The 386,130-nt window shown below is 70.9% G+C and carries 338 protein-coding genes and 16 pseudogenes; 158 read left to right on the top strand and 196 right to left on the bottom strand.

The window, feature by feature from the left end:
• Positions 1–191: 191 nt before the first annotated feature.
• Positions 192–1,082 (bottom strand): annotated as a pseudogene (locus tag ACFPCV_RS21660) (IS701 family transposase); the annotation flags it as partial.
• Positions 1,083–1,757: 675 nt separating this feature from the next.
• Between ACFPCV_RS21660 and ACFPCV_RS21655 the strand changes: the two are divergent.
• The 5 genes from ACFPCV_RS21655 (at position 1,758) to ACFPCV_RS21635 (ending at position 8,278) form a co-directional block, all read left to right on the top strand.
• The gene (locus ACFPCV_RS21655) at positions 1,758–2,162 is read left to right on the top strand and encodes a hypothetical protein (RefSeq protein ID WP_378058080.1); all 405 of its coding nucleotides are present in this window, start codon (positions 1,758–1,760) and stop codon (positions 2,160–2,162) included.
• Positions 2,163–2,653: 491 nt separating this feature from the next.
• Entirely contained in the window at positions 2,654–3,442 is a 789-nt protein-coding gene (locus tag ACFPCV_RS21650) for a thioesterase II family protein (protein ID WP_378058079.1), read from the top strand.
• A 59-nt stretch (positions 3,443–3,501) separates the two neighbouring features.
• Positions 3,502–5,226, top strand: a complete 1,725-nt coding sequence (locus ACFPCV_RS21645; RefSeq protein ID WP_378058078.1) for a non-ribosomal peptide synthetase — start codon at positions 3,502–3,504, stop codon at positions 5,224–5,226.
• Entirely contained in the window at positions 5,223–6,623 is a 1,401-nt protein-coding gene (locus ACFPCV_RS21640) for a tryptophan 7-halogenase (protein WP_378058077.1), read from the top strand. Before ACFPCV_RS21645 ends, ACFPCV_RS21640 begins: the two co-directional genes overlap by 4 nt.
• Before the next feature lie 254 nt (positions 6,624–6,877).
• On the top strand, positions 6,878–8,278 hold the full coding sequence (locus ACFPCV_RS21635) for a tryptophanase (protein WP_378058075.1): 1,401 nt from the start codon (positions 6,878–6,880) through the stop codon (positions 8,276–8,278).
• Between the two features lie 26 nt (positions 8,279–8,304).
• On the opposite strand, the gene ACFPCV_RS21630 is transcribed toward ACFPCV_RS21635, so the two are convergent.
• Positions 8,305–9,078, bottom strand: a complete 774-nt coding sequence (locus ACFPCV_RS21630; protein WP_378058074.1) for an SDR family NAD(P)-dependent oxidoreductase — start codon at positions 9,076–9,078, stop codon at positions 8,305–8,307.
• A 174-nt stretch (positions 9,079–9,252) separates the two neighbouring features.
• On the opposite strand from ACFPCV_RS21630, the gene ACFPCV_RS21625 reads away from it, so the two are divergent.
• Positions 9,253–10,041 carry a helix-turn-helix domain-containing protein gene (locus ACFPCV_RS21625; RefSeq protein WP_378058073.1) on the top strand — a complete coding sequence of 263 codons (789 nt, stop codon included), beginning with the start codon at positions 9,253–9,255 and terminating at the stop codon, positions 10,039–10,041.
• Positions 10,042–10,399: 358 nt separating this feature from the next.
• On the opposite strand, the gene ACFPCV_RS21620 is transcribed toward ACFPCV_RS21625, so the two are convergent.
• From ACFPCV_RS21620 to ACFPCV_RS21595, 6 genes are all read right to left on the bottom strand, one after another.
• Entirely contained in the window at positions 10,400–11,617 is a 1,218-nt protein-coding gene (locus ACFPCV_RS21620; protein WP_378058072.1) for an MFS transporter, read from the bottom strand.
• A 139-nt stretch (positions 11,618–11,756) separates the two neighbouring features.
• Entirely contained in the window at positions 11,757–11,906 is a 150-nt protein-coding gene (locus tag ACFPCV_RS21615; protein WP_378058071.1) for a hypothetical protein, read from the bottom strand.
• A 154-nt stretch (positions 11,907–12,060) separates the two neighbouring features.
• Complete coding sequence (locus ACFPCV_RS21610) at positions 12,061–12,831, bottom strand: AfsR/SARP family transcriptional regulator (protein ID WP_378058070.1); 771 nt, start codon at positions 12,829–12,831, stop codon at positions 12,061–12,063.
• A 181-nt stretch (positions 12,832–13,012) separates the two neighbouring features.
• Complete coding sequence (locus tag ACFPCV_RS21605) at positions 13,013–13,798, bottom strand: ABC transporter permease (RefSeq protein ID WP_378058069.1); 786 nt, start codon at positions 13,796–13,798, stop codon at positions 13,013–13,015.
• A gap of 12 nt (positions 13,799–13,810) precedes the next feature.
• The gene (locus tag ACFPCV_RS21600; RefSeq protein WP_378058068.1) at positions 13,811–14,584 is read right to left on the bottom strand and encodes an ABC transporter permease; all 774 of its coding nucleotides are present in this window, start codon (positions 14,582–14,584) and stop codon (positions 13,811–13,813) included.
• Positions 14,585–14,586: 2 nt separating this feature from the next.
• Positions 14,587–15,891: an ATP-grasp domain-containing protein gene (locus ACFPCV_RS21595; protein ID WP_378058067.1), complete on the bottom strand. Its 1,305-nt coding sequence runs from the start codon at positions 15,889–15,891 to the stop codon at positions 14,587–14,589.
• A 261-nt stretch (positions 15,892–16,152) separates the two neighbouring features.
• Here ACFPCV_RS21595 and ACFPCV_RS21590 point away from each other — a divergent pair, with 261 nt between their 5' ends.
• Together ACFPCV_RS21590 and ACFPCV_RS21585 are read left to right on the top strand one after the other, a co-directional pair.
• Complete coding sequence (locus ACFPCV_RS21590; protein ID WP_378058066.1) at positions 16,153–17,157, top strand: LuxR C-terminal-related transcriptional regulator; 1,005 nt, start codon at positions 16,153–16,155, stop codon at positions 17,155–17,157.
• Positions 17,157–18,200, top strand: coding sequence for a hypothetical protein (locus ACFPCV_RS21585; RefSeq protein WP_378058065.1), 1,044 nt, complete (start codon positions 17,157–17,159; stop codon positions 18,198–18,200). The genes ACFPCV_RS21590 and ACFPCV_RS21585 overlap by 1 nt, the downstream gene beginning before the upstream one ends.
• Here the strand turns inward: ACFPCV_RS21585 and ACFPCV_RS21580 are convergent.
• Complete coding sequence (locus ACFPCV_RS21580) at positions 18,173–19,144, bottom strand: ABC transporter ATP-binding protein (protein ID WP_378058064.1); 972 nt, start codon at positions 19,142–19,144, stop codon at positions 18,173–18,175. The two genes, ACFPCV_RS21585 and ACFPCV_RS21580, sit on opposite strands and share 28 nt — an antisense overlap.
• A 91-nt stretch (positions 19,145–19,235) precedes the next feature.
• On the opposite strand from ACFPCV_RS21580, the gene ACFPCV_RS21575 reads away from it, so the two are divergent.
• Together ACFPCV_RS21575 and ACFPCV_RS21570 are read left to right on the top strand one after the other, a co-directional pair.
• Positions 19,236–20,138 (top strand): beta-ketoacyl-[acyl-carrier-protein] synthase family protein, encoded by a 903-nt coding sequence (locus tag ACFPCV_RS21575; protein ID WP_378058063.1) that lies wholly within the window; start codon positions 19,236–19,238, stop codon positions 20,136–20,138.
• A gap of 44 nt (positions 20,139–20,182) precedes the next feature.
• Positions 20,183–20,577 (top strand): annotated as a pseudogene (locus ACFPCV_RS21570) (integrase core domain-containing protein); the annotation flags it as partial.
• A 38-nt stretch (positions 20,578–20,615) separates the two neighbouring features.
• Here the strand turns inward: ACFPCV_RS21570 and ACFPCV_RS21565 are convergent.
• From ACFPCV_RS21565 to ACFPCV_RS21485, 17 genes are all read right to left on the bottom strand, one after another.
• A complete protein-coding gene (locus ACFPCV_RS21565; RefSeq protein ID WP_378058062.1) occupies positions 20,616–22,064 on the bottom strand; it encodes a class I adenylate-forming enzyme family protein in 1,449 nt (482 codons plus the stop codon).
• Complete coding sequence (locus ACFPCV_RS21560; protein ID WP_378058061.1) at positions 22,061–23,284, bottom strand: acyl-CoA dehydrogenase family protein; 1,224 nt, start codon at positions 23,282–23,284, stop codon at positions 22,061–22,063. The genes ACFPCV_RS21565 and ACFPCV_RS21560 overlap by 4 nt, the downstream gene beginning before the upstream one ends.
• A 2-nt stretch (positions 23,285–23,286) precedes the next feature.
• Positions 23,287–23,535 (bottom strand): acyl carrier protein, encoded by a 249-nt coding sequence (locus tag ACFPCV_RS21555; RefSeq protein WP_378058060.1) that lies wholly within the window; start codon positions 23,533–23,535, stop codon positions 23,287–23,289.
• A 19-nt stretch (positions 23,536–23,554) separates the two neighbouring features.
• The gene (locus ACFPCV_RS21550; RefSeq protein WP_378058059.1) at positions 23,555–25,036 is read right to left on the bottom strand and encodes an amino acid adenylation domain-containing protein; all 1,482 of its coding nucleotides are present in this window, start codon (positions 25,034–25,036) and stop codon (positions 23,555–23,557) included.
• Complete coding sequence (locus tag ACFPCV_RS21545) at positions 25,033–26,181, bottom strand: acyl-CoA dehydrogenase family protein (protein WP_378058058.1); 1,149 nt, start codon at positions 26,179–26,181, stop codon at positions 25,033–25,035. Before ACFPCV_RS21545 ends, ACFPCV_RS21550 begins: the two co-directional genes overlap by 4 nt.
• A 2-nt stretch (positions 26,182–26,183) precedes the next feature.
• Positions 26,184–26,861, bottom strand: coding sequence for a tyrosine-protein phosphatase (locus tag ACFPCV_RS21540; protein WP_378058095.1), 678 nt, complete (start codon positions 26,859–26,861; stop codon positions 26,184–26,186).
• Positions 26,862–26,863: 2 nt separating this feature from the next.
• The gene (locus tag ACFPCV_RS21535) at positions 26,864–28,207 is read right to left on the bottom strand and encodes a B12-binding domain-containing radical SAM protein (RefSeq protein WP_378058057.1); all 1,344 of its coding nucleotides are present in this window, start codon (positions 28,205–28,207) and stop codon (positions 26,864–26,866) included.
• On the bottom strand, positions 28,204–28,827 hold the full coding sequence (locus tag ACFPCV_RS21530) for a P-loop NTPase family protein (RefSeq protein WP_378058056.1): 624 nt from the start codon (positions 28,825–28,827) through the stop codon (positions 28,204–28,206). The genes ACFPCV_RS21535 and ACFPCV_RS21530 overlap by 4 nt, the downstream gene beginning before the upstream one ends.
• Positions 28,824–29,447: a 2OG-Fe(II) oxygenase family protein gene (locus tag ACFPCV_RS21525; RefSeq protein ID WP_378058055.1), complete on the bottom strand. Its 624-nt coding sequence runs from the start codon at positions 29,445–29,447 to the stop codon at positions 28,824–28,826. The genes ACFPCV_RS21530 and ACFPCV_RS21525 overlap by 4 nt, the downstream gene beginning before the upstream one ends.
• Before the next feature lie 23 nt (positions 29,448–29,470).
• Complete coding sequence (locus ACFPCV_RS21520) at positions 29,471–30,196, bottom strand: alpha/beta hydrolase (protein ID WP_378058054.1); 726 nt, start codon at positions 30,194–30,196, stop codon at positions 29,471–29,473.
• Entirely contained in the window at positions 30,193–31,068 is an 876-nt protein-coding gene (locus ACFPCV_RS21515) for an alpha/beta hydrolase family protein (protein WP_378058052.1), read from the bottom strand. The genes ACFPCV_RS21520 and ACFPCV_RS21515 overlap by 4 nt, the downstream gene beginning before the upstream one ends.
• Positions 31,065–32,954 carry a hypothetical protein gene (locus tag ACFPCV_RS21510; protein ID WP_378058051.1) on the bottom strand — a complete coding sequence of 630 codons (1,890 nt, stop codon included), beginning with the start codon at positions 32,952–32,954 and terminating at the stop codon, positions 31,065–31,067. Before ACFPCV_RS21510 ends, ACFPCV_RS21515 begins: the two co-directional genes overlap by 4 nt.
• Positions 32,947–33,618 (bottom strand): 2OG-Fe(II) oxygenase, encoded by a 672-nt coding sequence (locus tag ACFPCV_RS21505; protein WP_378058050.1) that lies wholly within the window; start codon positions 33,616–33,618, stop codon positions 32,947–32,949. The genes ACFPCV_RS21510 and ACFPCV_RS21505 overlap by 8 nt, the downstream gene beginning before the upstream one ends.
• Before the next feature lie 32 nt (positions 33,619–33,650).
• The gene (locus ACFPCV_RS21500; protein WP_378058049.1) at positions 33,651–34,592 is read right to left on the bottom strand and encodes an aldo/keto reductase; all 942 of its coding nucleotides are present in this window, start codon (positions 34,590–34,592) and stop codon (positions 33,651–33,653) included.
• A gap of 10 nt (positions 34,593–34,602) precedes the next feature.
• Positions 34,603–34,812, bottom strand: a complete 210-nt coding sequence (locus tag ACFPCV_RS21495) for a hypothetical protein (RefSeq protein ID WP_378058048.1) — start codon at positions 34,810–34,812, stop codon at positions 34,603–34,605.
• A gap of 128 nt (positions 34,813–34,940) precedes the next feature.
• Positions 34,941–36,191 (bottom strand): ATP-grasp domain-containing protein, encoded by a 1,251-nt coding sequence (locus ACFPCV_RS21490; protein ID WP_378058047.1) that lies wholly within the window; start codon positions 36,189–36,191, stop codon positions 34,941–34,943.
• Complete coding sequence (locus tag ACFPCV_RS21485) at positions 36,188–37,246, bottom strand: aminotransferase class I/II-fold pyridoxal phosphate-dependent enzyme (RefSeq protein ID WP_378058046.1); 1,059 nt, start codon at positions 37,244–37,246, stop codon at positions 36,188–36,190. Before ACFPCV_RS21485 ends, ACFPCV_RS21490 begins: the two co-directional genes overlap by 4 nt.
• A 171-nt stretch (positions 37,247–37,417) precedes the next feature.
• Between ACFPCV_RS21485 and ACFPCV_RS21480 the strand changes: the two genes are divergently transcribed.
• From ACFPCV_RS21480 to ACFPCV_RS21470, 3 genes are read left to right on the top strand one after another with little or no spacing between them, the layout of a single operon-like run.
• Positions 37,418–38,800 (top strand): hypothetical protein, encoded by a 1,383-nt coding sequence (locus ACFPCV_RS21480; RefSeq protein WP_378058045.1) that lies wholly within the window; start codon positions 37,418–37,420, stop codon positions 38,798–38,800.
• Complete coding sequence (gene truD, locus ACFPCV_RS21475) at positions 38,797–39,822, top strand: tRNA pseudouridine(13) synthase TruD (RefSeq protein ID WP_378058044.1); 1,026 nt, start codon at positions 38,797–38,799, stop codon at positions 39,820–39,822. The genes ACFPCV_RS21480 and truD overlap by 4 nt, the downstream gene beginning before the upstream one ends.
• Positions 39,823–39,833: 11 nt before the next feature.
• Complete coding sequence (locus ACFPCV_RS21470) at positions 39,834–40,451, top strand: 2OG-Fe(II) oxygenase family protein (protein WP_378058043.1); 618 nt, start codon at positions 39,834–39,836, stop codon at positions 40,449–40,451.
• A gap of 26 nt (positions 40,452–40,477) precedes the next feature.
• Here the strand turns inward: ACFPCV_RS21470 and ACFPCV_RS21465 are convergent, their stop codons facing one another.
• Genes ACFPCV_RS21465 through ACFPCV_RS21445 form a run of 5 tightly spaced genes read right to left on the bottom strand, consistent with a single transcriptional unit; the run spans position 40,478 to position 45,863 of the window.
• A complete protein-coding gene (locus ACFPCV_RS21465; RefSeq protein ID WP_378058042.1) occupies positions 40,478–40,723 on the bottom strand; it encodes an acyl carrier protein in 246 nt (81 codons plus the stop codon).
• Complete coding sequence (locus ACFPCV_RS21460) at positions 40,716–40,997, bottom strand: phosphopantetheine-binding protein (RefSeq protein ID WP_378058041.1); 282 nt, start codon at positions 40,995–40,997, stop codon at positions 40,716–40,718. The genes ACFPCV_RS21465 and ACFPCV_RS21460 overlap by 8 nt, the downstream gene beginning before the upstream one ends.
• Before the next feature lie 35 nt (positions 40,998–41,032).
• Complete coding sequence (locus ACFPCV_RS21455; protein ID WP_378058040.1) at positions 41,033–43,408, bottom strand: acyl-CoA dehydrogenase family protein; 2,376 nt, start codon at positions 43,406–43,408, stop codon at positions 41,033–41,035.
• Positions 43,405–44,877: a class I adenylate-forming enzyme family protein gene (locus ACFPCV_RS21450; protein WP_378058039.1), complete on the bottom strand. Its 1,473-nt coding sequence runs from the start codon at positions 44,875–44,877 to the stop codon at positions 43,405–43,407. The genes ACFPCV_RS21455 and ACFPCV_RS21450 overlap by 4 nt, the downstream gene beginning before the upstream one ends.
• Entirely contained in the window at positions 44,871–45,863 is a 993-nt protein-coding gene (locus tag ACFPCV_RS21445; RefSeq protein ID WP_378058038.1) for a ParB N-terminal domain-containing protein, read from the bottom strand. The genes ACFPCV_RS21450 and ACFPCV_RS21445 overlap by 7 nt, the downstream gene beginning before the upstream one ends.
• A gap of 362 nt (positions 45,864–46,225) precedes the next feature.
• Here ACFPCV_RS21445 and ACFPCV_RS21440 point away from each other — a divergent pair.
• A pseudogene (locus ACFPCV_RS21440) lies at positions 46,226–46,489 on the top strand (transposase); the annotation flags it as partial.
• Between the two features lie 117 nt (positions 46,490–46,606).
• On the opposite strand, the gene ACFPCV_RS21435 reads toward ACFPCV_RS21440, so the two are convergent.
• Positions 46,607–47,056 carry a Rossmann-fold NAD(P)-binding domain-containing protein gene (locus ACFPCV_RS21435; RefSeq protein WP_378058037.1) on the bottom strand — a complete coding sequence of 150 codons (450 nt, stop codon included), beginning with the start codon at positions 47,054–47,056 and terminating at the stop codon, positions 46,607–46,609.
• Here ACFPCV_RS21435 and ACFPCV_RS21430 point away from each other — a divergent pair.
• The 4 genes from ACFPCV_RS21430 to ACFPCV_RS21415 are packed head-to-tail and all read left to right on the top strand — an operon-like array spanning position 47,037 to position 48,326.
• A complete protein-coding gene (locus tag ACFPCV_RS21430; protein ID WP_378058036.1) occupies positions 47,037–47,357 on the top strand; it encodes a hypothetical protein in 321 nt (106 codons plus the stop codon). The two genes, ACFPCV_RS21435 and ACFPCV_RS21430, sit on opposite strands and share 20 nt — an antisense overlap.
• Positions 47,354–47,707 carry an ABA4-like family protein gene (locus ACFPCV_RS21425; protein WP_378058035.1) on the top strand — a complete coding sequence of 118 codons (354 nt, stop codon included), beginning with the start codon at positions 47,354–47,356 and terminating at the stop codon, positions 47,705–47,707. The genes ACFPCV_RS21430 and ACFPCV_RS21425 overlap by 4 nt, the downstream gene beginning before the upstream one ends.
• Positions 47,708–47,727: 20 nt before the next feature.
• Entirely contained in the window at positions 47,728–47,901 is a 174-nt protein-coding gene (locus tag ACFPCV_RS21420) for a TetR family transcriptional regulator (protein WP_378058034.1), read from the top strand.
• Positions 47,895–48,326: a TetR-like C-terminal domain-containing protein gene (locus ACFPCV_RS21415; RefSeq protein WP_378058094.1), complete on the top strand. Its 432-nt coding sequence runs from the start codon at positions 47,895–47,897 to the stop codon at positions 48,324–48,326. The genes ACFPCV_RS21420 and ACFPCV_RS21415 overlap by 7 nt, the downstream gene beginning before the upstream one ends.
• Positions 48,327–48,558: 232 nt before the next feature.
• Here the strand turns inward: ACFPCV_RS21415 and ACFPCV_RS21410 are convergent, their stop codons facing one another.
• From ACFPCV_RS21410 to ACFPCV_RS21395, 4 genes are all read right to left on the bottom strand, one after another.
• Positions 48,559–49,428, bottom strand: a complete 870-nt coding sequence (locus ACFPCV_RS21410; RefSeq protein WP_378058033.1) for a carbohydrate ABC transporter permease — start codon at positions 49,426–49,428, stop codon at positions 48,559–48,561.
• Positions 49,425–50,333, bottom strand: a complete 909-nt coding sequence (locus ACFPCV_RS21405; protein ID WP_378058032.1) for an ABC transporter permease — start codon at positions 50,331–50,333, stop codon at positions 49,425–49,427. The genes ACFPCV_RS21410 and ACFPCV_RS21405 overlap by 4 nt, the downstream gene beginning before the upstream one ends.
• Before the next feature lie 76 nt (positions 50,334–50,409).
• Complete coding sequence (locus tag ACFPCV_RS21400; RefSeq protein WP_378058031.1) at positions 50,410–52,011, bottom strand: FAD-dependent oxidoreductase; 1,602 nt, start codon at positions 52,009–52,011, stop codon at positions 50,410–50,412.
• Positions 52,011–53,084, bottom strand: a complete 1,074-nt coding sequence (locus ACFPCV_RS21395) for a LacI family DNA-binding transcriptional regulator (protein WP_378058030.1) — start codon at positions 53,082–53,084, stop codon at positions 52,011–52,013. Before ACFPCV_RS21395 ends, ACFPCV_RS21400 begins: the two co-directional genes overlap by 1 nt.
• A gap of 191 nt (positions 53,085–53,275) precedes the next feature.
• Here ACFPCV_RS21395 and ACFPCV_RS21390 point away from each other — a divergent pair, with 191 nt between their 5' ends.
• From ACFPCV_RS21390 to ACFPCV_RS21380, 3 genes are all read left to right on the top strand, one after another.
• The gene (locus ACFPCV_RS21390) at positions 53,276–54,910 is read left to right on the top strand and encodes an extracellular solute-binding protein (protein ID WP_378058029.1); all 1,635 of its coding nucleotides are present in this window, start codon (positions 53,276–53,278) and stop codon (positions 54,908–54,910) included.
• The gene (locus ACFPCV_RS21385) at positions 54,861–55,739 is read left to right on the top strand and encodes a glycoside hydrolase family 16 protein (RefSeq protein ID WP_378058028.1); all 879 of its coding nucleotides are present in this window, start codon (positions 54,861–54,863) and stop codon (positions 55,737–55,739) included. The genes ACFPCV_RS21390 and ACFPCV_RS21385 overlap by 50 nt, the downstream gene beginning before the upstream one ends.
• 67 nt (positions 55,740–55,806) lie before the next feature.
• Complete coding sequence (locus ACFPCV_RS21380) at positions 55,807–57,948, top strand: glycoside hydrolase family 3 N-terminal domain-containing protein (RefSeq protein ID WP_378058027.1); 2,142 nt, start codon at positions 55,807–55,809, stop codon at positions 57,946–57,948.
• Between the two features lie 117 nt (positions 57,949–58,065).
• Here ACFPCV_RS21380 and ACFPCV_RS21375 read toward each other — a convergent pair whose 3' ends face one another.
• Positions 58,066–58,251: an ANTAR domain-containing protein gene (locus tag ACFPCV_RS21375; protein ID WP_378058026.1), complete on the bottom strand. Its 186-nt coding sequence runs from the start codon at positions 58,249–58,251 to the stop codon at positions 58,066–58,068.
• The gene (locus ACFPCV_RS21370; protein WP_378058025.1) at positions 58,169–58,792 is read right to left on the bottom strand and encodes a GAF domain-containing protein; all 624 of its coding nucleotides are present in this window, start codon (positions 58,790–58,792) and stop codon (positions 58,169–58,171) included. Before ACFPCV_RS21370 ends, ACFPCV_RS21375 begins: the two co-directional genes overlap by 83 nt.
• Before the next feature lie 364 nt (positions 58,793–59,156).
• Here ACFPCV_RS21370 and ACFPCV_RS21365 point away from each other — a divergent pair, with 364 nt between their 5' ends.
• Together ACFPCV_RS21365 and ACFPCV_RS21360 are read left to right on the top strand one after the other, a co-directional pair.
• The gene (locus ACFPCV_RS21365) at positions 59,157–60,362 is read left to right on the top strand and encodes a monooxygenase (RefSeq protein ID WP_378058024.1); all 1,206 of its coding nucleotides are present in this window, start codon (positions 59,157–59,159) and stop codon (positions 60,360–60,362) included.
• A 76-nt stretch (positions 60,363–60,438) separates the two neighbouring features.
• Positions 60,439–60,864, top strand: coding sequence for a Rieske (2Fe-2S) protein (locus ACFPCV_RS21360; RefSeq protein ID WP_378058023.1), 426 nt, complete (start codon positions 60,439–60,441; stop codon positions 60,862–60,864).
• On the opposite strand, the gene ACFPCV_RS21355 is transcribed toward ACFPCV_RS21360, so the two are convergent.
• The 4 genes from ACFPCV_RS21355 to ACFPCV_RS21340 form a co-directional block, all read right to left on the bottom strand.
• Positions 60,847–61,020 (bottom strand): alpha/beta fold hydrolase, encoded by a 174-nt coding sequence (locus ACFPCV_RS21355; protein ID WP_378058093.1) that lies wholly within the window; start codon positions 61,018–61,020, stop codon positions 60,847–60,849. The genes ACFPCV_RS21360 and ACFPCV_RS21355 overlap by 18 nt on opposite strands.
• On the bottom strand, positions 60,944–61,630 hold the full coding sequence (locus ACFPCV_RS21350; RefSeq protein WP_378058022.1) for an alpha/beta fold hydrolase: 687 nt from the start codon (positions 61,628–61,630) through the stop codon (positions 60,944–60,946). Before ACFPCV_RS21350 ends, ACFPCV_RS21355 begins: the two co-directional genes overlap by 77 nt.
• Before the next feature lie 74 nt (positions 61,631–61,704).
• Positions 61,705–62,370: a response regulator gene (locus ACFPCV_RS21345; RefSeq protein ID WP_378058021.1), complete on the bottom strand. Its 666-nt coding sequence runs from the start codon at positions 62,368–62,370 to the stop codon at positions 61,705–61,707.
• Positions 62,371–62,389: 19 nt separating this feature from the next.
• A complete protein-coding gene (locus tag ACFPCV_RS21340; RefSeq protein WP_417281554.1) occupies positions 62,390–62,701 on the bottom strand; it encodes an ATP-binding protein in 312 nt (103 codons plus the stop codon).
• A gap of 391 nt (positions 62,702–63,092) precedes the next feature.
• Between ACFPCV_RS21340 and ACFPCV_RS21335 the strand changes: the two are divergent.
• Positions 63,093–63,546, top strand: a pseudogene (locus ACFPCV_RS21335) (MMPL family transporter); the annotation flags it as partial.
• 166 nt (positions 63,547–63,712) lie between these two features.
• On the opposite strand, the gene ACFPCV_RS21330 reads toward ACFPCV_RS21335, so the two are convergent.
• Both ACFPCV_RS21330 and ACFPCV_RS21325 read right to left on the bottom strand, forming a co-directional pair.
• Entirely contained in the window at positions 63,713–65,164 is a 1,452-nt protein-coding gene (locus ACFPCV_RS21330) for a HAMP domain-containing sensor histidine kinase (RefSeq protein WP_378058019.1), read from the bottom strand.
• Positions 65,161–65,844, bottom strand: coding sequence for a response regulator transcription factor (locus tag ACFPCV_RS21325; protein WP_378058092.1), 684 nt, complete (start codon positions 65,842–65,844; stop codon positions 65,161–65,163). The genes ACFPCV_RS21330 and ACFPCV_RS21325 overlap by 4 nt, the downstream gene beginning before the upstream one ends.
• Before the next feature lie 228 nt (positions 65,845–66,072).
• Between ACFPCV_RS21325 and ACFPCV_RS21320 the strand changes: the two genes are divergently transcribed.
• Positions 66,073–66,285 carry a hypothetical protein gene (locus tag ACFPCV_RS21320; protein WP_378058018.1) on the top strand — a complete coding sequence of 71 codons (213 nt, stop codon included), beginning with the start codon at positions 66,073–66,075 and terminating at the stop codon, positions 66,283–66,285.
• A 199-nt stretch (positions 66,286–66,484) separates the two neighbouring features.
• Here the strand turns inward: ACFPCV_RS21320 and ACFPCV_RS21315 are convergent, their stop codons facing one another.
• Both ACFPCV_RS21315 and ACFPCV_RS21310 read right to left on the bottom strand, forming a co-directional pair.
• Positions 66,485–67,222 (bottom strand): response regulator transcription factor, encoded by a 738-nt coding sequence (locus tag ACFPCV_RS21315; RefSeq protein ID WP_378058017.1) that lies wholly within the window; start codon positions 67,220–67,222, stop codon positions 66,485–66,487.
• Positions 67,219–67,620, bottom strand: a complete 402-nt coding sequence (locus tag ACFPCV_RS21310; protein WP_378058016.1) for a hypothetical protein — start codon at positions 67,618–67,620, stop codon at positions 67,219–67,221. The genes ACFPCV_RS21315 and ACFPCV_RS21310 overlap by 4 nt, the downstream gene beginning before the upstream one ends.
• 411 nt (positions 67,621–68,031) lie before the next feature.
• On the opposite strand from ACFPCV_RS21310, the gene ACFPCV_RS21305 reads away from it, so the two are divergent.
• Together ACFPCV_RS21305 and ACFPCV_RS21300 are read left to right on the top strand one after the other, a co-directional pair.
• Positions 68,032–70,227 (top strand): MMPL family transporter, encoded by a 2,196-nt coding sequence (locus ACFPCV_RS21305; RefSeq protein WP_378058015.1) that lies wholly within the window; start codon positions 68,032–68,034, stop codon positions 70,225–70,227.
• A gap of 23 nt (positions 70,228–70,250) precedes the next feature.
• A complete protein-coding gene (locus ACFPCV_RS21300; RefSeq protein ID WP_378058014.1) occupies positions 70,251–71,408 on the top strand; it encodes a sensor histidine kinase in 1,158 nt (385 codons plus the stop codon).
• A 101-nt stretch (positions 71,409–71,509) separates the two neighbouring features.
• On the opposite strand, the gene ACFPCV_RS21295 is transcribed toward ACFPCV_RS21300, so the two are convergent.
• The 7 genes from ACFPCV_RS21295 to ACFPCV_RS21265 form a co-directional block, all read right to left on the bottom strand.
• Positions 71,510–72,016 (bottom strand): DUF5956 family protein, encoded by a 507-nt coding sequence (locus ACFPCV_RS21295; RefSeq protein ID WP_465251569.1) that lies wholly within the window; start codon positions 72,014–72,016, stop codon positions 71,510–71,512.
• A gap of 146 nt (positions 72,017–72,162) precedes the next feature.
• A complete protein-coding gene (locus tag ACFPCV_RS21290) occupies positions 72,163–72,297 on the bottom strand; it encodes a hypothetical protein (RefSeq protein WP_378058012.1) in 135 nt (44 codons plus the stop codon).
• Positions 72,298–73,161: 864 nt separating this feature from the next.
• Positions 73,162–73,980 (bottom strand): transporter substrate-binding domain-containing protein, encoded by an 819-nt coding sequence (locus ACFPCV_RS21285; RefSeq protein ID WP_378058011.1) that lies wholly within the window; start codon positions 73,978–73,980, stop codon positions 73,162–73,164.
• 25 nt (positions 73,981–74,005) lie between these two features.
• Positions 74,006–74,737 carry a hypothetical protein gene (locus ACFPCV_RS21280; RefSeq protein WP_378058010.1) on the bottom strand — a complete coding sequence of 244 codons (732 nt, stop codon included), beginning with the start codon at positions 74,735–74,737 and terminating at the stop codon, positions 74,006–74,008.
• 326 nt (positions 74,738–75,063) lie between these two features.
• On the bottom strand, positions 75,064–75,519 hold the full coding sequence (locus tag ACFPCV_RS21275) for a DDE-type integrase/transposase/recombinase (protein ID WP_378058009.1): 456 nt from the start codon (positions 75,517–75,519) through the stop codon (positions 75,064–75,066).
• 30 nt (positions 75,520–75,549) lie between these two features.
• Positions 75,550–75,783: an SDR family oxidoreductase gene (locus tag ACFPCV_RS21270; protein WP_378058008.1), complete on the bottom strand. Its 234-nt coding sequence runs from the start codon at positions 75,781–75,783 to the stop codon at positions 75,550–75,552.
• 140 nt (positions 75,784–75,923) lie between these two features.
• The gene (locus tag ACFPCV_RS21265) at positions 75,924–76,211 is read right to left on the bottom strand and encodes an alpha-L-rhamnosidase-related protein (protein ID WP_378058007.1); all 288 of its coding nucleotides are present in this window, start codon (positions 76,209–76,211) and stop codon (positions 75,924–75,926) included.
• Between the two features lie 596 nt (positions 76,212–76,807).
• On the opposite strand from ACFPCV_RS21265, the gene ACFPCV_RS21260 reads away from it, so the two are divergent.
• The 4 genes and pseudogenes from ACFPCV_RS21260 to ACFPCV_RS21245 form a co-directional block, all read left to right on the top strand.
• Positions 76,808–77,362, top strand: coding sequence for an RDD family protein (locus ACFPCV_RS21260; protein WP_378058006.1), 555 nt, complete (start codon positions 76,808–76,810; stop codon positions 77,360–77,362).
• 640 nt (positions 77,363–78,002) lie between these two features.
• Entirely contained in the window at positions 78,003–78,239 is a 237-nt protein-coding gene (locus tag ACFPCV_RS21255) for a hypothetical protein (protein ID WP_378058005.1), read from the top strand.
• 4 nt (positions 78,240–78,243) lie between these two features.
• On the top strand, positions 78,244–78,393 hold the full coding sequence (locus tag ACFPCV_RS21250) for a hypothetical protein (protein WP_378058004.1): 150 nt from the start codon (positions 78,244–78,246) through the stop codon (positions 78,391–78,393).
• A 371-nt stretch (positions 78,394–78,764) separates the two neighbouring features.
• A pseudogene (locus ACFPCV_RS21245) lies at positions 78,765–78,815 on the top strand (hypothetical protein); the annotation flags it as partial.
• A 230-nt stretch (positions 78,816–79,045) separates the two neighbouring features.
• On the opposite strand, the gene ACFPCV_RS21240 reads toward ACFPCV_RS21245, so the two are convergent.
• The 14 genes from ACFPCV_RS21240 to ACFPCV_RS21175 form a co-directional block, all read right to left on the bottom strand.
• Positions 79,046–80,530, bottom strand: a complete 1,485-nt coding sequence (locus tag ACFPCV_RS21240) for a serine/threonine-protein kinase (protein ID WP_378058003.1) — start codon at positions 80,528–80,530, stop codon at positions 79,046–79,048.
• A gap of 595 nt (positions 80,531–81,125) precedes the next feature.
• Positions 81,126–82,550 carry a dihydrolipoyl dehydrogenase family protein gene (locus ACFPCV_RS21235; protein WP_378058002.1) on the bottom strand — a complete coding sequence of 475 codons (1,425 nt, stop codon included), beginning with the start codon at positions 82,548–82,550 and terminating at the stop codon, positions 81,126–81,128.
• A 2-nt stretch (positions 82,551–82,552) separates the two neighbouring features.
• On the bottom strand, positions 82,553–83,110 hold the full coding sequence (locus ACFPCV_RS21230; RefSeq protein WP_378058000.1) for a hypothetical protein: 558 nt from the start codon (positions 83,108–83,110) through the stop codon (positions 82,553–82,555).
• 143 nt (positions 83,111–83,253) lie between these two features.
• Positions 83,254–85,560: a hydantoinase B/oxoprolinase family protein gene (locus tag ACFPCV_RS21225; RefSeq protein WP_378057999.1), complete on the bottom strand. Its 2,307-nt coding sequence runs from the start codon at positions 85,558–85,560 to the stop codon at positions 83,254–83,256.
• An 11-nt stretch (positions 85,561–85,571) separates the two neighbouring features.
• Positions 85,572–87,674, bottom strand: a complete 2,103-nt coding sequence (locus ACFPCV_RS21220; protein WP_378057998.1) for a hydantoinase/oxoprolinase family protein — start codon at positions 87,672–87,674, stop codon at positions 85,572–85,574.
• 21 nt (positions 87,675–87,695) lie between these two features.
• Positions 87,696–89,324, bottom strand: a complete 1,629-nt coding sequence (locus tag ACFPCV_RS21215) for an FAD-dependent monooxygenase (protein ID WP_378057997.1) — start codon at positions 89,322–89,324, stop codon at positions 87,696–87,698.
• Entirely contained in the window at positions 89,321–90,085 is a 765-nt protein-coding gene (locus ACFPCV_RS21210) for an alpha/beta fold hydrolase (RefSeq protein WP_378057996.1), read from the bottom strand. Before ACFPCV_RS21210 ends, ACFPCV_RS21215 begins: the two co-directional genes overlap by 4 nt.
• Positions 90,086–90,189: 104 nt before the next feature.
• Complete coding sequence (locus tag ACFPCV_RS21205) at positions 90,190–91,512, bottom strand: MFS transporter (protein WP_378057995.1); 1,323 nt, start codon at positions 91,510–91,512, stop codon at positions 90,190–90,192.
• A 229-nt stretch (positions 91,513–91,741) separates the two neighbouring features.
• Positions 91,742–92,335: a TetR/AcrR family transcriptional regulator gene (locus ACFPCV_RS21200; RefSeq protein WP_378057994.1), complete on the bottom strand. Its 594-nt coding sequence runs from the start codon at positions 92,333–92,335 to the stop codon at positions 91,742–91,744.
• A 38-nt stretch (positions 92,336–92,373) separates the two neighbouring features.
• Positions 92,374–93,240: a VOC family protein gene (locus tag ACFPCV_RS21195; RefSeq protein ID WP_378057993.1), complete on the bottom strand. Its 867-nt coding sequence runs from the start codon at positions 93,238–93,240 to the stop codon at positions 92,374–92,376.
• A 5-nt stretch (positions 93,241–93,245) separates the two neighbouring features.
• On the bottom strand, positions 93,246–94,049 hold the full coding sequence (locus tag ACFPCV_RS21190; protein ID WP_378057992.1) for an alpha/beta fold hydrolase: 804 nt from the start codon (positions 94,047–94,049) through the stop codon (positions 93,246–93,248).
• Positions 94,050–94,143: 94 nt separating this feature from the next.
• Positions 94,144–94,728: a TetR/AcrR family transcriptional regulator gene (locus ACFPCV_RS21185; protein ID WP_378057991.1), complete on the bottom strand. Its 585-nt coding sequence runs from the start codon at positions 94,726–94,728 to the stop codon at positions 94,144–94,146.
• A gap of 137 nt (positions 94,729–94,865) precedes the next feature.
• Positions 94,866–95,294 carry an organic hydroperoxide resistance protein gene (locus ACFPCV_RS21180; protein ID WP_378057990.1) on the bottom strand — a complete coding sequence of 143 codons (429 nt, stop codon included), beginning with the start codon at positions 95,292–95,294 and terminating at the stop codon, positions 94,866–94,868.
• Positions 95,295–95,446: 152 nt separating this feature from the next.
• Positions 95,447–96,205 (bottom strand): IclR family transcriptional regulator, encoded by a 759-nt coding sequence (locus ACFPCV_RS21175; RefSeq protein ID WP_378057989.1) that lies wholly within the window; start codon positions 96,203–96,205, stop codon positions 95,447–95,449.
• Between the two features lie 68 nt (positions 96,206–96,273).
• Between ACFPCV_RS21175 and ACFPCV_RS21170 the strand changes: the two genes are divergently transcribed.
• The 3 genes from ACFPCV_RS21170 to dmpG are packed head-to-tail and all read left to right on the top strand — an operon-like array spanning position 96,274 to position 99,013.
• On the top strand, positions 96,274–97,071 hold the full coding sequence (locus ACFPCV_RS21170) for a 2-keto-4-pentenoate hydratase (protein WP_378057988.1): 798 nt from the start codon (positions 96,274–96,276) through the stop codon (positions 97,069–97,071).
• Positions 97,068–98,012 (top strand): acetaldehyde dehydrogenase (acetylating), encoded by a 945-nt coding sequence (locus tag ACFPCV_RS21165; RefSeq protein WP_378057987.1) that lies wholly within the window; start codon positions 97,068–97,070, stop codon positions 98,010–98,012. Before ACFPCV_RS21170 ends, ACFPCV_RS21165 begins: the two co-directional genes overlap by 4 nt.
• Positions 98,009–99,013, top strand: coding sequence for a 4-hydroxy-2-oxovalerate aldolase (gene dmpG, locus ACFPCV_RS21160; RefSeq protein ID WP_378057986.1), 1,005 nt, complete (start codon positions 98,009–98,011; stop codon positions 99,011–99,013). The genes ACFPCV_RS21165 and dmpG overlap by 4 nt, the downstream gene beginning before the upstream one ends.
• Positions 99,014–99,017: 4 nt before the next feature.
• On the opposite strand, the gene ACFPCV_RS21155 is transcribed toward dmpG, so the two are convergent.
• The 3 genes from ACFPCV_RS21155 to ACFPCV_RS21145 all read right to left on the bottom strand — a co-directional run bounded on the left by ACFPCV_RS21155 (position 99,018) and on the right by ACFPCV_RS21145 (position 100,434).
• Positions 99,018–99,341 carry a hypothetical protein gene (locus tag ACFPCV_RS21155; RefSeq protein WP_378057985.1) on the bottom strand — a complete coding sequence of 108 codons (324 nt, stop codon included), beginning with the start codon at positions 99,339–99,341 and terminating at the stop codon, positions 99,018–99,020.
• 105 nt (positions 99,342–99,446) lie between these two features.
• Positions 99,447–99,641: a helix-turn-helix domain-containing protein gene (locus ACFPCV_RS21150; RefSeq protein WP_378057984.1), complete on the bottom strand. Its 195-nt coding sequence runs from the start codon at positions 99,639–99,641 to the stop codon at positions 99,447–99,449.
• Entirely contained in the window at positions 99,634–100,434 is an 801-nt protein-coding gene (locus ACFPCV_RS21145; protein ID WP_465251568.1) for an oxidoreductase, read from the bottom strand. The genes ACFPCV_RS21150 and ACFPCV_RS21145 overlap by 8 nt, the downstream gene beginning before the upstream one ends.
• Positions 100,435–100,542: 108 nt before the next feature.
• On the opposite strand from ACFPCV_RS21145, the pseudogene ACFPCV_RS21140 reads away from it, so the two are divergent.
• A pseudogene (locus ACFPCV_RS21140) lies at positions 100,543–101,179 on the top strand (transposase); the annotation flags it as partial.
• 319 nt (positions 101,180–101,498) lie between these two features.
• Here the strand turns inward: ACFPCV_RS21140 and ACFPCV_RS21135 are convergent.
• The 4 genes and pseudogenes from ACFPCV_RS21135 to ACFPCV_RS21125 all read right to left on the bottom strand — a co-directional run bounded on the left by ACFPCV_RS21135 (position 101,499) and on the right by ACFPCV_RS21125 (position 104,149).
• The gene (locus ACFPCV_RS21135; protein ID WP_378057983.1) at positions 101,499–102,485 is read right to left on the bottom strand and encodes an NADPH:quinone reductase; all 987 of its coding nucleotides are present in this window, start codon (positions 102,483–102,485) and stop codon (positions 101,499–101,501) included.
• Between the two features lie 54 nt (positions 102,486–102,539).
• Positions 102,540–102,716, bottom strand: coding sequence for a hypothetical protein (locus ACFPCV_RS21130; protein ID WP_378057982.1), 177 nt, complete (start codon positions 102,714–102,716; stop codon positions 102,540–102,542).
• Positions 102,702–102,908, bottom strand: a pseudogene (locus ACFPCV_RS39020) (transposase); the annotation flags it as partial. The pseudogene ACFPCV_RS39020 and the gene ACFPCV_RS21130, both read right to left, overlap by 15 nt.
• Before the next feature lie 404 nt (positions 102,909–103,312).
• Positions 103,313–104,149: a helix-turn-helix transcriptional regulator gene (locus ACFPCV_RS21125; RefSeq protein ID WP_378057981.1), complete on the bottom strand. Its 837-nt coding sequence runs from the start codon at positions 104,147–104,149 to the stop codon at positions 103,313–103,315.
• 86 nt (positions 104,150–104,235) lie between these two features.
• Between ACFPCV_RS21125 and ACFPCV_RS21120 the strand changes: the two genes are divergently transcribed.
• The 3 genes and pseudogenes from ACFPCV_RS21120 to ACFPCV_RS21110 all read left to right on the top strand — a co-directional run.
• Positions 104,236–104,988 carry an SDR family NAD(P)-dependent oxidoreductase gene (locus ACFPCV_RS21120; RefSeq protein ID WP_378057980.1) on the top strand — a complete coding sequence of 251 codons (753 nt, stop codon included), beginning with the start codon at positions 104,236–104,238 and terminating at the stop codon, positions 104,986–104,988.
• Between the two features lie 173 nt (positions 104,989–105,161).
• Positions 105,162–105,533 (top strand): annotated as a pseudogene (locus ACFPCV_RS21115) (aminotransferase class V-fold PLP-dependent enzyme); the annotation flags it as partial.
• A gap of 192 nt (positions 105,534–105,725) precedes the next feature.
• Positions 105,726–105,869, top strand: a pseudogene (locus tag ACFPCV_RS21110) (IS3 family transposase); the annotation flags it as partial.
• 38 nt (positions 105,870–105,907) lie between these two features.
• Here ACFPCV_RS21110 and ACFPCV_RS21105 read toward each other — a convergent pair.
• Positions 105,908–106,822 (bottom strand): alpha/beta hydrolase, encoded by a 915-nt coding sequence (locus tag ACFPCV_RS21105; RefSeq protein ID WP_378057979.1) that lies wholly within the window; start codon positions 106,820–106,822, stop codon positions 105,908–105,910.
• A 181-nt stretch (positions 106,823–107,003) separates the two neighbouring features.
• Between ACFPCV_RS21105 and ACFPCV_RS21100 the strand changes: the two genes are divergently transcribed.
• Entirely contained in the window at positions 107,004–107,927 is a 924-nt protein-coding gene (locus tag ACFPCV_RS21100; RefSeq protein ID WP_378057978.1) for a helix-turn-helix transcriptional regulator, read from the top strand.
• 435 nt (positions 107,928–108,362) lie between these two features.
• On the opposite strand, the gene ACFPCV_RS21095 is transcribed toward ACFPCV_RS21100, so the two are convergent.
• The gene (locus tag ACFPCV_RS21095; protein WP_378057977.1) at positions 108,363–109,256 is read right to left on the bottom strand and encodes an AraC family transcriptional regulator; all 894 of its coding nucleotides are present in this window, start codon (positions 109,254–109,256) and stop codon (positions 108,363–108,365) included.
• A 270-nt stretch (positions 109,257–109,526) separates the two neighbouring features.
• On the opposite strand from ACFPCV_RS21095, the gene ACFPCV_RS21090 reads away from it, so the two are divergent.
• Entirely contained in the window at positions 109,527–109,712 is a 186-nt protein-coding gene (locus ACFPCV_RS21090; protein WP_378057976.1) for a hypothetical protein, read from the top strand.
• A gap of 276 nt (positions 109,713–109,988) precedes the next feature.
• The gene (locus ACFPCV_RS21085) at positions 109,989–110,372 is read left to right on the top strand and encodes a hypothetical protein (protein WP_378057975.1); all 384 of its coding nucleotides are present in this window, start codon (positions 109,989–109,991) and stop codon (positions 110,370–110,372) included.
• Positions 110,373–110,911: 539 nt separating this feature from the next.
• Here the strand turns inward: ACFPCV_RS21085 and ACFPCV_RS21080 are convergent.
• From ACFPCV_RS21080 to ACFPCV_RS21070, 3 genes are all read right to left on the bottom strand, one after another.
• Positions 110,912–111,331 (bottom strand): MarR family winged helix-turn-helix transcriptional regulator, encoded by a 420-nt coding sequence (locus ACFPCV_RS21080; protein WP_378057974.1) that lies wholly within the window; start codon positions 111,329–111,331, stop codon positions 110,912–110,914.
• Between the two features lie 314 nt (positions 111,332–111,645).
• Positions 111,646–112,656 carry a CE1 family esterase gene (locus ACFPCV_RS21075; protein WP_378057973.1) on the bottom strand — a complete coding sequence of 337 codons (1,011 nt, stop codon included), beginning with the start codon at positions 112,654–112,656 and terminating at the stop codon, positions 111,646–111,648.
• 16 nt (positions 112,657–112,672) lie between these two features.
• Positions 112,673–113,026: a DoxX family protein gene (locus ACFPCV_RS21070; protein ID WP_378057972.1), complete on the bottom strand. Its 354-nt coding sequence runs from the start codon at positions 113,024–113,026 to the stop codon at positions 112,673–112,675.
• 612 nt (positions 113,027–113,638) lie between these two features.
• On the opposite strand from ACFPCV_RS21070, the gene ACFPCV_RS21065 reads away from it, so the two are divergent.
• From ACFPCV_RS21065 to ACFPCV_RS21055, 3 genes and pseudogenes are all read left to right on the top strand, one after another.
• Complete coding sequence (locus tag ACFPCV_RS21065) at positions 113,639–114,274, top strand: DUF4241 domain-containing protein (protein WP_378057971.1); 636 nt, start codon at positions 113,639–113,641, stop codon at positions 114,272–114,274.
• A gap of 183 nt (positions 114,275–114,457) precedes the next feature.
• On the top strand, positions 114,458–115,231 hold the full coding sequence (locus tag ACFPCV_RS21060) for a hypothetical protein (RefSeq protein WP_378057970.1): 774 nt from the start codon (positions 114,458–114,460) through the stop codon (positions 115,229–115,231).
• A 201-nt stretch (positions 115,232–115,432) separates the two neighbouring features.
• Positions 115,433–115,548 (top strand): annotated as a pseudogene (locus tag ACFPCV_RS21055) (IS5/IS1182 family transposase); the annotation flags it as partial.
• 35 nt (positions 115,549–115,583) lie between these two features.
• Here ACFPCV_RS21055 and ACFPCV_RS21050 read toward each other — a convergent pair.
• The gene (locus ACFPCV_RS21050) at positions 115,584–116,054 is read right to left on the bottom strand and encodes a MarR family winged helix-turn-helix transcriptional regulator (protein ID WP_378057969.1); all 471 of its coding nucleotides are present in this window, start codon (positions 116,052–116,054) and stop codon (positions 115,584–115,586) included.
• A gap of 58 nt (positions 116,055–116,112) precedes the next feature.
• Here ACFPCV_RS21050 and ACFPCV_RS21045 point away from each other — a divergent pair, with 58 nt between their 5' ends.
• The 3 genes from ACFPCV_RS21045 to ACFPCV_RS21035 all read left to right on the top strand — a co-directional run bounded on the left by ACFPCV_RS21045 (position 116,113) and on the right by ACFPCV_RS21035 (position 117,968).
• Positions 116,113–116,484, top strand: coding sequence for a VOC family protein (locus tag ACFPCV_RS21045; protein ID WP_378057968.1), 372 nt, complete (start codon positions 116,113–116,115; stop codon positions 116,482–116,484).
• 168 nt (positions 116,485–116,652) lie between these two features.
• Complete coding sequence (locus tag ACFPCV_RS21040) at positions 116,653–117,018, top strand: antibiotic biosynthesis monooxygenase family protein (protein WP_378057967.1); 366 nt, start codon at positions 116,653–116,655, stop codon at positions 117,016–117,018.
• Positions 116,958–117,968 (top strand): SDR family NAD(P)-dependent oxidoreductase, encoded by a 1,011-nt coding sequence (locus tag ACFPCV_RS21035; RefSeq protein ID WP_378058091.1) that lies wholly within the window; start codon positions 116,958–116,960, stop codon positions 117,966–117,968. The genes ACFPCV_RS21040 and ACFPCV_RS21035 overlap by 61 nt, the downstream gene beginning before the upstream one ends.
• Positions 117,969–118,076: 108 nt before the next feature.
• Here the strand turns inward: ACFPCV_RS21035 and ACFPCV_RS21030 are convergent, their stop codons facing one another.
• Positions 118,077–118,934 carry a helix-turn-helix domain-containing protein gene (locus ACFPCV_RS21030; RefSeq protein WP_378057966.1) on the bottom strand — a complete coding sequence of 286 codons (858 nt, stop codon included), beginning with the start codon at positions 118,932–118,934 and terminating at the stop codon, positions 118,077–118,079.
• A gap of 123 nt (positions 118,935–119,057) precedes the next feature.
• Here ACFPCV_RS21030 and ACFPCV_RS21025 point away from each other — a divergent pair, with 123 nt between their 5' ends.
• On the top strand, positions 119,058–120,194 hold the full coding sequence (locus ACFPCV_RS21025) for a cytochrome P450 family protein (protein WP_378057965.1): 1,137 nt from the start codon (positions 119,058–119,060) through the stop codon (positions 120,192–120,194).
• Position 120,195: 1 nt separating this feature from the next.
• Here the strand turns inward: ACFPCV_RS21025 and ACFPCV_RS21020 are convergent.
• Both ACFPCV_RS21020 and ACFPCV_RS21015 read right to left on the bottom strand, forming a co-directional pair.
• Positions 120,196–120,394 (bottom strand): annotated as a pseudogene (locus ACFPCV_RS21020) (hypothetical protein); the annotation flags it as partial.
• A gap of 483 nt (positions 120,395–120,877) precedes the next feature.
• Positions 120,878–121,471, bottom strand: a complete 594-nt coding sequence (locus ACFPCV_RS21015; RefSeq protein WP_378057964.1) for a TetR/AcrR family transcriptional regulator — start codon at positions 121,469–121,471, stop codon at positions 120,878–120,880.
• A 136-nt stretch (positions 121,472–121,607) separates the two neighbouring features.
• Here ACFPCV_RS21015 and ACFPCV_RS21010 point away from each other — a divergent pair, with 136 nt between their 5' ends.
• Complete coding sequence (locus ACFPCV_RS21010; RefSeq protein WP_378057963.1) at positions 121,608–122,345, top strand: SDR family oxidoreductase; 738 nt, start codon at positions 121,608–121,610, stop codon at positions 122,343–122,345.
• A gap of 82 nt (positions 122,346–122,427) precedes the next feature.
• Positions 122,428–122,625: pseudogene (locus ACFPCV_RS21005) on the top strand (glycoside hydrolase family 3 C-terminal domain-containing protein); the annotation flags it as partial.
• 188 nt (positions 122,626–122,813) lie between these two features.
• Here ACFPCV_RS21005 and ACFPCV_RS21000 read toward each other — a convergent pair.
• The 9 genes and pseudogenes from ACFPCV_RS21000 to ACFPCV_RS20960 form a co-directional block, all read right to left on the bottom strand.
• A complete protein-coding gene (locus tag ACFPCV_RS21000) occupies positions 122,814–122,948 on the bottom strand; it encodes a hypothetical protein (RefSeq protein ID WP_378058097.1) in 135 nt (44 codons plus the stop codon).
• Positions 122,949–123,284: 336 nt separating this feature from the next.
• Positions 123,285–124,252, bottom strand: a pseudogene (locus ACFPCV_RS20995) (IS30 family transposase).
• A 37-nt stretch (positions 124,253–124,289) separates the two neighbouring features.
• Complete coding sequence (locus ACFPCV_RS20990; protein WP_378057962.1) at positions 124,290–125,414, bottom strand: hypothetical protein; 1,125 nt, start codon at positions 125,412–125,414, stop codon at positions 124,290–124,292.
• A 16-nt stretch (positions 125,415–125,430) separates the two neighbouring features.
• A protein-coding gene (locus ACFPCV_RS20985) for an IS3 family transposase (protein ID WP_378057961.1) occupies positions 125,431–126,590 on the bottom strand; the annotation gives its coding sequence in 2 pieces (ribosomal slippage) (positions 125,431–126,309 and positions 126,312–126,590; 1,158 coding nt in all).
• Positions 126,591–126,785: 195 nt separating this feature from the next.
• Positions 126,786–127,448, bottom strand: coding sequence for a helix-turn-helix domain-containing protein (locus ACFPCV_RS20980; protein WP_378057960.1), 663 nt, complete (start codon positions 127,446–127,448; stop codon positions 126,786–126,788).
• A complete protein-coding gene (locus ACFPCV_RS20975; RefSeq protein WP_378058089.1) occupies positions 127,445–128,236 on the bottom strand; it encodes a recombinase zinc beta ribbon domain-containing protein in 792 nt (263 codons plus the stop codon). Before ACFPCV_RS20975 ends, ACFPCV_RS20980 begins: the two co-directional genes overlap by 4 nt.
• 29 nt (positions 128,237–128,265) lie before the next feature.
• A complete protein-coding gene (locus ACFPCV_RS20970; RefSeq protein ID WP_378057959.1) occupies positions 128,266–128,826 on the bottom strand; it encodes a recombinase family protein in 561 nt (186 codons plus the stop codon).
• Positions 128,827–128,968: 142 nt separating this feature from the next.
• Complete coding sequence (locus tag ACFPCV_RS20965; RefSeq protein ID WP_378057958.1) at positions 128,969–129,274, bottom strand: DUF5372 family protein; 306 nt, start codon at positions 129,272–129,274, stop codon at positions 128,969–128,971.
• A 236-nt stretch (positions 129,275–129,510) separates the two neighbouring features.
• A pseudogene (locus ACFPCV_RS20960) lies at positions 129,511–129,960 on the bottom strand (hypothetical protein); the annotation flags it as partial.
• Positions 129,961–130,325: 365 nt separating this feature from the next.
• Between ACFPCV_RS20960 and ACFPCV_RS20955 the strand changes: the two are divergent.
• Both ACFPCV_RS20955 and ACFPCV_RS20950 read left to right on the top strand, forming a co-directional pair.
• Complete coding sequence (locus ACFPCV_RS20955; protein WP_378057957.1) at positions 130,326–130,871, top strand: hypothetical protein; 546 nt, start codon at positions 130,326–130,328, stop codon at positions 130,869–130,871.
• 123 nt (positions 130,872–130,994) lie between these two features.
• On the top strand, positions 130,995–131,270 hold the full coding sequence (locus ACFPCV_RS20950; protein WP_378057956.1) for a hypothetical protein: 276 nt from the start codon (positions 130,995–130,997) through the stop codon (positions 131,268–131,270).
• A 713-nt stretch (positions 131,271–131,983) separates the two neighbouring features.
• Here ACFPCV_RS20950 and ACFPCV_RS20945 read toward each other — a convergent pair.
• Positions 131,984–134,629, bottom strand: coding sequence for an ATP-binding protein (locus ACFPCV_RS20945; protein ID WP_378057955.1), 2,646 nt, complete (start codon positions 134,627–134,629; stop codon positions 131,984–131,986).
• Between the two features lie 106 nt (positions 134,630–134,735).
• Between ACFPCV_RS20945 and ACFPCV_RS20940 the strand changes: the two genes are divergently transcribed.
• Together ACFPCV_RS20940 and ACFPCV_RS20935 are read left to right on the top strand one after the other, a co-directional pair.
• A complete protein-coding gene (locus tag ACFPCV_RS20940) occupies positions 134,736–135,284 on the top strand; it encodes a dihydrofolate reductase family protein (protein ID WP_378057954.1) in 549 nt (182 codons plus the stop codon).
• The gene (locus ACFPCV_RS20935) at positions 135,284–135,784 is read left to right on the top strand and encodes a GNAT family N-acetyltransferase (protein ID WP_378057953.1); all 501 of its coding nucleotides are present in this window, start codon (positions 135,284–135,286) and stop codon (positions 135,782–135,784) included. The genes ACFPCV_RS20940 and ACFPCV_RS20935 overlap by 1 nt, the downstream gene beginning before the upstream one ends.
• A gap of 285 nt (positions 135,785–136,069) precedes the next feature.
• On the opposite strand, the gene ACFPCV_RS20930 is transcribed toward ACFPCV_RS20935, so the two are convergent.
• On the bottom strand, positions 136,070–137,536 hold the full coding sequence (locus ACFPCV_RS20930; protein WP_378057952.1) for a carotenoid oxygenase family protein: 1,467 nt from the start codon (positions 137,534–137,536) through the stop codon (positions 136,070–136,072).
• Between the two features lie 361 nt (positions 137,537–137,897).
• On the opposite strand from ACFPCV_RS20930, the gene ACFPCV_RS20925 reads away from it, so the two are divergent.
• Together ACFPCV_RS20925 and ACFPCV_RS20920 are read left to right on the top strand one after the other, a co-directional pair.
• On the top strand, positions 137,898–138,500 hold the full coding sequence (locus ACFPCV_RS20925; protein WP_378057951.1) for a TetR/AcrR family transcriptional regulator: 603 nt from the start codon (positions 137,898–137,900) through the stop codon (positions 138,498–138,500).
• Between the two features lie 246 nt (positions 138,501–138,746).
• On the top strand, positions 138,747–139,298 hold the full coding sequence (locus tag ACFPCV_RS20920) for a hypothetical protein (protein WP_378057950.1): 552 nt from the start codon (positions 138,747–138,749) through the stop codon (positions 139,296–139,298).
• A gap of 201 nt (positions 139,299–139,499) precedes the next feature.
• On the opposite strand, the gene ACFPCV_RS20915 is transcribed toward ACFPCV_RS20920, so the two are convergent.
• Positions 139,500–139,625 carry a ubiquitination-like system serine protease family protein gene (locus ACFPCV_RS20915; RefSeq protein ID WP_378058088.1) on the bottom strand — a complete coding sequence of 42 codons (126 nt, stop codon included), beginning with the start codon at positions 139,623–139,625 and terminating at the stop codon, positions 139,500–139,502.
• A gap of 267 nt (positions 139,626–139,892) precedes the next feature.
• On the bottom strand, positions 139,893–141,245 hold the full coding sequence (locus ACFPCV_RS20910; protein ID WP_378057949.1) for a Gfo/Idh/MocA family protein: 1,353 nt from the start codon (positions 141,243–141,245) through the stop codon (positions 139,893–139,895).
• A gap of 134 nt (positions 141,246–141,379) precedes the next feature.
• On the opposite strand from ACFPCV_RS20910, the gene ACFPCV_RS20905 reads away from it, so the two are divergent.
• The 3 genes from ACFPCV_RS20905 (at position 141,380) to ACFPCV_RS20895 (ending at position 144,067) form a co-directional block, all read left to right on the top strand.
• Positions 141,380–142,315, top strand: a complete 936-nt coding sequence (locus ACFPCV_RS20905) for a carbohydrate ABC transporter permease (protein ID WP_378057948.1) — start codon at positions 141,380–141,382, stop codon at positions 142,313–142,315.
• Entirely contained in the window at positions 142,312–143,208 is an 897-nt protein-coding gene (locus ACFPCV_RS20900; RefSeq protein WP_378057947.1) for a carbohydrate ABC transporter permease, read from the top strand. The genes ACFPCV_RS20905 and ACFPCV_RS20900 overlap by 4 nt, the downstream gene beginning before the upstream one ends.
• A 355-nt stretch (positions 143,209–143,563) precedes the next feature.
• Positions 143,564–144,067 (top strand): hypothetical protein, encoded by a 504-nt coding sequence (locus ACFPCV_RS20895; RefSeq protein ID WP_378057946.1) that lies wholly within the window; start codon positions 143,564–143,566, stop codon positions 144,065–144,067.
• 43 nt (positions 144,068–144,110) lie between these two features.
• Here ACFPCV_RS20895 and ACFPCV_RS20890 read toward each other — a convergent pair whose 3' ends face one another.
• Positions 144,111–145,448: an ABC transporter substrate-binding protein gene (locus ACFPCV_RS20890; protein WP_378057945.1), complete on the bottom strand. Its 1,338-nt coding sequence runs from the start codon at positions 145,446–145,448 to the stop codon at positions 144,111–144,113.
• A gap of 137 nt (positions 145,449–145,585) precedes the next feature.
• On the opposite strand from ACFPCV_RS20890, the gene ACFPCV_RS20885 reads away from it, so the two are divergent.
• From ACFPCV_RS20885 to ACFPCV_RS20870, 4 genes are all read left to right on the top strand, one after another.
• Positions 145,586–145,732 (top strand): hypothetical protein, encoded by a 147-nt coding sequence (locus ACFPCV_RS20885; RefSeq protein WP_378057944.1) that lies wholly within the window; start codon positions 145,586–145,588, stop codon positions 145,730–145,732.
• On the top strand, positions 145,732–147,714 hold the full coding sequence (locus tag ACFPCV_RS20880; RefSeq protein WP_378057943.1) for a DUF6807 family protein: 1,983 nt from the start codon (positions 145,732–145,734) through the stop codon (positions 147,712–147,714). Before ACFPCV_RS20885 ends, ACFPCV_RS20880 begins: the two co-directional genes overlap by 1 nt.
• On the top strand, positions 147,711–148,844 hold the full coding sequence (locus ACFPCV_RS20875) for a Gfo/Idh/MocA family protein (RefSeq protein ID WP_378057942.1): 1,134 nt from the start codon (positions 147,711–147,713) through the stop codon (positions 148,842–148,844). Before ACFPCV_RS20880 ends, ACFPCV_RS20875 begins: the two co-directional genes overlap by 4 nt.
• 422 nt (positions 148,845–149,266) lie before the next feature.
• Complete coding sequence (locus tag ACFPCV_RS20870; RefSeq protein ID WP_378057941.1) at positions 149,267–150,820, top strand: carbohydrate-binding protein; 1,554 nt, start codon at positions 149,267–149,269, stop codon at positions 150,818–150,820.
• A 238-nt stretch (positions 150,821–151,058) separates the two neighbouring features.
• Here the strand turns inward: ACFPCV_RS20870 and ACFPCV_RS20865 are convergent, their stop codons facing one another.
• The 6 genes from ACFPCV_RS20865 to ACFPCV_RS20840 form a co-directional block, all read right to left on the bottom strand.
• Positions 151,059–151,520: a hypothetical protein gene (locus ACFPCV_RS20865; RefSeq protein ID WP_378057940.1), complete on the bottom strand. Its 462-nt coding sequence runs from the start codon at positions 151,518–151,520 to the stop codon at positions 151,059–151,061.
• A gap of 324 nt (positions 151,521–151,844) precedes the next feature.
• Complete coding sequence (locus tag ACFPCV_RS20860; RefSeq protein ID WP_378057939.1) at positions 151,845–152,336, bottom strand: SRPBCC family protein; 492 nt, start codon at positions 152,334–152,336, stop codon at positions 151,845–151,847.
• 151 nt (positions 152,337–152,487) lie between these two features.
• Complete coding sequence (locus ACFPCV_RS20855; RefSeq protein WP_378057938.1) at positions 152,488–153,132, bottom strand: SRPBCC domain-containing protein; 645 nt, start codon at positions 153,130–153,132, stop codon at positions 152,488–152,490.
• A gap of 1 nt (position 153,133) precedes the next feature.
• Positions 153,134–153,538 carry an ArsR/SmtB family transcription factor gene (locus ACFPCV_RS20850; protein WP_378057937.1) on the bottom strand — a complete coding sequence of 135 codons (405 nt, stop codon included), beginning with the start codon at positions 153,536–153,538 and terminating at the stop codon, positions 153,134–153,136.
• 218 nt (positions 153,539–153,756) lie between these two features.
• The gene (locus tag ACFPCV_RS20845) at positions 153,757–153,933 is read right to left on the bottom strand and encodes a hypothetical protein (RefSeq protein WP_378057936.1); all 177 of its coding nucleotides are present in this window, start codon (positions 153,931–153,933) and stop codon (positions 153,757–153,759) included.
• 287 nt (positions 153,934–154,220) lie between these two features.
• A complete protein-coding gene (locus ACFPCV_RS20840) occupies positions 154,221–155,033 on the bottom strand; it encodes a MerR family transcriptional regulator (protein ID WP_378057935.1) in 813 nt (270 codons plus the stop codon).
• Between the two features lie 55 nt (positions 155,034–155,088).
• Here ACFPCV_RS20840 and ACFPCV_RS20835 point away from each other — a divergent pair, with 55 nt between their 5' ends.
• Positions 155,089–155,874: an SDR family oxidoreductase gene (locus ACFPCV_RS20835; RefSeq protein WP_378057934.1), complete on the top strand. Its 786-nt coding sequence runs from the start codon at positions 155,089–155,091 to the stop codon at positions 155,872–155,874.
• 23 nt (positions 155,875–155,897) lie between these two features.
• A complete protein-coding gene (locus ACFPCV_RS20830; RefSeq protein ID WP_378057933.1) occupies positions 155,898–156,242 on the top strand; it encodes a nuclear transport factor 2 family protein in 345 nt (114 codons plus the stop codon).
• A 282-nt stretch (positions 156,243–156,524) separates the two neighbouring features.
• On the opposite strand, the gene ACFPCV_RS20825 is transcribed toward ACFPCV_RS20830, so the two are convergent.
• The 6 genes from ACFPCV_RS20825 to ACFPCV_RS20800 all read right to left on the bottom strand — a co-directional run bounded on the left by ACFPCV_RS20825 (position 156,525) and on the right by ACFPCV_RS20800 (position 162,383).
• Entirely contained in the window at positions 156,525–158,657 is a 2,133-nt protein-coding gene (locus ACFPCV_RS20825) for a xanthine dehydrogenase family protein molybdopterin-binding subunit (protein WP_378057932.1), read from the bottom strand.
• Positions 158,654–159,649, bottom strand: a complete 996-nt coding sequence (locus ACFPCV_RS20820; RefSeq protein ID WP_378057930.1) for an FAD binding domain-containing protein — start codon at positions 159,647–159,649, stop codon at positions 158,654–158,656. Before ACFPCV_RS20820 ends, ACFPCV_RS20825 begins: the two co-directional genes overlap by 4 nt.
• The gene (locus tag ACFPCV_RS20815) at positions 159,646–160,185 is read right to left on the bottom strand and encodes a (2Fe-2S)-binding protein (protein ID WP_378057929.1); all 540 of its coding nucleotides are present in this window, start codon (positions 160,183–160,185) and stop codon (positions 159,646–159,648) included. Before ACFPCV_RS20815 ends, ACFPCV_RS20820 begins: the two co-directional genes overlap by 4 nt.
• A 462-nt stretch (positions 160,186–160,647) precedes the next feature.
• Positions 160,648–161,553 (bottom strand): AraC family transcriptional regulator, encoded by a 906-nt coding sequence (locus ACFPCV_RS20810; protein ID WP_378057928.1) that lies wholly within the window; start codon positions 161,551–161,553, stop codon positions 160,648–160,650.
• Positions 161,550–161,834 (bottom strand): hypothetical protein, encoded by a 285-nt coding sequence (locus tag ACFPCV_RS20805; protein WP_378057927.1) that lies wholly within the window; start codon positions 161,832–161,834, stop codon positions 161,550–161,552. The genes ACFPCV_RS20810 and ACFPCV_RS20805 overlap by 4 nt, the downstream gene beginning before the upstream one ends.
• Before the next feature lie 174 nt (positions 161,835–162,008).
• A complete protein-coding gene (locus ACFPCV_RS20800; protein ID WP_378057926.1) occupies positions 162,009–162,383 on the bottom strand; it encodes a citrate/2-methylcitrate synthase in 375 nt (124 codons plus the stop codon).
• A 270-nt stretch (positions 162,384–162,653) separates the two neighbouring features.
• On the opposite strand from ACFPCV_RS20800, the gene ACFPCV_RS20795 reads away from it, so the two are divergent.
• Positions 162,654–162,830 carry a nitroreductase/quinone reductase family protein gene (locus tag ACFPCV_RS20795; RefSeq protein WP_378057925.1) on the top strand — a complete coding sequence of 59 codons (177 nt, stop codon included), beginning with the start codon at positions 162,654–162,656 and terminating at the stop codon, positions 162,828–162,830.
• Positions 162,831–162,883: 53 nt separating this feature from the next.
• Here ACFPCV_RS20795 and ACFPCV_RS20790 read toward each other — a convergent pair whose 3' ends face one another.
• A complete protein-coding gene (locus ACFPCV_RS20790; RefSeq protein ID WP_378057924.1) occupies positions 162,884–163,744 on the bottom strand; it encodes a helix-turn-helix transcriptional regulator in 861 nt (286 codons plus the stop codon).
• Positions 163,745–163,938: 194 nt separating this feature from the next.
• Here ACFPCV_RS20790 and ACFPCV_RS20785 point away from each other — a divergent pair, with 194 nt between their 5' ends.
• Positions 163,939–164,931 (top strand): SDR family oxidoreductase, encoded by a 993-nt coding sequence (locus tag ACFPCV_RS20785; RefSeq protein WP_378057923.1) that lies wholly within the window; start codon positions 163,939–163,941, stop codon positions 164,929–164,931.
• 473 nt (positions 164,932–165,404) lie between these two features.
• A complete protein-coding gene (locus ACFPCV_RS20780) occupies positions 165,405–165,629 on the top strand; it encodes an SGNH/GDSL hydrolase family protein (RefSeq protein WP_378057922.1) in 225 nt (74 codons plus the stop codon).
• A 15-nt stretch (positions 165,630–165,644) separates the two neighbouring features.
• On the opposite strand, the gene ACFPCV_RS20775 is transcribed toward ACFPCV_RS20780, so the two are convergent.
• Both ACFPCV_RS20775 and ACFPCV_RS20770 read right to left on the bottom strand, forming a co-directional pair.
• Positions 165,645–166,097, bottom strand: a complete 453-nt coding sequence (locus ACFPCV_RS20775; protein ID WP_378057921.1) for a hypothetical protein — start codon at positions 166,095–166,097, stop codon at positions 165,645–165,647.
• A gap of 1 nt (position 166,098) precedes the next feature.
• Positions 166,099–167,358 (bottom strand): helix-turn-helix domain-containing protein, encoded by a 1,260-nt coding sequence (locus ACFPCV_RS20770; RefSeq protein WP_378057920.1) that lies wholly within the window; start codon positions 167,356–167,358, stop codon positions 166,099–166,101.
• A gap of 318 nt (positions 167,359–167,676) precedes the next feature.
• Here ACFPCV_RS20770 and ACFPCV_RS20765 point away from each other — a divergent pair, with 318 nt between their 5' ends.
• A complete protein-coding gene (locus tag ACFPCV_RS20765) occupies positions 167,677–167,859 on the top strand; it encodes a hypothetical protein (RefSeq protein WP_378057919.1) in 183 nt (60 codons plus the stop codon).
• A gap of 32 nt (positions 167,860–167,891) precedes the next feature.
• Here ACFPCV_RS20765 and ACFPCV_RS20760 read toward each other — a convergent pair whose 3' ends face one another.
• A complete protein-coding gene (locus tag ACFPCV_RS20760; protein ID WP_378057918.1) occupies positions 167,892–170,894 on the bottom strand; it encodes an AfsR/SARP family transcriptional regulator in 3,003 nt (1,000 codons plus the stop codon).
• A gap of 345 nt (positions 170,895–171,239) precedes the next feature.
• Between ACFPCV_RS20760 and ACFPCV_RS20755 the strand changes: the two genes are divergently transcribed.
• Positions 171,240–171,650, top strand: coding sequence for a nuclear transport factor 2 family protein (locus tag ACFPCV_RS20755; RefSeq protein ID WP_378057917.1), 411 nt, complete (start codon positions 171,240–171,242; stop codon positions 171,648–171,650).
• 11 nt (positions 171,651–171,661) lie between these two features.
• Here ACFPCV_RS20755 and ACFPCV_RS20750 read toward each other — a convergent pair whose 3' ends face one another.
• From ACFPCV_RS20750 to ACFPCV_RS20730, 5 genes are all read right to left on the bottom strand, one after another.
• A complete protein-coding gene (locus ACFPCV_RS20750) occupies positions 171,662–172,081 on the bottom strand; it encodes a nuclear transport factor 2 family protein (RefSeq protein WP_378057916.1) in 420 nt (139 codons plus the stop codon).
• A gap of 25 nt (positions 172,082–172,106) precedes the next feature.
• Positions 172,107–191,549, bottom strand: coding sequence for a non-ribosomal peptide synthetase (locus ACFPCV_RS20745; RefSeq protein WP_378057915.1), 19,443 nt, complete (start codon positions 191,547–191,549; stop codon positions 172,107–172,109).
• 45 nt (positions 191,550–191,594) lie between these two features.
• On the bottom strand, positions 191,595–194,882 hold the full coding sequence (locus ACFPCV_RS20740) for an amino acid adenylation domain-containing protein (RefSeq protein ID WP_378057914.1): 3,288 nt from the start codon (positions 194,880–194,882) through the stop codon (positions 191,595–191,597).
• A 32-nt stretch (positions 194,883–194,914) separates the two neighbouring features.
• Positions 194,915–195,121 (bottom strand): MbtH family protein, encoded by a 207-nt coding sequence (locus tag ACFPCV_RS20735; RefSeq protein WP_378057913.1) that lies wholly within the window; start codon positions 195,119–195,121, stop codon positions 194,915–194,917.
• 71 nt (positions 195,122–195,192) lie between these two features.
• On the bottom strand, positions 195,193–196,467 hold the full coding sequence (locus ACFPCV_RS20730) for an MFS transporter (protein WP_378057912.1): 1,275 nt from the start codon (positions 196,465–196,467) through the stop codon (positions 195,193–195,195).
• 241 nt (positions 196,468–196,708) lie between these two features.
• On the opposite strand from ACFPCV_RS20730, the gene ACFPCV_RS20725 reads away from it, so the two are divergent.
• From ACFPCV_RS20725 to ACFPCV_RS20700, 6 genes are all read left to right on the top strand, one after another.
• Entirely contained in the window at positions 196,709–197,179 is a 471-nt protein-coding gene (locus ACFPCV_RS20725; protein WP_378057911.1) for a cobalamin B12-binding domain-containing protein, read from the top strand.
• A complete protein-coding gene (locus tag ACFPCV_RS20720; protein WP_378057910.1) occupies positions 197,176–198,435 on the top strand; it encodes a methylaspartate mutase in 1,260 nt (419 codons plus the stop codon). Before ACFPCV_RS20725 ends, ACFPCV_RS20720 begins: the two co-directional genes overlap by 4 nt.
• A 31-nt stretch (positions 198,436–198,466) precedes the next feature.
• Positions 198,467–199,471 (top strand): asparagine synthetase A, encoded by a 1,005-nt coding sequence (locus tag ACFPCV_RS20715; RefSeq protein ID WP_378057909.1) that lies wholly within the window; start codon positions 198,467–198,469, stop codon positions 199,469–199,471.
• Positions 199,468–200,748 (top strand): glutamate synthase-related protein, encoded by a 1,281-nt coding sequence (locus ACFPCV_RS20710; RefSeq protein WP_378057908.1) that lies wholly within the window; start codon positions 199,468–199,470, stop codon positions 200,746–200,748. The genes ACFPCV_RS20715 and ACFPCV_RS20710 overlap by 4 nt, the downstream gene beginning before the upstream one ends.
• Before the next feature lie 167 nt (positions 200,749–200,915).
• A complete protein-coding gene (locus tag ACFPCV_RS20705; RefSeq protein WP_378057907.1) occupies positions 200,916–201,986 on the top strand; it encodes a branched-chain amino acid aminotransferase in 1,071 nt (356 codons plus the stop codon).
• A 16-nt stretch (positions 201,987–202,002) separates the two neighbouring features.
• Entirely contained in the window at positions 202,003–202,650 is a 648-nt protein-coding gene (locus ACFPCV_RS20700) for an RraA family protein (protein ID WP_378057906.1), read from the top strand.
• A 636-nt stretch (positions 202,651–203,286) separates the two neighbouring features.
• Here ACFPCV_RS20700 and ACFPCV_RS20695 read toward each other — a convergent pair.
• Positions 203,287–204,240 (bottom strand): cyclase family protein, encoded by a 954-nt coding sequence (locus ACFPCV_RS20695; protein ID WP_378057905.1) that lies wholly within the window; start codon positions 204,238–204,240, stop codon positions 203,287–203,289.
• A gap of 113 nt (positions 204,241–204,353) precedes the next feature.
• On the opposite strand from ACFPCV_RS20695, the gene ACFPCV_RS20690 reads away from it, so the two are divergent.
• Positions 204,354–204,503 carry a hypothetical protein gene (locus ACFPCV_RS20690; RefSeq protein WP_378057904.1) on the top strand — a complete coding sequence of 50 codons (150 nt, stop codon included), beginning with the start codon at positions 204,354–204,356 and terminating at the stop codon, positions 204,501–204,503.
• Between the two features lie 53 nt (positions 204,504–204,556).
• Here the strand turns inward: ACFPCV_RS20690 and ACFPCV_RS20685 are convergent, their stop codons facing one another.
• Entirely contained in the window at positions 204,557–205,867 is a 1,311-nt protein-coding gene (locus ACFPCV_RS20685; RefSeq protein WP_378057903.1) for a DUF3293 domain-containing protein, read from the bottom strand.
• Positions 205,864–206,955, bottom strand: a complete 1,092-nt coding sequence (locus ACFPCV_RS20680) for a Rossmann-fold NAD(P)-binding domain-containing protein (RefSeq protein ID WP_378057902.1) — start codon at positions 206,953–206,955, stop codon at positions 205,864–205,866. The genes ACFPCV_RS20685 and ACFPCV_RS20680 overlap by 4 nt, the downstream gene beginning before the upstream one ends.
• A gap of 97 nt (positions 206,956–207,052) precedes the next feature.
• Between ACFPCV_RS20680 and ACFPCV_RS20675 the strand changes: the two genes are divergently transcribed.
• Complete coding sequence (locus tag ACFPCV_RS20675) at positions 207,053–207,457, top strand: AfsR/SARP family transcriptional regulator (protein WP_378057901.1); 405 nt, start codon at positions 207,053–207,055, stop codon at positions 207,455–207,457.
• A 12-nt stretch (positions 207,458–207,469) separates the two neighbouring features.
• Here ACFPCV_RS20675 and ACFPCV_RS20670 read toward each other — a convergent pair whose 3' ends face one another.
• The 3 genes from ACFPCV_RS20670 to ACFPCV_RS20660 are packed head-to-tail and all read right to left on the bottom strand — an operon-like array spanning position 207,470 to position 211,021.
• Positions 207,470–208,717: a 2-hydroxyacyl-CoA dehydratase gene (locus ACFPCV_RS20670; protein WP_378057900.1), complete on the bottom strand. Its 1,248-nt coding sequence runs from the start codon at positions 208,715–208,717 to the stop codon at positions 207,470–207,472.
• Positions 208,707–209,786 (bottom strand): 2-hydroxyacyl-CoA dehydratase, encoded by a 1,080-nt coding sequence (locus ACFPCV_RS20665; RefSeq protein ID WP_378057899.1) that lies wholly within the window; start codon positions 209,784–209,786, stop codon positions 208,707–208,709. The genes ACFPCV_RS20670 and ACFPCV_RS20665 overlap by 11 nt, the downstream gene beginning before the upstream one ends.
• A 2-nt stretch (positions 209,787–209,788) precedes the next feature.
• Complete coding sequence (locus ACFPCV_RS20660; RefSeq protein WP_378057898.1) at positions 209,789–211,021, bottom strand: CaiB/BaiF CoA transferase family protein; 1,233 nt, start codon at positions 211,019–211,021, stop codon at positions 209,789–209,791.
• Between the two features lie 78 nt (positions 211,022–211,099).
• On the opposite strand from ACFPCV_RS20660, the gene ACFPCV_RS20655 reads away from it, so the two are divergent.
• Complete coding sequence (locus tag ACFPCV_RS20655) at positions 211,100–212,023, top strand: PaaX family transcriptional regulator (RefSeq protein ID WP_378058087.1); 924 nt, start codon at positions 211,100–211,102, stop codon at positions 212,021–212,023.
• Here the strand turns inward: ACFPCV_RS20655 and ACFPCV_RS20650 are convergent.
• From ACFPCV_RS20650 to ACFPCV_RS20640, 3 genes are read right to left on the bottom strand one after another with little or no spacing between them, the layout of a single operon-like run.
• Positions 212,014–212,469 (bottom strand): MaoC family dehydratase, encoded by a 456-nt coding sequence (locus ACFPCV_RS20650; protein WP_378057897.1) that lies wholly within the window; start codon positions 212,467–212,469, stop codon positions 212,014–212,016. The two genes, ACFPCV_RS20655 and ACFPCV_RS20650, sit on opposite strands and share 10 nt — an antisense overlap.
• Positions 212,466–213,386, bottom strand: coding sequence for an SDR family oxidoreductase (locus ACFPCV_RS20645; RefSeq protein ID WP_378057896.1), 921 nt, complete (start codon positions 213,384–213,386; stop codon positions 212,466–212,468). The genes ACFPCV_RS20650 and ACFPCV_RS20645 overlap by 4 nt, the downstream gene beginning before the upstream one ends.
• A 22-nt stretch (positions 213,387–213,408) precedes the next feature.
• A complete protein-coding gene (locus ACFPCV_RS20640; protein WP_378057895.1) occupies positions 213,409–214,602 on the bottom strand; it encodes a cytochrome P450 in 1,194 nt (397 codons plus the stop codon).
• 69 nt (positions 214,603–214,671) lie between these two features.
• Between ACFPCV_RS20640 and ACFPCV_RS20635 the strand changes: the two genes are divergently transcribed.
• The 4 genes from ACFPCV_RS20635 (at position 214,672) to ACFPCV_RS20620 (ending at position 219,922) form a co-directional block, all read left to right on the top strand.
• Positions 214,672–215,859 (top strand): cytochrome P450, encoded by a 1,188-nt coding sequence (locus tag ACFPCV_RS20635; RefSeq protein ID WP_378057894.1) that lies wholly within the window; start codon positions 214,672–214,674, stop codon positions 215,857–215,859.
• Between the two features lie 112 nt (positions 215,860–215,971).
• Positions 215,972–217,021: an ABC transporter substrate-binding protein gene (locus ACFPCV_RS20630; protein ID WP_378057893.1), complete on the top strand. Its 1,050-nt coding sequence runs from the start codon at positions 215,972–215,974 to the stop codon at positions 217,019–217,021.
• On the top strand, positions 217,002–218,777 hold the full coding sequence (locus tag ACFPCV_RS20625) for an ABC transporter permease (RefSeq protein ID WP_378057892.1): 1,776 nt from the start codon (positions 217,002–217,004) through the stop codon (positions 218,775–218,777). The genes ACFPCV_RS20630 and ACFPCV_RS20625 overlap by 20 nt, the downstream gene beginning before the upstream one ends.
• Positions 218,774–219,922 (top strand): ABC transporter ATP-binding protein, encoded by a 1,149-nt coding sequence (locus ACFPCV_RS20620; protein WP_378057891.1) that lies wholly within the window; start codon positions 218,774–218,776, stop codon positions 219,920–219,922. The genes ACFPCV_RS20625 and ACFPCV_RS20620 overlap by 4 nt, the downstream gene beginning before the upstream one ends.
• 98 nt (positions 219,923–220,020) lie before the next feature.
• Here ACFPCV_RS20620 and ACFPCV_RS20615 read toward each other — a convergent pair whose 3' ends face one another.
• The 4 genes from ACFPCV_RS20615 to ACFPCV_RS20600 are packed head-to-tail and all read right to left on the bottom strand — an operon-like array spanning position 220,021 to position 226,131.
• Positions 220,021–221,208 carry a thiolase family protein gene (locus ACFPCV_RS20615; protein ID WP_378057890.1) on the bottom strand — a complete coding sequence of 396 codons (1,188 nt, stop codon included), beginning with the start codon at positions 221,206–221,208 and terminating at the stop codon, positions 220,021–220,023.
• The gene (locus ACFPCV_RS20610; protein ID WP_378057889.1) at positions 221,205–222,797 is read right to left on the bottom strand and encodes a long-chain-fatty-acid--CoA ligase; all 1,593 of its coding nucleotides are present in this window, start codon (positions 222,795–222,797) and stop codon (positions 221,205–221,207) included. The genes ACFPCV_RS20615 and ACFPCV_RS20610 overlap by 4 nt, the downstream gene beginning before the upstream one ends.
• 32 nt (positions 222,798–222,829) lie before the next feature.
• On the bottom strand, positions 222,830–224,068 hold the full coding sequence (locus ACFPCV_RS20605) for an FAD-dependent oxidoreductase (RefSeq protein ID WP_378057888.1): 1,239 nt from the start codon (positions 224,066–224,068) through the stop codon (positions 222,830–222,832).
• On the bottom strand, positions 224,065–226,131 hold the full coding sequence (locus tag ACFPCV_RS20600; protein WP_378057887.1) for an acetate--CoA ligase family protein: 2,067 nt from the start codon (positions 226,129–226,131) through the stop codon (positions 224,065–224,067). The genes ACFPCV_RS20605 and ACFPCV_RS20600 overlap by 4 nt, the downstream gene beginning before the upstream one ends.
• Before the next feature lie 177 nt (positions 226,132–226,308).
• On the opposite strand from ACFPCV_RS20600, the gene ACFPCV_RS20595 reads away from it, so the two are divergent.
• The 8 genes from ACFPCV_RS20595 (at position 226,309) to ACFPCV_RS20560 (ending at position 235,151) form a co-directional block, all read left to right on the top strand.
• Positions 226,309–227,871: an ABC transporter substrate-binding protein gene (locus ACFPCV_RS20595; protein ID WP_378057886.1), complete on the top strand. Its 1,563-nt coding sequence runs from the start codon at positions 226,309–226,311 to the stop codon at positions 227,869–227,871.
• A 2-nt stretch (positions 227,872–227,873) separates the two neighbouring features.
• Positions 227,874–228,881: an ABC transporter permease gene (locus tag ACFPCV_RS20590; protein WP_378057885.1), complete on the top strand. Its 1,008-nt coding sequence runs from the start codon at positions 227,874–227,876 to the stop codon at positions 228,879–228,881.
• Entirely contained in the window at positions 228,878–229,684 is an 807-nt protein-coding gene (locus tag ACFPCV_RS20585) for an ABC transporter permease (protein WP_378057884.1), read from the top strand. Before ACFPCV_RS20590 ends, ACFPCV_RS20585 begins: the two co-directional genes overlap by 4 nt.
• Positions 229,681–230,685 carry an ABC transporter ATP-binding protein gene (locus tag ACFPCV_RS20580; RefSeq protein ID WP_378057883.1) on the top strand — a complete coding sequence of 335 codons (1,005 nt, stop codon included), beginning with the start codon at positions 229,681–229,683 and terminating at the stop codon, positions 230,683–230,685. The genes ACFPCV_RS20585 and ACFPCV_RS20580 overlap by 4 nt, the downstream gene beginning before the upstream one ends.
• Positions 230,682–231,644: an ABC transporter ATP-binding protein gene (locus ACFPCV_RS20575; protein WP_378057882.1), complete on the top strand. Its 963-nt coding sequence runs from the start codon at positions 230,682–230,684 to the stop codon at positions 231,642–231,644. Before ACFPCV_RS20580 ends, ACFPCV_RS20575 begins: the two co-directional genes overlap by 4 nt.
• Complete coding sequence (locus ACFPCV_RS20570) at positions 231,641–233,044, top strand: MmgE/PrpD family protein (RefSeq protein ID WP_378057881.1); 1,404 nt, start codon at positions 231,641–231,643, stop codon at positions 233,042–233,044. The genes ACFPCV_RS20575 and ACFPCV_RS20570 overlap by 4 nt, the downstream gene beginning before the upstream one ends.
• Complete coding sequence (locus tag ACFPCV_RS20565) at positions 233,041–234,159, top strand: CapA family protein (RefSeq protein ID WP_378057880.1); 1,119 nt, start codon at positions 233,041–233,043, stop codon at positions 234,157–234,159. Before ACFPCV_RS20570 ends, ACFPCV_RS20565 begins: the two co-directional genes overlap by 4 nt.
• A gap of 65 nt (positions 234,160–234,224) precedes the next feature.
• The gene (locus ACFPCV_RS20560) at positions 234,225–235,151 is read left to right on the top strand and encodes a PaaX family transcriptional regulator (RefSeq protein WP_378057879.1); all 927 of its coding nucleotides are present in this window, start codon (positions 234,225–234,227) and stop codon (positions 235,149–235,151) included.
• Positions 235,152–235,183: 32 nt separating this feature from the next.
• On the opposite strand, the gene ACFPCV_RS20555 is transcribed toward ACFPCV_RS20560, so the two are convergent.
• The 5 genes from ACFPCV_RS20555 to ACFPCV_RS20535 all read right to left on the bottom strand — a co-directional run bounded on the left by ACFPCV_RS20555 (position 235,184) and on the right by ACFPCV_RS20535 (position 239,687).
• Positions 235,184–236,317, bottom strand: coding sequence for a CapA family protein (locus ACFPCV_RS20555; protein ID WP_378057878.1), 1,134 nt, complete (start codon positions 236,315–236,317; stop codon positions 235,184–235,186).
• A complete protein-coding gene (locus ACFPCV_RS20550) occupies positions 236,310–237,113 on the bottom strand; it encodes an amino acid ABC transporter ATP-binding protein (RefSeq protein WP_378057877.1) in 804 nt (267 codons plus the stop codon). Before ACFPCV_RS20550 ends, ACFPCV_RS20555 begins: the two co-directional genes overlap by 8 nt.
• Complete coding sequence (locus ACFPCV_RS20545) at positions 237,110–237,979, bottom strand: amino acid ABC transporter permease (protein ID WP_378057876.1); 870 nt, start codon at positions 237,977–237,979, stop codon at positions 237,110–237,112. The genes ACFPCV_RS20550 and ACFPCV_RS20545 overlap by 4 nt, the downstream gene beginning before the upstream one ends.
• A 2-nt stretch (positions 237,980–237,981) precedes the next feature.
• Complete coding sequence (locus ACFPCV_RS20540; protein WP_378057875.1) at positions 237,982–238,881, bottom strand: transporter substrate-binding domain-containing protein; 900 nt, start codon at positions 238,879–238,881, stop codon at positions 237,982–237,984.
• 62 nt (positions 238,882–238,943) lie between these two features.
• A complete protein-coding gene (locus ACFPCV_RS20535; RefSeq protein WP_378057874.1) occupies positions 238,944–239,687 on the bottom strand; it encodes an IclR family transcriptional regulator in 744 nt (247 codons plus the stop codon).
• A 48-nt stretch (positions 239,688–239,735) separates the two neighbouring features.
• On the opposite strand from ACFPCV_RS20535, the gene ACFPCV_RS20530 reads away from it, so the two are divergent.
• Genes ACFPCV_RS20530 through ACFPCV_RS20520 form a run of 3 tightly spaced genes read left to right on the top strand, consistent with a single transcriptional unit; the run spans position 239,736 to position 242,334 of the window.
• Positions 239,736–240,845, top strand: coding sequence for a cupin domain-containing protein (locus ACFPCV_RS20530; RefSeq protein WP_378057873.1), 1,110 nt, complete (start codon positions 239,736–239,738; stop codon positions 240,843–240,845).
• Positions 240,842–241,681 carry a fumarylacetoacetate hydrolase family protein gene (locus ACFPCV_RS20525; protein WP_378057872.1) on the top strand — a complete coding sequence of 280 codons (840 nt, stop codon included), beginning with the start codon at positions 240,842–240,844 and terminating at the stop codon, positions 241,679–241,681. Before ACFPCV_RS20530 ends, ACFPCV_RS20525 begins: the two co-directional genes overlap by 4 nt.
• The gene (locus ACFPCV_RS20520; protein ID WP_378057871.1) at positions 241,678–242,334 is read left to right on the top strand and encodes a maleylpyruvate isomerase family mycothiol-dependent enzyme; all 657 of its coding nucleotides are present in this window, start codon (positions 241,678–241,680) and stop codon (positions 242,332–242,334) included. Before ACFPCV_RS20525 ends, ACFPCV_RS20520 begins: the two co-directional genes overlap by 4 nt.
• 230 nt (positions 242,335–242,564) lie before the next feature.
• Here ACFPCV_RS20520 and ACFPCV_RS20515 read toward each other — a convergent pair whose 3' ends face one another.
• Positions 242,565–243,137, bottom strand: a complete 573-nt coding sequence (locus ACFPCV_RS20515) for a putative PEP-binding protein (protein ID WP_378057870.1) — start codon at positions 243,135–243,137, stop codon at positions 242,565–242,567.
• On the opposite strand from ACFPCV_RS20515, the gene ACFPCV_RS20510 reads away from it, so the two are divergent.
• Both ACFPCV_RS20510 and ACFPCV_RS20505 read left to right on the top strand, forming a co-directional pair.
• Positions 243,136–243,894, top strand: coding sequence for an N-acetyltransferase (locus tag ACFPCV_RS20510; protein ID WP_378057869.1), 759 nt, complete (start codon positions 243,136–243,138; stop codon positions 243,892–243,894). The two genes, ACFPCV_RS20515 and ACFPCV_RS20510, sit on opposite strands and share 2 nt — an antisense overlap.
• An 85-nt stretch (positions 243,895–243,979) precedes the next feature.
• Complete coding sequence (locus ACFPCV_RS20505; protein ID WP_378057868.1) at positions 243,980–245,227, top strand: cytochrome P450 family protein; 1,248 nt, start codon at positions 243,980–243,982, stop codon at positions 245,225–245,227.
• A gap of 188 nt (positions 245,228–245,415) precedes the next feature.
• On the opposite strand, the gene ACFPCV_RS20500 is transcribed toward ACFPCV_RS20505, so the two are convergent.
• The 4 genes from ACFPCV_RS20500 to ACFPCV_RS20485 are packed head-to-tail and all read right to left on the bottom strand — an operon-like array spanning position 245,416 to position 261,309.
• Entirely contained in the window at positions 245,416–247,623 is a 2,208-nt protein-coding gene (locus ACFPCV_RS20500) for a penicillin acylase family protein (protein WP_378057867.1), read from the bottom strand.
• Positions 247,610–248,854: an MDR family MFS transporter gene (locus ACFPCV_RS20495; protein ID WP_378057866.1), complete on the bottom strand. Its 1,245-nt coding sequence runs from the start codon at positions 248,852–248,854 to the stop codon at positions 247,610–247,612. The genes ACFPCV_RS20500 and ACFPCV_RS20495 overlap by 14 nt, the downstream gene beginning before the upstream one ends.
• A complete protein-coding gene (locus tag ACFPCV_RS20490) occupies positions 248,854–251,514 on the bottom strand; it encodes an amino acid adenylation domain-containing protein (RefSeq protein WP_378057865.1) in 2,661 nt (886 codons plus the stop codon). The genes ACFPCV_RS20495 and ACFPCV_RS20490 overlap by 1 nt, the downstream gene beginning before the upstream one ends.
• A 21-nt stretch (positions 251,515–251,535) precedes the next feature.
• Positions 251,536–261,309: an amino acid adenylation domain-containing protein gene (locus ACFPCV_RS20485; protein ID WP_378057864.1), complete on the bottom strand. Its 9,774-nt coding sequence runs from the start codon at positions 261,307–261,309 to the stop codon at positions 251,536–251,538.
• Positions 261,310–261,468: 159 nt separating this feature from the next.
• Here ACFPCV_RS20485 and sbnA point away from each other — a divergent pair, with 159 nt between their 5' ends.
• Positions 261,469–262,473, top strand: a complete 1,005-nt coding sequence (gene sbnA / locus ACFPCV_RS20480) for a 2,3-diaminopropionate biosynthesis protein SbnA (RefSeq protein ID WP_378057863.1) — start codon at positions 261,469–261,471, stop codon at positions 262,471–262,473.
• 4 nt (positions 262,474–262,477) lie between these two features.
• The gene (gene sbnB / locus ACFPCV_RS20475; protein ID WP_465251567.1) at positions 262,478–263,500 is read left to right on the top strand and encodes a 2,3-diaminopropionate biosynthesis protein SbnB; all 1,023 of its coding nucleotides are present in this window, start codon (positions 262,478–262,480) and stop codon (positions 263,498–263,500) included.
• 149 nt (positions 263,501–263,649) lie between these two features.
• Here the strand turns inward: sbnB and ACFPCV_RS20470 are convergent, their stop codons facing one another.
• The 3 genes and pseudogenes from ACFPCV_RS20470 to ACFPCV_RS39015 all read right to left on the bottom strand — a co-directional run.
• Complete coding sequence (locus tag ACFPCV_RS20470; protein WP_378057861.1) at positions 263,650–264,210, bottom strand: hypothetical protein; 561 nt, start codon at positions 264,208–264,210, stop codon at positions 263,650–263,652.
• Positions 264,211–264,457: 247 nt separating this feature from the next.
• Positions 264,458–265,462 carry a universal stress protein gene (locus ACFPCV_RS20465; protein WP_378057860.1) on the bottom strand — a complete coding sequence of 335 codons (1,005 nt, stop codon included), beginning with the start codon at positions 265,460–265,462 and terminating at the stop codon, positions 264,458–264,460.
• Positions 265,348–265,821 (bottom strand): annotated as a pseudogene (locus ACFPCV_RS39015) (Rv1733c family protein); the annotation flags it as partial. The gene ACFPCV_RS20465 and the pseudogene ACFPCV_RS39015, both read right to left, overlap by 115 nt.
• Between ACFPCV_RS39015 and ACFPCV_RS20460 the strand changes: the two are divergent.
• The 3 genes and pseudogenes from ACFPCV_RS20460 to ACFPCV_RS20450 form a co-directional block, all read left to right on the top strand.
• Positions 265,814–266,092 (top strand): annotated as a pseudogene (locus ACFPCV_RS20460) (hypothetical protein); the annotation flags it as partial. The pseudogenes ACFPCV_RS39015 and ACFPCV_RS20460 overlap by 8 nt on opposite strands.
• A gap of 195 nt (positions 266,093–266,287) precedes the next feature.
• Entirely contained in the window at positions 266,288–266,698 is a 411-nt protein-coding gene (locus ACFPCV_RS20455) for a PPOX class F420-dependent oxidoreductase (protein ID WP_378057859.1), read from the top strand.
• Between the two features lie 49 nt (positions 266,699–266,747).
• Positions 266,748–267,248, top strand: coding sequence for a hemerythrin domain-containing protein (locus ACFPCV_RS20450; protein WP_378057858.1), 501 nt, complete (start codon positions 266,748–266,750; stop codon positions 267,246–267,248).
• Positions 267,249–267,266: 18 nt separating this feature from the next.
• On the opposite strand, the gene ACFPCV_RS20445 is transcribed toward ACFPCV_RS20450, so the two are convergent.
• Both ACFPCV_RS20445 and ACFPCV_RS20440 read right to left on the bottom strand, forming a co-directional pair.
• Positions 267,267–268,418: a class I SAM-dependent methyltransferase gene (locus ACFPCV_RS20445; RefSeq protein WP_378057857.1), complete on the bottom strand. Its 1,152-nt coding sequence runs from the start codon at positions 268,416–268,418 to the stop codon at positions 267,267–267,269.
• Positions 268,419–268,443: 25 nt separating this feature from the next.
• Positions 268,444–269,007 carry a YceI family protein gene (locus tag ACFPCV_RS20440; RefSeq protein ID WP_378057856.1) on the bottom strand — a complete coding sequence of 188 codons (564 nt, stop codon included), beginning with the start codon at positions 269,005–269,007 and terminating at the stop codon, positions 268,444–268,446.
• A 134-nt stretch (positions 269,008–269,141) separates the two neighbouring features.
• Between ACFPCV_RS20440 and ACFPCV_RS20435 the strand changes: the two genes are divergently transcribed.
• Complete coding sequence (locus ACFPCV_RS20435) at positions 269,142–269,543, top strand: winged helix-turn-helix transcriptional regulator (protein WP_378057855.1); 402 nt, start codon at positions 269,142–269,144, stop codon at positions 269,541–269,543.
• 5 nt (positions 269,544–269,548) lie between these two features.
• Here ACFPCV_RS20435 and ACFPCV_RS20430 read toward each other — a convergent pair whose 3' ends face one another.
• The 6 genes from ACFPCV_RS20430 to ACFPCV_RS20405 form a co-directional block, all read right to left on the bottom strand.
• On the bottom strand, positions 269,549–270,709 hold the full coding sequence (locus ACFPCV_RS20430; protein WP_378057854.1) for a glycosyltransferase: 1,161 nt from the start codon (positions 270,707–270,709) through the stop codon (positions 269,549–269,551).
• Entirely contained in the window at positions 270,709–272,133 is a 1,425-nt protein-coding gene (locus ACFPCV_RS20425; protein ID WP_378057853.1) for a methyltransferase, read from the bottom strand. Before ACFPCV_RS20425 ends, ACFPCV_RS20430 begins: the two co-directional genes overlap by 1 nt.
• Before the next feature lie 13 nt (positions 272,134–272,146).
• Positions 272,147–273,076: an NAD-dependent epimerase/dehydratase family protein gene (locus ACFPCV_RS20420; protein WP_378057852.1), complete on the bottom strand. Its 930-nt coding sequence runs from the start codon at positions 273,074–273,076 to the stop codon at positions 272,147–272,149.
• Positions 273,076–275,817 carry an alpha/beta fold hydrolase gene (locus tag ACFPCV_RS20415; RefSeq protein WP_378057851.1) on the bottom strand — a complete coding sequence of 914 codons (2,742 nt, stop codon included), beginning with the start codon at positions 275,815–275,817 and terminating at the stop codon, positions 273,076–273,078. The genes ACFPCV_RS20420 and ACFPCV_RS20415 overlap by 1 nt, the downstream gene beginning before the upstream one ends.
• A gap of 480 nt (positions 275,818–276,297) precedes the next feature.
• Entirely contained in the window at positions 276,298–276,525 is a 228-nt protein-coding gene (locus tag ACFPCV_RS20410; RefSeq protein WP_378057850.1) for a CGNR zinc finger domain-containing protein, read from the bottom strand.
• A 472-nt stretch (positions 276,526–276,997) separates the two neighbouring features.
• Complete coding sequence (locus tag ACFPCV_RS20405) at positions 276,998–277,813, bottom strand: hypothetical protein (RefSeq protein ID WP_378057849.1); 816 nt, start codon at positions 277,811–277,813, stop codon at positions 276,998–277,000.
• 376 nt (positions 277,814–278,189) lie between these two features.
• Here ACFPCV_RS20405 and ACFPCV_RS20400 point away from each other — a divergent pair, with 376 nt between their 5' ends.
• Positions 278,190–278,684 (top strand): RDD family protein, encoded by a 495-nt coding sequence (locus tag ACFPCV_RS20400; protein WP_378057848.1) that lies wholly within the window; start codon positions 278,190–278,192, stop codon positions 278,682–278,684.
• Here the strand turns inward: ACFPCV_RS20400 and ACFPCV_RS20395 are convergent.
• The 3 genes from ACFPCV_RS20395 to ACFPCV_RS20385 are packed head-to-tail and all read right to left on the bottom strand — an operon-like array spanning position 278,677 to position 280,975.
• The gene (locus tag ACFPCV_RS20395) at positions 278,677–279,321 is read right to left on the bottom strand and encodes a response regulator (RefSeq protein ID WP_378057847.1); all 645 of its coding nucleotides are present in this window, start codon (positions 279,319–279,321) and stop codon (positions 278,677–278,679) included. The two genes, ACFPCV_RS20400 and ACFPCV_RS20395, sit on opposite strands and share 8 nt — an antisense overlap.
• Complete coding sequence (locus tag ACFPCV_RS20390; protein WP_378057846.1) at positions 279,321–280,520, bottom strand: sensor histidine kinase; 1,200 nt, start codon at positions 280,518–280,520, stop codon at positions 279,321–279,323. Before ACFPCV_RS20390 ends, ACFPCV_RS20395 begins: the two co-directional genes overlap by 1 nt.
• Before the next feature lie 2 nt (positions 280,521–280,522).
• Positions 280,523–280,975: a hypothetical protein gene (locus ACFPCV_RS20385; RefSeq protein WP_378057845.1), complete on the bottom strand. Its 453-nt coding sequence runs from the start codon at positions 280,973–280,975 to the stop codon at positions 280,523–280,525.
• Between the two features lie 142 nt (positions 280,976–281,117).
• On the opposite strand from ACFPCV_RS20385, the gene ACFPCV_RS20380 reads away from it, so the two are divergent.
• Both ACFPCV_RS20380 and ACFPCV_RS20375 read left to right on the top strand, forming a co-directional pair.
• Entirely contained in the window at positions 281,118–283,100 is a 1,983-nt protein-coding gene (locus ACFPCV_RS20380) for an alpha/beta fold hydrolase (RefSeq protein ID WP_378057844.1), read from the top strand.
• A gap of 60 nt (positions 283,101–283,160) precedes the next feature.
• Positions 283,161–283,655 (top strand): hypothetical protein, encoded by a 495-nt coding sequence (locus tag ACFPCV_RS20375; protein ID WP_378057843.1) that lies wholly within the window; start codon positions 283,161–283,163, stop codon positions 283,653–283,655.
• Between the two features lie 36 nt (positions 283,656–283,691).
• Here the strand turns inward: ACFPCV_RS20375 and ACFPCV_RS20370 are convergent, their stop codons facing one another.
• Together ACFPCV_RS20370 and ACFPCV_RS20365 are read right to left on the bottom strand one after the other, a co-directional pair.
• A complete protein-coding gene (locus ACFPCV_RS20370; protein ID WP_378057842.1) occupies positions 283,692–284,897 on the bottom strand; it encodes a P-loop NTPase fold protein in 1,206 nt (401 codons plus the stop codon).
• Complete coding sequence (locus ACFPCV_RS20365) at positions 284,837–286,423, bottom strand: P-loop NTPase fold protein (protein WP_378057841.1); 1,587 nt, start codon at positions 286,421–286,423, stop codon at positions 284,837–284,839. Before ACFPCV_RS20365 ends, ACFPCV_RS20370 begins: the two co-directional genes overlap by 61 nt.
• Before the next feature lie 566 nt (positions 286,424–286,989).
• Here ACFPCV_RS20365 and ACFPCV_RS20360 point away from each other — a divergent pair.
• The 10 genes from ACFPCV_RS20360 to ACFPCV_RS20315 all read left to right on the top strand — a co-directional run bounded on the left by ACFPCV_RS20360 (position 286,990) and on the right by ACFPCV_RS20315 (position 298,275).
• Positions 286,990–288,213 (top strand): cytochrome P450, encoded by a 1,224-nt coding sequence (locus tag ACFPCV_RS20360; RefSeq protein ID WP_378057840.1) that lies wholly within the window; start codon positions 286,990–286,992, stop codon positions 288,211–288,213.
• 375 nt (positions 288,214–288,588) lie between these two features.
• Positions 288,589–289,413 (top strand): DUF72 domain-containing protein, encoded by an 825-nt coding sequence (locus ACFPCV_RS20355; RefSeq protein WP_378058086.1) that lies wholly within the window; start codon positions 288,589–288,591, stop codon positions 289,411–289,413.
• 181 nt (positions 289,414–289,594) lie between these two features.
• Positions 289,595–291,055, top strand: a complete 1,461-nt coding sequence (locus ACFPCV_RS20350; RefSeq protein ID WP_378057839.1) for a protein adenylyltransferase SelO — start codon at positions 289,595–289,597, stop codon at positions 291,053–291,055.
• A gap of 396 nt (positions 291,056–291,451) precedes the next feature.
• On the top strand, positions 291,452–291,601 hold the full coding sequence (locus tag ACFPCV_RS20345; RefSeq protein ID WP_378057838.1) for a hypothetical protein: 150 nt from the start codon (positions 291,452–291,454) through the stop codon (positions 291,599–291,601).
• A 237-nt stretch (positions 291,602–291,838) separates the two neighbouring features.
• On the top strand, positions 291,839–293,035 hold the full coding sequence (locus ACFPCV_RS20340; protein ID WP_378057837.1) for a cation:proton antiporter domain-containing protein: 1,197 nt from the start codon (positions 291,839–291,841) through the stop codon (positions 293,033–293,035).
• Positions 293,036–293,496: 461 nt separating this feature from the next.
• The gene (locus tag ACFPCV_RS20335; protein WP_378057836.1) at positions 293,497–293,865 is read left to right on the top strand and encodes a metallopeptidase family protein; all 369 of its coding nucleotides are present in this window, start codon (positions 293,497–293,499) and stop codon (positions 293,863–293,865) included.
• A 614-nt stretch (positions 293,866–294,479) separates the two neighbouring features.
• Positions 294,480–295,073 (top strand): Asp23/Gls24 family envelope stress response protein, encoded by a 594-nt coding sequence (locus tag ACFPCV_RS20330; protein WP_378057835.1) that lies wholly within the window; start codon positions 294,480–294,482, stop codon positions 295,071–295,073.
• 94 nt (positions 295,074–295,167) lie between these two features.
• Entirely contained in the window at positions 295,168–296,115 is a 948-nt protein-coding gene (locus ACFPCV_RS20325) for a ParA family protein (RefSeq protein ID WP_378057834.1), read from the top strand.
• On the top strand, positions 296,112–296,756 hold the full coding sequence (locus ACFPCV_RS20320) for a hypothetical protein (RefSeq protein ID WP_378057833.1): 645 nt from the start codon (positions 296,112–296,114) through the stop codon (positions 296,754–296,756). The genes ACFPCV_RS20325 and ACFPCV_RS20320 overlap by 4 nt, the downstream gene beginning before the upstream one ends.
• 178 nt (positions 296,757–296,934) lie before the next feature.
• The gene (locus ACFPCV_RS20315; RefSeq protein WP_378057832.1) at positions 296,935–298,275 is read left to right on the top strand and encodes an acyl-CoA dehydrogenase family protein; all 1,341 of its coding nucleotides are present in this window, start codon (positions 296,935–296,937) and stop codon (positions 298,273–298,275) included.
• A gap of 273 nt (positions 298,276–298,548) precedes the next feature.
• Here ACFPCV_RS20315 and ACFPCV_RS20310 read toward each other — a convergent pair whose 3' ends face one another.
• The 17 genes from ACFPCV_RS20310 to ACFPCV_RS20230 all read right to left on the bottom strand — a co-directional run bounded on the left by ACFPCV_RS20310 (position 298,549) and on the right by ACFPCV_RS20230 (position 317,228).
• The gene (locus ACFPCV_RS20310; RefSeq protein ID WP_378057831.1) at positions 298,549–299,070 is read right to left on the bottom strand and encodes a hypothetical protein; all 522 of its coding nucleotides are present in this window, start codon (positions 299,068–299,070) and stop codon (positions 298,549–298,551) included.
• A 37-nt stretch (positions 299,071–299,107) separates the two neighbouring features.
• Positions 299,108–299,674, bottom strand: coding sequence for a DUF7010 family protein (locus tag ACFPCV_RS20305; RefSeq protein ID WP_378057830.1), 567 nt, complete (start codon positions 299,672–299,674; stop codon positions 299,108–299,110).
• Between the two features lie 245 nt (positions 299,675–299,919).
• Positions 299,920–300,147 carry a hypothetical protein gene (locus ACFPCV_RS20300; RefSeq protein WP_378057829.1) on the bottom strand — a complete coding sequence of 76 codons (228 nt, stop codon included), beginning with the start codon at positions 300,145–300,147 and terminating at the stop codon, positions 299,920–299,922.
• A gap of 129 nt (positions 300,148–300,276) precedes the next feature.
• Complete coding sequence (locus ACFPCV_RS20295; RefSeq protein WP_378057828.1) at positions 300,277–301,479, bottom strand: oxygenase MpaB family protein; 1,203 nt, start codon at positions 301,477–301,479, stop codon at positions 300,277–300,279.
• Positions 301,480–301,913: 434 nt separating this feature from the next.
• Positions 301,914–302,747: a bifunctional methylenetetrahydrofolate dehydrogenase/methenyltetrahydrofolate cyclohydrolase FolD gene (folD, locus tag ACFPCV_RS20290; protein ID WP_378057827.1), complete on the bottom strand. Its 834-nt coding sequence runs from the start codon at positions 302,745–302,747 to the stop codon at positions 301,914–301,916.
• Positions 302,744–303,739, bottom strand: a complete 996-nt coding sequence (locus ACFPCV_RS20285; protein ID WP_378057826.1) for a carbohydrate kinase family protein — start codon at positions 303,737–303,739, stop codon at positions 302,744–302,746. The genes folD and ACFPCV_RS20285 overlap by 4 nt, the downstream gene beginning before the upstream one ends.
• Before the next feature lie 9 nt (positions 303,740–303,748).
• On the bottom strand, positions 303,749–304,603 hold the full coding sequence (gene purU, locus ACFPCV_RS20280) for a formyltetrahydrofolate deformylase (RefSeq protein ID WP_378057825.1): 855 nt from the start codon (positions 304,601–304,603) through the stop codon (positions 303,749–303,751).
• A gap of 54 nt (positions 304,604–304,657) precedes the next feature.
• Complete coding sequence (ahcY, locus tag ACFPCV_RS20275) at positions 304,658–306,163, bottom strand: adenosylhomocysteinase (protein WP_378057824.1); 1,506 nt, start codon at positions 306,161–306,163, stop codon at positions 304,658–304,660.
• Entirely contained in the window at positions 306,160–307,380 is a 1,221-nt protein-coding gene (metK, locus tag ACFPCV_RS20270) for a methionine adenosyltransferase (RefSeq protein WP_378057823.1), read from the bottom strand. Before metK ends, ahcY begins: the two co-directional genes overlap by 4 nt.
• Before the next feature lies 1 nt (position 307,381).
• The gene (locus ACFPCV_RS20265) at positions 307,382–308,455 is read right to left on the bottom strand and encodes a uroporphyrinogen decarboxylase/cobalamine-independent methonine synthase family protein (protein WP_378057822.1); all 1,074 of its coding nucleotides are present in this window, start codon (positions 308,453–308,455) and stop codon (positions 307,382–307,384) included.
• Positions 308,455–309,921 (bottom strand): hypothetical protein, encoded by a 1,467-nt coding sequence (locus ACFPCV_RS20260; RefSeq protein WP_378057821.1) that lies wholly within the window; start codon positions 309,919–309,921, stop codon positions 308,455–308,457. The genes ACFPCV_RS20265 and ACFPCV_RS20260 overlap by 1 nt, the downstream gene beginning before the upstream one ends.
• Positions 309,911–310,879, bottom strand: coding sequence for a methylenetetrahydrofolate reductase (locus tag ACFPCV_RS20255; protein ID WP_378057820.1), 969 nt, complete (start codon positions 310,877–310,879; stop codon positions 309,911–309,913). The genes ACFPCV_RS20260 and ACFPCV_RS20255 overlap by 11 nt, the downstream gene beginning before the upstream one ends.
• Complete coding sequence (locus ACFPCV_RS20250; RefSeq protein WP_378057819.1) at positions 310,876–311,358, bottom strand: methylenetetrahydrofolate reductase C-terminal domain-containing protein; 483 nt, start codon at positions 311,356–311,358, stop codon at positions 310,876–310,878. The genes ACFPCV_RS20255 and ACFPCV_RS20250 overlap by 4 nt, the downstream gene beginning before the upstream one ends.
• Positions 311,355–312,554, bottom strand: a complete 1,200-nt coding sequence (locus ACFPCV_RS20245) for a hypothetical protein (RefSeq protein ID WP_378057818.1) — start codon at positions 312,552–312,554, stop codon at positions 311,355–311,357. Before ACFPCV_RS20245 ends, ACFPCV_RS20250 begins: the two co-directional genes overlap by 4 nt.
• Positions 312,555–312,680: 126 nt before the next feature.
• Positions 312,681–313,688 (bottom strand): peptidyl-alpha-hydroxyglycine alpha-amidating lyase family protein, encoded by a 1,008-nt coding sequence (locus ACFPCV_RS20240; RefSeq protein WP_378057817.1) that lies wholly within the window; start codon positions 313,686–313,688, stop codon positions 312,681–312,683.
• The gene (locus tag ACFPCV_RS20235) at positions 313,678–314,934 is read right to left on the bottom strand and encodes an amidohydrolase family protein (RefSeq protein WP_378057816.1); all 1,257 of its coding nucleotides are present in this window, start codon (positions 314,932–314,934) and stop codon (positions 313,678–313,680) included. The genes ACFPCV_RS20240 and ACFPCV_RS20235 overlap by 11 nt, the downstream gene beginning before the upstream one ends.
• On the bottom strand, positions 314,931–317,228 hold the full coding sequence (locus ACFPCV_RS20230) for a CaiB/BaiF CoA transferase family protein (protein ID WP_378057815.1): 2,298 nt from the start codon (positions 317,226–317,228) through the stop codon (positions 314,931–314,933). The genes ACFPCV_RS20235 and ACFPCV_RS20230 overlap by 4 nt, the downstream gene beginning before the upstream one ends.
• A gap of 139 nt (positions 317,229–317,367) precedes the next feature.
• Here ACFPCV_RS20230 and ACFPCV_RS20225 point away from each other — a divergent pair, with 139 nt between their 5' ends.
• Entirely contained in the window at positions 317,368–318,297 is a 930-nt protein-coding gene (locus tag ACFPCV_RS20225; RefSeq protein ID WP_378057814.1) for a LysR substrate-binding domain-containing protein, read from the top strand.
• On the opposite strand, the gene ACFPCV_RS20220 is transcribed toward ACFPCV_RS20225, so the two are convergent.
• Genes ACFPCV_RS20220 through ACFPCV_RS20195 form a run of 6 tightly spaced genes read right to left on the bottom strand, consistent with a single transcriptional unit; the run spans position 318,282 to position 322,918 of the window.
• Entirely contained in the window at positions 318,282–319,073 is a 792-nt protein-coding gene (locus ACFPCV_RS20220; RefSeq protein WP_378057813.1) for an amidohydrolase family protein, read from the bottom strand. The two genes, ACFPCV_RS20225 and ACFPCV_RS20220, sit on opposite strands and share 16 nt — an antisense overlap.
• A gap of 4 nt (positions 319,074–319,077) precedes the next feature.
• Positions 319,078–319,908: an amidohydrolase family protein gene (locus tag ACFPCV_RS20215; protein ID WP_378057812.1), complete on the bottom strand. Its 831-nt coding sequence runs from the start codon at positions 319,906–319,908 to the stop codon at positions 319,078–319,080.
• 11 nt (positions 319,909–319,919) lie between these two features.
• Positions 319,920–320,330: a lipocalin-like domain-containing protein gene (locus tag ACFPCV_RS20210; protein ID WP_378057811.1), complete on the bottom strand. Its 411-nt coding sequence runs from the start codon at positions 320,328–320,330 to the stop codon at positions 319,920–319,922.
• Positions 320,327–321,091, bottom strand: coding sequence for an HpcH/HpaI aldolase family protein (locus ACFPCV_RS20205; protein ID WP_378057810.1), 765 nt, complete (start codon positions 321,089–321,091; stop codon positions 320,327–320,329). Before ACFPCV_RS20205 ends, ACFPCV_RS20210 begins: the two co-directional genes overlap by 4 nt.
• Positions 321,084–322,010, bottom strand: a complete 927-nt coding sequence (locus ACFPCV_RS20200; RefSeq protein ID WP_378057808.1) for a cupin domain-containing protein — start codon at positions 322,008–322,010, stop codon at positions 321,084–321,086. The genes ACFPCV_RS20205 and ACFPCV_RS20200 overlap by 8 nt, the downstream gene beginning before the upstream one ends.
• 14 nt (positions 322,011–322,024) lie before the next feature.
• Positions 322,025–322,918: a DUF6282 family protein gene (locus ACFPCV_RS20195; protein WP_378057807.1), complete on the bottom strand. Its 894-nt coding sequence runs from the start codon at positions 322,916–322,918 to the stop codon at positions 322,025–322,027.
• A 106-nt stretch (positions 322,919–323,024) separates the two neighbouring features.
• On the opposite strand from ACFPCV_RS20195, the gene ACFPCV_RS20190 reads away from it, so the two are divergent.
• From ACFPCV_RS20190 to ACFPCV_RS20170, 5 genes are read left to right on the top strand one after another with little or no spacing between them, the layout of a single operon-like run.
• Positions 323,025–323,816, top strand: a complete 792-nt coding sequence (locus tag ACFPCV_RS20190) for a CoA-transferase subunit beta (protein ID WP_378057806.1) — start codon at positions 323,025–323,027, stop codon at positions 323,814–323,816.
• A complete protein-coding gene (locus ACFPCV_RS20185) occupies positions 323,813–324,628 on the top strand; it encodes an alpha/beta fold hydrolase (protein WP_378057805.1) in 816 nt (271 codons plus the stop codon). The genes ACFPCV_RS20190 and ACFPCV_RS20185 overlap by 4 nt, the downstream gene beginning before the upstream one ends.
• Complete coding sequence (locus tag ACFPCV_RS20180) at positions 324,625–325,368, top strand: alpha/beta fold hydrolase (protein ID WP_378057803.1); 744 nt, start codon at positions 324,625–324,627, stop codon at positions 325,366–325,368. The genes ACFPCV_RS20185 and ACFPCV_RS20180 overlap by 4 nt, the downstream gene beginning before the upstream one ends.
• 19 nt (positions 325,369–325,387) lie before the next feature.
• Entirely contained in the window at positions 325,388–326,938 is a 1,551-nt protein-coding gene (locus ACFPCV_RS20175) for a class I adenylate-forming enzyme family protein (protein ID WP_378057802.1), read from the top strand.
• The gene (locus ACFPCV_RS20170; RefSeq protein ID WP_378057801.1) at positions 326,935–327,810 is read left to right on the top strand and encodes a CoA transferase subunit A; all 876 of its coding nucleotides are present in this window, start codon (positions 326,935–326,937) and stop codon (positions 327,808–327,810) included. The genes ACFPCV_RS20175 and ACFPCV_RS20170 overlap by 4 nt, the downstream gene beginning before the upstream one ends.
• A gap of 82 nt (positions 327,811–327,892) precedes the next feature.
• Here the strand turns inward: ACFPCV_RS20170 and ACFPCV_RS20165 are convergent, their stop codons facing one another.
• Positions 327,893–328,894 (bottom strand): aldo/keto reductase, encoded by a 1,002-nt coding sequence (locus tag ACFPCV_RS20165; RefSeq protein WP_378057800.1) that lies wholly within the window; start codon positions 328,892–328,894, stop codon positions 327,893–327,895.
• Between the two features lie 79 nt (positions 328,895–328,973).
• Between ACFPCV_RS20165 and ACFPCV_RS20160 the strand changes: the two genes are divergently transcribed.
• From ACFPCV_RS20160 to ACFPCV_RS20075, 18 genes are all read left to right on the top strand, one after another.
• Positions 328,974–330,482 carry an aldehyde dehydrogenase family protein gene (locus ACFPCV_RS20160; protein WP_378057799.1) on the top strand — a complete coding sequence of 503 codons (1,509 nt, stop codon included), beginning with the start codon at positions 328,974–328,976 and terminating at the stop codon, positions 330,480–330,482.
• Complete coding sequence (locus tag ACFPCV_RS20155; RefSeq protein ID WP_378057798.1) at positions 330,479–331,564, top strand: alcohol dehydrogenase catalytic domain-containing protein; 1,086 nt, start codon at positions 330,479–330,481, stop codon at positions 331,562–331,564. The genes ACFPCV_RS20160 and ACFPCV_RS20155 overlap by 4 nt, the downstream gene beginning before the upstream one ends.
• Positions 331,565–331,798: 234 nt before the next feature.
• On the top strand, positions 331,799–332,323 hold the full coding sequence (locus ACFPCV_RS20150; protein WP_378057797.1) for a VOC family protein: 525 nt from the start codon (positions 331,799–331,801) through the stop codon (positions 332,321–332,323).
• A 4-nt stretch (positions 332,324–332,327) separates the two neighbouring features.
• On the top strand, positions 332,328–333,476 hold the full coding sequence (locus tag ACFPCV_RS20145) for a hypothetical protein (protein ID WP_378057796.1): 1,149 nt from the start codon (positions 332,328–332,330) through the stop codon (positions 333,474–333,476).
• Positions 333,446–334,675 carry an FAD-dependent oxidoreductase gene (locus ACFPCV_RS20140; RefSeq protein ID WP_378057795.1) on the top strand — a complete coding sequence of 410 codons (1,230 nt, stop codon included), beginning with the start codon at positions 333,446–333,448 and terminating at the stop codon, positions 334,673–334,675. The genes ACFPCV_RS20145 and ACFPCV_RS20140 overlap by 31 nt, the downstream gene beginning before the upstream one ends.
• Before the next feature lie 7 nt (positions 334,676–334,682).
• Positions 334,683–335,858: an acyl-CoA dehydrogenase family protein gene (locus ACFPCV_RS20135; RefSeq protein ID WP_378057794.1), complete on the top strand. Its 1,176-nt coding sequence runs from the start codon at positions 334,683–334,685 to the stop codon at positions 335,856–335,858.
• Between the two features lie 4 nt (positions 335,859–335,862).
• A complete protein-coding gene (locus ACFPCV_RS20130) occupies positions 335,863–337,470 on the top strand; it encodes an AMP-binding protein (RefSeq protein WP_378057793.1) in 1,608 nt (535 codons plus the stop codon).
• A 156-nt stretch (positions 337,471–337,626) separates the two neighbouring features.
• A complete protein-coding gene (locus ACFPCV_RS20125; protein ID WP_378057792.1) occupies positions 337,627–338,031 on the top strand; it encodes an FAS1-like dehydratase domain-containing protein in 405 nt (134 codons plus the stop codon).
• Positions 338,028–338,432, top strand: a complete 405-nt coding sequence (locus ACFPCV_RS20120; protein WP_378057790.1) for a MaoC/PaaZ C-terminal domain-containing protein — start codon at positions 338,028–338,030, stop codon at positions 338,430–338,432. The genes ACFPCV_RS20125 and ACFPCV_RS20120 overlap by 4 nt, the downstream gene beginning before the upstream one ends.
• Positions 338,429–339,322, top strand: a complete 894-nt coding sequence (locus tag ACFPCV_RS20115; RefSeq protein WP_378057789.1) for an amidohydrolase family protein — start codon at positions 338,429–338,431, stop codon at positions 339,320–339,322. The genes ACFPCV_RS20120 and ACFPCV_RS20115 overlap by 4 nt, the downstream gene beginning before the upstream one ends.
• Positions 339,323–340,867, top strand: a complete 1,545-nt coding sequence (locus ACFPCV_RS20110) for an FAD-dependent oxidoreductase (RefSeq protein ID WP_378057788.1) — start codon at positions 339,323–339,325, stop codon at positions 340,865–340,867.
• Positions 340,864–341,568: an IclR family transcriptional regulator gene (locus ACFPCV_RS20105; RefSeq protein WP_378057787.1), complete on the top strand. Its 705-nt coding sequence runs from the start codon at positions 340,864–340,866 to the stop codon at positions 341,566–341,568. Before ACFPCV_RS20110 ends, ACFPCV_RS20105 begins: the two co-directional genes overlap by 4 nt.
• Before the next feature lie 298 nt (positions 341,569–341,866).
• Complete coding sequence (locus ACFPCV_RS20100) at positions 341,867–342,814, top strand: ABC transporter permease (protein WP_378057786.1); 948 nt, start codon at positions 341,867–341,869, stop codon at positions 342,812–342,814.
• A 106-nt stretch (positions 342,815–342,920) separates the two neighbouring features.
• Entirely contained in the window at positions 342,921–343,823 is a 903-nt protein-coding gene (locus tag ACFPCV_RS20095) for an ABC transporter permease (RefSeq protein ID WP_378057785.1), read from the top strand.
• A complete protein-coding gene (locus ACFPCV_RS20090; RefSeq protein ID WP_378057784.1) occupies positions 343,820–344,860 on the top strand; it encodes an ABC transporter ATP-binding protein in 1,041 nt (346 codons plus the stop codon). The genes ACFPCV_RS20095 and ACFPCV_RS20090 overlap by 4 nt, the downstream gene beginning before the upstream one ends.
• On the top strand, positions 344,853–345,908 hold the full coding sequence (locus ACFPCV_RS20085; RefSeq protein ID WP_378057783.1) for an ABC transporter ATP-binding protein: 1,056 nt from the start codon (positions 344,853–344,855) through the stop codon (positions 345,906–345,908). Before ACFPCV_RS20090 ends, ACFPCV_RS20085 begins: the two co-directional genes overlap by 8 nt.
• Before the next feature lie 93 nt (positions 345,909–346,001).
• Complete coding sequence (locus tag ACFPCV_RS20080) at positions 346,002–347,528, top strand: ABC transporter substrate-binding protein (RefSeq protein WP_378057782.1); 1,527 nt, start codon at positions 346,002–346,004, stop codon at positions 347,526–347,528.
• 17 nt (positions 347,529–347,545) lie between these two features.
• Positions 347,546–348,430, top strand: coding sequence for an SDR family NAD(P)-dependent oxidoreductase (locus ACFPCV_RS20075; protein WP_378058085.1), 885 nt, complete (start codon positions 347,546–347,548; stop codon positions 348,428–348,430).
• Between the two features lie 139 nt (positions 348,431–348,569).
• Here the strand turns inward: ACFPCV_RS20075 and ACFPCV_RS20070 are convergent, their stop codons facing one another.
• A complete protein-coding gene (locus ACFPCV_RS20070) occupies positions 348,570–349,151 on the bottom strand; it encodes a hypothetical protein (RefSeq protein ID WP_378057781.1) in 582 nt (193 codons plus the stop codon).
• A 28-nt stretch (positions 349,152–349,179) separates the two neighbouring features.
• Between ACFPCV_RS20070 and ACFPCV_RS20065 the strand changes: the two genes are divergently transcribed.
• Positions 349,180–349,581 carry a winged helix-turn-helix transcriptional regulator gene (locus ACFPCV_RS20065; protein ID WP_378057780.1) on the top strand — a complete coding sequence of 134 codons (402 nt, stop codon included), beginning with the start codon at positions 349,180–349,182 and terminating at the stop codon, positions 349,579–349,581.
• A gap of 328 nt (positions 349,582–349,909) precedes the next feature.
• Complete coding sequence (locus ACFPCV_RS20060) at positions 349,910–352,018, top strand: choice-of-anchor P family protein (protein ID WP_378057779.1); 2,109 nt, start codon at positions 349,910–349,912, stop codon at positions 352,016–352,018.
• An 83-nt stretch (positions 352,019–352,101) separates the two neighbouring features.
• Here the strand turns inward: ACFPCV_RS20060 and ctaD are convergent, their stop codons facing one another.
• From ctaD to ACFPCV_RS20045, 3 genes are all read right to left on the bottom strand, one after another.
• Positions 352,102–353,823: an aa3-type cytochrome oxidase subunit I gene (gene ctaD / locus ACFPCV_RS20055; protein ID WP_378058084.1), complete on the bottom strand. Its 1,722-nt coding sequence runs from the start codon at positions 353,821–353,823 to the stop codon at positions 352,102–352,104.
• Between the two features lie 221 nt (positions 353,824–354,044).
• The gene (locus tag ACFPCV_RS20050; RefSeq protein WP_378057778.1) at positions 354,045–354,743 is read right to left on the bottom strand and encodes a catalase family protein; all 699 of its coding nucleotides are present in this window, start codon (positions 354,741–354,743) and stop codon (positions 354,045–354,047) included.
• 120 nt (positions 354,744–354,863) lie between these two features.
• Positions 354,864–355,331: an SRPBCC family protein gene (locus ACFPCV_RS20045; protein ID WP_378057777.1), complete on the bottom strand. Its 468-nt coding sequence runs from the start codon at positions 355,329–355,331 to the stop codon at positions 354,864–354,866.
• Positions 355,332–355,414: 83 nt separating this feature from the next.
• Between ACFPCV_RS20045 and ACFPCV_RS20040 the strand changes: the two genes are divergently transcribed.
• Positions 355,415–355,903: a hypothetical protein gene (locus tag ACFPCV_RS20040; RefSeq protein WP_378057776.1), complete on the top strand. Its 489-nt coding sequence runs from the start codon at positions 355,415–355,417 to the stop codon at positions 355,901–355,903.
• Between the two features lie 91 nt (positions 355,904–355,994).
• Here the strand turns inward: ACFPCV_RS20040 and ACFPCV_RS20035 are convergent, their stop codons facing one another.
• From ACFPCV_RS20035 to ACFPCV_RS20020, 4 genes are read right to left on the bottom strand one after another with little or no spacing between them, the layout of a single operon-like run.
• Entirely contained in the window at positions 355,995–357,149 is a 1,155-nt protein-coding gene (locus tag ACFPCV_RS20035; protein WP_378057775.1) for a geranylgeranyl reductase family protein, read from the bottom strand.
• The gene (locus ACFPCV_RS20030) at positions 357,149–358,192 is read right to left on the bottom strand and encodes an NAD(P)/FAD-dependent oxidoreductase (protein WP_378057774.1); all 1,044 of its coding nucleotides are present in this window, start codon (positions 358,190–358,192) and stop codon (positions 357,149–357,151) included. Before ACFPCV_RS20030 ends, ACFPCV_RS20035 begins: the two co-directional genes overlap by 1 nt.
• On the bottom strand, positions 358,185–358,706 hold the full coding sequence (locus ACFPCV_RS20025) for an isoprenylcysteine carboxyl methyltransferase family protein (protein WP_378057773.1): 522 nt from the start codon (positions 358,704–358,706) through the stop codon (positions 358,185–358,187). Before ACFPCV_RS20025 ends, ACFPCV_RS20030 begins: the two co-directional genes overlap by 8 nt.
• Positions 358,700–359,758: a type III polyketide synthase gene (locus tag ACFPCV_RS20020; protein WP_378057772.1), complete on the bottom strand. Its 1,059-nt coding sequence runs from the start codon at positions 359,756–359,758 to the stop codon at positions 358,700–358,702. The genes ACFPCV_RS20025 and ACFPCV_RS20020 overlap by 7 nt, the downstream gene beginning before the upstream one ends.
• 36 nt (positions 359,759–359,794) lie before the next feature.
• On the opposite strand from ACFPCV_RS20020, the gene ACFPCV_RS20015 reads away from it, so the two are divergent.
• The 6 genes from ACFPCV_RS20015 to ACFPCV_RS19990 all read left to right on the top strand — a co-directional run bounded on the left by ACFPCV_RS20015 (position 359,795) and on the right by ACFPCV_RS19990 (position 365,527).
• A complete protein-coding gene (locus tag ACFPCV_RS20015) occupies positions 359,795–360,676 on the top strand; it encodes a UbiA family prenyltransferase (RefSeq protein ID WP_378057771.1) in 882 nt (293 codons plus the stop codon).
• 93 nt (positions 360,677–360,769) lie between these two features.
• Positions 360,770–361,546: a lipase family alpha/beta hydrolase gene (locus tag ACFPCV_RS20010; RefSeq protein ID WP_378057770.1), complete on the top strand. Its 777-nt coding sequence runs from the start codon at positions 360,770–360,772 to the stop codon at positions 361,544–361,546.
• 144 nt (positions 361,547–361,690) lie between these two features.
• Positions 361,691–362,830 (top strand): zinc-dependent alcohol dehydrogenase, encoded by a 1,140-nt coding sequence (locus tag ACFPCV_RS20005; RefSeq protein WP_378058083.1) that lies wholly within the window; start codon positions 361,691–361,693, stop codon positions 362,828–362,830.
• An 11-nt stretch (positions 362,831–362,841) separates the two neighbouring features.
• Positions 362,842–363,456: a hypothetical protein gene (locus ACFPCV_RS20000; protein WP_378057769.1), complete on the top strand. Its 615-nt coding sequence runs from the start codon at positions 362,842–362,844 to the stop codon at positions 363,454–363,456.
• A 110-nt stretch (positions 363,457–363,566) separates the two neighbouring features.
• Positions 363,567–364,364 (top strand): alpha/beta fold hydrolase, encoded by a 798-nt coding sequence (locus ACFPCV_RS19995; protein ID WP_378057768.1) that lies wholly within the window; start codon positions 363,567–363,569, stop codon positions 364,362–364,364.
• Positions 364,361–365,527, top strand: a complete 1,167-nt coding sequence (locus tag ACFPCV_RS19990) for a PP2C family protein-serine/threonine phosphatase (protein ID WP_378057767.1) — start codon at positions 364,361–364,363, stop codon at positions 365,525–365,527. Before ACFPCV_RS19995 ends, ACFPCV_RS19990 begins: the two co-directional genes overlap by 4 nt.
• A 135-nt stretch (positions 365,528–365,662) precedes the next feature.
• Here ACFPCV_RS19990 and ACFPCV_RS19985 read toward each other — a convergent pair whose 3' ends face one another.
• Both ACFPCV_RS19985 and ACFPCV_RS19980 read right to left on the bottom strand, forming a co-directional pair.
• Entirely contained in the window at positions 365,663–368,539 is a 2,877-nt protein-coding gene (locus ACFPCV_RS19985; protein WP_378057766.1) for a glycosyl hydrolase, read from the bottom strand.
• Positions 368,540–368,730: 191 nt separating this feature from the next.
• Positions 368,731–369,222: an MSMEG_6728 family protein gene (locus tag ACFPCV_RS19980; RefSeq protein ID WP_378058082.1), complete on the bottom strand. Its 492-nt coding sequence runs from the start codon at positions 369,220–369,222 to the stop codon at positions 368,731–368,733.
• A gap of 111 nt (positions 369,223–369,333) precedes the next feature.
• On the opposite strand from ACFPCV_RS19980, the gene ACFPCV_RS19975 reads away from it, so the two are divergent.
• The 4 genes from ACFPCV_RS19975 to ACFPCV_RS19960 all read left to right on the top strand — a co-directional run bounded on the left by ACFPCV_RS19975 (position 369,334) and on the right by ACFPCV_RS19960 (position 374,697).
• The gene (locus ACFPCV_RS19975; protein ID WP_378057765.1) at positions 369,334–370,557 is read left to right on the top strand and encodes an NAD(P)/FAD-dependent oxidoreductase; all 1,224 of its coding nucleotides are present in this window, start codon (positions 369,334–369,336) and stop codon (positions 370,555–370,557) included.
• 188 nt (positions 370,558–370,745) lie between these two features.
• Positions 370,746–371,210 (top strand): CAP domain-containing protein, encoded by a 465-nt coding sequence (locus ACFPCV_RS19970; RefSeq protein ID WP_378057764.1) that lies wholly within the window; start codon positions 370,746–370,748, stop codon positions 371,208–371,210.
• A gap of 310 nt (positions 371,211–371,520) precedes the next feature.
• Positions 371,521–373,179, top strand: a complete 1,659-nt coding sequence (locus tag ACFPCV_RS19965; RefSeq protein ID WP_378058081.1) for a ribonuclease J — start codon at positions 371,521–371,523, stop codon at positions 373,177–373,179.
• Between the two features lie 153 nt (positions 373,180–373,332).
• On the top strand, positions 373,333–374,697 hold the full coding sequence (locus ACFPCV_RS19960) for a glucose-6-phosphate dehydrogenase (RefSeq protein ID WP_378057762.1): 1,365 nt from the start codon (positions 373,333–373,335) through the stop codon (positions 374,695–374,697).
• Between the two features lie 38 nt (positions 374,698–374,735).
• On the opposite strand, the gene ACFPCV_RS19955 is transcribed toward ACFPCV_RS19960, so the two are convergent.
• The gene (locus ACFPCV_RS19955; RefSeq protein ID WP_378057761.1) at positions 374,736–375,380 is read right to left on the bottom strand and encodes a DUF2238 domain-containing protein; all 645 of its coding nucleotides are present in this window, start codon (positions 375,378–375,380) and stop codon (positions 374,736–374,738) included.
• Positions 375,381–375,414: 34 nt separating this feature from the next.
• Positions 375,415–376,488 carry a beta propeller repeat protein gene (locus ACFPCV_RS19950; RefSeq protein ID WP_378057760.1) on the bottom strand — a complete coding sequence of 358 codons (1,074 nt, stop codon included), beginning with the start codon at positions 376,486–376,488 and terminating at the stop codon, positions 375,415–375,417.
• Positions 376,489–376,779: 291 nt separating this feature from the next.
• On the opposite strand from ACFPCV_RS19950, the gene ACFPCV_RS19945 reads away from it, so the two are divergent.
• Genes ACFPCV_RS19945 through ACFPCV_RS19935 form a run of 3 tightly spaced genes read left to right on the top strand, consistent with a single transcriptional unit; the run spans position 376,780 to position 378,531 of the window.
• A complete protein-coding gene (locus ACFPCV_RS19945; RefSeq protein WP_378057759.1) occupies positions 376,780–377,097 on the top strand; it encodes a hypothetical protein in 318 nt (105 codons plus the stop codon).
• Positions 377,098–377,102: 5 nt separating this feature from the next.
• On the top strand, positions 377,103–378,134 hold the full coding sequence (locus tag ACFPCV_RS19940; RefSeq protein ID WP_378057757.1) for a S1C family serine protease: 1,032 nt from the start codon (positions 377,103–377,105) through the stop codon (positions 378,132–378,134).
• Between the two features lie 16 nt (positions 378,135–378,150).
• On the top strand, positions 378,151–378,531 hold the full coding sequence (locus ACFPCV_RS19935; RefSeq protein ID WP_378057756.1) for a hypothetical protein: 381 nt from the start codon (positions 378,151–378,153) through the stop codon (positions 378,529–378,531).
• A gap of 268 nt (positions 378,532–378,799) precedes the next feature.
• Here ACFPCV_RS19935 and ACFPCV_RS19930 read toward each other — a convergent pair whose 3' ends face one another.
• The gene (locus ACFPCV_RS19930) at positions 378,800–379,327 is read right to left on the bottom strand and encodes a DUF2231 domain-containing protein (RefSeq protein WP_378057755.1); all 528 of its coding nucleotides are present in this window, start codon (positions 379,325–379,327) and stop codon (positions 378,800–378,802) included.
• Positions 379,328–379,486: 159 nt separating this feature from the next.
• Here ACFPCV_RS19930 and ACFPCV_RS19925 point away from each other — a divergent pair, with 159 nt between their 5' ends.
• The gene (locus ACFPCV_RS19925) at positions 379,487–380,194 is read left to right on the top strand and encodes a response regulator (RefSeq protein WP_378057754.1); all 708 of its coding nucleotides are present in this window, start codon (positions 379,487–379,489) and stop codon (positions 380,192–380,194) included.
• A 12-nt stretch (positions 380,195–380,206) separates the two neighbouring features.
• Positions 380,207–381,562: a HAMP domain-containing sensor histidine kinase gene (locus tag ACFPCV_RS19920; RefSeq protein ID WP_378057753.1), complete on the top strand. Its 1,356-nt coding sequence runs from the start codon at positions 380,207–380,209 to the stop codon at positions 381,560–381,562.
• 53 nt (positions 381,563–381,615) lie between these two features.
• Here the strand turns inward: ACFPCV_RS19920 and ACFPCV_RS19915 are convergent, their stop codons facing one another.
• Positions 381,616–382,146, bottom strand: coding sequence for a copper chaperone PCu(A)C domain-containing protein (locus ACFPCV_RS19915; RefSeq protein ID WP_378057752.1), 531 nt, complete (start codon positions 382,144–382,146; stop codon positions 381,616–381,618).
• A 411-nt stretch (positions 382,147–382,557) separates the two neighbouring features.
• Here ACFPCV_RS19915 and ACFPCV_RS19910 point away from each other — a divergent pair, with 411 nt between their 5' ends.
• Positions 382,558–385,614 (top strand): FAD-binding and (Fe-S)-binding domain-containing protein, encoded by a 3,057-nt coding sequence (locus ACFPCV_RS19910; RefSeq protein ID WP_378057751.1) that lies wholly within the window; start codon positions 382,558–382,560, stop codon positions 385,612–385,614.
• Here ACFPCV_RS19910 and ACFPCV_RS19905 read toward each other — a convergent pair whose 3' ends face one another.
• A complete protein-coding gene (locus ACFPCV_RS19905) occupies positions 385,615–385,743 on the bottom strand; it encodes a hypothetical protein (protein WP_378057750.1) in 129 nt (42 codons plus the stop codon).
• Positions 385,744–386,130: the final 387 nt, after the last annotated feature.

Here is a 386,130-nt window from a genome sequence, read left to right as displayed (position 1 = left end):
TCGCCCAGTCCGTGTCATAACCCCACACTAGACTTACAAGGCGAATTTCCGGCGCAGGACACTAGTACTCCAGCAGCACTTCGTGATTTTGGTGCATCGTCGCTGGTAGTGGGCTCGTCGTGCGCGGTATTGGTGGCGTCGGCGCCAGAGAGACCAGGTCCAGGTCACGACGTGGTCGACCGGCGTGGTGATCAGGTGTGCCAGGAGACGCTTGGCCTCGCCCAACGTGATTTGGATGAGGCCGCTGCCAGGGCTTCTGGGGCGATCGCGGCAGTGACGGCGAGGTAGGTGTGGGCGAGCATGGCCAGGGTGATGTGCCGGTACCAGGCGTCATAGCGGCGGACTTGGTAGTGGTCCAGGCCGACCTCGTTCTTGGCGGTCTGGAAACACTCCTCGATCGCCCATCGGGCGCCGGCCACTCGAATTAGGTCGTCATCAGTCGTCCCTGTTGGGGCGCAACGTAAGTAGTAGGCCAGTTCGAGTTCACCCCTGCTGTTAGGGGTCAACGATCGGCGCACCAGCAGCCAGCGGGACCAGCCCGGCGGCGTGGTGTCCTCGTACACCGGCAGGGAAGCGACTGCCCAGTCGAACAGTCGTGGACCCTTGGCTCCATCGCCGCAACTGCGTCGTTTCCACGCATCGTCGGGTGCTTGTGCCGCCAGAGCGTCGCCCCGCGAGGTGCCAGCCGTGGCGGGGATGGTCTGGTTGCAGGCAACCGCGACCACATAGCTGATGCGCCGGGTTTCCAGCCAGCGGCGGAATTTCGAGTCTCCGCCGTAGGCTTCGTCGGCGGTAACCCATGCGGCGGGCACGCCGGCATCCAGTGCCCGCGCGAGCATCTCTTGTGCCAGTGTCGCCTTGGTGACGAACCCGACCTCGTCGGGTACCGCGGCTTCCTGACATCGTTGCCGATCGCCGGTCCAGGACTTCGGCAGGTAGAGTTCCCGGTCGATCAACGTGCGTCCCTTGCTTGTGGTGTAAGCAAGAAACACGCCCAGTTGACAGCTCTCGATGCGCCCGGCGGTGCCGGAGTACTGCCGTTGCACGCCGGCGGAGCGGGTGCCCTTCTTCAAGAATCCAGTGCCGGCTGGCGACTGGTCGCCCGACCGATAGCGCCGCAGATCGTTCGGGCGGGCGTGCCTGCGCATCGAGGCAGGTGTTCGTTCCTCTCGCACTCGCGGTCCCGTAGCGGCGGTCATGAGCAGAACACGCTCACCGGCGGGGCGCCGGACGAAGGAGGTAGCCGAGCAGTTTCCGACGTTCTGCCGCGTTGGCCGGGCGTGAGTTGAACAGCGCGTCGAGCATCGTCACCACCTGGCTCCTTTGACTCCCGTGCGCGCATCGCCCGTTGCCAGAGGACGGGGTGAGATTGTGCCGCCAGGGCGGCACGTGCGCGAGCTTACGGGCATTTCATCTTGTCGTGCCACAGGGAGACAACCACCTGGCAGCCTCGGTCCACCGACATGCCCCCGTAACCCCACGTCACCCGGCGCCAGCCAACCAACCGCATCTGGCTCAGGCCCTCAGAGCGAGGCGTGTGGTTAGCGTGCACGACGCCCCTCGGACACCGATTCGTAGGAAACTTCCCAGCAGCAACCAGTATCGCTGGCATCACTCTGCGCTCTCCTCCCCACCTCTCCCCGCGTTCATCGTCGGGGGTGGTCGGCGTGGCTGAACGCAAATCGCCCCACTGGTTCCGCCTCGCCTGACACGCGGCGCGGGTCGTCAGCTTCTCTCCTCCCGCAACGCCCACCTCGATGTCGTCGACCCTCCTCGCCCGATCCCGCACCGGATCACTGATCTACGGCATGGGCACGCTCAACGAACGCGGCGCGGTGTCCAATTGGGCCACTGTGGACGCGCTGGGCTGGTCGACAAGTGATCATCTGCACATCGCGTTGGTCGGCGGGTCGGTCGTGGCCCACCGCGACGAGGCCGGCGCGTTCGCGATGGGCCCGAAGCCCTATCTCGTGCTCCCGGCCGCGGTGCGATACCGAGCTGGCACGCGCGCGCGTGACCTCGTGCTGGTGGTCGCCGATCCCAACCATGACGTCCTGGTCGTGCATCCGCTCGTCGCGCTGGACTCGATGATCACCACCTACCACGCCTCCCTCACCACGGTGGGCAACAGCGACGGCAGCCGAGCAGGTAGTGGGCGATGACCACGAACCTGTCCGACACGAACGACGCGGCCAGTGTCGCGACGGAACGCGAGCTGGTCGCGGCCGCACGGATGATGCTGCTGTCCACACCGGAGCATGACCGACTGAGTCGACCTCATAACCCGTTCTCAGAAAATCCGACGCTCAACTCCCGCGCTCGTGTGTCACCGAGGGCAACTCGATGCATGCACCCCAAAGGAGTCATGGCGGCCGCGGTCCAGTCCGGACTGGATGGCCAGCCCCCAGATGGGGGAGTTTCTCGTATCACAAACCGGACTTCCATCTGGACGAGTATGACCTGAGTAGTCCTCTCGCGACCAACTCGTTACCTGGCATACTCCAATGGAGTGTATCTTCGTACACACAGTCCTCTCGGACGAAGCCCTCGGTAATCGCAGAACGGCGCTATACCGTCGTTCTCAATGTCGGCGATATGACCTATCGAGCCAGTTCCGTGGCCGTGACCGATATCCGCGCGGGAAGGATGCACGATGACTTTTGCGATCACTCACTTGTCCCGTGTAGACAGATCAAGCGCTGTTGGCACCGCATACGGTCATCACTACCTGCTCTTGCCGCCCGCGGGTGGAGGACTCGCCACGTTGCGCGCCTCCGCGGACGCCGCATGCGGTCGCGAGGTTTGGGGCGTTGAATACCCGGGCCGTGGCGTGCGATCGACTGATCCGCCATTTCGTGCGGTAACTGAGGTCGCCGACCAGATCATGCGCGAGCTGACCGACCGATTCACCAAGCGTGTCCTTGGGCGTCTGGTGTTGGTGGGATTGAGTATGGGCGCCTTTGTCGCATTCGAGGTAGCGTGCCGATTGCCCATGGCGTCCGGTACGGCGCCCGCCGCACTGGTGGTGATCGGCGCGACCGCCCCGCACCGGCGAGACCCCGCGAAGTATGCAGCGACCGACGACGAAACTTTGGGGCGGCTACTGGAGAGCGACGGTCTCGTTGCCGGGTTCCGCAGTGCACCGGAAGCGTGGGCGTACGCACTGGACTTGTTGCGCACAGATCTCCTGGCAACGATCCGCTACCGAGCGCCGGCCGGTACGCGGGCACCGTGCCCGTTGGCGGCCCTCTGTGGCGCAGACGACCCCAGCGTCACCTCCGTGGCGGATGCCACGGAGGCGTGGCGTACATGGACGACTGGCCCGTTCACCACACTGGTCGTGTCCGGCGGTCACCTCGGACTGCTGTCCGGAGACCGGAGCGCGGAGTTCTGGTCCCTGGTCGAGCAGGCCGAGCGGAAGGTCATGGGGGCCGCGCGATGACCAGGTTGTCCGTAGTGGATGGTGAGCGGCGAACGTTACCCGGCGTCGCCTGGTGCGGGTTGTTCGAACGCGCTGTGTACCGGCACCCGGACCGGGTCGCCCTCGTCGCGGACGGTGTCCGGTGGACGTTACGCGGCCTCGACCGCGCGAGCACCCAACTGTCCAGGGAACTGCGTGTCCACGGCGCCGGCACCGGCGTGCCGGTGGTGTGCGCGATGACGCGGTCCGTGCGAGCGGTGATCGCGCAACTCGCCGTCGGGAAGGTGGGCGCGGTCCACGTGCCGGTCGATCCCGCGGCACCCCGGGCCCGGGTGGCGGTGGTACTCCACACTGGGCATCCTTCGTTGCTGGTCACCGACGCCGATCACCTGGCCGCGCAGGCCGACATCGTGCTGCCAGCCGACGGCCGGCCCGCGACACCCGCCGGCCCCGCCGTCGCACCGCCGCCGAGGAACGCGACCGGACCCGCTTACATCCTCCACACCTCCGGCTCCACGGGGCGACCCAAAGGTGTCGTGGTGGGGCACTCCAGCGTGGTCAACCTCTACCAAGAGCTGGCGGCACGGATGTTCCCGTCCGACGGGGCGTCGCGCCGAGTCGCGCACGGCCTCCCCTTCTCGTTCGACGCGGCGTGGAACCCGCTGCTGTGGCTCGTGGGCGGGCACGAGGTGCACCTGGTGCCCGAGGAGATCCGCACGGACCCCGAACAGTACGTCGGGTTCGTGCGCACGCACCGGATCGCCGTGGTCGAAGCGGTCCCGACGTTCCTCGACGCGATGGTGGCGGCGGGGCTGCTCGACGGCGACCACCGCCCGGAGCACCTGCTGATGGGTGGCGAGGCGGTCGGCGAACCGCTGTGGTCACGTCTGCGCGCGACCACCGGGCTGACCGCGACCAACCTCTACGGCCCGACTGAATGCACCGTTTTCACCACGTCGTGCCGCCTCAGTGACCGGGAGCTCCCCGCGATCGGACGGCCCATCGGCAACACCGGCGTGGCGGTCGTTGACGCGGACCTGCGGCCGGTGCCCGCCGGGGAGCCGGGAGAGCTGCTCGTCAGCGGTGCCTGCCTCGCACTGGCGTACCACGACTTGCCGGAGCTGACCGCGGCACGGTTCGTCACGACGGGGCGACGGGCCTACCGCACCGGTGACCGCTGCCGCCTGGCACCGGATGGGAACGTCGAGTGGCTGGGCCGGTTGGACGACCAGGTCAAGATCCGCGGACACCGCGTGGAACCGGGTGAGATCGAGCACGCGCTGCGTGCGTTGACCGGTGTGCGGCAGGCCGCGGTCCGTGCGCACGGCGATGGCGCCACCACGCGGCTGGCGGCCTATGTCGTTCTCGACCAGGGTTGCGGCCCGGACACCGCCGCCGACATCCGCGGCCGCCTCGCGGCGGGCCTCCCGGACCACTTGGTGCCCGCCGAGGTGGTCCCGCTGGCCGCGCTGCCGCTCGACGCACACGGCAAGGTTGACCGCAGCGCACTCGCGCCCCCGGGTCGCGCCATGGCAAACCCCCGTTCGGCAACCGGGGGTGAGCCGCTCTCACCCGCACAGGAAGTGGTCGCGGAACTGTTCCGAACGCTGCTCGGGGTCGGCACCGTCGACGCGCACAGCGACTTCACGGCCCTCGGTGGGCACAGCCTCACCGCCGCGGCTCTCGCGGACCAGTTGCGGGGCCGCGGGGCGCGATGTTCTCTGCGTGACGTGCTGCGTCTGCGTACCGTCGCCCGGCTCGCCGAACTGGTCCCTGTCCCGACGGAGAGGAGCACCGCACTGTGAGCACGATCGCTGACGTGAACGATGACGTGAAGTCCGACTACGACGTGATCGTCGTCGGCGGTGGGCCGGGAGGGTCCACCGTGGCCGGTCTGGTCGCGATGGACGGGCACCACGTCCTGCTGCTCGAGAAGGAGACCTTCCCCCGCTACCAGATCGGGGAATCGCTGTTGCCGGCCACCGTGCACGGGGTGTGCGCGCTGCTCGGCGTGCGTGACGAGATCGAGCGGGCCGGGTTCGTCCGCAAGCGCGGCGGGACCTTCCGGTGGGGCAGCAACCGCGAACCATGGACGTTCTCCTTCGCCGCGTCGGAACGGATGGCCGGCCCCACCTCCTACGCCTACCAGGTCGAGCGCGGCCAGTTCGACACGATCCTGCTCGACAACGCGAAGAGGCTCGGCGCCGACGTCCGTCAGGGGCACCGGGTGGTGGGCACCGTACGGAACGACGACCGCGTAGCCGGGGTCCGGTACGTCGACGACCGCGGCGGCGAGCACATCGCCCGGGCCCGGTTCGTCGTGGACGCCTCCGGCCACGGCAGCAGGTTGCATCGCGACGTCGACGGCGAGCGGGAGTACTCACCGCACTTCCGGAACCTGGCACTGTTCGGGTACTTCGAAGGCGGACACCGAATGCCCGCGCCCAACTCGGGCAACATCCTGTGCGCCGCGTTCCCCGACGGCTGGTTCTGGTACATCCCACTGTCGGACACGCTGACCAGCGTCGGCGCCGTCGTGCGGCACTCGGCGGCGGCGCGGGTGCGGGGCGACCTCGACGCCGCCTACGCGGGGCTGATCGCCGACTGCCCGCTGGTCGCGGAGTTGCTCGCGGACGCGTCACGGGCCACAGAGCCGCCCTACGACGAGCTGCGGGTGCGCAAGGACTACTCCTACGACCGGACGGCGCTGTGGTGCCCCGGCATGGTCCTCGTCGGTGACGCCGCCTGTTTCATCGACCCGGTGTTCTCCTCCGGAGTGCACCTGGCGACCTACAGCGGACTGCTCGCCGCCAGGTCGATCAACAGCGCCCTCGCCGGGGAGTTGCCAGAAGAGCGGGCGTTCACCGAGTTCGAGCTCCGCTATCGCCGCGAGTTCACGCTGTTCCACGACTTCCTGGTCGCCTTCTACGAGACCAGCACCGACGAGCAGGGGTACTTCACGGCGGCGAGCAAACTCACCGGCCGCGCCGGCACCGACCCCGACGCGGGTTTCGTCGACCTCGTCGGCGGGGTCTCCTCGACCGACTTCTCCCGCAGGCTCACCGGCGAGGTGCTCGCGGAAGGCGCGCGACTGCAGGTACGCGGTCTGCTCGGCGAGGCCGCCGGCGCGGAGCCGCCGCTGTTCCCCGGCGGACTCGTACCGTCGCCCGACGGCCGCCGCTGGCTGATGCCCGGTGTCTGACCTCGCGATCCTGCTCATGCTCGCCGTCCTCCTCGGACTGGCGCGGATCGCCGGCGCGCCTCACGGTCAGGTTCGGCCAGCCCGCGGTGGTCGGCGAGATCCTGGGCGGTCTCGTGGCTGGTGCGTCCTCTCCGCGACCACCGACATACCGGCGGCGCCTACCTCGGAGCCCGGCTGTCCGGCGCCCAGCCCCGTCCCGGCCATGACCGGCCCGCTGCCCAACCGGCTCCGACCAGAGAACGAGGTGCTCCGACATGCCTGACTACCCACCGGAACCATGGCGAGTGAAGATGGTCGAGCCGATCAGGACGACTACCCGTGAGTATCGCGAGCAGGTCATCCGCGAAGCGGGCTGGAACCCGTGCCTGTTACGTGCCGACGACGTGCACGTCGACCTGTTCACCGACTCCGGCACCAATGCGATGTCCGACCGGCAGTGGTCGGCGCTCCTGCGCGGCGACGAGGCCTACGCGGGGGCACGCAGCTTCTACGTGCTGGAGCAGGCGGTACGCGCTCACTACGGCTACGAGCACGTGATCCCCGTGCACCAGGGCCGCGGTGGCGAGAACATCCTGTCCCGGTGCCTGCTGCGGCCAGGTACACATGTCGCGGCGAACATGTACTTCCCGAGCACCAGGGCGCACCAGGAACTCAACGGGGCGACGTTCCACGACGTGATCATCGACGAGGCGCACGACCCGGCCGACGAGCACCCGTTCAAGGGAAACATCGACCTGAACAAGCTTCGCGCGGTCGTCAACGAGGTCGGTGCCGACGCGATCCCGTACGTGTCGATCGCCGCGACCGTGAACATGGCGGGCGGCCAGCCGATCAGCATCGCGAACCTGACCGAGGTCTGCGACTTCGCACACGCCCATGGTATTCCGGTGTTCCTCGATGCGGCCCGGGCGGTGGAGAACGCCTGGCTGGTCAGGCAACGCGAACCTGGCTGGGCGGACCGGTCGGTCACCGACATCCTCGACGCCCTGTGCGCACCCACCGACGGCGCCGTGATGTCGGCCAAGAAGGACAGTCTCGCCAACATCGGCGGCTGGCTCGGGTTCCGCGATCCCGAACTGGCCGAGCAGGCGCGCGGGCTGGCGCTGCTCTACGAAGGACTACACACCTACGGCGGGATGGCAGGCCGGGACATGGAGGCCATCGCGCAGGGCATTGTGGAGTCCGTCGACGAGGACCACATCCGAAACCGCGTCGCGCAGGTCGAGTACCTCGGCGCCCGCCTGCACGCCGAGGGCGTGCCGATCGTGCAGCCGGTGGGCGGACACTGCGTGTGCGTCGACGCGGCCACGGCACTGCCCCACATCCCCCGCACGGAGTTCCCCGGGCAGACCCTTGCCGCCGCGACCTACGTCGACGCAGGAGTCCGTGGTGTCGAACGCGGTGCCATCACCGCGGGTCGTGACCCACGAACCGGGACGAACCGGTTCCCGCCTCTCGAACTGCTTCGCCTGGCCATCCCACGCCGCGTCTACACCCGCGGTCACATCGACCACGTCGCTGACAGCCTCATCCGGCTCCACGCCGACCGGGCCCGTATCGTGCACGGCCTTGCCTTCACACACGAACCGCGCCATCTCAGGTTCTTCCAAGCACGCTTCTCCCCCACGACGGGGAGAAGCATCTTCGCGAACTGACCGACAGCGGGCGGGTCAGCCGGTGATCAGCTGATACGTACCGCCGTTGGCGTTCGCATCCGCAGTACCGCGCCAGGGGCGAGAAGAAACAGGTCGCGGCGTCCGCCACATCCTGGTCGACGCCCATGGTGACGACCGCCGAGCACGCAGTTGTGGTCTCGAAGAGTTCCCTCAGATCCTCGTCGAGTCGCTCCCACACCCGGGTTCCGTCCCACAGCAGCGTCTCGCCACCGTCCTTCGACCAACATGGCCAGTGTGACGGCGTTGAGCGCCGCTTTCGACGCGGCGTAGATCGGTTCGAAGGCCGAGTGGTACGGGAAGGCCGGGTCGGCGATGGTCGTCAACGAACCCACCGCGCTCGTCACGTTCACAATTCGCGCATCCGAGGAGTTGCGGAGCAGTGGCAGCATCACCTGATACACCGCCAGTGGGCCGAAGACGTTCACCTCCCAGACGGCCCGCACCTCGTCGATCGGGGCCCTGCTGGCCGTCGACAACTCGCGGAGCTCAGCCATGTCTCGGACGTCCGTGCGGGTCGTGGAGATCGCGGCGTTGTTGACGAGGAGATCGAGCTGGCCGGCCTCCTCGTGAATCCGCTGGGCTGCCGAGGTGATCGAGACCTCATCGGTCACGTCGAGCTGGAGGGCGGTGGCGCCGCCGCCGATCTCGGCGGCGGCCTTCGCACCGCGGGCGAGGTCGCGAGTTCCGACGTACACGGTGATCCCGTCGGAGACCAGCTCTTTCGCGACATGCTTGCCCATCCCCTGGTTGGCTCCGCTGACGAGAGCGATTCGCTTCATGGGCACGAGAACCATCCTTTGTCTGGTGTGGCCGCGGTGGTCGAGCGCTCGTGCCACGCGGCACTTGGTCGCGCTCCACAACGACTGTGCGGGAACGCGGGCAGGCGGGGAAGGCCCGCTCATGCCTGGTACTGACAGGGCCAGTCGGCAGAGGCCGGAGGCATAATGGTGTACGTGGCGACGGGGATCAGGGCGTACTTCGGGAAGTACCTGCGTGGTCGGCGCGCTATGGTGATGCCGCCCGATCCGCCGACCGGAGCGCGGGCGTCGCGCCGACAAGTCCCAGGGCTGCGTCGACAGGAGCTCGCCGACGCAGCCGGCATCTCTGTCGAGTACTGCACCCGCCTTGAGCAAGGACGGGCGCCACGTCCATCGCGGGAGGTCCTCACAGCGCTGGCACGAGCCCTCGGCCTCTCCACCGCCGAGCGAGATCACCTGTTCCGCCTCGCAGGCGAGCTGCCGCCCGCGCCGCTCGCCCCTGACAGCGAGGTCCGGCCGGGACTCCTCCGACTGCTGCACGGCCTCGACGACACCGTCGCCGTCACCGTCCATGACGGACGTCTGGAAGTGCTGGCGCGCAACGCCGCTGCCGCCGAACTCTTCGGGCCGGTCTCCAGCGCGGGCAGGTACCGGCACAACATCGTGCACCAGGGCTTCACGGCCACGGCACGTCACATCCTCGGGAACGAGGGAGCCGACCGGTACACCAGGTGGGCAACGGCGGAACTCCGTTCGGCGATGGGCCGGTATCCGGAAGACGAAAACCTCCTGTCCCTGCACGCGGAACTCTCAGCCGCCAGTGCCACCTTCCGGAGCCACTGGGCGCTAGGCGACGTCGCTGCAGAGCGGTCCGCCGTGAAACACCTGCGCCACCCGACTCGAGGATGGCTGTCCTTCCAGACCGAGTTGCTGCACGACGCCGAACGGGACCACTGGATCGTGATCTACGCTCCCGCTGGATGACCTGGATCGGTCGGCCATACGGCAGCTGAACGAGTGAACGCTGCGCAGGGCGGCCGGTGATCCCGCCACGCTTTCCCGCTCGGAGCCGCTGTTGTTGTCGCCTCGCGGGATGAAGTTCGCTCCTGGTGTCGCTGCTGACGGTGAACTCGTCGGGGTCGCCACCATCGGCAGGCCGGCTGATGTCGGCCACCGAACCGTGACGGTCCCAGGGGAACGCCTCAGCCAGCGCACGTCCCGGCCCCGCACTGGTTTCGCTCATAGCAGTGAGGAAGGTCCTCAGGGTGTCCGGTTCAGCGGAGAGCGTGGGTTGCACGGCGCGGGCAAGCTGGAACGGCCCTGCCTGCCACACTCCGGCACGTCAGTCGCCAGCGACCTTGAGTTCGTGGTCGTTCGCGACTCGTTGTGCGGCTGCGGGAATGAACCGCTCCAGCCCCCGCATCGCGACGAGCGCGAGAAGGTTCACCAGGCCCAGCACGAGCCATGGCAGCCAGTGCCGGACCTCGAAGAGCACGGCGAAGAACGCCGGGGCGATCATTCCGGCGACGGTGAACGAGTACTGGAACGAAGCCAGGTACCGGCCGCGGGCGACGGGCGGGGACAGCGCCGTGACCAGCCCCATCGAGACCGGGGCGTGGATCAGCTCCGCCGCGGTGAAGAGCGCGGTCGCCACCAGCAGGACGGGGATCACCCAGACCAGGTTGCCGGGCATGAGGATCGCGAACAGAAGGCACCAGAGCACCCAGAGCGCGGCAGCGGCGATGATCACCCGGGTCCGCCGGTATGGGGAAAGCCGTCTGACCACGGACGCGGCCAGCAAGGACAGCACGAGCGTGTTCCCGACGAGCACGACCGGAGCCAGCCACGACGGACCGTCGAGCCCGTCGGCGACGAAGATCGGCAGGCCGAGCGCCAGCATCATGCTCGTCATCGCAAAGACCGTGTTGATACCGGTAAAGGACAGGAACGGACGGTCCCTCAGCATTCCCCGGTAGCCCGCGTCACCGGCGCCGTCGCTCTCATGGCGGCGTCCCGGCACGCGTACGAAGACGCCGATCATGAAGCCGGCGAACAGGAAACAGGCGGCCGCGCTGTACGCGATGAGGCGGTAGACCGTCTCATCGCCCGCCGTCACGGCGCTCGTGGCGATGATTCCGCCGATGCCGATGCCGGCCGTGCGTGCCATGTTCGCCACGGCGAACCAGCGGTCCTTGCTCGTCGGGGGAGTAGTGCCGTCGGCGTAGTCCGCGATCGTGGTGAACACGCTGGACCAGAAGAAGCGCACGCCGATCGCGATGAGACTGGAGGACACGAAGATCCCGGCAGGCCCGTCCACCCAGGCGTAGAGCAGGTAGCCGACGCCCTGCGCGAGCTGTGCTCCGACGACCAGCCGCAGCGGACCGACCCGGTCTGCCAGCCACCCGACCAGGATCGGGATCGGCAGGGTGAGTGCGTTGGCGAGGCTGATGAGCAACCCGATCATCGCCAGCGGGACATCGGTCAGCCTGGCGAAGAACAATATCGAGAGGGGCAGGAACAACCCGTTGCCTATGGAGTCGACCACCAGTGCCAGGACCATCGCCCGGCCACCCCGGCTCCGCATTACCGGCACGCCCCCGGCCGTCCCCTATATTCCCGCCACCATGGAAACAAACGAATACTCATTGTGACGGATGCAGACCCTACCAAACCTCCCTGTGATCGTCGACTGGTCGTGATCACGCCGGTATCACCCAACGGCCCAGGCCGAGCAGGTCGACCGGGTGCACACCTCGCCCGACGGAGACCAGGCCGTCACGCACGCCGTCGGCGGCCAGCTCGGTCGTACGGACGACCGCGTCGCGGATCGGCAGCCCATGCGCGAGCAACCCGCTGACCAACGCCGAGTGCGCGCAGCCCGTACCGCGTGGGCGATGCTGTCCCCGGCGAAGCTCGTGCCCGCCGCGGTGACCATCACCGGGTCGACCACAACGGGAACATCCTTTCCCCGCACGGCGTGCGGGGAAAGGACGATGCGTCACCTCACCCGGTGGTTCGGGCCCGCAGGATCGACACGTGGAGGTCGCGCGTCGCCGGGGCCGGGTCGGCGCCCAGTTCCGCTGCCAGGTCGCCACGCAGGCGTTCGTACGCGAGCATGGCGCGGGACGGTTCGCCCGTGGCCACGCACGCCCGCATGAACGCGCGGCACGAGGTCTCGTCCAGCGGGTCGTCCGCCAGCGCCGACTGGGCCACCGCCAGCGCCCTGGCCGGGACAGCGGCGTGCAGTGCGCTCTCGGCGGCGGCGTGCCTCGCCCGGCGCAGCAGCGCCTCCTGCATGACCCGTGCCGTGTCGGCCCAGTTCGCGCTCGGGTACTCGGTAAGGACGGTACCGCGGTCGAGGAGCTGGATCGCCCGTTCCGCGGCCCGCAGCCCCCGGTCCGACGCTCCCTGGCTCAGGCAGCCCTCCGCCGCGGCGACCAGTGCCGCCGCCTCGTGGAGGTCGACCTGGATCTCGTCACCGAGGCGGTAACCACCGCGGCCGCCGAACACGACCTCCCGGCCCAGCTTGCCCCGCAGCCGGCTGACCAGCGTCGCCACGTTGGCCTCGGGACTGCGCGGGGGCTTGGCTTCCCAGAGGACGTCGATCACCTGGTCCATGCCGACGGTGCGTCCCGCACGGGCCCCGAGCAGGGCCAGCAGCGTCCGCGCTTTGCGGCTCCCCACGTCGCGGACCCGCCCCCCGTCGTCCACCGCGCTCACCTCGACCATGCCGACCAGCCGGAGACTCCATCCCATCGTCTGCGCACGCAGCATCTGTTGCAGTTCCTCTCCCAATCCGCGCGGGGCGCGGCACGGCCTGTGCCGTCGTCCGTACCCGGCTGGCACGGAGCGACCATCGAGTCTGGAGTGGAGCTGCCCTGTCCGGATACATCTCGTCCGCTTATGGTGGCCACTTCCGCGGATCTGCCGCCCCTTCGGGCAGTGGGAGATTCCCCTAAAGCCGTTCCAGCGACGCGGCGTCACGGCTGCGGACCTCGAAGACGCGCAGCATCACCACGCCGAGCACCCCGTAGCCCAGCCCGAGCGCGACCTCCGTGGCGAGCAGCCCCCGCACGTCGCCGAGTGCCGCGCCGTCGGCGAGCCGCCGGGCCGCCTCGATGCCGTGGGTCAACGGCAGCCAGGAGCCGAGTTCGGCCAGCCAGCCCGGCAGGACGTGGCGCGGGATGTTCGCGCCGCTGGCCAGCAGGAGGATCCCGTAGAGCAGGTTCGACACGATCGCGGTGTCGCGCAGCCGCAGCCCGAACGCGGCGTTGACCAGCCCCAAGCCGGTGCAGGCGACCACCGAGACGACGATGGCGAGCGCGATCGGGGCGAGCGCACGCGAGTCCACCTCGACGCCCAGCAGCGCACTGCCTGCCAGCACCCCGAACAGCGAGACCGCGAGGCCGTTGAGCATGACCGGCAGCGCCCGGCCGATCACCAGCGCGAAACGGGACGCGGGTGACGCGAAGACGATGCCGAGGGTGCCCTGCAGCCGGTCACCCACGACGGTGCTGGTCATCCCGATCAGGCACGGGATGGCGGCGTACTGGACGGCGTTGCCGATCACGAAGAAGCCGTCGTCACCCACGCCCGCAGACCGTCCGATGTAGACGAACAGCAGGATCTGCGCCAGCGGTGTGACGAGCAGTGATGGGATCAGGATCCACGGGGACAGCCAACCGAACAGGGCCCGGTAGCTGAGGATGCCGCCGACGAGGAGCAGCCGGAAGGGCCGCATGTCATCCGCCGATCACCGCAGCGACAGGGTGGCGTGCCTGCGCGCCGAATGCAGGAACGTACCGGCGAGCCACACCCCCGCCGCGGCGTAGACGACGACCAGGACCGCACATGCCAGCAGTTCCTTCCCCGGCACCTGACCGGCGACGGCCGCCCGGACCGCCGCCATCCCCCACGACGGGGGCAGCAGCCACGACACCGGCCGCAGCCAGTCCGGCAGCAGCGCCACGGGCACCAGGAAGCCGCAGACAAGCCACACCGGGTACTCGAAGGCGGCGCCCAGCGCCCACGCCGCCCGGTAGCGGACGACGGTCACCGACAGGATGAACCCGATGACCGCGAACGACACCAGCGTCACGACGACCGCGACGGCGAACAACAGCGGCTGCGCGATCGCGATGTCGACGCCGAACACCACCGCGGACCAGACCAGGGTGGCGGCCATGCCGTAGCCGCCGATGGTCGACACCGCCAGCACCATCGACACGATCGACACCGAGAACGGCACCGGTGCGGCGACCAGCAGCTCCAGCGTCCCACTCCCCCGCTCACGCAGCAGGATCGCGCTGGCCGTGGAGCTGATGGCCGTCCAGATCGTCATCACACCGGCGCCGAACGCGGCGTAGGTCAGCGCGTCCGCGTCGCCCTCCATGCGGTAGAGCAACAACGCGATGGTCGCGAAGAACAACGGCCACACGATGGTCAGCAGCGTGTCGAAGGCCGACCGGTTCAGCATCTTGACGTGCAGCCACCAGGTCAACGCGACCAGGCGAAGTGTGCGGCGCACGGTCACGGGTGCGCGGCCCAGACCGAATGCCGTTCGGTGCCACCCGCCGGCGCGTTCGCATACCACTCCCGCAGGTCCCGGGCAGTGCTGTCGAACGGCGCGACGAGTGTCCGGTCGGCGAACCAGGTGACCACCTCGTCACCGCGGCGGAACAGCTCCTCGCGGGAGTCCGCGGTGACCATCGCCTGGCCGATCTTCATGATCGTGCTCCGCGCCTGGAACATCGGGAGCCCGACCGGCCATTCCACCATGGCCCACTGCACGTCCGGCAGCGCGACCAGCTCCTCGGCCGACGGCCGGGCAACGAGCACCCCCGGGGTGTAGGGCAGGTAGACGGTGCCGACGTGCCCTGGCCGCACCTCGGGCTTGATCACCGGCCGCTCCCCGAGCGCGCACTGGACCGCCGCCTCCGCGAGGCTGACCCCGAACTTGTACGCGATCTCCTCCTCGACGAACACGCCGCCGCGGCGGGCCGCGCACTCGCCGAACACCAGCCGGTCGCCCTCGGTGTCGTCGAAGACCTCCATGTGGAACACGCCGTCGCGCAGTCCCAGGGTGCGCAGCGCGTTCTCGACGAACGGGGTCACCCGCTCGTAGACCTCCGCGTCCTCGACCGGGTCGAAGACGAACGTGCGCAGCCATTCCTTCTCGGACAGTGTGGTCAGGCAGGACTTGTGGTACGAGCTGACGCAGAGGAACTGCAGCTCGCCACCGAAGACGACGCCGTTGGCCAGCCACTCCTGCCCCGAGACGAACTCCTCCAGGATGTAGGCGCGGTCGCTGCGCTTCTGGCGCACCCGCTCGACCGCGGCCCGCAGGTCCGCCCGGGACCGGATGATCGAGGCGTGCCAGGTCGCGCCGCCGGCCACCGGTTTGAGCACCGCGGGTGAGAAGGGCAGCTCGAAGTCGTCGGGGAGGTCGCACAGGTCCTCGATCACCACGAACCGGGCCGCGTCGATCCCGGCGGCGTGCAGCTTCGCCTTCGCCAGCGACTTGTCCCGGAACAGCGCGGCCACCTCGGGTGGCGCGATGGACCGCACGCCGAACACCTTCGCCAGTGCCGCGGCCACCACGACACCGTCCTCGTGGGTCGAGTAGACGGCGTCGAAGCCCGACGGGTCGATCCCGGCGCGGTAGAGCCCCAGCAGCACCGACTCCACGCTCACCGAGTCCTCGACGAACACCGGGGGCGGGTCGGCGGGCAGCTCGGACAGACCGAAGTCCTTCTGCGCGGGCCCGTACACGACGGTCAGGTCCACGTCCAGGTCGGCGCACGCGCGCACGACATGGTTGTCGTCACTCAACATCAGAACTGATTTGCGTGTCATCCCAGCTCACTCTGATCGCACGGACAGCGCCGGTCTACCGACGCAATGCTAGGAACGGCAACGCTTCCCGGCGCCCGTGGACGGGCGGCGTTTGCTGTCTGGCAGCAAGTTCCCGCGCCCCGCGGCCACAGTGCAACGCCGCTGCAACGACCGCTCCTAACCTGGGTTTTCCACGGCCGTGGCCGGATCGCGGCCCGCCGGTGAAGGGGACCCGCGTAGATGTCTCGGCAAGATGGCGCTGTGCACGCACTTGACGAACTCATACTCGAGGGCTATCAGCACGTCGTAGAGACAGGGCACTGGGACGGGGACCGGCTGGGCGAGGTGACGGGTGCACCCCGGGAACGGATCGCCGAGGCACGCCGCACGCTCACCGAGCTGAAGGTGATCGAGTGCGACGACCACCGCGGCGAGCGCTGGCGGGCCGTGTCGCCGCGGGTCGCGATGGCCAAGCTGGTGCTGCCGGTGGACGCGGAGGTGCGCAGGCGCGCGGTGTACGCCGACAGCCTGCGCGAGCGGCTGCGGATGCTGGTGCCCATCCACGAGGCCAGGCAGCGCACGGAGTCCCGCGACGTCGTCGACGTGCTCGCCGACGAGGCGGCGCTCGACGCACTGATCGCCGACGAGACCACGCGGTGCGAAGGGGAACTCGTCGTCATGCGCGGCACTGCCCGCGGCACCTCGGCCGAGCGGCGGGTGTACCGCGACGCACACGCACGCGGGGTGCGTGTCCGCACCGTGTTCCAGCACGCCGCCCGCTACCACGCGCCGACCGTGGCGCTCGTCGAGGAGTTCGCCCCCGCGGGGCTGGAGTTCCGCAGTGCCGCCCAGCTGCCGGTGCACATCCACGTCTTCGACCGGAGCACCTGCGTGGTCGCGGTGGCGGACGCGCCGGGCACCGGCGCGCTACCCCTGGGGGAGGACACCGCAGGCGACCACACCACGGCGGCGGTGGTCGTGCGCCACCCGTTGCTCGTGTCCACCATGGCCGCGACCTTCGGCCAGGTGTGGCCGGACGGCACGCCCTTCACCCACGCCGACCCGCGACCGGCCGGGATCGAGGAGGAGCTGCGGCGCTCGGTGCTCCGGCTCCTCGCGACCGGCGCGAAGGACGACGCCGTCGCACGGCGGCTCGGCGTCTCGCTGCGCACGTGCCGCAGGCTGGTGGCCGGCATGATGGAACGGCTCGGGGCGAGCAGCCGGTTCCAGGCGGGGGTGGAGGCACACCGGCGGCAGCTCGTCTGATGCGCGCGGTACTCCCCTTCGAAGAGCCCCTGGCCTACGCCTACCAGTTCTACGCCTTCCCCCTCGGGATCCTCGCCACGCACCCCAAGGCGTCCGACTGGGTGCTCAGCAACTACGTGCAGGTCGTGTACGAGTACACGGGCCAGTCGGCGCCCGTGCCGTTCGCGTTCTACGTGTACGACTACTCGGTCAGTCCGTGGCTGGAGACGTTGCGGCTCAACCGGGAGTGGTGGTCCATGTCCGGCATGGACATCACCCGCACCGTCCGCGAGGCGATCGGCAGCGGCTTCTACGTGTACCTGACGCTCAACGAGCGCCACGTGCCGGGCCGATGGGCCCACGGCGGTGAGCGCGACTTCCGGCACGACGTGCTGATCCGCGGGTTCGACGACGAGCAGGGCACCTTCGAGCTGTACGGGTACGACGACCGGTACAAGTTCCGCGGTACGCGGCTGCCCCAGGCCGACCTGGCGCGCGCCTACCACGACACCGGCCCTGGCGCGTTCTACGACGTCCCGTTCACCCTGTACCGGTATCACGACGCGGGCGAGTACACGTTCGACCTCGGGTACGTCGCCCGCGGCGTGCGCGAGTACCTGGACTCCTTCAACACCTCGACGCACTTCCAGGCGCAGCGCGACCCGTGGGACCGCGCCTACGGGGTGGCGACCTACGACCTGCTGGAGTCCTACCTGGACGGTTACGCCCGCGGCGAGGAGCGGTACGACATCCGCAACGTGCAGGTGCTGTGGGAGCACAAGCGGGTGATGGTCGCCCGGTTTCGCCGCTGCGCCGAGCCGGTGCCGGAGGTGGATGACCTCATCGCGCCGTACGAGGCGGTCGAACGCATGGCGTGGATGCTGCGGATGCGGATGATCGCCCACCGCGCGGGCTCCTACCCGACGGACTTCCGGGCCGACGCGCTGTCCCTCGTGGACAGGATCAGGTCGGCGGAACGGCCGCTGCTCGAGAACTTCGCGCGACTGCTCGAAGAAGCTCCGGTGAGCGCGGTCGGTCAGGACGCGCCGACCAGCTCCACGTAGGCGTCCTCGAGGGTGGGTTCGCGGGAGGTCATCCGCCCGATCTCCGCCCGGTCCAGGCAACCGAGCACGGCCGAGGTCACGTCCGCGCCGGACGCGGAGCGGACCAGCAGCACCCGGGCGCGGTCCCGTTCCTCGACGGTGACAGAGTGGACGCCGCCGAGGGCGCCGATGCGCGCGACGCAGTCCTCCGGCGCGCCGTGGACCTCCACCTCCAACAGCCGTCCGCCGCCGGCCCGCGCCTTCAGCTCACCCGGGGTACCCTCCGCCACGATCTGGCCGGCGCGGATGACCGCGATCCGGTCGCACAGTTCGTCGGCCTCGTACATGTAGTGCGTGGTCAGCAGGACAGTCTTGCCCGCCCTGGTCAGCTCGGCGGTCATCGCGCGCAGCCGGCGGGCGCCGACCGGGTCGACGCCGATCGACGGCTCGTCGAGGAAGAGCACCTCGGGGTCGTGCAGCAGGCCACGCGCGATGTGCAGCCGCTGCCGCATGCCGCGGGAGAACCCCTCCACGCGCTCGCGCTCGCGCCCCGTGAGGTCGACGAGCTCCAGCACCTCGCCGACCCGGGACCGCTGCTCGCGTGCCGGCACCCCGTACAGCTCGGCGAAGTACCGCAGGTTGTCCACAGCGGACAGCCGCTCGTAGAGGCCGCGGTCGCCGCCGAAGACGTACCCGATCTTCCGCCGGACCTGCCGGGGGTCACGCACCACGTCGAGGCCGAGCACCCGAGCCGAGCCGCCGGTGGGCAGCAGCAGGGTGATGAGCATCTTGATCACGGTGGTCTTGCCTGCGCCATTCGGGCCGAGCAACCCGAACAGCTCGCCGCGCCGCACCTCGAAGCTGACCCCGCGCACGGCCTCGACCTCGCGGCGCGAGCCACGGCCGAGTCCCACCCTGGTCCGGTACGTGCGCCGGAGCTGTTCTGCGGCAACCACAACAGTCACCCCGGCAGGATGCCACGCGCCGTTGCAGGGCCGTTGCATCCGAGTACCGGTCGCCTTGCGCGAGAATTTCGCGCCGTGCTCCACTCCGGTCATGCCAGCACCCGTGTACGTCTCGGCCATCGCGCACACGCTCGGCACGAAGGTCGCCCTCACCGAACTGGACGAGCCGGTGGTGCGTGAGCGGCTGGACTCGTTGCACGAGCAGGGACTGCGGCACTGCCGGGTCAGCACCGAGCCACCGGCCGCCCTCGCCGCGGCCAGCGCACGGGCGACCCTGCGGCGTGCGGGCGACCCGGCTATCGACGCGGTCGTGTACTGCACCGACACCCGGCCGGAACTGGGCCACAGCAGCGACCTGTGGGACTTCCTGCAGCGCGTCGAACGCCCCACGAGCCACGGGGTGGTGGTCGGCGGCTCTGGCTGCGGCAACCTCGGCCCCGGCCTCACCACCGCGGGCGGGCTGGTCCGCGCCGAGGACGCGACGGTCCTCCTGGTCACCACCGACCGCGTCACGGACGGCACCCGCTACCTGGCGAACGGGGAGACGGTGCTGAGCGACGGTTCGGCGACCTGCCTGGTCGGCCCCCGACCGGTCGGCCCGTCGTTCGCGGTGCGGGGACTGGCGTCGAGCGTGCGCGCCGACCTCGAGGCGACCGGCCGGATGTCGGTCGCGCGGGTGAGCGCCCGCGCGATCGGTGCCACGGCACGGAAAGCGGCCGCGCCGGGATCCGTGCCGGACCGCGGGCCGTTCCTCACCGGCAACTACGGCCACACGCCACGCGCATTCCTCGCCATGTCCGCCGGGATCGCGCCCGAGCGCGTGCACTGCGCCGGGCTCGCCGACGTCGGGCACTGCTTCTCGGCGGACGTGCTCATCGGGCTGGCCGCACTGCTGGAGGACGACGGTGTCGCACCCGGCGAGCCGGTCGTGCTGCTGACTGCGAGCCCGCGGTCGTGGTCCGTGGCCGTCGTGGAACGGGTGGACGGCCACTAGGGCGACCAGATGTGATGTCCAGGGACGTTGTTCTGGTTCGCACCGCGTTCCTGCACACCGTGATCGACGACCACTCGCGGATCGCCTACGCCGGATTCACACCGACGAACCGCCGCCACCGCCATCAGCGTGCTGCACCGAGCGGTCAGCTGGTTCACCGACCACGGTGTCACCGTTGAACGAGTCCGGTCCGACAACGGCAGCTGCCACCGCTCACACGCCCGGACCAACACCTGCACCCAGCTCGGCATCACACCCAACGAACCCGACCCTACCGGCCCCGAACCAACGGCAAGATCGAACGCTTCCACCGCACCCTCGCCGACGAATGGGCCTACGCCCGCCACTACCACTCCGAAACCGAACGCCGCACAGCCCCAGCTGGCTCCACTTCTACAATCACCACCGACCCCACAGCGCCATCGGAGGCCAACCACCACCACCCGGATGCCAACCTCCCTGGACATCAGTACCAGGTCAGGCTGTGGTGCGGCGCAGCTTGCCGGTGCCGGTGCGGGGCAGCGCCGCCACCGCCTCGTAGGAGACCGGCACCTTGTGCAGTGACAGCCGGTCGCGGCAGTAGCTGTCCAGCACGGCGACGGAGAAGCCCTCCGCGGGCACGACCAGTGCGTGCGGCACGGAGCCCAGCAGGTCGTGGGGTTGGGGGACGACGCACGCGTCGGCCACCGACGGGGCCGACAGCAGCACGGACTCGATCTCGGCCGGGTAGACGTTCGTGCCGCCCACGTTGATCACCTCCTGCGCGCGGCCCCGGACGTACAGGTAACCGTCGGCGTCGAGGCTGCCGAGGTCGCCGACGCTGAAGTAGCCGTCCCGCCAGGTGGCCAGCCGCTCCCCCGCGACCAGGTACTGCGGCCCCCGTCCGTCGGGGGACCGGAAGAAGAGCCTGCCGACCACACCGGGGCCGGCCTGCGCGCCGTCGTCGTCGACCACCACGACCGCGCCGGGTTCCGGGCGCCCCACGGAGCCGGGGTGGGCGAGCCATTCGTCGCCGCGGATGGACACGAAACCCAGCTGCTCGAGCGAGGAGTAGCTCTCGAAGACCCGTTCCGGGCCGAGCAGGTCGAGCCACGCCCTTTTCACGCCGTCCGGGCACGGGGCGGTGCCGTGGTGGAGCGCACGCACGGACGACAGGTCCTTGGCACCGAGCCCGACGCCGGGCAGCAGCAGCATCTTCATCATGGTGGGCACGAGCCGCAGCACGTTCACGCGGTACCGCTCGATCGCGTCCGCGACGAGCGACGGCATGAACCGCGGCGTCAGCACCACCGTGTGCCCGAACGCGAGTCCCTGGTACAGCGCGCCGAAGCCGCTGTGGAACAACGGCGTGGTGACCAGCTGCACCTGACCGGTGTCGAGCCCGAGGGCGCGGTCGCGCGCCGAGACCGGGTCCCGCTCGTCGAACAGCCACCCGCGCCTGCGCAGGATGATCCGGGGCGAGCCGGTGGTGCCGCCGGTCGCGGTCGCGCTGCGCGGCACGGCGCCCGCGGGGGGTGGGGCCGCCGCCCGCCATCCCTGGGCCCACTCGACGGGCCGCACCACGGGGCAGGGCGGGGTGTGCGCGGGGTCGCCGACGAACCGCGCCGGCCCGATGGCCGCGGTGAGCCGCCCGGCCTCGTCCGGGGGCAGGCGCGTGTCGAGCGGGACCACGGTCGCGCCGAGCTTCCACGCCGCGAGCGTGGCGACCACGTGGTCGAGCCCGTTCGGCAGGCACACGACGACGGTGGGGTCGTCGGGCAGGCCGCCCTCGGACAGGACGGCGGCGCAGTGGTTGGCCCGGCCGTCCAGCTCGCGCCAGGTGACGTCCTCCGGTGCACGCACGCCGATGGCGTGCACCGCGACCCGGTCCGGGTGTTCGGCCGCCAGCCACTCGATGCGGCGCCCGATGGGAACCCGTGCGCTCACGGGGTCTTCCTGGTGATCCGGTCGATGGCCACGGTGCCGATGAAGTCCATCGCCTCGAGCGGGGCGTAAGGCTGCATGAGCGGACCGGCCCGCATGTCCCGGTAGATGCGGGACAGCGGGTGCGCGGACATGAACCCGCCCCCGCCGACAACCGTCATGGCCCGGTTCACCATGTCGATGGCCGTGTGCGTGACGACGTCCTTCGCGCACTGGAACGCCACCATCATGTCGGTGGCGACCTCGGCGGGCACGGTGCCCGACGCCCGTCCCGCGACGCCGTCGTCGACGACCGCGAGCGCGCGTTCGAGCGTGGCCCGCGCCGCCATCAGCCGCACGTCCATCTCGCCGAGCACGTGGACCAGCCCGGACGGGCGGCGGCTGTGGGGGTGCCGGTCGCCCTTCGCGGCCTTCGCGACGGCGAAGTCGCGGGCCGCCTCCGCGCCGCCGAGGAACGCGCCCTGCAGCCCGATGGCGCTGACGGTGCGTTGTTCGTCCGTTCCCGGCTGCGGTTCGCCCCAGGTTCCGCGCCGGGACACCGCCTCGGTGGGCACGAACACGTCGGTCAGGACCACGTCGTTGCTGCCGGACGTGCGCATGCCCATCGCGTCCCAGTCCGGCACCACGGTGACCCCCGGCGACGAGCCGTCCACGCGCACCGACGCCATCTCCCAGCCGTCACCGGCAGGCACCCGCGCGCGGATGTGGAAGTGCGTGGCGATGGCCGAGAGCGTGACGAACGTCTTGCGGCCGTTGAGGAGATACCCGCCGTCCACCTCGGTCGCCTCGGTGAGCACGTGGTCCCAGTCGGTGCCGGCCTCGCTCGCCGCGCCCGGCGCGACCATCGCGCCGCTGCCCATGGCCGTCAGCACCGCGCCGAACTCGGCGCGCTCGGCGCCGGTGCCCCAGGTCCAGCGCCGCGCGACGTACCACTGCCTGCCGAGGTGCATGTGGACGGCGAGCGCCATGCCGGCGTCGGCGTAGCCGATGCGGTTCACGACCGCGGCGACGTCCTGCAGGTAGGTCACGCCGAGCCCGCCCAGCTCCTCGGGCACGCAGGCGCCCAGCAGCCCGCTGTCGGCCATCTTCTGGAAGCACGCGCGGTCCAGCAGCCCGGCGCGGTCCCGCTCCCCCACGTGCGCGGCGAGCTCGCGCGCATGCTCCTCGGCGAGCAGCACGGCCTTCTCGCCCGCGGCACCGCGTGGTTCGAGTCGTCGGTGCATGGTCATCTCCTCTTGCTCGACACGAACCGTTCGATCCCGGCGAGGGTCCCGAGGTGGGTGGGGGTGATCTCGGTGTCCTCCACCTCGATGCCGTACTCGGTCTCCAGGAACCGCACGAGCGTGAGGATGCCGAGCGAGTCGACCACCTGCTCGTCGATGAGCGCCAGCTCGTCGGTCAGCTCGTCGGGGGCTCCGGTCCAGCCGAGGTCGTCGATCACGAAACGCCTGACCCGGTCCGCTACGTTGGGCACGACTGTCCTTTTCGTCCGTCTATTTGAGATACTGGTAGTCGACCTTGCCGGTGCTGGTCCTCGGCAGGGAGTCCCGGAGCTCGAAGGACGAGGGCACCATGTAGCTCGGCAGTGTCTTCCTGGAATACGTGCGCAGCTCCGCCGCGCCCGCGCCGTCGCGCACGACGACGTGCGCGACGATCCGGTTGCCGAACTCGTCGTCCGGCACCGGCACGACCGCGCACTCGACCACGGCCGGGTGGCCGTGGAGCGCGGTCTCGATCTCGCCCAGCTCGATCCGGTAGCCGCGGCTCTTGATCTGCGCGTCCCGCCTGCCCGCGAACCACCAGACCCCGTCGGGGTCGCGGTGCCCGAGGTCGCCGGTGCGGTATGCCGGTTCCCCCGACGGCGGGACCGGGCGCAGGGCGGCCGACGTCAGCTCCGGTTCGCCGAGGTAGCCGCGCATCACGGTCGGTCCCCGCACCCACAGCTCGCCGCGGTCGCCATCGGGGACGACACCGCCGTCCTCGGCGTGCGCGGTCACTTCGACCCCGGCGACGGGGCGCCCGATCGGCAACGCCCGGCAGGCCCCGGGAAGGGGGTTGGGCACCCGGTGGAAGGTGCAGACGTTCGTCTCGGTGGGACCGTACAGGTTCGCGTACTCGGCGTGCGGCACGAGCGCCATCAGCGCCCGCAGCTGGGGCACGGGGAAGACCTCGCCCGCGAACAGCACCAGCCGCAGCTCCGGCAGCGCACCGGGCTCCAGCCCGCCGCGGCTCGCCAGCTGGTGCAGCGCGGAGGGCACCGAGTACCACACGGAGATCCGCTCTCGCCGCACGAACCCGGCCAGCTCTCGGGGGAACGCGGCGGCCGGCCGCGGCACGAGCACGACGGTCGCGGCGGCCCGGGCCGCGGCGAACAAGTCGAACACCGCCAGGTCGAAGTGCAGCGGGGCGTGGTTCGCGAGCCGGTCGGCGGGGCCGACACCGAACTCGGCGACCGCCCAGTCCACGAAGGAGAGCGCGTTGCGGTGGGTGAGGGCGACGCCCTTGGGCCGCCCCGTGGAGCCCGACGTGAACAGGACGTAGGCGAGGTCGTCCGGCCCGGTCTCCGGCAGATCCTCCTGCGCGGTGACCGGCCGGTGCGCCGGCTCGTCCGGTGCCGAGAGGTCCACGACCGCCACGCCAGGGCACGGCTCGCCCGCGGTGACCGCCACCCGGATGTCCGCCGCGGCGATGATGTGGGCCTGCCGGTCGGCGGGCTGCTTCGGCGCGAGCGGCACGTACGCGGCACCCGCCTTGAGCGTGCCGTGGACCGCGACCAGCGTCGCGGCCGACTTCTCCAGCAGGAGCCCCACCCGGTCCCCCTGGCCCACACCGAGTCCGGCGAGCCGGTGCGCGAGTGCGGTCGACCGGTCGTCCAGCTCCCGGTAGGTCAGCTCGGTGTCGCCGTCGGCCACCGCGACGTGGTCCGGCCGCGCGCGCACCGCGTCGGCCAGCAGGGCGTGCAATGTGCCGGTCATGGCAACCCCAGCAGCCGGGCGACGATGGTGCGCTGGATGTCGGCGGTGCCGGAGTAGAAGCGGCTCGCGAGCGCGTCGCGCACGTCCCGCTCCTGCGGCGCGCCCGCCATGTACCCGGCGGCTCCGAACAGCTCCATGGCCGCCATGCTGTTGTCCACCAGGGACTCGCTGACGGCGAGCTTGACGATCGCGGACTCCATCGGTGTCCGCTTCCCCTGGTCCTTGAGCCAGGCCAGCTGGTAGACGAGCAGCCGGGCCGAATCGAGGCGGACCCGCATGTCGACGATCCGGTTGGCCACGGACTGGTTCTGCCCGATCGGCCTGCCGAAGCGGCGGTGCCCCTTGGCGTGCGTGACCGCCTCGTCGAGCTGACGGGCCATGGTGCCGAGCGCGCTCGCCATGATGAACCCGCGCTCCCACTCGATGGTGGTGGTGAACACGGTCATCCCGGCGCCCGGCTCACCGAGGAGCGCCGAGGCGGGCACCCGGCAGCCGGACAGGTACACCTCGGCCATCGGCGAGGTCTTCAGGCCGAGCTTGTCGACCGGCTCCCCGACCGTGAGCCCCGGCGAGTCGCGGTCCACGACGAACGCGCACAGCCGCGACGGGCCGGTCCGATCCGCGAGCGCGGCGAGCACCAGGAACACACCCGCCACCGGCGCGTTGGTGATGTAGGTCTTGGCGCCGTCCAGGACGTAACCGTCGGGCACGGGGGTCGCCGTGGTGGACACCGCGAGCGCGTCGGAGCCGGACCCGTGCTCGGTCACCGCCTGGACACCGATGAGCGATCCGTCGCACAGCCCGGGCAGGTACCGGGACCGCTGCTCGTCGGTCCCGAACCGCAGGATCGGCAGCGCGCAGGACCACAGGTGCGCGCCAAGGGAGAACAGCAGGCCGTTGTCCGCGCTGCCGTGGCCGAGCGTCTCGAACACCATCGCGGTCGTGACCAGGTCGGCGCCCTGCCCGCCGAACCGCTGCGGGACGGGCATGCCCTGGATCCCGAACTCCGCGCACCGCCGCCACGCCTGCGGTGGGAAGCTGCCCGCCGACTCCCACTTCGCGAGATCGGTGGCCAGCTCCGCGCGGGCGAAGCGCAGGGTGGCCTCCCGCAGCTGCTGCTGCTCGTCGGTCCAGCCGAAGTCCACGGTCAGCTCCATCCAGGCGAGACGCGGGCGCCCGACTCGACCGGGCGCGGCGAAGGGGCCAGCAACGCCGGGGTCACCGCGGCCACCGCGGCCGGGCGGGGCGGGGCGAGGGCCAGCGCGGCGGCGCAGTCCGCCGCCGTGACCGGGTTGATCTCGGCCGAGGTGGTGTGCCGCCAGCGGTCGGGCAGCAGGTGCCTGCCCGTGGCCAGGTGCGCGTTGCTGGCCGCGAAATCGTCGGCGACCAGCCCGGTGGGCACGCCGAGCCAGTACAGCAGCAGCGCGACGACCATCCCGGTGCGGTCCTTGCCCAGCGAACAGGCGACCACGACGGGGCCGTCGCCGAGCGCCGCCGCGACCCCCGCGGCGGCGCCGGCGTACCGCGGCAGGGCGGCGGTGCGCGGCACGTCGTCGTCCCGCAGCGGAAGCCGGTGCCACCGCCACCCGCGTGCCACCAGACGTGGCACGCCGCCGTCGCGGTCGACCTCCCGGTCGGTGCGCAGGTCGACGTAGGTCGCCGGGCCGAGCAGGCCGGTCAGCTCGTCCAGTGCGCTGTCGGAGGTCCGCACGAGCGCGCTGGAACGCAGGAGCCGCCCGGGCCGCACCACGCGGCCCTGGCCGGCGGGCAGCCCGCCGAGGTCGCGCAGGTTCGCCACCGACGCCGCCAGCAGCGGTCGCGGCATCCTCACGGGACGGCCGTGGTGGGCACGGCGAGGTGGCCCACCCGTTCGGTCGCCGGCGTGACGTAGGGGTCCGCGCCGAACAGCAGCCCGAGGAACTCCCCCGGCTCGTGGCCGGTGGCGCGGATCTCGTCGGGGTCGACGAACAGCTGGCGGTTGAAGGCGCTCATCTCGCGTTCGGTCATGTCCGCCCGCATCCGGTCGTAGGGCGTGTAGAGCGTGGGACGGACCCGCGCGCCCGCCGCGGCGATCTCCCGCATGGCCCGGCGGGTGCCCTCGGGCGTCGTGCCGGGCAGCCCGACGATCAGGAAGCAGTTGAGCTCGATGCCCGCCTCCGCGCACCAGCCTGCGACCTGCTCGAAGCGGTCCCGGGCGGAGCGCTTCAGCCTCGGCAGCTCGTCGGCACCCTCGTCCTCGAAGGTCTCGACGCCGACGCTGATCCGCACGCAGCCCGCGGCACCCATCCGGGCGACGAGGTCCGCGTCGAGGTGGAACATGGTGGTCGCGCACTTCCACGGGTAGCGGCGCGGCTCTGCGGCCAGCGCCGTGCACAGCTGCCGGACCCACCGCTTGTCCAGGGTGAACGTCGGCGCGTAGAAGGCGACGTACTCGAACGGGTGCGCGGCGAAGGACGCGCGGATGTAGTCGAGCGTCCGTTCGACGGTCAGCCGCCGCTCCCGCAGCCCCTGCATCGTCGGCACGTCGCAGAACGCGCAGCCGACCGGGCAGCCCCGCGCCACCGGCACGACCAGTTCCCGTCGCTCCGGGATGCCGCAGAACTTGTTCTCGTCGCGCCGGTACAGGTTCTCGTAGTGGAAGTACGGGATGTCCCGCACGTCTGGCAGCACCCACTGCGCGGCCGGCAGCCACGCACCCGGCCGCGCGGGTCCCTGCCAGCCCCCGGCGGTGCGTACCGCGACCCCGGCGAGGTCGGGCCGGCCCGAGCGCCCAGCGATGACCCAGCGGACGGTCTCCTCGGCCGCCGCCTCGTAGTCCCCGCCGTGGGCGACCGCGTCGAGGGCCAGCGCCTCGAAGTATCCCGGGTTCTGGTAGCTCAGCCTGCCGACGGTCAGCACGGTCACGTCCGGCAGCAGCGCCTTGGCGTAGTCGGCGGCCCGGCGGATCCCCTCGGCCGTGTCGAAGTCGTTGACGAGGACCACCAGCTCGTACCCGCCGCGGAACAGCCGGTCGCCGAACTCCTTCCAGGAGAAGTTCAGCGCCCCGGCGTCCAGCGCGTCCACCTCGTGGCCTGCCGCGCGCAGGTAGGCCGTGATGGAGAAGACCGGCAGGTGGTGGCCCGCGTTGAAGTAGCTGGGCACGTGCGGCGGCCAGCACACAAGGATCTTCATGACTCGCTCTCTTCTCGGTCGGCTTCCAGGTTCACGGGCCGCACGGGGACGGCGACCCCGCGCCGGGCCAGGCGGCGCCGGACGCAGCGCAGGCGGTCGCGGAACCGGCCCGGTGTGACCGCGACGACCACGTCGGCCGTGCCGTGGGCGCGGGCCGCGTCGAGCACCTGCCACCAGTCGCGGCGGCGGAATCGGACGATCATGCGCAGCAGGGCGGCGAAGTCCTTGGTCGCGCGCACCGGCAGGCCCGCGTGCGCCTGCGCCCGCACCCGCGCGGGCAGCTGGTCGTGGTTCCCCGCGCCGATGCGGCGGGCGCGGCGCACCGCGCGCCACAGGCAGGTGGCCGTCGCGGTGTCGACGAGGACGACCAGGTCCGCGTGCCGGGCCCGCACCGGCACGCTCGGCAGGTAGTTGCCGTCGATGATCCAGCCGCTCCCGGCGACCAGCTCGGCGAGCCGGACCTGCCAGGTGCCGGGGTCGGGCCGCGTCCACCCGGGACCCCAGTACTCGTCGTCGAGGTGGTGCAGCGGCAGCCCGGTGCGCTTCGCGAGAACGGTCGCGTAAGTCGTCTTGCCCGACCCGGGACAGCCGAGCACCGCGATCCGCTTCGGCCCGTTCACCGGCGCAACCCGTGGACCAGCAACGACCTCCTGCTCTCGGCACTGGCCTTGCTCACCGCGGTGACCTGGTGCCACGAGTTCGGGGCCTGGGCGAGCAACGCGGACGCGCCGAGCTCGGGCACCACCCTGCCCGCCACGGCGGCGGCGCTGGACCTCTCGAGAATCTCCAGGCAGCCGCCCCAGTCCGCGCGCCAGCCCGGGTTGAAGTAGAGGATGTGGCTGAAGATCTTGTCCTCGCGGTCGGTATGCGGGCCGAGCCAGTCCCCGGGTGAGTGCCGCACGAGCCGCAGCTCCACGTCGTCGGCGGGCTCCTGGCCCAGCACGTCCGCCACCCAGGCGCGGTACTCGGGCGAGCGCAGGTCGGTGAGCAGCTCGGTCCAGCGCGGCGGCAGCGGGCCGGTGCCGTCCTGCTCGCCGGTCACGGGGCGGGAGAAGTTCCGGTACGTCTTGCCCCGCACGCGGTGGGCCGCGTCCTTGCGCACGAACCCGTCCGCCGGGAAGGTCGCCGCCAGCTCCTCCGCCACGTCCAGACCGAACAGCTCACCCGGCGGGGTGGCCAGCCACGGGTACGGGTGGGTGCCGGCGCGCCGTGTACGCCACCGGTCCGCCAACACCAGCATGGTTTCCAAGCCTCGCTTCCGCATCAGACCGACGTGGACAGGAAACGGACGGTCATGTCCAGCAGGGCGTCCTGTGTGGACACCCGTTGCAGGCCGTGCGCCTTGCCCGGCAGCGTGGCGACCACCAGCGACGAACCGGGGGCGAACAGCTCGCCGAGCACACCGCTCGCGGCCTGGAAGTCCCGGTGGTAGTTGTCGTCCTCGCCGTACACGAGCAGCGTCGGGACGCGCCGGGCGGCGAGTGTGCGCAGCCGGTCGACGAACAGGTCGCCGACCAGGTCGGGGGTGGGTGCCTCGCCGCGGCCCGCGTCTCCGACCGGTGGCGCGAACAGCACCATGGCGGCCAGCGCGGGCTCGTCGGCGGCGACGTGCATCGCCGCCCGCGCGCCGTAGCAGGAACCGACCGCGACGAGCCGCCGCGCCCCGGCGGCCGTGAGGTGGTCCAGCGCGGCACGCACGTCGAGGGGGTTGGGGTCGTCGAGTGCGTACCCGCCGATCACGCCGGTGCTCTCGCCGACGCCGCGGTAGTCGATCCGCAGCGCGTGGTGGCCCTCCCCGGCGAGCTGCCGTGCGAGCCGCACGAACAGCCGGTTCCTGTTGGTCGACAGGACGTACACGCCGCCGGAGAGCATGAGCACGCCCACGCCACTCGCTTCGCCGGGTGGCGTGGTGTGCACGCCGAACACCCGGTCCGGTCCGGCGGCGAGGTACAGCGGCCGCTCGCGGTCGGCCCGCACCGGCGCGCTCATCGCGTCCCCACCGGGGCGGCCGCGGCGACGAGCCAGGAGGCGGTGTCGGCGAGCAGGTCGCGCACCGCCCCGCGGCCTTCTTCGGCCGCCCAGCCCGCGTGGTCGAGCCACCACGAACTGTCGCCGTCGAAACAGGCGCTCGACGCGTCGAACCCGGCGGCGGCCAGTTCGGCGGCCTGGGTGGCGAGCCCGCGGCGGCCCGCGGCGTCGGCGGCGAAGTCGACGAGGCGCACCGGCCGTGGCGGCGCGCCCAGCCCGTCGGCGAAGGACAGCCCGCGCACCGACTCGTACAGCGCCGCGGGCAGGGTGTACCCGGCGACGTCCGCGGACCGGCCCGCGGCGAGGTCCCCGCGCGGGCCCGCACCCGTGCCACCCGCGGCCAGCAAACTGACCTGGGCGACCCGGAACAGCTCGCGGAAGTAGGCGGCGCCGGTGGCTGGGGCGCCCCACACGACGAGCGGCAGCCCGCTCCCCGCCTCGGCCGCGACGAACGCACCGACCTTCGCCCCGAAGTAGGCGGTCGGCCCGATCCCGACCGCCCCGGCGGCCCACCGGCAGGCCAACCGGGCGTCGTGGACCATGCGCGGGAAGTCGAGGGCGCCGCCCTCCGGGTCGTCGTCGCTGTTGCCGGTGCCGAGGTAGTGGAACCGGACCGCGGCGATGCCGGAGGCGGCGAGCATCCGCGCCAGCAGCACCTCGCGGCGGTAGTTGTACTTCCACTCGGCGCCGATGGACGAGCACAGCACCACCAGCCCGCGGGCCGCGCCCCCGGGCCGGTGCACGCAGGCGAAGCGGGCCGAGCCGGGTTCGCCGAGGAACACGGGCTGTTCGACGGTGCCGTCCAGGTGCAGCTCGGTGGTCGCGGTCGTCATCGGGCCGCCCCCTCGGGGAGGTGGGCGAAGCGGGCACGGGCGTAGGCGATGTCGAACCCCGTCGTCGCGACCAGCCGCACGCTGTGCAGGTCGGCGCTCAGCCGGTCGGGCAGCTCGACCGCGAACTCCACGACCTGGTCCTCGGCGGGCACTGTCCTGGCCTCCTCGTGCACGCACCGGTCCAGCGCCTTGTCGAAGAACCGCAAGTACAGCTGCACACCGTGCAGCAGCGGCCGCGCCGAGGGCGGAACGGTCAGCCCGGCGCGCAGCAGCAGCCGGTGCCCGGCGCGCTCCGCGGTCACGGCTACGGCGGGGCCGTCCACCCGGTGCTCCCGGACGGGCCCGCACACCAGGCACAGCACGCCCACCCGCGCCTGGTCGGCCTCCTCGCCTCGGCCGAACCGGTGCCGCTCGGTCGGTGTCCCGCACCGCGCGCACGGCTCCCCCGGCTCGATGCCCGCCAGGAGCTGGTCGTAGTGGCCGAGGTCGTAGGCGTCGAGCGAGTCTCGGACCAGCAGCAGCATGCGGCCCGCGGCCCGGTCCCACTTGGCGACCGCCGCGCGGAGCAGGGTCGTGGTCCGCAGCAGGCGTGCGCGGGACTCGCCGCCCGGCGCGCCCTCCGCCCACTTCATCGCGTTGACGGCGAGGTGCTCGGCGCGGTCGAGCTCCGCCGCCAGCGGGTCGAGCAGGTCGGCGCCGCGGCCACCGAGCCAGGCACGTGCCGAGCGCAGCACGCGGCGGCCGCGGGTCGCGTGCCGCATCAGCCGGACGAGCCAGTCCCGCACCGGGTCCAGTGACTCCTCGGCGACCGGGGGCGCCGCGGGCCCGGCCGCGCCGGTGGGCAGCGTCAGGCACGGGTCGCCGTGCAGCACGAAGGCGTTGGGCTGGTCGAGGCGGGCGCTCAGCTCGTTGAGCCGCCGCACGACCACGCCGAGCGGGCCGCCCTCGGCGATCATGCGGTGCAGCGCGGCGACGAGGTCGTCGGGCGCCACCAGGGGACGCACGGGGGCGATCACCGCGCCCGCCGAACCCTCGGCGAGCGCCACCGCCAGCGAGACGGGTGACGGGAACAGCTCGCCCGCCACGTTGAACCCGTTGCAGCACAGGAAGAACACGATCGGCGCGGCGACCTCGCCGCCGAAGACCACCGTGGCGTTGCGCGGCGCCGCGCGCTTGCACGAGCGCGCTTCCCTGCTGCAGCCCTCGTCGGTGGCGCCGGGGAACTCGGCCGCGTCGAGCAGCCCGCAGACCACGGTGTCGCCGAGCTTCGCGTGCCCGCCCTCCCCGTGGCTGCGGATGACCTTGACGAGCGCCGGCCGCCGCAATCCACCCGCGACGTCGGCGGGCAGTCCCCGCGCGTTGTCCTCCGCCCGGTGCGCAGGCGCGTCGTAGCTGTCCACACCGGACAGGCCAACTGCGGGCCGCAGCAGTGCCTTGGCAACCGCGAACGACAACCCGGCGGTGTCGCGACCGTACAGGAACCCGAGCGGGCAGCCCGCAGCCTCGGCGGCGGCGTCGATCCGGACCAGCGCCGCGACGGTCAGCCGGTCGGAGAACGCGACGACCACGGCCGCCCTGCCCGGGCGCGCCGCGATGGCCGCGAGGACGTCGTCGAGGTCCGCGCACACGGTCAGCTCGCCCGCGCACCGGTCGCCGTACACGGTGGCGGCGGCCAGTGCCCTGGTCTCCCAGCAGATCACCACACGGTCCGCGGGCACGGGCCCGCTGTGCGGGTCGAACCACCCGCTGAGCACCCGCTCCCACTCGGCGGCACGGGATGCGGCAGCGGGGCGCTGGACCGGGATCGGACCGTCCCCGGCGAACGGCGCCCCGTCGAGCGCCCCGACCCAGCGGATCGGGACGGCCACCACGGTCTGGTCAGTCATCCCAGAACCACACCTGGAGCAGCCGCCGGGAGCGGTCGTGGCCGCGGGGGATGGCGGACACCGAGTGCCACGCGTTGTCGGTGCGGCGCAACACGATCGCGTTGTTCGGCACCGGCGGGATCTCGGTGTGCACGTCGGCCGGGTCGTCCGACCGGAGCACCCGGAAGCAGCCGCCCATCTCCGCCGTCCAGTTGTCCGTCAGGTACATCAGGTGCGTGACGATCTTGTGCGGCTTGTCGACGTGCGGGGTGAACCAGGCGCCCTCGCCGAACCGCCAGAAGTGCGCCTGCATCCGCAGCCGCCGCACGTCGTGCCCGGTCAGGTCGGACAGGCACTCCCGGTACTCCGCGGAGAGCAGGTCGTCGGCGACCGCGAGCCACCGGTCGTCCAGGTTCGCGGCGTCGTGCGGCTTGTCCGCGCCGAGCTCGAGCAACGCCTTGGTGGCCACGTTGTGCTGGTACCAGGCGTCGGTGTCGCGCTTGCCGAGGGTCTCCAGCACCCGCCGCTGCGAGTGGAACTCGAACCCCTCGGTAGGGAACGAGGCGATCAGCCCGTCCGGGTCACGCATGGCGTCGGTGTAGTACGCCCACGGAAAGGGCGCGGTCCGCATCTCGGCCGAGCCGAGCGCGTCCAGGTTGATGGCTTTGGTGGTGGTACTGCTCATCGCCGTGTCCCTCCGAAGTCAGGCGGTTCGCGTCAGTGGTGCGTCAGGTCCTCGGACAGCCCGGTCAGGTACCGGACGTCCGCCTCGTCGAGCAGGTCCGGCGGGAGATCGCTGTTGGCGCGCACCTGGTCGGCATCGGACGCGCCGACCAGCACCGCCGACACCTGCGGGTGGGTGAGCAGTGCCGCCAGGGCCACGTGGGCGGGCGGCACACCGCGGTCGGCGGCGAGCGTGCGGACCCGGTCGGCCACCGCCTGCCCCTTCGCGGTCCAGAAGCCAGCGCCCTTGGCCGTGACGAGCGGGTGACCGGGTGGCGGTGGCCGGTCCCGGTCGTAGCGCCCGGCGAGCAGCCCCCTCGCCAGCGGGGACGCCGCCAGCAGGCCGACGCCGAACAGGTCGCTCACCCGGCGCAGCTCCTCGAAGGCGCGCGCGTCGACGAGGTTGAGCTGTGTCTGCACGCTGGCGAGCGGTGCCCGGTGCGCGGCCCACGCCACCCGCTGCGCGTCGACGACCTCCCACGGGGCCACGTTGCACAGCCCGTAGTAGAGGACTTTCCCCGCAGCCACCAGGTCCTGGAGCGCGCCGACCGTCTCCTCCACCGGGGTCGTGGGGTCGGGCGCGTGCACCTGGTAGAGGTCCACGTGGTCGGTCCGCAGCCGGGTGAGGCTGCCCTCCAGCGCCAGGCGGATGCTGCGCCTGCTCGCACCGGGGTGGGCGCGCGCGTGCCGGAACTTCGTCGCCACGACGCACATGTCCCGCACCCCTTCCAGCGCCGTGCCGAGCAGCCGCTCGCTGTCGCCGTCGCCGTAGACGTCCGCGGTGTCGAAGAACGTGATCCCGACGTCGTACGCGGTCTTGACGAGGTCGACCGCGTCCGGTCCGCGCACCAGCGTGCCGAGCCGCGCGCAGCCCAGGGCCACGCGCGACACGCGCAGCCCTGTGGCACCGAGGGTCGTGGTCTGCACAGGTCTCACGCGCTCCCGGTCACCAGCTCACGCGCATCTGCTGCACGTGGCGTTCGGCCAGCCCCTCGGCGAACAGCGCATCGACGTCGCCGTCGAGCAGTGCCTGCCGCTGCGTGTCGGTGAGGGAATAGCGGCTGAGGACCGCTGCCGGGTTCAGCTCCCATTCCCGCTGCAGAGCCGCATCCGTGGACAAATTGTCCAGCAGTACATTCACATCCCCGTGGGACACGATTTCTCCCTCGAAAATCGAGTGATTTCTCGACCGCCACTGATCTGTTCCGGCGGGAGAAGGAAACAATGGTTGGGACCATAGCCGCGCGCGCGCCGGGTGACAACCGCCGCCGGTTTCACCGGTGTTCAACCGCTGACATTCCCCGGTTGCACATCTGGCGGCGCCCACCGGCAGGCCGAACCCCACCACTCCGCCACCTCGGACACGGGGCCGTCGAGGTCGGTGCCGTGCGGTGCCTCGACGAGGATCCGGGCGAGGAAGTCGGTGATCGACCTCGGCGCGGCGTATTCGGCGCCTGCCCGCGCGGTGCTCGTGAAGTCGACCACGCCGGGCAGCGGGCAGGCAGCTGGCACCTCGACGAGCCTGCCGTGGCGGCGCATGAAGAACGCGAACCCGACGAGTGCGCGGGGCTGCCGCGCCAGCTCGTCCGCGTCGTACCACCCGGCCTGGCCGCGCAACGACGCGCCGTACAGGTTGACGCCGAACGCCCGCTCGAAGGTCGGGGTGTGCCCGGTGCCGCCGGGCCTGCTGGCGATCTCGTCGAGCACGAGGCGCCCGTCCGCGGTGTGGAACACCTCCGCGTGCACCCCGGTCACCTCCTCGGGTGCGGGCAACGCGGCGACCACCTCGGAGACGAACGCGAGCAGCCGCTCCCCCAGCTCGTCACCGCGCCGCAGCATCCAGCCGGTGTTCGGCTTGCCGTCCGTGGCCGCCGCGAGGTTCGGGTACCGCAGTCGGATCGGCCAGCACTGCAGGAGCTTCCCGCCCGCCATTAGCCCGTCCACGACCAGCACCTCACCGGAAACCCAGGTCTCGGCCAGCAGCCGGCCCGGGACGATCTCGCCCAGCTCGGCGACGAGCCGGTCCAGCGCCGGGTGGTCGGGCACCACCCGCACCCCGACCGAGCCGGCGCCCGCGAGCGGCTTCACCACGATGGGGAACCCGCCTTCCTCGGCGAGGGCCCGCAGGTCGGCGGCCGACCGGACCGGGCGCATCCGCGCCACCGGGATGCCGGCCCGCGCGGCGATCGTCTTCATGACGAACTTGTCCCGGTAGGCGGTGGCGCTCTCGACACCCTGCCCGGGAAGGCCGAGCCGCTCCCGGATCCGGGCCGCCCGCAGCACGTCGATCTCGGCCGTGGTGAGCACCCGTTCGACGCGGTGCCGCTGCGCGAGCGACAACGCGAGCCGCTCGACGTCGGAGTGGTCGTAGTCGTCGATCACCACCACCTCGCGGTAGCGGCCCGCCACCTCCTCGAGCACCCGGTCCGGCGCCACCGAGCGGGCCGTGACCAGCACGAGGTCGTGACCGAGGTCGTCGAGCCAGTCCGGGATCCGGTCGAGGATCGGGCGGCGGTTGAGCACCAGGAACGTCATGGCAGGGCCTCCAGGGAACGCGCCGCGACGGGTGCGGCCAGCACCGACCGCAGCGCGGCGAGCGCGGCCGCGGTGGTGGCGGCGTCGCAGATGGTGAACCGGACGTGGCCCGCGAGCCCCCCGACGTCGGAGAGGTCGCGGAGCCGGTAGCCGCGCCGGGACATGCCGTCGACCAGCGCGCGGGCGAGCACCGGGGACCCGACATCGACAGCGAGGAAGTTGCCGTCGGAGGGCAGGGTGGTGAACCCGGTGTCCGCGAGCGCCGCCGCCGTCCGGTCGCGGACCCCTGCGATGTCGGCCCAGATCTCCCGCAGCCGCGCGGTGTGGGCCAGCAGCGCGACGGCGATCCCCACGGTGGGGCCGGACACGGTCTGCTCGAGCTGTCCGCGGGCCAGCTCGGCGACCAGCGCGGGTTCACCGGTGAGGAGCCCGATCCGCGCACCGGCGAGCCCGTGCGACTTGGACAGCGACTGCACCACCAGCACCGGTCCCCCTGCTCTGCGCAGCTGCGCGGTCAGGTCCCCGGCGAAGGCCTGGTAACAGCTGTCCACCACGAGCAGGTGGTCCTGGTCGGCGGCGATCGCCGCGAGTTCGTCGATGCGGTCACCCGGCAGCGACCAGCCGCACGGGCCGTTGGGCACGCTGACCGCGATGAGCGCGTTCCGGCAGCCGCGCGCCGCGGCGCACAGCCGGTCCGCCTGCACCGCCGCGTCGCCGCCGATCCGGCGCACGGTGATGCCGCGCTGGGCGGCGGCGTGCTCCCAGGCCGGGTAGTTCGGGTACTGCAGCAGCAGCTCACCGGCGTCGGGCCGCGCCGCGTGGTGGGCGATGACGAGCCGGATGGCAGAGTCCGACCCGGGGGTGAGCATCATCCCGTCCTCGGGCAGGCCGAAGTGCCCGGATAGCGTGGCGATGTGGCCCGCGGTCACCGGGTAGCGCGCCAGCGTGGCCGGGTCGAGCAGCGCCACCGCGGCCGCGAGCAGCGGCTCGATCCAGGGGTGGTGCAGCTCGTTGCTGCTCAGGTTGAGCCGGGAATCGGCCGTTCTCCGTTTCACGTCGCACCCTCACAAATGTTTGCGTTGAGCCGGAGAATAGGTCACCGGATTCGTTTGTCTCCACCGGAGCGCGGCACCGTTGCCTTCCCCATTTCCGGCGTGTAGCGTCCGATCACGAGCGCATTCTTCGCGCGTTTCTCGAAACCCCCACAAAACTTGAGGTATCCGTTCATGCCCACGCACGACGTGTTCCGTTCTGCCGCGGGGTCGACGCCGCTGGCCGCAGACTCGCTGGTGGTGACCGGCGGGCGGCGGCTGGCGGGCGACACGCAGACCGGCGGGTTCAAGCACTCGCTCGTGACCGTGCTGGCGGCGGCCTGCGCGGCCCGGGCGCCTGCCGTCATCACCAACTGCCCCGCGGTCGCCGAGACCGGCGCGCTCGCCGGGTTGATCACCGACCTCGGCGGCACCGCCGACTACGTGGCGGGCACGCTGACCATCGACGCCGACGGCATGACCGGCGGCACCGTCTCCGACCACGGCATCCACGGCTCGGTCTACCTGGCCCCCGCGCTGCTCACCCGGTCCGGCCAGGCCGCGGTGCCGACCGGTGGCGGGTGCCGGATCGGCGACGACCCCGGCGGTCGCCGCCCGGTCGAGCAGTACGCGGCGGTGCTGGGCCGCTTCGGCGCCACCGTCACGCACACCGACGAGCACCTGCTGGTGCGCGCCGACCGGCTGACCGGCTGCGAGATCGACCTCCTCGACTACACGAGCGACCGCGCGCGCCGCACCGGCCCGCTGTACTCGGGCGCGAGCAAGATGGCGGTGCTCGCCGCCGCGGTCGCGCACGGCACCAGTGTGCTGCACTCCCCCTACCCCAAGCCGGACGTGACCGACCTGGTCGCGGTGCTGCGGGACTTCGGCGCCGACATCGACACGACCGCGCAGGGCTCGCTCGTCGTGCACGGGCGCGGGCCGGATGCCCTCGACCGCCCGGTCCGCCACGAGCTGGTCGCCGACCTGATCGAGGTCGTCACCTGGATCTGCGCGGGTGCGCTGCTGGCCGACGCGCCCATGCGGCTGCGTGGCGCCAACCTCGGCCGCGCGCTGACCGCGCTGCGCCCGGAGCTGTCCGCGCTCGCCGACCTCGGCGTCGGACTCGACCGGTCCGGGGACGAACTGACCGTGCACCCCGCGCAGTTCCTGCGCGCCACGGACGTCGTGATCACCTCACCAGGCGTGTTCAGCGACAGCCACCCGTTCCTCGCCCTGCTGATGACCGCCGCGCGCGGCCGTTCGACGATCACCGAGACGGTGTGGGCCACGCGGTTCGGCTACCACGCCGGGCTCGAGGCGCTCGGCGCTCGGCTGTCCCGCCACGGCACCACCATCACCGTCGACGGGCCGTGCAGACCGTCCGTGCCGGACCGCTCCGTCCACGCACCCGACCTGCGGGCCGCGGCGGCGCTGGTGCTCGCCGCGCTGCAGGTACCCGGCCGCACGGTGGTCACCGGAACCCACCACCTGCGCCGCGGCTACCCCGACTTCGCCGGCACGCTCCGCGCGCTCGGCGCCGTGATCGAGACCGAGACCTCGGAGGTGCTCGCGTGACCGAGCCCGTCGTCAAGCACCGGCCCGCCGACTTCGTCGTGCGGGAGAACCTGGTGGTGCGGCTCACCGACCAGGACTCCGCCAAGCACCAGTACCTGCTGCTGCGCAAGTGCGGCTACACCACGATGGAGGCGGTCCGGCTCGTCGCCGACCGGCTCGGCCTGGTGTCCACAGAGATCACCTACGGGGGCCTGAAGGACGAGGACGGGATCACCGAGCAGCTCGTGGCGCTGCCCGCGAACTCGCTGCCCGAGGACGTCCGGGACAGCGGCTGGACCGTCGCGGCCGACGGTGACCGGTGGCTGGAGCTGCGGCACTACGGGTACGGCGCCGACCCGCTGCGGATCGGCAGGCTGGAGGGCAACGGCTTCCGGGTCGTCGTCCGCAACCTCGCGGAGGACGCCGCGGCGAGGCTCTCCGGTGAGCGCAAGCTGACCACGTTCTTCCTCAACTACTACGACACCCAGCGGTTCGGTGTGCCGGGCGGGCCGAAGCGCACACACCACGTCGGCGCGGCGATCCTCGACGGCCGGTGGGCCGACGCGCTGCGGGAGCTGGCCGGTCTCCGCGCGCCGGAGAGCGCGGGCGCGCGGGCGTGGCAGGACGACCCGCGCGGCTACTTCACCGCGCTGGACCCGCGCACCACGTCGTTCTACCTCGCCGCGCACTCGTCGGTTCAGTGGAACGAGCTGCTCGGCGCGCGGGTCGCGCAGGTCTGCGGCGCGGAGACCACCACGGTGACCGTCGACGGCATCGGCTACCGGTACGCCACCTCGCCCACGGCCGCGACCAGGGTGCTCGCCGAGGCCACCTCGTTGCCCTACACCAGGTACGAGTTCGTCGACGGGGTACCGGTGCCGGCCGAGTCCCACCGGACCTCCGTCGTGCAGACCGTGATCTCGGTCGGCCCCGTCGAGGAGGACAACGCGCACGACGGCAGGTCCTGCGTCGAGCTCAGGTTCTTCCTGCCGTCCGGCTGCTACGCCACCGCCGCCATCCGCCAGTTGCTGTCCTACTGCTGAGGGATCCGCCGATGCTCGCGACCCTGCACGACCAGCTGCCCGCCGTGGTGCGCGCGGCGACCATGACCACGACGCCGTGGGCGTACGCCTACCTCCCGGAGACCCTGCCGGCCGGTGTCGCGCCGGGCCTCGCCCGGACGTTCGACCGGTTCGCCCTCACCCGGTGCGAACAGACAGACCAGGACAAGTGCTACCGCTTCGGCACGGCCGCCCTCGACGAGGGGGACGTGGCACTGCCGACCGAGGTGTGGCAGTCCTTCGTGGACGCGCTGAGCGGAGCCGCTTACCGCGATGCGATGAGCGAGCTGACCGGCGTGCCGCTCGCCGGCACCCGCCGCACCCTGAGCGTGTGGGAGTACGACACCGGCGACTGGCTCGCCCCCCACGTGGACAAGGAGGACAAGCTCGTCACGCAGATCTTCTACCTCACCGAGTCCTGGCGTGACGGTGACGCGGGCCGCCTGCTCGTCCTGGCGACCGCGGACCCGTCGTCCGCGGTCGCCGCGCTGCCCCCACGCCTGGGCGCGAGCGCGATCCTCGTACGGTCCGACAGCTCGTGGCACGCCGTGGAGAAGCCTGCCGTCTCCGGCACCAAGCGGCGCTCCCTGACGGTCACCTTCTGGCGGTAGGGACAGGAGACAGGACGCCGGTCCGGTCACCCCTCGCGGGTGACCGGACCGGCGTGTTTCGCCGCGTGATCGGCGAACGACGCGATGTCGACGGCGTCGAAGGCGTCGGTGAGCCAGATGTCCGCGCCGCACTCGGCGCGAACCAGTTCCACGATGTGCACGAGCGCGAGCGAGGTCGCGCCGTTGTCGAAGAAGTCCAGTGCCGGGTCGACGTCGTGGCGGAGCACGCGCCGGACGATCTCCAGCACGCGGTCGTGGACCGGCTCAGCCACGGTCATCACCGGCGGCCGGGCCGATCACCTTGCGCAGCCCCGTCCACAAGGTCTCCGGGGTCGCGAACAGCGCCGGGCCGAGCATCTCGTCGGGGAGGCTCACGCCGAAGGCGTCCTCCACGGCGAACAGCAGCTGGATCGACCGGAGCGAGTCGAGCCCGAGCGCCGCCAGGTCCGCGTCGGCAGGCAGCGGTGCCCGCTGCCCCAGCGACGGCAGGAACGGACGCAGAACCCGCTCGAACTCCTCGGCCCACTCGTTGCTCGCCGTACTCATGAACCTACCTGCCGTTTCCGTGTGCGCCGACCGTGTCAGACGAGCCGCGCCCCGCGGTCCGCGAGCGCGAGCACCCCGTTCGCCTTGAGCAGGCGTTCGTTCGAGTAGTTCAGCGCCGCGGCACGCAGGTCGCGGAAGTACCGTTCGAGCGGGACCGGCGAGTTCCGCAGGTAGCCGAGCCCGAGCCCGCCGAGCTGCACGCAGCGGTCGACCGCCGCGTAGGTCAGCTCGGCGGCGGTCACCTTGAGGGTGTTGAGGTGGATCTGGACGTGCGGGGCGCCGAGGCTCGCGCCCCGCGCCCGATGGTCGGTGACCTCCGCGACGACGCTGCCGAGGTAGGCGCTCACCAGCTCCAGGTCGTGCCGGATCCGGGCGACCCGCTCGGCCACCAGGTCCGACGACAGGTCCACACTGGACGGACGTTTCGGGGAACGCAGCCGGGACACCAGCTCGTGCAGGGCCTGGCGCGCGGTGCCCAGCCACACCGCGGCCCAGCCGATGTGCGCGAGCGGCATGAAGCTCTCGACCGCGACCTCGCGGAACGCACCCGGCGCGCCGACGACGTCGGCCGAGGGCACGGTCGCGGTGAGGCGCAACGGCAGGCTGTGAGTGCCGCGCATGCCGAGCGGGTTCCACTCGCCCTTCGTCTCGACCTCGGCCTCCCGCCGGTCCACGAACACCAGCGTGACCTCGCGCGGGTCAGCGTCCGGCCGGGCCCGCATGGTGACGAGGAAGCCGTCCGCGTGCGTGGCGCCCGTGACGATGGGCGCGTCCCGGACGAACGTCGCGGTGTCGCCGTGCCAGTCCAGCGGCGCAGCACTGGTGAGCAGGTGGCCGCCCTTCTCGCGTTCCGAGGTGATCGACGCGAGGTACATCCCGCCCGCGGCGACCCGGGGCAGGAGGCCGGCCCGCAGGGACGGCGTGCCGAAGCGGACGACCGCGTCGACCTGCTGGCAGTGCATGGCGAAGACGAGCGCGGTGGACGTGCACGCACCGCCGAGGACCTGGCAGACCGCGACGAGGTCGGTGAGGTCGCCGCCGAGCCCGCCGAACTCGGTGGGCACCAGCAGGCCCATCAGCCCGCTGCCGCGCAGCGCGGCCATGCTCGCGGCGGGCAACTCCGCCGCCTCGTCGGCCGCGCGTGCCGCGTCCCGCACCACCGGCAGGATCTCCTCGGCCAGCTCGCGCGGGGTGCGCAGGCGGGGCAGCGGACGCCGGACCAGCGCCTGGCGGGACGCGCCGACCACCGCGTCCCCGCGCACCGCCACCTCGGCGGGCAGGTCACGCCCCAGGAAGCCGAGGAGGCTCGCGGACAGCCCGTACGCGCCGACGTTCGGCACGACGACGAGGTCGCCGGGCGCCAGCGCGGGCAGGGTCACGTCGTGGGCGAGCACGTCGCTGGGCGCGCACAGCGGTCCCACGAGCGTCACCGTCTCCATGGGACGGTCGGTGTGCTCGGTGAGCGGCCGAGCGGTGAGCGGCAACATCCGGCGCAGTGCCGACATGCCGCCGATGTGGTTGACGCCGGAGTCGAGCACCGCGTACCGGGTGCCGTGGTTCTCCTTCACGTCGGTCACGGTGGTCACCAGCCGCCCGGCGCAGGCGACGACGTACCGGCCGGACTCGAACGCGACCTCACCTGTGTAGCCGGGCAGGTGCTCGTCGAGCGCACCGGTGAGCGCGTCCCGCAGGGCCGCGTACCGGCTCCGCTCCCCCGGCGTGGCGTAGGGCGCGGCGAAGCCGCCACCCAGGTCGAGCAGTTGCAGCGGTACGCCGTGTTCGGCCCGCAACCGGGCCGCGGTCGCGAGGCTCGTCCGGAGCTCCCCGAGCAGGACCTCCTCGTCCCGCGCGTTGCTCACCGAGAAGAAGTGCAGCCCGGACACGGTGACCCCAGGGGTCGCCACGGCTCCCGCCACCCACTTCTCGACCCGGCCCGCGTCGAAGCCGAACTGGGACGGCCCGCCGGACATCCGCACCCCCGCGCCACCGGCCACATCGGACACGTTGATCCGCAGCAGGCAGTCCGGCTCGACGCCTGCCTCGCGGGCGGTGGCCGCGATCCTGGCCAGGTCGCCGAGCGACTCGGTGGAGAACAACCCCACCCCGGCGGCGAGGGCGGCGGCGATCTCGTCGGTGGTCTTGCCCGGTCCGGTGTAGAGGCACCGGCCGGGATCGAACCCGGCACGCAACGCGGCCGTGAGCTCGCCGGTGGAGCTGACCTCGGCGCGGAGGCCGTGGCGGCGGACCTCGACAAGCACGTCGGGGTTCGCGTTGGCCTTCAGCGAGTAGTAGAGGAGCGCGCCGGACGGCAGCGCCGCGCGGAGGTCAGCCACCGCGGCCGCGACCTCGGCGAGGTCGTAGCGGTAGAGCGGGCTGCCGTAGCCGGCGACGAGTGCGCGGTCGGTGGTCATGAGTCTCCTCGCCGCGCGCCGATGGTCTGCGCCACGGCGGCGCGGTCGGTCTTGCCGGTGCCGTTCGTCGGCATCCGGTCCAGCACGACGCAGCGGTCGGGCCGCTTGCCCGGCTCCAGCCGCGCCTCGAGCCCGGCGTGCACCTCGTCGGGGGTCACGTCGCCGGTGACCGCGACGCACAGGCTCTCGTCGTCCGCGGAGAACACGGCGACGGCCGAGCGCACCCCGGGCACGTCCTCGGCGGCGGCCTCGACCTCGACCGTGCTGAGCCGGACCCCGCGCCGCTTGACAATGTCGTCGCGCCTGCCGTGGAAGTAGAGGTTGCCCTGCTCGTCGAGGCGGCCGAAGTCGCCGGTGTACAGGGTGTCCGCGCGGAACCGGAGCCGGCTCAGCTCCGGCGCGTCGCGGTAGCCCGCCATCACGTGCGGGCCGTGCACGACGATCTGGCCCACCTGCCCGGCGGGCAGCGGCTCGTCGTGCTGGTCGTGGATCGTGATGCTCGTGCCCGGCAGCGCGCGCCCGACGGAACCGGGGCGGACGAGGTCCTCGTCCGGTTCGCCGACCGACACGCGTTTGCACTCGGTGAGCCCGAACATCGGCACCACCGCCGCGCCGGGGAAGTTGCGCCGGAGCTGGGCGGCCGCGGCCGGGCCGAGGGCGGCGCCGGTGTTGGTGAACAGCCGCACCCGGGACGGGAACGGTCTGCGGTCGGCCAGGTCGTTGATCATGTCGGCGAGCAACGGCACGACCGGCACCACGGTGGCGCCGCTGTCGCGGAGCTCGCGGGCCAGGTTCACCGTCCCGTCGGCGCACAGGTACACCGACGCCGACGCCTGGCAGGCGAGCAGGAGCTGGTAGAGGCCGTAGTCGAAGGAGAGCGGCAGCCGCACGAAGATCCGGTCGGCCCCGGTGTAGCCCAGCCGGGTGGCGACCGCCCGCGCCGCGAAGACCACCCTCTCGTGTGGACAGATAACGGCCTTCGGCACCGCGGTGCTGCCCGAGGTGTGCAGCAGCAGCGCGGTGTCCCCCGGTTCGGCCGCACCGGGCACGGGACTGGCGGCGGACCGCTCGAGTTCCCGGCGGAGCACGTCCAGCGTGACCGTCCTGCGCGTGGCGGTGAGCCCGTCCGGCAGCGCGCCGGGCGCGATCACCACAGCCGGGTCGGCCGCGGCCAGCACACCGCGCAGCTGGAACGGTTTCATCTCGTGCGCCAGCGGGGTGAACGCCGCGCCGGCGCGGGATGAACCGAATAGGACGGCCGCCATCACGACGTGGTTCGGGAGCAGCGTCACCACCCGGTCACCGCGGCCGACACCGCGCCCGGTCAGCCACCGGGCGAACGCGTGGCTCGCCTCCCACAGATCCCGGTAGGTCCACACCTCGCCGGGGCCGAGCACGGCAGGCCGGCCGGGGGTGCGTTCCGCCGCGAGGTCGAGGAAGTCGTGCAGTAGCAGCGGATCCCTCACCACGAGCTGGCCTGTGCGGTGTCGTTGCACTCCCTGCGCTCGAGGTCGCCCGCGAGCCGCAGCCATTCCGCGGCGCACTCGCGGGCGATCCTGCAGACCAGGATCGCCGAGTGCGGCGGGATGTCGTCGAACAGGTCGTCGGTCACCGACGGCTCGACCACGTGGGAGTCCAGCCACTGCAGCACGGACCGGCCCGAGTTCGTGTACCGCAGCGACGGGTCGCGGCGCAGCCGGTGCAGCATCGACCGCACGCTCGTCACGTCCGTGATCGGCGGCGCCGGGGCGGCCAGCCGCAGGGTCGCCGCGTGCCGGTCCTCCTCGGTGGCGGCCCGCCGCAGGGGCGGGACGGGGTCCTTGCCCGCGCGGACGCGCTCGCGGACGTCACGCGCCGTGCCGACCGAGACACCCGCCTCCCGCGCGATCTCGCGCAGCGACGCGTTCGGCTGGGCGGCGATGACCTCGCCCGCGAGCCTGCGGCCCACGGTGCTGTCCAGCGGTCGCACCCGTCCGTCCCTGCCGACCCGCGTCGCGGTGGTCCGGTCCTCGCCGAGCTCGCGGCGGATGGCGGCGATGGTCTTGGCGGCCAGTCCCGCCGTGGCCCCGATCGAGCGGTCGGACTGGTGGGGGTGGGAGGTGATGATGCGCTTTGCCGCCGCCCGGCGGTCCGCTGTGGTGAGCGGGAGCCCGTGCGCGATGTTGGCCCGGACAGCGGCAAGGAACGCCTCCGCCTCGGTGCCGTCGAAGAACTCCACGTGGATGCGGTCCCGGCCGTTGCGCACGGCCGCACGCAGCCGGTGCATCCCGTCGATCACCTGCATCGTCGCGCGGTGGACCAGGATCGGGGGAAGCTCCACATCGAGCTCGGCCAGGGCCTGGAAGTGTTCGTGGTCCAGACCACCCAAACGCGGCGAGTCCGCCTCCCGCAGGGCTGCCACGGGCACCTCCACCACGGGGCCGTGCTCGCCGACCGAGCCGACGCGATCTCTCATGCACCCCATGCTCAGCGCCACGGTTGCAGTTCCATTGCACCGTCACGCACGACGACGAGTGCCCTCATCCGTTCAGGCCAACGCCGTGCGAACCATACGTGTGGCCGCGTCCTGGGCCCCGCACGCAGCGTGCGTCCGCTGTCGCGGGTTCTCGGTCCGCGGAGCAGAACACTGGTAGTCCTACTCGCGGTCCCGCCCCTCACGGCCCGACCGACGGGTACTCATCGTCCCCAGGGGCAGACAGCAAAGCGTGTGGTAGCCCCCTCGGACACCAGTTCTGGTGAAATCACACGCATCTAGGTGAGATCTCACCAATTGAGCCGCGCCGAACCGTATGGTCAATGTCAAGCCCGGGTCTGCTCAGGGTTCGGACCCGACCGGATCGGGTGTTGGCGGACAGGGCCTACGGTTCCCGCGCGAACCGGGACTATCTGCGTCGTCGTGGTATTCGGTGCACGATCCCGCAGAAGAAGGACCAGGTGGGGCACCGTCAGGCCAATAGTCGTGCTGGTGGCCGGCCACCAGCGTTCGACCCGGAGTTCTACAAGCAACGTCACGCAGTGGAGTGTGGGATCAACCGGCTCAAACGCAACCGGGCTGTGGCCACGCGGTATGACAAGTTGGCGGTTCGGTGGTCGCCACAGGTTCTGGCGACGCACCGAGCGCTTCCCTCACCGCCGCCCTGTACCTGTCCGCACCCGAGACGACAGGGGACGGTCATAGCCAGTGGGCCGCGAACGGCTTCACCTCCGTCGTGAGGACGTGTCCGCCGACCGGGTCTCTTTCGTCGACGGGTTCGGTACCACGCCCAGCTCGATCAGGCTGTTGGCGGTTGCGACGATCGAGTCGCGCACCGGGCGCATGGTCCACCCCAGCTCTCTGCGGGCCTTGTCCGCGGAGACCAGCTCCATGCGTCCCACGAAGTCCAGTGCCTGGCGAACCGACGGGTCGAACAGCGCGACCGCCCGCAGCAGCGACGTCGGCATAGTCCTGGTCGGCACTCGATATCCGCGCGGGTTGAACTCTTCCGCCAGCACGGCCGCGATGTCGCGCATCCACATGAACTCGCCCGCTATGACGTACCGGTTGCCCGTTGCGACGGGTGACTCCATCGCGAGTCGGTGCGCGGTCGCCACGTCCCGCACGTCCACCAGGGAGAACCCCATCTTCGGCGTGCCGCACTTCGTCGGCATCCACGCCCTGCAGTTCCTGCCGCTCCTGGCGATGGGGCTCGCCGCCGCGGTCCGCCGGTGGCCCCGCCTGCGCCCGGCGCCGGTGCGCACCCGGCTCGTCACCGCGGCCGCCCTCGGCTACGGGGGGCCCTTCCTGGTTACCACCTGGCAGGCCTTCCGCGGTCAACCGCTCACCGCCCCCGACTCCTGGACCCTCGGCGCGCTCGGGATCGTCGTGGCCGCCACCGCTGCGACGGTCGCCACCGCCCAGTCCGCGCCGGCCCGCCCGCCCACCGCCGACCCCGTGAAGGTGAACGCATGAGCGTCCTGTTCTCCGCCGCCTTCTGGGCAGCCCTGCCGTTCTGGACATTGATGCTCATCGTTCCCACCTGGCGGTGGACCCGGCGCATCATGTCGTCCCCCTGGATCGTGGGTCCCACGCTCGTGGTGTGGACGATTGCCGCGCTGCCCCTGCTGGGCCCACTGTGGAGCCTGGTGACCCAGCCGACCCTCGCCGCGACCGAGCAACTGCTGGCCGACCCACGGGCGGTCACCGTCTTCTGGGCGCAGATCATCGCCTGGGACCTGTTCGTCGGCCGGTGGATGTACCTGGACAGCCGGGCCGGTCAGACGGCCCAGGTCCGGCGGCGCGGGAGCCGCGCCGAACGCTGACGGTGACTACGCTCGACGACGTGACCAGGACCAACTACCACCACGGCGCGCTGCGGGAGGCCTTGCTGTCGGCGACCCTGGAGCTGATCGAGGCGGAAGGCATCGGCGCGGTGAGCCTGCGCCGGGTGGCCCGCGCCGCGGGCGTCAGCCCCGCGCGCCGTACCACCACTTCCCGGACCGCGCGGCACTGCTGACCGCGCTGTCCGACGAGGGTTTCCGCCGACTGGCCGCCGCCCTCATCACGGCCCGCGCCGCCCCCCCCCCCCCCCCGCCGGAGGCGCTGCACGCCCTGCTGACGACTTACGTCCACTTCGCCCACGACAACCCGGCGTACTTCCGGCTCATGTTCCGCCCGGAACTCACGCAGCCGCACAAGAGCCCGAGTGGTGAGAAGGCGGCCAACGAGGCGTTCGCGGTCCTGGCCGACACCGTCACCGACTGCATCGCCGAGGGCACCGCGAAGTTGGTCGACGCCGACGATCTGGCGATCACACTGTGGAGCCTGGTACATGGTCTGGCGTCACTCTGGTTGGACGGCCAACTTGACTTCCGCGCAGACGACCCCGCCGCCCTGACAGAACGAGTCGTCACCCTGGCAACCTCACTCACCAAGCCGTAGACCGGACAACTCCACTTAATAAGTCAAACGAGTCCGCTGAGGATGTCCGCGTCTGATCAGACCGTGTCAGTTCTTCGCGGTCCGGAGATCTCGAAGGCAGAACCGGATCCCCCAGCTCCCAAACCCGCTGAATCCGGCCACCGAACACCTGGTTCGCCAACGCGGCGACCCGCTCAACCGCCGCAGGGGCGGGCCGCGCGGCGAGCGCGGCCCGCCACAGTTCGGCGATCGGTCATCCCTTGACCGCGCCGATCATGATGCCCTTGGCGAAGTGCTTCTGCAGGAACGGATACACGAGCAGGATCGGCAGGATGCTGACCACGAGCATCGCCATCTGCAGCGACTGCTGCGGCGGCACCTGGCTCGCGTCACCGGTGCCGATCGTGGCGTTGTCGACCACGTAGGTGCGGAGGACGAGCGACAACGGGTACTTGGCGTTGTCGGTGATGTAGAGCAGCGCGGAGAAGAAGTTGTTCCAGTACGCCACGGCGTAGAACAGCCCGATCACCGCGACGACCGCCTTGGACAGTGGCAGGACGATCCGGAAGAGGATCGTGAGCTCGCTGGCGCCGTCGATCTTCGCCGCGTCGAGCAGTTCCTGCGGCAGTTCGAGGAAGAACGCGCGCATGACGATCACGTTGAACCCGTTGATCAGCGCGGACAGGATCAGCGCCCAGTAGCTGTCCAGCAGGCCGAGCTGCTTGACGGTCAGGTACATGGGGATGATGCCCGGCGAGAACAGGACGCTGAACAGGACGACCATCAAGATCGGTTTGCTGCCGAAGCTGCCCGGCCGGGACAGCCCGTAGGCCAGCAGCGCCGTGCACGCCAGGGACAGGGCGGCGCCGACGACGGTGACGCCGACGGAGACCAGCAGTGCCCGGGTCACGACACCACCGTCGAAGATGGCTTCGTAGGCGTAGAGGCTCGGGCGCTCCGGCCACAGGACGTACCCGCCTGCCGCGGCGACCTGGCTCTCGTCCGCGAGGCTGGTGGAGATCACCGCCAGGAACGGGAGAATCACCACGAGGCAGCACACGGTCAGGACCAGGCCCTTGGCGGCCCTGGTCGCCGGGCGGGCGGGGCTGAGCGCCGTGATCATCGCTGGTACACCCCCCGCTCACCGAACATGTGCGCCACCTTGTTCGCGCCCAGGACCAGCGCCACGCCGACGATGCCCTTGACGAGTCCGGCTGCGGCCGACGCACCCCATGAACCGGCGCCGACCGCGTTGTTGAACACGTAGGTGTCGAGCACCTCCGAGGCGGTCGGCCCGACCGCGTTCTGCTGCAACAGGATCTGTTCGAAGCCGACGCTCAGCACGTCGCCGAGCCGCAGGATCAGCAGCAGCGCGACGACGGACTTGATGCCGGGGAGCGTCACGTGCCACAGCTGGCGCAGCCGGGACGCGCCGTCGACCGCGGCCGCCTCGTACAGCGCCGGGTCGATCCGGGACATCGCGGCGAGGAACAGGATCATGCCCCAGCCGGTGTCCTTCCAGACCACCTGCGCGACCACGAGTTCCTTGAACAGTTCCGGGTTCCCGATGATGTTGACGCTGCCGAGGTCGTGCTCGGTGAGGAAGCCGTTGAGCAGTCCGGTGTTCCCCAGCATGTGCTGGAAGATCGCCACGATGATCACCCAGGACAGGAAGTGCGGCAGGTACAGAATGGACTGCACCGTCCGCTTCACCCGCTCCGAGACCAGCGAGTTGAGCAGCAGCGCCAGCGCGATCGGGATGGGGAACACGAACAGCAGCTGCAGGAGCGAGATGACCAGCGTGTTGATCAGCGCGTTGAGGAACGCGGGATCACCGTTGACGATGATCGAGAAGTTGTCGAACCCCACCCACGGCGCGTCGGCGATCCCGATGTAGGGCTGGTAGTCCTTGAACGCGATGACGTTGCCCAGCAGCGGCGCGTAGTGGAACACCAGCAGCCACACCAACCCCGGCACCGCGCACGCGAGCAGCAGCCAATCCCGCCGCAGCCGCCGCCCGCGACTCACCCTTCGGGGTGTTGGCCGCGGCGGGGACTGGTCGACCGCGCGCGGTCTGCTCAGCACAGCCATCTCGGGCTCCCGGTCAGTTGTACTTCTTCTGGGTGCGGACCTCGGCCGGCCAACTGAGCTCGACACCGAGATCGGTCAGTGTGTCCTGGTAGGACTCGAGCCGGGCGGCGTCGGCCCGCACCTGGCGCGGCACCGCGCCCGTGTCGAGGCACACCGCGGCGAGCGCGCCGACGGCCTCGCCGATGTTCCATTCGACCGGGTGCAGCCGGTAGCAGCCGTTGGAGATGTGGGTGGTGCCGATGTTCTTGCCTGCGGGCAACAGGTTCTCGACCCGGACCGGCAGCAGCGCGCCGAGCGGGATCTGGAACGGCCAGCTCGGCACGTCCACGTACTGGCGCGGTCCGGCAGGCCCACCGGTCGACGGGTGCAGATCGATGCGGTAGCTGCCGATCCCGACGCTGTCCCGGAACTCCTCCGCGCCGAGGAGCGAACCGCGGGCCTCCACGCCGACGTGCAGTTCCGACACGGTGAACTCGGCGCGGATGCGGCGGGCCTCGCGGATGTAGGGGTACTTGGCGAGCCCGTCGGCGGTGTCGGTGACGTCCTGGCGCAGCCGCAGCCCGGGGTGGCCGGTGCCGCCCAGGTGGTTGGGTGCCTCGGTCTGCATCCAGTACAGGAACGACAGGCTGAGCTGGCGCGCGCCCTCGAGGTGCCGGTCCCGTTCGGCGTCGTCGACGCCGATGAGCGGCCCGAGCCAGTAGTCGACCTGCTGCCAGTTGACCAGCGTGATGTCGCCGCCGGCGTATTCCCCGGTCAGGTGCGGCTTGTGCAGGATCCGGCGGAACCGCCACAGGTCGAAGTCCTCGTCCGGTTCGAAGATCCGCTTCGTGTACGGTTGGAGTGTCTCCGGGGCGACCTGCCGCCAGCTGAGCAGCGGCGCGGGCCAGAAGTCGGGCGCGTAGGACCGCCAGAAGTCGTACATCGCAGGCCGGTCGATGGTGTGGTCCTCGCCGGGCCGGTGGTCGAGCGCGTAGCAGAACGTGAACGACTGCTGGTCCAGCGGCTGGGCCGGGCCCTCGACGGCGTGCGGCTCACCGGTGTCGTCGCGACTCTCCGATCCGATGACGTGCTCGACACCGGCCAGCTCCAGCAGCTCCCCCATCTCGGTGGCGTCCAGGATGTACAGCGCGGACACCGTCACCTCGTTGCCGCTGCCGGTGTCGAGCAGCCGCACCGCGGTGACGCGGTCGCCGTCGACCTCGGCGGCGACGGGCCGGTGCCGCAGCAGGATCCGCAGCTGCCTGCTGGATCGGTAGGGGGCGAGCATCTCGTCGATCGCCGCGACGGCGACCCGTGGCTCGTGGCAGATCCTGCTGACGTGCCCCTTGCCGGGGTTGAGGTTCACCGTCGCCGCGGCTTCGTCGGTCAGCGGGTACGCCCGGCGGTAGTAGTCGCGAATGGTGTCGCGCAGTCGCCGGTAGGTCGCGGTGGCGCCGAACTGCTCGATCCAGGGGTGCTCGTCGGGTGGCACTGCCTGCGAGGTCAACTGGCCACCGAGCCAGTCGGTCTCCTCGGTGAGGACGACGGTGCGGCCCAGCCGCAGCGCGGCCAGCGCCGCGGCGACACCGCCGAGGCCGCCGCCGACGACGAGGATGTCACAGGTCTGCTCGTGCATCAGGCTCCTTGTGGTGCGGTCAGGGTGGCGCCGGGGTGGAAGCCGCAGTCGATGACGACCCGGCGTGGCGTGCGGTCTCCTGGGTTGTCCAGGAGGTCGGCCAGCAGCCGCACCGCCGCGGCGCCCATCTCCCGGCCCGGCGTCGTGATGGTGGTGATGTCCCAGCGTTCTACGGTGTTGTCCACGTACTCGTACTCACTGAGCGCGGCGACCGAGAGGTCCTGCGGCACCGACAGCCCCAGCGCCGTCGCGGCGGCGCACACGTCGCCCGCCCGTTCGCGGTCGTCCGTGACGATGCAGGTGTAGCCCTGTTCGACCAGGCCGGGCACGACCGCCGCGATGGACTCGGCACGCGGCGGGACGAACACCTCCGTCGTGTCGGCCCGGTCGGCGAGCAGCTCACTGGCCGCGGCGAAACCAGCGTCACGGTCGAGGATCGACTCGTGGTTCGACCCGCCGCGCAGCCGTGCGATCCGGCGGTGCCCCAGTCCGTTGATCCGCTCGATGAGCCGGCGGGTAGCTGTGGCGTAATCGGCCGCGGCGTAGGACACCTCCGCCCCTGGCAGCTCCCGGCGGCCGATGAACACGGCGGGATACCCATCGCGGACCAGCTCGGCCAACTCGTCGCGGTCCTCCGACTGTCCGATGAGGACAGCGCCGTCGGCGACCTGCAGCGAGTTGGTGCCGTTCTTGTAGATGGAGCGGCGCCGGTCGTCGGTGTGCGAACCGGTGAACAGCAGCAGATGGCAGTCGAGTTCCTCGACCGCTTCCTCGACGCCCACCAGGAACGGGTGGTAATAGCTCATCGCCTGCATCGGGAACAGCGCCTCGTAGGTGAACACGCCGATGATCCCGTTGCGACCACCTGCCAGACTCCTGGCGGCCACGTTCGGCACGTACCCGAGCTGCCGGATCGCCTCCTCGACGCGCGCGGCCGTCCGGTCACTGACCCGGACCCCGTTCGAGCCCCCCCGACCGTTGACGACCGCGGAGACGACCGCGGGCGACACGCTCGCCAGCCGCGCGACGTCAGCCTGAGTCGGCCGCTTCTTCGGCCGTTCCGGCGCCTTCATCCGTGTCCACCCCATTGATATAGCGCATTATCACCTGTTGACGGCAGAGTAGTCAGATCGACGGCTCTGGGTCAACAGTAGGACCACAGACTGCTGTTTTGCTGGGTATTGACAGTGAATTTCGGTCGATCTAAAGTCCGTCACCACTTGATGATGCGCTTCATCAACCGTCAAGAACGGAAGTTTTCGCCGTGACCCAGCACAGAGTTGTGAGCCGCCGCGCCCTGTTGCGCGGCATGGGCGCGATGACCCTCGCGGCCGCCTCGACGTCGTTCCTCTCCGCCTGTGGTGGTGGCGGCGGAGCCGCCAACACCGCCGATGCCAACGCCCGCGTCAAGCTGCCGACCCACGTCCCCTACACCGGGGTGACCCCGGACCTGCCCGCCGGGGAGGACCTGCTGCCCGGCTTCTACCGGTACCCCGAGAACCTCGTCACCGCGATCACCGACAAGCCCGGCGCCGGCGCGGGCAAGGTCTCCATCCTCGTCGACACGTTCACCCCGGTGCCGCCGCCACTCGCCGACAACGCGTACTGGCAGGCGCTCAACGACCGGGTCGGCGCGGACCTGGCCTTCAACATGGTCCCGGACAGCGACTACAGCACCAAGGTCACGACGACGATCGCCGGCGGGGACCTGCCCGACATGGTGATGCTGCCGTCCTGGACGCCGGACCTGCCCGGCGTGCTGCGCGCCAAGTTCGCCGACCTCACGCCGTACCTGTCGGGCGACGCGGTCAAGGAGTACCCGTTCCTGGCCAACATCCCGGAGTTCTGCTGGCGGCCGATGATCGCCAACGGCGGCATCTTCGGCCTGCCCACCCCGCGTGCGAGCATCGGCGAGATCATGTTCGTCCGCGACGACCTGGTGGCCGACCGGTCGCTCAACCCGAAACCGGCGAACCACGACGAGTTCGTCGAGCTGTGCGAGGGGTTGACCGACGCGAAGGCCGGGCGGTGGGCGCTCGGCGACACCGGTCTCGGTGGCGGCGGCGCGCTACTGTTCCTGCTCGAGTCGTTCGGTGTGCCCAACGGCTGGTCCGAGAAGAACGGCAAGTTCACCAACGCCGTCGAGACCGAGGAGTACACCGAGGCGCTCGCCGCGCTCGTCGCCATGGTCGAGAAAGGACTGTTCCACCCGGACACGTTCAGCGCGACCTTCCAGCAGGGCCGGGACTGGTTCGGCACCGGCAAGATCGCCATGAAGGTCGACGGCTACGCGGCGTGGGACATCCTGCTCGGCACCTATCCGGGCATCGACGTCGGCGGCCTGCTCGCACCGGCCCACGACGGAGGTGGTGACGGCAGGCACTTCACCGGCAAGGGCAGTTTCGCGGTCACCGGCATCAAGAAGGGTGACGAGAAGCGGGTCAGGCAGATGCTCGCGATCGCCAACTGGATGGCCGCGCCGTTCGGGACCACCGAGCACCTGTTCCGCAAGTTCGGCGTCGACGGGACCGACCACACGATGCGCGCCGGTCTCCCCGTCCTGACCAGGAACGGCGAGACCAACGTCAAGATCCCCATGCAGTACCTCGTCGACCAGCCCCCGATCCTCGGGCCCGGCGACCGGGCCGTGGTCGACAAGCAGTACGCGTTCCACAAGGAGGTCGCGCCGCTCCTGGTACCGGACCCGACCGTCGGCCTCTACTCGCCGGTCAACGCGAGCAAGGGCTCGGTGCTGTCCAAGGCACTCAACAACGCCCGCAGCGAGATCGTCCGCGGCAACCAGCCGGTGTCCGGCTGGGCGGACGTCGTGCGCCAGTGGCGGCAGACCGGTGGCGACCAGGTGCGCGGCGAGTTCGAGAAGGCACACGCACAGCAATGACGCTCGTCCAACGAAGGAGAGAGTGATGCGCAAACGAATTCGGCGACTGCTCGCGGTCGCCGGCCTGCTGACCGCGGCGGCGTTACCGGCGACCGCGGGAAGTGCCACCGCCAACCAGGCCGCCTACGACTGGCAGTTCGTCTGGGGCGACACGTTCGACAGACTCGACCACCAGAAGTGGGGCGTCATCGAGGGTCTGCTGTCCCCGGGAACCGACCAGGCGTACACGTCCTTCGCCGTCACCACCGCCAACAGCAACCTGGTGCTGAACACCGAGAAGCGGCAGTACGGCAGCAAGGCCTACACGTCGGGCATGGTGTGGACGAAGGGCCGGTTCTCCTTCACCTACGGCAAGATCGAGGTGCGGGCGCAGATGCCGGTCATGGGCAAGGGCATCTGGCCCGCGCTCTGGTTGCAGGGAAACGTCACCGGCAACTGGCCCGGCCCTGGTGGCAACGAGATCGACTTCGCCGAGCTGTGGAACGACCCGACGAAGGTGCACCACGCTCTGCACTACGCCGACACTCCCCACGGTACGGACCTCGGCGCCAACCAGGGCTGCAAGTACACGAGTCCCGTCAACCTGTCGGCCGGATACCACACCTACAGTCTCATCTGGGAGCCGGGACCGAAGCTCACCTACTACGTCGACGGGCAGCAGACCTGTCAGTACACGTTGACCGGCAACTACTTCAACACCCCGATGCACATCATCATGAACACCGCGATCGGCGCCTCGTGGATCGGACACCCCGACGCGAGTGTGCAGTTCCCGCAACAGTTCAAGATCGACTATGTGCGGGTGTACCAGGACGCCAACCTCGGCTGACCGGCCGCCGGTGGCACGCGCCCCTCGCGTGCCACCGGTTTTCGCACCTCGCTCGGAGAGAGGAACCATGAGCAGCAACCACGACACCGAGATCAAGGAGCTGCTCGGCCGCATGACGCCGATGGAGAAGCTCGGTCAGCTCCAACAGCTGGCCTGGGGCTTCAACACCGGACCAGGCGGGCCCGGCACCGAGGACGTCGAGGCAGCCGCCCGCGCCGGCCGGGTCGGGTCGGTGCTCAACCTGATGGGCGCCGCGAACGCCAACGCGCTGCAGCGCATCGCCGTCGAGGAGTCCCGGCTCGGCATCCCGCTGATCTACGGGCTCGACGTCATCCACGGCTACTGGACGACCTTCCCCATCCCGCTCGCGCAGGCCGCCGCCTTCGACCCTTCGGTCACCGAGGCCGACGCCGCCGTGTCGGCGCGCGAGGCCCGGTCCGACGGGATCGGTTGGGTGTTCTCGCCGATGATGGACGTCACCCACGAGCCACGCTGGGGCCGGATCGCCGAGAGCCACGGCGAGGACCCGTACCTGACCGCGTGCTACGCGGCGGCCAAGGTCCGCGGCTACCAAGGCTCGTCGCTGAGCGCACCCGACCGGGTCGCCGCCTGCGCCAAGCACTTCGCCGCGTACGGCGGGGCCGAGGGCGGCCGGGACTACAACACGGTCGACGTGTCGGAGCAGCGCCTGCGCAACCTCTACCTGCCACCGTTCCTGGCCGCCGTCGACGCGGGCGCGGCGACCGTCATGGCCGCGTTCAACACCGTCAGCGGGGTTCCCGCGCACGGCAACACGCACACGCTGACCGACATCCTCAAGACACAGTGGGGCTTCGACGGTGTCGTGGTCAGCGACTGGGCGGGAGTCGACGAGCTGGTCACCCACGGTTTCGCCGCCGACAGCGCCGAAGCGGGCCTGCTGGCCGTGAACGCCGGGGTGGACGTGGAGATGGCCAGCACCAGCTTCGTCGAGCACGGCCCGGAGCTGCTGTCCCGCGGCCGGATCAGCGAGGAGCGGCTGGACGACGCGGTGACGCGCGTGCTGCGGCTGAAGTTCCGGCTCGGGCTGTTCGACCGGCCCTACGTCGACCTCGACGCGGTGGTCCAGGAGCCGACCCCTTCGGCGCGGGCGGCGGCACGCGCCGCGGCGGCACGCTGCATGGTGTTGCTCAGGAACTCACCGGCCGTCCTCCCCCTCGACCCGGCGGTCTCCACCATCGCCGTGGTCGGCCCGTTCGCCGACTCGACCGACCTGCTCGGCACGTGGGTACTCGGCGAGACGCAGCGGCGCTTTCCCGCCGGTACCGTCCGCCAAGCGCTCGAGACCGCGCTGCCGGGCACGCGGATCCGCCACGCCGACGGCGTCCAGGCGGCGGTCGACGCCGCCATGGCCGCCGACGTCACGATCGTGGTGGCCGGTGAACCGTCGGCGCTCAGCGGCGAAGCGGCCACCCGTGCCGACCTCGGACTGCCCGACGCGCAGGAGGAGTTGATCGCCGCCGTCGCCGCGACCGGCAAGCCGTACGCCGTCGTCCTGCTCGGCGGCCGCCCCCTCACCGGGGCGTGGCTGGACTCGGCACCGGCCGTCCTCATGGCCTGGCACCCCGGCATCGAAGGCGGCAACGCGATCGCCGATGTCCTCACCGGTGCCGTCAACCCCGGCGGCAAGCTGCCGGTGACGTTCCCGCGCGCGGTCGGGCAGGTACCCATCTACTACAACCGGGAGAACACCGGACGCCCCTACGACCCGGCCCGGCCGGAGAACCCGTTCGTCTCCGCGTACCTCGACCTCGCCGACGGCCCACGGTTCCCGTTCGGCCACGGCCTGAGCTACACCACGTTCGTGGTCGACGAGCCGTCGCTGTCCCAGGACAGGATCGGCGCCGCGGCCCTGCGCGACGGCGCCACGGTCGAGGTCACCGTGACACTGCGCAACACCGGCGACCACGCAGGTGACGAGGTCGTCCAGTTGTACGTGCACGACCGGGCGGCGAGCATCGTGCAACCGGTGCGCAGGATGCGCGGGTTCCAGCGCGTCCACCTGGCCGCGGGCGAGCAGACATCCGTGCGCTTCACCCTGGCGGCCAACGACCTGGGCTTCTGGACCGGCGACCCGAACGGCCGGTTCGTGGTGGAACCAGGCAAGATCGACATCCACACCGGCACCAGCTCGGCGACGACGAGCAGGCGCACACTGACGATCACCTGAGCCACGGTTCCCTGCGGCAGGCACGTGCGTTGGACGGCTTTCGCGGTACCTGCGCCGGGCGGCGCCCATGGTCGGTTACGTCAGCCACCGATCGCACGCGCAAGGAACCAGGTCGGGTCAGGCCTGGTTGATGGTCGTGAAGAAGCCGTGGGCGACGTCGTACAGCTTGACGTTCTCACGCTGTGACCGTTCGACCAGCATCTTGAACGCCCGGTCGGCGTCAACGCCGTGAGCGGCCATTTGTACGCCTTTGGCCTGCTCGATCACCGGACGCGATGCCAACGCGGTCCGCAACTGGTGCACCAGAGCGAGGGAACGCAGGTAACGACGGGCGTTGCCCACCGCGGCCACGGGCAGCGGTCAGCAACTGCAGCAGCGAGCTGTCCACGGGAGCGAACGCATCGGCGCCGGGGCCGTAGGCGTTCAACGATCCCACCAGCTCGTCCTCGCGGTCGTCGGCAGCGGGGATCACCAACGGCACCGACAGGAACGACCGGACACCAGCTGCCTCCGCCACCTCGACCGATGCCCGCAACGGCTCCCGTGTCGTCGCCGCCTCCCGTTCGGGCCCTTCTCCCGCCGCGAACTGCACCTGATCCGCCGGCGGCACCTGCGCCGAGGTCGCCGACACCGTCCGCGGCCCCGCCGCGTCGTGCACCGTGACCGTCACCGCGTCTGTCCCGGCTGGAACCTCGGCCGAAATCCCGGATCGCCGACGCCGACGTGCTGCTCGCGGACACCGTGGTGCCCACGACGACACTCGTGCGCGCGCTTTCTGGCCAGAATCGTCGATGCGGCGTCCGCGACAGCCGGAGCGCCCGTTCAGCACCTGGTGCTCACCCATCCCGCGAACTGGGGCTCGACACGGATCGGTGCTCTGGGCGGCGTGGACGCATCTGCTGGAATCCGGACGGGTCAGCCGGTTCAGATTGTTCTACGGCTCGTCTCCGGCAGACGCTGCGCGTTCACACTGACCTGCATCGGTACGTCACTGCAGAAGCTGACTTCTCAGGGTTGTCAATAACACTGACCCATGGTGCAAAGCAGCCGCGCGCTGCGTCCGGTCACCCGGCTCGTGGCCCTCGCGTTGATTCCCGTGCGGGTGTCGAACGGCGCTCCGGAGAGAAGTACCGTGGTACCACCTCCCTCCCGAAGATGCCGACCGCAGTACGACGAAACGGGACGGAGTCGGGCCTAGCGTTAAGACTATGACGAAATCTGACAGTCCACTGTGGAGGTTCGGGGCGGCCACCATGGCGCTGGCGACGGCGTTCGCTGTCGTCGCCTGCGGGTCGGACGCCGACAACAGCGCGGCGCCCGCCGCGACCGGATCGCACGGCGCGCACGCGAGCGGGTCGTCGGCTCCACCGCAGCCGCTGCGCGCCGGCGAGCGGTTCGTCGACCTGAAGATGGCCGAGGCATACACGCCCGCGCCGCCGGAGGGCGGCACGGACGAGTACCGGTGCCAGATGATCGATCCGGGCCTGACCAAGGCGGCGTTCCTGACCGGGACCCAGTTCACGCCGGAGAATGTCGCCATCGCACACCACGCCATCGTGTACGCGGTGCCGCCGGGCGGCGCTGCCGCGGTGCGCGAGCAGGACGCGAAGACCCCCGGCCTCGGCTGGCAGTGTTTCGGCGGGACCGGCGTGGACGGCGCCGAAGTAGAAGAGGGGGACGCGGCGTGGGTGGACACCTGGGCGCCGGGCGCCACGGAGACGCTGCTCGACCAGGACGCCGGCTACAAGCTGGAGCCGGGCAGCCTGATCGTCCTTCAGATCCACTACAACCTGCTCGCCACCGACGGCAAGCCGGCCGGGTCGGACCGCTCGGCGGTGCGGCTGCGGCTGACGGACGGCACGCCGCAGACCCGGGAACTCGAGACGTGGTCGCTCGACGCGCCGATCGACCTGCCCTGCGCCGCCGACGAGTCGGGTCCGCTCTGTGACCGGGCGGCCTCGATCGCGGACGTGACGAAGCGGTTCGGGCCGGAGGTCGGCGAGATGGCGGACCGTCAGGTGGAGGAGTGCAACCAGGGCGGCGCGCCGAAGCCCGGTGACACCCAGACCTGCGACCACAAGGTGGAGGCGCCGATGACGCTGTTCGCCGGTTTCGGCCACATGCACATGCTCGGGCGGGCCATCAAGGTCGAACTCAACCCGGGCACGCCGAACGCCAAGGTCGTGCTGGACGTGCCGCAGTTCGACTTCGACAACCAGCGGCTGATGAAGCTGCCGTCGCCGGTGGAGATCGGCCCGGGAGACACCCTGCGGGTGACGTGCACGCACGACGCGGGGCTGCGCAAACTGCTGCCGCAGCTGAGCAAGCTGCCGCCGCGCTACGTGGTGTGGGGCGACGGCACCAGCGACGAGATGTGCATTGGCATCATGACGGTCTCCCCCCGCAAGTCCTGACGAAGCGTCGAACGTGTGTGAGCTCACCGAGGTCAACAAGCCGAAACACCACTGTTTGCGCTCAGGAGGCATCGTCTTGCCAGATCCAACACGCCGCACGGTTGTCTGCGGCCTGCTAGCCGGTCTGGTCGCACCGGTTTCCCTAGCCGCCTGCTCGTCCGAGACACCCGCCGCCAACCCGCCCGCCGGAGGATCCTCCGGCTCCGGTGGCACGCCGTTGGCCAAGCTGGCCGACATCCCGGTCGGCAGCGGGGCGATCGTGGACGGACCGTCAGGCAAAGTCCTGATCGTCCGGCCATCGGAGAACGAGGTCAAAGGGCTCGACCCGGTCTGCCCGCACGCGGGCGTCACCGTTTCCCGACCGGCGGGTGGCACCATCACATGCCCCGGCCACGGCAGCGTCTTCGACGCCGCGACCGGCGACATGAAGAAAGGGCCGGCGACCACCGGCCTGACCCCGATCCCGGTGAAGATCAGCGGCGACTCAGTCGTGACCGCCTAGAAAGGTGTCGGCGGCCCGCCGGAACTCGGCGGGCCGTTCGACCCAGGGATAGTGGCCGCACTGGTCGATCAGCACGACATCACCGTTCGGGAAAAGCCTCGCCAGCGCCTTCGCCGGCCGCACACCCGTCAGACAGTCCTGCGCGCCACCGAGCACCAATGTCGGTGCCTTCACCGCAGCGAACCTGCCGGCCAGATCTTTGCGGTGGCTGCACGCTGAAACGCCTGCGCCGCGGCAAGGTCGAACTTCCCCAGTTGTGCGTGCTTCTGTTCAACTGCCGTCCAGGCGGCGTACCCAACCGGGGCGCACGCCTGCTGCCAGGCATTGAACGCTGTCTCGTCGGACAGATCGGCGCCGCCTTGGAACGCGGCAACAGCTTGTCGAACACCGGGTCGCCACTTCGTTCACCGATGAGCTCCGCCGCGTCGGCGGGCTCGTCTACCAGATAGGTGGACGGCGGCGTGACGAGAAGGAGTCGGGCGACCCGCTCCGGATACTGCGCCGCGTAGCTGATCGCGAGCCTGGTGCCGGCAGAATGGCCGATGGTGGTCAACCGCTCCTGCCCCAGATGCTCGCGCAGCGACTCGACATCACGGGCTTGAGTCCAGTACGCGCCGGTTTCGGCTCGCTCCGGCTTTGGTGACTTGCCGACAGCTCCGAGCTCACACACGTCCGCACTGAACTCACACCCGTGCGGCGTCGTGGCGGTCGGACGGGCGGTGACGTGGGCGGCTGCAGGCGGACCGGCAGCGGAGCGGTCGATCACGCGGAGCGGATCGGCCCCGGTGCGGTGCGGCTGGGACTACGGTCGCGCCCCCGACGGACGCGCGAGATGAAGCGCTAGATCGGCCGGGTGAGTCTCAGGTCGTAGGCGAGGATGACGGCCTGGATCCGGTCCCGTGCGCCGATCTTGGCGAGGACCCGCCCGACGTGGGTCTTCACCGTCGACTCCGACAGCGTGAACCGTTGCGCGATCTCGCCGTTGGTGAGGCCGTGGCCGATGGCGACGAGGATCTCGCGCTCGCGGCCGGTCAGGGAGTCCAGCCGGGGATCCTCTCGCACGGGCCCGCAGAGGTCATCGCCGAGCCGGTCGGCGCACGCGTCGAGCAGCCGCCGAGTCAGCGCCGGCGCGATCACCGCGTCCCCGGCGGCGACGGCCCGGATGCCGGCGAGCAACTCCTCCGGGCGGGTGTCCTTCAGCAGGAAACCGCTCGCCCCGGCCCGCAGCGCGGCGAGCGCGTACCGGTCCACGTCGAACGTCGTCAGCACCAGGATCCGCGAACGCCCACCGGCGGCGACGATGCGCCGGGTGGCCTCGATCCCGTCGACGCCCGGCATGCGGATGTCCATCAGCACCACGTCGGGATGCAGCTCGGTGGTCCACCGAACGGCCTCGGCGCCGTTCTCGACCTCGCCGACGATCTCGGTGTCGGGGGTGCTCTCCAGCAGCATGCGAAACCCGAAGCGCTGCAGCGGCTGGGCGTCCACCACGAGCACAGAGATCATGAATGGCTGCCTTTCAGGGTCACGTAGACGGTCCAGCCGCCGTCAGATGCCGGGGCCGGCGCTGACCGTGCCGCCGTAGAGCGCGGCGCGTTCGGCCATGCCGGCGGGGCCGAGACCCGCGTCGCCCGGCGACGCCTACTTCATACCGAGCGAACCTGAGACGACCGTTAAAACGGCGCTCAGACCAGTTGGCCGCCGGCGCGGGTTCGTCGTCGGGCGGGCCGCTGTCGTGCACGACGATGTGGACCTGGCAGGAGTCGGCCGCCAGGCTCAGGTCGACGGTGGTGCGCGGGCCGGCGTGCGTGAGGGCGTTGGTCAGGGCCTCCTGCACGATGCGGAAGGCGGCCAGTTGCACGCCGAGGTCCAGCCGGTCGGGACGGCCGGATCGCAATCATCGCAACAGCCGATTTCGCAGCGCTCGGATCTCGTGCTCCAGGGCGACGTTCGACTCCTTGCGGTGCTCGATGACCACGCTTGTCTCGATCGGGGCTGGGAGACACTTGCGCACGGAAGCAGCCGAGGCTCCTCGGAAACAGCTCTGGTAAGCCTGATTTACAGGCGGCGATTCTCCCGCACCCGCAGACGTAAAACTAATCAACGACACGCGACACTAGTGATGGCAGTCAACGCAGCGCCGTCCGAGGAAGCGCCGCCCGGTCGGTTGGCAGGCCGGTGGGTGCCGTGGTTGGTGATCGGGTTGTGGGTGGCGCTGGCGGCGGCGCAGCGTGTTCGTCTTCGACACGATCCTCGGGTTCAAGGGCGTCGACTACTCGGTGCCGTTGCTGGCATTCCTGTTCCTGGTGGCGCTCGGCGTCGACTACAACATCTTCCTGGCGAGCCGGGCCCGGGAGGAGACCGTGTGTCTGGGCACCAGAGAGGGCATGCTCAAAGCCCCTCTCCGCCACCGGTGGCGTCATCACCTCGGCAGGCCTGGTCCTGGCGGCCACGTTCGCGGTCCTCGCCACGCTTCCGCTGGTGATGCTGATCGAGGTCGGGTTCCTGGTCGCCTTCGGCGTGCTGCTCGACGCCCTGCTCGTGCGGTCGGTCCTGGTGCCCGCCCTCACCCTGCTGATCGGCCGGCGGATCTGGTGGCCGAGCCGGCTGTCCCGACCGGCGGAGCTGCCGGACGGTCAACAGTCGCTCGCCGACGACGAGGAGCCCGCGCTGCAACGGTGAGCGCGGCGGCACGGACGAGATCCGGGACGGGGACCCAGGCCCGTCCCGGATCTTTTCATGGGCCCGACGGCCGCCGCCCCCTTTTGGTCCTGCGCCGACGGTGAGCCGCGCGGGGCCATGCCCGAGGGCCGCCGTCCCTTGTCCTGCGCCGCGCCGCCGGGGCGGGTCAGCGCACCGCGGTGTCCTCCCCTGCGGTGAGCCGCGCGATCGGGGCGGGCGGGGCCGCAGCCGGAAGGTCGACCCGAAGCAGCGCGCCACCGCGTGCGGACCGGGCGACGGTGACCCGGCCGCCGTGGGCGTCGACGACCCGCTGCACGATCGACAGCCCCAGACCGGATCCCGGCAACGCCCGGGCGCTGTCGGCACGGTAGAACCGGTCGAACACCCGCGGCACGTCGGCGGCGTCGATGCCCGGCCCGGCGTCGTCGACCTCGAGCACCGCCGACGCGCCCTCCGCACGGAGCCGGACCTGGACCGGCTGGTCCGCGGGAGACCACTTGCCGGCATTGTCGATGAGGTTGAGCACCGCCCGTTGGAGGCCGGCGGGACGCCCGCTCACCCACACGGAGGTCACGTCGAGCGCGACCTCGATGTCGGGCACACGGGAACGCGCCCGGGTCGCGGCGGCCACCACCACGTCGGCGAGGTCGAGCACCTCGGTGCTCTCGTCGCTGACGTCACCGCGCGCCAGGTCGGTCAACTCGGCGGCAAGGGTGCTCAACTCGGCCACCTGGGCGCCGAGATCGTTGAGCAGCCGGGTCCGGCTCTCCGCCGGCAGTGCGCTGTCCAGGGTGCCGCGCCGATCGAGCCGGATCAGCAGCTCGACGTTGAGGCGCAGGCTGGTGAGCGGGGTCTTGAGCTCGTGGGCGGCGTCCTCGGCGAGCAGCCGCTGGGCCCGACGGGAGTCCCGGAGCGCGGCGAGCATGTCGTTGATCGACTGGATCAGCCGCCGGATCTCCCCACCGCCCTCATCCGGGATGTCGGCGTCGAGATCCCGGGTGTGCGCGACACGGACCGCGGCGGCGGTCAGCCGGTCGATCGGTGCCAGCCCGGTCCGCGCCACGGTCCGCCCGACAAGGGCGCCGCCGACCACGCAGAGCAGCCCGATCAGCAGCATGCCCAACCCGAACCGGTTGATCGGGCTGTCGTCGGCGACGCGGGCCACCTGGACCGCGCCGTCGCCCGCCCGCAGCGTGTAGATGAGGTAGCCGTCGTCGTCGCTGTCGCCCGACTCCATCAGGTCGGCCGACGCGCCCTGCGCCACGCGCCCGGCGTGCTCGCTGACCGGGGGCAGCGCGGGTTGGCCGGCCGGCGTCCGGATCGAGCCGTCGGGCAGGATGACTCGCGCCAGCCGACCGGATCCGGGATACGGCGGTAGCTGGACCTGCGCCAGACCGGCGCGCTCCGCGTTCGTCGCCAGGACGCGGGAGTCGGCGCGTAGCTGATCCTCCGCGGTGTCCTGCAACTCCCAGTCCAGTAGCTCGCTGGCCACCTGGAAGGCCACGAACACGCTGACCGCGATGGCCGTCGCCGCGATCACCGTCAGCCTGGTCCGCAGGGACCGCCGGCGCCACCAACGGGTCAGCCGGCGCGAGCCCCGGCCGGCGGGCCTGCTCACGGAGGAGTCTCCCGCAACGTGTACCCCAAGCCGCGCAGCGTGTAGATCAATCGCGGCTCACCCTCGGCCTCCATCTTGCGGCGCAGGTAGCTCACGTACACCTGGAGGTTGTTGGCGGTGACGCTCATGTCGAAGCCCCAGATCGCCTCGAACAGCGCGTCGCGGGTCAACACCCGGGTCGCGTTGCGCACGAGGACCTGCAGCAGGGAGAACTCGGTCCGGGTCAGGCGGAGCGGCCGCCCGCCCCGCCACGCCTCGAACCTGTCGGGATCGACCCGGACGTCGGCGAACGACAGGATCTGCGACTCGTCGTCGCCCGGCGCGCGGCGGCGCAGCAGGGCCCGGACCCGGGCCAGCAACTCCTCGGTGGCGAACGGCTTGGGCAGATAGTCGTCGGCGCCCGCGTCCAGCCCCGCGACCCGGTCGAAGACCTGATCCCGGGCGGTCAGCATCAGCACCGGCAGATCCCGACCCGCCGCCCGCAACCGCCGGCAGGTCTCCAACCCGCCGAGGCGGGGCATCATCACGTCGAGGATCAGCAGATCCGGCGCGTCGCCACCGACCCCGTCGAGCACGGCGAGACCGTTGGTGACGGTGCTGGTGTCGTAACCCTCGACCTGGAGCACCCGCTCCAGCGACTCACGGATGGCCGCCTCGTCATCCGCGATCATGATCCGCACGCCGGCCCGCCCCCTCCAGTCGATGCTTTTGCCGCTCATTCTCCCCGATCAACCTGAGGCCAGGATTAGAGCGTCTCCGCTGTGATGCCCGCGGGCCGTGCTCTTACGGAAGCCCAAGCTTGTTTCAGGGTCCTGGCGTTCGACGTGACACCTGGTTGATCATGGGTGAAGCCCTTGGTTGATCATTCCTTCTTGCGACAGATGGAAGATCACCACCAAGGGCTTCAGTTGATCAGTGTGCACCACACCAGCGCGACCGATGCGCTGGGGGACCTGTCCGGGTTCCGCTACGAGTTCTACCGATGCCTGACCACGCGGGCGGACGCGTTGTTCGAGTTGACCGACGCGGCACTGTGCACGGACGGGCCGGTCACCTCGCTGGCCGAGTTGTCCCTGGCCGCCGAACACCGACGTGGTCTGGCTCCCTGTACGACAGCCTGAACTCCGGCCGGATCGACATCACTCGATTCCGAAATATCATTGTCTGCCAAGCCATTCCCCGCTGCGACGGGCGACTGGGTTATCTGGTTTCCAGGGTTGCGGTGACGGGGTGGGTCTCCATCAAACCCGGGGCGGGACACCATCCTGCTCGACGATGCCTCAGTACGACCCCACCGTGCGACCGGCATGATCCTCGAACTCAGCGAGGTCCCCCTGGTTGGCCACCGCCAACTCGGCCAACGTCTGTCCGGTCGGCAACCGACGAGCCTGGAACGATGCCGTCACCTGCTTGGACCAGCCCCTGCTGATAGGCGATGACGACCAGCTGAGCGCGGTCGCGTGCCCCCACCTTCGACATCGCCCGGTGGATGTGCGTGCGCACGGTCAGCGGGCTCACGACCAGCCGCTCACCGATCTCCTGGTTCGACAGCCCGTGCGCGGCCAACGCAGTCAACTCACGCTCGCGGTCGGTCAGGATCGAGAGCAACCCCTGGGATACGTCGCCGGCGCCGCCGTTCCCGGACAGGAAGCGGTCGATCAGTGCGCGGGTGGCAGCCGGCGAGAGGAGCGCCTCCCCCGCCACGACGGTTCGGATCCCGTCCAGCAGGCCCGCCGCGGTGACATCCTTGCCGAGGAATCCGCTCGCCCCGGCCTTGAGCGCGCGGGCCACGTGTTCGTCGGTTTCGAAGGTGGTCAGGATCAGCACGCGGGTGTCCGCGAGGTCGGCGCAGATCTCCTGTGTCGCGGCCAGGCCGTCGCGGACGGGCATCCGGATGTCCATCAGCACCAGGTCCGGACGGTGGCGCCGGGCGAGATCGACCGCCTCCACGCCGTTCGATGCCTCGGCGACGACGGTCATGTCGTCGCAGGAGTCGATCAGCATGCGGAAGGTCGAGCGGAGCAGCGCCTGGTCGTCGGCGAGAAGGATGCGGATCATCGGCTGTTGGTCACGGATCCGTTCTCTGGCTTGGTTTCTCGATGAGTTGTTTGTTGCTGCGCCGGAACGCCCACACGATGACCACGGCCACCGTCATCGACATCGGTGTACCCATGACGACACGGGCGAATCGGCTGGCCGAACTGGCCCGGCGTCAACGTGGCATCGGGAATGGCTTCCGCTCGCTTGGTCTGGTCGTGGACGGGTTCGGTCATGGTCCATTCCCAGGAGAACAGCTGCGGCCGCGCACCGATGCACCTGACGTCCTCGTAGCGCGAGATCGCCCAGAAACCGCCGTTGGCGTCGGTCCAGTGCACCGGGGACCGGTGGCGCAACGCCCGGTAGGCAGGCGCCGGATCACCCAGGTAGAACTCGGGCGACGCCAGCTGATAGTCCATGTTCGCCCCCTCCGGCCGGGCATCCGGCCGGAGGCCCTTGGCGTGTAGCACAGTACACCTAATTATGCGACCATCTACACCTAACTGCGATGCTGGAGCGCGGTTGCCACCCGGGAGATCCGCTGTGCGTCCAACCTCCTCTTCGAGGCTTGCGACAACAAGGTCCTCGCTTCGATGACTTGGTCTTCCAGCCGCTGTCGTTTCGCCATCGCTCCATCCTGGACACAGCGGCCCCTCAGCGGGCTCGGCACGAGTCTACCGAGCTTCCGGCCGGCAGGGGCCATAGCGGCCGACGCGTCTACTGCGGACTCCTACTGCGATCTTCGTATGCGGTGCCTGCATCCGCATGACGACGACGGCGGGGTCCGGACGGAAGGCTTGAGCCACGTTCGAGGAAGTGGAGTGTTGGTTATGGCTGGATTGCTCGGTCGTCTCGGCCGGTTCTCGTTTCGCAGGCGGCGGCTGATCGTCGCGGTGTGGTTGTTGGCCCTGGGTGGGGCGGTGCTGCTCGCCGTCACGTCGGAGGGTCCGGTCAGCACCAAGCCGTCGATGCCGGGAATCGAGTCGCAGCAGGCGTTCGATCTCATCGAGGAGCGATTCCCCGGCTCGAATGCGGATGGGGCGTCGGCGACCATCGTGTTCGTCGCTCCGCCGGGCGGCTCGGTGGCGGCCGAGGAGAACCAGCGGATCATCGAGGCGGCCCTGGCGCCGGTCTCCGGCGGTCAGCAGGTGGCACGGGTCGTGCCGCCTTCGGCGGGCGGGAGCATCAGCGGAAACGGTTCGACCGGGTTCGCTTCCGTGACGTATACGGTGCCGTCGGCCGAGGTGACCGACGAATCGCGTGCCGCACTGGCCGCGGCGGTGGAGCGGGCACGAGCCGAAGGGCTGACCGCGGAGATGTCCGGCTCGGCGCTCAAGACCGGTACCAAGATGAGCGCCATGGAGCTCATCGGAGTCGCGATCGCGGCTCTGGTGCTGCTGATGACGTTCGGTTCGCTGGTGGCGGCCGGGCTGCCGCTGATCACGGCGATCATCGGCGTGGCCATCTCGTTCCTGGGCGTATGGGCGGTGGCCGGGCCGCTGGGGATGGCGGTCACCAGCGGGATGCTCGCGCTCATGCTGGGGCTGGCGGTCGGCATCGACTACGCGATGTTCGTCGTCTCGCGCTACCGGGAGGAACGCCACGGCCAGGACGACGCCGAGCTGGCGGTCGGTCGCGCGGTCGGAACGGCAGGTTCGGCGGTGGTGTTCGCCGGGATGACCGTGGTGATCGCACTGGCCGGTCTTTCGGTGGTGGGTATCCCGATGCTGGCGAAGATGGGCCTGGCCGCCGCCGGTGCGGTCGTGGTGGCCGTCCTGGTGGCGCTCACCCTCGCGCCGGCGCTGCTGGGCTTCGCCCCGGACCGCGTGCTGGGACGAGCGCGGCGCCGAGGCGGCGCACCCACCTCCACGCGCCGGTCGCCGGCTCGGGCGTGGCTGCGCCTGGTCCTGCGCAGGCCGCTCGTGGTCACACTCGCCGGTGTCGCGCTGCTGGGTGTGATCGCGATTCCCGCCCTGTCGCTGCGGCTGGGCACGCCAGGGGACGCGGCGCTGCCGGCCACGGCCACCCAACGTCAGGCGTACGACCTGCGGGCAGACGCGTTCGGGCCCGGGTTCAACGGCCCGCTGACGGTCGTGGTCGACGCGCGCGGCGCCGCGGACCCGAAAGCCGCGGTGGCACTGGTCGCGGAGAGCGTCAAGGGGACCAGCGGCGTGGTGTCGGTGTCGGAGGCAACCTTCAACCGGCCGGGTGACACGGCGATCTTCAGCGCCGTGCCGACGACCAGCCCGACCGACGAGCGCACCAAGGACCTGGTCGAGTCGCTGCGAGCCGCCCGGCCTCAGGTGGAGGCGGCCGGTCTGGTGACCTACGAGATCACCGGCACCACCGCGCTCGACATCGACATGGCGCAGAAGACACAGGCGGCGCTGCTGCCGTACGTCGCGATCGTGGTCGGCCTCGCCCTGCTGCTCCTGCTCCTCGTGTTCCGGTCGATCTGGGTCCCGGTCAAGGCCACGCTCGGCTTCCTGCTGTCGCTGTTCGCCGCGCTCGGGGTGATCGTCGCGGTGTTCCAGTGGGGCTGGGCGGCCGACCTGCTCGGCGTCGAGCAGGTCGGGCCGGTCATGAGCCTGATGCCGATCCTGCTGGTGGGCATCGTGTTCGGCCTGGCCATGGACTACGAGGTCTTCCTGGTCTCGCGGATGCGCGAAGCACACACGCACGGCAAGCCGGCCAACGACGCGATCGTCACCGGCTTCCAGCAGAGCTCCAAGGTTGTTGTCGCCGCCGCAGTGATCATGGTCGTGGTCTTCGGCGGGTTCGCGGCGGCCAACGAACCGCTGATCAAGATGGTCGGCCTCGGGCTCGCGACCGCGGTCTTCTTCGACGCCTTCGTGGTCCGGCTCACGCTGGTCCCCGCCGTGCTGCGGCTGCTGGGTGAACGGGCCTGGTGGCTGCCTCGCTGGCTCGACCGGATGCTGCCCCACGTCGATGTCGATGGCGAGGCGCTGAACGAGGAACAGCCCGAGCCCGAACGAACGTCGGCCCACGCACTGAGCGGGCGTTGATTATCCGGAATAGGGTCCGATCGATGAACGTGTTGACCGCGCTGGTCGCGTTCTTGTTCGCTGCCCTCGGTGCCAGCCTTGGCACCGAGGGCATCTTCCGGCCGGCCGAACTCCTGCCCGGCGTGCTGCTCAGCCTGGTCGCGAGCGTGGCCCTGTTCGCCGCCGCCCGATATCCGCGCGCCGCGACGGTCGTCGCCGTCGCCTGCGAGACCGCCGCGTGCGCGGCCGACTACCTGCCGACGCCGTTGCTGCTGGCCCCCCTGATCGGGTGCCTGTACCGGCTGACGGTTCTGGTCAGCCAGAAGGCGGCCGCCTGGTGGACCGGCTTCGCCGTCGGCGCGGTGATCCTGGGCGGACTGATGGGCGACGCGACCCCCACCGGCGGATCCTTGATCCTGCGGACCGCCGGTGTCGCCCTCTGGCTGCTACCGGCGGTGTTCGCCGGACGGATGACCCGTGCCCAGCGGGCGTACCTGCGGATGGTCCAGGCCCGCGTCGAGGACGCCGAGCGTGGCCGCGACGACGAGATCCGCCACCGGATCGGCGAGGAACGCCTGCGCATCGCCCGTGAGCTTCACGACGTCGTCGCGCACCACCTGACCGTCGCCAACGCGCAGGCCGGCACCGCGGCCCACCTGATGGCCGAGCGTCCCGACCAGGCCCGCGAGCTGCTCGTCGGGCTGGACAGCTCCACGTCGGCGGCGCTGCGGGAGCTCAAAGCGACCGTCGGCCTGCTCCGCGACACCGACGACGATACCCAGGCGGGCACCATGCCGGCGCCGGGTCTCGACCAGCTTCCCGAGCTGGTCGAGGCCTGCCGGGCTGCGGGGGCCGACGTCACCGTGCGGACCGACGGCTCACCTCGGCCGCTGCCCCCGCTGGTCGAGCTCACGGCGTTCCGCATCGTCCAGGAGGCCCTGACCAACGTCACCAAGCACGCGGTCCGCCCGGTCGTCACGATCACCCTGACCTACGCCGAGGACACCTTCTCCGCCCGCGTGGTGAACACCGGGGCCCGCCCCGGCCCGGCGGGATCGGGAGGGTACGGGCTGATCGGCATGCGCGAACGCGCGCACGCGGTCGGCGGCCTGGTCTCCGCGGGCCCCGCCGACCCCGATCAGTACACGGTCTCCCTCACCATCCCCCTGACCACCTGGCAGGAACACCAGCCACCTCGATGACCTGAACGGATGCCGCGTGCACAACAGGTGCACTTCCATGATCGGGAGTTACACCGCTCGTTCTACAGTCCCGGAGCCGGTCCAGGCCCCAGAACTAGTCGTTAGGCGTACTGAGCTGTGGTGATGTCTGCGAGGGCGGGCACGAGCTCGTGGGGTTCGGTGAGGTGGCCGCGGGGGTCGCGTTCGGCCAGGGCTGTGTTGATCGCGGTGTCGAAGCTGTCCCGGGTGTGGTGAGCGGCTGGGAGTCGCTGGTACCAGCGGTAGCCGCGGGGCGGGGCGGGCACACCGGCCTGCGCGAGGTAGTCGTCGATACCGTCGTCGATGATGTCCTGGTCGTGTTGGGTGCGTGGCTCGGTGTCGGTGCGGGTACCAGTGCTGTCGGTGGTGATGACGCGCACGGTGTGCTGGCCATGGTCGGGTATCCGCACCAGGTTGTCCGCACCGGCAAGCCAGGCGATCAGCATCGTGTACCCGGTGTCGGGGACCAGGTGGAAGGTGCCCCCGTCGACGGTCACGTGGTCGGTCACGTGGTCGGTCACGTGGTCGGTCACGTGGTCGGGGGTCCCGCCGCGTGGCGGGGCGGCGATTTGACGGCATGTGTCCCACATCGTGCCGCCATAACCAGTATCACGGCCCGTGTTTCCGTCCGTCGTCATCCACGCCCCCATTGCCAGTCGGTGTGCTTGGCCGGGTGGTCGGCAGCGCCGTAGCGCTCGCCGACCACCCGGCCAGGTATCAGGAACGGTATTCGCTGTTACGGGAAGATGCAGTTCTGGCTCGCGTAGCAGTTGAAGTAGAGGCCTTCCAGGGTGCCCATGGTGTACCGGCCGTAACCATCCGGTGTGAAGTACGCGTTCGCCGCGCCGTAGTACTCATTCGAGTTGACCAACCGTGGGGTCTGGAGGTTGCCGCTGTTCCAGCGGGCTGTGACGCGCGGGTAGAGATCGCCGTAGGTGCCGCAACTGTTGTCCGGCCAGTGGTGCAGCAGTCACGTCGACCAGGATGCCTCCGAGCCGGTGGGGTTGACCCCGCGCGAGGCCCGATCACAATGCGCTGGAGACGACGCGGAGATCCGGCCAGTCCAGGCGGAGTCAATCAGGTACCGGAATCCCACACGCGACTGAGGCATCGCCTGCACAGTCCGGTAAAGATGAAGATCTTTTCGTTCCGGAGGTTCTTGGTAGTCTTGGCGACGACGAGGTCGCGGTCGGGCGGTGAGTCGCTCGGCGAGCGATTTGCGGTAGGCGGACGGGGCCTCGGGATCGCTGGTGAGCTACGCGGGCCGAGAGTTGCATGCCTTCGGACCCGCTGGTTTCGCGACCGGGGCGAGCCTATCGGCGATGAGGATGTCGTAACGACGCTCGGCCGCCCCGGCAGCAGTCGACGCGTGAACCTGCTGACCCTGTCCGGGAACCCCGCGGCCGCACCTGTCCGGTTGGAACAGGAGAGAAGCGTGGTAGCGCCCGGCGTGAGTAGGGCTGGCTCAGATGGTCGAGGCCAACCAGCACCGGGACCAACGTCCACCCTGACACGCTTTCACGGCACCTGGCAGCGCTGATGCGGATGTCGCGCCCCCTCAAAGCTCTGCTCACGGCCGCCGATCTCAGTGACCTTCGACGTCCAGTGACACAGCTTCGTCACCGCGGTGCTAGCGGTTGGCGCGGTGATGGACCATCCCGGTGCGACCTCGGCATCTTCCTCACCCAGCCGTGAGGTCGTCGGTGCCCGCCATAGGCCGTGGTTGGGGAGCGGGTCAGTCGCAGCGGTCCATTCGGTTCGGGTCGGGCTTGTGCTCCTGGAAGGAGAGGTCAGAGCCGAGGTTGTTCCGGAAGTGGTTCTCCCACACTCCGGAGATCAGGTACTGCTTGAGCGCTGCGGTGATCTTCTCGCACAACGCCTTGTCACCTTTCTTCAGTCCGATCCCGTACCGCTCCTGGTGTCCGAACGCTACGGGTTCCACGACCTTCAGGTGCGGGTCGTGGTTCGCCCAACCATGCAGGATTAGCTTGTCGGTGGAGACCGCGCGAACGTCCTGGCCGCCGCTCAGCATGGCGTTCACGCAGGCGCCGTCCCCCGTTTCCTCGCGGACGTTGACCCCCCGTTCTTTGAGCTGCTCGATCGAGGTCGTGCCCCTGGCGGCGCACACGGTCCGGCCATCGGCGAGGTCTTCGAACTGGTTGACGCTGGTATCGTTACTCAAGACCATGACGCCTTGCTGCGTCAGCATGTACGGCGCGGCGAAGGAGACCTCGTCGAGGCGGCGGTCGGTCTTGGAATAGGTGCCAATCATCAGGTCGACGGCGCCGCTCTTGATGAATTCTTCACGCTGATCGGGCTTGACGTTGACCACCGCGAACTGCACGCCGAGATGATCCGCCAGCCAGGTGGCCATGTCGTACTCGAATCCCGAGTGGCGCTGGGAATCTGTGTAGCCGAGTCCTGGCTGGTCGGTTTGCAGGCCAAAATGGAGCACCGTCGACTCGGGGGCCGGCTCGGAATCTGAGCAACCACTGGTCAGAAATCCCAGCGCAACAACTGCGGCCGCCGCTCTGCCCACCACGTTCTTCCTCACTCAACACCTCGAACAATTGACTGGGTTAGTCATAGAGCATGGCTCGATCCAGCCGGAGGTTCACTCGGCATTCCTGATCCTCCATCGAGAGCACACCGAACACCGACACCGACCGGGTGGCCTCGTCGAGGTCGAGGACGACCTCGTCCCCGGAGCGTGCGATGCCGCCAGGTCGGTCTGGATCCACCGGCGCCCCATCGACCGCCACGTAGAACCTGACCTCGGCCTGACCAACGCAGAACCCGGTCGAACTGGGGTTATGCAAGGAGAATGTGACGGCCAGATGGTCTCGCCGCGGTGGCGAGAACAGGTTCGCCGAGCCGCGGTCACGGTCGACGAGTTCGATCCTGGCCCCATCAGCGAGGTTCGAGTCTCGGGACAACCCGACATCGGAAGTGATGTTGAGATCCGCCTGGCCGCCGGCAAACCAGTACACCCCGGCCAGCGCAACACCCAAGCCAATAGAAATCGCCAACAACACCCACCGGTTACGCAGGAACTTCGGGCGCCGTGCGGACTTGACCCGGACGTCACCACCATTGCCGACCGCGAGATCTGTTTCAGTTCGGCGCTGCCGGTTCAACTCGTCCCGCAGAATCGGGACGGCCGAAAGGATAGCGATCATGAAGGCCAGCACGCTCGCGATCTCGCTCCCCCGCGAGCCCTGGGCCAGCAAGAACACCGTGAAAGCGGCCGCGGCCATAATCATAAGTCCAACGCGCAACCAACTGCGCACCCCCCGCGCTTCATCCGGCATGAGTGCAACGGTAGCAGCGCGCTCACGGATTCGTATCGCACATTGGCAAGGTTCGAGCCCCGCTCAGTGATCGATGTCGGAAGTCGACGAGGTGAGCGCCGGCGAGGGCGATGTCGATGTCCGGCCAGAACCTCGGGTTGCTCGGCTGTCCTGTTGAATCCCGGTCGGGTTGGAGGTGACTGGCGAGTATGCGTTGCGCCGTCTGGCGGACCTGCCGTTCTTGCTCGCGTTGCTCGCACTCTTCGCGATCGGGTGAGGTTCCCCCCGTTTGCCGGACACCTACGGTGTGGGGTCAGCGATCTTGGTCTGACCTGGTGTGTAGGGCTTCAACGTGACGGGGACTTCGAGTTGGAGTGTTCCCAGAAGGATTCCATCATGGCGTTGTCGTAGCAACCGCCGACGGAGCCCATGGAGGCGAGCAGCTCGGCGGCGCGGAGGCGCTGTCCGAATGCCCACGCAGTATATTGCGAACCGTGGCCGGAGTGCAGTACCTTCTTGTCATTCTCTGGTTTGCGGCGAATAGTGGCCATGCCGAGCGCGTCGGTGACGAGTTCGGTGCGCATGTGAGTGTTGATTGACCAGCCGATGATCAGCCGGGAATAGGCGTCCATGACCGCGGCGCAGTAGACCTTCCCTTCCTCGGTGGGGTGCTCGGTGATGTCGGTGATCCACAACCGGTCCGGTCCGTCGACGGTGAAGTGGCGGTTGACCAGGTCCGGGGCAGGTTCGGCGTCACCCTGGCCATGCCGAAGCCGGCGGCCAGCAGTCCCTGCACGATCCACAGAACGACGTTCATGACAGTCCTCGCGGGGTCAGGCGTTGAAGATGATCTCGGCGCGGTCCCGCTGCTCGTGCAAGTCCCAGTAGACAGGGGCGATCTGCTCGGGCGTGGCCGTGGGGATGCCTTCGGGTGCGCCGTCGCCGATCCACACGTTGATCGCCACGTGCGCGGCGTGCACGCCGGTCCCGGCCAGTTCCTTGTCCAGGTTGAGCACCCAGTTCCGCAGCGCGGCCGCGGCGGCGTTGACGTTGCCGAACATCGGCACCGGATCCACCGAGCCGCCGCCGGTCGTGAAGCAGCGTCCCGGAACCGGCCTCCCGCATCGCGGGCAGCACCGCCCGGGTGGCGGCCGCCGCGCCGTAGAAGACGTAGTCGAGGTAGGGCTGGAGGTTCTCCTCGGTCACCTCAGACGGGGCGGCAATGGAGAAGCCCGGGCCGGGCGACGGTGTACAGCCAGGACGGGCACTCCGTCTGGGTCAGCAGGCGGTAGGCGACGTCGAGGTGGCCGGTGTCGGTGAGTGCGTCGCAGATGAGCGGGGTACCGACGAAACCGGTCGCGATGCGGGCGTCGTCGGCGAGGACCAGGGCAGCGAGGCGGTCGCCTGCCTGTCTCCGCAGGACCGGGTTGCCGAGCAGGTCGAACGCGACGGCCAGCGCGCGCGGCGGGTTCGGCGCGGATTTCGCAACCTCCACACGACGATCACCCGCCCAGCAGCCGCACCGGAACCCTCCCACGCCCGCTCGGATCACTCAACTCTCACCCATCGACCCGTTACGAGGTCGGCAAAACCGTCAGACGCGACCTCACCGTCAAACAACACCGCAACCACACCGGTTGAACAAAAAGCTTAGGGCTTGATCTGGCCTCACCTGGAGGCTTGACAGGAGCGCTACCCGGTCTCCGCGGGGCGTCGTCGGGCGGCGCCGCGAGCTGGACACGACCATCGCCGCCGATCGCGCACTGCTGGACCGCATCGCCGACCTCCAGGCGGCGCACCTCCACCAGATCGCCGCGCTCCCGACGGCTGCCCGCCCGGGGTGACCTCATCCCTCATCTCACCGCGTCGGCTGAATCACACCCAACAACGCTTGAACTTCCACAGTGAACGTCCGATTGCGACTCCAGGTCGCTGCGAGCACAGACCTAACACACGGCCACCGTGCTCGCACGGATGGTGCACAGTGGAGTGCGGGCGAACTACGGGCAGCGCAGCGCAAGGAGCACCCTCTACGATGCCCATGGCACAGGTTGCGTCCTGGCCAGTCGCGCCCTGATCAATGGAGAACACATGACCGTCCCGCGGCCGAGCAGGCAGATCCCCGTTCAGGAACACGCCGGGGCTCAGGTGGAGCAGGTCCTCGGACCGCAGATCGCCAAGCGGCTCGGCGCGTTCCGCAACGGTGTCCTCTACGTCGAGGCCGGGGGGTGGGCGCGGTTCCTGGCCTGGCTGGTCGACGTGATCGTGTCGGTGCTTGGCATGGCGGTCGGTTTCATCGTCGCGGCCGGTGTGGGCCAAGCGGCCGATCTCGGCAACGGCACGGTGACCCTGATCGCGATCGCGATCCTGTTCCTGTCGCCGTTGCTGTACGGCGGTTTGTGCTACCGCAACGGCCGCGCGCTCGGCGCGGTACTCACCGGCACCCGGCTCGTACGTACCAAGGACGGTGGCCGGATCGGCGGCTGGGCGTCATGGGCGATGCTGGTACGAGTCCTGTTTCCTCTGCTGGTCATCGGCGCGATCATCGGCGCGCTGGGCGGCGGTGGACCGGTCTCGGGTGGTTCGGACAGGGTCAGTGTGGACCCTCGCGCCATCCGCCAACTCCATGCCGCCGGCATCACATGACCTGGAGGCGACATGCGAGCTTGCTGGCCTCGGCAGGCGTGGCGACGGCGGTGTCGCGCGTTTGTGAGAGGAGGCGCTGACCGCCGCTGCGACATCCGTGGACGGTGTGGTCGGGGGCGAGTTCACCTGCGAACGGTCGTTCGGCAACCCGAGCCAGAGGGGGGCGGGTTGCCGTCGATCGGTGACCTCCACGAGCACTGCGGCAGCACACCCGGCTGAGGAATGACCACACGTGCCGCGATGTGCGGGGACGTCGGCTGGAGGCTGTGATGGGCAGGAGATGGGCGCGTCTCAGGGGTCGGCTTGTGCGAAGGATGTCCGGGGCGGGGCCCGTCGGGGGGGCCTGTCCACAGGAGGTCAGGAACGCGGCGAGGGTCCGCGCATAACCGGATTGGGTGTCCCAGGCATTGCCCAGCATCTCTACGCTCTGGAAGAACTCGTCTAGGAGCCGAGACCTGCAGCCCGCTGACCGTACTTCGCCCGTACCGGCCGCGCGTTCGTGCTGGGACTCGTTGGCCTGCAACGTTTTCGGGTCGTCGTCTGTCCGATGTGTGACTTCTGAGTGCGGGTTTGCCCGTTCCGCGCGCACTCGTATGCTGTGCCCGGGTAGTGATCATTGGGCGGACTGGAAGGTGACGTGATGAGCGGCTTGGGCAAGTGGAGCCTCGGGATCGGGGTCGCGCTCCTGGTCGTGGCGGTGGTGGCGCGGGCGCTGAACCAGATCCCGGTGACGGTGATCGTCGGCATCCTGGGGCTGCTGGCGGTCGGCATGGCGGCGTACGACGCGCTCTACGAGTGGACGAAGCGAGTCCAGGAGCGTCGCCAGGCGGCCCGGTCCCGTGCGGCGCGCGAGCGCGAACTGCGCGAGGGGCGCTGACGACGTGCCGACGCTGCTCGCCCTGCTGGGGGTGGTGGCGATGGCGCTGACCGCGTGCGGCGGTGCTGAGCGCTGGTGCGCGGACATGCTGCTCGCGGCCGAGTGCCGCTGTGAGGCAAGTTCGATCCGCGCAAACCGTCGCACAAGATGTTGATGAGCCAGCTCGGGGCGATGAGCGAGTCGGAGTGCCAGCACGTGCGGGCTCGCTTCCGCGCGGCAATGGATGCTCAGGTGGTCAACGAGGGGTGACACGAGGGCGGGTGTGCGCCGTAAGGCTACGTGCGGGTGCTCGGTCCCGACGTGCCCGACGTGGTGGAGGTCGTGCGACGGATCTCACCGAGTACCTGGAGGCGCGCGGGGACCGGGGCGCTGATGCCTGCTGCTGGCGAACTCTGATCGCCGCCGCGGGTCCCCGCTGTCATGTCTGGCCACGCTGCGGCCCACCGTGTCACCACCGGCGTCACCACCAGCCCGGTACCGTCCCGATCATGACCGTCGTCCGGTCCATCCCGTTGTTCGTGCTGGCTGGTCTGGCAACGCTGGCGCGAGCACCGCGGCCTGTGGTGGATCGCCGCAGGCGTCCTCGCACTCGGCGCCTACGGGTTCGTCGCCACCTTCAGCCCGACCGATGGGACTACCTCGGCGCCGTGCTGTGCCTGCTTGGGGTCGCCGGCATCATGTACGCAGCCCGCCAACAAGGCACCGCAACGAAGATGCCAGCGATGTCCGACACGACTACGGGATCTTGGAACAGTCCCTGCCCGGCCACCCGCGCGGCGTAGCTCCGCGCCACTACCGCGTCGTCATCATCCTCGGTCGACGGGCGTCGCCGAACCGGACGCGGCAGGCGACTCCTCGGCCTTCTCCTCGTCACTCTCCTCGTCGCTGGTCGGTGGCGGGGTGGTGACGGAGGTCGTCGTGGTGGGTGTCGTGGTGGGTGTCGTGGCCGACGTCGTTGTGCCGGGTTGCGTGCCGGGTGTCGTCGTCGGGTCCGGTGCGTCCTCCGTCGTGGTCGCGGACGGCGGGGCGGTGGAGACCGGGGGCTTCGGCTCGGTCGTCGGCTCAGGCGCCGCACCCTCGGTCGTCGTGCCGGGAGGAGGGGGCCTCGTGTCCGCCGCGGGTACCTCGTCGATGTCGATGGGTTCCCGCACCGCTTCGACCTCGGCGGTCGTCCGGGTCGGCGCGGTCTGGCTGTGTCCGGCCCCGTCCGCCGGGCTGCGTTCCTCGGCGGGCGCCACGCTGTCGCGGCCACCGAGGAGCCAGATGCCCGCGGCCACCATCGCGACGAGGAGGACACCGGCGGCGGCGAGCGGCCGGTGGACTCCGTGCGCGGCGGCGGGTTCGACCCGAGTCCCCGGCCCGTCGACCACCTGGGTCCGCACGGCGTCCTCGCCCGCTGGTTCCCGGGCGGGCGCGGCCGCCGCTTCCCCGGCCGCGACGACCGGCGGCACCTGCACCGTGCCCTCGCCGACCGCAGCGAGCAGGTCGCGCGCCTGTTCGGCGGTGGGACGTGCCTGTGGGTCCGCCACGAGCAGCGCGGTCAGCACGTCGGTCAGCGGGCCGGCCCGCCGCGGCGGGTTGATGCGGCCACCGGCCACCGTGTGCAGCAGTGCGAGCGTGTTCGGGGCGAGGCCGAACGGCGGTTCGCCCTCGACCGCGGCGTAGAGCGTCGAGCCCAGCGAGAAGACGTCGGAGGCGGTGGTGGGATCGGTGCCGAGTGCCACCTCCGGCGCCATGTAGGCGGGAGTGCCCGCGATGAGGCCCGTCCTGGTCACCGTGACGTCGTCCGACGCGTGGGAGATTCCGAAGTCGGTGAGCTTCACCGAGCCGTCCTCGCCGAGCAGGACGTTGCCGGGCGTGATGTCGCGGTGCACGATGCCCGCCTCGTGGGCCGCGACGAGCGCGGACGCCACCTGGGCACCGATGGCGGCCACCTCCTCCGGCGGCAGGGCACTCGTCTCGGCGATGGCCGTCGCCAAGCTCCGCGACGGCAGGTACTCCATGACGAGGCACGGCACGCCGTCCTCGTCGACCACGTCGAACACGGTCGTGGCGTTCGGGTGGTGCAACCGCGCGGCGATGCGGCCCTCACGCAGGCAGCGGGCCACCGCGGCGGCGGCCTCGGCGGGCGGGTCACCGGGCTCCTGCAGCAACGTCTTGACGGCCACCGGCCGGTTGAGCCTTTCGTCGTGCCCTTGCCAGACGACTCCCATCGCCCCGGTGCCGATGCGGTTGTCCAAGCGGTACCGCCCGGCTACCAGGTGTCCCTCGCCGGTCGTGGCGTCGGTCATGGCGTTGCCTCCCGGCCCCGCGGTACGCGAAGATCGACGGGTCGGCACCCTCGGCTCTCGTGGACGGTCTGCGCCATTTGCGCCCCGACTTCACATGCCACGACAACCTCGCTCTCGCCCGGTGCCTCCCACTGAGTGGGTTGCATTTTCTGGACGGCGCTAAACCTCCTTCCGGGTGCCGGAGGATGTCGGTCACACCCCGGAAGGGCGAGGCGTGCCCCTCGCCGCGTGGGGGTGTTCGCGGCTTCCACGGTCGCCGCACGGCGCCGGGATCGACGGAGGCGGCGTGGTGAGCAGCAGAGCATGGGGTCCACTTCCCAGTCCGCACCGCCTCCGGATGCACACCAAGCTGGTCAGCGATCCGCTTGTTCGCCCCACCAGCCGACCCGGGGTCCCGTCTGGCCGCAACCGCCGACCGCGTCGCCCGCTCCCGCAACTCATCCGGGTACTTCCGTGGTGCCCCCACAACAGTCGGTCCTCCGGATGTTCGATGTCTCCATCGACCCCAGGGCGGGACATGCGGAAAGCCCGCCGGATGCGCAACGACCATCGGTCCGACATGGAACCGGCTGGTGTCCCACTAGCCGGTTCCATGTCAGCGGCCGTAGGCTTCCAGCAGCCGCAGCCACACCTCGCTGACCGTCGGGAAGGCCGGGACCGCGTGCCATAGCCGGTCCAGCGGCACCTCACCGACCACGGCGATCGTCGCGGCGTGCAGCATTTCCGCCACGTCCGGGCCGACGAGGGTGAACCCGACGATCACCTTCCGGTCCTCGTCGACGACCATGCGGGCGTGGCCCTGGTAGCCCTCGGCGTGCAGGGCGGAGCCCGCGGTGGCGGCCAGGTCGTAGTCGACCACCCGGACGCGCAGCCCCGCGTTTTCGGCGGCGGCCGCGGTCAGGCCCACGGACGCGATCTCCGGGTCGGTGAACACCACCTGCGGTACCGCGCGTTCGTCGGCGGTGGCCGCGTGCCTGCCCCACCGGCCGTCGTCGACCGCGCCGCCCTTCGCGCGGGCCACGATGACGTCGCCCACGGCGCGGGCCTGGTACTTGCCCTGGTGTGTCAGCAGAACGCGCCGGTTCACGTCCCCGGCGGCGTAGAGCCACCCGTCACCGATCCCCTCGACCCGCATCGTGTCGTCGACCGTGAGCCACGCACCCGGGGTCAGGCCGACGGTGTCCAGTCCGATGTCCTGGGTGTTCGGGGTGCGGCCGATGGCGACGAGGAGGTCGTCGGCCTCGACCTGCTCACCGCTGGTGAGCGTGATCGTCACCGTTCCGCCGCCGTCGCGTTTCACGGCCGCTGCCTCTGCGCCGACGCGCACCGTGACACCCTTGTCCCGCAACGACTCCGCGACCCGCTCGCCGACGAACGGCTCCGCGAGGTGCAGCACGCCGTCCCGCGCCAGCATCGTCACCGACGAACCGAGTTCGGCGAACGCGGTCGCCATTTCCGAGGCCACGACGCCACCACCGATGATGGCGAGCCTGCCGGGAACCTCGCTCGCCGCGACCGCGTCCCTGCTGGTCCACGGCGCCGCCGCGCGGAGGCCCTCGATGTCCGGGACCAGCGCGCCGCTCCCGGTCGCGACGACGACCGCGTGCCGCGCGGTCAGCGTCGTCGTGGTGCCGTCCGCTCCGGTCACCTCGACGGCCCGGGCGCCGCTGATCCGGCCGTGCCCTCGGTACAGCGGAACGCCCACCTCGTTGAGCCATGCCACCTGGCCGTCGTCCTGCCAGTTCGAGGCGAAGGAGTCGCGGCGGCGCAGCACGGACGCCGCGTCCAGGTCACCGGTCACCGCTTCGCGTGCGCCGGGCACCTGCCGGGCGGCACGCAGGGCCGCCCCGCTGCGCAGCAACGCCTTGGTCGGCATGCACGCCCAGTAGGAGCACTCGCCCCCGACCAGTTCCCGTTCGACGATGGCGACGCTCAGTCCACCTTGGACGATCCGGTCGGCGGCGTTCTCCCCCACCGGACCCGCGCCGATGACGATGACGTCGTACGTGGTGGTGTCCACGGTCAGTTCTCCTTGGTCGTGCGCCCGAGGCGGATCGCCGAGACGAGGAAGAAGATGCCGCCAAGGACGGCGTAGCCCGCCACGTTGGTCAGCACCGGGTCCGGCGCGGCGGCCCCGACGATGAACGACCCGCCTGCCAGCACGGAGATGCCGCCGCTGAGAATCATCGGCCACTGGCCGCCCATCCCGCGGCGGCTGACGGCCACGATCAGCTGGACCAGCCCGGCGACGATCGCCCAGGCACCCCACACCCGCAGGACCGCGGGCACCCCGGAGGAGGCGGTGATGGCCAGGCCGACGGCGGCCAGCAGGCTGATCGCGATGTTCACGTAGAGGCCGCGGGCCGACCCCGTGGCGTGGGACGACCGGGCGTCCACGACCGCCGCCGCCACGTCGAACAGGGGGTAGAGGACGACGAGGGCGATGGCGAGGGGGCCGAGCTCGGCCTTGGTGAGGAACAGCAGGGCCGCCCAGACGATGGCGAACGCGAACCGCACGAAGTACAGCCGGCGCAGCACCGGCGCGATCGCTCCGGCGGCAGGTGAGTCAACGGTGGTCACGGTGATCCTTTCAGAGCATGAAGGAGAAGTGCGGTTCAAAAGAGACCGAACGTTCTATCTCCATCAGAATGCTCCCTCAGTGCCGCGCTGTCAATACCGAACGTTCTATCTGTCAGATTGCCCACCGTCGAGCGCGGGAGAACTCACGGCCGGGCCCGGTAGTCGTCGGACGGCAGCGGATGGTCGACCGGGACGACCCGGGAGTGGACCGCCGTCAGGCAACCGGGGCAGAACAACTGCCGGAACACGACCTCCGCGTCCACGTACTCCAACGGGTCGTGCCAGATGTGGGGCCCCGCCTCGGCCGGTGCCGAGTCGCGGCGTGCGAGCCCCGCGACGAACCCGTCAAGCGGTCCGATCACCGTGCCACAGTGGACGCACACGACCGTTCCGCCCTCAGGTGCCTCGAGAACGGCGAGGTTGTCGTCGAGCCTGCGCACCTCGGCCAGGTCCGGCGCGCCGGCCGCCTGCCGTGGGCCGGGCAGTCCGGCGTCAGCGGCACGTTTCCGCCGCAGTTCCTCGCGCATCTCGCCGGTCGCGGCCACGTCCACGTCGCCGTCCTCGCGCAGCACGACGCCGTAGACGTCCCTCGCCGCCGCCGCCGACACCCGTACCTGCGACACGTCCTCACGGACGCTCTCGGGCGAGCGCAGCAGCGGGTCGCCGTAGCCGCCACCGGCCTGCCAGTGCAGGTAGAGCGCGTCACCGGGACCCAGATCCGACTCCCCCTCGCAGGGCAGCACCTCGATCTCGCCGCCCAGCTCGTCCAGGTCGGCGGGGATGGCAGCCGCACCGGCGAGCTGGGGCACGGCGATGCCGCGCACCACCAGGTCGAGTTGGGAGTTGCCCGGGTAACCGCCCGCCAGCCCGACGTTCTGGTTCGCGGCCTTGCCGGTGCCGGACACGATCAGCGACATCGCCTCGTTCTGGTCCGGGTGCTGGACGTAGCAGACCGAGCCGCTCATCCCGCCCCGCTGCCGCCCCGGTCCGCCGGAGTCGGTCTGCTCGCGGCGCCACAGGGCGACCAGCGGGTAGAGGTACTCGGTCATCTCCACGTCCGGCGCCCGCGCCGACGGGATGATGAGCCTGCCGCCGGTGTCGACGCCGTCGTGGTACACCTGGGCGCCGTAGCCGCCCGCCATGACGTCGAAGACGGGTGACACGAAGCCCTTACTTCCCCCGCCGCGAGTGTCCACACCGGACACCACGCAGAGGTCGGTGGTGCCGTTGCAGATGGACTGCACGTCGGTGCGGTGGTCCGGGTCGGCGTCCAGCATCCTGGCGAGCACCTCGGCGACCAGGTTGCCCGCTCCCCACGCGGGCCCGAAGGGCCCCTTGCCGACCGCGGCCGGGAACGACGCGTTGGTGATGGTGTCCTCGTCGGTGACGATCTCGAAGCAGCGCATCAGCCCACCCGCCGCCCACGGGATGTCCCCGGCCAGCAACGGCAACATGGTGAAGACGATCCCGGCCCGCAGCCCCGGGTAGGGGCAGTTGATGATGCCGGTCTGCCCAGCCGTCCCGCGGAAGTCGAAGACGAGCCGGTCGGCCTCCTTGGTCATCGCGACCCTGATGGCGTGCAGGCCCCGGTCACCGGTCCGCGACTGCTCCTGGTAGCCGACCGCGGTCCACGTCCCGTCGGGCAGTGTCCCGAGCTTCGCCCGAAGCCTGCGTTCGGCGTCGTCCATCATCCGGCGCATCACGACCTTGACGGTGTCGGCGCCGTACTTGGCGATGAGCCGCAGGATCTGCTCGCCCGCGTTCTTGTTGGCGGCGATCTTGGCGCGGAGGTCGAGACCCACCAGGTGCGGGAGCCGCGACCGCCGCACCCAGGCGTCGGCGACGTCGCGCTGCAGCACACCACCGCGGACCACCTTCAGCGGCGGTGTCGGGACCGCCTCGCCGAACACGTCCTGGGCGGACGGGCTGAAGGAGCCCGGCCGCGGCCCGCCCAGGTCGACCTGGTGGGCGATGGCCGTCGTCCAGCCGAACAGCGTCCCGTCGTGGAAGACCGGCGCCAGGATCGCGGCGTCGTTCTGGTGCAGCCCGCCGCCGATCCACGGGTCGTTGCACAGGAACATGTCGCCCTCGGCGATGCCGGGGTTGTCGCCGCGGTTGCGCAGCGTCCAGGTGATGGCGAGATCCATCGAACCGATGAGCCCGATGTTGTAGGTGCCGACCTGGACCTGTTCACCGAGCTCGTCGCAGATGGAGAAGTTGAAGTCGTTGGACTCGGTGACGACGTGCGACCCCGACATCCGCCGCAGCGTCTCCCCCATCTCCTGGGTGATCGCCCACAGCCGGTGCCGGACGACCTCGTAGGTCAGCGCGTCGACCTCCGCGTCGCCGGCCTGGTGCAGTAACAGGGAAGGCGAGATCCGCCGCAGCAGCTCCTCGCGGGACATGGGCCTGCTGGTGAACTCGTCCGACCCGGGGATCCTGGATGTCATGGGAGCTGTCCTCACTGGTAGCGCAGCACGAGGTTGCCGAGGTGGTCGACGCGGCCGGTGACCCCGGCGGGGACCACGACCACCGTGGTCGGTACGTCGACGACCGCGGGCCCGAGGAGCTCGTGGCCCGCGCGCAGCCGTGCGTAGTCGTAGACGGGGGTCGGCACGAAGCCGGTCCGCGAGTCGAGGCAGACGGAACGCTCCCCGAGCAGAGCCGCCGCCGGGTCGGTGCCGTCGGCTTCCGGGATCTCCGGCAGCACGACCGGAAAGCCGAGACTCGCCTTGGCCCGCACCCGGTAGGTGATCGCCTGCACGCCTGCCTCGCGGTAACCGGCGCCGCTGCCGTTGATGCGCTCGTACTGCTCCTCGAAGCGCCCGAGGACCTCCTCGCCGGTGCGTTCGGTGAACGTCGCGTCCGGCACGGCCGTCGCCAGCTCGGTGACCTGCATCGAGTACCGCAGGTCGATCTCGCGGTGCAGCGACACGTCGTGGAACTTCACCTTCTGCGCCTCGAGCGCCCGCCGCAGGTCGGCCTCGAGCCGGGCGAAGTGGGCTTCGAGCACGGTGTGGTCGACCGGGAAGGAGGACGGGTCGGAGAGTTCCGCGCTCAGCGCCACGTCCGAGGCCGCCAGCCCGTAGGCCGAGAAGGCCGAGGCCACGGGACCGAGTGGCACGACGACCTCACTCACCCCCAGGTCCTGGCAGTAACCCGCGCAGTGCGCGGGCCCGGCACCGCCGAAGGCGTAGGCGACGAAGTCACGGGGGTCGTAGCCGGCCTGCACGACGGCACGGCGCAGAAGGTCGGCCGCCTGCGCGTTCTGCACCTCGTGGATGGCGATCGCGGCGCCCTCGACGCTCAGCCCGAGCGGCTCGGCCACGTGCTCGCGGATCGCCTCCCGCGCCAGGTCCAACCGCAGCGGCTTGCGGCCACCGAGCAGCCCGCGTTCGCTGAGGATGCCGAGCACCAGGTTGGCGTCGGTGTTCGTTGGCCGCGTGCCACCGTTCCCGTAGCAGGCCGGGCCGGGGACCGCTTCGGCGCTCCGCGGGCCGATCCGCAGGTTGCCCCCCTCGTCCACGGACGCGAGCGCCCCGCCACCCGAGCCGATGGTGTGCACGCGGATCGTCGCCGCGTTGATCGGGAACTGGTTCACGATGGAGCCCGGTGCCATGACCGGTTCGCCGTCGACGATCAGTCCCGCGAGGAACGTCGTGCCGCCGACGTCGGTGGTGATGACGTTGCGGTGTCCCAGCTGTCCGGCCAGGCGCATTCCGCCGATGACGCCGCCGGACAGGACGGACCCGACCGTGGTGATGGCGTGCTCCGGGGCCCGGTCGGCGGTGATGGTGCCGCCCTCGCTCTGCATGACCAGCAGCGGTCCTTTGAGGCCGCCCTCCTCCAGGTGCTTCCGCAGCGGGAGCAGGTAGGTGCGCAACCGCGGCCCCACCTGGGCGTTCATGATCGTCGTGGAGGTCCGCGCGAACTCGCGGATGCGGGGGCTGACCTCGCAGGAGAGGGTGACGTACATGTCCGGGGCGATCTCGTGGATCAGCTCGCGCACACGCCGCTCGTGCGCCCCGTTCTTGAACGACCACAGCAGGCAGACCGCGATCGCCTCGACCCCCTGGCCCACGAGGGACCGTGCGACGCGGCGGACCTCGTCCTCGTCCAGCGGCACCAGGACCTTGCCCGCGTGGTCGATCCGCTCGGTGACCTCCAGCGCCCGGTGCTTGGGGATCAACGGCGCGGGCTTGCGCTGCCGGAGCGTGTCCTGGATTTCGTGCGCCGACCGGCCGAGGGTGCGGCCCTCGGCGTTCATGATGTAGATCGCGTCCCGGTGGCCCTTGGTGGCGATGAGCCCTACGTCGGCCACCTGACCCTGGACCAGGGCGTTGATCGACGCGGTCGTGCCGTGGGCGATGTAGTCGGTCTGCGAGAGCAGGTCACCGACGCCGATACCGAGTTCACCGGCGAGGTCCTCGATCGCGCGCATGACACCGACCTCACGGTTCGGCGGGGTCGTCGGCGTCTTGGCCGACACGATCCGGCCCGCCCCGTCGGAGGCGACCGCGTCGGTGAACGTGCCGCCGACGTCGATGCCCAGTGCGTATGGCATTGCGTTCTCTCCTGGTGATCGTTACCGCTGGTGGGCGGTCACGCGCCCGGTGACTGTGTGCAGGAGTTCGGCCGGATCGGCGTCCGTTCCGCCCATCCAGGCGACGTGCTGGTCCGGGCGTACGAGCAGGAGCTCCGCGGGATAGCGGTCCCGCCGTCCGGGCAGGTCGACCACGGTCAGGGGAATCCCGGTCTCCTGGGCCGCCGAGGTCCACGGCGACACATCGACGCCCGGGGTCGTCCGCAGCAGGGTGAAGCCGGGGCCGAGCACGTCGAGCACCGACCTGCCGTCGTCGAGCCAGACGTGCGGTAGCCGGAACCCGGGCTGCGCGCGTTCCCGGTAGTCGCCCATGGTGATCGCGGCGTGGTCCGCGCCGCGATCACCATGGGCGACCAGGGGCGAGCCCGCGTAGTGGTAGCCGAAGCTGAAGCCGTCGGGTGAGTACCGGGCCGGTTCCGTGCGCGCGAGCCGCTCGGCGAACTCCGCACGAGCCCGCGCGCCGTCCGGGCCCGGCTGGTGGATGGCCGGTGAGACGTCCGCGAAGGAGCTGCGCGCGGCCGAGCCCACCGCGGCCGCGAACTGCTCCCCCACCGGCTTGCGTTCCAGCTCGTACGCGTCCAGCAGCTCCGGTGGCGCCCACCCGTGGTGGACCGCGGCCAGCATCCACGCCAGCGTTGCCGCGTCCTGGATGCCGGCGTTCATGCCGAACCCGCCGACGGGGATCCAGATGTGGGCGGCGTCCCCGGCCAGGAACACCCGCCCCGTGCGGTACCGCTGGGCGACGAGCCTGCGTCCCGTCCAGCGCACCACGCCGAGCACCTCGTGCTCGACGGGTTTCCCCACCGCCTCGGCCAGCAGCTGTTCTGGGTCCTCGGCCCCGGTGTCGTGGTCGGGGGCGAAGGCGACGTGGTTGAGCCACAACGACTCCCCGTCGATGGCGATCAGCGACGCGATCCGGCGGCCGTAGGTCCAGTACGTCCAGGCCCGGTCCCGCGCCGCCAGTCGTCCCAGTTCCGGCGAGCGGACGAGCGTCGAGACGAACCGCTGGATCGCGTCGACCCCCTCGTACCGGATGCCCAGCTGTCGGCGGACGGTGCTGTGGGCGCCGTCGCAGCCGACCACGTAGGCACAGCGCAGGGTGCGGCGCACTCCGGCGGTCTCCACGACCGCATCGACGTGGTCGTCGTGCTGCCGCAGTTCGGCCAACCTGGTGCCGCGTTCGAGGGTCAGGCCGGGAAGCTCGCGCGCGTACCGCTCCAGAATGGGTTCGAGGAACAGCTGGGAGATCCGGTGCTGCGGCTCCGGGGTGGGCCACCCCTCCTTGCCGGTACCGGCCAGCACGTCCTGGGCCGACGGCAGGTCGATGCGGAAGATCTCCGCACCCGTCATGGTCGTCCGGTAGTGGATCGAGGTCGGGTAGTCCTCGGGCAGCCCGGCTCGCCGGATCTCGTCGGCCAGGCCGAGCCGCCGGAAGATCTCCATCGACCGCGCGGACGTGGTGTTGCACCGGGGGTTGACGCTCCGCTCCTCGGTCGCCTCCACGACGTGACACGCCACGCCGCGCCGGGCCAGGTCGATGGCGAGGGTCAGCCCGGCGGGACCGGCGCCGACGACCAGAACGTCGGCTCGACTGCTGGTTTGCTCGGTCATGCGTTCAGGAACTCCTCCACCAGACTGCAGAACTGCTCGGACCGGTCGACGTGGATCCAGTGCCCGGCGCCCGCCACCACAGCCAGGCGGCCGTGCGGCAGTGCGTCGGCGAGACGCTGGGAGACCGCCACCGGCGAGACCCGGTCGCACTCCCCGTGCAGGGCGAGGACCGGGTTGACGATCGTCGTGAGATCGACGGGCGGGATGTCGTCGGCGGCGAACATCGACCGGAACGCTCGCTCGGCCCCGGGCCGCTGCGCCTGCCGCAGCCGAACACCGGCGAGTTCGTCGAGGAGTTCACCGTGGACATCCTCGTCGCCGACGAGCCGACCCAGGGTGGCGCGCATGGACTGATCGGTCGGGTCGTCGTAGAAGGGCACCGCGGGCGGGAGCGGGCCGGTGCCCGCTCCTCCCATGACGACCGCGCGGTCGACCCGGTCGGGCGCGACGGACAGAAGGGCCAGCGCCGCGGCGCCACCCGCGGCGGAGTTGCCGACGAGGTGCACGCGTTCGAGGTCGTGCCGGTCGAGGAGGTCCAGGACCTGCCGCGCCCGGGCCAGCGCCCAGGCCCGCGGCCCGGTGAGCCCGTCCGTACCGGCGATCCGCGTGCCGAACCCGAGCAGATCCGGGGCCAGGCAGGTGAACGTCGCCGACAACCGTGGCCGCACGCTCGCCCAGTTGCTCGCGGCGTCGACGCCCGGCCCGCCTCCGTGCAGCAGCACGACGGTGGACTGGGCGACATCGTCCGACGTGGCCGACACCGATAGCCTCCTCAGTGGATCGTACGTCGGGTGGGCGGTTCACGGCATCCCGCGGCCGCGTGCGGCACCGAACACCGTGCGGTCCACATCGAACAGAGCGGGACTCATGCCTCCGCCACCGCACGTTCGACCGTTCGGGGCTGGGCCGGAGCACTCCGGGGCGCACGTCCGAACCGGCTGAGGAGGATGGTCGCGATGGCACCGATCACGCACGGGATCGCGAACACCCGGAACATCGAGCCCGGGGCCCAGCCCACCTCCAGCAGGAAACCGGCCAGCAACGGCGCCAAAACGGCACCGAGCCTGCTCACGGCGACGGCCATGCCAAGGGCCGTCGCCCGGGCCTGCGCCGGGTAGAGGCTCGGCACGATGACGTTGATGCCGGAGATCGTGCCGTTGAGGAACAGCCCGACGAGCACGGCCACGACCAGCGCGGTGGCCAGCGTGCCGAGCGACACCGAGAAGAGGACGAGCACGAGCGCGCCGAGGCCGAAGTACGCCACGGTCAGCCGCCGCGGCCCGACCCGGGAAGCCAGCAGTCCCAGCAGGACCGCGCCCGTGACGCCACCGAGGCTGAACAGGACACCACCGCTGATGCCCTGCTGGTTGGACATCCCCGCCTTCAGCAGCAAGCTGGGCGTCCACGAGCTCGCGAAGTAGAACGTCAGCTGCGCCGAGGTGAACGCCACCCACACCAGCACCGTCCGGACGGCGTTGCTCCCGCGGAAGAGCGCGTCGAGCGCCACCTTGCGCGACGCGGCGGGCGACGGTGCCGCCGGCAGGTCCTCGACACGGGACCGGCCCATCGAGGCGAGGGTTCGGTTGAGACGGTCCAGTGCCTGGCGTGGCCTGCGGGCGACGAGGTAGTCCATCGACTCGGGCAGGTAGCGCAGTCCGGCCGCGAGGAGGATCGCGGTGGCGACGCCGCCGAACACGAACACCGATCGCCACCCGAACGAGCCCAGCAGAAGGCTCGACGTGATCCCGGCGATGACCGCGCCAAGGCCATAACCCGTCGTGATCAGCGCGACGACCAGTCCCCTGCGCCGGTTGTTCGCGAACTCGGAGGTGAGCACCGGCAGGCTGGCAGCCATCGCCCCCACTGCCGCGCCCGTCACCACCCGGCACGCGACGAGCTGGCCGAGATCCTGGGTGGCGGCCGCGGCGAACATGCCCAGCGAGGCCAGGGCGAGACAGCCGAGCGTGAGCGGGCGGCGCCCGATGCGGTCGGCGAGCGGAGCCAGGAAGAGCGCGCCGATGGCCATGCCTGCCAACCCGGCACTGAGCAGGACGCCCACGGCCGACGAGGACAGGCTCCACTCGCGAGTGATCGTCGGCCCGACGAACGACGTGACCAGAAGGTCGAATCCGTCGACCAGGTTGATGACCAGGCACAGGGCGACGGCCCTGATCTGGGCACGGCTCATGGGTGAGTTCTTGACCTGTTCGAGGACGTTCAAGGGAAACCTCGCTTCGTTGCGGCGGTCGGTCAGGCCCCCTGGAGAGAGCGGGACAAGGGCTCTCCACAATCCTGTATGTAACGCTCACTCTACAACTTCGCGAATGCGTTGGCTACACCCGATCGCGACCGCGATGCCCGGGCTGCTCCACTTCAGACAGTTATCACGTGGCGACCCACGCGGGATCCCGCAGCCGCTACCTCGTCGCGGAGTCGGCGCGGTGGCGCAGGATTCCTTCCACGCCCTGGAGGAACGTGTCACAGACCTCCGCCGGGTCGGACAGGCAACCCGAGGCCATCGCGCCGTCCCGCAGCATCACGAAGTGCCGGCCAGCGAGCTCCGGCGGCGTCTCGCCGACCTGCGCGAGCACGTCCGTGACGGTGCTCAGGAACCACTCACGGTGGGCGAGGACGGTCTGGTGCACGGGATGCGCGGGGTCCGGGTACTCCGCGACGGCGTTGAGGAAGGCGCAACCGCGGAAGTGAGCCGACTGGATGCTCTCCGCGATCGACCTGGCGATGGCGCGCAGGGTGTCGGCGGCGGGGAGGTCGCTCGCGAGCGCCTTGCCGACCCCTTCGCGCTCCATGTGGGCAATGCCCTGCAGGTACGCGACGACGAGGTCGTCCTTGCTGGGGAAGTGCCGGTACAGCGTGGCGCGGGTGACCTTCCCCTCCGCCACGATCCGGTCGATCCCCACGGAGTGCAGGCCCTCCGCGTAGAAGAGCCGCGTGGCCGTGGCGAGCAGCCGCGAGCGCGCTTCGGAGACCTGACCACGAGCACTCTGCACCATCTGACCGAGTATAGCAGACAGAACGGTCAGTCTCCCCGTCAGGCCGTCGGTGTGGCGAAGGGGTTGGCGTCGGCGTGGTGGTGTCCCCACTCGTCCGAGCGCCCGAAGTCGTGCGGGACCCAGTCGTCGCCGACCTCGATGCCGCCGCAGCCGATCTCCAGATGGAACCCGCTCGGGTTCCGGACGTAGAAGGAGATCGCCTTGTCGTTCATGTGCCGCCCGAGGCTGATCGAGATCGGCACGTCGTTGGCCTTGGCCCGGTCGTACGCTCGCCCGACGTCGTCGATCGAGCCGTGTTCGAACTCGAGGTGGTGGATCGACGGGGTGTCCGCGTTCGTGAGCGCGATGCTGTGGTGGGTCCGGTTGCAGCGGAAGAAGAACAGTCCGGGGGCGCGGTAGTCGGTCAGCTTGAACTCGAGGACCGACTCGTAGAGCTCGCGCAGTTCCTCGACCTTGGGGCCGGCCAGCACGAAGTGGCCTAGGCCGGTGACACCGGGCCCGCCTGCCGGACGTTCGGCGGCGAGGCGCACCTTGGCTTCACCGACCGCCAGCTCCACCCGGTAACCGACGGGGTCGGTGAACCAGCGCAGGTGGGTGGCGCCGCGCAGCTCCTTCTCGTCCGCGGAACCGTCCGCGACGGCGAAACCGGCGGCCGCCAGGCGCTGGGTCAGCCGATCCAGCTCCGGTGGCGAGTCGACGATCCACCCCAGTTCGCGTGGACTGTCCTCAGTAGACGGGTAGAGCGCGACGCGGTACTTGAACTCGTCGAGTTCGGCCAGCGCGACCTCCTCCGTGCCGGACTTGACGCGGGTGACGCCGACACCCAGCGTGCGCCCGAGCAGATCGGTCCACGCGGCGACGTCGGTGACGTCGAGACCGACGTAACCCAGCTTCCTGATCCCCACGGTTGTCATCCCTCCGCCGCGGCGGCGGCCCCGCCCCGCAGGAACTCGCGAACGATGTGGTTGAACTCGGCCGCGCGCTCGTACTGCACCCAGTGCCTGCAGTGCGGCAGCACACGCAGCTCCGCGTCCGGGATCCCCGCGAGGATCTTCGGCGCCCAGGACAGGGGAACGGTCTGGTCCTCCCGGCCCCACACGAGCAGCGTCGGCGCGCCGATGCGGCCGAGGTCGGGAGTCAGGTCGCCGAAGTTCGGGGGGATCGGCAGTTCGGGGTGGACCCGGAGGCTCGACTCGTAGCGCTCGTCGACGAGCTCCTCGGTCGCCAGGGACTCGTCGAAGACCATGAGCCGCACGAACTCGGCCATGGCCGCACGCGACGGCTTCTCCGCGGCCATGTAGCCGAAGAGGCGTTCGAGCCCCACGGGCCACGGCGGTGCGTCCGGCGGCAGGACACCACCCGGCGCCATGAGCACGAGCCGGTCCACCCGATCCGGGTGACGCATCGCGATCCGCATGGCGACGGCACCCCCGTAGGAGTTGCCGACCAGGTGGGCCCGCCCGATCCCGAGCGCCGTCATCGCGCGGCACACGCGGTCGGCGGCGTGGAAGATCAGCGGCTCGTCCGTTTCTGGCCGCGGGGACTGTCCCCAGCCCGGCAGGTCCACGACGATGTTCCGGTAGTCCGTGAAGGCGGACAGGTTCCCGCCGAAGTTGCTCATCCCCGTGGCGCCCGGTCCCGAGCCGTGCAGCCACACGACCGGGCTGCCCGAACCGGCTTCGGTGTAGGCCAGCCGCGCGTTTCCGACATCCACTGTGCTCGTCACCGCACCGTCCCGTCCTGCTGTATGTAACGTTCACTATACAGAGGACGGCAACGTTATCAAGGGCCCACTGGCGGGGCCGCCGTCAGCGCTTGCGCTTCGCCCCGCTGCCCCGGTTTTCCGCCAGGCCGCGGATCAGGGCGACGAACGGGGCGACCTGCGAGCTGTAGCTCACGTCGTCGAAGCTGTTGGCCACCGAAAGACCGTCGGTCATGGCGCGCCCGAGGACGGCCAGCCGCTGGACGAGGGCTTCGTTGTTCTTGCCGCCGTTCGGCGCGAAGATCGGGGTGAGCGCGTCCACCCAGGACGCGTGGGCGTAGTCGCGGATGCGACGCACGGTCGCCTGGACCGCTTCGGCGTCCTTCTGCGGACCGATGCTGATGGCGACGAGGAGCTGGAGGTAGTCCGGCCGCCGGTCGAGGGAGTCGCAGGCGGCCGAGAACCACGCCTCGAGGCGGTCGACCGGCGCCAGGCGGCCGAACGAGGACGGGTTGGGGAACAAGGCGTGCAGCTCGTCGAAGGTGCGTTCGAGGAGCGCAGCCAGGACACCGAGCTTGTTCCCGAAGTGGTAGTAGATCGAGCTGGCCGGAAGGCCGGACTGCGCGCACAGGTCCGAGATGGCCATGCCGTCGTAACCTTTTTCGCCGATGAGGACCCGAGCGGCGTTCAAGATGTTCTCCTGACTGCTCAAGCCCGCAGTGGCCGACGCGGAATCCCTCACCATGCGGTCATGATAGGTCCGCCTCGGCACCACTCCCCGACCGGGCGCGGCCGGGCTGGTGATCCACATCAGCCCGGCCGGCGGCGTCAGGCGACGGTCGCGTCGACGGTCACCGGAATGTTGCCGCGGGTCGCGTTGGAGTACGGGCAGACCGCGTGCGCGGCCTCGACGAGCCCGTCCGCGACCACCTGGTCCACACCGGACAGTTCGACGTGCAGAGCGGCACCGAGGGTGAACCCACCTTCCGGGGTCGGGGCCACCCCCACCTCCGCGACCACCGCCGAATCGGTGACCTGGATCTTCTGTTGCGCCGCAACGGCCTTGAGCGCCGAGTGGAAGCACGAGGCCCAGCCCGCCGCGAACAGCTGCTCCGGGTTCGTCGCGCCGCCGGGGCCACCCATCTCCTTCGGGATCGCCAGGGTGATGTCGAGCAGGCCGTCGTCGGTCCGCGCCTGCCCTCCCGCCCTGCCGTCGCCGGTGGAGGTGGCGATGCCGAGGTACAGGGGTTCGCTCATGACGAGTGGTTCCTTTCTCCGTCGCGCGACAGGCGCGATACCGAACGTTCTACCTGCACCATCATGCGACGACCGCCGGCACTAGTCAAGACCGAACGTTCTATCTCACTCTGTCGGCCCCGGAGCCCTTCTGCGGGGACTGGACCACACCGTCACCGCCGAGCGCCCTGCTCCCGCAGTGTCCGCGACAGCCCCAGCGCCGCGGTGCGCACCGCCGGGGCGAGGTGCGCGGGCCGGAACTGTTCGCGCGGGACCGCCACCGACAGGGCCGCGACGACCTCGGCCCCGGAGAACACCGGCGCCGCGATGCAGCTGACGCCCAGCACCGCTTCCTGTTCCTCGTAGGCGAGCCCGGCCACGTGGGTCTGTTCCAGCGCGGTCCGCAGGCGGAGCGGGTCGGTGATCGAGAAGTAGGTCAGCCGGGGCAGCGGATCCGCGAGGATCGCGTCGGTCAACCCGGGCCCGGAGAACGCGAGCAACGCCTTGCCGATCGCCGTGCACGTGAGCGGCAGCCTGCCCCCGATCCGGGACGGCAGCGGGACGGCGTCGTGGCCGTGGATGCGTTCCACGTACATCACGTGGCGGTCGTCCCGGATTCCGAAGTGGACGGTCTGACGGGTGCTCTCGAACAGGTCCTGGAGGAAAGGCAGCGCCACCTCGCGGAGGTCGTGCCTGCGCGGCACGAGCGACCCCAGCTCGAACAACGCGCCGCCCAGCCGGTACCGCTCCCCCTCGCGTTCCAGCAGGCCGAGCCGGACGAGGTCGCCGACGACGCGGAACGCCGTGGTCTTGGTCAGCCCCGCCCGGGCCGCGAGTTCCGTGAGACGGAACGACCCACCGTCCGGACGGTAGACGTCCAGGACCGCCACCGCCTTGTCCAGCATGTTGCCGGTCCGACTGTTCCGTGTCACGGGACGAACTTTGGCACAGCGCGGTCCCTCGGCCTATACCTGGACCGTCCCGATCCTGGAGGTCGCCGATGAACGAGGCCGTCCCCAAGGCCGCGGCGGTGCTCGCTGCCGCGGCCGACACCGTCACGCCGTGTCCACCGGTCCGCGACCTGTTCGCCGACGGTGACGTCGACGCGGCCTACGAGGTGCAGCGGCTCAACGTCGAGCGCGTCCTCGCGGCCGGGCACCGCCTCGTCGGGCGCAAGATCGGCCTGACCTCGCCGGCGGTGCAGCGTCAGCTGGGCGTCGACCAGCCCGACTTCGGGGCGTTGTTCTCCCACATGGCCCTCGACGACGGCGGAACGGTGCCGACGGGCACGCTGCTGCAACCCAAGGTGGAGGCGGAGATCGCGCTGATCCTCGGCGCCGGCCTGACGAGTCCTGACTGCACGACCGCCGACGTGCGCGCGGCGACGGCGTTCCTCGCCCCTGCCCTGGAGATCGTGGACAGCCGGATCTCCGGCTGGGACATCACCATCGTCGACACGGTGGCCGACAACGCCTCCTCCGGCCTGTTCGTGCTCGCTGACACTCGCGTGACCGTCGACGACGTCGAACCGGCCGAGGTCGGTATGCGGCTCCGCCGGGGCACCGAACTCGTCTCGGCGGGTAGCGGGCGCGACTGCCTGGGTGACCCGCTCAACGCGGCGGCCTGGCTCGCCTCGACACTGGTGCGGCGCGGGGAGTCGCTGCGCGCAGGCGACATCGTCCTCACCGGCGCCCTGGGCCCGATGGTCCCTGCCGAACCCGGCGACGTCTTCACCGCCACGATCTCGGGCCTCGGTCCGGTCCGGATCAGCTTCGCCCTGGGAGGGAACGCCTCATGAGCGACCGCACGAAGGTGGCGATCATCGGCTCGGGCAACATCGGCACGGACCTCATGGTCAAGGTGTCGCGGCTGTCGGAGCACCTCGACATCGCCGCCATGGCCGGGATCGACCCCGCTTCCGACGGGCTGGCCCGGGCCCGGCGCCTCAAGGTCGCCACGACCCACGACGGCGTCGACGGCCTCGTCCGGCTCGACGAGTTCGCGGAGGTCCAGTACGTCTTCGACGCGACCTCGGCAGGCGCGCACCGCCGCCACGACGACGTCCTGCGCGCCCTGGGCCGCACCGTCGTCGACCTCACGCCCGCGGCACTCGGGCCCTACGTCGTGCCGCCGGTCAACCTCGGCGAACACCTCGACGCCCCCAACGTCAACATGGTCACCTGCGGCGGGCAGGCCACCATCCCCATCGTGGCCGCGGTGGGCGCGGTGACGCCGGTGCACTACGGCGAGATCATCGCGTCGATCTCATCGCGGTCCGCGGGGCCGGGCACGCGGGCCAACATCGACGAGTTCACCGAGACCACCGCGTCGGCGATCGAGCAGGTCGGGGGCGCCGCACGGGGTAAGGCGATCATCGTCCTCAACCCCGCCGAGCCCCCGCTGATCATGCGCGACACCGTCCACTGTCTGGTGTCCGATGTGGACATCGCAGCCGTCACCGCGTCGGTCGAGGAGATGGTTGAGCGGGTGCGGGCCTACGTGCCCGGCTACCGGCTGAAGCAGAAGATCCAGTTCGACACCGTCACCGCCGACGACCCCCTGCACCGACTGGTCCCGGAGGACGCGCCCGGCGACGCGGTCAAGGTGTCGGTGTTCCTCGAGGTCGAGGGCGCCGCGCACTACCTGCCCGCCTACGCGGGCAACCTCGACATCATGACGTCCGCGGCTCTGCGGACCGCCGAAAGCATCGCCACGCACCGGCAGGAGACCAGCCGATGAGCGACCTGTACGTCCAGGACGTGACCCTGCGGGACGGCATGCACGCCATCCGGCACCGCTACACCGTCGAACAGGCCCGGACGATCGCGGGAGCACTGGACGCGGCGGGCGTGGCCGCCATCGAGATCGCGCACGGGGACGGGTTGTCCGGCTCCAGCATCAACTACGGCGTCGGCGCGCACACCGACTGGGAGTGGATCGAGGCGGTCTGCGACGTCACTCGCCAGGCCATCCCGACCACGCTGCTGCTGCCCGGCATCGGCACGCTGCACGACCTGCGGCAAGCACACCGCCTCGGCGTCCGCTCGGTGCGGATCGCCACCCACTGCACCGAAGCCGACATCTCGGCCCAGCACATCGGCGCCGCCCGCGAACTGGGCATGGACGTCGCCGGGTTCCTGATGATGTCCCACATGGCCGAACCGGCCGAACTGGCCCGGCAGGCCACGCTCATGGAGTCCTACGGCGCCCGCTGCGTCTACGTCACCGACTCCGGCGGCCGCCTCACCATGGACGAGGTGCGCGACCGCGTCCGCGCCTACCGGGACGTCCTGGCACCGCAGACACAGGTCGGCATCCACGCCCATCACAACCTGGGGCTCGGCGTCGCCAACAGCGTGGTCGCGGTCGAGCACGGCGTGGTCCGGGTCGACGCGTCCCTGGCAGGCCAGGGCGCCGGAGCAGGCAACTGCCCGATCGAGGCATTCGTCGCCGTCGCCGACCTGATGGGCTGGGACCACGGCTGCGACCTGTTCCGGCTGATGGACGCCGCCGACGACCTGGTGCGGCCGCTGCAGGACCGCGAGGTCCGGGTCGACCGCGAAACCCTGACCCTCGGCTACGCGGGCGTCTATTCCAGCTTCCTCCGCCACGCCGAGGCCGCCGCGGCGTGCTACGGCCTGGACACCCGCGCGGTCCTCGTCGAGGCCGGCCGCCGTGGCATGGTCGGCGGGCAGGAGGACATGATCATCGACATCGCGCTCGACCTCGCCGCGAACTGAACGGTCAGGCCTCCGCGATCCCCGCGGCGCGGAGCCAGATCACCCGGCACGTCTCGGCCGCCTTGTCGAGTTCCTCGAGCGAGACCGCCGACGCGTGGTAGAAGGTCCGCTCGATCATCCAGCACAACGCGCGCGCGAGCGCTGGTGCGCCGTCGGGCCCTTCGTGGGACGCGACGCCGGCCCGCACGAGGATCACCGTGATCGCGTCGATGAAGATCTCGGCGGTCTCCGTCCACAACGTACCCAGCGCGGGGATGGCCGAGGACTGGTCGATCGCGACGCGCATGACCAGGCCGTGCTCACGCCAGCGGTCGCGGGTGCGCGTCATGGCCGTCGCGATCGCGTCCCGTGGCGCGGCGGGGTCGTCAGCCGCCGCGCGGGACTTCTCACGCAGTGCCTCGACGGTCCTGGCGAAGAGGGCGACGAGCGCCTCCTACTTGGAGCTGAAGTAGAAGTACACCGATGCCCGGGAGAGCCCCGCGCGTTCGGCGATGTCGCCGGTCGTGAGCGAGTCGAAGCTCCTGACCGCCAACAGGTCCCCGAGAACCTCGAGGATCCTGAGCTCACGCAGGTCCCCTTTGGACGGCGCGGCGGACCGCCTGCGACCCGCCCTGACCGGATCAGGCATTCCTGTCCGTCCCGATCTGGTGCCCGTCCGGGAAGTCCGTGGACCGCGCCAGGCCTTCCCACGCCTCGATGTCCGCGGCCACGGCGCCCCGGCCGTTCCCGACGAGCCGCAACGCGTCCGAGCCGAGCACGAGGTGCACCGGCGGCTTGTCGGCCTCGATCACCTCGAGCACGGCCTGCGCGGCCTTGGCGGGATCGCCCAGCTGGTTGCCGCTCGCGGCGCGCCGCGAGGCGCGGATCGGCTCGAACAGCTCGTCGTAGTCCGGGATCGACCGGTCACTCCGCACCATCGAGCGGCCCGCCCAGTCCGTCCGGAACGAACCGGGTTCGATGGTGGTCACCCGCACCCCGAAACCCGCGACCTCCTTGGACAGGGCTTCGAGCATGCCCTCGACCGCGTACTTGCTGGCGCAGTAGTAGTACGCCAGCCCGGGCACGGTCATCAGCCCGCCCATCGAACCGACGGCGAAGATGTGCCCCGAGCGCCGCTGCCGCATCTCCGGCAGTACCGCGTGGACGGTGGCCGCCACGCCGAACACGTTGGCGTCGAACTGCGCGCGCAGTTCGGCCATCGAGGACTCCTCGAAGACGCCCTCGTGCCCGTAGCCCGCGTTCGCGATCAGCACGTCGATCGGTCCGACGCTGCGCTGGACCTCGCCGACCACGTCGAAGACCGCGTCGTCGTCGGTCACGTCGAGCTGCCGCGCGTGGGCACGTCCTGGCGCGAGCGCCTCGAACCCCGCCACGTCGTCGCCCCTGCGCACGGTGCCGACGACGGTGTGACCCGCTGCCAACGCCCCCTGCACGAAGCACGCCCGAGCCCACTGCTCAAACGGGTCTGCCCAGGGTTTGGTTGACACCTCATCTGTTGAGGCTTCGGCCTCGGTTGAGAGGATGTCATCGTGCCCGAGCCCTACCCCCGTGAGTTCCGTGATGACGTGGTTGCTGGCGCCCGTCGTGGTGAGACACCGTTGAGGCAGGTCGCGAAGGATTTCGGGATCTCTGAGTCGTGTCTGGTCAACTGGCTGCGTGCCGCCGACGTCGAGGGCGGTGCTCGGCCTGGCGTGACCCGGGAGGAGTCCGCTGAGTTGCGCGAGTTGCGTAAGCGTAACCGTCTGCTGGAGCAGGAGAACGAGGTCCTGCGTAAGGCGGCCGCGTATCTGGCGCAGGGCAATCTGCCGGGAAATAGCCTTCCCGCTCGTCCGTGAGCTGGCCGCGGCCGACGCCCCGATCAGGGTGACGGTCGCGGTGATGTGCAGGGTGCTGGGTATCTCCCGGCAGGCTTACTACCAGTGGTGTGCAGTCCCGGTCTCGCAGCGGGACTGGGACGACGCCCATCTGATCAACGCCGCGCTCGAGGTCCATGCCGACGACCCGGCCGATGGGTACCGGTTCATCGCCGACGAACTCTCCCGCCGCGGGTTCACCGCGTCGGAGAACCGGGTGTGGCGGATCTGCTCGATGCAGCAGATCTTCTCGCTGCACGCCCGCAAGAAAGGCCGCTACCGCACGGCGGGGCCGCCGGTGCACGACGACCTGGCCTCTACCTCGACAACCCCGCCTGAAGCCAAAACAACCCCCGAAGAACTTCAAGTTCTGACCACTAAGTGGTCAGAATCGGAAGTCCTTCGTGGGTATCGGCGGATCCAGGTTTTCGCTGGGCGTGCGGCAGGAAGGTCCTCGTACTGGTTGTACTCGGGCCTTTCGGCCGTGCGTCCAGCGGGAAGCTGGGCCGTCGAGACCCCGAAGGACTTCCGATTCTGACCACTAAGCCTCCCGCGCAGGCCGAGTCACCTCACCGATCCTGACGGGCACCCCCTTTGACCTGTCGATCCCCCGACCGGTGCTCGACGAGCAGTCAGCGGAGGTCCAGTACGACCTTGCCGGTGACACCGTCTTCCACTGCTTCGTGTGCGGCTGCCACGTCGTCGAGGCCGAAGGAGTGCACGGGTAGCGGTGAGAGCAGGTTCTGTTCCAGGGCTGAGGTGATCTCGGTGGCCGCGCGCAGGAGTGCGTCCCTCGGCTCGGTGAGGAACAACGCGAACCTCAGCACGAGGTTCGGCCACATCAGGCGGAACACCGGCAGCGTGGGGTCCACCGGCTGCGCCGCGTAGGTCACGATCGTCGCGCCCGGGGCGGCGACGGCCAGGTCCAGTTCGAGGTTGTCGGTCAGCGCGACCTCGATGACGCGGTCGACGGGGCCGGCTGCGTCGAGGATCTGGTGCACGGCGTCGGCGTCGCGGTAGTTCACGACGAGGTCCGCGCCGGCGGCGTGGGCGAGCGCTGCCTTCTCCGATCCGCTGACGGTGGTCACGATGCGCGCGCCGGCGATCTTGCCGAGTTCGATCGCGTAGTGGCCGACGGCGCCCGCGCCGGCCGCGACGAGCACCGTGCTGTCCTTCGGCGAGCCGTCGGCGTGCAGGCACCAGTGCGCGGTCATCGCCGGGATGCCCAGACCGGCACCCAGTTCGTCGGACGCACCTTCTGGTAGCCGGACCGCCTGTTCGGACGGCACCACGGTCCACTCGGCGGCGGTGCCCCACGGCGTGCCGGAACCGGCCATCCAGATCCACACGCGTTCGCCGAGCCGGCTCGTGTCGACGCCCGCGCCGACCGCGTCGACCACACCCGTGCCATCCTGGTGCGGGATGCGGCCGTGGTGCTCGCCAACGGGTCCGAAGTCCTCAGGTGATGAGTTCGTCCGCATCCACATGTCGCCGGGGTTGATCGCGGAGAGCGTGACGCGGACACGCACCTCGCCGGGGCCGGGTTCCGGCCGTGCGACGTCGAGCAGCTGCAGCACGGTTTTCGCAGGGCCGGTGGCGGAAAAGAAGGCTGCCTTCATTGCTTCGTGTTCTCCAACGTGGCTGGTGTGGTGGCCGAACCTGCTGACCAGGAACTAGAGAGCGGCGATGATGCCGCGCATGACCGACTCCAGGTCGCACTCGCCCTCCGGTGTCTGCACGCCGTGTTCCAGGGCGCGCGTCATGAGCTGCGGGGGCAGGGGCCCGCTCACCAGCTCGGCCCACGCGTCGTGCTCCGCCTTCAGACCGTCGTAACCCGTCGAGGTACTCACGAACTGCTGTAACCGCTGATGATCGCCCCTGAGCCGCTGCGACATCGGCTGCATCGGCTGCATCGACGTGCGCTTGCATCCGGCATCGATCCGCGCAGAGACAGCTCGCCCTTCGCCCGCTGATCACGCCGCGCGAACCCCACCGAACATCGATGCGGCGAAGTCCTCGACCACCGGCCGAACCTGAGCCATCGCCTCCGGAGTCGCCTGACGCAAGAAGATCGCGCGCGACATCCACCCGCGCACCCGTACCCAAGAAAGCACCAAGAGGGACTGTTCCAAGATCATGGGATAGACCCGTCTGCCCTTATCCGCGGCCCCGAAAGGGCCGACTTGATGACGATAGGAAAGTCTGAACACAGCGTGCCGAAACCGCCTTCTTCGGTGTGGACGGATCCTGTCGAGTACAAGCCGTTCCGCCGCGCTGTCCGCGCTGTTCGGCCTGGTCTCGGTGAGCATGGCGCTGGACGTCCGCCCGGGTGACGGCATCGGGGGTGCCATCGCAGGGACACTGATGTTCGCAAGGTTCGCGACAGCGGTGGTGTTGCACTGCCTGCCGCGCTCCAACGCCTGGTCCGGGCGGTCCGCGGCACCCGTTAGATCATCTGCTGGAGGCCGATCACCGACAGCAGCCGCAGCGCCTCGTGGGCCGGGGTGCCTGGCTCCGCGGTGAACAGCACGACCTGCTGGTCGCGGTCGGGCACCAGCAGGATGTCGCAGGTCAGACTGATCGGGCCGATCTGCGGGTGGTCGACCGTCTTGACCAGGTGACGCTGGTCGGAGACCTCGGGGCTCGGCCACAGCGCGGCGAACTCGGCGCTGCCGTCACGCAGCTCGCGGATGAGTTCCTGCGTGCCCTGGTCGCCCGGGTAGCGCGCGGCGGCCGCGCGCAGGTGCCCGACCGCGAACCGCCCGAAGTCGCCGCCGCCCGAGAGGCCGTAGTGCCGGCGGGCCGCGTCGGGGTGCAGGAAGTACCGGCGGATCATGTTGCGTTCTCGGCGCGGCCGCGCCGAGAAGTCCTCCAGCAGCGCCGCAGCGAGCGGGTTCCACGCGAGGACGTCGTACTTCGCGTCGAGCACTATCGCCGCGGTGTCCGGCAGCCGCTCGATCATGTCGAGGATCCGGTCCGACACGTCGGGCGATGGCCCCGGCGGGTCGGCCTGCTGACCGCCGAGGGTGTACAGGTGGGCCCGTTCCGCGTCGTTGAGGCGCAGCGCCCGGCCGATCGCGGCCAGCACATGCCGTGACGGGTGCGGCCCCCGCGCCTGTTCGAGACGGATGTAGTACTGCGTCGAGATGTGCGCCAGCAGGGCCACCTCCTCGCGGCGCAGGCCCGGCGTACGGCGCGGCCCGTGCGCGGGCAGGCCCACGGTCGCCGGGGTCAGCCGCTCGCGGTGCAGCCGCAGGAAGCGGCCGAGTTCGTGCTTGTCCACCCTTCGAGCATGACCCGGATGGGCCGGCCCTGCCAGGTACCGCCAGGGCCTGTCACGGGGTGCCCGCGCCGCCGCACGGTGGAGACATGACCGAGAACGGAATGCTGACCGGCAAGATCGCACTGGTGACGGGGGCGAGTCGTGGCATCGGCGCCGCGGCCGCCCGCCTGTTCACCCAGGAGGGTGCGACGGTGGTGCTCGCCGCCCGCACCGAGAGCGCACTGAAGACACTCGCCGAGGACCTGCCCGGCGCCTCGTACGTGGTCGCCGACCTCGGCGACGTGGCGAGCGTCGAGCACGCGGTGGCCACCGTCGTCGAACGCCACGGTCGGCTCGACATCGCGTTCAACAACGGCGCCGTCGGGGTGCCGCCGCACCCCGTCGCCGACTTCCCGGAGGACGACTTCGACCTCGTCATGCGGGTCAACCTCAAGGGCGTGTTCTACGCCGTGTCCGCCGAGGTGAAGGCCATGACCAGGACCGGAGGCGGGGCGATCGTCAACACCAGCAGTGTGGGCAGCCTGATCGGCAACCCGGCGCTGCCCGCGTACGGGGCGGCCAAGCGGGCCGTCAACAGCCTCACCGAGTCGGCGGCCGTGACCTACGGCCCGGCAGGCATCCGCGTCAACGCGATCGCGCCCGGCCTGACGATGACCGAGATGGTCGAGGAATGGAACCGGCACGACCCCGGTGTGGTCGACCGGATCGTCGCCGGTACACCGCTGGGCCGGGCCGCCGCGCCGGAGGAGATCGCCGAGTCGGCCGCCTGGCTGCTGAGCGACCGGGCCTCGTTCGTGACGGGCGCGGTGCTGCCGGTCACCGGGGGCGCCGGCGTCTGACCGTGTGTCTCACTGTCGCCGTGACGGGTGATCACTGGCGCGATCAGTTCGACGAGTCTCCCGGCTACCTCGACTTCGCACGCGTCGGGCCGCCGTCGCGGGCCGTGGTCGAGGTGAGCGCGGGCCTGCGCGGCACGCTTGCTCGCGCCGGTCCATCCACAGTGGACGAGTTGATGACCTGGGAGGGTCGCGCGAAGGCGGCGGTGGCCCGGCTGTCCGGTGCCACCGCCGACCGGGTGGTGCTGCCCACCACGAGCCACGGCCTGTTCCAGACCGCGTTCGCCGTCCCGTCCGGCGAGGTGCTGGTGTCGGCCGCGGAGTTCCCGGCCAACACCTACCCGTGCGCGCGGGCCGAACAGGCGGGCAGACTCGCCCTGCGCCGGCTGCCGCGCGGCCCGGTCATCCCGGAGGTGGTGGCGGCCGCGCTGACCGCGAAGACGAGCGTGGTCGCGGTCAGCGCCGTCGACTTCCGCACCGGCTACCGCGCCGACCTCGCCGCACTGCGCGACGTGGTCGGCGACCGGCTACTGGTGGTAGACGCATCCAGGGGTTCGGGGTCGTCGACGAGCCGTGGTCGGTCACCGACGTGCTGGTGTGCGGCGGGCAGAAGTGGCTGCGGGCCGGGTGGGGCACCGGCTTCGCGGCGCTGTCCCACCGTGCGCTGGCCCCGCGTGGACCCGCTGATCTCGGGGTGGACCGGCGCCAGCGACCTCGGCGTGTTCGACGACGAGATCCACGAAGGAAAGCTGTATCTGTGCGCGGTCAAGGACGTCTGATCCAACCGGATCGTCGCATACTCCATCGATTCTCAGATGAAGTCCCGCCTCGCTTTCACCGCGCTCACCAACGCCGTCGCCAGGCGTGACGACGTCGCCCTGCTGGGTGGTGCACGACGACCAGTTGCCCCTGCGGTAAGGGGTCAGCCGGCGAGGTGCTCGGTGAAGAACGGGGCGATCTCGGCGATGGCCTTGTTCATGTACTCGGGGACGTCGTACAGGTCCATGTGCGCGCTGCCCTGGACGAGGAACAGCTTCTTGTTGCTGCGGGCCCGGCTGTACAGCTCGGTGGAGTACCACAGCGTGCTCGCCTCGCTGCCCGCGACGATCAAGAGTGGCTGGGTGAGCAGGTCCTCGACCAGGTGGAACGCGTCGAACCCGGCGATCTTCGAGGCGCTGCGGGCGAAGACGAACGTGTTCTGCGCGTTGGGGTGCTGGGCGCGCTCGGTGAGGTAGTACTCGTGGGCGTCGCGCAGGTCGCGGATGGTGATCTCGTCGGCCTCGGTCGGCACGTACGGGGCCAAGAACGTCTCGGCGCCCTGCGCCTCGGCCGTACGCTGCTTGGCGGCCTGCTCCAGGGTCGCCACGAAGGCCGAGTCGGGATCGAGGCCGAACCAGCCCCGGCGGAAGCTGGAACCGGTGTTGAACATGCTGACCGTGGTGAGCGCCTTGATGCGGTGGTCGGTCATGGTGGCGTTCACCGCGTAGCCGCCGCCGGCGCACATGCCCAGGGCGCCGATGCGCTCTGCGTCGACATGGTCCAGGGACTGCAGGTAGTCGACGGCGGCGCGGACGTCCTCGACGCGGGCGTAGGGGTCCTCCAGGAAGCGCGGCTCGCCGCCGCTCTCACCCTGGTACGAGGCGTCGAAGGCCAGAGCTATGAAGCCCCGCTCGGCCAGCCTGCTCGCGTACAGGCCGGCGGCCTGCTCCTTGACGGCGCCGCCGGGGTGGGCGACCGCGATCGCCGGGTAGCTGCCGTTCTCGTCAAAGCCTTCCGGCAGGTAGACGTCGCCCGCCAGCATCCGGCGGTCGTCGGTGGGGAAGGTGACGTGCTGCATTATCTGCTCCATTGCTGGGTGTGAATGGTGGTGGCGAGGACGCCCGCCGAGTGTGGGCTGTCTCGGTCTTCGGCTCGCTGGTATCCAGGGAACACCGGGTCCCGCGGTCGAGACAGGGCCTGCCGAGAGGGGTAGTCGCAGTGACCCTTTAGGTGTCCGGTGTGCCTCTACCCTTGATGGCATGGACGAGAAGAAGGATGCGGCGCGCGCGGCGGTCCGCGAATTCCTCAGCACGCGCCGTGAGCGGGTCTCGCCGGCCGACGCCGGTCTGCCGGCGACCGGGACCCGGCGGCGCGTGAAGGGCCTGCGGCGGGAGGAGGTGGCGCTGCTGGCGGGGGTCAGCCCGGAGTATTACATCCGCCTCGAGCGCGGCCAGGCCACCAGCCCCTCAGCGGGCGTCGTGGAGTCCATCGCCGCGGTGCTGCGGCTCGACGACGACGAACGTGCACACCTGGGCCGGTTGCTCGCCGCCCTCACCCCCGAGGCCCGCAAGCGCCGCAGGGCACCGGGCAAGGACTCGGGCAAGGACTCGGGCAAGGACACCGTCAGCCCCGGGATCCGGGTGCTGCTGGACTCGATACGGCATCTGCCGGCCATAGTGGCCAACAGCCGCCTCGACATCCTCGCCGCCAACGACCTCGGACGCGCCTTCTACGCGCCGATGCTCGACACCGACGGCCCGGTGAACTCAGCGCGCTTCGTGTTCCTGGAGGAGCACGCGGCCCGGCGTCTGTTTCCCGAGTGGGAACGGATCGCCGACGACGCCGTGGCCATGCTGCGCATCGAATCCGGCCGACACCCCGACGACCCGGCGCTGGTCGCCCTCATCGGTCAGCTGTCCACCCGCAGCCAGGCGTTCCGCACCCGCTGGGCCGCCCACGACGTCAAAGCGCACAGGGCAGGTACCAAGGTCTTCCGGCAGCCCCTGATCGGAGAGGTCACCCTGCCTTTCGAGAATCTCACCGTCGACGCGGCCGAGGACCAGGTCCTGACCGTCCTCACCCCGCAGCCGGGCTCACCGGAACACGATGCGATCCAGCTGCTGGCCAGCTGGAACGCTCACTCCCCGAACCCCGCGGAAGCCGAGAGTTCCTCGAATACCTGAGCAGCGCTGCCAGACGTCTGGGTTGCCGTCGCCAGCCACCCCCGTCTCCGAGAGGTTACTCGCCTGCCGCCTTCGGTCCGTATCGGTCGAGGTCGTCGATAACACGACCACGGTGAATCCACTGTTGGCAGCGTCCACGAGCGGTCGCCGGATGTCGTGGTGCAACAGGTACAGGTACCCGGACCGGGCGTGGTAGAGCGGGTCGCGGAGCAAGACGTCGGCGCCTGGCTGGGAAAGCGTGCCGCTGAGCACCTGGGCCCACGCCTGAACGCCCGCTGTTGGTAGCGCCGAGCGTGAGCGCGCAGGGGGGCCGCGGTGGTTTGTGATCATGTGACGGCCGATCGCGCCGGGTGACAGTCGTCATGCCCGTGCGCCGGCTGACGTCGCCGTGGAAGGTCAGCCGATGGTGCAGCGTCACGGAGGCCTCTGTCGATGTCATCTCGGAAGTGGGTCCGGGCGATTACGGAATCGGCCGGGAGCGAGACCGTACTCGCGCCTGAACGCGGTGGCGAATGCGAACTCGTTGGAGTAGCCGACCTGACGGGCGATCGTGGCCAGCCCGGAGGTGGTCTGCCGGAGCAGGCGGGCGGCGCAGGCGAGTCGCCAGTAGGTCACGTAGGTCATCGGTGGCAGTCCGACCTGGACGGTGAAACGCCGGTTGAACGACGTGCGCGACATGCCCGCCACGCTGGCGAGCTGTTCGATGCCCCATGCGTGTTGAGGGTGCTCGTGGATCTGGTCAAGGGCTGCGGCGATGGCCGGGTCGGCCGTCGCCGTCCAGCCCGTGGCGCCGGGGGCGTCGTACCAGTGTCGTAGGGCGTGAATCAATACGAGATCGACCAGCGCGGATCGGGTCACCCAGTTGCCCTGCTGGGCCTGTGCGACGTCGTTTTCCAGCAGGCTCACCAGCGTTGCGAGTTCTGGGTGGTGGGTGCGGTCCGGCGACACCACGATGGTTCTGGGCAGTCCGCGTAGTACCGGATGGAGCCGGCCATTGTCGAGTCGGTATGCGCCACACAGGAACTCAGCGTCCGCCGGCCGAGGCGCAGGAAGGCCGGTGGCCGGGAACACCGGCAGCCTTTCGAGCCGGGTCGGTGCGTGACCGAGGCCATGCTCCGCGCCGTTCGGTGCGATCACGAGGTCGCCCGGACGCAGACGGGCAGGTGCTGTCCCCGCGGCGATCAGCCATGCTTCGCCCCGAAGGAGAACGTGGAACCCGATCCCGACGAAGCTCGGGAACCGCATACCCCACGCACCTGACCCGCGCAGCCGGCGACCGTTGGCCCGTCCCGCTCGAACGCTGCTGACGGCGCTGCTGATCGTGTCCACGACCCTCATGTTAGTTCGCGTTCGATGGGTCTCACCCCGGATGTTGGACACGGGGTTATGCGGCGGGGGTCAGCGTGGCCGGTGTTGGTAGCAGGTATGTTCTCGTAGTCGATCGGGGATCGTGGTCCGAGATGTGAGTGGCGGCGCCGGGTGCTGTAGCGGTGTGGCCATCCGAAGGCGGCGAGCCGTGTTTCCCTTTCACGGTCCCAACTCTGGGCGCCTTGGCGGGTTTCTCGTTAGAAGGATGCGTTGAGGCTTGTATTGGGCCCCGTGATCGCTGTGGACATCGCTCCGGCCAGGCTGCCCCGTGTGTGGGGCGGCGTGCAGCTCGGCGGTGATCCGCGGGACGCCGGAGGTGCCGGCCGAGTCCCGGCGGATGACGAGGACGCGCGTCGCCAGGCGGGCGTCCGCCGCGGCGCGGGCGTCTCGAGCGACTGGGTGCTCTTCCAGTGGTAGTAGCTGGACCGGGGCGCGTCTCCCCGGCGAAATACTTCACGGCCGTGACCCGGTGCCCTGCGCGTCGTCGAGGCGGATCCAGTTACGCAACGTCTCGTGGTTGACCCCGGACCACCAGGATCCAAGTGTGTCTGGTGTCCAACACCCGGGGTCAGGACCCGTTGGGCTTTCCGCGTAGGTAACTGGGCTGTTCGCGGATGGTGTCGCTGTTCCGGTGGTGGTTCAGTCAGTGGCATACCCGGCGTACGCCACTGTTGAAGGAGATCGATGAGGAGTATGGCGATCGTGGTCGAGGAGCTTCTGAACGAGCGGGAGACCCCGGTGGAAGAGGTGATGGCCAGACATTTCGTCCCCGCCTATCGGCAGCGGACCGACGGCGCTTGGGCCGAGTGGCCGGCGATTGCGCAGAATCTCGCCCGCATTCGAACGATTGTTCGCCTGGTGAAGATTGAACTGCTGGACGAGTTGGTCGACGGATATGCCTACGCGGACCGCCACGTGCTCACGATCGAGATGAATGATGGAACCCGGCAAACGCGTGAGTCCTACGTATTTGGCAGTCTCGCGCCGGACGGCAGATTCGAGGTGATCGAGGAGGTCACACTGGTGGACCCGGCCCACAGCCCACGTTTGATGGTTCGGCCTGACAGCGACAAGTGAGGACCGGCAAGCCAACTGCGGCCGATGCGGCGGTCGCGCCGACAGTGCAAGCGCCAGCACGAGTAAAGGACGGGGCTGGCGCGGCCGATCCGGGAAAGGGTGGCGAAGACGTCCGACTATCAGCATCCACCCAGTAGCAGTACCGAATTCGCGTGGTCCTTGTCGGTGCGGCAAGCGGAACTGATCGGTCGCCGGACTCTCCTGGCGGTGCGGATGGCGAGGGCGAAGTCCGGCATTGAGAACCTGAAGTCGAGAGCGGGCACGGATCGGGAATTTTGTGGGCTAGAATCAGGGCTTCTGATGACTAATGGAGGTTTCGTGGCATCGCAGTGATTTAGTCGCGGTTGGGGAAATGTGCTCGCAGGAACGCCTCTGTGCGATTCTGGAAAACCGCTCCTACCCCGCCTGTTGCTCGCCTGGGACACGGTGGTCGTGTCTCGACAACCTCAGGTCGGCTTCGGTATGGTCTGCACAGCGATGTCAGCAGGGCTTACGCGGTGTGGCTGAATTCCGCGGTGGCATTTCGGATTGGCACGGCGTCACGCGCCGTGGATCGCCTTGGTGAGCAGCGCGTGGAGTTGTTCCTGTTCCTCAAGGGTCAGGCCGGCGAGGGGCGAATGCCTCATAACGGTGCTGAGCAGGCGTTGACGAGCGTCTTCACCGGCCTCGGTCAGGACCAACGTCCGGACGCGCCCGTCGCGAGGATGTGGGCGTCGCTCTGCCAGGCCCCGTTGCTCGAGCTTGGCGCTCAGCAGCGTGACGTTCGACGGGTCGCAGTGCAGCAGGCCGGCGATCTTGCGGAGCGACAGCGGATCGGCGTCCGGCCGCAGGAGCCAGAGGACGTTCGCGAGGGGGGCGGTCAGGTCGAGCCGGTCCAGCGCCTCCTGCATGCGACCCGAGATCTGCCCGGCCAGCGCCATGGTCTGGTTGAGCAACGACGCTGCCAGTTCCTGCGACATCAGGGCCACCCAACTCGACTCAACTTGATTTGTTCAAGTATATCCTCATTGTCCACGATGCAAAGAAGAGCGTCATGGACGGCAGAACCACTCCGACCGGACTTCCGCGAATCGTGTCGGACCACCTCATGGGCGTCACGGTCGAGGCCCTGTCGTATCGACGGGATGCCACCAGACAGTTTCTCGTCCCTCCATCGAGGCCGCAGGAAAGTCAGCCGTCCGTCACGATGATGCCGCGGATCAGTCAGACCAACGATATCCATCATCGGCAGATCAGCTTCTCTCCACCTGCCAGATCAACTTGGTCGCGCTGTTCACGACTGCTGCCGGGCAGACGTGAAGAAGTCCCAGATCGCCGCGGGGGCATCGACGTCATGGCTCGTACGGCCCAGGATCCTGGAGTAGCGATGATGCGCGGTCGGGATGACGTGACCACCGCGTTCGATCACGTACTGGACCACGGGGGCCTTGCCGACTTCGCGGTGGGCGACCTCCCGCACAGTGGTGTCAGTCGACCCGTCGCGGTGGGCGAGCGTGCGGGTGACGGGGGCATCAGTGATCCCGTTTAGGTTCACGAAGGTCTTCGTGGTGTCGTCGGCGGACATCACGCGACCGCGCGCCGAGAAGCCGAAGATGGTGACCTCTCCTCCCTGGAACGGTGAGATCGGGTCGTCGGTACCCGCCATGATGAGCGCCGGTATCGCCGCGGTCATCGGCGGGCAGGCGCTGTCGTCGGCGACGGGGAGGTTGGCCGAGACCGCGGCGATGCCCGCGAGACGATCCGGCATCTCGGCTGCCAGCCGGAACACCATCTGACCGCCGTTGGAGTATCCGGCCGCGAAGAACTTCGTGTCGTCGACGCCGTGGCGTTCGTGCAGGTCCGCCACCAGAGCACGGATGAATCCGATGTCGTCCACGTTCTCGCGCCGCGCGGGAGTCGCGGCCACCCGGCGACAGTCGTTCCAGCCCTCCTGGTACCCGTCGGGATAGGCGACGGCGAACCCGTACCGATCGGCGAGAACGTCGAAGCCGTACGCGGTGTTGCGGCGGATGACCGAGCCGTTCTCGAAGGAGCCGTGCAGGATGACCAGGAGCGGCGCCCCCGGAGCGAGCCGCGCCGGAACGTACGCGGTATAGGTTCGCGCCCGGTCACCGACAGTCAGGGTCGACGTGACCGCCTTCCCGGACAGGGCCGGAATAGCGGGCGCGGGCGTCCACACCAGGTAGCCGTAAAGCCCGAGCGCCGTGGTGGCCAGCGTGGCCGCCACCACGGCGACGGCCAGGGCCACGCGCCGGCCGCGGGAAGCGATGATCTTGCGTGACATTGTCGTCTCCTCGGTTCTAGGCGGAAGCGATGCGCAGCAGCAGCGTGACGACCGCGAGCGCGGCCAGGACGGCGGCAGGCGCCCACCGGGCGGCAGCGTCACCGGCCCGGAGGTGGGAGAGCACGGCGCCGGACAGCAGCAGGACGACTCCGGCGGCGGCAGCGACACCCAGCGCGGCCCAGGCCAGCCCGATCAGCAGCCCTGCGGCGGCAGCGGCTTCGGCGACACCGACAAGGCGGTACCCCCGCACCGGAATGCCCAGGTGCGCGGCTTCATCGGTGACCGCCTGCCCGCCGGCGACCTTCCGCGCTCCGCTGAACAACAACACGGCCGCCAGCAGACAGCTGAGAACCAGCACGGCGACGAACATGGCTACCTCGTTTCGGTCCGGTCATCGATCCGACACAGCTATCCTTGATCATACCCTTGAGTTTATCAAGTAGTTGGTCGATCCCGAACCACCAGAAGACTGGTCTACTGACTACTGCCTCACCCGTAGGAGGCCTGGCCGCCGCTGGATCCGAAGGGCAACGAACCGGTTGCCACTCCGCGCGGCTGATCGAGATGACCCTGCGCTCGGGCAAGCCGCTCGCTCTGAGTTGACGGGCTCGGCTCGCCGTCAGGCAGCGGGCCGAGCCCAGCTGTGGTGACGAGGTCAGCCGGACAGCGATGCATTGATCACTTTTACTTCCCCGGAGGGGAGGGCGACCTGGGCGGACGCGTAGAGCACCCGTCATTCATCGCAATAATGATTCCCGCCGAGACCCGTTGCCTGCAGAGTTCTTGAAAATTACCCAAACGAGCGAGTTGGAGCGAAGTGACCTGCGTGGAACGAACCAGCACACAAGCCCGGCCGAGATCGTGAGGATCCGGTCGGGAAAAATCACCCGGCCCATATGATATGCGACCGATCAGCACATGCGCCATGACAACGAACGACGCGCCGGCCGGAGCGGTCATTGTCACGGAGATGACTGGATGATTGGATGATCAGATGCCATTGACGTCACCTGATTTCGACCGGCTGTTCGTTCCCGGCGCGAGGGTCGAGGCCCAGTCCGGACCAGGGACCATCGCAGAGCCGCTGCGAACCGAACTGTCCTTACCCTCGGGTGAGGTGGTCGCCTCGGAATGGCGCTGGGAACCGATCGGGTTCACCGAAACCGCGCCGCCCGGCCGCTACCCAGTGCTGCTTCACATGCTGATTCCTGACGGTGGTGAGGCGCGCAGACCTGTACCCCTGGCGGTCCGTCTTGTCATTCGCGACGAGCCGGTGGTGTCCTGGACCATGGCGCTGCTGCCGGGCCAGGACCCCGCCGACCTGAGCGAAAACGGCTTCTACGGGTTTTCGGTGGACGGCGGCGAAGGCAGCTTGATCGATGCACTGTTTCTTCGCGAGCTGCACGAGACCGACACATTCACCGAGTTCATCGACACCGCCAAGACCGACCTCGGCTTCGGCGAGCTGCTGGAGTCGTCCGAGGACGAAGAAGGCCGCCAAGCGGTGGCATTCACCATCGGTTGCGACGGCACCTTTCCGACCTGGATCGGTCACACGGCAGATGGCGGTCTCGCTTGTTACATGATCGATTTTCTGGAGTTCAGCGAGCAAAACTGAAACCTTGGTCGACGGGGCGACCACGAAGGTTCGCCGAGTTGGTGAAACGCCGGTCAGGAGTCCAACACCTCGACCGGCGTTTCGCAGCCGCGAGCCTGCGGACGTTGAGGCCTACGGTCAGCGCCGACGCGACGACCGCGCCCACCCAGCCCAGGGAATTGCGATGCCACTAGAAGGGAGAGGATGGGCAACAGGAGGGTGGTCACCAGCGACCACTGGATCCCGAAGGTGTGGATCATCGAGTCGAGGTCCATGGTCGCGATCGAGGCGTACATCGCGTACATGACGAGAGCCGTCAGGGCGCCGAAGCGACCCCACCACAGGTGCCGGGAGGCCGCGAACACGATCGCGGTGCCGACCATCGTCATCGAGACCGAGTGCAGCCAGGCCGGCGGCGGTTTCGGCGCGGACGGCGTGCTCCTCGGAGCGCTGCTGCCCTCGGTCGTCTTCGGCACCCTCGGACAGCCCCCGACCGACCGGGAGCGGGCCGTGCGCCAGGCGTTTCGCGAGGCCGGGCTCCGGATCAAGGAGCGGCCTGACTTCCGCGGCTGGCTGTGGGCTCATTTCGTGTCGGATGCCGGCCTGTTCTCGCAGGGCCTGCGGCTGGGTTCCCTGTCCAAGCTGGCCGGGTCGACGCGCGACTTCCGCGAGGCGCTGCTGGCCGGTCGCGAACTGCTGCCGCTTCTCCAGGCGCGCGGCGTCGACCTGCGACGGCACCGGGCCGGTCTGCTGCTGTTCCGGGCGCCCACCTGGCTGACGGCCCCCGCGCTCGCCTGGCTGACCGCTCACGTCACGCCGATACGCGTGAACTTCGCGACGCACTCCGACCCCGACGCCGAAGAACCGCGCGAGGTCTGCCGGGACACCCTGGCCGAAGCACGACGGCTGGGCATCGCCGTACCGCGGCTGGAAGCGGCGGAACCGTACTTCGCCCGTGAGGGAACGGGCCGAGTCTGAGTTTACCGATGTCGTCGGTCCCGGTGGTTCATAGCGGCTCCTTGGTCCACCGCATCCCAGAGCCAAACCCGGTCACACCGTCGAACAACTTCCGGCGCTGGTCAAGGGCGAGGCGGCGTCTCGGCGGCCGGACGAGGAGCGCATGCTGATCGCGATGGACGCGCCCGAGCACGGGCCGGCGCGCACGGCCGTGCTCGGCACGGTATGCAGGTCCGCGCGGTCAAAGGAGGACCTGACCGGGCCCAGCCCGGTCGACCGGGGCAAAGCCCGGCAGCAAGATCCACGCGATGAGCGACCGCGGCGGTCTCCCGCTGTCGAAGCGCCGTGAATGGTGGCGGCACGGCCGTTGACGTCAGGATCCGAACGTGTGGTCGCTGTCGAGGTGAGTGAGCGCGTCTGCGCAAGCGACCAGATCGCGTAGCAGCCGGTCTTGCTGCGTCGCGGAGAACGGCGTGAGCATTCGCTGCTCGACCGCTCGTACGGCGGCACTGGCGGCGCGTAGTTGCTTGCGGCCAGAGGGCGTGAGTTGGCTGGGAAGCGCTCGGCCGTGCGGTGCTGCCGTCGGCCGTGCGATAAGCCCGCGGTCCTGCAATCCGCGCAGCACCAGGTTCATCGACTGGCGCGTGACGAACACTGCTCGCGCCAACTCCGCGTTGGACAGTCCTGGTCGCTGCGAAAGCACCTCGAGGCAGGAGTACTGGGGCACGGTCAGATCCAGTGGCCGCAAGGCGGTGTCCATCGCCGTGCGTAGCGCGCTTGCAGCTCGTTTGAGCGCGTAACCCACCGCCTTGTCCAAGGGGCCGACCATCTCTGCTTGACTCATGTCAGCATCATGACATACCTTCCTCATGTCAGCACATTGACAAGCGGAGGTGTGAAACATGGACGTAACCGGACCTGATTTCCTTGCCCTGCAGGTGCGCGACCTCGATCGTGCGGCCGAGTTCTACGAGACCCATCTCGGACTGCGCAGGTTGCCCGCCAGTCCGCCTGGGGCAGTGGTATTCGACACCGCGCCGATTCCGTTCGCGTTGCGAGAGCCGCTGCCGGGGGTCGACCTGGACGCAGCCTCCCCGCACCCTGGGCTGGGGGTCGCGCTGTGGTTCCACTCCGACGACGCCCAATACCTGTACGAGCGGTTGGTCGCTACTGGTATCTCGATCGTCACGGCCCCGTTCGACGGGCCGTTCGGACGCACGTTCGCCTTCTCTGACCTGGATGGTTACACGGTCACCCTGCACGACAAGGCATGACGGACAAGCGAACTCCGACACCACTCGGAACGGCGAACGGCAACGACTTTCGCACGATCGCCGAGAACGGACGGACATCCGGATCGTGTGTCGTCCTGGCACCGGTCTACGTCGCAGGACTTGGTTCACGCTCGCGATCCCTTACTCGACAACGGAAATTCTTGGAGGATGACGGTTTTGACCACCACCGAAACCACCATCGCCGTGACCACTGACGCCGATCAGGTCACGCTGGTCAACGTGTTCACCGTCCCGCCGTCACGGCAGGACGAACTGCTTGCCGCGCTGGACAAAGCCACCGTCGAGGTGTTCGCCGGAGTGCCCGGGTTCATCTCCGCGAACCTGCACGCCGCCCTGGACGGGACCCGCGTGATCAACTACGCGCAGTGGAGCAGCGAGCAGGCATACCGCGAAGCGTTGCGGCGCCCCGAGATCCGCCATCACATCGCCGAAGCGGCCGCTCTCACGGACAAGTGGGACCCGACCCTGGTCCGCGTGCGGTCGATCCACCACGCGCGCGGAGCACAGGCGTAACCCTCGGACGGCCTCTGCGAGGGCGCACGGCACTGATCACCGGTGGCAGCCGGGGTATCGGCGCGGCCACCGCTCAGACGCTGGCCGCGATGGGGGCGAGCGTCGTGGTGACGTACCGCGACAGCCGCACCGCAGCCGAGAAACTGGCAGCGCGATTGCGTGCGGAGCACGACGTCGTGGCACACGCGGCGATGTTCGACCTGAGCGCGTCCGAGCAGGAACCGGCCGGTGTCGGCGAACTGCTCCAATCGGTCAGGAACATCACCGGCCGCATCGACGTCGTGGTCGCCAACGCCGCGGCTCCATACCCGAAGGTGCCGCTGATGGAGTTGTCCGCCGAGGACCTGTCCAGGAAGATCGCGCAGGACATCGGTATCACCCACCGGCTCGTCACCTCGGTGGCGCCCGGGATGCTCGAACGCGGGTACGGACGGATCGTTCTGATCGGATCACTGCATGCCAAAGGGCCGTCCGCGATCGGCATGACGGCGAACGGCGTCACCAGGGCCGCGCTCGCCGCCTACGTCGCATACGCTGCCGACGAGCTGACCGGGCCCGGTGTCACTGTGAACACCATCCACCCCGGATACATCGCCACGGACGCGAGCAGTCACCTCCCTGCTGCGATCACCCGCGTGCTCGAAGCGCTCACCCCTGCCGGCAGGATGGGAGTTTCCGGCGATGTCGCGGGTGCGGTGGCGATGCTGACTCGCGAGGAGGCCACGTTCGTCAACGGCGTCTGCATTCCGGTGTCGGGAGGCCTGAACCATCCCGTCTCGTTTCGGCGCTTGGTGTCGCACACCGCATTTGTTGCTAGATCCTCACCGCGATCTGGCACATGCTCGCTCACGACGTCGCCTACCATGACCTCGGCCCCGACTACGTCGACCACAAGCCCCGCTCGCTCCAGCACCAAGCACAACGCGCCCGCCGACTCATCGCCGAGCTGATCGAGCAGGGCTACGACGTCTCCCAGCTGATTCTCGAACACGTCGCCTGACCACACAGCACCAGAAGTCGCACTGGTAAATTCTGGGGAACAGACCTTCCTGTGAACCTCAGCCTCGAAGGCTTTGGAGGTATTCAGTTGGGGTGTGCCCGTAGCGTTTGCGGAAGACTCGGACGAAGTGGCTGCTGTCGGCGAACTGCCAGCGAGCCGCGACCTGCGTGACGGTGCGCCCGGCGGCCAACTCCCGACGGGCTTCCTCGAGCCGGCGGCGCCGTAGGTAGGCGCCGACCGATTCGGTGGTGGACGCGAACGCGCGGCTCAGCGTGCGCACGGAAACGTTCAGTTCACGGGCTAGCATCCCAGGTGTCAGTTCCGACTGAGTGAGTCTCTGGTCGGCGAGTTCGCGGGCGGCCAGAACAAGGGCAGGTGCCAGAGCCGGCTCGGCACCATCAACGTAAGAGTGCACTACGCCTCGGGCCAGCTCGATCAGTGCATTACGCGCCGCACTGAGGCCTACCTCGGTGAGGTCACTGATGGTGTCGTGCAGCGCACTCGCGTAGGCCAACAGCAGACGTACCTCGGGTGCGGCGGCTGAACCGATGATTGGCTTGGACGCTTCTGCCGCGATCTCCGCGGGTAGACACACAGTCAAGCCCGATGTGCGCGGCAGCATCTCGTAGCCGATCAGGCCGGGGGAACGGCGCAGCATGAAGCGACCTGCGCCGAGGGCGATCTCTTCGGAGCCGTACCGCAGCGTCCAGGCGCCACGCCGCACAACGTACAAACGAAGAACGTTCCCGGTGTCCTGAGGCGTTCCCATCTCCAACCCGATCGTCGTGGCGAAGTCGGTGACGGTGACATCCATGGCCTGAGAATCACGGGTATGCACGCGGCTCCCGAGGTCGCCATCCGCAGTGGACATCCGCGCCTCGGCGCAACTGCTCACTTGCTCGCTGGCTGCCTGCATAGTTGTACCTCATCTTACCTACGGTGGCCCGGAAGTTCCACGAAGTGGCTCTCAGGTTCAAGCTGTGTGACCAGCGGTGCTGCTTGACTGTTCCCCGCACCAGGCAGGAAGAAGGAGCATGTCTTGACCAAGGTCGAAGAAACCACCCGTGGCGGCACCACAGTGGTGATGGTCAACGGCCACGACGCCGCTCGGCAGGCACTGTCCAAGCGATCCATCACCAAAGACCTCGACGCCTCCTCGATGGGCCTGACACAAGACTTGTACGACGCGACGATACGCCACATGCTGTTCCTCGACCCGCCAGATCACACGCGCTTGCGCCGCTTGATCTCGGCAGCCTTCACTTCACAGCGAATTGAAATGTTGCGTCCGCGCGTCACGCAGATTGCGCACGAACTACTCGACGCAATAGAAGGCCACGAAACGGTTGATCTCATCCCGACATTCGCGTGGCCGCTGCCGTTCCAGGTCATTTGCGACTTGCTCGGTGTGCCCTCCGGCAGCCGTGACGAGTTTCGCGCTTGGACCAACATCGTAGCTGACCCGGCCCGGCAGCCCGAGCGGGCCGTGCAACTGACGCGGTTGCTTGCAGTCATAAGGGAACTCGTCGCTGAACAGCGCGCACAGCCAGGTGATGGTCTGCTCAGTGAGTTGATCGCGGTTCGTGATGGCGAGGAACGGCTTTCGGAGAATGAGCTGACCTCGATGGTCTTCATGCTGATGGTCGCCGGAACCGAGACCACCATCAACCTGATCGGCAACGGCGTGTTCCGGCTGCTTGAGGACCGAAGCCGATGGGACCAGGTGCGTGCGGACCCGCAACTGCTCACCACCGCGATTGAGGAGTTCGTGCGGTATGACTCACCAGCCGCCGTGACCACCTCCCGGACCGCCACCGAAACGTTTGATCTCGTTGGCCACACTGTCGAGGCTGGCACTCCCGTCGTCATCAGCCTGGCAAGAGCAAATCGAGACCAAGATCAATTCCCGTATGCGGACCAGCTACAGCTCGATCGCCGTCAGAACCCGCATCTCGGCTTCGGGCATGGCATCCACTACTGCCTCGGTGCGCCGTTGGCCCGGTTGGAGGCTGAGGTCGCGTACACCGTTTTGATGACGCGCTTCCCGGAACTCGACCTTGCTGTCTCGGCGTCCGAACTGACGTGGCGCGACGACTTCATGCGCTGCCTACACCGCCTACCAGTTCGGACACGAGCGGAATTCGGGGCATCAGTTGCGTCTAGTTCACGCGACTGATCTACCAGAATGAGGGCAAGCCACTGAGTCTTTTGCATCCTGCGGCGAGCTCGTATTTCTGTAGGACGTGATGGCTTTGGCCGGTCGGCGCGGCGGGGACAGCAGCGGAGCTCGCGCAGGACGCGCCAGGTCTTGAGCTAGGCGTTGGCGCGTTCACCGGGTCCGCGCAGGCGGGCGTGGGCGCGGTTGGCGTCCTTCTGTCACCAGCACTGGGAGGCCGAGACGACATTCCACGGTCTCAAAGTCACGCTGCGCGGCAGCGGCGGGGTCCTGCGCTCTCGCACCGTCGACGGTGTCCGGCAGGAGCTGTTCGGACTGCTCGTGGTCTGTCAAGCCGCCCGCCGCGTCGCCGCCGATGCCAGCCAGGCGTCCTGGCCTTGTGTCAACGGGCACAACGCTCAGCAGACGCGCCACACCCTCATCACGCAGTTCTCCGCTCTGCCAGCAGCACGCTCGCGATCCCGGCGAGGACCTCCGCTGACGGGCGGAGGCCAGCGTTCTCGAATCCGAGAAGGAGGTCGCCGTCGCGGACTCCGGCGACCCGCGCACCGATCTCGCCGCCTACCTAGAAGCGCGGGCGGCGTTCCTCTGGCGCTCACCGGCCAGGTATGTCGAGCATCTTTCTCGGTGGCGACAGGCTTTGCGGCTCAAGTGCCCGGACTACGGGACAAGCCCGGACAGCGCTAGTCCGAGATTCTCGGCACGAGGCGTGCTTGCAGGCCGCCCAGGGTCAGATCGAGCAAACGTTCGGCTTGTTGCCGCTGTTCGGGACCTGCCGAGGTGAGGGCGATGCCTTCGAGTGCGGCGGCGACATCGGCAGAGGTGATGTCGGTGCGGATCGTCGCGGCGGTGGCGCAGGCGTCCATGAGGGAGTTCAGTGCGGCCTGGATCATTTCCCGGCTGTTGCCGTATGGATTGTTGCCTTTGGCGGCAATGACGCGCAGTGCGTCGATCATGCCGTACTTGGCGGTCGCGTAGTCCAGGAACAGACGTGTCCAGGCGCGAAGTGCCTCGAAAGGCGGCTTCGTTGCCAGCAAGGTGGGCACCGCGTCGCACAGCTCGGCGACCTCGTGGCGGTAGGTGGCTTCGATCAGTGCTTCGCGGGTGGGGAAGTTGCGGTACAGCGTGGCACTGCCCACTCCTGCCTCTTTGGCGATGCGCTCCAGATGAGCGTCAAGGCCGTCCGTTGTGAACACGTGTACCGCGGCCGCGAGGATCTTCTCCCGGTTACGCCGTGCATCGGCTCTGGGCAACCGCCGCTGCGCTTCGTCTGCCATCACTGCTCGCCGCCTTCCGATGTCCCGCCCGCTTGCTAAGCGGAGGCGTGTCCACTTAGGCTGGCTAAGTGGGCACGCCCCCACATCCACTATAGCGAACGCATGGATCTGCATGCGCCTGGCGAAGGGAGTGGCCATGTCAGGCATCACAGGGAAGGTCGTCGCGCTCACGGGTGCCAGCAGTGGCATCGGGGAGGCGACAGCGATCCATCTCGCGGCGCAAGGAGCTCACCTGGTGCTCGGGGCACGGCGAGAGGCCCGACTGCAGGCTGTGGTGGATCGCATCACGGCGCAGGGCGGCTCGGCCGTTGGGGTCATCGTCGATGTCACCCGTCGTGACGACCTGAAGCGCCTGACCGATGCGGCACTCGATCGCTTCGGTCGCCTTGATGTCCTGGTCTCCAACGCCGGTACGATGGCAATCTCGCCACTCGACGAACTGCGTCACGATGACTGGGACGCAATGGTCGCCACGCACATCACGGGTCTGCTGAACGGCATCGGGGCGGCGCTGCCCATCTTCCGCAGGCAACGTTCCGGCCATTTTGTCAACGTCGCCTCCACCGCGGCCTACGTCGTGAAGTCTCCCCAGGCCGTTTACGCGGCCACCAAGACCGCGGTGAAAGTGCTGACCGAAGGGCTGCGGCAGGAGTCCGGTCCTGATCTGCGGGTCACCCTCGTCTCGCCAGGCTTCACCAACACGGAGGGCGTGGGCAAAGGAGCGAGTCCTGAAACGGCGACGGCGATGATCAGGCAACGTGACGAGATCGCCATGCCGCCCTCCGCCATCGCCTCCGCCATCGGGTACGCGATCGACCAGCCCGACGGCATCGACGTCAGCGAGATCGTCGTCCGTCCTACCGTGCAGAGCTGACCGCCTGAGTAGGTGGGTAAGGTCCGACACGGCCCAGCGGAGCACCACCGGAGGCAGCGGTTCGATCCGCGTTCGCGACGCCATGGCGAGCTGGCAGGCGGTGGCGGGTGACGTCGCCGGAGCCATCAGCGGCTACGAGGACGAGGTCGACGCGGTGCTGTGGGCCGGCCTGCCCGGCCAGGAAGGCGGACACGCCGTCGCGGACGTCCTGCTCGGCCGCCGCGAAGCCACCGGCCGCCTGGTCACCACCTTCCCCGCCGCGGACGGCGAAGGACCGGCCTGGTCCCCCATACCGGTCGACGGCGTCCTCGAGTACCGCGAAGGCCTGCGAGTCGGCTACGCGGCTAGACCGAACAGGCTCCTCTGTTCTGGTTCGGCCACGGCTGGACCACCTGGGACTACCTCTCCGCGACCCCCGATGGCCCCGACGCGCTCACCGTCACCATCGAGAACACCGGAACCCGCACGTCACGCGAAGTCATCCAGGTGTACCTGGAACCCACCGACGACGACCAGGTCCGACTGGCGGGCTGGGCCCTGGCTGAAGCCGTCGCCCTGGAACTGTTCGCGGCGTCCTGGTACCGCGGCACGTCGGTCGCCCACGTTCGGCGAGTACCTGCCCACCGTGGTCGCGGCAGCCGGTAGGGGGGCGAGTCGCACCTACGGCACTACTGGGCCCGCATGGCCACAGCATGGGCCGACCGCCGACTCGACGAGGTGTACGCGAGCGACATCGAGGCCATGAAGAACACGGCCGCGACCACAGCCCGTTCGCGCCGCAGTACCGGCCACGGCCGTCACGCTGGCGAGCACGTTGTCGCGACGGCACGTGCCATCTACAACCGCGCCGACGGTCGTTTCATACTGCACCTCCTGCGGTTGTTGGCGACGTTGGTTTGTGGTGGCAGGGAATCTGGTTTGCGGATCAGGCCGGCGAATTCAGGCGGTGGAAGCATCTGAGGCGAGGAGTTCGGTGAGGATCTCGCTGGGTTTTTCCAGTGGTGAATCTTACGGGGTCGGTCGTTGATCTCGGCGGCGACGGCGGCGAGGTAGTGCGGGTCGCTGGTGATGGCGGTGCCTTTGGGGAAGTACTCGCGGACGATGCGGTTGAGGTTCTCGTTGCTGCCGCGTTCCCAGGGTGAGTGCGGGTGTGCGAAGTACACTGGCAGTCCGGTGGCCGTAACTTCCTTGTGTAGAGCCATTTCCGCGCCGCAGTCCCACGTCAAGGATCGTTTGATGGAGGTAGGCAGGTCACCGACAGCGGCGATGATCGCGTCCGTCACAGTCAACGAATCGCGTCCCGACAGCGGCACCAGGACCAGAAATCGGCTGGTGCGCTCGACCAGGGTCGCGACCGCGGTCTTGCCGTTCTTGCCGATCACCAGGTCGCCTTCCCAGTGGCCCGCCACGGCCCGCCCCTCGACCTCGTCAGGGCGTTCGTCCAGGTAGCGGGGTTCCCGTATCCGGGGTGCCGGCGCGGGTTTCGGGCCACGCCGGCGAGTCCGACCTGACCGCAACGCGATCAACTCGGCGCGCAGGCCCGCGACGGGTTGGGCGTAGACCCACTGATAGATCGCCTCGTGAGACACCCGCCAAGCGTCCCGGTCCGGGTACTCGGTCGGCAACCGACCCGCGATCGACGCTGGGGACCAGCCCAACCTCAGCAACCGCACCACCTCGGCCCGCAGCCCGGCGTCACGCTCCACGGCGAACCGTTTCGCCCGCGCCCGCCCGGCCCGAGCCGCTCGATCCGCGTCCGTGGCCCGGTAGCCGTCCCGCCCGCCATGACGGGCTACCTCTCGTGACACCACCGACACCGACCGCCCAATCAGGGTAGCGATCTCCTTGTACAGCAACGACTTCGCCAGTCCACGGGAGATCTCCTCCCGGTCAGCCAACATCAACATCTTCCGCACGGCAGGAATCCTCTCCCACCGAACAAGATCAAATGCTACGACCGGCTGAACTCACTGCCTTGTGGCTCGCCGCCTTGTAGGCCCCTGTGGCCAGGATGTGGGTGGCTTTCAGTGCCGGGCTGACGCTGGATGCGTCGAGCCAGCCAGGGTCAAGGTTGACAGCCCAGCCAACGATGTCTCCGGCGATGGTGGGCACCTGCGTATCGTCACCGCGCAGCAAGGCGACCGCGAGTCGCAGGTAGTCGCCGGGTTGGGTGCCGACGTAGTCCGAGGCCATGTCGCTGACCTGCTGGATGATCAGCCGACCGTGATGTGGATAGTGGGCGGCCAGGCAGGCAAGAACGTACTGGATGATGCGTGGCTCGGCATCCCACCGGGCGAGCAGCGAGGGAAGCTCGGTTTCGACGGCGAGATGAACGTCTCGTGTCCAGGCCGCGGCTTGGGGCAGCCGGTTATGCGCCGCGGCGCGAGCAGCATCGACGAGAAGGCTTTCCGCCCATCGATCGGCCGCATAGAGCAGCCAGAGAAACAGGTCAAGCCGACGCGACACGGGCAGGATTCCCGACGCCAGCAACTCGATGACGAACGGCAAAGCCGGCGCCGTTGCCGAATAGCAACTGCCTTGGTGCAGCAGATCGTCACCGAACAACGCGTCGAGGATCTCCGGCCACCGGTCATCGTTCTGAGCCAGCGCCCGAACGAGATCTGGCACGTCGTCGGCGGAGCCGTGGGCGTGGCTGAGTCCCGCCCAGTCGATGTCCCTGAGCCTGCTCATGTCGGCAACACCCGCGACGACGACATCCGGGGTCGATGCCAGGGCGGCAGGTGGCGGTTCCGGGGTGACGACGATGGCCGGGATCGGTGGCCGCATCCCGGGATTCGTTCGCTCGATCGGAGCGGTGTCGACGTGGTGCAACATGCTGGGCTCGCAGCGGCTGCCGCCGTCGGGGTATCCGCCGTATCGCCGTGCGAGTATCGCGGCTTGCCGGCCGACCGCGTCGATGGTCCGGTATCCCACGGTGTCGGCCGGGTAAGGCCCCTCGTCCACCGCGATGACGACCCACGTGGCCGGCTGTCGGGGCCGGGCCAACACCCGGGCAAAGCCGAACGCGGCCAGACCTTCAGCCGGGTCTGCCCAGACTTCGGTTGTCACCGGGGGCTGACTGTTTTCAGGCCGCTGACGCGGTGGTGTAGATGGTCTCAAACTCGATGGGGGTGAGTTTGCCCAGGGCGCGTTGGCGGCGTTTGCGGTGGTATTTCGTCTCTATCCAGGACACAATCGCCAACCGGAGCTCCTCCCGGGTGTGCCACCGTCGTGTGTCCAGAACATTCTTTTGCAGCAACGAAAAGAATGATTCCATGGCTGCGTTGTCGCCGCACGCGCCGACCCGCCCCATCGACCCGTTCAGCCCGTGAACACGCAGGACGCGTCGGTAGGCGGTCGACCGGAACTGGGCGCCGCGGTCGGAGTGGACGACGGTCCCGGCCGGGTTGCGCAGCGCGATCGCGTTCCGCAACGCCCTGACGGCGAGTGAGGCCCGCATGTGGGTGGCGATGGAGTATCCGACGATCTTGTTGGAGTAGCAGTCCTTGACCGCACACAGATACAGCTTGCCCTCGCTGGTCGGGTGCTCAGTGATATCGGTCAGCCACTTCGTGTTCGGTGCCTCGGCGGTGAAATCGCGGCGGACCAGGTCGTCGTGCACCGGCGGCCCGGCCGTGCGGTAGCGGCCTTTCTTGTTGGCGTGTAGCGAGAAGATCTGCTGCATGGAGCAGAGCCGCCACACCCGGTTCTCCGAGGCGGTGAACCCGCGTTCGGCGAGTTCGTCGGCGATGAACCGGTACCCATCGGCCGGGTCGTCGGCGTGGATGTCGAGCGCGGCGTTGATCATATGCGCGTCGTCCCAGTCCCGCTGGGAGACCGGGGCTGCGCACCACTGGTAGTAAGCCTGCCGGGAGATCCCCAGCACCCTGCACGTCACCGCGACCGACACCCGCACAGGAGCGCCGGCCGCGGCCAGTTCACGGACGAGCGGGAAGGCTATTTTCCCGGCAGATTGCCCTGCGCGAGGTAGGCGGCCGCCTTGCGCAGGACCTCGTTCTCCTGCTCCAGCAGACGGTTACGCTTCCGCAACTCGCGTAGCTCAGCGGACTCCTCACGGGTCACACCAGGCCGGGTGCCGTCCTCGACGTCGGCGGCACGCAACCAGTTCGCCAGACACGATTCCGAGATCCCGAAATCGGCTGCGACCTGCCGCAACGGAGACCCGCCGCGGCGGGCCACAGCGACGACATCGTCACGGAACTCACGGGGGTAGGGCTTGGGCACGATGACATCCTCTCAACCGAGGCCGAAGCCTCACAAATGAGGTGTCAACCAAACCCTGGGCAGACCCGCCAGCGCTTCGGCGCGTGTTTGGTCTGGTACCACGAAGCTGTGAGTGCCGGCTACGGCCGTCCAACGAGTCACGGCTTGTTGTTCCTTTCTCGAGTCAGTGCTTGTCAGACTGCCGGATGGCATCGGTCAGTCTTCGGCGGGTCGCGTTCGTCTGATGCGGAACGAGTGTGCGACCTGTTGCCGGTAGAGGGCTTGGGTGGCCTCGTCCCAGGGGATGCACCAGCGTCCGGCGGCGCCTCGCCGAGCGGGCAGGCGTCCTTTGCGGACCCAGTTGCCGACTGCCTTGGGCGCGACGCCAAGCTGCGCTGCGGCTTGGGCGATGCTGACCTCGCCGTCCTGGACGGCGGCGGTGCGTGGTGCGTGGACGCTGTAGACGTCCCGGACCCGTGCGACGGCGGCGGTGTCCCAGGGGCGTCCCTTGCCGGTGGTCAGCCCGGCGGCGTTGAGTTGCTCGGCGAGTCGGGCGCTGGTCTTGACCGCACCGTAGCGGCTGATGATCTCCACTGCGGTGGTGGGGGTGCGACCTGTGCCTTTGCGGTTGGCGGTGATCTCGTCGGTGGCGCCGGTATGCCAGCGCACCCCGATCCGCACCTGCCCGCGATGGTCGATCGGCAGCAGGGTGACGTCGGCGATCAGGGTGCGCAGCAGGCGTTTGCGGTCCCGCGGGCTGGTGTCCGGGTCGTCCCACAACCGCGGCGGGTCCGCCGCCAGCGCCTCCGGCGTCGAGCGCGGCGGCAGCGGCGGCTTCGCGGCCCGCGCGGTCTCCAACGCCGTCTCCTCCTCGGTCAACGCGGTGAGCTTGGTCTCCCATCGCGACTCCAGACTCCGTGCCACCAAACGGTTCTCGGGCTCCACCTGACTGAACGCACGCTCGGCGCGATCGGCTTCGTAACGAGCGCGCTCGACGGCGAGTTCGGCGCCCGATGCGACCGGGCGTGCCGCTCGGTGACCTCGTCGGCCACCGCCAGCGCAGCGGTGATCTGCTCCGGGGTGACCGCGTCGAGCAGCAACCGGCCGACCACGTCGTCCACGGTGGCCACCGCGATGGAGCGACAGGCTGTGGTGCTCGCCCGGTCGCTCGCGCTGCTGCAGACGTAGAACACGTAGTGGCGGTTGCCGTAGCGGGTGCCCATCCGCGCCCCGCAGGCGCCGCAGTAGATGATGCCCTGACCCAACGCGCTGCCCTCGCGTGGCGGGCGAGCACCTCGGGCGGTGTGGTTCGCGGCGAGTTTGGCTTCGTTGTCCAGGAACTGCTGCCAGCTGATGCAGCCCTCGTAGTGGTCCCGGATCAGCACCGTCCACTCGTCGCGGGCGCGTTTGCGCCGCGCGGAGCGCACCGTGCCGTCCGGCTGCACCCGGCGTTTGTCGTAGCTGCGCCCGTATGTGTAGGCACCGGCGTACGCGGAGTTCTTCAACGCCCGCAACACCCGATAGTGGCCCAGCTTGCCCCACTTCAGCCGACCGGCCCATGCCCCGCCGTAAGAACGTTGCGGGAACAGACGGCCGGTGTCGGCGAACGCCTTGACCACGCCGTAGGCCGAGCCGGTGCGGGCGAACTCGGCGAACAGGTCCTCCACCGCGGTGCGGACCTGCTCGTCCGGGTCGATCACCACCTGATCGTCGAGGTCGTAGACGAACCCGCCCGCGAGCTTGGCGCGCAACTCGCCTCGATGCGCGGCGGCCAGTTTCGCGCCGTGCAGGCGGCCGGCGAGCAGGTGGAACTCGGCCTCCGACATCGATCCCCTGAGCCCCAACAACAAGCGATCGTTGACGTCGCCCAGGTCGTAGACCCGTCGCCGTCGATGAGCAGCGTGTCCGCCAGGCGCGCGAGTTCCAGCAGCCGCGCGAACTCGGCCGACGAACGCGCCAGCCGCGACACCTCCAGCCCGAAGATGGCGCCGACCTCGCCCAGACACACCCGCGAGATCATCTCGCGGAACCCGTCGCGTTCCGACCCGAACCGGCCAGACACGCCCAAGTCGGCGTCGACGACGATGACCTGCTCGGCCGTCCAGCCCAGCTCCACCGCGACCGCGGACAGGCCGTACTGGCGGGCGGTCGACTCGGCGTGCTCGCGGACCTGCATCACCGTCGACTGCCGCACATACACCACCGCCGACCGAGCCCGGTGCTCCGTGGTGATCTTCGACGCCCCGTTCACCGCCACCACCGCTGCTTTCCTTGCGCACCAACGATTCGACCATGTTCGCCACAGCCATCACCGCCTCTCCGCACCAAGCCGCGGCCACCACGCCTCATCCCCAGCCCGCCAGGGCCGGCACTGTCGAATCCGAACACCATCAAGATCATCATTCACCCACCCGGGTGTCACTCGACGACAGGCCCGTCAGCGCGTCGATCACCGCGCGCAACACCGTCAAGCCCTCGGACGCAAGCCGCTGATCCGCCGCCGGCACTCCGCGATCGGTCCACTCCTGCCGCAACGTCACCCGCCGCCGGCCGTCGACCTCGCACACGAACCACAGCCCACGCCGCGTGTGCCGCTCGAACAACACCGGCAACTCCCGGCCACACAACGGATGAAACGGATGGGTGACCACCAATGAGCTACCACGAGACACGAACGAGCGGGTCCTATGCAGTTCGTATCCCATCGCGGACGGGCTCATCGAGCAGAAGGACAGTCCCGCGCACCGTGTCGTCAAACCGCGTCAACTCCCCAACACTCGTCGTGCGCTCACCGCCTGGGAAACTTGAGCAGATCAACGCCACCGCTCGGGTGAGCGGTAACGACGCTGTCCTTGATGCAATCCTGCTCCGGCTGCACACAGAGACCGCTTGCCGCCGAGGCGGCGCCCTGAGCATCCACCTCGCCGACCTCGACCCCGACCGCTGCACGCGGAGCCAGCCCACGCGAGCACCCGGTGACCTCCCGGACCCAGCCGGACGAGATCACCACGTCGGGCGACCACGCCGACCGCGCAGCCTCCAGATAGTCAGCGAACAGCTTCCGCCGAACCGCGGACCGCTCCGGCGCGGGACGGCCGCCTGCCTCCGAGTACGCCACACCGACCGCCTCGGTCAGCTTGTCCCGCAGGTCCGTGATCGCCTCGGCCGCGACGAACACGACTAACGGCGGCACCGAGTGCAACACGATCGACGCCAGAGAACCGGCCGCGTACGACGCCCACGTATTCATGACCTACGTCGCGACCAGCGTCAACCACTTCGCCCGCCGCACCCACGGCCCGGTCCGCACCTGATACCGAGCCGTCACCTGCTCAGCCCGCAGGATCGCGAGCAGGATCAACGACACAGTGGACTCAAGCGCCCACCCTGCGTGTCCAACACTCACCCCCGCGAGTTCGACACTCACGACCCCTGAGTTGGACCACTGAGACGAACGTCCCGGGAATCATCCGTCCGCCACTTCCGGCCGAATGAATGGATCATGTCCGACGCGCCCAGGAGAATCCAGACGGAAACCCCGGATAACCCCAGTTCGGTCGAACCGTGAGGGTTTCCTGAACCGCGCCGACCCGGCTGCCAGGCTCAGCCCTCGTCACGGTGAACCCCTTTTCGCCGGCTGGTGCATCGACCCCGGACTGAGCCCGACCACATTAGGCGACCCCCACATAGATGACGTTAAGCGCGCTGTGTAACGGCTTTACAGTGTGGCCCTCTGTTCTGACACCTGGAGGCCCCGTGACCGATCCGCAGCAGTCCGACGCCGAGCCGACAGCCTCGCCACGGCGCCGCCGCAGGCCGCCCGCCTGGCTCGTCGGCGCGGGCGCCGCGCTGGCGGTGATCGTGGCGATGGTCCTCCTGCGCGATGGCGGAGACGGTGACGCGGCCGTTCCGCGGGACCTGAGCACCCCGAAGGGCGCGGCAGAGGCCTTCGCGATGGCCGCCGCCGCAGGCGACGTCGACGGCGTGTTCGCCGCGGCGTGCCTGGGAGACGACGGCTGCGCGGCCGAGCACGGAGGCGACGTCACGGCCCAGCAGATCACGGCAGCGAAGAAGGTCATCACCGACAACGTGCGGGAGATCGGCGGCCGGCTTCGCCACGCCCAGTTCACGACCGCACGCGACGGCGCACAGCCCGGCACACAGGAGGTCGACTACCGCCTGCCCGGTGCCTCCCCGGGAGAGCGGAACTACCTCATCTTCGTCCAGTACCGGGACCGCTGGCTCTACATCGCGAGTGGCGGCACCACGGCCCCCGCCACCGCGTCAGCACCGGCGACCTGACCGACCGGCAGCACGCCATCGACGCCGGCAGTGACGACCCAGCTGTACACCGCGCTCGCCGAGACCAATCTCGAAAGGGGTGCCCTAGACGTGGCAACCAAGTAGGTCCAGCGCGCGGTCTCGTTGGCCCAGCAGACGTACGACATCGCCGCGGAAGCACGTGCTCAGGACCTGCTCGGCGACATCCAACTCGCCGACGGCGAACCTGATCACGCGGTGTCGTCCTGGCGGCTGGCCGTGACACAGCCTGGACCGGGAGAGTCTGCTCAAGATGATCATCCTGTCCTTCGTCGCCCGATCGCGGCAGCACGAGGTGTGCAACTCGTGGTCGTCGTACACCGACAGGACTTCGAGAAGATCAACATGCTCGAGGTGAAGGCGTTCCTCGACACGCTGTAGCAGCCTCCTTCGGAAGGAATCACGGAATTCCCGTCTTGACGGAGTGGTCCATCGCGTCGCTGTTCGCCAACCGCTCCCGCGAGAACGCGACCATGACCTCGCGCAGGCGCTCGACATCGGCGCGGAAGGCGCCGTACCCCGGCCCCAGCCACTTGGCAGGTCAGCCGCCTTGCCCTCGCGCGGCCACTTCGCACCGACGGCGAACCGCTGGTGAAGGTGGCGCGCTCGGCGTTCGAGTCGAGGACTTCGACCCCGACCGCTGCCTGGTCGGACTCCGCGAAAGGGCAGCACCGATCGCTGGCAACCCATCACCCCCTCGCACTCTCCCACCCTTCAACGACCTCAGCGAGCAGTCACCCGCTCCAGCGAATCCGAACCCCCTTTCTCTGGTACGCTTGACCACACAACACAGACACCTGCTAAACGCCACTTTCGGCGATATCTCACCACGTTGAGCAGCCGCGCCGCACGTTGCGATCCCGACGTGCGGCAGCCAGGGGCAGGGTGCGTCGTTGACGCCGTCGCCCACCACGACCACGTACCCCCTCCTCCGTGAGCCTGCGCACGGCCGTCGCGTTATACGTCCAATAGCAAGGTTCGCGCGAACGTCGGTGATGCCGACCCGCTTGGCCACCAGGTGAGTTCACGCTTTTCGAGGCTCGCCGCCGACCTCGTGGGGTTTCAGCATGGCGTCGGTTTCTGGGAGGTCGGCTTCACCTCGCCACCTCCTCCGTGTGCTCCAGCTCGAACCGCGCGCCGATGCGGTCCCATATCTCCAGGGACCGGCGGAAAGCAGCGACATCGCCGGTGAACCTGCCCCGGGCCCGTGCGACGCACGCGGCCGCCCAGTCGTTCTCCTCGGCAGTGTGTTCAGCCTGTGCCAGCCGCTTCTCCGCGTCAGGCAGGTGGGCCACCACCGCCAGCTCCGCACCCGCCGCGTTCGCGTACGCCCGGTACCACGGTTGCGTGAAGTCCTGGAACGCGTTGCGCACCAGGCGATCCGCGTCGATCAGGTGTCCGGTGCGGACGGCCAGCCTGGCCTCCACGAAGGCCGTGGTGGCCGCGAGGCGCCACGATCGCGGATCGGTGTGGTCCACGAACTCCAGCGTTCGTGCCCGCCACAGCCCGTGATCGCCGCGCAGACCGGTCGCCAGCTCCAGCATCTGCACCGACGGCGCGAGCCACGCCAGGAGCGGGGCCCTCGCTGCGCGCCACTCGGCGAACGCCCGCTCGCCGAGTTCGACGGCCTCGTCGAACCGGCCGGACAGCGTGAGCGGCGCCAGGTACTTGAGGAGCGACACGAACGGGTAGTCGGCGTTGACCGGGTCCTGTTCGGTGGCGCGGTCGGCGATGGCCAGTGCCCCCTGCAGGTCACCCACCGCCACCGCGCACACCGAGACGGAGTGGAACAGGTCGAACATCTCGATGCTGTCAGCCGGCCGGTGCTTGGTGAGCATGGGCACCAGGTCCAGCCGCTCGCGGGCGATGCGATAGGCCTCGCGCAGCCGGCCCTGGCGCGCGGCGGCCGAGTTGGCGCAGTCCAGGGCACCCTGCAACAGCGCCGGATCGCCGGCGTCGTGCGCGGCCTCGATGGCGACGACCGGGTCGGCCCCGGCTTGCCAAGCCCGAGCGGTGGCGAGCACCGCCGCGTGCTCACGGTCCTCGACCGGTGTCCGCATCGCCCGCGCCAGCAGTTCCGCGCGGCGGGCCGAGGGCACCGCGCGGCGGAAGTCCCCGAGCTGGCGGGTCGCGAGGGTCACGGCCAACGCCAGCATCACGGACCGGTCCCGTTCGTCGCCCGCGCGGTCGGCGCCGGTGAGCAGCAGGTCGAACGCGTCGTCGCCGTCGGCCAGCGACTGCGCGGCCTCCGAGGCGCTGCGCAGGTCCCGGACGGCGTCAGCGGAGGTGGTGGCCCGCTCGGCCGCGGCGCGGTAGTGCGCGCGTGACTCGACGAACGAGCCTCGGGCGAACGTGAGGTGGGCGAGTGCGCGGCCCAGCCGGTGCGCCACGGGATCCGGCTCTTTCTCGGTCCTGGCGAACGCGGCCCGCAGGTCGTCGACCACCTCGTCGTAGCGGGCCGCGCGGTCGTCCTCGTCGAGCCTGGTTTCCAGCTCGGCGGCGACCCGGCTCGCCCACTCCACGTGCGCGCGCAGCACCTCGTCGCGTTCTTCGTCGCCTGCGAAGGACGCATGCGCGAACGCCCGGACCGTCTCGAGTAGCCGGTACCGTGTGCGGTCGGTGCCGCGCCGCACCACCAGGCTCTTCTCGACCAGCCTGCCGAGCAGGTGTGCGACCGTGCTCGGCCGCTCGCGGGGCGAGACGGCCGCGGCGGCGTCGAGGTCGAAGCCCGCGGCGAACACCGCAAGCCGCCGGAACAACGCGCGTTCCTCGGATTCCAGCAGGTCGTAGCTCCACCCGAGCACATCGGAGAGCGAATGGTGCCGTGCCTCGCCGCCCCGGGCACCCACCAGCGCCCGCATGCGGTCGCCGAGTGCGGTGAGGAGGCCGTCGACGCCGATGGCGGCGGCTCGGGCTGCCGCCAGCTCGATGGCCAGCGGCAACCCGTCGAGCCGGGCACACGCCTCGGTGACCAGTGCGGGAGCGGCGGTGAACCTACGGTCGACACCGCGCGCGCGGTCGAGGAACAGGGTCTCGGCGACCGAGCCGAGCGGCAGCGGCGACACCGTGTGCGCTTCCTCGCCCATGACACCGAGCCGCTCCCGGCTGGTCGCCAGGATCCGCAGCCGCCCGCCCGCGCGCAACAGGGCCGAGACGAGCTCGCCGACGTCGTCGAGCACGTGCTCGCAGTTGTCCAGCACCAGCAGCATCGCCCTTCCGCGCACACGGTCGGCCACGCTGCCGAGCAGCGGTCGCGGCGGACGTTCGGTGACGCCGAGCGCACCCGCCGCGGCGGATACCACCTGCCCGGGCGGAACCGGCACGAGGTCGACGTACACCACGCCGGCCGCGAACCGCGGGGCCACCGCGGCAGACGCCGTGACGGCGAGCCGGGTCTTGCCCACCCCACCCGGTCCGGTGAGGGTCACCAGCCGACTGGTGTCCAACGCCGTCCGCACGGCCTCCAGGTCCCCGGCGCGGCCGACGAAACTGGTCCGGGCCTCCGGTAGCACCGCGTCGTCGGCCCGCGCCCCGAGTTCGGCTGCCTCGGCGGCGAGCGCGGCCAACTGGCGACGGTCGCTCACGCCGCACTTGCGCAGCAGCGCCGACACGTGGCTCTCCACCGTGCGGGCCGAGATGTGCAGCCGACCGGCGATCTGCGCGTTCGTCAGGTGCTCGCCGACAGCCGCGAGCACCTCGGCCTCCCTGGCCGAGATGTCTCCCCATGGCAGCGCGTCCACCCCGCACATGATTCCGTACCCGATCCGTGGTGAGCACGGATGCCCCTACGTGTCGTGTGGCGCACGCTGTCTCCCATCGGGCAAGCCGACCACCAGGAGAAACACCATGCGACGCATCATCAACTCGACGTACATCTCGCTCGACGGCGTGATCGAGACCCCGCACCACTGGCCGTCGAGCGGTCCCGACGGCGGCAAGGGCGAGGCCGTTCAGACCGAGCTGCTGCTCTCGTGCGACGCGCTCATCATGGGCAGGCACACCTACGACGGCTTCGCCCCCGTGTGGCCGACCCGGTCGGGCGACCCGGCGAGCGACCACATCAACGCCATGGCCAAGCACGTGGTCTCGTCCACCCTCACCGACCCCGAGTGGAACAACACGACGGTCATCGACACCGACCCGGTGCCCGTGATCGAGAAGATGAAGAACGAGCCGGGGAAGAACATCGTCCAGTACGGCTTCGGGCAGCTCACCCACACCCTGCTTGACCACGGCCTGCTCGACGAGATCCACCTGTGGTTCCACCCGCTGCTCGTCCGAAAGGGCAGCCCGCAGGACCTGCTGTTCCGCGAAGGCGCCCTGACCCAACTCGAACTGAACACGGTGACCAAGCTCGACTCGGGCATCGTGATCCTGGGCTACCAGGTCCGCTGATGGACCACCGCCAGTTCGTCAGGAGACTGACCCTGCCGGACGGTGTCACGGCCCCGACGGAGTTGACACACGGGGACGTGATCGCCCGGGCAATCACCCGCGCCGACCTGGCCGACGACGTGGCGGGCATCAACGCGAGCCTGGCCCTCATCCGGCAAACCCGGGGCGGCGACTGGCCCACCGACGCGGTCACCGAGAAGTACGACTACGTGGACCTGGTGTGGCACGAGTGCGAGTTCCGCGACGGCGGCTCGTACACCTACGTCCTGCGTGACACGGCGGGCGAGTACCTAGGCTGCTGTTACCTGTACCCGATGGGGAGCCGCACGACGCTCACGAAGGACCTGTTGGAACACGACGTCGACGTCAGCTGGTGGGTGACACCGAGTGCGTACGACCGCGGGTACTACACGAAGGCACACTCGGCGCTGAGGCACTGGCTCGTCAACGACTTCCCGTTCCACCAGCCGTACTTCTCCAACCGGCAGATTCCCGGCTGACGTTCCCCGGCCGGTCAGCGCGGGACCGGGAGAGGGCACACAGCATGTTCGGGTGCGACCGCACCCACAAGCTCGACGGTCGACGTACGTGGACGTTCAGGAGCCGCTCGCCCCCGAGGCACGAGCGGTTCCTGAACCGCCACAACGCTGTCCGGCTTGTTCGTACCGCCCGGTCGATCGTCTGCACACTTCCCACACTGGCGAGCGCCGCCCGTGCCGCCTCCAGTTTCAGTAGTGCCCAACTCCGACCCGGTGGAAGCACACGCGGTCAGCGCCCACTACCACTCACTCCTGGTCGGCATCGCTCCCCGGCTCACCGACTAGAGCGGGCGCGGTACGCACGTAGGTGCCGTGGAAGCCGAACGGCACGTGTTGGGGAACCCGAGCCTGGGCGATCTCCGAGAGGTCTCGAGCGTCGAGCAGCAGCAGGTACGAGGTGTCCGTGGTCGCGTCGAGCACCACGTTCAGCAGCACGCCGTCGTCCTCGGCATCAACGTTCGGCCGAGCGACGAACACGGGTTCGCCCGGGAAGTGGTTGTCGTGCCGCCACTCCTTGACCTCGCCCGACTCCACGTCGTACTTGACGATCGTGTCGGGGAGCATGGACCTGCCGCGTTCGGCGATGCCGTTGGCGTAGACGTACTTGTAGGGCTTGGTGTTGTACGCGTAGTTGATGCGCGGCAGATCGGCAGAATGATCCACCAGCGTGCGTGAGGTGACCGCGCCGGTCGCCACGTCGATGGTGAACCGTCGCAACTCGCTGTCCGGGAACACGTTGTGGTTGGGCCCGTCGAGCAACGACTCGAGGTAGAAGTGCTGGACGATATCGGCGTTCGGGTAGACGATGATATCGAGGTCGATCACGTCGTCGCCGCGGTCGACCGCGTTGACGTGATGGAAGCCGAACCACGCCTCGTCGGTGTGCGCGTAGGTGACGTCCCCGGTGCTGCGGTCCACTATGGAGAAGCGGGTGCCGCGCTCGGGCTCCCACCGGTAGTTCTCGATGAACGGCCTACCGCTCAACAGCAGCCGGAGCGGATTCACCACCAACGGGAACTCCATGAGAATCGCGTACTTCGCGCTGATGGCGAAGCTATGCATGTACGAGGGCTTTCGCGCGTCGGCCTCGCCGACCAGTCGGCGCGTCCGGGATCCGGCCGGCAACTCGTAGATGCCGTAGGAGGATTTCACCCCGAACTTCAGCAGGTAGTTGAAGGCAACCCGCTGCTCTCGGTCGTAATGCGGATGAGCGGTCGTCAACTGGCCCTTGAGCCGGTCCTCGTACCCGAGGACGCCGATCGTGTCGAGGGTTTCCTTGTCGAAGGCGACGGGCATCGGCACCTCGGTCTGCGCCACGAACTCACCGGCGATCTTGCCGACCGTCACGTTGGCGTTGGCGCCGAACCGCGAACCGACGAACTGCTGCGCGATGCGCTTGAACAGGGAACGGCACGGGTCGGTGGCGAACTCCGAGTACCGCATCCTGCCGTCCTGGATCGCGCGCCGGGCCGGGGTGTCGAGGAACTTGTTGGTGTAGCTGACACGACCGTCGGCCATGTCGAACCTGTGCAACATCGCCAAGCCGTCGAACCAGTGGTTCAGCGTCCCTTCGTCGAGACGGAAACGGGCGGGCCCGTTCCGCATGAGCGTTCCCGAGAGCCAGGTGGGCAGGGCGCCCCTCTCGATCTCGAGCGACGGGATGGTGACCTCGTTCTCCTGATCGTCGAATCCCTTGTGGAATCTCACTGACACGTCACCACGTACGTCGGTCATGCTGTCCTCTTCGGCTTCTGGGAGGGTCAACTGAGGATCGGGTCGGCGAGTGCCTCGTCGACATCGTGTGCCGCGAGGATCGTCATGGAGTTCGCGGTAGGTTGGGAGTCCTCGTTGGCGTCGATGTCGACCACTCTGTCCCGGCGCCTCCGGGGAGCTGCTGGGTGCGGGCCCCAGCGGCCGATGGCCTTGGTGGCGCGAGACTCCTCAGGTGGACACAACTCCCACCCGACCCTGTTGCTTGACACTGTCAACCTGAGTATGCGCATGCCTGCTTGACAATGTCAAGCAGAGGCGAAAGGCTCTGGTCATGAAGGATGACGCACCAGCCGCCCGTGACGTGGCGAACGCGCTGTTGCGGGAAGCGCGCCACGAACTCGCCGAGCACGGGGCGGGCGGGGTGAGTCTGCGCGCCGTCGCCCGCCGCGCGGGGGTGTCCCATGCCGCGCCGAAACACCACTTCGGAGACCGGGCGGGACTGCTGACAGCGGTCGCCGTCGACGGCTTCGAGCGCCTGACCGGGGCACTGCTGCGCGCCGACAGCGGCGACACCGACGCGATCGACCGGATCGCCGCGTTGGGCAGCGCCTATCTCGACTTCGGCATCGCGAACCCTGCGGTGTTCGAGCTGATGTTCAATCCCAACGAGGTCCATCGCGACGCCCCCGCCCTGATGGCGGCGCGCTCCGAGTCCTTCGGGGTGCTCGCCAGCGCCGTGGACAGCGCCGTGGACCGCACCGATCGGGTTCAAGGGGAACTGCCCGCCGACGAGGTGTCCCTTATCAGCTGGGCGCTCGTGCACGGGCTGGTCGTCCTCATCCACGGCGGTGCCCTGCAGACGATCACGGGCACGGACGCACCCGCGAACGTCGCGCACAACTTGACCGAGGTGTTCTCGGCGATGCTGCGGGCGAATCCGCCGAACCGGGGTTTCGGAACCTGAACGCGCCGCTTCTTCGGGTCTGCCCAGAGGCCAGGTGAGCAGTTCCCCCGACGTACTCCCCCGCCGCGAGCCGCTTGCCCTCGATGTCGACCGACGTCCGGTCCGCCAGCGGCACCTGCACCTCATCGATGAAATCGCCGTGATGGGCACGTCGAGCAGACGGTCCCGCGACATCTCCGGCGTCACACAGACTGGCACTGTCCGCCCTCTCCCGAGCCGGGGACGGTCGGCGGTAGCGTTCCCGGCATGGCACCCGCACCACGGCTCACACTCGGCGAGCTGCCGCCGGCTGCGCGGGCGATCGCGTCGGCGACGACCGACGCGATCGCGGCCGCACGGGCCGGCGACACGGCCGCGTTCGACGACGCCTGCAGCCTCCTCATCGCCGACCCCGAGCACGCACGCGTCATCCTCGGCGACACCGTCCGGCTGCTGCTGGAGGAAGTGCTCCCGGACGGTGTGGACGGCGACGACCTCCGCGAGATCATCGGCCGCAGTGCCCGGTCGGCAGCGCCGTGGTTCCCCAGCGTCGACCCAGGGGTGATGGTCGTCGTCCTCAGCGGCGCGCTCGGGATCCATCCGGACACCCCACCGGACCCCGGCGCCGGGGAGGAGCGGCAGCTGGAACTGGACGACCCGTGGGACGCGGTCCCACCCCGACCGTCGGCGGCCGCGGTCACACAGCACGCCGTCGTCCTCCTCGCCGACCTGCTATCGGTGCGCGGCCGCCCGCTACGCGGCTACCTGGAAGCCGCGTTCACCGAGATGGCGCGCCGGGAAACTGTCGAGCAGCCCTGAGCGGCACACACCCATCCGGCGCCGGGGGTCAGGACGCCGGCCGGCCACGGCACCAGCGCCTCCGCCAGGCCATTCAAGCCCTGCGGGGCGTCCCCGTCGTCCTTCGCGCTGTCGAGGCCGCCACCCCACCGGGCGCGCCGAGCACCCGGGTGGCGGTCAGAGTTCCAGCTGGAATCCTAGGGACAATGCTCGGACACTCTCTTACCGCACGACCGTTCTTTCACTCCGTTCCAGAGAGTAGTAGTGCGACCGACACGGAAAGCTCCAGTTGCCGATCGAGGGCGACAGAGAGACTGTTTCTCCGTTGAAGTCACGCCGTTGATCCAGTCGGTTGTGAGCCTCCGCAGGTTCGCCAGACCGGGATCGTCGCTGAGGATGTCCGCGGTGGGGAGTGGGACGGCCCGCTCGACCAGCAGCGCGAGCACGTAATGATCAGCGTCCCCCATGGAGGTTCCGCTCTCGAGGGTCAGGTGGGCGCCGCTGATTTGCGCGCCGGCGATCTGCCGTTCGGTGAGGCGGCGAGGTAGCGGCGCACCTGGGAATGCCGCTGGAGCACAGCGGCGGATTCCTTCAGACCTCGACGACTTCGCACCGTCACAGAACCAGATCCGCGATCGGTACCGGCTGACCTGATTCGAGGCTCTTGTTGACCGCGATGCCGACGGAAACGCTGTGCATTCCGTCGACGTGGTCGGCTTGCCTGCGGAGCGGGTCGTCCTTCGTGCCGCGGAAGACGTCTCGCAGGAGGATCGCGTCACCGCCGCCGTGCGCGCCCTGCCCCTCCGGGATGAGCACCTCTTCGGCGGCACCCCAGTGTCCCTGGACGACGAGCTTCGAGCCATGGCGACGCGCACCGGTCGAGCCGTCCACGGTTCCAGGCGTCACGCTGGGATCGACGGCCGGGCGCTTGCCGTTCGGGCCCAGCAGTTGCGCGGAGCGCCCCACGGCGACGTGACTCCGCTCGACGACCTCCAGTTCCGCCCGGCCCCGGGTGCCGTTGACGGCGACCCGGTATCCCTCCCACGGGCTGTGCGCGGTCAGCGAGTAGGTCATGCTCGCCCCACCTCGATACGCGACGAGAACGCTGAGCGTGTCCTCGATGTCCCCGCCTGGCGCGAACACGTCCTGGTCGCGGATGTAGCCGTCGACGTGCTCCGCCTCGAGGTAGAGGTCGCGCATCCGGTCGTCGGCCGCCATGTCGAGGTGGAACGGGTCGTCCGCGGCCAGGTCCCGCGCCCGGCGGGGTCGTGGCCCGGCTGGGCGCCCAGCGCCGCTCTCGCCGTAGAAGCGCAGCCCGCCGAGCGCGACGACCGACTCGGGGACGTCGCCGATCCACCAGTTGACGAGGTCGAAGTGGTGGGTCGCCTTGTGCACGGCGAGCCCGCCGGAGTGCCGCTTGTCGCGGTGCCAGCGCCGGAAGTAGTCCGCACCGTGCACCGTGTCCAGCAGCCACTCGAAGTGCACCGAGAGCACCTCCCCCACGAGGCCGTCCGCGATGACCTGCCGCAACGCGCTGTTGCGCGGCGAGTAGCGGTAGTTGAACGTGACGGTCAACTGGGCAGGCGATGCGGTGACCGAGCGGCGGATGGCCCGCAGCCCGTCGGCGTCGATCGTCAGCGGCTTCTCGCACACTACGTCCACCCCGGCGTCGAGCGCGGTCGTCACCACTCGCGCGTGCGTGTGGTCCGGTGAGGTGACGACGACGACGTCGAGGTTCTCCTCGGTCAGCATGCGCCCTAGATCGTCCGGGTGATAGTGGCGGGGCGCGTGGCCGTGCGGCTGGACCCGCTCGTCGTAGAGGGCCATCCGCGCTTCGTTCGGGTCACACCACGCCACTGGGAGGGCGACGTCCGCGTGCTCACCGAGCATGGCGTCGACGTACATAGCGGCGCGGGAGCCCATGCCGACCATCGCGTACCGGCGTCGGCCGGTGTGTGGCTCTGGCATGATTCCTCCCCAGGCAACCGGTTTCTCTGGTCACCATACCCACCAGAAGCAACCTCCAGGAAGTAGGGATTGACCCGGGCCAACACGTACGTTTCACTGGCGAGAAACCGGTTACCGACCAGTGGAGGGGCACCATGGCCGTGCTCAACGCCTCCGCCCCGGCCGGGGGCAGGCCGACCAGACGTCGGCGACCGCGCCGGGAGCGGTGGGCGCCCTACCTGCTGATCGCCCCGGCAGGGGTGCTGGTCGCGGTGTTCCTCATCTACCCGATCGGCAGCGTCGTCTACTACAGCCTGTACGACTACAACGTCATCAAACCGTGGGGCAACGGCTTCGTCGGCCTCGGCAACTACGTGACGATGGCAGGCGACCCTCTCTTCTGGCAGTCGCTCGTCTTCACCGCGCAGTGGGTGATCGTGGAGGTGGGCCTCCAACTCGTCTTCGGTCTCGCGCTAGCGCTGGTCATCAACGAGACGTTCGTCGGCCGCGCGATCGCACGGGCGCTCGCCTTCGCGCCATGGGCGGTCAGCGGGGTGCTGACGACGACGATCTGGCTGCTCATCTACAACCCCACCACGGGGTTCGGACGCTACCTCGCCGACGCCGGGATCGGCGAGTACGGCACGAGCCCCCTGGCCGAGCCGGGCTCCGCCTTCTGGGCAGCGGTCGTCGCCGAACTCTGGCGCGGCATCCCGTTCTTCGCCATCCTCATCCTCGCCGACCTGCAGTCGATCTCGCGGGACCTGTACGAGTCGGCGGAGGTCGACGGTGCGGGCCGGTTCCGCCGGTTCTGGTCGATCACCCTGCCCCACCTGCGCACGGCCATCATCATCTCGACACTGCTGCGTGCGGTGTGGGAGTTCAACAACGTGGACCTGCTCTACACCCTGACCGGCGGCGGCCCCGGCAACGCCACGATGACCCTGCCCCTGTACGTCGCACGCCTCGCCATCGACCGCAAGGAGTTCGGCTACGGCTCGGCACTGACCATGGCGGCCTTCGTCATCCTCGCGGTCTTCTCGATCACCTACCTCTGGCTCGTGCGCGTGGGGAAGGACCAGAACTCATGACCACCACCGCACCCCCCGCCACCGTGGCCGAAACACGGGACGGCGGTTCCGTGCCACCCCGGTCCCGTCGCCGCACCGCCGACCCGCGGCGCACACCGCGATGGGCGATCTACGTCCCACTCGCGGTGTACCTGCTGTTCACGCTGGTGCCGTTCTACTGGATCCTGCTCTTCGCGTTCCGCGAGACGGGGTCGACCTCGTTGGTCCCGTGGCCACTGACGCTGGAGCACTTCTCGACGGTGTGGAACGGCGCCGGCTTCTCGGTGTTCTTCAAGAACTCCGTCGTCATCGCGCTGCTGACCGTGTTCTTCAGCACCGCCATCGCCCTCGTGGGTGGTTATGCCCTGGCACGGTTCTCCTTCCGCGGGAAGGGCGCCTTCATGGTGATGATGCTCTGCACCCAGTTCATCCCGGGCGCGATGATGCTCATCCCGCTGTTCGACATCTTCCGCGCCACGTTCCTGATCAACTCGTTGTGGAGCATCGTCGTCGCGGACGTCGTGTTCCACCTGCCGTTGTCGTTGATGCTCATGGCCGGCTTCATCAGGAACATCCCGATCGAACTCGAGGAGGCCGCCTGGATCGACGGCTGCGGCAGGTTCCGCGGGTTCCTGGCGACGGTGCTTCCTCTGTTGCGGCCGGGAATCGTCGCCATCAGCTCGTTCGCCTTCATCTCGGCGTGGAACAACTTCCTCTTCGCGCTCATGTTCCTGAACTCGCAGGACCAGTTCACCGTGCCGGTCGGCCTCAGCTACATGCTGGGCGAGTACAGCGTCGACTTCGGCGCGCTCGCGGCGGGCGGGGTCGTCGCCGTGGTGCCGGTCGTCCTCGTGTTCGCCTACGTGCAGCGCTTCCTGGTGCAGGGGCTGTCGGCCGGGGCGGTGAAGGGCTGACCGCCCGCGCCCATCCGCGATCGGTGGCTACGAGGACTGGCCCGCGGCCTGGCGCGCGGGCGACGAACTCGACGGCGAACTGGCCGCACTACTCAGTGTTCTCACGCCTGCGCCGACCACCCCCGGACGGTGCGCGAGTGGCGGCACGATGGTGTGGCAACGACCGAGCTCAGCCGGCAGACGGGATTCGGTCCGTCGACCCGGGCCTGGCTGTCACGCCCACCGCCCTGCCGGGCGGGGCGCTGCCCGGAATCCTCGCCCTGCACTGCCACGCGGGGGTCAGGAGCATCGGCGCCGAACGTCTCATCACCTCGCCCCGAACCAACCGCCGAACTATTGCGCCGAGTTCGCCAGGGTGACGGGCACCTCCTTCGCGGGCGCCGTCGCCCACGACGACCTCACCGCGCTCGGGGTACTGGCCGCGTTGCCGGGCGTGGCTCCTGACAGGCTCGGCGTCGTCGGCTTCTCCGGCGGAGGTGTGCGGGCCGCCGTGCTCACGTCGTTGGACTCACGGGTGCGAGCCAGCGTCATCGCCTGCATGATGTCCACACTGGACGAGTCGTACCCGGCGTACCTCGACGCGCACTCCTGGCTGCTGGCCAGCCCGCGGATCGGGCGCGGCCGGGACTGGCCGGACGTCGCCTTCGCCAGAGGGCGGCACGACCAGCTGGTGCACTACGCGACGGACGACGCGCTGTTCCCACCCGAGGGCATGGCACGGGCCGACGCCCTGCTGCGAGACCGGTTCGCCGCGGCGCCCGGGAGCTTCCGAGGGGTCACCGTGCCCGGTCCCCACCGCCTCGACGGCCCCATGCAGGAGTATGCCGTTGGCTTCCCCGCCGCGTCACCATCCACGTGAGACGCCGCCGGGTGAGGCGGTGCGCCCACCCGGCGGCCTTCACTCACTTCCCGCCGTGTTCCTTGTACTCCGCGAGGGCGTCCTCGAACCGCTTCGCGTACTTCGACAGGAACTCCCTCGGCGACATCGACTTCTGCAGGACCGCCTGGAAGTCCGGTTCCATCTCGGTCTTCATGATGGAACTGGTGTCCGGCAGAAAAGTCGGTATCTCCACGTACTGGGTCTTCGGGTCGGCCGCCGCCTCGATGATGGCCTTGATCGGCTGCGACGCCTCGACCCACGGAGCCTCCTGCGCGTCCAGGAAGGCAGGCACCTGCCCCACCGTCTCGGCCCACTCGGAGTTGCCCTCGGTGCTCATGAACTCGACGAACTCCCACGCCGCCGCCTTGCGCTCGCTGTCCGCCAGCACGCTCAGCCCGGAGATGGCCGGCGCCTTCGCGGTGACCACACCGTTCTCGTCCGGGAAGGGCTGCACCCCGGCCACCGCGTCCGCGCCCAGTGCCTCGACGTGGTCCTGGTAGGAACCGAGGTTGTGGTGCATGGCCCACGCGGAGCCGCCGCCGAACGCGGCGACGATCTTGGGGTAGTCATTGGAGATGTCGGCCGTTGCACTGACGTTGCCGTACAGCGAGATGTAGCGTTCGAACGCCTCGACGTTGGCCGGGTCGTCGAGGGTCGCCCTGCCGTCCTCGGTGAAGAACTCGCCGATGCCGGACATCCCGTACATCATGGCCAGCATCGGCGGCATCGAACCGGGGCCGCCGCGGAACGCGAAGCCGAACCTGTTGGCCTGCGGGTCGGTCATCGCCTCGGCCGCGGCGAAGAAGTCGTCGAAGGTCCTTGGTTCGTCGATCCCCTTGTCGGCGAGCCAGTCCGTGCGGTACCAGATGACGTCGGACAGCGCGGTCAGCGGCGCCTTGTACAGCTTGCGGTCGGCCGAGTTGCCCCGCTCGTTCTCAACCATCGACTTGTCGATCCGGTCCGGCAGCCCCGCCTCGCGGAACGCGTCGTCCAGCGGCACGAGCGCCTTCTGCGCGATGAGGCTCGCGATGTCGTTGCCGATGAGCAGGACGTCGGGTGTCTCGCCGGTGGCCAGCGCGTTCTGCACCTTCTGCAGGTAGGAGGAGTTCGGCAGGCCGACGTAGTTGACCTTGATGTCGGGGTTGCCCTTCTCGAAGCGGGCGATCAGCTCCTCCCACTTCGCGGTGAGGCGCGGGTTGGCGTTGGTGTCCCAGAAGTCGATCGTGCCCTTGGGCTCACCCCAGTCCTCCGTCCCGGCTCCAGAGACGGCTCCGGTACCGCCGCCCGGGCCGGCGCAGCCACTGATCGCCAGAGCTGTCGCGACTGCGGCCAGGCCGAGGCGCCGTCCTCGCAGTCCCATGTCGCACCTTCTCTCATCGTCGAGCCGTGCTTTGCCAGCAAGTGGGTAACCGGTTTATCGTCAGCCACGGTAACAGCTGGGGAACCGGTTTCCTATAGACTCGAAGGGCGCAACCCCGCTCGCAGGAGGCCTCGTCGATGGACTTCACGAACCCAGTGCTCAACGCGGACCGGCCGGGTCCGGACGCCGGACGCGTCGCCGGCCTCCACCCGGTCGTCTCGAGCTTCCACCACGGTCATGCCGCGTTCGGTGTGGTACCGGTCAGTGCGGAAGAGGAGGCGTGATGGCACGGCCGCTGAAGAGTGCGAGCACCATCGGGCAGGTCGCCACCGCGGCGGGCGTGTCCCGGGCGACGGTCTCACGGGTCATGAACGGCAGGACGTCCGTCGCGCCCGAGATCGCCGCACGCGTCCACGCCGCGGCCGACCGGCTCCAGTACCGCCCCAGCAACACCGCCCGCAGCCTGTCCCTGGGACGCACCAACACGGTCGCGCTTGTCGTCCCCGACCTGGGCAACCCGATGTTCCAGCAGATACTGAGGGGCGTGATGGCGGCCGCCGCGGAGAGCGGGTATCGCGTCCTCGTCGGGGAGACGGCCGAGTCGGTGGCCGAGGAGGCGGAAGCGGCACTCGAGGCGCGGCTGCGTTGTGACGCGCTCATCCTCGCCAGCCCCCGGATGCCCGAGGAGGAACTCGCCGCACTCCTGCCGCGCGCGGCACCCCTCGTCGTGCTCAACCGGCCGGTGACCGGTGCCCGGACACTCGCGGTCGACTACGCGCACGGCATGACCGCGCTCGTCGACCACCTCGTCGGCCTTGGCCACCGCGACCTCGCCTACCTGGCCGGGCCTGCCAGCGCCGCGTCGAACCAGGCCCGCCTGCGCGGGCTGGACGAGGCGGCGCGGCGGCACCCGTTCCTCCGCCTGCGGACGATCTCCGCGGGCACCACGATCGAGGACGGCTACCGCGTCGCCGACGAGGTACTGGAGACGAGGGCGACCGGCGCGCTGGCATTCAACGACCTCGTCGCGTTCGGGCTGCTCGCGCGGCTGAACGAGACCGGTGTCGCGGTGCCGGGGGACATCTCGGTCACCGGGTTCGACGGCATCGAGCTCTCCCGGTACGCGACCCCCTCACTGACCACAGCCGGTGTCAACCAGTTCGATCTCGGCCACAGGGCGTGGGCGCGGTTGGTGACGGCGATCGAAGACGCCGAGCCCGAGACCGAGCCGGAGCCAGAGATGACCCGGCCGGAGCTGGTGGTGCGGGCCAGCAGCGGACTCGTCCCGCCCGCCCGCAGGCTCGGTGTGCCCGGTGCGTCAGCCGTGCTGCCCGTCGGCCCCACCGAGACGGCACAACTCGCTGGCGACCCGCGAGCACACTGGCGGACCGACGCCGTCGGCCCGGTGCTGGTGAGTCGCGACCTCCCGCTGGCACGGTACGCGGGTGGGACGGACATGCCGCTGGTGCACAGCCCACGGCCTCACCTGCATCCGGTCCACTCGCTGTCCGGGCGGGCGGTGACCCAGGTCAGCCCAGTCGACCACCGGCACCACTACGGACTCTCGTTCACCATCGCCGACGTCGACGGGACCTCCTACTGGGGTGGCCGCACGTACCTGCCCGCCCAGGGCCCCACACTGCTGCGCAACCACGGGCGCCAGATCAGCACCGGACTCGACATCGACGAGAGCGAGGCCCGCCTCCGCGAGTCGATCACCTGGGCCGACCAGCACGACCGCCAGCAGTTGCTGGAAGAACGTGAGCTGACCGGGGTGGTGATCCCGGAGGCGGAGGCGTGGGCTCTGGGCTGGCACAGCCGCCTGACCGCCCCGTCGGGCGCCACGATCTCCAGCCCGGCGCTGCGGGGCCGACCGGGCGCCGGATACGGCGGCCTCTTCTGCCGACTGATCTCGGCCGACACCACCGAGGTGCTCACGGCGGACGCGGCCACGGAGTCCGGAGCGCACGGTTCCCGCTCGCCGTGGATCGCGTTCAGCGGACGGCATGACGGGGAATGGACGTCGGTGATTCTGGTCCAGGACACGGGCGCCGATCCGCTGCCGTGGTTCGTCCGGGTCGCGGACTACGTCGGCGCCGGACCCGCCCTCGCCTGGGACAGCCCGTGCGTGATCGGCACCGGGGAGTCGCTGGCCGCCGGACTGGTCATGCTGGTCGTCGACAGGCGGCTGACCACCCAGGACGCCGCGGACTTCGCCGACCTGGCGTGTGCCCGCGTCGCCACCGCACGGCGAGGAGAGCTGTGAACGAGCCCGCACGCGTGGGCCTCGTGGGTGCCCACGGACACGGCAGCTCCTACTTCGACCGGCTGGACCGGCTCGCCGCGGACGGGCTGGCACGGCTCGTCGCGGTCGCGGACCCGCGCCCGCCCGGCGTGCTGGCGACGAGGCTGTCCGGCGCGAGCTGGCACGGCAGCCTGCCCGAGCTGCTGGCGGATCCGCGGGCGCGGCCGGACGTGGTCGTGCTGGCCACGCCGGTCCACACGCACACGGAGCTGGCCGTTGCGGCCATGCGCGCCGGCTGCGACGTGCTGTTGGAGAAGCCACCCACTCCATCGCTCGCGCAGTACCAGGAGGTTCTGTCCGCCGCGCGCGAGACAGGACGGATCTGCCAGGTCGGCTTCCAGACGTTCGGCTCCGAGGCGATCGAGGCGGTACGGCGGATCGTCGCCGACGGCGAGATCGGCACGGTCACCGGGCTCGGCGCGGTGGGCACCTGGGTGCGCACCACGGGGTACTGGGCCAGGGCGTCATGGGCCGGTCGCAGGCGGCTGGAGGGCCGCGACGTCGTCGATGGCGTCGTGACGAACCCACTCGCGCACGCCGTCGCCACGGCGCTGCTGGTCGCGGGAGCGACCCGGCTCGACCAGGTCACGCAGGTGGAAACCGACCTGTACCGGGCCAACGACATCGAGGCCGACGACACGTCCTCCGGGGTCGTCACGATCGAGGACGACCTGCGGCTGGGTTTCGGTCTCACGCTGTGCGCAGCCCGGCGTACCCCGGCGCTGGTCGTCGTCCGCGGCACCGGGGGAACGCTACGGCTGGCCTACGAGTCGGACACCGTGGAAGTGGACGGACTCGGCGGGACCCGCTCCCTGACCTTCGGCCGCGTCGACCTCCTCGCCGATCTGCTCGCCGCGCGCGGGCCGGGCCGCAGGCCGTGCTGTCCAGTGGACGACACCGCCGCCTTCATGCGGGTCCTCGAAGCCGTGCGCGAGGCCGGGGAGCCGGCCCCGATCGGCCCCGACCACGTCCGATGGGAGGGCGAGGGCGAAGACCGCCATCCGGTCGTCGCCGAAGTCGAAGCGTGGTGCGAGCGTGCCGCCACGCGAGGCGAGACCTTCTCCACACTCGGCGCGCCGTGGGCACGCTGATTCGACGCGACCGTTCCGGCTACAGCTTCTGGAGCGCTCCCAAGCTCCTCCATGCCGTATTTCCCCGGAAACCTCGTTGCTTTCCCAGACAAAAGGTTGCCTCAGGGTTTGCGCCTGACGTCAATCCGCACCATGCATTGACACGACCCGTCGGATTCCCCTAGCCTGCTAGGCAAGCGCTTTCCTGAGTGCAGTCTCGTATTCGAACCCACGGAGGCAACGATGCCCCGATTCGGAGCTCGAGTTGACGGCGCCTTCTCTTGGCTGCCACCTGTTCCTGCGGCACTCATTCGACCTGCGGGCTCCATAAATACTTTCGGGACTGACTGATCCCTTCCGTCTTGACGTAACCCGCGGAAATCCTGCCGGGCCATGAACTCCTGCCCGCCCCCTCTCCGACAGGCCCTTTCTGGAGGTAGCTGATGAGACCCACATCCTTTGTCGCCGTCGTGGCCCTGGTGGCCGGCACGACGGGCCTACTAGCTCCCGGCTCGGCTGCCGCGGAGACCACCAGGTACGAGGCCGAGACGTCCCCGTCGGTCTGCTCCGGCACGATCGACAGCAACCATTCCGGGTTCTCCGGTTCCGGTTTCTGCAACGGCACCAACGCGACGGACGCCTATGCCCAGTCCACGGTGAACGTCGCGGCGGGCACGGCGGCGGTCGCGGTGCGGTTCGCCAACGGCACGACCAGCAACCGTCCCGCCGACCTGATAGTCGACGGTACGACAGTGGGGTCGCTGTCGTTCGAACCCACGGGTGGGTGGAACATCTGGGCCACCAGGACGTTGAGCGTCAACCTGAACTCGGGCAGCAACACGATCCGGCTCAACCCCACCGGCAGCGGCGGGCTGCCGAACATCGACTACATCGACGTCACCTCGGACGGCACACCACCGCCGCCGCCACCACCTGCCGACACGCTGTACGTGGCGCCGAACGGCTCCGACAACGCGGCGGGCACGGTGTCGAACCCGACGACGCTCGCCTCGGCGCTCACCCGCGTCAGCACCGGTGGCACGATCTTCATGCGTGGCGGGACCTACCGCTACTCGGAGACGGTCACCATCGGGCAGGACAACAACGGCACCGCCGGTGCGCGCAAGAAGCTGTTCGCCTACCAGGGCGAGACCCCGGTGCTGAACTTCTCCGCCCAGAGCGAGGACCCGGCGAACCGGGGACTGGCCGTGGGCGGGTCGTACTGGCACATCCACGGCATTGTCGTGGAACGGGCCGGTGACAACGGGATCCTCCTCGCCGGCAACAACAACATCGTCGAGCGCGTGGTGACCCGCTTCAACCGAGACTCCGGTCTGCAGCTCTCGCGGCTGGTCGCCGGGGCACCCGCGAGCCAGTGGCCCGCGAACAACCTCGTCGTGAGTTCGGTGTCGCACGACAACGCGGACTCCGACGGCGAGGACGCCGACGGCTTCGCCCCGAAACTCACGGTGGGTCCGGGGAACGTGTTCCGCTACACCGTTGCGCACAACAACATCGACGACGGTTACGACCTGTTCACCAAGTCCGACACCGGCCCGATCGGCGCGGTGACCATCGAGGACTCCCTGGCCTACGGCAACGGCACCCTCACCGACGGCTCCCAGGCAGGCAACGGCGACCGCAACGGCTACAAGCTCGGGGGCGAGGACATCGCGGTCAACCACGTCGTCCGGCGCAACATCGCCTACGACAACGGAAAGCACGGGTTCACCTACAACCGCAACCCGGGAACGATGACCGTCTCGGACAACGTCGGCATCGGCAACACCGAACGCAACTTCAACTTCGACGCAGGCACCTCGGTCTTCCGCGGCAACACCTCCTGCGACAGCGGATCCAACGACCGCATCATCGGTAACACGGACAGCTCGAACCAGTTCTGGTCCGGCAGCAACGGTTCCCGGTGCTCGTCCTACGCGGGCACCCTGCGCTGGTCCTTCGCCTCGGACGGCCGCCTGGTGGTGACCTTCGGGTAACCGCGCGAGCGGACTGTATGGCTCCACCAACAGTTCGTGTCCGCGAGCGAGGGTCCGGGCGCGCAGCGCCCGGACCCTCGCTCGCGGACACTGAAACCTTGCCGAAAGCCTTACCGTCCGCTGCCGTTCTCCTGGCCTGTCTGCATGCGGTCCAGCGAAGGTTGGAGCAACAGCCGATGCAGGGCGGAAGGAGAACGATGGACTAGCAGATCGGCTCGCTGCAGTAGGTGGCGCGCTGTCACAGCCGCGGGCGGAATGCCGGCACCATCCTGGCGAGCAGCCAGCCGACCGCGCCAGCCACCGCGCCGACCCCCGCACCTGTCAGCAGGCTGCTGAACACCGCGAACAACCGCATCACGACGGCCTCGACGCCGGGTGAGAACGTTCCTTCGAGGTTGCCGCCCAGCCGCGGTGGGGCGGCGTCGTGGGCCTGTGTCCACAGCACCTGGTGCGTGGCGGCGAGCAGGATCCCGTGGCAGACACCGATCATGAGCAGTGTCAGGAACGGGCGAGGCACCCGCTTCGGGAGCACGACGGCGAGCCAGACCACGGCCGGCGCGAACACCAGCACGGAGTTGACCGTCGGGCCGACCAGGTCGAGGTCGTGTGCGACCGCCCGCGGTACCGCCAGCGCGGCCAACGCCCAGATCCAGACCAGCGACAGGCCAAGGGGGCGACGGCCGCGCACGCTGTTCGACACCAGGTCAGCTCTCCCTACACCACATTTCCGGCTGGACGTCGTGACACTAGGACGGCCGCGGCGCCGAGGTCGTCCACCCACAGGTGATGGACGCGTACTCGTCTCGGGGTAGCGGTGCGCGCCGCGCCTACACCGGTAGTCGCAGCGCGCACGGCACCGTCGTCAACTCCAGCGGCAGGCGCGCCACCACTGCACGTAGCACGTCGAAGCAGATGGGCTCCCTGCTCGCGGGGCTGCTGATCGTTGCGTCCCAAGATCCCGTGACCGGGCGCTCCCAGCAGCGGCCGACCGGCGCCGGCGATTCTCGTTGCTGATTGCGGCCGATCAGTTCTTCCCTTCGCGGACATCCTTCCCCTGTTCGGCGAACGCCTTGAAATCCTGCATGTGCTGCTGCGACTGCTTGCGGAAAGCGCTGGGCATCAGAAGCCCCACCAGTCGCATCAGCAGGCCGCTGAACCGGTATTCGCTGTCGCTCTCCCAGAGCGTCGTCTCCGGATTGGCTTCGGTCAGCCGATCGCGCACGACGCTCCACATGCCCGCGCCGACGATCTCGCGGTCGAAGTGAACGACGCTCCCTTTGGGGATCCCGTGCAGGTCTGCCGGATCCCGGCGTGTGATCGTTTCGGTGCACTCGATCTTCCGCTGCCCCGACTGCATCACGACCCGCGATTTGGTACCGAGCTGCCCGTGTATCCCACTCAGCGGCTCGTGCAGCACCATGCCCCGCAGCCACTTCGGTAGGTGTGCCGGGTCGGCGAGCAGCTGGGCCACCCTCTCGCGCGGCAGGGCGATCTCGATCGAGTTGGTGTGCTTCATGGCGCGCATTCCTTCCAGGTGTGGGACAACATGCTGTTGTGCTGCTCGTCCTGCTCCTCGACGGAGAGGTCTGGCATCCGTCTCGCGACTGACAACTCTCATCGGCGGTGCAGCCCTCAGGAATGCTGGTCAGCCCACCGCAGTGGGGAGGTCAGGCCGGGTCGGGTGCGTAGAACTTCGTGGTGGCCTCGACCGCGGCCGCGACGTGCTCCGGTTCGCCACCGGCAGCCAGGTGAGCCTTGCCCCAGGCCGCGGCGCTGCGCCGGATGAACTCGCGTCCTTCGGGCGACGTCTGGACCCCCTCGTGGTCGGCGGTCTCGCCATCGGCCAACAGCCGGGCCAGGGCGAGGAGGGCCAGGTCCCAGCCAACGCCGCCGGCACCGGGGCCGTAGGTCGGGAAGAGGGGCTCCTCGACGACCGCCGCGTGGATCAGCTCGAATTCGGTGTCGCCGGCCGGGCCCGAGGCCAAGCGCACTTCCACCTCGCTCGTGCCGGGCCAAGCGTCGGCGTCCGGCCCGTAGAGCCAGGACACCTTCAGCAGACGCGGCGGCTCGCACCGGAGGATCTCGCCGTGCTCACCACCGTCCAACTCGAACCTCCCGCCAAGCCGCAGGTCCCCGGTGACCGGTTTCAACCAGCGATGCAGCCGCTCGGGGCTGGTAAGGGCGTCCCAGACGTCGTCGATCCGCGCTTCGTATCGACGACGCACCTCGATGGTGTACGCGTCGCCGGCGGGCACGCTGCCCTTGCCCATTGCCCGGTGCGCGGCGGCCAGTTCGTCCAATACGTCTTTCATGTCATGTTCCCTTCGCTGATGGATCGGTCTTGTCCGCGCCGGTGCCGGACTCCGGTCGGGTGGGCTCCCCACCACCCGGAGTCCGAGCTGCGCGCCTGCCCCGGGCCAGCTCGGTTCCCAGAGCGTCGAGGCGCTGTTCCCACAACCCGCGAAACCGGTCCAACCACGCGTCAACCTCGCTCAGCGGCGCGGGCTCGACGGCGTAGAACCGGCGAGCGCCCTCAGCCCGCACCGACGCGAACCCGCTGTCACGCAGCACGCGCAGATGCTGTGAGACAGCCGGCTGGGAGAGCTCGAACTCGGCCCGGATCACATCCGTGATCGCGCCAGAGGTCTGCTCACCGTCGGCGAGCAGCTCCAGAATGCGCCGGCGCACCGGGTCGCCGAGGATGTCGAACGCGTGCACGAACAAGAATCGTACCAGTCCCCGCTTATATAAGTCAGCACTGGCATCCTGAGCCGATGATGGGCGTGTCGCGGCGGCAGCGTCGTTCACGCACCTTCACGACCTGGCCGTCGCCTGCGGCCCAGTCATCGCCGGTCGAGTGGGCCAACGCCATCGTCGTCGAGCTGATGTCGATCGTGGCCAGCCTCGAGATCCGGCGCCGCAAGCGCACAGGACAGTCAGCGGGATTCGTCGACGGGGCCTTCTGCCGCGCGGTGCTGATATCGCTGGTCGCGCAGGTCGCCAAAGCCACCCGTCCGCGTGAGGATGGACATGGCCGCGCTGCCCGCCCCGGCTTCCTCGCGGTCGTCAAGATCGTCCTCACCCGCCAGACCGGTCTGGACCGGACCAGTCAACCCGACTCGAGGAGCGTCGTTGACCGACCAAGGGTTCCACCGGTGTACGGGCTCACGCCGTTGCCTGCCGCGTGCCGCATCGTGGTCACGACCTTGCCGTTTCCACACCTGCCGACCCGTATACTGCGGAGCCACCGTCCACACCTCACCACTAGCAAGGTGTTCCACCACCCCGACGGGGTTCCCGGTCCCAGGAAGCGCTCGACCTGCTCGACTCCTGGACAACCGCCGCCAAGCCGCCGGGCGCCTTGGTCGAACCGCCACCGCGCCGCTGACGACGGGCACCGTCATTCCGGGGTCAGGCGGAAGACCGGCCAGCCGATCTCGGTTCGCCAGGCGGCCGGATCCGCGGTGTCGCGGGGTGCGACGAGGTAGGTCTCGTGGACCGGGCCGTCCACGGCGAGCGCGTGCTCGACGACCCAGCTGCCCAGCCGGCCGTAGGTGACGTCGATGTCGTCGTGGGATCCGGAGTGGACGGTAACCGCCAGCTCGACGGGCGGGAGGTCGACGGGCTTGACCCGGCCGAGGGCAGGTGGGTCGGTGACCGGCCGGTGGACCAGCACGGTGCCCCGGCCGCCGGTGAACAACTCGTTCGCGTACAGCCCACCGGGCGGGCCGAGCGACGGCTGGCCGCTGACCGCGGCGTCGAGTTCGGCCATGGCGCCGGCGTACCAGGACAGGACGTCGTCGTGGTCGACGACGTCCTCGATCGCGGCGACCGTCCGTGCCGGCACCGAACGCAGCTCTGTTCGGGGCCACGTGGTGTCGGGACTCAGCAGCGTCCGGAGTGACGCGACGGCCGCCTGGGTGCGGTCCAGCTCGGCCTCCAGCCGCCGCAGGTGTTCGGCCACCAGGCCGGCGCGCACCTCGGTGTCCTCGGTGGCCAGGATCCTGGCCACCGAGGACAGGGGCACGTCCAGCCGACGTAGCTGGTGGATGACCTGCGCGGTCGGGATCTGGTCGCCGCTGTAGTAGCGGTAGCCACTGGCGGGGTCGACCGACGCCGGCTCGAGGAGCCCGGAGGAGTGGTAACGGCGCAGGGTCCGCACGCTCAGGTGCGTCACAGCCGCGAACTCGCCGATCGTCAGACCACGGAACACGTCTGCACTCTAGATCGTTTGACCCTCTCCCCGGGGGAGGCCTCAGTGTGGTGCCATGACCATCAGTGAACGGCTCGACGGCCGCCGTGCCCTGGTCACCGGGGCCAGCAAGGGCACCGGCGCCGCCATCGCCGCCCGGTTGCGCGAGGCGGGAGCGACGGTGCTGACCGTCGCCCGCACGAAGCCTGCCGACCTTCCCGAGCCACACTTGTTCGTCTCCGCCGACCTGTCGACCGTCGACGGCACCACGGCGGTCGCCGACCATGTCCGGGACCAGGTGGGCGCGGTGGACATCCTGGTGCACACCCTGGGTGGCTCGCACTCCCCCGCCGGTGGTTTCGCGGTCCTGACCGACGAGCACTGGGACGCCGAACTCCGGCTCAACCTCCTCGCCGCCGTCCGGCTCGACCGGGCCCTCATCCCCGGTATGCGCGCGTCCGGTGGCGGCGCGGTCGTGCACGTGTCCTCCATCCAACGGCGCCTGCCCCTGCACGACGCCACACTCGGCTACGCGGCCGCCAAGGCCGCGCTCACCGCCTACGGCAAAGGCTTGGCCAACGAACTCGGCTCGCACGGCATCCGCGTCAACACCGTGTCCCCCGGCTTCATCAGAACCGCGGGTGCCGAGGGCCTGCTCGACCGCATCGCGACTGCCGGCGGGATGTCCCGCGAGCAGGCGCTGCGGCAGGTCATGGACTCCCTCGGCGGTATCCCGCTCGGCCGACCCGCCGAACCCGAAGAAGTCGCCGAACTGGTCGCCTTCCTCGTCTCGGACCGGGCCGCCGCCATCACCGGGGCCGAGCACACCATCGACGGCGGCACCGTGCCGACCGTCGGCTGAACCACGACGACAGGACCAGCGACATGAGCACCCCGAACACGACCGGACTGCCAGCGGTGATCACCACCTACCTGGCCGCCCACCACGCCCGCGACCTCGACCCGGCCCTCGCCTGCTACACCGAGGACGCCGTCACCGTGGACGACGGCCACACCTACCGCGGCAAGCAGGAGATCCGCGACTGGCTGACCGGCGCCGCCGCCGAGTACACGTACACGACCGAACTGGTCGCGGCGGAACGCATCGACGCCGACCACTACGTGGCCGTGCACCACCTCGAGGGCGACTTCCCCGGCAGCACCGTCGACCTGCGCTTCCGGTTCACCCTGCGCGACGACCGGATCGCGGAGCTGGTCATCGAGCCATGACGACCGCGCCGCGGTGTGAGCTGGTCCCTCACCTGCGGGGTACCCGGGGCCGCGGCTGATGCTCATGTCCCACGACCGGCCACCGACCCTCGGCGACCCACCCAGGTCAACGTCATCCCGTGGTCCACGTCGGATCGACACCTGCGGCACGGATCGTCCGGCCGCCCGGAGGTTCGCACATCACCTCTCCGGTTCTGGAACCGGTCACCGCACACACTCCCCGCCCGGCCGTCTGGCCCAAGCCATCCCCAGCACCACGAGGTCAGCAACGGAGGTGACGGCTCATGGTTCCCGGACCGCCGCGTGGGCCGGGCCCATGACGACGGCGGCCGGTTCCACCACGCGGTCGAGGCGGATCGGGAGGGTTCGCTGCCGAGTGCCGGTGGCGTGCCAGACGGCGTTGGCTATCGCGGCCGCGGTGCCGGCCGTGCCGATCTCGCCGAGCCCGTTGAACCCCGACGGGTCCTGGGGCTCGTAGTCCGGGACGAAGTCGGCCTCGACGTCGGGCACGTCGGCGTGCGCGGCGATGTGATAGCCGGCGAAGTCGCCGTTGGCTTGTCTGCCGGTCAAGGGGTCTCGCAGGCTTTCCTCATGCAGGGCCATGGAAAGCCCCATGATCATCCCGCCGACCACCTGGCTGCGTGCCAGCAGTGGGTTGATCACCCGGCCCACGGCGAACATGCCGAGCAGACGTCGCACCCGCACTTCGCCGGTCGCCGGGTCGACGGCGACCTCCGCGAAGACGGCGCTGTAGGTCTGCCGTTCCCGGTCCGGCTGGAAGTCGATCATCGTGGTGGTGTCCACCGTCGCGGTCACCGGCCGGGCCGGGTCGCCCGGACTCTCCCGCAGTTTCCTGGCGGCTTCGGTGATGGCGAAGGACCACGAAGTCGTACCGCGGGAGCCGCCGGCGCCCCACGCCATGCCGAGGTCGCTGTCGCCGATCCGGAGCAGGATCCGCTCCGTGCCGACTCCGAGCGAGTCGGCGGCCACCGCGGTCAGCGCGGTCCGTGCGCCCGTGCCGATGTCGCTCGCACCGACCGAGACCGTGAACGTCCCGTCGGTCTGCGCGGTGATCGCGGCCGTCGACGGGAACACCCCGGCGCTGAACGAGGTCACGGCCATACCGGTGCCGATCAGCAGCCTGCCTTCGCGACGGGAGCGTGGGCGCCGGTCGCGTGCCGCCCAGCCGAACCGGCGCGCGCCCTCCCGCAGACAGGACACCAGGCGGCGGGTGCTGAAAGGCCGGCCCGACACGGGTGCGGCCACGGGCTGGTTCCGCAGCCGCAGCTCCAGTGGGTCCATGTCCAGCCGCTCGGCCACCTCGTCCATCGCCGACTCCAGCGCGAACGAGCCGGGTGTCGCGCCCGGCCCGCGCATCGAGGCGGGCGGCAGGATGTCGAGCGGTACGGCGGTGAGCTGTGTGCGGATCGCGGGCACCGCGTACAGGATCTTGGCCTGCTCGGTGCACCCCTCGATGTACTCGGCGAGCGGCGAGAGGGCGTAGGCCGCCCGGTGGTGGATCGCGCGCAGGCGGCCGTCCGCGGCCGCGCCGATGGTCAGCGACTGGTCGGTCGGGGGCCGTGACGAGGTCGTCTCGAAGACCTGTGCCCTGGTCATGGCGATCCGCACGGGACGGCCGAACCGCCTGGCGGCCATCGACGCGAGGATCACGTGCGGGCCGCAGGGGCCCTTGCCGCCGAAACCACCGCCGACGTGCTCGGCGCGGACGTGGACCCGCTCGCGGTCGATGGACCACAACGCGGCAAGGACCTCGGACACACTGAACGCACCCTGGTTGGCGTCCACGGCGTACAGGTGGTCCTCGTCCCACCACACGGTCGCAGCGTGTGGTTCCAGGGCGCAGTGGCTTTCCTCGGGCGTGCGGTACCGCTCCTCGACCACGACCACCGACGCCGCCAGTTCCGCGGTCAGGTCACCGGTGTCCGCCTCCGGGCCGAAGGCGGTCGAGGCCGGGCGCGCGGCCGGGCGCTCCGGGCTGATATCCAGGTCGTGCGCCTCGATGTCGTAGGTCACCCGCAGCGCTCCCGCCGCCGCCCTTGCCTGCTCGGGTGTTTCCGCCACCACCAGCGCGACCGGCCGGCCCGCGTACGGGATCACGTCGTCCTGCAGCAGTTGCAGGCTGCCGTCCGGGCCGAAGTAGTTGCCCGCCTCGGGGTTGAGCCGGGGCGCGTTGCGGTGGTCGAGGACGCCCAGTACACCCGGCATCCCGAGTGCGGCCGAGGCGTCGATGTCACGGATCCGGCCCCGGGAGACGGTGGCGGTCACCATCCAGCCGTGGGTCAGGTCCGGTACCGGCACATCGGCGGCGTAGTGGGCGGCGCCGGTCACCTTGAGCCTGCCCTCGATGCGGGGGCGCGGGGCACCGACGGCGCCGGGTGCTGGTTCTGTGCTCATCGGCCCTTCTCCGTTTCCGCGAGTTCACCGAGCAGGGCCTCGATGAGGTTCTGCGCCAACGTCACCTTGTATCCGTTGTCGCGCAACGGCTTCGCCGCGCTCAACGCCTCCTCGGCGGCGGTCCGGAACCGGTCGGCGGTTGGTGGCGCATCACGGAGCAGGGCCTCGGCGGAGCCGGCTCGCCAGGGGTGCGATGCCACGCCGCCAAGAGCGATGCGCACGTCGCGCACCATGCCGTCGTGGACGTCGAGCACGGCGGCGACGGAGACGGTCGCGAAGGCGTACGACGCGCGCTCGCGGACCTTGCGGTAGCGCGACCGCGCCCCGGCCGCGGTGCCCGGCAGGGCGACGGCGGTGATCAGCGCGCCGGGCGGCAGCGCGGACTCCTGGTCCGGACGGTCACCGACCGGTGGGTAGAACCGGGACAACGGGATCTCGCCCGCGCCGTCGAGTGTCTCGTAGCGCACTACCGCGTCGAACGCGGCGAGCGCCACCGCCATGTCCGAGGGGTGGGTGGCCACGCAGTGGTCGGTGTGGCCGAGTACCGCGTGGTTGTGGTGCACTCCCGCGATCGCGGCGCACCCACTGCCGGGGATCCGTTTGTTGCACGGCCGGGAGAGGTCGGCGAAGTAGCCACAACGGGTCCGCTGGAGCAGGTTGCCGCCCACGGTGGCCATGTTCCGCAACTGGCCGGACGCGCCCGCCAGTAGGGCCTGGGTGAGTGCCGGGAACCGGCGGCGCACCTCGGGGTGCGCGGCCGCGTCGCTGTTCGTCGTGGTCGCACCGATGACCAGCCCGCCCTCCGGCGCCTCCCGGACACCGTCGAGCGGCAGCCGCCGCACGTCCACCAGCCGGGACGGCTCCTCGACCCCGCACTTCATCAGGTCGACGAGGTTCGTGCCCCCGCCGAGGTAGCGGGCGCCGGGGTGGTCGGCGACCGCGGTGAGCGCCTCGCGGACACCGGCCGCGCGCTCGTAGGCGAACTCCCTCATGCCGTCCCTCCTTGGCGAACCGCGGTCTCGAGTACCGCGCGCACGATCGACGGGTGCGCCCCGCAGCGGCACAGGTTCCCGCTCATCCGCTCACGCACCTCGGCCTCGTCCAGTTCCGGCGACCGGTCCGGGGAGTCGTCGGTGGTGGCGGCGCTGGGCCAGCCCGCGGCGTGTTCGGCGAGCATCCCGACCGCGGAGCAGATCTGTCCGGGGGTGCAGAAGCCGCACTGGAAACCGTCCAGGCGCACGAACGCCTCCTGGATCGGCCGCAGCTCACCGTCGGCTGCCAGCCCTTCGACGGTCGTGACCTCGGCGGCGTCGACGGAGACCGCGAGGGTCAGGCAGGAGACCACCCGCCTGCCGTCGCGCAGCACCGTGCAGGCCCCGCACTGCCCGTGGTCGCACCCCTTCTTCGGCCCGGTGAGGCCAAGGTCCTCCCGTAGCAGGTCGAGGAGCGTCCGGCGGTTGTCCACCGACAGCCGGTGCGTCACCTCGTTGACTCGCAACGATATCTCGCCGCGCGTGTGATCGGTCATCGCGATCCTTCCCATGTGGACACCAATGCGTGCGGTCTCGCCGGTACGCGGAACCTCCGGCAGAAGTGGACGAAGGCGGTCGGCACGTTGCCCACACGGTGCGGCCGGTCACGACGACGGCGTCCATGAGCCGCTCCTGCCTGCCCTGGTCGAACGCCGCCCAGGGCAGGCCGCTCACGGTCACGTCCACGTGCCCGTCGCCCCGCTGCGCGAGCACCTCGCCTCAGCCGGACGCCACCGTCCGGTCGCACATCATCCGGTCGCACACCGTCGAGGAACCCCGGCGATCCGTGCCAGCTCGTCGTGGCGCCCGAACAGCTCGACACCGCTCACCCATACCTCACGCGTCCGGCGTTGCCCGTCGTTCAGAAGCCCTCTGCGCGCACGCTATAGCGAGACGTTCGCAGCGGGGCCGGTCGACCGGTAAGAGGGCAGGATCAGGCAAGAGATCGCGAGTTCTGGTCAACTGTCGCGAGAGCCGGCGTCCGCGTGGAGGCGGACCGCGTCCCGGCGCGGCGGGTCACCGAACAGGCCGCGGTAGTCGCGGCTGAACTGGGCGGGACTCTCGTAGCCGACGTGACGGCTGATCCCCGCGATGTCACCGGGATTCGCGGCGAGCAGCAACCTGGCGCGGTGCAGGCGGATCTGCTTCCGGTACTGGATGGGGCTCATCGAGGTGACGGCCTGGAAGTTGCGGTGGAACGCGGACACGCTCATGCCCGTCCGCCGTGCCAGCTCCTCGACGCGGAAGGGCAGCGCGTGGTTCTCGCGAATCCACTGGACCGCACGGGCGATATGGCTGAGACCGCTGTCGGGCAGGCCGAACTGGCGCAGCATGGGGCCTTGCTCGCCGGTGAGCAGCCGCCAGATGATCTCCCGTTCGATCAGGGGCGCGAGCACGGGGATGTCGCGGGGCTGGTCGAGCAGGCGCAGCAGCCGGACGACGGCGTCGAGCAGTTCCGCGGAGGCGGCGCTGACGGCCAGCCCGGCTGACGCACCGGAGCCGAGTTCCGGCAGTTCTCCGGGGTCCGCCCGCAACAGCACCTCGGCGACGGCCTCCGGCCGCAAGGTCAGGCCGAAGCCGAGCGCGGGCTCTTCCGGGCTGGCCCGGACGAACTGCGCGGTCACCGGCAGGTCGACGGATACGACGACGTACTCCCCGGCGCGGTACTCGTACAGCCGGTCGCCCAGTGCGAACCGCTTGGCGCCCTGCGCGACGAGGGCCAGCACTTTGCCGTAGGTGGCCGGCGTCGGCGGGTCGGGCCGATCGGCGCGGAAGATGCGGACGTCGTCGAGGGGCGTGCTCAGATCAGGCCGGGCATGCCGGGCCAGCAGGGCACGCAACTCGTCGAGCGGCATGCCCGTCATTGAAGCACCACACGGCCCGAAACCCACGAACCGGTGCACCAGCGCACGACCACGGCGTCCTGCGGTGCGAGCGCGACCAGCATCCCCTCCCGCACCCGCAGCTCGTCCCGCGCGGTGAGCGCCTGGCCGACCTGGGCACAGATCCCGCGCAGCTGCCCGTCGACGCGGTCGCCGAGGTAGCCGCGGAGCGCGAGGAGCACGGCCAGCTCGGCGACCAGCAACGCGAGCAAGGAGAGGCCGAGCACACCGGCCAGCAGCCTGCCGCGGATGCCGCGCGGCATCAGGCCCCCGGATGGTGTACCCGAACCCGCGCACGGTGTGGATCAGCACAGGTGCGCCCGCGTCGACCTTGCGCCGTCCCCACCGACGTCGTACTGCCACACGTGGTCGAGGATCTACGCCTGTGACACGACCCGGTCCGGGGTTGGGTGACGCCGTACTTGGCCGTGTTGCGCTCACCGAGGCGGTTGAGGTTGGGCCCGTGCAGGATCGCCAGTCGCATCAGTGCTGTCTCCTCGGTAGGTCGGAAGGACCGACCGTGGCACAGGACCTTTGTTCCGCGTCCCCTGCGTGGTCTCCTCCCATGCGTGCGCCAGGATCCCGACGCTCCTGCTGAGCACGAACAGGCCGCGGGCGAGCGGCGGCGGGAAGCCCAGCTCGGCGTAGATCACGGCGGTGGCCTTGTCGATGTTCATCGGCACGGGCCTGCTGCGCGCGGTTCGCAGGTGTTCCTCCAGCGCACGGGCCGCGCGACGGTGCCGCCCCGCGACGACACCGTCGGCTACCGCCTGGTCGACGAGTGCGAGCAGCGGATCGCGTCGCGGGTCCACGGGGTGGAACCGGTGGCCGAACCCGGGACGTAGCGGTGGCGGTCGGCGACCTCGTCGTCGACTTCCTGACCACGCGCTGAGCCATCCCCCGTCCACGGAATTCCCGCCACTCGAGGACTACCACCGGGCGGACTCATACCCATCTGGCCTCGGGCGGCACCGAGGGACACGGGTCGAACGGCATCTACACGCTCGTGCTCACCACGACCGGACGCCGGACCGGCGTTCCCGCGCCGCACATGCCTGGTCTACGGCACCGCGGGCGAGGACTTGGTCGTCGTCGCCTCCGAAGGTGGCGTCGACGAGGACGCGCCGCGGCTCAAGAACCTCCAGGCGAACCCGATCGTCGGGGTCCAGGTCGGCGGCCGTCGGTTCACCGCTCGCGCCAGGATCGCGTCCCCGGCCGACCGCGAGCTGCCGATCATCCTGTTCACTCCGCAGGACTGAACCTGACGACTGCCGCGAACGCCGGTTCGCCGCAGAGGAGTCACATCCGGTTGTCACGCGTTCGGGGGCGTCCGCGGGATGATGTGCTGGGGCCCGATAACGGATAGAAGCTGTAGTCTTTCGTGGCTTTCGCTGCCGGGGACGGCGGTGTAGACGAGCAGGATGTGTGACTGGTCGGGGTCGAGGAGTGTCTGGCAGGTCAGTTCCAGGGCGCCGACCTCGGGGTGTACGTAGCGCTTGGTGGCGTTGTAGTGGATGCCGATCTCGTGTTCGTTCCAGACGGCGCGGAACTCCTCGCTGTCGGCGAGCAGGAGTTCCATGAGGTGAGCGGCCCGTGAGCCGGGCCCGCGGAGGGTGACCATCGCGCGTAGCCCGGCGGCGAAGACGCGGGAGTGCAGCACGTGGTCGTCGGGGTGGTACCGGGCCCGGGTGGCGGGGTCGGTGAACCATCGGTACCCGATGCTGCGGGCTGGGCCGGTGTACCGGGTGGTGTCGCCGGTGAGCGCGACGCCGAGCGGGGTCTGCCGGAGCGTCTCGCCGAGTTCGGTGACGATTTCGGCTGGGGTGTCGGTGAGCCGGTCGAAGATGCGGAGCATGCCGGGGCTGACGTGTTCGCTGGCCGGGCCCCTGGCGGGCGGGTTGTGCCCGGCGAGGCGGAACAGGTGGTCGCGTTCGTCCAGCGACAGGTGCAGACCCTGCGCGATCGAGGCGATCATCTGCTCGGACGGGTGCGGTCCACGCTCGCGCTCGAGCCGGCTGTAGTAGTCGGCGGAGATGTGGCAGAGCGTGGCGACTTCTTCGCGGCGCAGACCGGCGGTTCTGCGCCGTAGCCCGCGCGGGAGGCCGACGTCTTCGGGTTGGAGCGACTCCCGGCGGCGGCGCAGGAACTCGGCGAGCCCGGCTCGGTCGATCACGGCTGCTTCCTTCCTGCTGTCAGTGCTGTCGAGTCTGCCCTTGGTGCCCGATGGCTGCCTCGGACTGTTGATCCCCCTTTCGACTGACCGCCGACTGGGTCCGATCGGCCTGGGATCGAGAAGCCGTGGATATCCCTCCGGATGAGGCGCAACCTGAGGTCACCTCCACTGTCCAGCGAAACCAGGAGCAGCACATGGCACGCACGCGACCGGATGTCACCGTCCCCGACCTGTCCGGGAAACTCGCCGTCGTCACCGGCGCCAGCGACGGTGTCGGGCTGGGTCTGGCGGCCCGCCTGACCGCCGCCGGTGCCGAGGTCGTCATGCCCGTCCGCAACCGCCGCAAGGGGGAGGCGGCGATCGCGACGATCAAACAGCGGCACCCGGCAGCGGCACTGTCCCTGCGGGACCTCGACCTGTCGTCACTGGACTCGGTCGCCGCGCTGGGCGCCACGCTGCGCGCCGAGAACCGCCCGATCCACATCCTCGTCAACAACGCGGGCGTGATGACCCCACCGGACCGGCAGACCACCGTCGACGGGTTCGAACTGCAGTTCGGCAGCAACCACCTGGGGCACTTCGCTCTCGTCGCCCACCTGCTGCCCCTGCTGCGGGCCGGACGGGCGCGGGTGACCTCGCAGATCAGCGTCGCCGCGAACGAGAACGCCGTCAACTGGGACGACCTGAACTGGGAGCGGTCCTACCACGGCCGCCGCGCGTACAGCCAGTCCAAGATCGCGTTCGGCCTGTTCGGGCTCGAACTCGACCGGCGCAGCAAGGCAGGCGGCTGGGGCATCACCAGCAACCTCTCCCACCCCGGCATCGCCCCCACCAACCTCCTGGCCGCCCGCCCCGAGGTCGGCCGGACACGGGACACCGCCGCCGTGCGCCTCATCCGCGTCCTCTCCCGCCGCGGCATCCTCGCAGGCACCGTCGAGACCGCGCTGCTCCCGGCCCTGCTGGCGGCCACCTCGCCCGACGCCCGCGGCGGCCGCCTGTACGGTCCCAGTGGTCTCCGGCACCTGTCCGGTCCGCCCGCCGAACAGGCCGTCTACTCCCGGCTCCGCAGCGAGGACGACGCCACCCGGCTCTGGCAGATCTCCGAGAACCTCACCCACACCACCTTCCCAGCCGACGAGCACGCCCGCATCGACCCGGGACCGACAGCTCCCGGCAGTCACAGATGAGCACCGGCGGCAACATGGGTGGCCTTGCCCACGCGGACGCGGCAAGCTGTGACTCTCCTCGCCCACCTCGTCGCTCGCTCCGACCCACGGCGGCCCACAGCACCTTGAGCACATGCCGGACTGAACCGCCCCGGTTCGGTAGAGACTCGTTACCGGGGGGGGCATGCGACCAGACTGGTCAGGTCGCCGAGCGGGGCACTGTCGTCACCGTCGCGCTCGTCGTCCTGGTCGGCCGTGGCATCGTCCCGGTACGCGTGCGCGCGAACCGCCGGTCCGCCCCTCAGGTCACACGCAGCATCCTCCACTGTGGACCACGGCTCCCGGCCCGCCGCCCGCGCCATCAACACCGGTACCGCCGTCGAGGCGTCCTGATCACGTCTTCGACCGATGCCGGCCGTGGTCGCCACTCGGGCGACCGGCGGCGTCACGACGACGACTCCGCCGAGATCACACGCGGTTCGTGGATGGGCACGATGAACCGGCCCGTGGGTTACGAGTTCGTCGACACCGGGATCAACTGCGGGATCGACTGCGACACCAGCGCCGACCAGCGCGCCCGACTCGACACCGACATCGTGGCGTGCCGGCCCGCGGCGGTGACGATCCTGGTCGGCGCCAACGACGTCCGCGACAGCACGCCACTGGACCGGTCCCGCCCCGCGCACTGCACCGCGCGGCACCCGGCCCGGCGGTGCTGACCGGCGCCGACCCGGTCATCGTCGTCGCCGACATCGACGGGAAGCAGCACTGGTACGAGTAGCGGCACTCGACGGGCGCAGGTCGACGCCCGTGGTGGCGGCCAGGGCTGCCAGTTCGCCGGGAGTCCGCAGGGTGCGCTCGACCAGACCGGCGCCGAGCCCGCCCGCCGCGCGGTGGCCGCCCGCGACCGCGTCGTCGACGGCCATGACGGTGACCAGGCACTCGCCCAGGCGTGCCTGCGGGGACTCGTGGGGCGCGGAGATCAGGATCAGCCTGCCGCCGTGGTACTCCCTGCCCAGCGCGGTCAGGGCCCAGCCCGCCGCGCGGGGCACGTGTGCGTGGCTGCCCGGGGACGTGACGCTCAGCGTGGGAGCGTCGTGCGGGACGAACAGTGCGAGCACCGGCGGCCCGCCGTGCGGGACGTTCGGGTGCCAGAGGCCCATCCCGACGCGGTGTTCCGCCCGCACGTCAGGACCTCGGGCGCGGGCGGGTCAGCGCGAGCACCCGGAAGCGGGACCCCGCGGCCGTCTGGCGGGCGCGGACGACACCGTGGAGCACGAGGTTGCGCAGCAGCAGGCCGGCCGCGGCCGGGTCGTGGCCGGTGGCCGCGGCCAGGCCGGGCAGGCTCGCGTCGGGGCCCAGGTCCGCGAGCGCGGTCAGCGCGGCTCGCTCGGCGGCGGGCAACGCGGCGACATGGGCGGCCAGCCGCGCGAGGAGCCCCGGGTCCAGCAGGGCGGCGGGGTCGATGCGCAGCAGGTCCGACAGGGCAGGCAGGTCGTACACGGCGAGCCAGGACGCGGCCGTCGCCAGTGCGGGTGGGAGACCGTCGACGGCGGCGCAGATGTCGGCGACCACGGGCGCGTGCGCGGCGGTGAGGCGGTAGCCGGGGCGGGCGCGGTCGAGGTGGGTCAGGAACAGCCGCACGGCGGGGGCCGCCGCGACCGCCCTGGCGTCGTGTGTGCCGTCGGGCACGGCGAGCGGGGCCACCAGGAACGCGCGCTCGCCCGGCAGGGCGGCGGTCTCGGTCGTGGTGACCAGGACCCGCAGCCCGGGGCACTCCCCCAGCAAGCTCAGTACGGCCTCGGTGCGGGGAAGACCGTCGTCCAGGACGAGCAGGGTGTCGCGGTCGCCGATGGCCTCGGTGAGTGCGGTCAGGTCGTGTCCCGCGTCGAACAGGGCCCGGGCCGCGGTGTTCAGGAGGTCCGCGAGCCACCGGTCCTGGGCCGGGCTGTCCGCCGCGATGGCACCGGGCCGGGTGAGCCACAGCACCGGCATCCGCGAGCCGGTGTGCAGTGCGCGCGCGACCTCGACGGCCAGGCGGGTCTTGCCGACCCCGGGCAGGCCGCGCAGCACGACGAGCCTGCTGGTGCCGCGCACGAGCTCGCCGGTCACGGCCGCCGTCTCCTGCTCGCGGCCGATCATGGTGTTCAGGACCGCGGGCGGGGCGGCCAGGACGGCATCCAGCGTCGGCCGCGAACCGCGGCCCGTGTTGGCGGCCCGTTCCAGGCTTGCTCTGGCGAACCTGCCGAGCCGCAGGGCCTCGGCGATCAGCCGCACGGTGTCGGTCCGGGGGCGGGCCTTGCCCTGTTCGAGGTCGCGGATCGCCCGTTCGCTGATCGTGGACAGGTCGGCCAGCATCCGCTGAGTCAGGCCGGTGTCGGTGCGGAGTCTGCGTAACAGCGATCCGAACTGCTCCGCGACGCCGTCCGCGAGGGCGTGCTCGATCATCATCGACTCCCTTTGTTCTTTTCGCACCTGTTCCGCGAACGCGGTCCGTGGCGTCCTGAAATGAAGTCTCGCACCATTCAACTATCTCGTCGGCATCCCCGTACTAAGCGACCGAACGAATCACCTCATCGGCCGCCGAAACGCTTTCCCTGGATGCGACAACTACCCGACCTAGAACGTATAACCCCAGGTCAACGGCCGAGATAGGGACAGATCCGCCGGTGATAGCCGGGAGATAAACCGTGGAATAGCACCGAGATTTCGACGACTCATAGCGTTTGAGTCAACGCCCCGGAGAACGAAAAGCAGGAGCCGACAATGATTCGCACGCTGGTCGTCCGCACCGCCGCCGCCACTGCCACCGCCGCGGCGGCGCTCACCTTCCTCGCCACCGCGGCCGCCGCCACCCCTGAGATCGAGAGCCCGCGGAGCGTGGCGGTGAGCAGCACGGCCGCCGTGCCGGCCGACAGCGACCCGTGGGACAGCGACCCGTGGGACTGACCTCCCGGCCCCTCAGGCCGGCGTCGGGACGATCACCGGGTGGCCGGCTCCGCCGGAGCCGCGGTGATCGTCCCGAGTGCACGTTCGGCGGCCGCCCGTTCGCGGTCCATGCCGAGCTCGGTGAACGTGGACAGCGCCTGCGTCAGCAGGCCTGCGCCCAGCTTCGGCTGCTCCAGCCGGGTCAGGACGTCGGCGAGCGCCACCCGGACCGTCGCGGCACCCGCGTGGTCCATGATGTTCTCCCGCGCGGTGAGCGCCTGCTCGTAGTACATGCGCGCCAGGTCGTAGCGGTGCGCGGCGGCGCTAACCTCGCCGAGGTTGCACAGCAGATGCCCCTCGCCGATCACGTCCCTGCTGTGCCGCACCATCTCCAGCACCTCGGTCAGCGTGCGCGTCGCCTGTTCGAACTCCCCCGCCTGCGCCTGTAGCTGACCGATCCGGCGCAGGGTGTGCGCGATCCCGCCCTCGTAGCCGATCGCGCGGTAGATCTCCATCGCCTCGGCCAACTGGGTGCCGGCGAGCTCGCGCTGCCCGTGCCGGGAGAGGATGTGCGCGCGCTGGGTGAACACCGACGCCCGGCCGACCGCGTCGTCGACGCGCCCGAAGTCCTCCAGCGCCTGCTGGTAGAGCGTCAGCGCCTGGTCGTCCTCGCCCGCGTAACGCGCGAGCAACGCCAGGTCGCGGCGGCACAGCCCGAGTCCGCGCGGGTCGTCAAGCGCCACGAACAGGCCGAGCGCCTCGGTCAGAGTCGCACGGGAGCGGGTGTGCTCGCCGCGGTAGATGTCGAGGGTGCCGAGCGAGGCGAGCAGCGCGGCCGTGCCGCGGGTGTTGCCCGCCCGCCGCGTCGCGACGAGCGCGTCGTCGTGCGTGCGCTGCCAGTCGACGAGGTAGCCACGCAGCTCGCAGAGGGTGGCGACGGTGACCGCGAGGTCCCAGCACAGCTCGTCCAGGCCCCACTTCGCGGCCTGGGCAACAGCCGCGCACAGGTTGGCCTGCTCCCCCGCCATCCAGTCCAGCGGCTCGGCGAGCACCTGGTCGACGTACCCGGCGGGCGGCAGCCAGCGGGCGCCGGTCCCGTGCAGGACCGCGTAGTCCCCGCCGTACACCCGCCGGTGGGCGCGCTCGGCGAGCGCCAGCCAGCCGCCCACCACGCGCGCCACCGCGCCCGCGTGGTCGGCCGGCTCGACCTCGGCCGCGAGCCGTTCCCGCGCGAACAACCGCACCATGTCCTGGAAGCGGTAGCGGAACTCGCCGGTCGACTCGACCGCCGCGACCTCCAGCATCTGCACGTCCACCAGCGGTTCGAGCAGGTCGGAGGGGAACGGGTGGTCGTGGTCGAGCACCGCGCCCGCGAGCCACCCGGGCAGCGTCGTGCCCTCGGCGAGGCTGAGCAGCCCGAACAGCCGCCGGGCCGCGGGGTCGAGCCCGTCGTGGGTGAGGGAGAGGCTGGCCCGTACCGTCATCTCGCCGTGGGCGAGCTCGTCGAGCCGGTGCCGTTCGCTCGCGAGCCGGTGCACCATCGAGGCCAGCGACCAGTGCGGGCGGGCCGCCAGCCGGGCGGCGATGATCCGCAGTGCGAGCGGCAGCCCGCCGACCGTGCGCACCAGCGCCCCGGCCGACTCCAGCTCGCGGTCGACCCGGCCGGGGCCGATCACGCGGCGCAGCAGCGCCAGCGCGTCGTCGGCGCCGAGCACGTCGAGGTCGAGCTGGCGGGCGCCGGGCACCCCGGTGAGACGGGTCCTGCTGGTGATCAGCACGGCGCAGTTGCTGCTGCCGGGCAGCAGTGGCAGCACCTGCCGCTCGCTGACCGCGTCGTCGAGGACGACCAGCACGCGGCGCTCGGCCAGCAGTGTCCGGTACATCTCGACCCGGCCGTCGAGGCCCCCGGGGATCATCGGGCCGGGAATGCCGAGCGCGAGGAGGAACCGGCCGAGGACGTCGGCGGTCGCGCTCGGGTCGGTGCCGGTGCCGCGCAGGTCGCAGTACAGCTGCCCGTCGGGGAAGTGGTCGCGTGCCATCCGATGGCCGATGTGGGTGACCACGGTGCTCTTGCCGACTCCGGGCCTGCCGACGATCACCACCACGCCGATGGCGCGGTCGGCGCCGGTCAGCACGGACTCGGCCGTGTGGATCAGGTCGTCGTGCCCGACGAAGTCGGCGGTGTCGGCGGGCAGCTGGCGGGGGCGCTCGACCTGCGCGACGGGCGCGGGTTCCTCCGCGACGGGCGGCGCGGCACCGGCGGCCGCGTCGGCGGCCGGTGCGAGGCGCAGCTCGTCCGCGCCCGACAGGATGGTCGACTCCAGCAGCCGCAGCTCGGGCCCGGGTTCGAGGCCCAGCTCCTCGATCAGCAGCCCGCGGCCGGACCGGTAGACCTCCAGCGCCTCCGCCTGCCTGCCCGAGCGGTGCAGCGCGATCATCAGCAGCCCGCGGAGCCGTTCCCGCAGCGGGTGCTCGTGCACGAGCCGGGTCATCTCGCCGACGAGCTGGAAGTGCTTGCCGAGGTCGAGCTCCAGCCCCAGGTAGTCCTCGGTGGCGCTTAGGCGTTCCTCGTCCAGGCGCAGCGCCCTGGTACGCAGGGCGCGGTTGGGCATGCCGTGCAGGCAGGGCCCACGCCACGACCCGACCGCGGCCCGCAGCAGCGCGGCGGCCTCCGCGGCCCGCCCCTCGTCCGCGAGCACGCGGGCCTCGCTCACCCGGGCGGTGAAGGTGTGTGCGTCCAGATGCGCCCCGGGCACCTGGAGCCGGTAGCCGGGCGGGCGGGTGTCGATGGCGACGTCGAGGCCCCCCGCGGCCATGTTCTTGCGGAGGCGGGACACACAGATCTGTACCTGGGTGCGTGCGGTGTCCGGGGGCTGGTCGTCCCACAGGGCATCGACGATGTGCTCGGTGCTGACGATCTGGTTGGCCTCGACAAGCAGGAGCGCGAGGATGACCTGTTGCCGTCCCGGGGGGATGTGCACCGGACCGGCGGGCCCCTCGACCTCGATCGGACCGAGAATCCGGAAGGTCGTGTCCGCCGCGTCGTCAGATACCACTGTCTCTCACCGTGTCGCACAACCCGCCTTTGTCGGGCGGAATGTCGCCGCCCCGGTCAATGTAGTTGCGGCGACACGGGCTGTGCAAACGTCCTCACATTTGCGTGATGGGCGTGGTGAGCGGACCGGTTTCCGGTACTGCGGACGGTCTTCGGCACTGCACCGAACAGCCCACGGTGGCGTGGTCGGGTCGGCTCCGCCCTTTTCGGCGGGCGCTGCGGGACCCACGTGCGGCGCGAGCGGAATGCTCTGTTTAGGGACGGGATAGCGCTCTGGCCGGGACGGGGATGCCACACAGAGTCAGCATGGGCGAACCACGTTCCGACATTCGAGTGGAGCCAGAAAATGATCAACGGCAACCGGGACATCTCGCCGAGCACGGCGACCACGGCCGCCGGTGTCGACCACGTCCGGCTCTCCTACGAGTACCTGGACGCGGGCGAGTTCGACGCGTACGGCTCGCTGCTGCACGAGGACATGCAGGTGTCGGGATTCTGGGACCTGCCAGCGCACGGCCGGGCCGCCGCCGTCGCCCGGGCGCGGGGGGCGGCGGGCCCACCGGGGCACCACCAGGTGCACCGGGTCGTCGCCGGCGGGGACTGCGTGGTGGCGATCGGCCGGTACGTCGTGCCCGCCACCACCGCCGCCCCCGCCCCCGCCGCCGTCGAGTTCGCCGACGTGTTCACGCTGTCCGGCGACGCGCTGCTGCTGGGGCAGCGCCGGTTCCGTTACCGGTGCGACCCGGCCGGGGCGTGACCGCCGCCTGGTCACACCAGCGGGGCGAAGAAGAACGTGTCGCGGCGCGCGAACCGGCCGCCCGGCGCCATCACGAAGAAGTCGGCGAAGCGCAGGTGCACGGTGCGGCCGTCGACGAGCTCGCCCGCGAACTCGCCGTGCACCGCGATCTGGTCGCCCTGCGCGACCACGGTGCAGACGGTGTGCTTGCCCTCCCGGATGACCCGCTGCTCGCGGTAGAACCGCTCGAGCTCGGCGTGCCCGACGATCGGCTCGTAGCCGGGACGGCGGTAGGTGGCCTCGGGGGTGAACAGGTCGACCAGGCCGGGCACGTCACCCGCGTCGACCAGGTCGTAGTAGCGGAGCACGGCGGCGGTGTCGGCGGCGGTGTCGGCGGTGGCGGTGGCGGTGGCGTTGGCGTTGGCGTTGGCGTTGGCGTTGGTCGTGGTCATGGTGTCTCCTCGTGGTGTCGGTCGCTCACCGCAGTCGGGCGGCGAGCACGGGGGCGATGTGGGCGAGCGTGTCGGGGCGGGTCATGGCGCCGTGTGCGCAGTCGAGTGGGTGGACCTGGACATGGCCGGTGACGTGCGGGGCCCAGGCGGCCGGGGTGGGTGCGGCGGCGTCCTTGCCCGCCGTGGCGACGAACAGGAGCAGGTCGCCATCGTAGGCACGCGGGGTGAACCGCGCGGCGAGCTCGACGTTGTCGGCGAAGACGCCCGCGATGGCGCGGACGGTGGGCCGGTCGAACGTCGCGAGCGGACTGCCGGGCAGGCACGCGGCGTCGAGCAGGTCCTCCTCGCTCCCCGCTCCGGCGGCACAGCCGAGCGAGCCGAGCAACGCGGCGAGCGCCTCGACACCGGTCGGTGCGGCGGTGCCGGCGGTGCCGGTGACGGGATAGCCGTCGAGCACGGCGACCATGGCGACCTCGTGGCCCTGGTCCTGCAGCAGGGTGGCGACCGCCTGGGCGACGACACCGCCGAACGACCAGCCGAGCAGCTGGTAGGGACCGTCCGGCTGGACGCGGCGGATCTCCTCCGCGTAACGGCGGGCCAGTACCTCGACCGTGCCCTGGCCGGCCCCCGCCTCAGTGAGACCGGGTGACTGCAGGCCGTACAGTGGGCGGTCCTCCAGGTAGCGGGCCAGTCCGGAGTAGACCCAGCTGATGCCGGCGGCCGGGTGCACGCAGAAAAGCGGCGTCCGGCTGCCCGCGGGGCGGATCGGCAGGACGACGGCGAGCGCGTCCCCACCGGACTGCCCGGCCACGGTGGCGGCCAGTTCGGCGACGGTCGGTGCCGTGAACACGCTCCGCACGCCCAGTTCGGTGCCGAGCCGTTGGTTGAGCGCGCCGACGAGCCGGGCCGCGAGCAGCGAGTGCCCGCCGAGTGCGAAGAAGTTGTCGTGGATCCCGACCGAAGGCAGGTCGAGCACGGCGGCGAAGTGCTCGCACAGCACCTGTTCGCGTTCGTCTCGTGGTGCGTGCTCGGCCGCGCGGGTGACGACGGTGGGCGCGGGCAGCGCCCGGCGGTCGAGCTTGCCGTTGGCGGTGCGGGGCAGTTCGTGCAGGGGCACGAACGCCGAGGGCACCATGTGCTGCGGCAGGCGGGCCGCGGTGTGCGCGCGCAGCCGCGCCGGATCGATACCGGTGTCCAGCGGCAGCACGACGTAGGCGACGAGCCTGCTCTCGCGGGCGACGACGGCGACCTGGGTGACCGCCGGGTGCGCGGCGACGACGGCCTCGACCTCGCCGGGCTCGACCCGGAAGCCGCGGATCTTGACCTGGTCGTCGGCGCGGCCGTCGAACTCCAGCTCACCGCCCGGCCGCCAGCGCCCGAGGTCCCCGGTGCGGTACATCCGCTCGCCCGCCGGGCCGTACGGGTCGGGCACGAACCGCTGCGCGGTCGCGACGGCCTGACCGAGGTAGCCATGGGCCAGCCCGACGCCCGCGACGTAGATTTCGCCGACCACGCCGGGCGGCACCGGGTTCAGCGACGCGTCCAGCACGTAGACGCGCTTGTTGGCGATCGGCCGTCCGATGGGGACGGCCGGGTGCGGCACGTCGGCGGGGGCGACGGGATGGTAGGTGGTGAAGCCCATGCTCTCGGCGGGGCCGTACCCGTTGCCGACCCGCAGCCGCGGGAACCGGGCGAGTGCCCGCGCCACGTGCCCGGCCGAGGCCGGCTCGCCACCGGTCACCGCCCAGCGCAGCTCCTCGAAGGCGTCGGGGTGCTCGTCGAGCAGGAAGTTGAACAGTGTCGCCGACAGCTGCAGCATGGTCACGCCGTGCTCGGCCACGAGCTTCGCGATCGCGGCCGGCTCCGGCCGCTGGCCGGGCTGCAGGACACAGGTCGCGCCGTGCAGCAGGGCGCCGAACAGCTCCAGCCCGAACGCGTCCCACGACACCGGCGAGCACTGCAGGAACACCTCCCCCGGCCCGAAGTCCACATAGGACTGCGCGAGGTAGGTGCCGGCGAGCGCGCGGTGGGAGGACACCACGCCCTTGGGCCGCCCGGTGGAGCCGGAGGTGAACATCACGCACGCCACCGACTCCGGGGACACCACGATCCCGAGGTCGGCCGCGGACCGCGCGGCGGTCGGCGCGGCACGCAGGTACCGGTCGGTGACCACCACCGAAGGAGCGGTGCCGGTCAGTACCGCGGTGATCCGCTCGGCGGGCAGTTCGGGGTCGATCAGCGTGTACCCGGCACCCGCCTTCAGCGCGGCGAGCACGGCGACGACCAGGTCGATCCCCCGGTCGAGCCACACCGCGACCAGCGAGCCGGGGGTGACGCCGTCGTCGACGAGGCAGCGCGCCAGCCGGTTGGCCCGGGCGTCCAGCTCCGCGTAGCCGACCCGCGTCCCGTCGGACACGACCGCCGTGGCATCGGGGACCGCCGCGACCCGGGCCGCGAACAGCTCGGTCACGGTACTGGCGGGCAGCTCGGCCGCCGTGTCGTTCCACTCGTGCACCAGGCGGGTCCGCTCGGCACCGGTCAGCAGGTCGAGCTGCCCGACCGGCAGGTCCGGCCGCGCGGCGACGAGGGCGAACAGCCGCTCAAGGCGTGCGGCGAGGCCCCGCACGGTGGTGGCGTCGAACAGGTCGGTGGCGAACTCCACCGCACCGGTGATCCCGGTGGGAACCCCTTTCTCGTCCCGGTGCTCGCCGAGCGCGACGGTGAGGTCGAACTTGGCGGTGCGGACCCCGAACGGCTGCTCGGTGACCGCCAGGCCGTCCAGGTCCAGCGCGCCACCGACGTTGTTCTGCAGCACCAGCATCACCTGGAACAGTGGGTGCCTGGCGAGGCCGCGCCGCGGGTTGACCGCCTCCACGAGCTGCTCGAACGGCAGGTCCTGGTTGGCGTAGGCGGCGAGGTCGGTCTCCCGGACCCGCGCCAGCAGCTCGGCGAACGCCGGGTCACCGGAGAGGTCGGTACGCAGGACCAGGCTGTTCACGAAGAACCCGACGAGGTCGTCGAGTGCCGCGTCCGACCGGCCCGCGACCGGGGTACCGATCGGGATGTCCGTGCCCGCGCCGGAGCGTGACAGCAGGGCCGCGAAACCGGCCTGCAGCACCATGAACAGCGTCACGCCGTGCGCACGCGCCAGGTCCAGCAACCGGGCGTGCACGTCGGCGGGCAGGCGCAGCGGCACGAGGTCGCCGCGGTGGCTCGCGACGGCGGGCCGGGGCCGGTCGGTGGGCAGCGCCAGCTCCTCCGGCAGTCCGTCGAGCGCGCCGCGCCAGTACCGGACCTGCTCGGCGAGCAGGCTGTCCTGATCGTCCTCGGTGCCGAGCACGGCGTGCTGCCACAGCGTGTAGTCCGCGTACTGCACCGGCAACGGCCGCCAGTCCGGCGCCGTGCCCGCGCACCGCGCCGCGTAGGCCGCCGACAGGTCGCGCATCAGTGGACCCATGGACCAGCCGTCGCCGGCGATGTGGTGCAGCACCAGCAGCAGCACGTGGTCGTCCTCGCGCACCCGGAACAGCCAGCAGCGCAGCGGCGGTTCGCAGGCGAGGTCGAAGGTGTACCCGGTGGCGGCGTCGACCGCGGCCTGGAGATCGGCCTCGGGATCGGTGCCGGGGTCGTCCCCCGCCAGGTCCACCTCGGCCGGTTCGACCGCCGCGTCCAGCACCACCTGGACCGGCCGGCCCGCGACGGCCGGGAAGACGGTGCGCAGCGTCTCGTGCCGGGCCACGACGTCGTTGAGCGCCGCCCGCAGCGCGTCGCGGCGCACCGCACCGCGCAGCCGCAGCGCGACCGGCACGTTGTAGGTCGCCCGCTCGTCGAGCCGGTCGAGGAACCACAGCCGCTGCTGGGCGAACGACAGCGGCAGCTCGGCGGGCCGCTCGGTCCTGCCGAGCGCGGGGCGGGCCCGGCCACCGAGCCTGCCGACGAGGCCCGCGACGGTCGGCGCGGTGAACAGGTCGCGGATGCCCAGCTCGGCGCCGAGCACCGCGCGCACCCTGCCGATCAGCTTCGCGGCGAGCAGCGAGTGCCCGCCCAGGTCGAAGAACCCGTCGTCGACGCCGACCTCGGGCAGGCCGAGCACCTCGGCGAACAGGCCGCAGAGGATCTCCTCGGTGACGGTGCGCGGCGGGCGGCCACCGGAGCCCGGGCAGGGGAGGTGGTCCGGGGCGGGCAGGGCCTGCCGGTCGAGCTTGCCGTTGGCGGTCATGGGCAGCGCGTCGAGCAGCACGAACGCCGAGGGCACCAGGTAGTCGGGCAGCTGCCGGGCCACGTCGGCCCGCAACCGTGCCGGTTCCAGCCCCGGCTCGGCCGCCACGTAGGCGACCAGCCGCCGGTCCCCCGGCCGGTCCTCGCGGACCAGCACGGCGACCTGGGCGACCCCGGGCAAGCGCCCGACCACCGTCGCCACGTCACCGGGCTCGACGCGGAACCCGCGGATCTTGACCTGCTGGTCGGCGCGGCCGAGGAAGTCCAGCACACCCGCCGGCGACCAGCGCACGAGGTCGCCGGTGCGGTACATGCGGGTGCCGGGAGCGCCGAACGGGTCGGCCACGAACCGCCCGGCGGTCAGGCCCGGCTGGTGCAGATAGCCGTCGGCGAGGCCGAGCCCGGTCATGTACAGCTCGCCGACCACGCCCGGCGGCACCGGCCGCAGGTGGTCGTCGAGGACGTACACCCGCTTGCCCGCGATCGGCCTGCCGACCGGGACGGCGCTGCGCCCGGTGTCGGCCACGACCATCCGGTGACACAGGGTGAAGATCATGTTCTCGACCGGTGAGTAGCCGTTGACCAGCCGCAGGTCCGGGTAGCGTGCCAGCGCACGCGCGATGTGCGGCACCGACGCGGGCTCGCCGCCGGTCATCACCTGCCGCACGCCCGCGAAGACGTCCGGGTACTCGTCGAGCAGGAAGTTGAGCAGGCTCGCGGACACGTGCACGGTCGTCACCGCGTGCTCGGCGACCAGTCGGGCGATCACCGCGGGCTCGGGGCTCTGGCCGGGCTGCAACACGCAGGTGCCGCCGAAGAACAGCGCAGCGAACAGCTCCAGCGCGAACGCGTCCCAGGACACCGGGGCGCACTGCAGCACCACCTCGGCGGGCCCGAACTCCGCGAAGGACTGACCGAGGAGGGTGCCGACCAGCGCGCGGTGCGGGGCCAGCACCCCCTTGGGGCGGCCGGTCGAGCCGGAGGTGAACATGACGCAGGCGACGTCGCCCGGCCGCGCGGCCGGCGCGGGATCGGTGGCCGGGCGGCCGGCGAGGTCGGCGGCCGCGAGGTAGGCGGCGTCGACCACGACCCGGGCGCCGGTCTCGGCGACCAGCGCGGCGATCCGCTCGGCGGGGAACGCGGTGTCGAGCAGCGCGTACCCGCCGCCGGCCTTGAGCACCGCCAGCACCGCGACCACCAGGTCGATCCCGCGGTCGAGGTGCACGCCGACCAGGTCACCCGCGCGGACCCCCTCGTCGGTGAGCAGGTGCGCGAGCCGGTTGGCACGGACGTTCAGCTCGCCGTAGGTGACCCGTTCGGCCCCGGACACGAGCGCGGTGGCGTCCGGCGTGCGCGCCGCCTGTGCCTGGAACACCTCGTGCGCACACCGGTCGGTGGTGCCGCTGCCGGTGTCGTTCCAGTCGACGAGGATGCGCCGCCGCTGCGCGGGGTCGAGCAGGTCGACGGTGGCGACCGGGCGGTCCGGTGCCGCGGCGACGGCGGTGAGCAGCCGGGTCAGCCGCTCGGCGAGCCCGGCCGCGGTGGCGCGGTCGAACAGGTCGGTGGCGAACTCGAGGCTGCCGGTGATCCCGGCCGGCGCGCCGGTGTCGGCGACCTCCTCGCACAGGCCGAGGGTCAGGTCGAACTTCGCGGCGCCGGTGCCGACCGGTTCCTCGGTCGCGTCGAGCCCGGCGAACCGCAGGGCGGCGCGGGTGTTGTTCTGCAGCACCAGCATCACCTGGAACAGCGGGTGCCTTGCGAGGCCGCGCCGCGGGTTGACCGCCTCCACGAGCTGCTCGAACGGGACGTCCTGGTTGGCGAAGGCGGCGAGGTCGGTCTCCCGCACCCGCGCCAGCAGCTCGGCGAAGGTGGGGTTGCCCGACAGGTCGGTGCGCAGCACGACCGTGTTGACGAAGAACCCGACGAGGTCCTCGAGCGCGTCGTCGGTGCGGCCGGCGACCGGGGTGCCGATCGGGATGTCGGTGCCCGCGCCGGAGCGCGACAGCAGGGCCGCGAAACCGGCCTGCAGCACCATGAACAGCGTCACGCCGTGCGCGCGGGCCAGCTCGGCGAGCCGGGCGTGGGTGGCGGCGTCGAGGTGCACGGGCACCGTGTCGCCGCTCCGGGTGGGGACCGCGGGCCGTGGCCGGTCGGCCGGGAGCGGCAGTTGCTCGGGGATGCCGTCGAGCGCGGCGGTCCAGAAGCCGAGCTGGGCGGTGCTGAGCGCGGTCGGCTCCTCGGGGGTGCCGAGCAGTTCCCGTTGCCACAGCGTGTAGTCCGCGTACTGCACCGGCAGCGGCCGCCAGTCCGGGGCGGTGTCCGCGCACCGCGCGGCGTAGGCGGTGGCGAGGTCGGCGAACAGCGGGCGCAGCGACCAGCCGTCGCCCGCGATGTGGTGCAGCACGAGGACGAGCACGTGCTCTGCGGGCCCGAGGGTGCACAGCGTGACGCGCAGCGGCAGGTCGTGGGCCGGGTCGAACGTCGTCCGCGCGAGGGTGGCCAGCGCGGCGGGCAGGTCCGCCTCGGTCATTTCGGTGACCGCCACCGGCACCGGCCGCGGCGCCAGGACGTGCTGGTGACGCCCGCCGTCCCGGTCGGGGAACACGGTGCGCAGGGCCTCGTGCCTCTCGACGACGTCGGCGAGGGCGTCGGCGAGCGCGGCCGCGTCCACGGTCCCGTGCAGCCGCAGCGCGATCGGCACGTTGTAGGCGGGGCTGTCCTCGATGCTGTCGAGGAACAGCAGCCGTTGCTGCGCGAACGACGGCGGCAGCAGGTCCGGCCGGGCGGCGGGCACGAGCGCGGGCCGGGCGGCGGTGCCTGCGCCGGCCGCGACGGTGGTGGCGAGCCCCGCGACGGTCGGGTGTGTGAACAGGTCCTTCACGGTCAGCTCGACGCCGAGGCGGGCGCGGACCCGGCTGATGAGCCGGGTGGCGAGCAGCGAGTGGCCGCCGAGGTCGAAGAACCCGTCGTCGACGCCGACCGCCGCGGCGCCACCGGGGACGCCGAGCAGCTCCGCGAAGAGTCCACACAGGAACTTCTCGGTCCCGGTGCGGGCGGCGCGGTGCGCGGCGGTGCCCGTCCACTCGGGTGCGGGCAGGGCCAAGCGGTCGAGCTTCCCGTTGGGGGTCAACGGGAACTCGGGCAGTACGACCACGGCGGCGGGCACCAGGTAGTCGGGCAGCGTGGCCGCCACGTGTGCCCGCAGCGCCGCGGGTTCGGCACCGGTGTCCCCGGCGGAGACGGCATAGGCGACGAGGCGTTTGTCGCCCGGCCGGTCCTCGCGGACGAGCACGGTCGCCCGCGCGACCGCGGGGTGGGCGCGGAGCACGGCCTCGATCTCGCCGAGCTCGACCCGGAAGCCCCGGATCTTGACCTGGTCGTCGGCGCGGCCGACGAACTCGATCTCGCCGTCGCCGGTCCAGCGCACGAGGTCGCCCGTGCGGTACATCCGCTCACCCGGGACGCCGAACGGGCAGGCGACGAACCGGTGCGCGGTGAGCGCGGTCCGGTTGACGTAACCGTGGGCGAGACCGTCGCCCGCCACGTACAGCTCGCCGACCACGCCAGGCGGCACCGGCGCGAGCCGGTGGTCGAGCACGTGGACGCGGGTGTTGGCGATCGGGCCGCCGACCGGCAGGACGGAACGCTCGGCGTCGGCGGCGACGATGTCGTGGGTGTTGGAGAAGACCATGCTCTCCACCGGCCCGTAGCCGTGCACCATCCGCAGGCCCGGGTGGTCGCGGCGGACGCGGAGCACGTGCTCGGTGGACGGTGCCTCACCGCCGGTGAGCACCTGCCGCAGCGCGGCGAACACGCCAGGGTACTCGTCGGCCATCACGGCGAACAGCCCCGCGGACAGCCAGAGCGTGGTGATGTCGTGCTCGGCGACCAGCCGGTCGACGACCGCCGGGTCCGGCGTCTGTCCCGGGGCGAGGACACAGGTGCCACCGTGCAGCAGCGCCGACCACAGCTCCAGCGCGAGGCCGTCCCAGGACACCGGGGCACACTGCAGGGTGACCATGTCCGGTCCGGCGTCCAGGTAGGACTGCCCGAGGAACGTCCGGAGCACGGTGCGGTGCGCGGAGAGCACGCCCTTGGGACGGCCGGTGGAGCCGGAGGTGAACAGCACCGACACCGGGTCCTCGGCGGTGACCGGCACGTCCGGGGACGTCCTCGGTGCGCGGTCGGCCGGGTCGCGGTCGAGGAGTACCGGGTCGGTGTCCACCGGCAGCAGGCGCGCGGCGAGGTCACTCGTGGTCACGACGAGCCGGGTGTCCGCCTCGGTGAGCACGGCGGCGATCCGCTCCGCCGGGTGCGACGGGTCGAGCGGCAGGTAGGCGGCGCCCGCCTTGAGCGCGGCCAGGAACGCGACGACCAGGTCCGGGCCGCGGTGGACACAGACCCCGACGAGCGCCCCGCGGCGGGCACCGCGGCCGATCAGGTGGTGGGCGAGCTGGTTGGCGCGCTCGTCGAGCTCCCGGTAGGACAGCGAGGTGCCTGCGAAGACCAGCGCGGGCGCGTCGGGGGTGGTGCGGGCGTGCCCGGCGACGACGTCGTGGACGCACCGGTCGGCCGGGTAGTCGGTCGCGGTGTCGTTCCACGCGACCAGCACCCGCTGCCGTTCGGCGGGGGTGAGCACGTCGAACGCGCCGACCCGGGTGCCGGGACCGGCCGCCGCGGCGGCGAGCACCCCGGTGAGGCGGCGAGCAAGCGCGGCGACGGTGTCCTCGTCGAACAGGCCGGTGGCGAACTCCACCTCGGTGGTGATGCCGGCCGGGGCGCCGGTGCCGTCGTGGTGCTCGGTGAACGCGACGGCCAGGTCGAACTTCGCCGCCCGGTTGCCCGCGGGTGCGGCGGTGACGGTCAGCCCCTCGAGGCCGGGCGTGGTGGCGGTGCCGTCCTGCTGCACGAGCAGCACGTGGAACAGCGGGTGCCGGGCGAGGGAGCGGGCCGGGTTGAGCTCCTCGACGAGCCGGTCGAACGGCAGGTCCTGGTGGGCGAACGCGCCGAGGTCGGTCTCCCGGACCCGCGACAGCAGCTCGGCGAACGTCGGGTCCCCGGAGACGTCGGTGCGCAGCACGAGGCTGTTCACGAAGAACCCGACCAGGTCGTCGAGGGCCTCGTCCGACCGGCCCGCGACGACGGTGCCCAGCGGGACATCGGTGCCCGCGCCCAACCGGGACAGCAGGGTGGCGAGCGCGGCCTGGACGACCATGAACACCGTCACCTGGTGGGTACGGGCCAGGTCCCGCAGCCGGGCGTGCAGGTCGGCGTCGAGGGTGACGCCGACGACACCGCCGTCGTGGCTCGCGACCGCGGGGCGCGGCCGGTCGGTGGGCAGGCCGATCTCCTCGGGCAGCCCGGCCAGCGCGCGGGTGAAGTGGCCGAGGTGGCGCGCCCCGGCACTGTCCTCGCCGTCCTCGGCGAGCAGGTCCCGTTGCCACCGCGCGTAGTCGGTGTAGCGGACGGGCAGCGCGGGCCAGTCCGGGGCGCCGCCCGCGCGGCGGGCCCGGTAGGCGGTGGCGAGGTCGCCCAGCAGCGGCCGGAGTGAGCCGCCGTCGGTGGCGATGTGGGGCAGCACCAGCGTCAGCTCGTGCTCGTGCTCGCCGGTGCGGTGCAGGTAGGCCCGCAGCGCCACGTCGGTGGCCAGGTCGAACCGCTGGCAGGCGAGGTCGCCAGGGGGTTCCTCGGCGAGGACCGGCACGGCCTCGGCCGCGGGCAGCACCTGCTGGTACGGGACGCCGTCGACCGCGGGGTAGACGGTGCGCAGCGGCTCGTGCCGGGCGACGACGTCGGCGAGCGCGGCCCGCAGCGCGGGCACGTCGACCTGGCCGGTCAGGCGGAACGCCAGCGGCACGGTGTAGCTCGCGTCGCGGGTGACGCGGTCGAGGAACCACAGCCGCTGCTGGGCGAACGACAGCGGCGCGCGGTCGGTGTGGTCGGCGCGGCGCAGCGCCGGGCGCGGCGTCGCGGGTGCGGCCAGCTCGTCGAGGCGGCGCGCGAGCGCGGCGACGGTGGGTGCGCGGAACAGCGCGGCGACGGTCAGGTCGGCGTGCAGCGCGGTGCGGATGCGGGTGGCGAGCTTCGCGGCGAGCAGCGAATGCCCGCCGAGTGCGAAGAAGTCGTCGTCGACGCCGACCGTGTCGCGGCCGAGCACGTCGGCGAACAGCCCGCGGAGCACCTCTTCCCGCGGGGTGCGTGGCGCCCGGCCCGCGTGGGTGGGGACGGCGGGGGCGGGCAGCGCGCGGCGGTCGAGCTTGCCGTTCGCGGTGCGGGGCAGCGCGTCGAGGCTGACGAACACGGCGGGCACCATGTGCCGCGGCAGCCGGGCCGCGGCGTGCGCTCGCAGATCGGCGGCGCCCGCGGACGTGCCGACGACGTAGGTGCCGACGACGTAGGCGACGAGCTGTCCGTCGTGCGCGACGACGGCGACCTGGGTGACCGCGGGGTGGGCGGCGACGACGGCCTCGACCTCGCCGGGTTCCACGCGGAAGCCGCGGATCTTGACCTGGTCGTCGGCGCGGCCGGTGAACTCCAGGTCGCCGTCCGGGCGCCGGTACCCGAGGTCGCCGGTGCGGTACATCCGCTCGCCTGCGGGCCCGAACGGGTCGGCGACGAACCGCGCCGCGGTGGCGGCGGGCTGGTCGAGGTAGCCGTGCGCGAGACCGGCCCCGGCGACGTAGAGCTCGCCGACCACCCCGGGCGGCACCGGGTTGAGGTGCGCGTCGAGGACGTAGGCCCGCTTGTTCGTGACCGGCAGTCCGATCGGGACGGTGGGACCGGTGCCGCCTTCGACGGCGTGGTAGGTGGTGAAACCCATGCTCTCCGCGGGGCCGTAGCCGTTGCCGACCCGCAGGTGCGGGAACCGTTCGAGCGCGCGGGCCACGTGCGCGGCCGAGGCGGGCTCACCGCCGGTGAGTGCCTGGCGCAGCGTCGCGAAGGTGCCGGGGTGCTCGTCGAGCAGGAAGTCGAACAGGGTGGCCGACATCTGCAGCACCGTCACGCCGTGCTCGGCGACGAGCCGGGCGATCGTGGCGGGCTCTGGCCGCTGGCCGGGGTGCAGCACGACCGTCGCGCCGTGCAGGAGGGCACCGAACAGCTCGAGCGCGAACCCGTCCCAGGACACCGGGGAGCACTGCAGGAACACCGCGTCCGGCCCGAAGTCCACGTAGGACTGAGCGAGGTAGGTGCCGACGAGGGCGCGGTGGGAGGCGATCACCCCCTTGGGGCGGCCGGTGGAGCCGGACGTGAACATCACGCACGCCACCGCGCCGGGCGCGACCGCGATGCCGAGGTCGTCCCCGGGACCGTCGGCGGGACCGCCGTCGGCGGCCACGTAGTCCGCGGTCACCACGAGCGCGGGGACCACGTCGGACAGCAGTGCGCGGATGCGCTCGTCGGGCAGCTCGGGGTCGACCAGTGTGTACCCCGCACCCGCCTTGAGCACGGCGAGCACGGCCACCACGAGGTCGGGGCCCCGGTCCAGCCACACGGCGACGAGCGAGCCGGGCGGGACGCCGTCGGCCACCAGCCTGCGGGCGAGCCGGTTGGCCCGGATGTTCAGCCCGGCGTAGGTGAGCGTGGTCCCGTCGTCGGCGACGACCGCGGTCGCGGCCGGTCTCGCCGCGACCTGGGCCTCGAACAGCTCGGCCAGGCCGAGGTGCGGCAGGTCGGCGGTCGTGCCGTGCCAGTCGGTGAGCCGCGCCCGGTCCTCGGGGCGGAGCACGGCCAGCGCGCCGACCCGGGTGTCCGGCGCGGCCGCGGCGGCACGCACCAGCTCCCCCAGCCGCGCGAGCAGTGCCTCGGCGGTGGCGCGGTCGAACAGGTCGGTCGCGTACTCGACGTCGACGCCCAGCCCGGCGGGCACGCCATCGGCGTCGTGGTTCTCCGCGAAGGAGATCGTGAGGTCGAACTTGGCGGTGCCGGTGCGGACCGGGGCGCCGGTGACACGCATGCCGGGCAGCTCCGGGGTGGCCGCGGCCGCGTTCGCGAGCACCAGCATCACCTGGAAGAGCGGGTGGCGGGCGGGGTCACGCACCGGGTTGAGCTCCTCGACCAGCCGCTCGAACGGCAGGTCCTGGTGGGCGTAGGCGGCGAGGTCGGTGCGCCGCACGCGGGACAGCAGCTCGGCGAACGTGGGGTCGCCGGAGACGTCGGTGCGCAGCACGAGGCTGTTGACGAAGAACCCGACCAGCTCGTCGAGGGCCTCGTCGGTCCGTCCCGCGACCGGCGTACCGAGCGGGACGTCGGTGCCCGCGCCGTGCCGGGACAGCAGCGCCGCGACGGCGGCCTGCAGCACCATGAACAGCGTGACCTGGTGCCGTCGTGCCAGCGCGTGCAGGCCGGCGTGCAGGTCCGCGTCCCAGCCCGTGGCGACCGACGCGCCCAGGAAGGTCGGGACGGCGGGGCGCGGCCGGTCCGTGGGCAGCGTGAGCTGTTCTGGTGCCCCGGCGAGCGCGTCGGTCCAGAACGCCAGGTCCCGGGCACCCACCTCGCCGTCGAGGAGGTCGCGGTGCCAGCGGGTGTAGTCCGCGTACTGGACGGGCAGCGGCGCCCAGCCGGGGGCGGCGCCCGCGGCCCGCGCGGTGTAGGCGGCGGACAGGTCGCGCATGAACGGGCCCATGGACCAGCCGTCGGCCGCGATGTGGTGCACGACGACCAGCAGCGCGTGCTCGGTCGCACCGGTGCGCGCCAGCAGTGCGTGCACCGGTGGTTCGTTGGCGAGGTCGAACGGGTGGCCCGCGGCGGCGGACAGGACGTCGTCCAGGTCAGCGGGTGCGCAGTCCCGCAGGGGCACCGCGATCCGGACCTGCTCGGGGGTGAGGACGCGCTGGCACGGCTCGTCGCCTGCGACCGGGAAGACGGTGCGCAGCGCCTCGTGCCGCCCGATGACGTCCCGCAGTGCCTCGGTGAGCGCGGGCCGGTCCAGGTCGCCGCTCATCCGCAGGACCCACGCGACGTGGTAGGCGGCACCCGGTCCCTCGAACTGGTCGACGAACCACAGCCTGCGCTGCGCGAACGACAGCGGCAGCTGCTCCTCCCGCGGTGCGGGGCGCAGCGGTGGCCGCGCGGCGGTGGCGGTGGACAGGCCCGCGGCGAGGCCCGCGACGGTCGGGGTGGTGAACAGGTCGCGCAGCGCCAGCTCGGTGCCGAGTGCCGCGCGGACGCGGCTCACCAGCCGGGTGGCGAGCAGGGAGTGCCCGCCGAGTTCGAAGAAGTTGTCGTCGATGCCGACCCCGGGCGTGCCGAGCAACTCGGCGAACAGGCCGCAGAGGACCTCCTCGGCCGGGGTGCGCGGACCGCGGCCCCCGGTGGTCACCTCGGGCGCGGGCAGTGCCCGGCGGTCGAGCTTCCCGTTGGGGGTCAACGGGAGCGCGGGCAGCGGCACGACGGCGGCGGGCACCATGTAGGTGGGCAGTGTGGCCGCCACGTGCGCACGCAGCGCGGCGGGCTCGACGTCTGCTCCGGTGGTGGGGACGACGTAGGCGACTAGCCGTTTGTCGCCGGGCCGGTCCTCGCGGACGACCACCGCGACCTTCCGCACCGCCGGGTGGGCGGCCAGCGCGGCCTCGACCTCGCCCAGCTCGATCCGGAAGCCGCGGATCTTGACCTGGTCGTCGGCGCGGCCCGCGAACTCGACCGCGCCGTCGCGGGTCCAGCGGGCGAGGTCGCCCGTCCGGTACATCCGGGCACCGGCCGGGCCGGACGGGTCGGCCACGAACCGTTCCGCGGTCAGCCCCGGCCGGTTGGCGTAGCCGTGCGCGAGCCCGTCGCCCGCGGCGTACAGCTCGCCGACCACGCCGGGCGGCACCGGACGCAGGCCCGCGTCGAGCACGTGCACGCGGGTGTTCGCGATGGGCGGGCCGACCGGCAGCACGGCGCGGTCCGCGTCGGCCTCGGTGACGCGGTGGCAGTTGGTGAAGACCATGCTCTCCACCGGGCCGTACCCGTGCACCAGCCGCAGGTGCGGGAACTCGCGGCCGGCACGCAGGACGTGGGCAACCGACGGCGCCTCGCCGCCGGTCATGACCTGCCGCAGCGTCGCGAGGACCTCGGGGTGCTCGTCGAGCACGACCGCGAACAGCCCGGCCGACAACCACATCGTGGTGACGCCGTGCGCGGGCACCAGCCGCGCGATCACCGCGGGCTCGGGTGTCTGTCCCGGCGCGAGCACGCACGTGCCGCCGTGCAGCAGCGCGGACCACAGCTCCAGCGACAGCCCGTCCCACGACACCGGCGCGCACTGCAGGGTCACCAGCCCGGGGCCGAAGTCCACGTAGGACTGGCCGAGGAACGTGCGCACGGTGGCGCGGTGCGGTGCGGCGACACCCTTGGGCACGCCGGAGGACCCGGACGTGAACAGGACGGTCGCGACGTCCTCGGCGTGCACCGCGACGCGGGGCCGGGTCGGCGGGGCGGTCGCGCTGGCGGCGAGTGTCCCGGCGGTGACGGTCAGCCGGACGGCCGCCTCGCGCAGGATCGTCTCGATCCGGTCCTCGGGGTGCGACACGTCGACCGGCACGTACCCAGCGCCTGCTTTGAGCACGCCGAGCAGCCCGACCACGAGGCCGAACCCGCGCTCGACGCGCACGGCGACCAGGTCGCCGGTGCCGATCCCCCGCGCGGCGAGGTGGTGCGCGAGCCGGTTGGCCCGCTCGTCGAGCTCGCGGTAGGTCAGCCTCTCGTCGCCGGACACGAGCGCCGGGTGGTCGGGGGTGCGGTCCACGCAGCGCTCGAACAGGCCGTGCACCGTCGCCCCCGACGGGTAGGCGGTCGCCGTGTCGCGCCGGGCGGCCAGCAGCGCGCGGTCGGCCGCGGTGAGCACCTCGAGCGCGCCGACCCGGGTGGCGGGGTCGGCGACGACCGCCGAGAGCACTGCCGTCAGCCGGTCCACCAGTGCCAGCACGGTCGCGTCGTCGAAGAGGTCGACGGCGAACTCGACCGCCCCGCCGATGCCCGCGGGCGCACCCGCCTCGTCGCGGGTCTCGTGCAGGTTGACGGTCAGGTCGAACTTCGCGACGCCGATGCCGACGTGGCTGACCTCGGTGTCGACACCGGGGAGGGTGAGCACGGCGTCGTCGTTGGTCTGCAGTACGAGCATGACCTGGAACAGGGGGTGCCGGGCGAGGGAGCGGGCCGGGTTGAGCTCCTCGACGAGCCGGTCGAACGGCAGGTCCTGGTGGGCGAACGCGCCGAGGTCGGTCTCCCGGACCCGCGACAGCAGCTCGGCGAACGTCGGGTCCCCGGAGACGTCGGTGCGCAGCACGAGGCTGTTCACGAAGAACCCGACCAGGTCGTCGAACGCCTCGTCGGCGCGCCCGGCGACCACGGTGCCCACGGGCACGTCCGGCCCGGCTCCCAGGCGCGACAGCAGCGCGGCGAGCGCGGCCTGCACGACCATGAACACCGTCACCTGGTGGGTACGGGCCAGGTCGACGAGCCCGGCGTGCAGCCCGGCGGGCAGCGCAACCGGCACGGTCGCGCCGCGGTGGCTCGCCGTGCCGGGGCGGGGCCGGTCGGTGGGCAGCGCCAGCTCCTCGGGCAGCCCGGCGAGGGCTCGGCGCCAGTAGCCGAGCTGGCCGGACACGAGGCCGGCCGGGTCGTGCGCGTCCGCCAGCAGGGCGCGTTGCCAGACGGCGTAGTCGGCGTACTGGACCGGCAGCGGCGCCCAGTCCGGCGCGGCCCCGGCGAGCCGCGCGGTGTAGGCGGCGCCGAGGTCGCGGAGCAGCACGGCGGTCGACCAGCCGTCGGTGGCGATGTGGTGGCACACCAGGAGCAGCACGTCCGGACCGTCGCCGCCGGTGGTGAACAGGGTCGCGTGCAGCGGGAGGTCGGTGGTGACGTCCTGGACGCGCCGGGCGGCCCGGTCCAGTGCGGTGTCCAGGCTCGCCGCGGGCACGGCCACCACGGCCAGCTCGGGCCGGGCGTCGGGCAGCACGACCTGGTGGGGCGTGCCTGCGTCGTCATCGTCGGCGGGGTGGATGGTCCGCAGCACCTCGTGCCTGCCGGCGACGTCGGCCAGGGCGGCCCGCAGCGCGGGCACGTCGACCTCGCCGTGCAGCCGGATCGCCAACGGCACCGAGTAGACGTCGCCGGGGCCCTCGAGCGCGTCGACGAACCACAGCCGTTGCTGCGCGAACGACAGCGGCAGCTTGCCGTCCCGCGGCACCGGCCGCGGGACGGGCCGGGTGGCGGCGGCGGTGTCCAGCCCGCCCGCGATCCCGGCCACGGTCGGCGCGGCGAACAGGGTGCGCAGGCTCAGCTCGGCGCCGAGCACGGTGCGCACGCGGCTGATGAGCCGGGCGGCGAGCAGCGAGTGGCCGCCGAGGGCGAAGAACCCGTCGTCGATGCCGACCCGGGGCACCCCGAGCACATCGGCGAACAGTCCGCAGAGGATCTCCTCGGTGGCGGTCCTCGGGCCGCGGCCCGAGGTCGCGGTGGTGTCGGGCGCGGGCAGTGCGGCCCGGTCGAGCTTGCCGGTCGGGGTGAGCGGCAGCGCGGCCATGGGCACGAACGCGGCGGGCACCATGTGCTCGGGCACCCGTTCGGCCGTGTGCCGTCGCAGCTCGGCGCCGGTGGGCCCGGCCGGGGCGACCACGTAGGCGACGAGCCGCCTGTCGCCCGGCCGGTCCTCGCGGACCACGACCGCGACCCGGGTGACGTCGGCGTGCGTGGCGAGCGCGGCCTCGACCTCGGCGGGCTCGACGCGGAAGCCGCGGATCTTCACCTGGTGGTCGGCGCGGCCGAGGAACTCGACGGTGCCGTCGGGCAGCAGCCTGCCGAGGTCGCCGCTGCGGTACATGCGCGCGCCCGGGGTGGCGGCGTAGGGGTTCGCGACGAACCGTTCGGCGGTCGGACCGGGCTGGCCGAGGTAGCCGTCGGCGAGCCCGGGGCCCGCGAGGTACAGCTCGCCGGGGACGCCGGGCGGCACCGGGCGCAGTTCGGGGTCGAGCAGATAGGCCTGCTTGCCGGTGATGGGCCTGCCCAGCGGGATCGAGGCCCGGTCGAGGTCGGCCGCGCCGATGCGGTGGCAGAAGGTGAAGATCATGCCCTCTGCGGGTGAGTAGCCGTTGACGAGCCGCAGGTCCGGGTACTCCCGCAGCGCCATGGCGACGTGCGGCACCGACAGCGCCTCGCCGCCGGTCATCAGCTGCCGCACGCCGTCGAACGCGCCGGGACACTCGTCGAGCAGGAAGTTCATCAGGCTCGCGGACGCGTACGCGGTCGTCACGCCGTGCTCGGCGATCAGCCGGGCGATGACCGCCGGTTCGGGGTTCTGGCCGGGCTGCAGCACGCACGTGCCGCCGAACAGCAGCGCCCCGAACAGCTCCAGCGCGAACGCGTCCCAGGACACCGGTGAGGACTGCAGCACGACCTCACCGGGGCCGAAGTCGGCGAACCGCTGCCCGGCGAGGGTGGCGACGATCGCGCGGTGGGGCGCGGCGACACCCTTGGGCCTGCCGGTCGAGCCGGACGTGAACATCACGCACGCCAGGTCACCCGCGCTCGCACGCGGCGGCGGGTCCGTGGCCTGCCACGCGGCGGCGGTGCCCGCGTGGTCGTCGAGGTAGGCGCGGTCGAGCACCAGCGCGGGCCGGGCCTGCGCGAGGATCCCCGCGATGCGGGCCGCGGGGAACCGCGGGTCGACCAGCGTGTAGCCGCCACCCGCCTTGAGCACGGCGAGCACCGCCACGACCAGGTCGAGGCCGCGTGCCAGGTGCACGGCGACGAGGTCGCCACGGGTGAGGCCGCCCGCGACGAGCCGCGCGGCGAGCCGGTTGGCCTCGGCGTTCAGCGTGCCGTAGGTCATCGTCTCGGCCTCGTGCACCAGCGCGGTGGCGTCCGGGGTGCGCGCGGCGTGCGCGGCGAACAGCTCGTGCACGCAGGCGTCCGGGTGGTCCGCGACCGTGTCGTTGAGGTCCACCAGGACCCGGTGGCGCTCCTCGGCGGAGAGGGTGTCCAGCCGTCCCACGGGGACGTCCACGGTGGCCGCGAAGCCCGTGAGCACGCGCACCACGCGGCTCAGCACCGCCTGGACGGTGTCGCGGTCGAACACCTCTGGCCGGTGCAGCAGCCGCACCTCGAACCGCTCCCCCGGCTCGACGACCAGGATCAGCGGGTAGTGCGCGGTGTCCCGGAAGGTGATCCCGTCGACGTCCGGGCCGCCGGGGATGGCGAGGCGGTAGTCGTTCATCGGGAAGTTGTCGAACACCACGGTCGTGTCGAACAACGCGCCCTCGGCGCCCGCGGCGCGCTGGATGTCCGCGAGCCCCAGGTGGTCGTGGTCGAGCAGCCGGGAGCGTTGCTCGTGGAGCGCGGCGACGACCTCGCGCACGGTGGCGGTGGCGGGGAGTGCCACGCGCACCGGGACGGTGTTGATGAACAGGCCGATCATCTCGTCGGCGCCGGGTAGGTCGGCGGGGCGGCCGCTGACCGTGGACCCGAACACGACGTCGCGGCGGCCGGTGAGCTGGCCGACGACGAGCGCCCACGCCGCCTGGCAGAGCGTGTTCAGCGTGACGTCGCAGTCCCGTGCCCGGTCCCGCAACCGGTCGACCAGCTCGGCGGACAGCTCAGCGACGACCAGGCCCGCCTCGCCGACGGGCGTCCCCGCCGCGTCCGGCGCCACGTGCGTCGGACCGTCCACACCGGACAGCGCGGTCCGCCACGCCGTCTCGGCGGCCGCCTTGTCCCGGCCCGCGAGCCAGGTCAGGTAGTCCCGGTACGGGCGGACCGGGGTGGCCGGGACACTGTCGGCGTAGAGCGCGAACAGCTCGCGGAACAGCAGCGCGGTCGCCCAGCCGTCGAGCAGGATGTGGTGCGCGGCGAGCACCAGCCGGTGCCGCCCGGGGTCCTCGGTGATCAGCGTGAACCGCAGCAGGGACGCGTCCCCGATGTCGAACCCGCGGTCCCAGTCCCGCGCGACCAGCTCGTCCGAGCGGGCGGCCCGCTCCTCGGCGGGCAGGTCTCCCAGGTCGGCCTCGGTCCAGCACAGCGGCACGTCGCGGCGCAGCACCTGGATCGCCTCGCCGGACTTGCGGGTGCGGAAGCCCGCCCGCAGGTTCGCGTGGCGTGCCACCAGCCGCGCCGCGGCCGCACGCAGCCGGACCGGGTCGAGCGTGCCGCGCAGCTCGGCCACGAACTGCGTCAGGTAGAGGCTCCTGGCCTGCCGGTCGTAGAGCGCGTGGAAGAGCAGGCCCTCCTGCAGCGGGGAGAGCGGGAGGATGTCCTCGATCGGTGACTGGGCCACCTGCACCATCTCCTGGGGAGTTCTGGACGAGCGGGGTTCGGGGTGTCAGAGGGCGCCGAGCTCGGCCTCGACCTCGTCGAGCTCCTCCTGGCTGAACGCGAGCAGCGAGAGGTCCGACGGGGTGAGGCCGCCCGCGCCGGGGCGCTGCGCGTGCTCGACGAGTGCGTGCAGCACGCGGAACCAGGTGCGGGCGAGGTCGTGTGCCGCGGCGGCGGTGTGCACGCCGTCGGCCCAGGTCCAGGTCGCGGTGAGGACCGGGCCCGCCGCGGTGTCGTGGGTGGCGGCGTTGACCTCGATGCCGTGGGCCATCGGCATGCCCGGCTCGGCGTCGTCCAGCCCGACGGGGTGCTCGGGTGCGAGCGAGAAGTCGGCGGCGGTGCCCGCGGGGAACCGGCCGAGGTAGTTGAAGCCGAGTGCGGGCGGGGCGTGGTCGGCGAGGGGGGTGCCGGGGTCGAGCCTGCGCAGCGAGCCGAACCCGATGCCCTTGTCGGGCAGGGCCCGCAGCTGCTCCTTGACCCGCTTGAGCGCGGTGCCGACCGACGGCCCGCCGGACAGCACGTCGTTGGCGGGGACTCCGTCGATCTCGCCGGGGTCCAGACGCACCGGGAACAGGCTGGTGAACCAGCCGACCGTGCGGGAAAGGTCGGTCGCGTGCCCGGTCAGCTCCTCGCGACCGTGCCCCTCGACATCGACCAGCACCGCGCCGGGTCCGCGCCACAGGGCGACGGCGAGCGCGAGACCGGTGAGCAGGACGTCGTTCACGGTGGCGCCGAACGCGGCGGGCACGGCGGCGAGCAGGGGTTCGGTGGTCGCGGCGGGCAGCGTCACCGTGTGCCTGCAGTGCTCGGTCTCCACGTCGCGGCCCGGCGCGAGCGGCCTGGCGCCGAGCGGGGGGCCCGGGTCGCGCAGGGTCGCGGTCCAGTGGGCCAGTTCGCCGCGGCGGCGCGGGGTGTCCGCGTGCAGCAGTTCCGACCAGCGGCGGAACGAGGTGCCGACCGGCTCGAGCCGGATCTCCTGCCCGGCCGTGACCTGCCGCCACCCGGTGGCCAGGTCGTCGAGCAGGATGCGCCACGACACCCCGTCGACCGCCATGTGGTTGACCACGAGCGCGAGCCGTCCCGGCCTGCCGGGCCCGGCGTCGAACCAGACCGCGCGCACCACGGCGCCCTCGGCCGGGCGCAGCCGCCGCCGCGCGGCGGCGAGGTGTTCGCGCACCGGCCAGTCGGCGCCGGTGACGGGCACCCGGTCGAGGCAGTGGGCCGCGGTGACCGCGCCGGGTGGCGCGATCTCGAGGTCCCAGCCGGGCGAGACCCGCAGGCGCAGTGCGTCGTGGGTGTCGAGCAGCGCCTGCAGCAGTGCGGTCAGGTGCTCGGTCCGCAGCCCGGCCGGGGTGTGGACGAGCACCGACTGGTTGAAGCTGTCGACCGGGCCGCCCCGCTCGCGCAGCCAGTGCATGATCGGCGTCGGCCGCAGCGGGCCGGTCCCGACGTCGGCGGGCCCGGTGTGCGGTGTCGTGTCGAGGGCCTCGGCGTGGACCGCCATCGCCTCGGCGGTGCGGTGGCGCAGCACGTCACCGGGGCTCAGGCGCAGCCAGGACTGGCGGGCGCGTGTGACGAGCCGGATGGCGACGATGCTGTCCCCGCCCAGCCCGACGAAGCTGTCGTCGGCTGCGACGTCGGCCAGGCCGAGCACCTCGGCGATGAGCGCGCAGAGGATCTCCTCGCGCGGGGTGCGCGGCGCGCGGCCGGTGCCCGCGCCGTCGAACACCGGCGTGGGCAGCGCCGAGCGGTCCAGCTTGCCGTTCGGGGTCAGCGGGAGCGCGGCGAGCACCACGAACGCGGCGGGCACCATGTGCGCGGGCAGCGTGGTGGCGAGGTGGTCGCGCAGCACCGCCGGGTCGACGGTCCCGCCGGTCACGCCTCCCGCGGGCACCACGTAGGCGACGATGCGCTGGTCGCCGGGCCGGTGCTCCCGCACCACGACGGCGGTCTCCCCCACCGTCGCGTGCCTGGCCAGCACCGCCTCGATCTCGCCGAGCTCGATCCGCAGCCCGCGGATCTTCACCTGGCCGTCGGCGCGGCCGACGTAGTCGAGCACCCCGTCCGCGCGCCACCGCACCAGGTCGCCGGTGCGGTACATGCGGGCCCCGGCCGCGCCGTACGGGCTCGCGACGAACCGTTCCGCGGTCAGTCCTGGCCGGTTCAGGTAGCCGCGGGCAAGCTGCACACCCGCGAGGTACAGCTCCCCCACCGCGCCGACCTCGACCGGTGCGAGGTCGGCGTCGAGCACGTGCACGGTCGTGTTCCACACCGGCGCGCCGATGGGCACGGACGTCGCGCCCGGCTCCGGCACGCAGTGCCAGTGGGTGACGTCGACCGCGGCCTCGGTCGGGCCGTAGAGGTTGAACAGGTCGGTGCCGAGCAGGTCCGCGAACCGCGCGCTCAGCTCCGCGGGCAGCGCCTCACCGCTGCAGATCACCCGCCGCAGCCCCGTGCACGACCGGGCGGCGGGCTCGCGGACGAACGCCTGCAGCATCGACGGGACGAAGTGGACGGTCGTGACCCGCTCGGCCCGGATCAGGCCGGCGAGGTAGGCGGGGTCGCGGTGTCCTTCCGGCCGGGCGATGACCAGCGCCGCGCCGACCACCAGCGGCCAGAAGAACTCCCACACCGACACGTCGAACCCGGAGGGGGTCTTCTGCAGCACCCGGTCGTCCGCACCGAGGCCGTACCGCGCCTGCATCCACAGCAGCCGGTTGACGATGGCCGCGTGGCACACCACCGCGCCCTTGGGGCGGCCGGTGGAGCCGGACGTGTAGATGACGTACGCCGGGTGCGCCGGGGTCAGGGCGGTCACCGGGGGGCGGTCCGGGCCGGACACCGGCCCGGTCGTCGTGGCGGTCGGGTCCACCACGACGACCGGTGCCACCGCGGGCAGCGCCGGGGCGAGCGCCGCGGTGGTCAGCACCCGCAGCGGCGCCGCGTCGGTCAGCATCAGCTCGATGCGCTCGGCCGGGTAGTCCGGGTCCACCGGCAGGTACGCCGCACCCGCCTTGAGCACCGCGAGCAGCGCGACCACCAGCTCGAAGGAGCGGGGCACGGCGACCGCGACGATCGACTCCGGGCCCGCGCCCGCGCCGACCAGCTCGTGGGCGAGCCGGTCGGCGCGGGTGTGCAGCTGCGCGTAGTCGAGCGTGGCGCCCTCGAAGACCAGCGCGGTGGCGCCCGGGCTCCGGCCGGCCTGCGCATCGAGTAGCGCGGTGAGCGTGGTGTCCGGCACGGGGTGGCCGGTCGCGTTCCACTCCGGCCTGGCCGCGCGGGTGTCGACGTTCATCTGGGGTCCCATCCCGGTCCGTGGTGGTGTGGTCAGCTCTGCGCGGCCGTGAGGCTCGCCGGGCGCAGGTCGGTCCAGTTCGCCTCGACGTGGTCGAGGCAGGCCTTCCTGGTGTCGGGGCCGTGCGCGACGTCCCAGCCGGCCGGCACGTCGATGTGCGCGGGCCACAGCGAGTGCTGGCGCTCGGCGTTGACCAGCACCAGGTAGACGCCGTCCTCCTGCTCGAACGGGTTGGTCATGACAGTTCGCCTCCGAACATTTCCGGGTGGGTGGGGAAACCGTGGGGCGGCCGGTCGCGGCCGCCGGGAGCTCAGCCGCGCGGGGCGGTGGGCAGGTCGCGGCAGCGGCCGAGTGGTGGGGCGAACCGGACGCAGCGGCCGAGCACCCCGATGGCGAGCAGCAGCCACAGCGCCTCGCGGACGCCGAGCACGGTGCCGGCGACGCCGCCGAGCAGCGCGCCGAGCGGGATGACCCCGAACTGCACGAACCGGGAGCTGGTGAAGACGCGGCCGAGCAGTGCTGGTGGGGTGTAGCTCTGCCGGAACACGTTCGCGATCACGTTCCCGGCGACGGTGCCCGCGGCTGGTACGAGCAGGCCCAGCACGAAGAACACGAGGGGCCAGCCCGCCGAGGTGAGCGGGATCAGCAGCCCGAACGGCGCGCTGCCGACGGTCGCGAGGAGCATGCCCCGGCCGGTGCCGAACCGGCGGGCGAGCCGGGTGGCGACGAGCGCGCCGAGCACGCCGCCGACCGCGTCCGCGGCGAGCAGGACACCGACCGCGGCGGGCGGCTGGCCGACCGTGCGGACCAGGAACACCACCAGCAGCGCATGGGTGGCGGTGAGCACCATGTTGTCGATGGCACCGCACAGGGTCAGCAGCCGCAGGTACCGGTCGCGCGCCACGAACGTGAGTCCTTCGCGGATGTCGGTGCGCAACGGTGTGCGCGGGCCCGTCCGGTCGGGTTTCTCCTCGGTGACGCGGATCCGCAGCAGGCACCACGCGGACACCGCGAACGTGGCCGCGTTGACCACCAGCCCCATGACCGCGCCGGCGAACTGGGCGATCAGCCCGCCGATGCCGGGTCCGGCGATGGTGGCAGCCTGGTCGCTCGCCTGGAGCTTCGCGTTGCCCTCCGGCAGGTCCTCGCGGCTCACGACGGCGGGCAGGAACGCCTGGTAGGCGGTCGTGAAGAACACCGTGGTCACGCCGATCAGCAGGGCGACGACCAGGAGGTGGACCATGGTCAGCGACCCGGTCACGGCGAGGACCGGCACGGTCAGCAGCAGCGCGCCCGACACGACGTCGCACACCAGCATGGTGCGGCGGCGGGCGAGCCGGTCGATCAGCGCGCCGGCGGGCAGGCCGATCAGCAGCCACGGCAGCCACGCCACCGCGTCCAGCAGGCTGACCAGGAACGTGCTCGCGTTCAGTGTCTCCACCGCGATCAGCGGGATCGCGATGCCGGTGATGGTGGTGCCGAGCCTGCTGGTCGTCTCCCCCACCCACAGCATGCGGAAGTCGTGCTGGCGCAGGACACCGCCGATCCGGCGGGGCCGGGTGGGCTCGGCCTCGGTGACTGTCATCCGCTGCTCCTCGCTGGTGGGGACAGCTTCCGAAGCTAGTGACGCCGCGGCCCCGCGACCGGCAGTCCGACCGGCGGTCGAGAGGCACATCCCCGTTGCGGCGAACGGGTTTGCGGCATCCGCGGCGAACCTCCGGTGAGCTGCCGACCGCGCTGCCGCTCACCGGCCGGACCGGTTCCTACGGTGATGGCACAACGACTTCGCCGGCCGGCTCCGGCGACGCATCGACGAGGTTGTGATCATGGAACTGGAGAACACAGGGTCCCCCGGCACCTGGGGCGGCGGGCTCGACGGCGGGCTCGACATCATCGTCAGCGGCCTGGCCTCCGACGCCCACACCTGGAACCTGGTGTACCTGCAGCTGTTCCTCGAGGAACGCGGCCACCGGGTGCGCAACCTCGGTGCGTGCGTGCCCGACGCCATGCTGGTCGAACAGTGCCTGCGCCACGACCCGGACCTGGTCGTGCTCGGCACGGTCAACGGCCACGGCTGGCAGGACGGCGAACGGGCGATCGGCGCGCTGCGCGCCCGCCCCGAGCTGGTGGGCACCCGCGTCGTGATCGGCGGCAAGCTCGGCATCGACGGACCGCGCGGCGTCTCGCACACCGACCGGCTGCGCGCCGCCGGGTTCGACGCCGTCTTCGCCGACCACGCGGGCATGACCCCCTTCCGGTCCTATGTGGACGCCCTGCCCGCCAGGGTGCGGACGTGACCGGCTTCGGCGCGTTCGTGGCCGCCGCGGCCCGCGATGGCGTGCTGGTCGTACAGCCCCGGATGGGCTTCGGCGACCCGGCGCGGATGCGGGCGGGCCTGCTGGCCACCCGCGACGCCGGGGTGCGCGCGGCGGGCACCATCACCCTGGACAGCTTCACCCGCGTCGGCGAGCACGACAGCGTGCGTGCGGCCCTCGCGCAGGGCGGGCAGCTCAACGGGTACCCGATCGTCGACCACCCGCTCGCGGTCACCCGCGGCGTGCTCGCCGGGGTGGGCGGCACCGGCTTCCCGGTGCAGGTGCGGCACGGCTCACCGCGTCCCCAGCGGATCGTCGCGGCGCTCGTCGCCGCCGGGCTGGACGCGACCGAAGGCGGCCCGATCTCCTACTGCCTGCCCTACAGCCGGGTGCCGGTGGCCGAGTCGGTCCGCGCGTGGACCGAGGCCGCGCGGATGCTCGCCGGGCTGCGCGAGGACGGCAGGCGACCGCACCTGGAGACCTTCGGCGGCTGCATGATGGCCCAACTGTGCCCGCCTGCGCTGCTGGTCGCGATCAGCGTGCTGGAGGGCGTGTTCTTCCGGCGGCTCGGGGTGGACAGCGTCTCGCTGAGCTACGCCCAGCAGACCCACCCCGGCCAGGACGCCGAGGCGCTGCTGGCACTGCGCACGCTGGCCGCGGAGTTCCTGCCCGCCACCGACTGGCACGTCGTCGTCTACACCTACATGGGCTCGTTCCCCCGGACCCCGGGCGGCGCGACGGCGTTGCTGGCGGACGCGGCCCGGCTGAGCGTGCGCGGCGGCGCCGAGCGGCTGATCGTCAAGACGGTCGCGGAGGCGCACCGCATCCCGACGGTGGCGGAGAACGTCGACGCGCTGTGGGTGGCGAGCCGGGCAGCGGCCGCCGAGCGGCGCGCACCGGCCGCGGTGGCCGACACGGGCATCGCGGCGCAGGCCCGCGCCGTCGTCGAGGCGGTGCTCGACGTCGACCCCGACCTCGGCACCGCGTTGACGAAGGCCGTGACGACCGGGCTGCTCGACGTCCCCTACTGCCTGCACCCGGACAACGCCGGGCGCACGGGGGCGACCGTCGACGGCGCCGGGCGCCTGCAGTGGACCAGTACCGGCGGGCTGCCGCTGCGCGGCCTCACCGACACCGGCGGGACACCGCACACCGCCGACCAACTGCTCCGCGCACTGTCCTACCTGGAACGCAAGTTCGACGACGCCGCGCTCGAACGCGAGTGCCTGCCGAGCTGACCGCCCGAACACCTCCGACAGGGGAACCGACATGGACCAGATGCGAACGACGACCGCCCCCGAGCTGCCCGCGAGCCCGCGCGAGCACCTGACCGCCGACACCACCCGCGCGGTGCTGCGCATCCAGCACCACATGCTGGCCGCGGCCAGGGACCACCTCACCGAGCAGGGCTGCACCGAGGTGCTGCTGCCGGTCATCGGCCCGGTCACCGACCCCGGCGCCCGCGGCGCCAAGCAGGTCGACGTGGACTACTACGGCCACCGGTACAAGCTGATGACCAGCGCCATCCTCTACAAGCAGGCGACGCTGACCACGTTCGACCGGATCTTCTGCATCGCGCCGAACGTGCGCCTCGAGCCACTCGAGACCGCGAACACCAGCCGCCACCTCGCCGAGTTCCACCAGATCGACGTGGAGCTGGCGGGCGCGTCGCGGAGCGAGGCCATGGCGGTCGCGGAGGGCACCGTGCGGGCCATGGCCCGCCGGGTCGCGGAGCGGGCACGGGCCGAGCTCGACGTGCTCGGCCGGGACGCCGACGCGTTCGCCGACCTGCTCGCCGAGCGGTTCGAGGCCCGCACACACGCCGCCGCCGTCGGCGAGCTGACCGGGATCGGGCACCCGCAGAACCCGGACGCCGAGATCGACTGGCAAGGCGAGGCACTGCTGTCGGCCAAGGCCAGCAGGCCGTTCTTCGTCACCGACTACCCGAAGGGCTCCCGCGGCTTCTACGACCGGGAGAACCCCGAGCAGCCCGGGCGGCTGCGCAACTTCGACCTGCTGGCCCCGGAGGGCTACGGCGAGCTGGCCAGCGGCGGGGAGCGCGAACACGACTACGGCACGATCATCGCGCGGATGCGGGAGACCGGCGAGAACCCCGCCAAGTACCGGTGGTACCTCGACATGGTCCGCGCGGGCATCCCCGCGAGCGCCGGTTTCGGGCTCGGGCTGGAGCGCGTGACCCGCTACCTCGCCGGCGTCGACCACGCCTGGCAGGCCACCGGCTTCCCCAAGGTGCCCGGGGTGGTCGCGCCGTGACCACCCTGCACGCCGACGGGTTCTGCGAGGCCGCGGTCCGGGACCGGGCCCGCCGCGGCACCGCCGCCGTCTTCCCCGCCCAGGACGAGTACGGCCACGCGCTGCTCGGTGCCCTGCCCGGCCCGCTGCCCGCCGACCAGCTGGACGCCGCCCGCCTCGTGCCGCCGGTGTTCATGCCGCGGCGGCTGGAGAAGCTCATCGAGCTCGCCCGCGAACCGCTGCACTCCGACGTGGACCTCGTCACCGACGTCGGCGGTTTCCGCGCCGCGCTGCCGGTCTACCTGTCGGCGTTCGGCTCCACCCAGGTCGCGAGCGTCGACCTCGGCGCGGCGGCCGCCCGGCAGGCGGGCACACTCGGCATCCCGATGGTCGTCGGCGAGAACGTGGTGCCGGTCAACGGCTACGGCCGTCTCGACGACGCGGGCGGGCGCGGTCTGCGGGACCGCATCGGCGCCTACGCCGACCACGTGGCGGACGGGTTCGGCGGCGTGGTCGTGCAGCAGAGCACGGAGGACGCCGACGCCGAGGTGTGGAACCTGGTCTACAGCGACCCGTCCGCGCTGCCGCTGCTGGACAGTGGCAGGCTCGCGTTCGAGCTGAAGGTCGGGCAGGGCGCGAAACCGGGACTCGGCGGGATGACCGTGGTCCCCGCGGACACCGCGGACCGCCTCGCCGAGCAGTTCGCGATGGAGCCGGTGTTCGGCCCTGGCGCCAACGCCGCGCTGCGCTGCGCGAGCCCCGGCACGTTCACCGACGAGATCCTGCGCCAGCAGATCCGGTTGATGCGCAACAACTTCCCGCGTGCCCGGGTGTGGGTGAAGCTGCACCCCGGCCGGGACGTGGCCCACGCGGCACGGGTCGCGTGGGCGGCGGGCGCGGACGCGGTCACCGTCGACGGCGCCGAGGGCGGCACCGGCTGGGCGCCCACCGCGTTCCTGTCGGGCGTGGGCCTGCCCCTCGGGGAGTGCCTGCGCCGCATCGGCCGCCCGGCGGGCTGTCTGCTGGTGACCGGCCGGATCTGGGAGGGCCTGCGGGCGGCCAAGTGCCTGGCCGCCGGGGCCACCGCCACCGGGCTGGGCCGCGCGGCCCTGATCGCCGCGCACGAGGACCCCGGCCGGGGGCTCGTCCGGCTGGTCGAGGCCATGGCGCTGGAGCTGCGCCTGCTCGTCAGCGCCCTCGGCAAGTACCACCCGGACGCGCTCGACCACGACGACCTGTGGCACCCCGCCACGGCGACCGATGCCCTGTCCACCGAGCCGCAACCATCCGACGTGTGACCCACAGGTTGTCCCACCAGGACGGCCGGCGGGCGGTACCCCGCCGCCGGCCCCTGCGCGGCGCACCCACGGCACATCCACCGCGGGTCGCCGGACCGGCGGCCGGGCACACGACACGATCGCGTCGCCCGGCCGCCGACACACGCCACCGTCTTGAAGGAGCACCCATGACCGCCCTGCTCGACCCCACCGACGTACCGAAACCCACCAGTCCGGGACACGGCGACGCGTTCACCCGGCATATGTACAGCCTGCGCTACGCCCCCGGGCACGGCTGGCACGACGGGCAGCTGATGCCGCTCGCCGAGCTGTCCCTGCACCCGGCGACCATCGGCCTGCACTACGCGCAGGTCATCTTCGAGGGCATGAAGGCGTTCCGGCAGGCCGACGGGTCGGTCGCGGTGTTCCGCCCCCGCGAGAACGCACGCCGCTTCCAGCGCTCGGCCGCGCGTCTCGCGATGCCCGCGCTGCCAGAGGAGCGCTACCTCGAAGGCGTGGAGCGGGTCGTCGCCGCGGACCAGAACGAGCTGTCCGACCACCCCGACCACAGTCTGTACCTGCGGCCGCTGATGTTCGGCACCGACGTGAACCTGATGTTGCGGCCCTCCGACGGCTACCGCTTCCTCGTGATGGCGTTCGTCGCGGGTGGCTTCTTCGGCGACACCGTGGAGGCCGTGTCGGTGCTGGTGTCCCGCGAGCACAGCCGCGCGATGCCCGGCGGCACCGGCGACGTGAAGTGCGCCGCGAACTACGGCCCGTCGTTCGTCGCGCAACGCGCGGCGCGGGAGGCGGGCTGCCAGCAGGTGGTGTGGCTCGACTCCGCCGAGCACCGGTGGGTCGAGGAGATGGGCGGCATGAACATGTTCTTCGTGCGCGGCACCGGGGACGACGCGACCATCAGCACCATCCCGCTGACCGGCACCCTGCTGCCCGGTGTCACCCGCGACTCGCTGTTGCGCCTCGCCGCGCGGCTCGGCCACCGCACCGAGGTGGCGCCGCTGTCGGTGGACCAGTGGCGGGCCGACTGCGCGTCCGGCGCGATCACCGAGGTGTTCGCGTGCGGCACCGCGGCCGTGGTGACCCCGGTGGGCACGGTCCGCGACCGCGACGGCGACTGGACCGTCGGCGACGGCACGATGGGACCGGTCACCGCGAAGCTGCGGCGCGGGCTCGTCGACCTCCAGCAGGGCCGCGCCGACGACGTGGACGGCTGGCTGCACCGGGTGCCGCCATGCTGAGCGGGAGGTGAGGACCGTGGACCCATACCTGCGTCGCCGCCTCGCGGCGGTGACCACCGCGCACGTGGCCGACGCCTGCGTGCGGGCCGCGGTCCGGGTGCGCTTCGGCCCGGCGGGCACCCGCCCGGTGGTGCCCGGCACGCGGCTGGCCGGCCCGGTCTTCCCGGTCCGGCACGCGGGCAGTGCGCACGTGCTGCTGGAGGCGTTCGACGCGGCGGCGCCCGGGGACGTGCTCGTGGTCGATAACGGGGGCCGCCTCGACGAGGCGTGCGTCGGCGACCTGATGGCCGCGGAGGCCAGGGACGCCGGGCTGGCCGGCATCGTGATCTGGGGCCTGCACCGCGACACCGCGGAGGTACGTGCGATCGGGTTGCCGCTGTTCAGCCTCGGGGCCATCCCGTGCCGCTCGACCCGCACGGCCACCCGCCCGCCGGATGCCCTCGCGGCGGCCACGATCGGCGACTGGACCGTGACCCGCGAGGACGTGGTGCTGGCCGACGACGACGGGGTGCTGTTCGTGCCCTCGGCCCGGCTCGCCGAGGTCGTCGTGGCGGCCGAGGAGGTCCGCGCCGCGGAACGACGCCAGGCGGACCGCATCCTCACTGGCCACCCCCTGCGCGACCGCGTCCGCTTCGGCGCGCACCTGGCCCTGCGCGCCGACTGACCACGCGGGCGGGCGGGACGACGACATCGTCCCCGCCCGCCGCGCGAGGCGCATGGCTGAACGTTCCGCCGCACAGATGGTTCGCGATGGTCCGAAACCTCACAGTATGTCCGCGGAAGTCTGGGGTGGTCCGTTCAAGCGAACGAACACTCTGCCGGTCCGTAATGGTCGACTCGGCATGGGGAACGTTTTATGAAAATTGCCACAATCGGCTTGGGCCTATTGCTCGCAGTGGGCCTGCTGGCGGCACCGGCCAGCGCTGCCGACCTTGGCGCCGCAGGTGCCAAGCGAATTCCCATGTCCGTCGACGTCTCCGGCTAGCCCGGCGTGGTCGGCACGACAGTAGGAACACTGGACGCCAGCTGTGCACAATACCGGCTCTGCGTCTGGGAGAGACGTGACTACGGTGGCGGCAAACCGAATCGCGCCGTTGGGTTCTACAACGCGAACACCGGTGAACGTGTTCGCTGTCCGAACCCCACGACCAACCGGCCCGGCCCGTTCCCCGACGCGACGCGGATCCTGATTATCGGCGGCGCCGGTTCCCGGTGCTGATGATCGCACTCGTCTGCCCGGCTGACGATCACGTGCGGCCGGGCAGACGGCCGGCTACACCGTCGGGCGCGAGTCCCGCGGTCAGAACGTGGCGATCGGGTTGACCGGGCTGCCGGTCGCACCGGCGAAGCGGACCGGCGCGACCGCGAGGTGGAAGTCCCACTGGCCGAGTTCGGCGGCCATCGTCGCGCACTCCTCCAGGTCGCAGTTGTCGAGCAGCCACAGACCCATCGCGACGAGGCCCACGGCGTGCACCGGCATCAACACGTCGTCGTACCCCGATGGTGCAACGTCCTGGGGGGTGTCAGCGCCGATCAGGGCGACCTCCCGTTCCCGCAGCCACGGCAGGCAGGACGCGTGCCAGCCAGCCTGCGTGACACCGCCGACCTCACCGGCCTCGTGCCGAACGCGGCCACGGCCGGTCCGCAGGAGTACCGCATCGCCGGACCGCACCCGCACACCCTGACGACGCTCGGCCTCCTCCAGATCGTCGGGAAACACACCCTGTCCCGGTTCCAGCCACGGCACATCGCGGACCCTCGCGACGTCCAGCAGGACACCACGGGTGACGATCCCGTTCGCCGCCGTCGTGACGGCCGCCCACGCCGATCCCGTTGCGGCGTCGACCAGCGAGTGCGACCGCCCGTTGTACATCGTGCCGTCCCAGAAGAGGTGACACGGCGAGTCGACGTGGGTGATGGTGTTGCCGTGGAACATGATGCCGAGCCGCTCGTTCGAAAAGCCCCAGCGCCGGTCCCTGTGGAAGAGCGCCGGCATGTGCTCGGCACCGGGCATGTCGGCCGCGCACGGACACGTCGTCGTCGACCGCTCCATGTCTTCCGGTACGGCGACTTCCCATGCGCACGACACACTCCTGCCGTGGCGCACGGACCGCGCCGCGGCCAGCCGGACGTCGTCGGTGATGTGGTTCAGGGTGCCGAACTCGTCGTCGTCGCCCCACCGTCCCCAGTTCGACAACGTGTCGAAGTATCCGAGCACGTCGTCCTGTGTGGGCACCGGTCGCTTTGCCGTCATCCCAGCATCGACTCCTCCGGTCACGCGGTTCGAGGCACTGGCGGCAGGCTATCCCGCCCTCCCCTCTGACCTGCCAAGACCCGCTGGCCTCGCATGACGCTGAAGGGCGGGCAGTGGGCCGGTCGGCCCGGCTCACCGAGGTCGTCGCGGCGGCCGAGGAGGTCCGCGCCGCGGAACAACGCCAGGCGGACCGCATCCTCACTGGCCACCCCCTGCGCGACCGCGTCCGCTTCGGCGCGCACCTGGCCCTGCGCGCCGACTGACCACGCGGGCGGGCACCCAGACCCGAGTCAGCCATGCCATGCCGGACGAGATGTCAGCGGGTGGGCCGCGGATCCGGCGAACGGGAGAAGTCATCCCTCGTCGTGCGGCACCACAGCAGCTCCGGAGCCGAATCCCGGTCGCCGACCACGATGGCGTCCTGGCCGAACTCCGCGCCGATGCGCGACGCGGTGAACCGGTCGAGGCCCACGGCGAGCAGGCTGTCCTCGGCAGGCCAGTCCGGGTCCACGCCGATACCGGTACCCGGAAGGACCGGCACCCCGATGCCGCGGAGCCTGCGCCGGAGCGCGGCGCCGCGCCGCTGGTTCTCCGCCGCGGGCAGTACGCGACCGCCAGGACTCCACGCCGTGAGGAACGCCCAGCAGTGCACACCTTCGCGGTGCAGTAGCGCGTCCAGGTCCGGGTCGGCCCGCCCGATTCGGAGGTCGACCGGTCCCGCCGGGGCCAGCACGCGAAAGGTGGTGGTCCGGTAGGCCTCGGCGAGGTCGTCGGCGACGTCGGCGGGCTTGCGGTTGGAGCGCACCGGGAGACAGCTGTCCGGCCGCCAGCCACTCAGCGGGTGTGCCCGCACGCACCCGGTGCCGCTGTCGCGCACCAGGCGTACGCCGCTCACCTCGGCGGGCAGCAGCCCCGCCTTCTGCTCGGCGAACGGACGCCGCGGCACGGGCACCCATCCCGGTTCGTCCTTGCCGATGAGCGCGCCCGCCTCGGTACGCAGGTGCGGGCCGAAGTACATCCAGCAGGTCTGGCCTCTGGTCTCCGCCGTCAGCGCGGGGCGGGCCAGCGGCGAGAACATGCCGTAGTGCGCGAGCCACGCCTTCTCCTCGCCGACCGGCCCGAACTGGTGGCCAGCCACAGCATGCCCGAACACGTCGTGCACCACGCGAAACAGGTCGTTGGCCAGCAGTTCGACACCATCAGCGACGATGCCCGTCCGCGCGAGCACCGGGTGGTCGGCGTGCTCAGCCCCCGTCTCGCCCCACCGGGCGTGCGTGGCGAGGACGTACAGGTGCCGGTGCCGCCGCACGTCCTCGATCATGTGGCGGCTGTCGCGGTAGGGCTCGGTGCGGTGCGGCCACGGCTCGATGCGCAACCCCAGCCCCGCGACGGCGAACTCGTACTGCTCGGTGATCTCTTGGATGTACTGCCGGTAGGAGGCCGCGACCAGCGGGTGGTCCGGCTCGTGCCGCATGGCCGCGAACCGGTCGGCGACGAGCATGCCCAGCTCACCGGTGACCGGCGCGAACCGGGGACCGTCGCGTTCGGACCGTCCCGACGAGGCGAGGTACCGCGCGGCGCAGCGGCGGAGCTCGTCGTCCACCTGCCAGCGCTCGGTCGTCGTCATGCCGGCCTCCTGTCCACGCGACGGAGGTCGGGCTCGGCGTCCAGGTCCTCGCCGAACACGCGCTGCCAGCAGTCGACGATCTCGTCTGCGAGGAAGTCCGGGAACGGCTGTACCCCGGGCCGGTGCCGCGCGTGTGACAGCACGTCGACCACGAGGTTGTGGGCGTGGAAGACGGGATCCAGGTAGCGCACCAGCCCCGGGTCGCTCACCGAGAAGTTGACCGGCTGCTTGCCGCACAGGACGTCACCGGCGGCGAACGCGTCGCCGAACTCGTCCTCCCCGCCCATGTTGGCGAGGTGGGCCCCGAGAAAGGCGGCCACCTCGTAGCCCTTGGTCACCACACCCGGTGTCCCGGTCGCGGTGACCACCGCGAAGGCCTGCCGGGCCCACGCGGCCACCCGGTCGCGCTCGCCGGCCGGCATGGCGTCGCACCCGGCCGCCGCCGCGGCCGCCAGCGCACCGGGATCGACGTCCACCACCCCGACGCGATCCGTGTGGGGTGCGAGTGCACGCACGATCCCCCTGCCGACCTTGCCGTAGCCGAAGACCAGGAACGGGCGCCCGTCGATCGGCTCCCGCACCAGCCGCCGGAGGGCGTGCAGGAAGGCACGCCCGGTGCCCAGCGACGCCTCGAGGTCCTTCACCCTGCTCTCGTCGACCGCGATGACCGGGTAGGCGGGGCAGGCGGCGCGGTAACGGCGGGTGCCGGTGCCGGTCAGCTCGCCGACCCCCATGCGCGGCGCCACCAGCGGCTGCAGTTCACCGCCGCAGTCCAGCACCACGTCGAACTCCTCGGGAAACCGGTACTCCCGCCGGAACTCGACACCGGCGGCACCCAACGCCTCGACGCATTGCGGATCGGGGGCCATGAAACTCGGGCTCGTGACCACGAGCTCGGCCCCGCCCAGCGCGAGCACCTCGATCTTGCACATCGTCTCGGCGGTGAGCGGCACGTTGTGCAGCACCGTCATCCCGGCGTACGGCCGCGTACGTTCCGCGCGGAGCCGTGCCCGCCGCAGGAACGGCACGTCGGCGGCGGCGAAGCGTCCCGTGATGTCCGGGAAGAGACCTGCGGCGGAAGTTGCCATCCGCCGAGGATAGGCACGCTCAGTCAGCACGCGACCAGCCCGGAGTAACAACGTCGTCGCGATGACGGTATAGGTACGGGTACAGGTGCTGGGTTCCTTGCGGGTCTGGCGCGACAGCAGGGAAATCGACCTGGGCCCGCCCGGACGGCGCGCGGTGCTGGGGCTGCTCGCGCTCGGCGGCGGCGAGGCCGTGACCACGCGCGAGCTCGTGGACGCGTGGTGGGGCGACCGGCCGCCCCGCAGTGCGGTGAACGTGCTCCAGACATACGTCAAGCACCTGCGCCGGTTGCTGGAGCCCGACCGGCGGGCACGCACCGGCAGCACGGTCCTGCCCCACACCAGCGGCGACTACATGGTGAACCCGGACGCGGTGGACATCGACCTGCTGCGGGTCCGGCGCCTGCTCGCCGACGCGGCCGTGGAACACCACCAGCCCCGCCCGGAACAACCTGCGGACAGCTCGTTCACGCACAGCGCGCTCCCGGGTCGCGGTGCGACCTGACTTTCGTGGGAGTCAGCCGAGGACGTCGCGTTCCAGCCACCGGCTCACGGATTCCTCGGTGGACTCCTGGTAGGAGCGGGTGTCGACGTTGTCGGCGTGCAGTTCGTACACCGGGATGCCTGCCGCGCGTAGTGCCCTGGTGGTGAAGTAGCCGCCGCGTGCGTCGTCGGACACCAGGTGCACCACGCCGTCCACGCGGTGGAGCTTCGCCTCCTTGACATACCACTCGCACGACCACGGCGGGGTGTAGAGCTGGTCGTTGAACGCGGCGAAGCGGGCCGCGAGCGCCCGCAGCGGGTCGTCGCCGTACCTCGGGTAGCCGTCGGCCGCGATCGCCAGGTACATCGACCACACGAACACCGCGCCGTGGCGTTGTTCGAAGCGGCGGTAGAAGTCCATGTCGTACCAGAGTCCCCGGCCGATCCACATGAGACGGGCGCGTTCGTTCTCGCACACGGCGGCGCCTGCGCCGACCCGCTGCTCGACCTCCTCGTAGAAGCGCCGGGCGGCGTCGCGTGCCCACTCGGTGCCGCGGTGCCACTGCGGGATCATCACGCTCGGGATGCTGTCGGTGACCGCGAGCGGGCTCGGGGTGGTGCCCGCGATCAGGTCGCGGGTCCTGCGGTTCCACTCCGCCTGTTCGTTGACCAAATCGAGGACGCGGCGCAGTGCGCGTTCACCGAACACCCGGCCGGTGGTGGTCTCCAGGAACCTGACCAGACCGTGCAGTTCCGAGACCATCAGGTCGAGACGGGCGGCGCCGATGGCCTTCTCCCAGTCGTGGGGCATCAGCTCCCACCAGTTCGGCGCCACGGCGTTCTCGGCCGCGCTCTCCAGCGCGTAGAAGGAGATCCCCGGCTGCGCTCCCCACACGTCGAAGATCTTGCGGCCACCGTCGCCCACGTTCTCGCCGAGCACGATCGACGGGCGGGGCAGGCCGCCCCACGGCGCGTTCTCCGGGTCGGGGTCGAACAGCGAACCGAGGGAGATCGAGCTGTACTGCTCGGTGTAGTCCGGGTAGCCGCGCTCGCGCAGCAGCCCCAGGTAGTACGGCGCGCGCCGCTTGGCCGCGACCACCGACGCCCACCACTGGTTCACCACGTACGGGATTCCCATGGCGCGGAAGATCTCCTGCGGCGCGTCCGCGTTGACCAGCGCGACCGGGCTGCCCTCGGCGGCGGTGGCGCGCAGGTCGGCGAACCACTCCCGCTGGTAGCGGGTGGCCTCGGTCGCGGACGCCAGCAGCTTCTCAACGGACACCGGACACCACCGCCTCGAGGTCGATGTCGCCGTACTCCTGCCGGTCCACCAGCACGGCGGGAATGCCACGGGCCCGCAGGGCGCTCGCCTGTGCCGGGAAGTCCCACGGCGGCGCGTCGTCACCCCGGCGGACGTAGGAGACGACGACGTCGGCGCGGCAGTCGACCGCGGCGCGTGCGGTGTGCTCGGCCCGGTCCCTGATGGACGCCCGGGCCGCGGTGGGGCCGTTGTACTGGTAACGCTCCACGAGCGCGGCGATGGTCGGCTCCCCAACGGGTCGCGCGGCGAGGAGGTCGCCCCAGTCGTGGTCCTCCCCGACCACGACGTACCCGGCGGCCTCCAGCGTCCGGTAGACCTCAGGGCTGTCGTGCGAGCTGCCGGTGAGGAACACCCGCTGTCCGCTGTGGACGTCCAAATCGGACGCGAGCAGCTCTCGCAGCAGCCGGTTGTGCTCGGCCACGGGGAGGGTGGCGCCGAAGGCGGCCAGGGCCTGCACGCCGGTCAGCCGCGGTGGATCGCCCCGGCGCGACGCCGACACCGCACGCAGCAGCCCGCGGTGCTCGTCGTGCAGGGTGATCGCCTCGGCGACGGCGTCCGGGGTCAGCCGGGCGCCGGTCCACTTCTCGAGCACGGTGACCAGCTCGCCGACCCGGACCCGGTCGTAGCGCGTGGTCGTCCAGTGCGGCAGGTGCAGCAGGTCGAACAGGTAGGTCTCGGGCAGGCCGAGCCCGGGTTCCACCCGCCGCAGTTCCCGGACGGCGTAGAACAGCCGCAGCGACGCCTCGCAGTCCCGCGAGACCAGCAGGCGGTCGAGGCGGCCGTACTCGCCGGCGAGCAGGCGGGTCAGCACGGACCGGGCCGGCTTGTCCACGCCACGGCCGAGGTAGCGCTCCCCCACCGCCACGTCCGTGCCCGGCAGGCCGGCGAGCCGCACGGGCAGCGCACCTGCCGCGGTCAGCAGTTCGACCGGCACGTCCTGGCCGACGTACCCGATCACCATCCGGTCCGGCTCCCGCACCGGGAACCGCAGCGTGTAGCGGTCCAGCAACCGCGTGAGTGCCGTGTCCACGCTCAGATGACCCCGGCCTCACGCAACGCGGCGAGCCGGTCCGCGTCGTACCCGAGCAGTTCGCCGTACACGCGGTCGTTGTGCTCGCCGAGCACGGGCGCCGGGCGGTCGAACCCCACCTGTGCGGCGGAGAACCGGATCGGCACACCGGTCGCGGACACGTCCGCGGTGGCACCGTAGCGCGGGTGCTCGAGCGCGACCACCTCCTCGCGGGCGCGGACCAGCGGGTCCCGCACCGCCTCGGCGGGCTCGCGCACCTGCGCCGCGGGCACGCCGTTGTCGGTCAGCAGCGCCACCGCGTCCGCTCGGCGCCGCCCGGCCGCCCATGCCGCGATCAGGTCGTGCAGGGCACCCGCGTTGGCGACCCTGGCGTCCCGCGTGGCGAACCGGGGATCTGCCGCCAGCGCGGGCTCACCCATGGCCGAGAAGACGCCCGCGGCGAACCGGTCGGTCGGGCCGCAGAGGGCCAGCCAGCCGTCGGCGGCCTCGAACAGCCCGAACGGCGCGAGCCGGGGCACCAGCGAACCGGTGCGCTGCACCAGCCCGACGGCCGCGTACGCGTCGAACGGCTCACAGGCGACAAGCGAGGTCAGCGCCCCGAGCATCGACACGTCCACGTGCTGGCCCGCGCCGGTGCGGTCGGCCTGCACGACCGCGGCGAGCGTGCCGATCACCGCGAACAACGGTGCGACGAGGTCACCGACGGGCAGCCCGTTGCGGACCGGGTCGTCGCCCTCTGACCCCGCGGTGCCCATGATCCCGGACAGCGCCTGGATGATCGTGTCCATCGCCTTGGCCGGCCCGCCCTGGCCACCGAACCCGCTGATCGACGTGTACACCAGCTTCGGGTTGACCGCCCGCATCGCCGGGTAGTCGATGCCGAGACGCCCGGTCACGCCTGCGCTGTAGTTCTCCACCAGCACGTCGGCCCGCGCCACCAGGTCGGACAGCACCGCGACCCCGTCCGGGTGCTTGAGGTCGAGCGTCACGCTCAGCTTGTTGCGGCCCCGCAGCAGCATCGACACCGACATGTCGTCGTCGTGGGCGCGACCGAGGCGCAGCCCGTCGCGGCCGAGGTAGGGCGCGTTGCCCCTGGACGAGTCGCCGCCGGTGCGCGGGTTCTCCACCTTGACCACCCGCGCGCCGAGGCCGGCGAGCAACAGGGTGGCGTACGGTCCGGCGAGGGCGGTCGTGAGGTCCACGACCGTCCGGCCTGCGAGCGGCTGCTCCGCCACGCGACACCTCCTTCGTCCACGACAGTCACAAACCATGACGGTCGGTAGGGCACCTATACACTTCGGGTCGTGACGGCCATGCCGCGATCAGCCGCCTCGCGCGGCAGACGCTCCGACCTGCTGCCCCGCCAGCAGCACGGTGGGGCGCCCCAGCACCTGCTGATGACGCTCTACGCGGACTACTGGTTCGCCACGAAGGGCCGGGCCTCGTCGGCCGCGCTGGTCCGCCTGCTGGCCGAGTTCGGGATCACCGAGGCCAGCGGCCGGGCGGCGCTGAGCAGGCTCTCCCGCCGCGGCATGATCACCGTGCACCGCAGCGGCCGGCGCACGTTCTACGGCGTCGACGGCACCGCGGCGACGGCGCTCGGCGACGCCGTCGCCAAGGTGCTGGCGTTCGGCGCCGCGCCGCAGCCGTGGCACGGCACGTGGACGACCGTGGCGTTCTCGATCCCCGAGGACCAGCGCGAGGTCCGCCACCAACTGCGCACCCGGTTGCGGTGGCTGGGCTTCGCGCCGATCTTCGACGGGTTCTGGATCTCGCCGACGGCGTCCGGGGAGGACACCGTGCGCGAACTGGACGAGCTCGGGGTGACCAGCGCGGTCGTGCTGCGGACCGACGGACCGGTCGGCGGGCGGTCGCTGACCGAGGCGTGGGACCTCGACGAGGTGCGCGGGCTGTACGAGGAGTTCGTCGAGATCGTGTCGCCGCTCGCCGAACGGGTCCGTCGCGGCGCGGTGACCGCGGCCGAGGCGCTGGTGGCCCGCACCGAGGTCATGGACCGGTGGCGGACGTTCCGCTGGAACGACCCGGACCTGCCGCACGCGCTGCTGCCGCCCGACTGGCCCCGGGACACCGCACGCGCCCTGTTCGCCGAGGTGTACGACGGGCTCGGCCCGCTCGCCGAGCACCGTGTGCGGCAGATCGTGCGCGAGCTGGACCCCGAGGACGTCGACCTGGTGCGCCACCACACCACCCATCGGGTGCCCCGACCTCACGCGTAGTGCCGGTAGACGGCCCTGGCCACGCACGCCGGCTTGTCGCTGCCCTCCAGCTCCACTGTGAAGTCCAGCAGCATCTGCACGCCGCCCTTCACAGGTTCCACGGCCGCGACCGCGCCTGCCAGCCGGATCCGGCGCCCGACGGGCACCGGGCTCGGGAAACGCACCTTCTCCAGCCCGTAGTTCACGCTCATCGCGATGCCGTCGATCACCAGCAGCTCACCGAACAGCGGGATGATCAGCGACAGGGTGAGGTAGCCGTGCGCGATGGCGCCGCCGAAGGGTCCGCTCGCCGCCCGTTCCGGGTCGACGTGGATCCACTGGTGGTCGCCCGTGGCGTCGGCGAAGGTGTTCACCTGCTCCTGTGTGACCGTGCGCCACTCGGTGCGGCCGAGGTCGGCGCCCGCCAGCGCGAGCAGTTCGTCGATGCCGGTGGCCTTCGTGGTCATGCTGGTCCTTCCTCGGGTGCCTGTGGTGCGGGGATGCCGTAGGTGCTCGGTTCGCGGCCCACCGAGGTGCGCCATGCCGCCGCGATGGCGTCCGGGTCCCAGCCGCCCTCGTGGTAGGCGACGGCCACCTCCTCCGGGTGCGACCACAGCGACAGCTTGTCGCCGCCGACGCCGACGGCCTGCCCGGTGATCCCGGCGGCCGCGTCGGAGGCGAGGAAGGCGACCAGCCCGGCCGCGTCCTCCGGGGTGCCGAAGCCCTCGGCCTGCCGCAGCCGGCGCGGCAGCGGCTCGCCGCGTTCCTCCCAGGCCGCGACGTGCTCGGCGAACGCGGGGATCGTCTTCGTCATGCCGGTCGCGGCGACCGGGACGACCGCGTTGACGGTGATCCCGGCCTTCGCGCACTCGAGCGCCCAGGTGCGGACCATGCCGACGATGCCTGCCTTCGCGGCGGAGTAGTTGGTCTGGCCGAAGTTGCCGCGCTGCCCGGCAGGCGAACCGACGACGACCACCCGGCCGCCGTCGCCCTGCTCGCGGAACCGCAGCACGGCGGCACGCACGCAGGTGAAGGTGCCCCGCAGGTGCACGCCGACGACGGTGTCGAAGTCCTCGTCGGTCATCTTCCACAGCACCCGGTCACGCAGCACGCCCGCGTTGGTGACCATCACGTCGAGCCGGCCGAACTCGCGCACGGCGCGGTCGACCAGCGCGTCCGCGACGTCGGCGGTGCCGACCGCCCCCGGCTCGTCGACCGCGCGCCCCCCTGCCGCCACGACGGCCGCGGCGGCGTCCTTCGCGGCAACGGCGTCGGCGTCGTTCACCACGACGGCCGCGCCGCGCCCGGCCAGTGCGGACGCGTAGGCGAGCCCGAGCCCGCGCCCGGCCCCGGTCACGACCGCGACCTTGCCTGTCAGATCCATCTGTGTGTTCCTCCCTGTGGGTCTACGCGGGCTGGGCGGGCTGGAACGTCATGGGGACGCGGTGGGTGCCCCACTCCGCCCAGCGCGCCATCTCGATCTCTCCAGCGACGCTGAAGTCACTGGTCCTGGCCAGCAGCTCGGCCACCGTGGTGCGCAGCATCAGCCGCGCGAGCGGTGCGCCGGGACAGGAGTGGATGCCCGCACCGAACGCGATCGAGCGGCGCAGCTCCGGACGGTCGAGCACGAAGGTCTCGCCGTCGCCGAACACGGCCTCGTCCCGGTTGGCCGAGGTGTAGACGAGCGCGATCGGCTCGCCCTCGCGGATCAGCCTGCCGCCGATCTCCACGTCGTGGCGTGCGGTGCGGGACATCCCCCGGTAGGGCGTGTAGAGCCGCAGGTACTCCTCGACCGCCGCGTCGATCCGCTCCGGCTCGGCACGCAGCAGGCGCTGCAGGTCCTTGTGCTCGGCCAGGTGCGCGAGCATGGTGCCGATGAAGACGCTGGGCGCGACCATGCCGGTGACCAGCAGCTGCCGCACGCAGCCGAGCACCAGTTCCGGCGGCAGCGGCTCGCCGTCGTCGGTCTCGGCGAGGAGCGCGGTCGTGAGGTCGTCCTCCGGCGCGAAGCCGTCGGTCCTGCGTGCCTCGATGACCTCGCCCGCGATGTCGTAGAGCAGCCGGGAGAGCCGCTTCACGTTGTCGTCGTCGACGACCTGGATGGCGGCCACGTACTCGGCGCTGATCTGCTTGATCCGCGCGGACAGGTGCAGCGGCACGTGGAAGAACTCGGCGAACACGTGCGCGGGGAAGACCTGGGCGTAGTCGGCGGCCACGTCCCCGCGTCCCGCGTCGATCAACGGCTGGAGCACCGCGACGCAGTGCTCGCGGACCTTGGGGGCCAGCTCGGCCACCTTGCGCGGGGTGAGCGACCGGTTGATGACCCGGCGGTAGACGGTGTGCTCGGGCGGGTCGAAGTGCAGCGGGGGGCGGCGGCCGGTGAACGCGAACTTCGGCACCACGTTCTGCACGGAGGTGGTGAACGTGTCGGAGTCGGTCAGTACCCGGACCACGTCCTCGTGGCGGAACAGGGCCCAGAAGCCGCCGTAGGTCGTGCTGTGCGCGACCGGGCACTCGCGCCGCATCCGCCGGTACAGCTCGTGCGCGCTGTCGAACGTCTCCGCCGCGAGCGGGTCGAAGTCGTGATCACTCGATCCCATCCAGCCACCTCTCTTTATTCGACGGATAGATCACCACTAGAAACAATAAGTGTCAAGTATGGTGCTGACATGAATCCTGGTGACGACTTCGACCCGTTGGCGGCGGAGACGTTCGACAGCCCGTACGAGACCTACCGCGACCTGCGGGCACGTTGCCCCGTCGCACACACCTCGGCCTACGGCGGCTTCTGGGCGCTCACCCGCTACGCCGACGTGAAGGCCGCGGCGGCCGACCCGCACCTCTACATCTCCTCGGTCCGGGCGGTCGTGCCGAGCGATCCGCGCGGGATCCGCCGCCCGCCGCTGAACTTCGACGCCCCCGCGCACACCCCGTTCCGCCGGGCCCTGGACCGCACGCTGCACCGGCGGCGCCTCGCCGAACTGGAGCCGGTCCTCGCCGAGCACGCGGCACGGGAGCTGCGGCCGCTGCTCGACGCGGGCGGTGGCGACATCGCCGCCCAGTTCGGCACCACCTACCCCGCGTTCGTCGCGGCGGAGTGGCTCAACCTGCCTGCCGGCCAGGTCCGCCACCTCGCGGCGACGGCCTCGACCTGGGTCGCCGCGTGGCGTGCACAGGACGGTGACCTCGTCACCGAGAAGAGCAACGAGATGTACCAGATGGCCCGCGACCTGGTCGCCGATCGCAAGCGGACACCGCGCGACCCGGAGCTGGACCCGGCCAGCTCGCTGCTGGCGGAGACCCACGACGGCGAGCCGATCCCGGACGATCTGGTCATCGGCGCGCTGCGGCAGTCACTCGTCGTCGGACTGGTGGCCCCTCCCCTGCTGCTCGGCGGGATCTGCGTACACCTGTCGCGCGACCGCCCGCTGCAGGACCGGCTGCGTGCCGAGCCGGAGCTGCTGCCCGCCGCGCTGGAGGAGTTCCTGCGGCTCTACACGCCCTACCGCGGGTTCGCGCGGACCGTCGCGCGCGAGGTCGAGGTGCACGGCAGGCGGATCCGCCCCGGCGAGCCCGTCACCCTGGTGTACGCCTCGGCCAACCGGGACGAGAGCGTGTTCGAAGAGCCCGACACCTTCCGCCTCGACCGCCCGAACATCGGTCAGCATCTGGCCTTCGGCCGGGGCCCGCACCGCTGTGCCGGGATGGCGCTCGCACGCCTGTCCCTGCGGGTCGCACTCGCCGAACTGCTGGGCGCGACCAGCCACTTCGAGCTGGCCGGCGAGATCGAGCCGACACGCATGCCCGAGCTCGGCGCACAGCGGGTGCCACTGCAGATCACCCCCCGCCCTGCGTGAGTGCCCGGGTACGCGCGGCGACCACACGACGAAGCTCTTGACACTTCTTTGCATGAGCGTCAATGTATGTGACCTGACAGGCCGTGCCGGTCCAGTTCGCCAAGGAGCAATGATGGCTCTACGCACCAGATTCGGGGCCGCGCTGGCGGCCGTCGCCCTCCTCGGGCTCACCGCGTGCGGCGGGAGCGACGGTGGTGAGGCCGCCGCCGACGAGGCCGCGAAGGCAGGCAACCAGGCACTGGCCGACCTCATCACGAAGGCACGTGAGGAAGGTAGCGTCACGTTCTACTCGGTGCCGCCGGAGGACGTGGCGCAGGCGCTCGCCGACGCGTTCACCGAGAAGTACGGCATCGACGCGAGCTTCGTCCGGCTCACCGCCGCGCCGCTCGCACAACGGTTCTCCGCCGAGGCGGAGGCGGGCAAGCCCGGCGCCGACATGCTCATGGTGTCGAACTCCCCCTTCTACGCCGACGGCATCGCCAAGGACTGGCTGACTCCCCTGCCGGAAGCGGGCATCCCCGACTACCCGGCCGGCCTGCCCGCGGACTTCGTGCTCGCCGACCCCGGGGCCGCCGTGGTCCAGGTCCAGCCGTCCGGCTTCGGCTACAACACCGACGAGGTGTCCGAACAGGACGCGCCGAAGGACTGGCCCGACTTGCTCGACCCGAAGTGGAAGGGCAGGATCCTGATGGCGAACCCGAAGTCGTCACCGGCCTATGTGGACTTCTGGTACATGATCGAGCAGGAGTACGGCATCGACTACCTGCGTGACCTCCGCGGACAGGTCGCCCGCTTCTACGACGGCACCGTCCCGCTCACCGAGGCGATGGCGGCCGGCGAGGGCGCGATCACCGTGCCGAACGTGACCTCGGCCGTGCAGCCCGCGAAGGACAAGGGCGCACCGGTCGCCATCAACGTCCCGTCGCTCACCAACGGCCCCGAGATCGTCGCCGGGATCGCGACCGAGGCAGAGCACCCGAACGCGGCGCGGTTGCTCACCCACTTCGTGCTCTCCGAGGAGGGCAACAAGATCCTCAACAGCCAGCCGGGGTCGGTGTCGCCGTACGACGAGGCGCAGATGCCGGCCAGGTTCACCCGGGTGGTCCACGCGGAGGCCGCGAAGAAGGAGAAGGAGATCCTCGGTGCCCTCGGTGCCGACTGACCTGCACCCCGCCCCCCGGCCCGTCGAACAACCGGCCCGCCGCCCCCTGCGCCGCCCGGTCTCGGTCTTCGGCAAGGTCAGCATCGGGATCGCGGTCCTGTTCGCGGCCCTGGCGCTCTACCCGCTCGGTGCGGTCGTGCACCGGCTCCTGTTCTCCGGCGGCGGTCTGGACCTCGGGCCGGTACGGGAGACCCTCGCCGAGCCGGGACTCGTCGGACTCGTGGTCAACACCGTGGTCGTGGTCGTGGTCAGCAGCGCCGTCGCGCTGGTCATCGGCACCGCGCTCGCGTGGGTCAACGAGCGCACCGACGCGCGCATGGGGGTGCTCACCGACGCGCTGCCGATGGTGCCGTTCCTGCTGCCGCCGGTCGCGGGCGCGATCGGCTGGGTGCTGCTGCTCTCGCCCCGCGCGGGCTACCTCAACACGTGGCTGAGGGACCTGCTCGGCGTCGTCGGCGTCGACCTCACCGACGGGCCGTTCGACATCTACTCCTGGTACGGCCTGATCGGTGTCTACACGATCTACCAGGTGCCGTACGCGTTCATGCTCGCCTCGGCCGGCCTGCGCAACCTCGACCCGAGCCTGGAGGAGCAGAGCCGGGTCAGCGGCGCCGGTCCACTGCGGACACTGCGCAAGGTCACGATGCCCGGCGTCAAGCCCAGCCTGGCGGGCGCGGTGCTGCTGATGCTGTGGAGCGGCTTCGGCCTGTTCTCCATCCCGGCCGTGATCGGCACCGGCGCCGACATCGACATCCTGTCCGTACGGATCGTCGAGTCGCTCGCCGAGTACCCGTCGCGCACCGGGGTCGCCGTCGGGCTGAGCCTCATCGTCGTCGGATTCGTGGCGCTCGCGTGGTGGGCGCAGCGGCTCGTCGTCGGCCGAGGGCGGCACGCGACCGTCGGCGGCAAGGGACAGCGGGTGAACCGGCTCCGGCTCGGCCGGTGGCGCGGGCCGGTGCGCGTGCTCATGGTCGCCTACCTGGCCGTGACGACCGTGCTGCCGCTCGCCGCGTTGCTGATCGTGTCGCTGACCGGGTTCTGGACCACGAAGATCAACTGGGGTGCGCTCGGGTTCGACGCGCTCCGCCGCGCGATCATCGACGACTCGACCACCCAGGAGGCGTTGCTGAACAGCCTCGGGCTCGGTCTGCTCGGCGCGACCATCGGCATCGGGGTGGCCGCCGTCGTCGCGCTGTACGTCAGCAAGGCCGGCAGACTCGGGCGCTTCCTCGACGGCGCGATCAAGTTTCCCTCGACGCTGTCGCACATCGTGCTCGCGGTCGGGTTCGTGCTCGCGCTGGCCGGGCCGCCGTTCGGGCTGGGCGGCACGCTGACCATCCTGCTGCTCGCCTACCTCGCGTTGTACCTGCCGCAGGCGGCGGTGGCGGCGGACGCGGCGGTGGCGCAGGTCGGCGGTGAACTGCCAGAGGCCTCCCGCGTCGGCGGGGCCGGTGAGGCGCGCACGTTCCGCCGCGTCTACCTGCCGCTGATGCTGCCGGGACTGATCACCGGCTGGGCCTTGTTGTTCGTCCGGATGATCGGCGACCTCACCGCCTCGTCGATCCTGGCCGGCACCGGCAACCCGGTCGTTGGCTTCCGGATCCTCGAGATCTACCAGAACGGCTCGTACGCCACGCTCGCCGCGCTGTCCACCGTGCTCACCGTGATCAGCTGTGCGGTCGTGCTCGTCGTGATGGTGCTGAGCAGGCGCAGCGCGCGGTGGAGCGCGCCAGCGAACCCGACAGGAGCGAGATGACACTCATGTCACAGGACCTGGCCGCCCGACGGGAGCCCGGCGACGAGCAGGAGCCCGTGGTCCGGGTCAGCGGCCTGGTCAAGGCGTTCCGGCGGGCCGACGGCTCGATCGCGCGCGCGGTCGACGACGTGTCGCTCGAGGTGCGGCCCGGCGAGTTCCTGGTGCTGCTCGGTCCCAGCGGCTGCGGCAAGACGACGCTGCTGCGGATCATCGCCGGGCTGGAACGCGCCGACGCGGGCAGCGTCACCCTGCGCGGCGAGGAGGTGTTCGCCGCGCAGCGCGGCGTCGACCTGCCACCGGAGCGGCGCAGGCTCTCCATGATCTTCCAGTCCTATGCGCTGTGGCCGCACATGACGGCGTTCGACAACATCGCGTACCCGCTGCGCAACGCCCGGCCGAAACCTGGCCGGGCGGACGTGGACCGGCGGGTGCGCGCGGCACTGGAGATGGTGGGCACGCCGGAGCTGGGCCGCCAGTACCCGAACCAGATGAGCGGCGGCCAGCAGCAGCGGATCGCGCTGGCGCGGGCCATCGTCGGCGGGGACGACCTGGTGCTGTTCGACGAGCCGCTGTCCAACGTGGACGCGAAGGTGCGGGAGCAGCTGCGGCTGGAGCTGCTGTCGCTGCAGCGGGAGCTGGGCTTCGCGGCCGTGTACGTGACACACGACCAGACCGAGGCGATGGAGCTGGCACACCGGATCGCGGTGATGGGGCACGGACGGGTGCGGCAGCTGGCCGACCCGGCCACGATCTACCGGCGGCCGGTCTCCCGCTACGTCGCGAACTTCGTCGGCACCAGCAACGAGCTCACCGGCACGGTGGTGCGCCACGAGGAGCGGACCACCGTGCTGCGCACGGTGGTCGGCGAGGTCGCCGGGGCGCGGGCCGACCTCGCGGTCGGCGCGGAGGCGGTGGCGGTGTTCCGACCGGAACGGACCCGGCTGGTGGCGGCGGGTGGGGCCGAGGAGAACGCGTGGCCCTCGGAGGTGACGGCGGTCCTGTTCCTGGGTGCCCACACCGAGACGGTGGCGAAGGCCGGCGAGCAGTCGTTCCGCCTGCTGGGCGACCACGACGCGGCGGAGGGCACGCGGGTGACCGTGACCGTCCGCGCGGAGGACGTACTGATCCTCCCGGCGGAGGGCTGAAGGGCCGCGGAGTGCGATGCCCCGAAAGGCGCGTCCAGGGCGTTGAGCGTCCCGGACGCGCCTTTCAGGGCATCGCCTCCGGCGCGGAGGCGCAGGTCCTACCGGTCGTCGACCTCGATGACGACCGCGCCCGCGGTGTCGCCCGCGGCGCAGCCGGTGAACAGCCCCCGGCCGCCGCCGCGGGCACGCAGTGCCTCGATCAGTTCGACCACGGCACGTAGTCCGGTCGGGCCCTGGGGGTGCCCGTACACCAGGCTGGAGCCGTACGGGTTCATGCGATCCAGCGGGAACCCGGTCTGCCGGTGGAAGTAGAGGTCGTTCACGGCGAACGGGTTGTGCGTGGTCACGACGTCGATGTCCGCGATCTCCAGGCCCGAGTCCGCGAGCGCGGCACGGGCGGCGGGCACCGGCGCCTTGGGCATCCTGGCCGGTTCGACCCGTGCGAACGCCACGGCGCGGACCCGGGCGACCCCGGCCCCGAGCGCACGTGCGGTGTCCACCGTGGACAGCACCACGCCCGCGGTGCCGTCGCCGGGATGGGTCTGCGAACCGTAGGTGACCACACCGCCCGGTGTGACCGGCGCGAGCTTCGCGAGCCCCTCGGGCGTCGCGGGGTGCACGCCGACGTCCTCGGCCACCACCGTGTGCCCCTTGCGGCCAGGGACGTGCACCTCGACCAGGTAACGCCGCTGCACGGCCCGGTCGTCGCCGAGCGCGGCGCGGTACTGCTCGTGGCGCAGCAACGTCACCTCGTCCAGCTCGTCGCGGGTGAAGCCCTCGTCCGCGGCGACGTTCTCGGCGGTGGCGAGCATCGAGTCCCTGGTGGTCGGGTCCTCCTGCATGGGGTCGAGCACCCAGTGCTCCGTGCGCGGCGCGCCCCCGGACCGGGCCGGTGACGGGTAGACCATGAGCGGGCCGTTGCTCGTCCGGTCGGTGGCGACGGCCAGCACGGTGCGGTGCGCGCCGAGCTGCACCTGGACCGCGGCGGCCTGCAGCACCGCGGCCGACGTGGCGCACGCCTGAGCGATCACCGGACCGGTCACCGCGGGCATGCCCAGGCGGGGCGCCACCGACGTGACGCCGTAGAACCCGGTGGCCTGCGGGACGGTGGTGCCGAGCACGGCGTAAGTGACCCCGGCGGGGTCGAACTCCCGCGCGGCCAGCGCCCGCCCGGTGACGTCCACGGCGAGGTCGATGCCGCTCATCTCCGACAGCGGGCCCTGCCAGCGCGTGAACGGCGACGACCAGCCCAGCCCAAGTGGGATGGCCACATCGGTCAATCTCATGAGTTCCTCCTCGGTGCCGTGAACGCGCCCTGCCAGGTCTGCCTGATGCGGCGCTTGTCGAACTTGCCGGTGGCGGTCAGCGGCAGCTCGTCGACGAACTCGACCAGCTCGGGCACCCACCACCGGGCCACCCGCGCCCGCAGGTGGTCCCGCAGCTCCTCTGCGGTCACGTCCCCGGTCGTCACGACCAGCGCGGCGGGCCGCTCCACCCACTCCGGGTGCGCGACCGCGATGACGGCAGCACGCTCGACCGACGGATGGTCCATGAGGTGGTTCTCCAGCTCGATCGAGCTGATCCACTCGCCGCCGGACTTGATGAGGTCCTTCGTGCGGTCCAGCACCCGCAGGTAGCCGTCGGTGTCGACGGTGCCGACGTCGCCGGTGCGCAGCCAGCCGTCGTGGAACCGGGTGTCGTTGCTGTCGTCGTCGGGCCGGTAGTACGACTCGGTCACCCACGGCCCGCGCACCTCGACCTCGCCTGCCGAGCGGCCGTCGTGCGGCTGCGGAGTGCCGTCCTCGCCGACCACCCGCAGCTCGACCCCGGCGGTCGTCAGCCCCTGCGTGGCGTGCAGTGCGAGCCGCTGCTCCTCGGGCAGCCCGGCCAGGCGCGCCCGCACGTTCGTGATGTTGCCCGACGGGGACATCTCGGTCATCCCCCAGCCCTGCTGCATCAGCACCCCGCGGCGGTGGTAGCGCGCGACGAGGTCGGCCGGGATGGCCGAACCACCGCACAGGATCCGCTCCAGGCCGCCGAGATCGGCACCGGCGAGCTGGTCGACGGCGAGCCAGAAGGTCGGCACGCCGGCCGCCATCGTCACGCCCTCGGTGCGGACCAGGTCCACGACGGCCGTCGGGCTGGTGTCCTGCCCGGCGAGCACCAGTGACGCACCGGCCAGCGCCGCGGCGTAGGGCAGACCCCACGCGGTGGCGTGGAACAGCGGCGTGAGCGGCAGGAGCACGTCGCGTTCCCGCACGGCGAACGAGTCGGCGAACAACGCGCTCATGGCGTGCAGGGTGAGCGAGCGGTGGGTGTAGACGACGCCCTTGGGGTTGCCGGTGGTGCCGCTGGTGTAGCAGAGGCAGGCGGCCGACCACTCGTCCGGCTCGGCTGGCTCCTCGTCCGGCGCGGCGGCGAGCAGCTCCTCGTAGTCGGCCGCGTCGGCGAAGCCGGGATGCGGCGGCGTGCCGTCCGGCAGGACCACGTAGTCCACGCCGGGCAGCAGGGGCCTGATCTCCGCGAGCCGGTGGGTGAGGGCCGCGTCGACGAAGACGACGCGGTCCTCGGCGTGCCGGGCGATCCACGCGATCTGCTCGCCGAACAGCCGGACGTTGAGCGGTTGCAGGACCGCGCCGGACAGCGGCACCCCGTACATCAGCTCCAGGTGGGCCAGGCGGTTCCACGAGAACGTGCCGACCCGCTCCCCCGGTGCCACGCCGAGCGAGCGCAGCGCGGCCGCGAGCCTGCGTGCCCGTGCGGCGAGCTCCGGCCAGGTGCGGGTCACCCTGCCTGCCGGATCGACGCCGACGAGGCGGGCGTGCGTGCCGAACGACGCCCCGCGCCGCAGCACCATCGCGAGCGACAGCGGCATCCGTCCCATCGTGCCCTGCACGCGCGCCCCCTTCAGTACCGGTAGATCGTGTTGGCGGGCGGCGCCTCACGCGGCCCGTACGGTGCGATGTCCAGCCAGTGCCCGAGTTTCTCGTCCGCGGCCGAGCCCTCGGCGGCGGCGCGCTGCCTGGCGAGCACCTCGTCGTCGGGCCGCAGGTGTTCCAGCGACACGCCCGCGGCGTCGCGGTTGAACAGGGCGGCGCGGCGCCGGGAGATCGCGAAGTCCTCGACCGCGGCCACCGCCCTGGACCGAACGGGGGTGGACAGTGCGAGGTGCACGGCCGTGGCGGCCGCGTCGGCGTCGGGCACGCCCGAGTTCAGCCCCCGCGCCCCGAACGGCGCGAACAGGTGCGCCGCCTCGCCGACGAGCAGGACCCGCCGGTGCGGGTCGGCGAAGTCGTCCGCGACCACCTGCAGGAACTGGTACGACGACGCCCACGTGACGCGTTCGGCGTACGCGGCCGGCATGACCGCCCGCATCCAGTCGCGCAGGCCCTCGCCCTGGCGCAACTCGTCGGGGTCGTCGGTGTCGTGCAGTTGCAGGTCGACGCGCCAGCCACCGGCGAAGGGCACGAGCAGCACGTTGCGGCCGTCGACGGCGGGGTGGCCGTAGTGGAAGATCCGCTCGACCGGCAGCGGGTCGGCCGGGTCCTCGTCGGTGTCGACGACGATGTACCAGCCCTCGGACCGGTTGCCGTCCATCGTGGTGCCGATCGCCTTGCGCACCGAGGAGCTCGCCCCGTCGGCGGCGATGACGTAGTCGGCCGTCCACCGCGCGCCTGCCGCGGTGGTGAGCACCACGCCGTCCGGAGTGGACGCCACGCCGGTCACCGCGCTGTTCCAGGCGAACTCGACACCGGCCTCCTTGCACGCCTGCAGCAGGTACCGCTCGGTGTCGACCTGCGGCAGGCTCGTGAAGTGCGGCAGGACACCGGGCTCGGGTGGCGGGTAGTTGCGGCTGAACACCTCGCGGCCCTCGTAGAAAGTCCGTTTGGTGTGCCACAGCACGCCGTGCGCGGCGAGGGTCGTCGCGATGCCGGGACACGACCGGTCCAGCACGCCGAGGGTGACGCCGTGCACGAAGATCGCGCGGCTGCCCGGCCGCAGCCGGTCCGCCGCCCCCGCCTCCAGCACCGTCACCGGGCGGCCCAGCGCCCGCAACGCCAGCGCGGCGGCCATCCCGACCGGCCCGGCGCCGACGACGAGCGCCGCGTGCCTGTCCTGCTGTCGTCCTGCCACAGCCCCCGTCATCCGCGCACCTCTTTCTCACCAGCTGGTTGTTCGAGCACGATCACCGCGTCCAACGCGACCGGGCCGTCGCGCGTCAACCGCAACGGGTTGACCTCGACCTCGGCGACGTCGTCGTGGTGGAGCAACACCGCGGCCACCGACCGGACCGCCGCCGCGACCGCGGCCCGGTCCACCGGCACCGCGCCGCGGTACCCGGCGAGCAGCCGCTCGGGCAGTGCCGCGACCATGTCCTCGGTGTCCACGTCGGACAGTGGGGCCAGCCGCAGGATCGGGTCGGCGGCCAGCTCGACGCCGACCCCGCCGAGCGCGAGCAGCACGGCAGGCCCGAAGACGGCGTCCCGGGTGGCGCCGACGATCAGCTCGGGACCGGCAGGCGCCTGCCGCTCCACGAGATAGCGTGGGACCGTACCGAGTGCCGACGCCGACCGGTCGATGGCATCGAGTGCGTCGTCGAGGTCGGCGGCGGTGCGCACACCGACGCGCACGCCGTCCACATCGGACTTGTGCGTGATCCCGGCGTCGCGGATCTTGACCACGACCGGCCCGCCCAGCGCCTCGAGGGCGTGGTGGGCGTCGGCACGGGTGTCGCAGGCGTACCGCCGCGGCACCGTGAGCCCGAACTCGGCGAGCAGTACCTTCGCGCGGTGCTCGTCGACGGGTTCCGGGCCGAGCGTGCGCCCGGCCGGGCGCCACCCGTCGGCGCGCCGGGCCAGCCGGTACGCGGCGGCGGAGTCGGCGACGAGTGCCGACATCGCCCGCGCGAGCCGGTCGGGTGACCGGAACAGCGGCAGGTCGAGCTCACGCTGCCGGGCGTCGAGCACGGCCGGGAGACCGCCACTTCCGACGAGCACCGGCACCGCGCCACCGGCAGAACGACCGATGACGCGCACGGTCGCGGCGAGGTCGAGTGCGTCCGGCTCGTCGAGCGCGTAGACGGCCAGCGCGTCGATGCCCGGGTCCGCGGCGACCGTGGCCGCGACCTCGGGGAAGGTCTCCGACGGCCGGCCCGTGTCGACCGGGTTGTCCTGGTAGGTCAGCGGCGGCAGCAACTCCCCGACGCGGGCACGGCTCGCGGTGGACAGCGCTGGCACCGGGACCCCGGCCGCGGCCAGCGCGTCGGCGATGATCAGGCCGGGCCCGGCCTGGCCGGTCACCACCCCGACGCCGGGCCGCCGGGTGGCCGGGACGCGCCCGGCGGCGAGCGCACGCAGCGCGTCGACCAGCTCGGCGGGGTCGTCGACCACGACGGCACCGGCCTGCGCGAGTGCCGCGCGGGTGAGCTCGAACGGTCCGGTGATGGCGCCGGTGTGCGACCGCGCGAAGTCCCCGACGTCGGTCCGGCCGACCTTGAGCACGACCACCGGCTTGCCGACCGCGGTCCGCGCCACGGCGTCGACGAGCCGCCTGCCGTCCGGCACCCCCTCGACGTGCAGGCCGATCACCGCGGTCGCGTCGTCGGCGGCGAGGTGGTCGAGCACGTCGGCGAACCCGACGTCGACGGCGTTGCCCAGGCCGACCCCGAGCCGCAGGCCCAGCCCTTCCGCCGCGGCGAGGAAGCACAGCGCGAGGTTGACCCCGCCGCTCTGCGCGACGATCGCCGCGGGCCCGGCCGGCAGGTCGACGACGCTCGGCACGAAGGTCGCGAACACCCCGTCCGCCGGGTTCACGTAGCCGGAGGTGTTGGGCCCGAGCAGCCGGATGCCGTGCTCGCGAGCCACGGCGGTCACGGTGTCCTGCAGCGCCGCGCCGTCCGCCCCCGCCTCGGCGAAGCCGCCGGAGCACACGATCGCGGCCGTCACGCCCGCCTTGCCGCAGTCGGCCAGCACACCGGGGACCGCGCGAGGCGGGACGGCGAGCACCGCGAGGTCGACCGGAGCGCCGATGTCGGTGACCGCGGGGTACGCCGTGCGGCCCGCGATCGTGCCGCCCGCCGGGTTGACCGGGTACAGGTCGCCGTCGAAACCGGACAGGGTGCGGGTCAGCGCGTACCCGGCTTTGCCCGCCGTGTCGCTCGCACCGACCACGGCGATGCCGCGTGGGTGGAGGAGAGAACCGAGATGCACGCAGCGAGTATTGCCATCTACTCGATGCTCGTCAACAAGAGTGTCATATGTCATCACGAGACATCGCCGCCGCCGATACAGCGGAACAGTGGCTCTCACCAGCAATTTCCGGGCTTCGTCGTATAAATAACACAGTTTGCTTGACGGGCGTAGGGATGCATGTGTCATATTTGGCCGATGCGGAACAGCTGTCGATGGGGACTCGCGTCCGTTGCGGTAGGTGTCGCGCTCGTCGCGACCGCCTGTGGTGCGGGCCCCGAACCAACAACGGCGTCGGACGCGCCACGCACGGGTGGCGACGCCACGATCGTGCTCGGCGTCGACGCGGCACGCGGGCTCGATCCCGCGGCTCTCTTCAACCTCACCCCGTCCGGGGACGCCAACCGGATGTCGGCCATCTTCGACGTGCTGTTCGCGGCCGATGCCGCCACCGGCGAGGTCACCCCCGGCATCGGCGAGAGCCTGACCTCGGACGCCGACGGTCGCGTGTGGACGCTGACGCTCCGTGCCGGGGTGCGCTTCTCCGACGGCACCCCGTTCGACGCCGAGGCGGTGAAGTTCAACTACGAACGGATCGCGGACCCCGCGACGAAGTCCCCGCTCGCCGGGCTGGTCGCGGGCGTCACGTTCGCGGTGGCCGACGAACGCACGCTGACGATCACCCTGCCCGCTCCCAACAGCCAGTTCGACCGGACCCTCGCACTCAACCTCACTTACATCGGCTCACCGACCGCGCTGCGTGCCGACCCGGCCGCGTTCGCCGAGAAGCCCGTCGGCGCGGGACCGTTCGTGCTGGAGGAATGGGTGCGCGACGACCACATGACCCTGGTCCGCAACCCGGCCTACTACCAGGAGGGCCGGCCCTACCTGGACAGCGTGACGTTCCGGGTGATCGCCGACCCCGTTCAGCGGATCAACGCGGTGACCACCGGCCAGGCCCACGCCGCCGTCCCCGGCTCCGAGCTGTCGTTCGCGCAGCGCGCGGAAGGCGCCGGGCTCGCCGTCACCCGCGCGGCGGCGGGCGGTGGCCCGACCCTGATGTTCAACACCGCACGCGCTCCCTTCGACGACGTCCGCGCCCGCCGAGCGGTCGCGCTCGCCATCGACGGCAAGGATCTCGCGGCGGTGGTGGACCCCGGTTCGTCGCAGCCCGAGAGCCTCTACGGCCCCGACTCGCCGTTCCACCCGGACGAGCGCGTCCTGCCCGGCCAGGACAAGGACGAGGCACAGCAGCTGTTCACCGAGCTGGCGGCGGACGGCAAGCCGGTGCGGTTCACCGTCAGCATGCCGGGGAGCGGGTTCTTCCGCCGCACCGCCGAGTACCTGCAGAGCAGGCTGAGCCAGTTCCGCGACGTCGAGGTCGCCATCGAGGTGCTCGACAACGCGTCGCTGGACCGGAAGGTGTTCCAGGCACGGGACTTCGACCTGTCGGCACAGATCGTGCCGGTGCCCGACCCGGAGCCCAACCTCTACAAGCTGCTGCACAGCGGCGGCCAGACCAACTACATGTCCTACTCCTCCCCCGAGGTGGACGCCGCGCTCGACGAGGGCAGGCAGAGCACCGACGAGGCGACCCGCGCCGAGGCGTACGCCACCGTCGAACGCCTCGTCGCACGGGACGTCCCGATCCTCCCGTTCCGCAACCAGGCCACCTACACCGTGCACAGCTCGGACCTCGTCGGCCTGTCGCTGCACGGCGACGGCTGCCTGCGCTACGACCGGCTCGGGCTCGCGGGCTGAGCATGAGCACGCCCACCCTGGAATCCCCGGCCGCGACCGCGCCGCCCCCCGGCGGCGGGTCCCGGCCGGGGGCGCCGCTCGCACGCAGGCTGCTGCGGCTGCTGGCCGTGCTCGCGCTGGTCACGCTCGCGGCGACCGCGCTCGTCGACCTGATCCCCGGCTCCCCTGCCGCGGCGATCCTCGGTCCCACGGCCACGCCGGAGCAGGTCGCCGCACTGGACGCCGAGTACGGCTTCGACCGCCCGTTCCTCACCCGGTACACCGAGTGGCTCGGCGGTGCGCTCACCGGCGACCTGGGACAGTCGGTGCAGAGCGGGCAGCCCGTGCTGGACACGATCCTGTCCCGGTTGCCCGTCACCCTCGAGCTGACGCTGCTGGCGCTCGTGATCTCGCTCCTGATCGCCGTGCCGCTGGCCGTCCTCAGCGGCTACCGGGCGGGCGGCCGGTTCGACCGGGCCGTGTCCGCCATCTCCTCCGGCCTGCTGGCCGTGCCCGTCTTCGTCGCCGCCGTCGTGCTGATCTACCTGCTGGCGGTGACCCTGCGCTGGTTCCCGGTCAGCGGCTGGTCGCCGCTGTCGGAGGGACTCACGAACAACCTGCGGCACGCTCTGCTGCCTGCCATCGCGCTGGCCGTCGGGGAGCTGCCCGCCTTCCTGCGGCTCCTGCGCGGTGACGTGGCGGCCACCATGCGGGAGGACTTCGTCCGCACCGCGACCGCACGTGGCCTGCCACCCCGGTACGTGCTGTTCCGGCACGTGCTGCGGCCCTCGTCGCTGTCGCTCGTGACCGTGGCGGGAGTCGCGCTCGGCAGGTTGCTCGCCGGTTCGATCGTCGTCGAGAGCCTGTTCGCGCTGCCCGGTCTCGGCGGGCTGGCCATCCAGTCCGTGCCCGCGAAGGACATCCCGACGGTGCAGGGACTCGTGGTCCTCGTCGCGGTCGTGTACGTGCTCGTCAACGCCGCGGTGGACGCCTGCTACGCCGTGCTCGACCCGAGGATCAGGACCAGATGAGGCCCACCGGATGGCTTGCCGTCGCGTGGTTGGCGTTGCTCGCGGTGCTCGCGCTCACCGCGGACGTGCTGCCGATCGCGGCCTACGACGCTCCGGCAGGCCCGCCGGCGCAGCCGCCGTTCTCGACGTTCCCCGAGTTCCTCGGCACCGACGGCATCGGCCGGTCGGTCCTGTCTCGACTGGTCCACGGCACCCAGATCTCACTGCTGGTCGGCCTCGGCGCCACGGTGACCGCGTGCGTGCTCGGCAGCCTGCTCGGGCTCCTGTCCGCCTACCTGCGAGGTGCGGTGCAGGAGGTCGTCGGCGTGGTCACCGACAGCATCCTCGCGTTCCCGCCGCTGCTGCTCCTGCTCGCACTGGCCGCCGTCGCCCGGCCCGGGGTCGGCACGCTGGTGCTCAGCCTCGGCGTGCTGTTCCTGCCGCCGTTCGCGCGGATCGCCCGCGCCGCCGCGCTCGGCCAGCTGAGCAGGACCTACGTGCTCGCGGCGCGGGCGATGGGCGCCGGGCACGGCAGGCTGATGTTCCGCGAGCTGCTGCCGAACACGGTGGCGCCGGTCGCGTCGTACGCGGTCGTGATGATGGCGCTGATGATCGTCGTCGAGGGGTCGCTGTCCTTCCTCGGCGTCGGCATCCCGCCACCTTCCCCGAGCTGGGGCGCGATGATCGCCGAGGGCAAGGACTTCCTGTACACCGCGCCCTACCTGGTGCTCGTGCCGTGCGTGGTGATCTTCCTGACCGTGCTGTCGTTCAACACGGTCGGCGAGCGCCTGCGGGAGCGGCTGTCCGGTGGGGAGACGCGATGACGGCGACAGCGATGACGACCGAGCCCCTGCTGGTCGTGCGCGACCTGAGCTGCCACATCCACACCGCGGCCGGCACGCTGCGTGCCGTCGACGGGGTGTCGCTGGCCGTCGAGCGCGGACAGGTGCTTGGTGTGGTCGGCGAGTCCGGCTGCGGCAAGTCGACGCTCGTCCGGGCGGTCGCCGGCGCGCTCGGTCCCGGCCACCGGATCACCGGCGAGGTGCGCCTCGACGGCGTCGCCCCGGCGGCGCTGCCACCCGCGCAGGCACGCCGGGTGCGCGGGCGGCGGATCGGCATGGTGTTCCAGGACCCGATGACCGCGCTCAACCCGGTGGTGCCGGTCGGCAGGCAGCTCACCGAGGGCATGCGCCACCACCTCGGGCTTGGCCGGGCGGAGGCACGCGACCGGGCGATCGACCTGCTGAACCAGGTCGGCGTCCCGGACCCGGCGCGGCGGCTGCGGCACTACCCGCACCAGTTCTCCGGTGGCCTGCGGCAGCGGATCACGATCGCGATCGCCCTGTCCTGCGAGCCGGACCTGCTGATCGCCGACGAGGCGACGACCGCGCTCGACGTGACCGTGCAGCGCCAGATCCTCGACCTGCTGGCCGACCTGGCCGGGGAGCGCGGCATGGCGATGATCCTCGTCAGCCACGACCTCGCCGTCGTCGCCGGACGGGCCGACCACGTCGCGGTCATGTACGGCGGGCGGGTCGTCGAGCACGGCCGGGCGGCGGCGGTGTTCTCGGCACCACGGCACCGCTACACCGAGGCGCTGCTCGCCGCGGTCCCCCGCCTCGGCGATGCGCCGCACAGCAGGCTGCGGGTCATCGCCGGCTCGCCGCCCGACCCGTACGCGCCACCGCCGGGCTGCCCGTTCGCGGCCCGGTGCTCCCATGCCAGAGCCGACTGCGCGGCCGGGGTCCCGCCGCTGACCGGCACGGCCGCGCACGAGCACGCCTGCCTCGTCCCCGTCCCCACTGCACCACAGGAGGTGCGATGACCGAGCTGACGACCGAGCCACCGACCGAGCCGCTGCTGTCCGTGCGTGACCTCGTGAAGCGGTTCCCCGTGCGGGGTGGGACGGTCGACGCGGTGTCGGCGGTGAGCTTCACCATCGACCGGGGCCAGACGCTCGGGCTCGTCGGCGAGTCCGGGTGCGGCAAGTCCACGACCGGCCGGGCCGTGCTGCGCCTCCCGCCACCGGATGCCGGGGAGGTGCGGTTCGACGGCCGCGACCTCGCCACGCTCGACCGCGCCGCGCTGCGCGCCACCCGAGGGCGACTGCAGATGATCTTCCAGGACCCGAGGTCGGCGCTGAACCCGCGCCGCCGCGTGCGCGACATCGTCGGCGAGGGCCTGGCGATCGCAGGCCTGCCGAAGGACGAGATCGCCACCAGGGTCGACGCCGCGCTGACCGAGGTCGGTCTCGACCCCGCACAGGTCGGGAACCGCAGGCCCGCGGAGTTCTCCGGCGGGCAGTGCCAGCGCATCGCGATCGCGCGGGCCATGATCGTCGGGCCGGACCTGCTGGTGTGCGACGAGCCGGTGGCATCGCTGGACGTCTCGGTGCAGGCGCAGGTGCTCAACCTGCTCGAGGACATGAAGGCCGGGCACGGCCTGGCGATGCTGTTCATCTCCCACGACCTGGCCGTGGTGCACAACGTGAGCGACCGGATCGCGGTCATGTACCTCGGCCGGATCGTGGAGACCGGCGACGCGGCGAGCGTGTTCGGCTCCCCCGCCCACCCCTACACCCGCGCGCTGCTGGCCGCCGTGCCCGACCCCGAGGCCCCGCCTGCCGGGCCCGCGCTGACCGGAGAGGTGCCATCACCCATGAACCCACCGAGCGGCTGCCGCTTCCGCACCCGCTGCCCGCTCGCCGAACCCGTGTGCGCGCAACGGACTCCGGCGCTGCGCGAGGTCGGCGCGGACCACGCGGCCGCGTGCCACTTCGCATGAGTGGCGCGAGTCATCGCGTCGGCGCGACGGCCGCTCTTGGCGCGTTCACGGCCGAGCTCACCCACGACCGGCTGCCCGGCGACGTGGTGGACAAGGTGCTCGCCCACACGCTCGACCACCTCGGCGCGGCACTGCTTGGCGCGACGATGCCGTGGAACGCGGTGGTGCGGCGGTACGCGCTCGCCGAGACACCGGACGGCCCCGCCACTGTCTTCGGCGCCACCCGGACGGGACGGCCCGAGTGGGCGGCGCTCGCGAACGCCACCGCCGGACACGGCTTCGAGATCGACGACTACGCCCTGCCCGCGCTCGCGCACCCTGGCTGCGTGGTCGTCCCCTCGGCGCTCGCGGTGGCCGAGCAGCACGGTGCCCGGGGGCACGCGCTGATCACCGCGCTGGCCGCGGGTTTCGAGGTGGTGCTGCGCCTGGGGCTGGCCACCACGCCGTCGCTCACGTCCGACCGCGGGTTCCACGTCACGGGCGTGCACGGGGTGTTCGGCGCGGCGGCGGCCGCGGGACGGCTCACCGGGCTGGACGCGGCGACGATGACCTCGGCGTTCGGGTTGGCGGCGAGCCAGGCGGGTGGCGTCACCGAGTACACCCGCTCCGGCGGCGAGGTGAAGCGGCTGCACGCCGGCCTCGCCGCGATGAGCGGCCTGCGCGCGGCCAGGCTGGCGGCCGACGGCTTCCCCGGCCCGCCGACGGCGATCGAGGGCGGGCGCGGGCTGCTGCACGCGTTCGTCGCCCACCCCCGGCCCGAGGCACTCACCGACGAGCTGGGCGCCACCTGGCGGGTGCACGGCCTCGCCGTCAAACGGTTCTGCGTGTGCGCGGGCCTGCACGCCCCCATCGAAGCGGCCGCCGCGCTGCGACAGGACGGCCTGGATCCGTCCACTGTGGACGAGGTGGTGGTCGGCACCGACGCGGCGACCCGCCACCACGTCGGCGCCATCGGGCCCCGCCCGAAGGACATGACCGGCGCCCAGTTCAGCGCCGAGCACGCCGTCGCCACCCAGCTGGTGCTCGGCGGCAACGGGCCCCGCGAGTACGCCCGGCTGCGGGCGGCCGGGTTCGACCTGCCCGAGGTGACCAGGGTCGCCGAGCGCGTCCGCCTCGAGGTCGACGACGAGGCCCAGGCCGTGTTCCCGCACCGGCTCCTCGCGCGGGTGACCGTCCGCGCGGGTGGCCGCGAGGTGACCCGCCGGGCCGAGGCACGCGGCACCCCGGCACTTCCGCTGACCGGCGACGAGGTGCGGGCCAAGTTCGGTGACCTCGCCGCGCCCGTCGTGGGCACCGAAACGGCCTCGGCGGTCGCCGCCGCGGTCGAGGCGCTCCGCGACGACGGCCCCGTCCACGCGGTCACCACCGTCCTGCGCCGCGCCATCGAGGAGGTTCCATGACCACCACCCTGTACGCCGTCGGCGACCTCGGCCCAGAACGGGACGACCCGGCGTCCCTGTTCACGCGGGTGCGGGAGGAGTTGCGCGGCGGCGACATCGTCTTCGGCCAGCTGGAGATGAACCTGACCCGGCGCGGCACGCGTATGCCACAGGCCCGCCACACCGCGCGCTGCGACCCGCGGGCGGCCGCCGACCTGCGCGACGCGGGCTTCACCGTGCTCTCGTGGGCGGGCAACCACTGCATGGACTGGGGACCCGAGGGTTTCCACGACACCATCGACGCCCTCACCGACGCCGGCATCACCGTGGCCGGGGTCGGTGCGGACCTGACCGCCGCCCGCGCGCCCCGGCTCGTCGAGCACGACGGCACCACGGTCGCGTTCCTGGCCTACTGCAGCATTCTCCCGGCCGGCTACTGGGCCACCGGGAACCGGCCGGGCTGCGCACCGCTGCGCGCCCACACCCACTACGAGCAGATCGAGCCCGACCAGCCCGGCACACCGGCACGGGTCCACACCTACGCGCACCGCGAGGACCTGGCCGCCCTGCTCGACGACGTGCGCCGGGCCCGCGAGCTGGCCGACGTCGTGGTGCTGTCCATGCACTGGGGTGTGCACTTCGTCCCGGCCGTGCTCGCCGACTACCAGCGCGAGGTCGCGCACGCCGCGGTCGACGCGGGTGCCGACCTGGTCCTGGGACACCACGCGCACATCCTGAAGGGCGTCGAGGTGTACCGGGGCAAGGCGATCTTCTACAGCCTCGGCAACTTCGCGATGGACCTGCCGATGACCGCCGAGCACGCCGCGCGGCCAAGCTTCCGCGAGCTGCTGCGCCTGCACCCGGGATGGGAGCCGGACCTCGACAGCACGTACAACTTCCCGCCGGACTCCCGCAAGACCGTCCTCGTCCGGTGCGCGATCGAGCGCGGTGAGATCACCTCGGTCGGCTTCTCACCCGCCGACATCAGCCGCCGGTCCGTGCCCGAGCTGCTGTCGCCCGCCGACCCCCGGTTCACCGACGTGGTCGACTACCTCGCCGCGGCGGGCGCGGACCAGGGCCTGGACACGGTCTTCACCGTCGAGGGCGACCACGTCCTGGTCCACGCGGCAACATGAGCGGCACACCACACAACAGCAAACGAAGGTCGTGTCGAACGGAAGGCAAACTGTACAGTAATCCCATGACCGCCGCCCCTCAGGACCCGCCGCCTGCGCGAGCCGACCTCGACCTCCCGAGGATGCAGTCCGGCGGCAGCCCGCAGCACCTCCTGCTGACCCTGCTGGGCGACTACTGGTACGGGCAGCGGGCGCCGCTGCCCTCCGCCGCGCTCGTCGCGCTGCTCGGCGAGTTCGACATCACCGAGATCAGCGCGCGGGCGGCGTTGAGCAGGCTGTCCCGGCGTGGCCTGCTGGAGCTGTCCAGGACCGGGCGGCACACGTCCTACGCGCTCAGCAGCAGGGCGGCCACCGTGCTGGCGGAAGGCCTGCGCCACATCATGTCCTTCGGGGCCACCGAGGAGCCGTGGTCGGGACAGTGGACGGTCGCCGTGTTCTCGGTCCCCGAGGACCAGCGCGACCTCCGCCACACCCTGCGCACGCGCCTGGGCTGGCTCGGGTTCGCGTCCCTGTTCGACGGGGTGTGGGTGTCGCCGCACGAGCGGGTCGCCGAGATCACGGCGGTGCTGGCCGAGTTGGCGATCGACACCGCCACGGTGCTGCGCTCCGAGGTGGTCGACGGCAGCCCGGCGGGCGGCCACCCGATCAACGCATGGGACCTCGACGCGTTGCGGGGCAAGTACGTCGCGCTGATCGAGGAGTACGAGTCGGTGCGGCAGCGGTTGCGCGACGGGCGGATCGGCACCGCCGAGGCGCTGGTGGTCCGGACCGCGCTGATGGACGCATGGCGGCGTTTCCCCGGCCTCGACCCGGAACTGCCCGCCGCGCTGCTGCCGCAGCCGTGGCCCCGTGCGCGGGCCCGCGCGCTGTTCGCGGAGCTCTACGACGAGCTGACCTGGCTCGCGGAACAGCGGGTGAAGCAGGTCGTCGGCCAGTTCGACAAGGAGGCCGCCGGTCTCGTCCTCGGCCACGGCAGCGACTTCGCGGGCTGAGGCCCCGGCCCGCGAGTCAGCCGGCCGTTCCCTCAGCCCACCCCGGGAAGCACGACCTCGTCCCCGTCCCACGCGAACACGGTGTCGAGCCCCGCCTCCTCGCCGATCCGCGCGACGTAGTCGGCGACCCCGTCCCCGCCGTCCACACGGGACAGTGGAACGGGCCGGCCGGCGTCGTCGATCCAGCACGGCACGAACCCGGCGGAGACGATCCCGTCCACGGTGAACCGGCACACGGCGATCACCGTGTTCCTGCTCTCCGGGTGGAACGGGTAGAACGGCATGTCCGGGTCGGGCGCGAACCCGTACAGCTCGACCCGCCTGCGCGCCCACTCGGCCCGCTCGGCGCTGTCGTTGCCCGTCGGCGAGAGCGCGTGGGTGACGGTCACGAAGTTGCCGAGGCCGTGGAAGATCGGCCTGCCCCGGTAGACCTCGATGCCGCGCATGATGTGCGCGTGGTGGCCGAACACGACGTGCGCGCCCGCGTCGATCGCCGCGCGCGCGACCGGCTGCTCGTACATCGCGATGACCGCGGGCGTGTGCCCGACCCCCTTGTGCATCGACACCGCGACCACGTCCACGCGGGCCGCGAGCGCGGCGATGTCGTCGGCCATGGCGGCCAGGCTCACCGGGTCGGCGAAGGTGTACACGCTGGGCGGCCCGCCGGGGCTCGCGTGGTCCAGCTCGTAGTGCGTGAGCACCCGCACGTACGCGCAGCCCGCCTTGCGCGAGGTGGCCCACGACTCGCGGGGGCCGACGCAGTTGTAGCTCAGTACCCCGATCCGCAGTCCGTCGCGCTCGAGCACGGCGGGTTCGCGTGCCGCGTCGAGGTCCGGTCCGGCGCCCGCGGTCGCGAGCCCGGCGGCCCGCGCGTGCGCGACGGTGTCGGTGACGCCGACGTCGCCCACGTCGTACACGTGGTTGCCGGCGAGGGTCACGACGTGGAAACCGACCTCACTCAGGGCGTGCAGCGCGGCCGGGTCCGCGGGTGGTGCCGGGATGTCCGTGCTGATCTGGACGTCCGCGGTGCTGTGCGGGACCTCGACGTGGCCGATCACCACGTCGCCGCCCGCGAGGACCGGCCGGGCCGGTGCGAGGAACGACGCCGGGTCCGGCTCGTCGAGCACGAGGTCGCCGACCGACAGGACGGTCATCGGGTCAGGCATGGGTGTCTGCTCCTCCGGAGGCGGCGGTGAGCCCTTGGGTGTAGCGGGACAGGAACGCGCGCAGGCGGTCCGACGTGGCGTCGGACAGGACGCCGCCGACCGGGCCCTGCTCGACGATCCGGCCGCGGTCCATGAACACGTACCGGTCGGCGACCTCGCGGGCGAACGCGATCTCGTGGGTGACGATGACCATCGTCATGCCCGCGGCCGCGAGGTCGCGCACGACCGTGAGCACCTCGTCGACCAGCTCCGGGTCCAGTGCGCTCGTCGGCTCGTCGAGCAGCATGATCCGCGGCCGGGTGGCGAGCGCCCGTGCGATCGCCACCCGCTGCTGCTGGCCGCCGGAGAGCTGGCGGGGGTGGGCGTCCGCCTTCTCGGTCAGGCCCACCTTGCCCAGCAGCTCCAGCGCACGGTCCCGTGCCTGCTCGCGGCTGCGGCCGTGCACCCGCACCTGGGCCTCGGTGATGTTGCGCAGCACCGTCCAGTGCGCAAAGAGCTGGAACTGCTGGAACACCATGCCCATCCTGCGCCGCTGGTCGGCGACCCGCCGCGGGGGCAGCGGGCGCAGCGCCCGGCCGTCGTGGGAGAACCCGAGCAGCTCGCCGTCGAGGTACATGGCGCCGCTGTCGATCGGCTCCAGCTGGTGCACGCACCTGACCAGCGTGGACTTCCCGGAGCCGGAGGGCCCGATGACGGCGACGACCTCGCCCTGCGCGACGTCGAGGCTCACCCCGTCGAGCGCGGTGTGCGTGCCGAAGCTGCGCCGGATGTCCCGGACGCTCAGTACGGGGGTCATGCCTGCCTCCTGCCCGTGCTCCACTGCCCGCGGCCGAACCGCCGTTCGAGGCGCTGCTGCCCGAAGGAGAGCGCGGTGACCACCACGAGGTACCAGAAGCAGGCCACGAGCAGCAGCGGGACGATCTGGTAGGTCTGGTTGTAGACGGACTGGACCGCGTGCAGCAGGTCGGTCATGGCGATCACACTCACCAGCGACGTGCCCTTCATCAGGCTGATGAACTGGCTGCCGCTCGGCGGGATGATCACCCGCATCGCCTGGGGCAGCACGACCCGGAGGAACGCCTGCCCGTCGGTGAAGCCCATCGCCATCGCCGCGTCGCGCTGTCCGGTGTCCACCGAGAGGATGCCGGCACGGACGATCTCGGCCATGTACGCGGCCTCGTGCAGGGTGAGCCCGATCAGCGCCGCGGTCAACGGGGTGATCACGTCGTTGGTCGACCACGACCCGAACGTCGGTCCGAACGGGACACCGATCGACAGGCGCGGCAGCAGGTAGGCGAGGTTGAACCAGAACAGCAGCTGCACCAGCGGCGGGATACCGCGGAAGAGTCCGACGTAGACGGTGCAGACCCAGCGCACCGGCGCGAAGTCGGCCAGCTGCCCCATGGCGAGCAGCACACCGAGCACCGATCCGGCGACCATCGCGACGACGGTCAGCATGATCGAGGTCCCGAGGCCCGCCAGCACGTTGGGGTCGAACAGGTAGTCGGCCACGACCGGCCATTCGAGCCGGTCGTTGTGGGTGAGGAACCACGCGACCTGCGCGGCGAGCACGACGAGCACGGCGCCGCCGAGCCACCGCAGCGGCCGGGGGCGCCCACGTGCCGTCGCGACGTCGACCGTGACCGGCTCGGTGGCCACCATCGTCACTGCGCGCCCGCGGTGTTGAGCTTCGGCTCGTCCACCGCGACCTTCTCCAGGCCGTACTCCTTCATGATCCGCTCGTACTCGCCGTTGGCGAAGATCTCCTCGAACGCCTCGAACATCACGGGTCCGAGCCCGCCGGACTTCGGCACCAGCATGGCGAGCTGATCCACGCCCGCGCCCTGCTCGTCGGTCTGCGTCACGTAGGTGAACTCGTTCTTCTCCGCGGCCATCGCGTCGAGCGCGGCGCTCTCGGTCATGCCGACGGCGTCGGCACGACCGGACTTGGCGGCGAGGATCGTGCCGTTGGTGTCGGCGAGCCCGATGAACTCCACGGCCGGCTCGTTCCTGCCGGCACACCAGTCGGTCAAACGGACGACCTGGTCCTCGATGATGCTGCCGTCCACCCCGGCCACCCGCTTGCCGCACAGGTCGTCACTGGCGTCGATGCCGGCGGAACCGGACCTGGGGACGAGGTAGGCCGTCCTGGTCACCATCCAGACGATGGCGTCGAACTTCTCCTCCCGCTCCGCGGTGTCCTTCACCGGCCCGTTGAACGCGTCGTAGCGGCCGGCCAGCATGCCGGACAGTGCCGAGGGGAGACCCGGCACGATGGTGATCTCGGTGCGGACGCCCAGCACCTCGCCGAGCGCCTGCTGGAGGTCACGGTCGATGCCGGTGACCGTCTTGCCGTCCGCGCCGAGGATCCGGTACGGCGGGTGGGAGTCACCCGCGAAGCGGATGACTCCCGAGTCCTTGAACTGCTGGGGGAGCTTGTCGTGCCGGGCGTTGCCCGCGCCGCCCGCGGTTGCGGGGTCCTGACTGTCGGAGGAGCCGCAGGCGGTCGTGGCGAGGAGCGCCATGGCCAGCGACACGAGAAGGGTTCCACGGGACTTGAGCATCGGTGCTCCCGCCATTGATGTATGCACATTTGACTTACGGCCGTGAGCAATAGTGTCTAACGTCAGTAGTGGTGCGTGTCAAGAGCGACGGCCCGCTCGATCGCGGAGGTGGTCGCGGAGACCAGCGCGACCCACTCCGGGAGACGGGTGCGGTCGTAGCGTGCCGTTGGCATCGCGATCGACACCGCCGCCACGACCACGCCCTCCGCGTCCCGCAGTGCCCTGCCGATGGCGGTCACGCCCGCCTCGGTCCGCTGGTCGTTGACCGCGAACCCCTGGCGCCGCACCCGCCGCACCTCCCTGCGCAGCGCGGCGACCTCACCCGAGTCGGCGCAGTACGGTTCGAGATCCTCCTCGCCCCGCGCACCGAGGACGGCGAGCCCGCCGGAGGTGAGCCGGGCCGGGAGCAACCTGCCCTCGCGGTCGCCGACCCGCAGCACCTGGTCGCACTCCACGCTGGCCACGAACCGCACGTCGGCGCCGTGCGGGACGGTCAGGTTCACCGTCTCGCCGCACCGGCGGACGAGCTCACGCAGGTGCGGCAGCGCCACCTCGCGCAGGCTCGTGACCGGCTCCGGCACCACCGAGGTGCGCAGCACCGGCCCCGCGACGTAACGCCGGTCCCGGTCCTGCACGGCGAACTCGCGGTACACGAGCATCGCGAGCAGGCGGTGGGCGGTCGACCGCGCCACCCCGAGGCGCTGCGCCGCGTCGGCGACCCGCAACGGCCCCTCCTGCTGCAGGAGCACCGCGAGGCGCAGCGCGTGGTCGACCGACTCGATGCTGTACACAGGTTTGTTCCGCACAGCAGAATCCTAGATACCGTTGCGCAGAACGTGGCTAACGTCCCGGCCATGACGTCGACGGAGTCCCCGGTCCGGCTCGCGATGCCGGACGCACCCGGGCAGCCCACCCCCTCCCCCGACCTCGCGCGCCTCTACCGCGACTTCGAGAACGAACTGCTCGTTCCACTGTGGACCGAGATCGGTGACCTGATGCCGACGAGCCCCAGGCCGGACGCGGCGGCGCACGTGTGGCGGTGGGCACGGCTGTTGGAGATCGCCCGCCGGTCCGGTGACCTGGTCCCGGTCGGCCGCGGCGGGGAACGGCGCGCCATCGCGCTCGCCAACCCCGGCCTCGGCGGGATGCCGTACGCGACGCCGACCCTGTGGGCGGCGATCCAGTACCTCAACCCGCACGAGGACGCTCCCGTGCACCGGCACACGCAGCACGCGTTCCGGTTCGTCGTGGAGGGCGAGGGCGTGTGGACGGTGGTCGACGGCGACGCCGTGGCCATGCGCCGGGGCGACCTGCTGCTCACCCCCGGCTGGCGCTTCCACGGCCACCACAACCAGAGCGAGGAGCCCATGGCCTGGCTCGACGGGCTCGACATCCCGTTCGTGCACGCCATGGGCTCGGCGTTCTTCGAGCTGGGCCCCGACGTCGTGGCGAACCGCGCCACGCCGGCCCGCTCGTACGCCGAGCGGCTGTGGGCCCACCCTGGCCTGCGCCCGGTCTCCCAGTCCGGCCCGGTCGCCTCGTCCCCGGTCATGGCCTACCGCTGGGAACACACCGACGCGGCCCTGTCGGCCCAGCTCGACCTGGAGGCCGAAGGGCAGCCCGGCGTGGTGGCGCCGGGACACGCGGCCGTCCGGTTCAGCAACCCGACCACGGGTGGCGACGTGCTGCCGACGATCCGGGCCGAGATGCACCGGGTGCGGTCGCGCGCCGCCACCGTCACCCGGCGCGAGGTCGGCTCGTCGGTCTGGCAGGTCTTCGACGGCACCGGCCGCGTCCGCCTCGGCGGCCGGGAGTGGCGGGTCGAGCGCGGCGACCTCGTGGCCGTGCCGTCGTGGGTGCCGTTCACGGTGACCGCGGAGTCCGACCTGGACCTGTTCCGGTTCAGCGACACACCGATCTTCGAGGGGCTACACGCCCACCGCGTCCAGGAAGGTGACGAATGAGGCTCGCGACGCTCCGGTTGGCGGACCGCACGACGGCCGCCCGCCTGCTCGACGGCACCACGGCGGTCGAGTTGCCCGCCCCCGACCTCGGCGCGCTGCTGGCCGACCCGGACTGGCGCGCGGTCGCCGCGCGGGACGGCGCACGCCACGCCGTCACCGACCTCGCGCCGCCGGTCCCCCGGCCGGGCAAGATCGTGTGCGTCGGGCTGAACTACCGCACCCACATCCTCGAGATGGGTCGCGAGCTGCCCACACACCCGACGCTGTTCGCGAAGTACGCCGAGGCCCTGGTCGGCCCGCACGACCAGATCGCGCTCGACCCGGCGTCGGATTCGGTCGACTGGGAGGCCGAGCTGGCCGTCGTCATCGGCGCGCCCGTCCGCCGCGCGAGTGAGACCGAGGCGGAGGCCGCGATCGCCGGCTTCTCGGTGCTCAACGACGTGACCATGCGGGACTGGCAGTACCGGACCCCGCAGTGGCTGCAGGGCAAGACGTTCGAAGCCAGCACGCCGTTCGGCCCGGCGCTGGTCACCCCGGACGAGCTGCCGGGCGGGGTCCGGCCGGCGCTCGCGCTGCGGTGCGAGGTCGACGGGGTGACCGTGCAGGAGTCGACGACCGCGGACCTGGTCTTCGACCCGGTGGCGCTCGTCCGGTACATCTCGGCGATCGTGACGCTGCGGCCCGGCGACGTCATCGCGACCGGTACCCCCGGCGGCGTCGGCCACGCCAGGAGCCCCCGGCAGTACCTGCGTGACGGGTCAACCGTGGTCACCGAGGTCGAAGGGATCGGCGTACTGGCCAACACCGCCCGCGTGCCTGCGACGGTGCCGGCGTGATCGAGGCGGCGACCGGGCTGTTCCTGTCCACGCTGGACAAGATCGCGGACGACGAGTTCACCGTCGAGGTGCTGCCCGGCTGGACACGTGGACATGTCGTGGCGCACGTGACCGCCAACGCACACGCACTGCGCCGCCTGGTCTCGTGGGCGAGGACGGGGGTGCGGACACCCATGTACACCTCGTCCGACGATCGGGACCGCGAGATCGAGCTGGGTGCGCGCCGACCACCACCCGAACTCCGCGCGAACGCACACGCGGCGGCGGCCGCCCTCACGGCCGACTTCAACGCACTGTCGCCTGCCGCGTGGCAGGCGCAGGTCGTGACGGCACAGGGCCGGACCATCCCCGCCGAGGAGCTGCCGTGGCTGCGGACCCGTGAGGTAGCCGTCCACGCGGTGGACCTGGCCGCTGGCACGGACTTCACCGACCTCCCCGACGGCGTGTGCGAGGCGCTGGTCGCCGACGTCGCCCGGTGGCGCGACAGGCAGGGAGGCGGCCCCGCCCTGACCGTGACCGACGGCCGCCGGACCTGGCACGTCGCGGGTACCGGCACCCCGGTCCAGGTGACGGGACGAGCACCGGAACTGGCGGCGTGGCTCACCGGCCGCCGACGACCGCAGGACTTCCCGTCCCTGCCCCCGTGGCTGTAGTCCCGGTGTGGACAGTCGATCACGTCGGGGACGGCACCCGGGATGCCGTGAATGGTCCATTCGGGACGCTGAGCGCCCTGAATGTGCCTTTCGCAGCACCGATTGTGCCGTGCACACCTTCAGGACCGTTGCCTCACGAGAGCCCTTCGATGCCCGCACCAGGGCACAAGGTCAGCCAGGAACACGACGCCCACCACGATGTTCCTGCTCGTGATCACTCCCCCGGTTTCTCAGCGGCTGTCGACGGCGGTGTCCCCGACCGCCGCACGACCCGCTTCCAGCCGGGCGACGGGCACGCGGAACGGTGAGCAGGACACGTAGTCGAGGCCGACCTCGTGGAAGAACCTGATCGACGCCGGGTCGCCGCCGTGTTCGCCGCAGACACCCAGTTCGAGGTCGGTACGGGCCGCGCGGCGCTCGTGCACGGCGATGTCGATCAGCGTGCCGACGCCATCGCGGTCGATGGTCTCGAACGGCGACACCGTGAACACGCCCTCGGCCAGGTACACCGGGAAGAACGACGCCTCGACGTCGTCGCGGGAGAAGCCCCACACGGTCTGCGTCAGGTCGTTCGTGCCGAAGGAGAAGAACTGCGCCGTCTTCGCGATCCGGCCCGCGGTGAGTGCGGCCCTCGGCAGTTCGATCATCGTCCCGATCTCGTGCGCAACCTCGACCCCGGTCTCCTCGGCGACCTCGGACCAGTCCGGCGGGTGCGCGGGTGCGGCGAGTCTGGCGCGGGTGTGGCACCAGTTCGGCGCGCGAGACTTTTTTCCGGTGATCCTGCGCTCGTAAGGAGCCGACATGTCCGTTGCCGCTAATCTGCGTGTGGTCAGTCTCGCCGAGCGACCTGACCTCGCGTCAGCGATGTTGACCATGGAGTCGACCTGGCCCCCGTATGTCCGGGCGGAGCCACTGCTCATCAACTGGGCCTTCGAGCGGCATCCAGAGCATCAGCTCGTCGTGCTCGACGGTGAGGGCGACGACGAGCGGGTGATCGCCAGGGCGGCGAGCGTGCCGTTCGCATGGGACGGTGACGTCGACAGCCTCCCTGACACCGGTTGGGACGAGGTGCTGCGCCAGAGCATGCACGACACCTACGCCGGGCGCGCGTTCACCGCCGTGTGCGCGCTCGAGATCGCCGTGGTTCCGGGGTCGCAGGCACGGAACCTGTCCAGCCGGACCCTTGTGGCACTCAACGACAACGCGCGCCGTTTCGGGTTCGCCGACCTCATGGCGCCGGTCCGGCCGAGCAGGAAGCACGCCGAACCCGAGATGTCGATCGCCGACTACACGGCACGTACCCGGCCGGACGGGCTGCCGGCCGACGCCTGGCTGCGTGTGCACGTCCGAGAGGGCGGCGAGATCATCAAGATCTGCCCGGTCTCGATGGCCATCGCCGGAAGCCTCGCCCAGTGGCGCGGGTGGACGGGACTGCCGTTCGACACCGACGGGCCGGTGGCGGTGCCAGGAGCGCTGACACTGGTCGAGGTCAGCGTCGTGCACGACCGCGCCGTCTACATCGAACCCAACGTGTGGATCCGGCACCGCCTGACCACATGACCGCTTTCATGGGCCGCGATCCGGCAGTCCATTGTCCACCAGGCCGATCCCGCGGCGTCCCCAGTAGACACAGGAGCAGGACGAGATGATCCCTTTCAGTACCGCGCCGAGCGAGAAGATCGACAGCGGCGGCGGCAAGTGCATGTACGCACAGCTGGACCGGTTCCGTGAGGCCGCTCCCGCGGTGGCCGTCGAGCTGCCCGATGGCGTCGTGGTGTGGTCCATCACCCGGGGCGACGTGGTCAAGCACCTGCTGAACCACCCCGACGTCTCCCGCAACCTCAGGAACAACCTGCCCATGTACGTGCCGGGCGAAGTGCCCTGGCTGTCGCCGTGGGTGGATGTCGCGTCCATGTCCACCGCTGAGGGCCGCGAACACCAGCGGCTCCGCAAGCTGGTCGCGCCCGCGCTGACACCCAAGCGCATCGACGCGATGAAGCCACACCTGGAGGCCATCGCCGAGACGCTCCTCGACGAGTTGGCGACCCGCACCGGCGACGAACCGGTGGACCTGCACACCGCGTTCTCCCAGCAGCTGCCGACCAGGATGATCTGCGACCTGTTCGGCGTGCCGGAGGACCTTCGTCCCGAGGTGCTGCGGATCCTGCGAGTCGTGCTCGACACCGACAACGTGCCGGAGGAGGAGTCGGCGCGGGTGTTCGTCGACATCAACGTCGCGATGCGGACCCTCATCGAGGGCAAGCGCCGCGAGCCGGGTGACGACCTGACCAGCTTCCTGATCGCGGCCCGCGTCGACGGCGAGGAACCGCTGTCGGAGCAGGAGCTGGTCGACATGCTGATCCTGTTGATCGGCGGCGGCAGCCAGACCACGGTTTCGCTCATCGACCACACCGTTCGAGAGCTGCTCGCCAATCCCGGCCAGCTGGCCATCGTCCGGGCGGACCCGAGCCGGTGGCCGGACGCGATCGAGGAGTCCCTGCGCCTCCAGTGCCCCGTCGGCCACCTGCCGATGCGGTGGGCGAAGGAGGACATCGACCTCGGCGAAGGAGTCGTGATCAGGAAGTACGACGCCATCATGATCAGCTACCTCGCCCACGGCCGTGACCCCAACGTGTTCCCCGAGCCCGAGGTGTTCGACATCGACCGGGAGAACAAGGAGCACATCGCGTTCGGTGGCGGACCCCACTTCTGCCCCGGCGCGCGTCTGGCGCGGCTCGAGGCCGCGGTGGCGGTACCCGCGCTGTTCGCCCGGTACCCGGACCTGGCGCTGGCGGTCGCCCCGCAGGACATCCCGCCACTGCGTTCGTTCATGGCCAACGACGTGGCCGCCCTGCCGGTCCTGCTGCACCACGAGTCGACCAGGGCCGCCTGAACCGACCAGCTCGTCGGGTGCTCATCCGTCTCGGTCCGCGGACCGAGACGGGTGAGCACCCGAGGTCAGGGGTTCGTGGGGTTGTGGCGTTGCTCGGTGGCGGCGTGTCTGGCGGGTCCGGGCGCGGCGCACCTCACGGTGCCAGGAAGGGCGCGACGCCGAGATGAGTGGCCGACAGCTTCGGGTGATCAGGCCCGCGGTCCGCGCGGGAGCAGGGTCAGGGTGTTGCCGCCCTCGGGTGGGCAGGGCACCGGTGGCAGCTCGCCACGGCTGTGCCGGGCGGTCTGGTCGTCGTAGTGGGGAGAGGCCGGGTGACCGGACGCGCCGTGGCGCAGGACGTCCCGGACACGGGGGCCAGCCGGGGTCAGCTCGGCCACCATCCGCCACGGAGCGCCCTCCACGACGTGGCCTTCCCGTGTCGCGGCCATCAGGCCCACGGTTTGGCTGCTGCCGTTCACGGGGGTGGGCGGAGTGCAGAACACCGCCCGGAGGGCGGCGCCGCCTCGGCCCAGCGGGTGCGGGTCGAGTATCCGGTGCGCGGTGCCGTAGCGCCACGACGACGGGGGACCGAACACCTCCGTCAACTCCTCGCCGATCTCGTCGAGGGACGTGGCCACCACGTCCGCGAGCGGGGGCAGGCCCAGTGCCTCGAGCGCTTCCGGGGTCCGCACCAGGTGGTCCACCTGCAGCACCAGGTCGGGGGCGGTCGCCGCGAGTTGGCCCAGCCAGGTGTCGGCCAGCGCCAGCATCAGGCGCGCGAACACCAGTGGGGCCGCCGCGTCGGCGCGGTCGTGGCAGTCCCAGGCCGACAGGAGTGCGTGGCACGTGGTGCCGGCCGGCGTCGTCGGCGCCGAGCGCAGTAGCAGCGGCAGCAGCAGCCGGGCGCGGCCGTTGAGGTCGTCGCTCTGCCACCTGGCGCAGTCGTCCGCCGTCGCCTTCGGGGTGGTGTCGATCAGTTCCTCGATCCGTTCCGCGCGGTAGGGCGGCATCCAGTCGCCGCCCAGGTCGGGCGACGCACCGTCGGGGAGGAGCTTGTGGTTGGCCGACACCAGGTAGCCCTCGGCCGGGTTCACCGACTCGGGCAGCGCGTCGAACGGCACGAATCCGCGCCACGAGGCGGCGACCGACTCGAACGCCGCCGGTGCGAGGCCACTCCCCGGCACCCGGTCCGGCACCCGGCCCGCGGTCTTCACGGCGATGGTGCCGTCGCGGCCCGCCACCACGACGTTCAGGACCGGCACCCCGAACGAGCGCAGCACCTCCCGGAACTCCCCATAGGACTCGGCGCGCCACATCCGCTGGCACGCCCCGATCTCCTCGGATGGCGTGCAGCCACTCCAGAACAGGCCGCTGCCCTCGCCGAACGCGACCCAGCCGTCGCCGCCCTCCGCGGTCACCGGCACCGGGTCGCCGCCGCGGACCTCGACGACGCCGTCCTCCCGCCAGGACGCCGGCGGCGGGTCCACCGCCAGGTCCTGCGTGTCGGCCCACGAGTTGGTGATCCCCCACGCGAGATCGCGGGACGAACCCGCGATCAGTCCCGGGATGCCGGGCACCGTGACGCCGTATCCGGCGTGGTCGTCGAGCCGCAGGCCCACCTGGTACCACAGGCTTGGCTGGGTGAACGTCACGTGGGGATCGTTCGCCAGCAGCGGTGCGCCCGACGCGGTGCGCTCGCCCGCGATGGCCCAGGCGTTCGAGCCGATCGTCCGCTCGCCGTCGAGCAGGTCCTGAAGCCACACCCGGGACGGCTCCGGCAGCTCCCCTGCCGGGCCCGCGGGCCCGCCGTGCGCCCGTACCGTCACCGGGCCGTCGGCCGGGTACCGCGGCACCCGCAGGTGGGCGGCGAGGCCGGCGTCCATGTCCTGACCGCGGAACACCTCGTGCCGCAGGTTCAGCCCCAGCTCGAACCCCAGCTGTTTGACGATGAGCACCGAGTCGAGCGGTGTCCAGGGCGCCGGACGGTACCGCAGCAGCACGAACTCCGGTGGCAGCCACCACCGGCTGCCCGCTATCGCGTTCACCCCGGCGCTGAACGCCTCGAGGTTGGCGCGGGTGCGCTCGTCGGTCAGCGCGAGGCTCGCCAGCGACACCCTGGTCAACGCCAGCCGCCGCCACCGGGTGTCCTCCTCGACCAGCGCCGGACCGAGCACCGCCGACAGCGTGCCGGCTGCCCGGCGGCGCAGCACGTCCATCTGCCACAGGCGGTCGGTCGCCTGCGCGTGGCCGAGCGCGAAGTACAGGTCCTCCTCGTCGGCCGCGCGCACGGTCGGCACGCCGCGGTCGTCCCGGTCGATCGCCGCGCCGGAACGGAGTCCCGCGAGCCGCCGGGTGCCACTCGACCGGCGCCTGCCGAGGCGGGCGACCTGCCGGACCGCCCACTCAGCCGCTGACACCGGCGGCCTCCTTCTCCGGGGCGGGCCGCATCAACCCGGGTACCCGGCGCCCGACGACGAGGTAGAACGCCGCGCTCAGCAGTGCGAGCGAGCCGATGCCGAAGAACATCACGGTGCCGTTCCAGGTCGCCAGCAGCAGACCGCCGAGGTAGGGCCCGACGAACCCGCCGAGCTGGGAGAACGTCTGCGCACCGAAGTAGCTGCCGCGCCGGTCCTCCGGCGCGATCCGGTCGATGACGGCGAACTCGGAGGGCACGATGAACGTCTCGCCGACGCTGAACACCACCATGGCGACCACGAAGTGCCACGTCGTGGTCGCGGTGGCGAACCCGGCCATCCCCGCGAACATCAGCACCCCGCCGACCACGATCGCGGTCACCGGGTCGCGCCGCATCACGAACTTCGACGCGAACAACTGGAACACCACGACCGTGATCGCGTTCGTCGCCATCACGATCGCGAGAATCCTGGCGCCGTCGGCGAAGTCCATGTCCAGGTCCTGCGCGAGCAGTGCGGAGATGCGCAGGTGCACCGATTCCAGCAGCAGCCCGGCGATGATCAGGCACAGCAGCCTGCGGTCGGTGGCCACGGCGCGCGCGCTGTCGAGGAACCGGGACAGCACGGTGCCCTCGGTCCGCTCCGGCGGCTTCGCCACGACCGCGCGGCCGGTGCGCAGCGACCCGGCGAGCAACACGAAGTACACCCCGTAGGCCACGGCGGCGACGAGGAACGCGGTGCGGCCGCCGGACAGCCCGAGGTACACGCCGATCAGTGGGCCGACCGCGAAGCCGACGTTCGCCACGAGGTACTGGTAGGAGAACCACCGCACCCGTTCGCCCACGGGCAGCAGGTCGCTCAGCAGGGCCTTGCCGACCGGGCTGAACGACGCCGTGGACAGCGCGAGGGTAGCGTTGAAGACGAACATCAGCGCCACGTGCTCGCCGAGGTAGAAACCGACGAAGGACATGGCGACGCCGAGCATCGAACACAGCAGCACCCTGGTCCGGCCGAAGATGTCGGACAGCGTGCCGCCGAGGAACCCGGCGAAGATCGAGAAGAACACCGACGAGCCGATCAGCAGGCCGATCGTGGTCGGCGCCATGTCCATCTCGCGCGCGAGGAAGATCGCGAGGAACGGCACGGTGATCGCGACGGCGAGGCTCATGATCCCGGATCCGGCGACCAGCAGCTTCGCCAGGAACGGCGGCCGGTCCGGCGCACTCTCGGTCATCAGGACGCCTTTCGGTGGCTTGGGCGTTCCACCTCGGCGTGGAACTCCGTGATCATCTCGGCGAGCGCGGTGGCGTGCGGGGCCTGGATCATGCCGATGTGACCGGCGTCGATCCGGGTGGTGGTCAGCGAGTCCGGCAGCAGCGCGGCCCATCCCGCGATCTGCCTGCTCCCCAGCGACGCCGTGCTCGCCTGCACCAGCAAGGCCGGGCAGGACACCGGTTCCGGCGCGGCCCACCGCAGGTCCGCGAGCCGCTGGTAGCCGTGGAACGCGGCCACGAGCCCTCGGGTGAACAGGTCGGCGACCTCACCGTCGAGGAGGGTCTCGGCGAGCCCGACCACGTCGTCGTCGGGCACCGACCCGTCCGTGGGCAGCGCACCGGGCCAGCGGGTCGTCGCGGCGGGGAACACCATCGCGACGTGCGTGAGGTACTCCCACATCCGGTGCCCGCGGGACGCCCGCAGCTCCTCGGTGAGCAGCAGCGGGTCGGCGGCGTCGCACAGCACGAGGCTCGCGACGTCCTGACCGAGCGCGCGGAGCACGGGCACGAGCGCGAACCCGAGCGTGCCGCCGAGCGAGTGCCCGACGAGGTGCACCGGCCGGCCAGCCGCCGCCGCCACGACGAGGGCGGCGAGGTCGGCGACCAGCGCGGGCAGGGTGAGTCCGGTGCCGCGGGCGGCGGCGAGGTCACCGAGGTCGATCGAGTACCAGGCGCGGTCGGGCATCGTGGCCGACAGCTGCGCGAACGACAGCCCGAACCCGAGTGCGCCGGGGATCGACACCACGACCGGACCGGGCTCGTCGGTGTGGTGCAACGGGAGCAGCGCGGAACTCGCGGTGGTGGCCGCGGTCGCGGACCGCACCGCGGCAGCAAGGGCGCGCACTGTCGGTTTCAGGAGGAAATCGCGCAGCGACACGTCGACGCCGAACCGCTCCCGCACCCCCGCGAGCAGCCGGGTGGCGAGCAGGGAATGCCCGCCCAGCGCGAAGAAGTCGGTGCCGGTGGCGACCGTCGGCACGCCGAGCAGCCCGGCGACGATGTCCCGCACCCCGGCCGTCACCGGATCCGTCACCGCTGCCGGGCCGGACCCGGCTTCGGCGGCCGGGGTGGGCAGGGCCGCGCGGTCGAGCTTCCCGTTTCCGGTCACCGGCATCGTGTCGAGGAACTCGATCCGCGCGGGCAGCATGTACCCGGGCAGCACCTCGGCGAGCCGTTCGCGGATCGCCTCGGCGGTGGGTGCGCCCGGCTCGGGCACCGCGTAGGCCACCAGGCCCGGGCCGCGGCCCGGCAGGTCGCGCACGACCACGGCCGCCCGCGCGAGACCCGGAACGGCGGCGACCGCGCTCTCCACCTCGCCCAGCTCGATGCGGTAGCCGCGGATCTTGACCTGGTCGTCCCGGCGGCCGTGGTAGATCAGCTCACCGGCCGGGGTGCGGGCCGCGAGGTCGCCGGAGCGGTAGCCACGGGCACCGCGGATCGTCACGAACCGCTGCGCGGTCAGCTCCGGCCGGTTCAGGTAGCCGATGGCGACCCCGGGTCCGGTCACCACGATCTCGCCGATCTCGCCGTCCGGTACCGGGTTCAGGTCCTCGTCGACGAGCAGGAAGTCCAGCTCCGACATCGGGACCCCGATGGCACTGTCCGAACGCGACAGGTCGGCGCGTGTCACCGGCCGGTACGTCGACACCACCGTCGTCTCGGTGATCCCGTACATGTTCACCAGCCGAGGAGCGGTGTCGCCGTACTTCGCGAACCACGGTGCCAGGTCGGGAAACCGCAGCGCCTCGCCACCGAAGATCACGTGGCGCAGCGGCAACCGGTCGGCGTGCCGGGTGTCCTCGCCCATCAGCTGGGTGAACGCGGTCGGTGTCTGGTTGAGGACCGTCACACCCTCGTCCCGCAGCAGAGCGCGGAACGCGGCCGGGTCCTTCGCCGTCTCCGAGGGCACCACGACGACGCATCCGCCGTACAGCAGCGCACCCCACATCTCCCACACGGAGAAGTCGAACGCGAACGAGTGGAACAGCGTCCACACGTCGTCGCGGGAGAACCCGTACACCGCCGCGGAGTCGCGGAACAGCCACAACACGTTCCCGTGCGACACCTGCACGCCCTTGGGCCTGCCCGTGGTGCCGGAGGTGAAGATCACGTACGCCCTGCTGTCGCGGTCCGCCGGGCAGTCCCGCAGCGGGACCGCGGCCGGGTGCGGCTCGTCGACCAGCAGCGTCGCCACGCCGGCACCGAGGCGTCCGGAAAGCGGCCGGGACGTGATCACCAGCGCTGGAGCGGCGTCGGTGCGGATCAGCTCCACGCGGGCGGGTGGCGTGGCCGGGTCGATCGGCACGTACGCCGCGCCGACCCGGATCACCGCGAGCGCGGCCACCACCATGTCGATCGACCGGTCGAGCAGGACGCCGACCAGCGTATCCGCGCCGGCGCCGCGGTCGCGGAGCGTCCCGGCCAGCTCGGCGACCCGGTTGTCGAGATCCCGGTAGGACAGTGCGACGCCTGCGCAGCGCACCGCGGTGCGGTCGCCGTGCCGCTCGACCGAGCGGGCGAACGCGTCAGCCAGGTTCGCGGGCACCGCCGCGGTGGGCAGCGGCACGCCGCGTTGTCTCGCGAGCCGCTGCCGCAGGGCCTCCGCCCGGTCGATCCCCATCGTGTCCTCCCAGATTCCAGGTCACAGCGCCAGCAGGAGCGCGGTGAGCAGTCCGCGCTGTTCGGCCAGGTCGAGGAACGCGGTCGCGTGTTCGGACGCGAGCACGGTCGTGGCGGTCGCCGCGTCGAACGTCAGGTCCGTGCCCGTGAGGTCCCGCCAGATCGCGGCGAGCGCGGACCGGCTCGCGTCGTCGCACAACACCGCCTCGGTGAGTGGCCGGTCCGGTGAGGCGACGAAGAAGTCCAGCAACCGCACCACCCCGTCGAGCAGCTGCCCCGCGGCTCCCTGCGAGAACAGCGTCGCGTCGTACTGGATGGTCAGCTCCAGCCCGTCCCACTCGACGAACCGGAACAGCAGGTCGAACCGGCTGGTCTCCTGCGGCACCTGGACGAGGGTGCTCGTGAGCCCGGGCAGGCCGGACAGGTCGAACGGGAAGTTGTCGAACGTGGTGAGCACCTGCACCAGTGGTGCGACGCCCGGTGTGCGGGTGACCCCGCTGCTCTCCACGATCCGGCCGAAGGGCAGGAGCTGGTTCTCCAGCGCGCTCACCGCGCTGTCCGCGACCGGGGCGAGCACGTCGGCGGGGGTGGCGGTGACGTCGACGGAGTACCGCAGCGGCAACGTGTTGGCGAAGAACCCGATCAGGTTCTCCGTCTCCGGCACGGTCCGGCCCGCGACGACCGCGCCGACCACCACGTCGGACTGCTGGGCGGCCTTCGCCATGAGCACCGCCGTGACCGCGTGCCCCAGGATGAACGGGGTGACGTGGCGCCGCGCGGCGAACGCGGTGATCCGCTCCGCGGTGACGGGGTCCCACCGGTGGGTGGCGTAGCCCGCGGTCCGCGCCCGGCCGGGGGTCCTCGGGTGGGTGGTGGCGAGGTCCAGCACGCCGCCGTAACCGTCCAGGTAGGACTTCCAGAAGTTCTCCTCCGGCTGCGCCAGCGTGCCGAGGAAGTCCTCCTGCCAGCGCGCGTAGTCGGCGTACTGCACCCGCAGTTCGGGCAGGTCGGGGGCGCGGCCCTCGAGGTGGGCGAGGTAGGCCTCCCGGATCTCCCGCATCGCGACGTCGGAGGACCAGCCGTCGGTCACGATGTGGTGCAGCCGCCACTCGAACACGTGGTCCTCGGGACCGAACCGGTGCAGCCGGGCGATCGTGAGCGGGCCGCGCGCCAGGTCGAACCGGTGGTCGTGCCCGAGGACGTGCGCGATCATCGCCTCCCGTCCGGCCGCCACCCCGGTCGCGTCGACGACCGCCAGCTCGACCGGCGCGCCCGGCGCGGGGGTCTGGTAGGGCACGCCACCCTGGTCGCCGAACCGGACGGTCAGCACCTCGTGGCGGCGGGCCATGGTGGCCACCGCGGCCCGCAGCGCGGCCACGTCGAGCGGGCCGCGGATGTGCAGCAGGCTCAGGTTGTCGTAGGCGCGGTCCTCCGGTGCGACCTGGTGCAGGTACCACAGGCTGGCCTGGTTGAGCGTGAGCGGGAAGCGGGTCATGCCCGCCGGGCGCTCGGGGATGCCGTGCGCGGCGACCTCCTCCGCCCGCCAGTCGCCCACCGCCTCGTCGACGGCGGCCGCGATCCCGCGTGCCGTGCGGTGCTCGAACAGCAGGCGCAGTGGCAGGTGGACGCCGAACCGGTCGCGCAGCCGGGCCATCACGTGGGTGGCGTGCAGGGAGTGGCCGCCCAGTTCGAAGAAGTCGGCGGCCGGGTCCGCGGCGCCGGTCTTGAGCACCCCGGCGATCACCTCGAGCACAGCGGCCTCGGTGGCGGTCGCGGGCGGGGCGGGTGCGGTCTGTTCCCGCGCGGGAAGCACCTCGGTGCGCCGCAACGCCAACGCGTCGACCTTGCCGTGCGGTGTCCTGGGCAGCTCGTCGAGGCGGACCAGGAAGTCGGGCACCGCGTACCGGGGCAGCACCCCGCCGAGCGCCGCCCGGATGTCCGAGGCGGACAACGCGGTGCGTGCCACGAAGAACCCGGCGAGGCGGTTCTCGCCCTCGTCGGTGCGCACGACCACCGCGCTCTCGGCGACACCGGGCACGGCGGCGAGCGCGGCCTCGACCTCACCGAGCTCGACGCGCTGGCCGCGGATCTTCAGCTGCCGGTCGACGCGGCCGAGGAACTCCAGCCCGTCCGCGAGCATCCTGCCGCGGTCGCCGGTCCGGTAGAGCGTGGCGCCCGGCTCGAACGGGTCCGGCACGAACGCCGCCGCTGTCCGTTCCTGGTCGTTGACGTAGCCGGCGCCGACCGCGACGCCACCGACGTACAGCTCCCCCGGTGTGCCCCTCGGCACCGGCTGTCCGGTCGCGTCCAGCACGTACACGGCCGTGTTCTCGATCGGCGTGCCGACCGGGACCGAAGGCAGCCGCTCGTCCACGTCACCGGTGACCTCGTGGTGCGTGGTGTCGTCGGAGGTCTCGGTGATGCCCCACATGTTCAGCAGCCGAACGGCGGGCAGCAGGCGGCGGAACTCGTTCGCGGCACCCGGTTTCAGCGTCTCGCCGCTGGAGGCGACCCAGCGCAGCGCGAACGGCGGGAAGGCCGCCACCCCGTAGTGCGCAAGTTCCGCGCAGAACACGCTGAGCACCGAGGGCGCCACCTCGAGCACGGTGATGCCGTCGGTGGCCACGGCCCGCAGCAGGCGGGGCGGGTCCTGGCCGATCTCGTCCGGGTAGATCACGGTGGTGGCGCCGACGGCCAGCGGCGAGAACCACTGCCACAGCGAGATGTCGAAGGTGGCGGCGGCGTCCTGGGCGACCCGGTCGCCCGCCGCGATGCCCAGCACGCCGACCTTCGCCAGCACGTGGTTGAGCATGCCGTCGTGGCGGATCAACGCCCCCTTCGGCTCGCCCGTGGAGCCGGAGGTGAAGATGACGTAGGCGCCGTCCCTGCCACCCGGCAGCGGGCCGGGGTACGGCAGGTGGTCCCCGATGTCGGCGAGCCGGGCCGTGTCGATCCCCGTCGCGGCCGCGCGCACCACGTCGGCGGACTCGTCGTCGTGCAGCACGAGCACGGCCGCGCCGCGTCGCAGCATGCTCGCGACTCTCGACGCGGGTCCGGCGGGCAGCGGCAGGTACACCGCGCCGACCCGCAGCACCGCCATCAGCGCGACGAGGTAGCCGATGTCACGGCCCGCGCGCAGCGCCACCACGTCCCCGGCCCGCACCCCGCGTGCCGAGAGCCACCCGGCGCCCGACGCGACCCGCGCGGCCAGCTCGGCGTAGGTGACCGAGTCGCCGCCGCACACCGCGGCCACCCGGTCCGGGTGCGCGGCCACGGATTTCGCGAAGGTGGCGAGGAAACCGTCGGCGGCCCGCGGGCACACGGGACCGCGGCCTGCCGCCAGCAGCTGCCGGTAGGTGTCCTCGCCGAGCAGGTGGCGGTTCGTCGCCACCTCGTCCGGTGCGGACACGACGTGCGCCAGCGCGTTGCGGTACAGCTCACCGATCTGGTGCAGCTGCGCCTCGCTGACCCGCTCCATGTTGGCCTCGAGGTCCAGCGACAGCAGCCGGGAGAACGGGTCCTTGTTCAGCTCCACCCGCAGCGCGAAGCTGGTCTGCATCCAGGCGTGCGCGTCGAGCACGGCGATGCCGGTGGCGGCGGCGAGCCGTTCGTAGCCGTGGAAGTGCGTGAAGTTGAAGCTGACGTCGAACAGGTCACCACCGGCACCGGCGAGCCGCCGGATCTCCGCGTACGGGAACCCGCGCGTCGCGAGCAGCTCGGTGTCCTTGGCCAGCACGGCGTTGGCCAGCTCGGACCACGTCCGCCCGGTCGCGGGCAGCCGGAAGGGCACGACGTTGATGTGCACGCCAAGCGCCTCGGTGCCGCCCTCCTGCGCGACCCGGCCGTTGGACACGATGCCGACCACGACCTCCGCCTGCCCGGACACCAGGGCCTGCACCCGTGCGTGCACCGCGACCAGCACGTGTTTGAGCGACACCCGCAGCTCGCCTGCCAGCTCGTCGAGCCCTGCCGAGACGTCCGAGGGCAGGTCGACGGACAGGAACCCCATGCGCCCGTCGTGGACGTCGCTCGCACCGGACGCCAGCGACGGCAGCGGGGTCGGCACCACGTCGGCCATCTCCCGCGCCCAGAACTCCCGCGCCGAGGACCGGGACAGGACCTCCCGCTCGGCGGCGACGAAGTCCGCGTAGCGCCGCACCGGCGGTTCGACCGCGCCCAGTGGGCGGTCGTGCAGCAGCGCCCAGTACTCGGTGAGGATGCCGGTCATCATCACCGACTCGCTCCACCCGTCCAGCGTGGCGTCGTGGAAGCTCATCGCGAACCGGAACGTGTCGTCGGTCAGGACGTGCACGGCGAACCGCACCAGCGGCGGGGTCGCCCAGTCGTAAGGCGTTCGCTTCTCGCGCTCGCACCAGGCGGAAAGCTCCGCCTGCCGTGCGTTCTCGTCGAGGTCGCGGAGGTCCGCGCAGGTGAGCGGGAGGTGTGCGGTGGCGTGCACCAGCTGCAACGGTTCGGAGTAGCGGGTGAAGTCGAACGAGGTGCGCAGCATCTCGTGCTTCGCGACGGCCCGGTCGACGGCCGCGCGCATCGCGGCGTGGTCGTAGCGGGCACCGAAGGTGAACATGAAGACGTCGCAGTACATGTTCACGTCGGTCTGGTATGCGCTGTGGAACAGGAATCCCGCCTGCAGCGTGCTGACCGGGTAGGCGTCCACCACGCCGCCGGGCACCAGCGCCCGGTCGGCCGCGCCGATCTGCGCGAAGGGCACGACCGGTGCGACGGCGTCCTCGGGCGGTGCGCCCGCCGCGGCGGCGATGGCCCTTGGCGTCTGCAACGCGTAGATGTCGGCCAGTTCGATCGCGACCCCGTGGGCGAGCGCGGCGGTCCGCAGGCGCAGCGCGATGATCGAGTCGCCGCCGACGGCGAAGAAGGAGTCGTCGGGCCGGACGCCGGTGGTGCCGAGGACCTCCTCGAACAGCCCGCACATCCGCCGCTCGGCCGGACTCGCCACCGTGTCGTCCACAGTGGACGCGCGGAGGGTGTTGGCCGCCGTGGGGGCGGGCAGGCGGTCCCTGTCGACCTTGCCGTTGTGGTTCCGCGGGATCGCGTCGACCGCGACCACGGACGCGGGCACCATGTAGCCGGGCAGGTGGGTGTGCAGGTGCGCGAACACCTCGTCGCCCGCGAGCCCGTCGCCCGCGACATAGGCGACGATCCTGGCGGTGCCCGACGTTCGCGGTGCCGCGCTGCCGCGGATCAGCTCGCGGGTGTCGGAGATCCGGAACGTCGAGGCGGGCTTCTTCGCCACGACGTCCGCGGCGGGCTGGTCCACCACCACGGCGGCCTGCCGCACGCCGGGCGCCCCGGCCAGGGCGGCCTGGATCTCCCCGAGTTCGATGCGGTAGCCGCGGATCTTGACCTGGTCGTCCCGGCGGCCCTGGTAGACGTACTCACCGTGTTCCGTGCGGACGGCGAGGTCACCGGACCGGTAGCCACGCACGCCGCCGACCGTCACGAACCGCTGCGCGGTCAGGTCGGGGCGGTTCAGGTAGCCGGCGGCCACCCCGGGTCCGGTCACCACGATCTCGCCGGTCGCGCCGTCCGGCACCGGGTTCAGCTCGTCGTCGACCAGCACGAAGTCCAGATCGGGCAGTGGCACCCCGATCGGGCTGTCGGTGCGGTCGAGGTCGGCGCGGAGGACCCGGCGGAACGAGGCGTGCACGGTGGTCTCCGTGATGCCGTACATGTTCACCAGCCGCGGCGCGGTGTCGCCGTACTTGGTCACCCAACCGCGCAGATCGGCGAAGCGCAGTGCCTCGCCGCCGAAGACGACGTGCCGCAGGGGCAGGCGGTCGGTGTGCCGGGCGTCCTCCGCGATCAGCTGCGTGAACGCGGTCGGAGTCTGGTTCAGGACCGTCACACCCTCGTCGCGCAGCAGAGCGCGGAACGCGGCCGGGTCGGTGGCGGTCTCGCGCGGCACGACCACGAGGCACCCACCGTAGAGCAGCGCGCCCCACATCTCCCACACCGAGAAGTCGAACGAGAACGAGTGGAACAACGTCCACACGTCGTCGCACCCGAACGCGTACTGGTCCTCGGTCGCGGTGAGGAGCCGCAACAGGTTGCCGTGCGAGACCGCGACACCCTTCGGTCTGCCGGTGGTGCCCGACGTGAAGATCACGTACGCCCGGCTTTCCCACCCCGCCCGGCACGCGTCGCCCGGCAGCGGCGCCGCGTGCGGTAGCCGGTCCACGAGCAGCACCGGTGCCGCGTCACCCACCCGCCCGGCCAGCGAGGCCGAGGTGATCACGAGCGAAGGAGCGGCGTCGGCGAGGATCAGGCTGGTGCGGGCGACCGGTGTCGACGGGTCGACCGGGACGTACGCCGCGCCGGTGCGCACGACCGCGAGCGCGGCCACCACCATGTCGATCGACCGGTCCAGCAGGATGCCGACCGGCAGGTCGCTGTCCGTGGTACGGGTGGCGATCGCCCCGGCGAGCGCCGCGACCCGGGCATCCAGCTCGCGGTAGGTGAGACTGTCCGCGCCGCACCTGATCGCGGTGCGGTCCCCGTACAACTCGACGGTGCGGGCGAAGGCGGCCCCGAGGTTGGCCGCCCACCCGAGCGTCGGCCCCGGTACCTCCTCGGCCAGGACCAGCCCTTTGCCGCCGAGGGCCTCGTCGGCAACCTCGTCGGCAACCTCGTCGATGGCCAGCCGGAACTCCTCGACCACGCGCCGTGCCACGGCTTCGCCAACCAGGTCCCGCTGGTACACGAGGCGGTAGACCATGCGGTCGCCGTCCCGCGCCCCGTAGAGGCTGAGCGCGAACGCCACGTCGGCAGGCGGCACGTCGACCACCGTTACGCCGACGCCGCCGATCGTGTCGTGCGCACCGCTGGACGGGACCGCGAACCCGTCGCCGAACCCGCCGTCCGCCGACTGCTGGTAGGTGAGGGTCGCCTGGAACAGCGGGTTCTGGCCGTGCCGGTCGGGCGCGAGCGCGCGGACGAGCGCGGCGAACGGGAGGTCGGCGGTGTGCAGCGCGTCGCGGAGCGCGTGGCGCGTGCGGTCCTCGACCTCGGCGAGGCGGTCACCGCCGGTGAAGTCGCACCGCAGCGGCACCGGATTCACGAGATAGCCGACGGTGTTCGCGAAGCGGGTGTCGGTGCGGCCGTGGTGGGTGGTGCCGATGGTGAGGGCCGGTCGGCCGGTCACGCGGTGCAGCGCACGCAGGTACGCGGCGGCGACGGTCGTGAACGCGGTGGCACCGCGTGCGGCGCTGCGCGCGTACAGCGCGGCGGTGCGGCCGGCGTCGATGGTGAAGTCCACGACGGCGGCGGGCTTGCGGCGGCGCGGCACCGGCGGTGCGGGGAACAGCAGCTCGTTGCGCACCGGGCGCCACCGGTCCGCGAGTTCCGCGAGCCGTGCCTGTGCCCGCGGTGTGGCGAGGTGGCGAACCTGTTCGACGGCCCACATGCGCGGGTCCGCGGTGGTGTCGCCGCTGCGCGCGAAGTCCTTGTCCCCCACCAGTTCCGCGACGACGTCGGTGAGCACGACGCGTAGCGAGAGGTAGTCGGCGACCGCGTGGTGGCACGCGACCAGCAGGGTGGTGCTCGCCGGGGCGAGCACCACGGCGGACCGCACCAGGGGGCCGTCGGCGAGGTCGAACGGGCGACCGGACACCTCGGTGAGGTACGCCCGCTCGTCACTCCCCTCGGCGTCCACCGCCTCCCAGTCGAAGCGCGGCTCGTCGTGCACGTGCTGGAGGCCGTCGCGGATCGTGGTGCGCAGCGCCGGGTGCGCGGCGACGGCGGCGGCCACCGCGGCACGGATCTGCTCCGGCTCGAACCGGCGGCCCAGGCGCAGGGCGGCCGACAACGTGTTCGACCGGTCGTCCGGGTGGAGCTGGTCGTGGAACAGCATCTGCAGCTGGCTGTCCGTGGCCGGGCACTCGTCCGGCACGAACACGGTCGGTTCAGCGTGGGCGGCGGCAGGAACGGCGGCGAGGACATCCTCGAGGGAGGCGTCACCGAAGAACAGTTCGGCGGGCAGCCGGGTGCCGGTCGCCGACTCCGCGGCGCCCTTGAGCGCCATGAGCTTCATGGAGTCCAGGCCGAGCGCGGCCAGCGGACGGGCGGCGTCGGCCGGGGTGGGCGCGAAACCGATCCTGTCCACCAGCACGGCCCGCAGATCCCTCGGCGCCACCGCCGCGGCGGCCTGACCGATCACCTTCAGCTGTCCACGTTCGTACCGGTCACGGGTCGCCGCGCGGCGGATCTTGCCGCTGGAGGTACGCGGGATCGCGCCGGGGCGCACGAACACGACCCCGGTCAGGTCCAGTCCACAGTCGACGGACACCGACCGCCGCACGGCGGACGACAGCGCCGCCAGCTCGCCGGCCGGCAGGCGGACCGCCGCGCCGGTCAGTTCGGCGACCAGCAGCACGTCGTCACCGGCCTGGAACGCCGCCGCGGTACGCAGTCGCGGGTCGGTGCTCGTGGCGGCCGCCTCGAGGTCGTGCGGGTGGTGGTTGCGGCCGCCGACGATGATCAGGTCCTTGACGCGGCCCGCGACGTGCAGCGCACCGCCGACGACCGCCCCGAGGTCACCGGTGCGGAGGAACTCCCCCGCGTGTCCGGGCACCGTGGCGCGGAAGGCCGCCGTGGTCGCGGCCGGGTTGCCCCAGTAGCCCCGCGCGACGCCGGGTCCGCGGACGAGGATCTCGCCGACCTCGCCGCCGGTCACCGCGGCCCCCTCCGCGTCGACGACGACCACCGTCGTGTCGGCAGCCGGGGTGCCGGCGGACACCACGTCCCGGCCGTCGATCCGCGTCGACGAGTGGCCATCGCCCGCGGTCACGCCCGCGACGAACAGGGTCGCCTCGGCCAGTCCGTAGCACGGGAACCACGCCGACGGCGCGAATCCCTGTGCGCCGTAGCGTTCGGTCACCGCGGCCATCGTCGCCGCCCGCACCGGTTCGGCGCCGTTGAACGCGATCCGCCAGCGGCTCAGGTCCACTCCGGACAGACGCGTCGCGTCGTACCGGTCGGCGAGCAACCGGTAGGCGAAGTCCGGTCCGCCCGAACAGGTCGCGCCGAACTCCGCGATCGCGAGCGGCCAGCACAACGGGTCCCGCACGAACTCGAACGTCGGCAGCAGCACCGCGGGCGTACCGGTGTACAGCGGGAGCAACGTGGTGCCGATCAGGCCCATGTCGTGGTACATCGGCAGCCAGCTGAGGACCACGTCGTCCGGGCCGATCCCGAACCCGCTCTCGATCGCGCGCAGGTTGGCCGCCAGGTTCGCGTGGCTCACCATGACACCCTTGGGGGTGCCCGTCGACCCTGAGGTGTACTGGAGGAACGCCAGGTCCGCCGCCTCGGGCACCGCCGGGGCCGTGGTCGCGGCTGGCAGCTCGTCGATGGCGTGCACGGGAACGGGGAGGTCGGCGAGCAACGGCACCAGCGGGCCGGTGGTCAGCGCGACCGCGGCGGCGCAGTCGTCGACCACCGCGGTGATCCGGTCCAGCTTGGCACCCGGCCGTGGCGGGTACAGCGGCACCGCGACCGCGCCGGAGGACAGGCAGCCGAGGAACGCCGCGAGGTAGCCGGCGCCGGGCGGGAACAACAGCAGCACCCGGTCCCCCGGTCGCACGGTGGCGCGCAGGAACGTCGCGACCCGCGCCGCCTCGTCCGCCAGTTCGCCGTAGGTGAACACCCGGTCGACGACGTTGCCCGCGCCGAGACAAGTGAACGCGATGTCCTCGCCCCGTTCCCGCGCCCAGTGCCCGAGCGCGTGTGGAACGCTGGTGAACCCGTCCGCTGGACGTGTCATGCCGCCGCACCTCCAACGCCATCAACGGATCGCATCTCGATGCTAGGAACGGCCGGTCACCACTGGGTAATCGCCACTTTCCGCTGGGTCACGGCGACTCGACCGGAATTACCCACCGCGTACGAGGCGAATCCGAGCCCACCTGGTTTCGCTTGGTACATGACGCACTCAACCGGTCTCCCGGGCGGCCAGTTGAGCGATCGGCTCCGCGTGTTGCGTGGCGGACTGACGCCGACACCGGTCGTGCCGTTGCGCGCGGACCGGCTGAACCTGTACGCGAAACTCGAGTTCTGCAACGTCAACGGCAGTGCCAAGGACCGGGCCGCGCTGTGGATCCTCCAGCAGGCCATCGGCCGGGGCGATGTGCACGCCGGGACGACCGTCGTCGAGTCCTCCTCCGGCAACTTCGCGGTCTCGCTCGCGTCCTACGCGGTGGCGCTCGGCGTGCGGTTCGTGCCGGTGCTCGACCCGCACTGCAACCGCGGCACCGAGGCGTACCTGCGGGCCCTGTGCCCGGTCGTGGAGAAGGTCACCGAGCCAGACGGCACGGGCGGATACCTGCGCACCCGGCTGGGCCGGGTGCGTGAGCTGCTCACCGGCGACCCCACCGGCTACTGGCCCGACCAGTACGGCAACGCCGACGCCGCCGAGGCGCACTACCGGTTCACCGGCGCCGAACTGTGCACCGCGCTGCCGCGGCTCGACTACCTGTTCGTCGGGGTCGGCACCGGCGGCACGATCGCCGGGCTGTCACACCGGGTCAAGGAGACCTTCCCGGGCTGTGCGGTGATCGCCGTCGACGCGGTCGGTTCGGCGATCTTCGGCGCACCACCCGCGCCACGCCGCATCCCCGGGCTGGGCTCCGGGATCGTGCCCCCGCTGGTGGGACAGGCGCTCATCGACGACGTCGTCCACGTGGCGGACACCGACGCCATCACCGGCTGCCACGACCTGCTCGGCGAGCACGGCGTCTACGCGGGTGGCTCGACCGGCAGCGTCTACCACGCCATCCGCCACTTCTTCACGGCCAATCCCGTGCCGAGGCGTACGCCCTCCGTCGCGTTCCTGTGCGCGGACCGGGGCCACGCGTACGCCGAGACCGTCTACGACCCGGCCTGGGTCCGCACACTCCGCGCGGACGAACCGGTCCACGCCGCCGCATGAAGGGATGCCCATGTCCGCTCCACTGCCGAACCTCCTGGTGCTGAGCGGCGGCGACGTCGCAGATCAGCTTGAGGGCAACCGCGCCGAGTGCCTGGACGTGGTCCGCCGCGCCTACCTCGCACACGACGCGGGCTCGAGCGTGAACCCCCAGAGCGCGTTCCTGCGGTTCCCGCACCAGCCGAGGTCGCGGATCATCTCGCTGCCCGCCTACCTCGGCGGCGAGTTCGACGTCGCTGGCATCAAGTGGATCGCGAGCTTCCCGGCCAACCGCGATCGCGGCATCCCGCGCGCGTCGGCCGTGCTGGTGCTCAACGACGCCGAGACGGGCTACCCGTTCGCGTGCCTGGAGTCGTCCATCATCTCCGCCGCCCGCACCGCGGCCTCCGCGGTCCTCGCCGCGGAGACCATCGTCGGCACGCGCGACGCGCGCAGGGTGGGCATCATCGGCACCGGCCTGATCGCCAGGCAGGTCTGGAAGTTCCTGCGCGACCTCGGGTGGCGGACCGGCGGTTTCCGGCTCTTCGACCTCGACCGTGCCGCGGCGGACCGGTTCGGCGCCGCGCTCACCGAGCAGGGCGCTCCCGACGTGGTCACGGTCGACGACGCCGCGGGGGCGTTCGCCGACTGCGACGTGGTGCTGCTCACCACCGTCGCGGGCGAGCCGCACCTGCACGACCCCGCCCTGCTCGCCCACGCCCCGGTGGTCCTGCACCTGTCGCTGCGCGACCTGTCGCCCGAGATGATCCTCGCCGCGCACAACATCACCGACGACGTCGACCACGCGGTCCGCGAGCGCACCTCGCTGCACCTCACCGAACAGCGGACCGGCAACCGCGGGTTCGTCCACGGCACGCTCGCCGACCTCCTGACCGGTCGCACCGCCCGCCCGGAAGGCACCCCAGTGATCTTCTCCCCGTTCGGTCTCGGCGTACTCGACCTGGCCGTCGGCAAGTGGGTGCACGACCGCGTCACCGCACAGGGCGGCGGCACACCGGTTCCCGGCTTCTACGACGCGGTGGCGAGCTGACCCGCCATCGGGGTTTCCGTGGCGGGTCAGCTCGGTTGATCGGCGATCCGCCGAGCTGGTGCGGCACGAGTGCCAGGCGGGATTGACCCACACCACGATGGACCCCGGCCGTACGGCCGGGGTCCATCGTGGTGGTCAGAGGCGAATGGTCAGCGCAGCCAGCGGTTGTCCCGCACGACCGGCAGTGCTGCCCAGCGCTTGCCCAGGCCCCACGTCTGCCCGGCGGCGACGACCGCCAGCCAGACCAGCACCAGGGCGTAGAGGACGTGGTAGTCGAGGATCGGGTTGGTCGACATGGTGGGCTCGCCGGCGTCGGTGAACCGGTCCAGCGGCCACTCCGCGACCCACATCAGCAGCATCATCACGGTGCCCGACACCGCGGCGATCCGCAGGCCGACACCGAACAGCAGCGCGACCGCGATCCCGGCCAGCCCCAGCATGAACAGCGAGTCCGCCCACCACGCGCCCGCCCAGCCGCGGAACGTGTCCGCGAACGGGCCGTGGTCGAGGTTGCCGAGGAAGCCCTTGGTCGGCGACCCGCCGTTGAGCCAGGCCTTCTCCGCCCCGGTCGCGTAACCGAGTCCGAACAGCTTGTCGATGAAAGCCCACCCGAAGACCAACCCCATGGTGATCCGGGTCACCGCGCTGACGCGGCCCGCCACGGTCCCCACAGGACGCGACACCGTGACCGGTGCTGCCTGCCGACCCATGGCCTTCTTGTGCTCGACTGGGTGCTCCTTGAGGGAGATCGTGACTCTCTCTTTCTCCTGTTTGGCTACACCTCAAGTGTCGCCGCGAGAACACGCTCTGACCGGAGTCCAAAGTCCCGCGTCGCACACCGTTGGTCCCATGCTCCGGCGGCGCAGGAGGCGGCACCTGCCTTGCTCTGACCGGAGGTGGCAAGAGCATCACCTCGCGATCGGCAAGCCGGTTCCCTTACGGCGCGGGCCAAGACGTTCAGCTCCGGCAACGGGTTCCGTGCCGATGAGCGTGGCCGCAGGGTTCACGATGTTTGTTCCCCCGGCGCTCATGCGTCCGTCGCTGCCGCACGAGAGTGGCTCCACGGGTGGTGACGAGATGCCCGGGCGGCGAGGGCTTAGGGCCCTGACATCGGCGGCCGGAACGGACGAGTGTGAATGGTGAGACAGCAGCACCATCGGGAGAACCGCCATGACCGTCGTGAGACCGGACCGTGAGACGCTGCGGTCCGCGATCGCTCTTGCCGTTCGAGCCCCCTCGATTCACAACACCCAGCCTTGGCATTGGCTGGTCGGTGACGAGTCGGTCCACCTGTTCGCCGACTGGACCCGGCAGGTACCCGCCATCGACCCGGATGGTCGGGATCTGCTGGTCAGCTGTGGAGCGGCGCTGCACCACCTCCGGGTCGCGCTGGCCGCACTCGGCTGGGCCAGTACCGTGCACCGGCTGCCGAACCCGGCCACCCCGGAGCACCTGGCGTCGCTCGAGTTCCGGGGGCGCCGCTCCCGCCGGCCGCCCGCGCATGACGACCACCGGGCAGGGGCCGTGTGCGGTCAGCGCGTTGGCCACCGAGCCGAGGAGCAGGCTGCGGAAACCACCAAGCCCTCGGGACCCGACGACGATCAGCCCGGCGTCCTCGGTCTCCGCCACGAGCTGTTCACCGGGCTGGCCGGTGCGCAACTCGGTGTCGACGTCGAGGTTCGGCGCTGCCTGTAGTGCGACGTCGCGTGCCGCCGAAAGCCATTTCCTGCCCTGCTCGGCGAGCTCCTGCGCGTACAGGTCCGCTGGCGGCAGCAGCAGCGGCAGCTGGTCTCCCATGCCCGGTACCGGCGCTGGTTGAACCCGCGGTGCAGCCCTCCGCAGACAACGGCGAACAGCCCCACGACGGCGAGCCAGCCGCACACCGCCGCCAGCACCCCGGTGACCACGGCGTCCGATGAGGACAGTGGCGGGTCCACCGCGTCGCCGGACCGGTCCAGCCATACCGGGACTTCGGCACCGGCCTTCAGGCCGTCCTCCGCGCTGACAAGGCCGGTGCGGCTGGACCCGTCGGGCAGCCGCCAGCCGGCAAGCACTTCCGACCGTCCCTTGATCACCACGCCCTGCGCGCCGACGGTCGCCACCGGGGAGTCCTCGACGAGGACCGCGACCGTCTCGTGCCGGGTTCGCGCCTGCTGGGCGCTCTGCTCGGCGAGGCCCGTGTAGGTCACCGAGCCGAGGGTCGACATGACCGGCACCAGCGCGAGCGCGACCAGCACGAACCGGCTCACGATGGCACTCTCGGTCCGATCGACGCCTCGTGCCAGTGGGTTGCGGCCGGGACGCAGCAGCCGCGCCGGCATCGCCATCGCACTGCTGGCCGGGATCGGCATGCGCATCGCCGCGGCCGCGGGCACCCTCATGATGCTGCTCATGTGGGCAGCCGAATGGCCGCTGGACCGGTTCACCGACGCCGGTGAACCCACCATGTCGACCAACCCGGTCCTCGACTACCACATCCTCTACGCCCTCGTACTGATCTGGCTGGCCACCGCCACCGCCGGAATCACCTGGGGCCTCGGAAAGCAGTGGGCAAGGCTCCACTTCGTCGAGAAGAACCCCTGGCTGCGCTGACAACAAGAACCGGTGCTGCCGGCCACCCAACGGTGGCCGGCAGCACCATGCTCAGGACCGAGCGAACTACTTCTGCGTGGTGGAACGAGAATCCACGACCCTGATGCCGTTCTTCGCACACGAACGACCGGTTCTCAGTCGCGATCCCGCTGACCGCGAGTGGTCCGGCCGGGTCACCGGGGCCATAATGAACACATGGACCTCGATGACGCACGAGAATTCGTTCGCACACAACACCACGCGGTGCTGGCGACGACACGGTCGGACGGTGCGCCACAGATGTCGCCCGTCGTCGCGGCGGTGGACGAGGCCGGTTTCGTCGTGGTCAGCACAAGGGAGACGGCCTACAAAGTCCGCAACCTGCGCCGCGACCCGAAGGTCTCCCTGTGCGTTCTGCCGGACAACTTCTTCGGCCGGTGGCTACAGCTCGACGGTGTCGCCGACATCGTGTCACTGCCCGACGCGATGACCGCCCTCGAGGACTACTACCGCCGAATCTCGGGCGAGCACCCGGACTGGGACGAGTACCGGTCGATGATGCGGACGGAGCAAAGGGTTCTGCTGCGCATCCGCCTTCTCCGCGCCGGCCCCGACAACAGCGGCTGAACCAGCCGGAACGGAACATCCCTTCCTCGGCAGGATCTATACTGCGCTTGTGACTTCGTCTGAGCGCGATGGGGAAGATCCGCGTGGCCGGGCCGTCTACGAGCATTTGGTGGAAGTCCACGCGCTGTATCGGCGAGAGTTGGCCAAGCTGCGTGGCGAGATGGCGAAATGGTCGGCCGATCCCGGCGGGCCGGATCGCCTGGCGGACGCGGCCCGCGCCTTCTCGGATCAGCGGAAAAGCGACCTGCGCCTGAACTGTCTTCAGTTCTGCGATGCGCTCACGGCGCATCATTCGGTCGAGGACACGCAGATGTTCCCGCAACTGCGGGACTACTCGGCGGCTGCCGCACCGGTTGTCGACCGGCTCAGGATGGAACACGAGAAGATCGCCGATCTGCTGGCACAGCTGGAAAACACGCTCCGCCGACTGTCCGGGGATCCGTCGCTGGTGGCTGACGCGGCGCGGGCGCTCACTGCGCTCGCCACCGACCTGGAGGCCCACCTCGACAACGAGGAGAACAGCCTCGCCGGTCTGTTCGGGCTGCGCTGAACAGGTCGCACGTCCCGGTCAGTCACCACGAAGCCACGCAGGCGCGGTCTGCTCCCGGTTCGCGCCTTTCTCGAGCACCACCATGTTGTGGTAGAAGTGCATGCCCGTCACCTCGAGCCCGCTCGCGGTCGAGTCCTGCGCCTGCAGTTCGTCGACGACGGTCTTGAGAAAACCGACCGACGTGGCCGGATCACCGGCGTCAGTTCGGCCACCGTTCCACGCGGGCCAGTACGACGTCGCCAGGTCCTCGACGACGTACAGCCCGCCGTGTCGAAGCAACGGGAAGAGCGTCGTCAGGGAGACGATCACGTGCTCGCTCAGGTGACTGCCGTCGTCGATCACGATGTCGAACGGCCCATGACGGTCGTTCAGCGCCACCAGGAAGTCCACATCGGACTGATCGCCCCGGATCGTGCGGACCCGTGTCTCGTCGTGACCGGACTTGTCCGCGATGTCGACGCCGTGGATCAAGCCGCGACGGAAGTAGTGCTTCCACATTCGCAGCGAAGCGCCGCCCATTGCCGAGGACTGGTACCCGCCGATGCCGATCTCCAGAACTCGCACCGGGCGGTCCCGGTACGGGGCGAAATGCCGTTCGTAGTGTGGTGTGTACCAGTGCCCGCCCCACTTGTCCGAACCGAACCGCAGTGCCAGCGCCGCGAGGTCGTGACGGCGTGGCGAGCACGCCAGGACCAGCCGCCCCGCGGCGACCTGGGCGGCCTGCCAGCGCAGCATGGCCGGATCGTCCGGTGCCGGTGAACGCGGCCCCGGTTCGTCCCTGACCACGACCTGTCGCGTGCGGTCGGCAGGTGAGCCCGCGGGCCCGAAGACCGCGCGCACGAACTCCCCGAGGTCCTGGCGGATCCACACCTCCGGCTCCGGCACCCAGCCTGCCTTCACCGTGTCCGGACGGGCCTGGTCCTGGAGGCCGGTGGAAACCACGTAGCCGACAGGTTTCCCCGGCGTCAGCAGTTCGAACTGGACGGTGACGGGTATCGGCGGCTGGTCGAGCAGCGCGGCCCGCGAGAGCACCTCGGCCAGCACGGCCTCGGCGACCCGGTGCGGGTCGAGGTCCTGGTCGATGGTCGTCGGTTCCGGTCCGCTCGCCAGGGCTACCAGCAGCGCCGCCAGGTCGTGGTCGATCCCCTCGACCCGCGTACTCGATTCCACGTGACCGCCCCCTTCGGTTGTGCCGTCAGTCCTTCTGGAGGACGGCCTCCAACTCGATCTGGATCTTCACCTTGTCGGCGATGACCACGCCACCGCCCTCGATCAGCATGTTCCCGGTGATCCCGTAGTCGCTGCGGTTGATCTCCGCGGTCGCCGTGAAACCCGCGCGGGTGAACCCGTACGGATCCGGCCCGAAGCCGTTCGGCTCGATCCGCACCGTGACGGCCTTGGTCACCTCGTGGACGGTCAGGTCGCCGTCGAGCAGGAATGTGTCTCCGTCGACCCGCACCCCGGTCGAAACGAAGGTCATGGTCGGGTACTTCTCGACGTTGAGGAAGCCCTCGCCGCGGAGGTCCTCGTCCCGCGCGTCGTTTCCGGTGCTGATGGACGCCAGGTTGATCGTGGCCGTCGCGGTGGAGTCGAGCGGGTTCGGCGCCGTCGTGACGGTCGCCTCGAACTCGGCGAACCGGCCGCGAACATTGCTGACCATCATGTGCCGGACGCTGAAGCCGATCTCCGAATGAACGGGGTCGGCGACCCAGGTGCCGACCGTGTAGCCAGGAATGGTGGCGGTGTCCGGGTTGTTCACGCGTACTGTCCTCCAGGTCGGTTACTTGTGAGATCCTGGTTCCTGTCAGGAACCAGACCCGGACAAGTATCGAAGTAGCCGGGTTGGTTCAACAAGCAGGCACATTGATGTGTGCTGGTGTCACGGAGGGAACCATGGACCAGGCGGCGGCCGTACCGACGAGCGATTCCGCACCGGAGTTCTGCCGGGCGCGTGAGGTGCTCGACCGGGTGGGTGACAAGTGGTCCGTGCTGGTCATCACGCTCCTCGGCGACGGTACTCACCGGTTCAGCGAGCTGAAGCGCGCCATCCACTTCATCACCCAACGGATGCTCACCGTGACGCTGCGCGGACTCGAACGGGACGGCCTGGTCACCCGCACCGTCTACCCCGTCTACCCGGCCCGCGTCGAGTACTCCCTGACGCCCATGGGCGACTCGCTCCTCGACACCCTGCGCGCCCTGCTGACGTGGAGCGTCGGGCACGTGGAGCAGATCGACGAGGCAAGGCGGCGCTATGACGGGCTCCTGGACGACACCGTGACCGCGGATCGGTAGTCCGCTCACAACGACTCCACCGCAACGGCTCCGGCCAGCTCGCCCAGCACCGGCACCAGGTCGGCGGGGGCGGGCATGGCCGCGATCTCCCGGGCGATCGCACGAGCGGCCTGGCGGTAGGCCGGCGAGCCCGTCAACGCGGCGACCGCCTCGGTGACCCCCGACGACGTCACCTCGCCCGGCATCATCCGCATCCCGGCGCCGACTCGCACCAGGTCGTCGGCGTTCGAGAACTGGTCGGCCCCGGAGGGGATCACCAGTTGCGGCAGTCCGGCCGACAGCGCGCCGAGGAACACCCCGCTCCCGCCGTGGCACACGACGAGGTCAGCGTGCGGCAGCACCTGTGCCTGGGCCACGAAGCGTTCGACGCGCACGTTGCCCGGCAGCCGCGGCGCTACCCGGTCGTGTCGCGAGCCGACCACGGCCAGCACGTCCGCGTCCAGCGCGGCGACGCCACGCAGCACCGCGTCCAGCACCGCGTCGTCGAGGTCGAAGACGGTGCTGAAGACCAGGTACACCAGCGGCTTGTCGCGGTCACCCGGCACCCAGCCGGGCATCCGGTCGGTCCGCCCGCTCCACGCGACCGGCCGGACCGGGTGCCGGTCGACGAGTTCGACGACCGGCGGGTCCGGCTGCAGGCTCGGTGGCCAGAAGTCGAGGAAGGTCTGCGCACGCCAGTCGGGCAGGTCCGCGGTGCCGCCGTGCTCCCGCCACAGCCGGTCGAGATGCCCCGAGATCGCGTCGTGCATCCTGGCGGGCAGCGACCGGCCCTGGATGTGCGAGACGACCGGCACGCCGGCCAGCCGCGCCGCGAGTGCCGCCCCTGGGCAGTACGGCTCGTGCAGCACCACGTCCGGCCGTTCCCGTGCCAGTACGGGGAGAAGGTCCCGCATCACGCGCTCGGCGAGTATCTCCGCCGCGACCGGCGCGATCGCCAGCTCGCCCGCCGAGGACAACTCAGGACGCCGGCGTATCGCCTCGGTCCAGCCCCACTCCAGGGACGCGGCGACCCGGTGGCCGGTGAACCCCGCGGACCGGACCAGGGGCAGAAGTTCCTCCCCGATCGCGAAGATCACGTCGTGGCCGGCGTCCCGGCACGCCACGGCAACCGGCATGAGCGGGTAGATGTGGCCGTAGTTGGCCAACCCGGCGATGAGTACCCGCATCAGCGCCGACCCGTCACCAGGTAGTCCGGTCCCGCGAGGTGCTCGACCCGGCAGTCTCGGAAACCGGCCTCCGCCAACCAGGTCAGGCAGTCGGCTTCCGTGTAGTCGAACCCGCCGGGGCTCTCCAGCAGCATGTGCAGGCTCATCAGCAGCGCACTGGTGCGCTCCCTGCGTTCGTCGTCGATCAGGGTGTCGTAGACGACGACCAGCCCGTCCGGTGCGAGCGCCTCTCGTGCCTTGCGCAGCAGCATGCGCTTCGTCTCCAGGTCCCAGTCGTGCAGGACGTGTCCGAGCACGACCACGTCCGCCCTCGGCAGCGCGTCGGTGAAGAAGCTGCCCGGTGCGAACGACATCCGTTCGGCCAGGTCGAACTCCTTCACGGTCTCCTCGAAACCGGGCCGCACCTGCCTCAGGTCGAACCCGGTACCGGTGAGATGTGGATGCTGTCTCAGCAACCGGGCCAGCAGCGCGCCATCGGAGCAGCCGACGTCGACCACCGTGCCGAACTCGGCCCATGGCAGGCGGTCCGGCAGCGCGGTCGCACTGGCCGCTGCCCCAGCCGACATGGCCCGCTGGAACCTGCGTGCCCGGTCCGGGTCGGCGTAGAGCACGTCGAACGGATCGGTGGCACCGTCGCCTGCGTTGTTCTGCGGCGCACCGGTGCGCAGTGCCGTCGTGAGCCCGGCCCAGCTCGGATACCACAGCTCGCTCGCCAGTTCCAGGATGCCGCCGACGTAGGTCTCCTGGTTGGCCCGGTCGAGGAACGCGGCCGTGGCGGCGGTGTTGCGATACCGGCCCGCCTCGCGGTCGAGCAGCCCGAGCGATACCAGGGTGTCGAGGAAGTCCCTGGTGCCGCGCGGATGCAGGCCGAGCCGGGCACCCAGCTCGACTGCGTCTCCCCGCGCCACCGCCAGTTCCGTGAACACGCCGAGCTCGACCGCGGCCTGCACCACCTTCGCCGGCCAGAATCCGAGCCCGAGCTGGATGATGTGGGCACGCCAGTCGGACACCGGCGGACCGGCCGGACCCGGCGCCACGAGGCGCCGCACCTCGGCGCTGTCGTGCACGTCCGCGAAGTGAGTGGCCATGCCGTCGACGAACCACCAGGTGTGCGCGAACTCGACCGTGCCAGCGACCCCGCTCTCCCGGCCGCGCATGTGGTGTGTGCCGAGCACGACGACCCGCTGGCCGGACTCCAGGAACTCGCGCGGCTCGGCACGGATCTCGCTGAACACGGTGCGCGCCCGCGCCATGAACCGGCGGACCTCGCCGAGCCCGTTCTTGGTGCCTCCGAGACCGAAGTCGGCCATGCCGTCCGGATGTGTCCACTCGATCCCGGGCGAGAAGCACGCGAGGGCGCGGTCGAGGTCACCGGAGGCGAACGCGGCGTAGGAGGTCTTGATGACGTCGGTGTTGGTACCCATGCCGGAGTCCTCTCTACGTCGATGCCTGCGCGGACACCAGCTCCGGGAGGTGGTGTGCCAGCGTCCTGCGCAGACCGGTTCGCCAGTCCACCTCGCACCGTCCGGCGAGGCTGACGCGCACGGTGTTGTCGAAGATGTGGGTGTCCCTGGTGACCTCGCTCTCGCGGAACCTCGCAGGCGCGCCCGCGAGGTCGGCCAGGTAGGTCAGGATCTCCTGAACACTCACCACGTCGTCCCCGGCCCAGTTGACCACTCGCGCCGGCACCGTCGCGGCCTGCCACAGCAGCGGCGTCTGCCTGGCGATGTCGTCGGTGTGGATGGGGTTGCACCAGTTCTGCCCGTCCACCGGCACCTCGATCTCCGCACCGCCGAGCATCCGCTTCAGGAGCAGCAACGGCATGCCGCCGTGACCGTGCGGGCCGTAGGCGATGTTGAGCCGGGCGATCGTCGTGGGCAGCCCGAGGGTGGCGGCGAACGCCCGGACCGTTCCCTCCGCGGCGATCTTGCTCACCGGGTAGGTCGGCAGCCAGGGCAGCTCGGCGCCGAGCGGGTCGGTCTCGCGGTGCCGGTGGTCCCGCGACTGCCGTGCGTAGACCGCGCCGGAGGACACGTACAGGAACGCCTCCGCCGACCGGCAGTGCGTCATCAGGCGGCCCGCGGCCACGCAATTGACTTCCACCGCGGTGTCGAAGTCGGTGCCGTCGCCCCGGTACATGGCGGAGTGCAGGACATGGGTGAAGTCGTCCGGCAGGCCGTCGAGCCGATCGGCCGACATGTCCCAGCGCCAGGTCCGCATCCCGTCCGCGACGAGCTGCCGTTCGGCCTCCCGGTCGGCGAACCGCCCGAGACACCAGACCTCGTTGGCTTCGGCCAGCGCCTGCGCCACCGGCCGGGCCACCTGGCCGGTGGCGCCGGTGACGAGGATCTTCTTCCCGTTCAGCATCAGCGGTCACGTCCGTTCAACGCGCGGTCCAGCTCGCCACGCAGGATCGACTGGAAGGTCCGGACGTGCTCGGCACCCATCAGCGTGTAGTGCTCGCCCGGCACGTCGAGGTACCTGTTCGGTTCCCTGGTGAAGTCGTCCCACGCACGCAGTTGCGTCCGCAGCCAGTCCTCCTTGGTGCCACGCAACGGGATCGCGTAGAAGACGCTGACCGACCGCACGGTCCCGCTCGGCGTGTAGTCACGCCCGAGGCCGACCATCGACTGGGCGAGGTCGACCCACGCCGCGAACTTGTCGACGGTGAGGTCGAGCTCGGCGAGCCGCTGCTCCGGTGCGACCCTGACGAGGTACTCGAGCTGCATTCTCCGGTCCGGCAGGGACTGCCTCAGCTTCCTCGGCAGCTCCGCCGCCTGCTCCCTGCTGATCAGGGACAGGAAGGACGCCAGGTTCACCGCACCCTCGGTGAAATCCAGCTCGTGCATCCGGTCCTGGATGTGCGGTGGCAGGTTGAAGATGCCGACGAAGTCGACGCGCTCCCCCATCGCCTCGAGTGCCTTGGCGATCTCGAACGCCACGGCGCCGCCGTAGGAGTAGCCCGCGATGGCGTAGGGCCCAGCGGGCTGTTCCGCGCGAATGGCCCGGACGTAGCACTGGACCATCTCGTCGAAACTGCCGAAGTACGGCTCGTCCTTGCCGAAACCACGGGCTCGCAAGGCATGGAACGGCCGCTCGTTCACGAAGTACTTGGCCAGGTTGACGAACACCAGCACCTCGCCGACCCCGGGATGGACGCAGAACAGCGGTGTCCCGTCGCCGCTGTGCTGGAGCGTCACCAACGGGTCGTAGTCCTCCGTCCCCGGGTGGTGCCCATCGCCATCCAGGCCGCGCAGCCACCTGGCCTGCTCGCGGATCGTCTGCGCACGCAGGAACCGCACCACCGGCAGGTCCGGCAGGCCGAAACGCTCCTCGACGTGGTGCTTGAGCCGCAACACGTCCAGTGACGTGCCACCGAGGTCGAAGAAGCTCGCGCTCGTGCCGACCGATTCCGGCGGCACGTCGAACATGTCCGCGTAGATCGCGGTGAGCGTCCGCTCCACGTCGTCCTCTGGCGCGGTGTACTCGCCGAGCCGGCGGCTGCTCAGCTCGGCGATCGACCGCACGGTCGCGGCGAACTCGCCGGCCTCGAGCCGCTTGCGCACCCGCGAGCGCTGGATCTTGCCGAGGCTCGTCTTGGGCAGGTCGGCCTTCGTCACGGGCAGGATCAGACCTGGACGGAACCCCCAGTGCAGGACCACGCTGTTGCGGATGGCGACCACCAACCGGTACAGGCTGTCCTCGTCCGGCGTGCCGCTCGGGCAGAACGCGACGACGAGTTGTTCGGTGTCCTCGCCGGGCCGGCGGGTGGGGAAGGCCGCGACGTAGGACTTCTCGACGCCGTCGAGCTGTTCGAGCGCGGCCTCCAGGTCGTGGCTGAAGTAGTTGACCCCGTTGACGATGATGCTGTCCTTGCTGCGCCCGGTCAGGCTCAGCCGGCCGTCGCGGATCGTGCCCTGGTCACCGGTCCGGAACCATCCGTCGGCCGTGAACGCCGCCGCGGTCGCGGCGCTGTCGTTGAAGTAGCCGCCGAAGACCATCGGGCCGCGCACCTGCAGCTCACCGATCTCGCCTTCTGGCAACGGCACGTCGTCCTCGGTGACCCGCATCTCGAACCCGTCGACCGGCCGGCCGAGGGACGCGAACTCCCGGCCGTCGTCGACGTCGGGGAACTCGGTCGAGAAGACGCTGCCCGCGCAGGTCTCGGTCATGCCGAACCCGGGAACGATCGCCGACCGGGACAGCCGCAGCGGCGCGAACCGGTCGAGGAGCGCACGCGCGGTGGCGCACACCGTGGCCTCGCCGCCGGAGATGACGTGGCGCACCGAGGAGAGGTCCAGTCCGCGGTCCGGCGCCTCCTTGTTGAGCTGCCCGAGAAGGAAGTTGGGGGCGAAGGTCAGTGTGACCCGGTTGGCGTCGACCAGCCGGAGGAACCGCGCGGGGTCGTTCAGGACGACCCCGGGCTCGACCTGCACCTGCTCCGCACCCGCCCGCAGTGCCAGGAGGTGGGACTCCACCGCCGCGATGTGGTCGAAGGCGATCCAGTTCATGGCCACGTCCTGGGCGGTCACCGCCAGCCGCTCGGCCTTCGCGGACATCGACGCGAGCAAATTCCCGTGGGTCAGCATCACCGCCTTCGACGTGCCCGTGGAACCGGAGGTCAGCATGAGCAGCGCGAGGTCGTCGCGTGCCGGCTCATAGGTGTTCGTCCCGGCCGGGGACCCCAGCAGGTCCTCCAGGCAGGCGACCGGCAGGTCCGGAGGCAGCGGAAGGTCGCGGCGCAGGTCTCGGGTGGTCACCAGCAGTGAGCAGCCGAGCAGCCGGGTGACATGGCCGAGGTGGTCCTGCCATCGCCCGTGGTCGGAGCGCGGTGGGGTCATGGGGCAGGGCACAAAGCCCCCCAGCACACATCCCCAGAAGGACCGGATGAAGTCCTGTGGTCGTTCGAGCAGCAGCAGCACCCGGTCCCCCGGGCGCAACCCCGACCTGACGAGTCCATTGAGGACGGCATCGGCCTGGTCGAGCAACGCCGGGTAGGCCACTTTGCCGGACTCCGCCTCGGTGACGAAGGTGATGCCGGACAACGGATTGATCGCGGCCGCATTCATGAGAAGGTCGCGCAGGACGGCGGACTTGTACGTGAGCATGAAGAAACCCCCCAAGAAACAAGCACTATCGCTGACCCAGACGGGCGGAAGTGATTCTTTCCCTCTATGTGACGCACGCGAGCACGGGCACATGCCACGCAGGCAGAATTCGTCGACCCGAAGCGGTATCAGCCGAATTTCAGGCGTCAAGGACACCGTTCCAGGCCAACTGCCTTCCACGCACATCGTTGTTCGCAGAAAGCAAGTTCCCCCAACGCAAGCTGATCACGCCGCGCCGACGTGCACGCTTCACTAACCCCCAGTTCCAAGCTCTCCTCGACCGTAGCACAGCTGTCCTGAACCCCGGAAGCCCCGGATTCGGAGAATCACTCAGCGGTCGGAAACGATCGTCCACAACGGATCAACTGCGATATCCCTGATTATCGTGCGAACCAGGAACCTGACACGGAGAGGCCTGATCGCAAAGCAAACGTCGCACGTGGCGTCCGGTCACCGACTCACGTCTCGACGAAGTCGGCGCTACCGCGGTGCGGGTCTGCCCTCGTCGGCCGGACAGGTCCTGGGAGGGCAGAGAGTCCACTGTGGCGGGTTTCGACTTCCCTTACCTGAGCGGATGGCGGCGGCAGCACTGGCGGCCACCGCTGACCCCGCCTGTCGCGCGCGGTGGGCCGCCACGTGGACGCGGTTGCCGCACACGGCAGGCGAACAGAACCGCCAAGACCGATTGCGGGACAGGTCGACGAACACGGCGTGACAGTTCGACCAGTGCAGGACGTGCCGGACAATGTGACTATCGGCGTGGTGATCCTGTTCGACAGCGGCGGATCTCGTGGGCGAACAATGACATCAGGGCATGGCATGACCGGATTGCACGGTCCTTTTCGCCGTGGCTCGAGTGATCGATGGTCGGAAAGGACTCCTCGATGCCCCCCGAGAACGAGATACCGGCACGTCGGGCTGCCCGGCAGCCACTTCCACACCTCGGAGGAGAGTCTTCCCGATCCAGGTGACGATGGCCAGGCGCGGCTGGTCGCGGGGTGCAGGCGTTGTCGGTCGAGCGCGCTTCCTCGGCTTGCGCGGCCTCCAGTTCCGCCTGAGCCTCATTGATCGCGTCGACCACCGCCGCCGTCCACGCCCGCTTTGATCGTGTGCCGGAGCCTGCGCAGCTTGGTACTCGCCTGTGTTTGCCGACGAGCACGAGCCCCCAGATACGTGAGGGCTACGTCACCGTGAGCCCGTGCATCGACAGGAGACGATCCCGCTTGGCCTTCACCCGTTGCCTGCGGTCCTTTTCCAGCTCTCTCAGACGTTTCTCGAACTTGTCACCACTCGCCTCGACCTTACGGGCCACCTCGTTGAGTGTTCTGACCGTGTCGTCGAGCTGCTTCTTTCTCTCGTCATGGCCGAACTCGGTACCGAGGAAGGTCATGTTCAGTCTCTTGACGAGGCCGCCGTTCACCAGGTCGCGCGACCCGACGATCCTGTTGACCTCCTTGACCTTCTCCTGCACCACCTTCAGCTGGGCCGAGATCTCACCCGGCTCTCTCCTCGCGGCCGCGACCGCCGCCTTGCCATTGGGCCGCACGCGCAGCGAGGCTGACACGCTCGTGATCTTCTCACGGGTCCTCAGGACAACGTTCAAGGCGTGGTGGCACACTTCCTTCTTCTGCCGGACTTTCCGCTGTTCGATCACGATTCCCAGGTAGTCCGGGTCGTTCTGCTCCAAGTCGTCGGCGATGACCCGGTCGAGCTCGCCGAGAACCATCTGACGGCTGTGGGGAAGGCGCGCGATCTGTTGTCTGCGATGCTTGACCTCGTCGCGCATCGACCGGTATTCGTCGTAGACCGCGCGGTCCCCGTTCGCCCACAACAGCAGCCACAGGTGCCGATCCTTGACCCGGGTCTCGGACTTGATCTTCGCGATCCTGGCTTCGGCCTCTCCCCTGGCCGCGTCGGCGTTCCCACGAAGCTCATCGAGGGTCTTCAGCCGGTCGAGCAACTGGCTGACACGGTCGTCGGACCATGAGTCGGACATGCGGCGCCTCCGGGATGACGACAACCCGTTCACTGTATGCGCAGCCCGGACGGCTCGGGTACCGACAGATCCGAATGACCGCAATGTGTCCAGTTGGTCCGCCCGGCGGAACGTTGTCACCGCAAGCGCCCATGGTGTCCGCCCGCCTGCGCATCCAGATCCAGGCAAGGCTCTCGACCTTGGCCGGAGCGGAGCTGACCCCCGGATCACCGCTGTACCGGACGTTCGGCTTCCGGCAGAGGTGACACACCCGGTCCCCTCTGCCGGACGGAGTCTTCCTGGCGGCGTGCCGATGGAGTGCCCGGTGCGATAACGTCGGTCCGTCGTGATCTCCGGAGGGGGCCATGAGAACCGACGTACCCGCCCTGGCGCGGCGATGACCGCGTCCACCGAGCCCGTACCCCTGCCCGCCGAGGTGATCCTGCCCGGACGGTGGGAGATGGTCGCCCGCCGCGGTCTGCAGAACCTGCTGGACTCGTCACTGGCCATCGGCGCCGGGTGTGTGACCGGGTTGCTGGCCGGGCTCGTCGTCACGCCCGTGGTGAGGTGGGGCATGGTCCCGCCGATGACGATCCTCTGGGCGCCCTTTGTCACCTTCTGTGTGGTCGCGATCGCGACCGACCTGCTGATCCACGTGTGGGTGCCGCTGCGCCGCGGCGGTGTGACGCCGGGGATGCTGGTGGTGGGGTTGCGGATCGAGACCACCCGGGGCGGTGCGCCCGGGGTCCGCGACTACCTGGTCCGCTGGTTCCTGTTCACAGTGGACGGTCTGCTGCTGGGGCTGGTGGCCGTGGTCGGCATCGCGGTGACCGAGCGGCGTCAGCGCGTCGGTGACCTCATCGCGCGGACCGTGGTCGTGCGCGTCAGCTGACCAGCCCGCGCTGCCACGCCCAGATCGCGATCTCGGTGCGGTTCCGGACACCCAGCTTCGCCTGCACGCTCGCCAGGTGTGACTTCACCGTCGACAGCGAGATGGTCAGGTCCGCGGCGATCTCCGCGTTCGTGCGGCCCCGCGCGACGGCGAGCACCACGTCCAGCTCCCGGGTGGTGAGCGGGACCTCCGCCGCGGCCTTCGACGAGTCGTGGGTGAAGTGGCGCAGCAGGCGCACGGTCACCGACGGCGAGACCATCGCCTCGCCCTTGGCGGCGGCGCGCACCGCCTCGGCCAGCCACCTCGGGCCCGCGTCCTTGAGCAGGAACCCGCAGGCGCCGGCGAGCAGCGCCGCGTAGACGTTCTCGTCGACATCGTAGGTGGTGACCACGACCACCCGCAGCGGGTCCGCGACGTCGGGACCCGCCAGCAGCTCGGTCGCCCGCAGACCGTCCATCCTGGGCATCCGGATGTCCATGAGCGTGACGTCCGGGCGCAGGCTGCGCGCCAGCCGCACCGCGCTCTCACCGTCGGCGGCCTCACTGATGACCTCGATGTCGGGCTCGGCGTCGAGCACGAGCCGGAAACCGGTCCGGACCAGCACCTGGTCGTCTGCCACCAGCACCCGGATGGGCATCAGACCCCTCTCGTCGGTTCGTTCGCCCGCGCCAGGGGCAACCGGGCCGTGGTGTGCCAGCCACCGTCCCGCGGTCCCGCCGTCAGCGTCCCGCCCAGCGCGGCGACCCGCTCGGTCATGCCGATGATGCCGTAGCCCGGCTCCCCGTCGGCGACGGCTCCTTCGGGGAGGTCGTTGCCGACGTCCAGTTCCAGGTCCCCGTCGGTCACCCGGACCGTGACCCGCACGTCCGTGGCCTGCCGGGCGTGCCTGCGGACGTTGGTCAGCGACTCGAGGAGCACCCGGTGCAGCACCGCGGCGACCTCCGGGGAGACCGGCAGGTCGTCGAGCTCACCGGGCAGGTCGACGCGGACCGCGCCGCGACCGTCCGCGACGGACCGGATCACCGCGCCCAGATCGGTGCCGGGCAACGGCAGCTGGTGCTCGTCGTCGCGCAACATGCCGACGAGCCCGCGCATCGCGGTCAGGCCCTCGGCCCCGGTCTCCTCGATCTCGCGGTAGGTCTCGGCCGGGTCCTGTGCCGGTGCCGCGGGGTTCCTCGCCAGCGCACCCGCCGCCTGTGCGCGCACCACGATCCCGCTGAGGTAGTGCGCGACCAGGTCGTGCAGTTCCCGTGCCATGCGCAGCCGATCGTGCATGCGCGCCTCACGCAACGCCCTGTCGTGCCGGGTGTCGGCGTCGCGGAGCACGAGGCCGACCGCCAGCGCCACACCCCACAACAGGGCCGCCGGCGCGGCCAGCAACGCCGCCGTCGAGCCGATCCCGTAGCGCACCACGGGTGCCAGCACCACCGCCGCGCCGCCTGCGGCGGTCAGCACGACCGCGTTCACCACCGGCAGCCGTCGGCAGCCCGCCCCCACGAGCACGACGACGGCGAGCACCTCGGTGACCACCGACGGGTCGTCCGGCGCCAGTCCCGCCACGTTCGCCGCCGCACGCGCACCGGTGCCTGCCAGGGACAACCCGACCACGATCGCCGCAAGCCGCCCGATCCGGCCGGGAAGCCTGCGCCGGAGCACCGCCAGGACGGCGAACGCGGTCCCCAGGTAGGGCAGCACCACGGAGAGCAGGGGGCCGGCGAACCCACCGGTCCGTTCCGTGCGCAGTACGAGCACCGCGTCCAGCACCGAGGCGGCGGCCAGCACGGCGACCTCGGCGACGAAGACGCCGCGGCGGGCGGGCGGGCCTGCTGTGGACATGCTTATCCTCGCGCGTGCTTGACCTCGTCGATGTAGGCGTTGGAGGCGGGCAGGTAGCTCAGCACCACGGCGAGCACGGCGACCGCGGAGCTGACGTAGCTCAGCACGTCCGCCGCGCCGCCGACGAACAGGAAGCCGACCTGGACCAGGGTGAGCACCGTCAGCACGACCCGCGCCCAGTTGCGGCCAGCCTTCAGTTTGAACGCCAGCCACAGGTAACCGAGGACGATCACCGCCGCGACCGCGATCCCGGCGCCCTGCGTGAGGGTCACCGCCGCGTCGACCTCGGCGTCGCTGAGCGAGGTGTCCCTCCTGCGCAGCTCTTCTTCGAGCTCCGGCCCGGACGTCGCGAGGAACACCGCGCTCGCGATCGTGGTCACGGTGGCCGCGAGGAAACCGAGGAACGACAGGGTGATCGTGCCCGGCGGACTGGTCCGCCGCGTTGAGGTAGCCATGGCGAAAGCGTATGGCGGGCCGGAACCGGCTGCCCGGCAACGAGAACCGGCATCGGCCGAAAGTACTACCGCGTCGTGGACGCCGCGGCCGCGGTCCTGCTGGGATGGGTGGCGCCAGAATCCCTGCCACGAAAGGACTGCCGTGCGCAGACCGACCGCGGGCGTGGTGCTCACCATCACCACGGCGCTCGTGTTCACCGGGACGACCGTGCCGGTGAACGCCACGACCGATCCGTTCTCCCGCTACGCCGAACAGGAACTGGCCTGGGGGCCGTGCGCGTTCGCCCCGCAACCGGGCGCGCTGCCCGCGGAGTGCGCGCTGGTGACCGTGCCCCGGGACTGGGCCGCGCCCGACGCGGGCCGGGACCTGGTCGTCTCGGTCAGCCGGGTCGCCGCGTCCGGTGAGCACCTCGGCTCGCTGCTGATCAACCCCGGCGGTCCTGGTGGGCAGGGCACGTCCCTGCCCGGTGCGCTGGCCGCCGTCCAGCCCGCACTCCACGAGCGGTACGCGCTGATCGGCATGGACCCGCGCGGCACCGGCCAGGAAGGCGGCACCGCGCCCGAGACGTGCGAGGTGCCGGTCGACCGCCTGTCGCAGCGCACCGACCTCGACGCGCGTGACCGGTCGGCCGACAGCATCACCGAGCACCTCAAGCTGCCGCGAGCGGTCGCGGAGGCGTGCCAGAGCGAAGCGCTCGCGCCGTTCCTCACCACCTGGCAGACCGCGCACGACATGGAGCTGATCCGGCTCCTGCTCGGCGAGGCCACACTGGACTACCTGGGTTACTCCTACGGCACCTGGCTCGGCGCGAAGTACGCGTCGCTGTTCCCGGACAGCGCGGGGAAGCTGGTGCTGGACTCCAGCACGAACTTCCAGGACAGGCTGCAGGCCGCGTTCGAGGCGTGGCCGCCGATCAACCAGCGGCTGTTCGAGGAGACGTTCCTGCCGTGGATGACACGGCAGTTCCCCGCCGAGGTCGGCGCCACGGTCGAGGAGGCCGCCGCGAACTGGGAACGCGGCCGCCGGTTCTTCGCCACCGCGGGCACGAGCCCGGACGACTACGACGCGATCTTCACCGGCATGGGCTCGCCGCTGCGGTGGGCGCTGGGCGCGCTGGTGTTCCTGGTGGGTGTGGCAGGCGCGGACGGCGAGACGTCCACGCCGGTACCGGCCGACCCGGACCTCGCCGCCCTGCTGGACGCGCGGTCCCGCGCACGATTCGGGGTGCCGCTGGCCGGGCTGACCCCGTCCGCGGCCGTACGGGCGCTCGCCGACGACTCGGCGGACTACCGGCTCGTCCCCGCGACCCGGTACGCCGTGGCGTGCGGCGACCAGCCGACCCGCTCGGCGGCCTGGTACCGGCGGCTGTCGGACCGGCAGGGCCCCGCTTACCCGATGTACGGCTGGCTGTACGGGTTGAGCGAACCGTGCGCGTTCTGGTCCGACGAGCCGCGCCAGGACCTGCCCGTGCTGCCGGCCGAGGTGACCGGGCGGGTGCTGGTGGTGCAGGGCGAGTTCGACCCGCAGACCGGCTACGAGCAGGCCCGCGCGGCGGTGCGGGCCGCGCCGGGGGCGAGCATGGTGTCGGTGGACGACAGCCCCTTCCACGGCCAGTACGCCTTCGACGGCAACCCGTGCGTGGACGGCATGGTGAACGTCTTCCTGCTGCACAACTCCCGGCCGGGGAACGTGACCTGCCCGGGCATCCCGCTGCCCAGCGAGACCGAGGTCCACCCGGTGCCCGGCCCGGTCCGCACCCCCGCGGTCCCGGCCACGGCGACGGCCTTCGCGGCGCCACTGCCCGAGCTGCGCGCCTCGGTACAGGCGATGATCAGCGACGCCAACGCCGCCGGCGCGGCTGCCCCGGCACGTGCCGCTGGGACGGGTGGGGAGAATGTGTGGATGGATATTCGTGAGGTGCCGATCGCCGACGAGTCGATCCGGCTCGGCCAGTTCCTCAAGCTGGCCGGGCTGGCCGAGGACGGCGGTCAAGCCAAGATGCTGATCGAGGGCGAGGACGTGACCGTCAACGGCCGGGTGGAGGTTCGCCGGGGCCGCCAACTCGAGAACGGTGACGTGGTCGCGGTCGGCGAGGAGAAGATCCGGCTCGTCAGCGGCCGCTGAGCCGCTCCGGGTTCGACACGCGGCCCGGCCCGTGGACGAAGACTTCCGGCACGTGAAGGAGTGAAGGAAACCGGACACGGGTTGGAGCTGTACAACGGATCCGGCAGCGCGGGACCGGGCGGTCGACATCCCGGGCAGAGCCCCTACTGGCTGTCCGCGCCGGACCCGTACGTCGACGCGGTCGCACCGGCCAACGAAGTCCCGGTGACCGACCCGGCGAACCTGGTCGGCCCGCCCGACGACCGGTTCGCGACGGTGTCCGGACGGTTCACGAAGTTCCTCGTGCTCGACTTCGGCGCAGGCGAGGAGGGTGTCGGCGACCTGGAGGTGAGCTTCCACCAGCCGCCCGGCACGATCGTGCAGTCCATGGACGTCCACTTCCTCGACGGGAACGGCCAGGACCTCGGCCAGGGCCAGCTGACGATGATCGGCCCGGGTACCCGCGTCACGACGGTCACCAACCCGTCGACGCGACCCTACCGGTTCCTGCGGCTTCGCACGGGCGTGCAGACCGCACGGTTCGACTCCATGCGAGCGGAGGCGGTGGCGTCGTGATCACACGCTTGGCCGTACGGTCAAGGAGACCGTCACCTAGCTGGTGGGCGATAGGATGTAGGAGAACCGACGGATTCTCGGGGTCCACAGCTGGAACAGTTCCAGGTCAGCGACTGTGACGAGGCTCGAGATCCGTGTCATGCCGTTGTGCAGCCGAATCCAGTGTCGGAGCTCACCGTCGACGATGTGGCCGCGGATCGGGTTCGTCCATGTGTTGCCGGTGATTCGAGGCCGGAGATCGTCGACGAACTGTGGCCAGGGAGTGTCCGGCGGACGGTGCATCAAACCGCCCAGTCGGCTGGCTTCCTGATCCTCGCTGGTGTCGAGAATCTGGCCGAGAAGCCGGGAGTGCGCAGTGAGCAGCCCCAGTAGCACGATGACCGCCTGGTACTCGCCGGGATGCCCGTCGTCGCCGAGAAAGCGGGACGCCTCGGACAGATCTCGGGTCGAGCGAAGCATGCGGTAAAGGTTCATCAGGCGCTTCGCCTCGCGAGGTGTACCGATCAGCGGGTCCAGCGCCGCAAGCATTGCTATTTCGTCGTCGCCCAGTGGTCTGGGAGGAGCGGGGTACGGGTCCGCGTCTTGTGCGTCCAGTTCAGAACCTGGCTCGATGGGAATCTCCGGCAGGTAGGTCGTGAGCGCAATGCCCGGCGGCGCTTCCGCTACCGGCGCCGGATCAGTCACAACCGGACTCGCCTCGTCGATCATCGAGCGCAGCAATTTGCTCAGCGAGCCGGGCGTCATTCCTGGCAGCACCATGGGGATGTTCAGGATTTTCTCGAGATAGTCCTCCGGCGTCGCCAGACGGTTGGAGCCGTCGCTGTGCTGCAGAATCTCGTCGTAGTGGGAGCTCAGTGAGCGCAGCAGCCAACGCGGATCCACTCCGACCACAACGACGAACAGGTCGAGAGCCAGCAACAGGTGCACTGCCTGTAGTACCTCCACGACCTGCTGGGAACTGCACCGATCGAGGTCATCGATGTAGAGCACGATTCGATCGATTGGTTGACGTACAGTGCCATCCTGAGCCGTCGGATTCCTCCGCCAGTCGGCCATCAGGTCGACCAACTGTTCGAAGTCCTTGCGGATGATGGAAATCAACCCGAGGTTGCTCGTGTAGGCGTCACCATGCGCCCGGTCGGCGAGGAACGAGTAGAGCCGACGACCCGGACTCAACTCGGTCAGTTGGCGTCCCAGTTCGCCAACCCGTGCGACCACCTCATCGAGCTGCGCCTCGGCCACCCGCTGATCGGCCTCCGCTCTCCGGAGACCTTCGACCAACTCGGGTTCCGCCGCGCCGGTGTGCAGCCTGCGGCCAGCTCACGCAGCTTGCGTAGTCCCGACCGAGCTGCGCCCATGGCCGCGATACCGGTGCCGGCGAGCGCCGCGAACAGTCCTCCACCGACTGCGGCCACCCACTCCCGCACGGCGGGTGCGAATACAACCGCGAACGTCGTGACGACAAGAACCACGGCCGCGACGGCCAATACCAACCGGCCTCGCCGATCCCATGGCGACCGCCGCAGTGCATCAACCTCTTCCAATGTGCCACGCATCTGCTCGGCGAGCAGCTTGCCCTGTTCGACAGTGTCGTCGAGTCCTAGCCGAGCCCACAGGCTGGTCACCTCGCGCCGAGAGATCGACGACCTGAGCAGTGCGCCAAGCAGCCCACGCGCGCACGTCTCCCGATCGGCGATCGCCTGGTCGATCTGGCGCTGGAGGGCGGCGGTCTCGGCTCGAGCCTGATCGGTCGCCGCTTCGATGGCCCTGCGCTGGCTCAGTTGACCGGCCAGCTCCGTCCGCAGCAGGCGGCGGTTTCGCTCGGGATTCGATCCGTCGTCGGCGAGCTGCCGGAAGATCACGTCGCCGAGGCTGGCCCAGAGATTACTGTCGGCGTAGTGCCAGGCGTTGAACCCGATCTGTTCGATCGTCGCACAGTAGGCGGGATTGCCGGACGCGGCCAGGTCGTCCACCCGTTGCCGGAGCATACCCATGAAGTAGCTCTTGCCCGATCCCCATTCCCCGAAGACGCCGACCGACAACGGCAGTGGCGTACGTCGATCGGCGATGACCGTGGCCAGCATGGATACGTAGGGCGTGACCCCCAGCTGGTCTTTGTCGAGCGAAATCCCACAATTGGGATCCACCCTGTCAGTAGACACTCCACCTGCGAGGTCAACACTGGAGTACTCCGTGGCCCCTTCCCCGCTCGTCGGGTCTGCAGCGCCGTCCGCCTCCCCCAGCGATGCCGCGACGGGGTACGTCGACGCGCTCGTGTCGGAGAACATGGTTGGGAAATTCTGGCCCCATGCCCGTCGAATCGCCGCCTCGGTATCCACGTCTATGCACACGAACACCAGACTTTCGAGTGAACCCGCGGCGGCGCGCACCGCAGCCGGCACCGCGACCTCCGCGACGGTGGCGGGGCGTAATCCCAGTACTCCCGTCGCGAGGAGTGGCATACCCAGCGAGCGGACACCGTGCTGTTGCGCCGCAGCGACCGCCGCCTTGGTGGCCATCTCAATCGTGTCCAGGCTGGGTCGTGGCTCGCCCGGTGCGTCGTGCGGAGTCACGATGATGGCGAGCGACAGGTTGGCCTTCGGCTCCGTGCGCGACGGAGGCAGAGGGAGGATGACCGGCTGTTGCGGCACGATCAGGTCGAACTCCACCGACGTCCACGCCGCCTGCGGATACGTGTTCCGCACGGCCAGGCCAAGGCTGCCGAGAGTCCCCCCTGCCGATATGACAATGGCATCGATCTTCGACAACCATGGTCGATCCGTTTGCACGACCCAGCACTCTGTCGCCCCCACCCGGCCCAAACGGCTTTGCGTCACAGCGACATTGTCCAGCAATCGACACGGGCCGGGCACCCCCTCCCGAATTTCGAGGCCAGTAACGCGGCATACAAGATCGCGTTCACGATCTCCCGCAGGTCATGCACCCCTCGCAGTCTCCTGCTCGCGCCGCGCCACCCGCGTCATGCCACCAAGATCGTCTCGGTCGCGTAGGAATGACGACCAACTGCGGCGAGAGCTACGGCCGACTGGTGTGGATCAAGCAGAATTACCCAACGCCGATTTTGCTTCCCCGCGCCATCGGCTGCCGAAGCCTCTTTTCGCCCTGATTCCGGCCCGGGATCGGGGCGTGATTCCCGTCGGCGAGCCACCGTCGTGCTGACAGCGCACGCCGGGAGACGTTATGGCACGCCCCGTGGGCGCACGATCACATTGCTGGATGACGGTGCCGCTCGCCGACACCAGTACGTGAACAATGTTCGCGTTTATCGGTAGATCACCGCGAGAAGTCAGCAGAGCGACGGGTTGGAGGCGGCATGGCAGAGGGTAGACCGGAAACCGATTCCTGTCCCGTGGCACAGTCTTATCCATTCAGCTCCCCGCATGCGCTTGACCTCGATCCGACTTACGCGCGCCTTCGCGCGGCTGAGCCGGTGGCCCGGGTTCGGCTGCCGTATGGGCAGGACGGCTGGCTGGTCACCAGGTACGCCGACGCGCGAACCGTGCTGGCCGACAGCAGGTTCAGCAGGGAAGCCGTTGTGGGCGTCGACATTCCACGGGTGCGTCCGGAGTTGACCGACCAGCCCGGGTCGTTGCTATCCCTGGATCCGCCCGCGCACGGCAGGTTGCGTCGACTGGTGGCGAGAGCGTTCACCAAACGCAGAGTGGAAACACTGCGCCCGCGTATGGAGCGCATGACGAACGGTCTGCTGGATCGGATGAGCGCGGCAGGTAGACCCGCCGATTTCGTGCGGCACGTTTCGGTGCCGCTGGCCGTGACGACGATCAGCGAGTTGTTCGGCATTCCCGAAGCGGGCCGGCCGCGATTCCAGGCCGGAGCCGAAGCCGCCCTGTCGACGTCAGCGATGAGCCCGGAGCAACGCCGCTCGTACCGAACGGACCTGAACGACTACCTCGTCGAGTTGGTCGAGCAACGCCGTCGCGAACCAGCCGAAGACCTGCTCGGCACCCTGGTGACGGCACACGATGAGGGCGACCGACTGTCCGAAGTGGAGCTGGTCCAGCTCGCCTGGGTCGTCCTCGTCGCCGGGTACGACACGACGATGAACCAGATCAGCAACATGGTGTGGACACTGTTGAACGAGCCGGACCGCTGGAACACGGTACGTCGCGATCCCGACCGGCTGACCGCGCGGATCGAGGAACTGCTGCGCTTCATCCCGCTCGGTGTCGCCGCCGCCTTCCCGCGGATCGCCACCGAGGACGTGGAGTTGAGCGGTGTGACGATCCGCGCGGGTGACGCGGTGCTGATGCTGGTGCACGCGGCGAACCGGGACCCGGAGGTCTTCGCCGATCCGGAGGTTCTCGATCTGGACCGCGAACCGGCCGCGCACCTCGCGTTCGGCCACGGGCCACACCACTGCGTCGGTGCACAGCTGGCCAGGATGGAACTCGAGGTGTTGCTCAGCACGCTGTCGCGGCGGTTCGCCGGTCTCCGGCTCGCCGGCGCGGCCGACGACGTGCCGTGGCGCGCGGGCGGGATGTTCCGCGGTCCCCGCGAGCTGCTCGTGACCTGGTGATCGGCCCGCGCCGGATGCGCCGCTCGGTCTCTTTCCGCGAACTCGCACCGTTGTCGCGGACGTTGCTGCTGCCCGGTAGCAGTGGCCGGGACACCTTGGTGTTTGCCTGACGGCGGGACCGTGTCGATGGAGTCGACGGCGCTTCGTCTCAGGGTGCGGTCTGGTGTCGGACCGCTTTGGCGAGGGTGCGGATGCCGCGGCGGAATGGGTAAGCGACATACACGCAGGGCAACTCCAACGCTTCGCCCGAAGCGGGCGCGGCCGAGCCGGTGGCCCGGGTTTGGATCCGTTGCGCACGTTGCCGCTGCCCGGGTAGTAGTTTCACTCCCGACCGAGGGAGGGGGCGCAGTGGCACGTCTTCATGTCGGCTGCGCGATGTGGACCCACAAGGCGTGGCCAGGGCGGTTCCTGCCGCGGTCGCTGCCGGCCAAGGAGCGCCTGCGGGCCTACGCCGGCTGGTGCAACGCCGTCGAGGGCAACACCACCTTCTACGCGACCCCCGCGCGAAACACCGTTGCGACCTGGGCGCAGCAGACCGGCCCCGGCTTCCGGTTCGTGGTCAAGCTGCCCAAGGTCGTCACGCACGAGCGCCGGCTGGCCGGTGTCGAGGCCGAGATGCGAGCGTTCCTGGACGCGATCGAACCCCTCGGCGAACGGGCGGTCCTGTGGACCCAGTTGCCCGGCTCGTTCGGCCCCTCTGACGTCGACGCACTCGGCCGCTTCCTGCGTCGGCTCCCCGCCGACCGCCGACGCGCCGTGGAGGTGCGCCACCCCGGGTTCTACACCGACGCCGGCTCGACGTCGCTGCTGGAGGGAACGCTCACCGACGCTGACGCCGAGTGGGTGCCGTTCGACACCACGGTCTTCTTCCGGCGCCCGCCGGCCAGTGCGGCCGAGCAGGAAGCCTGGGGCAGGAAACCGCGGCTGCCGCGGCGGACGCAGGCGCTGACCGACCGGCCGATCGTCCGCTACCTGGGCCGGGACTCGCCGGAGGAGACGGTCGAGGGATGGCGGCCGTGGACGGGGGTGGTCGCCGGCTGGCTGCGCGAGGGCCGGTCGCCGACGGTCTTCGTGCACACCCCCGACAACGACGAAGCACCGGCGCTCGCCCGCCGGTTCCACGACGACGTGCGAGCGCTGGTACCCGGCCTCGACGCGCTGCCCGAGCCGGAACCGGTCGAGCCCGCGACCTTGTTCTGAGCGATCGGACGGGATGCCCCAGTCACCCGGCATGAGCGTGACGCGCTCCGCGCGGACTGCTCCCGGAACGGCGGCCCGATGGAGGTCATCGAGGCGGCCAGCCGGTCGAGGCCGCGAAGCTACGAGAGACCCGCACCATGGCCGCCCGACAGCCGTGCGCGCGGCACGTACGGTGGATGGTGTGAGCACCGCACCGCCATCGACCGTTGCCCTGAGCGATCACTTCGCCCGCGCGCTCCCCGAGCTGGCCGTGCCGTGGCAGGCCGAGGAGGCACCCGCTCCTCGGTTGCTCGTGCTCAACGAGCCGCTGGCCACGGAGCTCGGCCTCGACGCCGCCTGGTTGGCCGGTCCCGAGGGAGTTCGCCTGCTCGTCGGCAACCACGTACCCGACGGCGCCACCCCGGTGGCGCAGGCCTACGCCGGGCACCAGTTCGGCCACTACTCCCCACGCCTGGGTGACGGCCGCGCCCTGCTGCTCGGCGAGACCGGCCACGTCGACGGCCACCCGCGCGACCTGCACCTCAAGGGCTCCGGGCGCACGCCGTTCGCCCGCGGCGGTGACGGTCTGGCCGCGGTCGGCCCCATGCTGCGCGAGTACGTCGTCAGCGAGGCGATGCACGCACTCGGCATCCCCACGACCCGCTCCCTGGCCGTGGTGGCGACCGGGCGGCCGGTGCACCGCGACACGCTGCTGCCGGGGGCTGTGCTGGCGCGGGTCGCGAGCAGCCACCTGCGCGTCGGCAGCTTCCAGTACGCACGCGCCAGCGGCGACGTCGACCTTCTGCGCCGACTCGCCGACCACGCCATCGTCCGGCACCACCCGGCCGCCGCCGAGGCCGACCGCCCGCACCTCGCGCTGTTCGAGGGGGTGGTCGCCGCCCAGGCGTCGCTGGTGGCCCGGTGGATGCTCGTCGGGTTCGTCCACGGGGTCATGAACACCGACAACATGACGATCTCCGGCGAGACCATCGACTACGGGCCCTGCGCGTTCCTGGACGCGTTCGACCCCGCCACCGTCTACAGCTCCATCGACCACGGCGGGCGCTACGCCTACGGCAACCAGCCGCGGGTGGCGGAGTGGAACCTCGCGCGGCTCGCCGAGACCCTGCTTCCCCTGTTCTCCGACGACCAGGACCAGGCGATCGCGCTGGCGACCGAGGCGCTCGACGCGTTCCGCCCGAGGTACGACGCGGTCTGGTCGGCCGGCATGCGGGCCAAGCTCGGGCTGTCCGCCGACGACGACCGCGCCGACACACTGATCGCGCAGCTGCCCACCCTCCTCCAGGCCGGCCACGTCGACCACACGTCGTTCTACCGCCGCCTGGCCACAGCCGCCCGCGGCGACACCGAACCCGCCAGAGAACTGTTCCTCGACCTCGCGGCGATCGACGACTGGCTGACCCGCTGGCGGTCGCTCGGCCCGGACGCCGACGCGATGGACCGCGTGAACCCGCTGTACATCCCCCGCAACCACCTCGTCGAGGAGGCCCTGACCGCGGCGACAGCGGGCGACCACGGTCCGCTCGAACGTCTGCTGGCCGCGGTGACCGCCCCCTACCACGAACGGCCCGGCCTCGAGCGCTACGCGACGCCCGCACCCGTGGACTTCGCCGCCACGTACCAGACCTTCTGCGGGACCTGACCCTGCGCCGGCGACCCTTCACCGGCTCCACAGTGGACATCCGATTGACCCTGCCCCAGGATGGTGCGAGTGGGGGTACGGGCGACCTACGGGCAGCGCAGCGCAAGTGGCAATCCCTACGATGCCGATGGCCCAGACCGAACCATGCCCTGAGCAGAGGGAGAGCGCATGACTGTCCCGCGGCCGAGCGGGCAGCTCCCCGTTCAGGAACGCGCCAGTGCTCAGGCGGAACGGGTCCTCGGGCCACCAACCGCCAGGCGGGTCGCCACGTTCCACAACGGCGCCCACTTCGTCGTAGCTGGCGGCTGGGGCGAAGTTCCTGGCCTGGCTGGTGGACGTCGTCGTGTCGGTGCTCGCCATGGGCGTCGGCGGATCGGCGGCAGGGCAGCATGGGCGATGCTGATGAGATTCCTGTTCCCGCTGCTGCTGGTCGGCACGATCATCGGGGCGCTCGGCGGCGGTGGACCGGTCCCCGGTGGTTTGATGAGCAGGGTCAGCGTGGACCTTCGCGCCACCCGCCGACTCCGTGCCGCCGGCATCACATGACCGGGAAGCGACCTGCGGGTTGAGGCGGACGTACTCCAGGCGTCCGCGTGTGCACCGGAGTAGCTCGGTCGGCCGCTCCGCGCAGGCACGTCGATTCGTCGTGATCGTTTGAGGACCGCGAGCCGGGGAAGACGGATGCCGACGACGCCCGTCGGATGACGCGCTCCGGCCAGGTCACCCGCGGTGATCGAGGTCGCGCCGGTGACGGTGCCAACCGACCATCAGGAAGGTGACGCCATGGACAGCCTCCACCTGGTCTACGCGGTTGCCGGTACCGCCGGTGTGGTGCTCGCCCTGGTGAGCCGCGCCATCCGCAGGTTGCCCGTCAGCGAACCGCTGATCGCCCTGCTGCTCGGGGTCATCCTCGGTCCGCGACTGCTGGGCCTGCTGGAGATCGAGCAGGAACTGCGCGACCCGCTGCTGCTGGAAGGGGCCCGCCTGTTGCTGGCAGGCTCCGTGATGGCCGCGGCGCTGCGCTTCTCGGCGAGCTCCCTGTCCTCGCTGGTGCGCCCCCTGGTACTGCTCCTGGTCGTCGTCATGCCGCTGGCGGCGGCCGCCGCCGGTGCCGCGGCCCTCCTGCTGGGTCTGCCGATCGCGCTGGCCGTGCTCGTCGGGGCATGCCTGTCGCCGACCGACCCCGTCCTGGCCGCCTCGGTCGTCACCGGCGAACCCGCCGAACGGGACCTGCCCACCCGCATCCGCCGGCTGCTGACGGTCGAGAGTGGCGCGAACGACGGGCTGGCCCTCCCCCTGGTCGCCGTGGCACTGCTCGCCGTGGTGCCCACCACCGGGGTCGCCGAGGCCGTCGGCGGGCTGGCGTGGGAGGTGCTCGGGGGCGTGGTCATCGGTCTGCTCGCCGGTCTGCTCGCCGGGCGGGCGATGCTGGCCGCCACCCGGCGGCGCGACCTCGACAACGGACCGAACCTGGTGTTCACGCTGCTTCTCGCCGTCGCGGTACTCGGCATCGCGCGGATGGCCGGCACCGATGGCGTGTTGTCGGTCTTCGTGGCCGGGCTGTCCTACAACCGCATGGTGGGCGAGCGCAAGCGCGACTCGCAGGACGCCATCGACGAAGCGGTGAACCGCTACGCGGTGCTACCGCTGTTCGTCGTGCTCGGAGCGGTACTGCCCTGGCGGGAGTGGGTCGCGTTCGGACCGGCGGCCGTCGTCTTCGTCGTCGCGGTCCTGCTCGTGCGCCGCCTGCCGTTCGTCCTGGTGCTCGCCCGGCCGTTGGGGCTGCGAGCACGCGACGCGGTCTTCACCGGCTGGTTCGGCCCCGTCGGCATCAGCGCCGTGTTCTACCTCGCCCACAGCATCCACGAAGGAGCGAGCGATCCCCGCCTGTTCGCCGCGGGCACGCTCGCCATCGCCGCCAGCGTCATCGCCTTCGGCCTGACCGCGACTCCCGGCCGCAAGCTCTACGCAAGCACGTGACGTCCGGCAACCGCGCCCGCCACCACCGCGGAACCGCACACCGCTTCACAGGGCGTCCGCGCCGGCCAGCAGGTGCCCGGCCAGGCCAAGCGCGTGCAGTCCGCCGCGGAGATCGGCCGCGCCATGCCCGACGTCGGATCGCGCTGGTCGTTCAGACCGCCTGCTCTGCACCCTTCGCCATGTCCGCTCACCTCCCTCGCTGTCGCATCACACCGGACAATGATGTGCGCGGAGGATCGGCCGCGGCATCGGGGAAACCACTGACCTCGGCGGCGGTGGGATCATTTCGCGGTCCGCGGCGGTTTACCTGGACAGTGCCGGGTCAGTAGGCACTCCCAGACCAGCCCGAGGAGGTAGGCACACATGCGCGGCACACCATCACCCGCCGAGCACCGTGACACACCGGCCCGTCCGCGCGGTCACGAGACGGTCCCCGGCTCCGCCTCTCCGGACCGAAGCTGATGGACCCCCGGTTGATGCCGCCGGAGGAGTTCGAGCCCTTGGTGGTCGACGCTCTGGACGCCCTGCCGGACTGGGTCGTGCCGATCGTCGCCGAGATCGCGGTGATCGTCGAGGACGAACAGCCCGCCGACGAGGCGCGTCCCGGAGTCATGTTGCTCGGCCAGTACCGCGGGTTCTCCCGCACCCGTTACGGCGGCCGCCCTTCTGGCGCGCTCCCGGACACGATCACCCTGTACCGGATCCCGATCCTGCTCACCTCGCCGCGCCCGGAGGACGTGCCTGGCCGGGTACTCAAGGTGCTCGGCCACGAGGTCGGCCACGCACTCGGCCTGTCCGAGGCCCGGCTACGGGAACTCGGCTGGTACTAGGGGCGTGGCTTCAGGGAGCTGGGTGCCGCGAACGCGAGACGCCCGCCCGCCGATGCGCTTCCGGGATGTTGAGCGTCGCGAGAGCGTCGTTCATGGCATGGCATCCGCGCCAACACCGCGCTCCCCGTCACCTGGTCACACGAACCGCCATCGCTGGTCCCTGGTGCCGTTGTCGTCCCACAGGACGATCTGCGCACCGTGAGTCGTCGATCGCGCGCAGCCCGGGCGGGGTCGCGTCCGGTCGCGGCGAGCCTGCTGGCCGCGGTCTCCCGGTCGCGGCGGAACTCGAACGGCATGTGCACGTGATCGAGTCGGTGAGCGCTGTTGCTCCGGCCGTGCGCGCGTCGTGCAGACCCTCCTCGAACACGGACTGGACCAAGGCAAAGGAGTCGACGCCGTCCCGGACACATCAATCTCTGATGCATAACTGATCCATGGGCTGTGGCCAGGATGTCCCCCGCGGTCCGATCTGGCCACCAGGTGCGGGCGCGGCGTAACAACCGGACCTCCTATTGAGATCTGTAGTTCATCCGTCCCGAACCCGACAGCTGGATGCGACCCCGTCCTCCCCCGCCCCCTCGAATGTCGTTGCTCCCGAAAGGTGAACACCACCCATGTCCGACACCATGAACAACATCTTCGGCCGCGTCAGGAACGAAGCCAGTGACACCGACGTGATCGACGTCGAGCAGACGGACGCGGTTGCGCCGTCGCACGACGCCCCCTCGGTCGAGGACGTGGCCGAAGGCACCGATACCGCCCAGGAAGCCGCACCCGACGCCGACGAGGACGACGTGCTCACGGAGGACGCCGCGACCGTCACCGTCGTGCCCGTGACGGTCGCGCCCAGCGACGTGCTCACGGAGGCCGGTGACGCACCGGTCGTCGCGGCTGCCGAGGCCCGCCCCGCAGCACGCACGCGCGGCAACACCACTGTCGCCGACGGGGTCGTCTCGGAGGTCGTGAACATGGTGGCCCGTGAGGTCGACGGTGTGTACCGCCTCGACGACGAGGACATCTCGGTCACGGTGGACTCCGACATCGCCACGATCAGGGTCGCACTGACGGTCGAGCACGGACACGCGGTCAGGACGCTGGCCGAGCAGGTCAGGATCGACGTGATCGACGCCGTCGAACAGTTCCTCGGCCTCGACGTCGCGGCGGTGGACGTGCACGTCAGCGACATCCACTCCCCAGAAGCCGTCTGACCACGACCGACGACGCGGACTCGGCCCGTACCGCGGGCTGAGATCGATCATCGTTCACCGGCGCGGTCGGGCACGAGACCACGAGGAGAAGCGCATGCGGGTCGTGGCGGTCATGAACTACAAGGGCGGGGTGGGGAAAACGACCCTCACGGCGAATCTCGGTGCGGTGGCCGCCAGCCGTGGCCTGCGTGTACTTCTCCTCGATCTCGATCCGCAGACGAACCTGACCTTCTCCTTCTACTCGATCGACGACTGGCACGAACGGCTCAAGAACGACAACCGCACGGTCAAGCAGTGGTACGAAGCCGAGATGCCGGGGCGGGAGGTCTCGCTGGCAGATCTCGTCGTCACGCCGGAGCGGGTGAACAGGGCCCTCGGGAACTCCACCGGACGGCTCGACCTGATCTCCTCCCATCTCGGGCTCATCGACATAGACCTCGAACTCGCCGCCCGGCTGGGTGGCGCCACGACCTTTGAGGGGTCGAAGCGGAAGTTCCTGGACCTGCACGGTTGTCTGCGCCGTGCGCTGGAGGACAGCAGGTTCACCGAGTACGACCTGGTGCTCATCGACTGTGCGCCGAACTTCGGCCTCGTCACCAAGACGGCCATCGTCGCGAGCGAGCAGATCCTCGTGCCGGCGAAGGCCGACTACCTGTCCACGCTGGGACTGGACTACCTGGTCGGCAACTGCGCGGGTCTGGTGGAGCAGTACAACGACTTCGTCAACCACAAGGGCGGCGCCGGAGGTCACCGGACGATCGATCCCAGCTTTCTGGGCGTGGTGTTCACGATGGTCCAGATCTACTCGCAACAGGTGACCCTCGCCCAGCACGCCTACATCGAGGAGGTGCGCTCGAACTCGCGGGTTCCGGTGCTGGAGAGCAAGATCCGCAACAGTCCTCGCCACTTCGGTGACGCCGGTGAGAACGGTGTGCCGGCGATGCTGCGCGCGACCGGGAAGGACGAGGTCGTCCGGGAGTTCGACCAGCTGACCGACGAGGTCCTGGGTGCGCTCGCGTTGTCAGGGGGTGGTCGCCGGTGAACGATCTGACGAGTTTCGCCGCCCTGCAGGCTCGCGTGTACGCGTTCCTGGAACAACAGGACGAAGCCACGTTGCGTGCTGTCGCCAGTGGCACGGTGCGACTTGCTGTCGTCCACGCTGACGAAACGCAGGGCGCGCCTCCGGCGCCGGCCGACCTCGCCAGGACACCTTCCCACGATCCCGCGCAGGTGGCGCGTCTCCTTCCGACGCTGGCATCGGAGGACGAGCGACGTACCTACCTGAACGAGACCGGATTCACCAAGAAGGAGCTGAACGCGGTGGCCAAGGCGCTTGGCTTGCGGCGCTACAGCGGCCTCACCCTCGACAAGCTCGTCAACCTCCTGGTCGGTCCCGGTCAGGACCAGCAGACGCCCACTCGGAGGATGCCTTCCGCGCCCCAGGTCACCAAGCCGAACGCCGACGTCGCGGCCATCGCATCGCGCCTGCGCGAGACCGAGACCGAGGAAGAGGGAGCCGAGTACCTCCACGCACAGAACCTGGACGCGGACGGCCTGCTCTCCGTCGCCGCCGCGTTGGGACTCACGCGGGTGAACCGCCTTCGCCAGGCAAACCTCGAGAAGAGGGTGCTCAAACAGGCGATCGGTGCCCGGCGCAAGTTCGACGGGCTGCGGAACTGGTGAGCACCAGGATGGCGAGTGAGACGGTGACCGAACACGACGAGAGGTCGGCAGCCGTCGCTCGCGTATCTCACCGGGGGCCGTCGCGTCAGGATTCGGACCTACGGGACGTAGGTCCGAGTCGGTGTGCAAGTACGGTGGTCCGGGGTAGTCGCACGACCTCAGCGCGGTTCGGAAGTCGGTGGCGGTCGGCTCCGACACGGCCCGTACGGCGGTGACGCCCGGCTGGACCGGTGGGCCACAGTGGGTGGTGCTGGACCACATCACAGAACAAGGGGTCACGCCGATGACGGTCTCGTTCCTCCTTACCCCCGAACAAGAACAGCTCAAGGCAGCCGCCCGCGGCTTCGCCAGGGAACAGCTGCGGGACCTCGCTTCCGCGACGCGTGCGGAACCGGACCCCAGGACGCGGGCGCTACTGCTGCGGCCGGCGTTCGAGAACGCCGTCGCCGCGGGGTTCCTCAAGGGTCTGATCCCGGCGCCGTTCGGTGGCGGGGCGGATAGCGGTGTCGACGCCGCCATCTTCCTCGAGGAGTGGGCGGCGGAGATGCCGGACTTCGTCATCTCGATGGCCGGCCCACTGATCGCGCTGGCGCCCGTCTACCAGGTTGGCACCCCGGAGCAGGTCGAGCGCTTCGTGCGGCCCTTCCTGGCCGACTCCGGCGCACCGCTGGCGGCCATGGCCTTCAGCGAACCCGAGGGCAGCGCGAACTTCGACGCCGACGGCGCCGGCCAGGGGACACGCACCACCGCCGTCGGTGACGGTGACGCGTGGGTCATCAACGGTCGCAAGGCATGGGCCTCCCACCTGTGCGGCTGGGACGGCGACGGCCCGGACGTCATGACCATCGTCTGCCGAACCCCCGGCGGCATCTCGCTCATCGTCGCAGAACGCGAACACCTTGCCGGCCACATCGAGGTCGAGGAGTACTACGACCTCCCAGGTCTCAAGGGCTGCCTCACCACCAGGGTGCGGCTCGTCGACGTGCGCGTTCCGCGCGGCAACCTCCTCGGCGAAGAAGGCCAGGGCGTGGAACTGACCCGCGCCGCGTTCTTCCCCAGCGGCGCGTCGATCGGCATCTTCGCCGCCGCCGCGATGCGGCAGGCCTTCGACATCGCCTACCGCTTCGCACTCACCGAGAAGCGTGGCGGGCCGGTGCCGATCATCGAGTACCAAGCCGTGTCCGACGTCCTGGCCGACGCCAAGGGAAAGATCGAAGCCGTCCGGTTGCTCGCCTGGCGCGCGCTCGACGCCGTCATGTCCATGCACCCCAGCGGCCCAGAGTTCGCCCTGCACAGCAAGATCTTCGGCTCCGAGACCGGCATCCAGGTCGTCAACGACCTCGTCAGGATCGTCGGTGTGACCGCCTACGACGAGAAGCACCCCATCATCCGCCATCTGATGGACGCGCTGTCGTACCCGATCATCGAAGGAAGCAACGCCGGCGTGCGCCGCAGGCAGTTGCAGGCGCTGTTCCGCGCTCCGGGCTACGACCCGCTCGCCGCCTCCGGCATGGCCTGACCACGCCACAACGGATGACCGTCGCCGTCCCGCGGGGCACCGCCCGTCACGGGCCCTCGGGTGGTGTCGGCATGGGGACCGGTTCCGCTCCGCGCATGCGTTCCTCGGTCCAGTAGTCCGGGTCGGTGTGCTCCGCGGGCCCACCGGTCACCTCTGGACCGGTGGGCGTGGCTGGACCATCACCCGTGCCCCGGAACACGGCGACCGCGGAGGCGCCCAGCGCCGTGAAGGTGTCTTCACGGCACCGACCCGCCCCGCGGGTGGCGTGGATCGTCAGCCCGGTGCCGAGTTCGTCTCGGCGCGGGGACGCACGTTCGCCAGCACCGCCACCGCGAGGATCAGCCCCGGGAGCAGGAAGTAGGCCCCGTACCCCAGCCCGAGCAGCAGACCCCACACCAGCATCGCCAGTGCGGCGACCGCGGTCACCGTGCCGACCGCGCGCCCGGTGGCGTCGGCGACCGCGACGGCCACCGCGGCGAGCAGCGGCACGCCGAGTAGGTAGACGGTGGCGCCCCCGCTGTCGGACAGGGTGCGCGGCAGCAGGGCGACCACGATCGCGACCGTGGCGGCGACAGCGAACCACCGCAGCGCCCGGCCGCCGGTTCCCGGCACGCTCCATCTGCCGCTCAGGCGAACGACCACCGCCACGATGATCAGCAACCCGAGCAGTGTTCCCGTGATGACGGCGACCATCCGGCCGCCGGTTCCCGGCACGCTCCATCTGCCGCTCAGGCGAACGACCACCGCCACGATGATCAGCAACCCGAGCAGTGTTCCCGTGATGACGGCGACCATTCCGTTCCTTTCCAGCCTGCTTGCTTCCGCGAGGTGGTCAACCGACCACGAGATGACGGGTCAGGAAGAGCAGAGCTGTCGAGAGCAACAGACCTCCGGTCAGGAAGCTGACCCGAGCAGGTCCCGACCGTCGCCTGGCCTCAGGTGCCGTGAACATCACCGTGGCCGTGCCCAGGGAGATCAGGACGGCCATCACGATGTAGACCGGCGTCCGGTACAGCCATGAGTACAACACGAAGTGCATGGACGTGATCGCCGCGAAGGCGAAGGGCACGAGGGTGTACTGGTGCCTGACGACGAGGTGGATCAGGAACGGCAGGCCGAGGAGCTGCGAGGTCCCGACCAGCACCGAGAGTTGCGTGATCTCGTCGGCCACCGGCCGTTCCCGGCCGATCGCCCCGACCAGTGCCGAGAGGCCGAGGGCCACGGGCAGCGCAACCATGCCCTGGAAGAGCGTGACGAAGGCCGCCACACGTTCTGGCGCACGCCGCCAGACGGCGCCGCAGACCAGCCACGTCACGCCGTAGGCCGTCAAGAAGGCCAGGCCGGACATGTTCTGCTCGGCGAGGAGTCCGAGAGACTCGACCAGTTCCACGATCGCCATGCTCTCACCAGCAGCACGGCGACAGCCTCGACACCAGTGCCCGCCGAAACAGAAACCGGTGATTTTCCAATGGTCGCCCCGAGGTGCTGCGAGTGACCTGCGCGCTGCGCGGACATCCTGCCCTGCTCATGCCGGCAGCCGCACACGGGTCGCGGCGGGCACGTCAGGGCTCTCGGTGCACGGCCAGTCGCGACACTGCCCGCCATCCCACCTCGGGGACGGCGGGCAGTCACCGCGACGGGCGTCTAACCGAGCAGGCCGCCGATGATCGGGAGGCCGCCGGTCACGCCACCGGCGCCACCGCTTCCGCCGAGCAGGCCGCCGATGAGCGGGAGCCCGTCGACAGTGCCGGTGTTGGCACGGTCCACGACGGGGGCGCTGCCGGACAGCTCGGCGCTGGCGAGAGCGGGGGTGGCGAGCACCCCGAGGAAAGCCAGTGCCGCCGCGGCGGTAGTGATGCGAGTGCGAGACATGTGTTCGTTGCCTTCCTGGTTGGGAAGCGCACACTTCAGCAGCTTCCGAACCATCGAAGCAAGATCAACTCACGTTCCAGGCCACAAGACGACCCGATCGTGTATCGCGGCCGCCTCCACGGCTGGCGGTCAAAAGGTGGGTGGGCCCGCGACGGGTTCCGGTCGTGGCCGCGCGTCGGTTCTCCGGTCACCCTGGACGGGCGGCGGTCCGGCCGGGCACAGGCCGTTCGCGTGCCACCGTTCGCGGAGGTCGGCCGGGATGTTCAGAGTGGTGGACTGTCCGTCGGTGAGGGTGCGCACGCTGCCGCCCAGTAGCAACTCGCCCGCCCTGTCGAGGATCTTCGTGGCGATCGCACTGTCGTCCTCGGCCCGTTCGAGTGCGCCGAGCACGCGGGTGCCGATGCGTGCCGCCCGCTGCCACCCGCGCGAGTGGGGCACCTGCAGCCAGTCGGCGACCCGTTCGTCCACGATCTGGCGCACCAGCGCGGCGACGATGCCGTCGAACATCTTGCCGGGGAACAGTTTTTCGTACAGGCCGAGCAGGTGAGCGGTCAGCTGGACGCCTTCCGGCGAGGGTCCGTAGGACGTCTCGACCAGAGCGCTGTTCAGCTCGCGGGCCTCGGTCAGCGTCTCCGGCAGCGCCTGCACGGGGATGCCGAGCATCGCACCGGTCACCCGCCACACGTAGTAGTAGTCCTCCGCCTCGGCCTCGGTCACCGAGATGCCCAGCCTGCGCATGCCCTCGACGACCTGCACCGAGAAGATCAGCAGGGACCCCACCATGTCCTGCTGGCACACCGGAACACCGTCGGCCCGGACGTCCCACTTGCCCGAGCGGGTGATGAAGTGGCGGACGGCGGCGTGGATCAGCCGGGTCTTCTGGATCGTCGGCACCAACGCCCCACCCGAGCCGAACGCGTCGCATCCCATCATGTTCATCACGAACTGCGAGGTCTCCGAGAGCCTGCGGTGTGGCTGGTTCAGCCCGTGCGTCAACGCCAGCACCCGTGATGGCCGGGGCTGGGCGTAGCAGTTCACCATCGCCGCGAACGACAGCACGGCGGCCACATGTACGCCGTCGTCCACGAAGAACTCGTAGGCCCGCGTGATCCGGTCCAGGTCGACCCACTCCGGTGGGTTGCCGGTCGCGACGAGGTAGGTGCGCACCGACTCCGGCAGGTCCTCGGGAACGGGTTGGTCGTTGGCGCGGAAATGGGCCAGCACCTCGTTCACCGCGCCGACCCGGCCGGTCGCGGTCAGGTCCGCGATCACCGCGTCGGCCAACGGGTCGCCCTGGAACTTCAACGCTTCGACAAGCGAGATGTCCACCATGAAACCGCTCCTCGTGGTCCGTGAGAGAACAGTCCATACCGTCGACACTGTCGGCGACAGGTGTCGATCAGGTGAACGCACTCTGCGACGCGCTACCCGCACGACGACCATCCACTGCGTTACCGACCGATCAGGTGGCGCCGTTCCCCGGACGGGTGGCACCAGCGGCTGGCAGCACTTCGCATCGCCGTTGTGCGGGGGTAGTCCCGGTCGGACAGCCGCGCAAGGAGCTTGCGCGTGCCTCGGGGCAGGACGGGTTCCAGGAGCCGAGATCCGGACGACCACGTGGTCCGCGGCGGAACGTGATCGCTCGTGACGTGATCGTCAGCAGCCGCCGCCGAACGGGTGAGCCGTTCCGCACGAAAGAGCCGGAATACCACGCAGGAGGCCTGCCGGGCCGGTGTCCGGGGCGGTTCGTCGGGCTGTGCGGGGAGTCAGTGGGCTCGCGCGGCGGCGACGGTGTTGCGCAACAGCATCGCGATCGTCATCGGGCCGACGCCACCCGGGACGGGGGTCAGTGCGCCGGCCACCGCGCGGACGCTGCCGGCGTCGACGTCGCCGCACAGGCCCGCGTTCGTTCGGTGGATGCCGACGTCGATGACGGTCGCGCCGGGTCTGACGGCGTTCGCGGTGACGAGGTGGGGCACCCCGGCTGCCACGACGAGCACGTCGGCCTGGCGGCAGGTGGCGGCGAGGTCACGCGTTCTGGAGTGGCAGACCGTCACCGTGGCGTCGCGGCCGAGCAGCAGCTGGGCCATGGGCTTGCCGACGAGGTCCGACCGGCCGACGACGACGGCATGGGCACCGGCGAGCGCCACGCCGTGCTCGTCGAGGAGTGCCAGTACCCCGGTGGGTGTGCAGGGCCGCAACCCGGGCCGGCCGAGCGCCAGCCTGCCCGCGCTGCTCTCGGTGAGCCCGTCGACGTCCTTCTCTGGTGGGATGCGGTCGATCAGCGCGGCGGCGTCGAGCTGGGGCGGCAGCGGCAGCTGCAGCAGGATGGCGGTGACCCGCGGGTCGTCGGCGAGCCGGTCGACGACGGCGGCCGCGGCGGACTGCTCGATGTCGCCGGGCAGGTGCCGGTGCAGGTCCAGCATGCCGGCCTCGACGCACTGCCTGCGCTTGCTCCGCACGTACACCGCCGACGCCGGGTCGTCACCGACGAGCACCGTGGCCAGGCCGGGTGGTGCCGGCAGGGCGGCGACGTCGCGGGCCACCTCCGCGCGCACCTTCGCCGCCACCGCACGCCCGTCGATGGTCGTCGCCGTCATGCGCGCACCGCCGCGCGCAGGACCGGTTCGACCTCGTCGCGGGCCGCGACGCCGTAGGTGTCGGCCAGGCGCCGCAGACCCGCGTCGACGTCGAGCCGCCATTCCTGCGTGCCGGAGGTCTCCAGCACGAGGGTGGCGACGAGCGAGCCGAGCTGGGCGGCGCGCTCGGCCACCAGCCCGCCGCCGATCCCGGCGATGAACCCGGCCCGGAAGGCGTCGCCCACCCCGGTCGGGTCGACGACCTCGCGGGCGGGCACCGCGTCGACGTGGATCTCACCGCCGTCCGCGGCCACCAGCACGCAGCCCTTGTCGGCCAGCGTGGTGACCCGCAGTTCGACCCGCCGCATGACCTCGTCGCCGCCCCAGCCCGTCTTGCGGGTGAGCAGCTCCCACTCGTACTCGTTGGTGAACAGGTACTTCGCACCGTCCACGAGCGACCGGCAGGCGTCGCGGTCCAGCCTCGGCAGCTGCTGGGATGGGTCGGCCGCGAACGCGATGCCAAGGCGGCGTGCCTCGTCGGTGTGTACGAGCATGGCCTCGGGATCGTTCGCGCCCACGAGCACGAGGTCGACCTCGCACGCATCGAGTACCGGTGCCAGCGCGATGTGCCGCGCCTCGCTCATCGCACCCGCGTAGAACGAGGCGAGCTGGCACTGGTCGTCATCGGTGGTGCAGGTGAAGCGCGCCGTGTGCGCGGTGGCGGACACGAGCAGGTGTGCGCAGTCGACCCCGTGCCGCTCCAGCCAGGCGCGGTAGTCGTCGAAGTCCGGGCCGACCGCGCCGACGAGCACGGGTGCCTGACCGAGCACCCCCAGCGCGAACGCGATGTTGGCCGCGACCCCGCCGCGGCGCACGACCAGCTCGTCGACGAGGAAGCTCAGCGACAGCCGGTCCAGATGGGTGTCGACCAGCTGCTCGGCGAAGCGGCCGGGGAAACGCATGAGGTGGTCGGTGGCGATCGACCCGGTGACGACGGTGGTTGCGGTTGCCATGATGACCTTTCAGAACACGATGGTGGTGCGGCCGTCGACCAGTACCCGGTTCTGGCAGTGCCAGCGCACGGCCCTCGCCAGCACGGTGCGCTCGATGTCCGCGCCCTTGCTGGTGAACTCGGCGACACTCGCCCGGTGCGAGACGCGGACGACGTCCTGCTCGATGATCGGGCCCTCGTCGAGGTCCTCGGTGGCGTAGTGGGCAGTGGCACCGATCAGCTTCACGCCACGTGCCTTGGCCCGCTCGTACGGTCCGGCACCGGCGAACGCGGGCAGGAACGAATGGTGGATGTTGATCACCGGCACCCCGATCCGGTCGAGGAAATCCGCGGAGAGGATCTGCATGTACCTGGCCAGCACGACCAGGTCCACCTTGCCGCCCAGCAGATCCAGCTGCTTGCGTTCCGCGTCCGCCTTGGTCGCGCGGGTGACGGGGACGTGCTCGAACGGCACGCCGAACCCGGCCACGTCCTCGGCGAGGTCGGGATGGTTCGACACCACCTGCACGATCTCCACGGGCAGCTCGCCCCGGCGGGTCCGCCACAGCAGGTCGAGCAGGCAGTGGTCGTAGCGGGAGACGAACACGGCCACCCGGGTGACGGCGGCCGCGTCCCGGAACCGGAACGTGCCACCGAGGACGGGCCCGACCTCGGCCGCGAAATCACGCTCCAGTTCGGACAGGCCCACTCCCCGGCCGGGCAGGTGGAACTCCACCCGCAGGAAGAACCGGCCGCCCGCCGGACCGGTGGAATACTGGTCGGACTGGACGATGTTGGCGCCGCGCCGGTGCAGGAACGTGCTGATGCGCGACACGATCCCTGGTCCATCCACACAGGACACGACGAGCCTGCCGATGACCGTCACCTGGTCCGCCTCCCCGCGTTCGAAAGACTTTCACAAAGTTCCACAGGGCAGGCCCTAGTACCGGTAGTGCTCTGGCTTGAACGGCCCGGCCGCGTCGACGCCGATGTACTCGGCCTGCTCCTTGGTGAGCCGGGTCAGCTCGCCGCCGAGCGCCTCGACGTGGATCCTGGCGACCTTCTCGTCGAGCACCTTCGGCAGCCGGTAGACCTCGCACGCGTAGGTGTCGTACTTGGTGAACAGCTCGACCTGGGCGATGACCTGGTTGGCGAAGCTGTTGCTCATCACGAAACTGGGGTGGCCGGTGGCGTTGCCGAGGTTCATCAGCCGCCCCTCGGACAGCACCAGAACAGAATGCCCGCCAGGCCGGTGTCCGTCCCCGGAAGGGAAAACCCACTCGTCGACCTGGGGCTTGATGGTGATCCGGCGGATGCCGGGCACCGCGGCGAGGCCCGCCATGTCGATCTCGTTGTCGAAGTGGCCCACGTTGCCCACGATCGCCTGGTGTTTCATCCGCGCCATGTGGTCCGCGGTGATGATGTCCTTGTTGCCCGTCGTGGTGATGACGATGTCGGCCCGGTCCACCACGTCGTCCAGCCGGGCGACCTGGTAGCCCTCGAGGAGGGCCTGGAGGGCGCAGATCGGGTCGACCTCGGTGACGATCACCCGCGCGCCCTGCCCGGCCAGTGCCTCCGCGCAACCCTTTCCGACGTCACCGAAGCCGCACACGACGGCCACCTTGCCGCCGATGAGCACATCGGTCCCCCGGTTGAGCCCGTCGACGAGCGAGTGGCGGATGCCGTAGCGGTTGTCGAACTTGCTCTTGGTGACCGAGTCGTTGACGTTGATCGCCGGGAACAACAGCCGTCCCTGCGCGGCCAGCTGGTAGAGCCGGTGCACGCCGGTCGTGGTCTCCTCGGTGACACCACGGATCTCCGTCGCGACTTCCGTCCACCTGCCGGGGGCGGCGGCCAGTGAGCGGCGCAGCGTTTCGAGGATGATCCGGTACTCCTCCGGATCGTCGTCGGCCGCGGCGGGCACGGCACCGGCGGCCTCGAACTCGGTTCCCTTGTGGACGAGCAGGGTGGCGTCACCGCCGTCGTCGAGGAGCATGTTCGGGCCCAGACGATGCCCGCTACGCGAGCTCCGCCCGGAGCCGTCCCCGAAGTCGAACAGTCGCTCGGTGCACCACCAGTACTCCTCGAGCGTCTCGCCCTTCCACGCGAACACCGGCACGCCGCGCGGCTCCTCCTCGGTCCCGTGTGGACCGACGACGGCGGCGGCCGCGGCGTGGTCCTGGGTGGAGAAGATGTTGCACGACACCCAGCGCACCTCGGCGCCGAGCGCGGTCAGCGTCTCGATCAGCACCGCGGTCTGCACGGTCATGTGCAGGGAACCGGCGATCCGGGCGCCGGTGAGCGGGCGGGTGTCCGCATACTCCCTGCGCAGGGCCATCAGGCCGGGCATCTCGTGCTCGGCGAGCCGGATCTCCTTGCGCCCGAACTCGGCGAGCCCCAGATCGGCCACGGCGAACTCGAGGCCGCCTCGCGTGTCGTGGATCATGCCGGCTCCTTCACAGTCAGGTCGGCGGCCGCGCGGAGCGCGTCGGCGCGGTCGGTGCGTTCCCATGGCAGGTCGAGGTCGGTGCGGCCGAAGTGCCCGTAGGCGGCGGTCGGCGAGTAGATGGGGCGGTGCAGGTCCAGGTAGGACCGGAAGGCGGCGGGGCGCAGGTCGAAGTGCTCGGCGACGAGCTTCTCGATCAGCCTGCGGTCGGTCCGCTCCGTCCCGAAGGTGTCGACGAGCACCGAGACCGGCCTCGCCACCCCGATCGCGTACGCCACCTGCACCTCGGCGCGGTCCGCGAGTCCCGCGGTGACCACGTTCTTCGCCACGTACCGCGCCGCGTACGCCGCCGAACGGTCCACTTTGGAGGGATCTTTGCCGGAGAACGCGCCGCCGCCGTGCCGTGCGAACCCGCCGTAGGTGTCGACGATGATCTTCCGCCCGGTCAGGCCCGCGTCACCGACCGGACCGCCGACCACGAACCGCCCGGTCGGGTTGACCAAGAGCCGCTTGCGCAGCAGATCCGGTTCGTAGAGGCCGGGCGGCAGCTCGGCGGTGACGACGTGGCGCCACAGGTCCTCGCGGATCTGGTCGACGCCAACGTTCTCGCTGTGCTGCGTCGAGATCAGCACCCCTTCGACGGCCACCGGCACGCCGCCCGCGTACCGGACCGAGACCTGGGTCTTGCCGTCCGGCCGCAGGTAGGGCAACGTGCCGTCCTTGCGTACCGTCGCGAGGCGGCGGGAAAGCCGGTGTGCCAACGCGATCGGCATCGGCATCAGCTCGGGCGTCTCGTTCGTGGCGTAGCCGAACATCATGCCCTGGTCCCCGGCACCCGCCAGGTCGAGGTCGTCGCCGGAGCCGCCGCGGCGCTCGTAGGCCTGGTCGACGCCCTGGGCGATGTCGGGTGACTGCTTGTCCAGCGCCACCAGGACCGCGCAGTGGTTGCCGTCGAAGCCGTAGCTGCCGTCGTCGTAGCCGATGCGGTTCACGGTGTCCCGGACGATTCCGGTGTAGTCCAGCTGCCGCGCGGTGGTGATCTCCCCAGCCAGGACCACCATGCCGGTGGTGATCAGCGTCTCGCAGGCCACCCGCGCGTACGGGTCGTCGCGCAGTGCCGCGTCGAGCACGGCGTCGGAGATCGCGTCGGCGATCTTGTCCGGGTGCCCCTCGGTCACCGACTCGGACGTGAACAGGTAATCATGGGAGTCCAACACGTCATGCTCCTTGGGCGATCGGATCTGGGGTCTGTCCGGCGACCGGCGACGGACGAAGCGTGCGGCGGACCTGTGCCGTGCCCTCGACCATCGCCGCGAGCTTGGCGCGGGCCACGGCGCCGGACAGGTTCCGCAGCCCGCAGTCCGGGTTGATCACCAACTGCTCGGCCGCCACGAGGTCCAGCGCGGCGCGGATGCGCTTCGCCACGGTCCCGGGTGACTCGACGTCCTGGCTCTTCACGTCGACGACGCCGAGCCCGATGCGGCGGTCCCAGCCGAACCGTTCGAGCACGGGCAGGTCCTCGTAGCCCTTGCGGGCGAACTCGAGCACGAGCTGGTCGACCCGCGCGTCGAGCACGGCGGGGAACAGGAAGTCGTAGTGGCCTTCCCAGGACGGCCGCGCGTAGCGGTTGCCGTAGCAGACGTGGAGCGCCCAGCTGACGTCCACGCCCGCGGTGACGACGTTGACGCCCTCGACCGCCACGTCGACGTCGCCGGGGCGGCCCGCGAGGAACGGCTCGTCGATCTGCAGCAGCGTCGCACCGCGCGCCGCGAGCGCGTGCGCAGCGGCGTTCAGCCGGTGCGCGATGGCGAGCACCAGCTCGCGCTGGTCGGCGTACGCATGGTTGCGGAGCCTGCGGGCGAGCGAGTACGGGCCGGTGAACGAGAACTTGATCGGCGCGGTCGTCTGCGCCGCGGTGTACGCGAAGTCGTCCGCGAGCCAGGCCAGCTCGTCGCCGGTGGCCGGTGGCAGGGGCGCGGTCACGGCCGTGTCGTGGTAGTCGAAGTAGAAGTCCTTCGTGGTCTGGCGGACCTCGACCCCGGGCAGCCGTGCGAGGAAGTAGTCGATGTCGTTGTCCCGGCGCAGCTCACCGTCGGAGACGATGTCGATGCCGGCCAGCTCCTGGTCCCGCAACGCGGCCTTGATCGCCATGTCGTGCACGTCGGCCAGCTGCGCCCGGCTCACCCGCCCCCGGAAGTGGTCGGTCTTGAGCCGCTCCATCCATTCCGGCACGGGGAAGGAACCAACCACGGTGGTCGGCAGCACCGGCAGGCACTCGAATGGTCCGCCCATCAGTCCCGCACCTGCGCCGTCATCGTCACGATGTGCCCGCCCGCGCGGTGGCGGAACGGCGCGTAGTCCACGTCGAACCCGCGCTTGCGGCCGACGTGGGCGAGCAGCGCACCGTTGACCCAGTTGACGACCGACCCGTCGTACTTGCCCGGCCCCCGGAACGTCGTGCGGTAGCCCTGGATGCCGTCGACGAACAGGTCGTGGCACACCAGCTTGCCGAACGGGTGCAGCAGCCCCAGGGTGTCGTCGAAGCTGGCGACCGCGCCGTTGTTCACGTGCATGCGCACATCCGCGCCGGATTCCAGCAGCGGCCGCAGCGTCTCCCCGGTGAGCGCGCCGGTGAGCGGGTAGGTGTCCAGCCCGGCGAGGGGCACGTACCGCTCCTCCAGCCGCAGGGCGGCCCAGGTGCGCTGCCAGAAACGCACCGCGGACCCGGTGTCGGGGAAGTGGGTCGGGCAGGCCTCCGCGAGCAGCGCCGGGCCGAGGCGCAACAGCTTGTGCACCAGGGCGGGCAGCTCGTCGACGTCCGCCGAGACCGACTCGGCCAGCTCGGCCGCCGCCTCCCCCGGCAGGTAGGCGCGGTTGTGCACGCAGTAGGTGCGCCCGCCCAGCTGTGCCACCTCGTCGGTCGGCAGGTTGTCGTAGACGTTGGAGATGTAGACCAGGAAAACCTTGTACTGCAGGAAACCCAGCGACGTCCTCGGCCGGGTGGCGTCCAGCGTGAACGAGCTGACGCGCTCGGTGTGCTCGGCGACGGTCTCCCTGGCCAGGTCGAGCACGTGCGCCGAGTAGTCGCACATCAGGTAGCGCAGGCGGCGGTAGTAGCCGGTGCCGCGTTCCCGGTCGAGGTCGCGGAACTCGTCGAGGAACACCTTGGCCTGGTTGCCGTTGCCCACGCCGAGCTCGATGACGTACAGCTCGTCGGGCAGTGCCGCGCTCGCGGCGAGGCGGTCCCAGACCGTGAACAGCTCATCGATGAGCTCCGTGGCGGCGGCCCGGTTGCGGGCGTCGCTCTCCCCGCCGGGCAGGGCCTGCTCGTAGCCCCGGCCGGTGGCCTTCTCCCACAGGTCCAGCGCCGACCAGTACAGGGCGTTGAACTGCCAGACGCAGCTGTCGCGGCCGGGTCGCCAGTCCTCGATGAGGACCCGGTCCCGTACTCCGTCGAGCAGCGCGGAGGTCAGCTCGCCGACCGGCGCGTCCACGGCCCGCCGCACGTCCACCGCGATCTCCAGGTCGTCGTGCCGGACACCGAGGGGCTCGGGCGCCGCGTCACTGTGGAGGATGGGCCGCAGTGCCACGACGTCGCGGAAGTTGTTGCGGTACTGGACCCAGTCGCACACGACCCGCACCTTCCCGAGGTCGGTGTCGCTCGCGCTCACCGCGGCCACCACCGGGAGGACGGACGCGCCCAGGTCGGCGGGGCGCTCACCCCGCAGCCGCGCGTGCGGCCGGAACTCAACGAGCATCTCCACTACCCTCCGCTGTCGTGGGAACTGTCGCGACGTCGGCGAGCGCCGCGCGGCGCGGGCCGATCCCGGCGCGCTCCAGGATCTCGGGCACGCCGTGCTCGAACCCGAACGCCATCACGTGCACCCCCGCGACACCGGGGATCTCGGCGAGCTCCTGGATCGTCTCCGCGCACAACCGCAGCCCCGCCTCCCCCACCCGGTCGGCAGGCACGCCCCGGAACCGGGAGTCCACTTCGGACGGGACATGCACCCCGGGCACGGCGGTGCGCAGGAACTCCAGCATCCGCGTGGATCGGATCGGCCCGACTCCCGGCAGGACCGCGCACCGCTCGGTCACCCCCAGGTCCCGCAGCCGGGCCATCCACCGCGCGAACACCGGGACGTCGAACACGTACTGGGTCTGCACGAACTCCGCACCCGCCGCCACCTTCTTGGCCAGCCGGTCGGCGCGGTGGGACCGGGGTGGGGCGAAGGGGTTCTCCACCGTCCCGATCAGCCACCGCGGCGCGGTGGTGAGCTTCGCACCGGACATCAGCATGCCGTCCCGCAGCGTGCGTGCCAGCCAGGTCAGCTGGACCCCGTCGAGGTCGAACACGGGCTTGGCGTCCGGGTGGTCGCCGAGTTTCGGATGATCGCCCGTCAGGAGCAGCACGTGCGGAATCCCGAGCGCGCCCGCGGCGAGCAGGTCGGACTGCAACGCCATCCGGTTGCGGTCCCGGCAGGTCAGCTGCATCACCGGCGCGACACCGGAGCGTTGGACCACCACCGCCGCGCCGAGACTGGACATCCGTACCTTGGCGCCCTGGTTGTCGGTCACGTTCACCGCGTCGACCCAGCCGCGCAGCAGTTCCGCCTTGCGTGTCAGGACATCCGGGTCGGCGCCGCGCGGCGGGCCCAGCTCGGCCGTCACCGCGAACCGGCCCTCGGCGAGCGTGTCCCGCAGGCCCGCCGTCACGCCCGGTTCCCCGGAGCGGTGGCGAGCGCGTCGTCGCGGCCCTGCCAGTAGTTGACCCACGAGCTGCGGCCCTGCTCGCGGTGGTCCACCGGCCGCGCCAGCAGGTCGAGGTCGGCGGTGTGACCGGCGGCCACCGCACGGTCGTGAGCGATCACCCACACGCACCGGACCTCGGGGTGCACCTCGCACCTGCCCTCCTGCGACACACCACCGCACGGCCCGTTGCGCAGCTGCTTGGGACAGGTCATCGGGCACGCGTAGCCGGTGAGCGGCAGGGCACACTGGCCGCACATCCGGCACCCGAACAACTTCTCCTTCGACACCCGCTCCGCCGTGGTGAACACGCGGTAGGCGCGGGGCCTGCGTTCCAGCCACCCGGCCAGCCCTCGGTAGGCGCGGTTCGTGGCGAGCACGGCGTGCAGGCGGTAGGACCACCGCGCGGAGATCCGTGGCCGGAACGGCTTCGGCCAGGTGCTCACGGCCACAACGTCTTGCTCGCGATCGCCGCGCCCTCACCGAGCGCGCGCAGCTTCGCCCATGCGATCTCCTCGTGCCCGACCCGGGACCCGATGCCGCAGTCCGTCCCGCCCTGCACGTTGTCCCGGCCGAGCACGCTCGCGAAGTTGACCAGCCGCTCGGCCACCAGCTCCGGGTGCTCGACCAGATCGGTCGCGTGGCTCACCACACCGGGCATGACCATCCGTCCTTCCGGGAGGGTCACGTTCTCCCACACCCGCCACTCGTGGGCGTGGCGGACGTTGCCGGACTCGATCGCGTAGCACTGCGCGTCGATGCGCGGGATCAGGTCGACGACGTGCCGCAGCTCGATGTCGGCGACGTGCGGCCGGTGCCCGCTGCCAAAGCAGCTGTGGAAGCGGACCTGCTCGACGGGGATGCCCGCCAGCGCGTGGTTGATCACCTCGACGGCGAGCTCCAGGTACTTGCGGTACCGGGGGATGTCCCAGTCCGGGTGGAACTGCCAGGTGGTCAGGAACTCCGGCTCGTCGAGCTGCACGATCAGCCCGGCGCCGGTGATGGCCCGGTACTCCTCGCGCATCACCTCGGCGACGGCGAACAGGTACTCCTCCTCGGAGGCGTAGTGCTCGTTCACCGCGCCCGCGCCGAGGCTGAGCGGGCCGAGCGCCGCGATGAAGCCCTCGGTGTCACCGCCCGGCAGCGCTTCCCGCAGCGCCTTGATGTCGGCCGCGACCGCGTCGTGGCCGGTGTAGCGCACCGGTTCGACGCACACGCGGGTGCCTCGGCGGCGTGGTGTCCTGCCGGGGGTGGCGAAGCCGGGCCGGTTGGCGCCGCCGGAACCCGACAGCCACAGTCCCGACTCGTGGGTGCCCGGGAACAGGGCGCGGTCGCGCTCGCCGGGGCCGCCGCGCTTGGGCGGTGGCGCCGCGTCGCCCTCGCGGGTCTCCCAGCCGGTGACCCGCGCGTTGATGTACCCGGTGTAGGCGCCCGCGGCCCCCGCCTTGACGTACTCGCCGTCGTTGACGACGTCGAGGCCGCACTCGACCTGGGTGCCGACGACCTCCCGCACCGCCGAGACGAGGCGGGTCTCGACGGCGGCCTGGTCCCGGTCGGTGGTGGCCAGCAGCGCGTCGAGATCCGCGGGCAGTGGCAGGTTCCCGCCGTGCGATGTCCTGATGTGCCGGTCATTGCGTCGCATGTTGTCCGCTCCGCCTCTCCGAAGTTCACTGTGTTGGTTGCGTTGGAACAGGAGTTCTGCCTGGTCGCGTACTTGTGGCCGGGTTGCGCCACGTCCCCTGAGCGGTTGGGAAGCCGGCGAGCCGGGTCAGGTGGTTCGTACGAACTTCTGCAGTTGGTGGTCGCCCAGGTTCGGCGGGACCCGTCCGGCCTGCACGCCGAAGGTGCCGGTCACCTCGCCGACGTAGACGTCGCCCGCGGAGTCCACGGCGATCGCGTGCGGGGCGACGAAGTTCCCCGGCGCGCCGCGCATCGTGGTCGACGCGCCCCACCGGGCGACGACGCTCCCGGCCGGGTCGAAGACCGTGACCCGGCCGGGCAGGTCGACCGGTGTCGTGCCGCGGGTGAACGAGGCGGTGCCGCGTGGTCGCCACAGCTCCGAGACGTAGACCAGGCCCTCCTGGTCGACCGCGAGGTCCGTCGGGCGCTGGACGTCGGTCCACGACGTCACGTAGGTGCCATCGAGGTCGAAGACCTGGATCCGGTCGTTCTCCCGGTCGCCGACCAGGACGCGGCCGTCCCGCGTCGCGCAGATGCCGTGCGGCAGGTGGAACTCGCCGGGCCCGACACCCACCCCGCCCCACGACGCGACCAGTTCCCCGTCCGCGGTGAAGCGGTGGACGCGGCAGTTGCCGTAGCCGTCGGCCACGTAGAGGTCGCCGGTCGGTGCGACGGTGAGGTTGGTGCACCCGTTGAACGGTCCCGCCGGTGTCGCGACGGTCTCGACGTTGTGCACCACGGGTTTGCCGTCGCCCCGGCGGTAGCCGGTGTCGGTCGCGACGCCGGGTGTGCCGATGGTCTGCAGCAGTGTGCCGTCCTGGCCGAACCGCCGCACGGTGTGGTCGCCGCAGTCGACGCAGTACACGGTCCCGTCGGGGGCCACGGTCAGGCCGTGCGGCGTGGTGAAGATGCCGTCGCCCCAGGTCGTGAGGAACGTGCCGTCGCGGTCGTAGACGAACACCCGGTTCTCGTCGCGGGTCAGCAGGTACACCCGGTCGTCGGGGCCGACGGCCACACCGGCCACGTCGACGTGGTGGTGTTCCGGTGGCAGCCGCTCCCAGTCCGGCAGCACGTCATAGGTCAGATCACCGATCATCGGCGCTCCTCGGCAGCCAGCCCCACGGGTGGGTGCCCCAGACCGCCGGGACCAGTTCCCCGGCACGCACGGTGTGCACGGGCACGATGCCGTGCTCGCCCTGGAAGGTCGCCTTGGTCGTGTCGGTGAACGTGAAGTCGCCGCGCACCACGTCGAGGACGGTCAGGTCGGCCTCCCGCCCGACCGCGATGGCACCGAGGTCGTCCTGCCTGCCGATGGCCGCGGCGGCGCGGCCGGTCGTCATCGCCACGACGTCGGCGAACGAGTAGCCGACCGCCATGAACTTGGCCATGCACTCCACCAGGCTGTGGAACGACTGGCCGATCGCGGTGACGTCGCTGCTGATCGTGTCCGGCGACAGGCCGCGCTGCGCCTGCTCGCGTGCCACCGCGTAACCGAAGTTGCCCATGCCCACCGCCGGGTCGAGCACGACGCCGCGGGCCCTGACCTCGTGGAGCAGCTTGATCGTGGCGTCGACGCTCTCCGCCACGCCGGACATGACGCCGCCCGGGTTCGGGGTGCACAGGTGCGTCAGGACGTCGCCCGGTTCGAGGGCGTCGAGCAGGTACCTCGTCACCTCGCCGAGCCGGTCCTGGCGCGGTCGCTGCGCCGCCTTCAGGTCGCCGATGTGGACCATGAGCGGCACGCCGTGCTCGCGGGCGATCGCCTTGGACCTGCGGACGAGATCCTCGCCGCGTTCGTTGACCAGCTCGCCGACCAGCCGCAGCTTGACGCCGCCGACCAGGCCGGGGTTGTGCTCGACGCACTTCGCGATGGCGGGTGCGTCGATGTCGTCGAGTGAGGCGAAGTCGGCCGGGCCCGGCATGGTGTGCGCGTACCGCCCGGCGTTCACGAAGACGACGACCCTGGTGCGTGCTCGGGGCAGGATGTGCACCGGGAACACACCGACGTTGGCGACGCCGACCGAACCGGCGTCGACGAGCGTGGTCACCCCGGAGCCGACCCCCACGACGTCGGGGTCGCAGCAGCCCATGCCCACCCCGGCGGTCGTCGCGCCGTGCGCGACGTGGGTGTGGATGTCGATCAGGCCGGGCACCACGTATCGGCCCGCGTCGCGCGCCTCCAGCACCCTGGCCGCGCCCGTCGCGTCCAGCTCCGGCGCGATGGCCGCGATCCGGCCGGCGGAGATGCCGATGTCCATCCGGCCGTCCAGGCCGGACCCGGGGTCCAGGACGTGCCCCTGACGGATGAGGAGGTCGAAGACCTTGTCCGCGGGCCGGATCATCGCCGCCACCCGTGGGGCAGCCCGCTCGTCTGCAGCGCGCCATGGCCTTCGAGGTCGGCGACGGCGGCACGGAGCCCGATCCGTTCGAGCACCTCGACGGCGTCCGCGCCTGCCGGTGCGACGGGCGCACCGAGCCGCGGACCGGTGGCGGACATGGACATCGCGATACCCGGCATGGTCACCTCTCCCACTTCGGCCGAAATCTGTGTGACGCTCAGTCCCCGCTCACGCACCAGCGGGTCGGTCATGAGTTCCGCGACGCCGACGACCTCGTGCGCGCCGATTCCCATGGCGCGCAGCAGGTCCACCCACTCGCGCGCGGTCCGCTCCGTGAAGGCGGCGTCGAGCCGTGGCTGGAGGATGTCGAGCGAACGCCCGCGCGGCAGCGTGAACCCGGCGACGGCCGCGAGCCGGTCGAGGTCCGCGAGCGTGGCCCCGAGGAAGAACCAGCGGTCGCTCGCCCGGTAGAACCGTTGCAGCGGCGTGTGCCCGCGCGCCCTCGGCCCGGCGGGTTCCCGGCCGGGTGCGCCGCGGGCGTGCTTGAGCAGGAACGCCGCCTGGTGGTAGGTGCCTGCCTGCGCCAGCGAGGTGCGCAGCCGCAGCCCCTGGCCGGTGACCGTGCGGTGGTAGAGCCCGAGCACGGCGCCGAACGCCGCCAGCACCCCGGTGCCGTAGTCGAGCAGGTTGTACGGGCCGAGCACGGCGGGCCTGCCGTCCGGTCCACCGGCGCGGGCCATCAGCCCGGTCACCGCCTGCCCCTGTGTCTCGTACCCGCGTCCCGGCGCCCACGGCCCGATCCCGCCGTAGCAGCTGACGGCGACGTGCACGACGTCCGGTTTGCGAACGCGGATGTCCTCGTGACCGATGCCGTAGCGCTCGGCGGTGCCGGGCGGGAAGTTCTGCACGACGACGTCCGCGTCGTCGACGAGCTTCCAGAAGACGTCCTGGCCGGGCCGGGCGCGCACGTCGAGCAGGACCGTCCGCTTGCCGCGGTTGACCACGCCGTGGGCGAAGATGGTGCGGCCCGGGGCGTTGACCTTGACGACCTCCGCGCCCAGCTCGCCCAGGATCCGCGCGGAGGTGGGCCCGGCCAGGATCTGCGTCAGGTCCAGCACGCGCAGTCCCGCCAGCGGGCGGCGGCGCGGTCCGGCGGTCCCGCGTGGACGGACCGGGACAGGCCGGTCTGCCGCCAGCTCACGCAGGATGGCCGCACGGTCCTCGTCCGGCAGGTGGCGCGGGACCGGTGGGTGGTCCAGCCCGTTCTCGTCCTGGTCGTCGCCGACGTGCAGTGCCGCGCCCGGCATGAGCGTGGACCCCAGCAGCGGGTCGTCGACCGACGTGACGGCGCCCGACGTGCGGGCGCTCGGGCTCTCGAGCCACTCCGCAGGCGTGCGGACCCGCGCGAGCGGCACGCCCGCCGCGCGGCCGAGGTCCTCCCACTCCTGGGCGGTGCGGGTGGCGAACAGGGCGGTGAGCCGTTCGCGGAGCAGCTCGTCGTCGGTGTCGTCGATCCACTCCGGCCGGTCAGCGGCGCGCAGGAACCAGGTCACGAAGCGGCGGGTCGCGCCGATCGGGTTGAACTGGACGTATCCGCCGCCAGCGCAGGCGTAGGTGCCGCTGCCGCTGCTCCTGATCGGACGCGGCGGCGCCATGCCCCACGCGTTGACGTAGGCGCCCGCGTCGCCGATCGCCTCGAACATGGCGTCGAACAGCGGCACCGAGACGTGCTGGCCCAGCCCGGACCGGTGGCGTTCGACCAGCGCGGCCACCACTCCGACGGAGCCGAGGAACGCGGCGAAGTTGGAGGCGACCGGGACGGCGCTGTAGGTCGGCACGGAGTCGTCCCACCCGTCGGGGGCCTCGCCCGCACGCAGGCGGCAGTTGCCCGTGGCTGCGTCCACGACGCCCTCCCAGGCACGCACGCCCGCGCGCGGGTCGTCCGGGGCGAACCCCGGCAGCGAGAGGTAGACCAGTCCGGGGGCGTCGTCCCGGAGTCGCTCCCAGCCCAGGCCGAGGCGCGTCATCACCCCGGGCCGGAAGTTCTCGACGAGCACGTCGGCGCGCGTCGCGAGGCGGTGGGCGACGTCGCGGTCGCCGGGGTCGGTGAGGTCGAGGGTGATGCGCCGCTTGCCGCGGTTGAAGAAGGCGTCGGCCGCCCGTTCCGCGGCCCGGCTGCCCGGCGCGTCGACGTGGATCACATCGGCACCCTGGTCGGCGAGCATGACCGCCACCAGCGGCCCCGCGACGTGGTGACCGAAGTCGACGACCCGGATGCCGTGCAACGGACCAGCCACGGTGCCTCCTCTGTCCGGAGTGGCCGATCGAAGTGGACGATCGGCCGTGATCCGAGCGTATGTCGCGGCGAGAGCCGCTGGGGCGACGGAAAAGCACGCAACTGTTGACCGCGGCTCAACAGTCACGGACACTCGCCACGTGACCCCGAGGCGGCTCCCACCGCTCAACGCGTTGCGCACCTTCGAGGCGGCCGGACGGTTGGGCAGCATCCGTGCGGCGGCCGGGGAACTGGTCGTCACCCCCGGCGCGGTCAGCCGACAGGTACGGGTGCTCGAGTCGTGGCTCGGTGTGCCGTTGTTCCAGCACGAGGGACGCGGCCTGCGGCTCACCCCGGCCGGCGCGCGCTATCTCGACGTCGTGACGCGGCACCTGACGGCGATCGGCGCGGCCACGGACGAGATCACCGGCCGGTCGGGAAGCGAGCACGCGCTCCACATCCGCGCGTACACCCTGTTCGCGACGAACTGGCTCATCCCGCGGCTCACCGGCTTCCACCAGAGCCAGCCGTGGGTCGAGCTGGAGCTGATGACCTCCAGCAGGCCCGGCGACTTCGGGCAGGGTGACGTCGACGCGGAGATCCTGCCCGCGGGCAGGCAGACCTCGCCGGGGTTCGAGACGGACGTGCTGGTCACCGACGAGGTAGTCCTCGTGTGCAGTCCCGCCTACCGGGAGCGGTACCGGCTCGAGGTTCCCGCCGACGTCGCCCGCCTGCCCGCGCACGGGTTCCTGCGTTCGGTGGCCTCTCCCGAGCTGTGGGACCGGTGGTTCCGTGCGGCCGCGGTCACCGGCCTCGACGCGGGACACGGCCCCAGCTTCGGCGACTCGAGCCTGACCTGCCGGGCGGCGGCCGCGGGCCAGGGCGTCGCGCTCGCGCCGCTCACGTTCGTGGCGCCCGACCTCGCCGCGGACCACCTCGTCATGCCATTCGCGCAGGGGGTGGGCCCGCTGATGCGCTTCTGCCTGGCACGTCCGGCGAACCGTCCCCGCACGCGGGCGTTCACCGCGTTCCGTGCCTGGCTGCTCACCGAGGCGGCCGCCGACCAGCCGGTGGGTCAGGGGCTGAAGTAGAAGTCGTGCGCCGCGGCCGAGATCTGGTGGCGTAGCGCGGGCTCGGGCACGATGCGAGCCAGCATCGCCAGCTCCCCCGCGTAGCCGACCGGGCGTTTCGCTCCGACGAACGGGGCGTCGCTGCCCCAGAACACCCGCTGTGGGCCTGCGTGGGCCAGCAGCGTCGCGGCGAAACCCGCCAGCTTCCCTGGGACGACCGGGAAGCGGTACCCGGCCGAGAGCTTCACCCGCACGCGGCCGGTGTCCAGCGCTCGCAGCAGCGCCTCGCCGCCGGGGTTCGCGAAGCCGTTGTCGGGACAGGGGTCGCCGTAGTGGTCGACCACGACGTCCACACCGGACCGGCTGAGCTGGTCGAGCACCGGTGGCATGCGGTCGCGCTCGACGTTGAGCTCCACGTGCCAGCCGAGGTCGGCCACGTGGCGGAGCAGCCGGCGGTGGTCCGGGTCGGTGAGGTCGGGCAGGGGTGTCCGCCTGCGCCACTGGAGGCGGACACCGACCACGCCGTCGTCGCGCATCCTGGCCAGCACCCGGCGGTCCGCGCCGGGGTCGACGTCGACCGTGCCGCGCAGCCGGGGATTGCGGCGCAGGGCGGCGATCGTGTAGTCGTTCCGGTCTTCCAGGAGGCTCATCGCCGAGATGACGCCGTGGGTCACGCCGTGCCGGGTCATCAGCTCCTCGAACGTCTCGACCGGCAGCTCCACGTCCGGCGCCGTCCACGCGGTCGACGCCAGCGGCAGGGCGCGGGTGAACAGGTGCACGTGGCTGTCGACCAGCACCGGGTCACCCGCCCAGGCGGTAGAGCTGTGCCGCCGTGCCGCCGAGGACCCGCGCGGCGTCCGGTTCGGACAGACCGGCGACGGCGCGGCGGGCGGTAGTCACCATGTCGGCGTAGGCCCCGCGGGTCTGGGTCACGTCGGAACCCCACAGCAGCCTGCCCGCGCCGAAGTGCGCGGCCAGCCACTCGACGAGCGGTCCCGGGTCGCGGTCCGCCCTGGCGAGCTGGGCGAAGTTCAGCGTGGTCACCTTGACGTACACCTGGGGCAGGTCGACCAGCGCCAGCAGCAGGCCGGTCTCCCGGTCCGCCACGTCCACCGACGCCACGTGGTCGAGCACCACCGGCACGCCGGGGAACCCGCGGACCACGGCAGGGAGCGCACGCAGCACGTCGTCGCGGTTCCAGCGGTAGACGTGCAGGCACATCGACAGACCGGTCTCCTCCGCGGCCGCCCAGACCCGCCTGGCCTCGGCACCCGCGAACCAGGCGGCGCCCGCCGGGCCGGTGTGCTGGTTGCCGCCCGGTGCGGTCAGGCGGAGGGCGGCGGCCCCGCGGTCGGCGAGGTCGTGCACGGTCTTGTCCGCGTCCGGGGCCTGCGCGTCGAGCACGCACATCGCGCGCAGGCGGTCGGGGTGGTTCCGCGCCGAGTCGAGGACGTAGCTGTTGTCGTAGCCGTAGACGTGCGCCCGCTGCACGGCGACCGCGCCGTGCAGGCCGTTGTCGCGCAACGCGTCGAGCAGGCTCTCCGCCCGCATCAGGTTGTCCTGCCCGGCAGGTGCCGAGCGTGGGTAGGCGGGGTCGTCGGTGACGAGGTGGGCATGGGCGTCGACCAGCATCGGTCCTCCGGTCACAGGCGGCGCCACCGCAGTACCGGTGTCGGTGGCAGGGTGGGGTCGGGGGTGCCGGTGCGCATCACCAGGTCCGGTCCGGTGAGCTCGACGAGCCGCACGAAGGTCTGCCCGATCGCGTTGGGGTGGATGCTCGTGTCGACGTGGTGCTCGACCCGGTCGCCGAGCCAGGTGTACCGGCCGGCGTAGCCGCCGTAGGAGCGCACGGCGGCGAGTTTCTCCTCGTCGCTGGTGTGGCGCCAGTTGTCCGACGTGAGCAGCGGCCGGTCCCCGGCCATGTACTGCACGGCCATGTACCCGTCCGGCGAGTACATCAGCTGCCCGAGCGGCCTGGACCCGAGCGGATAGCGGTGTTCCGCCGCTGGGACCTCGTAGTCCACGAGTGTCCACGCTCCCACCAGCGGGTTCACGAGTTCAGTCCGTCGCGCACGGAGCCGACCAGGCCGTGGGCCGTCCTGGCGAGCATGGTCGCGTCGTTGCCGACGACGACGAACTCGTGTCCGAGCCCGGCCGCGCGCACCGCCGCGTCGGCGGTGGCCGCGGCCGCACCGCACGGCTTGCCTGCCTCGGCGGCGGCCGCGCGGCCATCGGCCAACAGTTCCAGCACGCGCGTGTCGTTCGGGGCCAGGCCAAGGGACAGCGACAGGTCACCCGCGCCGAGGAAGACGGCGTCGACCCCGTCCACGGCGAGGATCTTCGGTGCCGCCTCGATCGCGGCCGCGCTCTCCAACTGGGGGACGCAGAGCACGTCCTCGTTGCCGACCCGGACGTACTCTGCCCGGGGAACGAGTCCCCAGCGGCCTGCCCTGCTGGTGCCGCCCGCGCCCCGCTCACCCAGCGGGGGGAACCGCATCGCCGCGACGACCCGCCGGGCCTCCTCCGGCGTGTCGACGTGCGGCACCAGGATCCCGCCCGCACCGGCGTCCAGCACGCGGGCGATCGTCGCCGGGTCGTGCCCGGGCACCCGGACCAGCGGGAGCATGCCCGCGGTCAGCGCCATGGCGATCATCCGCGCGGCGGTGCCAAGACCCAGCGGCGCGTGTTCGAGGTCGACGACGACGAAGTCGAAACCGGCGTCGGCCATGATCTCGACGCTCTCCGTGGTGTCCAACTTGACCCAGGTCCCGAGCCCGGGGGACCCGCCGGTCAGCCGCGCGCGCCAGTCAGGCACCGGTCGTCACCATCTCGGTGGGCGCCGGGTACTCGTCGGCGTTGCGCACCCAGCCCGGCTTGGCCGAGAAGTCCGCCCTCGGCGGGCTGAAGATGTCGATGAGCTGGTGGCGGCCCTCGCCGAGCGCCTGGCTGGTGTGCTCGGTCGGCGGCGGGATGATCGCGACGGCGGGGCTGGCGACCTCGGCGTGCTCGTCCGGGCGCCACTGCGACCGCTTCGACGTCCAGGGCGTGCGGACATGGTGGACGTAGTCCCCGGCCACGGTCAGCGAGCACTGTTCGAAGTCGTCGTGGTGGTGCGGGGAGAGCCGGTCGGGGTTGCGCGGGCCGTCCTTGGGGTCGCCGAAGTTGACCATGAAGGCGCTGGACCGGAAGATGCGGCCGAACCGGCTGGGGTCGATCGGGTGGTCGGCGTTGCGGTAGGTCCGGATCCGCTGGCCGTCCACCGGGTCCGGCCACGGCACGAGCGGCGCGACCCTCGGGTGCGGTTCCCGGTAGCTGTCCGCGTTGTGGCACAACGGGAGCAGGTCGTCTGCGCGCACGTCGAACAGCCGCACCACGTCGGCGTCGACGTCGAGGGTGACCGTGCTGTCACCGCCCGGGACGATCGCGACGCCACTGTCCCGCAGCGACGCCTGCCCCGCGCCGCCGTGCTCGATCGCCACGATCTGCCCGTCCTGCGGCGCCACGATCACGTACTCGTGCTGTTGTGAGCGGCGGAGTGCGTCGCCCGCCACGGCGCGGGTGAAGGCCAGGACGAAGTTCTGGCCGCGAACGAACCAGGTGCGGCTGCCCCGCTCGGACACCTCGGCCGGGGGCAGGGTCAGCAGCTCGTAGGTCTCCAGCGCCGCGATCGGCTCGTCGGATCGGGTGGCGGTGGCGGTGGGCAGGGCTGCCCTGGGGTCAGTGGAGCTGTACACGATCGTCCTTCCGGTTACTGGTCGAGGCCGAGGAGGAACGCGGGGTTGTCGCGCACGATCCGCCGCAGGTCCTTCTCCGGCAGGCCGAGGTCGAGCAGTGCACCGCCGACCCGGACGAACGAGTCCACCGGCATCGGCCTGCCCTTCTGCCCCAGGTCGGAGGCCAGCACGGTGTGTTCGGGGCCGACCTCCTCGATCCACCGCAGGAGGTCCTCCGGGCCACCGCGCGCCTGCGCGACCTCCGGGTCGTACATGCTCGTCTCGTGCTCGACGTAGGCGCCGAGCTCGGTGAACTCGCGGCACCGGGCGGCGTCCGAGCCGATCAGGAAGTTGGGGTGGCTCACCACCATCCGCCGTACGCCCCGTTCGGCCGCGACCGTGAACAGCGCCGTGACGTCGTCTGCGGGCAGGTGCCCGGCGGACAGCAGGGCGTCGGCCTCCACGATGAGGTCGAGCACCCGCAACGCCTCGGGCAGCAACTCTCCGTCGGCACCGCGGAGGTCGGTCTGCCTGCTGCTCAACGGGATCGTCGGCGTCGGGAACCCGCCACCGGAGTTGTGGTGGTCGATGTGCGCGGACGACGACACGGTCGGGAACCAGACGCACCGGCCGCCCATGCGCAGGCAGAGCTCGACGGCGTACGGGTTGATCCCGCCGACCCACTGGTTCAGCGCGATGCCGCCGTACACCTCTGTGGACAGTCCACTCAGCCGCTCGCGCATCGCGAGGAGATCCATCACCGTGTTGTGGTGGTGCGACTTCGCCAGCAGGGCCCGCATGCCCAGCCGGGCGCCGTCCCGCGCGGCCTCGACGTGGTCGAACCGCCTCGGCAGCGGGTTGGGGCCGGAGTGGCAGTGCAGGTCGACCAGACCGTGCAGTACCCGCTCGACGGCGGTGGTGGCAGGCATCGGCGACTCCAACTCCGGCCGGTGACGATCGTTGTAACGAAATCCGGACGTGGTGTACGTTAATCGCGAACTCGCTGGCACGCAACGAGGATCTGGAGGCGTCGCAGTGGAGCAGACGTACACCTGGGCCGAGATGATGGCGGTCTCGATCGCGCACGAGATGTCCGACGGCGAGTTCGGATCGATCGGCGCGGCGTCCCACATCCCCGCCGCCGGGCTGCGGCTGGCGCAGCTGACACACGCCCCCGACCTCACGTTCTTCTGCGGCGGGAGCGGCGCGAGCAACCCGAAGATCCGGCGGCTCACCGAGTCCTCGGCGGACTACCGCAACCTGGTGACGGCCGAGTACCAGTACAGCCTCGACGACGTGGTCGACTTCGAGACCGCGATCCGCTTCGACTTCGCGTTCCTCGGCGGGCTGCAGATCGACAAGTACGGCAACCTGAACATGGCGATGATCGGTGACTGGGACAAGCCGAAGGTGCGCGGGCCCGGCACCATCGGGCTGATCTTCACCGGCGGGTTCAAGTCCAGCTTCATCTACACCGAACACCACACGCCTCGGGTGTTCGTGGACAAAGTGGACTTCGTCAGCGGCGCGGGCTGGCTGTCCGGCGGCAACTCCCGCGCCGAGGTCCTCCGGCCGGAGTCCTCCGGACCCCGGCTGGTGTTCACCCCGCTCGGCGTCTTCGACTTCGAGCCGGACACGAAACACATGCGGCTGCGCAAGATCCACCCGTGGACGACGGTCGAGGAGATCCAGGCCGCCACCGGTTTCGACCTGCCGGTCGCCGACGACCTCCGGACGGTCACCCCGCCGACCCCCGAGGAGCTGCACCTGCTCCGCACCGAGGTGGACTCCGACGGCGTGCTCCGCCGCTACGCACCGGTCGCATGAGCCACTACCTCGTTGCCGACGGGATCCGGACGCACTACCTCGACGCCGGGGACGGTCCCGCGCTCGTCCTGCTGCACGGCGGGGAGTACGGCGCCGCCGCGGAGCTGACCTGGGAGAGCTGTGTCCCGTTGTGGTCCACGCGGTTCCGGGTGCTGGCGCTGGACCTGGTCGGTTTCGGTCGCAGCAGCAAGATCCGGGACTTCGCGGGCGGGCAGCGCAGGCTGATGATCAGCCAGGTGGCTTCCGTCCTGCGGACGCTGGACATCCAGCAGGCGTACTTCGTCGGCACCTCCCTGACCGGGCGGATGCTGCTGGACATGGTCAACCGCCCGCAGCAGCCCTGGCCGGTCCGCGCAGTGGTCGCCGCGGGCATCGGGCTCGCGCCGCCCAGCGCGGAGGGCCGGAAGGTGCTGGAGGACTTCGACGGGACGCTCGACGGGCTGCGGCCGTCGATGGAGGTCCTGTTCCACGACCCGGCCTGGCGGGACAGCGAGGACCACCTGCGCCGTCGGTACGAGTTCGCGGCGATGCCCGGCGCGTGGGAGACCGGCGCGGCCGCCGCTCTGCGCTCCCCCGCCCGAGTGCGTACCGACCGCCCGCCACCCCGGCGCGACTACGGTTCGATCACCGTGCCGGTCCAGCTGATCCGCGGCGAACACGACGCGCTGGTCCCGCCGGAGGACTGGCAGGCGCTCGCCGACCAGATCCCCGGCGCGCGCACCGCCACCATCGCCGGGAGCGGGCACTACCCGCAGATCGAACGACCGGCGGAGTTCGGCGCCGCCGTGCTCGAGTTCCTGGAGGACCTGTGACGGTGTACATCGAGCGCGGTGGGGACGACGGGCCGACCGTGCTGCTGCTGCACGGTTCCGGCGCGACCGCAGCGGTGTGGGCACCGGTCCTCCGCGAACTCGGCGGCCTGCGCTGGATCACCGTCGACCTGCCGGGGCACGGGCGATCGGGATGGCTGCCCGCCTACCACCACCACGACTACGCCGGGGCGATCGGCGAGGCGCTCGGCACGACGGACATCGACCTCGTGGTCGGGCACTCGCTCGGCGCACTCGTCGCACTGACGCTCGCGGATCGTGTACACGTCGGCGCGGTCACCGCGATCGCGATGAAGGTCGTGTGGACACCCGGGCAACTGGCCCGCCGCGCGGCACAGGCCAACCGTCCACAACGAACCTTCACCGACCGGGACGACGCCCTCCGGCTCTTCGCGAAGGTCAGCGGACTGCCAGAGGACTCCCCCGGGCTGGCGACCGGGATCCGGCACACACCGGCGGGCTACTGCCTCGCCGCCGACCCCCGCCTCACCACCGATCCCCCTGCCACACAGGAAGAACTGGCCGAGGTGATGGACCGCGTGCGCGTGCCCGTCCGGCTGGCCTGCGGCGACGCCGACCCCGGCATCGAGCCGGCCGACATGTCCGCCGTCCTCGGCCGCGACGTGGCCGTCATCCCCGGCGCGGGCCACAACCCGCACATCGACGACCCCGCCGGGGTCGCCACCCTGATCACCACCGACCTCGCCGCGGCACGCGGTTGACCTTCGATTCGGAGCCGCCATGCGCATCGAGAACCTCCTGCGGCAGAACGCGGTACGACGTGGCGACGAGCTCGCCGTCATCGCCGACTCCGCCTCGCTGACGTGGGCCGAGCTGGACCGGGAGACCGACCGGCTCGCCCACGCGCTGATCGACCGGGGGCACGTGCCGCAGGAACGTGTCGCGCTCGTGCTCGCCAACGACGTCCAGGTGGTCGTCGCCTACCACGGGTTGTGGAAGGCGAACCTGGTGACCGTCGGCATCAACCCCAAGCTGACGGTGCCGGAGATGCGCCGCATCCTCGTCCACTCCGGCGCGTCGGCGGTGATCTGCGACTCGCCGGTCGCGGTCGAGGCGGCCGCGGGAGCGCCGTCGGTCCGCCGGATCATCACCGTCGGCGACCTCGATGGCGGCGAACGCTTCGCCGACGTCGTCGCCTCCGGCGCGCCGGAACCGGTGCCCGAGACGGGCAGCGGCACGGATTTGCGCTCGCTGCGGTACACCAGCGGCACCACCGGGGCCGCGAAGGGCTGCATGGCCACCCACGAGCAGCAGCTCGCGAGCACGGCCAACTACCTGTGCGAGGTCGAGGTGCCACGTGGCGGTCCCACCTGGATCTCGATGCCGTTGAGCCTCGGGGTCGGCGCCTCGTTCGTCACCACGACCGCCTACCTGGGCGTCCCGCTGCTGCTGCGCCGCCGCTTCACCCCCGAGGGTTTCGTGGACGACGTCGAGCGGCACGGCGTCGTGCACGCGTTCCTGGTGCCGACGATGCTGGTGGACCTCGTGGCGGCGCTGCCGGGTCTGGACCCCGCCCGTGCGCGCACGCTCGACCTCGTGGGGTACGGCGGCGCTCCCGTGTCGTGGACCCTGATCCGGTCGCTCACCGAGCGCCTGGACCTGCGGCTCTACCACGCGTTCGGGGCCACCGAGGCCGGTGGCTTCACCGCGCTGCTGACACCGGAGGACCACCGGCGGTTCCTGCGGACCGACGTGTCGTCGATCGTGCCGGTCGGCAGACCGGCCGCGTTCGCCGAGGTGAAGATCTTCGACGAGCGGGACCGGGAGGTGGCGGTCCGCGAGACCGGGGAGATGCGGATCCGCGCCGCCAGCGTCTTCTCCGGGTACTGGTGCCAGCCCGAGGCCACGCAGAAGGTGCTGCAGGACGGCTGGCTGCGGCTGGGCGACATGGCGTGGCGGGACGAGGACGGCTACCTCTACCTCGCCGACCGCGCGCAGGGCGTGATCCGGTCCGGTGCGCAGAACGTCTACGCGGGCGAGGTCGAGGCGGTGTTGCAGAGCTGCCCGGGTGTGCACCGCGCGGCGGTGGTCGGGGTGCCGGACGAGCGGTACGGCGAGGCCGTCAAGGCGCTGGTGCAACTCGTCCCCGGCAGCGCGGTCACCGCACAGGACGTGCTGGACCACTGCACGGCCCAACTGTCCAAGTACAAGTGCCCTCGCGAGGTCGAGTTCGTCGACACGCTCCCGGTGGACGACGGCGGCAAGATCAAGCGAGCTGAGCTGGCGAGCAGCGCGGGCATGGCCCTGCTCGGCACGAAGGAGTCGTCATGAGCAAGGTGACCACACCGGAAGCGGCCGTTGCCGACATCCCCGACGGTGCGACGATCGCCCTCGGCGGCGTGCACTCGCACAACAGCCCGATGGCGCTGGTCAACGCGCTCATCCGGCGCGGGATCAAGGACCTGGAGCTGATCCCCACCCCCAGCGCGGGGGCACCGGTCGACATGCTGATCGCCGCCGGGTGCGTGCGGAAGCTGCACGTGTCCTATGTGGGCCTGGAGTTCCTCGGCCTCGCCCCGAACTTCCGCCGGGCCGCGCAGGAGAAGACGATCGAGATCGTCGAGGCGGACGAGGCCTGGGTGGTCTACGGCTTCCGCGCGGGTGCCAGCAGGTTGCCGTTCCTGCCGCTGCCGCCGCTGTACGAGGGCACCGACCTGCCCAAGGTCAATCCGATGATCAGGACCACCACCGATCCGTACACCGGCCGCACCGTGACCACCATTCCGGCGTTGCGGGCCGACTACGGCCTCTTCCACGCGCAGGTGGTCGACCGGAAGGGCAACACGCAGGTCTTCGGTCAGCGCCGCTTCGAGGACGTCATGGCGAAGGCGTGCGACCACGTCGTCATCAGCTCGGACGAGATCCTCGACGAGTACGCGCCGGCGCCCGACCCCCGGCTCGTCTCCATTCCTGGTGCGATCGTCGAGCGGGTGGCGCACGCGCCCTACGGCGCGCATCCACTGTCCTCGCCGGGCCACTACGGCTATGACCGGGACCAGCTCGTCGAGTACCGCGATCTTGCCGCGGCCGGCGAGACCGGCAAGTACCTGCAGGAGTACGTACACTCGGTCGGCGACCACGCCGGGTACCTGGAACGCATCGGTGTCGGTCGTCTGCTCGGTCTGCGGCAGACGTTTCGCTGACCGTGCCGGTGCCTTGAAAGGCGCTTTCAGGACGCTCGGCGACCTGAAAGCGCCTTTCGGGGCGTGCCGGTTCCGCCCCGGGTCACCAGGAGTATGCCTCGGGGGCGGGGCCCCGGCCGGGGAAGATCTCGTCCAGCCGAGTGCGGGCCCGCTCGTCCAGGTCGACCTCGAACGCGCCGGTCGCGCTGTCGAGCTGCTCCACCGTGCGCGGGCCGATGATCGTGGCGGACACACCCGGGCGGCTCAGCAGCCACGCCACCGCGACGTCGGCCGGGGCCGCCCCCAGGTCGTCGCAGAAGTCCTCGTAGGCCTGGACGGCATCGCGGTGACGGTCCAGTTTGGCCATCCGCTTGCCGCGGTGGGTGGCCACACGCGCGCCGGGCAGCGGCTCGCCCATGGTCTTCTCGCGTTCCTTGCGGAGGATGCCGCCGAGCAGGCCCGCGTCCAGGGGCGACCACGCCATCATGCCGACGCCGTAGTGGCGGCACGCGGGCAGCACCTCCAGTTCGGCGGTGCGTTCGAGGAGGTTGTAGATGGTCTGCTCGCTGATCAGGCCCTGCCGGTTGCGCCGTGCCGCCGCCTCCTGGCCCGCCGCGATGTGCCAGCCGGGGTGGTTGGACGAGCCGACGTAGACGATTTTGCCCTGGGTGCGGAGGACGTCCAGCGCCTCCCAGATCTCGTCCCACGGGGTCGACCGGTCGATGTGGTGGGGTTGGTAGACGTCGAGGTAGTCGGTCCGCAGGCGGCGCAGCGACGCCTCGCAGGCACGGCGGATGTGCAGCGCGGACAGACCGGAGTTGTTGGGCCAGTCAGCCATCTTCCCGTACAGCTTGGTGGCGAGCACCGTCCTCTCGCGACGGCCGCTCCCCTTCGCCAGCCACTTTCCGATGACCTGCTCGGTGTATCCCTCGCCGAACCGCCAGCCGTAGACGTCGCCGGTGTCGATCATGTTGATCCCCAGCTCGTGGGCCCGGTCCATGATCGCGAAGGCGTCGCCCTCGTCGGTCTGGGTGCCGAAGTTGTCGGTCCCCAGCACCAGACGGCTGACCTGTAGACCGCTGCGCCCGAGATGGGTGTACTCCACGCTCAACTCCTCCGACGAACGATTATCGGACTCCGTGTCCCATATGTAATGCTGGGCATCGTAGCGCGAGGAGGCGCCCATGAACCAGGTCCTGACCGAACACCTGACTGTCGCGGACATCCCGCGACACCACACCTTCCTCAGTGGACAGCTGGTCGCCGGCGGCGGAGCGCCGATGCCCGACCCGCACCCCGGCGACGGCTCGGTCATCGCGACCGTCGAGGAGACCGCGCCAGAACTCGTACGGGAGGCCGTCGCGCGTGCGGCCGCCGCGCAACCCGCCTGGGCACACACGTCACCGCACGAGCGCGCCCGTGTCCTGCTGGCGGCGGCCGACCTCGTCGAGGCCGACGCGGACCGGCTGGTCCGCCTGGTCGCGCTGGACAACGGCAAGACCGTGGCCGAGGCCCGCGGTGACGTGTTCGTGGCTGCGGCGCACCTGCGCGGCGCGGCGGCGTGGGCGCCGACCCTGGAAGGCGCCACGCTCCCCGCCGACGGCTCCACCCTGCGGATGACCTTCCGGGAGCCGGTGGGGGTGGTCGGCGCGATCATCCCGTTCAACGCGCCGCTGATGTTCGCCGCCCAGAAGGCGGGCCCGGCGCTCGCCGCCGGCAACGCGATCGTCCTCAAGGCACCCGAGCAGAGCCCGCTCGCTCCCCCGCTGCTGGGCGCGATCCTCACCCGCGCCGGCCTGCCGGACGGACTGTTGCAGGTGGTCCAGGGCGGCGGCGCCGTCGGGCAGGCCATCGTCACGCACCCGGCCGTCGCGATGGTGTCGTTCACCGGCAGCACGGACGTCGGCCGCCAGGTGATGCGCGACGCCGCCGACGGCGTGAAACGCGTCCTGCTCGAACTCGGCGGGAAGTCGGCGAACATCGTCTATGCCGACGCCGACCTCGACGCCGCCGTGCACGCGTCGGTCGGCGGGATCTTCCGCAACGCCGGGCAGCGCTGCTTCTCCGGGTCCCGGCTGCTGGTCGAGGACTCCGTCGCGGACGAGGTGATCGCGCGGGTCGTCGCGATCGCCGAGGGCATCCGGGTCGGTGACCCGTTCGATCCCGGGAGCCGGCTCGGCTGTGTGATCTCCACCCGGCAGGAGCGGCGAGTGCACGACATGGTCGCCACCGCGGTCGGACAGGGTGCCGAACTGCTGACCGGAGGACACCGACCCGAGGGCGTGCCAGAGGGCGGCGCCTACTACCGGCCGACCGTGCTGGCCGTCGGCCCGGGCGCGGTGCCGGACATCGTCCGCGACGAGGTGTTCGGCCCGGTGCTCACCGTGCAGCGGTTCACCTCGATGGCACAAGCGGTCGAGTTGGCCAACGACTCCCCGTTCGGGCTGGTCGGCGGCTGCTGGACCCGCGATCTGGAACGCGCGCTGCACACCGCCCGCGCGGTCCGGACCGGCTACTTCTGGATCAACTCCTACGGCGCGCTGGCGCTCGACGCCCCCATCGGCGGCGTCGGGCTGTCCGGGATCGGCCGCGAACTCGGCCGCGTCGGACACGAGGCCTACACCGAACTGAAGACCGTCGTCGTCGACACCGCCCCGCACGAGATGCCCCGCTGGTACGAGGAGCCGCAATGACCGACACCTACCGCGCCGCCGTCGTCCGTGCCGCGCACGGTCCCGTGGACATCGAAGCGATCCCGGCACGCGAGCCGATCGGCGACGAGGTCGCCATCGAGGTCACCGCCTGCGGGCTGTGCCATTCCGACGTGCACTTCATGCATGGCACCTCCGGCACCGACTTCCCCTACGTGGTGGGCCATGAGGTCGCCGGCCGGGTCAGCGCCGTGGGCAAGGACGCGACCGGGGTGAAGGTCGGTGACACGGTCGTGGTCGCCCCGATGGTCCCGTGCGGGCAGTGCGGGCAGTGCACCGGTGGGCGGCCCGCCGCATGCGCCGCCCGGCTGCTGCGCCGCCCCCCGATCCCGCTCGCCGACGGCGTGCCCGGCACACCGGTGCTCGGCGTCGGCGGGCTCGCCGAACGGGTGCTGGTCCCGGCCAGGAACGTGGTCCCCATCGATCCGCGGGTGCCGCCGCAGATCGCCGCGCTGCTCGGGTGCGGGGTGCCAAGCGGGTACGGCGCGGCCGTCAACACCGCTGAGGTCGGCCCGGCCGACGACGTCGCCGTGATCGGCTGCGGCGCGGTCGGGGTGGCGGCGATCGCGGGCGCGGCCGCCGCGGGCGCGGCGCGCATCGTCGCCGTGGACGTCAACGCCGGGAAGCTCGACGTGGCACGGAAGTTCGGGGCCACGGACCTGGTCGACGCGTCCACACCGGACGCTGTCGGCACGGTGCGGCGGCTCACCGGTGGCCGGGGTGCCGACGTGGTGCTCGACGCCGTGGGCGGCCCCGCCACCTTCGGCGTCGCGAACGGCATGCGCGCCACCGGATCCCGGCTCGTCGTCGTCGGCGCACCCAAGGTCGGCGACTCGTTCGCGCTGCCGCTGCGCGACCTGTTCCTCACCGGCGGCTCCATCCGGGTGTCGATCTGGGGCGACTGCGTCGCGGCACGCGACCTGCCGATGCTCGCGGCCCGCTACCTCGACGGCAGCCTCCCGCTGGACGAGTACCTGACCGGCACGTTCGCCCTGGCCGACGCCGAGCACGGCTACGAGCAACTCCTCGCGGGACAGGTACTGCGCAGCGTCGTCATGCCCTAGTGCCCGCGCCGGTGTCCTGACTCCCGGGCCCGCACGTGGGCTCGGGAGTCAGCGCCCGGCGCGCACCCGCAAAGCGGCCCGTGCCGTGAAGGCGCGTTCACGGCGCTGACGCCGTCAAGCGCCATTGAGGGCGTCCCGGATCCCGCACCCGGTGCCGGTTGACAACGCACCCGGCGAAGTCTCACTATCGTTACTCATAACGGACTGTCTGTCCAATAATCGAGAAGGACTTCGATGACTGGCACTGTCGCTCGCTCAGAGACCCCTGTCCTCCGCGCTCCTCGCTCGCTCAACCACATCGCTTACCCGACGTGGGACTCGCAGCGGACGCACGACTTCTACACACAGGTGCTGAAGTGCCCGTTCCTGGCCGCGATCCGGCTGGACGTGGTGCCGTCCAGCGGTGAGCGCACGCCCTACCTGCACACGTTCTTCGGGTTGAGCGACGGCGGCGCCATCGCGTTCTTCGAGGTCGACGGCCTGCCGAACCCCGGACCGGACGCGATCCCGTCCTGGATCCGGCACATCGCGCTGAACGTCGACTCGATGGACGAGCTGCACGCGTGGAAGGCGCACTTCGAGGCCGAGGGTGTCGACGTGAACGGGATCGTCGACCACGACGGTGTCTGGGAGTCGCTGTACATCTTCGACCCCAACGGGGTGCGGATCGAGCTGACGCTGCAGACCCGCGATCTCACCGACGCCGACGCGGCCGAAGGCGCCGCCGCGCTGCGTGCCTGGAACGAGCGCAAGGCGTAATCCGGTGCTGACCAGAGAACTCCTCGCGATCCCCATGCCTGCCGGGCAGCGCCTGGACATCAACTCCGGCGTCGCCCGGCTGTCCGGGAAGATCTGGGCGGCCCTGTGGCGCGACGACCGGCAGAAGCCGACGACGGCCGTCCTGATCGTGCACCCAGCGTCGAACTTCCTCGGCCACTACGCGCTGCGTGACCTCGCGCGCCGCGGTGTCGCCGCGGTCGGGTTGTGTACCCGTTACGTCGGCAACGACTCGGCGCTCGTCATGGAGAACTGCGTGCTCGACATCGGCGCTGCCGTCATGCACCTGCGCTCACTTGGCTACGCCGAGGTCGTGCTCGTGGGCAACTCCGGTGGCGGCGGGCTGGCCGCGCTCTACCAGGAGCAGGCCGAGCACCCCACGATCACCGAGACCCCGGCCGGCGACCCGGTCGACCTGACCGCGGCGAACCTGATCCCGGCCGACCGGCTGGTCATGGCGATGGCACATCCGGGTCGTGCGACCGTCTACACCGAGGGCCTCGACCCGGCGATCACCGACGAGACGCGACCGTTCGACCGCGACCCGTCCCTGGACATGTTCGACCGGGCGAACGGACCGGCCTACGGCGCCGGGTTCCTGGCCCGGTACCGGGACGCCCAGATCGCCCGCAACGAGCGGATCACCGACTGGGTGCTCGGGCAGCTGTCCGAACTGGACACGCACCGCCGGGAAGGCCGCAACGGCGAGAAGACCGGCCCGGACGACCTCCCGTTCGTCGTCCACGGCACGGCCGCCGACCCGCGGTTCACCGACCTGACCGTCGACCCGTCCGACCGGCGGCCCGGGACGCTGTGGGGCGACCCGTGGACGGCGAACTTCCAGCCCGCGTCGCTCGGCCACCTCACCAGCCTGCGGTCCTGGCTGAGCCAGTGGAGCTACACGCGCAGCCGCGCGAACGCCTACCGCTGTCTTGCCGGCGTCGCCGCTCCCGTGCTGGTCGTGTACGGCTCGGCCGACAGCGCGGCCTTCCCCAGCCACGCGAAGGGGATGTACGACGCGGTGTCCCACGACCGGCGTGAGCTGGTCGAGATCAAGGGCGCCGACCACTACTTCCAGGGCACCCCGGAGCTGGCTACCGCCATGTGCGATCACATCGTCGAGTGGAGTCCGTGATGACCGATTCGGAAGTGGCGGTCATCGGAGCGGGCCCCGTCGGGCTCACGGTGGCGCTCGCGCTCGCCAGGCAGGGCGTGCCGGTCACGGTGTTCGAACAGGACGCCGAACTGTCCACCGAGTGGCGCGCCTCGACGTTCCACCCGCCCACGATCGAGATCGCCAGGCACCTCGGGGTCGCGGACGCCATGATCGACGCCGGCCTCGTCGCACCCCGCTACCAGGTGCGGGACCGTCGCGACGGGCTGATCGCCGAGTTCGACTTCGGCGTGCTGGCCGACGAGACCGAGTACCCGTACCGGCTGCAGCTCGAGCAGTACAAGTACACCCAGATCATCCGCGGGGTCCTCGAGGCCGATCACCCCCACGTCACGATCCGGATGGACGCAGGCGTCACCGGGCTGCGTGACATGGGCGACCACGTCGCGCTGACCGCGGGAGGCGCGACCACGACGGCGGGCTGGGTGCTGGCCGCAGACGGGGCCAGCAGCACCGTGCGCAAGTCGCTGGGCTGCCCGTTCGAGGGACTGACCTACGAGCACCGGTACCTCGTGCTCTCGATCGACTACCCGATCGAGGACCTGCTGCCCGGCATCTGCCACGTCAACTACATCGCCGACCCGGCGGAGCACCTGCTCGTCCTGCGGGTCCCCGACGTGTGGCGGGTGGTGGTCTCGGTGCCGCCGCACGTCGACTCCGACGAGGCCGTGTCGGACTCCTACGTGTGTGCCCGGCTGCACGCCCTGTTCGGCGAACAGCCCGGCCTGGTGCTGCGGGAGCGCAAGACCTACTCGGTGCACCAGCGGGTGGTCGACAGCTTCCGGCACGGCCGGGTGCTGCTGCTCGGCGACGCCGCCCACATCAACAGCCCGATGGGCGGGATGGGATTGAACAGCGGTCTCCACGACGCGTTCGACCTCTCCGTGCAGCTGACCGCCTTCCTCGCGGGCGAGGTCGACGAGACGGCGCTCGACCTCTGGGCGACCCGGCGGCGGAAGGCTGCGGTGGAGACCGTCCAGCGGATCACCCACCGCACCACGACGGCGCTGGCCGAACAGGACGAGCAGGAACGGCGCCGTTTCCAGCAGCAGATGTCGGAGATGGCGGCCGATCCCGAACGCGCGAAGGCGTGGATGCTCGACGCGGCGATGATCTCGAACGCCCGCGCGTACGACCTCCCGCCACGCGGGCGGGGGTGACCCGGGCATGGACTTCGCACTCGACGACGAGCAACACGACATCCGGGACACCGTCAGGAAGTTCGTGGCGAGCGAACTGCTCCCGAGGGAAACCGAGTTCCTGCGCCGCGAACGGCACGGCGGGTCCGGCCTGCCGCGCGACGAGCTGCGCGAGCTGCAGCACAAAGCACGCGAGTTCGGGTTCTGGGGACTGTCCACTCCGGAGGAGTACGGCGGGATGGCCCTGCCCGCGGTGACACGGGCGGTGATACAGACGGAGCTGGGGACCACCTGCGTCCCGTTCCGGTTCGGGGGCGCCGCGGACAACATCCTGTTCCACGCCAATTCCGAGCAGCGGGCCGAGTACCTGGTGCCGACCATCGAGGGTGACCGGCTCGGGTGCTTCGCGCTCACCGAGCCCGGCGCCGGATCCGACGCCGGCGCCATCGCAACCACCGCCCGCCGCGACGGCGACGACTGGGTGATCAGCGGTCAGAAGACCTTCATCACCAACGGGAACGACGCCGACTACGCCATCGTCTTCGCCGTCACCCGCGACGACGACCAGGCCGAACAGCGCGGGATCACCGCGTTCCTGGTGGACCGGTCAGCGGGATGGACCTCCTCCCCGATCCCCACCATGGGCAGCTGGCACGAACCCGCGACGCTGTTCTTCGACGACGTCCGGGTGCCCGCCACCGCGGTGCTCGGCGAGGTGCACCGCGGCTTCGCGCTGGCGATGCGCTGGGTCGGCTCCGGCAGGCACGCCATCGCCGCGCAGTGCGTCGGCATCGCGCAGCGGTGCCTGCGGATGGCCGTCGACTACGCGGGCGTCCGCAAGACGTTCGGCCGGACGATCGGCAGCAACCAGGCGATCCAGTGGATGATCGCGGACTCGGAGACCGAGCTGGAAGCCGGGCGCTGGCTCGCGTTGCGGGCCGCGTGGGACGCCGACCGGGGCGCCGACGCCCGGCACGCGGGCGCGATGGCCAAGCTGTACTGCACGGGGATGGTCGGCCGGGTCGTCGACCGGGCACTGCAGATCCACGGGGGCATGGGCTACACCAGGGAACTCCCGCTCGAATGGTGGTACCGCGCGGTGCGGGTCACGCGGATCTTCGAGGGCACCGACGAGGTGCAGCGCATGATCCTCTCCCGTGACCTACTGCGCGGGCACACCCGGATCGGAGGACATCTTGCCTAGTTCGATGGGAATGAGCGTCGCGGCGGCGTTGCGCGCGGCGGGCGAGGCCGCCGCGGAGCGGCCCGCGGTCGTGCACGGCGACCGGGTGCGCAGCCACGCGGAGCTGCACGAGCGGGCGAGCAGGGTCGCCTCGGCGCTGGCGGACCGCGGCGTCAGGCCGGGGAACGTCGTGGCCGTGGCGTTGTACAACAGCCCCGAGTACCTGGAGACGGTGCTCGCCGCGTTCCTGCTCGGCGCGGTGCCGGTCAACATCAACTACCGGTATCGGGAGCCGGAGCTGCGGTATGTCCTGGAGTACACGGAGGCGGTGGCCCTCGTCCACGACGAGAGCCTGGCGGAGCGGGTCGGGAACATCGCCGACGCACTCCCCCGGCTCACGGCGGTGCTGCAGGTCGGCGAGTCCTACGACGACGTGGCCAGGAACGGTCCCGCGCTGTCCGGCCCGGACCAGGACGGCACGCACGGGATCATCCTGCTCACCGGTGGCACCACGGGCCGCCCGAAGGGCGTGATCTGGGACCGGGACGGCCTGCTGGGGATCCTGTGCTCGGTGTTCCGGCAGCACGGCCTGACCGTGCCGACCACTCCGGACGAGGTGTCGGCCGCGGTCGGTGCGCTGGCGGAACGGGACGGCACACCCGTGGTGCTGCCGATGTCGCCGCTGATGCACGGCACCGGGTTCTTCCACGCGATGCGCACGCTCCTGGGCGGCGGGACCGTCTGTTTCTGCACGTCACGTTCGCTGGACGGGCACGAGGTGTGGCGCGCGGTCCAGGAGCACCGGATCACCGAGATGGTGATCGTCGGGGACGCGTTCGGCAGGCCGCTGCTCGCCGCGCTGGCCGAGGCCGAGACGCCCTACGACATCAGCAGCCTCAAGAAGATCACCAGCTCGGGCGTCATCTGGAGCGTCGATGTGAAACGCCGGCTGCTGGCGGCGGGGGCGATGACGCTGGTGGACAACATCTCCGCGTCGGAGGGCGGGCCGTTCGGCGTCGCGGAGGCCAGCGAGGAGGCCGACCTCGCGGACGGCCGGTTCGCGCTGGCCCCGGTCGCCAGGGTGCTCGACGACCAGGACCGGGACGTCCTGCCGGGCAGCGGGCAGGTCGGCGTGCTGGCCAGTGCCGGCCCGCAGCCGGTGGGCTACCTCCACGACCCGGAACGCACCGCGCGCACGTGGCGGGTGATCGACGGGGTGCGGTACGCGGTGCCCGGCGACCTCGCGTCGCTGGACGCCGACGGCAAGCTGGTGCTGCTCGGGCGCGGGGACGGCGTCATCAACACCGGCGGGGAGAAGGTGTTCCCCGAGGAGGTCGAGCAGGCGCTGCTGGCGCACCCGGCGGTCACCGACGCGGTCGTGTTCGGGACACCGGACCCGAGGTGGGGCCAGACCGTCACGGCGATGGTCGCCCCGGCCGAGGCACTGCTCGGGTTCAGCGACGAAGAACTGACCGTCCACCTCGGCGAGCGGCTCGCCCGGTACAAGCACCCCCGGCGGCTGGTCCGCGCCGACACGATCCCGCGCACCCCGGCGGGCAAGCTCAACCGCGCGCTCGCCCGCGAACTGGCGACCCGCAAGCTGGCGACCCGCAAGGAGGAGAACGCGACATGACACTCTCCGATTCGACCTCAGGGTCTAAAGCAGGCCGAGTGCTTCCCACCCGCACCTCAGGGGAACGTGACGCAAACCAGCCACAAGTACGTGACCGAACAGCACCTTCGTCCGCCAACGTGACCAACACACTGAAATCCGGGGAGGCGGGACTGCGTGAGTGACTTCCCCATCGAACAAGGGCACGTGCTGGCGTTCGCGCGGGCTCTCGGCGCGGAGCCGCCGCCGGACGGTGGTGTGCCGCTGACGTTTCCCATCGCCTACGCCCACTTCGATCCGGACTGGCCGCTGGTGATGCGCCCGGGGCAGCCGTGGCACGGCTCCGGCGCCGAACCGGGCGAGAGCCGCGGCGGCGGGGGTCTGCACGCGGAGCAGGAGTTCGAGTACTTCCGCCCGCTGCGCGTGGGTGAGACCCTCACCGTCCACAAACGAACGGGCAGGACGTGGACCAAGGAAGGACGGTCGGGCGTGCTCGACTTCGCCGAACGCCACACCGACTTCCACGACGCGGCGGGCGAGCTGGTCGCCCGCGCCACGACCGTGACGGTGGTCAAGCGATGATGGCGATCGCGGTCGGTGACGAGCGTTCGCAGGTCGTCGTCTCCGACTTGAAGCGGACCCAGATCGCCATGTACGCGGGGGCTTCCGCCGACTTCAACCCGCTGCACACCGACGAGCCGTTCGCGAAGAAGGTCGCGGGGAACCCGACGGTGATGTCGCACGGGATGCTCGTGATGGGCATGGCCGGTGAGGTGCTGGCGGGCTGGTTCGGCGTCGCGAACGTGCGCAGGTACCGGGCCCGCTTCCAGGCACCGACCTGGCCGGGCGACACCATCTCGGTGACCGCCCGCGTCGAGGCGGTCGCGAACGTCGACGGGGAGCACCGCGCGGAGATCTCCGTCCAGGCCACCAGCGGGGACAAGACGGTGCTGAGCGGCACGGCCACAGTGGTGCTCCCGTGACCGGCGTCGACGTGGACCGGATCGAGGCGATCGACGTCCACACCCACGTGCAGCTCTCCGTGGCCGACCAGCCGGAGGAGACGGAGGGCGAGGGCTTCGCGGCGATGACGAAGTACTTCAAGGCGGGCAAGGTCACCCGGTTCACGGTCCCGATGCTCGCCGAGTACTACCGGGAGCGGCGGATGGCGGCGGTGGTGTTCACCGTCGACTCGGTGCACCTGACCGGCAGGGAACCCCACCCGCCCAACGAGGAGATCGCGGAGCTGGCCGCCGAGTACAGCGACGTGCTCATCCCGTTCGCCAGCGTCGACCCGCACCGGGGCGCCAAGGGGGTACGGACGGCCCAGCGCCTCATCACCGAGCACGGCGTGCGCGGGTTCAAGTTCCACCCGACCTCGCAAGGCTTCTTCCCGAACGACCGGATGGCCTACCCGCTCTACGAGGTGCTGGCCGAACACGGGATGGTCGCGTTGTTCCACACCGGGCAGACCGGTGCGGGCGCCGGGCGGCCGGGGGGCGGCGGCCTGCGGCTGAAGTACTCCAACCCGATGGCCGTCGACGACGTGGCCGCCGACTTCCCCGACCTGAAGATCATCCTCGCCCACCCGTCGTTCCCGTGGCAGGACGAGGCGCTGTCGGTGGCCATGCACAAGCCGGGCGTCCACATCGACCTGTCCGGCTGGTCACCGAAGTACTTCCCGCCGCAGCTGGTCCAGTACGCGAACACGTTGCTGGCCGACAAGGTCCTGTTCGGCTCGGACTTCCCGATGATCACCCCGGACCGGTGGCTGGCGGACTTCGCCAACGCGGGCTTCCGCGACGAGGTCCGGCCGAAGATCCTCAAGGCCAACGCGGCGCGGCTGTTCGGCCTCACCGGGGCGGGAGGCTAGGTGTACTTCACGGGAGAGTTCGACGAACAGGTCGACGTCGCGGTGCTGGGGTTCGGCAACGCCGGGGCCGTCGCCGCGGTGACCGCGCACGACGCCGGCGCGCGGGTCGTGGTGATCGAGAAGCAGCCCGAGGGCAACCACCGGCCCAACAGCCGGTACGCGGCCGGGTTCTTCCTGGTGCCCACCGACGTCGACCGCGCAGTCCGGTATCTCGCGGCCCTGTACGCGGTGAACGGTGAGCAGGTCAGCCCCGGGCTGATCAGGACGTGGGCGGAGCAGACCGCGGCCAACCCGGCGTGGCTCACCGAGCACGGCGGCGAGTACGCCGTGCTCGACCTGCACGGCGAGCACGACACGCTGCCCGACCACGACTCGGTGACCGTGTACAGGGCGCTGCCGACGCCCCGGTCCGGTGACTACCCGGGCTGCCCACTGCACGGTCTGCTGCGGTCGCTGGTGTCCGAGCGTGGCATCGAGGTCCGGTACGGCACCGCCGCCACCGCGCTGCTGACCGGGCCGGACGGCGCCGTCGTCGGCGTCCGGGTCCAGCAGGGCGACAGGGTCACCACCATCGGCGTCCGGCGTGGCGTGGTGCTGGCGGTCGGCGGCTTCGAAGGCGACGAGTCGCTGAAGCGGCAGTACCTCCCGGTCACCCCGGTCCACTTCTACGGCAGCCAGGACAACACCGGCGACGGCGTCCGGATGGCCCAGGAGGTCGGGGCCGACCTGTGGCACATGAACACCTGGCCGGGGCACTTCGTCGCCCGGTTCGACGGCACCGGGTACGGCGGCGGCACCGGCATCGACCTGTGGGGGTCCGGGCGGTTCGGCCCGGCCACCGACGGCAACCCGGGCGCGGTCTTCGTCGACGGCGCGGGCCGCCGGTTCCTCGACGAGCCCGGCCGCCAGCACGCCGCCAACCTGGAACTGCTCGCGATGGACGCGCGGTCACTGACCCACCCGAGGATCCCGACGTGGTGGATCTTCGACGACGCCCGGTTCCGCAAGGCGCCGCTGGTGCCGACCTACTCCGGTCCGGCGGGCCCGGTCCACGACCACGCCTGGAGCGCCGACAACGTCGCCGAACTCGAGCGGGGGTGGATCCGCCACGGCTCCTCGGTTCGTGACCTCGCGCAGGCCTGCGACCTCGATCCGGAGGCGTTGTCGGCGACCGTGGGGCGGTACAACGAACTGTGTGCCCGTGGCCGGGACGACGACTTCGGCCGCGACCCGGTCACGCTCACGCCGCTCACCGGTGAACGCTTCTACGCCGTGCCGTTGTGGCCCGGCGGCTCGCACACGGTGGGTGGGCCGCGGCGCGACGAGCACGCCAGGGTGGTCGCGGCGCACGGGGACGTCATCCCGAACCTGTACTCGGCCGGTGAGCTCGGCTCGGTGCACGGCCTGCTGTACCCGGCAGGCGGCGCCAGTCTCGCGGAGTGCATGGCCTTCGGGCGGATCGCGGGGGCCGCGGCCGCGGAGAACCGGACGGGGGTGCGACGCGTGTCCAGCGCGTCGATAGGGTCGGAGAGGTGCCAGACATGAGCAGTGATGGCCGCGACAGCGACGGTCCCGCCCAGAGCGGTTCGCTCACCCTCGACCGGGGGCTGCGCCTGCTCGAGCTTCTCGCCGTCGAGGACCGGGACATGACGGTCGCGGAGCTGGCAAGTTCCCTGGGGGTGCACCGGCAGGCGGTGTACCGGCTGCTGACCACGTTGCGCTCGCACCGGTTCGTGGCAGAAGGCGGCTCCGGCCGCTACCGGCTCGGTCTCGGCGTCATCCAGCTCACCCGGCAGGTCAACCACGAGCTGCGCAGGGCGACGGCACCCCACCTGCGCAGGCTCGCCCACGAGTTCGGCGCCACGACGCAGTGCGTGGTGGCCGACGGCGGGGACGCGGTCGCGCTCGCGGTGGTCGAACCGCCGGAGTCGGTGTACCACCTCTCCCAGCACAGCGGCGCCCGTCATCCGCTCGACCAGGGCGCCAGCGGCGTGGCCATCCTGATGGGACGCAAACCGGGCGCATCGGACCCGGAGGCCGTCCAGGAGGCGCGCCGCGTCGGGTACGCGCTCTCCCGGGGCAAGCTCACCGCTGGCGCGGTCGGCGTCGCGGTGCCGCTCTTCGACGGCGACGGGCACCCGCTCGACGCCGCCATCGGGATCGTCTCGATGACCGAGGTGGACGCCGAGCACGTCGCGCAACGGCTCATCGAGGCCGCCAAGCAGATCGCCGACGGCGACATCTGACCCACCTGTCCGCGAGCCCCCCACCATAGGTGAGCCGGGGGCGCTCACGCGTGTGTTCGCGCTGCTCAACCGTGCGTGACCAGGCACTCGCACAGCCCGATGCCGCGACTGTCCACCTTGACCTGATGGCGGGCGCCATGCAGAATACTTGTCACAATATGAACAGGCCGTCCAACTATCGGACAACCACCTGTACGCAGTCGCCCATGTGACGGTCGTGAACCTCCACCAACCACGCAGCTGATCGCCACCTTGCGAAGGCTGTGCCGCCACCGCCCAGCGCCGGACGGAGCAGACGATGAACGCACGGATGGTCATACGCCGGGTCGGCGGTGGGCTGCTCGTCCTCTGGCTGGTCTCACTGCTCACCTTCCTCATGGTGAAGCTGATCCCCGGCGATCCGGCCGAGGTCATCGCGGGCGAGAACGCCTCGGTCGCGGACGTCGACCAGATCCGCGAGCAGCTCGGCCTGAACCGGCCCGTTGTCGAGCAGTACTTCTCGTGGCTGGGCGGGGTGCTCCACGGCGACCTCGGGACCTCGCTGTTCACCGGCCGCCCGGTCACCACGAGCATCCTCGACGCCGCACCGCCCACGCTGGCGCTCGCGCTCACCGCGATCGTGCTGGCGATGGTCATCGGGGTCGGCGCGGGCGTCGTCGCCGGGCTGCGCCAGGGCACCTGGCTCGACCGGCTGATCTCGACCGTCGCGACGCTGGGCATCGCGATGCCGAGCTTCTGGGTCGCGATGCTGCTGGTCTCGGTGTTCGCGCTGTCGCTGAAGTGGTTGCCGGCCACCACCTACGTGCCCATGTCGAACGGCTTCTGGCCGTGGCTGTCGCACATCCTCATCCCGGCGGTGGCACTCGGCCTCGCCACGGCGGCCGAGCTCGCCCGGCACACCCGCGGCTGCGTGGCCGACGTGCTCACCCGGCCCTACATCAGAACCGCCCGCTCCCGCGGCTCGTCCACCACGCGGCTGGTGCGCAGGCACGTCCTGCGCAACGCCGCGATCCCGGTGGTCACCGTGCTGGGGCTGCAGACCAGCCGCCTGATCGGCGGGACGATCGTCATCGAGGCGGTCGTCGGGATCAGCGGGCTCGGCTCGCTGGCCGTCAACTCGGTCCTGCAACGCGACTACCCCGTCATCCAGGGCTACGTGCTGTTCTGCGCGGTCGTCGTGGTGGTCATCAATCTCGTCGTCGACCTGGCCTACGGCTGGATCAACCCGAAGGTGCGCGCGTCATGAGCGGAGCTTGCGGAGCCGTGAGCGGAGCTAGCGGAGTGAACCATCGAGCAGAGCATCGAACACAGGGCGACCGCGAGCGGCTCCCCGGAGCCTGCGAGGTGAAGTCATGAGCACAACGTCGATACCGGTGGCAGCGGCGGCCACTCCCCCGCAACCGCCACGGCCCGCCAGGCCACGCCGTGGCCAGGTGGTCCGCGCGGTGCTGCGCAGGCCGGCCGGCGCCGCCTCCGTGGGATTCGTGGCGCTGCTGGCGCTGCTGGCGGTCTTCGGCCCACTGGTCGCACCACACGACCCGGACGCCCAGAACCTCGCCCTCCGCTTCGCCGACCCGAGCTGGACACACCCGTTCGGCACCGACGACTTCGGCCGGGACGTGCTGAGCCGGATGATCGAGGCCTCCAGGATCACGATCCTCGCGCCGCTGATCTCGGTCGGCATCGCGGTGCTGATCGGGCTGCCGGTCGGCATGCTGGCCGCGATCCGCGGCGGGTGGGTCGACGCCATCGCCGGACGGCTGGCCGACACGGTGCTGGCCCTGCCGGCGCTCGTCGGCGCGCTGGCGATCGTCGCCATCCTCGGACCCGGTCTGATCACCACCATGATCGCCGTCGGCATCATCTTCACCCCGACCATGTTCCGGGTGGTGCGCGGTTCGGCGGTCGCCGTGGCCGAGGAGACGTTCGTGCACTCGGCGATGGCCATCGGGTCGTCACGGCGCAGGATCCTGGTGGTGCACGTCCTGCCGAACATCGCCGCGCCGCTGATGGTCCAGGTGACCATCCTGATGGGCGTCGCGCTGCTGGTCGAGGCGAGCCTGAGCTTCCTCGGCCTCGGTGTCCAGCCGCCCGACGCGAGCTGGGGCTCGATGCTCGAGGCGGCATACGCGAACCAGTTCAAGGCACCGTACGCCGTCGTGCCCCCCGGGGTGGCGATGGTGCTGACCGTGCTGGCGTTCAACACGATCGGCGACGCGATCCGCGACGCGGTCGGCATCAGGAGGCGCGTGTGACCGCGACTGCAAGTCCCATCGACAGTGACGCCGCGCTCGGGACGCCCCTGCTGTCGGTCGAGGGCCTGACCATCGACCTGCCCGGCCACCCAGGACAGCGCGGCCTTGTCGAGGACGTCAGCTTCGACCTGCACCGCAAGCGATCGCTGGCGTTGATCGGCGAGTCGGGCTGCGGGAAGAGCCTCACCTCGATGGCCATCCTCGGCCTGCTGCCGCCCGGCCTCCCGGTACGTGCCGGTTCGGTGCGGTTCGACGGGGTGGACCTGCTCGACTGCGACGAACGCGACCTGCGCCGCGTGCGGGGCGGCCCGGTCGGGATCGTGTTCCAGGAACCCATGAGCAGCCTCAACCCGACGATGACCGTCGGCGACCAGATCGCCGAGGCGCGGCGGATCCACCTCGGCGAGCGCAAGGCGACCGCGCTGCGCGCCGCGGAGGCACTGCTCGACCGGGTGGGCATCCCGAACGCCCGGCAGCGGATCAGGTCCTACCCGCACGAGCTGTCCGGCGGGATGCAGCAGCGGGTCATGATCGCGGCGGCCATCGCCTGCGATCCGAAGCTCGTCATCGCGGACGAGCCGACCACGGCCCTGGACGTGACGATCCAGGCCGAGATCCTCGAACTGCTCAGGGACCTGCGGCGCGACCTCGACCTCGCGGTCCTGCTGGTGACCCACGACCTCGGCGTGGTCGCCGACTTCTGCGACGACGTCGTCGTGATGTACGCGGGGCACGTGGTCGAGCGGACGTCGGTCCGCGGACTGTTCTACGAGCCGCGGCACCCGTACTCGAGCGCGTTGCTCGCCGCGGTGCCGCAGGCCGGGCAGCCGAGGACCCGGTTGACCGTCATCCCCGGCCGCGTACCGCCCGCGGGCCGGTTCCCCGCGGGCTGCCGGTTCCAACCGCGCTGCGAGCACGCGCTGCCCGACCAGTGCGCGCGCCCCCAGCCAGAGGCCGAGCTGTCCGGCGGCCACCGCACCCGGTGCGGCCGGGTGGCAGCCGGTGCCGTGACCCTGAAGGGGGTGCCCCGTGGCTGAGCAGGAGGTGGTCGTCAGGGCAAGCGGTCTGGTGAAGGCCTTTCCACTGACCCGTACCGTGTTCGGTCGTCCACTGCGGACGGTGCGCGCGGTCGACGGCGTGGACCTGGCCGTCCACTCGGGAACCACATTGGGGCTCGTCGGTGAGTCCGGCTCCGGCAAGACGACGGTCGCCCAGCTGATCGCCAGGCTGTCCGAACCGGACGAGGGCACCATCGAGGTGGGGGGCACCGACGTCACCAGGGTACGGGGCAAGGCACTCAAGGGCGTCCGCGAACAGCTCCAGTACATCTTCCAGGACCCCTACGGCGCGCTGGACCCGACGAAGACCGTCGGTCACGCGGTCGCCGAGCCGTTGCTGGTGCACGGCCGGATCTCCCGCCGCGACATGGCCGCACACGCCGGACCGCTGCTGGAACGGGTCGCGCTCGACCCCGAGTTCGCGTTCCGGCGCTCGGACGAGCTCTCGGGCGGGCAACGGCAGCGGGTGTGCATCGCCAGGGCGCTGGCGCTGTCCCCGAGTGTGCTGATCGCCGACGAACCGACGTCGGCACTGGACCTGTCGACCCGGTCGGAGATCCTCAACCTGCTGATGGACATCCAGCAGGAGAGCGGCCAGGCGGTGGTGCTGGTCTCACACGACTTCGCCACCGTCCGGCACCTCGCGCACCGGATCGCGGTCATGTACTTCGGCCGGATCGTCGAGGAGGGCACGGCGGCCGAGATCGCCGAGTCGCCCGCACACCCCTACACCAGGGCCCTGCTGTCGGCGGTGCCCGTGCCCAACCCCGACCTGCAACGGTCCCGGCAACGCACCGTCCTGCACGGCGATCTCCCCGACCCGGCGGCACCACCCGTCGGCTGCCGGTTCCGGAGCCGCTGCCCGGTGGCGATGGACGCCTGCGCCACCGACGACCCACCGCTGATCCAGATCAGCCCCACCCGCCGGGTCGCCTGCCTGCGCCACGAGCCGGCGGCAGCAGCCTCGCCGCCGTCACCGACGTCACCGTCGTCGGTCGGCACACCGGACCGGGCCGGGACGCGATGACCCGACCCACCTGACCCTTCGTGCTCTCTCCCCTCCCGGCGGCGCGACCCCGACGAAAGCGCCGCCGTCACAGCTGACCAATGGAGGTCACCCATGAGACAACGCACCCTCCGAACCGTCGCGCTGCTGGGCGCCGCCGCGGTGGCGCTCGCCGGCTGCGGCGGCGGGACGGGCGCGTCCGGCGACGGCGCGTACGACCCGGCCGCCGTCTTCCGGTACGCCGTCCCCGGCATGCCCACCTCGTTCGACCCGCGCCAGTCCGCACCGCTCGACCCGGTCTTCCTGGACGTGGTGTACGAGAGCCTCGTCGGGCGCAGCCCGGCCGGGGAGCTCAAGCCAGGGCTCGCGACCGAATGGTCGTTCTCGGAAGACCACACGTCGCTCACGCTCACCCTCCGCGAAGGCGTCACGTTCCACAACGGCGAGCCGTTCAACGCCGCCGCCGTCGTGGCGTCCCTGAACGCCTTCAAGGCCAAGGGCGCGCAGGCCGCGTCGCTCAAGACGGTGGCGAAGGTCGAGGCGCTCGACGAGCACTCGGTGCGGATCGACTTCTCCCAGCCGTCTGGCTACATGCTCAACATCCTGGCAGGCGAGGCGGGCATCGTCGTCGAGCCGAAGGCGCTCGAGGACCCCGACCTGCCCACCAAACCGGTCGGCACCGGCGCCTTCGAGCTGAGCGACCTCCGGCAGGGCAAGATCACGTTCAAGAAGTTCGACGAGTACTGGGACGCCGAGAAGACCACGATCAGCGGGATCGAGATGACGGTCTTCGCCGACGAGCCGACCCGCCTGCGCTCGGTCGTGTCCGGCGAGATGGACGGCTCGACCATCTCCGCGGGGCAGATCGAGGAGGCCGAGGCCAACGGCCTGTCGCTCGTGAAGGGCCCGAACAGCACGATCAACGGCATCCTGTTGAACACCAAGGCCTCGGAGTTCGGCGACCCGCTCGTGCGCAAGGCGCTGCTGTACGCCATCGACCGCGAGGCGATCAGCGAGAGCCTCTTCGACGGCGGGTGCACCCCGACCGTCCAGCCGTTCAGCGAGGGGTTCTGGCCGCACGTGCCAGAACTCGACGACGCGGGCAAGTACCACGACGTCGCGAAGGCCAAGGAGTTCCTCGCCGAGGCCGGGCTGCCGAACGGCTTCTCCTTCGAGCTGGTCAACGGCCCCAACACGACCTACCAGGACCTGAGCCAGATCCTCCAGGCCCAGCTCAAGGAGGTCGGCATCGACGCCAAGGTGCGCACGCTGGAGTTCAGCCAGATGATCCAGGACCGCAGGACCGGCAACTTCGCCGCAGCCGTCTCGCTGTTGCAGGTGGGCCGGCCGGACCCGAGCCAGTTCGTCGCCGACTTCTACCTGCCGGGCGGCGGCTACAACGCCGGCGACTTCTCCCTCGACGGTGTCCCGGAGCTTCTGGCCGAATCCCGCGCGGACAGTGACGAGAAGGAACGGCAGGGACCGACCCGGCAGATCATCAAGAACGTGTTCGAGGCCGGGCCGCCGGTGATCCCGGTCTGCGGCGTGCAGTGGGTGGCCGCCTTCCGGCCCGGCGTGACCGGGTTCGAGGTGCCGAAGTTCGGCGACTACCACTTCGCCTCGATCAAGATCAGCCGGTGAGGACGGGTATGCAGAAGATCGATCTGACGGGGAAGGTCGCGGTCGTCACCGGATCGGGACGGGGGCTCGGTCGCGCCTACGCCGAGGCCCTCGCCCGCTCCGGGGCCGCGGTCGTGGTCAACGACCTGGATGCCGAGGCGGCCGCCGAGGCCGCCGAGGCCATCACCGCGGCGGGCGGCGCTGCCGTCGCCGAGGTGTGCGCGGTCGGCACGACGGAAGCCGCGGACGCGCTGGTCGAGCGGGCGGTGAAGGAGTTCGGCCGGCTGGACGTCATGTGCACCAACGCGGGCGCGCTGCGGGACCGGACCCTGCTCAAACTGTCCGACGAGGAACTCGACCTGGTGCTGGACAGCCACCTGCGCGGCACCATCACCTGCGGCCGGGCCGCGGCACGGCGGTTCCGGGAACAGGGCGATGGCGGCAGGCTGATCCTCATCGGGTCGCCCGCCGGGCAGGCAGGCGGCTTCGGGCAGACCGCGTACGCCGCGTCGAAGGCCGCGATCATCGCCCTGGTCCGCGTGTGGTCGGTGGAACTGGCGAGGATCGAGGTCACGGTGAACGCCGTGGTGCCGAAGGCACTGACCAGGATGGCGGCGACCATCCCGGCACTGGCCGACATCGTGTCCAGAGTGGAGGCAGGCGAACCGGTCCCGCCCGAACTGCGCCGCCAGGGCACCGGCACCATCGAGGACGTCGCCCCGATCGTGGTGTATCTCGGATCGGCGGAGTCGGCGAACATCACCGGCCAGTACTTCAGCTTCGGCGGCGACCGGTTCGCGATCTGGTCCCACCCGACGGAGTCCTTCGTGACCCACCGCGAAGGCGGCTGGACCGCGGAGCAACTGGCGGCCGACTTCGCCGAGTACGCACAACACCTGCGGCACCACACGAAAGCCGGGTGAGCCGGCCCGAGTCGTCCCCCGGTGTGTTGTGGGCGAGGACGGGCGCGGTCCCCCGCCCACAACACACCGTCGGCGATCATCGATCGCCGACCACGCGGCCACCACGAGTCGCCCTGGCCATCCCCCGGCTGGTCAGCCGTCATCGGCGGATTCGGCGATCCACGGCGATCCAGTTCGTCTCCCACGTCGCTCCGCCGTCGGCCGAGAACGCCTGCTCGAACCTCGCCTTGTCCTGGCCCTGGCGGAAGATGAGGAAACGCACCTTGATCGGGCGGCCGTCGAGCTGGTCGTCGCCGTGGAACTCGCCGACGCCGTCGTGGAACCCGCCGTGCACCGACGGGGTGAGCAGACCGTCGCGGATGTTGACGAAGGTCGAGCTCCACCGGTCGTCCTGTGGCTCGTACAGCCGCAGGTTGAGGCCGTCGATACGGCCGCTCGGCCCCGCGACCGCCAACTCGACGACGTTCGCCCGCCGGTCCATGAGTTGACGTACGACGCTGGTGCCCGCGAAGTCGAGCCACTGGTCCGCGGATTCGGAGAGCGGCTCGGCGAGGACCCGCACCGTGGTGCGCCAGGTGCCGATCTCCCAGTCGAAGTCGTGTCGGCCCTCGGCGAGGGTCGACGGCGCGGGAGCCGTCGAGGCGCCGCCGGACGCCGCCATCGCGACCAGCATGACGGCCGCGAGGCCCGCGACCAGGATTCGTCTGTATGGCAGTGTCATGGGCCGACTATCCGAGCGGAGCACGGCCATGAGCAAGAAGGCACCTGCAGGTAACCCCTCGCGCCCCAACCAGCTGCCCGGCTGTCCGATGGCCGCTGCCTTCGCCGCGATCGGCGGCAAGTGGAAACTCACCCTGCTGTACTGGCTTGCCCACGGCGAGTCCCATTTCGCCGGGCTGCGCCGCCGGAGCGCACCGATCACCCCCAAGGTGCTGGCCGAACAGCTGCGCGAGCTCGAGGCGGACGGGCTCGTCGAACGCATGGCGACCGGACCGGTCCCGGCACGCGTCATCTACCGGCTCACGCCCTACGGGACCACCGTCCTGCCCGTCGTCGAAGGGGCCCGGGTATGGGGTGCGGCCCACCTGCGGCGCACCCACGGCGTGATCGCACCGGGCTCGACGATGAGCTGCGCCACCTCGATCGCGTAGGTCGAACGCGCCCGTTCCCCTGCCGGCCCCGGCCGCCGTCCTGAAGACGCTTTCGGGCCAGAGCACCTGACGAGATCGACTTCACCCGGGCGATGCCGCCTCATTTCCGCGGTCATCACTTTCCGTACCCGGTGGCCCGTGGATTTCCCGTCCGGCCCAGCGGGACAACGGAATTCCGTCGTTTTCTCACCCTCGGGGGTCATGACGTTCGTCATGTGAATGGGCCGGTCAGGGAGGTGCGTGTTTCACCGGATCGTCGGAGCAACAGGAAGTCCGGCACACCGATGTACAGATGCGGGGAATCTGACGACAACGAGGATGTGACGGCATGAAACGAAGAGCCCTGGGTCTGTCGGGGATATCCGCATTCGCGGCGATCACCCTTTTCGCCGGTACGGCCGTCGCCGTCGACGGCCAGCTGCCCGGTGGCACCGCGATCTCGGTGACCATCGACAGCCCCGCCGACAACACGGTGTTCCCGCGGGGACCGGTGACGGTCGAGGGCACGGCGTCGGTGGGTGCTGCCGCGGTCGTGAAGGACACCGCGCTCACCTACGTGGTCGACGTGTCCGGGAGCACGGCGGCGAGCTGCGATGGCACCGCGCGCACCGTGCTGCAGTGCGAGGTGCAGGCTTCGCAGGCCCTCAACGCGATCGCCGCGGACCCCGACTCCCCGATCGGCACGGTCGGCGCGGTCATCTTCGGCTCCTCGGCCGCTGTCGCGGACGTGCAACCGACGGGCGGTAACCAGGTCCTGACCGGTCCCGCGACCGACCAGAACGCCAACGGCGCCAGGGATGTCGAGGAAGTGCTCGGCTCGATGAGCCAGGGACACGTCGGCCAGTTCTCGGTGCGCGACGTCGCGACGGGCACGTTCTTCCCGGACGCGGTGACCAAGGCGACGACGGTGACCAACGCCCAGAACGAGTCACGCAAGATCGTGGCGTTCCTGTCCGACGGCGCGTCGGCAGGCAACGTGAACCCCGCGCTGGACGCGGTGCCCGCGAACGTCGACATCCACACGTTCGCCGTCGGCGCCGGGTCCGCCTGCCAGACCGGTCAGTACAGCGACAGCCTGCAGCTGATCGCGGACCGCACCGGCGGCAACTGTGTGCACGTACCCGATCCCGCGACCCTGCCGGACGTGCTGCCGGACCTGCTGGCGTCGGAACTGAGCTCCCTCACCGCATCCGTGGACGGCGGCCCGGCGGCACCGGTGACCGCCATCAACCCAGGGCTGCCGCAGGACGGTCCGGCCACAGTGGACTACTCGTACACCACCGGCCCGCTCACCTCCGGCACACACGAGATCTGCGTGACCGCCCACGGCAAGGACAACGGCGGCCCCGGCTCGGTGACCGACTGCGTGACCGTGATCGTTAACGACCCGCCGACTGTCGACCCGAGCGGACCGTACGCCGGCCAGGAGGGCCGGGCCGTGCCGATCGACGGCCTGGTGACCGACCCGGACGGGCCGGACCTGACCACGCGGTGGACCGCCACACCCGCATCCGGTGTCGACGCGGGCGCGACGTGTTCCTTCGCCGACGCCTCGGCCGTCAGCACGACGGTGACCTGCACCGACGACGGTGTGTGGACACTGCGCCTCACCGCTGACGACGGGCTGAACCCGCCGGTGGCGGCCACGACCGGGCTGACACTGACCAACGTCGCCCCCGAGGTGACCATCGCGGACCCGGCCGACGGCACACTCGTGCTGCGCGGCGCGCCGGTCACCGTCACCGCGCCGTTCACCGACATCGCGACCAACGACACGCACACGTGCACGGTGGACTTCGACGACGGTTCGGCTCCCGTGGCCGGCACGGTCGACCAAGGCGCCGGGGCGGGCACCTGCGCGGCGACGCACACCTACACCGGGGTGGGCGCGCACCTGGTGGTCGTGACGGTCACCGACGACGACGGCGGTTCGGCGACCGCGGTGGTCAAGCTGGTGTCGCACGTGCGAGCCGAGGCGTGGGCCATCAGCGCGAGCGGCCTGCTGACCGTGGCGAAGACCCCGCACGCGACGTGCCCGCCCGACAGCGACCTGACCACGGCGTCCCTGACGGTGCCCGCGCTGGCCACGGTGCAGGCGCTGCACGCGGAGTGCACGCTGGACCCGTCGACCGGCCACACCGACGCGTCGGCGGAGATCAGCGGCGCGACGTTGCTGGGCGGCGCGATCAGCATCAGTGACATCGAGACCCGTTGCGTGGCGACGGAAGCCGGACTGAGCGGGTCCTCCAGAGTGGGCACGCTCAACGGCACGCCCATCGGCACGGCGCCGACGACGATCTCGATCCCCCTGGTGGCGACCGTGTACCTCAACCAGACGGTGAACGGTCCGAACGGACAGCTGGCGCAGCACTCGGTGCGGGTGGTGACACTACTGGGTCAGGAGATCATCCTCTCCGGCTGCCGCATGGGCATCTGACCGGCTGATGTGGACGGTCCGGCCGACTCGGGCCGGACCGTCCACCGGCCGGGAACCGACGATCCCGGGCCATGGGTCGGTCGTCACTTCCCGCGGGGGTCGGTGTTGTCGTCCTGGTCGTCCGGTTGTGTCGCGCCCGCGCCGACCTCGGAGGGTGCTGGTGCACGCTCCTCGGTCTTCCCCTGCTGCTGGCCGGATTCCTCGCGGAAGCGTTCGACCATCTCGGGGTAGTGCAGCTCGAACGCGGGCCGCTCGGAGCGGATCTTGGGCAGGTCGGTGAAGTTGTGGCGCGGCGGCGGGCAGGACGTCGCCCACTCCAGCGAGTTGCCGAAACCCCACGGGTCGTCCACGTCCACGCGCTCGCCGAACCGGTTGCTGCGGAACACGTTCCAGATGAACGGCAGCACCGACGCGCCGAGGAGGAAGGCACCGACGGTGGAGATGGCGTGCAGGGTGGTGAACTGGTCGGTGTGCAGGTAGTCGGCGTAGCGGCGGGGCATGCCCTGCGCGCCGAGCCAGTGGTGGACCAGGAAGGTGGTGTGGAACCCGAGGAACGTGGTCCAGAAGTGCAGCCGTCCCAACGGTTCGTTGAGCATCCGGCCGGTCATCTTCGGGAACCAGAAGTAGATCCCGGCGAACGTGGCGAACACGATCGTGCCGAACAGCACGTAGTGGAAGTGCGCGACGACGAAGTAGGTGTCGTGGACGTGGAAGTCGATCGCCGGTGCGGCGAGCAGCACCCCGGTCAGCCCGCCGAACAGGAAAGTCACCAGGAACCCGATCGAGAACAGCATCGGTGACTCGAAGGTCAGCTGTCCCTTCCACATCGTGCCGATCCAGTTGAAGAACTTGATCCCGGTCGGCACCGCGATCAGGAACGACAGGAACGCGAAGAACGGCAGCAGCACCGCACCGGTCGCGAACATGTGGTGTGCCCACACCGTCATCGACAGCCCGGTGATGCCGATGGTGGCGAACACCAGCCCCTTGTACCCGAACAGGGGTTTCCTGCTGAACACCGGGATGATCTCGCTGACGATCCCGAAGAACGGCAACGCCACGATGTAGACCTCGGGATGGCCGAAGAACCAGAACAGGTGCTGCCACAGGATCGCCCCGCCCGACGCCGGATCGAAGACGTGCGCCCCGAGCAGGCGGTCCGCCAGCAGTCCGAACAGCGCCGCGGTCAGCACCGGGAACGCGATCAGCACCAGTATGGAGGTGAAGAAGATGTTCCACGTGAAGATCGGCATCCGCCACATCGTCATCCCCGGCATGCGCAGGCACACCACCGTGGTCAGCATGTTCACCGCGCCCAGGATCGTGCCGAGACCACCCAGGATCAGCCCGATGGTCCACAGGTTCCCGCCCGGTCCCGGCGAGTGCTCCATGCGCGACAGCGGGGTGTAGGCGAACCACCCGAAGTCCGCCGCCCCGCCGGGAGTGAGGAAGCCGCCGACGGTCACCAGGCCGCCGAAGAGGAACAGCCAGAACGACAACGCGTTCAACCGGGGGAACGCCACGTCCGGCGCCCCGATCTGCAACGGCAGGATCACGTTCGCGAACCCGAACACCGTCGGCGTCGCGTACAGCAGCATCATGATCGTGCCGTGCATGGTGAACAGCTGGTTGTACTGCTCCGGCGACAGGAACTGCAGCCCTGGATAGCCCAGTTCGGCACGCATCAGCAACGCCATCACACCGCCGACCAGGAAGAACCCGAACGAGCTGACCAGGTAGAGCATCCCGATCTGCTTGTGGTCGGTGGTCTGGAACATCCGCAGAAACGCCGAACCCCGGGACATCCGCGACGGCGCGGCTCCCGGCACCTCGGTCGGCCTGATCGTGACGCTCACGTCCTACCCCCACATCGCCGCGCCGTCGAAACCGCGAACGACTACCCGGCGGCGCGCCAGCCGAAACGGGGAAGTGACGACTCGGCTCCGCGCCGGGTGCCGGGGCGGACAGAACTCGGGGTGCGGATACGACCGGTCCCGTTCCGGGTAGTCGACCACCCGGACCGGACCTATCTGTTCGCGCGGGCGCGCTGGGAGGCGCGGTAGGCCGGACCGCGGAGCCGGTTGAGCCGGCCGTGCGGGTGGAACCGGTGGAGCGCGTGGGCGGTGACGTCGAAGCAGGGGTCTTCCGCGTCGTGGCGAGGTGCGGTCAGGACGAGGGTGGCGACCGGCTGCCAGGGTCCGGTCAGCGCGGCGACCACGATCCGGAAAGCCAGTGGCTCGGCGGCGACCGCGTCGGTCAGGGCGGCAAGGTCGGCCGGGATGCGGCGGGCAGGATCGGCCACCGCGGCCAGGATGAGGCGCCGGGTACCGACCCGGTACGGCAGCAGCGACCCGTAGCGGGCGGCGAAATCGCGCCGGGGCACCAGAAGGTGACGCAGAACCGGGCTGCCGCCGGTCGTGGCCAACGCCAGGTCCAGTGGGACGCCCTCGCCCCCGGCGTCCTCGATCCGGACGGCCAACCCCAGCACGTCCGGTAGCCCACCGGGGGTGGAGGTCGCTTTCGACATGCGAACCAGGGCCGGATGCTCACCGGGCTGGTCGAGCAGCGGCACGCCGTGGCTCTGTGGCTCGGCCACCGTGAGCACGGCGTCGAACACCTCGCCGCGCGGATGGAACGCGCGAGCGCGGCGAATCGCGGCACCCAGCCGCGCCAACGCCGCCACGCCCCTGGCCAGTCGGGCCGGGGCCCTCGGTCGCGCGCTCACCATGACCTCCCGCTCGGTGGACCGCAGAAGGGTTCCCCGCCGGCCGGCGGCTACACCGCGAGGGCGGGAACCGTCATGGGTGCGGAGCGGCCCCCATGCGCGGCTCCGCACGGTGCGCGGTCACCTCGCCGAGCCGGGCTGGTTCACGTCGCCCCGCCACTCACCGGTCTCCTGACCACGCTGCTCGATGAACTCCTTGAAGCGCTTCAGGTCCCCCTTGACGCGGCCGTTCAGGATGCCGAGCTTGTCGGCCGCCTGTTCGACGAAACCGTCCGGATCGATGTCCATCTGGGCAGTCACCCGGGTGGTGCTGTCATCCAAACGGTGGAAAGTAACCACACCTGCGTGGGTGGGACCGTCGTCCGCCCGCCATGCCACGCGTTCGTCGGGGTGCTGTTCGGTGATGGTGGCGTCGAACTCCCGAGTGACTCCACCGACCTTCGTCACCCAGTGTGTATGTGTGTCGTCGAGCTGCCGGATCTCCTCGACACCCTCCATGAAGGACGGGAAGGTCTCGAACTGCGTCCACTGGTTGTACGCCCTGGAGACGGGCACCTGCACGTCAACCGACTCGGTGATGGTACTCATCGCACGTTCTCCTCGCTACCTCATGTGGGTGGCCGATGGCGGCCGACGGCATCGTTCTCCGGCGCCTGGGTACCCCGGCGGTCATGGAGTACACATCGGACAGAGCCGGGCGGAGCGCGAGGCACGTCGAGCCCGACCCCCGGCTCGCGGGGGGACCATGGCGGGAAGCACTGGACGACGACAGTGTCGAGGCGGTCGGCGCACTGACCGAAGCGCTCGAGACGGTGGAGGTGGCGAGGGGACACCTGTATGCGTTCCACCAACTCACCGGTGCCGCCGACTTCAAGGTCGAGCGGGCGGTCACGCTCTTCGAGAAGGCCGGACACCGGGAACTGGCAGAACGTCTGTCCCGTGAACTTCTCGGCCGCAACGTGCTGCCAGGACGCTGGACCTTCCAGGTCATCGAGGACTACGAGAACACCTACTACACACCGTTTCGAGACCTCGAAGGCGAGGCTCGCACCCTGACCCGGGGGCTGCCGCACGTGTACGAAGCGGACCTCAAGCGGCAGCGCCGCTCGGCCGGTGAGCCGGGGCACGAAGCGAGCCCGGACGAACCGGCCGCCGGTTGAAGCCGCTGGGACGGTGCCGGGACGTGTGAGACGCCCGGCACCATCTCGTGCGATTCCGGACTTCGGACCACGTGCCCACCGCGGCGGTCCGCTACGCGGCTCGACGTGCCATTGCCCGCACGATGGCAGCGGTCAGGTGGAGGTCGAGTGTGCCCGGTCCGAGGGCGATCTCGACGAGCCGGTCGAACACCGCCTGATCGTTTCGGGCGGCGGCGGTCGCGACGTCGACCAGCCTCGGATGCCGGGTGAGCCGCGCGAGGACGTCGGTGTGCAGGAGGTGCCGGCCGAGGTGGTGCCGCAGGGACCGGCGATACGAGCGCGCCGGGTCCGGCGCCATGGCGGCGGCGCCGGCCAGGGCACCCGAGAGGACGGCGTAGTAGATGCCTTCGCCGCTGAGCGGGTTGATGAGCGACGCGGCGTCGCCGGTCAGGAGGACTCGGCCGTGCCCGACGTCGGGCCTGCCGGGGGACAGTGGCAGGCGGTGCCCGCTCAGCGGCACGGGTGCCAGGTCCGGAACGAGGTGGTGCAGCCGTTCGGTCAGCTCAGACCGGGTCGGTGAGGTGTCGCGGATCAGTTCCCCGTAGCCGACGTTGGCGGTGCCGTCGCCGACCGGGAACACCCAGGCATAGGCGGGCCAGTGCGCAGCGGTCATGATGAGCTGTTGCCGGCTGGCGGGCCATGGCTCCGCGTCGGCGTACCCGCGCAGCGCGATGGCGATGGTCCCCACCGGTGCCCGCCCGGCACCGCACTGTCGTCGTACCACTGACTCCGCACCGTCCGCGCCGATGACGGTACGGGCGCGGACGACGCCGTCGACGACGACTGCCGTGCCCCGCGTGTCGAGCGAACGGACACGACGTCGCTGGAGTACCGCGCCTGCTTCCTGTGCGGCCAGCACGAGTCGCGCGTCGAAGAGCGCGCGGGGGATGACGGCCGCGGCCCGCGAGAAGCTCCGGGCGGCCTGTTCGCCGCGCGGCGACACCAGGCGCAGCGAGGTGACCGGCCCGGTCCCCGCCGTGAGCCCGGCGACCCCGACGCCGAGACCGGCGAGGACGTCCATGGCGTGCGGTGCGACGCCGTCACCGCAGACCTTGTCGCGGGGGAAGGCCGCGGCGTCCAGCAGGAGCACCCGGGCGGCCGGGTCGGCACGCAGTGCGGCGATCGCCGCCGTCGAGCCGGCCGGCCCGGCGCCGACGACGACCAGGTCCCATTCGGTCCCGTCGCGTCCTGTCGCCGATCCGCGCATCAGCGTGCGAGCTGGTCGACGACGACGGAGAACAGCCGGGGCGCCCTGGCGGCGACCGGCACGATCCGCGGCGCGAGCGCGGGGCGCCCCCGCGTCCACAGCAGGGCTTCGGTCAGCCACCGTGACCGCCGCGACGTCCGCTTCCACGCGCGCTCGTAGTCGGCGGGCCTGCCCGCCGCGAGGCAGCGGACGAGTTCGGCCGCGGTGGTCAGGGACAACGCCAAGCCTTCGCCGGTGAGGGCGTCCACGTAACCGGCCGCGTCCCCGACGAACAGGACCCGGCCGGCGACCCGGCTCGCGGTCCGCTGCCGGAGCGGGCCGGCACCCCGGACCGGCGTGACCGGTTCCGCTTCCGCGATCCGTGCCGCGAGGTCGGGGAAGGCGGCGAGCTGCTCGGAGAACCCACCGCGGACCGACGACAGAATCGCGACACCGACCGTCTCCGGCCCGACCGGCGTCACGTACGCCTCCGACCGCGCCGCCCATGTCACCTCGACCGTGTCGGTGAACGGTGCGATGGCGTAGTGGCGGCGCAGCCCCCAGCGGGGCCCGTTCGCGGAGCGCGCGGTACCGGTCTTGGCAAGACCGGCGAGTTCGCGGACCGTGGAGTGCAGCCCGTCGGCCGCGACGAGATACCGCGCCCGCAGCCGTCCGGTGCGCACGTGGTCGCTGTGCTGCGCGAGGTCGGTGACCGTGGCCGGCAGCACGGGTACGCCCTGCCGGTCCACCTCGGCACGCAGAGCGTCGTGCAGCACGGTGCGCCGCACCCCTCTCCCGGGATCGGTGCGGAACGCGGCGTGCGCGACCGTCGTGCCCTGCCGGTAGGTGATGCCCTCGATCGGGTGCCCTGGGGGGTCGATCCCGAGCGCGGCGAGCGCGCGCACGGCCCCTGGCATCAACCCTTCCCCGCAGGCCTTGTCGATCACCCCGGCGCGTCGTTCGCACACCACCACGTCCATGCCCGCCCTGGCGCAGCCCAGCGCGACGGCGAGACCGGCGGGGCCGCCGCCCACGACGACGACGTCGTGCAGGTGCTCACGCACGTGCCGACCTCAGTGCGTCGTTCTCCGCGCGGATCCGCACGGTCAGCAGCCCGGCGTTCAACACCGTGAACACGACGGCCGTCAGCCAGGCGCCGTGCACGAGCGGCAGGGCGAAGCCCTCGACGACGACCGCGACGTAGTTCGGGTGCGAGAACAGGCGGTAGGGGCCGCCGGTCACCAGGGGCAGACCGGGAACGATCACGATGCGGGTGTTCCACTGGTGACCGAGAACACGGATGCACCACCACCGCAGGGCCTGTGACGCGACCACCAACGCGAGCATCGGCCAGCCGAGCAGACCAGAGAAGCCCCGGTCGGCGAGCCACACCTCGACCAGGCACCCGGCCAGGAGCCCGGTGTGCAGCACCACCATGAAGGGGTAGTGCCCGAACCCGGTCTCGCGTCCACCTCGGGCCAGGCTCCACGCCAAGTTGCGTTTCGCGACCACCAGCTCGGCCAGCCGCTCGGCCGCGACCAGACCCACCAGGACCGTGTACCAGATCTGACTCACCATCGCAGGAGCACCAGTTCCGCGCAGAAACCCGGGCCCATCGCCATCACCACACCCCAGTCGCCGGTCGACGCCGGCCGGCTGCTGAGCGTGTCGGCGAACACGTGCAGAACCGAGGCCGACGACAGGTTGCCTATCCGGTGCAGGGAACGCCACGTCATCGCCAGATCGTCCTCGTCGAGTCCCAGCACCGACTGGATGGTCTCGATCACCTTCGGCCCGCCGGGATGGCAGATCCAGCGTGCGATGTCGCCGATCCCCAGCCCGTGCGGCGACAGGAGCCGCTCGACGTCCTGTGCCAGGTGCGTGCGCACGAGATCGGGCACCTCCGCTCCCAGCACCACTTTCAGGCCCGTGCTGCCGATGTCCCACCCCATGGCGCGCTCGGAGTTCTCGTACAGGTGGCTCACGGAGTCCACCACGCGCGGTCCGTTCGACGCGGCCACGTGCCCCTCCCCCACCGCGACGACCGCGGCGGCACCGTCGCCGAACAGTCCCGCCGCGATCATGTTGGCAGCACTGGCGTCCTGGCGCTGCACGGTGAGCGAGCACAGCTCGACCGACACCAGCATCGCCACCGAGGTCGGCCAGCCGCGCAGGAAGTCGTGCAGCCGCGCGATGCCCGCCGCGCCGGCCAGACAGCCCAGTCCGACGACCGGCACCCGTTTGACGTCCGGACGCATCCCGATCCGCGCCGCGATGCGCGCGTCGAGGGAGGGCACCGCGATGCCGGTGACCGTTGTGGACAACACCAGGTCCACATCCCCCGGTTCGAGGCCCGCGTCGTCGAGTGCTGCGAGCGCGGCCTCGCAGCCCAGATTCACCGCGACCGACAGGAACGCGTCGTTCGCGGCGGTGAAACCATCCAGTTCGTCGTACTGCTCGATGGGCAGCGCCAGGTGGCGGGTGGCGACGCGGGCGCTGGTGTGGAACCGGTTCGCCACGGCTCGCGCGGCCCGGTCCGGAAGGCACAGCCGGCCGAACAGGTCGGTCAGCTGTGCCTGCGGATATCGATGCGGTGGCAGCACCCCGTGCACCGCCGAGATAGTCGTCACCCGTTCAACGTTACGACCTCCGCCTACACTCGGCAGATGACCGGCTCGGCAGCCGCACCGAACAGGGACCCGCGCGCCACAGCGGCCAGACAGCGGTGGCCGGAACTGGCTCGAGGTCTTGTGGGGGCGTGCCATCCGGTCCCGGGACTGGCCGTGACGGTGGTGGCCGTGGTGCTTGCCGCCGGCGTCGGGCTCGGCGCCGGTCAGGTGGCGTTGCTCGGCGCCGCCGTGTTCACCGGTCAGCTGTCGGTCGGATGGTCCAACGACTGGATCGACGCCGCCCGGGACCGCGCCGTCGGGCGGCGGGACAAGCCGGTCGCCGCCGGATCCGTCCCGCTGAGGGCGGTCGCCGTAGCGGCATCGGCGGCGCTGCTGGCCACGGTCGTGTTGTCGTTGCTGCTCGGGCTGCTCCCCGCGGCCGCTCTGCTGGTCGGGGTCGCGGCGGCGTGGGCGTACAACCTCGGGCTCAAGGCGACGATCTGGTCCGGAGCCACCTATCTGCTCGCCTTCGGCGCGTTGCCCGTCGCACCGTACGTCGCGCTGCCGGGGCAGCCATGGCCACCGTGGTGGGTGCCGGTCGTCGCCGCGCTGCTCGGTTTCGGTGCGCACTTCGCGAATGTCCTGCCTGACCTGCGGGCGGACGCGGAGACCGGCGTGCGGGGGCTCCCGCACCGGCTCGGTCCCCGCACCGGCGTGATCGTCATGGCGGTCGCGCTGGCCGCCGCCGCGGTCGTGCTCGGCATCGCCCCCGCGACCACGTCGGCCGCGTTCGCGCTCACCTCGTCGGCGGTCGGTGTCACGCTGGCCGTCGCGACCGGCGTGTCCGCGGTCCGCGCCCCGCGCGGCCCGCTGGCGTTCCGGTTCACGATGGCGATCGCGCTCCTGGACGTCGTGCTGCTGATCGCGGTCACCAACTGACCACCGTCGCGACCACCTCGGGCGGGAACCCGGCACCACGGTTCGCACGCGCCTCACCGGGTACTGATGCACAGTCCCCAAGGAGGTCCACGAATGACGACAGCTTCCCGGTATGTGTCGCGGCTGGTCCGCGCGGTGGGGTTCGCCGTGCGTGAGCAGGCCGTCGGCCTGGTCAGCGGTCTGTTCACGACCGCACCCGCCGGACCCGGCGTGGTGGTGGTACCCGGCTTCGCCTGCACGGACCGCGCGCTCACGGTGACGAGCACCTGGCTCACGTCGCGCGGCTACCGGGCGACCGGTGCCGGTATCGGCTTCAACCTGGGATGCACCACAGACCTCGTGACCCGCCTGGTGCGGCGGGTGGAGCACCACGTCGAACGCACCGGTGGGCCGGTCGTCCTCGTCGGGCACAGCCGGGGCGGCTGGCTCAGCCGCATGGTGGCGGTGCGCCGTCCCGACCTCGTCCGCGCTCTCGTCATGGTCGGCAGCCCGGTGCTCGACCCGCTCGGCGCGAATCCCCGTGTCCTCGCCGCCGCCCGGCTCCTCACCCGGCTCAACGTGCTCGGCATCGGCGGCCTGCTCGACGGCGACTGCTTCACCGGCCCGTGCTTCCGGGACAACGTCGAGGCCCTCAACGCACCACTGTCCGTTCCCGCGCTGGCGGTGTACTCCCGCGAGGACCGGGTCGCACCATGGGAACTGTGCCGCGACCCGCACGCCCGATGTGTCGAGGTGACCGGCGGCCACGCCGACCTGCTGCTGAACCCCGACTTCTACACGGTGCTCGAACCATGGCTCAGCGACCGGACGGCCGCGCAGGCCCGGCTCGCCAACGCGCCCGACGCCGCCCTGGCCGTCGCGCACGCCTGATCAGCCACACACCGCCGGTCCGGGGTGGTTGCCAGGTTATGTGGCTACGCGGCGGGTACTCCGCCCACCGGATGTCGCGGTCGGCCGCTGTCGTACGGCCGGCTCGTCGGTGACAACTCGTCGGGAGGACGCGCTGTGCGTGCGATGGTGTACCGCGGGCCGTACAAGGTCCGGGTCGAAGAGAAGGACATGCCGGCGATAGAGCACCCCGGCGATGCGATAGTCCGGGTCACGTTGGCCGCGATCTGTGGCTCGGACCTGCATCTCTACCACGGGATGATGCCGGACACACGGGTCGGCACGACCTTCGGGCACGAGTTCATCGGCGTGGTCGAGGACGTCGGCCCCGGGGTCCGCGACCTCGAACGCGGTGACCGCGTCATGGTCCCTTTCAACGTCTCTTGCGGGACGTGCTGGTACTGCGCCCGGGGGTTGTACTCCAACTGTCACAACGTCAACCCCAACGCCACCGCCGTGGGCGGTATCTACGGCTACTCGCACACCTGCGGCGGGTACGACGGCGGCCAGTCCGAGTACGTGCGGGTGCCGTTCGCCGACGTGGGCCCGACCGTGATTCCCGAGTGGATGGACGACGAGGACGCTGTCCTGCTCACCGACGCGCTCGCCACCGGCTACTTCGGCGCCCAGCTGGGCGACATCGTCGAAGGTGACGTGGTGGTCGTCTTCGGCGCCGGGCCGGTGGGGCTGTTCGCCGCGAAGTCGGCATGGCTGATGGGCGCGGGCCGGGTCATCGTCATCGACCACCTGGAGTACCGGCTGGCGAAGGCACGCGTCTTCGCCCATGCCGAGACCTACAACTTCACGGAATACGACGACATCGTGGTGCACATGAAGAAGATCACCGACCACCTCGGTGCCGACGTCGCGATCGACGCGGTCGGCCCGGAGGCGGACGGCAACGTCACCCAGCACGTGACGTCGGCCAAGCTGAAGCTGCAGGGTGGTTCGCCGGTGGCGCTCAACTGGGCGATCGACTCGGTGCGCAAGGGCGGCACCGTCTCGGTGATGGGTGCGTACGGACCGATGTTCAGCGCCGTCAAGTTCGGCGACGCGATGAACAAGGGCCTCACGCTGCGGATGAACCAGTGCCCGGTCAAGCGGCAGTGGCCGCGTTTGTTCGAGCACGTCCGCAACGGCTACCTGAATCCGAAGGACATCGTCACCCACCGCATTCCGCTCGAGCACATCGCCGAGGGATACCACATCTTCTCCGCGAAGCTGGACGGCTGCATCAAGCCGCTGATCGTCCCGAACGGCAGTTGAGGGAGGTAACCATGACCTACACGTCGGAGCGGCCGCCGCTCGCCGAGTCGCGCGACCAGCTGCGTGCGCGGATCCCGGGCTGGGGGGTGGACCTGGACCCGAAGGACCGGCCGTCGGTGCCGAAGTTGCGGCCGAGGGAGGACCGCACCGGGGCACACCGGGAGTTCCCCGAGCGGCAACCGGAGAAGTGGCCCCGTGAACGGTCGATCGAGCACAAGTTCCTGACGCCGGTCTTCGGCACCTCGTGCCCGCCAAGGGGTATCTCCGGAGAGTTGCGCAAGTACGCGTACCGGAAGTACGGCGAGGCACGGGCCGCGCACTGGCTGCTCCTGCTGGCCGCCGACCGGGTGGACGCGTGGGAGCACCACCTGCGTTCGTTCCTGACCCCGCGTCCCGACAACCCGATCACCCAGACCGGGGTGTCGAGCGAGTTCTCCCACCACGGGATCTCCTCCCGCGTGGGAAAGAAACGCGCGGACGTGGGACACCACCTGCTCGATCCGGTCATCGTCGCCGGACCGTGGGTGCTGGCGGGCGGCCTGGCGTTCTCGGCCGCCAGAACGGTGCTCCGGCGCCGACGCACTCGTCGCGCCACCGAGACGTCGGTCACTGAGGTCGGTCACTGACGGACTGGGATCGGTTCTGTAGGGCCTTCACCTGGACGACTGGCCCTGTCGAGCAGCGTCCGGCACTTCGTGTTGAGGTACTCCGGTCGGAGGTCTGACAAGATGGCCGTGTGGATGTGGTTGCACGCAACAATGTGGTCATCACCGGGCCGGTCGGTGCACCCGTCATCGTGCTGGCGCACGGTTTCGGATGCGACCAGAACCTGTGGCGGCTGGTCGTTCCCCGGCTCGCGCAGGACTACCGGGTCGTGTTGTTCGACCACGTGGGGGCGGGCAAGTCGGATCTCGCGGCGTGGTCCGCGGAGCGGTACTCCTCGCTCGACTCCTACGCTGAGGACGTGCTGGCCCTGATCCGCGAGCTCGACCTCCGGGAGGTGACGCTGGTCGGGCACTCCGTCAGCGCGTCCATCGCCGTGCTCGCGGTGGCCGCGGACCCGTCCCCGTTCGCGAGGCTGGTGCTGCTGACCCCGTCACCGTGCTACCTGAACGACGGCGACTACCAGGGCGGATTCTCCGCGGCGGACATCGAGGAGCTGTTGGAGTCACTGGACGGGAACTATCTCGGCTGGTCGGCCGCGATGGCGCCGGTGATCGCGGGCAACCCGGACCGGCCGGAGCTCGGTGAGGAGCTGACCAACAGTTTCTGCCGAACCGACCCCGAGATCGCGCGGGTCTTCGCCCGAGCCACGTTCCTGTCGGACAACCGGGCCGACCTGACCCGCGTGACCGTGCCGACACTGGTCGTGCAGACCGCCGAGGACGCGATCGCTCCGCGGGAAGTGGGTGAGTTCGTCCGCGACCAGATCCCCGGCAGCAGTCTCGTGACCCTGGACGCGGTGGGGCACTGCCCGCAGCTGTCCGATCCCGGGCCGACCGCGTCCGCCATCGCGGCCTTCGTGACGTCGTGACCACGGACGGTGAGTTCGACGCGCTTCTCGACGACAGCGCCGAGGATCTGTACGAGCACGCGCCGTGCGGGTACTTGTCGACCACGCTGGACGGTCGCATCGTCAAGGTCAACAAGACGCTGCTCGACTGGCTGGGCCGCACACCGGCGGAGGTGCTCGGCAGGTCGCGGTTCACGGACCTTCTCACAGTCGGCGGCCGCATGTACCACGAGACGCACTTCGCACCACTGCTGCGGCTGCAGGGCTCGATCAGCGGCATCGCACTCGAGCTGCGGACGGCGTCGGGCGAGCAACTGCCGGTCCTGGTGACGTCGGTGGTCAAGACGGATTCGGCCGGAGAGCCGCTGCTGGTCAGGACCACGGTGTTCGACGCCCGTGACCGGCGGGCGTACGAGCGGGAACTGTTGCGAGCGCGGCGGGCGGCGGAGCAGGAGCAGGCGCGAGCCACGGAGTTGGCACGCACCCTGCAACGCACGCTGCTGCCACCCGTGTTGCCCGCCGTGCCGGGGCTGTCCGTCGCAGCCCACTACCACCCGGCATCGGCCGACCAGGTGGGCGGCGACTTCTACGACCTGTTCCCGCTTCCGGGCGACCGGTGGGGCGTGTTCGTCGGCGACGTGTGCGGCAAGGGCGCGCCGGCCGCGGCCTTCACGTCCCTGACGCGGTACACGTTGCGGTCGGCTGCCGTGTTCGACGACGATCCGGTGGCGGTGCTGCGCAATCTCAACACGGTGTTGCACCAGGAGCGCAGCGACCGTCAGTTCTGCACCGTCATGTTCGGCGTCCTGACGCTGTCACCGCGGAGCCATTGCACGGTGACGCTGGCGAGTGGAGGCCACCTGCCCGCGCTGTTGCTGGGTGCGGATGGCTCTACTTCCTACCACGACACCCCGGGAGGCCAGCTCCTCGGCTTGCTGCCCAGCGCGCACATCGCGACGACGGTGGTGCGGATGGCCAAAGGCGACACGCTGCTCCTGTACACCGACGGGCTCACCGAGGCCCGCGTGGATGACTCACGGAACCGCCTTGGCGAGGAAGCTCTGCTCGACTTCGCGCGGGCGCATGCCCCGACGACTGCCGAGAAGCTCGTCAAGGACCTGAGGACCCTGCTGTCCACCCTGAGGGTCGACGATGACGTCGCCGCACTCAGCCTGTCGACGTAGAAGAGCGCGTTTTGGGGCGTTCACGCTCCGCAGGGTCCGATGTCCCGAAAGGCGCGTTCGTCGTTTGCCGGGTTCCGTTCCCGTGGGTGAGAACTGGTCCCGTCCCCACCACCGGGGACGGGACCAGCCCCGTACTCAGATCGTGTACGGGATCTCCAGGATCGACCGGGCGCCCTCGGCAGCGGTGGCGCTGGTCCGCAGCGCGGTCGGGGCGTTGCCGATCGCGCTCCACACCTCCAGCCGCACACACCCGTTCGTCAGGTTGACCGGGCTGCCGGTCTGTGCGGCGCGTCCCCGTTCCTGCGTGTAGGTCTCCCAGCCCGCGGCCGGGTCGGTGGCGAAGTAGTGGTACGTCTCCGTTCGCGGATAGGCGCCGGAACCGGTGGGGTCATAGGAGATCCGCACCTGGACGCCGTTCGCGACCGCGGTGCCGGAGTCCACCCGCAACGCGAACCTCGTCTCCCTTGACGGGTCGTGGGTGCCCGTGATGCCACACGCCGTGTACACCCTCGCGTTGGCCGGGGTGCCGTCGTGGTTGGCCCCGCCGGCACCGGCGACGGTGTCCGAGACGGCACCCGTGCCGCCCGCGGTCGTCAGCTTGCCGGGGCTCACCAGCGCCAGCACCGGGCTGGTCACCGGCGGGTCGGTCGGCGGGTCGGTCGGGTCGCCGGGCACCGCGCCGCCGCCCGTCCACGTGTGCGCGCCGGTGGTGGCGGTCTTGCCGGGCGGCACGGTGAGCGTCGTGCCGTCGGAGAAGCGGACGGTCAGGTTCGCGCCGCCGAGGTTCGTGGCGACGTACGTGCGGGCGCCGTTCTTCGTGAACACGGCGTACAGCGGGTGGTCGGCGGTCACGCCCGTGTCGACCTGGCCCAGTGCGCTGAGGTTGCGCAGCCAGTGGAACGTGTGCGCGCGGCTCTCCCCCTCCTCCACGGTGTAGCCGGGGTTGGCCCGGAACGCGGCCAGCGCGGCGTCGGGGTCGGACAGCGCCTGGAACGACCAGATGATGTCCGCCCACGACCTCGGCACCTGGCTGCCCGAGTTGCGGACGATCTCGGCGACGTTGCGGTCGATGTAGTCCGGGTGGTGGCCCAGGTACAGCGAGCCGCCCGTGATCGGCAGCATGTTGATGCCGTGGATCTTCTCGGGGTCCGCGGTGAACCAGGTGGAGTAGGCCCCACCGTCACCCCAGACCATTCCGACCGTCGAGTGCTCGAAGCCGGCCGGGAACGCCTGGTCGGCCGGGTCGAACCAGTAGTTGTGGATGGCGCTGGCCTGCGTGGTGTAGATGTACAGGCCCGCGTCCCGCACCGCGGTGTCCCCGGTGGCCTGGCCCCACTGGATGAGCGCGTTGGCGAAGTTCATGCCCTCCGACGAGGACTCCTGGTTGTTGCCCGCGAAGAACGCGCCGTGCCCGGCCGCCCAGTCGTGCCCGGCGAAGATGTCGAAGTCACGCAGGAACGGGAACATCCCGTCGCCGCGGTCGTAGTTGTTCGCGTCCCGGATCAGCAGGTCGACCATGCCGCCGTACTGGTCGTCGGCCGCCCACTCCGGGTCGAACTTCGCGAGCGTCGCCGCGGCGGCGATGTAGTAGCCGTAGTGGAAGTGGTGGTCGTTGAGGTCGGTGTCCGAGCCGTACGAGGCTGGGTAGCCGATCAACGTGCCCCAGTTCCGGTCGTAGTAGAAGACCCGCTCGGCCTTGCCTTGCGACGCGGTGAACCAGTCCGTGAGCCTGCCGCGGATCGCGTCGAGCATCTTGTCGCGGACGTCGCCGCGACCGACCTGGTCGGCGATCTCGGCGAGCCTCGCGGCCCGGCCCAGCGCCTTGCCGGTCCAGTAGGTGTCGTTGCCGAACCCGGCCAGCGGGTCACCGGCGGCGGCCTGGTCGAGGTGGCCGTTGAGGGTGGCGAGGTCGTCGCCGGTCATGGCGACAGCGGGCACCTCGGGCAGCACACCGTGGTAGCGGGTGTCCGTGGTGAACGAGCCGGTGCCGACGAGGACCTTCATCGGCCCCCGCGGGGAGGTGTAGGTCTGCGCGATCGGGGTGCCGCCCGCCAGGTTCTGCCACTGGTGCGGGTACAGCGCGACGACGGTGCCGGTCCCCGTGCCTTCGAGCGCGTCGGTCGTGAACCGGTAGGTGGCGCGCACGGTGCTGGCCGGCTCGTCGTAGTCCCAGGAGACCGCGGTGCCGGTGATGTGGTTGTGGGCGTACCGGCCGTAGGCGTCGGCAAGACCGGTCCGGTCGGCGTCGGCGCCGTCGGGCAGCACCGCGACGGAGAAGTAGCCCCTGCCTGCGAGGTTCGAGGAGATCGAGCCGCCGGAGACCGTCCACTGCGCACCGGAGGGCGCGTAGGCGACGTAGTCGTGCCCGTCGACGGTGAAGCCGACCCGGCTGCCGGTGCGGTCCCACACGGTCGGCGCGCTCGCGAAGCTCAGCAACGCGTCGCCGCCGGTCACGCGTGCGTGGACGAACGGTGAGCCGTGCCCGATCGTGGTGCGCAGGGTGCGGGTGCCGTCGGACCAGTACGGGCTGACCGTCCAGTCGGTCCAGCCGTCGACTTTGGATTCGGCGGCGTTCAGGCCGGCGACCCCGAGGGTGAAGTCGGCGCCGTACTGGAAGTGGTACTCCCCCACGGTCGTCGGGGTGCCGGAGATGGTGGGGGTCGTGGCGTAGTCGACGCCGAGTCCACCCGCGACCGTGTCGAAGGAGAACGGGTGCGCCATCAGGTTGTCGGAGAACGCGCACTCGGTGCGCTTGTAGACCAGCGACGACCACCAGTCGTTGGTCGGTACCGGGCCTGCCGGGGCGTTCGCGGTGAGGTGTTTGCGGGGGTTGGTGGCGATGTCGCCGCACGCGGTCGGCAGCGAGGCGCCCGCGGGCAGTGCCGTGGTGTAGCTGCCCGCGCCGATCGGTTCGGCGCCGGCGGGCACCGTCGCGAGCAGGGGAAGCGCGGTACCCACGATCGCCGCGGCTGCCACCGCGGCGATCGTGCGCGGTCCGGAGCGGTTGCGCATGAGGGCTCTCCTTTGAGCAGGGGTGCAGGGCGGCCCTCGCACACAGGAAGAAGTGGCGAGGACCGTGGAAGCGCTCTCACACTGTCTAGCAGTTCACTCAGCCGAGGGTCAACCGTCCGGTTTGCCGGTTCCGCATCATCGAGGCCTGTCACCCCTACGGCTGCGGTCGTTGGCGTGCCTCCGTCAACCGGTCACAGGCTGCCGGGTACCGGTTCCCGGCGCGAGCGGTCCGAACCGGGCCACACGTACGGGAGGTCGTCGGGTGTGTCCGGAAAGAACGGCCGGTAGTGGGTGGGGTCCTTGCGGACCAGGGCGGACCGGTGGCTCAGGTGGAAGGCGATCTCGCCGAGCCATGGCGGCAGTTCGCCGGCACGGGCCAGGTCGTGTTGCGTGCGCACGAGGTCGCAGCCCGTCGCCCGGTGCAGATCCTGGCGGAGGGTCACCTGACAGGTGTCCTGCCTGCCTGCCGCGCACCAGACCGCGCAGATCTCCAGGCCGTAGCGGACGAGTGCCTCCTCATAGCCTGCCCACATGGCGGCGGCCGGATGGTGCCGCCATCCATACCCCGCCACCGTCAGGGCACGCAGCACCTGGATGGTCTCGACCCGCTGCTTGCCCAGCCGCCGCACGTCGAGAACCGCCGCGGTGGCGGAGAAGTCGGCACAAGGGAGGAAGGTCTGCACGGTCATCTGGCTACCCGGTACCGCTGGGGCGACACCCCGGCCAACCTGCGCCGAATGGTTCGGTGGGAGGCAGGGGGTATGCGACATCCCGGAAGAGCGAGGGGAGCGGTGGTGGCCGAACGGGTCGACGTGGTCGTGGTGGGCGCCGGGCTGGCAGGCCTGGCGGCGGCATGGCACCTGCAGAAGGCCGGTCTCGACGTGGTGGTCTGCGAGGCAGGCAACGCCGTCGGCGGGCGGGTGCGCACCGACGTGGTCGACGGGTTCCGGCTCGACCGGGGGTTCCAGGTCCTGCTGCCCGCCTATCCCGCGGTCCGTGCCCTGCCCGGGCTCAGAACGCTGCGACTGCAGCCGTTCACCCGCGGCGTCGTCGCCGTCGGCCCCGGTGGCCGGTCCGAACTGGTGCCACCGTGGCGAGGACGGTCCTCGGACCTGGCGCGGTTCGCCATGCGTCATCCACGGGACGCGGCCGCGCTCGCCGCCTTCTCCCTGCGCGACGCGGTCGCACCCGCCAAGGTGCTGCGGAACCTCCCGCAGCGGTCGACGGCAGCGGACCTCACCATCTCCGACGACGTCGTCCGGGAGGTCCTGCGGCCGTTGCTGGCCGGTGTGTTCCTCGACCGCGAACTGCAGACCTCCTCCCGCGTGTTCCACCTCGTGTGGCGGTCGTTCCTGCGCGGCGGTGGCGCACTGCCCGCGGCGGGTATGGGGGCACTGCCACATCTGCTGGCATCTCGCCTCCAGCCGACCACGGTGCGGTACGGCGCGGAGGTCGCGGAACTCACGACCGACGGGGTGCTGCTGCGGTCACGGAAGAAGTTCGACGCCCGTGCGGTGGTGGTCGCGACCGACGGTGCGAGCGCGGCACGGCTCGTGCCCGGCGTGGCGGCGCCTCGGTGGCATTCCGTGACCACCCACTACTACCGGCTCGCCGCGCCGCCACCCGGCGCCGACCGGAACCTGCTGGTGGACGGCGAGAACGGGCTCCTGCTGAACACCGCGGTGATCAGCAACATCGCGCCCGGCTACGCACCACCGGGAGAAGCGCTGATCGCGGCGTCGGTGCCCGAACGCCTCGACGACGCCGTGCCGGAGAGCACCGTTCGCGAGCGACTGTCGCAAATGTATGGCTCGAGTACCCGCGACTGGGACCTGCTGACGACGTACGCGATCCCGCACGCGCTGCCGGTGATGGGTCCGCGGCACCCGCTTCGCAAGCCGGTACGACTGACCGCGGGCCGCTACGTGTGCGGCGATCACCGTGACACCAGCTCGGTCCAGGGGGCACTGGTGTCCGGGCGCCGTGCCGCGACCGCGGTACTGCGCGACCTGGCCTAAACGCGGTACCGGCACCGAAATGGGTGGAACTGCCTGCCGCGCGCACGAAAATTACCGCGGCCGGAAACGCGAACAGTGACCGGCGGTATCACCTGTCGCCCAATGGTCTGACAAATGCGGCACGGTGAGAAGTGCCGCTTTTCCCGGGTACGCCTTCCGAAGTCGAAAACTGACCAAGGAGGCGAGCAATGAAGAACGCGTTCACCGCCATCGCCATGTCGGCGGCACTGGGCCTGAGCGGTCTGACGGGCACGGTCCAGGCGGAACCGAGCTATGAACAACAGGTCATCGCGCTGACGAACGAACACCGCACCGCGAAGGGATGCGCGGGTCTCGCGGAGAACAGCGCACTGCGGACGGCGGCACGCGGCCACAGCAAGGACATGGCCGCGCACGACCACATGTCCCACCAGGGCACGAACGGCTCCGATCCCGGCGACCGGATCACACAGGCCGGGTATCCGGCGAAGAAGTGGGCGGAGAACGTGGCCTTCGGCCAGCCGAGCCCGAAGGAGGTCGTCGACGCGTGGATGGGGAGTGCCGGCCACCGGGCCAACATCCTCGACTGCGGCCTCGCCGAGATCGGCGTCGGCCACGTGGTGAACGCGGAGGGCGTGCCGTACTGGACCCAGAACTTCGGCACCCGCGGTTGACGACGACACACGATCCAGCCGTCAGGACATTCCCGAAATGCGTCGGCGGCACGTGAAATCGTCCGGTTCACGTGCCGCCGACGAATCCGCGATCGACGATGTGCCTGTGCGGTGGGCGATCGCGGCGACCCGACCGCGAGAACCGTTCCGGCCGAAGGGTGAACTCCCCGGGTCCGGCATGCGGGAGATCCGACCCGTCCCCCGGGTCGACCAGCGCATCGGGTGGGCTGGTTGACACCCCTCCGGCATTCTCACATAACGTGAGGGCGTGAGTTCTGTTGCCCGCGCCGCCGCCCCTGCCGCCCCTGCCATGCCTCCGGCCCTGCCGCCGGGCGCCCTTCGTGTGATCGCGCTGGGTGGTCTCGGGGAGATCGGCCGGAACATGACCGTGTTCGAACACCACGGCAAACTGCTGGTGGTGGACTGCGGGGTGCTGTTCCCCGAGGAGCACCAGCCCGGGGTGGACGTGATCCTGCCGGACTGGTCGGTACTGCGGGACCGGCTGTCCGATGTGGTCGCCGTGGTGCTGACCCACGGGCACGAGGACCACATCGGCGCCGTGCCCTACCTGCTGCGCGAACGTCCCGACATCCCGCTCGTCGGTTCCCGCCTCACGCTGAGCTTCATCGGCGCCAAGCTGGCCGAACACCGCATCAAGCCCGAGACCATCGAGGTCCGCGAAGGCGGACGGCTCACCCAGGGCCCGTTCGACCTGGAGTTCCTCGCCGTCAACCACTCCATCCCGGACGGACTCGCCGTCGCGATCCGCACCGACGCCGGCCTGGTGCTGCACACCGGTGACTTCAAGATGGACCAGTTCCCGCTGGACGGCCGGCTCACCGACCTGCGGGGTTTCGCCCGGCTCGGCGAGGAGGGCGTCGACCTGTTCCTCGTCGACTCCACCAACGCCGACGTCCCCGGCTTCACCACCGCCGAACGGGACCTGACCCCGGCCATCGAGCAGGTGTTCCGCACCACGCCAGGGCGGGTGATCGTCTCCAGCTTCGCCAGCCACGTGCACCGCATCCAGCAGGTCCTCGACGCCGCGCACGCCGGCGGCCGCAAGGTCGCCCTCGTCGGGCGCTCCATGCTGCGCAACATGGGCCTGGCCATCGAGCTGGGCTACCTCACCGTCCCCGACGGGCTCCTCGTGGACCAGAAAGCCATCGAAGCACTCCCCGCCCGCCAGGTCACACTGATCTGCACCGGATCCCAGGGCGAACCCATGGCGGTGCTGGCCCGCATGGCCGCCCAGACCCACCCCATCAGCGTCGGCGACGGCGACACCGTCCTGCTCGCCAGCTCACTGATCCCCGGCAACGAGAACGCCATCTACCGCGTCATCAACGGCCTGTCCGCACTCGGCGCGAACGTGGTGCACAAGGGCAACGCCAAGGTGCACGTCTCCGGCCACGCCAGCGCGGGTGAGCTCGTCTACTGCTACAACATCGTGCAACCGTCCACAGTGCTGCCCGTCCACGGAGAACACCGGCACCTGCGGGCCAACGCCGAACTGGCCGTGCGGACCGGGGTGGAACGAGACCGCGTCCTCATCAGTCGCAACGGAGACGTCATCGACCTCCACAACGGACGCGCCACCGTCACCGGCGCCGTCGAGGTCCACAACATCTACGTCGACGGCCAGACCGTCGGCAGCGCCACCGAAGCCACCCTCACCCAACGACGCGCGCTGGGCACCGAGGGAGTCCTCACCGTCGTCGCGATCGTCGACCCCGACACCAGCAAGCTCACCGAGGAACCCGACATCATCGTCCGCGGCTTCGAACACGGCCCCGACGACTTCGGCCCCCTCACCGCCGCGCTGGAGAAGGCCCTCGCCAGAGCGGCCGAACGCGGCAACACCAAGCTCGAGGACCTCGAGGACGCCATCACCCGCGAAACCCAGAAATGGGTGCGCAGAGCCTTCGGCCGCCAGCCCGTGGTCATCCCCGTCGTCATCGACGCCTGACGCCGCATCGACGCCTGACGCAGTCCGCCGGACTCACGGCACCGACCAGCCGACCGCGAACTTTTACCCTAACGTTGGAGCGGCGTCGTGGTGCGCGAGCCGACGCGTCACCCGACCGCGGAACCGCCCTGCCCCCTGCCCACAGGAGATTCCTTGTCGAACACGCTCGTCATTCTCGGCGCGGGAGGCGACCTCGCCGGCCGCTACCTGTTGCCCGCACTGACCCGGCTCGCCGCGGCCGGTGAGCTGCCGCCGGAGGTCCGGATCGTGGGAGTGGACCGCGGGCCGGGCAGCGACGAGTCGTTCCGCGACCAGGCACGCGAACGACTGCGCCGCCATCTCCCCGACCACGACCCCCAGGCCGCCGCGTCGCTGCTGGAGCGGCTCTGCTACCGGCAGGCCGACGTCACCTCCGCCGACGAACTGGCCACCGCGCTGCGCGACCTCGCGCCGTCGACGGTGTACCTGGCACTGCCGAACCGGGTCTACGGCGACACCGTCGCGGCACTGTCCCGGGCCGGGCTGCCGGAGCAGACCATGCTGGTGTTCGAGAAGCCGTTCGGCACCGGGCTCGCCGACGCCTGCGGCCTCAACGAGACGATCCGCGGCGGGTTCGGCGAGCACCGGGTGTTCCGGATCGACCACTTCCTGGCCAAACAGACCGTGCTCAACGTGCTCGGGTTGCGGTTCGCCAACCGGCTGTTCGAACCGGTCTGGAACAACACCCACATCGAACGGGTGGACATCGTCTGGGACGAGTCCCTCGGGCTGGAGGGGCGCGCGGGCTACTACGACCACGCCGGCGCGCTGCGCGACATGATCCAGAACCACCTGCTCCAACTCCTCGCACTGATCGCGATGGAACCCCCGACCTCACTGTCCGAACGAGACCTGCGGGACCGGAAGGTCGACCTCCTCCGCGCCATCGCCGCCCCCGGCCCGGCGCGGATGGCCTCGGCCACCCGCCGTGCCCGCTACACCGCCGGGCGCGTCGACGAGCGGGACCTGCCCTCCTACACCGACGAGGAGGGCGTCGACCCGGCGCGGGGCACCGAGACCTTCGCCGAGGTGACGCTCCACATCGAGAACTGGCGCTGGGCCGGGGTGCCCTTCCGGCTGCGCAGCGGCAAGGCACTGGCCACCGACCGGCGCGAGATCGCCGTGCACTTCCGCCCCGTCCCCCACCAGCCCTTCGCCACCATCGACGACCAGGCGACCCGCAACGTCCTGCGGTTCTCGCTCGACCCCGACGAGATCGCCGTGGAGATCAACCTCAACGGCGCGGGCGACCCCTTCGAACTCGAACGCGAACAACTGGCCGCCACCTTCGCACGCCAGCAACTCCCCCCGTACAGCCTGCTGCTGCGCGAGATCATGCAACGAGACCCGACCCTGTCCATCCGCGACGACGAGGCCGAGGAGAGCTGGCGCATCGTCGAACCCATCCTCGCGGCCTGGACCGACGGCACCGTTCCGCTCGAGGAATACCCCGCCGGGTCGGCGGGCCCCGCGCGGTGACCGACGGCAGCCGCCCGAGCCGGGTCTCCCGGCATTCGTCATGAACTCCGCGGGAGACGCTCGGTGAGGTGCCGGTCGTGCGTCCGGTGGAACATCCACTGGACGGCGATGGCGCCGCCGAAGGCACACAGCATGTCCCACTGGGCGTCCAGCGCGTCGCCCTGCGTCCCCAGGTACACCTCACCGACGTTCCCGGTGACCGCACCGGCGAACGCCTCCACGATCTCGAAGCCACCGGACAGGGCGAGGGCCATGCCTGTCACGACCACCGCCAGCCATCGGCCGGGCCGCAGCGGCGTGCACCGGAGGAGCACCTCGCGGGCGACGAGTGCGCTCACCGCACCCTGGATCACGTGTCCCACGCGGTCGTACGGGTTGCGGTCCAGATCAAGCCAGGCACGCAGCCACTCACCCGGCGGGGCGTCGGCGTAGGAGTAGTGGGCGCCCAACGCGATGAACAGCGCGCCGACCGTGAGTGCGCGGTAGGCCACCGCGGTGAACCGGAATCGCGAGTACCCGGCCACGAGGATCGGCACGGCCAGCAGGACCGGGGCCACCTCGAGCAGCCAGGTGCCGTAGACCCGTGGAGCGATGGCGGACACGCCGACCGCGACCAGCACGAGCGCCAGCAGGACCCTCGGTTCGTTGTCGGCACGCGTGCGGGTTCGCGAACGCTGTGTCACGGCTTCACCCTCCCTTCGGCTGACCGGCCCGCCCTCACTCGAACGAGAGCGGCGTCCACGTGCCGCCCCCGTCGTCGGTCCGGTACACACGGCCGTCTCCGTGGTCAGGGCGTCCCCACACCAGGGTGCCGTGCCGTGCGTCGGTGAAACCCAGGTCGTGCAGCGGTGCCCCCGGGAGCACGACCGGTGTATCCCAGACAGCACCTCCTTCGACGCCGCGGTGCACCAGCGCCGCGCCGCGGCCGACCGCGGTCACGGCCATGACCGACGGTGAGGCCACGGCGAAGCCGGTGGTGATCCCGGCGTCCGGCGCTCGTCCGACCGGGGTGAACGGCCGCCCTGCCGTCGAACGCACCAGTTGCTTGACCATGTCACCCATCCCGGGCCGGGCACTGCACAGCGCGTACACGGTGCCGGCCGCGAGGCCGAGGTCGGGGTCCGCGTGGACCGGGCACGGTGGTCGCGCGGCGTGCCAGGCGGTGCCCTCCGAGGTCGCCCAGTAGCCGTGTGAGCGGTGCACGGCGTTGAGCGCGACGTGGACACGCGGACCGGCCGCGACGACGTCGCCGCCACCGCGGTCCGGTAGCGCCACTCCGGGCACCGGGTGCCAGTCGTTCCCGAACAGCGGGGAGGTGACGAGCCGGGTACCCGAGTCGTCGGAGACGATGGCGTAGAACGCCCGGTCCCCGGCCGCCAGCGCACCGATGTCCGGTGCCGGTCCCTCCGCCGGGAGATCGACGCGCCGCCAGAACAGGCCGGCGGTGTGCGTCGCGTACAGCGAGGTGCCGTCCGTCATCAGCCCGTTCCCGCCGTTCGCGAAGTGGACCCGCACCCTGCGGTTGTCGGTGGGCAGCGGCAGCGGGGGAACGTTCGCCCGCCACCATTTCGCCCCGCCGTCCCACGTCCGCACCAGGACCGGGCACTGGCCGTCCGGACACGGTGCGAAACCGAGTACCCAGCCCTGTTGTGCCGTCGTCCACGACGTCGCGGACGGCACGAACCCGGGCGGTACCACGCGCGGCCGTGCGGCCGCGTCCGGTGCGGCGAGGACGCCGACCAGCACAGCCACCAGGAACGTGGCCAAGGTCTGCCGGATGTCACGGTGCATGACGGGACAGCTCCCATCTCCCTGTGCGATACGAGTAGCCAACCTCTCGTCGAACAGCGAGTGCCCCGGTGGACCGCGTCGAACCCCTTCCGGACCGGCCGAGGATGATGACGAAATGGTCATGCGGAGGGGCCCGCCTCCACCTCCGGCGGCGTGCTGACCGCCCCTTGACGACGATTTCGTAAGGTGCCGGATCACCGTGGCCCGGTTGGTCACCGCCACGGCGGGTAGGCCACGAACATGACACCTCCAGGTACCGCCCCGGAACCCCTCGCGAGGGTGGCAGTGGGCATGCGAGTACTCGACAGTGACGACCAGCAGGTGGGCACCGTGGCCGCCATGAAGATGGGCGACCCCGGCGCGGTGACCTCGCACGGACAGCGGCAGACGCGAGGCCCGGTCGCCGGTGTGGTCGACGCGTTCCTGGGCGCCGAGCCCGCGGTGCCGGAACAACGCGCAGAACAGTTGCTGCGCAAGGGGTACATCAAGATCGACGCGAAGGGGTTCCTCGCCAGCGACCTGTACGCCGAGGCCGACGAACTCGACCGCGTCGACGAGTCGGGGGTCCGGCTGCGGGTGCCACGCGCCCGGCTCGTCCCCAAGGCGTGACCGGCATGTCCACGACGACCGCCCGAACGGCTGTGCCCGCGCTGACGGCAGCGCTGGCGCTGACCCTGACGGGGTGCACCACGGGCGACGCAGGCACCACACGGACGCAGACACAGACGAACACCCGGACGACGGGCACCGAGGACCGGCCGGGCCACGCGGACGTCGTGGCACGGCTCGCTCCCAGCGTGGTGACGATCCAGACGGGCAACGGGCTGGGCAGCGGGGTGGTGCTGCGCGAGGACGTCGTCGTCTCCAACGCGCACGTGGTCGGCGAGGCGCGCGAGGTCACCGTCGTATACGCGGACGGCGAGCGGTCACCGGGAACCGTGCTCGCCACGGACACCGTCACCGACCTCGCCGTCGTGCGCACCGAGCGCGGTGACCTGCCGGTGCCCGAGTACCGCACCGGGCTGCCGCGGCCCGGTGAGATCGCACTGGCCATCGGCAGCCCGCTCGGGTTCGAGAACACCGTGACCGCGGGCATCGTCTCCGGGCTGCACCGCGACATCCCCGGCTCCGCTGCCACCACCCGTTCCCTGGTGGACCTGATCCAGACCGACGCCCCGATCTCCCCCGGCAACTCCGGCGGCGCGCTCCTCGACGAGCAGGGCCGCGTGATCGGGGTCAACGAGGCCTATCTGCCGCCCGAGACCGGCGCCGTCTCCCTCGGCTTCGCCGTCCCGGCGGCCACCGTTCTCGACGTCGCCGAACAGCTGATCGCCGACGGTGAGGCCGAGCACCCCTACCTCGGGGTGTCGCTGCGCGGGCTCACCCCCGCCATCCGCGACACACTCGGCATCCAGGCCGACCACGGCGCCGTGGTCACCGCGGTGGACGAGAACGGTCCCGCGGCCGCCGCCGGTGTCCGGGCCGGGGACGTGGTCACCGGGTTCGACGACGCGGAGGTCCGCACCGTGGAGGACCTGCTGACCGCGCTGAGGGGAACGGAACCAGGTGCCACCGTCACGCTGGCCGTCCTGCGGGACGGGGACCGGCTGGAGCACACCGTCGACGTCACCGCACGCACGTCATGACTCCCGAGGACCGCACATGTTCACACGCTCCCGACCACGCATCGCGGCACTGGCCGCCGCACTGGCGCTGCTCACCGCCGGTTGCGCCGAGGAACCACCGGTGCTGGACATTCCACCGTCCACGGAGCCCCCACCCGAAGTGACCACCTCGCAGAGTGGGGCACCGGCACCCGAGAACGAGGTCGTGCGCACCACCGGCGAGGTCGTGGCCGGGGTGGAACCAGGATGCCTGTTGCTCGACAACGGCGAGATCCGCTATCTCCTCCTCGGCGGGGACCGCGACCGGCTCGAACCCGGGCACCGGCTGACCGTGACCGGCGTTGCCGACCCCGGCACCCCCACGACCTGCATGGAAGGCATCCCCCTCCGCGTGACCGAGCTGGGTCCGGCCGGCTGACCCACGGCGAGGAGACAAGAGCACGGCGCTGCCCGCGTCCGGGAACCAGTTCGTGATCGGCAGGTGGCGACCGGCGCGCGGTGGTGGTCGAGGTCCGTGGTGGATCCGCGAGTACACCCGGCAGGGGCGGCCGGGCCTCGATCCCTGTCCGGCGACACCCTCGCGCCCCACCGGCGCCGTCGCGGCCTCGGCGCCGAGCGGATGACGTGCCCGCCCGACGCCTTCCGCAGCGGTGACCGCCTGCCGCACCTGCGGCCGCAAGAGTCGGTCACGTGCCGGTGGGGTGCTCGGCCGCCGTGACGTCGTGCCTGGGCGTGTCCACGGTTCGCTTCAGGGAACTGCTCGCGTCGAGGCCCGCGTCGTCGTCGACACCGACCCCCAGCCGCTCGACCAGCTCACCACCCAGCCAGCCCGTCACCGCGGCGAGCACGAGCCCGGCGAGCGTGATGAGGAACGAGGTGACCGACGGTTCCCAGGTGGTGCTGTCCAACCGCAGCAGCCACCCCACCGCGAACAGGGCGAGCACGACGACGTTGCCGACCCCGTGCAGCAGACCGATCCGCTTGGCACGCGTCCTCGCCGGGATCGCGAACCAGTCGACCCAGCCGAACAACGCGGCGAACAGTCCGCCCACCACGCCCGCGACGGTGGTGTACGCGCCGGAGACGGCGAAGTTCGCCGAACCGGTGGCCAGGAACAGAGCGTCGAACACGACCGCCGTGACCAGCAACCCGAGCGGCAACACGATCAGAATCGGATGGATGGCATGTCCCGCGAACCGAGCTCGAGCCTGCATGATGCCTCCCCGCAGAGGGAACGTTCCCTTGCCGGAGTTCCCCCGAACCACACGGCTCATGCGCCACCCGGGCCCGAAGGCGCAACAGTCCCGGCCGTGCACGCCGGGGCCGCCCGTGTCCGTTCTGCGACCGGTCGGCGGGTTTGCGACGATGACGACATGGGCGCTCGACTGCTTGTCGTCGAGGACGACGACCGTGTTCGCGCGGCCTTGCGCCTCGCGCTGGAGGACGAAGGCTATGAGGTGACCGAGTCACCGAGCGCCGAGGACGCGCTCGTGGCTGTGCGCCGGCACCCGCCCGACCTCATGCTGGTCGACCTCATGCTCGGCGGGATGGACGGCTTCGCGTGCATCCGGGAGGTGCGCCGCTCCCACGACGTGCCGATCATCGTACTGAGCGCACGGGCGGACTCCCATGACATCGTCGCGGCGCTGGAGGCCGGCGCGGACGACTACGTGAGCAAACCGTTCGAGCTCCAGGAACTGACGGCCCGGCTGCGAGCTCTGCGGCGGCGAGCACGGCCCGGCAGGCGAACCGACAGCCTGCAGGACGTCGTGCTCGAAGCCCATCCCAGGGAACCACTCGTACTGTCGCCGTCGACCGCGATCGTGCGCCGGGGAGACCGCGATCTGCGGCTCACCCTGACCGAGTACCGGCTGCTGTGCGAACTGGTGAACATGCACGGCCAGGTCCTGGACCGCGGCACCCTGCTCGAACGGGTGTGGGAGCGCGGCTTCTTCGGCGACGACCGCATCATCGACGTGCACATCCGCAGGCTGCGCACCAAGATCGAGCAGGATCCCGCCCACCCCCACGTCGTGAAAACCGTGCGGGGGTCCGGGTACCGGGTCGACATCGTCGCCTAGCCGCCGCTTCCCATGAGCCTCCAGCGCCGGGTGATGCTGACGTTCGCGGCGGGTGCGGCACTGGTGTCGCTGGTACTCGCGCTGTCGGTGTACACGGTCACCCGCACCTACCTGACCGACCAGCGCGAGCAGTCGGTGACACGGCAGGCGAACGCGGACGCCGCGTTCGTCGACAGCAGGCTCAGGGCGCCGCACGCCGTTCCCCGTACGATCCTCGAGGATCTGGACCCGCCGACGGGCACCATGGCCCTGCTGCGCGTCGACGGCCGGTGGCACGCCTCGGAACCGGGTATCGGCCAGGACATCCTGCCGGCCGAGCTGTGGCCAGCCGGTGACGTGGGCTTCGGCACGGCCGCACCCGTCGACATCGCGGGTGAGCCGTACCTGGCCGTACGGCACACACTGGATGCGGAGGTGGACTTCTACGAGGTGGCACCGCTGCGAGAACTCCGGTCCACTCTGGACGTGGTGCACAGGGTGCTCGTGGTGTGCGCCGTCGTCGCGACGCTGGGCGCGGCTCTGGTGGGCTTCTGGGCGAGCCGCAGGCTGCTGCGCCCGCTGCACCAGCTCGCCAGCACGGCCGTGCAGGTCGCGGACGGTGACCTCGACACCAGGGTGCCCGCGTCCCGGGACCGGGAACTGACGTTGATCGGCGATTCCGTCAACCGGATGGTCGACTCGCTGCAGGAACGGATAGAGCGAGAACGCCGCTTCTTCGGCGACGTCAGCCACGAGCTCCGCACACCCCTGACCACACTCGTGACGGCGGTCGGCGTCCTCAACCGGTACCGGGACGCGCTGCCCGGCAGAGGGGACCAGGCGCTCGACCTCGTCGAGACCGAGGTCAACCACCTGCACCGGTTGCTGGAGCACCTGCTCGCACTGGCCCGCGCGGAGGCCGGTCTCCACCAGGACGAGCCCGAGACAGTGTCGTTGGGCGAGCTGCTGCGCAACGTCCTCACCGATTCCGGGCGGCCGGCCGAGCTGCTGACCGTCCGCGCGGACACCGTCGTGCGCGGCCGCAAGCTTGCCCTGGAACGCGCGTTCGTGAACCTCGTCGACAACGCCGACCGGCATGGCGGCGGGCTCACGGGGGTCACGACCGGCAGCGACGGCGCGCGCGCCGTCGTCTTCATCGACGACAGCGGGCCGGGGGTGCCGGAAGCGGACCGCGAGACCATCTTCGAGCGCTTCACCACCGGCAGGTCCGGGCGGGGCGCGACCGCGGGGACCGGCCTTGGGCTCGCCCTCGTCGCCGAGACCCTCGTGGCACACGGCGGCGACGTACGGTGCGTGGACCGTCCTGGCGGCGGTGCGCGCATGGTCGTCACCCTGCCCGCCGTCGCCGCCGAGCAGGATCCACCGTGACCACTGTCCGGCACATTCACTCCGGACGGGTGCGGTGCCGCGGCCTGCCAGGGTCAGCCCTCCGGCCCGCACTGGGTCGGGTCGGCCACGTCCCCGTCGCGCACGGCCTCGACCATGGCGTCCAGCCGTGTCTCGCCCGCGCGCCGGAACGTGAACGTCACGGGCACGGTGGTGCCACCGTGGACCTCACCGGTGAAGTTCACCAGCTCGACGGCGTAGGGCCGGTCGTGCGGGACGGTCCCGTTCGGCAGGATCGGCAGCTCGTCGACGACCTCGAAGGTGCCGTCGCAGTCGCGGTCCCAGCGGATCCGCGCCGACTCCGCTTCCGCCGACCGCACCGCGACGAGCGCGTCCTCCGACGACGACTGGTTGAACAGCCACAGCCGCACCCGCCCGTCCTCGCCCTGGTCGTATCCGCCCTCTCCGGACGCGGCGAGGTACACGTTGCGCAGCTGTATCGGCCCCACCTCGCCGTTGGAGCCCATCGTGTCGGCAGGCCGCGTCTGCGGCTGCGCGCCGCAGGCCGCGGCGAGCACCACCACGGCCACGGCCAGGAAGCGGCGGCGTTGTCGTTTCAGGTCCATGACCGTGGACTACCCACGCCACGGCCAGAGCCGCCTATGTGTTCATTTCGCAACATTTCGACCCCGCGGGTCGGGCAGCGGACGGTCTGCCCGGGCGCCCTGCGGGCGCTGCGCGCCCGTGTAGCGGCGCCAATCGTTGATCAACGGCGCTTTCGGGACAACTGCGGTGCCGTGAATGGGGCCGTTTACGGCGCCCAGCTCAGCGCCGTGAATGTGCCATTGAGGGCGCGTCGTATGCCGTCAGCGCGCCTTTCACGGCATCGCGCATGGCTTCGCACGATCTGTCGGCCAGGTTGACGAAGTCCTCCCGCTGCGTGGTCGGCTGCGCAGGCGGATGTCGAGCGGCGATGTTGAGATTTCGTCATGGTCGGCGGCGGGTAGGTCCCCCGTGACGAGGGTAGGACCGGTGGCATGAGGGCTGCTCTTCCTTCCGTGCCGCCAGATGTGGACACCGACGCGCTCGAGACCGCCCTGCGGCGTCAGGTCGACGGCGAGGTGCGGTTCGACGCCGGCAGTCGCGGCGCATACGCGACCGACGCGTCCAACTACCGGCAGGTGCCCATCGGGGTGGTGGTCCCCCGCTCGGTCGAGGACGCGGCACGGGCCGTGGAGATCTGCCGGGAACACGACGCGCCGGTGCTGTCCCGGGGCGGCGGCACGAGCCTCGGCGGCCAGTGCACCAACGCCGCGGTGGTCATCGACTGGACCAAGTACTGCAACCGGCTGCTGTCCGTCGATCCCGTGGCACGCACCTGTGTGGTGGAACCGGGCATCGTGCTGGACGAGCTCAACCGGCAGCTCGCCGGGTACGGGCTCGAGTTCGGGCCCCGCCCGTCCACGCACAGCCACTGCGCGATCGGCGGGATGATCGGGAACAACTCCTGCGGGGCCACCGCCCAGCGGTACGGCAAGACCGCGGACAACGTCGGGCGGCTCGACATCCTCCGGTACGACGGGTTGCGCTGCTGGGTCGGCCCGACCTCCGACGAGGACCTCGCGGCCATTCTCGCCGAGGGCGGGCCACGCGCGGACCTGTACCGAAAGCTGCGGCGGCTCCGCGACCGCCACGGGGACGCCGTGCGGGAGCGGTTCCCGGACATCCCGCGCCGCGTGTCGGGCTACAACCTGGACGCGCTGCTGCCGGAGCAGGGCTTCGACGTCGCCAGGCTCCTCGTCGGCAGCGAAGGCACCCTCGCCACCGTGCTGCGCGCCGAGCTGAAGCTGGTCCCGGTCGTCGACGCCACCGCCATGGTCGCGCTCGGCTACTCCGACATCACCAGGGCCGCGGACGCGGTGCCGGAGATCCTCGCCAACGGCGAGCCACTGCGGGTGGAGGCCCTGGACGACCGTCTCGTCGGGTTCATGCGGGAAGGGCGGATGCACGTCGACTCCATCGACCTGCTGCCCGAGGGCGGTGGGTGGCTGCTGGTGCAGTTCAGCGGCTCGGACGCCGACCAGGCCGTGCACCACGCGAAAGCCCTCCTCGCGGCGATCGGCAGGAGCGAGGACGACCGGAACGTCTTCCTGACCGGATCGGCGGCCGAACAGCGCAAGCTGCTCACGGCGCGGGAGTCCGGGCTGGGGGCCACCGCGCAGGCGCCGCTGATGCCCGAGACCTGGCCCGGCTGGGAGGATTCCGCCGTGCCGCCGGAGCGGCTCGGCGACTACCTGCGCGACCTGTACCGGCTGTTCGAGGAGTTCGAGCTCGACCACCCGTCGTTGTACGGCCACTTCGGACAGGGCTGCGTGCACGTGCGCATCCCGTTCCGGCTCGACACCGCACCCGGTGTCGCGGCGTTCCGCCGTTTCCTGCGGCGGGCCGCGGACCTCGTGGTCTCCTACGGTGGCTCGTTGTCCGGGGAGCACGGTGACGGCCAGGCCCGCGGCGCCCTCCTGGTGCGCATGTTCGGACCCGAGGTGACGCGCGCGTTCGGGGAGCTGAAGGCGCTGTTCGACCCGGCGGGCCGGATGAACCCCGGCAAGGTCGTCACGCCGCGCGCACCGGACGAGGACCTGCGGCTCGGCGCGGAATGGCGGCCGGTGACGACCGGCACCCACTTCGGGTACCCGGAGGACGACCACAGCTTCGCCACGGCGACGTTGCGGTGCGTCGGCGTCGGCCAGTGCAGGCGTCCCACGACGGAGGGCGGGGTGATGTGCCCGTCCTACCAGGTGACGCGCGAGGAGGAGCATTCGACGCGCGGCCGTGCCCGGCTGCTGTTCGAGATGCTGGCCGGGCACGACGACGCACCGGTCGAAGAAGGCTGGCGCTCGACGGCCGTCCGCGACGCGCTGGACCTGTGCCTGGCGTGCAAGGGCTGCAAGTCCGACTGCCCCGTGGGGGTGGACATGGCCACGTACAAGGCGGAGTTCCTCGCCCACCACTACGCGGGCCGGCTACGGCCCATGGCCCACTACGCCCTCGGCTGGCTGCCGGTGCTGGCCCGCGCCGCGGCCCGCGCGCCACGTCTGGTGAACGCGTTGCTGGCCGCGCCCGGCATCGGCGCCGCAGGCAAACGCCTGGCCGGGGTGGCGTCCGAACGGGACGCGCCGCCCTTCGCCGCCGAGACCTTCCGGAACTGGTGGCTGCGCACCAGGAGCGACCAGCCTGCTCCCGGTGACCGGGACGCGGTCGTGCTCTGGCCGGACACGTTCACCGACCACTTCCAGCCGCACGTCGGACAGGCGGCGGTCGAGGTGCTGGAGTCCGCGGGTTTCCGCGTCGCGGTGCCCACCGAACCGGTGTGCTGTGGACTGACCTGGCTCTCGACCGGACAGCTCGACACCGCGAAACGGGTGTTGCGCCGCACCGCGGACACGCTGCGGCCCTGGCTCGACGCCGGGACGCTGGTCGTGGGGCTCGAACCGTCCTGCACCGCGGTGTTCCGCTCCGACGCGGGCGAACTGCTGCCGGAGGACATGGACCTGCGCCGGTTGCGCGACCGCTACGTCACGCTCGCCGAGGCGCTCCTGCACCACTCCCCCCGCCCGTGGCGGCCACGCGGGCCGAACCGGCGCGCCATCGTCCAGAAACACTGCCACCACCACGCGATCATGGGATTCCAGACCGACGTGCGCGCCATGTCGCAGGCGGGGGTGGAGGCGACCGTGCTCGACGCCGGGTGTTGCGGGCTCGCAGGCAACTTCGGCTTCGAGCGGGGCCACTACGAGGTCTCGATGGCCTGTGCCGAACAGGCACTGCTGCCTGCCGTGCGGGAGGCGCCACCCGACACGCTCGTCGTCGCCGACGGCTTCAGCTGCCGGACCCAGATCGAGCAGGCAGGCACCGGCCGGCGGGCACTGCACCTGGCCGAGCTGCTCACGCTCGACGAGTCCGGCGACGAGCACGCCGCCGCGCCCCGCCCGGCGCGGGCGCGCGCGATGGGGCGGCTCGTCAGCGCCGCGGCAGCGGGCCTGCTGGCGACGGCGATGTGGGGCGCGGTGCGGCTGCGGCGCGACCAACGGTAGTCACACCCAGTCCAGGTCGGCTGTGGCCGCCAGCAGCCGGGAGGCGGTCAGCACGGCGTCGGTCAGCGCGTCGACGTCGTCATCCGCCGGTGTCGCCGCGCTCTGCGGGTCGTCCCGTCGCTTCGTCATGGCCGCAGTGCTACCCCACCGGCGGATCGCCGATGGTCCGCGACAAGTCGGTGTGCCCGTCTGGTGGGTTCGTCCTCGCCGGACGGGCAGGTCTCGGGGTGGCGGAGAGGTGGCCGCGGATTGGGTGGGTCTGCCTGCCAGGTCGACGAGATGGCAGGGAGCCCCTGTCGTGGGCTTGCGCCACCGTCAGGGTTACGTGGGCAAGGCCCCGCTTCGCGGTCGGGCGCGCAGCGCCCTGGTTTGGTGCTGTGAAAGGCGCGTTGACGGCGTCCGCGATGCCGTGAATGGTCCTTTCCCGGCACTGGTTATGCCGTCAACGCGCGGCGGGTTCATGCGGTCGTCGCACCATGTTCTGTTAGGACAGTAGCAGGGTGAGTTTCTCTTGGG

Source organism: Actinophytocola glycyrrhizae (genome assembly GCF_042653545.1).
In the GTDB taxonomy this organism is placed as follows: domain Bacteria; phylum Actinomycetota; class Actinomycetes; order Mycobacteriales; family Pseudonocardiaceae; genus Actinophytocola; species Actinophytocola glycyrrhizae.
The sequence above is the reverse complement of the archived record's forward strand: the minus strand, read 5'-3'. Positions and strand labels throughout refer to the sequence as shown.

Bases quoted from the DNA above. Each gene is read 5' to 3' on its own strand.
- ACFPCV_RS21655 (WP_378058080.1), top strand. From the start codon at position 1,758: ATGTCGTCGACCCTCCTCGCCCGATCCCGCACCGGATCACTGATCTAC.
- ACFPCV_RS21650 (WP_378058079.1), top strand. From the start codon at position 2,654: ATGACTTTTGCGATCACTCACTTGTCCCGTGTAGACAGATCAAGCGCT.
- ACFPCV_RS21635 (WP_378058075.1), top strand. From the start codon at position 6,878: ATGCCTGACTACCCACCGGAACCATGGCGAGTGAAGATGGTCGAGCCG.
- ACFPCV_RS21630 (WP_378058074.1), bottom strand. From the start codon at position 9,078: ATGAAGCGAATCGCTCTCGTCAGCGGAGCCAACCAGGGGATGGGCAAG.
- ACFPCV_RS21620 (WP_378058072.1), bottom strand. From the start codon at position 11,617: ATGGTCCTGGCACTGGTGGTCGACTCCATAGGCAACGGGTTGTTCCTG.
- ACFPCV_RS21610 (WP_378058070.1), bottom strand. From the start codon at position 12,831: ATGCTGCGTGCGCAGACGATGGGATGGAGTCTCCGGCTGGTCGGCATG.
- ACFPCV_RS21605 (WP_378058069.1), bottom strand. From the start codon at position 13,798: ATGCGGCCCTTCCGGCTGCTCCTCGTCGGCGGCATCCTCAGCTACCGG.
- ACFPCV_RS21595 (WP_378058067.1), bottom strand. From the start codon at position 15,891: ATGTTGAGTGACGACAACCATGTCGTGCGCGCGTGCGCCGACCTGGAC.
- ACFPCV_RS21585 (WP_378058065.1), top strand. From the start codon at position 17,157: ATGCGCGCGGTACTCCCCTTCGAAGAGCCCCTGGCCTACGCCTACCAG.
- ACFPCV_RS21575 (WP_378058063.1), top strand. From the start codon at position 19,236: ATGCCAGCACCCGTGTACGTCTCGGCCATCGCGCACACGCTCGGCACG.
- ACFPCV_RS21560 (WP_378058061.1), bottom strand. From the start codon at position 23,284: ATGCACCGACGACTCGAACCACGCGGTGCCGCGGGCGAGAAGGCCGTG.
- ACFPCV_RS21550 (WP_378058059.1), bottom strand. From the start codon at position 25,036: ATGACCGGCACATTGCACGCCCTGCTGGCCGACGCGGTGCGCGCGCGG.
- ACFPCV_RS21540 (WP_378058095.1), bottom strand. From the start codon at position 26,861: ATGCCGCGACCGCTGCTGGCGGCGTCGGTGGCGAACCTGCGCGACCTC.
- ACFPCV_RS21535 (WP_378058057.1), bottom strand. From the start codon at position 28,207: ATGAAGATCCTTGTGTGCTGGCCGCCGCACGTGCCCAGCTACTTCAAC.
- ACFPCV_RS21525 (WP_378058055.1), bottom strand. From the start codon at position 29,447: ATGCTGGTGTTGGCGGACCGGTGGCGTACACGGCGCGCCGGCACCCAC.
- ACFPCV_RS21520 (WP_378058054.1), bottom strand. From the start codon at position 30,196: ATGAGCGCGCCGGTGCGGGCCGACCGCGAGCGGCCGCTGTACCTCGCC.
- ACFPCV_RS21515 (WP_378058052.1), bottom strand. From the start codon at position 31,068: ATGACGACCGCGACCACCGAGCTGCACCTGGACGGCACCGTCGAACAG.
- ACFPCV_RS21510 (WP_378058051.1), bottom strand. From the start codon at position 32,954: ATGACTGACCAGACCGTGGTGGCCGTCCCGATCCGCTGGGTCGGGGCG.
- ACFPCV_RS21505 (WP_378058050.1), bottom strand. From the start codon at position 33,618: ATGAGCAGTACCACCACCAAAGCCATCAACCTGGACGCGCTCGGCTCG.
- ACFPCV_RS21490 (WP_378058047.1), bottom strand. From the start codon at position 36,191: ATGACGTTCCTGGTGCTCAACCGCCGCCCGATCCTCGACCGGATCCCG.
- ACFPCV_RS21480 (WP_378058045.1), top strand. From the start codon at position 37,418: ATGCCCACGCACGACGTGTTCCGTTCTGCCGCGGGGTCGACGCCGCTG.
- ACFPCV_RS21470 (WP_378058043.1), top strand. From the start codon at position 39,834: ATGCTCGCGACCCTGCACGACCAGCTGCCCGCCGTGGTGCGCGCGGCG.
- ACFPCV_RS21460 (WP_378058041.1), bottom strand. From the start codon at position 40,997: ATGAGTACGGCGAGCAACGAGTGGGCCGAGGAGTTCGAGCGGGTTCTG.
- ACFPCV_RS21455 (WP_378058040.1), bottom strand. From the start codon at position 43,408: ATGACCACCGACCGCGCACTCGTCGCCGGCTACGGCAGCCCGCTCTAC.
- ACFPCV_RS21445 (WP_378058038.1), bottom strand. From the start codon at position 45,863: ATGAGAGATCGCGTCGGCTCGGTCGGCGAGCACGGCCCCGTGGTGGAG.
- ACFPCV_RS21435 (WP_378058037.1), bottom strand. From the start codon at position 47,056: ATGCCGACGAAGTGCGGCACGCCGAAGATGGGGTTCTCCCTGGTGGAC.
- ACFPCV_RS21425 (WP_378058035.1), top strand. From the start codon at position 47,354: ATGAGCGTCCTGTTCTCCGCCGCCTTCTGGGCAGCCCTGCCGTTCTGG.
- ACFPCV_RS21410 (WP_378058033.1), bottom strand. From the start codon at position 49,428: ATGATCACGGCGCTCAGCCCCGCCCGCCCGGCGACCAGGGCCGCCAAG.
- ACFPCV_RS21400 (WP_378058031.1), bottom strand. From the start codon at position 52,011: ATGCACGAGCAGACCTGTGACATCCTCGTCGTCGGCGGCGGCCTCGGC.
- ACFPCV_RS21395 (WP_378058030.1), bottom strand. From the start codon at position 53,084: ATGAAGGCGCCGGAACGGCCGAAGAAGCGGCCGACTCAGGCTGACGTC.
- ACFPCV_RS21380 (WP_378058027.1), top strand. From the start codon at position 55,807: ATGAGCAGCAACCACGACACCGAGATCAAGGAGCTGCTCGGCCGCATG.
- ACFPCV_RS21370 (WP_378058025.1), bottom strand. From the start codon at position 58,792: ATGGGTGAGCACCAGGTGCTGAACGGGCGCTCCGGCTGTCGCGGACGC.
- ACFPCV_RS21365 (WP_378058024.1), top strand. From the start codon at position 59,157: ATGACGAAATCTGACAGTCCACTGTGGAGGTTCGGGGCGGCCACCATG.
- ACFPCV_RS21345 (WP_378058021.1), bottom strand. From the start codon at position 62,370: ATGATCTCTGTGCTCGTGGTGGACGCCCAGCCGCTGCAGCGCTTCGGG.
- ACFPCV_RS21315 (WP_378058017.1), bottom strand. From the start codon at position 67,222: ATGATCCGCATCCTTCTCGCCGACGACCAGGCGCTGCTCCGCTCGACC.
- ACFPCV_RS21310 (WP_378058016.1), bottom strand. From the start codon at position 67,620: ATGGACTATCAGCTGGCGTCGCCCGAGTTCTACCTGGGTGATCCGGCG.
- ACFPCV_RS21305 (WP_378058015.1), top strand. From the start codon at position 68,032: ATGGCTGGATTGCTCGGTCGTCTCGGCCGGTTCTCGTTTCGCAGGCGG.
- ACFPCV_RS21300 (WP_378058014.1), top strand. From the start codon at position 70,251: ATGAACGTGTTGACCGCGCTGGTCGCGTTCTTGTTCGCTGCCCTCGGT.
- ACFPCV_RS21295 (WP_465251569.1), bottom strand. From the start codon at position 72,016: ATGTGGGACACATGCCGTCAAATCGCCGCCCCGCCACGCGGCGGGACC.
- ACFPCV_RS21280 (WP_378058010.1), bottom strand. From the start codon at position 74,737: ATGCCGGATGAAGCGCGGGGGGTGCGCAGTTGGTTGCGCGTTGGACTT.
- ACFPCV_RS21260 (WP_378058006.1), top strand. From the start codon at position 76,808: ATGACCGTCCCGCGGCCGAGCAGGCAGATCCCCGTTCAGGAACACGCC.
- ACFPCV_RS21255 (WP_378058005.1), top strand. From the start codon at position 78,003: ATGAGCGGCTTGGGCAAGTGGAGCCTCGGGATCGGGGTCGCGCTCCTG.
- ACFPCV_RS21240 (WP_378058003.1), bottom strand. From the start codon at position 80,530: ATGACCGACGCCACGACCGGCGAGGGACACCTGGTAGCCGGGCGGTAC.
- ACFPCV_RS21225 (WP_378057999.1), bottom strand. From the start codon at position 85,560: ATGACATCCAGGATCCCCGGGTCGGACGAGTTCACCAGCAGGCCCATG.
- ACFPCV_RS21220 (WP_378057998.1), bottom strand. From the start codon at position 87,674: ATGCCATACGCACTGGGCATCGACGTCGGCGGCACGTTCACCGACGCG.
- ACFPCV_RS21215 (WP_378057997.1), bottom strand. From the start codon at position 89,324: ATGACCGAGCAAACCAGCAGTCGAGCCGACGTTCTGGTCGTCGGCGCC.
- ACFPCV_RS21205 (WP_378057995.1), bottom strand. From the start codon at position 91,512: ATGAGCCGTGCCCAGATCAGGGCCGTCGCCCTGTGCCTGGTCATCAAC.
- ACFPCV_RS21200 (WP_378057994.1), bottom strand. From the start codon at position 92,335: ATGGTGCAGAGTGCTCGTGGTCAGGTCTCCGAAGCGCGCTCGCGGCTG.
- ACFPCV_RS21180 (WP_378057990.1), bottom strand. From the start codon at position 95,294: ATGAGCGAACCCCTGTACCTCGGCATCGCCACCTCCACCGGCGACGGC.
- ACFPCV_RS21170 (WP_378057988.1), top strand. From the start codon at position 96,274: ATGAACGAGGCCGTCCCCAAGGCCGCGGCGGTGCTCGCTGCCGCGGCC.
- ACFPCV_RS21165 (WP_378057987.1), top strand. From the start codon at position 97,068: ATGAGCGACCGCACGAAGGTGGCGATCATCGGCTCGGGCAACATCGGC.
- dmpG (WP_378057986.1), top strand. From the start codon at position 98,009: ATGAGCGACCTGTACGTCCAGGACGTGACCCTGCGGGACGGCATGCAC.
- ACFPCV_RS21155 (WP_378057985.1), bottom strand. From the start codon at position 99,341: ATGACGCGCACCCGCGACCGCTGGCGTGAGCACGGCCTGGTCATGCGC.
- ACFPCV_RS21150 (WP_378057984.1), bottom strand. From the start codon at position 99,641: ATGCCTGATCCGGTCAGGGCGGGTCGCAGGCGGTCCGCCGCGCCGTCC.
- ACFPCV_RS21135 (WP_378057983.1), bottom strand. From the start codon at position 102,485: ATGAAGGCAGCCTTCTTTTCCGCCACCGGCCCTGCGAAAACCGTGCTG.
- ACFPCV_RS21120 (WP_378057980.1), top strand. From the start codon at position 104,236: ATGACCGAGAACGGAATGCTGACCGGCAAGATCGCACTGGTGACGGGG.
- ACFPCV_RS21105 (WP_378057979.1), bottom strand. From the start codon at position 106,822: ATGCAGCACGTCACCTTCCCCACCGACGACCGCCGGATGCTGGCGGGC.
- ACFPCV_RS21100 (WP_378057978.1), top strand. From the start codon at position 107,004: ATGGACGAGAAGAAGGATGCGGCGCGCGCGGCGGTCCGCGAATTCCTC.
- ACFPCV_RS21085 (WP_378057975.1), top strand. From the start codon at position 109,989: ATGGCGATCGTGGTCGAGGAGCTTCTGAACGAGCGGGAGACCCCGGTG.
- ACFPCV_RS21080 (WP_378057974.1), bottom strand. From the start codon at position 111,331: ATGTCGCAGGAACTGGCAGCGTCGTTGCTCAACCAGACCATGGCGCTG.
- ACFPCV_RS21075 (WP_378057973.1), bottom strand. From the start codon at position 112,656: ATGTCACGCAAGATCATCGCTTCCCGCGGCCGGCGCGTGGCCCTGGCC.
- ACFPCV_RS21070 (WP_378057972.1), bottom strand. From the start codon at position 113,026: ATGTTCGTCGCCGTGCTGGTTCTCAGCTGTCTGCTGGCGGCCGTGTTG.
- ACFPCV_RS21060 (WP_378057970.1), top strand. From the start codon at position 114,458: ATGGGCAACAGGAGGGTGGTCACCAGCGACCACTGGATCCCGAAGGTG.
- ACFPCV_RS21050 (WP_378057969.1), bottom strand. From the start codon at position 116,054: ATGAGTCAAGCAGAGATGGTCGGCCCCTTGGACAAGGCGGTGGGTTAC.
- ACFPCV_RS21045 (WP_378057968.1), top strand. From the start codon at position 116,113: ATGGACGTAACCGGACCTGATTTCCTTGCCCTGCAGGTGCGCGACCTC.
- ACFPCV_RS21040 (WP_378057967.1), top strand. From the start codon at position 116,653: ATGACGGTTTTGACCACCACCGAAACCACCATCGCCGTGACCACTGAC.
- ACFPCV_RS21030 (WP_378057966.1), bottom strand. From the start codon at position 118,934: ATGCAGGCAGCCAGCGAGCAAGTGAGCAGTTGCGCCGAGGCGCGGATG.
- ACFPCV_RS21015 (WP_378057964.1), bottom strand. From the start codon at position 121,471: ATGGCAGACGAAGCGCAGCGGCGGTTGCCCAGAGCCGATGCACGGCGT.
- ACFPCV_RS21010 (WP_378057963.1), top strand. From the start codon at position 121,608: ATGTCAGGCATCACAGGGAAGGTCGTCGCGCTCACGGGTGCCAGCAGT.
- ACFPCV_RS20965 (WP_378057958.1), bottom strand. From the start codon at position 129,274: ATGGGATACGAACTGCATAGGACCCGCTCGTTCGTGTCTCGTGGTAGC.
- ACFPCV_RS20940 (WP_378057954.1), top strand. From the start codon at position 134,736: ATGCGACGCATCATCAACTCGACGTACATCTCGCTCGACGGCGTGATC.
- ACFPCV_RS20935 (WP_378057953.1), top strand. From the start codon at position 135,284: ATGGACCACCGCCAGTTCGTCAGGAGACTGACCCTGCCGGACGGTGTC.
- ACFPCV_RS20920 (WP_378057950.1), top strand. From the start codon at position 138,747: ATGGCACCCGCACCACGGCTCACACTCGGCGAGCTGCCGCCGGCTGCG.
- ACFPCV_RS20910 (WP_378057949.1), bottom strand. From the start codon at position 141,245: ATGCCAGAGCCACACACCGGCCGACGCCGGTACGCGATGGTCGGCATG.
- ACFPCV_RS20905 (WP_378057948.1), top strand. From the start codon at position 141,380: ATGGCCGTGCTCAACGCCTCCGCCCCGGCCGGGGGCAGGCCGACCAGA.
- ACFPCV_RS20900 (WP_378057947.1), top strand. From the start codon at position 142,312: ATGACCACCACCGCACCCCCCGCCACCGTGGCCGAAACACGGGACGGC.
- ACFPCV_RS20890 (WP_378057945.1), bottom strand. From the start codon at position 145,448: ATGGGACTGCGAGGACGGCGCCTCGGCCTGGCCGCAGTCGCGACAGCT.
- ACFPCV_RS20885 (WP_378057944.1), top strand. From the start codon at position 145,586: ATGGACTTCACGAACCCAGTGCTCAACGCGGACCGGCCGGGTCCGGAC.
- ACFPCV_RS20880 (WP_378057943.1), top strand. From the start codon at position 145,732: ATGGCACGGCCGCTGAAGAGTGCGAGCACCATCGGGCAGGTCGCCACC.
- ACFPCV_RS20870 (WP_378057941.1), top strand. From the start codon at position 149,267: ATGAGACCCACATCCTTTGTCGCCGTCGTGGCCCTGGTGGCCGGCACG.
- ACFPCV_RS20860 (WP_378057939.1), bottom strand. From the start codon at position 152,336: ATGAAGCACACCAACTCGATCGAGATCGCCCTGCCGCGCGAGAGGGTG.
- ACFPCV_RS20855 (WP_378057938.1), bottom strand. From the start codon at position 153,132: ATGAAAGACGTATTGGACGAACTGGCCGCCGCGCACCGGGCAATGGGC.
- ACFPCV_RS20835 (WP_378057934.1), top strand. From the start codon at position 155,089: ATGACCATCAGTGAACGGCTCGACGGCCGCCGTGCCCTGGTCACCGGG.
- ACFPCV_RS20830 (WP_378057933.1), top strand. From the start codon at position 155,898: ATGAGCACCCCGAACACGACCGGACTGCCAGCGGTGATCACCACCTAC.
- ACFPCV_RS20825 (WP_378057932.1), bottom strand. From the start codon at position 158,657: ATGAGCACAGAACCAGCACCCGGCGCCGTCGGTGCCCCGCGCCCCCGC.
- ACFPCV_RS20820 (WP_378057930.1), bottom strand. From the start codon at position 159,649: ATGAGGGAGTTCGCCTACGAGCGCGCGGCCGGTGTCCGCGAGGCGCTC.
- ACFPCV_RS20815 (WP_378057929.1), bottom strand. From the start codon at position 160,185: ATGACCGATCACACGCGCGGCGAGATATCGTTGCGAGTCAACGAGGTG.
- ACFPCV_RS20810 (WP_378057928.1), bottom strand. From the start codon at position 161,553: ATGACGGGCATGCCGCTCGACGAGTTGCGTGCCCTGCTGGCCCGGCAT.
- ACFPCV_RS20805 (WP_378057927.1), bottom strand. From the start codon at position 161,834: ATGCCGCGCGGCATCCGCGGCAGGCTGCTGGCCGGTGTGCTCGGCCTC.
- ACFPCV_RS20785 (WP_378057923.1), top strand. From the start codon at position 163,939: ATGGCACGCACGCGACCGGATGTCACCGTCCCCGACCTGTCCGGGAAA.
- ACFPCV_RS20780 (WP_378057922.1), top strand. From the start codon at position 165,405: ATGAACCGGCCCGTGGGTTACGAGTTCGTCGACACCGGGATCAACTGC.
- ACFPCV_RS20770 (WP_378057920.1), bottom strand. From the start codon at position 167,358: ATGATCGAGCACGCCCTCGCGGACGGCGTCGCGGAGCAGTTCGGATCG.
- ACFPCV_RS20765 (WP_378057919.1), top strand. From the start codon at position 167,677: ATGATTCGCACGCTGGTCGTCCGCACCGCCGCCGCCACTGCCACCGCC.
- ACFPCV_RS20755 (WP_378057917.1), top strand. From the start codon at position 171,240: ATGATCAACGGCAACCGGGACATCTCGCCGAGCACGGCGACCACGGCC.
- ACFPCV_RS20750 (WP_378057916.1), bottom strand. From the start codon at position 172,081: ATGACCACGACCAACGCCAACGCCAACGCCAACGCCAACGCCACCGCC.
- ACFPCV_RS20740 (WP_378057914.1), bottom strand. From the start codon at position 194,882: ATGAACGTCGACACCCGCGCGGCCAGGCCGGAGTGGAACGCGACCGGC.
- ACFPCV_RS20735 (WP_378057913.1), bottom strand. From the start codon at position 195,121: ATGACCAACCCGTTCGAGCAGGAGGACGGCGTCTACCTGGTGCTGGTC.
- ACFPCV_RS20730 (WP_378057912.1), bottom strand. From the start codon at position 196,467: ATGACAGTCACCGAGGCCGAGCCCACCCGGCCCCGCCGGATCGGCGGT.
- ACFPCV_RS20725 (WP_378057911.1), top strand. From the start codon at position 196,709: ATGGAACTGGAGAACACAGGGTCCCCCGGCACCTGGGGCGGCGGGCTC.
- ACFPCV_RS20715 (WP_378057909.1), top strand. From the start codon at position 198,467: ATGGACCAGATGCGAACGACGACCGCCCCCGAGCTGCCCGCGAGCCCG.
- ACFPCV_RS20705 (WP_378057907.1), top strand. From the start codon at position 200,916: ATGACCGCCCTGCTCGACCCCACCGACGTACCGAAACCCACCAGTCCG.
- ACFPCV_RS20695 (WP_378057905.1), bottom strand. From the start codon at position 204,240: ATGACGGCAAAGCGACCGGTGCCCACACAGGACGACGTGCTCGGATAC.
- ACFPCV_RS20685 (WP_378057903.1), bottom strand. From the start codon at position 205,867: ATGACGACGACCGAGCGCTGGCAGGTGGACGACGAGCTCCGCCGCTGC.
- ACFPCV_RS20680 (WP_378057902.1), bottom strand. From the start codon at position 206,955: ATGGCAACTTCCGCCGCAGGTCTCTTCCCGGACATCACGGGACGCTTC.
- ACFPCV_RS20655 (WP_378058087.1), top strand. From the start codon at position 211,100: ATGCCGCGATCAGCCGCCTCGCGCGGCAGACGCTCCGACCTGCTGCCC.
- ACFPCV_RS20650 (WP_378057897.1), bottom strand. From the start codon at position 212,469: ATGACCACGAAGGCCACCGGCATCGACGAACTGCTCGCGCTGGCGGGC.
- ACFPCV_RS20645 (WP_378057896.1), bottom strand. From the start codon at position 213,386: ATGGATCTGACAGGCAAGGTCGCGGTCGTGACCGGGGCCGGGCGCGGG.
- ACFPCV_RS20640 (WP_378057895.1), bottom strand. From the start codon at position 214,602: ATGGGATCGAGTGATCACGACTTCGACCCGCTCGCGGCGGAGACGTTC.
- ACFPCV_RS20635 (WP_378057894.1), top strand. From the start codon at position 214,672: ATGAATCCTGGTGACGACTTCGACCCGTTGGCGGCGGAGACGTTCGAC.
- ACFPCV_RS20630 (WP_378057893.1), top strand. From the start codon at position 215,972: ATGGCTCTACGCACCAGATTCGGGGCCGCGCTGGCGGCCGTCGCCCTC.
- ACFPCV_RS20620 (WP_378057891.1), top strand. From the start codon at position 218,774: ATGACACTCATGTCACAGGACCTGGCCGCCCGACGGGAGCCCGGCGAC.
- ACFPCV_RS20615 (WP_378057890.1), bottom strand. From the start codon at position 221,208: ATGAGATTGACCGATGTGGCCATCCCACTTGGGCTGGGCTGGTCGTCG.
- ACFPCV_RS20610 (WP_378057889.1), bottom strand. From the start codon at position 222,797: ATGCCGCTGTCGCTCGCGATGGTGCTGCGGCGCGGGGCGTCGTTCGGC.
- ACFPCV_RS20605 (WP_378057888.1), bottom strand. From the start codon at position 224,068: ATGACGGGGGCTGTGGCAGGACGACAGCAGGACAGGCACGCGGCGCTC.
- ACFPCV_RS20595 (WP_378057886.1), top strand. From the start codon at position 226,309: ATGCGGAACAGCTGTCGATGGGGACTCGCGTCCGTTGCGGTAGGTGTC.
- ACFPCV_RS20590 (WP_378057885.1), top strand. From the start codon at position 227,874: ATGAGCACGCCCACCCTGGAATCCCCGGCCGCGACCGCGCCGCCCCCC.
- ACFPCV_RS20585 (WP_378057884.1), top strand. From the start codon at position 228,878: ATGAGGCCCACCGGATGGCTTGCCGTCGCGTGGTTGGCGTTGCTCGCG.
- ACFPCV_RS20580 (WP_378057883.1), top strand. From the start codon at position 229,681: ATGACGGCGACAGCGATGACGACCGAGCCCCTGCTGGTCGTGCGCGAC.
- ACFPCV_RS20575 (WP_378057882.1), top strand. From the start codon at position 230,682: ATGACCGAGCTGACGACCGAGCCACCGACCGAGCCGCTGCTGTCCGTG.
- ACFPCV_RS20570 (WP_378057881.1), top strand. From the start codon at position 231,641: ATGAGTGGCGCGAGTCATCGCGTCGGCGCGACGGCCGCTCTTGGCGCG.
- ACFPCV_RS20565 (WP_378057880.1), top strand. From the start codon at position 233,041: ATGACCACCACCCTGTACGCCGTCGGCGACCTCGGCCCAGAACGGGAC.
- ACFPCV_RS20560 (WP_378057879.1), top strand. From the start codon at position 234,225: ATGACCGCCGCCCCTCAGGACCCGCCGCCTGCGCGAGCCGACCTCGAC.
- ACFPCV_RS20555 (WP_378057878.1), bottom strand. From the start codon at position 236,317: ATGCCTGACCCGATGACCGTCCTGTCGGTCGGCGACCTCGTGCTCGAC.
- ACFPCV_RS20550 (WP_378057877.1), bottom strand. From the start codon at position 237,113: ATGACCCCCGTACTGAGCGTCCGGGACATCCGGCGCAGCTTCGGCACG.
- ACFPCV_RS20545 (WP_378057876.1), bottom strand. From the start codon at position 237,979: ATGGTGGCCACCGAGCCGGTCACGGTCGACGTCGCGACGGCACGTGGG.
- ACFPCV_RS20540 (WP_378057875.1), bottom strand. From the start codon at position 238,881: ATGCTCAAGTCCCGTGGAACCCTTCTCGTGTCGCTGGCCATGGCGCTC.
- ACFPCV_RS20530 (WP_378057873.1), top strand. From the start codon at position 239,736: ATGACGTCGACGGAGTCCCCGGTCCGGCTCGCGATGCCGGACGCACCC.
- ACFPCV_RS20525 (WP_378057872.1), top strand. From the start codon at position 240,842: ATGAGGCTCGCGACGCTCCGGTTGGCGGACCGCACGACGGCCGCCCGC.
- ACFPCV_RS20510 (WP_378057869.1), top strand. From the start codon at position 243,136: ATGTCCGTTGCCGCTAATCTGCGTGTGGTCAGTCTCGCCGAGCGACCT.
- ACFPCV_RS20515 (WP_378057870.1), bottom strand. From the start codon at position 243,137: ATGTCGGCTCCTTACGAGCGCAGGATCACCGGAAAAAAGTCTCGCGCG.
- ACFPCV_RS20505 (WP_378057868.1), top strand. From the start codon at position 243,980: ATGATCCCTTTCAGTACCGCGCCGAGCGAGAAGATCGACAGCGGCGGC.
- ACFPCV_RS20495 (WP_378057866.1), bottom strand. From the start codon at position 248,854: ATGACCGAGAGTGCGCCGGACCGGCCGCCGTTCCTGGCGAAGCTGCTG.
- ACFPCV_RS20490 (WP_378057865.1), bottom strand. From the start codon at position 251,514: ATGGGGATCGACCGGGCGGAGGCCCTGCGGCAGCGGCTCGCGAGACAA.
- ACFPCV_RS20485 (WP_378057864.1), bottom strand. From the start codon at position 261,309: ATGACACGTCCAGCGGACGGGTTCACCAGCGTTCCACACGCGCTCGGG.
- sbnA (WP_378057863.1), top strand. From the start codon at position 261,469: ATGACGCACTCAACCGGTCTCCCGGGCGGCCAGTTGAGCGATCGGCTC.
- sbnB (WP_465251567.1), top strand. From the start codon at position 262,478: ATGCCCATGTCCGCTCCACTGCCGAACCTCCTGGTGCTGAGCGGCGGC.
- ACFPCV_RS20470 (WP_378057861.1), bottom strand. From the start codon at position 264,210: ATGGGTCGGCAGGCAGCACCGGTCACGGTGTCGCGTCCTGTGGGGACC.
- ACFPCV_RS20465 (WP_378057860.1), bottom strand. From the start codon at position 265,462: ATGGCTGGACCGGTCCGGCGACGCGGTGGACCCGCCACTGTCCTCATC.
- ACFPCV_RS20455 (WP_378057859.1), top strand. From the start codon at position 266,288: ATGGACCTCGATGACGCACGAGAATTCGTTCGCACACAACACCACGCG.
- ACFPCV_RS20435 (WP_378057855.1), top strand. From the start codon at position 269,142: ATGGACCAGGCGGCGGCCGTACCGACGAGCGATTCCGCACCGGAGTTC.
- ACFPCV_RS20430 (WP_378057854.1), bottom strand. From the start codon at position 270,709: ATGCGGGTACTCATCGCCGGGTTGGCCAACTACGGCCACATCTACCCG.
- ACFPCV_RS20425 (WP_378057853.1), bottom strand. From the start codon at position 272,133: ATGGGTACCAACACCGACGTCATCAAGACCTCCTACGCCGCGTTCGCC.
- ACFPCV_RS20420 (WP_378057852.1), bottom strand. From the start codon at position 273,076: ATGCTGAACGGGAAGAAGATCCTCGTCACCGGCGCCACCGGCCAGGTG.
- ACFPCV_RS20415 (WP_378057851.1), bottom strand. From the start codon at position 275,817: ATGCTCACGTACAAGTCCGCCGTCCTGCGCGACCTTCTCATGAATGCG.
- ACFPCV_RS20405 (WP_378057849.1), bottom strand. From the start codon at position 277,813: ATGTCCGACTCATGGTCCGACGACCGTGTCAGCCAGTTGCTCGACCGG.
- ACFPCV_RS20400 (WP_378057848.1), top strand. From the start codon at position 278,190: ATGACCGCGTCCACCGAGCCCGTACCCCTGCCCGCCGAGGTGATCCTG.
- ACFPCV_RS20395 (WP_378057847.1), bottom strand. From the start codon at position 279,321: ATGCCCATCCGGGTGCTGGTGGCAGACGACCAGGTGCTGGTCCGGACC.
- ACFPCV_RS20390 (WP_378057846.1), bottom strand. From the start codon at position 280,520: ATGTCCACAGCAGGCCCGCCCGCCCGCCGCGGCGTCTTCGTCGCCGAG.
- ACFPCV_RS20385 (WP_378057845.1), bottom strand. From the start codon at position 280,975: ATGGCTACCTCAACGCGGCGGACCAGTCCGCCGGGCACGATCACCCTG.
- ACFPCV_RS20360 (WP_378057840.1), top strand. From the start codon at position 286,990: ATGGCAGAGGGTAGACCGGAAACCGATTCCTGTCCCGTGGCACAGTCT.
- ACFPCV_RS20355 (WP_378058086.1), top strand. From the start codon at position 288,589: ATGTGGACCCACAAGGCGTGGCCAGGGCGGTTCCTGCCGCGGTCGCTG.
- ACFPCV_RS20345 (WP_378057838.1), top strand. From the start codon at position 291,452: ATGCTGATGAGATTCCTGTTCCCGCTGCTGCTGGTCGGCACGATCATC.
- ACFPCV_RS20340 (WP_378057837.1), top strand. From the start codon at position 291,839: ATGGACAGCCTCCACCTGGTCTACGCGGTTGCCGGTACCGCCGGTGTG.
- ACFPCV_RS20335 (WP_378057836.1), top strand. From the start codon at position 293,497: ATGGACCCCCGGTTGATGCCGCCGGAGGAGTTCGAGCCCTTGGTGGTC.
- ACFPCV_RS20330 (WP_378057835.1), top strand. From the start codon at position 294,480: ATGTCCGACACCATGAACAACATCTTCGGCCGCGTCAGGAACGAAGCC.
- ACFPCV_RS20325 (WP_378057834.1), top strand. From the start codon at position 295,168: ATGCGGGTCGTGGCGGTCATGAACTACAAGGGCGGGGTGGGGAAAACG.
- ACFPCV_RS20310 (WP_378057831.1), bottom strand. From the start codon at position 299,070: ATGGTCGCCGTCATCACGGGAACACTGCTCGGGTTGCTGATCATCGTG.
- ACFPCV_RS20305 (WP_378057830.1), bottom strand. From the start codon at position 299,674: ATGGCGATCGTGGAACTGGTCGAGTCTCTCGGACTCCTCGCCGAGCAG.
- ACFPCV_RS20300 (WP_378057829.1), bottom strand. From the start codon at position 300,147: ATGTCTCGCACTCGCATCACTACCGCCGCGGCGGCACTGGCTTTCCTC.
- ACFPCV_RS20295 (WP_378057828.1), bottom strand. From the start codon at position 301,479: ATGGTGGACATCTCGCTTGTCGAAGCGTTGAAGTTCCAGGGCGACCCG.
- folD (WP_378057827.1), bottom strand. From the start codon at position 302,747: ATGACGGCGACGACCATCGACGGGCGTGCGGTGGCGGCGAAGGTGCGC.
- ACFPCV_RS20285 (WP_378057826.1), bottom strand. From the start codon at position 303,739: ATGGCAACCGCAACCACCGTCGTCACCGGGTCGATCGCCACCGACCAC.
- ahcY (WP_378057824.1), bottom strand. From the start codon at position 306,163: ATGATCCACGACACGCGAGGCGGCCTCGAGTTCGCCGTGGCCGATCTG.
- ACFPCV_RS20265 (WP_378057822.1), bottom strand. From the start codon at position 308,455: ATGGGCGGACCATTCGAGTGCCTGCCGGTGCTGCCGACCACCGTGGTT.
- ACFPCV_RS20260 (WP_378057821.1), bottom strand. From the start codon at position 309,921: ATGCTCGTTGAGTTCCGGCCGCACGCGCGGCTGCGGGGTGAGCGCCCC.
- ACFPCV_RS20245 (WP_378057818.1), bottom strand. From the start codon at position 312,554: ATGCGACGCAATGACCGGCACATCAGGACATCGCACGGCGGGAACCTG.
- ACFPCV_RS20240 (WP_378057817.1), bottom strand. From the start codon at position 313,688: ATGATCGGTGATCTGACCTATGACGTGCTGCCGGACTGGGAGCGGCTG.
- ACFPCV_RS20235 (WP_378057816.1), bottom strand. From the start codon at position 314,934: ATGATCCGGCCCGCGGACAAGGTCTTCGACCTCCTCATCCGTCAGGGG.
- ACFPCV_RS20215 (WP_378057812.1), bottom strand. From the start codon at position 319,908: ATGCTGGTCGACGCCCATGCCCACCTCGTCACCGACGACCCCGCCTAC.
- ACFPCV_RS20195 (WP_378057807.1), bottom strand. From the start codon at position 322,918: ATGCCTGCCACCACCGCCGTCGAGCGGGTACTGCACGGTCTGGTCGAC.
- ACFPCV_RS20185 (WP_378057805.1), top strand. From the start codon at position 323,813: ATGAGCCACTACCTCGTTGCCGACGGGATCCGGACGCACTACCTCGAC.
- ACFPCV_RS20175 (WP_378057802.1), top strand. From the start codon at position 325,388: ATGCGCATCGAGAACCTCCTGCGGCAGAACGCGGTACGACGTGGCGAC.
- ACFPCV_RS20170 (WP_378057801.1), top strand. From the start codon at position 326,935: ATGAGCAAGGTGACCACACCGGAAGCGGCCGTTGCCGACATCCCCGAC.
- ACFPCV_RS20160 (WP_378057799.1), top strand. From the start codon at position 328,974: ATGAACCAGGTCCTGACCGAACACCTGACTGTCGCGGACATCCCGCGA.
- ACFPCV_RS20155 (WP_378057798.1), top strand. From the start codon at position 330,479: ATGACCGACACCTACCGCGCCGCCGTCGTCCGTGCCGCGCACGGTCCC.
- ACFPCV_RS20150 (WP_378057797.1), top strand. From the start codon at position 331,799: ATGACTGGCACTGTCGCTCGCTCAGAGACCCCTGTCCTCCGCGCTCCT.
- ACFPCV_RS20135 (WP_378057794.1), top strand. From the start codon at position 334,683: ATGGACTTCGCACTCGACGACGAGCAACACGACATCCGGGACACCGTC.
- ACFPCV_RS20130 (WP_378057793.1), top strand. From the start codon at position 335,863: ATGGGAATGAGCGTCGCGGCGGCGTTGCGCGCGGCGGGCGAGGCCGCC.
- ACFPCV_RS20120 (WP_378057790.1), top strand. From the start codon at position 338,028: ATGATGGCGATCGCGGTCGGTGACGAGCGTTCGCAGGTCGTCGTCTCC.
- ACFPCV_RS20105 (WP_378057787.1), top strand. From the start codon at position 340,864: ATGAGCAGTGATGGCCGCGACAGCGACGGTCCCGCCCAGAGCGGTTCG.
- ACFPCV_RS20100 (WP_378057786.1), top strand. From the start codon at position 341,867: ATGAACGCACGGATGGTCATACGCCGGGTCGGCGGTGGGCTGCTCGTC.
- ACFPCV_RS20095 (WP_378057785.1), top strand. From the start codon at position 342,921: ATGAGCACAACGTCGATACCGGTGGCAGCGGCGGCCACTCCCCCGCAA.
- ACFPCV_RS20080 (WP_378057782.1), top strand. From the start codon at position 346,002: ATGAGACAACGCACCCTCCGAACCGTCGCGCTGCTGGGCGCCGCCGCG.
- ACFPCV_RS20070 (WP_378057781.1), bottom strand. From the start codon at position 349,151: ATGACACTGCCATACAGACGAATCCTGGTCGCGGGCCTCGCGGCCGTC.
- ACFPCV_RS20065 (WP_378057780.1), top strand. From the start codon at position 349,180: ATGAGCAAGAAGGCACCTGCAGGTAACCCCTCGCGCCCCAACCAGCTG.
- ACFPCV_RS20060 (WP_378057779.1), top strand. From the start codon at position 349,910: ATGAAACGAAGAGCCCTGGGTCTGTCGGGGATATCCGCATTCGCGGCG.
- ctaD (WP_378058084.1), bottom strand. From the start codon at position 353,823: ATGTCCCGGGGTTCGGCGTTTCTGCGGATGTTCCAGACCACCGACCAC.
- ACFPCV_RS20045 (WP_378057777.1), bottom strand. From the start codon at position 355,331: ATGAGTACCATCACCGAGTCGGTTGACGTGCAGGTGCCCGTCTCCAGG.
- ACFPCV_RS20040 (WP_378057776.1), top strand. From the start codon at position 355,415: ATGGAGTACACATCGGACAGAGCCGGGCGGAGCGCGAGGCACGTCGAG.
- ACFPCV_RS20035 (WP_378057775.1), bottom strand. From the start codon at position 357,149: ATGCGCGGATCGGCGACAGGACGCGACGGGACCGAATGGGACCTGGTC.
- ACFPCV_RS20025 (WP_378057773.1), bottom strand. From the start codon at position 358,706: ATGGTGAGTCAGATCTGGTACACGGTCCTGGTGGGTCTGGTCGCGGCC.
- ACFPCV_RS20015 (WP_378057771.1), top strand. From the start codon at position 359,795: ATGACCGGCTCGGCAGCCGCACCGAACAGGGACCCGCGCGCCACAGCG.
- ACFPCV_RS20010 (WP_378057770.1), top strand. From the start codon at position 360,770: ATGACGACAGCTTCCCGGTATGTGTCGCGGCTGGTCCGCGCGGTGGGG.
- ACFPCV_RS20005 (WP_378058083.1), top strand. From the start codon at position 361,691: ATGGTGTACCGCGGGCCGTACAAGGTCCGGGTCGAAGAGAAGGACATG.
- ACFPCV_RS20000 (WP_378057769.1), top strand. From the start codon at position 362,842: ATGACCTACACGTCGGAGCGGCCGCCGCTCGCCGAGTCGCGCGACCAG.
- ACFPCV_RS19985 (WP_378057766.1), bottom strand. From the start codon at position 368,539: ATGCGCAACCGCTCCGGACCGCGCACGATCGCCGCGGTGGCAGCCGCG.
- ACFPCV_RS19970 (WP_378057764.1), top strand. From the start codon at position 370,746: ATGAAGAACGCGTTCACCGCCATCGCCATGTCGGCGGCACTGGGCCTG.
- ACFPCV_RS19965 (WP_378058081.1), top strand. From the start codon at position 371,521: ATGCCTCCGGCCCTGCCGCCGGGCGCCCTTCGTGTGATCGCGCTGGGT.
- ACFPCV_RS19950 (WP_378057760.1), bottom strand. From the start codon at position 376,488: ATGCACCGTGACATCCGGCAGACCTTGGCCACGTTCCTGGTGGCTGTG.
- ACFPCV_RS19945 (WP_378057759.1), top strand. From the start codon at position 376,780: ATGCGAGTACTCGACAGTGACGACCAGCAGGTGGGCACCGTGGCCGCC.
- ACFPCV_RS19940 (WP_378057757.1), top strand. From the start codon at position 377,103: ATGTCCACGACGACCGCCCGAACGGCTGTGCCCGCGCTGACGGCAGCG.
- ACFPCV_RS19935 (WP_378057756.1), top strand. From the start codon at position 378,151: ATGTTCACACGCTCCCGACCACGCATCGCGGCACTGGCCGCCGCACTG.
- ACFPCV_RS19930 (WP_378057755.1), bottom strand. From the start codon at position 379,327: ATGCAGGCTCGAGCTCGGTTCGCGGGACATGCCATCCATCCGATTCTG.
- ACFPCV_RS19925 (WP_378057754.1), top strand. From the start codon at position 379,487: ATGGGCGCTCGACTGCTTGTCGTCGAGGACGACGACCGTGTTCGCGCG.
- ACFPCV_RS19920 (WP_378057753.1), top strand. From the start codon at position 380,207: ATGAGCCTCCAGCGCCGGGTGATGCTGACGTTCGCGGCGGGTGCGGCA.
- ACFPCV_RS19915 (WP_378057752.1), bottom strand. From the start codon at position 382,146: ATGGACCTGAAACGACAACGCCGCCGCTTCCTGGCCGTGGCCGTGGTG.
- ACFPCV_RS19910 (WP_378057751.1), top strand. From the start codon at position 382,558: ATGAGGGCTGCTCTTCCTTCCGTGCCGCCAGATGTGGACACCGACGCG.
- ACFPCV_RS19905 (WP_378057750.1), bottom strand. From the start codon at position 385,743: ATGACGAAGCGACGGGACGACCCGCAGAGCGCGGCGACACCGGCGGAT.